The following is a 461,373-nucleotide window of genomic DNA, read 5'->3' as shown; positions in this document are numbered from 1 at the left end:
CCACCTCCTCCAAGCGCTCCGAGGGGCAGATCCTGGCGGCCAACGTCGACTACGCCGTCATCGCCGTGTCGCTCGCCGTGGAACTCGAACTCGGCCGCGTCGAACGCTTCCTCGCACTCGCCTGGGAATCCGGCGCGCAACCGGTCGTCGTCCTCACCAAGGCCGACCTGGTGCCCGACCCCGTCACCCTCGGTCACCTCGTACAGGACGTGGAGACCACCGCGCCGGGGGTCGCCGTACTCCCGGTGAGCGCCGGCACCGGCGACGGGCTCGACGTGCTGGCCGCCGTCCTGTCCGGAGGCACCACCGTGCTCCTCGGACAGTCCGGCGCGGGCAAGTCGACCCTCGCCAACGCCCTGATCGGCGAGGACGTGATGCATGTGCAGGCCGCGCGTGAGGTGGACGGCAAGGGCCGCCACACCACGACGACCCGCAACCTCCTCGCCCTCCCCGGCGGTGGTGTCCTCATCGACACACCCGGTCTGCGCGGCGTCGGCCTCTGGGACGCCGAGTCCGGGGTCGGGCAGGTCTTCGCGGAGATCGAGGAGCTCGCCGCGGACTGTCGCTTCCACGACTGCGCGCACGTCGCGGAGCCCGGCTGCGCCGTACTCACCGCCCTCGAGTCCGGTGCCCTGCCCGAACGACGCCTCGACAGCTACCGCAAGCTCCTGCGTGAGAACCAGCGCATCGTCGCCAAGACCGACGCGCGGTTGCGGGCGGAGATCCGGCGGGACTGGAAGCGGAAGGGGGCGGAGGGGAAGGCGGCCATGGAGGCCAAACGGGGGCGTTGACCCTTGGTCTGGGCAGGGGGGTGGGGTTCGGGTGCCGCCGTGACCGGGGGCTCCGCCCCCAGGCCCCCGCCAGGGGCGCTGCGCCCCCTGGACCCCCGCCGTCGCCCGAAGGGCTCGTCCTCAAACGCCGGACGGGCTGGATATGCGGGCCTGCGCCGGAGATCTGGGGCGTCTGAGGACGAGGCCGTCCAGGCCGAAGCGGGGGCCTGCGGGCGGCAGCCCCCAGCGACGGGACCGAACGTCACGTCCGATTTCCGCCAGCCCCGGCGGCAGCCGCCCCGCACACTGGGACACGTGATCGACGAAGAGACCAGGTACGAGGCCGTGCGGAGCAGGGACGCCCGGTTCGACGGGGAGTTCTTCTTCGCGGTGGAGACGACGGGGATCTACTGCCGGCCGAGCTGCCCGGCGGTGACGCCGAAGCGGCGGAACGTGCGGTACTACACGACCGCGGCGGCCGCCCAGGGCTCGGGCTTCCGGGCCTGTCGCCGATGCCGCCCGGACGCCGTGCCGGGCTCCGCGGAGTGGAACGTGCGGGCCGATGTCGTGGGTCGCGCCATGCGGTTGATCGGTGACGGAGTGGTGGACCGAGAAGGCGTCGGCGGCCTCGCCGCACGGCTCGGGTACAGCACCCGCCAGGTGCAGCGGCAGCTCACCGCCGAGGTCGGCGCGGGCCCCGTCGCACTGGCCCGGGCCCAGCGGGCCCACACCGCGCGGGTCCTGTTGCAGACCACCGGACTGCCGGTCACGGAGATCGCCTTCGCGGCCGGGTTCGCCAGTGTGCGGCAGTTCAACGACACGATCCGCGCGGTGTACGCCTCGACGCCCAGCGCCCTGCGCGCCGCGGCCTCGCGCGGGGGGTCCGGCGTCAGGCGCGCGGACACCCCGGCCGCCGGGATCCCGCTGCGCCTCGCCCACCGGGGGCCGTACCGGTCGACGGCCGTCTTCGACCTCCTCGCCCGCGAGACGGTCGCGGGCGTGGAGGAGATGAGCGGCAGCCGCGGTCGCCGTACCTACCGGCGCACCCTCCGCCTTCCGTACGGCACCGGGGTCGTCGCGGTGAACGAGTGTCCGGACGGGCGGGTGTCCCAGCCGGGTGGCTGGCTCGACACCCGTCTTCACCTCACCGACCTGCGTGATCTGACCACCGCCGTCCAGCGGTTGCGGCGGCTGTTCGATCTCGACGCCGATCCGTACGCGGTGGACGAGCGGCTCGCCGCCGATCCGCGCCTTGCGGCGTCGGTCGCCGCGCGACCCGGCCTGCGGTCCCCGGGTGCCGCGGATCCGGACGAACTGGCCGTGCGCGCGCTGGTCGGGCGCACGGCCGCGGAACGGCTGGTGCGCCGATACGGGAAGGCGCTGGACGCCCCGCACGGGACGCTCACCCATGTGTTCCCGGAGCCGGCCGTCCTCGCGGAGGCCGAGCCGGACGGCCCGCTCGGTTCGCTCACCGCCGCCCTCGCCGACGGCACACTGCGGCTCGACGCGGGTGCCGATCGCGAGGCGGCGGAGGCGGTCATGCTCGCGCTGCCGGGTCTGGACGCGCACACGGTCGCCGTCGTCCGGACCCGCGCCCTCGGTGACCCCGACGTGGCACCACCCGGCGAGGACGTCCCGGAGACATGGCGCCCCTGGCGTTCGTACGGGGTGCGGCACCTCAGGGCCGAGGAAGACGAGGCGGCGGCGCTGGGCGAGGGGCGGTGCGAGGTCAGTCCTCCAGGCCCCAGCTGTGGATCCGCCGCGGATGGACGCGGATCAGCTCCTCGCTGAAGTGGGGACCCAAGTCGTGGGGGCCGGTGAGGAGTTCGGCCTCGCCGCGGATGTCGATGCCGCGCACCCTCCACGGCCGGAGACTGACGACGTCGTCGACGACCAGGGCGACCTTCGGGTTGCTCAGCAGGTTGCGCCACTTCTTGGTGGTGCCCATCGCATGGCCGCCGATCAGGATCGTCCCGTCGTCCCGGGGGAAGAACCCGACGGGGTTCGCCTGCGGCTGGCCGTGGGCGTCGACGGTGGCCAGCCGCCCCAGCCGCTGCGACCTCAGATACGCGCGCTCGGCCTCGCTGAATTCGGTCATGGCAGCAGCCAAACACGTCGGCGCCGGGTACGCATCGGGCCGAAGACCCCGGCCCCGGGGAGGAGCGCGGGCGACGGACGCGGGTCAATGCCCTTGTCCCGGGGTGCGGCTGACGGTGTGACATTCCGTTGGGCGCGCCGGTGACCGGGGAAGCCATGCCGCATGACCCGCGTGATCATGGTCCGGCACCTCGTCGCCGCCCTGGCAACCGTCCTGACGCTCGCTACGCCGTGCGCGAGAGCCGACACGGGGCCCGGCCCCGCCCCCGGAGGTGCCCCCGCCGTCGAACGGGACTGGACCGGCACCTGGGAGGCCGCCCCCTCCGGCACCGCCCCGGCCCGCCCCGGCGCCTCGATCCGCAACGTCGTGCACACGAGCGTCGGCGGCGAGGCGGTCCGCGTCCGGATCTCCAACCGGTTGGGCACCGCACCCCTGCGACTCGGGGCCGTCACCGTCGCGTTGCAGGAGCCGGGGGAGCCCGCGGGACCCGACGCCGTCCCGGGATCGATGCGGACGGTGACCTTCGCCGGGGCCGGGTCGGTGGTCGTCCCGCCGGGCACGGACCTGCTCGGCGACCCCGTCCGCCTGCGGATCCCCGCCGACGCCAACCTCCTGATCTCCGTCCACACCCCGGCCGACTCCGGCCCGGCGACGTACCACCGCTCGGCTCACCAGACCAACTTCCTTGCCCCTGACGGTGATCGGACCGCGGACGAACGCGGTGGCCGCTACACCGTCGGCCTCGGCAACTGGTTCTACGTGACCGGCGTCGACGTCCTGGGCACGGGTGCCGTGGGCAGTGTGGTCGCGCTCGGGGACTCCATCACCGACGGGAACGGTTCGACCCCCGACACCAACCGCCGTTGGCCCGACCGGCTCGCCGCCCGGCTGCGCGACCTCCCGCCGTACCGCAGGCTCGGTGTCCTCAACGCGGGGATCTCCGGAAACCGGCTGCTGCTCGCGGGCAGCGGTCCCAGTGCTCTGGACCGGCTCGACGCCGACGTGTTCTCCCGCGCCGGGGTGCGGGCGGTGATCGTGATGGAGGGCATCAACGACATCAAGGGCACGCCCGAGCAGCGGGACCCCCGCGCCCTGGAGGACGCGTACCGCCGGATCGTGACGCGCGCCCACGCCCTCGGGATCCGGGTCGTCGGCGCCACGATCACGCCGTACGGCGGCCATCCGGCGTGGACCGAGGCGCGCGAGGCCGTCCGGCAGGAGGTCAACGCCTTCCTCCGCGGGGGCGGCCTCTTCGACGCCGTGGTGGACTTCGACGCCGCCGTCCGCGACCCGGCCGACCCGTACCGCATCCGCCCCGCCTACGATCCCGGCGACCACCTCCACTTCAACGACGCGGGCATGCGGGCGATGGCCGACACGGTGGATCTGGGAACGCTGGTTCCCTAGAGATTCAGAGAGATTCAGAGAGATTCAGAGAGATTCAGAGAGGTCCGGAGAGGTCCAGAGGGCAGGCGGCTCCAGGGGCCCAGGCGCGGGGCCAGCCAGGTCCAGGGAGCTCGGGAAGGCCGGGGAGGAGGCCCGGGGGGGGCGCGTCAGCCCCAGACCACCGCGCCCAGCCACGCGCCCGCGATCAGCAGACAGGCGAACAGCTCCGTCAGGACGCTCCAGCCGCCGGACCGCATCAGGGTCCGCACCGTCGACCAGGCCCGCTCGTGCCCGCCCACGACCAGCCGCTCATGGAGATAGATCCCGCCGAGGAAACCCGGCACCGCCCCGATCACCGGCAGCAGACAGAAGCCGAGCAGCGCCCCGGTCCCCGCGTACAGCCCCGTACGCGGGATGGCGCCGCCCTCACGGAGCCGCCGGGGAGGCAGCGCCCAGCGGATCGCCTGGGCCACCAGCAGGACCAGGGTCGCGCCCACGAGCACGGCCCAGGCCAGCGCCTGCGGGGCGCTCAGCGCCCACCACAGGACCGCGGCCCAGACGAGCCACGACCCCGGCACGCCGGGCACCAGCACTCCGCACACGCCGAGCGCGATCACCACGCCGACCAGCAGGAGTTCCCACGCTCCCATCTGTCAAGGGTGCCGGAGCGGACGGGAGCGCGCAGGTCAGTCCCGGGCCACCCAGCCCTTCTCGTAGGCGTGCCAGCCCAGCTGCAGCCGGGTCGTCACGTCCGTCAGCTCCATCAGCCGCTTCACCCGGCGCTGCACGGTCCGCAGGCCCAGGTCGAGCTGTTTGGCCACGCTCGCGTCGGTCAGCCCCGCCAGCAGCAGCGAGAGGATCTCCAGATCGGTGCCGTCCGGCCCGTCCGGCCCCTGTTCCACGAAACCCCGGCTGCCCAGCCGCAGCGGCAGCGCGTCCCGCCACACCGACTCGAACAGGCCCGACAGCAGCTCCAACAGCCCGCTTGCGTGCACGACCAGCGCGGCGGGCTGGGCGGTGTGGGAGGTGAGCGGCACCATCGCGAGCGTCCGGTCGGCGATCACGAGTTTGGTCGGCACCCTGTCCATCACCCGCACCTGCTCCTCGCGGCTGAGCGCGGCGGACAGCTCGGTGACGCCGGTGGGCTGGTCGAGTACGGCGCGTTCGAGGACCACGCGGTAGCGGACGCCGCGCCCGGCAGCCTGTTCCTCCGCGTCGTTGTCCATCCCGGAGACCGCTATCGGGGTCCCGGTGACCAGTGCGCACACCTCCTCGCTCGCGCCGAGCTGGAGCTGCAGGAACCGCTGGGTGACCGCCGCCGCGCCGATCACCACCTCGACCAGGTCGTGCACGGCGGGTTCGGTGGCCTGGGCGCGGTACTCCTCGGCGAGCAGCGCGGCCGCCAGTTCCGCCTTGTCCAGCTCGTGCCGCTGCTGGGTGAGCAGCGCGCCGAGGGCGACCCCCGGGGGCGCCGCGACCCAGCGTCCCGGCCGCGCCGACGACTGGGCCGCGAGGCCGTGCCGTTCGAGCCGGCGCAGGGCGCGTTCGGTGTCGTACTCGCCGAGCGTGAGCCGGCGTGCGAGATCGGGCACGTCGGCGGCGCCCACGGACACCAGTGCCCGGTACGCCGACTCGTGCGTCTCGTCCAGACCTATCGCTCCCAGCATGCGGCGATGCCCTCCCCAGGTTCCGTTCCGGCCGGGCCGTGGCGGAAACCGGCCACGGCGCAAACCCGCCTCGGCACATCATCGCCGCAGCACCCGCACCTCTGCCAAGCTCACGTCACCGGGGCACCGGTCACCGCCGGTGCGGGCCCGCCGGGAATCCCGGGGAAATTTCGGGGAAGTCCCGGGGAACTCCCAGGGAGGCGGGTCGCGTTCAGGGGGTGAATCGGCCGACGTGGACGGCGCGTCGGCGGCCCGGACCGTGGCGTGGGCCCGCGCGGCGCGCGAGGTGCGCGAGTGCGCGGGGCCCGGTCACCGAGACGCCGCCGGGCGGTTCTCCCGTGGGGGGTGGGATCGTCCGGCGGCTTCTCCCGAACCTCCTTTGCCCGCCGTGTTGTTCGACATGTCGGAGGCCGGGCGTTCAGCGGACCGGTCCGGGTGGCCGGATTTCCGGATGCCCCGTTTTCAACCGGCTCCCGCGGTGACAATTAGGGGCATGAGCCAGCAGGGGGAGAGCCACACCGGTCACGAGGACGATTGGTGGGGGCAGTTGTACGACGACTCCACCCAGGACACCGGGCCCGCCGCCGCGCCCGATTCCCTCGACGACCGGTTCGCGTCGGCCGCGGGGACGGTCGGGGCGGGGACGGTCGGGGCGGAACCGGCCGGGTCGGGTTCCGCCGCACGGTCGCAGGCGCCGGAGCGCGACGCCCCGGCGCCACCGGGGGAGCCTCCCGCGCCGCCGGAGCAGCGCGGCGGCGGTTCGGGTTCGGGGTCGTGGCACGGCGCCTCGCGCCGCGGCGTGGCCCCCGAGCCGGTCCCGACCCCGCCGCGCCGGGACGACCCTGTACGCCGGCGAGCCCCCTGGGAGCCGCCGCCGGCCGATCCCCCGACCCCTTTCGCCCCGCCCGCGCCCGCCGGGCCATGGACACCAGCGAACTCGTCCGCGCCCGCTGATCCGCCGAGGCCTGCCGCACCGCCGACCTCGGCCGGGCAGTCGGCGCCCGCCGCCCCGCCCGCGTCCGCCGGGCCGTGGGCCCCCGCCGATTCGCCGGGCCCCGCCGGTCCGCCGGTGCCGCCCGCTCCACCGACCTCGGCCGGGCAGCCGGCGCCCGCCGCCCCGCCCGCGCCCGCCGGTCCGTGGGCAGCCGCCGGTTCGCCTGCGTCAGCAGGGTCACCTGCGCCCGCCGGTCCGTCCGCGCCCGCCGGTCCGTCGGCGTCGGCCGGTCCGTCCGCGTCCGATCCGCCGGTGCAGGCCGGTCCGTCGAGGCCCGCCGATCGGCCGACGTCCGCCGGGCCGTGGGCAGGTGCCGAGTCGTCGGCCCCCGCCGGTCCCTCGGCCCTCGCCGGTCCCTCGGCCCTCGCCGGTCCCTCGGCCCCCGCCGGTCCGCCGGCGTCGGCCGGTCCGCCCGCGTCCGATCCGCCGGTGCAGGACGGTCCGCCGAGGCCCGCCGACCGGCCGACGTCCGCCCGGCCGTGGGCAGGTGCCGAGTCGTCGGCCCCCGCCGGTTCCACGGCCCCCGCCGGTCCCTCGGCCCCCGCCGGTCCGTTCCCGGCCGCCGATCGACCGGTGCCCGCCGGTCCGCCGGTGCCGCCCGCTCCACCGACCTCTGCCGGGCAGTCGGCGCCCGCCGCCCCGCCCGCGCCCGCCGGTCCGTGGGCAGCCGCCGGTTCGCCTGCGTCAGCCGGGTCACCTGCGCCGGCCGGTCCGCCCGCGTCCGATCCGCCGGTGCCGGCCGATCCACCGAGGCCCGCCGCCGCACCGGCCCCCGCCGGTCCGTCCGCGCCCGCGGCCTACCCGCCCGGGCCGACGCCTCCGGGGTACCGCGCCGGGGCTCCGCGGAGCTCCGTGGCCCCGCCCGCACCCCCGCCCCCCACGGCGTCGCCCGCGTCGGCTGTCCCGGCCGGTGCTCCGCCGCGGCCCCCCGGGGCCCCGCTGGACAGCCCTGCCGCGCCCCCGGCGCCCCCTGTCCCCCCGGCTTCCCCGGGCGCCGCACAGCCCGACACGTGGGCCCCGCACGCCCCGGCCCCCGAGGCGGCCCCGGACGCCGCCGCGCCGCCCACCCGCGCCGACCTGTCCGTCCTCGCGCCGTACGAACCCCTGCCCGCCGCTCCCCAGGAGCGGCCCTCCGTGGCCCACGTGGGCTCGGGCCCGCCCACCTACGACGCCGAACCCACCGCGCTTCCGCCCGCCGACCCGGACGGCCTCGACGACCTGGTCTCCGACACCGTGCTGGACGGGGCGCGGTACGGGACCAGCACCCTGCGGGCGGTCTCCGTGCGCGGGGACTCCGCGCGCTACCGGGGTGAGCCGCGCCGCGACGCCCTGCTGACCGCCCGCTTCGGGACGGCCGAGGACGCGCTGGTGCTGGTGGCGATGGCGACCGGTGCCCGCGCCACCCCCGGCGCGCACCGGGCGGCCGCCGAGGCCTGCCGGTGGATCGGGCGGGCCGTCGGCCGCAGTCACGCACGGCTGGCCGAGGACATCCGGGCCGCCCGGCGCGGGGACCTGAAGTCGGGACTGCACCGGCTCACCGACCGCAGCCTCGGCAAGCTGCGCGCGAGCGCGGCCGAGCAGGGCGTCGAGCCCGAGGACTACACCGCGAGCCTGCGCTGCCTGCTGCTCACCGCGGACCCCGAGTGCCGTACGCGAGTCTTCTTCGGTGTCGGTGACGGCGGTCTGTTCCGGCTGCGGGACGGCGAGTGGCAGGACATCGAGCCACGGACCGGCGACATCACCGGAGAGCCGGTGGTCGGCTTCGGATCGCTGCCCCACGAGACCCCCGAGGGCGACCGGCTCACCATGGACCTGGGCATCGCGACGCCCCCGAGCCCGTACGAGCCGGCCCCCGCACCGCCGCGTGCCCCCTTCCGCTTCCGTGCCTCCGTCGCCCGGCCGGGTGACACGCTCCTGCTGTGCACGGGCGGCCTCGCCGATCCCCTGCGCGGCGAACCGGGGCTCTGCGAGCACCTGACGACCCGCTGGTCCACGGGCGGCCCGCCCGGGCTGGCCGCGTTCCTGGCCGACACCCAGGTGAGGGTCAAGGGTTACGCGGACGACCGGACCGCCGCCGCCGTTTGGGAGGCGTAACCGCGTTCCCTGTGAATTCATGGACCCCAGAGGACGGACTCAAGGGTTCCAGGACCACTAAGGGGTGCGTGCAGCATGGCCAAGCAGAACGTCGCCGAACAGTTCGTCGACATCCTCGCCCGCGCGGGGGTCAAGCGCCTGTACGGCGTCGTCGGTGACAGCCTCAACCCCGTCGTGGACGCGATCCGGCGCAATTCCGCGATCGACTGGATCCACGTCCGGCACGAGGAGACCGCCGCCTTCGCCGCAGGCGCTGAGGCCCAGATCACGGGCAGGCTCACCGCCTGCGCGGGCTCCTGCGGCCCCGGCAACCTCCACCTCATCAACGGTCTGTACGACGCCCACCGCTCCATGGCCCCGGTGCTCGCCCTCGCCTCGCAGATCCCCTCCAGCGAGATCGGCCTCGGCTACTTCCAGGAGACCCACCCCGACCGGCTCTTCAGCGAGTGCAGCCACTACAGCGAACTGATCTCCAACCCGAAGCAGATGCCCAGGCTGCTGCAGACCGCCATCCAGCACGCGATCGGCCAGTCGGGCGTCAGCGTCGTCTCCCTTCCCGGTGACATCGCCGCCGCGCCCGCCCCGGACAAGACCGTCGAGACCGCCCTCGTCACCTCCCGGCCGAGCGTCCGCCCCGGCGACGCCGAGATCGACGAACTCGTCGCGCTCATCGACGCGGCCGACCGGGTCACCCTCTTCTGCGGCAGCGGAACGGCGGGGGCGCACGCCGAGGTCATGGAATTCGCGGAGAAGATCAAGTCACCGGTGGGACACGCGCTGCGCGGCAAGGAGTGGATTCAGTACGACAACCCGTTCGACGTCGGCATGAGCGGCCTGCTCGGCTACGGCGCGGCCTACGAGGCCACGCACGAGTGCGACCTGCTCATCCTGCTCGGCACCGACTTCCCCTACAACGCCTTCCTCCCCGACGACGTGAAGATCGCCCAGGTCGACGTCCGCCCCGAACACCTGGGCCGGCGCTCGAAGCTGGACCTGGCGGTCTGGGGCGACGTCAAGGAGACCCTGCGCTGCCTCACCCCGCGGGTGCGGTCCAAGGGGGACCGCCGCTTCCTGGACAAGATGCTGAAGAAGCACGCGGATGCGCTCGAGGGTGTGGTCAAGGCGTACACCCGGAAGGTCGAGAAGCACGTTCCGATCCACCCCGAGTACGTCGCCTCGGTGGTGGACGAACTCGCCGACGAGGACGCGGTGTTCACCGTCGACACCGGGATGTGCAACGTGTGGGCGGCGCGTTACATCTCGCCCAACGGCCGCCGCCGCATCATCGGTTCGTTCTCGCACGGCTCGATGGCGAACGCGCTGCCGATGGCGATCGGCGCCCAGTTCAGCGACCGCGGACGCCAGGTCGTGTCGATGTCCGGCGACGGCGGTTTCTCCATGCTGATGGGCGACTTCCTCACCCTCGTCCAGTACGACCTGCCGGTGAAGGTGGTCCTCTTCAACAACTCCTCCCTGGGCATGGTCGAGTTGGAGATGCTCGTCGCCGGGCTTCCGTCGTACGGGACCACCAACAAGAACCCCGACTTCGCGGCCGTGGCCCGGGCCTGCGGCGCCTACGGGATCCGCGTGGAGAAGCCCCGGCAGCTGGCCGGCGCCCTGAAGGAGGCCTTCAAGCACAAGGGCCCCGCCCTCGTCGACATCGTCACGGACCCCAACGCCCTGTCCATCCCGCCGAAGATCAGCGCGGACATGGTGACCGGATTCGCACTGTCGGCGTCGAAGATCGTCCTCGACGGCGGAGTCGGCCGCATGCTCCAGATGGCCCGCTCGAACATCAGGAACGTACCGAGGCCATAGGGCGTGTGGCACGGTCGTCAACACCCGGTGCTGCCACGGCCGGACCGGGTGCCCCCGTCGAGTACGGCCGGACACGCAGCCGAGAGTCGGTAGATGGACCGAGCGCCCGCGCTCGGCACGCCGTTCCGCGCAGGAGGCTCCGGGTGGTGCGCCAGCGTCGTCCGCGCTGCCTCGCGAGCCGCCCGCGCTCCGGCTCACCTCCCCCACGCGCCCCACGGGGGGTGGCGCGCGACGAGGGTGCGCGGCGGTGAGGGAGACCGGAAACCGGGGCGCCCAGGGCCTGTTCCCGGTCGGGCGGCACGTTGCCCCCCACGAGGGACCGGGCGGCGCACCCGAGCGGCCTGGCCGTCCGCCTCGTGGCGGATTCCCGCCCGCCCACCAGGGCTTTCCCACCGGATCAGTCACGACCGCGACGACCGCGACGGGCTCGTACGCGCCCCCGGAGCGCGCCCTCCAGCGGTCACCGGAGCCGGGAGCGGCCGCCGGCCGTACGACATCGACGGCGCCCGCTCCGGGTCCCGCGCCGGTCGGCCGGATCGCCCCGCTGGGTGTGCGCCTCACTCGGGCGACCACCGGTCCCCGGAGCGCGAGCGGGCGCCTCGCGAGGGCACCGGGACTGTCACGCCGCCACGCTTTCGCCCCCGCAAGGCCGAGGGTTGATGAATCGACATGACTGCCGTCTCGCGTAGGAGGGCATGGATTCCCGTGAACATGTTCGATCACGAGGGGAATCGGCATCGGCATGCAGGCGGGGGTCATGAGAAGGCAGGTACGAGGGCGCGGTCCCGTGGCGATCGGGGCCTCCACGGCAAAGGCGATGATGGAGGAGACGTCCGGGAGTGCGGCGGATCAACCCACCACCGCGCAGCTCAGGCGCAGACTGGCAAGGGCGGACCTACGGGCGGTGCCCGAGGCCCGCAGAGCGCTGAGGGAACTCTTACGGCACTGGGGGAGGCCGGGAAAGTCCGAGGTGGCCGAGCTGCTGACCAGCGAGCTCGTCACCAACGCCCTCATCCACACCGATCACGACGCGATCCTGACGGCCACCGTCCGACCCTCCGGACTCCGTGTGGAGGTGCGGGACTTCGTGGGACGCAGGCCCAGGCCGCGGGTACCGGACGCCGACGACGGTACGCACGGCAGGGGGCTCGTCCTCGTCCAGTCCCTCGCGGACGCGTGGGGCGTACGGGCCCACGGCGTCGGCAAGTCGGTCTGGTTCGAACTGGACGGCGGCGCGGTGTAGTCACCGCGCCGCCGTAATTCCTGTCCGGACGGAATTCCCGCCCGGGCGTCACTCCGGTCCGGGCGGAACTCCCGTCCGGGCGTCATTCATGTCCGGGTCCGGCCGGATTCCGGCCGGACCGACCGGACCTCACTCCGGCTCCGTCCGACGGAGCATCAGCCGAACTGCTGCTCCAGGTCCTTGAGCTTGCGCTCCAGGGAGTCGAGCCGCGGCAGGGCCATGGTGTCGTCCTCCGCGGTGAGATCGACCGTTATCGGGTCAGCGCTCTTGCGAACCGGCTGAAGGGAGGGCCGCGAACGTACGGGCAGCGGCTCCGGCCCCGATAGAGCAGGCTCCGTAGAGGCCTGAGCGGGAGCACGCTCCACGGTCGTCTCGAGCTGCGCCCGTGCGCTCGCGCGCCCCGGCAGGCCCCGGTGACCACGGCTGAGCGCCTTCAGGTGCGCGCGTTCGACCCGCTCCTCGTTGCGGCGGCGCAGACGCGTCTGCTCCTTCTGACGCTTGTCCTCGCGGACCTCGTCCACGGCCTCGTCCAGCGTACGGACGTTCTCCAGGAGCATCAGCGACCAGGCGCTGTACGTCTCACGCGGAGCGCGGAGCCAGCGGACTATCCGGATCTGCGGCAGCGGGCGCGGGACCAGACCCTGCTCGCGCAGCGCGGCACGGCGGGTCTGCTTCAGCGCCCGGTCGAACAGCACGGCGGCCGACAGGGACATGCCCGCGAAGAACTGGGGAGCGCCCGAGTGGTCCACGCCCCGCGGCGCGTGCACCCAGTTGAACCAGGCCGCGGCACCGGCGAAGGTCCACACGAGTATGCGTGAGCCGAGCGCCGCGTCGCCGTGGCTCGCCTCGCGCACGGCGAGCACGGAGCAGAACATGGCCGCGCCGTCCAGACCGAACGGGACGAGGTACTCCCAGCCGTCGGTCAGACCGAGGTTCTGCTGGCCGAAGCCGACCAGGCCGTGGAAGGACAGCGCGGCGGCAACCGCGGCACAGCAGAACAGCAGCACGTAGGAAGCCGTGCCGTAGACGGCCTCCTTGCGCCGGCGGCGCTCCTCGCTGCGCTCCCACGATTCGTCGTTACTGCTGCCCGCGCCGCCCCCGGACCGCTTGCCGCGCGCGAGCACCGCCACCGCCGCCAGCAGTCCCAGGAGCAAAACGGCGCCCGGAAGCAGCCAATTCAGCGATATGTCGGTCAGTCTCATCTGGGGTCCCTTGCATTGGGATAGGGCGTAACGCCCGCCATATTGGCCCAAGCCCATCGCCCCTCAAGGGGTTTCGCGGCAAGAGGCCGCCAAGGGAGTGCCAAGGGATGCGCAGGGCGACATTCTGCTCGAACTGCCGCGCGAGGGACGGGAGCTGAGTGCGAATAAGATTACCCGTACGGATGGTTCAACGGAAAGTTCCTGCGACAAGTGAGGAAGTTGTGAAGCACCTGTAATCCGAGGGGCGTCTCAGTCGCAGTTGATCTTAGAGCACCCGGGACCCCGCCCTGTCGCGGGGCGCCTCAACCGGTGGCTCCGGCCGTCGACTTGGCGACGCGCTCGGCGTCGCAGACGCGCGGGCAGGTGGGGCAGGCGTCGTCGGGGCGCAGTGTGTAGAAGAGGCAGCAGCTCGCGCGGTCGCGGGTGGTCAGGGTTCCGCCGTCCGGGCCGGCCAGTTCACGGAACGCGGCGGACCCGACGTAGGGCCGGGTCGCCCCCGGCAGCAGGAGCTCCAGTTCGCGCAGCGCGCGCTCCTCCTCGCCGAGGAGGCCGGCGACGTACCAGAGGCTCTCGACGATCTCGTCGGTCGCCATGCCCCACAGGGCGCGCCCGCGACGTCGCATGCGGGGGCCGAAGCCGCCCAGGACCGGCTCCAGGTGCTCGGCCACCGCGGCCCGCACCTCGGCCCGCAGGGCCTCCTCGTCCGGTACGACGCGGGCGCCGGGCAGGGTGGCCGCCGGGTCGTCCGGCAGACAGGCGAACTCGCCGGTCCGCACGGCCATCCGGCCGAGGGTGCGCTGGAATGTGACGTGCTCCACAGGAAAGCGGGGGACGCGGCGCTCCAGGAACCACGGGACGGTGATCAGGAGACAGGCCGGCCAGGCGTACCGGTGCAGCCCGAACGACGCGACGACGTCCGGGCGTGCCTGCTGTCCGTAGTCCTGGGTGATCTGCGCCTCGTCCCAGGCGAGGAAGGTGTCGAGCTCCGGCCCGCCCGCCGCGAGCCGGGCCGCGCCGACCCAGCCGATGCCCCGGGGGGCCGCCTCGCCGGGGCCGAGCTCCGTGACGCTCAGCCCGGGAAAGGCCTCGGCCAGCCGGGTGTAGGCAGCCATGACGGGCGAGGGTGCCGGGAGGGCGTCGGGGCGGGCCTGGACGCCTGCGGTCAGGGCAGGAGCGGACATCCGGTGACCACCGCTTCACGATCGTTGACAGGTAAGCCTTACCTTACCCGTACTGCCGGATGTTTGAACTGCGGCCGTGTGCGCCTATGGTGCTTGACGGACAGGTGACAACCGCCCCATTGACTCCCAAGTACCACCAAGCCCGGAGGAGGCCCTCGTGGAGCAGGCCGGTTCGCTGGGCACGCACGGCTCCGCCGGGCACGGTGCCCCGGACATGCGCACGCCGGCCGTCCGGGTGCCCGCCCAGTCGCGGGTGCCGGAACGGCGCCGGGAGGGGGAGCGGCGCCGGGAGCGGGACGTCGCCGTGGACGCGTCCGCGGTCGGTGCCGCGGCCCGCGGCGAGCACACGCACAGTGAGGTACCCCTCCCGTGTCCTCCCGTGGAGAACCCGCCGCCCCGCGCGGAGGCCGCACGGCCGGTGGTCCAGCGCGCCTCGGTCCGCGGCCAGATCCTCGCCGCCCTGCGCACCGCTCTCGTCGAGGGAGAGCTGGCCCCCGGCGAGGTGTACTCGGCGCCCCTGCTCGGCGAACGGTTCGGGGTGTCCGCCACGCCGGTACGGGAGGCGATGCAGCAGCTGGCCCTGGAGGGCGCCGTCGAGGTCGTGCCGAACAGGGGCTTCCGGGTCGTCCGCCGCGGGACGCGCGAGCTGGCCGAACTCGCCGAGATCCGCGCGCTCATCGAGATCCCGGTGATGCTGCGTCTCGCGCGCACGGTGGCCGCCGCGCGCTGGGCCGAGCTGCGCCCGCTCGCCGAGGCCACGGTGCGGGCCGCGTCCACCGGTTGCCGCGCCACCTACGCCGAGTGCGACCGCGCCTTCCACCGTGCCGTGCTCGCCCTCGCGGGCAACGACCAGCTCGTACAGATCGCCGAGGACCTGCACCGCCGCGCCCAGTGGCCGCTGGTCGGCGGCCCCGTCTCCCGCGGCCGTGCCGACCTGGTGGCCGACGCCGCCGAGCACACCGCCCTCCTGGAGGCCCTGATCGTCCAGGACCTGCCGGTCGTGCAGTCCCTCGTGCGGGAGCACTTCGCGGGCGCCTGAGGGCTGGGTGCGCCGACGTGGAAGGCCGGGACCCGGGCCGGCCGGTATGTGGCGTTCCCGCCCTGGACGTAACGGATTCGTACGGGGCCGGCCGCGGACCCGGTCGGCGGGAACCCGGACGGCCCGGTCCGCGTGCCCGCCGGTACACGGCGCGAGCCGACCGAAACCGGGGGAGACACCGATGCCCGACCCGTCCTGGCAGGCGAGGCAACAGGCCCAGCGGGCCCAGCAGATCCATCAGAACCACGTACGGCACCACCGCGACCTGCACCACATGGCGCACGCCCGCCACACCGGCGCGCCGCATCCGTACCGCGCCGTGTCCCGCGGGCCCGTCCGGGGCGGCGGTCTGGGCGGCTTCCTGCTTCTCCTCGTGGTCGTGGCCGGGGTCGTCTACGTGGCCCACGATCCCGAACTCCGCGCCACCGTCGAGACGTTCGCCCGCGACCTGCTGTCGAAGGTCCAGAGTGGCTGACGGGAGCGCCCTGGTCCCCGGCGGCATCCGGCGGACGCGGGCAGGAGTCGCGCCCCGCGTCCGCCGGCCGTCTCAGGCGGTGGCGGCGGGCGGGGACAACTGCCGTGCCAGCCAGGTCGGTACACCCCCGAGGAGCCGGAACAGCCGTCCTGCCTCCGCCCGCAGCCGGGAGGCCTCCGGCTCGGTCTCGGCGTCGGCGAGGGACGCCAGCGCCGGAGCCGTTCCCACCAGATAGCCCAACTCCTCGCGAATCCTGAGGGATTCCCCGAAGCCGTGCCGGGCTTCTGCCAACTCGCCGTCCCGCAGGGCGAGTCCGGCCAGGTGCCGCCAGGTGAAGGACAGCAGCAGCGGGTCTCCCTGGGCGGACGCGCCCGCGTGGGCGCGGCGGTAGGCGGCGCGGGCGGCCTGCGGGGACTGCGCGAGGTTCTCGGCGAGCAGTCCGCGCCGGAAGTCCAGGAGCGCGCGGCCCGGCGCCCCGGGTGCGATCAGGGCGGCGGCCCTGCCGAGTGCGGCCCGTGCCTCGTCCGCGCGGTCACGTACCCCGAGCAGGGTGGCCGCGTAGGCGAGTTGTCCGCGCTCACAGGCCGCGGCGCCCCGCTCGTCGTCGCTGCGGGCCACCGCCTCCGCCGTGCGGAGCGCGTCCTCGGCCTCCGCCCAGCCCTGCTCGGTGTACAGACACCGCTCGACGAGGAGCGAGGCTCTCTGCAGCGACGCCTGTGCCGTCCGGGGCTGGATCAGCGCGGCCGCGTCGGCCCAGCAGGCGCGCGAGCGCAGCCGCCATACCGCGGTCTGGAGTGGATCGTCCCCTGCGTTCGTTCCGGAACCAGACATGGCGGTATGCGCCACGTTGCCCTCCCCGAGCACGCCATTGAGCTGTTGAGTGGTGGCATCTCAGCACGGATCAAGGCACCCGGCCAAGGGGCTGGGTGAAGGATTTCACAAAGTCGTGCGACAGGGGCGCCACTTGGCGACACGACCCTCACCGCCCCGTGACCTCAACTCATGCGCAGGGCCAGGAAGAAGTCGAGCTTGTCCTCCAGGCGGGAGAGGTCCCGGCTCGTCAACTGCTCGATACGCCCCACCCGGTAGCGCAGTGTGTTGACGTGCAGGTGGAGACGGGCGGCGCAGCGCGTCCAGGAGCCGTCGCAGTCGAGGAAGGCCTCCAGGGTGGGGATCAGTTCGGCACGGTGACGGCGGTCGTAGTCGCGCAGCGGGTCCAGGAGCCGCGCGGTGAAGGCCCGGCGCACGTCGTCCGGTACGAAGGGCAGCAGCAGGACGTGGGAGGCGAGTTCCTGGTGTCCGGCCGCGCAGACCCGGCCGGGGCGTGCGGCGGCGACCCGGCGCGCGTGCCGGGCCTCCTCCAGGGCGCCGCGCAGCCCCTCCGCCGAGTGCACCGCCGCGCTGACGCCGAGGGTGAGCCGTCCGTCGTCGTTCAGGCCGGCCGTCAGCGGATCGCGGACGGCCGCCAGGAGCGAGTCCGCGAGCAGCCCGGTCTCCGAGCCGTCGTGCTCCGAGGAGACCGCCGGGAGGGGGACGAGCGCGATCGCCTCGCCGTCCGAGTGGGCGACGGCGATGCGGTCCGCGTGCTCGGGGCCGGTCGTCAGCGGGTCGACGAGCATCTCCTCCAGGAGCGACTGCGCGACCGGTCCGCCGTCCATCTCGCCGCCGTCCCACTCGACGCGGGCCACCACCACCTGCCAGTGCGGGGCCGCCCCGAGTCCGGGCAGCAGCACCGGGGCGGCGACCCGCAGCCGGGCCGCGATCTCGGCGGGCGCGGCCCCCGACTGCACCAGTTCGAGCACCTCCTGCGCGAGGCGCCGCCGTACCGTGCGTGCCGCGTCCCGGCGGTCCCGTTCGACGGCGATCAGCTGGGTGACACCCTGGAGCAGGTCGAGCCGTTCCGCGGGCCAGTCCCCGGCGTCCGCCTCGACCACGAGCAGCCAGTCGGAGAGGACCGTCTCGCGCACGTCGCGCCCCGCGCCCGCGGAACGGCCGGACGACCGGACCGCGAAGAGGGAGTACGCCGTCGTGTCCACCACGACCCGGTGCGGCCCGCGCCGTCCGGTGCGCACGGCGGCGAGGTGCTCGGCGGCCAGCCGGGCGCACACGTCGGCGGGCAGCGCGGCCCCCGCGAGCTTCGAGCCCGCGACGGGGCGCCCGGTGGGCGAGAGCACCCAGGCCCGCAGGTCCAGGTCGGAGCCGAGCAGGTCGAGGACCACGTCGGGGCCGCCGCCCGCCGGCCCGGACGTCATCATCCGCCGGTGCCGGTCCACCACGGCCGCCAGGTCCCCGGCGCGCTCGCCGGAGACCTGCCGTACGACGTGTTCGGTGATCGTCGCGAAGGCCACCGACTCGGTCACGGCGAACAGGGGCATCCGGTGCCGGGCGCAGGCCAGGACCAGGTCCTCGGGGACGTCACCGAGCTCCGCCTCGCCCGCGGCGAGGGCCGCGACCCCGGCGCCCGCGAGGATGCGTACGAAGGGCTCGGAGTCCGCGGCGCCGTGCCGCCAGGCGAGACCGGTGAGGACCAGTTCGCCGCCCGAGAGATAACGGCTGGGGTCCTTGAGGTCGGTGGTCATCACACCGCGTACGGTGCGGTCGAGCTCGCCCTCGCCGCCGAGCAGCCGCAGGCCCAGCGCGTCGGTGTCCAGCAGTGCGCGCAGCCGCATTCTCGTCGCCGCCGTTCTTGTCTCGAAAACTACGATGGATCTGAAGGTGGGCACCGGGCGGACGCGCCCGTGCGCCGTATTCCCAGGTCCCGGCATGTTCTGGGTGTTTCACTGGGAAACCGGAGAGGTTACTGACGCCTCCCGTTCATATGAATCTACAAGATGAGCGCCCTGGCCAGCCAACTCCTTCATGGTTTCGGTGACTGACACCGGTGGAGCACAGCGCTGTGTACTGGCCTCGATCCGCGTGAACAACTCATGAACGAGCCGGGGCCGCCGCACACGATCTGGCTTGATCGATACGACCTTCGACGAAGAAGAAGAGAGCCACTCATGGACTTCCTTCGCCCCGCCGGCTGGGAGGAGGCGCTCGCCGCGAAGGCCGAGCACCCCACCGCTGTGCCGATTGCGGGAGGCACCGATGTGATGGTCGAGATCAACTTCGACCACCGCCGGCCCGAGTACCTCCTCGACCTGAACCGCATCGGTGAGCTGAGCGAGTGGGAGGTCGGTGAGGAGAGCGTGCGCCTGGGCGCCTCCGTCCCGTACACCCAGATCATGGAGAACCTGCGCGGTGAGCTCCCCGGCCTGGCCCTGGCCTCGCACACCGTGGCCTCCCCGCAGATCCGCAACCGCGGCGGCGTCGGCGGAAACCTCGGCACCGCGTCCCCGGCCGGTGACGCCCACCCCGCCCTGCTCGCGGCGGGCGCCGAGGTCGAGGCCGAGTCGGTACGCGGCACCAGGCTGATCCCGATCGACGCGTTCTACACCGGGGTGAAGCGCAACGCGCTCGCCCCGGACGAGCTGATCAGGGCCGTCCACGTCAGGAAGGCCGACGGCCCGCAGCAGTACTCCAAGGTCGGCACCCGCAACGCGATGGTGATCGCGGTGTGCGCCTTCGGTCTGGCCCTGCACCCCGCGACCCGCACGGTGCGCACCGGCATCGGCTCCGCCGCGCCGACCCCGGTCCGCGCCAAGGCCGCCGAGGAGTTCCTGAACGCGGCGCTCGACGAGGGCGGCTTCTGGGACAACGGCAGGATCATCACCCCGTCGGTCGCCAAGCAGTTCGCGGACCTGTGCTCCGCCGCCTGCAACCCGATCGACGACGTCCGGGGCACGGCGAGCTACCGCCGCCACGCGGTCGGCGTGATGGCCCGTCGCACCCTGACCTGGACCTGGGAGTCGTACCGCGGCACCGCCGCCACGGAGGGAGTCGCGTAATGCGCGTCAATTTCACGGTCAACGGCCGTCCGCAGGAAGCCGACGACGTGTGGGAGGGCGAGTCCCTGCTGTACGTACTGCGGGAGCGACTGGGCCTGCCCGGTTCCAAGAACGCCTGCGAGCAGGGCGAGTGCGGTTCCTGCACCGTCCGCCTGGACGGCGTGCCGGTGTGTTCGTGCCTGGTGGCGGCCGGTCAGGCCGAGGGCCGCGAGGTCGTCACCGTCGAGGGGCTCGCGCAGTACGCCCAGCAGCGTTCCTGCGGGACGGGCTCGTGCGGGACGTCGCTGGACGAGGCCAGGCGTTGGGGCGCCAAGGGCCATGACTCGCAGACCGGCGAGGGCACCGAACTCTCCCCGATCCAGCAGGCGTTCATCGACGCCGGCGCCGTCCAGTGCGGGTTCTGCACCCCGGGCCTGCTGGTCGCCGCCGACGAGATGCTGGAGCGCAACCCGACCCCGACCGACGCGGACATCCGCGAGGCGCTCTCCGGCAACCTCTGCCGCTGCACGGGTTACGAGAAGATCATGGACGCGGTCCGCCTCGCGGCCGCCCGGCAGTCCGAGGCGGTCTGACCATGGGAACCACCGGCACACCCACCAAGATCACCCAGGGCACCGAGTCCAAGGGCGGCATCGGCGAGTCCACGCTCCGCCCGGACGGCATCCTCAAGGTCACCGGCGAGTTCGCGTACTCGTCCGACATGTGGCACGAGGACATGCTGTGGGGCCAGATCCTGCGCTCCCCGGTCGCCCACGCGGAGATCCTGTCGATCGACACCTCCGAGGCCCTCGCGCAGCCCGGCGTCTACGCGGTCCTGACCTACGACGACCTGCCCACCGAGGTGAAGACCTACGGCCTGGAGATCCGGGACACCCCGGTCCTCGCGCACGGCAAGGTCCGCCATCACGGCGAGCCGGTCGCGATCGTCGCCGCCGACCACCCGGAGACCGCGCGCCGCGCCGCCGCCAAGATCAAGGTGGAGTACAAGGAGCTGCCGGTCATCACGGACGAGGCGTCCGCGACCGCGCCCGGCGCGATCCTCGTCCACGAGGGCCGCGACGACCACCACATCGGGCACGTCCCGCACCCGAACATCGTGCACCGGCAGCCGATCGTCCGCGGCGACGTCGAAGCGGCCGCGAGGAAGGCCGACTTCGTCGTCAAGGGCGAGTACACCTTCGGCATGCAGGACCAGGCCTTCCTCGGCCCGGAGTCCGGGCTCGCGGTGCCCGCCGAGGACGGCGGCGTCGAGCTGTACATCGCCACCCAGTGGCTGCACTCGGACCTCAAGCAGATCGCCCCCGTCCTCGGCCTGCCCGAGGACAAGGTCCGGATGACGCTCTCCGGCGTCGGCGGCGCCTTCGGCGGCCGCGAGGACCTGTCGATGCAGATCCACGCCTGCCTGCTGGCCCTGCGCACCGGCAAGCCCGTCAAGATCGTCTACAACCGCTTCGAGTCCTTCTTCGGACACGTCCACCGCCACCCCGCGAAGCTGTACTACGAGCACGGGGCGACCAGGGACGGCAAGCTCACGCACATGAGGGCCCGTATCGTGCTGGACGGCGGCGCCTACGCGTCCGCCTCCCCGGCGGTCGTCGGCAACGCCTCCTCGCTGAGCGTCGGCCCGTACGTCGTCGAGGACGTCGACATCGAGGCCATCGCGCTCTACACCAACAACCCTCCCTGCGGCGCGATGCGCGGCTTCGGCGCGGTCCAGGCGTGCTTCGCGTACGAGGCCCAGATGGACAGGCTCGCGGACGCGGTCGGCATGGACCGGGTCGCCTTCCGGCAGCTCAACGCGATGGAGCAGGGCACCCTGCTGCCGACCGGACAGCCCGTCGACTCGCCGGCCCCGGTCGCCGAACTGCTGCGCCGCGTCAAGGCGATGCCGCTGCCGCCGGAGCGCCAGTGGGAGAGCTCCGAGGGGGCCGACGTACGGCAGCTGCCGGGCGGCCTGTCCAACACCACGCACGGCGAGGGCGTCGTGCGGGGTGTCGGCTACGCCGTCGGCATCAAGAACGTCGGCTTCTCCGAGGGCTTCGACGACTACTCGACGGCCAAGGTCCGCATGGAGGTGGTGGGCGGCGAGCCGGTCGCGACCGTGCACACCGCGATGGCGGAGGTCGGCCAGGGCGGCGTCACCGTCCACGCGCAGATCGCCCGCACCGAGCTCGGTGTCGCGCAGGTGACCATCCACCCCGCCGACACCCAGGTGGGCAGCGCCGGTTCGACGTCCGCGTCGCGTCAGACGTACGTCACCGGCGGCGCCGTCAGGAACTCCTGCGAGCTGGTGCGCGAGAAGGTCCTGGAGAGGGGCCGCCGCAAGTTCGGCACGTACCACCCGGCGTGGGCGACGGCGGAACTGCTGCTGGAGGGCGGCAAGGTCGTCACCGACGCGGGCGAGGTGCTCGCCGATCTGGCGGACGTGCTGGAGGACGAGGCCGTCGAGATCGAGGCCGAGTGGCGGCACCGTCCGACGGAACCCTTCGACCTGCGCACCGGACAGGGCTTCGGCCACGTCCAGTACTCGTTCGCCGCGCACCGCGCCGTCGTCGAGGTCGACACCGAACTCGGCCTGGTCAAGGTCATCGAACTGGCCTGCGCCCAGGACGTCGGCAAGGCGCTCAACCCGCTGTCGGTGGTCGGCCAGATCCAGGGCGGCACCACCCAGGGCCTCGGCATCGCGGTCATGGAGGAGATCATCGTCGACCCCGTCACCGCGAAGGTGCGCAACCCCTCCTTCACGGACTACCTGATCCCCACGATCCTCGACACGCCGACCATCCCGGTCGACGTGCTCGAACTCGCCGACGACCACGCCCCGTACGGGCTCCGCGGCATCGGCGAGGCCCCCACCCTGTCGTCCACCCCGGCCGTCCTCGCGGCGATCCGGAACGCGACGGGGCTGGAGCTCAACCGGACGCCGGTACGGCCCGAGCATCTCACCGGCAAGTAACCCCCAGGGACCGGGCGGGACTTGCTCCCCCCGTAACCCCTTCGTTCGTCTCGGGCCGTCCCCCGGGTCGTGCACCTTCCCAAATCCCGCAGCCGCAACGGCGGTTGACCTCTGCTGCCGCCGGCGGCCGACGCGGGTGCCCCTGTGAACCTTGGGAGTTGGCACCATGACCCACCAGTCAGTGGAGCCCAGGACCGTCGCCGACGACGCGGGTGCGGGTACCCGCGTCCCGGCCGGACGGTCCTGGCTCGACCGCTACTTTCACATCACCCGGCGGGGATCGACCGTCGCGCGCGAGGTGCGCGGCGGCGTCACCACCTTCATGGCGATGGCGTACATCCTCCTCCTCAACCCCCTGATCCTGTCCGGCAAGGACGCGGCGGGGAACACGCTCGGCCAGCAGGCACTGATCACCGCGACCGCGTTCGCCGCGGCCTTCAGCACCCTCCTGATGGGCTTCGTCGGCAAGGTGCCGCTCGCCCTCGCCGCCGGACTCTCCGTCTCCGGAGTGCTCTCCTCCCAGGTCGCCCCGCAGATGACCTGGCCGCAGGCCATGGGCATGTGCGTGCTGTACGGCGTGGTCATCATGCTGCTCGTCGTCACCGGCCTGCGTGAGATGATCATGAACGCGATACCGCTCGCGCTGAAGCACGCGATCACCATGGGCATCGGCCTGTTCGTCGCGCTCATCGGCTTCTACAAGGCCGGCTTCGTGCACCAGGGCAAGGCCACCCCGGTCACCCTCGGCGCGACCGGGGAACTCGCCGGCTGGCCGGTGCTGCTCTTCGCGGCGACCCTGCTCGCCATCTTCATGCTCCAGGCGCGCGGCGTCCCCGGTGCCATCCTGATCGGCATCGTCGGCGGCACCGTACTGGCCGTGCTCCTCAACACCCTCGGCGTCATCGCTCCCGGGCAGTGGGCGAGCGGCGCGCCCGAACTGCACGGCAGCGCCGTCTCCATGCCGGACTTCTCGCTCTTCGGCGACGTCGAGTTCGGCGGCTGGGGCGACGTGGGCGCGATGACGGTCGGCATGATCGTCTTCACTCTCGTCCTCGCCGGGTTCTTCGACGCGATGGCCACCATCATCGGCGTCGGCACGGAGGCCGGACTGGCCGACGCGCAGGGCCGGATGCCGGGTCTGTCCAAGGCGCTGTTCATCGACGGCGCGGGCGGAGCGGTCGGCGGGGTCGCCGGCGCCTCCGGCCAGACGGTGTTCGTCGAGTCCGCGACGGGGGTCGGCGAGGGCGCGCGCACCGGCCTCTCCTCCGTGATCACCGGCCTGTTCTTCGCCGCCTGCCTCTTCTTCACCCCACTGACGGCGATCGTCCCCGGCGAGGTCGCGGCGGCGGCGCTGGTCGTCATCGGCGCCATGATGATGATGAACGCCCGGCACGTCGACTGGGCCGACCGCGCCACGGCGATCCCGGTCTTCCTCACCGTCGTGATCATGCCGTTCACGTACTCCATCACCGCGGGCGTCGCGGCCGGAGTCCTCTCGTACGTCGCCATCAAGGTCGCCCAGGGCAAGGCCCGGGAGATCGGGGCATTCATGTGGGGCCTGACGGTGATCTTCCTCGTCTTCTACGCCCTCCACCCCATCGAGAGCTGGATGGGCGTCCACTAGACGCCCGCCACGAGGCCCTCCCCGCAACCGCTGCCGAAGGAGACCGAGACATGCTGGACATCGCCGAGGAGCTGCACCGGTGGGTCGGGCAGGGACGCGACTTCGCCGTCGCCACCGTGGTGGCCGTCGGCGGCAGCGCACCCCGCCAGCCCGGCGCCGCGCTCGCCGTCGACACCGACGGCACGGCGATCGGCTCGGTGTCCGGCGGCTGCGTGGAGGGCGCGGTCTACGAACTGTGCCGGCAGGCGCTCGAGGACGGCGAGACCGTCCTGGAGCGCTTCGGCTACAGCGACGAGGACGCCTTCGCCGTCGGTCTGACGTGCGGCGGCGTGATCGACATCCTCGTCACCCCGGTACGGACGGGCGGCCGGGCCCGGGAGGTCGTGGCGTCCGCGCTGGCCGCCGCCGTGAAGGGAGAAGCCGCGGCCCTCGCGCGGATCGTGAGCGGCCCCGCGCAACTGCTGGGGCGCGCGCTGCTCGTCCGCCCCGACGGCTCGTACGAGGGCGGCCTCGGCGCCCACCCGGAGCTCGACCGGACCGTGGTCGGCGAGGCGGGCGCCCTCCTGGACGCGGGCCGCACCGGGACCCTGGAGATCGGTGAGCAGGGCTCTCGTTGCGGAGCACCGCTCACGGTTCTGGTGGAGTCCTCGGTACCGCCTCCTCGGATGATCGTCTTCGGTGCGATCGACTTCGCGTCGGCACTGGTCCGCATCGGCAAGTTCCTCGGCTACCACGTGACGGTCTGCGACGCCCGCCCGGTCTTCGCGACCCCCGGCCGCTTCCCCGACGCCGACGAGATCGTCGTGGAATGGCCCCACCGATACCTGGAGCGCACCCAGGTCGACGCGCGGACGGTCCTGTGCGTCCTCACCCACGACGCCAAGTTCGACGTACCCCTGCTCCGGCTCGCGCTGCGCCTGCCGGTCGCGTACGTCGGCGCGATGGGATCCCGGCGGACGCATCTGGACCGCAACGAGCGGCTGCGCGAGGTCGGCGTCACGGAGCTGGAGCTCGCCCGCCTCCGGTCGCCCATCGGCCTCGACCTGGGCGCCCGCACCCCCGAGGAGACGGCTCTGTCCATCGCCTCGGAGATCGTGGCCGGCAGGCGCGGCGGCAGCGGTGTCTCCCTCACCGGGGCGCACACGCCGATCCACCACGACGCGACGTCCGTTCCGGGCCGCCGGATCGGGTCGGTCGCCTGACCGGGCCGGTACCCCGGGCGGTCACGGCGAGGGCGGCTCCGGGGGCCGCCGCGGGACGGGCTCGCGCAACAGCCCGTCCACCGCCCGCCCGAACATCCACCGACCCGCCCACGCCAGCGGGCGGTCGCAGATCCCGGGCAGCCCCCGCACGCGCAGATCCTCCCGCCACAGCACCCGCGAACCCCCGCCGGCCGCCGGACGCACCTCGATCTCGGCCCACCCCGTGACGAACGTGCCGTGCTTGACCAGCCGGCACCGCCCCGCGTCCCCTCCCCGGGGCGGCTGCCACGTCACGACCTCCATCGGGTCGTCGAACGCCAGCGGCCCCACCCCCGACCGGGCGACGAACACCGTGCCCTCGCGCGTCGGCGGCGGGGTGACCACGCCGACCCGGGTCAGCGGCACGACCTCCGCGTGCCGGGGCCACTCGGTGAGGCGGCGCCAGGCCTCGGCGGGGGGAGCCGGGGACACGCGTTCCAGCAGGAAGAGGACCACGGGGCGATCGTAGGCGGCCGCACGCCGGACGCATTCCCGCGCAGCCGGACGAAATCGGACGCCGTGGTCCTACCATTCCCTCACGCACGGCCAACCGCAGTGTCTCCAGGGGGAGTTGACCGACATGCCATTGAAGGCCTACGGCGTACTGATCACCCGGGCGGTCGACGCCCGGCGCGAGGGCTCCACCGACACCCCGCACTACCAGGTCCATCTGACGGACGACCGGGGGACGCACTACCGGGCGGCGGTCAACGTACGGTCCCAGGAGGAGCCCTCCGAGCTGCTCTACCTGGTCGCCGACGACCTGCGGCATCCGGTCACGGCGGACCTGGAGAGCCTGGCGTCCGGCTGGAACACCCTGCCGCCGGGGCCGGGCGGCCCGAACCTGGACTTCGTGCGCGGCAACCTCTTCGACCCGGCGGCGATGCGTTCGCTGCCCCCGGACGCGCAGGGCCCCGACAACGACCTGGCCGACCTGCTCGACCACTACGTCCAGCGCGCGGTGGCCGATCCGGCCGCCCGGATGTACGTGTTCGGCGAGCGCTTCGGGCCCGAGCCCGCCGTCCGCGACAAGGTCTTCGGCTTCCTGCCCGGGAACGGCGTCCACGACATCCATATGAACCAGGGCAACAGCGCGCGCTTCCAGGGCGACGACGGCGTCCGGCAGGACGGCGGGCTGCTCCTCCACTTCCCGGCACAGTCCCGGTGGGTCGGCATCTTCCTCGCCTTCCAGAGCCAGTCCTGGCACACCGACGACATCACCGGTCACACCCTCCCCGTGGACGGCTCCCGTCCCGATCCGGACGCCGGGCCGGTGCGTATCCTGGCGGCCCTGGTCAATCCGCGGGGCCCGGCCCCCGAGTCCGAGACCGTCACACTCCTCAACGCCTCGCCCGATCCGCTCGACCTCACCGGCTGGCGCCTCGCCGACCGGCTCGACCACGGCTGCGCGGTGCCGCCCGGCCCGCTCGCCCCCGGTGCGTGTCTGGTGGTTCCGCTCACGGACGGCGTCCAGCTGGGCAACCAGGGCGGCGTGATCACCCTGCTCGACGCGCACGGCCTCAAGGTCCACGGTGTCTCGTACACGGCACAGCAGTCCGGGCGGGAGGGATGGACCGTCGTCTTCTGAGAAATCCTGCGGTTCCCGTCCCGTCCCGCTCGGTAAGGGACGGACCCGGGCTCCGTCAGGGCCGGTAGACCGTGCCCGGCTTCGGCTTCCCGGGCGCCAGCAGCTGGGGCACGGTCACGAACACGTACCCCCGCTCCTTGAGCGCGTCGATGATCCCGGGCACCGCGGGCACGGTGCCCGGGTAGAGGTCGTGCAGCAGGATGATCCCGTCCCGGGTCGACTGCTTCAGGACGCGCTCCTGTATGACCTTGGGGTCGTACGTCTTGTAGTCCTTGGCGGTCACGCTCCACAGCACCTCCGAGAGACCCATCTCCCGGCAGATCTTCTGCACGGTGTCGTCGGTCCGTCCCTGCGGCGGCCGCATGAGCGTGGGCCGGCGCCCGGTGAGCTTCTCTATCGCGTCGTTCGGCCGTCGCAGTTCCGCGCGTATCTCGTCCGGTTCGATCCGGGTCAGGATCTTGTGGTCCCAGGTGTGGCTGGCGACCTCGTGGCCCTCGGCCGCCATCCGCCGGACCAGCTCCGGATACTTCTCGATGTGCCGTTTGCCGAGCAGGAAGAAGGTGGCAGGGACCTTCTTGTCCTTGAGGATGTCCAGCAGCTCGGCCGAGTGCTCGCTCGGTCCGGCGTCGAAGGTCAGCGCGATGCACTTGGCCTCACGGCAGTCCACGGTCCCGAACCGGCCGGCGGCTTTGCCGTCGGACGCGGTCTGCGCGCGGGCGGCCGCCGGTGCGGTGGTGCGGACGGTGGTGCACCCCGTCAGCGGCAGGGCGAGCGCGGCGGCCGTCACAAGGGCGGCCGCCGAACGGAACCCGGGGCGCGATCTCTTCGTCTTGCTGGTCAGAAAAGGCATGCCGCGACTATACAGATGGTGTATACACGCGATGTATAGGGGGTGGGGTGCTCGTCACGGGGCACCCGCCACCGATGTGCCGGCCCGCGTACCGGCTGACGCCGCGCCGACCGGACCGGCCGGCGCGGGCGCCGGGGGCCCGGCCGCCGGCAGCTGTGTGGCGGCCAGTTCGCGGTAGAGGGTGTCGTCGTCGACCAGGGAGTCGTGGGTGCCCACGGCGCGGACCTCGCCGTGGTCCAGGACCACGATCTGGTCGGCGTCGGTGACCGTGGACAGCCGGTGGGCGATCAGCAGCACCGTGCACCGGCCCGCCGCGCGCGCGACGAGCTCACCCAAGGCCTGTTCGTTGCGGGCGTCGAGCTGGGCCGTCGCCTCGTCGAGCAGCAGCACCTGAGGGCGGCGCAGCAGGGCGCGGGCGATGGCGAGGCGCTGGCGCTCACCGCCCGACAGGGTCACACCGCGCGGACCGACGGCTGTCTCCACCCCCTGCGGCAGGCGCGCGACCAGAGCGTCGAGACGGGTCAGGGCCAGCACCTCCGCCAGCTGCCGCGGGGTCGCCGAGGGTGCCGCGTACACCAGGTTCTCGCGGAGCGTGCCGGCCATCACGGGGGAGTCCTGCTCGACGTACGCGATCCGGCGCCGCACCTCGGCGCGCGGCAGCGCGGAGATGTCCTCGCCGCCGATCCTGATGGTGCCCGCGGTCGGTTCGTAGAAGCGCTGGAGCAGCGAGAACAGGGTGGTCTTGCCGGCTCCCGAGAGACCGACGAGCGCGGTCCGGGTGCCGCCGGGGACGGTGAAGCCGACACCGCGCAGGGCGGGCGCCCGGCCGGGGTAGGCGAACTCGACCCCGCTCAGCTCGACGGCGGGCGCGACGGCGTGCTCCGGGACGGAGGCGGGCGGCGCCTCGATGTCGTCCTCGGCCGGCAGCCCGTACGCCTCCTGGATCCTGCCCACCGCGCCGAGTCCCTGCTGGAGCTGGGCGGCCCCGCCGACCAGCTGCGAGAGGGGGCTCGCCAGGAAGAACACGTACAGCAGGAAGGCGATCAGTTCGGAGACCGACATCGTGCCGTTCGCGACGAAGGTGCCGCCCACGCCCAGGACGACCAGGAACGCCGTCTGGATGGCGGCGCCGCCCACCATGGCGACCAGGGCGCCGTAGCGGGCGCCGACCAGCCCGGCCGTGTACGCCTCCTCGACGGCGTCCTCGGCGGCGCGCGTCTCGCGGCCCTCGGCGCCGTTCGCCTTGACCGTGCGGGCCGCGCCGAGAGTGCGGTCGAGGACGGCGCCGACCGCGCCGACGGACGCCTGGGAGCGGGCCACGGCGGCCCTGATCCGGGGCAGTACGACGGTGATCACGACCGCGACCAGGGCCAGTACCAGCAGGGTCACGCCGAGCAGGCGCGCGTCGAGCGTCGCCATCATGAACAGCGCACCGGCGAAGGTCAGTACGCCGTTGACCGTCATGATCAGGCCCTCGGTGGCGGCACTCTTGAGCAGGGTGCTGTCGGAGGTGACGCGGGCGATGAGGTCGCCCGGGGCCCGCCGGTCCAGCTCGGAGACCCGCAGCCGGATCAGCCGGTGCACGAGACCGCGCCGCACCTGCCGGACCACCCGCTCCGAAGTGCGTTGCTGGAGCCAGGTGTTGAGGCCGGTGAGCAGGGCGCCCGCGACCAGCAGCGCGGCGAGCAGCGCGACCGGCGCCGCGACGCTGCCGCCGTCGTCCAGCCGGTCCAGGATCGCCTGCGCGAACTTCGGCTGCGCCAGCCCCGACATCCCGGCCAGCAGCGTGAGGAACAGGGAGAACAGCAGCACCCGCCAGTGCGGTCTCGCGTAGCCGACGAGGGTGGACAGCGAGCCCGGGGGAGTGGCGGGCAGGTTCTCGACGGTCACGGGACGCGCACCTCGCCGCCGGTGTCTCGGGTGTCTCCGGTGTTTCCGGTGAACTCGGTGGACTCGGTGGTTCCGGGAGGTCCGTCGGGTCCGATGACCCCGGCGGCCCCCGTGACTCCGGTGGCCCCGGCGGATCCGGCCGCCACCGCCTCGAGGCGGTCCGCGGCGGATTCGCTGCCGCCCGCCGCCCGGAACGACTCCCCGACGGCCGCGGCCGCCTTGCGGTGGCCCCCCGCCGGATCGAGCACGGCGTCGACGGCGGCGCCGATCCTCGCCGCGTCGGCGCGCCCGAACCGCAGCCGCACCCCGGCGCCCGCGTCCACGACCTGGCCGGCCACGATCGGCTGGTCGTCCCGGATCGGCGCCACGACCAGCGGGACACCGTGCCACAGCGCCTCGCACACGGTGTTGTGCCCGGCGTGACAGACCACCGCGTCGAGCCTTTCCAGCAGGGCGAGTTGAGGAACGTGCGGGCGTACGAGGAGATGGCCGGGGAGCCCGCCCCCGACGAGCCCGCCGGGATCGACGAGGACGGCCCGCACCCGGTCGCCCATGGCGCCCAGCGCCTCGGCGGCCGCGTTCAGGAAGCGGGCACCGGCGTCGTTGTTGGCGGTGCCGAGAGTGACCAGGACGGTGGGCGGCCCCGAGGCGTCCAGCCACTCCCAGGGGAAGTCGTCGCCGCCGGCCGGACGGGCGGCGACGGAGGGGCCCACCAGCCAGACCCGGTCGGGGAGTTCGACCGGACCGAGCAGCGCGCGGGTGGTGTACGCGAGCACGCCGTGCGGCGAGAACCGCGGATCCGCCCCGCCCGCCGCGCCGCCGACCCTGTCGCGCAGCGCCGCGAGCAACTCGTCGAGCCAGGCGGCCACCTTGGGCATGGCGGCCAGCGGGTCGACCAGTTCGGCGGAGGTGGTGGCCGACGTCACCCAGGTCCGCCCGAGCGACTCGGCGACCAGCGCGCCCGCCACCGCCTGCTGGTCGCAGACGACGACGTCCGGGTCGTACGCCCCGATCGCCGTACGCACCCCGGGGGCCATGGCCTCGGCCAGCGGCACGAGGAAGCTCTCCCAGAGGAAACGGAAGGCGGCCGGTCCCTTCAGATCGGCGGGCCGGGGCGGCAGGTCGCCGGGGAGCGCGCACGGGTGGACGACGGCGTCGGACCCCGCGAGGCCGCGGACCAGTTCCGGACGGCCCGCCCAGGCGATGTCGTGGCCGCGGGCCGCGAGCGCCGCCGCGGTGCCCACGGCCGGATTCACGTGCCCGACCAGCGGCGGCACCACGAACAGGAACCTGCCCATCTAGCGGGCCTCCCGCAGCGTGTGCGCCTCCTGGCGCAGCAGCCAGTCACGGACGAGGACGTACGTCTCCTCGGTGGCCTCCACCAGCACCGAGTGGCCGCGGTCGGGCAGGACGACCGTACGGCAGTCGGCGAGCGAGGCCTCCAGCATCCCGGTCTGCGCGCTGAGCTTCGACGCGCCGCCGAAGACGGCGAGCACCGGGCAGCGGATCGCGGACAAATCCTCGTCGAGCAGACCGCTCAGCGGGATCTCCCGGGCGAGCGCCGTCTCGTCGAGTACCTTGCCCGCGGCCCGGAACGGACGGGCGTTGCGCTCGCCCGGGTTCTCCCGCAGCCACTCGGTGACCTCCTGGACGACCTGGCCGCCCTGCTCCCCGACGAGACCCTCGTACATGTTCTCCGCCCAGGCCCGGGCCGGTGGTTCGGCCTCGATCGCGACGACGCCGGCGACCCGGTCGGGGTGCGCGGCGGCCATGGCGTAGGCGACGGCGCCGCCGAAGGAGTTGCCGACCAGCCGCACCGGCCCCTCGACCGCCAGCGCGTCGAGCAGTTCGTCGAGGTCGCGGACGAAGTCCTCCATCCGGTAGCCGGTCGGCGGCCGGGACGTCCTGCCGTGCCCGCGCAGGTCGTACATGACGACGTCCATGCCCTCCTCGGCGAGCCGCGGCGCGAGGCTGAAGTAGTAGCTGGCGAGGCTGTCGATGAGCAGGCCGTGGATGAGCACCACGACCGGACGCGGGACGTCGGGGTCGTGCCCCAGCCGCTGGACGTGCACGTCGATGCCGTTCACCCGGAGCGTCGTCACGGTCGGCGCACCTCCGCGACGGCGAGCGTGTCCACCACATGGCCGACGAGATCGCCGACGGTCAGCTCGATGATCTCCTCCAGCCCGCGGTCGGCGATGAACGCGGCGAAGTTGACACGCTCGCCGTAGAACTCGCGCAGCTGGGCGGAGAGGGTGACGAGGTCGATGCTCTCCAGCTCCAGGTCGTCGTGGAAGGACGTCTCCATGGTGATCTCGAAGTCGTCGAGCCCGTACTCCTCCAGCACGACGCGCAGGATGGCCGAGATGTCCGCGAGGACGGTCGCCGCGTCCGGCGCCGGGCTCCGTGCCGGCTGCGTGTCCGGGTGGGGGCCTTCGAGTTCAGTGGTCATCTTGGCTCTCCTGGTCGTTGACGGCCGTCCAGGCCACGACGTACTCCGTGCCGGGCCCCGTGGACGGCTGGGGGGCGGTCAGCGCGCAGTGCCGCACGCGGTGGTCCTCGCCCGCGGTGCGGACGGTCAGGCGGGTGTCGTCCGCCGCGGTGACCTCGAACCGTCTGGGCTCGCCGCCCAGTCCGGTGCCGCGTGCCTTCGCGACGGCCTCCTTGGCGGCCCAGAAGCGGGTGAACCAGAGCCGTTCGGCGCCGGCTTCGATGCCGGGCTCGTGCTCGGTACCGGGCACGCGCCCGGCCCCGGCCTGCTGGACGAGTGCCCCGAGCAGTTCGCGCTCGCGGCCGGTGAGGGCGACGGCGAGGGTGGCGGCGGGGCGGTCGGTGACCTCCTCGATGTCGATCCCGCAGGGCCCGTCGGTCCTGGCCATCGCCACGGCGGTCGTCCCCCGGTGCGCGATCGAGACGTGCAGCGCGGGCAGTGTCCTGCCGTAGCCGCCGGTCACGCGGGGGCGGCCGGTCGGCTCGTTGCCCACCCGGACCTCGGCGGGGTAGACGGGGCCGGTGCCACGGTCCCACAGCAGGTGGCGCACCGCGTCCTTGACGGCGATCCGGCCGAGCAGCCACTGCCGCCGGCCACGAGGTGCGTGCGCCGCGTACTGTGCGCGCTCCTCGCCCGCCAGGATGTTCCGCATGATCAGCTCGCGGGTGGCCAGATCGGGCCACTCCTCATGGAGCAGGGCCCAGCCGCCGGGCTGCATCCGTGACAGCGTGTACCGCTCGGGCTCCCGGTCGACCGCGCGGATCCACGGGTTGCTGTCGAAACGGCGGTCCTGCCAGCCGCTGAACTCGGCCCACACGCTGCCCTGGTGGACCAGTTGCATGTCGGCTTCGAGGGTGCTGTCGGTGACGGACGTGATCCGGATCAGGCACTCCAGCCGTTCGCCCGGGGCGGGATGCGGGCCGTGGAAGCGGATCTCCTTCATCCCCACCGGGAAGACCGTGGTGCGCACCGGCAGCCGGGACATGATCCAGAAGCCGAGGAGCTGTCCCACGTTGTCCAGCAGGGCACCGGGCGCGGGCGGTGCGACGAGCACTCCGCGTACGTGCCGGTCGCCGACCGCGGTCAGTTCGCTCAGGCCCTGGAAGAGGGGACCGTGGAACATCCAGCGGCGCGTGTAGAGCTCGGCGGCGGTGAGTTCGGGCCGCTCCTCCTCGGCCGTCGGAAAGGTCCAGGGCCGCACGGGTGCGAACCGACCGTGTTCCGGGGCGAGTTCGATGCCGGCCTGGGCGTAGGGGCCGAGCGAGGCGGCCACCCGGTCCGGACCCTCGGGCACGATCCGTACGGGGATGTCGACGGCCGGGATCGCCGTGACCCACTGGTGCAGCCGTACGTCGTGGACGGCGACGGCACGGCGGCCGGGGGCGGCCCGTTCGGCGTGCTCCATCAGGTGGGCGATCACGGTGGTACCGGGGACCACCGGCCATCTGTCGGCCGGGTCGGCCTGTGCGGGCTGCCGGAAGAAGCAGTGGTCGAGGAGGTACGGCATGGTCTCGACGGAGACGCGCAGGGTCGCTTCGAGCGGGCGGGGCCCCGGGGGCGGGGTGGTCGTACGAGGGACGGGTGCGCCGGTCTCCCGGGCCGCCGGCGGGGACCCCCGGCGCGCCGCGCGGCCCGCCGTCACCACGTCCGCGGCGAACTCCGTCGCGTCCCGCAACAGCGCGGACAACTCGGACCCGAGCAAACCCTGTTCGTCCAGAACACCCAGTTCCCGGGGCGTCGCGGCCGGGGTGCGGTGCCGGGTCAGCGCGGCGGCCACCCGGTCACGGGTCACCGGGTCCAGGGAGACGTTCGCACCGCCGAGGTCCAGCCGGACCGGACGGGCCGCGCGGCGACCGGAGCGGGCCGCGACGGGGGCGGTCCCCGGCGGGCCGCCGAGCAGCGGGGCGAGGTCCGGCGATGCCCCTTCCGCCCACAACGCGCTCGCCACCCGGTGCAGTTGGGGCAGGCCCGAACGGTGCGGGGAGTGCGCGGGGACCACCAGGTGGTCACGGCCGTGCAGGGTGTCGCCGATGAGGGACCCGAGCTGTCCGGCGCCGAGCTGGACGAAGGCGCGGAAGCCCGCCGCGTACATCGTGTCCACCAACGGCCGGAAGCGGACCGGTTCCAGCAGATGGCGGACGAACAGCTCGCGGACCGCGGCCGGTTCGTCCGGGTACGGGGCGACGGTCGTCGCGGACCACAGCGGCAGCGCGGCCGGGCGCAGGGTGTAGGCCTCGGACGCCTTCCGGATCGGGTCGAGGTAGGGCTCCAGCATCGGGGTGTGGAAACCGGAACGGAACGGCAGGATCTGCGAGACCACCGCTCGGGAGCGGAACTCGCCGACCAGTGCGGCGACGGCGGGCTCCGGGCCGCAGATCATCGACTGGTTGGGGGCGTTGTCGTGCGAGAGGACCACGTCCGTACGGCCGGCCAGCTCCGCCAGCACCTGACCGGCGGGGGCGCCGATCGCGGCGAACACCAGTCCGGGCACGCTCAGCGCGTCCGGGTCGAAGTCGGCGAGGAAGGCGTCGACCTCGTCGGGCGGATGGATCCCGGCGACGGCCATCGCGGTCCACTCGCCCAGGCTGTGCCCGGCGAGGGCGTCCGGTACCACGCCGAGCCGGCGCAGCGCCGCGTCCAGGAGCCGCCCGAGCTCGAAGACACCGGTGCCCTGCCGGCCCACGTGCCCCACGGTCGCGTCGGTGACGGCCGTGGACCAGGGCAGCCCGAAGTGGGCGGCGATGTCACCGCAGTCGGGCGCGAACTCGGCCTCGAGGCCGGGGAAGACGAACGCGAGCCGGCCGCCGCCCGGGCCCAGCAGTGGCCGTGGCACGAACCACACGTCGTTGCGGCCCCGCCACCCCTTGCCCTTGGCGACCGCCTTGCGGGCCAGTGCCAGTCGTTTCGCGGTGGGCCCGACCACGGCGAGCCGTACCGGATCGGCGGCGGGCGCGGTGGTCCGTTCGTCCAGGCCCAGGGCGAGCAGCGCCGAGTCGGAGCGGTCGAGCAGCGCCGCCATCGCGGCGGGCGTCGGCGCGGTCAGCCGCAGCACCCGCTCCGGCTCGCGCACCTCGTACGCCGTGACCGCTTTTCGGACCGCCGCCTGTTCGAGCACCACGTGCGCGTTGATGCCGCCGAAGCCGAAGGCGTTGACGGCGGCCCGGCGCACCGGCTGCCGGTCGTCGGTGTGCCAGGGGCGGGCGGTGCCGATGGGGGCGAACCGGGTGCGGGCCAGGTCCGGATGCGGTTCGTCGCAGTGCAGGGTCGGCGGCAGCACTCCGTGGTGGACGGCGAGTGCGGCCTTGATCAGTCCGGCGATCCCCGCGGCGGGCATGGTGTGCCCGATCATCGACTTCACCGAGCCGATGACGGCGCGCGGTCCGTGGGGCGGGCCGCCGGCCGGGCGATCGGGCGTACCGCCGGGGGATCCCGCGGGAGGCGTCCCCTCAGCGGCCGGTCCCGCATCGCCCCGCTCGCCCGGTGGCGGTCCGAACACCTCCGCGACGGTGGCGAGTTCGGTGCCGTCGCCGGCCGGGGTGGCGGTGCCGTGCGCCTCCAGGAGCCCGATCGAGCCGGGTGCCGCCGGGTCGAGCCCCGCGGCCTCCCAGGCCTGGCGGACCGCGCGGACCTGGCCGCCCGAGTCGGGCGCCATCAGACTGGTGGTCCGTCCGTCGGAGGCGACACCGGTGCCGGTGATCACCGCGTAGACCCGGTCGCCGTCCCGTTCGGCGTCGGCGAGCCGCTTGAGGACGACCACCCCGGTGCCCTCCCCGATCAGCACCCCGTCCGCGTCCTTGTGGAAGGGCCGGATGCGCTCGCTCGGGGAGAGCGCGCCGAGCTGGCTGAACACGCTCCAGAAGGTGATGTCGTGGCAGTGGTGCACCCCGCCGGCCAGCATCACGTCGCAGCGCCCGCTGCCGAGTTCGCGCACCGCGTGGTCGACGGCGATGAGCGAGGAGGCGCAGGCCGCGTCCACGGTGTAGGCGGGGCCGCGCAGGTCGAGCCGGCCCGCCAGCCTGGACGCGGCGAGGTTGGGCACCAGCCCGATCGACGACTCGGGTGCCTCCGGACCGAGCCGGTCGGTGAACGCCTGCCGCACCAACTCCAAGTGGGCGGAGTCGAGGTCGGGAAGCAGCTCGCCGAGGGTCCGTACCAGCTGGCTCGCGGTCCGTACCCGCTGGTCGAGCCGGACCAGGCCGGGGGTGAGGTAGCCGCCGCGGCCCAGCACCACGCCGACCCGGTGCCGGTCGGTGGGCAGCCGGTCCGCGCCGCCCGCGTCGGCGAGCGCCTGCGCGGCCACCCGCAGCGCGATGAGCTGGTCGGGCTCGGTGGCGGGCACCGCGGCCGGCATGATCCCGAACTCGGTGACGTCCAGCTCGGCCAGGTCGTCCACGAAACCGCCGCGCCGGCAGTAGACCCGGTCCGCGCGGGGCTCCGCGCCGGGCGCGTAGTACTCGTCGGCGTCCCAGCGGCCCTGCGGCACGTCGGTGATCGCGTCGACGCCGGAGACCAGGTTGCGCCAGTAGGCGGCGAGGTCGGGGGCGCCGGGGAAGAGCACCGCCATGCCGACGATGGCGACGGGTTCGGCGCGCGTGTCCGTCACGCCGGTCACCAGCCCGAGGCGGTGTAGACGACGGCGGTGTCGGCCGCGGGCCCCCACGCCAGCTCGCGCAGCAGGCTGCCCGTGCCCTCCTCGGGGTCGATGAGCTGGATCCCGCGGCCCGCGTAGTGCCGCATGAGCTCGGGGGTGACCATCCCGTGGTGGGCGTCGCCGGTCGGCGCCCAGGGACCCCAGTGGACGGTCAGTCCCCGGCGGTCCGTGCCGGACGCGGCCCAGCGGGCGCCGAGGGACTCCAGGGCGTCGTTGGCGGCGGCGTAGTCGCTCTGGCCGCGGTTGCCGAGGGTCGCCGCGATGCTGCCGAACAGTACGGCGAACCGTGGACCGTCGGGCAACTCGACGACCGCGTCGAGCAGTTCGCGCGCGCCGTCCACCTTCGTACGGAACACCCGGTCGTAGGACGCCGGGCTCTTCTCCGCGATCAGCTTGTCCTCGATCACGCCGGCCGCGTACACGACGCCGTCCAGGCGGCCGTGCTCGGCGTGGATCTCCTTCACCGCCCGGCGCACGGCGTCGCCGTCCAGCGCGTCCACGGCGCGGTAGCGGACGTCGGAACCGAGCGCGGCCAGCCTGCGCAGGGTGGAGCGCACCTCGCGTTCCGCCTGGATCCGGCCGATCGCCCGCTCGATCTCGGCGGGGACGCGCAGCCCGCCCGCGATGAGCGCCGACCGCAGTTCGTCCGTGCCGTGGGCGGCGGCGACGGCGGGGTCGTGCTCGCCCTCGGTCAGGGCGGTGCGGCCGAACAGCTCGATCCGGCAGCGGCTAGCGGCGGCCAAGGTCGCGGCGAACCGGGCGGTGATGCCCCGGGCGCCGCCCACCAGCAGGACGACCGACGTGGTGTCGAGGCCGAGCGCGGCGGCCTCGGCCGCACCGTCCCCGGCCGGCCCCGCGCCCGTGGACCCGAGCAGGCCGAGGCCCTCCTCGGTCATGCGCAGTGCGCGCCGGGCTCCGGGCGAGCGCAGCACGACCGGTTCGCGGTCGGGGGCGGTGAGTTCGGCGACGAGATCGGCGGCGATGTCCTCGGGCGCGGTACCGGGGGTGTGCTCGACGACCCGGGCCACGGTGTCGGGGTACTCGCGCGCGACGGAGCGGAAGAAGCCGCGCAGCCCCGCCGCGGCACCCGCGGCCAGCACCCAGCGCGGGTCGCCGGCCAGCACCTGCCGGTACACCGGGTAGGCGTCCGGCAGGACGGGTGGGGAGTCCGGGCCGACGAGGTGGACGAGTCCGTCGAACTGCGCACCGGCGGGCGGCTCCCCGGCGGTCACCGCGTGGGCACCGTGCGCGGTCAGCCGGGCGGTCAGCGCCTCGGCGACCGGTCCGCGGCCGAGCAGCAGGAACCTGTGCCCCGCCAACTGGTCGCCGGGGGAGACGGATCGTGCGGGACCGAGGTCGAACTCCCGCATCACGAAACGCCTGGGCGCCACGACGACGGGTTCGGCGGAGACCGGGCCGCCCTCCGCGGGACCGGGCCCGGCCGCCTCGCCGCGTACGCCCGCGACCAGCGCGGCGATGCTCGCGGCCGTACGGGCCTTCGCGAGCTCTTCGATGTCGGTGCCGGTGTCGCCGGTGGTGGTGAGTCCGAGGCGGCCGGCGAGTTCTCCGGCGATCTCGGCTCTTTTGATGGAGTCGACGCTGAGGTCGGCTTCGAGGTCGAGGTCGGGTTCGATCATGTCGACGGGGTAGCCGGTGCGCTCACCGATCACTTCGAGCACGAGGGCGAGGACGGTCTCGGTGGTGGGGGCGGTATCGGCCCCGGCGCCGGCGGGAGCCTGGGCCGGGGCGGACATCCGAGCACCGCGTGTCCCGGTCACCCGTTCCACCAGGGCGGTGATGGCGGCCGCGGTACGGGCCTTCGCGAGCTCTTCGATGTCGGTGCCGGTGTCGCCGGTGGTGGTGAGTCCGAGGCGGCCGGCGAGTTCTCCGGCGATCTCGGCTCTCTTGATGGAGTCGACACTGAGGTCGGCTTCGAGGTCGAGGTCGGGTTCGATCATGTCGACGGGATAGCCGGTCCGCTCACCGATGACCTCCAGCACGACGGACAGCACCGAGCCGCCCGCTGTCTCGACGGCCTCGGCCGGCGCGGGGACGGCGGCGGGCAGCGCGGTCACCGTGACGGGAGCGTCGGCGTACGTGACCGGGGTCGGTGCGCTGGCGTACGCGACGGGGGCGGCGGGTCTCACCCCCGGGTCAGCGCCCAGATACCCCAGCATCACGTCCCGTTGCGCCGCGATCATCTCCCGGCTGGTCCGCAGGAACTCGCTGATCAGGGCCTCCGAGCCGGTCACGGGCGCCGGTCCGTGCGAGGTGCTGCTGGTCGTGAGGGCCTCCGGGACGCGCTCGGCGGGGTGGAGTGCGGCGGAGGGGATCACACCGTCCGCGGTACGGAGCAGATGGCCGTCCACGGTCCAGGCGGCGCGCCTGCGACGCGTGGCGCGGGCGGCGTCGAGCGCGTCCCGGTCCTGGAAGAGCCACCCGGTCCTGACGTCCACCCCGGCGACGGCCAGCCGGGCGAGCGCGGTGAGGAACCCGGGGAGCCCGGTGCGGCGGTCGTCCTCCAGGGCGACCGTGCGGTGCGGCCGGTCGCCGAGCACCGCGCCCACCAGCCGGGTCAGTACCGAACCGGGGCCGGCCTCGACGAACACCCGGGCCCCGGCCTCGTACATCGCCTCGATCTGGTCGGCGAACCGGACCGGCGCGCCGATCTGGGCCGCCAGTTCGGCCCGGATCGCCCCAGGCGTCCGCGGGTAGCGGTCGGCCGTACGGTTGGACCAGACCGGGAAGTCGGGCTCCTCCAGCGGGACTTCGGCGAGCGCCTCGGCGAACCGTTCGCCGGCGGTCGCGACCAGCGGGCTGTGGAACGCGCAGGCCACCGGGATGCGCTGGGCGCTCAGTCCCCGGGCCCGCAGCCGCTCCACGGCGTTGAGCACGTCCTCGGTGGGGCCCGAAATCACCGTCTGGCGGGGAGAGTTGCGGTTCGCCGTCACCACCGTTCCGTGGAGGCCGGCCTCCACCAGGGCCGTCGCGACCTCCGGCTCGGGCGCGGTGACGGCGGCCATGGTGCCGGGGTCGCCGCCCCCGGTGGCACCCAGGATGGCGGCGGCCCGCTCGTGGCTGGCCCGCAACAGAGCCCCGGGCGCCAGGACACCCGCCGCGGCCAGCGCCGCCAGCTCCCCGTAGCTGTGCCCCGCGGCCATCGCCGGACGTATCCCGGCCCTGCTCAGCAGCTGGAAGGCGGCGAGTGAGGTCAGACCGAGCGCGGGCTGCGCGAGTGCGGTGTCGGTGATCCGCTCCCGCTGTTCCTTGCGGCTCGCCTCGTCGAAGGGCGCGGGCGGGAAGAGCACGCGGGCCGTCGCCTCGTCGAGCCGCAGATGACGCTGCAGCTCGGGAAAGGCCACGAACAGCTCCGCGAACATTCCGGGCCGCTGGCTGCCCTGCCCGGGGAAGAGCATCGCGACGCGCGCGTCGCCCGGTACGGGGCCGGCCGCGTCACCGGCCGGACCGGACCGGTCCGCGGCCGCCCGCGGGGCGTCGGCGGCGTCCGGGGCGGGGGCGGGGGCGGAGAGGCCGGTGTCCGGGGCGGGGGCGGACGGGCCGGCGTCCGGGGGCGCGGGGAACAGGCCGTCCTCCGGGATGGCGGTGAACAGGCCGTCCTCCGGGGCGTGTTCGCCCGCCACCGCCCGCCCCAGCAGGTCTCTCAGCCCGGCGGTGGAGGCGGCGACCAGCGCGATGCGTACCGGAAGGCCTCGGGGCGCGGCGGCCTCGGCCCGCCGGGACGCGGCGAGGGCGAAGTCCCGCAGTCGCCACGGCTCGTAGGGGCCGGGATCCGCCTCGACCAGGGCGAGCAGCTCGGCGGCGGCACGTGCGGCGGCCGCCCGGTCCGCGCCACGGAAGGTGAACAGCTCGACGGGCCACTGCTGGGCGGCGGTGACCGGCGGCGGCCCGTCCTCGTGGGCGCGCAGCACGACGTGGAAGTTGGTGCCGCCGAAGCCGAAGGCGCTGACACCGGCGACGCGTTCGGCCGGGGCGGCGGCCCAGGGCCGGGCCTCGGTGTGGAAGGCGAACGGGCTGCTGCCCGCGTCCCAGGCCGGGTTCGGCTCGGTGAGGTGCAGGGTCGGCGGCCGTACGCCGGTGTGCAGGGCCAGCGAGGTCTTGATGAGTCCGGCCAGCCCGGCGGCGCACTTGGTGTGACCGATCTGCGACTTCACCGACCCCAGCGCACAACTCCCCGGCTCGGCACCGGCCTCCTCGAACACCCGGGTCAGCGCGCCGAGTTCGGTGCGGTCGCCGACGACGGTTCCGGTGCCGTGCGCCTCGACGAGCCCGACCTCGGCGGGCGAGACACCCGCGTTGCGGTACGCCCGGGTCAGCGCGTTGTACTGGCCCTCGGGCCGGGGAGCGGTCAGCCCCAGCGCCCGGCCGTCACTCGCGCTGCCGACGCCCTTGATGACCGCGTACACCCGGTCCCCGTCGCGCTCGGCGTCGGTGAGCCGTTTGAGGACGACGCAGCCGACGCCCTCGCCGAGCGCGATGCCGTCGGCGGCGCTGTCGAAGGGCGCGGAGCGGCCGGAGGGCGACAGGGCGTGGGCGGAGGCGAAGAGCAGGTAGTCGTTGATGCCGTTGTGCAGATCCGCGCCCCCGCACAGCACCAGGTCGCTCGTCCCGCCGGTCAGTTCCTTGCAGGCGACGTCGACCGCGGTGAGCGAGGAGGCGCAGGCGGCGTCCACGGTGTAGTTGGCGCCACCGAGGTCGAGACGGTTGGCGATCCGGCCCGCGATGACGTTGGCGAGGATGCCGGGGAAGGAGTCCTCGGTCAGGCGCGGCAACTGCGCGTCCAGCGCGGGCGGCACGGTACCGAGATAGGAGGGCAGCACGGACCGCAGGGTCATGGCGTTCGACAGGTCACTGCCCGCCTCCGCGCCGAACACGACCGAGGCGCGGGCCCGGTCGAAGGGCCGGCTTCCGTAGCCGGCGTCGTCCAGGGCCCGGCGGGCGGCCTCCAGGGCCAGCAGTTGCACGGGCTCGATGGCGGGCAGCGAGGCCGGCGGTATCCCGTACCGCAGCGGCTCGAAGGGTATCTCGGGGAGGAAACCGCCCCACCGGGACGGCGTCCTCTCGCCGGTTCCGGAGCCGTCGGCGGCGTGGTACAGGCCGGCGTCCCAGCGGGTCGCGGGCACCTCGGTGACGGCGTCCTCGCCCGCCAGCACATTGGCCCAGAAGGTGGCGAGGTCGGGGGCGCCGGGGAACATGCAGGCCATGCCGACGACGGCGATGTCCAGCGGTTCGGGGGCGGGGGCGGCGGCCGGTTCCCCGAGACCGAGAGCTGCCAGCCGGTCGGTCAGGAAGGCGGCGGCCCCGGTGGTGACCGAGGCGTGCAGGGCGGCGACGGTGGTGACGGCCGAGCGCAGCACGGCCACCTCACCGGCCATGAACATGCCCTCGGCGAGCTGTCTCTCCTCACCCACCTCGCGCAGTTCGCCGCCGGCCCGCTCGATCCCCTTGCTGGCCAGTCGCAGCCGGCCCACGTTGAGCCGCTCCAACTGCTCCCAGGCCTCGCGACCGGGCACGTCACGGGCGGCCAGGCCCTCCTTGACGGCGGCGAACTCGTCGGTGAACGGGCTGCGGACGCAGCGGGTGGCGTGCCCCGGGGCGGTCTCCAGCAGGTCCGTGCGCTCGGCGGCGACCACCTGGCGCTGGAACAGCGGCAGCACGGCGCCCGCGCTGACCGCCTCCTCGGTGAACAGGTACGCCGTGCCCATCAGCACGCCGACGGCGGCACCTCGGGCGCTCAGCGGCGCGGCGAGGGCGGTGACCATCGCGGTGGACCGCTCGTCGTGCACGCCGCCCGCGAACAGCAGCTGCAGTTCGGCCGCCGTGCCGTTCCTCGCGCCCGCGAGGAAGTCGTCGAGCACGCCGAGCTGCGCCTCCCACAGCGGGAAGCTGTTGCGCGGTCCGACATGGCCGCCGCACTCGGCGCCCTCGAAGACGAACTTGCGCGCGCCCGCGTCCAGGAACTGCCTCAGCAGGCCCGGGGACGGCACGTGCAGGAAGGTGGAGATGCCCGCCTCCTCCAGCGCGGCGGCCTGTGCGGGACGGCCGCCCGCGATGATCGCGTGGGAGGGACGGATCTCGCGTACGACGGCGAGTTGGGCGGCCTTGATCTCCTCGTCCGCGAAGCCCAGGACGCCGACGCCCCAAGGTGCGTCACCCAGTGTGTTTCTGGTCCGCTCCAGGACGGCGCGGGTCTGCTCGGCGCCGGAGAGCGCGAGCGCGACGAAGGGGAGCGCGCCGTGTCCGCTCACCTCCGCGGCGAACGCGGCCTGGTCGCTCACCCGGGTCATCGGCCCCTGCGCGACCGGCAGTTCGGTCCCGAGGGCACGGCTGCCCGCGCCGGCGGTGCCGAGCGTGGGACCGGCGTCCCTCAGGGCGCCGAGGACGGCGTCCCTCACGCCTCGCACGGCCGCGCGGACGGTGCCCCAGCGCTCCTGGAAGCGGGCCGCGAGGAAACCGTCCTGACCGATCTCGGGGGCCGGAGCGCCCTCCGGGGCTCCCCGGCGGCGTACGACGCGGCGGCCCGCCTCCAGGGTGGTCTCGGAGCCGTCGAGCCCGGCCAGCAGGGCCCGGGTCCCGGCGGGCAGCCCGGCCTCGGCCTCGTCCAAGAGGGCGAGTTGGGTGTCCAGGACGACCCCGGCGCCGCCGCCCGCCACGACGGCCGCCGCGGTGTACGGTCCGGCGCCGCCGCATGCCCAGACCGGCAGGTCGAACGTCTCGTCGCCGAGCAACTGTTGCACCAGGACGAAGGTGCTCAGCTCACCCACCGGGCCGCCTGCCTCGTGGCCCCGGGCGATCAGCCCGTGAGCGCCGGCCGCGGCGGCGCGTAACGCCTGCTCGTGGCCGGTCACCTCGACCAGCACGCGACGGCCGGGGAAGTCCGCGGGGGTGCAGGAGGCGTCTTCGGTCAGCAGGACGGTGTGCACACCGGCGGGGAGTTCCCGCGCGGGGAAGGCGGCGTTGTCGCGGAGCCGTACGCCGAAACCCGCGGGTGACCATTCCCCGGCGAGCGCGAGTTCCTCGGCTGCCCGGCGCCCGCCCGAGGTGAGGTCCAGCACGCCGAGCCCACCGGCGCGCACGGCGGCGGCGGTGACCCGTGCGGACGGGACGGCGAACGGGTTCACGGCGATGACGATGTCGTCGACAGCAAGCGGGCCGGACGTTTCGATATTCGGCACAGGCACGCGAACGCTCCAATATCACACGGGAGTGAGGAATGGTGGGGGAGAGCGGAGAGCGCTTGCGCTTCACAACAAGCCGCGGCCGATGTGAAGCACGCTCATGCTTATTGCGCATCCAGGTGAAAGTCAAACTCTCAAGGAGGCAGGTCTTACCGGACGTAACACTGCTGACACGGCTGCTTCGGATTCCCGCGTGGACAGGCAACAGAGGCTTTGTTCCTGGGCAGTTGAGCGGTTGGTCGACCACTGTTCGGGTGCTGGTCGCCCACTGGGTCAGCCTGCGGAAATGACTCCTGACGAAAAGTCAAAGCCGGGCACTGGAGGGCTCGCGCGGAAACGTATTGTTTCCCTCGATGTAAATTGAATCCTTCAACAGTTCCGGCTCGCATAATCGGAATTCGCGCCGGTCAAAAGGGTGGGATTCGCCACTTGGGTGTGAATAGCCGCGATTCGTACTCGTCAGTAGGTTGGCTCGTTAGGTACCTCCCACGGCTATGTGGATCATGTTCTTTCGGCAGCCCGGCGCGGCGGTGCGGGCGACCGGCCCCGGCTGGATCCGACGGTCGCCGGGGGAGCGGAGGCCAGAGGGGCGCGTGAGGTGTTCGTCGCCGGGTGCGCCACCGGTGGTCCGTGCGTCCGGCGGGGCGGATCGGCGGAGGCCCACGCCTCCGCCGTGCTCGGCGTCCGTCGGACCAGCGCACCCTTGCCGGCGGAGGGCGCCCTCGCCCGGATCTCGCCGCGCGGGGCGATACCGTCCGCCCGGGCCGGACGGGGCAGGCCCTGATCGCCGGTCCCCGGCGCGACTTCTGCTTCGGTCCACCGGGAACCGGGCCGGTGCGGGCTGCGCGGCCCGCTCGAAGAACGGCGCGAACTCGTTGCCGTCGAGCGTGCGCGGGATGGGATTTCCGGTCATCGGCGGGAGCGGTCGACGCCGACGCGGCGCTGTCGACGTACTCCGAGGACGCCCAGGTGCACGGCACCGTGGAGCGTCGGCGTCACCGCCGCCCGAGCGGCGCCGCGCGGTGCGCCACCGTTCGGCGAGGCCCTGCTCCTCCGGCGGGGACCGATCCCGGCCGGGATCCCGCGCGCCGCGTGCGGGATCCTCTTCGGTGACGGCCCGCCGGGCCTCGTCGCACGGCTCCACCGTGTCCCGCCCGTGTGCCTGGCCGTGTCCGACCCCTGTCCGAGCCCTTGTCCCGGCACCTGTCCAGGACCCCCACGGCCTGCGGGCCCGGCCGGGAGCGAGTGCCGGCCTGGCGGATGTGTCGCCGCAGGTCAAAGGAGTCCTGCCGAAGATGACAACGGTGACCGGTGCAGCCTTTGCCGATTGCCCGGCCGTGCGTTTCACTTCGATCGAGGCACTCGACGCACAGGGGGAACACGGACACCATGAGCGATCACGGTCATGACCACGGATCCGGGCACGCGCAGCGGCACGAGCACGGCTCCGGGAGTCATGGCGGCCACTCGCACGGGGTGTCGGCGGGCGCCGACCGCCGCTGGCTGGCGATCGCGCTCGCCCTCATCACCGCGTTCATGGCGGTCGAGGTCGTCGTCGGTGTCCTCGCCGGTTCGCTGGCCCTCATCTCCGACGCCGCGCACATGCTCACCGACGCCGCGTCCATCGTGCTCTCCCTGATCGCCATGCGGCTCGCCGCGCGTCCGGCCCGCGGCGGCTTCACGTACGGCCTCAAGCGCGCGGAGATCCTCTCGGCCCAGGCGAACGGCCTGACGCTGCTGCTGCTCGGGGCCTGGCTGGCGTACGAGTCCGTGCGCCGGCTCATCGACCCGCCCGCGGTCGAGGGCGGGCTGATGCTCGTCACGGCCCTCGTCGGCATCGCCGTGAACGTGGCCGCCACCTGGTGCATCTCCCAGGCCAACCGCACCTCGCTCAACGTCGAGGGCGCCTACCAGCACATCCTCAACGACCTGTTCGCCTTCATCGGCACCGCGGTCGCCGCGCTGGTGATCGTCCTGACCGGCTTCAACCGGGCCGACCCGATCGCCACGCTGATGGTGGTGGCCCTGATGGCGAAGGCCGGGTACGGGCTGCTGCGCGATTCCGGGCGCATCTTCCTGGAGGCCGCGCCCACGGACGTCGACCCGGACCAGCTCGGCGACCGGCTCGTCGCGCTGCCGGCCGTCGTCGAGGTCCACGACCTGCACGTCTGGCAGATCACCTCCGGCCAGGCGGCCCTGTCCGCGCACGTCCTGGTCGAGCCCGCCGGCGACTGCCACGCCGTCCGCCGGGACCTCGAGGAACTCCTGCGCAAGGACTACGGCATCACCCACACCACGCTCCAGGTCGACCACGCCTCGGAGCAGGTGTTTCAGGTGGCGCTCCCCGGGGACCGCAAGCTCCTCGACGACCAGGGGCACTGCGAGGACGCCCACGGGCCGGTCCACCGGGACGAGCCGCACGAACACTGAGCCGGCGAGGCACGGCGAGGCACGGCGGGGCACGGCGGGCGGGGCGGGCAGGGCGGCTGCGGCGGACATGGCGGCCGGGTCAGGCCGAGGGGTGATCGCCTGCGTCTGGTCGACTCATGTGTGGTCGGCGTGTGTGTGGTGGCCTCGTGTGCGGTCGCCCCGTGTGTGCTGGTCCCCTGTTGGATGGGACGGTGCGCCACGGGCGGGCGCCGGACGATCCGACGCGTGACCCCCCGACGTGTGATGCGCGGACGGGTGATCCGCCGACGTGTGCTGCCCCGACGTGTGATGCGCCAGCACCATGTGCGGATCCACCTCGCCGGGGGAGGTTGCCGGATCGGCGTGCACCAGGGCGGCGTCGAGCTTGGGCACCGTGTGCAGCAGGGCGTGCTCGCACGCGACCGCGACCGCGTGGGCCGCGCGTACGGACAGCTCCCCGTCGACGACGACGGCGACCTCGGCGCGCAGCCGGTGGCCGATCCAGCGCAACCGCAGTTCGCTCACCGCGCGTACGCCGTCGACCGTCAGCAGTGCTGTCTCCGCGGAGTCGACGAGGGCCGGGTCGACGGCGTCCATGACACGCCGGAAGACCTCGCGGGCGGCGTCCCGCAGCACGAGCAGGATGGCCGCGGTGATCAGCAGTCCGACGATCGGGTCCGCCGACCGCCAGCCGAGCGCCGCGCCACCGGCCCCGAGCAGGACGGCGAGCGAGGTGAACCCGTCCGTACGGGCGTGGAGACCGTCGGCGACCAGGGCGGCGGAGCCGATCTCCCGGCCGACGCGGATGCGGTAGCGGGCCACCCACTCGTTGCCGACGAACCCGGCGACGGCCGCGGCGGCCACCACCGGGACGTGCTGGACGTCGCGGGGGTCGAGCAGCCGGTCCACGGCGGCCCAGGCGGCGAAGGCCGCGGACGCGGCGATCGTCAGCAGGATGGCGAGGCCGGCCAGGTCCTCGGCGCGTCCGTAGCCGTAGGTGAAGCGACGATTGGCGGCGCGGCGGCCCAGGACGAAGGCGATACCGAGGGGGAGGGCGGTGAGCGCGTCCGCCGCGTTGTGCACGGTGTCGCCCAGCAGCGCGACCGACCCGGAGACCACCACGATCACCGCCTGGACGAGCGCCGTCGCGCCGAGCACGGCCAGCGAGACCCACAGGGCCCGCATGCCCCGGGCGGAGGTCTCCAGTGCCGTGTCCACCTTGTCGGCCGCCTCGTGCGAGTGCGGCGTCAGCAGATGCCGCAGCCGGTGCCCGAGCCGCTGCCGCCGGCGCGCCTTCGGCCCCGGAGCGCCGGGCGCGTGCCCCTGCTCGTGTCCGTCTCCGTGACTGTGCGGGTGCGGGTGCGGGTGCGGGTGCGCGTGACCGTGTGCGTGGTGGTGGCTCACGTGGGTCCCCTTTCCGGGCCGTCCGATACGCGGGCGGGAAGGCGGCGCGGCAGCGGTGGACACGAGGGTGCCCACCGCTCCATTATGTGCATATGAGCGCACGCATGCATCTGTCACCTGCCACCGATGCGCACCCGCGCACACCCGGCGAGGAGCAGTTCGCCCTCGCCGCCGAACTGCTCGCCCTCCTCGGTGACCGCACCCGCCTGGCGCTGCTGCACGCTCTGGCCGAGGGCGAGGCCGACGTCACCACCCTCACGGAGACCTGCGGGGCCGCCCGTCCGGCCGTCAGCCAGCATCTGGCCAGGCTCCGTCTGGCGGGACTCGTGACCACCCGCAAGGAGGGCCGCCGGGTCGTCTACGCCCTCCGCGACGGCCACCTGCGGCGGGTGGTGGACGAGGCCCTCAACCTGGCCGACCACAGGATCAGCGACCGTCCCGCGCACGACTGACACGGCCGACACGATTGACTCGACCGGCAGGGCTGAGGTGTCCGAAGCGACGTTCGCGCGCGCCGCTCCCGCAGTGGCCCCGTAGGGTGCCGCCACAGGTTGCCGACACCGACGCCTGCGCGAAGGGAAAGGGAGATGTCCGAGGCCATGGGCACCGAGGTGACGGAGAGCGAGCTGGAACTGGCCGACGGCCGCAGACTGCACGTCTACGACACCGGCGCCGCCGGATCGGATCGCCTTGTCGTCTTCTGGCACCACGGCACGCCCAACATCGGAGCGCCGCCCGAGCCCCTCTTCGCCGCCGCCGAGCGACTGGGCATCCGCTGGGTGTCGTACGACCGCCCCGGCTACGGAGGATCGACCCCGCTGCCGGGCCGGAACGCGGCGTCGGCAGCCGCCGACGTCACCCGGATCGCGGACGCGCTGGACATCGACCGTTTCGCGCTCATGGGCCACTCGGGCGGCGGAACGCACGCCCTGGCGTGTGCGGCCCTGCTGCCCGAACGGGTGCTCGGCACGGTGAGCGTGGCGGGGCCGGCCCCCTTCGGCGCCGAGGGGCTCGACTGGTTCGCGGGCATGAACGAGTCCGGCCGGGCGTCGCTGACCGCGGCCGTCGCGGGCCGCGAGGCGAAGGCGCGCCACGAGGCGCGAGCGACGTACGACCCGGAGATGTTCACCGCGGCCGACCACGCCGCCCTCGCCGGTGAGTGGTCCTGGTTCCACGATGTCGTCGGTCCCGCCGTGGAAGCGGGCCCGGGCGGCCTGATCGACGACGACCTGGCCTACGTCGGCGCGTGGGGATGCGATCCTCGGTCGATCGCGGGCCCGGTGCTCCTTCTGCACGGCGGGGAGGACAGGGTCGTCCCCGCCTCCCACAGCCGGTGGCTCGCGGAACGGTGCCCCCGCTCGGAACTGGGTCTCCACCCGGCGGACGGTCACCTCTCCGTGCTGCGCCATGCCGTCGCCGCGCTGGAATGGCTCGCCCGCCTCCGTCGCTGAACCGGGTTCGCCGCCCCGGGAAGGCTGCGGCCGGGCGGGCCGGGACGCGTCACGGGCTCCGCGGCCGGGGTGACGGCCGCGTCACGGCCGGGCGCGCGGACGGGGATGCCGGCGCGTCCCCGAGGCACGGCCCCGACCTCGGGGCGACACCCCCGGCTTGCGGTGAGTTCTCCGATCGTTCGTCATCGCGCGCCGGCACCTGTGATGATGTGGATCACGGGAACGACCGGTGAGGTCATGAGGTCCGGGGGGATCGATGAGCAGTACGGCGTCGGCGCTGATACGGCTGAAGTCCGCGCAGAAGAGCGCGAAGGGCGTATCGCTGTATTCGCGGTTCGTGAACCGGCCCGCGGGCCGGTATCTCGCCGCCGGGGCGTACCGGTTGGGGCTGACGCCCAATCACGTCACGTTGATCAGTGCGGCGTTCAGCTTCGCGGCGGTCGCGGTGGCGGCGCTCGCCGTGCCCACCTGGGCCGCCGGCCTCCTGGTGTGGCTCGGGCTCGCCGTGGGCTTCGCCTTCGACTCGGCGGACGGGCAGCTCGCCCGGCTGCGCGGCGGCGGCAGCGCGGCGGGCGAATGGCTCGACCACGTGGTCGACTGCGCCAAGCTCACCGCTCTGCACACCGCCGTGCTGATCACCTTCTACCGGCACCCCGGTCACTTCGGGACCGCGGCCGACGGCTGGCTGCTGGTGCCGCTCGGCTTCCAACTCGTCGCCGTCGTGACGTTCTTCGGTGGGCTGCTGACCGAGCAGCTCAAGCCCAAGGCGGCCCCGGGCGACGGCGGCCCGCCCTCCGCGGCACGCGCGGTGGCTCTGCTGCCGGTCGACCACGGGGTGTTCTGCCTGGTCTTCCTGCTGCTCGGCGGCGGCAGCGCCTTCAGGTGGGCCTACACCGTCCTCGCCGTCGCCGCCGCGCTCTTCCTCGTCGCCTTCCTCACCAAGTGGTTCCGGGAGCTGTCCGCAGTTCGTCGTTGAACCGCGTCCCGTCCAGGGCGTCGATGGCGCGCCGCAGCTGGGTGCTCGACGTGTGCACGGTGTACGGGAAGTAGACGACGTCGACCCCCACGGCGGCGAAGTCCCGCTCCAGCCGCTCCCCCTTCGGTGTGTCCCTCCAGTCGTCGCCCTTGAACAGGACGTCGAAGCGGACCTGCTTCCACGTCTCCAGCTTGTTCGGCACGGTCTCCACGAACGCGGCGTCCACGTACTTGATGCTCCGGACGATCTCCAGCCGCTCCACCAGCGGGATCATCGGCAGCCTCCCCTTGGCGTTCTCGGCCATCTCGTCCGAGACCACGCCGGCCACCAGGTAGTCGCACTGGGCACGTGCGTGCCGCAGGATGTTCAAGTGCCCGATGTGGAAAAGATCGTAGGCGCCCGGCGCGTAGCCCACGCGGTACGGCTTGCTCGATGGCACAGATGCCCCCCTTGATCGATGCTGTCCCCCAATGCGCACCCCTTTGCGCGGGATGCACGGACTTTGACGATAGCGTTCATGCTAGGTGCAGGAAGGGTGAACAATTAGGGTGCGTCCTGGTTCACTTCTGATGAGTGTGTGAACCCCGGGGCCCGTTGGGCGCGGACACACAGGGGAGGCCGCGCAGTCGGCCGGGGGAAAGGTTTCGTCGCGTGACAGAGACCCACGACGGGCGCAGCCGTCGGGACGGGCGCGGGGCCGCTCACACAGCGGCCTCGATACCGGAGCAGCGCACCACCGAGCCGGACGGCCTCGCGCTGAACGGCAAGGAGAGCGGACTCGCCTCGTCCAGGCGCAGGCTGCTCCTGGTGTCCACCAACTACGCGCCCGAGCACACCGGTATCGGGCCGTACGCGACCGGCATCGCCGAGCACTGGGCGAGCCGCGGGCATGACACCCACGTTCTCGCGGGGCTCCCGCACTACCCCTCCTGGCGCCTCGACCCGGCCTACCGCCGGGTGTGGCGGGCCACCGAACAGCGTGCCGGAGTCACCGTGCACCGTCGCCGGCACAGCGTCCCGCCGCGGCAGAGCGCCCTGCGCAGAGCCCTGTTCGAGAGCTCGATCCTCGCGCACGGGCTCGTCGCTCCACCCCGCACCGGCCGCCTCGACGCGGTGCTCGCCCAACTGCCCAGCCTTGCCGGGGGAGTGCTCGGCGCGCGGATCGCCGCCCGGTACCACGCGCCCTACGTGCCGGTCGTACAGGACCTCATGGGTGCCGCCGCCGCACAGTCCGGCATCCAGGGCGGCGGCCGGGCCGCCGAGCTGGCCGAGCGTGCGGAGTCGTGGGTACTGCGGCGGGCCACCCTCGTCGGCGTCATACACGAGACGTTCGTCGAGCGGGTGCGTGCCATGGGCGTGGATCCCGGACGCATCCGCCTGGTGCCCAACTGGTCGCACATACAGGCCCCTTCCGCTCCACGTGCCCGCACCCGTGAGCGCCTCGGCTGGCGGCCGGAGCAGACGGTGGTGCTGCACTCCGGCAACATGGGCCTCAAACAGGGGCTGGACGTGCTGGTGGAGGCGGCCCGCCGCGACCCCGCGACCCGGATCGTGCTGATGGGCGACGGCAACCAGCGTGAGCACCTCGCTCGCAGCGCCGGGGAGCTGCCCAATCTGGAGTTCCTGCCTTCGGTGGCCGACGCGGACTTCCCGGACGTGCTGGCGGCGGCCGACGTGCTCGCCGTCACCCAGCGTGCCTCCGTGCTCGACATGAGCGTCCCCTCCAAACTCACCTCGTACTTCGCGGCCGGCCGGCCGGTGGTCGCCTCCGTCGCGGCCGAAGGCGGCACGGCCCGCGAAGTGCTGCGCTCGGGCGCCGGAATGCTCGTGGAACCGGAGAATCCCGATCAGTTCCTGACAGCAGTGCGTAGACTCGCCGAAGATCCGGCGATGGCGGACGAGTTGGGCGCGGCGGGACCGCGCCATGTGACTGCTCATCTGTCACGGGAGGCGGGTCTCGCGCGGATCGACGCGCTGATCGACGAAGCTATGGGGGGACTCGGCAGGTGAGCGACACACACGTTCCCGTACGGGGAGAGGACGAGCCGGAACAGCTGCGCGAGCAGTTCCGTCAACTCCTGCGTTATCGCTGGCTGATCAGCGGTGGCGTCGGTGTCGGACTGCTGGCCGGTGCCTGGCTCGGCATCACCGGGGCCGACAGCTACGCCGCCACCACCGACATCGTGCTGCGCGCCCCCACCAGCGATCCCTTCGCACCGACCCTGTCCAGCGACAAGGCGATCAACATGGGGTCCGAGCGGCAGACGGCGCTCAGCCGCAAGGTCGCCGAAGGCGCCGCGAAGCGACTCGGGATCGGCGCGGACGAGGTCGACCGGCTCCAGCACGGACTCCAGGTCACCAACCCGCCCCAGACCCTCGTACTGCACTTCACCTACACCGCCTCCGACCCGAAGGAGGCGGCGCGCCGCGCCAACGCCCTCACGCAGTCGTACATCGACCTGCGCAAGGAGCAGTGGGAGGCCGTCCGCGGGTCGATGCTCAAGAGCCTGCAGGACCAGCTCAATCCCGTCGCCAAGCAGAACGACGAACTCGCCAAGCAGATCAAGGCACTGCCCGACGGCTCCGCCGCGGACTCCGCCTACGCGGTGCAGGCCAACCTGCTCAACCGCATCACCGACCTGCGTGGCAAGATCACCAGCCTGAAGGCGCTCGACATGACGCCCGGCAACGTGATCCGCAACGCCGCTGTTCCCCCCTCCTCCGACGGGCCCGGCCTGCCGCTCTCGCTCGGTCTGGGAGGCCTCGCCGGCGTCGGCCTGGGCCTGCTCGGTGCCTGGGTGCGCCTGGTCTTCGATCCCGCGCCGCGCTCGGCGGGCGACGTGGCCCGTGCGGTGCGCGGTCCCGTCCTCGGCGCGCTGCCGCGCGGCTCGGCGGGGACTGTGGTGGTCGGCCACACCGACTCCCGGGCGGCCGAGGAGTACCGCTCGATCGCCTTCCGGCTGGCCTACGACGAGAGGTTCGCCGACCGGCGCCGCCTGCTCGTCGTCGCCCCGCGTGGCTCCATGGAGTCGAGCGTCGCCGTCGCGGTCAACCTCGCCGCCTCCTTCGCGGAGACCGGCAAGAACGTGCTGCTGGTGGAGGCCGATCTGCGCACCCCGTCCCTCTCCGAACGGCTCGACGTGTCCGCCGCCTTCCGGCCCCAATGGAGCCGCACCAGCGAGCACGCCGAGGGAGAGTGGCCCGCTCGCGGCCAACTCGTGGTCGACGCGGGCGAGTCGGGGTCCTTCGGCCTCGTCGCCGGCGAGCGCGTGCGCAACGTCCCGCGCGCGCTGACCTCGGCGCGGACCACCCGGCTGATCGCCGAGGCCGACGATCCCGACGCCACCGTGGTGGTCGTCGCCCCGCCCGTCCTCGCCTACGCCGACGCCCTCGCGCTGGTCGACCGTGTCGACGGAGTGCTCATCGTCTGCGACCCGCGCACCGTGCACCGCGCCGACCTCGTCCGCATCCGCGAGCTGATCGTCGGTGCGGGCGGCACCGTACTGGGCGCGGTGACACACACCGAGTCGAAGCGGGGCGACGCGGGGCCGCCCGCACGCCGCGGCAACGCCCGCCGTCCGGACCGGAACCCGCCGGCCAGGACCGCTCCGCCCACCCCCCGGCCCGAGCCGGAGCGGCACCTCGACGGAGACGGCAGCGACACGGTCGCGCTGCGCACCCTCCGCTCGGGTGACCGGTGATCACGCCGGGACAACAGCCGCCGACCTCCGAACCGCGGCGCGCACCGCGGCGTTCGACGGCCGCTGCCGCCTCCGTGCTCGACCAGGCGGCGTCCAGCCTCACCAACATCGCCGTGCTGGTCATCGCCGCCCGCGTCTCCACCGCGCACGGGTTCGCCACCTTCTCGATGGTCTACCTGACCTTCACGGTGCTGCTCGGTCTCAACATGGCGTACGTGGGCCAGGCCGTCGTCCTCACCCGGGGCGACACCGCTGCCGTCGGGGCCGCCTGCCGGTCCGCGACGGCGTTCACCGCGCTGGCCGCCACCGTCGGCGGCGTGCTGCTCGCCGTCGCCGGCGCGGTCGCCGCCGCCGTCACCGGCGGCTGGGCCGGTCCGGGCGGAGCGTTCCTCGCCCTGGGACTCGTCCTGCCGCTGGTGCTGGTGCAGGACGAGCTGCGGTACGCGTTCTCCACCCTCCAGCGCCCGGGTCTGGCGCTGGCCGCCGACACCCTGCGCCTCGTGTGCGTGGTGCCCGCGCTGCTGCTCCAGCCCCGGCACGCCACGCCGGGGCTGCTCGTGGCCGTCTGGGGACTGTCGGCCGTACCGGCGCTGCTGCTGGGCCTGCGCCTGCTCCGGCCCCATGTGCGCGGCGCGCGAGCCGATCTGCTCCCCTATGTACGCCGGGGCCACCTCGGACAGCGCTTCGTGGTGGAGTTCGCCGTGGGCAACGCCTCCAGCCAGCTCGCCGTGCTCGGCCTCGGACTGTTCGCCGCCCCGCTGGCGGTCGGAGCGCTGCGCGGGGCCACCACGCTCTTCGGGCCGCTCAACGTCCTGTTCAACTCGGTCAACGCGTTCGGTCCGCCGCTGCTGGGGCGTCTTGGAGGCCGCCGGGCCACGACCCGCGCCGCCGCCCTGCTCGGCCTCGTGCTCTGCGTCGTCGGCCTCGCCTGGGGGCTGGTGCTCTACGCGCTGCCCGACCATGTGGGACGCCAACTCCTCGGCGCCACCTGGCAGTCGGCGGCCGCGCTGCTGCCCGCCTCGGGTGCCCAGTACGCGGTGATGGGCCTGGGCACCTGTGCCCTGGTGACCCTGCGGGTGCTCAGTCCTCGCGCCACCCTGTCGGTGCAGGTGGTGTTCTCGCTGCTCTCGGTCGTCCTCATGCTCGTCGGATACCTGCTGACCGGATCGGCACTGGGCGCTGCCTGGGGCCTGGCCGCGGGCTCCGCGCTGAAAGCGGTGGCGGCCTGGACACGCGTCGCCCGCCTGCGCGTGGAGGCGCGGCCCACGACCGCGACCGTCCCGGCGGTCCCCGCCGGGTAGGGCGTGTCCCGAAAGTCCCGTCGTCCGCCCGGAGAGCGCGCCAGGCGTCGCGAGGCAGGCGGGACTTTCGCCACACGCCCTGGAGCCGGCGCGCCCGGCGGCCCCGTTCAGCGCAGTCCGGTCGCCCGCTCCTGCCGGAACGTGGTGATCAGCGCGATGCAGCAGGCCGCGATCGCCACGCGCCCCGACGCCTGCAGCAACGGCCCCCGCAGCAGGATGAAGGAGTACCCGGAGACCAGGGGCACGACCAGGGCGATCAGGCTGCCCGGCGGGGCCCGGCGCACCGCACGGCGCGCATAGCGGCGGTCGACCCGCGCCGCCGCGTACCCCAGGGTCGCGAACCCGGCCGTCATGCCGATCGGGCCGAAGTCGATCCACAGCTCGGCCCACACCGGCGACGAGAGGTTGGTGTTGGTCGCTCCCATCCACTGGCCGACGACCACGCCGGTGTCCATCGGCTTGCCCGGCCACACCGACCGGGGCACCGCGAACAGCACCGAACCCGCCAGCTGGCGGCCGTAGGTGTGACCGCGCCCCGACCGGACGTAGGTGATGGTGTTGGCGAACATGCCGACCTGGTCGTAGTCCTTGAGCGCCAGTGGCTCCAGGGGAGAAGTCGTCTGCACCGGACGGTAGTTGGCGTCGTCGTAACGGAACCGGTCCGCGAACGGGAAGACGATCAGGGCCACCACCACACCCAGGCTCAGCGCGATCCTGTACATCGCGGCGCTCACCGGGAAGACGGTGAACAGCAGCGAGAAGAGGACCGTGAGGAACCAGAAACGCGGGTTGGAGATCGGGTTGTTGACCACCGTGTTCAGCGCGGCCAGCGCCAGCCACACCGTGATGACCACCACGGAGCGGCGGGCCCGCCGCGAGGTCACCAGCCATCGGGTGTACACCAGCCAGGCGATGAGGGCGGGCACCGTGCCGAAGCCGCGCACGATGGCCTGGCCCGCCTGCGAGTCCGCCTGCGAGAGCCCCGCCTCCTGGACGCTGCTGATGATCTCCTGGCGGCTGGTGAAGAACACCGCCGGGCCGCCCAGTTTGACGACGAGGAGCGCCGAACCGACGAACGCGACCACGGTCAGCAGGTACAGGCGGCGTCGGTGCACCAGCGCCGGGCGCAGCCCCTCGTCCCGTTTCCGCTCGGGCCGCTGGCGTGCGAGCAGCGATCCGATGTCGAAGGCGACACAGCCGATGAGGACGAGGGCGACGGCTTCGGTCAGATCGGTGCGCGGCCCCACCACCGGCGTCGGTGTGCGCCCGAGCACGGCCTGGGCGAGCGGCGCCACCCCCATCGCCATGTAGACGAACAGCCAGAACGAACCGGCGAGCAGCTTGCGGCGGCTGGTCAGGATCATCGCCGACAGCCGGATTCCCGAGTACATCGCCAGCGCCAACTGCAACCACAGCGCCGAGTCGTGCAGACCGGTGCCCGGCTGGACGAGGACCAGCAGCGGCAGGAACACCGAGAAACCCAGGACGAGCGGGACCGACAGCGCGCGCGAGAGCAGCGCGCGCGGCGAGAAGGCCGGCAGCGCGGCCCGCTCCTGCCAATTCTGCGGCGGCGTCGCGGCTTCCGCCGCCGCGCTCCGGTCCGTCTGCTGCGTCATGGCGCCCCCGCCCCCGAAAGAGATCCCCGGCGCAGTCTACTGAGGCTTGGCCTGCGGTGAACGCTCAGCTACTAGAGTGTGGCGAAGTAGCGTCCGGAAGGACGCTGTTGGGGGGGATGGATCGATGCGTGATCTCCCGGCCTTCACCCTGGCCGGATACGACAAAGGACGCGGAGTGGTCGTTCAGGCGCTCTGGTTCGCGGTGATGAACACGGTCTTCATGGCGTGGTTCACCCCGGCCCGCGTCAGGACCGCCCTGCTGCGGGCCTTCGGTGCCGAGATCGGTACGGGGGTGCTCGTCCGGCACCGGGTACGGGTCCTGTGGCCGTGGAAACTGACGGTCGGGGACCACACCTGGATCGGCGAGGGGGCCTGGATCCTCAACCTGGAACCGGTCACCCTCGGCGCCCATGTGTGCGTGTCGCAGGACGCCCTTCTGTGCACCGGCAGCCATGACCACCGCGCCGCCGACTTCCGTTACCGCAACGCGCCGATCACCGTCGACGACGGCGCGTGGATCGCCGCCCGCGCCACCGTCCTGGCCGGAGTGAAGGTCGGCCGCTGCGCCGTGGTCGGCGCGGGCGCGGTCCTCCACAAGGACCTGCCCGAACTGACGCTGCACACCGCCGACAACCGGCGCCGACCCGTCGAGGAGCCGGCGTGAGAGTGCTGCACGCGGTCACCCTGCACAGCACCACGCACGCCTTCGGCGGTCCCGTCCGGGTCGCCCTCAACCTCTGCGGGAGCCTGCGGGAACGGGGACACGACGCCCGCCTCACGGCTCTGGCCGACGGCTTCCGGCGCCCGCTGCCCGAGGAGGTCGAGGGGGTGCCCGCCCGCCTCCATCAGGCGCGCAGGGTCCTGCCGTTGGGCTTCAGCGGTCTGACCTCCCCGTCCCTGCTCGCCGGCGCCCACCGCCTCGTACGGCAGGCCGACGTCGTCCATGTGCATCTCGCGCGCGACCTGGTGACGCTGCCGGTGGCACTCGCCGCGCTGCGCGCCGGGCGGCCCCTGGTCCTCCAGACGCACGGCATGGTCGACCCGAGCGAGCGGCTGTCGGCCCGGCTCCTGGACGCGGTCGCGGTGCGCCGGGTGCTGCGCGGCGCCGCCGCCGTACTGCACCTCACCGCGCACGAGCTCCGGGACCTGGACGCCGTGGTGGGCGGAGCGGGCCTCGACCGTGCCGTCCGCCTGGTCAACGGCGTACCCGCGCAGCCCGAGGGCCCCGCACCCGAGGGCCCGCCGCGCATCCTGTACGCGGCCCGGCTCCAGGCCCGTAAGCGCCCCGTGGACCTGGTGGACGCGGCGCCCGCGATCCTGGCCCGGCATCCGGAGGCGACCTTCGTGGTGGCCGGCCCGGACGAGGGCGAACTAGCCGCCGTGCGGCGCCGGATCGACGCACTGGGACTCGCGGCGAAGGTGAGCTGCCCGGGCCCGCTCGACGCGGCGCGCATGACCGAGGAACTGCGCAGGGCGCACGTCTACGTACTGCCCTCGGTGGACGAGCCGTTCCCTATGTCGGTCCTGGAGGCGATGGCGGTGGGCACGCCGGTCGTGGTCACCGACTCCAACGGCCTGGCCCGCGACGTGGAGCGGGCCGCGGCCGGGCGTGTGGTGACGGGCCCGGACGGGATCGCCCCGGCGGTGCTCGACCTGCTGGAGCCGTCCGTACGCCGGTCCGCGTCGGCGGCCGCCCGCAAGCTCACCGCCGAGACATTCTCGATGGACGCGGTCGTGGGCACACTGCTCGACGTGTACGAGCGGGCCTACACCGGAAGCCAGGCGTAGCAGCCGGACGAGACGAACGTACGGGTCCCGGCCGGGATCTTGGCGGTCACGTTCTTGTGGTCGCCCGGGCCGGGGCCCGACGCCAGCACCTTGTCGTCCGCGCCCAGCGCCTTCCAGGTGCAGCCCTTCGCGGTGGTCAGCGACCGGTACGTGCCCGGCTCCGGCTTCTTGCGCGTGCCGTCGGGGAAGCCGGTCGCGGCAGTGTCCAGCAGGGGTTTCTGCTTCGGGCACAGCTGGCCGATCGCGTCGTCGGCGGACGGGAGGTCTCCGGCGATGAGCGCGCCGATCGCGGCGTCCTTGTCGTGGGCGGCGGTGCGTTCGACGCGCTGGCAGGTCTCCTGGCCGACCTGGAGGACGGCGGCCGGGTCCATGTTCTGCGGCACGCGCCCGTGCAGGTACTTCTTCTGCTCGGCGGTGAAGGAACCGGTCGCCGGGGTGAGCTTGGCGTCGGGCAGGACCGGGCCCTCGGAGGGGGTCGCCGAGTCCTCGGGGGCGGGGCTGGCCTGGTCGTCGGGTACGGCGGCGGCCTGGTCGTCCGAGACGTGCTGCGGGGACTTCGGCTTCGCCTGCGAGCCGCTGTCCGAGCTGCAGCCGGAGAGCGCGAGGAGCGCGGTGAGGGCGCCGGCTGCGGCACCGCGCCGAAGAGAGCGAAGGGTACGAGTGTGCATGGTGGCTCCTGCGGCCCAGCGGGCCTGGGTATGGATGCGGGCCCGCACAGGGTGCGGGCCCGGGCGGGGTGCGCGGGGCGCCGGGCCAGGACCCGGCGCCCCGCACAGGGGACACCGTGAGGGTTACGGCGCCCCGAAGGTCAGCACCAACTGCGGGGTGTTCTCCGCGGCCGACGCCTCACCGGACCACAGCCACAGGGCGTCCGTCCCGGTGCTGGTGAGCGCCAGGTCGTAGCTGCCCCCGAGAGCCGGGGAGAGCGCGCCGGTGTCGAGCGCCGCCGAGTAGACCGTCGACAGGTCGGTGGCACCGCTGAGGGTGCCGACCGCGGTCGACGACAGGGCGGGCTTGGAGGCGTACGTGGTTCCCGCCTCCGTCCAGCTTCCGGTGACCGGCCGTACGGCGATGTCGTCCGTGCTGCCCGCGCTGCTCAGCGTGGTGGTCTTCACCGCGAGCCGCGCGCTCTTGAGCACGGTCCCGGCCGGCGCCGACGGCAGGCTGAAGCGCAGGTACGTCTCGTACGCCGCGCTGCCGCGTACCGCCAGCGAGGTGGAGGTGCCGTAGTTGGTGCTCGCGGCACCCGCGTTGACGTACGTGTCGTCCACCGCGCGGACGGTCTGCACGCTGTCGGCCGGAGCCGAGGCCAGGGTGTAGTGGCTCTGCACCTGGGCCGCGCTCAGCACCGACGGATAGATCGCGGTCTCGTCGATCTGCCCGGCGAAGTAGTTGCTGGAGGGCTGGTTCGGCCAGCCGTTGAGGTTGTCGCCGCCGACGTGCCAGTAGCCGCTGTAGCTCTGGCTGTTGGACTCGGCGAGCGTGCCGATCTGGGTGCCGTCCACGTACAGCGCCATCCCGGAGGAGCCCTGGGTGGCGACGACGTGGTGCCAGGTGCCGTCGTTGTAGCCGGCGGACGAGGTGATGGTGCGGGCGCTGCCCGTCCACACGCCGAAGACCAGGCGGCCGTCGTTGCGCATGTAGACGTGCTTGTCGTAGTTGCCGCTGGCCTGCGTCGTGTTGCTGCCGAACCCGACGAGCTTTCCGCCACTGGTGGTGGTCGTCTTGAACCAGGTCTCGATCGAGTACTGACTCGGTACCGTGGTGCGCTTGTCGCTGTAGACGATCTGGTTGCTGCCGTTGAAGCCGATGGCGGTCGACGGACCGGTCACGGCGGCCGGAGTCTGGCGCAGCGAGGGCCCGTTGAGGTGGATGCCGCTCTGGTCGCCCGGCGAGGTGTCGCCGACGAACGGGGTGGCGGACTCGTCGTAGCGCCAGTAGAGACCGGCCCCGTCGTCGAGCACCTTCGCCGCGTACTTCTGGGCGGAGGTGGGCACCGTCACCGTGGCCGTGGAGGACAGCGCGGAGGTGTTGCCCGCACCGTCGGTCGCGGTCACCCGGTAGCTGTACGTGGAACCGGCCGTGACATTGGTGTCGGTGAACGACAGCTGCGGACGCGACCACTCAACGGAGTCGCCGTCGACGGTGTACACCGGCGTCGAACCGCCGTTGCGGTAGACCTTGTACGTCAACTTGGTGTCGTCCGTGTCGAGGCTGGCGCGCCAGCGGACGTGGGCCTCGGTCGGTTTGACGGACTCGGCGCCGACCGAGGGCACGGTCGGTGCCCCGACGTCCGGGGACGAGGCGAAGTGCGTCAGGCCCTGGGCCGCCGAGCCGTTGACGGTGGTGAACTCGCCGCCGACCCACATGTACTTGTTGTCGGAGGTCTCGGATATCGCCATGGCGCGCGGGCCGATGCCCTCGCCCAGACCGTCGTTGGTGTCCGGGAACCAGCCCAGCTTGTTGGTGCCGCTGGTCGGCTCCGCGAGCAGGTGGTGACGGCGCCCGTCGGGGTACTCCCCGACGCTGGAGCAGTCGTGCGCGTGCGAGGCGCTGTACACCACGTTCTGGTACGACTTGACGGCCTGGGTGGCGCCCAGGCAGGTGTCGCGCCAGCGCTGGTCCAGCGTCGACAGGTCGAGTGCGATACGGCCGTCGAAGACGCCGCCGCCGGTGCCCTCGTTGCCGGTGTAGAAGCCGGTGGCGTCGGTGTCGAGCGCCTTGACCACCGAGTTGTTCTCGATGAACCCCGGGTAGGTACGGACGTTGCCGCCCGTGCCGGCGTCCACGACGGCCAGGGCGTGCGAGTCCGCGCCGTTCACGGTGAAGAAGTCACCGCCGAGGATCACGTTGCTGCCGTCCGGGGTGACCGCGACGGCCCGGCCGGGCTCGTCGACGTCGGCCTGGAACGGCTTGACCGCGCCGCTGGTGGCGTCGACCGCCGCGTACCGCGCGTGCGCGCTGCCTCCGACGGAGGTGAAGTCGCCGCCCAGGTACACGGTGTCGTTCGTGACGGCGAGCGCCCGCACCGTCGCGGAGACGCTGGGGTGGAAGTTCGCCTTGGGCGTGCAGGTGGCGATGTCGATGGCGGCGAGGCTGCTGACCTGCGTGCCGTTGACCGCGCCGAAGTAACCGCCCGCGTAGAGCGTCTTCTTGTCCGGTGAGACGGCGAGCGCGCGCACGGTCGCGGTGCCGCTTCCGATGGTGAAGGACAGATTGCAGGACGTGGGATTGCCGGTCGCCGCGTTCAACGCGACGAAGTTCACCGCGTTCTGCGCGGTACCGCTTCCCCCCTCGGGCGGGCGCACCTGGGAGAAGGTGCCGCCCGCGAAGACCGTGCCGCCCGCTTCCGCGAGCGCCCACACGATGCCGTTGGTCTGCCAGGTCGGCAGGTCGTCGGCGGTGAAGGCGACGGGCGCGGTCAGCGCGACCGCCGGTTGCGGCAGGGCCACCAGGCCCAGGCCCGCCGCGGTGGAAAGGACAAGGGCGGCGCTGAGCCCTCTGGATCTTTGCATGAACCCCCCGGCTTCCGGGCCCGGTTGCGGACCCATTGCCTCGGCGTGCCCGTCCGTGTTTCCCCTGATCCGCACGGGCCGCGTGAACTGTTTGCTCGCGAACCATACGAGTACATGACACCTCATGGAACGCACTTGACTCATCTAGTGGGAAATTTCGATGTGTTCACGGTCATCCCGCGACACCTGGCGTCCGCATCCGACCGTGCGACAGCCGTTCCGCGGTCGGCCGTCGTCAGCGGTCGATACGCACGACGGCACCCGCGAGTTGCTTCTCCACCTGCCGCACGTCGGCGTCGACCATGATCCGTGCCAGCTCCTCGACCAGGACCGTGGGCCGCCAGCCCAGCGTCTCGCGCGCCTTGGACGCGTCACCGATCAGCGCGTCGACCTCGCTGGGGCGCTCGTACTTGGGGTCGTAGCGCACGTGTTCGTTCCAGTCGAGGTCGGCGTGGGCGAACGCGGTCTCCAGGAACTGCCGCACGGTGGCGGGGACTCCGGTGGCGACCACGTAGTCCGTCGGCTCGTCGTGCTGGAGCATCCGCCACATGGCCTCGACGTACTCGGGTGCGTACCCCCAGTCGCGGACCGCGTCGAGATTGCCCAGGTAGAGACGGTCCTGAAGACCGGCCTTGATCCGGGCGACGGCGCGCGTGATCTTTCGGGTCACGAAGGTCTCGCCCCTGCGCGGCGACTCGTGGTTGAACAGGATGCCGTTGACCGCGAACATGCCGTACGCCTCGCGGTAGTTGACGGTCGTCCAGTACGCGAAGACCTTCGCGGCGCCGTACGGGCTGCGCGGGTGGAAGGGAGTGTCCTCGGTCTGCGGGGGCGGCGTGGAACCGAACATCTCCGAGGACGAGGCCTGGTAGATACGGGTCTCCACCCCGCTCGCCCGGATGGCCTCCAGCAGTCGCAGCGTGCTCAGTCCGGTCACGTCGCCGGTGTAGAGCGGCGCGTCGAAGGAGACCCGCACATGGGACTGGGCGCCCAGGTTGTACACCTCGTTCGGCTGTATCTCGCGCAGCAGGTTCACCAGCGCCACCCCGTCCGCGAGGTCGGCGTGGTGCAGCACGAAGCGGCGCTCGGCCTCCTGGGGGCCCTGGTAGATGTGGTCGATCCGCTCGGTGTTGAAGCTGGACGACCGCCGCACCAGGCCGTGCACCCGGTATCCCTTCGACAGCAGAAGCTCCGCCAGGTACGAGCCGTCCTGTCCGGTCACGCCGGTGATCAGCGCGGTCTTGGTCATGCGGTGTTCCCCTCCCTGCCGGACCCGCCGAGGAGACGGATCCGGTCCGTACGCCCGCGAAGCACGGGTCGCATGTCATGAACTTCTGGAAATATCGCCCGAGTTGGCGATACGGGCGCACTGATCACGCGGTCCCTGGCATGATCCGGTTCATGACCGCATCGCTCCTGCCCGAACGCGCCCGTGTCTTCGTCGCCGGCCACCGTGGCCTGGTGGGCTCCGCCGTGGCCCGCCGGCTCGCCGCCGAAGGACACGAGGTGCTCACCCGTACCCGCGCCGAACTGGACCTGCGCGACGCCGCGCGCACCGCGGCCGAACTGGCCGCCCTGCGCCCCGACGCGCTGGTGCTCGCCGCCGCGAAGGTCGGCGGCATCATGGCCAACAGCACCCAGCCGGTGCAGTTCCTGGAGGAGAACCTCCAGATCCAGCTCAGTGTGATAGCCGGGGCCCACGCCGCCGGTGTGGGCCGCCTGCTCTTCCTCGGGTCGTCCTGCATCTACCCCAAGCACGCCCCCCAGCCGATCAGCGAGGACGCGCTGCTGACCGGTCCTCTGGAGCCCACCAACGAGGCGTACGCACTCGCCAAGATCGCGGGCATCGTCCAGGTGCAGTCCTACCGGCGCCAGTACGGCGCTTCGTACATCAGTGCCATGCCGACCAATCTCTACGGTCCCGGTGACAACTTCGACCTGGAGACGTCCCACGTCCTGCCCGCGCTCATCCGCCGCTTCCACGAGGCCGCGGCCGAGGGGCGCGAGGAGATCGTCCTGTGGGGCAGTGGCACTCCGCGCCGGGAATTCCTGCACGTGGACGACCTCGCCGCGGCCTGCGCGGTGCTGCTGCGCTCCTACGACGGTGACGAGCCGGTCAACGTCGGTTGCGGCAAGGACCTCACCATCAGCGAACTGGCCGCGACGGTCGCCGAGGTCACCGGGTTCACCGGCCGGATCGCGTGGGACACGAACCGGCCCGACGGCACCCCGCGCAAGCTGCTCGACATCTCGCGGATCGCGGAACTCGGCTGGAAGCCGGCGATCCCGTTGCGCGACGGCATCGCCGCCACCTACGCCCACTGGCGCGACGGCGTCGACGGCTGACGGACCCGGCTGGTTCACGGGCCCCGGCGCGCGCCGCGCGCCGGGGCACTCTGCGGTCATGGGCGGCGCTCTCAGTAGGCCCCGCGGCCGTCGACGACGGCGCGGAACGTGCGGGCCATGACATCCACGTCACTGGTGAACGACCAGTTGTCGACGTAGCTGAGATCCAGCTGAATCGTTTCGTCCCAGGAGAGGTCCGAGCGTCCGCTGATCTGCCATAGACCGGTCATGCCCGGCCGTACGGACAGCCGGCGCCACTCGACGGGCGTGTAGCGCGCCACCTCGTCGGCGAGCGGCGGACGTGGACCCACCAGGGACATGTCACCCTTGAGGACGTTGACGAGCTGGGGCAGTTCGTCCAGAGAGGTGCGGCGCAGCAGTTGCCCGATCCGGGTGACCCGGGGGTCGCGGCGCATCTTGAACATGTGCCCGTCGTTCTCGTTGTCCGCGGCCAGGTCCGCCTTCTGGCGGTCGGCGCCGACCCGCATGGTGCGGAACTTCCACATCACGAAGGGGCGCCCCGCCATGCCGACGCGTTCATGGAGGTAGAGCACCGGCCCCGACGAGGACAGTTTCACCGCGGTCGCGACCACCAGCAGCACCGGCGCCAGCGCGAGCAGGCCCAGCAGGGCGACCCCGCGGTCGAGGATCCCCTTGAGCAACGGCTGCATGCCCTCCCGTACCGGCGGGGCCACCCGCAGCAGAGACATCCCGCCCGCGGATCCGGTCTCCAGCCGCTTGACGGACACCTCCACCAGACCGGGCGCGATGAAGAGTTCGATGCCGGCGTCGTGCAGGCCCCAGGAGAGACGGCGCAGCCGCTCCCCGGAGGTCGCGGCGCCCGGGACGACCAGCACCAGATCGGCGCCGAGCCGGTGCACCGCGCTGATGACCAGGTTGGCGTCCTCCCCGGGAGCCTCCGGCGGGGTGGCGGCGAGCCGCTCCCCGGTCCGGATCCCCGAGGCGAACGGGCCCGCGCCCACGGGGACGGCGCCCACCGCCACGTACGGATGATCGGTGCGCGCGGCGAGGTGGGCGGTGACCCCGTCCGCGGCGGCCGCCTCGCCCACCACCAGGACCTTGATCACCGCCTGCGCCCTGCGGCGCACGGCCGCGAGATGACGGTGCACCGCCTTGCGGCACAGCAGCGTCAGCACCAGGGCCGGCAGCAGCGCCGCCAGACACAGCGGCGCGCGCAGCCGGACACCCGCCGCCGCGTGCCCCACCGCGAGCACACCCAGCAGGATGAACCAGTCGTGGAGCACCGGCAGCGTGCCCCGGCTCTCGCCGATGGACCGGGCAGCGTAGCGCGAGCGGAACAACTGGACGCCCGCCCAGGCGAGTCCGGCGACGATGCCGGTCGGCACCGCCCACGGTTGGTGCGCGGTGAAGAACGTCAACGCGACCGGCACGCCGGCGCCGACGACGTCGGTGATCAGCGAAGCGGGCAGATACCAACGGGACTTGCGTCCCATCCAAAGCGAGGAGCGCGCCCGCGAGCGCGCCCCGCGTGATCTGTCGGAATCAGTGGCCTGAACATCCCACATGTACCCCCCCAGGCACATTCAGCAGCACGAATTACCGAATGTCACGAACACCCATTCGTCGAACATGCGGCACGATGGTGAACAGTACGGCAAACTTGTGTACGCATGTGAGCGTTTACCTGAACGTCATCGAGAAGTGCCGGGACGTATGGATTTTCGGTGCGGCTCCGCTGGGGGATCTCGCGGATGCCGGTCTGACGGAAAGTTGTACGAACATCGAACGTGCTGGCTACAGTGTGCGCCCGGTACGGAAGGGGCCGTACCGGGCTGATGTGGGGGTGCGCGGTGGGGGACAAGAACACGGCTGAGGCCGACGTGGCGGGCCGGGACGACGTCACGGACCGGGAGGAAGAGGCGAGCGGATCCGGCTCGCCCGCACCCGACCCCGTCGACGTCCAGGAGCCGACAGACGACCCTGAGGGCAAGGGGGTTGATGCCTCCGGAAGCCCGAGTGCGCGGCCCCGGCGGCGCGGAAGCCGCGCACGTCGAGTCCTCCTCGGGGCGCTCGTACTCTTCGCCGTGGGCCTGCTCATGGTGGGCGGCGTCGCCTGGTGGGCCGTCAAGCACTACACCGGGAACGTCGACCGCATCTCCGGAGTCTTCCCGACGCAGGTCCCCGCGGCGGCGCAGCCGGCACCCTCCGAGGGTGGTCAGACCTTCCTGCTCGTCGGCGTCGACAGCCGCTCCGAGCTGCCCACCACGGGCCGCGACGCCAAGGCCCCGGAGTGGAAGTACGGGGCCCAGCGCAGTGACACGATGATGCTGGTCCACCTCCCGGCCGACCACTCCGGCGCGTACGTCGTCTCGCTGCCCCGTGACGCGTGGGTGGACATCCCCGGACACGGCAAGGCCAAGCTCAACGCGGCCTTCTCCTGGGGCGGACCTCCGCTGCTCATCGACACCGTGCAGCGGCTGACCAAGGTGCGCGTCGACCATCTCGCCGTCATCGACTGGGACGGCTTCAAGAACCTCACCGACTCCCTGGGCGGAGTGGACCTCGTCGTGAACGGCGCCAGCCGCCACATGAACGGCACCCAGGCCCTCACCTACGTACGCGAGCGCCACCACCTCGCCCGCGGCGACTTCGACCGGACACACCGTCAGCAGTACTTCCTGCGCACGGTGTTGGCCAAGGTCATGCGCCCCTCGACCTTCACCAACCCCGTCAAGGCCGGCAAGGTGCTGGACGACCTCACCGCCGCCGTGAGCGTCGACGACCGGCTCGGCGACGGCGACCTGCGCGACCTGCTGTGGGACAACAGGAACGTGCGCCCCGGGAACATGGTGTTCATGAACGCTCCGGCCAAGGGGACCGACATGATCTCCGGGCAGTCCGTGGTCCTCCTGGACGCCGGCGCGGGCGCCGACCTGTGGCGGTCCATGCGCAAGGACACCGTCGACGACTACCTTCAGTCCCACGACGTCGACCGGCTCGGTGCCACGACGTCCTGACACGACGACGGTGATCACCCGAGGTTCCCGTCCGATGACATTTCGTCACCCAACGGGCCACCCGTACAGTACAGTTCGCCCCGGTGGCCCATCGGCGTCCGCGGAGGACACCCATGACGGATCAGCCCGCTCGTCCAGCGCGCCGGCACCGTAAGACGTCAGGCCGGCGGCGGCGCACCGCACTCGGTGCCGTTCTCGGCCTGCTCCTGATCGGGCTGATCGCCGGCACCGGGCTGGCCCGCGACCGGGAGGACGCCGCGCCCCGCGCGGAGCGGACGAACACCGCGGCGCTCCCCTTCGACCTGCCGGCCACCGGGGCGCTGCGGTCCGGCCCGCACAAGGTGTTCGCGCACTACTTCCCGCCGTATCCGCTCTCCCTCGACAACCAGCCCGCCGATCGCGACTACTACACCCGCAACTACCTCACTCCACAGGGCGAACAGGGCAAGCACGCGGCCTACGGCGGACTGCTGCGCGACCGGCCCCTGCCCGTGACACCGTCCGGCGGCGACTGGCAACTCGCCAATCTGGAACGAGAGGTGAGGACCGCCCGTGACGCCGGGCTCGACGGATTCACCGTCGACATCCTCTCCCTGACCGGCGCCAACCGTCAGCGCGTCGACCTGCTGCTGCGCGCGGCGCGGCACGCCGATCCGGGCTTCCGGATCGTGCTGATGCCGGACATGACCTCCCTGCACACGAACCCGCGCACTCTCGCCGACCAGTTGGCCCGGCTCGCCGCGTCCCCGTCCGCCTACCGGCTGGCGGACGGGCGCCTCGTGGTCTCCCCGTTCAAGGCCGAGGCCCAGGACCCCGCCTGGTGGGGCCAGGTCACCGCCCGGCTGCGCGAACACGGCATCGGCACCGCGCTCGTCCCGGTCTTCCTGGACTTCCGTGCCAACGCCGAGAGATTCGCTCCGATCAGCTACGCCTTCTCGTCCTGGGGCAACCGCAGCTACACCCGCCAGGACAACGTGCCCGGCGACATCAGGCTCGCGCACGCGCTGGGGAAGAAGTGGATGCAGGCCGTGTCCGTGCAGGACGCCCGGCCCAACCAGGGGATCTACGACGAGGCCGGCAACACCGCCACCCTGCGGTCGACCTGGAACCACGCGATCTCCGACGGTGCGGACTGGGTGCAGCTCACCACCTGGAACGACTACTCGGAGGGCAGCCAGTTCGCCCCCTCGCTGCACAACGGCCGCACGTACCTGGACATCTGCTCGTACTACCTCACCCGATTCAAGACGGGGGCCTGGCCGCAGATCGTCCGCGACACCGTGTACGTCACCTCCCGTGTCCAGTTCACGGATGACGGCACCGCCTCGCTTCAGCCCCGGCTGATGCGCCCACGTCCGGGCACCGCGCCGCCCCGCGACCAGGTGGAACTGCTCACCTACCTGACGGCGCCCGCCGAGGTGTCCGCGCGCGTGGGCACGGCGCCGCACGCCTACCGCGCTCCCGTCGGCGTGTCCGCCCAGGACCTGCCGCTGAGTCCGGGGCGGACCGAGGTCGTGATCCGGCGCGCGGGCGACACCGCCGCGGCCGTCACGACCCGCTATCCGGCACGGCGAACGGCCACGGTGCAGGACCTTCAGTACTACGCGGTCTCCAGCGGCCGGTGAATCGCCAGGCGAAGGCAGGGATGACCGGCTGTCCCGGCTGTCCCGGCGGTGTCGGGCCAGGTCGGGTCCTGCGGAACCAGGGCGGCTCGTCGACGAGCTAGGACGGCCCGAGACGGCGAACGCGACGGACGGGGCGGCACCGGAGTGCCATCATCCCCCTCCACTCGAGGTCGACAAACTGATGCGAACGACCGCCATCAGGACGATGGCGAAGGCGTATCCGAGCACCCGGTGCCACTCCGCCGTGTGCCGGAAGTTCATCCCTTGCCCGCATGGGTCCACCGTGTTGCGTTCGGGCCGTCTGCGATGCGCGGCGACACCTGGCCACGTTCGGTGCGGCGTCGAGCGATGAGTTCCGATACGAAGAGAGGTCGTCTTGGTCGAACGTGCCCCCGAGGTGCCGATGGAGATGGTGCCCGGCCCTCGGAGCGTGGGTACGTACCAACTCGGCCGAGACTGATGCCCCACAGGGAGACCCCAGCGTGAGCGACCTTGTCGTCCAGAGGATCGTCCGGCCCGAGCGTGCGGTATCGGGCCCGTGGTTGGAGGTGATCGCCTCGAACCTCGACTACCACCGGGCGACCTTCCTGTGGAAGTGCGAGGGTCTCTCGGATGCGCAGCTGCGGCTACGCGCTGTGGGGTCGTCGGCGCTGACCCTGCTGGGGCTCATGCGCCATCTGCAAGGGGTCGAGCGCGCCTGGTTCCAGCGGACATTGGCGGGCACGGCGCCGCGCTTCTTTCCCTATCGGACCTATGTCACCGCTGACGGCGGTGAGTGGTACGACGAGTCGGACATCACGCCGGCCACGGACGTCTACGCGGACTACCTGAAGGCGTGCGAGGAGTCGCGGCAGGTCTTCGCGAGGGTGACCGCCGACCTCGCGCGTATCGTGCCGAACCCGGAATTCGGTGACACCGACGTGCGGTTCGTCCTTGAGCACGTGATCGAGGAGTACGCCCGCCACGTCGGCCACGCGGATCTCCTCCGCGAAGCCATCGACGGCACCACCGGCGAGTAGCCGACCGCGCGGTCCGATGACCTGCGAGCCGGACCGCCCATGAGCGAGACGGACTGCCCAGGCGCTGGTGGTGGGCGCTGGGGTGGTGAGAGGCGTCCAGGCGGGGTGTTCGTGTTCAGGGGAGGGGGCGTTTGTTTCTCCCCGGATTCTCCCCAGGGGCTCTCAACGTGCCTTCGGTGACTGCGCTCGGATCTGTGCCCTCTCGCAGGGGTGGCCCTGGACCTGATTGCTCAGAGCCAGTCCCGCCGCTTGAAGATGACATACAGACTGGTGCAAACGACCGCCATCAGGACGATGGCGAAGGGGTATCCGAGCACCCAGTGCAACTCCGGCATGTGCCGGAAGTTCATCCCGTAGATCGTCCCGACGAGTGTCGGAGCGAACAGGATCGCCGCCCACGACGAGATCTTCTTGATCTCCTCGTTCTGTTCGAAGCCCGCCTCGGCCAGGGCGCGCATCTCGGCGTTCTGCTGCTGGGTGACCAGGGTCGCGTTGACGGTGAGGATGTCGGCGAGGGCCTGGCGGAAGCCGTCGACGCGTTCGCTGGTGTGGGTGACGTGGTCGGCGACGTCGCGGAGGTAGCGCTGCAGTTCCTCGTCGGTGCCGTACTTGGCGAAGCCGGCCATCAGCGCGTGCAGCATGCCGACCAGTGGACGGGTTGCCCGCTGGAACTCGACCATCTCGCGGGAGAGTTCGTAGATGCGGCGGGAGACCGCGGGATCGCCGCGGAACACCTCCGTCTCGATCTCGTCGATGTCGTTCTGGACACCGGAGACGACGGGCACGTACCCGTCGACGACGGAGTCGAGGATCGCGTAGAGGACGGCCTCCGGGCCGAGCTTCAGCAGCTCCGTGGTGTCCTCCATCCGGCGTCGCACCGCGGAGAGGTCGGGCGCCGCGCCGTGCCGGACCGTGATCAGGAAGTCGGGGCCCACGAACACGTGCAGCTCGCCGAAGTCGACCTCCTCCAGCGCGTCCAGGTAGCGCGCGGCGCGCAGCACGACGAAGAGCGTTTCGCCGTAGCGCTCCAGCTTCGGGCGTTGGTGCGCCTCCATGGCGTCCTCGACGGCGAGCGGATGCAGGTCGAACTCGGCGGCCAGGGAGAGGAGTTCGGCCTCCGTGGGCCGGGCCAGGCCGATCCACGCCATGCCGTCCGGCTGGTCGCGCAGTTCCCGGAAGGTGTCGGCGAGGGACGCGGGCGTCGAGACGCGTACGCCGTCGCGGTACAGGGCCGCCTGTACGACGCTGCCGGTGTCGGAGAGTTCCGTGGCCGGCGGGTCGGGGCGGGGTGCCGGGGGTGCGACGGGGGGCGCGGCCGGTGGATTGAGGGCGCGCCGCCAGACGGACTTCTTGCCGTTCCTGGCGGCCGGGCGGGGGCGTCCCTCGGACATTGCGGCTGCCTCCCATGTCGGTCCGTACGTGTGTGTGATCACGGAGCAGGATATACGGGTCAAATGTCACGGGAAGGGGGCGGGCGTACCGACCGGGCACAGGATCGCCGGGAATAGCGGACCGAAGCTGTCCGCAAGTCTCGTTAGCGTGCGGGGCATGACGAGGACGAACGGCACGACGGCGGACTCCCCGGAGGCACACGGCGCCGAGGCGTACGGCGGCGGTACGCAGGCGAACGCGCAGGCGGGCGCGCATACGAAGGCATATACGAAGGCACATACGAAGGGACCCGCGCGGTCACATGCGAAGACGCGCGCGGGCAGGGCTTCCGCCGTCGTGCCCGTGCTCGGCCCCCGTGCCCTCAACCGCGCGACCCTGGAGCGCCAGCACCTGCTGCGCCGGTCCGCCGCTCTCACCGCCACGGAGGCCGTCGGCCACCTCGTCGGTCTCCAGGCGCAGAACGTGAAACCGCCGTACTACGCCCTCGCCGCCCGCCTCGAAGGGTTCCGGCCCGGGGATCTGTCGACGGCCATGGCGGAACGGGCCGTCGTCCGCATCGTCACCCTGCGCTCCACCATCCACACGCACACCGCCGACGACGCGCTCTCGCTGCGCCCGCTCGTGCAGGCCGCCCGGGACCGCGAACTCAACGCCTTCCGCAAGGGGCTCGTGGGCGTCGACCTGGAGCGGCTCACCGTGATCAGCCGAGAGCTGGTGGAGGCCGAGCCGCGCACCATGAAGCAACTGAGGGAGGCGTTGCTGGCGCAGTGGCCGGACGCCGACCCGTTCGCGCTCTCGGTCGCCGCGCGCTGCCGGCTGCCGCTCGTCCAGGTCACCCCGCGCGGACTGTGGGGCCGCAGCGGGCAGGTCGCGCTGACCACGGCCGAGCACTGGCTCGGCCGCCCCGCCGAGCCCACGCCCGCCCCCGACGCGACCGTGCTGCGCTATCTGGCCGCCTTCGGGCCCGCCTCCGTCAAGGACATGCAGACCTGGGCGGGGCTGACCCGGCTCCGGGAGGCGTTCGAGGGGCTGCGGCCGCGGCTGGTCACCTTCCGCGACGAGAAGGGGGCCGAGCTCTTCGACCTTCCGGACGCGCCCCGCCCCGACGCGGACACTCCGGCCCCGCCGCGTCTCCTGCCCGAGTTCGACAACCTGCTCCTCGCGCACGCCGACCGGTCCCGGGTGGTGCCCGACGGTCTCAAGGGTCGTACGTGGGCGGGCAACCAGGCGTACCGCACCCTGCTCGTCGACGGATTCCTGGCGGGGGTGTGGCGGCAGGACGGGAACGTCCTCACCGTCGAGCCCTTCGGCAGGCTCGCGAAGGCGCAGCGGGACGAGGTGGTGGGGGAGGCGGAGCGGATGCTCCGGGTGATGTCCGGCGACGGGTCCTACGACATCCGCTTCGGGACCGTCACCGGGTAGGACGGCCTCGGACGCGCCTGCCGTACCCGTGTGCAGTGACGGGGAGGGGTGTTGGAACAGGGGGCGTTGCGGGCCGCTCGTGGAGGCCCGCAACGCCCCCTGGTATGACCCTGAGCGATGCTCAGGAAGTGCTCGGTGACTACGAGTTGACCTGCGTCTTCACCAGGTTCGAGAAGGTCGTCAGGCGGGTGTACACACCGGGGTATCCGGCCTCCGCGCAGCCGTTGCCCCAGGACGTGATGCCGGCCAGCACGCCACCGATGAGCAGCGGGCCGCCGCTGTCGCCCTGGCAGGTGTCGGTGCCGCCGTTGGAGTAGCCGGCGCAGACCATGTCGGAGGCCACGTAGTCGGAGCCGTACGACGTCCCGCAGCTGGAGTCCGAGACGATCGGGACGGTCGCGGTGCGCAGCTGGTTGGAGGAGCCGCCGTTCTCCGAGGTGGTGCCCCAGCCGACGATGCGGGCGGTGGTGCCGGCCGCGTACACGCCGGTGTTCGTGGAGGCGACGTACGACGCCGGGGTGTACGACATCGACGTCGACAGGGTCAGCACGGCCACGTCGTCGCCGTTGGTGGCGTCCGTGTAGCCGGGGTTGATCCAGATCCTGCTGACCTTGCTGACGGTGCCGTTCGTACCGTTGAGGTACGTTCTGCCGCCGACGACGCGGACACTGCTCGTCGTCTCGCCGACCATGCAGTGGGCGGCCGTGACGACCTTGTTGGCCGCGACCAGGGTGCCGCCGCAGAACTGGTTCTGCGAGGCGTCCGTGATCTGCATCATGAACGGGTACGCGGTCGTGGTGGTCGTGGTGCCGCCGACGATCGGCTGGGGGGCGGCGACGGCGCCCGGTGCGCACAGGAGGGCGGTCGCGGCGGCGGCAGCGGCCGCCGTACAGAGAGCGGCTGTCCTCGTGGCGCGGTTGAGCCCGAACATGGATCTCCTCAGAAGTTGCCGGTGGGGGGACGCGCGGGTGTGGGGGGTTCGACACGGCGTCCGCGGGCGGACGCCGTGTGCCCGAGCGAGCGGCACGACGCTCACGCTAGAAGCGCGAGCGTTCCGCATCCAAGAGGGGAACCCCCTAGCGGAGTTGGGGGAGGGAAAACCCTTGGCTGCGGGGACCGGGGTTTAGCGTAAGGTCCGCCCCCTTCTGACGGCCCGCACCACCCTGCGCGGCGTCACCCACACCCACCGGACGGCCCGACCAGCCTTGGTCCAGGGGTTGGTGACGGTAGGTCAGCAACGAAATGCGACGCCCGGGAGCGACCTGACGGCCGAGGAGTGACCCTGTGGCCGGATTCACCCGTTCCGGCGCCGCGCGGCCAGCCGGACGATGTCCACCCGCGACCGGATCCCCAGTTTCCGGTACACCCGGGTGAGCGTGGCCTCAACGGTCTTCACACTGATGAACAGGCGCGCCGCGATCTCGCGGTTCGTGGCGCCCTCCATGACGAGTGCGGCGACCTGACGCTCCGTCGCCGCGAGGCTTTCGAGCGCGGCGGGAGCCAGCGCGGCCGGCGTGGGCCCGGTCGTGATCGCCGCCGTCGCGGTCGCCGTCTCCACCTGACGCAGCCAGGGCAGCGCACGGCAGCGGCGGAACAGGCGGGTCGCCTCGTCGTACGAGGTCGGGCCCGGTGTGGCGGTCCCCCCTGCCCGAGCGAAGCCGACAGCGTGGAGGGTCCGCACACCGGCCAGGGCGTACGCGGCGCGGGCCTCTTCCAGTCCGTAGCCCAGCTTGCCGAGCCGGTCCTGCGCCGCGATCAGCTGCCGTACGGCGGCACCCTGTTCGCCGCGCGCCGCCCGGACCAGCGCCTCGGCCCGGTCGAGCACCGCGAGCACGCTCTCGCGGCCGAGCCGCAGGGCCCGCGCCCGCGTGGCGTCGATGACGTCCTGCGCCTCGACCGGCTCACCGATCCGCACCAGCGCCTCCGCGAGGTCGCCGTGCCAGCGGCCGCGGGCGGGGTCGGTGACCCCGAGCCGCTCCTCCAGCTCCCGTACCCGGCGCAGGGACCGGACCACCGCCACGAAGTCGCCGGCGACCAGCTGGGCGTGCCCGAGGGCGCCGAGGGCGCGCGAGAGATAGACCAGGTCGCCGTCCTCCTCGGCGCGGTCCACGGCCTCCCGGGCGAGTGCGAGTGCCCGGTCGACGTCACCGCCCGCGGCCTCCGCGAGCGAGGTGAGCATCGCGGTCGCCGCCTCGCCGATCCCCGTGTCACGGGCCAGCCGCAGGCTCTCGCGGGCCAGGTCCAGCGCCCGCCCGCAGTGCCCGGAACGCAGCTCGGTCTCCGCGAGCCCGCGCAGGAAGTGCAGCTCGCTCTCGACCATCCCGCGCCGCCGCACCTCGCGCAGCAGCGCGGTGATCGTGGTCCGCGCCTCGGCGAGCTGGTCGCCCATGATCAGCCAACGGAAGCGGACGGCGCCCGCGCCGTTGTGGTCGCACGCCACCCGGGGGTCCTGCGGCTCGCGCAGCGCCCGCTGGATGGTCGCGGGTGCGGCCGGGTGCCCCATCAGGGTCTCCATCTGCGCCTGGAAACCGAGCGCGAGGAGTTCGGTGGGCCGGTCCCCGGCGCGGGCGGCGAGCTGCGCCGCGATGGCGGCCTCCTCACGGCCCTTGGTCATCTCGCCCTCGACCAGCAGGGCCCGCCAGGCGAGCTGGTAGCGCACGAGCGCGAGCAGCCGCGGGTCGTCACCCGCGTCCGCGAGCGCCTGCGGGAAGACGGCGTCGACCTCGGCCATGGCCTGCCCCGCCGCGTCGATGACGACCATCCACGCCCGGACACGGTCGGCCGGTGCGGTGACCCGGCGCAGTGCGTCGCGGGCGATGTCCCGCGCGAGGTCCGACTCCCCCGCGGTCAGCGCGTCCTCGGCCGCCTGCAACCGCCGCTCGTCCGGGCCGGGCTCGGCGTCCACGGGGGTGTGCCGGGCGGCGAGCAGTCCGAGCCCGGCGGCGACCGACGGCGCGCCGCGGTCCCGGGCCGCGGCCGCCGCCTCCCCGAGCCGGGCCGCGACCTGCGGATCGGTGCCGGTCGTGGCCAGGGCGAGGTGCCGGGCCCGCTCGATGGGGTCGGAGGCCGCCGTGGAGAGCGCGACGTGTGCGGCGCGGCGCTCGGCGGCGCTCGCCTCCGCGTAGAGGGCGGCGGAGATGAGGGGATGCGCGAAGCGGATACCGGGTGTCTCGCGCTCGGTCGCGAGCAGTCCGAGGGAGGCCGCGTGCGCGGTCTCCGCCTCGGCGTCCTCACGCCCGGCCGCGTGCAGCAGCGCCACCGTGGGGCGGGCGCCCGCGCTCGCGACGAGCAGGGTGCGGCGGGCCTCGGGGGACAGCATCTCCAGACGGCTGAGGACGAGCGCGCGCAGCGAGGTCGGTACGGGCAGCGCTTCTCCGGGGCTCGGCCGGGTCGGGCTCTCGGCGAGCGCGCGGCCCAGCTCCAGGGCGAAGAGCGGGTTGCCGCCGCTGGTGCGGTGGATGTCCCGGACGGTGGACCGCGACAGCCCGGTGTGGCCGCGGTGGCCGAGGAGTTCGGCGGTCTGCGCCCGGGAGAGCGGGTTGAGCCGCACGGCCAGGGTGTTCGGCGGGGACGCGCGTAGATGGGGGTCGTGCTGTCGGTCCTGCGGGTCCGTGTCGGTGCGCACGGCGGACAGCATCCGTACGGGCATCTCGCCGAGCCGGCGGGCGGCGAAGCCGAGCAGCTCGGCGCTGGCCGGGTCCAGCCACTGCAGGTCGTCGGCGACGATCAGGACGGGGCCCCGCGCGGCCAGCGCGCGGAGGACGGAGAGGACCGCGAGCCGCAGGGCGAGCCCGTCCCGCTGCAGGGTCGACTCCCCGCGGCCGGTGAGGGCCGACTCCAGGGCGGTGCGCTGCGGTGCGGGCAGCCGGTCCGAGACCGTGTCCACCACCAGACCGAGCAGGTCGGTCAGCGCGAGGAAGGGCAGATGCGATTCGGACTCGGTCGCGGAGCAGCGCAACACGGTGTGCGCCGATTCGGCGCTTTCCGCGGCCAGCGCCCGCAGGACGGTCGACTTTCCTATTCCGGCGGGGCCGTGCACCAGCAGGCTGCCTCCGCCGGAGAGCTGCTCGCGTGCCGCCGCGAAGAGCTCCTCCCGGCCGATGACCAGGTCGGGGCGGGCTCTCGCAGGTTCCTTGAAGTCCCCTCGCACGCTCACCGCTCCCCTCGCATGTCGTGTCCGGGCCAATGTTAGGCAATAACTCTTTGAATTTCGGACTCTCGGGGTGGTGAGGGAAATAACAGGGGCTATGCATAGGGTATTTCAGGCCACGTCCGATTGAATGGAAAGTCCCGGGCGGCCGCCGCCGGAAGCCCGCCGCCCGCCGGAACCGCCGCCCGGACAACAGCCCTTCCTACGGCAGCAGTCCGGCGCGGCGGGCCGCGATCACCGCCTCCCAGCGCGTGTGGGCGCCGAGCTTGCGCATCGCCGACCGCAGATATCCCTTGACCGTCTCCGGACGCAGCCCCAGCCGCTGGGCCGCGCTTCCGTTGGTGGCCCCGGCCGCGACACAGGCCAGGACGTCCACCTCGCGCGGGGCGAGCCCGACGTGCGGTCCGCCGGGCTCGGGAGCCGCCGCGCCGGCCAGACGCCCGCACACGTCGAGGAGTTCGGCCCGCAGCGCCGGGTCGCCGATACGCGGTGCCAGCGCCCGCAACGCCCCGTGCGCCTCCCGCACCTCCTCCCACGCGGCGCTGCCCGCCACCGGCTCGGGCTCCCGCGCGACGGCCAGCAGACCCCGCGCCTCGTCCCGTACGACCAGCGCCTGCTCCACGTCCCGGGCCGCCGCCACGGCCGCGCCGAGCGTGCGGTCACCCAGCGGCTGCGCCGTCCGCAGGGCGCCGTACAGCACGCCGCGCACCCGGCGGCGTACGACCACGGGCACCGCCAGCACCGAGCACAGTCCCTCGGTGGCGACCGCCATGTCGTACTCGTGGCTGATCTGCCGTGAGGCCGAGTAGTCCGTCACCGCGCAGGGCCGCGCGAGGGCCACCGCCTTACCGCCCAGACCGTTGCCCGAGGACACCGCGAGCGCGCTGAGCGCGGGCGTCGCCGTGCCGCTGAGTTCGCTGATGCGCACCTGCGCGCGCCCGGGCTCGACCAGGCCGCCGAACGCGACCGGCAGTCCCGTGGCGCGCCGCAGCCCTACCAGCGCGGCGCGCATCTCCACCGCGTCGGCCGCTTCTGCTGCCACCTGTTCGCCCCTTCGTCGCGGCGCACCCCCGTTCGGGGGTAGTGAGACCTCCCTAACGGAATACACGATGTTAGGCGGTGGTCCGGCAACGAGGAGGACACATGACGGTGACGACGGACGCGACGGAGCGATTCCGCGCCGCGCGGGACTTCCTGCTGGAGCACCGGGAGGATTACGCGACGGCGTACCAGGGCTTCGAGTGGCCGCGCCCGGACTCCTTCAACTGGGCACTCGACTGGTTCGACGTCATCGCGCGGGACAACGACCGCACCGCCCTGCACATCGTCGAGGAGGACGGCGGGCGCGCCGAGTTCTCCTTCGCCGCGCTGTCCGAGCGCTCCGACCGGCTGGCCAACTGGCTGCGTGCGCGGGGCGTCCGCGCCGAGGACCGGATCCTCGTCATGCTCGGCAACCAGGTCGAGCTGTGGGAGACGGCCCTCGCGGCGATGAAGCTGCGCGCCGTCGTCATCCCGGCGACCACTTTGCTCGGCCCGGCCGATCTGCGCGACCGCGTCGAGCGCGGCCGGGTCCGGCACGTGATCGTGCGCGCCGAGGACACCGCGAAGTTCGACGAGGTGCCCGGCCGGCACACCCGGATCACGGTCGGTGGCCCGCGTCCCGGCTGGCACTCGTACGAGGAGGCGTACGCCGCCGACGCGTCGTTCGAGCCGGACGGCGTGACCCACTCGGACGACCCGCTGATGCTCTACTTCACCTCCGGCACGACCGCCCGCCCCAAACTCGTCGAGCACACGCACGCCTCCTACCCGATCGGCCATCTGTCGACGATGTACTGGATCGGGCTCGAACCCGGCGACGTGCACCTGAACATCTCCTCACCGGGCTGGGCCAAGCACGCCTGGTCCAACCTCTTCGCGCCCTGGAACGCGGAGGCCACCGTCTTCATCCACAACTACACGCGCTTCGACGCGGGCCGGCTGCTCGCGGAGATGGACCGGGCCGGGGTCACCACCTTCTGCGCCCCGCCCACCGTGTGGCGCATGCTCATCCAGGCCGACCTGACGCAGCTGCCGACACCGCCGCGCGAGGCCGTCGCCGCGGGCGAGCCGCTCAACCCGGAAGTCATCGAACAGGTGCGGCGCGCCTGGGGCGTCACCGTCCGGGACGGTTTCGGGCAGACCGAGACGGCCGTCCAGGTCTCCAACAGCCCCGGGCAGCAGCTGAAGACGGGCTCCATGGGGCGGCCCAGCCCCGGCTTCCGCGTCGAACTCCTCGACCCGGTCTCCGGCGCCCCGGGCGCGGACGAGGGGGAGATCGCGCTCGACCTGTCGGGCAGGCCGGTGGGTCTGATGACCGGCTACCACGGCGACCCCGACCGCACCGCGGAGGCGATGGCGGGCGGCTACTACCGGACGGGCGACATCGGCGCGCGCGACGCCGACGGCTACCTCACGTACGTGGGCCGGGCCGACGACGTCTTCAAGGCCTCGGACTACAAGATCTCGCCCTTCGAGCTGGAGAGCGCGCTGCTGGAGCACGAGGCGGTGGCCGAGGCGGCCGTCGTCCCGGCCCCCGACGCGCTGCGGCTCGCCGTCCCGAAGGCGTACGTCGTCCTCGCGGCGGGCCACGAACCGGGCCCCGACCTGGCCAAGGTGCTCTTCGAGCACTCGCGCACGGTCCTCGCCCCCTACAAGCGCATCCGGCGCCTGGAGTTCGGCGAGCTGCCCAAGACGGTGTCGGGCAAGATCCGCCGGATCGAGCTGCGCGAGGCCACGGCGGCGGGCTCGGACGCCGAGTACCGCGAGGAGGACTTCCGGTGACAGAACTCGCCTACACGCACGGCACGAGCGGGACCGCCCTGCTGGGCGACACCATCGGGGCCAATCTGGACCGGACGGTGTCGGCCTGGCCGGACCGGGAGGCCCTCGTCGACGTGCCGTCCGGGCGGCGCTGGACGTACGCCGAATTCGCCGCCGACGTCGACAGGCTGGCGTCAGCGCTGCTCGCCTCCGGCATCGCCAAGGGCGACCGGGTCGGTATCTGGGCGGTCAACTGCCCGGAGTGGGTGCTCGTCCAGTACGCGACCGCCCGCATCGGCGCGGTCATGGTGAACATCAACCCCGCCTACCGCACCCACGAGGTCGAGTACGTCCTCCGGCAGGCCGGCATCTCGCTGCTCGTCGCCTCCCTCCGTCACAAGACCAGCGACTACCGGGCGATGGTCGAACAAGTACGGCGCAACTGCCCGAAGTTGCGGGAGACCGTCTACATCGGCGACCCGAGCTGGGACGCGCTGACCGGGCGCGGCACCTCCGCCTCGGACGAGGAGCTCCGGACCCGCGGGAGCGAGCTGTCCTGCGACGACCCGATCAACATCCAGTACACCTCGGGGACCACGGGCTTCCCCAAGGGGGCGACGCTCTCCCATCACAACATCCTCAACAACGGCTATTTCGTGGGTGAGTCGATCGCCTACACGGAGCAGGACCGCATCTGCGTCCCGGTGCCCTTCTACCACTGCTTCGGCATGGTGATGGGAAATCTCGCGGCGACCTCGCACGGCGCGTGCATCGTCATCCCGGCCCCGTCCTTCGACCCCGCGGCGACGCTGCGCGCCGTCCAGGACGAGCGCTGCACCTCGCTGTACGGCGTCCCGACCATGTTCATCGCGGAGCTGAACCTCCCCGACTTCGCGACGTACGACCTGTCCTCGCTCCGCACCGGGATCATGGCGGGCTCGCCGTGCCCGGTCGAGGTGATGAAGCGGGTGGTCGCCGAGATGCACATGGCGGAGGTCTCCATCTGCTACGGCATGACCGAGACCTCGCCGGTCTCCCTCCAGACCCGCCGGGACGACGACCTGGAGCACCGCACCGGCACCGTCGGCCGGGTGCTTCCGCATCTGGAGGTCAAGGTCGTCGACCCGGTGGACGGCGTGACCCGGCCCCGGGGAACCTCGGGCGAGTTGTGCACCCGGGGCTACAGCGTGATGCTCGGCTACTGGAACGAGCCCGAGAAGACGGCCGAGGCCGTCGACCCCGGGCGCTGGATGCACACCGGGGACCTCGCCGTGATGCGCGAGGACGGTTACGTCGAGATCGTCGGCCGCATCAAGGACATGATCATCCGGGGCGGCGAGAACATCTATCCGCGGGAGATCGAGGAGTTCCTCTACGCGCATCCGAGGATCGCCGACGTCCAGGTGGTCGGAGTGCCCCACGAGCGGTACGGCGAGGAGGTGCTCGCCTGCGTCGTCGCGCGCGATCCGGCCGACCCGCCGACGCTGGCGGAACTGCGCGCCTACTGCGAGGGCCGGCTGGCCCACTACAAGATCCCCAGCCGCCTGCGGATCCTGGAGGCCTTCCCGATGACGGTGTCCGGCAAGGTACGGAAGATCGAACTGCGCGAGACGTACGCCGACCGGGACTGAGGTCCGCCCCGCGATCCCCGGTGGCCGTCCACCGGTCAGGCCCCCGTGGCGACGAGGTCGTCCGCGGGGGCGTTGACCGGCTGGGGGGTGCCGGTGAGGTCGAGGACGAAGAGGGGGATCCCGAGCAGGTCGGCGCGGGAGCGCGCGTCGTCCGTGTAGCCGGCGAGCGAGAAGTAGACGCACCGGATGGACTCGCTCATCGCCGTCAGCCACAGGCACTCCACGTCGCGCAGCGAGGCGGGGCGGACCGTCGGGTCCACCTGGGCCATGACGCCCCGGGCCGCGAGCCCGATTCCCGACGGCGGTCGCTGGTCCGCCCTGCGGATGTCGCGGTAGCCGAGCCACCGCAGATACAGCGCGGCGGCCGTCACGGCGTCCCGCGCGGTGCGGACGGTGACCGGCTGGAACGCCGGACGGGGTGGCGGGGCGGCGGCGGGAGGCCGGGAGCGGTCGGGTGCGAGGGGGGATCCGGGGGCGGCTGGCGCTTCTCCGTCCGGGGGCGGACCGGCCGCGTGACGGCCGTCGTCCGCAGCGGGACCGCCGGCGGACGGAGCGTCGACGGCCCGCGCCGGCACGGCGCCCGCGCCCGGTTCCGGCGACACCTCGGCGGCCCGCGGGGTCGTCGTCCCGGCCCCGGGTGAGGCAGGCGCTTCGGCGGTGTGCGGGGCGTGGGCCCCGGTCGTGTGCGGTGAGCGCGCGGGGGTCCCGTCCCGGTCGGAGTCGGGCTCGGCGGCGGTGCCCGGCGCGATCCCGGCGCGCGGCGGTCGGCGCAGCCCTCCGGGGCGTACCCCGCGTACCGGAATCCGCAGCACGGTCCCGCACGCACAGCCCAGTTCCGGATGGGGCCACTCGTCCTCGCGACCGCAGGCGTCGCAGGGCACCGTCACCCAGTCGTCGTCCCAGACGCGGTGCTTCACGGGTACGGGATCCGCGAGGCGGTCGAGCGGGGGAGTGACGGGGGCGCCGCAGACGCACGGGTACGACGACGCGGCGAAGAGGTGCTCGCGGCGGCAGGCCGGACACCGCACCGGCACGCTCTCGGCCATGGCCCACTCCAGGACGTCACGTCGGGACAGCCCGTCCATCGTCCTCCAGGGAGGGGGCCGCCGACAGCGAAACGCCCCGACAGCATCGAGGCCTTCCTCCGGCCTCTTTCTCGGCCGTCCTTCCGGCCGTTCTCCGGGGGGCCTGTCCGAGGAGATCCCGCCGGGCGCCCGCCCTTGACGCCTCCTGGCACGCCACCTACATTGTTTCCAGATAGTAGAAGTTAGTTTCCGTAATGCGGAATACAGTGATGGCGGCACGCGGAACGGAACGCGAAGTCGTCCACGGACCACCTACGGAATCACCAGCTCTCCGCGGGGCGCGACGGAGCGCGAATCCGACAGCCGAAGCAGGAGTACTCCATGGCTCGTATGACCGCTGCCCGCGCGGCAGTCGAGATCCTCAAGCGCGAGGGCGTCAGCAACGCGTTCGGCGTCCCGGGTGCGGCGATCAACCCCTTCTACGCGGCCCTGCAAGCCGCCGGAGGGATCCGCCACACCCTCGCCCGGCACGTCGAGGGCGCCTCACACATGGCGGAGGGCTACACCCGGACCCACCCGGGCAACATCGGCGTCTGCGTCGGCACGTCCGGACCGGCCGGCACCGACATGATCACCGGGTTGTACTCCGCCATCGGCGACTCGATCCCGATCCTGTGCATCACGGGCCAGGCCCCGACCGCCGTGATCCACAAAGAGGACTTCCAGGCCGTCGACATCGCCTCGATCGCGGGGCCCGTCACCAAGATGGCCGTCACCGTCCTGGAGGCTGCGCAGGTCCCCGGCGTCTTCCAGCAGGCCTTCCACCTGATGCGCTCGGGCCGCCCCGGCCCGGTCCTCATCGACCTGCCCGTCGACGTCCAGCAGACGGAGATCGAGTTCGACCCCGAGACGTACGAGCCGCTGCGCGCGTACCGGCCCACCGCCACCCGCGCCCAGATCGAGAAGGCACTCACCCTCCTCAACGGGTCCGAGCGCCCGCTGATCGTCGCCGGCGGCGGTGTCATCAACGCCGACGCCTCGGAACTCCTCGTGGAGTTCGCCGAGTTGACCGGTATCCCGGTCGTCCCGACCCTCATGGGCTGGGGCGTCCTGCCCGACGACCACGAGCTGAACGCCGGCATGGTGGGCCTGCAGACCTCGCACCGCTACGGCAACGCGACCTTCCTGGAGTCCGACTTCGTCCTCGGCATCGGCAACCGGTGGGCCAACCGCCACACCGGCAGGCTGGACGTCTACACGGCGGGGCGCACGTTCGTCCATGTCGACGTCGAGCCCACCCAGATCGGCAGGATCTTCGCCCCGGACTACGGGATCGCCTCCGACGCGAAGGCCGCGCTGGAGCTGTTCGTCGAGGTGGCGCGGGAGTCGAAGGCCGAGGGGAGGCTCCCCGACCGGTCCGGGTGGGCCGCCGCCGCACAGGAGCGCCGGGCCACCCTCCAGCGCCGTACGCACTTCGACGACATCCCCATCAAGCCGCAGCGTGTCTACGAGGAGATGAACAAGGCCTTCGGACCGGAGACCCGGTACGTCTCCACCATCGGCCTCTCGCAGATCGCCGGCGCCCAGATGCTGCACGTCTACCGGCCCCGCCACTGGATCAACTGCGGCCAGGCGGGCCCGCTCGGCTGGACCGTGCCGGCCGCGCTCGGCGTCGCCACGGCCGACCCGGAGGCCTCCGTGGTCGCCCTCTCCGGTGACTACGACTTCCAGTTCATGATCGAGGAACTGGCCGTCGGCGCCCAGCACCGGATTCCGTACGTCCATGTCCTGGTGAACAACTCCTACCTGGGTCTCATCCGGCAGGCGCAGCGGGCGTTCGACATCGACTTCCAGGTCAAGCTGGAGTTCGAGAACATCAACTCGCCCGAACTCGGCGTGTACGGCGTCGACCACGTCAAGGTCGTCGAGGGACTCGGCTGCAAGGCGATCCGGGTCACCGACCCGGCCGACCTGGGCGCCGCCTTCGAGCAGGCCAAGAAGCTCGCCGCGGAGTTCCGGGTGCCCGTGGTCGTCGAGGCGATCCTGGAGCGGGTCACGAACATCTCCATGTCGACGACGAACGACATCGGCAACGTCGTCGAGTTCGAGGAGATCGCGACCGACCCGGCCCACGCGCCGACGTCGATCAGGACGCTGAAGGCCTGACAGCCGGCGCGTCAGCCGACGCCCGCGCCGACCGTACGGCCCCGCCTCCGTGTCCGGAGGCGGGGCCGTCGCCGTCGTCGCCCCCGACGGACGAACCCGGCTTCGCACTCGGGACGTTCGAACGGCGCCCTCGGCGGCGCAGGGGCGCGCGACGCGCACGCCGTGTGTTCAGGAACGGCTGCGGCAGGGGGAGTTGCGGCCCACGCACCGGGCGCCACGCTCCCGGTCCTGTCCCTGTCTCCGTCCCTGGCCCGATCGGCCCGGCCCGGTGAGCCCGATGAGCCCGGTCAGCCCGGTCCCGGGTCCGAGCCGCCGCCGTCGGTGTAGCTCCCGCCGCTCCCGCCGCCCCAGGAATGCGGCAGCAGCCCCTTGTCGGCCGTGCCGCCGCGCCCCACCAGCCCCGCGGCCACGGCGAAACGCGGCTCCAGGGCGGTGAGGGCCGCGGCGCCGTGGAGCGCGACCGCGAGGAGCACGTCATGCGTCGACAGGCCCTCCCTCCCGGTCGGCAGGGGCCGCTCGGCCCGTGCCCGTCCGAGGTGGCGCCGGGCGCCGAGCGTGGGGCCGGGAGGGAACTTCCGGAACGTTCCGGCTTCGGTCAGCTCCGTCCGTAGCCGTGCGAGTGCCTGTCGTACGCTCGTGCGCCGCAACAACTCGCCCATGCCCGCGGGGCGGTAGAGGGAGCCGTGCACGGCCCGCTCCAGCGGGTGCGCCACCCGTTCCAGCGGGTTCTCCGCGAGGGCGATCGCCCGTGACGTCCGCATGGTGCCGGGCCGGCCGGCCTCGACCGCGCCCCGCAGACGCAGGGCGAGCACGGCGACCGTCACGGCGGCGCGGGGCCCGCCACGCACCAGGGCGACGGCATACGGATCCGGTTCCTCCGACATGCCGTCGCCCATGGCCGCCCCCCGTGTCACTCCGGTCATGAGGCCCGCCGCCCCCGTGTCGGCGGGCCTCATGTGCCGAGAATGTGCCCTCGTGCGGGGTGGCGTGAAGCCTCCGGAGCGTTGTTCAGAGCTTGATTTGAGGGTTCCGTAGCCGGGGTACGTCCGGTGGCGTACACCGGGTGCGCGCGGGGCCGGGCGTCACTGGGACGGGTGCCGACAACCCCGGCCGGTCGTCACTGGGACGGGTGCTCCGACAGCCCCGGCCAGTCGTCCGGGCCGCCGCCCTGCCAGTCGATGATGTCGCTCTCCTCGACCTCGATCTCGTCGAGGTCCGCCAGCCGCAGGATCTCGACGACGTCGTCGAGGTGATAGGCGATACCGAGCGTCTCGTCCCCCACGGCGACCCGCCGTGAGCCGTCCAGCCCTGGGGCGTGCACAACAATACTGGGATAGTCCATGCCCTCAGGCTGCTGCCGGCGGGGCGGATACGCACGCCGACGCACCCAGGAGCGCCGGATACGGACGACGGTCCGGTATCCGGCGCTCCTGGCTCGGTGACGTACGAGGTGGTGGCCGTCCGACGGCGCGAGGCTGGGCGTGACAGCGCGGTCGCGCCGCCGGACGGGGCTGGGTGTATGGATCACGAGCGTTGTTGACACCTGGTGCCCCACCGTGACCCAGGGGCCGTCGAAGGTGGGCGGGGACCGCGGCGGATGCGACGGGTCCGGGGCTTCCTTCCCTCAGGTCGAGAAGGGGCTCCGGAACCTTGACCACCGCACTGGCTCGCATGCCGCCGCGGTCCCGGTCCTGCCCGGACAGCGCTGGACCACCCCTCATCCGGGTCCAACGCCGCCTCGGGCGGCTGGAGTAGAGGCTCAGTCCTCGCGCAGGGCGCGGACCGCCTCCGCCACGCGGTCGCCGTACGACGGGTCGGCCGCGTGGAAGTGGGCGAGGTTCTTCTCGACGACGTCGTCGCGGGAGACCTGCGCGAGGCCGCCGGCGATGTTCGCCACGAGACGGGACTGCTCGTCCCGCGACATCAGCCGGTACAGCTCACCCGCCTGGAAGAAGTGGTCGTCCTTGGTGTGGAGCGGTGCCTCGTGCGTGCCGGTGTGGCCGTGCACGGCGAGGGGGGCCGACAGCGGGCGGCCGGTCTCGGCCGGGCCGTCGTAGGAGTTGGGTTCGTAGTTCTTCGCCGCGCGGCCCTGGTTGTTGGAGGCCATCAGGCCGTCGCGGCCGTAGTTCTGGGCGACCGTCGCCTTCGGGGCGTTCACCGCGAGCAGCGTGTGGTTCACGCCCAGCCGGTAGCGGTGGGCGTCCGCGTACGCGAACAGGCGGCCCTGGAGCATCTTGTCGGGAGAGGGGCCGATGCCCGGAACGAAGTTGTTCGGGGAGAAGGCGGCCTGTTCGACCTCGGCGAAGACGTTGTCGGGGTTGCGGTCCAGGACGAGTCGCCCCACGCGCCGCAGCGGATAGTCCCCGTGCGGCCACACCTTGGTGAGGTCGAAGGGGTTGAAGCGGTAGTCCGCCGCCTCCGCCGCGGGCATGATCTGCACGTACAGCGTCCAGGACGGGTGCACGCCCCGCTCGATCGCCTGAAGCAGGTCCGTCTGATGGGAGTTGGGGTCCGTGCCCGCGATCTCCCGCGCCTGCTCGCTCGACAGCGAGCGCACGCCCTGGTTCGTCTTGAAGTGGTACTTGACGAAGAAGGCCTCGCCCTCGGCGTTCGTCCACTGGTAGGTGTGCGAGCCGTAGCCGTTCATGTGGCGGTACGAGGCCGGGATGCCGCGGTCGCCCATCAGCCAGGTCACCTGGTGCGTCGCCTCGGGGGAGTGCGCCCAGAAGTCCCAGACGTTGTCGGGCTCCTGCTTGCCCGTGAACGGGTCGCGCTTCTGGGAGTGGATGAAGTCGGGGAACTTGACCGGGTCCTTGACGAAGAAGACGGGCGTGTTGTTCCCGACCAGGTCGTAGTTGCCTTCCTCCGTGTAGAACTTCACCGCGAATCCGCGGGGGTCACGGACCGCGTCCGCGCCGCCGAGGTTGTCGGCCACGGTCGAGAAGCGCAGGAACACCTCGGTGCGCTTGCCGACCGTGCCGAGGAAGTCGGCGTACGTGAAGCCCGTGACGTCGTCGGTCACCTCGAAGTGGCCGTACGCGCCCGAGCCGCGCGCGTGCACCACACGCTCCGGGATGCGCTCGCGGTTGAACCGGGCGAGCTTCTCCAGCAGGTGCTGGTCCTGGAGGAGCAGCGGGCCGCCGACGCCTGCGGTGGCGGAGTTCTGGTTGTCGGCGACCGGGGCGCCGGACTCGGTCGTCAGCACGCGCTTCGACATCGTGGACCTTCCGTACGAGAGGGCAGCGGGGCCAGCGGAAAGAAACTTCCGCTATGTGGACCGTCCGCTTCGTGGAGCCTAGGTTTGGGGTCTGTGGACGTCAACAGTTTGTTGAAGTCGATTCCGGACGGTGCCACCGCCTGGGCGCGACAGGACAGGTGTCGGCGGCGGCACCGCCCGGAAGTCTCAGAGCTGCGCGCCGGAGAGCCGCTCGACGGCGCGCAGCAGGGCCGAGTGGTCCAGGCCGCCGTCCCCCTGCGCGCGCAGCGAGGCCACCAGTTGGGCCACCACGGCGCCGACCGGCAGCGCGGCGCCGACGGTGCGGGCGGCGTCCGTGACGATGCCCATGTCCTTGTGGTGCAGGTCGATGCGGAAGCCCGGCTTGAAGTCGCGGCTGAGGAAGTTGTCCTTCTTGCGCGTCAGTACGGTCGAGCCGGCCAGACCGCCGTTCAGTACGTCGAGCGCCGCCCTCAGGTCCACGCCCGACTTCTCCAGGAACACCACGGCCTCGGCGCACGCCTGGATGTTGACGGCGACGATCAGCTGGTTGGCGGCCTTCACGGTCTGACCCGAGCCGTGCGGACCGCACAGCACGATGGTCCGGCCGAGCGCCTCGAAGATCGGTTCGGCCGCGTCGAAGTCGGCCTGTTCCCCGCCGACCATGATGGACAGCACGGCCTCGACGGCACCGGCCTCACCGCCGGACACCGGGGCGTCGAGGACCCGGATGCCCTTGGCCGCGGCGGCCTTCGCGAGGTCCACGGAGGTCTGCGGGGTGATCGACGACATGTCGACGAGCAGCGCTCCGGACCGCGCGTTCTCCAGGATGCCGTCGGGCCCGTACGCGATGGCCTCGACCTGCGGGGAGGCGGGCACCATCGTGATCACCACGTCGGCGTCGCACACGGCCTCGGCGATCGACGCCGCCGCCGTGCCGCCGGCCGCCGTGAGCCGCTCCAGCTTGTCCTGCTCCAGGGTGAACCCGGTGACGTCGTACCCGGCCTTGATCAGGTTCTCCGACATGGGGGAGCCCATGATGCCGAGCCCGATCCACGCGACCTTGGGGAGTTTGCTCATGAGGGTGCCTTTCTGACGTGTCGTCGTGGGATGCCGGCTCAGCGGGCGGCTCGGGCTTCGGCGGGCAGCCAGTCGAAGGCCTCGGCGCTCGGGCGGTCGCCCGGCTTGTACTCCAGGCCGACCCAGCCCCGGTAACCGGCCTTGCGCAGCTGCCCGAGCAGGTCCTCCAGCGGGAGCGTGCCGGTGCCCGGTGCGCCGCGGCCGGGGTTGTCGGCGATCTGCACGTGGCCGGTCTTCTCGGTGTACGCGGAGATCACCTGCGGCAGGTCCTCGCCGTTCATGGACAGGTGGTAGAGGTCCATGAGGAACCTGGCGTTGCCGAGGCCGGTCGCCTCGTTGACCCGGTCGACGACGGCGACGCCTGCCGCGGAACTCACCAGTGGATAGTCCGGTGACTCGGGCCGGTTGAGCGTCTCGATCAGCAGGATCGCGCCGATCCGGTCGGCCGCCCGCGCCGCGAGGACGAGGTTCTCCAGCGCGAGCGCGTCCTGCTCGGCCGGGTCCACGCCCTCGACGCGGTTGCCGTACAGGGCGTTGAGCGCCCCGCAGCCCAGTGACCGCGCGAAGTCCGCCGCGACGTCGATGTTGGCGCGGAACCTCTCCGACTCCTCGCCGGGGATCGACAGCGCGCCCCGGTCGGGACCGGGCAGTCGCCCGGCGTAGAAGTTGAGGCCCGTCAGCTGGACGCCCGCGTCCTCGATCGCCCGCTTCAGGGCGTCGAGTTCGGCGGGTGCGGGGGTGGGGGTGTCGACCCAGGGCCACCACAGTTCGACCGCGGTGAAGCCGGCCGCGGCGGCGGCCGCGGGGCGCTCCAGGAGCGGGAGTTCCGTGAAGAGGATCGACAGGTTGACGTTGAAGCGCTGCTCTGCGGCTGTGCTCGATGCAAAACCGGTCATGGACTCGGCGCCCCCTTCCGTATCGACAGTCCGGCCGGCGTTCGCTCCGGCTGGCTCAATTCCGTATGGTGGAAGTTCGTTTCTGCTTAATGGAAGATTGCCGCCGGGTCGCGGGGCTTGTCAAGAGGGGGCTGCCGGAAAATCGACGCCGAGCAGTAGGTTGAGCGGGTGCGATTGAGAGTGGAGTTCACGACCGAGCCCTTCGACCTCGACGAGGCACCCCCGCACGCGCTGGTCGCCCGCGAGGTCGTCGAGGCGGCCGCGCTGGACGCGGTGGACGTCGGCCCGTTCGGCAACACCGCGGAGGGCGGCGCCGATGCCGTGCTCGACGCGGTCGACGCGCTGCTGCGCAAGGCCCTGGCCGCGGGCGCCACGCGGGTCTCGCTGCAGGTGAACGTGGTCGGGGAGGGCGATAAGTGACCGGTACCGGGGACGATCCCTTCGTCGCGGCGGTCAAGCCGCTGGTCGACGCCATGGGCGGCGAGATGCTGGCGCCCGGCCAGGCCGGACCCGACGACGTCGTGCTGTCCTGGGAGGGCGCGGACGTGGTCGCCGTACGCCTGCCGCAGCTCGCCGACTCGCTCGATCACATCCTGGCCGCGCTGGAGCGCAAGCAGGGCAAGCCCCTGGCCGACCTCGACCGCAAGGCCAAGCAGGAGGTCGTACGGGTGCTGGAGGCGCGCGGGGCGTTCTCCGTGCGGCACGGCGTGGAGACCGTGGCGAGCGCGCTCGGGGTGAGCCGCTTCACCGTCTACAACTACCTGAACCGCGAGAAGCAGGTCTGAGGGAAACCCGGAGGGCCCAACGGAGACGAGGGCTCGAAGGAGGCGGGGACCCGAAGGAGACGGGGGCCCGAAGGGGCGTGGGATTCCGCAGCGGGATGGGGCTCGGCCGGCGAGGACGCGCTGGTCCGGGGTCCGCCGGACCCCCCTGCTCCGGCCGGCGGGCCCACCGCGGGACCGCCGCCGTCCGGATCACCCGGACGGCGGTTTTTGTTACCCGGATTTTTCAACAAAGTGTTGACGTGATGTTTTCGAGGGCGTTAGCTGTCCGCAGCCCGTCCAGCACAAGGCCACGGAGGCATCCCGTGACGTCGAGTACGACACCCGGTGGTCTCGCCCGGTTCAACGCCCTGGAGGAGCAGGCGGCCCACGCCGCACTCCTCGAGGTGTGCGCCTCGGCGGCCTGGGTGCGCGGCCTGCTCGCCCGGCGCCCGTACGCCACCCCCGACGCCCTCTTCGCCGCGAGCGACACCGCCATGGCCGAGCTGTCCGCGGCGGACCTGGCGGACGCGATGGCCGGGCACCCGCCGATCGGGCGGCCGAAACCCGGCGACCCGACCTCCTCCCGGGAACAGCGCGGCATGGCAGGCGCCTCCGAGGAACTCAGGGCGGAGATGCTCGAACTGAACCTGGCCTACCAGGAGAAGTTCGGCCATGTCTTCCTCATCTGCGCCACCGGCCGGACCGGCGAGCAGATGCGCGACGCGGTCGAGGAACGCCTCGGCAACACACCCGAGCAGGAGTACGAGATCGTCCGTGTCGAACTGACGGCGATCAACCGCATCCGCCTCGGCCGACTCCTGGAGGAAGAAGAGGCATGAGCACCGACACCACGGCTTCCGTGTCCACGCACATCCTGGACACCAGCGCCGGCCGCCCCGCCGGGGACGTCGCCGTGCGGCTGGCGGCCCGCGACGGCCGCGACGCCGACTGGCGCCCGCTCGGCGGCTCCGCGACCGACGCGGACGGGCGGTGCAAGGACCTGCCGGCGCTGCCGGAGGGGACGACCCACGTACGGCTCGACTTCGAGGTCGAGGCGTACTTCGAGAAGAAGCAAGCCGATGCGCAGCAGGACGCCCCCGCGAACCGGGACAGCGGTACGAGCGGAGTGTTCTTCCCCGAGGTGGCGATCACCTTCGCCGTGACGCCGGGCGAGCACTACCACGTACCGCTGCTGCTCAACCCGTTCGGCTACTCCGTTTACCGAGGGAGCTAGCAGACAGATGACGGACAACTCCCGACCCGCGCGCCCTGTGGTCCTGGGACAGAACCAGTACGGCAAGGCCGAGAACCGGGTCGTCAGGATCACGCGCGACGGCGACACCCATCACATCAAGGACCTCAACGTGTCCGTGGCGCTGAGCGGCGACATGGAAGAGGTCCACTACTCCGGTTCGAACGCCAACGTCCTGCCGACGGACACCACCAAGAACACGGTGTACGCCTTCGCCAAGGAGCACGGCATCGAGTCCGCCGAGCAGTTCGGCATCCACCTCGCCCGGCACTTCGTGACCAGCCAGGAGCCGATCAGGACGGCGCGCATCCGGATCGAGGAGTACGCCTGGGAGCGCATCGCGACCTCGGACGCCAACTCCAGGTTCATCGGCGCCGACGAGGTCAAGCACTCCTTCGTGCGCAAGGGCCAGGAGACCCGGGTCACCCAGATCACCTTCGACGGCACGACCTGGGAGGTCGTCTCCGGACTGAAGGACCTCGTCGTGATGAACTCGACGAACTCCGAGTTCTGGGGCTTCGTCAAGGACAAGTACACGACGCTGCCCGAGGCCCACGACCGCATCCTGGCGACCGAGGTCTCCGGTCGCTGGCGCTTCAACTGGACCGGCGACGAGCAGAAGATGCCCAACTGGGAGAAGTCCTACGACCAGGTCAGGAAGCACATGCTCCAGGCCTTCGCGGAGACGTACTCGCTGTCGCTGCAGCAGACCCTCTACCAGATGGGCGCGCGCATCATCAACAACCGCGGCGAGATCGACGAGGTCCGCTTCTCCCTCCCGAACAAGCATCACTTCCTGGTGGACCTCGAGCCGTTCGGGCTGGAGAACGACAATGAGGTCTACTACGCGGCCGACCGCCCCTACGGGCTGATCGAGGCCACCGTCCTGCGCGACGGCTGCGAGCCGCGCATCCCCGTGGACCTCACCAACCTCTGACCTCCGCCGGTGCCCCCGGCCGGCCGGGGGCACCCCTCTCCATCGGCACCCGTGGCGTCAACGGCCGCGGCACTCAAAGCTCCTGGGGTCCTGCCGTGCCCTCTCCACAGAGCGAAAAGGACGCATCATGGCAGCAGCCCAGCGCATCGTCATCGAGAACTGTTCGATCGCGACCGTCGACGCCGCCGACACCGAGTACGCCACCGGGTACGTCGTCGTCGCCGGCAACCGCATCGAGTCCCTCGGCGCGGGCAGCGCCCCCGAAGGGCTGGAGAACGTGGTCCGCCGCATCGACGGCACCGGTCACCTGGCCACACCCGGCCTGGTCAACACCCACCACCACTTCTACCAGTGGATCACCCGCGGGCTCGCCACCGACCACAACCTCTTCAACTGGCTCGTCGCGCTGTACCCGACCTGGGCGCGCATCGACGAGCAGATGGTGTACGCCGCCGCGCAGGGTTCCCTCGCGATGATGGCCCGCGGCGGTGTCACCACCGCCATGGACCACCACTACGTCTTCCCGAAGGGCTCCGGGGACCTGTCCGGCGCCATCATCCGGGCCGCCCGCGAGACGGGTGTCCGCTTCACCCTGGCCCGCGGCTCCATGGACCGCAGCGAGAAGGACGGCGGCCTGCCGCCGGACTTCGCCGTCGAGACCCTCGAAGGCGCCCTCGCGGCCACCGAGGCGACCGTCGACGAGCACCACGACGCCTCCTTCGGCGCCATGACGCAGATCGCCGTCGCCCCCTGCTCACCGTTCTCCGTCTCCACCGAACTCCTCACGCAGGGCGCGGAACTGGCCCGGCGCAAGGGCGTACGGCTGCACACGCACGGTTCGGAGACCGTCGAGGAGGAGCAGTTCTGCAAGGAACTGTTCGGGATGGGCCCGACCGACTACTTCGAGTCCACCGGCTGGCTCGGCGAGGACGTGTGGATGGCCCACTGCGTCCACATGAACGACTCCGACATCGCCGCCTTCGCCCGGACGAGGACGGGTGTCGCCCACTGCCCTTCCTCCAACGCACGCCTGGCGGCCGGAATCGCGCGCGTCCCCGACATGCTCGCGGCCGGCGTCCCGGTCGGCCTCGGCGTCGACGGCACCGCCTCCAACGAGTCCGGCGAACTCCACACCGAGCTGCGCAACGCCCTCCTCGTCAACCGGCTCGGCGCCCACCGGGAAGCCGCCCTGAACGCCCGGCAGGCGCTGCGTCTCGGCACCTTCGGCGGCGCCCAGGTCCTCGGCAGGGCGGCGGAGATCGGCTCCCTGGAGCCGGGCAAGCTCGCCGACCTCGTGCTGTGGAGGCTGGACACCCTGGCGCACGCCTCGATCGCCGACCCGGTGACCGCGCTGGTCTTCGGCGCGGCGGCCCCGGTCACCCTCTCCCTCGTCAACGGCCTCCCGGTGGTCGAGAACAGCCGGCTGCTGCACGTGGACGAGGACGCCGTCGCCCGCTCCACGCGGGCGGAGGCACAGCGCCTCGCGCGGATCACCGCGCAGGCCTGAGCAGTCCGAAGATCTCCGGCCGAGGGGGACGGCCCTCGGCCGGAAGCCATGGACCCGAGCGGGGTCCATGGCGGCCGTCTCCGGTGGGCGCGCATGGACGTGCGCGCCCACCGGAACGGTCTCCGTCACCCGGACGCCCTGCCTCCCGACGGTCTCCGCCGTCCGGAGGGGCTTCCTCGTGACGGCCATCGTCCCGGTCCCGCACGACCGCGCATCACCTCCCTGACACCCGCGTCAGAGCCGACGCGTAACCGACCGGAGGAGCCGCCGTGGCCGCCCCATCGACGTCCAGCAACGAGGCAATACCGCACAACGAGTCGAAGCACCCGGTCGACGAGAAACTCCCGCCGCTGAGAATGGCCGCCAGCGGCCTGCAGCACGTCGCCGCCATGTACGCGGGAGTCGTCGCCCCACCTCTGATCGTCGGCGCCGCCGGGGGTCTCTCCGGCAGCGAGCTGACCTTCCTCACCGGCGCGTGTCTCTTCACCGCGGGCCTCGCCACCTTCCTCCAGACCCTCGGCTTCTGGAAGATCGGCGCCCGGCTGCCGTTCGTCAACGGGGTCACCTTCGCCGGCGTCGCCCCCATGACCGCGATCGTCGCCTCGACCAAGGACAAGGGCGACGCGCTGCCGGTCATCTTCGGCGCGGTCGTCGTCGCGGGCGTCCTCGGCTTCGTCGCCGCTCCCTTCTTCAGCAAGGCCGTCCGCTTCTTCCCGCCCGTCGTCACCGGGTCCGTCATCACCCTCATCGGCGTCTCCCTGCTGCCGGTCGCCTTCGGCTGGGCGCAGGGCCCCGACCCTGCGGCACACGACTACGGTTCGCCGACCTTCCTGGGCCTCGCCGCCGCGACGCTGGTGATCGTGCTGCTGCTGCGCCGCTTCACCCGCGGCTTCGTCAAGCAGATCGCCGTGCTGCTCGGCCTGGTCGCCGGCACACTCGCCGCGATCCCCCTCGGCATCACGGACTTCGCTCCGGTCGCCGACGCGGACGTGGTGGGCTTCCCGACCCCGTTCCACTTCGGCGCCCCGCAGTTCCAGCTCGCCGCGATCCTCTCGATGTGCGTGGTCATGGTGGTCTCGATGACCGAATCGACCGCGGACATGCTGGCGTTGGGCGAGATCGTCGAGCGGCCGGCCGACGAGCGGACCATCGCGGCCGGCCTGCGGGCCGACACGCTCGGCTCCGCGCTCAGCCCGCTCTTCAACGGCTTCATGTGCAGCGCCTTCGCGCAGAACATCGGCCTCGTCGCGATGACCCGCATCCGCAGCCGGTACGTGGTCGCGACGGGCGGTGGCTTCCTGGTCCTGATGGGCCTGTGCCCGATGGCGGCCTCGCTGATCGCGGTCGTACCGCGTCCGGTGCTCGGCGGCGCGGGCGTGGTCCTGTTCGGTTCGGTCGCCGCCAGCGGCATCCAGACCCTCGTGAGGGCGGGCCTGGACAAGGACAACAACGTCCTGATCGTCGCCGTGTCGCTGGCCGTCGGCATCATCCCGATCACCGCGCCGGACTTCTACCACGCCTTCCCGCAGACGGCGCGGATCATCCTGGACTCGGGGATCTCGACGGGGTGCGTGACCGCCGTGCTCCTCAACCTCGTCTTCAACCACTGGGGCCGGCGGCGGGACGCGGGCGAGGTCACCCACCCCATGGAAGCCGGCGAGGACCTGAAGGCCGTCCCGGTCCACTGACGCCGCGGACGTCACCACGGGGCACGGGGACATCCCGGCGACGCGCGCGGGGCGCGGCACTCATGATGTGCCGCGCCCCGCGCCGTCGTGCCGGGGACCGTCAGCCGATGTGGTAACTGTCCCCGTACACCTTCCAGTCCAGCGGTGTGTTCAGGTTGAGGTTCCGGTTCTTGACGAACACCCGCTGCTCGGTGTCGACCCGGCTGGTGTCGGAGTGCGCCTCCTCCTGCTTCATCGCCCAGACCCGGGCGTCGAGGAAGGCGTTCAGATAGGTCACCTCGTCACCGCCCTGGGCCGGGGGCTTCGCCTTGGCCAGCGCCCGCTTGCGGATGCTGCTGAAGCTGGTGCTGTCCGTGCCGTCGCCGTGCATGACGATGGCGTCGTAGTAGGTGAACTGGCCGAGCACACCGATGCCGTCGGTCTTGCCCTGCTGGACGGCCGGGTTGAAGTAGACCCGGTCGCGCTCGTCGTTCTGGGCCTGCTGGAACGCGGTGTCCTGGGCGGCCTTGCGCCAGTCGGCGGGGAAGCCGGGGTCCAGGCCCTGGTGCGAGTCGCTGCCGTCCACGTCGCGCAGCGCGGGCAGGTACTTGGCGAGGACGTTGCCGGGCTTGCGCTGGGTGTACAGCTCGACGAGGTCGAGCATGTCACCGGTACCCGAACAGAAGCCGATGATCCCGGCCGTGTAGCCGCGGCCGTCGCCGATGTCCTCGATGTACTTGTACTGCGCCTTCCAGTCCAGCGAGGAGTTCTCCGCGCTGGAGACCAGCTTCATGGCGATCTCCTTCTTCGCCGGGTCGTCCAGGCCGACGGCCGCGGCACCGCTCGCGGACTGCGCCGCGAGGACCGGACCCGCCACCAGTGAGGCTCCTATCAGAGCGAGCAGGGTGCGTCGTGAGGTGTGGATGTGGGGGGTGTGCACGGTACCTCCGATGAGGGGAGTGAGGCGTCCACTTACTGTTAGGAAGGTTTCCTACCAGAGATTGAACGTGGCGGATACCCGTCAGGAGGAGATGAGTTGGCGATGCCTCTCGGCCAACAAGCCCTAAAGGCAGGAACTTTGGGCAAAGGCTCTTCGGGCATTCAGCGGAAGGGCACAAGGGGGAGCGGGTGTCACGGGCGGGGGCGGCCATCCGTCGAGGGTGTGGAGGAGGCGCGTCCCGGACGCAGGGCGGTGGCCGCCAGGAGCAGGGCCGCCGCCGCGAACGCCGTGGCCACCGTGAACGCCAGCCGGTAGCCGTCCGCCGTCGCCGTGACGAACGGCTCGCCTGCGCCGGTCAGGCGCTCCGTGCGGCTCGCCGCCAGCGTGGTGAGGACCGCGAGGCCCAGTGAACCCCCCACCACCTGCGTGGTGTTGAACAGCCCGGAGGCCAGTCCCGCGTCCTCCTCGCGGACGCCCGCCATCGCGAGTCCCGTCACCGCGGGCATCGCGGCAGCGAACCCGGCGGCGAGCAGCAGCATCGCGGGCAGCACGTCGGCGGCGTACGTGCCCTGGACCGGGGCCCGGCTGAGCAGGGCCATGCCCGTCGTGACCAGGGAGAGCCCGAGAAGCAGGACGCGGTACGGGCCGAAGCGGGCGATCGTCCGCGCGGACAGGCCCAGCATCAGCGCCCCGATCGCGATCGGAGCCGGCAGGAACGCGGTCCCGGTCAGCAACGCGTCGTATCCCAGCACACGTTGGAGGTAGAGGGCGCCGACGTACTGGAAGCCGTACATGCCCGCGATCATCAGGACCTGGACCGCGTTCGCGCCCGACAGCAGACGGGAGCGGAACAGCCGCAGGCGCAGCAGTGGACGTGCGGCCCGGGTCAGGCGCACGAGGAACCCGGCGTGGAGCGCGACGGCGAGCCCGGCCAGGGCGAGTGTGCCGCCCGGACTCCGGTCACCGGCGCCGACGATCGTGTACACCGTCAGCATCAGCGCGGCCGTGACCAGTGCCGCCCCGGGCCAGTCGGCGCCCCTGCCCAGCCCGGCTCCCTTCTCCGGCGCGAGGATCCGCACCGCCGCCGCCCAGGCGGCCACCCCGATCGGCAGGTTGACCAGGAAGATCCAGTGCCAGCCGGCCGCCTGCGTCAGCGCCCCGCCGAGAAACGTCCCGAGCGCCCCTCCCGCGGCGCCGACCGCGCTGAACACCGCGATGGCACGGGCCTGTGCGCGCGGTTCGGGGAAGAGCGCGACCAGCATGCCGAGGACCACCGCCGAGGTCATCGCCCCGCCGACACCCTGCAGGGCTCGGGCCGCGACCAGCGTGCCCGGACCGGTGGCGACCCCGCACAGCACGGAGGCCGCCGTGAACACGGCGAGCCCGGTGGTGAACATCCGCCTGCGGCCCACCAGATCGCCCAGCCGCCCCGCCAGCAGCAACAGGCCGCCGAACGGGATCAGATACGCGTTCACCACCCAGGCGAGCCCGGGCCCCGAGAACCCCAGGTCGCTCTGGATCGCGGGCATCGCGACCGTGACGACGTTCCCGTCCAGGATCGTCATCAGGGTGCCGGCGCACAGGACGATCAGCGAAGCCCGGCGGGAGTACGTCCGTGGGGCCTGTGCCGGTGCCTGTGTCGCCGCGTGGGGCGGTGCGTGTGCCGGTGTCGGGGACGGGTTCCGGGACGGCATGGCGACGACCTCCGTGTGTTCCGTGGATTCCGCGGGTTCCGCGAGCCCCATGGGTGCGGGACACTCCATAGGTGCACGACTTGTAACGGGGTACATCGTGAGTGACCATGAGGTCCGGCATAAGGAGGTACTCGGATGTCCCGGGGGAACACCGCTGTTACCGCGCAGGTCGTGCACGCGGAGGCGTGCCCGGTCCGGGAAGTTCTTGACAGGGTCGCCGGCAAATGGAGCGTGCAGATCCTCGTGGCCGCCGCGCACGGTCCGATCCGCTTCACCGAGCTGGAGCGCAGCATCGACGGCATCAGCCGCCGCATGCTCACCCTGACACTGCGCAATCTGGAGCGCGACGGACTCGTCACACGTACCGTCCACCCGACGGTTCCGCCCAAGGTCGAGTACGAACTGACGCCGGTGGCCCGTGAGTTGCACGTGACCCTGCTGTCCCTGACGGACTGGGCCGAGCGGCACCGCGTCACGATCGCCGAGTCCCGCGCGGCCTACGACGCCCAGCACCGGCCGGAGCTGCTGGACGCGTAGACCGCGGCGCGGCTCAGCTCAGAGGCCGAAGACCCCCGGATCGGTCGCCAGCGCACGGAAGTACTCGCGCGGGTCGGCGACGAGCCTGCGCTCCCTGAGGTCCAACAGCCCGCCGACCGCGACGAACTCGGCGGACACCGTGCCGTCCCTCCGCCGTATCTGCTGCTCCACCCGGTAGGTCTTGCCCACGCCCCAGGTGAAGGCGCATGTCACCTCGGTCTCGTCACCGGCGCGCAGCTCCCGCAGGTACCGGATGGTCGTCTCCAGGACCACCGGTCCGACCCCCTTCGCGATCAGGGCCGCCTGGTCGATCCCGGCCTTGTCGAGTAAGCACCAGCGGGCGTGTTCGGCGTACTGCAGATAGACGCTCTGATTCAGATGGCCCAGGACGTCGGTCTCGTACCCGCGGACGGTCACCGGGACGGAGAACGGTTCAGCCATGGCGTTCCCTTCTTCGATCGTACGTACGACGGTCGGGACGGACGTCACCCTACTGAGCGACCGGCGGGCTCAGACGCGCCGGGGAGACGCCAGCACGTAGCGCACACCCGTACGCGGCTCCGTGTACTCGCCGGTCTGCCAGCCCGCCTTCTCCAGCGTGGCCGCACAGGCCCGCAGCGCCTCGGGATCGGGCTCGCGGACGGCGACGGCCTCCGGCTGCGGTGTCGCCCGCACCCGGTATCCGCCGTCCCCGGCGTCCGCACCCGCCGGGTGGTGCCCCGCGGCCTCCAGGGCGAGCGCGGCGGCCTGCACCAGATGCGTACGCTCCCACCCGCACGGCCGGTCCACGGCGCCGTCCGGATGGGTCATCCGACGCAGCTCCAGGAGCCCCTCCCAGGCGCTGCGCACCTCACGCGGACGGGAGGGCCCGCCCATCGCGGCGTCCTCGCCGCCGATCCGCGCGGCGAACACCCCCGTGTCGACGGCCGGGGGAGCGGGGGTCCCCGGGACGGCTTCGGGGGTTTCCGGGAGCGTCTCAGGGGTCTCCCGCACGCGATGCCCGGCGGGCGTCAGGAAGTGGTCGTGCGGCGGACGCGGGTGCCGGAAGGCGAGACCGCGCTTCACCAGCGCGGCGAGCTGGCCCTCCGTGCCCTTCAGCCGGCCGGTCACGGGCTCGGCGGCGTCGATCACCCGCCGCTGCGCGGCAGTCGGCGGTCGTGTCATGGCGCACCCCTTCCCCTGGGCCCGGCCGGCGGTGACCCACTCGAAGACTACGAGGCGGGTCTGACATTCCAGCCGGCCACCACATGCCGGCGGTGCTCGGTGCTCAGCCGGCTCACGGTCCCGGTGGCGAGCTGGAACAGGGCGGCGGCCTCGATGGGCAGCCCCAGCCGCCGCACCGTCAGCACCCGCAGGAAGTGCCCGTGGGAGAAGACGGCGACATCGCCCTCCGCCTCGGCGAGAGCCGCGTCGATCTTGGCCAGCATCCGTTCCGCGCGCGCCTCGACCTGCTCGGGGCTCTCCCCCGGATGCTCCGGCGGTCCGGGCGGGACACCGTCGTCGAAGAGGAACCAGTCGGGCCGGGCCCGGTGGATCTCCACCGTCGTGACCCCTTCGTACCCGCCGTAGTCCCACTCGCAGAGGTCCGCGTCGACCCGCGCCCCCTCGACCCCGGCCAGCCGCGCCGTCTCCCGCGCCCGCTGCATCGGGCTGACGAACGCCGTGGAGAGGTGGTGCGAGGCGATCATCGGGGCCAGTCGCCGCGCCTGCTCGCGGCCGTTCTCGGTCAGGGGGATGTCGGTCGATCCGGTGTGCCGCCCGGACAAGGACCACTCGGTCTCGCCGTGCCGCACGAGAAGGAGGTCGCCCATGCTTGTGGTTCCTCTGCTCGCCGAAGGTTCACGCGGGCCGAACGGTCCGACGCGGCGGGGCTGCGCCCGGCGGGCCGGGATCACGGCTCGGTCACAGGCTACGAGCCCCGCTCCCCGACTCCGCGGACGCGCGGGGGTGGGGCGTGGCCGTCAGGAGGGGGAGGAGCCCGCCGCGAAGGTGACGAAGGCGGTCCAGTGGTCCGGGGTGAAGTCGAGGCGGGGGCCTTGGGTGTTCTTCGAGTCGCGTATGTGCACAGCGCCGGGCGTGGTCGCGACCTCGACGCAGGCCGGACCGTCGTCGGTGCTGTGGCTGCTCTTGAACCATTCGAGGTCGGAACTGCTTATGGTCATGTCTCCCTCAGCGCTTTCTCGATGAAGGTCAGAGACTCCCCGGGCGCGAGAGCCTGGGCTCGGATGATCCCATAGCGGAGTTCCAGGATCTGGATCTCCTTGGGGTCCGAGATCAGCCGGCTGATGAGCTGAACCTCGTTGTGGCCCACGGTGGCGCCTTCCTTGAGTCGCAGTAGATGGAAGGGGCCGCCGAGACCGGCGTTGTCCTCACGATCCAGTGGCATCACCTGGATCTCCACGTTCCGCAGTTGCCCTGCTTCCAACAGTCGTTCGAGTTGTCGGCGCAGTACCAGTCTGCCTCCGATCGGCCGGAGCAGGGTCGCCTCATCCTGGACGAAGCTGAACGACGGGAGGGTGCGCTCCCGATCGATGATCGTCTGGCGGGCCAGGCGGGCGGCCACACGATGCTCCAACTCCTCCTCGGAGAAGGCGGGACGCCGTGAGCCGAACACGGTGCGCATGTACTCCTCGGTCTGCAACAGCCCGTTGACGACCGAGTTGTCATAGGCGCAGATCTCTACCGACTCACCCTCCAGCTTCGCCAGATCCCGTACCTTCTTCGGGTACCGGGCCTCCTCCACGTCCTTCGCCAGCCCGGCGATCATTCCGGCCGCCCCGAGCGCCTGATCCGCCGCTTCGAGGAACTGCCTTCTCGGTGCCCGTCGTCCGCGCTCGACGGACGACACCTGCTCCTCGCTGTACCCGATCGCGGTGCCCAGCTCGGACTGCTTGAGCGCCGCCCGTTCGCGCCACATCTTGATGACCTTGCCGACCGTGCGCAGCACGGCCGCCGAGTCGTCGTCGTTGCCGTCGGCCGGCCGCGGCTCGTTGGCCGTGACGTCCATGTCCCCCCACCTCCACGCGGCGCGGGCCGGACAGCGCCGGACCGCGACCGGACAGTGACTCCGCGTACCGCCGATGTCGCTGTTCAGCGTAGTGACGCTCGACCACGCTGAGTGACATGAACGTGGATATTGCCGCCCCCGCCCGCGACTTCACCCTCCAGCTGTCGGCCACCCGCAGGGGCGCCCGGCTGGCCCGCCTCCTCGCGTCCGACCAACTGCACAGATGGGGCTGGCCCTACGGCTGCGAGGGGAACCGCACCGCCGCGCTGCTGGTGGCGGAACTGGCGTCGAACGCGGCGCTGCACGGCCGGGAGAGGGGACGGGACTTCCGGCTCGCCCTCACCGCCCGCGCCGACGCGACGCTCCGTATCGAGGTGACGGACCCCCGCCCGGACCGCCGTCCACCCGAGCCGGGTTCCCTCCGGCAGGCCCCGCCCGAGGCCGAGTCGGGCCGGGGGCTCCTTCTGGTCGAGGCGCTGGCGACGCACTGGGGGACGACGGGTGGTGACCCGTACACCAAGACGGTGTGGTGCGAGGTCGGTCTGGGGTGAACGCGGGCGTCGGGCGGCCGCCGCTACTGCCGGTACCCGCTCAGGAACCGGCCGATCCGGCTGATCGCCGCGTCCAGGTCGTCGGCGTACGGAAGGGTGAGGATGCGGAAGTGGTCGGGCCGGGGCCAGTTGAAGCCGGTGCCCTGGACGACCTGGATCTTCTCGCGGAGCAGCAGGTCCAGGACGAACCGCTCGTCGTCGTGGATCCGGTGCACCTCGGGGTCGATGCGCGGGAAGGCGTACAGCGCGCCCTTCGGCTTGACGCAGGAGACGCCCGGGATCTCGTTGAGCTTCTCCCAGGCCCGGTCGCGCTGTTCACGCAGCCGGCCGCCCGGCGCCGTCAGTTCGTGGATGGACTGACGGCCGCCGAGCGCGGCCTGGATGGCGTACTGGGCGGGCGCGTTGGCGCACAGCCGCATGGAGGCGAGCATCGTCAGCCCCTCCAGGTAGTTGCGGGCGTGCTGCTTGGGGCCCGTCACCACCAGCCAGCCCGAGCGGAAGCCCGCCACCCGGTACGTCTTCGACAGACCGCAGAAGGTCAGGACCACGAGGTCGGGGGCGAGCGCGGCGGCCGAGTGGTGGACCGCGTCGTCGTAGAGGATCTGGTCGTAGATCTCGTCCGCGAAGACCATCAGCCCGTGTCGGCGGGCGAGGTCGAGGATGCCCTCGATGATCTCCTTGGGATAGACGGCGCCGGTGGGGTTGTTCGGGTTGATGATGACGACGGCGCGTGTCCGGTCGGTGATCTTCGACGCCATGTCGGCCAGGTCCGGGTACCAGTCCGACTGTTCGTCGCAGAGGTAGTGCACCGCCTTGCCGCCCGCGAGCGTGGTGACGGCCGTCCAGAGCGGGAAGTCCGGTGCGGGGATGAGGACTTCGTCGCCGTCCTCCACCAGGGCCTGGACGGCCATCGAGACGAGTTCGGAGACGCCGTTGCCGAGGAAGACGTCGTCGACGCCCACCTCCAGACCGCGGTCCTGGTAGCGCTGGGCGACGGCCCGGCGGGCGGAGAGGACACCGCGCGAATCGGTGTACCCGTGTGCCTGGGGCAGCATCCGGATCATGTCCTGGAGGATCTCCTCCGGTGCCTCGAAACCGAAGAGCGCGGGGTTGCCGGTGTTGAGGCGCAGCACGCTGTGGCCGGCCGCCTCCAGTGCGTCGGCGTGCTCGATCACCGGGCCGCGGATCTCGTAACAGACCTCGCTGAGTTTGCTGGACTGCCGGAACTCCATGCGCTGCGCCCTCCGGTTCGTGGTGTTGCTTGGTTTTACCAAGTAGGTGCTTGGAAAGTCCAACAACGTGTCTAGACTGCGTCGCATGTCACCTCGCCGAAGCTACGACCAGTACTGTTCCGCGGCCCGCGCGCTCGACGCCGTCGGTGACCGCTGGACCCTCCTGATCGTCCGCGAGCTGCTCGGCGGCCCGCGCCGCTACACCGACCTGCACGCGGATCTGCCCGGCGTGAGCACGGACGTCCTCGCCTCCCGGCTCCGGGACATGGAGCGCGACGGTCTGACCACCCGGCGCAGACTGCCGCCGCCCGGCGCCGCGTACGTCTACGAACTCACCGACCGGGGGCGCGAGTTGCTGCCCGTTCTGCAGGCGCTCGGTGAATGGGGCGCGCCCGCCCTCGGTGAGCGCGGGGCCACCGACGCCGTACGGGCGCACTGGTTCGCGCTGCCGCTGCTGCGGGGTCTGGCGGAGGAGGGCGAGGGACTGGTCGAAGTCCGGCTGGACGAGGGCGAGTTCCATGTACGGCTCGGCGTCCAGGACGGTCCGGTGTACGGGGACGGGCCCGCCCCGCAGGAGCCGGACGTCCGGCTGTCGCTGGACACCGCGACCTGTACGGCGGTGAGCCGCGGGACCTCGACCGTGCTGGAGGCGGTGCGTGCGGGCCGTATCGGGGTCACGGGGGAGGGCACCCTCGCCAAGGTGCTGCGCGGGGAGTGACACCGGTGCGCCGTCGGCGTGTCCGGTGGCCGGCGCGTACTCCCTAGCGGTGGTGCGCCGACCGCGCCAGACACTTCCAGCGCGTTCGAAAACATTGCGGGCGCCGGGGCGGCGACCACAGGGTGGCAACCCCGGGTGGCCCGACCGTCGTGACGACGACGGAGGGCCGCACGAGCGCGGGGGCGTCCCGCACGCCACCCGCCGGACCGGGGCCCGGACGGGGGACGGGCCGGGCGGGGACGGGGCCCGCCGTGCCGTGGGGGGAGCACGGCGGACCCTCGCCGCCGTAGGGGCGTCCACGCCGAACGTGCGGACGTCCACGCCCCGTACGGGGCTAGACGCCCGGGGGCACCCGGGAGGGCCGTCCCGTCCCGCGGGTCAGCGCGTAGCCGCCGATGCCCGCGAGCGCCGCGAGGATGCCGCCGATCGCGGTCCACACCCAGCGGTCGGACCACCAGCCGGAGGTCCAGCCGTCGTCGGGCTCGATCGACGACAGCGCGGTCTTCGACGAACCGGAGGCCGGGTCGGACTCCTTGGCGCTCGTCGCGATCCCCGGCACCAGCGGCTTGCCCAGCGAACCGTCCACCGCCGCCGCACCGCCGATGTCCTTGGAGTCGACCTTCACCTCCGCGCCGACCGGCAGGCCCAGTTCGGACGCCGGCAGCCCGGTGGCCGTCAGCCGGATGTAGTACGTGCCTGGCAGCGGGTCGTCGGCCCAGGTCTCCGACCAGGCACGCACGGTGCGCAGGGTGCAGGACAGCTCCACACGGGCCGCGTCCTGCGCCGCCGTCCGCGTCTGCGCCCCGTACTGGCACGCCTGACGCCGCCGCAGCCCGTCGTACACGTCGACCTGCCAGGTCTCCGCGGCCCCGCGCGTGGAGGCCTCCGGCAGCTTCACCGTCGCCTTCACGGTGGGCCGTTGACCGGCGTCCGCGGGGAAGGACCAGTACAGGTAGTCACCCGCGGACCCGCTGGCGGTGGCCTGAGAGCCCTGCTCGATCTCGGTCGCCGTACGGAACGACGTACCGGCCCGGGTGGGCGCGCTGTCGTCACCCGAGGGGCTCGGCGAGGGGGAGGAGTCGGCGACGGCGGGCGCCGCCGCGACCCCGAGCAGCAGCAGAGCCGTACTCAACACATGTCCGAAACGCATCAGTTGGTCCTCCAGACCGCGATCCGCAGGCGCGAGATCCAGCCCCACAGCACACCCGCGAGGAAGCCGATGACCACGAGGGCGCCGAGCAGCCACCAGCCGCGCCCGAGGCCGAAGGAGGCCACGTCGCTCGCCTGGTCCGGGCCGTCGACGACGTCGACCGTCAGCTCCAGCGGCATGCCGGGCGTGGTCTTCACACCGCTCGCCGCCGAGAAGGAGTTGGACACCTGGAGGCACACGGTCTCGGCCGGGGCGGCCTCGTCGTCGCTCTCCGCCTTCGGATAGCGCAGACCGGTCGAGATGACGTCGGTACGGCCGTTGCCGGCCGCCTCGCCCCGCACGATCTCCCGTCCGTGCACCGTGACGGCGCGCAGCAGCACCCCGTAGTCGGGGTTGACCGTGCGGTCGGCCGCCACGCTCACCGAGGCGCGCAGCTCCTTGCCCGGCTCGACGTCCACCCGGTACCAGCGGTGCTGCGCGAACTCCTCACGGTCGGTGTAGAGCCCGGACTTCAGCGCCGGGGCCTTGGCGCAGGCGTCGGCGCCCTCGACGGCGACCGGCGTCGCCACCGGGTCGGCCGCCCGGTCCACCAACTGACCCACCCGGTCGGTGAGTTCTTCCTTGTGCTGGACCGAGGTGTAGGTGCCCCCGGTCGCGTCCGCGATGCAGCTGAGCTGGTCGCGGGTCTTGGCGTCGGGCACCAGCCCGAGGGTGTCGATGGTGAGACCGACCCCCTTGGCGGCGATCTCCCGGGCCACCTCGCAGGGGTCGAGCGGCTGGCAGGTGTCCTCGCCGTCGCTGATGAGCACGATGCGCCGGGTGCCGTCGCCGCCGTCGAGGTCGTCGGCGGCCTTGAGCAGCGCGGGGCCGATCGGTGTCCAGCCGGTGGGCGTCAGGGTCGCGACGGCGGTCTTCGCCTCCGTGCGGTCCAGCGTTCCCACCGGGTACAACTGGGCGGTGTCCTTGCAGCCCGTCTTGCGGTCGTTCCCGCGGTAGTTGGCGCCGAGGGTGCGTATGCCGAGCTGGACCTCCTCGGGTGTCGCGTCGAGCACCTCGTTGAACGCCTGCTTCGCGGCGGACATCCGTGATCCGCCGTCGATGTCGCGCGCCCGCATCGAACCGCTGACGTCCAGCACGAGTTCGACCTTGGGGGCGGCCTGCGCCGCCGTTTCGTCGGCGACCGCTCCGGCCGGGAAGGCGATCCCGGCCGTCAGGGCGGCGAGCAGGGCGCAGACTCCTGCCGCCAGCCGTTGTCTTGTGATCATCGCCGGATCCTATTGATCAAAGGTGCCGGGCTTCAAAACGATCTTCAGGAGGGGTGGTCGGTGAGTGGGTTGGGAAGCTGTGCCCAGATGTCCCCGGGAGTCTCCGGGGAGAGCCTCATCAGGGTCAACGCCTTGGTCGGCAGCGGCTCGTCGAGCAGCGCCGCGAGGTCCGGGGTGCGGGGCAGGTCGTCCACCACACTCCCCAGGTCTTCGCGCAGCACGGCCGAGGAGCCCGCCGTCGCGCCCAGCGCGCCTGCGACCAGGGAACCGAACAGCTTCCGGCGCAGGGTGGTCTCGTCGTCCGTGACGATCCGTCCGGACATCGCGGGGGCCGCGATGCCGTGCCGGGCCAGCCGTACCGGGCTGACGCGGATGTCCGCCAGGTCACGGTAGACGAGCCGCAGCGGCTCACCGGCGGCGGACAGCACGACGAGGAGGTTCTGTCCGTGTGCCTCCAGGGCCACCCCCAGGTCGAGCAGCCGCAGTCCGACGGTGAGCGCGAGACGGGTGAACCGTGCCGTCCAGCCCGGGGACCGGGGGAGCCCGGTGGCCGCGAGAGCGGCCACCGGGACGACGCGCTCGCCCGGGTGGGCGTACAGGTCGGGGGACTCGCGCAGCACCGCCGCCAGAGCGGGGGAGTGCGCGGAGACGGCACCCAGGGTGCGGGTCACGTGCAGCAGACCGTCCGTGCGCGCCGCGATCTCCTCCGCGAACGCCGAGACCGTCTGCGACGTCTCGATCGAGTAGACCGAGATGTCCCGGACGGAGGACGTCAGCCGGGCGCTCAGGGCCGTCTTGACGTGCGGGCCGTCCGGCAGCGCCAGGGTCCGCAGCGACATCAACGGATGCGCGGGGAAACCCTCCTGGTCACGCCGGTCGAGGACGTGCGCCGCCTGCCAGGGGTGCACCGGGATCAGCACACGGTCCTCGTCCCGCAGCCACTTGGGCCACTCGCCGCGCACCAGGCAGTCGTCCACGGCGACCAGCCCCAGCTCCACGACCGGCCGGTGCTCCGGCCCGTACGCGAGTTGCTCGGCCGCCGAGAACCCGGGACGGGAGCGGCAGTTGGGATGGTAGGGATGCCCGTCGACCACCCGCTGCTCCCACTCCCAGCTCGCCGCCGGTTCGCCCCCGGCCGGGGCGGACCGCGCCCGGGACAGGGCCAACGAAGCGGCGCTGTGAGCGAGTTCGGCCGCGAAGGCGGGGGCGTGCGGGACCGCCAGGTCCGTCATCAGCCGGTCCGGACGGTCGTACGACCGGTCGTCGAGCCGCAGCTCGGTGACGTACGCGGTGGTGGCGTACGGGTCCGCGTGCGGGCCGTGCAGCCGCCGCCCGTCGGTGAGGTGCAGCGTGAGACCCTCGCACCCCCGCTCGCGGCGCGCGATCCACGGCATCGGCTCATGGGCCAGCGCCCGCCACAGCCGGGTCAGCACGGCGGCGCGGGCGCCCGGGAGGCCCGCCGCGTACGGCGCCGACAGGTCCGGGCGCACGGTCCTCAGGTCGTCGGCGAGCGCGGCTTCGGCCTCGGGCCTGGGGAGACGGTGCACGATCGGGCTCCTTGGATACGGGGACTGCGTCGCGGTCGCCCGCGCCGACAGACATAATGATCACCAGTGCACCGTAGGGAACGAATGGATCGCGTGGACTCCATGCCGCCCAGACTGCCTCCGCCCGCCGGGAGCGACGGAGAAGGTGAAGACACCGCCGACGCGTACGCCGCGGCGCCGCTGCTCAATTGTCTGCTGCGGGAGGCGGCGGAGCCCGCCGGGGACCCCGGTGCGTTCCGGCTGCGGGCCAGCGGCCGGCTGCTGCGCGTGCGGGGCACCCGACGGCCCCGCGCCCCCGAGGTGTACGCCGACGGCGCCTGGCAGCGGCTCGACCACACCGCGCTGGTCAAGCTCACGGCGGAGGAACTGCGCCTCCTCACCCACCTGTCCAACTCCGAGCTGCCCGCGGAGATGAACGACAGCCGTGACACGGTGGCCGCGCTGCTCGCCGCGCGCTCCGCCGCGACGCCGCCGGCCGACCCGTACCTGCGCTCCGAGCAGTCCCTGATCACCGGGCATCCGTACCACCCGGCGCCCAAGGCGCGCGGCGGCGGCCCCGTCGCCGGCTGGCTGCCGTACGCGCCCGAGGCGTACGCCTGCTTCCCGCTGGAGCTGCTCGGCGTGCGCGAGGACGCGGTCGTCGAGGAGGGCGACACGACGCCGCTCGACGTCCTCGGGCGGGCACCGGCCGGCTACCGGCTGCTGCCGGTCCACCCCTGGCAGCTCGACCTGGTCGGGTCCCGTCCGGAGATCCGGGCCGCCTTCGCCGACGGTCGGCTGGTCCGCCTCGGCCGCACGGCCCGCCCGCTGTGGCCGACGGCCGCCATCCGCACGCTGTACGCCCCCGAGGACGACCTCTTCGTCAAGTTCAGTCTCGACGTGCGCATCACCAACGACATCCGCCGGCTGTGGCGGCACGACCTGCTGAAGCTGCGCCGCACGGACGCGGCGACCGCGGCGGCCTTCACCGCCATGAGCGCCCCGCCGAACAATTCCACGGACCGCACGCCGGGCACCCGCGCCGCATGGCTGAGCGACCGCGGCTACCGCACCGCCGACTTCGCCTTCGAGGAGCTCGCCGTCCTCGTCCGCGACGGGCTGCGCCGGCACGTCGCCCCGGGCACCACACCACTGCTCGCGGCCGCCCTCGTGGAGGGCTTCGACGGCAGCCCCCTCGACGGTCCCGGCGATCCGTCCGACTGGTGGACGGCGTATCTGCGTCAGGTCGTACCGCCGGTGCTGGAGGCGTTCGCGCGGCACGGCGTCGTCCTCGAGGCGCACCTGCAGAACACCCTGGTGGCCGTGGACGCCGCCGGCACACCCGTCCAGGCGCTGTTCCGGGACGCGGAGGGCGTGAAACTCCTGACGGACGTGGACCGGGCCGCCGGGTGGGAGCGGCTGGTCTACTGCCTGATCGTCAACAACGTGCTCGAGCTGGCCGCCCTGCTCGCGGAGCGGCACCCGGGCTGGGACCCCTGGCCCGCCGTACGGACCGAACTGGCCGGGCACGGCCTGCCGGGGATCGAGGACGAGATCACGGACCTGCTCACCGCCCCCACCCTCCCCGGCAAGACGAACCTGCTGCTCCGCTGGACCGGCGCGGACGGCGCCGACGCCCGCTATCTGCCGCTGCCGAACCCGCTGGCGCGCTCCTGACCCGCCCGCCCGGTCGCCCGCCGCCGCGACCGGCCTGCCGCGGGGGCGCTGCGGCGCACGACGGGCACGGCGGCGTACGGCGGGGCACGACCGGGGGGCCTCCTCCCGGGTCGTCAACTCCCGGTCCCCTCGGCGGGATCCTGGCCGTACGCCGGTCGGATTCGGCCTAGGTCCGGGCGGGGACCGGGGTGAAGGTGACGGGCAGGCTGACCGGTCCGCGCATGAGGCCGACGGGTATCCACGGAATGTCGGCCGGCGGCACCGCCGTGGTCAGATCCGGGAAGCGGCGCAGGAGTGTCCCGAGGCCGACCTCCGCCTCCAGCCGGGCCAGCGGCGCGCCGAGGCAGTGGTGGATGCCGTGTCCGAACGACAGGTGACGGACGCCGGAGCGGCTCACGTCGAGGAGGTCGCGTTCCGTCTCCGTCATGGCGGGGTCGGCCCGTCCGACGGAGGTCAGCGCCACCACGACGGCACCTCCGCGCGGGATCCGGGCGCCACCGAGGGTGATCTCCTCGGCCGCGTACCGCATCGGTGTGAACTCGACCGGCGGATCGAACCGCAGTAACTCCTCGACGGCGCCGGGCAGGAGCTCCGGCCGCTCGCGCAGCCGCCGTGCCTGCTCGGGGTGGCGTAACAGCGCCACCATGGCGTTGCCCAGGAGGTTCACCGTCGTGTCGTGGCCGGCCACCACGAGGAGGTTCGCGGTGCCCACCAGCTCGGCCTTCGACAGGCGGCCGTCCCGCTGGTCGTACACCGCGGTGAGGGCGGACAGCAGGTCGTCACCGGGCGAGCGCTGTTTCTCCGCGACGAGTTCGGCCAGATAGCCGTTGAGCTCGACGAAGGCCTCCCGCTGCTTCTCCGACGTCGAACCCAGGGCCTGTGACGTCCAGGCACGGAACGAGGCGCGGCCCTCCTCCGGCACCCCCAGCAGTTCCGAGATGACCTGGACGGGAAGCGGGCCGGTGAACGACCGGACGAGGTCGGCGGTGCCCAGCGGTGCCATGGCGTCGGCGAGGCTCTCGGCGATCTCGGCGACGCGAGGCCGCAGCGCCTCGATCCGGGGTCTCGTGAACGCGGCCGCCACCAGACCGCGCAGCCGGGTGTGGTCCGGCGGGTCCGCGTTGAGCATGTTGACACCCAGACCGGACTCCGGCCGATGCGCGGTGAATCCGACCGCTTCGAGGGCGTCGGCGGCCGGCGTCGCGTCCTTGAGCAGAGCGGGGTGGGTCAGAGCGGCCTTCGCCAGTTCGTGGTCCACCACCACCCAGGTGTCGAGGCCGCGCAGGATCTGCACCTTGTGGATGGGACCGCGGGCACGCAGTTCCGCGTACCGGTCGTGCGCGTCGGCCTTGAAGGCGGCGTCCAGCACGGTGATGTCGTCGTGGTCGGTCGTGGTCATGTTCGTTCCTCCTGTCCAAGTGCGGTGTGTGCGCCGGGGCTTGGGACCGGACTTGCCAGGGGCATCGGTGCCGGGCCGGCGGGGGAACCGCCGGTGACCGCGACGGACGCCTCGCCGGCCGCACAGGCCGCACGGGCCGGTGTGCCGGTGCTGGCGACCACGAGCCGGCCGGACCCTCCCCCTCGACGATCACACTCGACCACTATGGTCACCTCACGTCGGAGGAGGGGGCCCATCCGCCAGACAGCCTGGGAAAATGCTCACGGACCGGACTCCGGCCGGGCCGACGCGACTGCCGCCGGCCCCGACACGTCGGTCCGCCCTCGGGTGCGTGATGTCGAGGCCGTCGCCTCCGAGTTCGGTGTGCAGGTGAAGGACGTCGCGCCGCCGCCAGGGCCTGCCCGGGATCGTGCCGGACAGGCCCGTGTCCCGCGGTGGGCTCAGCGCTTGAGCGTGAAGGTGAAGTCGCCGGAGAGCCTGCCGCTCAGCCGGACCGCCGAGACGACCTTCCCCTCCGTGATCAGTCGTTCCACCTCGGCCCGTGAGAGACCGCACCCCTCAGCGATCAGTCGCACGGGGCGGACAGGGATCCGCGCCGCGAGGCGGACCGAGACGTCGATCGCCTCGCGGTCCAGGTGACCCGATCCGCCGGTGTCCAGGCGCCAGGCGTTCTCCCAGTCGAGGGCGATGCGATTACGGCGCTGCACGACCGGATCCTGGAGCAGCTCAGCAGCCAGGCCAAGGTCGTTGTCATGCAGCCGGTCGAGCAGCTCGGACCGTACGGAGCGCACGTTCATCCGCTCCAGGACCGTGAGTTTCGTGGTGTCCCCGCAAGTGGTGCAGAGCGCGAGGAGCCAGGCGTCGATGAGCTTGTGGTGTGCGTTGACGCGGAATTTACCGCTCGTCCGGAAGCGCTCGGACGCGCACGCGTGGCAACGGCGGCGAACGAGCGGCAGGCAGGTGGGCACGACCACCCAGTTTTCGAGCACAGAAGTACACCGGTTTCAGTGAGAAGTCCGCAGCAAAAAGGAGCGCGGCGCACATAGGCGACGCGCGACAGATCAGCGCTCGGGAGGTCTCACAGGGTGTACAACGGCACGTCCTTGACCGACGACTTGGTTCGGCAGCACGGTAACGGCACACAGCGGCGCCCTTCCACCGGTTTTCGAGCGCCCCACCGCCGGTGGCCGCAGGATCGAACTGCGCGTGTGGGAAGGCGAGTTCGGCGCGGTCGAGAAACTCGTCCCGCGCAAGCACGAGAGGTCGGTCGGCGTGGGTCGCGGCGATCGGTCAGGTGGGTGGAGAGCTGCGGTCCCCGCCCGTCCACTCGCCGATCCGATCCACGATGACCAGCGTGACGATTCCCGTGGCCACGCCGATGGCGGTGTCGGCCAGACGTAGGAGCGGTTGTTTCCAGGCCTCGTGCGGACTCAGTCCCGCGACGACCATGACGACGGTGGTGGTGATGGCGGCGGTCGCCTCGTCGCCGGGCCGTCCGACCAGCCCGGGCACCAGGACGCTCAGGCCCACGAGCAGGGCGAGGCCCCACATGTGGAAGGGGAGGAACGCGAGGTAGACCAGACACAGTGCGAAGCTGATGAGGGTCGCCGACATGCGGGCGACCGCCGCCGCAATGCTCTTCCCTTCGCAGTCCCGGACCACGAAAATCGCGGAGATCGCGGCCCACATGCCGCCGAGCTGACCATCCTCGTACGACTGATGGGCGCCCGACCAGATGTGGGTGGCCGCCCAGTAGCTCAGCAGGCTGGCCAGGCCGACCTCGACCGAGTACTCCAGCAGCTTGGCGATCCCCGCCTTCGGCGAACCCGCGCTCACCACCACCCTCCGACCGCCGCTTCAGGATCCACCGGGTGCCTCGCTCCCGTCGGCGAGCGAAAAGCGGCTCGGGGCGGGTCGGACAGGTGTGCAAAGAGGTGAATTGCGGTGTTTATCGCGTAAATCTACCATGGGCACGACCCGCGCCGGCCTCGCCGCCGCGCGTTCGAGCACGGGGCGCCTCGCGGCAGGGGCCCGCACTCACCGCCACCGTCCGCGGCCCCCTCGTCCTCGTCCTCGACCTGATCGGGCCTGCCGCATCACGGGGGACGCGTCCGCCGCGGCACTGTTCCTCGACCGCCTCGACATCGTTCAGCGGAGGGCTGCCGGCGGAGGGCCGCGTCCTGGCCGAGGAACACGAGGGTGTGTGCTGCCGGCTCGCCCCAGGGTGCCGTGGAAGGATCTGGACGGGCCCGACGGCCGACCAGAGCGGATCGAGAACACGGTACGTGGGAGAAGAGATGTCCCATCCGGACCCGGGGCGGGAGGCCGAGGCCGCGGCGGCCATGGGCTTCGATCTCAGTGAATGCGTCCAGGAGCCCATTCATCTGCTGGGCAGGATCCAGTCCCACGGCACCCTGCTCGCGGTGGAGGCCGACACCGGCACCGTGGACACCGCAGCTCTGAACACCGGTCGCCTGCTGGGGATCGAGGCCGAGGAGCTGGTCGGGGGACCCGTCACGCGGGTGCTGTCCCCCGAGGGCTGGGCCGAGGCTCTCGAGGCCGGCGCCCAGCACGAGGCGGTGAGCCTGGTTCTCCCTGTCTCCACCGACGCGGCGGGCGCCCCCCGGATGTTCGACGCGACCGCACACCGGCAAGGGCCCTTTCTGATCCTGGAGTGCGAGCCGCGAGCCGTCGCGCCGCCGCACTTCGCGCGCTACTACCAAGGGGTCAGGCGAGCCCTGACCCGGCTCAGGACGTCGACGTCGGCAGCCGAGTGCTGTCAGGCCGCCACCCGTGAGATCCGGGCGCTGACCGGCTTCGACCGTGTCGTCGCCTACCGCTTCGAGGGCGAGGACGGGCCGGGCGAGGTGGTCGCGGAGGAACTCACCGACGGCCACGAGCCCTGGCTGGGACTCTGGTTCCCCGCCAGTGACGTCCCGCCCCAGGCGAGGCGGCTCTACCGCGACAACTGGATCCGGGTGATCGCCGACGTGGACGACGTCAGCGTGGGCCTGCATCCCCCGCGACAGGCCGGCTCGGGCCTGCCACTGGACCTGTCGAACTCCGTACTGCGCACCGTGTCGGGATTTCATCTGGAGTACCTGCGGAACATCGGTGTGAAGTCGTCGATGTCGGTGAGCGTCCTCCGGGAGGGCGAGCTCTGGGGGCTGATCGCCTGTCATGGCGACACCGCCACCACCGTTTCCCCGGAACTACGGGCGGCATGTGAGTTCTTCGGTGTCGCGTTCTCCCTGCAACTCGCGGCCATCGAGGAACGACAGCAGGCCGAAGCGCTCGCCGCGTCCCGCGAGCGGCTCGACCGCATCGTCTCCCGGGTCACGTCCGATCTGGAGACCTCGCTCCTGGCAGGCGACGACGCCCTCAGAACACTGCTGGACGCCGACGGCGCGGCGCTCTGCCGGGGCGGGCGCAGCCACTTCAGCGGGATGACGGTCGCGCCCGCTCTGCTGGAGACCCTCCAGACACACGCGTCAGGGCTGGCACCGGGCACGGTCTGGAGTACGGACCGCCTCTCCGAGGAACCGGACCGACCCGGCGACGGTCCGACGAGCGGTCCGGCGGGAGTCCTGATGGTGACGCTGAGCCGCTCGGGTGACTTCCTCGCCTGGTTCCGCAGGGAGCGTCCCATCGCCCGCCAATGGGCCGCCGACCCTTCCAAACCCGTCCAGGCCGGCCCGCGGGGCGAACGGCTCACCCCTCGTGGATCAGGCGCCGTCTTCCGCGCGGTGGTACGGGGACAGAGCCCGCCCTGGACGCCGGCCGACCGTGCCACCGCGCAGGAGCTCTGGCGCGCACTGACCGGTCTCGTACTCCGGCACGAGGCCGAACTGCGAGCACTCAACGACCGGTTGCGGGTCGCGAACGCCGATCTCGACTCGTTCGCCCATGCGGCAGCCCACGACCTCAAGGAACCGCTGCGGGGCATCTCCAACGCCGCGGCCTTCGTCATCGAGGACGCGGCGGCGGATCTCGACGCGACGACCGTCCGACGGATGCACACCATGCGGCGTCTGGCCGGCCGGATGGACGAACTCCTCGACTCGCTGTTGCACTTCGCCCGGCTGGGCCGGGGTGGACTGCACCGCGTCCGTGTCCCGCTGGACCGGGTGCTGGACTCCGCGCTCGAGGTGGCCGGTGACCGTCTGGCCGAAGCCCAGGTGCGGGTCATCAGAAGAGATCTGCCCGAGGTGTACGCCGACGAGCACCGGCTCCACGAGGTCCTGGTCAACCTCCTGGTGAACGCGGCCAAGTACGCCGCCGATCAAGGAGATCGCACCGATCGCACCGAACACACCGACCGCACCGTCGAGGTGCTGGTCGACACACTCCGCACCCCGGCAGGCGGAACCCCCCGGCAGACCGTCGTGGTCCGCGACAACGGCATCGGCATTCCGGCCGACCGACAAGGCGAGGTCTTCGAGCTGTTCCGCAGACTGCACGGGCCGGGCGAGCGCGGTGGAGGCGCCGGCGTGGGTCTCGCGATCGTCAAACGGATCATCGAACGGCACGGCGGCGAGCTGTGGCTCGACAGCGAACCGGGCCGCGGGACGAGCTTCTGCTTCACCCTGGGTCAAGGCGGGGGCGACTGAGCCGCAGGGCCCTCGTCCTCACCCTTCGCTCTCTCCTGCCAGTAGTCCACTGCCCCCTTCAGAACGCTGCGGAAGAGCTCGAAGTTGACCGGCTTGTAGATGTAACTGTCGGCCCCCGCCGCGTAGGTCGCGTCGACCTCGTCCGGCGCGGCGGACGCCGTGAAGACAACCACGGTCACGCGGTCCAGTTCGGGCATGGAGCGGATCGACCGGAGCACCGCGGCTCCACTGAGGCCGGGCATGTGCAGATCCAGGAGGACGAGCCCCGGTCGCCGGGTGGCTTCCCGCAACCGCTCCGCGACTCCCGCGCCCCTGTCGATGAATTCCAGCGTCAGACCCGGATGGGTACGACCGAGCGCCCGCTGGATCGCCTCCGCGTCCTCCGCCGAATCCTCGACCACCCAGACGAAGTCGTGATCGATCCTCGGATCCCCGGCCGACCCGCTCACGCGACCGCCTCCGCCTGTGCGACGAGCACGGCGATGTCGTCCGCACCCGCCGCCCGGAATTCCACCGCAGCCGCAGCCAACCGCTCGGCGAAGCCCTCGGCCTCACCGGCTCCCTGCCGCCTCACGGCGTCCCGCAGGCAGGATTCGAAGAACGTTCCGTCGGCCGCTCTCGCCTCGGTCACCCCGTCGGTGAACAGCACCAGCGCGTCCCCCGGCGCCACGTGCTCCGAACCGGATCCGTACTCGATCTCCTCCAGCACACCGAGCAGGTCCCCGTGGGCCGTGAGCTCCTCCACCGTGCCGTCCGCACGCCGCACCAGAGGCGCCGGATGCCCGGCACTCCAATAGCGCAGGCGGAATCCCTTCCCGTCCGACACCAGCACCGCCACGAGCGCTGTCACGAAGCGGGACGTGCCCTCCCTGAGCAGCGCCCGGTTCAGCCGTCCCAGCGCGTGCTCGGGCGTACTGCCGTCCGCGAGCAGGGTGCGCAGGGTGTGGCGGGCCAGACCGGTGAGTGCCGCGGCCTCCGCCCCGCGACCGCACACGTCACCGACGAGGAGCGTCACACCGCCCTGTGCCCCCGGGACGGCGTCGTAGAAGTCACCGCCCACGTCGAGCGAGACGTCGCCCACCGCGTACGCCGAACTCAGGGCGAGACCCGGAATCCGCGGCAGCTCTCTCGGCAGCAGATACCGCTGGAGGGAGATCACGTGCTGGCGCCGCTGTTCGTACAGGGTGCTGGTGTCGACGGCCAACGCGGCCCGGCCCGCGAGATCGGCGAGGAACCGTGAGGTGACCTCGGCGATGTCCACCCGGTGGTAGAGGAACGTCAGCGTGCCCAGAGACCGGCCCCGGGCCTTGAGCGGATTCACGCTGAGCGCCTGCACGGCCCGCCCCGTCCCGGACGAGGCGGGCCCGAAGGGTCCGCCGGCCAGCGCGGCACCTTGCAGCACCAGCCCCTCCCCGCGGTGGAGGACGTGCTCCAACAGATCCGTGAGCCAGCGGTCCTCGGCCGCGATCTCACCGAGCCAGCGCTGCTCGCCCGCGTCCACATGTGAGAAGGCCACCGGAGTCAGTCCGCCGGAGAGACGCAGATGGAGGACGCACCCCTCGGCGACAGCGGGAACAGCCGTCCGCGCCACCCGGCGCACGGTCTTCTCCACATCGAGGCTCGAATCCATCTGCAACGACGCCTCCGCCAGGAAGGCGTCACTCACCTGACGCAGCTCATCCTCCCGCCGGGCCGTGATGCGCCTGTCGGTGACCATGGCGACCTCGGCGACCTGCTTCAACCGGGCCCGCAGCGTCGCATCGACCGTGTCCCTGTCCGCGGTGCCGACCATGAACGACGCCCAGCCGTCCTGCCCCATCGACACGGCGCACAGGGCCACGCTCCGCGCGCCCGCCGCGGCCAGCACCTGGACATGCGGCATGGCGCCGTCGAGATCCGGCACCTCGTGAACGGTGACGGTCGGATCGCCCTCCGGAGCCCCGGCGGCGGCAGCGTCACCAAAATCCTGTTCGAATTCCACGAACGACAGCGTCGGCTCCGCCGGGGTGGCGCTGCGCAGGTTGTGCAGCAGCCCACCGCTCCAGCGGGTGCCCACCACGGCCAGCACACCGGGCATACGGAGCAGCATGTCGTAGAGAGGGTCGGCCAGCCCTGTCACGTCCTGCGCCCTGTCGGCGGCACGCCAGAGCTCATGCAGGCGGCCGGACCACCATGCGTCATCCGCCTGGCAGAAACCCTTGTCCTCGTGCTGCTCCACCGCTGATCCGCCGTTCCGTATCACCGCTGCCGGCCCCGGACCATCAGGGAAACGCTATGTCACGCGACGACTGAGCGCCTCCAGGCGCCGTCTCCGCGGTGGCGCCGCGCAGGAGACGTGCGAGGGCGGAGGCCCTGGGCGCACGCGCAGGGCCCGCTGCCGGGTGCCGGGAAGGTGCTGCGGACGCCGGACGCCGGACGCCGGTGAAGCGGCCGCGGCGTCGGGCGGCACGGCCTCCACGGAGCCGGCCGGAGACCGCGATCAGCGGACCCGGGCCACCACGGCGTGGCTGTGGCCGTCGACCGGAGGCATGGCCTCGGGGCGGAGGAGGTGGCGCGTCGTCTCGTCCTACTCCTCCGGCTCCCACGCGCGGAGCAGGTCGAACAGACCTGCGTCTCCGTCGATCCGCAGAGAGTCCGCCGGGATGCGGTCGTACACGAAGAGGACCAGCTCACCGGCCGTGCCGCGGACGGAGACGCCGGCCGCGTCCGGGTCCTCGTGGGCAGCGGTGGCGGGCGTCGTGCCGGGCGCGGGGACACGGGTGGTGCGTGCGCCGTCGCTGTCGACCGTGAGGCGCCACGAGCGGCCCTCGTTGGCGTGGAAGTCGAAGGCAGTGGGCTTGTGCGGCCAGGCACTCGTCGTCGCGACGCAGGTGAACAGGAACTCCTCGACACCGTCGAGTGCCACCTCGCTCGGCAGCGGCTGCGGGGCGCCCGTGGTGACCTGGGCGTCGTAGGTGTGCACCGCGAGCTGCTGGAGCTGGTGCCGGGCGACGGCGCCACAGGTCCGCGGCGACTGGGACGCACCCCACCACGTCCAGCAACCGCGATCCGGGCCGGCCTCCCGCAGCGCGTCCACCAGTTGCCCCGTGGACTCCGCCAACCAGGCCAGCAGGGCCTCGCGCTCCCGAGGCGCGGCCGGGGCGCCCTCTGCCGCGGACTTGGCCGGAGCAGGCCCTGCGGCGACGGTGGCGGCCCAGGCGCGGCGCCCCTCGCCGATGTGCTCCGCCAGATCGAACAGCGTCCACTCCGGGCAGGTCGGCACCTGCACGTCGAGGCTGGGCGCGGAGGCGACCGCGGCACGGAAGGCGGTCGACCGTTCGTCGATCAGCCGCAGGAGTTCGGGGAAGTCAAGCGTCGTCGTCACAGGGACTCTCTATCACCGCGTTCCGACCATTGGACAGGGATTTTCACAGGGCAGCGGGTGCGCAACCCGACGGAACGTCAGTTCCTTCTGGAATCCGTGGAACTGACGACATGCCCGGAACAAACGGAAGCAGGACATCGGTACGGCGGATACGAGTCGTCTCCCGTTCCGTGACCGTTCAACTCGCCGTCCCTGACTTCGGTGTACGCCACACCTAGGGTCCTTGAGGGCTTCTGAGGAAGGGACTCATGGACACTCTCCCCGCAATCCGGGCGCGTGAGATCACCAAGTCTTTCGGCGACGTCGTCGCACTCGACAGCATCGATCTGGATGTGACGCAGGGACAGATTCACGGCTTGGTCGGACCGAACGGCGCGGGCAAGACGACCCTGCTCGGTCTCCTGCTGGGTCTGGCCGTGGCCGAGGGCGGCCGTCTCGAGATCCTGGGCACGCCGGTCGGGCGCGCGCTCGCGGCCCCCGAGGGCGTCGCGGGCTTCGTGGACGGGCCGGGTCTCTACCCCTCGCTGACCGCACGGCAGAACCTCGCCGCGCTGGCCGCCCTGCGTGGCCGCGAGGCGAGGACGGCGGGGATCGACGACGTGCTCGATCAGGTCGGGCTGACCGACGTCGCCGACGACCGGGCCCGCGGCTTCTCCCTGGGGATGCGTCAGAGGCTGGGTCTCGCCGCCGCCCTGCTCACCAAGCCGCGACTCCTCGTACTGGACGAACCGTCCAACGGTCTCGATCCAGCCGGCAAGAAACATGTCCACGGTGTCCTCGCGCGGCTCGCGGCGGAGGGAACCAGCGTGGTGCTCTCGAGCCACCGCATGGACGATCTCGAGGCCCTGTGTTCCGAGGTCACCATCCTCGCGACCGGGCGGGTCGTCTTCTCCGGTCCGCTGGGCAAGCTGGCCGCCGAGAACCGTGAACTCGACTACCGGGTGCTCACCTCCGATCCGCAGGCCGCCCGTCGGCTGGCCGCCGACACGGCCGGGATCCAGGTCGTCGGCCAGGCCGGGGCGCAGCGTGCCGCGGAGGTGCTCGTGGTGCGCGGGCTGGTGCCTGCCATGGATGAGCTGGTGGTGCGGCTCGTGCACGCGGGGATCGCGCTGCGCGAGCTGGCCCCCGTGGTGTCGCCGCTGGAGGCCGCGTTCCTCGCCCTCACCGAGCAGCAGGAGGCGGCCCGATGACCGCGACCCTCACTGAGAACGTCACTGTCGGCGCCCCGAGGGTGTCGGTGGCACGCGGCTACCGTTTCGAGCTGGTCAAGCTCCTCTCGCAGTGGCGGATCCGCCTGGTGATCCTCGCCTGCTGGATCGCGCCGGCGCTCTTCGTCGCCGCGGTGAGTCAGCAGGACTCGCTCCCCGTCGACACCCTCTTCGGCCGCTGGATGCACGCCACCGGGTGGGCCGGACCACTGGTGGTCCTCGGCTTCGCGGGCACCTGGGCGCTCCCGCTCCTGACCTCACTGGTCGCCGGTGACGTGTTCGCCTCCGAGGACCGTCTCGGGACCTGGCGCCACCTTCTGGTGGCGGTCCGGTCACCCCGGCGGATCTTCGCTGCGAAGGCCCTGGCCAGCCTGACCGTCATCCTGTCGCTCGTGGCCGGGATGGTGTGTTCCAGCGCGGTCGGCGGGGTGGCGGCGGTCGGCAACCGGCCGCTGGTCGGCCTCGACGGTCACCTGCTGACGGCGGGCGACGCCGCGGGCAAGGTCTTCCTCGCCTGGGCCTGCGCACTCGCCCCCACGCTCGCCCTCGCGGCGATCGGACTGCTCGGGTCCGTCACGCTGGGCCGTTCCCCGATGGGCCTGCTGCTGCCGGCGCTCGTCGCGCTCGCGATGCAGATCGCCCAGATGCTGCCGTTGCCCGTCGCCGTGCGTCTCGCGCTGCCCGGGTACGCCTTCATCTCCTGGAACGGCCTGTTCACCAGTACGGCGCAGTGGCGCCCGCTCCTGATCGGCATCGTGGTCAGTTCGGTGTGGGCCGTGGTCGCGACGGCGCTGGCCTATGTGCTCTTCCTGCGGCGGGACTTCACCAATCTCACCGATGACGGGTCGCCCCGCCGTGCTCTCGTCGCCGGAGCACTGCCGCTCGCCGGGCTGCTCGCCCTGACGGTCGGGGTCGTCGCCGGGGCGACCGGGGCGACGGGCTCGGGAATCGAGCAGACCAAGGTGCAGGACTCGGTGGCCGTGGCGTTCGCCCACCTCTATCGCCAGCAGGCCGAGGAGCTCAACCGCCCCGCCGTCACCGAAGCACAGCTGCGTGCCTCCGCGGCGTGCACCAAGGGCGACGTCGCGGACGGTGCGCAGGGAGCGGGCAACGACTGGCGCTGTGTCGTGTCCTGGCATCTTCCGGACGTCGTGGCCACCGGCACGGCCGTCTACCAGCTCGACGTCACTCCGGACGGGCGGTTCGTCGCCGACGGCGACGGGCCGAAAGAAGTGAACGGCTACTTCCTGGTGCGCACCCCGATCGGGGACGCACCGAATCCGCTCTGGCAGTTCGACGGCAATGTCGAACTGCTCGGCACCACGAAGGGATGACTCCATGCAGGTAACACGCCGCAGGCGTGTCCAGAGGGACCGTCCGGGCCTTCTCGGCAGACGTATCGGCCGCATACCCCTGGTGACGGTCGGCATCACCGTCCTCGCCGTCGCCGCCGCCGGCACCGCTCTCGCGCAGACACGGCAGTTCGGCACCGAGCAGGTCGGCCAGACCACTGGTCACGGTCAGGTCATCTCCAGCGACCAGCACATCGCCCCGTACGGCGACCGACTCGTCATCGGCAACGGCAAGATCATGTCGTCGTCGGTCAGCCCGGACGGCACCCACCTCGCGGCCTCGGTCACCGATGGTGGTGCCGCGCTGTCGATCGTGGACCTCAAGACCTGGAAGGTGCAGCAGCTCGTCAGCAGCGCCGCGTCGTCGGTTCCGCGCATCAGCGGCAACGACGTGGGCCAGGAAGGTCCCACGTACTCGCCCGACGGCAAGCAGCTGTGGCTGGGCCGGACCGACGGCTACACCAGGTTCAGTGTGAACCCGGACGGCAGCGTCACGGGCCCGGTCAACATCTCGATCCCGGCGGACGGCCCCAAGCACGCGCTGGTCGGTGCCGCGGTGTTCTCATCCGACGGGGCCACCGTGTACTCCGCGGTCAACGGCCAGAACCGAGTGGTCGCCATCAACGCGGCGACGGGCGCCGTCCAGCAGAGCTGGGCCGTGGGGAACGCGCCGCGCGGCATGGTCGTGGCCGGCGGCAAGCTGTACGTCAGCAACGAGGGCGGGCGTCCGGCGAGGCCCGGCGAGACCACCATCAACTCCTACAACACGCAGGTGCCCGCCGACCCGGTGACCGGCGCCACCACCACCGGCACGGTCACCGTCATCGACCTGAAGAAGCCGACTGCCGCCGTCAAGACCGTCAACGTCGGTCTGCACCCGACCGCGTTGTACGCGAAGAAGGGCGCGGTGTTCGTCACCAACACCGCCACCAACGACGTGTCGGTCATCAGGACCGCCAACGACAAGGTCGTGCAGACCATCGCCACCCGGCCGTGGCCGGAGGCGTCGGTGGGTTACGAGCCCGACGCGGTGACGCTCACCGACGACGGGCATCTGCTGGTGACGCTCGGCCGCGCGAACGCGGTCGCCGTCTACCGGTACACGAGCCCGCAGGAGCCGGTCAGTTACGTCGGTCTGCTGCCCACGGACTACTTCCCCGCGGAGATCGCCACGGTCGGCGACCAGGTGGTGGTCTCCAACACCCGTGGTATCGACGCCCGCCGATCCACCACCAGCGCCGGGCACGGCACCCACGACACCACGTCGAGCCTGACCCGTTTCACGCTGCCCAGCGACAGGACCATCAAGTCCGAGACGGACAAGGTCTTCCAGCAGAACGGCTGGACCGACAACTCGGTCAAGCTCGCCAAGGGCAGGAGCAAGGCCAAGCCGGTACCCGTCCCGGTGAAGCTCGGCGACCCCTCGACGATCAAGCACGTCTTCATGATCGTCAAGGAGAACCGGACCTACGACCAGGTCCTCGGCGACATCCCGCGGGGCGACGGCGATCCGACGCTGACGCAGTTCGGCGAGAACGTGACACCGAACCAGCACGCGCTCGCGGAGCAGTTCGGGCTCTACGACAACACGTACGACATCGGCACGAACTCGGCCGAGGGACACAACTGGCTGATGCAGGCCGACAATCCCGAGTACACCGAGTCCTCGGCCGGCGAGTACCTCCGCAGCTACGACACCGAGGACGACGCCCTCGGCCACCAGAAGTCAGGATTCCTCTGGACCGGCGCGCAGGCGGCCGACAAGACGGTCCGTGACTTCGGCGAGTTCCACCAGTTCCTGACCAAGCCGACCGGTTCGACCTGGCAGAACCTGTACTGCGACGCCAGGAACATGAGCGCGACGGGGCAGCCCTCCGCGTACTCCCTGGTCTCCTCGTCACCGATCCCGTCGCTCAACAGCGTGTCGGTTCCCGGCTTCCCGAAGTTCGACACCAGCGTCCCGGACGTCTACCGGGAGGAGATCTGGAAGCAGGACTTCGAGAAGAACGGCCCGGCGAACCTGAACATGTTCTGGCTCTCCAGCGACCACACGGGCGGTCCGGCGAGCCCGGCCGCGCAGGTGGCGGACAACGACCTCGCGGTCGGCAGGATGGTCGACGAGATCTCGCACAGCGCGTACTGGAAGGACTCCGCGATCTTCGTCGTCGAGGACGACTCCCAGGCCGGCCTCGACCACGTCGACGGCCACCGTGCCCCGATCCAGATCATCAGCCCCTACGCCCAGCACGGCGGCGTCGACAGCCACTACTACTCGCAGATCACGATGATCCGCACCATCGAGCAGATCCTCGGGATCCACCCGATGAACCAGAAGGACAGCGCGGCCACCCCGATGAGCGGGGCGTTCACCAAGAAGGCGAACCTCAAGCCGTTCAACGCCCTTGCCAACCGCACCTCGTTGACCGACGGTCTGGCGACGCCGCCGTCCTGCGGTACGGACACCCCCGCGCCGCAGGACCCCGAGGCGGCGGCGGTGCCGACGGCGAAGGTCCCGGCCGGTATGGAGTCGCTCGCGTCGCAGTGGGACACCTGGAAGTCGCGGCAGCGGCTCACCGGACCCCATGCCGTGCCCGACTACGCCAACCCCGCGCAGATGAACCACCTCACCTGGTACCAGACCCACAACTGGAAGCAGCCGTACCCCGGCGAGAAGAAGATCTTCGCGCCCAAGGACGTGCCGGGCGCCTACATCCCCTCGGCCGAATCCGACGGCTGATCCCGGCTGATCCCGGCTGACCCCGGCAGATCGGGTGAAATGGCTCCTGGCCGGCATGACCGCCGGCCAGGAGCCGCTTCGCTCTCCCGGCGCCGTCCGCCGGGGGAGCGACGAGCCCGCAGGGGGCCGGCGCACCGGCAGGGGGAAGCGGCGCCGAAGGACGGCTTCCACGTGCTGCGGCCCACCCGCGCCTCGATCATGCTGGAGGCGGGAGGGTCCGTGGTGACCACGGCACGGTGGCTCGGGCACCTGCTCGCCGGCGATCACCCTCGGTTACTATGCTCACTTCGTGCCGAAGCGGATTCTCTCCGGGGCCGACGGCGGGCACATCCCGTCGTGCGGCACCTCCGGAGCCGGTGGTGGAGGGCAAGGTGGAAGGGACAGGTGACCTGAGGACATGCTGAGAGAGGTCACCACCACTCGCTACCTCGCGCCCCTGCACGAGGGCGGCTCGCTGCCGGGACTCGTCGAGGCCGACGACCTGGGCACGTACGTCGTGAAGTTCACGGGCTCCGCGCAGGGCCGCAAGGCGCTGGTCGCCGAGGTGATCGTCGGTGAGCTGGCGCGCGCCCTCGGGCTCCGCTTCCCGGAGCTGGTCCTCGTGCACTTCGACCCCGCGGTCGCCGAGCACGAGCCCCACCAGGAGGTCCAGGACCTGTTGCGCGCCAGCGCCGGGGTGAACCTCGGGATGGACTATCTGCCGGGCGCGCGGGACTTCACCCCGGAGGTCGCCAGCACCTTCGCCGTCGACCCGCTGGAGGCGGGCGGGGTGATCTGGCTGGACGCCCTGACGGTCAACGTCGACCGCACGGTGCACAGCTCGAACCTGATGATCTGGCCCACCTTCGGTATCGCGCCGCCGCGGCTGTGGCTGATCGACCACGGCGCCGCCCTCGTCTTCCACCACCGCTGGGACGCCTCCGCGCCGGAGAAGGCCTACGACTTCCGGCACCACGCGCTCGGCGGCTGCGCCCCGGACACCCGGGCGGCGGACGCGGAGTTCGCGCCCAAGGTGACGGAGGAGCTGCTGCGGGAGGTCACGGCCCAGGTGCCGGACGCCTGGCTCGCGGACGAGCCCGGTTTCGAGACCCCCGACGAGGCCCGGGACGCGTACGTCGGCTATCTCCTCGCCCGGGTGAAGGCGTCGGCGGCCTGGCTGCCCACGGACTTCCCGAGCCGCGAACAGCTCGCCGCCGAGGACGCGGACCGGGCGGCGCGAACCGAGCGGGGGCGGCCGAACTGGCTCAAGCGGGTGCCGGACCTGCACGGCAGACCGGCGGCGGAACAGGATTGGTCGGTGCACCTCGAATGACCACGATGCCCTCGGCAAGCGCTCACCGCGTGCAGATCGAGTACTGCACCCAGTGCCGCTGGCTGCCGCGCGCGGCCTGGCTGGCGCAGGAACTGCTGACCACGTTCGAGACCGAACTCGGTGAGCTGTCCCTCAAGCCCGGCACGGGCGGCGTCTTCGTGGTCCGGGTCGACGACGAGGTCGTCTGGGACCGCCGTGAGCAGGGCTTCCCGGAGCCCACGGCGGTCAAGAGGCTCGTACGCGACCGAGTGGCCCCGGGCAGATCCCTGGGCCACTCGGAGAGATGACGGCTCGACGGCTCAGCCGACGAGCTGCTCGTAGGCGGGCAGCGTGAGGAAGTCCGCGTAGTCCTCGTCCAGGGACACCGTCAGCAGCAGGTCGTGCGCCTGCTGCCAGTTGCCCGCGGCGAAGGCCTCCTCGCCGATCTCGGCGCGGATGGCGGCCAGTTCCTCGGCGGCGATCTTGCGGGCGAGCTCCGGGGTGGCGCTCTCGCCGTTCTCGAAGACGACACCCGCGTTGATCCACTGCCAGATCTGCGAGCGCGAGATCTCCGCCGTCGCCGCGTCCTCCATCAGGTTGAAGATGGCGACCGCGCCGAGGCCGCGCAGCCAGGCCTCGATGTAACGGATCCCCACCTGGACGGCGTTGACCAGACCCCCGTAGGTGGGCTTGGCGTCGAGCGAGTCGACGGCGATCAGGTCGCCGGCGGCGACCGACACGTCCTCGCGCAGCCGGTCCTTCTGGTTCGGCCGGTCGCCGAGTACGGCGTCGAAGGAGGCCATCGCGATCGGGACGAGGTCCGGGTGGGCCACCCACGAGCCGTCGAACCCGTCGCCCGCCTCGCGGTCCTTGTCGGCCTTGACCTTCTCGAAGGCGACCTTGTTGACCTCCTCGTCGCGCCGCGACGGGATGAACGCCGCCATACCGCCGATGGCGTGCGCGCCGCGCCGGTGGCAGGTGCGGACGAGGAGTTCGGTGTACGCGCGCATGAACGGGGCCGTCATCGTGACCGCGTTGCGGTCCGGCAGCACGAACTTCTGGCCGCCGTCACGGAAGTTCTTGACGATGGAGAAGAGGTAGTCCCAGCGTCCCGCGTTCAACCCGGAGGCGTGGTCGCGGAGTTCGTAGAGGATCTCGTCCATCTCGTACGCGGCCGTGATCGTCTCGATCAGGACGGTCGCGCGGACCGTGCCCTGCGGGATGCCGAGGTGGTCCTGCGCGAAGACGAAGACGTCGTTCCAGAGGCGGGCCTCCAGGTGCGACTCCGTCTTCGGGAGATAGAAGTACGGGCCCTTGCCGAGGTCGATCAACCGCTGCGCGTTGTGGAAGAAGTACAGGCCGAAGTCGACGAGCGCGCCGGGCACGGGCGTGCCGTCCGCGGCGACGAGGTGACGCTCGTTCAGGTGCCAGCCGCGCGGTCGCACGACGACGGTCGCGAGGTCCTCGTCCGCCTTCAGGGCGTACGACTTGCCGGACTTCGGGTCGGTGAAGTCGATGTTCCGGGTGTAGGCGTCGGTCAGGTTGAGCTGGCCGGTGACGACGTTCTCCCAGGTGGGCGCGGAGGCGTCCTCGAAGTCCGCGAGCCACACCCGGGCCCCCGAGTTGAGGGCGTTGACGGTCATCTTGCGGTCGGTGGGGCCGGTGATCTCCACCCGGCGGTCGTTCAGGGCCGCCGGGGCCGGGGCCACCCTCCAGGAGTCGTCCGCGCGGATGGCGGCGGTCTCCGGGAGGAAGTCGAGCGTGGAGGTGCGGGCGATCTCGGCGCGGCGCTCCGCGCGGCGGGCGAGGAGCTCGTCACGCCGGGGCGTGAACAGCCGGTGCAGCTCGGCCACGAAGGCGAGGGCCGCGTCCGTGAGGACCTCTTCCTGCCGGGGCAGGGGCTCGGCGTCGACGATGGCCAGCGGGGACGGCGCTGGTGCGGACATGAGCTGTCACTTCCTTCAGCGAGCGTGGCACCGGGTGCCAGGCGACCCGGGCAGGGCAGTGAGCGCCTGGAGAGCAGCACGGCGCTTCTGAACAGTGGATAGTAGTTTCCTCATGGTGGAAGTTCAATGATTTGTTGATATCGAGATTCTCCGGGTCGAGGCACTATGGCGCTCAGTGCCACGCCGCTCACTCAAGGTGTCCCAGATCGTCCTCCGTGTCGATGTCGTACGGTCTCGCCACGTCCCCGCACTCGACGAGGGTGATCGCCGCGGCCCGCTCCTCGAGGTAGGCACGTGCCCCGCGGTCGCCGGTCGCACTCGCCGCGATGCCCGCCCAGTGGGCGGCGCCGAAGAGGACGGGATGGCCACGCGTGCCGTCGTACGCGGCCGAGACCAGGGAGGTCTCGTCCCGGTACGCGGCGAGCACCCGGGCGACCGCCCGGGGCCCGATGCCGGGCTGGTCGACCAGCGAGACCAGCGCCGCCCGCGCGCCCGTGCCGTCGAGCGAGCCGAGCCCGGCCCGCAGCGACGAGCCCATACCGCGCTCCCACTCCGGGTTGTCGACGAGCACGCATCCGTCGAGGCGTGCCCGCTCCCGTACGACGGCGGCGTCCGCCCCCAGCACCACGTGGACGCGTGTGCACCCGGCCGTTCGCAGCACTCCCGCGGCGAACTCCACGAGGGGGCGCCCCCGGTGTTCGAGCAGCGCCTTGGGTCGCCCGCCGAGCCGTCGTCCCCCGCCCGCCGCGAGGAGCAGCCCGGCGACCTGGTCTTCCCTGTGCGTCATACCTCCTGCATACCTGACCGCGCGTCGACCGCACGGTTTCGGGAGGCTGAATTTCGGTCCGTGCTGTGGCGCCCACCTCACCGGGTGGCGTTTACTGGCCCGCGTCCCTCGGTGCCCGACCGACGCCCTGGGGCGCACGACATGCGGGCGCGCGGCCGAGACGACCGCGCGCCGGGGTGGGCGAGGGGGGAGAGAGCTGTGTTGCGGAGCTTGGGGCAGAGGTCAGTGACCGGCAGCGACGAGGACCCGAGAGTGGCGGAACTGCGGACCGCCGTCTCCCGGCTGCGCCGTGAACTCGCGGTGCACCCGGTGGAGTTCCCCGACCGGGGCATCGCCGAGGACGAACTCGCGGCGCTCGCCGCGATGGCCCTCAGCGGCGCCCCCGAGATCCCCCGACTGCGCCGCTCCCTGCTGCTGATCGCCGGCTCGATCGGCTCGGTCAGCGCGCTGGCGACGGGCCTCGCGGAGGTGCGGAGCGCGGTGGAGCTGTTCGGACGGCCGCCCCTGCGGTAGCCGGGCCCGGCGCGGTCAGGCGACCCAGCGCGGGCGTCCGGTGTCCGCGCCGGCCGCGTCGAGACCGCCGTCCAGGGCGGCGGCGACCCGGCGTACGGCCTCCTCGAGCACCTCCGGCGCCAGGGTGTAGGGGAAGCGCAGCCGGGACTCATGGGTGCCCGGGTCCGCGCCGAAGCGGGCGCCGCCCTCGATGCGTACGCCCTGGGCGAGGGCCGCGCGGGCCAGCGGCGAGGCGATCGGACGTCCCAGATCGATCCACAGGGACAGACCGCCCGGCGGCGACTTCCAGCGCCAGTCGGGGAGATGACGGCCCAACGACTCGGCGAGCGCGTCCCGCTGGGCCCGCAGCCGCGGCAGCCGCTCGGCCAGCACCTGGTCCGTGCGTGCCAGCAGACCGAGGGCGACCAGCTGGTTCAGGACCGAACCGCCCATGTCCACCGGCACCCGCGCGGTCGCCAGTTCCGTGATCAGCCGCGATCCCGCGCGTACCCAGCCGAGCCGCAGCCCGCCCCAGTGCGTCTTGCTCAACGACCCCACGGTCACGATCTGTTCGCCCATCCCGCGCGGGGCGAGCGACGCGAACGGCACGGCCGAGGGCACCTCCAGCGCGATGTCCGTCATCGTCTCGTCGACCACCAGCCAGGTACCCGTCGCGCGCACCGACTCCAGTACGGCCAGGCGCTGTTCGGGCGGCATCAGACGGCCGGTCGGATTGTGGAAGTCGGGGATCAGGTACGCGAGCCGGGGTGCCGCCTGCCGCAGCGCGCAGTCGATCAGCCCCGGGTCCCAGCCGTCCTCCGTGACGGGAACGGGGGTGGTGCGCAGCCCCGCGCGCCGCATCGTGTCGAGCGCGTTCGGATACGAGGGGTTCTCGACCAGGATCCGGTCACCGGGCCGCCCGAGCAGCCCCAACGTCAGCGAGAGGGCCTGCTGGGCCCCGTTCGTGATGAGGATCTGGTCCGGCAGGGTCGGCAGGCCCCGCTGGGTGAACCGCTCCGCGACGGCGGCCCTCAACTCCGTTATCCCGTAGGGGTGATAGCCGGGGGTCGAGGCTCGCACGGCCAGTAGTCCGGCTGCCTCCGTGAAAGCCTCCGCGAGCTGCGTCCCGGGCGCGCCGGGCGCCGCGATGGCCAGGTCGATCACCCCGTCGCCGGCCGGGAAGGAAGCCACATTGGCCGGGCGGTGGCCGTCGGGCAGCTCCGTCCATGTCCCCGCACCCCGCCTGCTGCGCGCGAACCCGTCCTCCCGCAACAGGTCGTACGCCGCCGTCACCGTGGCACGGCTGATCCCGAGCGTGGCGGCCAGTTCGCGCTCCGCGGGCAGCCGGACGTGCAGCGGGATCCGGCCGTGCAGGAGGAGCGTGCGGACCCCGTCGGCGAGGGCGCGGTATCCGAGGCGGCCGTCGGTACGGGGGGCGGCGGACAGCAGCCCGGCGAGCTGCCGGCTTCCCAGCGTCCTGCCCATTCCGTGGACGATCGGTCCGTTCGCCATGCCAACTCCCTCGCATTGGCCCTGTGGGGCAGGCCAATCAGCGTACAGACTTCGCGGACGCGGCGGGAGTCGCGGGGAAGTGGCCCACGCAGGGGTGCGGGAAGGGGAGCGGAGCGATGCCGATCGACACCGGAGACGTCTGCGGAAAGGCGAGCGGAGACGATCGCCGCTCCGCTGGTCACCGCTCCACCGATCGCCGCTCCACCGGTCACGGTCTCACCGATCGCCAGGAGCGGGAGATGCAGCGCCGCGCGGAGGAGCGGATGCCGGGGGTGTCCCTGGGGGAGTGGTTGCGCAGGCTGGCCGCCGGGGCCGGGGCCGGGGCCGGGGCCGGGGCCGGGGCCGGGGCCGGGGCCGGTGTCGGCCGTGGCGGGCTCGGGCTGCCGTGGCGCCCCAGGGGAAGGGCCTGAGGGCCTACGTCCTCATCGAGTGGGGGGCCGTCAGGCGTTCGGGCCCGAGCTCGCCAAGGCCTCCGACAGCTCCACGGCGACCTGCTGCAGCACCGGCACGATCTTCTCCGTGGCCGCCTCGGTGACACGGCCCGCGGGGCCGGAGATCGAGATGGCGGCCGCGGTGGGGGAGTCGGGGACGGAGACGGCGAGGCAACGGACGCCGATCTCCTGTTCGTTGTCGTCGACCGCGTAGCCGAGCCGGCGCACCTCCTCCAGCGCGGTGAGGAAACCGTCCGGCGTGGTGATCGTCTTCTCCGTCGCGGCGGGCATGCCGGTACGGGAGAGCAGCGCGCGCACCTCGTCCGCCGGGGTGTTCGCGAGCAGTGCCTTGCCCACGCCCGTGGAGTGCGGCAGCACCCGGCGGCCCACCTCGGTGAACATGCGCATCGAGTGCTTGGAGGGCACCTGCGCCACATAGACGATCTCGTCCCCGTCGAGCAGCGCCATGTTCGCCGTCTCGCCGGTCTCCTCGACCAGACGCGCGAGGTAGGGGCGGGCCCAGGTGCCGAGCAGCCGGGACGCGGACTCGCCGAGCCGGATCAGCCGGGGGCCGAGCGCGTAGCGGCGGTTCGGCTGCTGGCGTACGTAACCGCAGACCACCAGTGTGCGCATCAGCCGATGGATGGTGGGCAGCGGCAGCCCGCTGCTGGCGGAGAGCTCGCTCAGACCGACCTCGCCCCCGGCGTCGGCCATGCGCTCGAGCAGATCGAAGGCGCGCTCGAGGGACTGGACACCGCCGCTCGGCGCGGATGACTTGGCGGAGGTGTTTTGCGCTGGGGCGTCGCTGGCGCGGGACGTCGGCACGGCGCGGTCCTTTCGAGGCTGACAGGCAGTGATGCAGCCTACCCGGGTGTCGGTTGACTCCTCGGTGGCGCATGACTACGTTCTGCTTTGTGGAAGTCTATTTCCATTCTGTGGAAACATCCAGAGAGTGCGCACGCGAGGTGAAGGGTGGAGCGTGCTCTTGACGGCGGGAAGGCGGGAGTGAAGACTCCTTCAACAGAACGTTGAATTTCGTTACGTGGAAGTAAACAGCGGTATCGGAAGGCGACAGCGGCGAAGAGAGGGGTCCGGGTGTCCGAGGTCGGAGGAGTCGAGCTGATGCTGCGCTCGACGCGTGTCATCACTCCCGAGGGGACACGCGCGGCCGCGGTCGCGGTCGCCGGGGGCAGGATCACGGCCGTGCTCGCGTACGACGCCGAGGTGCCGCCCGGCGCCCGTCTGGAGGACTTCGGCGACGACGTCCTCCTTCCCGGCCTCGTCGACACCCACGTGCACGTCAACGACCCCGGCCGCACGGAGTGGGAGGGCTTCTGGACGGCGACGCGCGCCGCCGCGGCGGGCGGCATCACCACGATCGTCGACATGCCGCTCAACTCCCTCCCGCCGACGACGACCGTCGACCACCTCCGTACGAAGCAGGACGTCGCGCGCTCCAAGGCGCACGTCGACGTCGGTTTCTGGGGCGGCGCGCTGCCCGACAACGTCAAGGACCTGCGCCCCCTGCACGACGCGGGCGTGTTCGGCTTCAAGGCCTTCCTGTCGCCGTCCGGCGTGGAGGAGTTCCCGGAGCTCGACCAGGACAGGCTCGCCCGGTCCCTCGCCGAGATCTCGGGGTTCGGCGGCCTGCTGATCGTGCACGCCGAGGACCCGCACCACCTGGACGCCGCCCCTCACCGGAGCGGCCGGCGGTACGCCGACTTCCTCGCCTCACGCCCGCGCGACGCCGAGAACACCGCCATCGAGAACCTGATCGCGCAGGCCCGGCGCCTCGACGCCCGCGTGCACGTACTGCATCTGTCGTCCTCCGACGCGCTGCCCGTGATCGCCGCGGCGAAGGCCGAGGGTGTCCGGCTCACCGTGGAGACCTGCCCGCACTACCTCACGCTCATCGCCGAGGAAGTCCCGGACGGCGCCTCCGAGTTCAAGTGCTGCCCGCCCATCCGCGAGGCCGCCAACCAGGACCTCCTGTGGCAGGCGCTGGCGGACGGCACGATCGACTGTGTCGTCACCGACCACTCGCCGTCGACGGCCGACCTCAAGACGGACGACTTCGCCACCGCCTGGGGCGGCATCTCGGGGCTGCAACTGAGCCTGCCGGCCATCTGGACCGAGGCCCGCAGACGCGGCCACGGCCTGGAGGACGTCGTCCGCTGGATGTCCACCCGTACGGCGAGGCTGGTCGGTCTCGACCACCGCAAGGGGGCCATCCGGGCGGGCCACGACGCCGACTTCGCCGTCCTCGCGCCCGACGAGACGTTCACCGTCGACCCCGCCGCGCTGGAACACCGCAACCGGGTCACGGCCTACGCGGGCAGGACCCTCAGCGGCGTCGTGAAGTCCACCTGGCTGCGCGGCGAACGCGTCATGTCCGAGGGCCGGTTCACCGAGCCGGCCGGCGAACTCCTCTCCCGGCACCCTCGGCTTCCGTAACCGCCCAGGACTTCCATGGCCACCCGTGGCCCCGTGGCCCCGTAGTCATCCGAGAGGCCACGCGCCGTACCCGCACCCGCTGTACCCGCACCCGCACGTGCGCCCGCACCGGCCGACTCCCGAAAGGCAGACCTGATCATCGTGACGGCGATTCCCCGCTTCACCGGCGACGCGAACCCCTACGGCGGCGGCGACCCGTACGCCGACTACCGCACCGCCGAGTTCCCGTTCGCGCGGGACGCCGACCTCGCGGACCGGCGGCTCGGCGCGGGTGTCGTCGCCGCCAACGACGAGTTCTTCGCCGAGCGGGAGAACCTCCTCATGCCCGGACGCGCCGAGTTCGACCCCGAGCACTTCGGCCACAAGGGCAAGATCATGGACGGCTGGGAGACCCGCCGCAGGCGCGGCGTCTCGGCCGACCACCCGTGGCCGACGGCCGAGGACCACGACTGGGCGCTGGTCCGCCTCGGCGCGCCCGGCGTGATCAGCGGCATCGTCGTGGACACGGCCCACTTCCGCGGCAACTACCCGCAGGCCGTGTCGGTGGAGGGGGTGTCGATGCCCGGCTCCCCGTCGCCGCGGGAGCTGCTGGCGGACGACGTGAAGTGGACGACCCTCGTCCCGCGCACAGCGGTCGGCGGCCACGCGGCCAACGGATTCGCCGTCGACGTCCCACAGCGCTTCACGCACCTGCGCGTCAACCAGCACCCCGACGGCGGCATCGCGCGCCTGCGGGTCCACGGCGAGGTCGTCCCCGACCCGGCGTGGCTCGCCGCGCTCGGCACCTTCGACGTCGTCGCCCTGGAGAACGGCGGCCGGGCCGAGGACGCCTCCGACCGCTTCTACTCGCCCGCCACCAACACCATCCAGCCGGGACGCTCCCGCAAGATGGACGACGGCTGGGAGACGCGCCGCCGCCGTGACACCGGGCACGACTGGATCCGCTACCGGCTCGTCGCCCGGTCGGAGATCCGCGCCCTGGAGATCGACACGGCCTATCTGAAGGGCAACAGCGCGGGCTGGGCGTCGGTGTCGGTACGGGACGGTGAGGACGGCGAATGGCGGGAGATCCTCCCCCGCACCCGTCTCCAGCCCGACACCAACCACCGCTTCCCGCTCACCGTGCCCGCCGTCGGCACCCACGCGCGCGTGGACATCTTCCCGGACGGCGGCATCTCCCGGCTGCGGCTGTTCGGCTCGCTGACGCAGGACGGGACGGCGGGACTGGAGGCCAGGTACCAGGAGCTCGGCGGCTGAGTCCTGAGACCGGGCCCGGGACCTGAGGCCGGGTATCAGGAGGTCGGCGGCTGAGGCCGCCTGTCCGACGACCCGCGACGATCCGTGCGGGGTCCGGGGTCCGGCGTTCGGGGTCCGGCGTTCGGGGTCCGGGGTTCGGCGGTCGGCGCCCGAGGTCGTCCGCGGCCCGCCGCGCCGACGCGCGAGGCGTCAGAGCTGGTCGTCGGCGGGGCCGCGGGAACGGCCGCCCCGGAGCTGCCGCCAGTGCGTGCGGTACAGCACGTAGTAGAGCGCGGCGACCACGGAAGCGGCCTGCAGGCCCAGCCCGAGCGCCAGGAAGGAGTCCTCGCTCGAGAGGCGGTTGGTCAGGAAGGTGAAGTTCATGCCGAAGAACCCGGTCAGGAACGACAGCGGCAGGAAGATCATCGAGACGACGGTGAGTCTGTTGATCACGAGGTTCTGCTGATCGGCGACGATCGACGCGTAACTGCCTGCCGCCCGCCGCGTCGCGTCCCGCAGCGACTCGATCTCCAGCAGCACCAGCTGCACCGTGTGCTCGTGCAAGCTGTTCATCGCCCGCCGCTCCTCGGGGATGCCGTGAGCGGTCATCCTCCGGCGGACGAGGATCTCCTGGACGACCGAGGCGTACGGCAGGAACGCGCGGTGCAGGTGGGCCGCGCGCCGCCGCAGCCGGGCCAGCGCCTGGGCGTGCTGCGGCTGCCGCTCCTCGAACATCGCCTCCTCCAGGTCCTCGACCTCCAGATGGGCCAGCGTGACGGCCCGGCGAAAGCTCTCCAGGACCCCTTGCAGGATCAGATACAGCGCGGTGACCGAGTCGGCGGGCCGGTCGTGCCGCAGCCGTTCGACAAAGGTGTCGATCAGCTCCACGGGGCCACGGTGGACCGTGATCACGTGTTCCTCGTCCGCGTGGATCTGGACGTAGACGATCCGGTCGCCGCAGACCACGGGGACGATGCCCGCGGCCACCCCCTCGTGGTAGTCGGCGCGCGCGTGCTCCTGCCGCTCGCCGAGCCACTCCCAGATCTCGTCGTCCAGTCCGAGCCGGCGCGACAGGGGCCGGTCGTCCTCGGACGGGGACTCCTCGCCCAGATCGATGTCCACGATCACGAATCCGGAGGCCGTCAGACGCTCGCGGGCCCCCCGCAGGTCCGTGCGCACGACGACGCCCTCAGGCATCGACACCACCGATACGATCATCGTCCCTCACCGTGGATGACGTGCCCGATCACGGCGCAGGACGCCTCGGCATGTGCAAACTGCAACGTCCACCGCACACTACCGCCGAAGGCCCCGCGCGCAGCCGACCGGGGAACCTGCCGTGTCCCCGCCGGACCCGCGCAACCCGTAGCCCTCACGCATGTCCGCCGGTACGGTGATCGTTCCCCCGTGCGAGCCGGTGCCGTCTCCACGCCCGCGCCCGCCCCGCTGGAGACCGCTCCGATGTCGACGATCGCCGTACCCGGCGCGCTCGCACCCCGCCGCGCCTGGCTCACCGACCTGCCCCTGCTGCTCGTCGCGGCGGTGTGGGGAGCCAGTTACCTCGCGGCCAAGGACGTCACCACCGCGCGGACGGTGATCGCCGTGCTGGTGCTGCGCTTCGCCGTCGCGCTGCCGGTGCTGGTGGCGGTGGGATGGCGTTCCCTGCGCGCGCTGAGCGCCGCGCAGTGGCGCGGGGCCGCCGTGCTGGGCCTGATCCTGAGCGGGATCTTCCTTCTGGAGACGTACGGCGTCGTGCACACCTCGGCGACCAACGCGGGCCTCGTCATCAGCCTCACCATGATCTTCACGCCGCTCGCCGAGTCGGCCGTGAACCGTGTCCGGCCCGCCCGCGGGTTCCTCGCCGCCGCCGGAGTCTCCGTACTCGGCGTGGTCCTGCTGACCCAGAGCGGTGGTTTCACCCGTCCCTCGCCGGGCGATCTGCTGATGCTGCTCGCGGCCGTCGCACGGACCGGGCACGTACTCGTCATGTCCCGCAGCAGGGCGGTCCGGGGTGCCGGCGCGCTGCCGCTGACCACGGTGCAACTGGGCACCGCGGTGCTGGTGTTCGCGCTGCTGTCGGCCGGCGCCGACACCACGCCCTGGGCCGCGGCCGCGGACTTCGGGGCGCGGGAGTGGGCCGGGCTGCTGTTCCTCGCCGTGTTCTGCACGCTCTTCGCCTTCTTCGTACAGATGTGGGCCGTGCGCCGGACCTCGCCGTCCCGGGTCGGCCTGCTGCTCGGCACCGAGCCGCTGTGGGCCGCCGCCGCGGGCATCGCGCTCGGCGGCGAACGGCTGGGCGCGGCGGGGCTGCTGGGCGGTGTTCTCGTCATCGCCGGGACCGTGTGGGGACGCCGGGCGGCAGGTTAACTCGCGGAAAACTCATCGGACTCGACGGGAGAAATCATCGACCTTGACATTGACATGTCACTGTCTACGCGCGTCATCCTAGGGGCCATGAGATTCCCCCCACGAATCACTCGCATCGGTTCCCTCGTCGCCCTCATGTCCGCGCTGCTCATCGGCGGGAGCACGGTCGTGCCCGCCAACGCCGCGGCGACCGCGGTCGGCAGCATCTGCTACGGCCAGCTGCCGTCGCAGGCGTACGACACGCTGGACCTGATCGCCTCCGGAGGCCCCTTCCCGTACTCGCAGGACGGGGTCGTCTTCCAGAACCGCGAAGGTGTCCTGCCCACCCAGTCCACCGGCTACTACCACGAGTACACCGTCATCACGCCGGGCTCCTCGACGCGGGGCGCCAAGCGCATCGTGACCGGCAAGAAGACGCGGGAGGACTACTACACCTCGGACCACTACGTCACGTTCAGGCTGATCAACTTCGGCTGCTGATCCGAGGGTGACCCGGTTGCCCGGGAGTCCGGTCGGTGCTCAGCCGGACTCCCGGCTCCCGGCGGCGGCGAACAGCGCGCACGAGAGGACGAGGAGCGCGACGCTCGTGTAGCTCTCGTAGCCGTCGAGGACGCCGAGCCGCTGTACGAGGCCCCACCCTCGCAGCCGGCCGGTCGTCCCGTGCACCAGGCCGAGAGCGCCCTGCACCAGCGCGACGACACCCAGCCCTTCCAGGAACCGCTTCACCGTTCGCTTCATGGCAAGACCCTCGCCCCGCGGACCCCCCACGTTCATCGGCCGCGGGGCGAGGCGTTCCCGTCCGGAGTTCCGTCCCGGGGCGAGAGGGAGGGACGAAAGTCCTCGCCCCTGCGACTTTGGTCGGAGATGGCGGGCGGGAAGAGGTCACGGCGGATCCGGCTGCGTAGATTTGTCGACCGTGAGTGCTGACCATCCCCCGTCCATACCGGGGAACCTGTCCGCGCCGGGCCTGCCGGTGTCCCCGGCGCTGCTCCTGCCCGGGCCGCGCTGGCTGCTGCCGTCGGCCGTGGCCGCCGAGCTCGACCCCGGACAGACCGGCAGAGGCGGGCGGCCCCGGCGTACCGTGCGCGACTGGATCGTCGACTTCGGCTGGTTTCTGCTGGCCGTCGTCGTCGGAGTGCTCGCCGCGGACACGCTGACGGGTGACCCGAACATCCCGCACGGTCTGGCCGTCGCCGACCAGTGGATCGGCGCGCTCGCCTGCGCCGTGGTCTGGCTGCGCCGGCGCTGGCCGGTGGGGCTGGCCGTGGCGATGATCCCCGTCGGGCTGGTGTCGAACACCGCGGGGGGCGCCGGGCTGGTCGCCCTCTTCACCCTCGCCGTGCACCGGCCCTTCCCGTACGTCGCCTGGATCGCCGGGAGCCAGCTCGCCCTGCTCCCCGCCTACTTCTGGCTGCGCCCCGACCCCGATCTGCCGTACCTCGCCGCGGTGCTGGTCACCGCGCTGCTGACCGCCGCGGTGGTCGGCTGGGGCATGTTCGTACGGTCCAAGCGGCAGCTCATGCTGAGTCTGCGGGACCGGGCGCGGCGGGCCGAGACGGAGGCCGCGCTGCGGGCCGAGCAGGCGCAGCAGCTGGCCCGCGAGGCCATCGCGCGCGAGATGCACGACGTGCTGGCCCACCGGCTGACGCTGCTGAGCGTGCACGCGGGGGCGCTGGAGTTCCGGCCGGACGCGCCCCGCGCGGAGGTCGCGCGGGCCGCGGGGGTGATCCGGGAGAGCGCGCACGAGGCGCTGCAGGACCTGCGGGAGATCATCGGCGTGCTGCGGGCGGGGGACGCCGACGACGCGGGGCGGCCGCAGCCGACGCTGGCCGCGCTCGACGCGTTGGTCGCGGAGTCGCGGGAGGCGGGCATGAAGGTGGTCCTCGATCTGGTCGTGGCGGACCCCACGGGCGTGCCCGCTTCCGTCGGCCGCACCGCCTATCGCATCGCCCAGGAAGGGCTGACCAACGCCCGCAAGCACGCGCCGGGCACGGTGGTCACCGTCCGGGTCACGGGTGGGTTCGGGGACGGTCTGACCGTGTCCGTGCGCAATCCGGCACCGTCGGGGGAGGTGCCGCACGTGCCGGGGTCCGGGCAGGGGCTGATCGGACTGACCGAACGTGCCGCCCTCGCGGGTGGGCGGTTGTCGCACGGGGCCGAGGAGGACGGGGGGTTCGAGGTGCGGGCGTGGCTGCCTTGGGGCGGGTGAGGGTCCCTGAGCCGGCGGGGCGGGGCGGTGTCGGGCGGTGTCGGTACGTGGAGCCCGTCGCCGCGGTACGTGAGCGGGTGGTGGTGGGGGCGGGGCCGTGCCGGTACGTCGAGCCCGGCGCCGTTGGATCAGGCGTGGGCCGGGCAGGGGGAGCCGCTGCTCGATCCGGGCGTGAGCTACGGGCTGCGACGTACCGGCACGGCCCCTCGCGTGCGTCGTCGGGTACGGGTCCGCGGTGGTTCGGGGTCCGGCGACCCGTTTTGGGTGTGGGGTGGTTTCGGGACGGGGCTCAGTGCGTGCGGGGGATCACTCGGTGGCCCGCCGTTCCGTACACCCATGGCGATGTCTCGTCGATGAAGTCGGTCGGGAAGCCGGTGCGGAAGCCGGTGACCTCCTCCAGGGTGGTCACCAGCTCCGTGGGCAGGGTCAGTTCGGCCGCGCCGAGGTTGTCGACGAGCTGCGTGACGTGGCGGGCGCCCACGATGGGGTGGACGGCGGGGGAGCGGGCCATGGTCCAGGCGATGGCGACCTGGGCGGGCGAGGCGCCGAGTTCGTCGGCCGCCGTCTGGACGGCCCCGGCCACCGTCCGCTCCAGTTCGCCGATCGCCTCCGGGGAGAGCCGGGTCGCCTCGCCCGGGAGCACACCGCCCGGCCGGGTGTACTTGCCGGACAGGATGCCGTTCTGCAACGGGCTCCACGCGGCGATCGACATGCCGAACGCCTCGGCCATCGGCAGGAGTTCGCGCTCGGCGTCCCTGCTCAGCAGGCTGTACGGCACCTGGAGCGCCGCGAACGGTGACCAACCCCGCCACTCGGCGAGGGTGTTGGCCCGTGACACCACCCAGGCCGGGGCGTCCGAGATGCCCACGTACAGGACCTTCCCGGACCGTACGGCGTCGTCGAGGGCGCGCATCGTCTCCTCGACGGGTGTGTTCCGGTCCCAGATGTGGACCCAGTAGATGTCGATGTAGTCGGTTCCCAGCCGCCGCAGGCTCGTGTCCAGGGAGAGCGCGAGGTTCTTGCGGTGGTTCCCGGCGGCGTTCGGGTCCGCGCCGTCGCGGGAGACCGTGTACTTGGTGGACAGCACGAAGCGGTCGCGGCGCCCCTTCAGCAACTCGCCCACGATCTCCTCGCTGGCCCCGCCACGGTAGTTGACGGCGGTGTCGACCACGTTCCCGCCGGCCTCCGCGTAGGCGTCGAGGATCCGCGCGCACTCCTCCTTCGGCGCACCCACGCCGTCCTGCTCCCCGAACGTCATCGCACCGAGGAACAGTTCGGAGACACGAAGGCCGGTCCGACCCAAGAGCCGATAGCGCACTGGGAAACTCCTCCTGAGGTCTGCTGTCACGACGTCTCACGGTCGGCCGGCGTGGCGCGTCGGCTCCCGGTCAACCGACCGTAGTCGCCGGACGCGGGCCGGGAGACGGAATCGGCACGCCGGACGCGCCGGGGCGGAATCACTACGGTAGGCGTCATGAAAGCGATCCGACTGCTTCTGGTCGACGACGATCCGCTGGTGAGGGCGGGCCTGTCCTTCATGATGGGCGGCGCCGACGACATCGAGATCGTCGGTGAGGCCGCCGACGGCAGCGAGGTCGAGGCGCTCGTCGACCGCACCCGCCCGGACGTCGTCCTGATGGACATCCGGATGCCGACGGTCGACGGCCTCGCGGCCACCGAGCGGCTGCGCGGCCGTCGGGACGCCCCGCAGGTCGTGGTCCTCACCACCTTCCACGCCGACGAACAGGTACTGCGGGCGCTGCGCGCGGGCGCCGCCGGGTTCGTCCTCAAGGACACCCCGCCCGCCGACATCGTCGACGCGGTCCGCCGGGTCGCGGCCGGCGACCCGGTGCTCTCACCCACCGTCACCCGCCGGCTGATGGAGCAGGCGGCCGGTGGCCCCGCCGACACCCGCCGCGGCACCGCCCGCGAACGGATCGCCGTCCTCAACGACCGCGAACGCGAGGTCGCCGTCGCCGTCGGCCGGGGCGCCTCCAACGCGGCGATCGCCACCGAGCTCTACATGAGCGTCGCCACCGTCAAGACCCATGTCTCCCGCATCCTCGCCAAGCTCGGACTCAACAACCGTGTCCAGATCGCCCTGCTGACGTACGACGCCGGACTTCTGGAGGAGGACGGGCACTGAGCGCGGACCCCGCGCGTTGTTCAGGGCAACGGGAGGGCGGAGCCATGATCGACCTGGGTGAGTACGGCACGCGGTTCATGAAGGACCCCTATCCGGTGTACGCGGAACTGCGCGAGCGGGGCCCCGTCCACTGGGTGCGCATGCCGGCCCCCGGCGCGTACGAGTGCTGGCTCGTCGTCGGGTACGAGGAGGCGCGGGCCGCCCTCGCCGACCCGAGACTGTCCAAGGACAGCACCAAGACGGGGCTGACCTCCCTCGAGGACGAGCTGATGGGCCGCCATGTGCTCGTCACCGACCCGCCCGAGCACACCCGGCTGCGCTCACTCGTCGCCGGCGCGTTCACCATGCGGCGGGTGGCGGCCCTGCGCCCCCGCGTCCAGCAGATCACCGACGACCTGCTGGACGCGATGCTCCCCGCGGGGCGCGCCGACCTCGTGGACTCCTTCGCCTATCCGCTGCCGATCACCGTCATCTGCGAGCTGCTGGGGGTGCCCGACATCGACCGGGCCGCGTTCCGCAGGATGTCGAACGAGATCGTGACCCCGACGGACGGCGTCGGCGAGTTCGCCGCCGTGAAGGAACTGGCCGGGTACCTGGACGAGTTGATCGAGGACAAGCGCTGCACGGCCCCGGCCGGCGATCTGCTCGGCGACCTCATCCGCACCAGGGCCGAGGACGGCGACCGGCTCTCCCGCGGCGAGCTGCGCGGGATGGCGTTCATCCTGCTGGTCGCGGGCCATGAGACGACGGTCAACCTGATCACGAACGGGGTGCACACCCTGCTCACCCACCCCGGCCAACTCGCCGCGCTGCGCACCGACATGACCCTGCTGGACGGGGCGGTGGAGGAGGTGCTGCGCTTCGAGGGACCGGTCGAGACGGCGACGTACCGCTACGCGGCGGAGCCGATGGAGATCGGCGGCCGGGCCATCGCGGTGGGCGACCCGGTGATGATCGGACTCGACGCCGCCAACCGCGACGAGGCGCACTGCCCCGACCCGCACCGGTTCGACATCCGCCGCGCCCCACGCGGCCACCTCGCCTTCGGGCACGGCGTCCACTACTGCCTGGGCGCGCCCCTGGCCCGGCTGGAGGCGCGGGTCGCCCTGCGCTCGCTGGTGGAGCGCTGCCCGGACCTCGCGCTCGACGGACCCCCGGGCGAGCCGCTGCCCGGGATGCTGATGCGCGGCGTACGCAGTCTGCCGGTGCGCTGGTGAGTCCTCCGGTCGCGCCGGTGCGGGCCCCGGACCGGGAGCCGCACCGCGCACGCCGGTGTCGGTGCACGCCGGTTTCAGCGCGCTCCGGTGTCAGTGCACGCCGGTCTCGACGCGCTCCGGGCTCAGTCCCGTCCGGCGGGGATCTCCGCCAACCGCACCGGGCGCCGCTCCAGCCGCGACAGTTCGCAGGCCTCCGCGATCCGCAGCGCGTGCAGGGCCTCGCGCCCGTCGCACGGGTTGGCGCGTTCACCGCGGACGACCTCGACGAACGCGGCGAGCTCGGCCTCGTACGCGGGGCCGAAGCGCTCCAGGAAGCCGGTCCACGGCTTGTCGGCGGGCGGCGGCCCGGCCGGTTCGGTGGAGGCGATCGGCGTACGGTCGTCCAGGCCGACACCGATCTGGTCCAGGTCACCGGCCAGTTCCATGCGGACGTCGTAGCCCGCGCCGTTCATCCGGGTCGCGGTCGCCGTGGCGAGGGTGCCGTCGTCGAGGGTGAGGACGGCCGCGGCGGTGTCGATGTCCCGCGCCTCGCGGAACATCGCGGGCCCGGCGTCGGAGCCCATCGCGTACACCTCGACGACCTCGTGGCCCGTCACCCAGCGCAGCATGTCGAAGTCGTGGACCAGGCAGTCCCGGTAGAGCCCGCCCGACAGGGGCAGATAGGCGGCCGGCGGCGGCGACTGATCGGACGTCATCGCCCGGACGGTGTGCAGTCGTCCGAGTCGCCCCGACCGCACGGCCTCGCGCGCGGCCGTGTACCCCGCGTCGAAGCGGCGCTGGAAGCCCAGTTGCAGGACCGTTCCGGCCGCCTCGACCTCGGCGAGCGCGGCCAGCGTGCCCGGCAGGTCGAGGGCGATGGGCTTCTCGCAGAACACCGGGAGCCCGGAGCGCGCCGCCCGGCCGATCAGTTCCGCGTGGGCGGAGGTGGCCGCGGTGATGACCACGGCGTCCACGCCCCAGGTGAAGATCTCGTCCACGGTGGGTGCCGCGGTGGCGCCCAGACGGTCCGCGAGCTCATGGGCCCGCGCGGGGTCCGCGTCCGTGACGATGAGGGAGCCGACTTCGCGGTGGCGGTCAAGAGCGGTCGCGTGAAATGTGCCGATACGACCCGTTCCGATAAGTCCGATGCGCATGGGAACAAACTGAGGGCCCACCAGGCATTGTGTCAATGGTTTGTCCGGACAATCGAACTTCACAACTTCCCGTCAACATCTCCCGGAGCTACGCTCGGCGCGTGCCGAAACCAGATGTGGATCCGACCGTGTCGCTTCAGCTCAGCGTCGACCGCAGCAGTCCGGTCCCGCTGTACTTCCAGTTGTCCCAGCAGCTGGAGGCCGCGATCGAGCACGGAACCCTGACCCCGGGCAGCCTCCTCGGCAACGAGATCGAGCTCGCCGGACGGCTCGGCCTGTCCCGGCCGACCGTCCGTCAGGCCATTCAGTCCCTTGTCGACAAGGGACTGCTGGTGCGGCGCAGAGGTGTCGGCACCCAGGTCGTGCACAGTCAGGTCAAGCGGCCGCTGGAGCTCAGCAGCCTGTACGACGATCTGGAGGCGGCCGGGCAGCGCCCCGCGACCAGGGTGCTCGTCAACACCGTCGTGCCGGCGTCCGCCGAGGTCGCGGCCGCGCTGGGCGTGGCCGAGGGCAGCGACGTCCACCGGGTGGAACGCCTCCGGCTCGCCCACGGGGAGCCGATGGCGTACCTCTGCAACTACCTGCCGCCCGCCCTGCTGGAGTTGGACAGTGCCCGGATGGAGGCCACCGGGCTGTACCGGCTGATGCGTGCCGCGGGCATCACCCTGCACAGCGCCCGTCAGTCCGTCGGCGCCCGCGCGGCCACCGAGGAGGAGGGCGAGCGGCTCGGCGAGCCCGCCGGGGCACCGCTGCTCACCATGCAGCGCACCACCTTCGACGACACCGGGCGCGCCGTGGAGTTCGGCACCCATATGTACCGTGCCTCCCGCTACTCCTTCGAGTTCCAGCTCCTCGTACGCCCGTGAATCCGCCTATACCGGTGAATCCGTGGACGGCGGTGAATTGTCGTACGGCCGTGAATCCGCCTGTCGATGTGAATGTTTGGATCTTCGTGGGGCGGTGAATTCCACTCGTGATCGGAAAGCGCCTGGTGGGGGAGCGAATCGTCGAGGGCGTGGCCGAATCTCAATCGTAAGAATGTTCTGACAAACCCATTGACTGGTGTGCGGACCCGGAGCTAGAACTCCCCTCAGCCGCAAAGGAGCGGCGGGAGAGAGGGTGGTCCCACCATGCGTACAGCCCGAACAGCAGCAGCGGTGATAGCTGTGATCGCGCTCGCGGCCGGGTGCAGCAGCTCCGGCGGCAAGGACTCGGAGGACAAGGCGAGCGGCAGCGGGAACAGCGGCGGCAAGGCCGCCGGTACACCCCGTCTGAAGATCGCGATGGTGACGCACTCCGGCGAGGGCGACACCTTCTGGGACATCGTCCAGAGCGGCGCCAAGGCGGCGGCCGGCAAGGACAACGTCGACTTCCTGTACTCGAACGACAAGGAAGCCAACGGGCAGGCCCAGCTCGTCCAGGCCGCAATCGACAAGAAGGTCGACGGCATCGTCGTCACCCTGGCCAAGCCCGAGGCGATGAAGGACGTTCTCGCCAAGGCCGAGGCGGCCGGCATCCCGGTCGTCACGATCAACTCCGGTGCCGAGTTCTCCAAGCAGTTCGGGGCGCTCGCGCACTTCGGCCAGGACGAGTCGGTCGCCGGTGAGGCCATTGGTGACGAACTCAACAAACGCGGTCTCAAGAAGGCCGTCTGTGTCATCCACGAGCAGGGCAACGTCTCCCTGGAGCAGCGCTGCGCCGGCGTGAAGAAGACCTTCGACGGCTCGGTCGAGAACCTCAACGTCGACGGGACCAACGCCCCTGCCAGCCAGTCCTCCATCGAGGCGAAGCTCCAGGCGACCAAGGGCATCGACGCCGTCATCACGCTGGGCGCCCCGATCGCCGCCGTCGCGGTGAAGGCCAAGGCCGACGCGGGCAGCAAGGCCGAGATCGACACCTTCGACCTGAACGCCGAAGTGGTCAAGCGGCTCAAGGCCAAGGAGGTCGGCTTCGCCGTCGACCAGCAGCCCTACCTCCAGGGCTACGAGGCCATCGACATGCTGTGGCTCTACAAGAACAACGGCGATGTGCTCGGCGGTGGCAAGACGGTCCTCACCGGCCCGGCCATCGTCACCGAGAAGGACGCGCCGCAGCTCGAGAAGTACACCGCGCGCGGGACCCGCTGATGGGGTGCATGCTCCCCGTGTTCGATACTTGGGCGTTTGGGGCCGGCGAGAGGCCGGCCCCCGGGGCCTACGGAACGGCCCGCCGGGCCGCTCCGCGGGCCCCGGCGCACCAAGGAGCACAGCAAGAAGGGCACGGCCTCGTGGCACGGACTCGGACCTGGGTAAGCATCGCGCTCGCAGGGGCGCTGGGGGCGTCCCTCGCGGGATGCAGCAGCACCGGCGGGAAGCGGGCCGAGGATGCCCGCAAGGCGGCGTCCGCCCAGGGCAGGGCCGCGGTGAACACGCCCAGGTGGACCTTCGCGATGGTCACCCATTCGGGCGATGGCGACACGTTCTGGGACATCGTGCAGAGCGGCGCCAAGCAGGCCGCCGTCAAGGACAACATCAACTTCCTGTACTCGCACAACGCCGAGGCGCAGCAGCAGGCGCAGCTCGTCGACGCCGCGGTGGACAAGCGGGTCGACGGCATCATCGTCACGCTGGCCAAGCCGGACGCGATGAAGGCGGCCGTGGCGCGCGCGGAGAAGGCCGGCATCCCCGTGATCACGGTGAACTCCGGCTCCGAGCAGTCCAAGGCGTTCGGCGCGCTCACCCACATCGGCCAGGACGAGACCATCGCCGGCGAGGCGGTCGGCGACGAGCTGAACAAGCGGGGCCGCAAGAAGGCCCTGTGCATCCTGCACGAGCAGGGCAACGTCGGTCACGAGCAGCGCTGCGCCGGCGTCAAGAAGACCTTCCACGGCACCGTGCAGGACCTCTACGTCCAGGGCACCAGCATGCCCGACGTGCAGTCCTCCATCGGTGCCAAGCTCCAGGCGGACAAGTCCATCGACTCGGTCGTCACGCTCGGTGCCCCCTACGCGGACACCGCGGTCAAGGCCAGGAAGGACGCCGGCAGCGACGCCGAGGTGGACACCTTCGACCTGAACGCGAAGGTGGCCGCGGAGCTCAAGGACGGCACGCTCGGCTTCGCCGTCGACCAGCAGCCCTACCTCCAGGGGTACGAGGCCGTGGACCTGCTCTGGCTCTACAAGTACAACGCCGATGTCCTCGGCGGCGGCAAGCCGGTACTCACCGGACCGCAGATCATCACCAAGGATCAGGCCGCCGCGCTGGAGGAGTACACGAAGCGGGGGACCCGATGACCGCGACCGCACCCGCACCCGCGCCGTCGCCCGGCACCAAGGTCGACGAGCGCCTCGTGAAGACCTCGCCGCTGCGCAAGCTCATGGGCCGCCCGGAGCTCGGCTCCGTGGTCGGCGCGATCGCGGTCTTCCTCTTCTTCGCGATCTTCGCGGACAGCTTCGTACGGGCCGCCAGCCTGAGCACGGTCCTGTACGCCTCGTCGACCATCGGCATCATGGCCGTACCGGTCGCCCTGCTGATGATCGGCGGCGAGTTCGACCTCTCCGCGGGTGTCATGGTGACCAGCTCCGCGCTGATCTCCTCGATGCTCAGCTACCAGCTGACGGCGAACGTCTGGGTCGGCGTCCTCGTCTCGCTGGTCGTCACGCTCGGCATCGGCGTCTTCAACGGCGTGATGCTGACCCGCACCGACCCGCCCAGCTTCATCATCACGCTCGGCACCTTCCTGATGCTGACCGGTATGAACCTCGGCTTCACCAAGCTGATCAGCGGCACGGTCTCCACCAAGTCGATCGCCGACATGCAGGGCTTCTCCTCCGCCAAGGACGTCTTCGCCTCGACGATCACGATCGGCGGCGTCGACTTCAAGATCACCATCCTGTGGTGGCTGGCCCTGGTCGTCGTGGCCACCTGGATCCTGCTGCGCACCCGCGTCGGCAACTGGATCTACGCCGTCGGCGGCGGCGAGATGGCCGCCCGCGCGGTCGGCGTACCGGTCAACAAGACCAAGATCGGCCTCTACATGGGCGTCGCCTTCGGCGCCTGGATCTCCGGTCAGCACCTGCTGTTCTCGTTCGACGTCGTGCAGTCCGGCGAGGGCGTCGGCAACGAACTGATCTACATCATCGCGGCGGTCATCGGCGGCTGCCTGATCACCGGCGGCTACGGCTCCGCGGTCGGCGCGGCGGTCGGCGCGCTGATCTTCGGCATGGTGAGCAAGGGCATCGTGTTCGCCGAATGGAACCCGGACTGGTTCAAGTTCTTCCTCGGAGTGATGCTGCTCCTGGCGACCCTGCTCAACCACTGGGTCCGCAAGCGCGCGGAGGTGACGAAATGACGACGGACGCGGAAAAGACGGAACCGGCCTCCACGGAGGGCACGGCACTCGTCGAGCTCGACGACGTCAGTAAGTACTACGGCAACATCCGCGCCCTCGAAGGTGTCTCGCTGGTGGTGCACGCGGGAGAGATCTCCTGCGTGCTCGGCGACAACGGCGCGGGCAAGTCCACGCTGATCAAGATCATCGCGGGGCTGCACCAGCACGACGCGGGCACGCTGCGCATCGAGGGCGAGGAGACCCGGCTGTCGTCCCCGCGCGAGGCGCTGGACCGCGGGATCGCCACGGTCTACCAGGACCTCGCCGTCGTCCCGCTGATGCCGGTGTGGCGGAACTTCTTCCTCGGCTCCGAGCCGTCGAAGGGCACGGGTCCCTTCAAGCGCATGGACGTCGAGTTCATGCGCAGGACCACCCACGCTGAGCTGCTGCGCATGGGCATCGACCTGCGCGACGTCGACCAGCCCATCGGCACGCTGTCCGGTGGCGAGCGCCAGTGCGTGGCGATCGCCCGCGCCGTGTACTTCGGCGCCAAGGTCCTCGTCCTGGACGAGCCCACCGCCGCGCTCGGCGTGAAGCAGTCCGGCGTCGTCCTCAAGTACGTCGCCGCCGCCCGGGACGCCGGACTGGGTGTCGTCCTGATCACCCACAACCCGCACCACGCCTACCTGGTGGGCAACCGCTTCGTCCTCCTCAAGCGCGGCACCATGTTCGGCAGCCACACCCGCGAGGAGATCACCCTCGACGAGCTCACCCGCCAGATGGCGGGCGGCAGCGAACTCGACGACCTCCGCCACGAGCTGGAACGCACGACGTAGCCGACACGTCGGCTCCCCTCGCCCCCGGCCCGGCCCAGTGACGGGGCCGGCCCGGGAGGCGCCCCTCCTCGGACGGGCCTGGCAGCGTGCCCCTCCTTGGCGGCGCGGGGAGCTGCGCGACGGGCCACATCGGGCGCGTGCTCGGGGGGCGGCCCGTAGTTTTGGTCGGGTGGGCGTCACTTCTTCAACGGGGCTGGCCTGTCTTTGCTCAGGGGCGCGGGGAACGGCGCGACGCGCCACATAGGGCGCGTGCTCGGGGGACGGTCCGCGGTGTTGGTCGGGGCGGGCGTGGCTTCTTCGACTGGGGCTGGCCCGTCCCTGCTCAGGGGCGCGGGGAACGGCGCGACGAGCCACATAGGGCGCGCGCTCGGGGGACGGTCCGCGGTGTTGGTCGGGGCGGGCGTGGCTTCTTCGACGGGGTTGGCCTGTCTTTGCTCAGGGGCGCGGGGAGCTGCGCGACAAGCCACATCGGGCCCGCACCTTGAGACCGGCCCGCGGTTGTTCATCGAGCGCCGCCGCCCGCCCCACCGACCCGGCGACGCCCAGGCGCGCGCGGGGAACCGCGCGACAAGCCACAACGCGCCCCACCTCACAGACCGCCACCGAGGGTAACCGCACGCAACAGCCACCCCCCGCCCCCCACACCTCCCCGGCGAAGCAAAGCACGGCGGCGTGAGGCAGAATCGGCCCGATGAGCACCTACCGCGACCTCGCACACCGCGGCTCCGCGCGGGCCACCGTCCTGCGGACCGTCGGGACGCGCGAGCGCCGTTCCCACCTGACGGCGCCCCGCGTCCCCACCGTCGGTATCGACATCGGCGGTACGAAGGTGATGGCGGGTGTCGTCGACGCCGACGGCAACATCCTGGAGAAGCTCCGCGCCGAGACGCCGGACAAGTCCAAGAGCCCGAAGGTCGTCGAGGACACCATCGTGGAGCTGGTCCTGGACCTCTCCGACCGGCACGACGTGCACGCGGTCGGTATCGGCGCGGCAGGCTGGGTCGACGCGGAGCGCAACCGCATCCTCTTCGCCCCCCACCTCTCCTGGCGCAACGAACCCCTGCGCGACCGCCTCGCCGGCCGCCTCGCCGTACCGGTCCTCGTCGACAACGACGCCAACACCGCCGCCTGGGCGGAATGGCGCTTCGGCGCGGGCCGCGGCGAGGACAACCTCGTCATGATCACACTCGGCACCGGCATCGGCGGCGCGCTCCTCGAGGACGGCCAGGTCAAGCGCGGCAGGTTCGGCGTCGCGGGAGAGTTCGGCCACATGCAGGTGGTCCCCGGCGGCCACCGCTGCGCGTGCGGCAACCGCGGCTGCTGGGAGCAGTACAGCTCCGGCAACGCGCTGGTCCGCGAGGCCCGCGAACTCGCCGCCGCGGACTCCCCGGTCGCGTACGGGATCATCGAGCACGTCAAGGGCAACATCGCCGACATCACCGGCCCGATGATCACCGAGCTGGCCCGCGAGGGCGACGCCATGTGCATCGAGCTGCTCCAGGACATCGGCCAGTGGCTCGGCGTCGGCATCGCCAACCTGGCGGCCGCCCTCGACCCCTCCTGCTTCGTCATCGGCGGCGGCGTCAGCGCGGCCGACGACCTCCTGATCGGCCCGGCCCGCGACGCCTTCCGCCGGCATCTGACCGGCCGCGGCTACCGCCCCGAGGCCCGCATCGCCCGCGCCCAGCTCGGCCCCGAGGCCGGCATGGTCGGCGCCGCCGACCTCGCGCGCCTCGTCGCCCGCCGCTTCCGCCGCGCCAAGCGCCGCCGCGTGGAGCGCTACGAGCGGTACGAGCGCTTCACCGAGTCCCGTCGTACGACCCAGGGCACGCCGTGACCGCCTCGCTGCCGCGCCAGGCGTCACCGCCGGACGAGCCGCGGCGGCCGCCGGAGGACCCGCGCCGCAAGTTCCGCCGCCGGGCCCTGACCCTGCTGATCATCGTGCTGCTCATCGGTGTCCCGGCCGGGTACCTGGTGATCTCCGCCAACCAGAGCCGCGACAGCGGCAAGCAAAAAGAGGACAAGTACTCGGCGACCGGTCTCACGGCAGGCTGGCCCTCGAAGGTCCAGCGCCGCCTCTACCAGGTGGAGATCCCGCACCCGGCCGCCAAGGTCGCGTTCTACGAGACGAACAACTGGAAGACCAGCCGCCTCTACGCGCAGTTCCAGCTCACCAACGCGGGCCTGGACACCTTCCTCGCCAGCCTGGGAGCCGACCGGCGGGCGCTGACGAAGGACGACATCGCCATCAGCGCCCGCGACCAGAAGGTCACCGGCTGGAAGTTCTCGGTCCCCGGCCAGTGGTGGGGGCTGACCCGCAAGCAGAAGGACCCGGCGCCCACGCAGGACGTCGTGGTCAACCTGACCAATCCGACGTACCCCATGGTGTACGTCGTCTCGCGCACGGTCCCGTGACGAGCCGGTCCCGGCCGTCGCCGGGACCCGTTGTCAGACCCCGCCCGTAGAGTCGAAGACAACTGATTCGACCGAGGGGCGGGAGGTGACCGGACGTATGGGCGAGGGAGTCCCGAGGACCGACATGGCCGTGCCGGTGCGGCTCGCCGCCGTGTTCCTGCCCGCACCCCTGCCGCGTGACGGGCGGGTCGCCTTCTGGGACCCGGACGGCGGGCCCCTGCCCGCCCTAGGCGGCGGACAGCCGGTCACCCCGGACGAGGGATCCCCGGCCACCCGGGACAAGGGATCCCCGGCCACCCGGGACAAGGGATCGCCCGCCTCCCCGGACAGGGCAGAAGCCCCGGCCTCCGCGGCCGGCCCCGCCAGTGAGCCGCCGCACGACCCGACCCGGCTCACGGTGGTACGACCGCACGGTTCCGGGGTCCGCCGGAGCACCGTCCCCGTGCTCACCCTGCCGATCGCCGAGGCCCTGCCGCTGCTCGCCGGAGCCCGTCGCGACCGCGCCGCCCACCCCGCCACGGCCTGCTGGGGCGCGGCGACCCTGCACGCGCTGCGCCTCGTCGCGCGCGGCCGGCTGCTGCCCGGGCTGACACCGGAGGGCCTCGACGCCTGGCGCGCGGGCCCGCTCGACCCGGACGACATCGCGCACCTCCGCGCCGTGGCAGCCGCCCTCCCGTACGAGGGGCATGCCGTCCCCCTCCCCGGCAAGGGCCCTCTGCGGCTGCCCGAACCGGAAGCGCTGATCCGCGCGTTCCTGGACGCGGTCGCCGACACCCTGCCGCGCACCCCCGCGGCTCCCCACATCTCGGGCAAGCCCTTCGCGGCCCGCGAACCGCAGCGGCTGCCCGCCGCCCACGACTGGGCCGCAGAGGTCGCCGCGGGCATGGACGCGGGCGTACGGATCTCGCTCCGCCTGGACCTGTCGGCGTACCAACTCTTCGAGGACGGCGGGGGAGCGGGCCGCGCGGGCGCCGCCGTCGTCCAGGTGCACAGCCTCGCCGACCCCACGCTCGTCGTCGACGCCGCGGCGCTGTGGGCGGGGGAGGCCGACGCGACCTTCGGCCCGCGCGCCCGGGTGGACGCGGCACTCGCCGTACGCCGCGCGGCCCGCGTCTGGCCGCCCCTGGACCGCCTCTCGGAACAGGACGTGCCCGACGTCCTCGCGCTCTCCGAGGAGGAGCTGTCCGACCTGCTCGGCGTCGCGGCGACCCGCCTCGGCGCGGCCGGTGTAGCCGTGCACTGGCCCCGGGACCTCGCCCACGACCTGCGCGCGGCCGCGGTGGTGCGCTCCGCCCCCGGGTCGGCCACGGACGGTACGGGGTTCTTCGAGAGCGAGGAACTCCTCCAGTTCCGCTGGCAGTTGGCGCTCGGCGGGGATCCGCTCACCGAGGCCGAGATGGACGCGCTCGCCGAGGCCCACCGTCCGGTCGTCCGGCTGCGGGACCAGTGGGTGCTGGTCGACCCGGCCCTCGTACGGAAGGCCCGCAAGCGCGAACTGGGCCTGCTGGACCCGGTCGACGCGCTCTCCGTGGCACTGACCGGCACCGCGGAGGTCGACGGCGAGACGGTCGAGGCCGTACCGGTCGGCGCGCTCGCCGTGCTGCGCGACCGCCTGACGGCCGGCGTCACCCCCGTGGAGCCGCCACCGGGTCTCCAGGCGCGCCTGCGGGACTACCAGCTCAGGGGTCTCGCCTGGCTGGATCTCATGACCTCGCTCGGCCTCGGCGGCTGCCTCGCCGACGACATGGGGCTGGGCAAGACCATCACCGTCATCGCCCTGCACCTGCGCCGGGCCCACGCCGAACCGACCCTGGTCGTCTGCCCGGCCTCGCTGCTGGGCAACTGGCAGCGGGAGATCACCCGCTTCGCCCCCGGCGTCCCCGTCCGCCGCTTCCACGGATCCGACCGCACCCTCGACGGCCTCGACGGAGGCTTCGTCCTCACCACCTACGGCACGATGCGCTCGGCCGCGCCCCGGCTCGCCCAGCAGGCCTGGGGCATGGTCGTCGCGGACGAGGCACAGCATGTCAAGAACCCCTACTCGGCGACGGCGAAGGCCCTGCGGACCATCCCGTCCCCCGCGCGCGTCGCGCTGACCGGCACCCCCGTGGAGAACAACCTGTCCGAGCTGTGGGCCCTCCTGGACTGGACGACCCCCGGCCTGCTCGGCCCCCTGAAATCCTTCCGCGCCCGGCACGCACGCGCGGTGGAGAACGGCGAGGACGAGGAGGCGGTGGTCCGCCTGGCCCGCCTGATCCGCCCCTTCCTGCTCCGCCGCAAGAAGTCCGACCCCGGGATCGTCCCCGAGCTCCCGCCCAAGACGGAGACGGACCATCCGGTGCCGCTGACCCGTGAACAGGCGTCCCTCTACGAGGCGGTGGTCCGTGAGTCGATGCTCGCGATCGAGACCGCCGAGGGCATCGCCCGGCGCGGCCTCGTCCTCAAGCTGCTGACCTCCCTCAAGCAGGTGTGCAATCACCCGGCCCTGTTCCTGAAGGAGGACGCGCAGGCCGCCGCCCATGGACCCGCCGCCCGCTCCGGGAAGCTGGCCCTGCTCGACGAGCTCCTGGACACCCTGCTCGCGGAGGACGGCTCGGCACTCGTCTTCACCCAGTACGTGGGGATGGCCCGTCTGATCACCGCCCACCTCGCCGCACGCGCGGTCCCGGTGGAACTCCTGCACGGCGGCACCCCGGTCGCCGAACGCGAACACCTGGTGGACCGCTTCCAGAGCGGCGAGACCCCGGTCCTGGTGCTGTCCCTCAAGGCGGCGGGCACCGGGCTGAACCTCACCCGGGCCGGTCATGTCGTCCACTTCGACCGGTGGTGGAACCCCGCGGTCGAGGAGCAGGCGACCGACCGCGCCTACCGCATCGGCCAGACCCAGCCCGTCCAGGTCCACCGCCTCATCACCGAGGGCACGGTCGAGGACCGCATCGCCGAGATGCTCGAAGCGAAGCGGGCGCTGGCCGACGCGATCCTCGGCTCCGGAGAGGCCTCCCTGACCGAGCTGACCGACCGCGAGCTGTCGGACCTGGTCTCACTCCGGAGGTCCGAGTGAGCGCTTCCACGGACGAGGGACGACCCGAGCCGGCCGAGACGGAGGATCGGCTCCGGCAGACCGGGTCCCCGGACGAGACGGGCGCGGTGACCGTACCGGCAGTACCGGCAGTACCGGCCGGGCCGGCCGTACCGGACGGACCGAACGGACCGGCAGGATCCACCGGATCCACCGGATCCACCGGATCCACCGGACTGGCGGGACCGGCGGAGACTGAGACACCGACCGGATCGGCGGGACCGGCGGAGTCCGCGGGACCGGCGGAGTCCGCAGGACCGGACGGGTCGGGAGAGGCCCGCGCCGAGGGATCCTCACGCCCCGCGACCGAGGGCGCGCGCCCCGCCGACGCGGCCCGCCGCGCCCTGCGGGCCGCGCGGGAGCGCGAGGGCCGGGGGACGGGGGCCGAGGACGAGTTGGGGCCGCCGACCGAGGCGACCCCGGTCACGCCAGTCACCCCGGTCACTCCGGGCGGCCGACCGGGCGACGCGGCCCGCCAGGCACTGCGCCGCGCCGCCGCGAGGGGGAGCGTCCCTGGTGCTGGTGCTGGTGCTGGTGCTGGTGCCGGTGCCGGTGTTGCCGGTACCGGTGAAGTGTCGGTTGCGGAGGGCACCTCCGGGCCACCCCCGGAGCCCGCGGCGTCGAGGCCCGCGGCGTCCGACGAACACTTGGCGCTGCGTGGCTCCACCGCCACGGACGCGACCGGACCGGACGGCCGGATCGGTACGGCTCCGGGCGGCACGCGTCCGGGTGACGCCGCCCGCCAGGCCCTGCGCGCCGCACGCAGCGAAGCACGGCAGGCGCGGACGGAGGCGGAGAGCGAGGCGGCCGAGGCCCGACGCCGGTTCGCCGACCGCACACCGCCGACCGGTTCTCCGGCCCGGCGGACCCCGCGTGCCCACGAACCGGGAGCGCGGACCCGGGACGTACGGGACCTCCTCGCCGGAGCCTTCGAGCCGCCCGACACCGATCCCCGACCCCGTACGACGCGACCGCCGGGCCGCGACGCCGCGCAGCTGCCCGGCGTGCCTACCGCCGCACGTCCCAAGACGCCCGACGCAGGGACCCAAAACCGCCGGGTCACACCTTCGGAAGCCCCCCGAGAGGACATCGCGGCGGTCGAGCCCTCCGAGCCCGCCGAGACCACGGAGACCGCCGGGTCGACCGCGCCGGCCACGGACACCGCCGGGTCGACCGCGGAGAGGACACGCACCACCCGGCCGATCCGGGCGGCTTCCCCGGCGAACGCCCGGAGTGCTCGGACCGCCGGGACGACGGAGCCCCCCGAGGACGAATCCGTCGTGCCGGGGGAGCGGGGCGCCCCCGGCACGGGGCGGCTGCCGCGGTCCATGGGGTCCCCGGGGCGGGACGGGGAGCTGCGCCGTACGTTCCCCACGCTCCCGGCACGTACGCCGGAAGACGAGGCGTTCGCGCGGACGTGGTGGGGCAATGCCTGGGTGAGCGCCCTGGAGGAGGGCGCGCTCGACGCGGCACGGCTGGCGCGGGGGCGGGCCTACGCGGACAAGGGGCGGGTCGACGCCATCACGGTCACCCCGGGGCTGGTGCTGGCGTACGTGCACGGGAGCCGTCCGCGGCCCTATCGCGTGCAGGTGGCTCTGCGGACACTGGACGACGGGGACTGGGACCGCTTCCTCGACGCGGCCGCCGAGCGTCCCGGCCACATCGCGGCGCTGCTCGACAAGGAGATGCCCCGCTCGCTCGCCGACTGCGGGGTCGACCTGCTTCCCGGCCCCGGCGACCTCGCACCCCACTGCAGCTGCCCCGACTCCGGCCACCCCTGCAAACACGCGGCGGCGCTCTGCTACGAGACGGCACGTCTGCTGGACGAGGACCCGTTCGTCCTGCTTCTGCTGCGTGGCCGGGGTGAGCGTGAGCTGCTCGACGGACTCTCCCGCCGCAACGCGGCCCGTGCGGCCCGCGCCGCCCAGGACCAGGAACCGGCGTCCCTTCCCGGCGTACGGGCCCGGGACGCCCTCGCCCGCCGGAGCCTGCCACCCCTTCCCGCCCCCCTCCCCGCGCCCGCGCACCCCGAGCAGCCGCCGACCTACCCCGGTGCACCGGGCGGTCCGGACCCGTTCGCGCTGGACCAGTTGGCCACGGACGCGGCGGCCCGCGCCCACGCGCTGCTGACCGCTGGCCGTGATCCGGTGGCGGAGCTGACCCTCTGGCAGGACGCGGTCCGGCTCGCCGCCGCCCGCCCCGGTTCCGGACTCACCGCGGCCACGCGCGCCCTCTACTCCTCGCTTGCCTCGGCCGCCGGCCGCACCCCGGCCGACCTGGCGCGTGCGGTCGCCGCGTGGCGCCAGGGCGGCATCGAGGGGCTGAGCGTTCTCGAGGAGCCCTGGGACCCGCCCGCGGGCCGCTTCGACCGAGCCCGTCCGCTCCTGCTCGCGGCCGACCTCCCCGCCTTCCGCCCCTGGCGCAACCACCTCACCCACCCCCGCGGCCACGCCCAGCTGCGCCTGGGCCACGACGGTCTCTGGTACGCCTACGAATCGGAACCCGGTCAGGACGACTGGTGGCCGCGCGGCACCCCCGACCTCGACCCCGTCGGCGCCCTCACGGGCCTCGGCGCACCCGGAGAGTTCTGACGCGAACCCCTCGCGAAGCCGTCTCCCCAGGCGGCGGGCTCGTGGGCCGAGCACTCACGCCGGGAAGGGGCGTGCACAGGGGCGTGCTCGTCGCGGCTCAGGTCCGCACGCACTGTTCGATGATCGAGGCGACGTGCTGTACCGCGGGTGGGTTGCGGTGTGCCCGGCGGGCCAGGACGAGATCGATGGTCTCCGCCTCGGCGAGCGGTACGTAGGTCACGCCGTCGAGCCGCAGGCTCCGCACCGACTGCGGCACGAGCGCCACGCCGTGCCCCGCGGCCACGAGGACGACGAGCGTCGCGGTCTCGCCGACCTCGACGAGGGACGAGGGCTGGAAACCCGCGCGGGCGCAGGCCGACAGGACGCGGTCGTACATGGCGGACCGCGGCTGCGAGGGGTGGATGACGAAGGGTTCGTCGGCCAGCGCGCTCAGCGCGATCCGCTCGTCGGCCGCCAGCGGATGGTGGGCCGGCAGCACGGCCATCAGCGGTTCGGTGCGCAGTGGCGTGAGGTGCACACCCTCGACCCCGCCCGCGCCCGCACGGGACACGGCGAGGTCGTAGACGCCGGTGAGCAGGCCGTCCACGAGCTCCGGGGTGATCATTTCACCGCGCAGGTCAAGGGTGAGGTGAGGCAACTGGGACCGTACGGTGCGGGCCACGCGGGGCAGGACGTCGTAGGTGGCGGTTCCGATGAACCCGACGGAGACGCGGCCGGCGTGGCCGGTGGCGAGCTCCGCCATGTGAACCCGTGCGCGCTCGGCCTCGGTGACCAGCGTACGGGCGTACGGGGTCAGGTGACGGCCCGCCTCGGTGAGCTCCACGTGCCGGGTCGAGCGGTGGAAGAGGGCGATGCCGAGTTCGCGTTCCAGCGCCTTGATCTGCTGGGAGAGGGCCGGCTGGGCGACGTGCAGACGGGCCGCCGCGCGCCCGAAGTGGCACTCCTCCGCGAGAGTGAGGAAATAGCGGGCCTGACGCAGTTCCATGGCCCCAGCTTATAAGGCCACCTTATTAATCGCTCGGCACTGTGTCTTGGACGTGATGAAGCGGGCGACCTACCGTGAATACGTGACCGACAGTTATGTGTACGCAGCGACAAGGACACCCTTCGGACGGTTCTCCGGCGCTCTCGCCGGCATACGGCCCGACGACCTGGCGGCGCTCGCCGTGAACGGGGTCCTGGCCAAGGTGCCGGGGCTCGATCCGAGCGGTATCGACGACGTGGTCTGGGGAAACGCCAACGGCGCCGGCGAGGACAACCGCAACGTCGGCAGGATGGCCGTGCTCCTGGCCGGACTGCCCACCTCGGTTCCCGCCACGACCGTCAACCGGCTGTGCGGCTCCTCCCTGGACGCGGCGATCATCGCCTCCCGGGCCATCGAGACCGGTGACGCCGACATCGTGCTCACCGGCGGGGTGGAATCGATGACCCGGGCTCCGTGGGTGCTGCCCAAGCCCGAGCGCGGCTATCCCGTCGGCGATGTGACCGCCGTGTCCACGGCGGTCGGCTGGCGGCTGGTCAACGAGCGCATGCCGAAGGAGTGGACGGTCTCCCTGGGCGAGGCCAACGAGCAGCTGGCCGACCGTTTCGACATCCCGCGGCACCGGCAGGACGAGTTCGCCGTCCGCTCCCACAACCTCGCCGACGCCGCCTGGGAGGCAGGCTTCTACGACGACCTGGTGACGCCGGTCGCGACCGACGGCAAGGGCGGCACGCTCGCCCGGGACGAGGGCATCAGGCCCGGGTCCACGATCGACAAGCTCGCCGCTCTCAGGCCGGCCTTCCGCCCCGACGGTGTGATCACGGCGGGCAACTCCTCGCCTCTGAACGACGGCGCCTCCGCCGTGCTGCTCGGGTCAGGGGCCGCCGCCACACGTATCGGTGTCGATCCGCTGGCCCGCATAGCAGGGCGTGGAGTGTTCGCACTGGATCCGCAGATGTTCGGCTTCGCGCCGGTGGAGGCGGCCAACCGGGCCCTGAAGAGCGCCGGCATCACCTGGTCCGACGTCTCCGCGGTCGAACTCAACGAGGCGTTCGCGGTGCAGGCGGTGGCCTGCGTGGACGCCTGGAAGATCGACCCCGCGATCGTCAACGCCAAGGGCGGGGCCATCGCCATCGGCCACCCGCTGGGCGCTTCCGGCGGCAGGCTCCTGGGCACGCTCGCCCACCGGCTGAGGGAGTCCGGCGGGAGATGGGGCGTCGCGGCGATCTGCATCGGCGTGGGCCAGGCGCTCACCGTCGTCCTGGAGAACGTCACGGAGACCGCCCGATGACCGTGCGGGTGTGTGCCCACGCCGACGAGGCCGTCGCCGGGATCGAGGACGGCTCGACGGTGCTGGTCGGCGGCTTCGGGATGGCCGGAATGCCTGTCGATCTGATCGACGCGCTCATCCGCCAGGGCGCGAAGGACCTGACGGTCGTGTCCAACAACGCCGGCAACGGCGACACGGGGCTGGCCGCGCTGCTGGCGAAGGGACGGGTCCGTAAAGTCGTCTGTTCCTTCCCCCGGCAGTCCGACTCGTACGTCTTCGACGGCCTCTACCGGGCGGGCGAGCTGGAGCTGGAAGTGGTGCCGCAGGGCAACCTCGCGGAGCGGATCAGGGCGGCCGGTGCGGGTATCGGCGCCTTCTTCTGCCCCACCGGAGCCGGGACCCTGCTGGCCGAGGGCAAGGAGACCCGCGTCATCGACGGCCGTACCTACGTCCTGGAGTACCCGATCAAGGGCGACGTCGCGTTGATCGGCGCCCACCGGGCCGACCGCATGGGCAACCTCGTCTACCGCAAGACCGCCCGCAACTTCGGGCCCGTCATGGCCACCGCCGCGACCACCGTGGTCGCCCAGGTCCGCGAGATCGTCGACACCGGCATGATCGACCCCGAGACCGTGGTGACGCCGAGCATCTATGTCGACCGCGTGGTGCAGGAGGCGACCGCATGAACCCGATCCGACGCACGACGGACAGTGAGCGCGGCCCACTGGGCAAGTCCGAGATCGCCGCCCTGGTGGCCCGCGACATCCCCCACGGCTCGTTCGTCAATCTCGGCATCGGCCAGCCGACTCTCGTCGCCGACCACCTGCCGGCCGACTCCGGTGTGGTGCTCCACACCGAGAACGGCATGCTCAACATGGGTCCCGCCGCCCAGGGCGAGGAGATCGACCACGACCTCACCAACGCCGGCAAGGTTCCCGTGACCGAACCGCCCGGAGCGGCCTACTTCCACCACGCGGACTCCTTCGCCATGATGCGCGGCGGTCACCTGGACATCTGCGTCCTGGGGGCCTTCCAGGTCTCCGCGGCCGGAGACCTCGCCAACTGGCACACCGGCGCACCCGACGCCATCCCCGCCGTCGGCGGAGCCATGGACCTGGCGATCGGTGCCAAGAAGGTCTTCGTCATGATGACGCTGTTCACGAAGAGCGGCGCCCCCAAGCTGGTTCCCCGCTGCACCTACCCGCTGACCGGGCTGGGTTGCGTCGACCGCGTCTACACCGACCTCGCGGTCTTCGACATCACCCCGGCGGGCGTCACGGTGCGGGAGACCTTCGGCATCACCGTCGACGACCTCGCGGGCCGCCTCGAACTGCCGCTCCTGCCCACCGCGGCCTGACACCCACTCAAAATCCGTACCGCGTCCGGGTTTTCGGGTCGGGTCCGGCTGCCCCGGCGGTCCTTCCCGGCCGGTGATCCGAGCCGGAGCACACCGTCTCCGCCGGCCCCCACGACAGGGCCGTGCGCGGGGGAGCCGGGGCCGACAGGGTCCTGTCCGACGCGGACCCGCCACGGTCTCGCCACGGACCCGACGCGGACCCGCCACGGACCTGGCGTGGACCCGCGCGGAACTGATGTGGACCCGACGCGGACTCGCCACAGACCCGACGCGGACCCGCGCGGAACTGACGTGGACCCGCCACGGACCGACACGGACCGGCGCGGACCGCCACGGACCCGACACGAGCCGGCGCGGCCCGCGACCCGCCGGTCTTCCCGAATCCGCCACTCCTTGGCATTCCCGCCGACATCGCCTCACGCCATTCCGCGCCCGCCCGCCCCGTCCCACACTGACGTCTCCGGCAGTGCCGCCGGATTCACGAAAGGCCATCACGAACATGCCGGAATTCAACGACGGGACCCCAGAGACCGAACTGCCCTCCGACTCCATCGTGACCACAGAGGTCGTCGTCGTAGGCTCCGGGCCGGCGGGCGCCTCCGCCGCACTGCTGCTGTCGACACTCGGCGTCGACACCATCATGATCACCAAGTACCGGTGGACCGCGAACACGCCCCGGGCGCACATCACCAACCAGCGCGCCATGGAGGTCTTCCGCGACCTCGGCATCGAGGCCCAGGTCCTCGCGGACGCCACCGAGCACGGCCTGGTCGGGGACACCGTGTTCTGCACGAGCATCACCGGAGAGGAGATCGGCCGCATCCACACCTGGGGGACCCGCCCCGACCGTGAGGCCGACTACCGGCTCGCGTCCCCCTGCCTGACCGTGGACATCCCCCAGACCTACCTGGAACCGATCCTGGTACGGAACGCGACGCAGCGCGGTGCCCACACACGGTTCTCCACCGAGTACCTCTCCCACACCCAGGACGCCGACGGCGTCACCGTCGAGGTTCTCGACCGTCTGACCGGCGCGCGGTACAGCATTCGCGCCAAGTACCTGATCGGCGCCGACGGCGCCCGCTCGAAGGTGGCCGCCGACATCGGCCTGCCGTTCGAGGGCGCGATGGACATCGCCGGGTCGATGAACATCACCTTCAAGGCGGACATCTCCCGGTACGTCTCCCACCGGCCCTCCGTCCTGTACTGGGTCGTACAGCCGGGCTCGAACGTGGGCGGCATCGGCGCGGGCCTGGTCCGCATGATCCGCCCCTGGAACGAGTGGCTGATCGTGTGGGGCTACGACATCGCCGACGAGCCCCCCGTCGTGGACGAGCAGGCGGCGATCCAGATCGTACGGAATCTCCTCGGCATGCCGGACCTGGACGTCGAGATCACGGGCACCAGCCTCTGGGGCAACAACGAGATGTACGCGAGCCGTCTGCACCTCGGCCGGGTGTTCTGCGCCGGCGACGCCGTGCACCGGCACCCGCCGAGCAACGGCCTGGGCTCCAACACCTCGGTCCAGGACGCCTACAACCTCGCCTGGAAGCTGGCCGCCGTGCTCAGAGGCCACGCCGCTCCGGCACTGCTGGACACCTACACCGAAGAGCGCGCCCCCGTCGCGGAACGCATCGTGAAGCGGGCCAACCGGTCCAGCCGGGAGTTCGTGGACATCTTCCGGTCCCTCGGCGTCCTCGACGCGCGGACCGAGGCGGAGATGGCCGCCGCGATCGAGGAACGCAAGGACAACACCCCCGCGGGCGCCGCCAAACGGGCCGCGCTCGTACGAGCCATGGACCTGAAGAACTACGAGTTCAACGCGCACGGCGTCGAACTGGGCCAGTTCTACGCCTCCTCGGCGGTCCTGTCCGACGGGTCCACTCGCCCCGCCCCCGCCCGGGACACCGACCTCTACTACGAGATGTCCACGGTTCCCGGCTCTCACCTGCCGCACGCCTGGGTCGGCGACAGCAGCCGCCGCCTCGCGCTGATGGACCTCGCCCCCTACACCCGGTGGACGCTGCTCACCGGCATCGCCGGCGAGGCGTGGGCACAGGCCGGCGAGAAGATCGCCCAGGAACTCGGCGTCCCGCTCGAGACCGTCGTCATCGGTCCGGGCCGTGAAGTCACCGACCTGTACTACGACTGGGCGAAGTTGCGCGAGGTCGAGGAGAGCGGAGTGCTGCTGGTGCGTCCGGACAAGCACATCGCGTGGCGCGCCATGACCCTGCCCGAAAACCCCGAGGACCACCTTCGACAGGCACTGCTCTCGATCCTCGGAAGGGACTGAGCACGATGCGTTTCCACCACGACACCCTGCCGCAGAGGGTGCGCTTCGCCTCCGGCGAAGCGGCCGAGAGCCTCATGGACGAGATCGCCTCCCTCGGCGCCCGACGCGTGATGGTGATCGCCGGCGCCGGTGAGCGCGAGATCGCCGAGCGCGTCACGGGCGGTCTGCCCGTCGTCCACCGGCACGACGACGTCGTGATGCACGTCCCCGTCGAGGTCGCCGGACGAGCCCGCGAGGCGGCCGCCGCGCACGACGCCGACGTCCTGGTCAGCATCGGCGGAGGCTCGACCACCGGCCTGGCCAAAGCGGTCGCGCTCACCACCGGCCTGCCGATCGTCGCCGTTCCCACCACCTACGCCGGTTCCGAGGCCACCCCCGTCTGGGGACTGACCGAGGGCTCCGCCAAGACCACCGGCACCGACCCCAGGGTCCTGCCGCGCGCGATCGTCTACGACGCCTCGCTGACGCTGAGCCTGCCCGCCGAGCTGAGCGCCGCCTCCGGCCTGAACGCCGTGGCGCACTGCGTCGACTCCCTGTGGGCCCCCCGCACCGACCCCGTCAACCAGGCCCTCGCCGCCGAGGGGGTCCGGGCGCTCCGCACCGGACTGCCCATGGTCGTCAAGGAACCCGACGCACTGCCCGGCCGTGAGCAGGCGCTCTACGGCGCCTACCTGTCGGCCCTGGCCTTCGCGTCCGCCGGATCAGGGCTCCACCACAAGATCTGCCACGTCCTGGGAGGCATGTTCAACCTCCCGCACGCCGCCACCCACGCCGTCGTCCTCCCGTACGTCCTCGCCTTCAACGGGGCCGCGGCCCCCGAAGCCGAGACACGTCTCGCGGCGGCCTTCGGCACACCCACCGCCCGGGAGGGTCTCGCCCGGCTGCGCGACCAGCTCGACGCGCCGCGCTCGCTGCGCGACCTCGGTATGCCGTCCGGCGGCATCGCCGCGGCGGCCGAGGCCGTGGTCGCCGCCGCCCCGGCCGGCAACCCGAGCCCGGTCACCCCGCAGGCGATCACCGACCTGCTCCGGACGGCCTGGGAAGGAGCCGAACCGCGATGACCCACACCCCCGACACCACCGAAGACGTACCCGACGACAAGCAGCAGGGCATCGAAGCTGAGGTCACACGTCGAGTCCTGGAGTCCTTCGCCGACTGCACCGATCCACGGCTGCGGAAGGTGCTGGAGTCCCTCGTCCGGCACCTGCACGCGTTCGTCCGGGACGTCCGGCTCACCGAGAGGGAATGGGACCTGGGCATCGACTTCCTCACCCGCACCGGCCACATCACCGACGACCGGCGCCAGGAGTTCATCCTCCTGTCGGACGTCCTCGGTGTCTCGATGCAGACCGTCGCCGTCAACAACGAGGCGTACGGCGAGGCCACCGAAGCCACCGTCTTCGGACCGTTCTTCGTCGAGGACAGCCCCGAGATCGAGCCGGGGGGCGACATGGCCTTCGGCGCCGGTGGTGAACCGTGCTGGGTCGAGGGCACCGTGACCGACACCGCGGGCACACCGGTCCCCGGGGCACGCGTCGAGGTGTGGGAGGCCGACGAGGACGGCTTCTACGACACCCAGTACGACGACGACCGCACCGCCGCGCGAGCCCACCTGTTCACCGACAAGGACGGTCGCTACCGCTTCTGGGGGCTGACCCCCACCCCGTACGCCATCCCCCACGACGGCCCGGTCGGGCAACTCCTGGCAGCGACCGGCCGGTCACCCATGCGTGCCTCGCACCTCCACTTCATGGTCAGCGCACCCGCTCTGCGCACCCTGGTCACCCACATCTTCGTCCGCGGTGACGAACTCCTCGACAGCGACGCCGTCTTCGGTGTGAAGGAGTCCCTCGTCAAGGACTTCCAGACGCAGGGACCGGGCAGCCCGACACCCGACGGACGTGACCTGGCGGACCGGGTCTGGTCCCGTGTGCGGTTCGACATCGTGCTCGCCCCCGACGGCACCTGACCGTTCCGGACGGACCCGGGTGGCGGCTCCGACCCGGCCGCCGGCACCCCATGCCGGCGGCCCGGTCCACGTTCATCCCCCGACGCGTCCACCACGCAGGACATCAGCGGCCCCCACGCCGTGTCGCTCCTTGAACCGGTGCGAGAAATAGGAGGCCGACCCGAACCCACAGGCCGCTCCCGCCTCGGCGACGCTCCCGGTCCATCCCGCGGCGAGCATCGAGCGGGCGCGGTCGAGACGGCGACCGAGGAGGTACTGCGGCAGGCTTTCCCCGCCGTGGGCGAACACACGTGACAGATGCCGCTCGCTGACCCCGATGCCCCGGGCGACGTGCGCCGCGGACAGCCCCGGCTCCGTCAGGTGCTCATCGATGTAGGCCCGGGCCGTCGCGAGGTGAACGGCCGCCGTGGTCGGCGGGCGGCCCGACACCACGCTGCCGAGCAACTCCAGCACGATGTCCTCCTCCACGGCCTCGGACGATTTCGGCAGCACCGCCCGGTCGACCATCCGGGCCAGCACCCTGGCCTGCGCGGCGCCCTCGTCGACGTCGAAGACCATGGGCTGGGCGAGCCGCGGCCCGCCGAGATCCCGCCAGACCGACCGGGGTACCTTCACCGCCAGCTCTTCCAGCCCCTGCGAGAAGCCCCGGATGAAGGGCCGGTCCGCGTCGCAGACGATCAGCTGTCCCGGGTGCAGCACCCGCACCCCGTCATCGTGGTAGAAGAAGGCGTCCCCGGTGAGCGCGAAGTAGCACGCGATCGCCTCCGACGGCAGGTTCCGGACCACCGAGCGGGTCCGTTCCACGACATGGGGACTGCCCGCGACACGGGCCAGGTGGACGTGGGGCAGCTGGAGGTTGATCTCCGTCGCCTCCAGCGCGTCCTCACGCAAGGAGCGACAGTGCACGCCTATGAGGGCTGCCGCGTTGTGCGCCTCCCACAGGGCGACTCGCTGGCCCTCCGGGAGGCCGACCGTGCTGAACAGAACAGGGCCGGTTCCCATCCCGCTTGTCATCCCACCAGGGTAACGGCGTTCCGCGCCGAAGCTCAGGGCCGCCGGAACACTGTTCCACCGCGCTGGGCGACGGCGCGCCGTCCGGCTCAGGCGGTCAGGGAGGGGTAGTCGGTGTATCCGGTGGCGTCGCCGCCGGAGATGACCTCGGGCCGCAGCGCGTTGAGCGGGGAACCGTCGGCGAGGCGGCGCGGCAGGTCGGGGTTGGCGATGAAGAGGCGTCCGAAAGCGATGGCGTCGGCCCAGCCCGCGCGCAGGACGCGGGCGCTCTTGTCGGGGGTGTAGTTGCCGGCGGCGATGATGACGCCGGCGAACGCCTCGCGGAGTTTGATGCGGAAGTCGTCGTCGAGTTCCGGGCCGCCGGCCCAGTCGGGCTCGCACAGGTGGAGGTAGCCCAGCTCGCGCCGGTCGAGTTCACCGGCGATGTGCAGGCCCATCTCCAGGCCGTCGCTGTCGTCGAGGCCACCGACCTTGATCAGCGGAGAGACGCGCATGCCGACGTGGGCCGGATCCCAGGCGTCCACCACGGCGTCGACGACCTCCAGGGGGAAACGGGCGCGGTTGTCGACGCTGCCGCCGTACCGGTCCTCGCGGCGGTTGCTGCTGGTGGACATGAACTGCTGGAGAAGGTAACCGTTGGCGCCGTGGATCTCGACCATGTCGAAGCCCGCGGCACGGGCGTTGAGGGTCGCCCGGCGGTAGTCGTCGAGGACGCGGGGCAGTTCGTCGGCGGCCAGGGCGCGCGGGGTGGGCGGCTGGACGGACACGAGGCCCCCGTCGGGGCCCTGGATCCTGGTGGTGCCCTCGAACGGCAGGGCGCTGGCCGAGACGCCCGGCTCACCGTCGTGGACGGCGGGGTGGGTGATGCGTCCGACGTGCCACAGCTGGAGGACGATCCTGCCTCCCGCCTCGTGGACGGCGTCGGTGATACGGCGCCACCCGGCGACCTGGTCATCGGAGTAGATGCCCGGGGTGGCGTGGTAGCCCTTGCCCTCGGGGCTGATCTGGGTGCCCTCGGTGACGATCAAACCCGCGCCGGCGCGCTGGGTGTAGTACTCGCGCATGAGGTCGGTGGGGACGTCGCCGGGCTGGGCGGCGCGCATGCGCGTCAGGGGCGCCATGAACACGCGGTTGCGGGTGGTGAAGGCGGGCAGGGCGAGCTGATGGGTCAGACGGGGCATGGGTGTCCCTCCTGCCGGCAACGACCGGCTGTGATCGGGTGTTCTTGCGGATGTGGGCGGTGTCCCGGCGCCGGGCAGGCGGGTCCGTTTCAGTCGATGCCGTGCGTGGTCAGCAGGACGTCGACCGCCTTGCCGACGGAGTCCGGGTAGCGCCGGGTGCGCAGGACGTGGTCGGCCGCGCCGGCGTACAGCATGACGAGCTGCTCCGCGAGCGCCTCCGGCTCACGCGCCCCGGCGCGTTCGGCCTGGCGGCACACGTAGCCGTACAGCTGGTCCCGGTGGAAGCGTGCCTGCCGTGCCTCGGGGTGCGTCGGGTCGCGGAACTCGTCGGCGGTGTCCGCCGAGACGTCGCCCGGGGACTCGGGAGCCTCGCAGGAGACGCGCTGTGCTTCGAAGACTCCCAGCAACCGCTCACGTGGTGTGGCGTCGTCGGTCTCGTCGGGGAAGTCCCGTACGTGCCTGTCGCCGCGGTTGCGGGTTTCGACGTCCTCGGGGCTCAGGACGCGGCCGTCGTGGGCGCGCAGTTCGAGGCGGGCCACGGGCAGGCCGTCGCGCTTGTCGACGAGGCTGAGGCGTTCCTCGGCCGCGTCGAACAGGTGCTCCTCGCCCCACTGGCGCAGCGCGACGAGCGGTACCCGCAGTGTCTTCCCCTTCTCGGTCAGCCGGTATTCGGTGTAGGCGCTGCCGTCGGATGCCGGAGCGACGGCGAGGACGTCGCGTTCGACGAGCTTGGCGAGGCGGGCGCTGAGGATATTCCTGGCGCAGCCGAGGCTGCGCTGGAACTCGCTGAACCGGGTCATGCCGGACAGGGCGTCCCGGACGATGAGCAGCGACCACCAGTCGCCGATGTCACTCAGTGAACGAGCGATGGGGCAGGAAGCCCCGCTGAGATCTGTCTTGCGCACCTGCGTCCTCCTTCCCGACCATTGGTTTCATTATTAAACCACTCGACTCGAGTATGGCTGCGTGTGGCCTTGCGTATGACCCTGCGTGTGGCTGCGCATGGGCCTTCGCGCAGCAGATTTGTGTGTATGGTACCTCTATAGTGGTTGCAAAATAAAACCATTGGGATGTTCGGGGGCTGCCTGGACTGGAGGCGCGAACGATGACAGAGCTCATAGGTGATGGTCCGCTGCCCGGAGGCCGTCTGTCGGGGGAGGTCCAGGGGCCACCGGACGACGGACACCGGGCGGCCGGCTCGGCGGCTCTGCTGACCGCCATGTGTCTCGGCCTGCTGCTGTCGATGTTCAACGCGACAGTGGTCAACGTGATGCTGCCCACCATGCGCGGGGCACTTCACGTCTCCGAGACCGGTCTGCAGTGGGTTGCCGCCCTCTTCACGCTCTGCAACGCCGCGCTGCTCCTGGCCGGCGGCGCGCTCGGTGAGCTGATCGGCAAGCGGATGACCTTCCTGAGCGGGGTCGCGGTGTTCACCGTCGGCTCGGCAGCCTGCGCCGCAGCGCCGACCCTCGGTGTACTGCTCGCCGCTCGTACCGTCCAGGCCATCGGCGTGGCGGTGATGACGCCCCAGACCCTGTCGATCCTGGTGACCGAGTACACGGACCGGACGCGCCGGGCGCGCGCGGTCGGGATCTGGGCCGGTATGGCCAGCCTCGGGCTCGCCGCGGGTCCCGTGGTCGGCGGCGTGGTCATCGACGTGGGCAGCTGGCGGGGCGGCTTCATGGTGAGCGCTGTCCTCGGCGCGGTCACTCTCGTACTCGGCTTCCGCGTCATCTCCCGCGCCCGCTACGGCCGGCCCGTCCAGGCACCGAGACCCGACTTCGCGGGGGCGGCGTTGTCGGTGCTGGCGCTGGCATCGCTCGTGTTCGGTCTCATCGAGTCCGCGACGCTGGGCTGGACCTCGCCCTTCATCGTCGGCGCCTTCGCCCTCGCGGCGTCGGCCACCGCCGCGTTCATCCTCACGCAGCGCGCGGCGAGCCGCCGCGGCCGCTCGCCGCTCATGCCGCTGGAACTATGGCGCAGCCGCGGTTTCGTCGGCGCGAACACGGCCGGGCTGGCCTATTTCTTCGCACTGTTCGGAATCCTCTACTTCTGCAGCGTCTACTTGCAGCAGTACAGGGGTTTCTCGACGCTGGAAGCGGGCCTGACGTTCCTGCCGATGACGATCGTCATGGCATCGGTCGGCCCGGTCAGCGGACGGCTGTCCGCCCGGTTCACCACGACATCACTCACGGTCGCCGGGCTTCTCGTGGCCGCGACGGGATCCATGTCGCTGGCTCTGCTGGCGGCGGGCGGGGTCGTCGGCGTGGTGTGCAGCCTCGCCGTCTTCGGTCTCGGTGCCGGTCTGATGAGTTCGCCGATGAGCAACATGGCGGTCTCCAGTGCGGCCGCGCGTCACAGTGGTGCCGCGTCCGCGACCCATAACGCGTTCCGGCAGATCGGCAGCACCCTCGGCGTCGCCGCGCTGGGCACCCTGGTCGCGGCCGGACACCATGCGGCAGGTGACACGAAGGCGGCGTTCAGCACCGGACTCAGCCACGCCATGGTGGCCGTCGCCGTCGTTCTCGTCGTCTGCGCGATCGCCGTCGCCGTGCTCGGAAGGCGTCGGTACGGCGCCACGCCCGAGGCTCTTCGGTGGGAGCGGCGGCGTTGATGACGAGGGCCCGCGAGGCCGCGACGTGGGCGTCGAAGCGTCCCGGCCGCCGTCGGCCGTCCGGCCGCTACCTGGAAAGGTCGTGAACGAGTGACCCGTCTGCTGACCCGGAGCGACCTGCGGACCGTGCTGGAGCCGGCGCCTTGCCTCGCCGCGCTGCGCGACGGCTTCCGCGCCGCCGTCGACTCCCCGGTGGCCGGCAGGCGGATACGCACCGACCTTCCGTTTCCCGGAACGGCCACGGCCCTGATCCCTGGTGTGCTGCCTGGCATCGAGGCGTACACCGTGAAGGTCAACGCCAAGTTCCCGGGAGCCCGACCGGCCCTGCGCGGAGTGATCTGCCTTCACAGCGGCCACGACGGTGAACTGCTCGCACTGATGGACTCCGCCACCGTCACCGCATGGCGTACAGGACTGGCCGCGGCCCTGGGAACCCACCTGCTGGCCGGCCCCGCGCCCGCGGAAGGCCCGGTGCTCGGAGTGATCGGCGCGGGCGCGCAGGCCGAGCTCATGGTGCGGGGCCTGAGTACCCTGCGACGCCGTCGCGAGCTCGTGGTCCACGACCTGGATCCGGACCGCGCCGACGCCTTCGCCTCACGCCACGGCGGCCGCCTCCTGACGTCCGCCACGGAGGTCGCCGCCGCAGCCGACATCGTCCTGCTCGCCACCTGGTCACGCTCACCGTTGCTCCGGCTCGCGGACACGCGGCCGGGGCAGCACGTCACGAGCCTGGGAGCCGACGAACCCGGCAAACAGGAACTCTCCGCCGACCTGCTGGAATCCGCACTCCTCGTCGTCGACGACCGGGAACTCGCCGCGGCCATGGGCGCCCTTGCGGCCGCCGGCCTTCCGGCCTCGGCCGCCGAGACCACACTCGGCGAGATTCTGCGCGGTGACCATCCCGGACGTACCGGCGCGACCGCCCGCTCCGTCTACGCACCGGTCGGACTTCCCTGGCAAGACCTCGCGGTGGCCTGGATCGCCTACCGGCAGGCAGAACGGCAGGACATCGGACAGAAGATCGACCTGCTCTCCTGACGCCCACGCGATCACACGCGGTACGCGGGAGGGGCCGCGGACGGCACGGGCACGACGTTCACGCCCGCCATGTCCAGGGCACGGTGGACGGCCGCGCCACCGCCGTCCGGTTCGCCGTCGGCATGCCGGTGCGCGCCGCGCTGATCGTCGTGACCCTGGTCGACGCCGACCGCGCGGGCAGCGCCGACGGCGAGGACGAGGTGCCGGTGCCGGCGATCGCCCGCTGACGCACCGGGACCCGTCATCCGGTGTGGGAAAGCTACGGGGCGACGGCACTGCCGGGGCAGTCCTGCTGCTCCCGGCGGTCGATCCGCTCGCTGATCTTCTCGGCGGCGGTGCGCAGACTGTCCAGCACGGCGGGGTCGAGAACGTCGAAGACGAGGTCGCGGACCCGGGCCACGTGTCCAGGGGCGGCCTCGACGAGATGGGCGTGGCCGGCTTCGGTCAGGATCGCGTGCGTGTAGCGGCCGTTGGTGGGGTCGGGCTCGCGGCGGACGAAACCCCGGCGTTCCAGCCTGCTGATCAGGTGCGAGAGCCGGGACAGTTCGGAGTTGGCGAGGACGGCCAGGTCGCTCATGCGCATGCGGTGTCCCGGCTGGTCGGACAGCCCGGCGAGCACGTAGTACTCGACGTAACGCAGGCCCGCGTCCTGCTGCAGCTGCGTCTCCAGGGCAGTGGGCAGCCTGTGCAGCATCAGGCTGAAGGTCCGCCATGTCTCCAGCTCCACGGGGGTCAGCCAGCGGTGCTGATCGTTCGGGTGCGGAGGCTGTTCAGGCATGTCCCGAGTCTATCCGGCGTGAACGTTCATGCGTCGAGGCTCACACTTGAATCTTCATGCGTGCCGCTCTAGGGTGGGACATGAAAGTTCAAGCGAAAGGGAGTCCTGCGTGACTGCCGAGGGTTTCCCCCAGGGCGAGTACGTCATCGACCCGTCCCGTTCCAGCATCGATTTCTCCGCCAGGCACCTGTTCGGCCTGGGTGGTGTCCGCGGCAGCTTCGCGCTGCGCTCGGGGGCCGTCTCCATCGCAGAGCCCGCCACCGACTCCCACGTGGGGGCCGTCGCCGATGCGACCAGCTTCAGCAGCGGCAGCGCGGCGCGCGACCGGAAGGTGCTGTCGCGGACGTTCCTGGACACCGACAGCCACCCGGACATCACCTTCACCTCCACTGGCGCCCGTCGCGACGCCAACGGCACGTGGCGGCTGGACGGCCTCCTCACGGCCCGCGGCGTCCGGGCGCCGGTCGTGTTCACCGTGACGCGCGCCCAGATGCTCGACGAGGAACTCGAGTTGACGGCCACGGCGACAGTGGACCGATACGCGCACCACATCACCGCCATGAAAGGCATGGCAGGCCGGTACCTGTGGCTCAGCGCCACGATCCGCGCCCGCCGCGCAACCGCCGGCCCGGCCTCGGACCGGCCGGCCCATCAAGGAGAAGACCCCATGAGTGACCTGAAGATCGCCGTCATCCTCGGCAGCACCCGGCCCGGCCGCAACGGGAAGGCCGTCGCGGACTGGGTGGTGGACCGGTCCGGTGCCCGCGCCGGTGTCGAGTACGAGCTGGTCGACCTCGCCGACTACCCGCTGCCCCACCTGGACGAGGCGATGCCGCCCGCCATGGGTCAGTACCAGGGTGAGCACACGAAGACCTGGGCGGCGAAGATCGCCGAGTTCGACGGGTACATCTTCGTGACCCCCGAGTACAACCACTCCACCTCCGGCGTGCTCAAGAACGCGATCGACTACCTGTACGGCGAGTGGAACAACAAGGCCGCCGCCTTCGTCTCCTACGGTTCTCTCGGCGGCGCACGGGCCATCGAGCACCTGCGGGCCGTGGCCAGCGAACTGCAGCTGGCCCATGTGCGTCAGCAGCTGTCCTTCTCGCTGTTCACCGACTTCGAGAACTTCTCCGTCTTCAAGCCGGGCGAGCAGCACGACGCTTCCGCGACCGCCCTGTTCGACCAGCTGGAGTCCTGGGCCCGCGCCCTCAAGACGGTCCGGGTCTGACACCGGGCCTGACATGGAGTCTGACACGCCGCCCCTCGCAAGAAGAGCGACCGGCGACGCGTCGGGCGTCGGGAAGTCCCTCCACCTGAGGTGAGTCCCGGAACGGGCTGCGGCCGGGTTCCGGGGCCGCGCACCCCCGGCCGGGTGGGGTTCCTCCCGAGTGGAGAGGCACCCCACCCAATCGTGCTGCCCTTGGGGCCGTCTCCAACTCCCGCCCCACAACGGGGCGGGTGCGGAAGGAACATGCGTTGACAGAGCAGTTGCGGCTGATGGCGGTCCATGCCCACCCGGACGACGAGTCCAGCAAGGGTGCCGCCAGCATGGCGAGGTACCTCGCCCAGGGCGTGGATGTGCTGGTGGTCACCTGTACCGGGGGAGAACGCGGTTCCGTTCTCAACCCGCGGCTCCAGGGCGACCCGGAGATCGAGGCCGACATCCAGGAGGTGCGGCGCAAGGAGATGGACGCCGCGCGGGAGATCCTCGGCATCAAGCAGGCCTGGCTGGGCTTTGTCGACTCCGGTCTGCCGGAGGGCGATCCGCTGCCTCCGTTGCCCGAGGGCTGCTTCGCGCTGGTGCCGGTGGAGAAGGCGGCCGAACCGCTGGTCCGGCTGATCCGGGAGTTCCGGCCGCACGTGATCACCACGTACGACGAGAACGGCGGATACCCGCACCCCGACCACATCATGACCCACATGATCACGATGGCCGCCTTCGACGCGGCCGGAAACCCCGGCGCCCAGCCGGAGTCCGGCGCGCCCTGGCAGCCGCTGAAGGTGTACTACAACCACGGCCTCTCGATGGCCCGGATCCGCGCCCTCGATGCCTACCTGGTGGAGCACGGCCACGAGTCCCCCTACACGGAGTGGATCGCCGACTGGGACCAGGAGGGCCGCACGGATCGCGAGTTCACCACCCGGGTGGAGTGCGCCGACTGGTTCGAGGTGCGCGACCGGGCGCTGCGCGCCCACGCCACCCAGATCGACCCGGACGGCCCGTGGTTCCGGGTGCCGCTCGACGCCCAGCGCGAGATCTGGCCGACGGAGGAGTACGAGCTGGCCCGCTCGCTGGTCCCCACCTCGCTCCCCGAGGTCGACCTGTTCGCCGGCATCACCGCCGACGTCACCGCCGACGTCACCGCCGGCATCACCGTCTGACCCCGCCCTGGCCGACTCCGACCACCGCAACCGTCCGACGTGGACCCGGGATCCGGGCCCCGCCCCGCGGCCTGCGCCGGAGCGACCCCGACGCACGCCGCCCGCCGCGGCCCGAACTCGACGGGCCCACGTGTCACCTTCGCCAGAACAGGTGGTGCGTCACGCCGCTCGGGCTGGGCACGACCTCCAGGTGGAACCGGTCGAGCAGCTCGTCGGGGGACTCCCAGAGCCGGAGCCCGGGCCCGAGCTTCACCGGCGAGACCGCCACGTGCATGGTGTCGACGAGGTCGGCATCAAGGAACTGCCGGATGGTGGTGACCCCGCCGCCGAGCCGGACGTCCTTGCCCTGTGCCGCTTCACGCGCCGATCCGAGGACGGTGGCCGGGTCGTCGTCGACGAAGTGGAACGTCGTGTCGGAGAGCGTGAACGACGGACGGCTGTGGTGGGTCATGACGAAAACCGGCGTGCGGAACGGGGGCTCCTCCCCCCACCAGCCGCGCCACTCATGGTCCTGCCAGGGCCCGCGCTGCGGCCCGAACTTGTTGCGCCCCATGATCTCGGCACCGATGTTGTGTGCGAAGTCCCGGGTGAAATAGTCGTCGAGGCCCCGGCTCCCCCCTGGATCCGTGCGCATGGGCCAGCTCGCCGTGGCTCCGGCCCAGGCGAACAGCCTCTCGGGACGGTCGTAGCCGAACGGTCTCTCGAGACTCTGGTGCTCACCGGCAGCGACTCCGTCGCTCGAGACGTTGAAGTTCATGACTCTCAGCAGTTGATCCATGTGTTTCCTCGTCCGGTCCCGTCCCGTCACCGTGTGGCGAAGTGCCGCACATCATGACGTCGAACGGGACGCGGCCGGATCGACAGCGGCCCTCAACCTTTCTCACAAGGTCCCCGCCCTCCCGCCGGCCACTCACGGCGGCGCGCGGCGGGATCGGTGAGGATTCCGCCGCGCGCCGTCATCCGCCGAGCGGAGTCACTGCGGGGTGGTGTCTAGCCCTCGTAGCCCTTGGCGTAGTCGAGGGCGGCCTCGCGGCCGTGGGGGACGTCGGCGTAGCCGTAGTTCTCCTCGGGCTGCTCGCCGTAGGAGGGCTTGCCGTGATCCATCTCGTGTCCGTGCTGGGGCTTCTCGCCGTGGTGGGGCTTCTCGCCGTGGTGGGGCTTGTGGCCGTGGTGGGGCTTGTGGCCGTGGTGCGGGCGGTGCGGCTTGTTGTCGTGGTGCGGCTTTTCGGGCTTGCCGCCGTGTCCGGACCCGCCGGTGGTGTTGCCGCCGACGGTGTTTCCGGCGGTGCCGTTCCCGGCCGTGTTGCCCTGCGTGTTCCCGGAGGTGGTGTTCCCGGCGGTGTTGCCCGCGGTGTTCCCGGAGGTGTTCCCGGCGATGTTGCCCGAGGTGTCACCACTCGTGACGCCGACGACGGGTCCGCCCAGGAGGCCGCCACTGACCAGGCCACCCGTGACCAGACCACCCGTGACCAGGCCGCCGCTGGTGGTCGTGCCCGTGGTGGTGCCGGTTGTCGTGCCGACGGTGGTACCAGTGGTCGTACCGGTCGTCGTGCCCGTGGTGGTACCGGTCGTCGTGCCGCCGGTGGTGGCGGTCGCGCAGTTGTTGAGGAAGATCCTGTTGCTGTCGAGGGTCACGGCGCCGTTGCGGGCCAGGGCCCGGCCCTCGATGTTCGTCCCCGTGGTCACGCTGATCGAGGTGAGGGCCATCAAGGTGCCCACGAACGTGGAGTTGGTGCCGAGGGTGGCCGAACTCCCGATCTGCCAGTACACGTTGCAGGCCGAAGCGCCGTTCGTCAGCAGCACGCGGCTGGACGATGCCGTCGTGAGGGCTTCGGGGATCTGGAAGACCCAGACGGCGTTCGGGTTACCTCCGGCGTCCAGGATCAGGTCGCCGGTGAGTCCGACGCCGGACGTGGCGGTGTAGACACCGGGAATCAGGGTGGTGCCCGTGGTGATGGCCGCCGGCAGCGCGAAGTCCGTGGCCTGGCCGGCCGCCTGGTTGTAGGCCGTCACCAGGTCGGACTTGGCCTGCAGTGCGACGGCGTCGGCGGCGTGCACCGCGCCGAGCACCAGGCCGGGCGGGAATCCGGTGATGGCCGGGTTCGGGCTCGTGCCGAGGTCGTGGCTGAGCACCGACGGGCCGGTGTTCATGACGCCCTGACCGGCCAGGACGGAGAAACTCGCCGCGGTGGCCAGCGGCACGGGGGTGGCGATGGCCATCGCCTGTGTCGGGGTCAGGGCGACCATCGTGGCGGCAACCGTCGCGGCGAGAGCCGAGGCCAGCAAGCCGGACAAATTGCGGCCGCGAGCCGCGTGGGGGAACTTCAGCTTCATCTAGGGGCCATTTTCTGTGGGGGCCGTGGCGTACCGGGCCCTACCGATCGCCCGGGAAGCCATGTTGCTGGTGTGGCATATTACGCAGGAAAATCAGCCCGGAAGCTATGGAGAGGGTAAGGGAAGTGTTTACCCTTCGGATGGCGCAATGAGCAGTTGAAGAATTCACCTTCTCACTTCCGATCATCCGACATTCTTCCTGAGTGCATGCCCCTGATCGTGCTCCAGGGGAACGCCGAACAATTCGCGTCAAATTGATCCTGTGCATGATCCACCGGGGATTGCGGGACAATGTCCAGCTCGCGGCCGGGAATTGAAACGAAGGTGCAGCGAGCGCGCGGCGTCAGATGCGGCGCTTTCGCAAGGTGGAGGTCTTTTCATATCGGGCGTATTCGGATGACCCGATGTCGCGCCCTTTCACGGGCCCGAGCAGGCAGGTTCCGTCACTGCCGAGGCCTCTGAGTGCGAGTACTCCTGAATATCGGGGCCCTGGAGGGAGCGTCGGATCTCCAGGGCCCCGACGGGCGGGAGCCATGCGAATCACGATATAGCTCGGGCGCCGCGACGACTCGCACCGTGGGCGGGAGTGTCATCTGTGGCACTCCGGCACCATCTATCGCACAGCGCGAAGGGGGCATGCACCCTGGAAGAGGGGCATCGGTGCAAAAAGCAGGCGAAGGGAAACGCATATGTGTGCCACGCTCCCGCGGCGAAGGCGTAGCGGCACCGAGCCGAGGACCGCCCGCAGCGCCCTCAAGCTGCGATTCCTTCTCGCGCTGACCTTTACGCCGTTGTTCGCCGCGGCCACCCTCGGGTTCGCCCTCTGGGCTTCTCGCGCGCACTCCGGAGACACCGTCGGCCCCACCACCCTGGCCGTCCTGGCCGCGCTCTTCGGGCTGCTCACCGCGATTGCCGCGATCGACCTGTGGGTCGTCGTACGCCGACGCCGCACCAACGGGTGAGCCAGGGGGCCCGGAGCCGGCGCCGCACCCACGGGTCCTGCGTGGCGCCCGTGGAGAGCGCCACGCAGGTGCAGTCGACGTCTCGGGTCACGTCGACCTGGAGTGTTCGATCGTTCGGCTGCCGGGGCCCCGAGGTCCGGGCCGTGCGCGACGCGTCAGCGGTCGTAGCGTCCTTGAGGCATGGTGCGACCGTCGTCGGCGTGGCTGTCGGTGCCGTGGCCGGTGCGGTAGTGCGTGAAGGCGGCGGCGAGGGCGATCAGGGTGGCTACGGCGCCGGCGATCAGGTTGCTGGTGATGGACCGGGTGTGGGCGACGTCGCCGGCGACGACCCAGGGGGCCACACAGGTCCAGATGCCGATGACGGCGGCGGCCCAGGCCATGGAGTGGGTGCGCTCGTAGGAACTGCCGAGGCCTCCCAGGAGCAGCATGTAGGCGATGCCGGCGATCAGGTTGGTGACGGCGAGCTGGGTGGCACCGAGGAAGCCGCATATCCAAGGGGACGCGGCGATGTACAGGCCGGCGAGGAGGGCCAGGGCCTCGATCATCTGGGCGCGTGGGGTGGTGGCGGCGCGGTCGTGCCGGGCGCGCAGGCCCATCAGGTCGGGGTGCTCTTCGATAGGTGCGCGGTGGGTTGACGCCATGATGGCCTCCGAGGAGAGATGTCTGTCCACTACCTACCTATAAAGGGTACATAAATACTTATAAGACGCACTGATGTGCTAAACGGTGCGGTCGGGGCCCGGGCGGGGCAGCAACTCCGGGGCACATCCTTGCCTGGTCGTGCCGTGGAGCCGCTATCCGGCTCACGCGCGGCCAGGCCGTGCCCTGTCGGTCACCCGATTGCCGTATGCAGAGCGCGCCCTTCGACGCCGATGTTGCGGTGATGCAGGCACAACCCTCAGCGCTGGGGGGCCGCCGTTCACCTGGCGCACGCGACTCCTCCAGCCCGGCCGTCGGACCCGCCGAGACGGACACCCCATGGGGCCCGGCCATGGACGAAAACCATTACCTGTTCCGCGTCGTCGAGGAACTGTGCACCCGCGGGCTGCTCGCGTCGGTCCACGTGTACCCGCCGACCGCTTCGTGACGGACCCTGGCCCGCGCATACCTCGCCGGTGTTTCTCCGCGGCGTTGTTCCGGGGGACAGGGGAGAGCGTCGGTGTGTGCGGCTCGTCGCGCCGCCGGTGCCCTCGGTGCCGACGGTGCCGACGGCTCGGTGCCCTCGGCGGCAGCGCTCCTATTCGGCGCGGTGCGCCTTGTGCCTGTCGATGTGCAGGTGCGCCCGGGTAGGCAGGTGGGCCAACCCCGTGGACTGGCGTGCGTGTGCCACTGGGCCGTGACACAGCGCCTGCAGGACGGGGGCGGGAAGTCCGTGATCCGTCAGCGTGAGGGCCACGTGGAGCCGTGGGTCGGACGCCCGTCCGGTGAGGTGGGCGCTGGCCTGTTTGACGTCGGGCAGAGCACGCGCTTCGGAAGTGATGGCATCGCTCAGGGCACGGCCGCGCAAGTCGACGCTTTCGGGCGGGGGTGTCCCGCCCAGATGGACGGCGCCGGGGCGGTGGCGCAGCTGCGCCAGAAGCCACATGAGGGCCAGGACAACCGCCAGAACCAGGACGGCGATGACGGCGGGCCACCACCACCAGCCCTGGTCGCTCCAGCGGATGCGGTCGGCGTTGCTGACCAGGACGTCGTGAGGCGTGGCCACGGGCCACCCGGCGGGCGGGATCACGTCGAGCCGGCGATAGAGGTCGAAACCGGCGAAGAGGATCAGCAGGCCGCCTCCCAGCAGCACGAGGCCGCAAAGAGCCAACAGCAGACGGTTGAGAGTGGATCGACCGGTCATGGCGGGCTCCCGGGCCTGTCAGTGGGTGTGGTGGCGTAGGCGGATCGTCAGCCGCGGGGTGTGCGCCAGGGCGAGCTGACGGCACTGCTCCTGCAGGGCCCGGGTGAGGTCGCTGCGGACGGTCGCGGTGTCGCGGAAGCGGACCTCCGCGCGGGTGATGACGCGGCGGCGTCCGACGCGGACCGCGGCACGGCTGATGCCGGGGACCCGCATCGCGGCGTCGCGCAGGAGCAGGGCGGCGCCCTTGCGGTCCAGCCAGGCCCCTGTCTCCGTGGACTCCTCGGGTGCCCGCAGCGGCAGGAGTCGGCGCAGTCCGGGCGTGAGGGCGAGGATGAGGAGCCACAAGCCGAGAACGACGGCGACGGCGCCCGTGGCCAGCAGCCAGGGGTCGTCGACCGGGCGGGTGGTCACCTCCTCGGCGATGCGGGTGCGCCATGCCTCCGCGCGGTGCCCGGCGCGCACAGCGATCACGTCGTACAGGACCGCTCCGATGGCGCAGAACGCCACCAGCGCGACCAGGGCGGCCGGGATGCGGCGTGCCGACCACAGGCGCGGTGATCTCGCCCCCCGTTCCTCGTGCCTCGGAGGCTCGGTCGCGGGGGCGCGGATGTCGGGCCGGTCCGTTTCGGTCGCCTGCTCGGTCGAGGCGGCCCGGTGTGAGAGTGCCATGGTGTCCGCCCTCCGTCGTCGGTCGGTGGTGTCGCGCCGGCCTCGGTCGCGGCCGGTGCTGTGCAGGGTGCGGGTGGCTCGGGCAGTGGCGTCAGCGGACGCGTCCTGGCTGCCCCGCGACGACCAGACGCCGCACCGTCAGCATCACCTCGCTGATGTTCAGGCCGGTCAGCTGGGCCACCTTCTCGGTGACCTCGCGTTGCAGTTGCCGGCAGGTGGCGGTGATGTCCGTGGGATAGGGGAGGTCCACGGACAGCGCCAGTCGTGCGGTTCCGTCGTGCGTGGTCGCGCGGGCGCCGGGTGCGCCCAGATCCGTAGGCGGCTGCCGCGGACCGGTGATCCGCCGCAGTGCTGTGCCGGCCGCTCTCGCGGCGATGCGGGCCACGACCCGGTCAGGTATCACCGTCGCGCCGCGTTCCGCGGGCGGCGGGGGGCTGTGTGCGTCGTTGGCATGCCCGTCGCTCGGGCGCTCGGTCGATTCGTCGGTGCCGGCGGCGGGGCTCACCGTTGCCGCCGGGTGAATATGTCGGCGTCGCCCTGCAGGATGAGACCTAGGACCAGGCCCACCGCGCCCAGGACCGCCACGAGGAGGAAGGCCCAGAAGCCGCCGAAGTATCCGGCGAATCCCAGTGCCATTCCGGCCGCCAGACCCACTGTTGCTGTGTTCATCGCTCACTCACCTGTCCTCGGGGTGTTCCGGTACCTCGGGCGCGCGTCGTCCCCGTGGGAGCGGAGCGCCGACCGCGAACGGGACTCATTGGACGCGGCCCTCCGCAGGCTCTTCGTCGTCTTCGTCGGGCAGGTTCACGTCGTCGACGACGAGGTTGACCTCGACGACCTCGAGCCCCGTCATGCGTTCCACGGCGGAGATGACGTTGACGCGTACTTCCGCCGCCACATCGACGATGGCGAAGCCGTACTCGACGACGACGTCGATGTCCAGAGCGGCCTGGCGTTCTCCTACCTCGACCTTCACACCGCGGCTGACGCCGCCGGTCCCGCCACCTGGGACGCGCTCGCGTACGGCTCCGATGGCACGGGTCATGCCCGCGCCGAGCTTGTGGATACCGGGAACCTCGCGGGCGGCCGTCCCCGCGATCTTGGCCACGACGCCGTCGGCGATGGTGGTCCTGCCCCGCGTCTCGGGGGAGGTGCCGGCACCGGTCGGCCCCTTCAGCATGGTCGCGGGTTCGGTCGGGCCGTCCCGTCCGGGGGAGGGACGGTCGGTGGTGTCCGTCATGACAGTCACCTCGATCACTCGATGCGGGCTCCGGCGTTGGCGCCCGTCACAGGATTCGACACACCTGGGCGGCGAATCGTCACACATTTCCGCGAAACGACATCAGGTATCTCAAGCCGGGCACACGTAACAGGGCAGGGAGGAGGTGCGGTCGTGCGACACAGCGCCAACCCTTCCCCGCCTCGGACGGCCCGCCGCGGCCCCACTCCCGGAGCCCCTCTCTGCGACGGACTGCTCACCGCACCGGACGGACTGCTCACCGCACCGGACGGACTGCTGGCGACGCGCGCCGGTGAGGGCGACGAGGAAGCCTTCAGCATCCTCATGCGGCGCCACAGCCGCCCCCTGCTCGCACTGGCCCTGCACACCCTGGGCAACCTCCCGGACGCCGAGGACGCGGTCCAGGACGCGTTCATCAGCGCCTGGAGGCGCCTTCCCGAATTCCGTCACGCCTGCGCGTTCAGCACCTGGATGTACCGCATCACGGTCAACCGCTGTCTGAACTCCCTGCGCCGTCGGCCGGCACCGGTACCGTTGAATGCGGTGGCCGAACCCGCCGCCGCTGCGGACAGCTCGCCGGCGCAGGCAGCTGAGGAGGACGCCCTCGCCGACGCCCTGGCCGACGCACTCGGCGCTCTCGACCCCAGTCAGCGGGTCTGCTGGATCCTGCGGGAACTGCACGGCCTGCCCTACGAACAGATCGCCCAGGTGACCGGCACCACCGAGCAGACGGTCCGCGGAAGGCTGTACCGGGCACGCCGATCCCTGAAGGAGATGATGGGCCCGTGGCGCTAGACGACCGACCCGCGAGGCCTCCGCCCCCCGACCGTCCGCACCTGCCGTCCGGCGGCCTGCCCCCGGACGAGATCCGCCGCCAGGAAGAGGCGGCCGGCACCCTCCCGGCCGCCGGCGATCACGTCGCCGCCGGCCCCTGCTGTCGCGACACCTTCGAAGACCCGGCACTGGACACGGCTACGGAGATCCTGCAGAACCGGGAACCGCCCAGCACGCAGTGGCTCATCTCCCGCGTCATGACCATCGTCCGCGGCCAGGTGTGGCCAGGGCCGACGCTGCCCTTGGACGATCCCACGCGCACCCTGCACATAGTCGAGCGCGCCGCGTCCGCCGTGCTGCGGCGCGCGGCGGACGAGGTGCCCGGCGTCACGGCCGTCAGTTGCCGCCTCGCCCGATCCGACCACCTCACGGGCGTTCGGGTGAGCATGACCCTGACCGCCGGGATGAACCGCCCGCTGCCTGAGACGGCCGGACTGGTGCGCCGCTCAGTGGTGGACATCTCCGGCCATGACCTGGGTTTGGCGGTGACCGCCGTCGACATCACGGTGATCGAGGCTCACACCTCCGGGTAGCCGTCCCCACCGCGTCGGACCAGGTGGCATCCCACTGACCGAGTGGCGCCTCCGCCCCACGCCCTCGGCGCTCCGTCCTCCGCGCTCTGTCCTCCGCGCTCCGTCCTCCGTCCGATCGCCCGCGCTCCGTCCTCCGTCCGATCGCCGCGGCGGCCCCGCCCTCGCGTTCCGCCCGATGCGTGCGCCCGTCTGCTCTGCTCAAGGTGCGCTATGCCTGAGATTGATCAGACTTGTATGCATGGCAGAAGAACGTCGGCCGCGCGCCGGGAAATCCTCGACGACAGCCGCTCGCCGCCCACCACCCGTGCGAGGGGCAGGCCAAGCCGCACAGGCTGCCTGCCGGAGCCTGGAGGGGCTGATCGGACATCCCACGGAGGGCGTGTCGGCGGTGAAGCGCGTCGATGACGGCTGGTGTGTCGTCGTGGACGTCCTTGAGCTGCCCCGGATTCCGGACACGACGAGCCTTCTCGCCTCGTACGAGGTCCAGCTCGACCAGGACGGCGAACTCTTGGAGTACTGCAGGGTCCGCCGCTATCGGCGGGGGTCCGCCGATGAGTGACCCAGGTTTGCCGACGATCGGAAGGACGCCTCATGCCTGCGACCACCTACTCCGATGAGGTAGTGGCGTGCCCGCCGCGCGCCGGCACGTTGTACGACGTGCTGGAACTCATCCTCGATCGGGGCATGGTGATCGACGTGTTCGTCCGGGTCTCCCTGGTCGGCATCGAGATCCTCAAGATCGACGCGCGCATCGTCATCGCGAGCGTGGACACCTACCTGCGGTTCGCCGAGGCGTGCAACCGGCTGGACCTGGAACGGGACTCCGGCAGCACCACCGTTCCCGAGCTGCTCAGCGGCAGTGCCGCCAAGTCCATCGGAAAGCGCAAGGTCCGCAAGGCCGCGGAGAGCGTGGGGGACACCGTACGCAAGGCGGTCGGAGGCCGCAGCGACGACTCGAACGACCGTGACGAGGACGACGACGAGGACGAGCAGCAGGAACGACCGAGGAAGCGACGTCCTCCTGCCCGGAGCCGTACGAGTCGACGTCCGGTGGAGGCCTGAGTCGTGGCAACCGACGGGGTGTACGTGTACGCGGTCGTCCGGGCGGGGAATCCGTTGCCGACAGGCGCAAACGGTGTGGGCAGCCCCGCCGCCCCGCTGCGAACGGTCCGCCAGGGCAGGGTCGCCGCTGTCGTCAGCGAGGCACCCCCGAACCTTCGCGCCAGACGACGCGACCTTCTGGCTCACCAGGAACTGTTGCTGCGCCTCTCGGACCAAGGCCCGGTCCTGCCCATGCGATTCGGGATGGTGGCACCGGACGAGGAGCTGGTGCGCGGTCAACTGGCGGCCCGCGAGGCGGAGCACCTGGCTGTGCTGGACCTCCTCGCCGACGGGGTCGAGGTCAACGTGAAGGCATTCCCGGCACAGAACGCGCTGGGAAGCCTCGTCGCGGAGGACAAACGCGTCCGGCGGCTGCGGGACGAGGCACGCCGAAGGCCCGGTTACGAAGCCAACGTCCGATTGGGCGAGGCCGTCGCGACCGCTCTGGACGGCAGGGCCGCCGAAGCGGGCCGGCGGGTACTGCGCGAACTCACGCCCAAGGCGCGCGCCGTGGCCACCGGACCGGAAGTCCAAGGATGCGTGCTCAACGTGTCGTTCCTCGTCGATCGGGCGGACAGCGACGACTTCCGAGGCGCGGCAGAGCGATTCGCCGAAGCACACCGCGACCGCGTCGAGTTGCGTCTCGCGGGCCCGCTGCCCTGCTACAGCTTTGTCTCCGCCGAAGGCACCTCTGTGCGGACGGCGGGAGTCTGACATGGGTCTGATCACCGGAATTCTCACACTCCCCATCGCACCGGTCCGCGGCGTCGTCTGGGTGGCGGAAAAGCTCAACGACGCAGCCGACCGTGAGTTGCACGACCCAGGGGTGCTCCGCGCCCAGCTGGCTCTGCTGAACCGGGAACTCGAAGACGGGGACATCAGCTTGGAGGAGTTCGAACGAGAAGAGGAACGACTGCTCGATCGGCTGTATGCCACACGGGTCGCTCCCGCACCGAATGATCGAAGGGGACACGCTCATGGATGAGAAGGAAAAAGTCACGCTCGCAGCCGCTGTGGTGGGCGGCTATGTGCTGGGCCGAACCAAGAAGGGCCGCCTGGCTCTGTCCATCGCGACCTATCTGGCGGGCCGGCGATTCGGCCTCGAGCCTCGCCAGCTCGCAGCCGAGGGCATGCGGAGGCTGGGGGAGATTCCCCAGTTCGCCGATTTGCAGGAGCAGTTGCGGGGCGAAGTCCTCCAAGCGGGACGTAAGGCAGTGGCAGCCGCTGCCGACCGGGGGATGAGCACGCTTGCCGACGCCATCAGCGACCGTACGGCGCGGCTCGGTGAGGGCGCGGGCGAGGACGAGGAGGAAGAGGAGGAGTACGCGCCGGAGGACGAGGACGCCGAGTACGAGGAAGAGGAAGAGGAAGAGCCGGAGGCCGAGGAGGAAGAGGAAGAGGAGGAGGAAGAGGGAGAGCCGGAGGCGGAGTACGAGGACGAGGAAGAAGAGGACGAGGAAGAAGAGGGCGAGGAAGAAGAGGGCGAGCCGGAGGCCGGGGAGGAAGAGGAAGAAGAAGAGGAAGAGCCGGAAGAGGCACGGCCGCAGCCGCGACGCGGCCCATCCCGATCGGCACGGTCCCGCAGGGCATCCGCACCGGCGACGCCCAAGAAGTCCGCCCCCTCCCGTGCGGAGAAGAGGAGCCGGACGGCCAAGGCCGCGCCTCGGAAGGCCGCGCCGGCCAAGAAGGCGGCGGCGAAGAAGTCGGCCCCGGCGAAGAAGGCCGCGCCGGCGAAGAAGGCCGCGCAGGCCAAGAAGTCCGCACCGGCCAAGAAGACCGCGGCCAAGAAGTCCGCACCGGCGAAGAAGTCCGCGCCCAGGGGCGCAACGGCGAAGAAGTCCGCACCCGCCAAGAAGACCGCGGCCAAGAAGACGACGTCGTCGAAGCGAGCGGGATCCAAGCGCGCCGATCGTCGGAGGTAGCCAGCCATGACCAAGACGGAGAAAGATCAACCCGCCGAGGAAACCTCGGGTATGGACCGGATCCGCGAGGAGCTGTCCAAGTTCCTCTCCGCTCAGGTGGAGAATCTCGCCGAGAAGGCGGGGGAAAAACTGACGGACGTCACCGGAAAGCTTTCCGAAGCGTCCGAGTCCGGCTCACTTCCCGCGATCGGGTCGCGCATCCTGCAGGGTGACTCCCCGCTGAAGGCCTTCGTCTCGGAAAAGGCCAAGGGCGTCAAGGACAACGTCGTAGGGAAGGTCAAGGACGCGTTCGGCGGGGGGAAGGGTAAACGCAAGTCCAGCGGCGGCAAGGTCATGAACATCATCGAGGTCCTCGATGTCGGCGTGCCGCTGCGCGATGCTTACGACTACTGGACGCAGTACGACCAGTTCAGCAGCTTCGCGAAGGGCGTTCGCGACGTGTCGAAGAGCGACGAGGTCGGGAGCGACTGGAAGGTCAAAGTCGGTCCGTCCTCGCGCAGTTTCAAAGCGACTGTTCAGGAACAGATTCCCGACGACCGCATTGTCTGGACCTCCGAAGGAGCGAAGGGCACCACTCGCGGCGCGGTCAGTTTCCATGAACTGGCACCTACCCTGACCCGAATCGTCCTGGTCGTGGAGTACTACCCGTCCGGGTTCTTCGAGAAGACCGGCAATCTGTGGCGGGCCCAAGGGCGCCGTATGCGACTGGACTTCAAGAACTTCCAGCGGTACGTCAGCCTCACCAACGAGGAGCCCGAAGGCTGGCGCGGTGAAATCCGCGACGGTGAAGTCGTCGTGTCCCACGAGGACGCCATGGAGGAAGAGGAGGCCGAGCAGGAGGAGACGGAGGGCGAGGAGGCCGAGGGCGAGGACGAGGAGCCCGAGGGCGAGGAAGGCGCCGACTCCGCCTACGAGGACGAAGCCGAGGACGCCTACGAGGACGAACCCGAGGACGAAGAGGAGGACGAGGAGGAGGAAGAGGGAGCGGAGGACGAAGAAGGCGAAGGCGCGTACGAGGACGAAGAAGAGGAGGACGGCGAGGAGGACGAGGACACGTCCGCCTCCAAGAAGCGACGAGGGCAGAGGCGGCGCCGTGACTGACGTCGACTTCCGTCAGAGGTCCTACCCCGTAGCCGGCCCGCAGACCACCAACCTTGCCGACATCCTCGAACGGGTTCTCGACAAAGGGATCGTGATCGCCGGGGATATCAAGATCGACCTCCTCGACATCGAGCTGCTCACCATCCGGATCCGCCTGTTCGTGGCCTCCGTGGACACCGCGAAGAAGGCCGGCATCGACTGGTGGGAAACCGATCCGGCACTCAGCTCGCGCGCTTCCCGCAGCGCCCTGCAGGACGAGAATCGCGCGTTGCGTGAGCGTCTGGAAGCGCTCGAGTCCAAGACGGAGGACGAATCGCCCGAGCGGTGACCCCGGAGCGACCGTCCCACCCCATCCACCGCATTCGCCGTATTCACCTCATCCGGCAAGGACCAAGGAGAACCGAGGAACATGACGGAGCGCGGCCCTGAGCATTCGGACGCCAACGCCACCTACGTGTTCGCCGTCTGCTGGAAACCGGAACCGTCGGCCCTCGTCGGGCTGCGCGGGGTCACCGACGAGGCACCCGTGAGCGTGCTGCCGCTGAAGACGTTGACAGCGATCGTCCAGACCGTCCGAGCCCGCGACTTCACCGACGAGGCCTGGCAGGCACGCCTGTCCGACCAGCGGGAACTCGAACGGTACGCACGCGCCCACCACGATGTGGTCAGCGCGGCTGCCGCCTGCTGCCCCACCGTTCCCCTGCCGATGGCCACGCTGTACCACGGTGAGCAGAGGGCGCGGGACGCGCTGACCGGCGAGGCCGACCGCTTTCACACGGCGCTCCAGCGCATTGCGCACCATGCCGAGTGGGGCGTGAAGGTGTACGCACCACCCTGCCCGCCGGACGATTCGACCCGCAGTGCCACGTCGGCAGGGCCCTCCCGTCCGGCACCCGGAGCCGGCCTCGCCTATCTGGAGCGCAAGCGCGGTGTACAGGAGCGTCGCGAGCGGAGCCAGGACGAGGCGCTGCGGGTCGCCGAATCGGTGGATGCCGAGGTCCGTCTCCTCGCCGCGGCGTCCCGCAGGTTGCGACCGCACGGTCCGCAGCTCTCCGGGGAACGGCGGATCCAGGTCCTCAACGCGACGTATCTGGTGGCGGAGCACCGCGCCGACGAACTCACCCTGCTGGCACAGTCGCTGCGCGAACGGACCGGGGTACAGATCGAGCTGTCGGGGCCGTGGGTGCCCTATTCATTCGTCGGCGAGGTGTAGACCGTGACACGCGATGTGGTGCCTTGGGACAACCCCGGGCCGCTGCAGGGCCCCATCGGGGTGCCTCTCGTCGACCTGCTGGACCGCGTCCTGGCCACCGGGGTGGTCATCAGCGGTGACCTGGTCATCGCCATCGCCGACGTTCCGTTGGTGCGAGTGTCGCTTCATGCCCTGTTGTCGTCCGTCAACGAACGGGTTCCCGCTCCCTGGGCGGACGGAGGCCCCCTGTGACGCGATCCCGAGTCGACCTCGACTCCGAGAAGATGGGGCGTGACCTCGTCGCCCTGGTGCTCACCGTGGTCGAGCTCCTCAGGCAGCTGATGGAGCGGCAGGCGATTCGCCGCGTCGAGCAGGGCGATCTCAGCGATGCGCAGGTGGACGAGATCGGGACCACTCTGATGCTGCTGGACCAGCGGATGACGGAACTCTGCGAGCAGTACGGAGTCCGGCCGGAGGATCTCAACCTCGACCTCGGGCCCCTCGGGACCCTTCTGCCACAGAGCTGACACGGCGGGCCTGTAGCGGGCGGTCGCGCGATTCGACGCAGGACCGGGTCGCTCAGGACGGAGGGCTGGGCGGGCACCGCTCGACCAGAGCGGGCCGAGAGTGGCGTGTGCGGAAGCTCCCGGGCGCCGCTGTCATGGTTGCGTCAGCGCTTGAAGGTGCCCTTGGAGCTTTCTTTCGCGCCCCGCATCATGCCTCGTGCTTCGAGGGCGGCACCTTTCGCCGCGAGGGTTTCCTTGTGTGCCGCGTGGGCCGCCCTGCGCACGGTCTTCCCGATGACCTGTTCGGCCTTTGCCTTTGCTTTTTCTCCGGCAGTCATCTCGGTACCTCCACGGAGTCTCACTGATCGTGTGCCCGCGAGGCAGGGAGCAAAACCACAACCGTCACAGGGGCCCAGCAGGTCCCTCCAGAAGCCTCCGCCGACGAGTCCGGCGGTCTCCACACGCCAAGCCGCAGGCCGGACGGCGCCGCGACGAGGACGGGGACGAGAAGGGGCCATGGCCCTTCCATCCACGACTCCTCGGACACGACTGCCCGGGTGAACCTCCGCCTCACCCGGGTGTGCCCCTGTACCGCGGTCACCCGACGGGGTAACGGCGTGCTGTGGACTTCATGGGGCCCGTCTTCCTGACAGACAGGACCGCCTCGCCATTGGCTCGAACGATCGGAACTCTGTGAGCGCCAAGAACACCAAGAACGCCAAGAACGCCAAGAAGAAGAATCCCGTGACGGCGGTTACCGACAAGATCCAGAAAGTCGTCCATCCCGGTAACGAGATCCCGGGCGCGCCGGGCCCGGTGCCGCCACCCGTCGACGAGCCGACCGAGCCGGTCGAGCCGCTGCCACCCAAGCCCGACCAGCACGGCCCGGACACGTACAGCCCCACAGGACAGGCGACGGGCGTCCCTCAGGACGAGGTCGCGCAGGGCGGTGAGTACCTGACCACGGCTCAAGGGACGCGACTGTACGAGACCGACCACTCGCTGAAGGCCGGCCCGCGGGGTCCGGTACTGCTGCAGGACCACCACCTGCGCGAGAAGATCACCCATTTCGACCACGAGCGGATCCCGGAGCGGGTGGTGCACGCCCGCGGCGCCGCCGCCCACGGTGTTTTCCAGGGGTACGGCACCGCTGGGCGGATCACCAAGGCCGCGTTCCTGGGCAAGGACGTGGAGACACCGGTCTTCGTGCGCTTCTCCACCGTGCTGGGCTCGCGCGGGTCCGCCGACACGGTGCGTGACACCCGGGGCTTCGCGACGAAGTTCTATACCACCGAGGGCGTCTTCGACCTGGTCGGCAACAACATCCCGGTGTTCTTCATCCAGGACGCGATCAAGTTCCCCGACGTCATCCACGCCGGCAAGCCGCACCCGGATCGGGAGATCCCACAGGCACAGAGCGCGCACGACACGTTCTGGGACTTCGTCACCCTGCACACGGAGGCGACCCACCACACCCTGTGGAACATGTCGGACCGCGGCATCCCGCGCTCGTACCGGATGATGGAGGGCTTCGGCGTCCACACCTTCCGGTTCGTGAACGCCAAGGGTGCGACGACGCTGGTGAAGTTCCACTGGAAGCCGAAGCTCGGTGTGCATTCCCTGGTGTGGGAGGAGGCACAGATCACCGCCGGCGTGGACCCCGACTTCCACCGCCGGGACCTGGCGGACGCGATCGAGTCCGGCGCCCACCCTCAGTGGGAACTGGGCGTCCAGACCTTCCCCGACACCGACGACCAGATGTTCGAGGGCATCGACCTGCTGGACGCGACCAAGATCGTGCCGGAGGAGCTGGCCCCCGTCCAGCCGATCGGCCTGCTCACGCTCAACGCGAACCCCTCGAACTTCTTCGCCGAGACCGAGCAGGTCGCCTTCCATCTCGGCCACCTGGTCCCCGGCATCGACGTCACCGACGACCCGCTGTTCCAGGGTCGGCTGTTCTCCTACCTCGACACCCAGATCAGCCGGCTCGGCGGACCCAACTTCGGTCAGTTGCCGATCAACCGCACCCACGCCCCGGTCAACGACATGCTGCGCGACGGCATGCACCAGACCGCCGTCCATCGCGGGGTCGCCCCCTACCGGCCCAACTCCCTGGACGGCGGCTGCCCCTTCCTCGCCGGCGACGACACCGGCGCCTACATCGAGGTCCCCGAGCAGGTACCCGCCGCCCGCAAGGTCCGCGACGCGTCCGCCTCCTTCGACGACCACTACAGCCAGCCCCGGCAGTTCTGGCTGAGCATGACGCCCACCGAGCGCGAGCACATCGTCGCCGCCTACAGCTTCGAGCTGAACAAGTGCTGGGAGACGGCGATCAAGGAACGGGCCCTGAAGGTCCTCGCCAACATCGACGCCGAACTGTGCGCGCAGGTCGCCACCGGGCTGGGCCTGCCCGCCCCCGCGCCCACCGAGACACTGGCGGACCCCGCTCCCAGCCCCGCACTCTCCCAGCTCGGCGGTACCTGGCCGCTGGACGGCCGCATCGTCGGCATCGTCACCGCCGCCGACCAGGACCTGACCGGCGTACGGTCGGTGCGGCAGGCGGTTCTGGACGCGGGCATGGTCCCGCTGGTGATCGCCCCGACCGGCGGCGTGCTCGACACCGACGGTGAGCCCGTCACCGTACAGCGCACGTTCGCCACCGCCCGTTCCACCGAGTTCGACGCCATCCTCGTGGCCGGGGCGCCCGCCCCGGGCGCCGACGCCTACGGCGCCCGCGACGCCAAGGTGGACGACGACATCGCGGCGGCTGCGGGCATCGACCCGCGCGTGCTCCTCATGCTCACCGAGGCATTCCGCCACGGCAAGGCACTCGGTGCCTGGGCCGGGGGAGTGGACGTGTTGGAAGCCACCGGCATCGTCCCCGACGCTCCCGGTGTGGTGACCGCCGACAGCGCCGATGCGACGGTGCAAGGCGTCGCCGACCTGCTGGCCGGCCACCGCGCATGGGACCGCTTCACCCCGTCGGTCTGATTCCCGGCCCCCGCGGATCCCGCCCGCGCCGGGCAGGAGCCGCGGGGCCGCCGACGTGTCCCACCCGCCACCCCGCAGTCGCCCGGCACCGGGCCGGACGCGGGATGAAGCTGTGAAGCTGATGGCCACCGCATCCGCGGATGCGCCGCGGGCGGCCGACCCCGAGTGTCAACGGGCCGCCGCACCCGTCCTACGTGCCCGCGCGAAGAACGGCAGCGGTGTCACGGGTAGCCGTACGTGGCAGGTGAGAGGGGCGTTGAGTGCTCGGTGGTTCATGCGCCGGACTCGACGTCAGGGGATTCGATGTACTGCTTGAAGCTCTTGAGGTCGCCGGTGACTCGCCGCCTGACGAAGCCGAGCCTGTCGCCGAGGGTCTCGCTGAAGCCGGTGGGTTCGTAGTCCAGCCGGAGCGTGACCTTGGACTTGACGTCGTCCAGGTGATCGAAGGTGACGAGGCCGGCCCACTGCGCCTCACCGCCGACGGTCGTCCAGGCAACGCGCTCGTCGGGGATCTGCTCGGTGATCTCGGCATCGAATTCCCGCTCGACCCCGGCGACCCTCGTCTTCCAGTGGGTGAGGGTGTCGTTGACCCGAGTGACCCTCTCAACGCCTTCCATGAAGTGAGGGAACGTCTCGAACCGCGTCCACTGGGTGTAGGCGGTACGGAGGGGAACGTCGACCTCGATGGACTTTTCGACCTGCGACACGTGACGACCCTTCTCCTCGCATGGCCACACCGGCGGGAACCAGGTGCTGGGGACGGTTTCATGAATGCCCCTCGCCCCGATGCCGAGCACATCGGCGCAGTTCATGCCCCTCGAACGGATGCCTGGACTACGTACGGGAACGGTGCGTGACGACAACGGGCCGACGCGGGAGCACACGCTTCCGCCGGTGAAGGGAGCGAGATGTAGCGGTGTGTGACACTTTGGATCCAGGCCTGGTCTGTCGCTACCCCCTTCGTGGCGGACCAGGCCTCATCGCGTACCGGCGGTCGGCGTGTTCGCCGCTGTCGAGGGTGAGCGCCGGGTGGCCCGGTCGGTGGGGCGAAGGGCATGGGCGCGCAGTGCGATGCCGCCGAGCACCTCGCTGCCCGGGCCGAGGACCTGAAGGACCCGTCTGGTGGCGACCGTCGACGAGGGCACGATTCGTGCTGCGGCCGGCCGATCGATAGGGTGCCGGGTCACGACCGCACCCGTTGGATCCCTCGGGCCGGTCAGGGCTCTGCCGCAGTGTGTGGCACCTCCACGGCTGCCTTGCCGACCCTGCCTGCCCGGACCCTGGGACACGGGGGCGCGATCTTCACGGCGGGGCAGCCGGGCCCGGCCGACGGTCAGGAGGAACGAGTGGCACAGATCATCGCCGAGGTCTCACGGACGTTCAACGAGTTTCTGCTCCTGCCCAACCGGACCCGGACCGACTGCTCGCCCGCGACGGTCGAGCTGCACACGCCTCTGGCGCGGCACATCGCGGGCGAGCCGTCGGCGATCGAACTGCACTCCCCGTTCACGTCCGCGATCATGCAGGCTGTGAGTACTCCGGAACTCGCGATCGCGCTCGCCCGCAACGGCGGTCTGAGCTTTCTGCACCACAACCAGTCGATCCAGGACCAGGTCGCCGCGGTCCGCCAGGTGAAGAACTTCAAGGCCGGATTCGTCACCAGCGATACGAACGTCCGGCCTGACGACACCCTGGGTCTCCTGGTCGACGTCATGCGACGCACAGGTCACAGCACCGCCGCGGTCACCCACGACGGGACCGCCACCGGACGCCTGCTCGGCCTGGTGACCTCCCGCGACTTCCATCCGCAACGCCACGACCTGGCCGAACCGGTCAGCGAGCGGATGACCGCCATCGCCGGCCTGCCCCATGCCGGGCCTGACGCCACGCTCTCCGAGGCCAACGCCCGGCTGTGGGACGAGCGGCTGGACTGCCTCCCCGTGCTGGACGGCGAGGGCAACCTGCAGTATCTGGTGTTCCGGTCCGACTACGCGGACAACAAGCGATTCCCGAACCAGGTCGTGGACGCCGCCAAGCGCCTGCGCGTGGGCGCGGGCGTCAACACCCATGATTACCAGGAGCGGATCCCGGCCCTGGTGGAGGCGGGCGCGGACGCGTTGTGCTTCGACTCGTCCGACGGCTACAGCGACTGGCAGGCACAGGCGCTGACTTGGGTGAAGAAGCACTATCCCGAGATCCCGGTCGGCGGAGGCAACGTGGTCGACGGGGAGGCGTTCACCTTCCTCGCCGAGGCGGGCGCGGACTTCGTCAAGGTCGGTGTGGGCGGCGGTTCCATCTGCATCACTCGTGACCAGAAGGGCATCGGCCGCGGCCAGGCCAGCGCTGTGCTGGACGTCGCGAGGGCCCGCGATGCCTTCCGCGAGCGCACCGGTGAGTATGTGCCGATCTGCTCCGACGGCGGCCTGGTCCACGACTACCACGTGGCCCTGGCGCTCGCGATGGGGGCCGACTTCGTCATGATGGGGCGCTACTTCGCGCGCTTCGACCAAGCGGCCGGCGCGAAACTGCCCACCCGCGACGGCTTCGTGAAGGAGTACTGGGGTGAGGGCTCGAACCGCGCCCGGAACTGGCAGCGCTACGGGCAGGGCGGTCAGGGGCTGGTCTTCGAGGAAGGCGTGGACGGCTACGTCCCCTACGCGGGCGACCTCGACGAAGGGCTCGCCCTGACGGTCGCCAAGCTCAGGACCACGATGGTCTCCTGCGGTTCCGCCAACCTGCCGGAGTTCCGGTCCACGGCCCGGCTGACGCTCGTCTCGGACCAGAGCTTCCAGGAGAGCCACGCCAACGTCACCCTGCGGGACGCCCCGACGACGGCCTCCTGACAGGTCGTCGAGGCCCGACGAGGACCACTGTCCCACCACCTGATCGACGTTCCCGAGTACCCGCCGGCGGTGCGCCCGTCGATCATTCGCCGGGCGCCCGGCGGCGGGTACTTGGCCGCCGTGGCTGCCTCGTCGCGGCGACCTGCGCGCCGAGGCAGGTGCGGTCCGAGTGATGCGTCAGCCCGCCCGCGGTGCGGGCGTCACCTGCTGGGCAGTGCTGAACTTCCGGCGCCGGGCGAGGGAGACGTGGACGAGCGCGACCAGGACCGGGACCTCGATGAGCGGGCCGACGACACCGGCGAGTGCCTGGCCGCTGGTGACTCCGAAGGTGGCGACGGCGACCGCGATGGCCAGCTCGAAGTTGTTGCCCGCGGCGGTGAAGGCGAGGGTGGCGGTGCGGTCGTAGGCGAGGCCGATGACCTTGCCGAGGGCGAAGGTGCCGAACCACATGACCGCGAAGTACACCAGTAGCGGCAGAGCGATGCGGGCCACGTCCAGCGGCTGCGAGGTGATCGTCCTCCCTTGCAGGGCGAAGAGGATGACGATCGTGAAGAGCAGGCCGTAGAGGGCCCACGGGCCGAGCTTCGGAAGGAAGCCCGTCTCGTACTTCTCGCGGCCGAGCCCGCGTTCGCCGATGCGGCGGGTGAGGAAGCCGGCCAGCAGCGGGATGCCGAGGAAGACGACGACGTTCAGGGCGATCTTCCACGGGGAGATGTCCAGGTGCCGGCCGTCGCCCAGGCCGAGCCGGTCGGGGAGCAGGTCGAGGTAGAACCAGCCGAGCAGCCCGAACGCCAGTACCTGGAACACCGAGTTCAGGGCGACGAGGACGGTGGCGGCCTCGCGGTCGCCGCAGGCCAGGTCGTTCCAGATGATGACCATGGCGATGCACCGGGCCAGGCCGACGATGATCAGGCCGGTACGGTACTCCGGCAGGTCCGGCAGGAAGATCCAGGCCAGCGCGAACATGACCGCCGGGCCGACGAGCCAGTTGATGACCAGGGACGAGACCATGAGCCTGCGGTCGCCGGTGACGGCGTCGAGTCCGTCGTAGCGGACCTTGGCCAGGACCGGGTACATCATGATCAGCAGGCCGACGGCGATCGGCAGGGAGACGCCGCCGATCTCGGCCTCCGCCAGGGCGTCGTTCAGACCGGGGACGAGCCTGCCGAGCCCCAGGCCCGCGGCCATCGCGGCGAGGATCCAGACGGCGAGGAATCGGTCGAGCGTCGACAGCCTCGCGACGACGGAGGACTCCTCGGCGGTCTCGGGCGCCGCGGTGGGGATCACGGGCAGGCCCTTTTGTTCTCGGCGGTGTCGCGAGCGGACTCGGCCAGGTCGGTGAGCTGTCCGGCGAGGCGGCCGATGACGTCGGCACGCAGTTTGTAGTACGTGAAGCGGCCGCACGGCTCGGTTTCCACGACCCCGGCCTCGCGCAGCACCTTCATGTGGTTGGAGAGGTTGGTCTGCTTCGCGCCCGTCTCCTCGACGAGGTGCGTGGTGCAGAGCGTCTCCTCGGCCAGGAGGGAGACGATCCGGAGGCGGAGCGGGTCGGCCAGGACCCGCATCAGATCAGCGTCGACTGACATCAGCATGGGCTGATACTGTCACATCAGTTCAAGCTGATACCAGTTCAAGCTGATGCCCAGTCCAAGCTGATACCAGTCCGGCCGATCCCTGGACCGGCCGATCACGGTCCCCGAGGGTGTGCCGCCGACCGCTCCACCTGCTCGTTCACTCGCAAAGGAAGAACCGATGTCTTCGAGCCCTCTCGCCTCCGTGCTGTTCGTCTGCGTCCACAACGCCGGGCGCTCGCAGATGGCCGCCGGATTCCTCGACCACCTCGCGGGCGACCGGATCGAGGTCCGCTCCGCGGGCTCCGTCCCCGGCGCGCAGGTCAACCCCTCCGCCGTCGAGGCGATGAAGGAAGTCGGCATCGACATCGCCGAGCAGAAGCCGAAGATCCTCACCACCGAGGCCGTTCAGGCGTCCGACTACGTCATCACCATGGGCTGCGGCGACGCCTGCCCCGTCTTCCCCGGCAAGAAGTACCTCGACTGGGACCTGGAGGACCCGGCCGGCCAGGGCGTCGGGGCCGTCCGCCCCATCCGCGACGGGATCCGGACCCGCATCGAGGCCCTGATCGCCGAGATCGACGCCCAGCGAGGGGCGTGACCTCCGGGACGGACACCGGTATGCGCGAGGCGGTGTCCGGCGCAGAATGCGTGCCCCGGCGTCGCCCTACGCGCCTCGCCGGCGCCGATCGGTCTTCTTCGCCGTCGCGGTCTTCTTCGCCGCCTTCTTGGCAGGCGCCTTCTTCGTCGCCTTCCTGGCCGCCTTCTTCGGGATCTCGTGGACCGTGGCATCCTTCGCGTCGTCCTCGCCGCGTGCGGACTTCGCTTTGCGGACGCTCTCCTGCAGGGCGGCCATCAGGTCGACGACCTGCCCGCCCTGCTCGTCGTCCCCGGTAGTCGGCTTCGCCGGCTGCCGCCCCCCGGATTTCGCCTCGATCACCGCTTCCAGAGCCTCCCGGTAGGTGTCCCGGAAGCCGGAGATGTCGTCCGTCGTCATCGACTCGACCAGGTGCACGGCCGCGTCGATCTCGGAGTCCGTGACCTCGATGTCCTTCGGGGCGAGCTCGGCGGGGTCACGGATCTCGTCGTCCCACTTGAGTACGTGCGCGATCAGCGCCCCGTCTCGCACCCGCAGCAGCACCAGGCGCTCCCGTCCGTGCCAGGCCAGCTTCGCGACGGCCACCTTCGTGTTGCGGGCCAACGCCTTCGCGATCAGGGCGTACGGCTTCGCCGCGACCTGGCCGTCGTACTGCAGGAAGTAGCTGTCACCGCTCAGCCGCACCGGATCGATCGAGGGGGCCGGCACGAACGCGACGATCTCGATCGCTTTCGCGGTCGGCAGCGGCATCTCCTCCAGCTCCGCGTCCGTGACCGCGACCAGCGTGTCCTTGGAGACCTCGAAGCCCTTGCCGATCTCGCCCGCGGACACCTCGCGGTCCTCCGCCTCGCAGTACTTGCGCACCCGCACCCGGCTCAGGTCCTCCGTATGGATCTGGTGGAAGTGGACCGAGCGGTCCTCGGTAGCGCTCACCAGCTTCACGGGAATGGTCACCAGACCGAAGCTGATGGCACCGCTCCACAAGGGTCGGGGCATGACGGACCTCCACGAAGGCCCCGAGCCCCACCAGCTGCGGGACCTCAGGGATCACTTCACATTCTCAGCGGCAACTGCACGGCCGCACCACTTGTGGAATGACAGGGGGGTGCCCAGCAGTACACGTCGCGGTCGATGAGGTCGCGGTTCTTGCGGGCCATGACCTCGGCGTTGCCGACCTCCAGGGTGGTGGGATCGCCGTGGTGGTAGCTCTCGCCAGGCCGGGAGAAAGAGGCGAGCAGCACCCGGCTGGTGCACGAGATGTGCACGCCCTAGGCGCGGTAGTCGCAGGTGTTGTCGCTGTAGGTGAACGGGGCGACGACCAGATCGCCCGCCCTGAGGCCGGTCGCGTCCGCGCCGGTCTCCTCGACGACTCCGAGGAACTCGTGCCCCATGGGGCGGGCCGTGTCGGTGGCGGGCAGCGACCCGTAGGGCACGGGTCGCTGCCGCACACGCGGGCGGCGACGACGCGGACCACGGCGTCGCCGGGCTTCGCGACCTTCGGGTCGGGCCGGTCCTCGACGCGGACGTCTCCGGCTCCCTACATCAGCGCTGCACGCATCAGAGGTGCTGCTCCAAACGGAGGTGCGGGGCGGTGCCGGGGGTGCGGGAGGTCAGCGTTCGAGCATCCGTGCCTGCGCCTCGGTGTGGGTGTCGCCGGCGGCGGGCGGCAGGCTGGAGAGCTGGTCGAGCTGTGCGGCGGTCAGGGTGACGGCATCGGCGGCGGTGTTCTCCTCGACCCGGCTGACGCGCTTGGTACCGGGGATCGGCGCGATGTCGTCGCCCTGGGCGAGCAGCCAGGCCAGCGCGACCTGCGCGGGCGTGGCGCCGACCTCGGCGGCCAGGGTCTTGACCTCGTCGGCGAGGGCGAGATTGTGCTGGAAGTTCTCGCCCGTGAAGCGCGGGTTGTCGCGGCGGAAGTCGTCCTCGTCGAACTGGTCGGTGGAGCGGACCGCGCCCGTCAGGAAGCCGCGGCCGAGCGGGGAGAACGGCACCAGTCCGATGTTGAGCTCCCGCAGCACCGGCAGGACGCGCTCCTCGATGCCGCGCGTGAACAGGGAGTACTCGGACTGCACCGCGGTGACCGGCTGGACGGCGTGCGCCCGGCGGATCGTGTCCGGCCCCGCCTCCGAGAGGCCGAAGGCCCGCACCTTCCCCTCCGCGATCAGCTCGGCCACCGCACCCGCGGTCTCCTCGATGGGCGTGTGCGGATCCACCCGGTGCTGGTAGTACAGGTCGATGTGGTCGGTGCCCAGTCGCTTCAGGGAGCCTTCGACCGCGGTACGGACGTTGGCCGGGCTGGAGTCCAGGTTCCAGGCGCCGTCGCCGCCGTGCGAGACCAGGCCGAACTTGGTGGCCAGCACCGCCTGATCCCGGCGCCCCTTCAGCGCTCGGCCCAGGAGCTCCTCGTTGGTGTACGGGCCGTAGATCTCGGCGGTGTCGATGAGCGTGACGCCCAGGTCCAGCGCGCGGTGCACGGTCCTGACCGACTCCGCGTCGTCGGTCCCGGAGCCGGTGTAGCCGTGCGACATCCCCATCGCGCCCAGGCCGATCCGGGAAACCTCCAGGTCACGCAGCTTGATGTAACGCATGTCGTCCTCTCCACGTCGTGGCGTCGCCCGGCATCTTCACTCCGGTCGGCCCGGTAGGTCGTGCCTGCTGCCTTGTCTCCTTCAGCCTCCCCCGGATGACGGCGGTGTGGCAGGGCGGGCTCTTCGGGGGTAATGACAGGGCTCCCCTCGGCGCCTGCGCCCGAGGCCATGCGCGGGTGAGACTGGATTCATGGCATCCGAGAGCGCGCACAGTGAAGGCGCCGAGCTGGGCCGCTACCTGCGTGCCCGCCGCACCCAGACCAGCCCCGCACACGTCGGCCTCACCGTCGGCGCCGGAATCCGCCGCACCCCGGGGCTGCGCCGCGAGGAACTCGCCACGCTCGCCGGCATCAGCATCGACTACTACGTGCGTCTGGAGCGCGGCAAGGAGACCCGTCCCAGCCCCGCCGTCCTCGACGCGCTCGCCCGCGCGCTGCACATGGACGACCAGGAGCACCAGCACCTGCGTGAGCTCGCCGCCCGCGCCGCCCGTTACGCCCCTGAGCCGCCGCCCGCCCCCAGCCGTACGGTGCGCCCCCACCTCAAGCTGCTGCTGGAATCGCTCCGCCCGAACCCGGCGTACGTGATCAGCCGCAGCATGGACGTGCTGGCCTGGAACCCCGGGGGTCTCGCCCTGTACGCGGGCTTGGAGGACTGGCCGGCCAAGCACCGCAACCTCGCGCGCTATCTGTTCCTGCACCCGGCCGCCCAGGACCTGTTGCCCGACTGGGACCGTCAGATCACTACATGCGTCGCCCGCCTGCGTGCCGTCGCGGGCACCGCCCCCGACGCATCCGACCTCACCCACCTGGTCGGCGAACTCCTCCTCAAAAGCCCGGACTTCGCCGGCCTCTGGGAACGCTACGAAGTGACCGGACGCAAGCCCGCTCAGAAGACGTTCCGGCACCCGCAGGTCGGCATGCTCACCCTCACCTCCCAGTCCCTGAACGTGGAAGGCACCCCGGGTCAGCGCATCGGCGTCTACACCGCCGAGCCCGGCAGCCCCGACCACGACGCCCTGCTCCTGCTCGACATGACCGCACCGCAGCCGGCGGAACGCCCTGCGTCCGCCCCGGACGCCACTGGTCGGCAGACCCGCCGGGACTGACTGGTCGGCCGCCGGGCTTTCACCAGGAGAGACAGGACCGCCACGTCTCCTGGCGCCAGGGCTCCCCGAGACGAACGTCGTCTCGGAGAGTCCTACGGGGCTGTCGTCCGAACCCCGATGCCAAGCGGGTAGCCCTTACCCGTCCTTCTCAACCCTGCCGCGGTCATGGTCACCGGCGGACTGCAAAGGGGCTCCGAGGGCGCCAGCCGGTCCGTACGCTCGGCGCCGCTGCGGAGAGCACACCGCGTCCGGGTCCCCGGGCCGGCGTAGGATCTCGCGACTCCTGGCATGGAGCACTCCTCTGACCAGGAACTTTCGGACGCGTCTCCCACCATGTCCCTGTCCCGGTGTCTCCGCTCCCCTGGTGCCAGGTGCCGACCGAAGGCGGAGGACACGTTCCCCCTCCCCACCCGCGACGCGCGACAGCCTGCGGAACCCTGCCTCTGGACGAAACTGCCGAGGCGGGGTCGGCTGGTCCACTTGGGTGCCGTCTGGTCGCCGGTATCCGGCCCAGCGGGTGTGATGGGGAGTGCGGTCCTCCGTCCGTCCAGCGGACGACGTCCCAGTCATGGGGTCGAGGGCAGCGGGGTTGCATGCGAAGCAGAGCGCGACGAAGCGCGTCGGCCGCTGCGAAGGCGGCGCCCGCGGAAGGAGTCACTGTGACAACGCCCCCCTCCGACGGCCCGGACCGGGCACACCGCGATGGCAGCGGCGCCGACCACGGTGGCGGTCGCCGGCGCCTGAACGGTGACAGTGGCAGCGTGGACCGCCCGCCCCCCGAGCGCGTGGGTGGCGACGACCGCGTCGCCGGCCGTCCGACCCGAAGGGGTGCCGGGAAGGGTGATTCGTTCAAGGGCGTCGTGAAGCGCACGCTGCGGGAGTTCAAGGAGGACAACCTCACGGACTGGGCAGCCGCCCTGACCTACTACGGGGTCCTGGCGATCTTCCCGGCCCTGCTGGCCCTGGTGTCCGTTCTGGGACTGCTGGGCCCGTCCACCATCGACTCGCTGATCAAGAACCTCTCCAGCATGTCGCCCGGGTCGGTACGCGACCTCCTCACCACCGTGCTGGAGCAGCTCAAAAGCGGCCAGGGCAAGGCCCTGCTCGCGTTGATCATCGGTGTCGTCCTCGCGCTGTGGTCGGCCTCCGGCTACGTCGCCGCCTTCATGCGGGCGTCCAACATCGTCTACGACATCGGCGAGGGCCGACCGGTCTGGAAGACGCTACCGGTCCGTCTCGGCATCACCGCGGCCGTGGTGATCCTCCTGGCCCTGACCGCGGTCGGCGTCGTCTTCACCGGAACGCTGGCCAAGAAGATGGGCTCCGTCCTGGGTCTGGGCGACACGGCGGTGACGGCGTGGGACATCGCCAAGTGGCCCGTCATGCTCCTCCTGGTCGTCGTGATCATCACGCTGCTCTACTGGGCCGCCCCCAACGTCAAGCGGCAGATCCGGCGCGTGATGCCCGGTGGTCTCCTGGCCGTGGTCATCTGGCTCATCGCCTCCGCGCTGTTCGCCCTCTACGTCGCCAACTTCAGCAGCTACAACAAGACCTACGGCACCTTCGCCACCCCCATCGTCGCGCTCATCTGGCTGTGGATCACCAACATCGCGATCCTGCTCGGGCTGGAGTTCAACGCCGAGCTGGAACGCGGACGTGCCATCAACAGCGGCCACGCCCCGGGGGACGAGCCCTACGCCGAACCCCGCGACACCCGCAAGCTCTGATCACGACCGGCACTGCGATGCGGCGCCGGGTGCGTCAGTGGGCCGGACGCCGACGGTGCAGTAGCGATCTCACGGCGAGGTAGAGCACATCGGCGATGAGGAGCAGTACGCCTGCGGAGAGCAGGTAGAGCATGCCTTCAGTGGTCGCGCCGACGACGACCAGCGCGATCGCGGCGAGTAGCAGGAAGTAGAAGAGGATCATGGCGTGATGCCTCGGTTCGCGTCCGGAGGGCGCAGCTGGGTGATCGTGGCGGGATGCGCGGTGTTGCCGTGGTCGGCGGCGAGGTGCTTGCGAGGACGGGCAGCCACAGAGTGATGCCGAGGACATCCGGGACGTCCCGCGACCCGGTGAGGGATCGTGGCATTTCCAGGGTAGATCTCCCCTTCGCCCGGAGCGCGTCCGTCGGTACGGCCTGGGGGACTCCGTGGCCTGTGTTTCCATTCCGGAGTGAACATCGAGAGCTCCCGGGTGTCCGATGAGAGGCCGGGTCCCCGCGTCCGGCAGAGGGCTGATGGCGACGTCGAGGAGTGCGTGCGGGTCCTCGCGGAGGTCCATCGGCTTGACGGCTATCCGGTGAACTGGCCCGATCGGCCCGGCGAGTGGCTGTCACGCGGTCCCCTGCTGGGGTCCTGGGTCGTCGAACTCGAAGGCCGCCTGGTGGGGCACGTCAGTTTGTCGCGGAGCGGCGAAGGTGATCTGGCGCCGATGTTGTGGAGCGAGCGGAACGGGGCGACGCGGGGGATGACCGCCGTGGTCGGCAGACTGTTCGTCGCCCCGCAGGCGAGGGGACATCGGATCGGTGCACTGCTGATCGGCCAGGCAGTGGAGGAAGCGCGGCGTCGTGACCTGCATCCGGTGCTCGACGTCGTCACCTCCGATACCGCCGCGGCAGCCTTGTACGAGCGGCTGGGCTGGGAGCTGATGGCCACGGTCGAGCAGCAGTGGGGCCCGCACCGGACGGTGGCCGTCCGTTGTTACGCGGCGCCCTGCTGACAGGGCCGGTCCAGCGCTCGCCGATCTGGGCTGGGTGAGTGCGTCGACGCACCACATGCCGCGGGAGTCCCTGCGGCTGCCATTTCGTTTGAAAAGGGATTTTCGGGTTACTCGAGGAGAACGAATCGTTTTCGATTGAGACAGGGGTGAGTTGTTGTGGCGGGCAAGGGAGATCAGGCCAAGGGCAAGGTGAAGAAGGTCGTCGGCGGTGCGGTCGGCAACGAGTCCCTGAAGGCCAAGGGAAAGGCCGAAGAGCGCAAGGGCGACCTGCGAGCCGCCAAGGAGAAGGCCACGGATGCGATCAAGCCCAAGTAGGGCGCACGAGAATGGGGCCCCCGGAGCGTCTCCGGGGGCCCCACTTCTGGGATGGCGCCGAGGTCAGATGCCTCGGTGGTTCTGGTAGTAGCCGCCGACCTGCTCGTGGTAGCCGGCGTCGCCGACGTGCTTGTCCTTGTCGAACTCGGGGGAGTCCTTGATCTGGTCCTTGGTGAGATCGACGTAGATCTTCCGTTCGGCCTGGTCGACCGTCCGCACGGTGCCGGCCGGCAGCAGGACGTGCTTGCCGAAGATCCACACGCCGGTGTCGACGACGAGGTACGAGGAGTTGACGTCGTCCGAGTGCTTGTCGACCTTGCCGATGCTGCCGTCGGTGGCCTCGACCTTGTAGCCGATCAGGTCGGTGCCCGCGGTGTGGCCGGTGGTCGGCTGGTAGCCCCAGATATTGTCACTCATAAAGAACGGCTCCCTCATCGAGATTCATTGCTCCCCACGGTCGAACCGTGGGGAATTTTGAGGCGTCAGCGAATTCGGTGACGTTCCCTCAGGAATCCGAGTGCCCCGGTTCCGGGAGCCCACACATGCGCGTGACGGAAATGTCCCGGTGGCCGGATGTGGCGTGCTGGAGGCCCTGGTTCCTGGTGTCACGGTCACCTCCGGCACGACCTCCCAGTACTCCGGAACGACAGAAACCCCGCTTTGGGCTCCGAGGTGCGACACGGGTGGGCCCCGACGCCTCGGCGTCGGGGCCCACCCGTGTGAAATTCCCTGATCAGGACCGCTTACCAGCGGTACCAGCGGCCGCGCTTACCGCCGCTCGCCGTAGGACGGATCACAAATCCGAGGACCCACACGATCAGCACGATGACAGCGATCCACCACAGGGCCTTGAGTGCGAAACCGGCACCGAAGAGGAGCAGGGCGAGCAGAAGAACGAGAAGAACGGGAACCATAGTTATCAACCTCCGCAGCCTCGTGTGCCCCGCGGAACGATCTCCATCCCTGCGGATCTTATTTATTTCTTAGATGGGTGGGGTCCGCGTAAGGCCCGTGAGTCCGTGAGACAACCTGCCGGTTTGAGGGTGGAATCCCGGGTGACACGGAGGAGCGAACCAATTTCGAGCGAGACAGGGTGTGAGTGATTGTGGCTGCGGACGAGAAGGCTCAGGCCAAGGGCGAGCAGGCCGAGGGCAAGGTCAAGAAGGTCGTCGGCGGTGCGGTCGGCAACGAGTCCCTGAAGGCTGAGGGGCACACCGAAGAGTCCAAGGGTGACCTGCGCGCGGCCAAGGAAAAGGCCAAGGACGCCATCAAGCCCAAGTAGGCGCACGACTCCGGATCCCGGCAGCCGTCACGGCTGCCGGGATCTGTGCTGCTCGGCACCCGCAACGCGGCGTCGGGCACAGATCTCGCGCCCGGCTCTCTCGGGCCGCCCAGGGGAAATCGCCGGGGAGTGGCAGACGGAGGCGGTCACGCGGGCCAAGTCATCGAGGGGTGCCCGCGCGCGGTGGCATAGGCCTCTCGACTCGGGGCACATGAAGTCAGGCCTGACGCCCGCTCGGTGCTGAGTGCGGTGCCAGATGCCATACATGCGACCTGTTTCTCGCGGTGTCGGTCAGCTGTCACGCGAGCTGTGTTCTGGGGAGAGGAACCATCATGATCCTTCCGGCGGAGAGGGAACTGCGCGCGGTACTGGCCCGGTTCGCGCAGACGCGTATCGATCACGATGTCTGCCCCACCGGTCGTACCAGCCAGGCACTGGACGACGTGACGTACACGCTGTGCGTGATGACCGGGGCCCGGACGGCCGAGCAGGCTCTGCGCGCAGCGGACGCCCTGCTGGAGCGCTACAGCACCGACCGTGAGGGCGGCACGCAAGCGGACGAGACGTTGGCCGCGTAGCAGTTGTAGCTGTAGCTGTAGCTGTAGCTGTAGCTGTAGCTGTAGCTGTTGGCAGGCAGGCCGTTGGGCGGGCTGCTGGTGCAACTACGCCTGGCGGTACCGGATCCGCGACCGAGCAGGGGCCGACTCGCGGTCATCGCAAGGCGCGTCACGGCCGGCACCGAAGCCGCGAGGGGAAGGCGCTACTTCCGCAGCCGCTCGTACGAATGGCACCACCAACTCTGTGGCGCCGCAACCGAACCGGGCGACGGAACGGTGAAGGCCCGCGGCGGCCCCGATGCCGGCCGCGGAACGGTGCTAGGCACGCGGCGGCCCCGATGTCGGCCGCCGCGTCGGGCCGCGGTTGACGGCACCGCGTGATGACGTACTTCGCTCCGAGTCGGTGCCCGGGACGAATCGGCGGCGAGATCGTCCCGGGCCAGGGGAGACGATCGGGGTCACCCCCACTCCCACGTGCCCAGCAGCGGTGATCACGATCAGTGATCTCCCGGGATGCGCGGACCTGAAGGGGCTGCTTCGCTGATGAGGCCCGCTCACCCTGTTCACAAAGGAGTGACCATGAGCGCAACGGACCCGTCCCGCGACTCTGCCCAGCAGATGCGTCAGAAGGCCCAGAAGATGGAAGAGGCCGCCCAAAGCGCCTCCGACCCCCAGGAGCGCGAGAAGCTGCAGGCCAAGGCCCGCAAGCTGCGCGAGCAGAGCCAGCAGCAGGGCGGTGCGTCTGAGGGTCTTGACCCCATGATCTGACCCACCCCGCACGACACCGGCCGGCAGTCCGTCGCATATCTCCGCGACGGACTGCCGGCCGGCCCGTGTATCCGCCGTGCACCGTCCTTAAGAGGGAGGCCTCCGTCTGGGCGGTCTTCAGGAGAGGCGCCGGGAGCCCAACAAGTCACGGCCGCTGGTCCGCCGCGGGCGGACGACGAGCTCTTCGGCCCCGGACCCGGTCGGACCAGGACGTCGAGTGTTCCCCCCACATCCGCGTGGCCGGTCGACAGCGCGAGGCTCGTCGGGCCGGGGGTGTGCGGCCCCGCCGTGCACGTGCTGTGGGTGCCGGTACGGTCGAGGTCGCCGGCCAGGTCGGGTCGCCGCGGCCGGGGTGATGGGGAGCGTCACCGCTCGATCCGCCGCCTCGCCTCCTCGTTCTCGTCAGAGCCGGCGGCCCGGGGCAGGCTGTCGAGTCTGGCCATGTGCCCGACGGTCAACTCAAGGGTGTCGGCGGCGGTGTTCTCCTCCACGCGGGTGACCCGCTTGGTGCCGGGGATCGGGACGATGTGCTCGCCCCTGCCCAGTAGCCAGGACAGAGCGATCTGGGCCGGTGTGGCGGCGGCCTCGTCGGCGATCGCCCGCACCTCGTCGGCGAGGGCCAGGTTGCGCCGGAAGTTCTCGCCCTGGAAGCGAGGGCTGGTCCGGCGCCAGTCTCCCTCGTCGAACTGCTCGGGAGAGCGGAGTGTGCCGGTGAGGAAGCCGTGGCCGAGCGGAGAGTACGGCACGAAGCCGATACCGAGCTCGTGCAGCGCGGGCAGCACCCGCTCCTCGACCTCGCGGTTCCACAGCGAGTACGACGACTGGACCGCCGTCACCGGGTGCACGGCATGGGCCCGGCGGATCGTGTCCGGGCCTGCCTCGGACAGGCCGAAATACCGGACCTTGCCCTCCTGCACCAGTGCTGCGACCGTGCCCGCCACGTCCTCGATCGGCGTGTCCGGGTCGACGCGGTGCTGGTAGTACAGGTCGATGTGGTCGGTCCCGAGCCGCTTGAGTGAGCCTTCGACGGCGGCACGGATGTTGGCCGGGCTGCTGTCGAGGACCTGCGTGCCGTCCGCGTGGGAGATCATGCCGAACTTGGTCGCCAGCACGACCTCGTCCCGACGGCCCGTCAGAGCCCTGCCGACGAGTTCCTCGTTGGCGTACGGTCCATAGACCTCGGCGGTGTCCATCAGCGTGACACCCAGGTCGACCGCCCGCTGAATGGTGCGGACGGACTCGGCGTCGTCGCTGCCGGCACCGGTGTAGAACGAGGACATGCCCATCGTGCCCAGGCCGATGCGGGAGACTTCCAGTTCTCCCAGAGTGGTGTGTTTCATGATCGCTTTCCCGTGGTTGGCGGTGGTCGTGTCGCGGCTCGGGTGGACGACGCGCCGACGAGGCCGGCGCCGAAGCGCTGCCCCTCACGTCGCCGTCGCTCCCCAGATGCCTCACGTGGAGCAGGTGGCCCCAGGTGGCGCAATCCCTCCTGAACGCCCCCAGCGAACGTCGTCTCGCCGGCCAGAGGCAGTGCCTGGTCTTCCAGGTAATGCCAGTACCTGCCTCATCCGGGGACCCTCGCCTACCGTGAAGACCATGGACGACCGCGCCGAGATCAGGGAGTTCCTCGTCTCCCGCCGGGCCCGCATCACCCCCGAGCAGGCCGGCCTACCCGCCTACGGTGGCCGCAGGCGGGTCAAGGGGCTTCGCCGCGAGGAGGTCGCGATGCTGGCCGGCGTCTCGGTCGACTACTACGTGCGACTGGAACGGGGAAACCTCTCGGGGGCCTCCGACAGCGTCCTGGACGGCGTGTCCCGCGCCCTTCACCTCGACGACGGCGAACGCCGGTACCTGTACGATCTCGCCCGCCGTGCCCCTGCCCCTGCCGCGGCCCGCCGCCGCGCCCCCGTCGGGCGTCTGCGACCCGCCCTGCAGTACATGCTGGACGCCATCGGCGATGCGCCCGCCTTCATCCACAACGGCCGTCACGACCTGCTGGCCACCAACCACCTGGCGCGTGCGCTTTACGCACCCCTCCTCGCCGACCCGCGCCGCCCGGCCAACCTCGCCAGGTTCATCTACCTCGACCCGGCCGCTGGCGCGTTTCTCCCCGACTGGGACAAGGCCGCCGACGACGTCGCCGCGATGCTCCGTGCCGAAGCCGGCCGAAACTCCTGTGCCAAGGACCTCACCGACCTCATCGGGGAACTGTCCACCCGAAGCGAGATCTTCCGGAAGCGCTGGGCCGACCACAACGTCCGCCAACACCGCACCAATCCCAAGAAGCTCCACCACCCTGTCGTCGGAGACCTGCAACTGAACTGCGAGACGATGTCGCTGGCCTCCGACCCCGCCCTCGTGCTCGTGATCTACACCGCCACTCCCGACACCCCCAGCGCCGACGCCCTCCGCCTCCTGTCCGCCTGGGCCGCCACCCAGGATCAGCCGGAAGCCGACCGCCACGAGCGCCTCACCTGAGCAGCGGGGACAGCGCGGACGATCACGGAGTCGAGGGTCGTCACCGCCACCGCGAGGATCGGCCGGGCGAGCATTCCGCGCGCAGCGCGTGGTGCCCACCATGCCGGCACACGCGTACCGGCCCACGAATCTCCTCGTCTCCACCGACTCCGTCCCCACGACGCTCGCTCGTCAGCCCACAGGTACCTGGCCGCCAACGGCGTGCCGGGGCACGTCCTTGCCCGGTGGGCACCGGCTACGGCCAAGTCGTCTACCAGGGGAGGACAGATCTTTCACCGTGTGGCGGTCAAGCCGCTGGTGGGGGAGATTCCGGAAGGTTTCCAGGTGGGTCGTGTCGAGCCGCGTCGGTGCCACCACAATCGATGCTGCAACCCGAACCGTGTGGAAGGCGTTATCGAGGAGGAAGCCCTTGTCCGTAGGGACCGGGACAAGACCCGCCAGGTTCGCCCCGGCGACGTGAGACTTCGTGAACATGAGAGGGTCAGACGGGTGAGCGAGACACCACCGAACACCCTGCAATACCGCTTTGACGGGCCGGAAGACGCCCCAGTCCTGATCCTGGGCCCCTCACTGGGTACCACCTGGCACATGTGGGACCGGCAGATCCCCGAGCTGGCGAAGAACTGGCGGATCTTCCGCTTCGACCTGCCGGGCCACGGCGGGGCCCCCGCCTATCCGGCGGGTTCGTTCGCCGAACTCGCGGGGCGGCTGCTCGCCACACTCGACGGGCTCGGGGTGCAGCGCTTCGGCTACGCGGGCTGCGCGTTCGGCGGGGCCCTCGGGATCGAACTGGCCCTGCGCCACCCGGAGCGGATCGCCTCCCTCGCGGTGATCGCCGCCTCGCCCCGCTTCGGATCGGCCGACGAGTTCCGCCAGCGCGGCGTGATCGTGCGGACCAACGGACTCGACCCGATCGCCCGCACCTCGCCCGAACGCTGGTTCACGGGCGGGTTCGCCGCGGCCCAGCCGGCCATCACCGAGTGGGCCGTGCAGATGGTGCGCACCACCGACCCCGGCTGCTACATCGCCGCCTGCGAGGCGCTTGCCGCGTTCGACGTACGGCCCGAACTGGGCCGGATCGGCGTTCCCACCCTCGTCCTCGTGGGCTCCGACGACCAGGTCACCGGGCCCGCCGAGGCCCGCACGCTGGTCGCCGGGATCCCGGACGCCCGGCTCGCGGTCGTGCCCGGTGCCTCGCACCTGGTCCCGGTGGAGCAGCCCGCCGCGGTCACCGACCTGCTGGTACGGCACTTCTCCACCGCCTGGCAGCCCGCCTACGACTCGTCGACCGGCCAGGTCGCGATCCCGGCGGCCCCGGTGAAGCCGGCGCTCACCACGCCCCCGCCGCTCGCGCCCGTCGCCGAGATCGCCCCGCCCGTCCTCGCCCAGCCCGGGATCCTGGGCAGGCCCGACCCGTACGACGCGGGGATCAAGGTCCGCCGCGAGGTGCTCGGCGACGCGCACGTCGACCGGGCGCTGGCCTCGGCGGACGCCTTCTCCACGGACTTCCAGGAGTTCGTCACCCGATACGCCTGGGGCGAGATCTGGGACCGGCCGGGCCTCGACCGGCGCTCGCGCAGCTGTGTCACGCTCACCGCGCTGGTCGCGGGCGGCCACCTCGACGAACTCGCCTTCCACACCCGTGCCGCCCTCCGCAACGGCCTCACCCCGGTCGAGATCAAGGAAGTGCTCCTCCAGGCGGCGGTGTACTGCGGTGTCCCGGCCGCGAACAGCGCGTTCAGGGTGGCGCAGGCGGTGATCCGCGAGGAGACCACGCCCCAGGAGTGATCATCCTGGCAGTGGAAGCACCAGGCTGAGCAGGCCCCGGGCCGCCCGGCGGGGGCAGGATGGATGCATGAAGCTCACGAAGAAGTCGCATGCCTGCATCCGTCTGGAGAAGGACGGGCGCGCGCTCGTCATCGACCCGGGCGTCTTCAGCGAGGAGGACGCGGCCGTCGGCGCGGACGCGATCCTGATCACGCACGAGCACCCCGACCACTTCGACGAGGAGCGGCTGCGGGCAGGTCTCGAGGCCGGCCCCGCGACCGAGGTCTGGACCCTGAAGTCGGTCGCCGACCGGCTCTCCGCCGCGTTCCCGGGCCGGGTGCACACCGTCGGCCACGGCGACACGTTCACCGCCGCGGGCTTCGACGTCCAGGTGCACGGCGAGCTGCACGCCGTGATCCACCCGGACATCCCGCGCGTCACGAACGTCGGCTATCTCCTCGACGGCGGCCGCGTCTTCCACCCGGGCGACGCCCTCACCGTCCCCGACCTGCCGGTCGACACGCTCATGCTCCCGGTGATGGCCCCGTGGAACAAGATCGCCGAGGTCATCGAGTACGTCCGCGAGGTCAAGCCCCAGCGCGCGTACGACATCCACGACGCCCTGCTCACGGACCTCGCCCGCCCGATCTACGACCACCAGATCGGTGCCCTGGGCGGCGCCGAGCACCTGAGGCTCGCGCCGGGGACGTCGGCGGAGGTCTGAGCGCGGGGCGGGTCCGGCCGGAGCGGGCCGCGCGGACCCGTTGTCGTACCCGCCCGGTAGGTTGTCGGGTATGCGCATCGCGACCTGGAACGTGAACTCGATCACCGCCCGCCTCCCGAGGCTGCTGGCCTGGCTGGAGAGCAGCGGCACGGACGTGCTGTGCCTCCAGGAGGCCAAGGTCGCCGCCGAGCAGTTCCCCGTCGACGAGCTGCGCGAGCTGGGCTACGAAGCGGCCGTGCACGCGACCGGCCGGTGGAACGGCGTGGCGGTGCTCTCGCGCGTCGGCCTGGAGGACGTCGTCAGGGGACTGCCGGGCGACCCCGGCTACGAGGGCGTCGAGGAGCCCCGGGCCGTCTCCGCGACCTGCGGCCCGGTCCGCGTCTGGTCGGTGTACGTGCCGAACGGCCGAGAGGTGGGCCACCCCCACTACGCGTACAAGCTCCAGTGGTTCGAGGCCCTCAAGGCGGCGGTCGCGGGTGACGCGGCGGGCAGCAGGCCCTTCGCCGTCCTCGGGGACTACAACGTGGCACCGACGGACGACGACGTCTGGGACATCTCCCTGTTCGACGGTGCCACGCACGTCACCCCGGCCGAGCGCGCCGCCCTGACCTCGCTGCGCGAGACGGGCCTGTCGGACGTGGTCCCGCGCCCCCTCAAGTACGACCACCCGTTCACCTACTGGGACTACCGCCAGCTCGGCTTCCCCAAGAACCGGGGCATGCGCATCGACCTGGTGTACGGCAACCAGGCGTTCTCCAAGGCCGTCGGCGACGCGTACGTCGACCGCGAGGAGCGCAAGGGCAAGGGGGCCTCGGACCACGCGCCCGTCGTGGTGGACCTCGACGTGTGACCCGCGCGGGCGGGCGGGTGCGTTCCGGGGCGCGCCTGTGGTGTGTCGGACGGAGGGAATGACACGCTGGGCGTATGAACATCCCTTTTTTGGGCACCTGGCGCAAGAAGCACGGCCTCGCCTTCGGGGTGGCCGTGTTCACCGAAGGCGACCATGATCCGGCGGGTATCGCCGAACTCCTCGCCGAGTGCGAGCTGCTGCGCTCGCAGGCGTATCAGGCGGGTGTCGAACTCGACGACTCCGCGACCTCCTTGGAGGCGCTGGACCAGTTGCTGCCGCGCTGGCGCGACGACGAGGAGAGCCTGCCCTGGCTCGGCAACGACGCGGGCCTCTACCTCGGTTCGGTCATCGTGCGCACGGTCTCCGGCGCCGCCTGGGAGATCTGGCCCAACGGCCAGCCGGTCGTACGGCTGACCTCCGGCCGCGAGATCGACGTCGTCGCCTCAGGCCACACCTGGGCCTCCAGCGGCGCTCCCGAGCTGTCCCAGCTGTACGCCGAGGTGTCGGAGGGGTGATCCGGCGGCCGCCGTTCCCCTCCCGAACTGGCGCCCCGTAAACCTGAAACTTGATAAATACGGCTATTGCCCGAAAAGTGCGTGTCGAGTATTAAGCGCCATCTTGCCCGGATAGTTTGCGGCAACTGCGACACAGCTGAGAGTGGGTAGGGCCGGGCATGGCTGTCGATCCTCTGATCGAACTGCAGGGCGTGAACAAGTACTTCGGCGAGCTGCATGTCCTGCAGGACATCGACCTCACCGTCGCCAAGGGGGAGGTGGTCGTCGTCATCGGCCCGTCGGGGTCGGGCAAGTCGACGCTGTGCCGGACGATCAACCGGCTGGAGACCGTCCAGTCGGGCGTCATCAGGCTGGACGGCCGGCCGCTGCCGGACGAGGGCAAGGCGCTCGCCGGGCTCCGTGCCGAGGTCGGGATGGTCTTCCAGTCCTTCAACCTCTTCGCGCACAAGACGGTCCTGCAGAACGTCTCGCTCGCCCAGATCAAGGTGCGCGGCCGCAAGAAGGAGGACGCGGACCGGCGCTCCCGTGAACTCCTGGACCGCGTGGGCCTCGCCGCGCAGGCCCCCAAGTACCCGGCACAGCTCTCCGGCGGTCAGCAACAGCGCGTCGCCATCGCCCGCGCCCTCGCCATGGACCCCAAGGCACTGCTGTTCGACGAACCGACGTCGGCCCTCGACCCGGAGATGATCAACGAGGTCCTGGAAGTCATGCAGCAACTCGCGCGCGACGGCATGACCATGGTCGTCGTCACCCACGAGATGGGCTTCGCGCGCTCCGCCGCCAACCGTGTCGTCTTCATGTCCGACGGCCGCATCGTCGAGGACCGCGCCCCCGAGGAGTTCTTCACCAACCCGCGCAGCGACCGCGCCAAGGACTTCCTCTCCAAGATCCTCAAGCACTGAGCGGGGGAGTGCACCGCATGATCCGTACCACACGTGTGCGCCTCGCCCTGGTGGCGATCACCGCGCTGCTCGCCACCGTCACCGGCTGCGGCAAGGAGGGGAGCCCGCCCACCAAGGGACCGGCCGCCGAGAAGCTGCCCACCTACGAGGTCGCGAAGGGCTTCGAGCTCCCCGACTCGCCCACCTGGGAACGGGCGCGGAAGCGCGGCTACTTGAACGTCGGCGTCAAGGAGGACCAGCCGTACCTGGGCGAGAAGGACCCGGCGACCGGCGCCTACGCCGGCTTCGACATCGAGATCGCCAGGATGATGGCGGCCTCACTCGGCTTCGACCCGAAGTCCGTCAACTTCAGGACGGTGGCCTCGGCCAACCGCGAAACCGCCCTGCAGAACGGCCAGATCGACTACTACGTCGGCACCTACACCATCAACGACCTGCGCAAGAGGCTCGTCGGCTTCGCGGGGCCGTACTACATGGCCGGTCAGTCCCTGCTGGTCCGCAAGGACGAGAACGACATCCACGGCCCCCAGGACCTGGCCGGCAAACGCGTCTGCTCGGCGGCCGGTTCGACGCCCTACCAGCGCATCAAGGCGGACTACCCGAAGGCCACACTCGTCGCCTACGACACCTACTCGGTCTGCGTCGACAACCTGCTCACCTACCAGGTCGACGCCGTCACCACCGACGACGCGATCCTGATCGGCTACGCGGCGAAGGCCCCCGACGAACTCAAGGTAGTCGGCAAGCCGTTCTCCAAGGAGCCCTACGGCATCGGCGTCCCGCGCGGGGACAACGCGCTGCGCTACGCACTCGACGACGCGCTGGAGGCCCGGGAGAAGAACGGCGACTGGAAGAGGGCGTACGAGGCGACGCTCGGGCTCTCCGGCGTGCCCGCGCCCGCCCCGCCCGCCATCGACCGCTACCCGGCGAGCTGAACGAGGCCGACGTGAACGTACTGACAGACAACTTCTCCCTCTTCGCCGAGGGATTCCTCGGCACGGTCGAACTCACCGTCTACGCATCGGTGCTGGCGCTTCTGCTGGGCTTCCTGATGGCCTCGTTCAGGGTCGCGCCGGTCGCCTCCCTGCGGGCCCTCGGCACGGCCTGGGTGGCCGTGCTGCGCAACACCCCGCTCACCCTGCTGTTCTTCGCGGTCCTGCTCGGCCTGCCGCGCTTCGGACTCGTGCTGCCCTTCCAGGTGTTCGCGGTCCTGGCGCTCGGCTGCTACACCTCGGCGTTCATCTGCGAGGCGCTGCGGGCCGGCATCAACACCGTGCCCAGGGAACAGGGCGAGGCGGCCCGCAGCCTCGGCATGACGTTCCGACAGACGCTCTCGCTGGTGGTCCTGCCGCAGGCCTTCCGCTCCGTGATCCCGCCGATCGGCTCCACCCTCATCGCGCTCGCCAAGAACTCCGCCATCGCCGGGGCGTTCAGCGTCACCGAACTGCTCGGCACCTACAAGACGCTCAGCGAGCTCGGCTACAACATCGTCTGGACCTTCGTCTGGATCGCCGTCGGGTACCTGATCATCACCCTCGCCATCAGCGCGGTCTTCAATGTTCTCGAAAAGCGCTGGGGAGTCGCCCGATGACCGCCACCGCCCCTCAGCCACCCGCCCACCGGCCCGCGGGCCGCCGGTCCACCACCCACCGGTCCACCGCCCTCTACGACGTCCCCGGGCCGAGGACCCGGCAACGGCACCGCATGTACGGGGTCGTGTCCACCGTCCTGATCCTCGCCCTGATCGGCTGGATCCTCTATCTCCTGTTCGACACCGGCCAGTTCACGCACACCAAGTGGATGCCCTTCGAGTACAAGGGCATCCAGGAACTTCTGCTGCGAGGACTGGGGAACACGCTCAAGGCCTTCGCGCTGGCCGCCGTGTTCTCGCTGGCGCTGGGCGCGGTGCTCGCCACGGGGCGCCTCTCCGACCACGGCCCGGTGCGCTGGATCTCCACGCTGGTCGTCGAGTTCTTCCGCGCCATGCCCGTGCTGGTGATGATCTTCTTCATCTTCGTGGCGCTGAAGGTGCAGCCGCTGCCCGCGCTGGTCGCCGGACTGACGCTCTACAACGGCTCGGTGCTCGCCGAGGTCTTCCGCTCCGGCGTCAACTCCGTCGACCGCGGGCAGCGGGAGGCCGCGTACGCGCTCGGCATGCGCAAGACCCAGGTCATGTCCCACGTCCTCGTACCGCAGGCCGTACGGGCCATGCTGCCCGCCATCATCAGCCAGCTGGTGGTGGCGCTGAAGGACACCTCGCTCGGTTTTCTCATCACCTATGAGGAGTTCCTCCACGCCGGGAAACTGATCGCGTCCAACCTCGACTACGATTTGCCGTTCATCCCCGTGGTGATGGTGATCTCGCCGATCTACATCGGGATGTGCATGCTGCTCTCCTGGTTCGCCCAGCGGGTGTCCCGGTGGGAGCGGCGCAGTCCCAAGACCGAGGCCGTGAATGTGGCACCGGCCGAACCAGGGACGCTGCTGCCGGGTGGGGGGTTTCCCCCCACCGCCCCGAGACCGTAGGGGGAGCAGCAGCTCACAGGGCCAGACCCGGCCGGCGGCAGCCGGAGATCACTGCTCGCGCAGGGGAATCGACACGTAGGACGGGTCGTTCGCCGGTGAGGAGAAGGTCAGCTGCGCGCCGGACGGGTTGTGCTCGATGTAGAGCGGGTCGACCGTGTCGACGACCAGGGCGAGCCGGTGCCCTGCCGGGACGTCGTAGGCCGTGGAGTACAGGTCCAGGTCGACGCCGAACGGCTTGCCGGGCGTCTGCCCGTGGAAGGTGTACGGCGCGTTGCTGACCAGCTTGCCGAGGCCGAGCGGCCCCACGTCGTACAGATAGGCGACGAGGGTGCCGCTCTCCTTGGTCGGGGTGAGGGTGGTGTGCAGCCGGGCGGTGCCGCGCACCTGCTGGGCGCTCGCGTACCGCTGTGACTGCCAGACGGCCGCCCAGCGGCGCGGCAGCAGCGGGATGGCGGCCGTCGGGGGGACCCGCGCCAGCTGGTCCAGGACGCTGGAGAGGAAGATGATCCCGCCGTCCGCGCCCGAGTCGACGTTCGTGTGGATCGTGGTGGTGCCCGCCAGTGCGATCTTCCTCGTGGTGGCGCCGACCGACTTCCAGTCCGGGTAGCCCTCGTAGCCGCCGGCGGAACGGGACTTGAGCTGGACCGGCTGCTCGCGGTCGATTCCGTTGTCCTCGCCCCTGAGGTAGTGGTCGAACCAGCGGCCGGTGTCCGTCCACACGTCGTTGGGGACTCCGAACAGACCGGGCAGCTCGGCGGTGGCGTGGTCGCCGGGGCGGAACTCCAGACGCTTGGGTCCGGTCAGCTCCTCGTAGAAGCGGGCGTACTGGTTGGGCGGGAAGATCGTGTCGCCCCAGGCGTTGGCCATGAAGACGGCCGGCCTGTTCTTCTCGAGCTGGTCGACATACGTCTCGGGGGAACGTTTCCTCCCCCAGGCGATCATCTCCTGTTCCTTCGAGAGGTCCGAGGAGAAGAAGCCCTCCAGGGTCTGACGGAGTTCGGCGCTGGGGCGGCCGGTGAGAGCGCCGACGCCGCCGAGCAGGGCGGTGGCCTGGCTGTGCTGAGTGCGGCCCGAGTAGATGGAGTCGATGAGATCGGCCCAGCCGCTGAGCGCGGCGACCGCCTTGATCCGCTTGTCGTGCTCGGCGGCCAGCAGGCTGATCCCGGCGCCGTACGAGACACCGGCCACACCGATCCGCCGCGCGTCGGCGGGGGTGTTGGCGAGCGCCCAGTCGATCACCTTGGAGGTGTCGGCCACGTCGGGCGGCCCCGCCACTTCTATCTCGCCGCCGGACTGCCAGAAGCCGCGGACGTTGTAACCGACCACCACATAGCCGGAGTCGGCGAGTCTTTGGGCCTGTGCGAGGTACTCGACCTGGGGCAGACCCCAGCTCGTGGGCAGCACGATGAGCGGGTAGGTGCGGGTTCCGTCGGCGTCCGAGGGGGTGACGACGTTGCCCTTGAGAACCGTGCCGCCGTCCCCGGTGATGTCGACGAAGCGGACGCCGCCCGTGGCCGCCCGGACGGTGGGGGCGAGCCCGAGGGTGCCGCCGGTGATCAGGGCCGCCGTGACGGCACCCACGGCGGTCGTGCGCAGGGCATGGCGATGGAGTCCCACGGGCCACTCCTCACTCGTGTCGGTGGAAAGTGACCCGACGGTAACCTCGCGCGCTTACCGGAAGTAACCCGTCGGTAAGTTACGCACGGGTAAAGGTTCCGGGAAGCTGCCGGAACCTACGAGGCGCGGTGCGAGCTGCGTGCCGGCGTGGGCGTGGGCGTGGGCGCGGGTGGCGGGGTCCTGGCTGCGCGGGTCACGTCCGCGACGAGTTCGACCACATCGGGGCCGTACGCCTGCGAGTTCACCACCTTCAGCAGCAGGACGAAGGAGTTCCCGCCGTGTTTGCGCGCCAGGCGCTCGTGGTTGCGGGCGAGGTAGCGGGTCGCGGCCTGGTTGGTGATCGCGCGCTGGCCGCAGAAGAGGAACACCGGCCGCGTCCCGCGCTCATGACCGGCGACCAGCCGGGCGAGGATCACGTACTCGCCCTTGCCCGCCTCCAGGAGGTAGCGCTCGCTGCCGATCTGGAACGCGCCGCGCTCCGGGCCCGGTTCCGAGTCGACGTTCACGTCGACACCCGGAAGCAGCGAGTGCAGGTGCGCCGCCATCCGCCGGTTCGACGAGGGGCCTCCCACGCAGAACTCCGTACGCTCCCCGAAACCCTGCTGCGTCGCGTCGTGCGCGATAACCTGGGCATGCGCGCCACAGTCCTTGATCAGGGCGGACAGTTCGAGCAACGCGAACACGTCGTGCCGCATCACCGTGAGCTCCGGGCCGCCCGCCTCCCGGTTGACCACCAGCAGCGACTCGGAGTTGTCGGGCAGTCCGAAGAACGCCTGCTTGCGCCGGAGTCTGCGCTTCCACAGGTACGTACGGGCGAGCCAGCCGAGGGAGGCGCTGACGCCTGCCGCCAGCACGCCGAGGACGATGTTGCGCACGTCGTCATTCATGGGCGCGCATGCTAGCCGGAATGCGCAACGGTGTTCGAGGGGGTCCTGACGGAAGGGCGGAGGTGCGGTTACGCTGCGCGGACGGCTGTTGACTGGAGGTACGGATGCGTCGCCCTGTTGCGCGGAATCTGGCGGTCTTGGCGGTTTCGGCCGCGATGGTCTCGGTCGGTGCGGCAGCGCCTCCCGGCGCCGGGAAGGCGGCCGTGTCGGCCGCCGGCGGCGCGTCGGCGAAGGTGCCGGTCGCCGTCGGGTACGGCGGCGCGGTGGCGAGCGTCGACGCCGACGCCTCCGCCGCGGGTATCGAGGTCCTCAGGAAGGGCGGCAACGCGGTGGACGCGGCGGTCGCCACGGCCGCGGCCCTCGGTGTCACCGAGCCCTACTCGTCCGGCGTGGGCGGTGGCGGCTACTTCGTCTACTACGACGCCAAGTCCCGCACGGTGCACACGATCGACGGCCGCGAGACGGCGCCGCTGAGCGCCGACTCGGGGCTGTTCCTGGAGAACGGTCAGCCGCTCGCCTTCGCGGACGCCGTCACCAGCGGACTGAGCGTCGGTACGCCGGGTACGCCCGCGACCTGGCAGACGGCGCTGGACAGTTGGGGCAGCAGGCGGCTGAGCAGCGTCCTCGAGCCCGCGGAACGGATCGCCCGCGACGGCTTCACGGTCGACGCGACCTTCCGCTCCCAGACGGAGTCCAACGAGGCCCGCTTCAGGAACTTCCCGGACACCGCCAAGCTGTTCCTGCCCGGCGGCTCGCTCCCGGCGGTCGGCTCGACGCTCACCAACCCCGACCTCGCGCGCACCTACGAGGAGTTGGGGCGCAAGGGCGTCGGCGCGATCTACCACGGCGACCTCGGCAAGGACATCGTCGCCACCGTGAACAAGCCGCCGGTGGACACCGGTTCCCGATACAACGCCCGGCCCGGAAAGCTGTCGCTCAGGGACCTGGCGGCGTACCGGGCGAAGAAGCAGGCGCCGACGGAGACCGCGTACCGCGGCCGGAAGGTCTACTCGATCGCGCCCTCCTCGTCCGGTGGCACCACGGTCGGCGAGGCCCTCAACATCCTGGAGCGGACCGACCTCTCCAAGGCGAGCGACGTGCAGTACCTGCACCACTACATCGAGGCCAGCCGGATCGCGTTCGCCGACCGGGGGCGCTGGGTCGGCGACCCGGCCTTCGAGCACGTACCCACGAAGGAACTGCTGTCGCAGAAGTACGCCGACTCCCGCGCGTGCCTCGTCAAGGACCACTCGGTGCTGACCAGCCCGCTCGCACCGGGCGACCCGCGCCACCCGGCGGCCTGCTCCACCGCGGGGACCGCCGCTCCGACGACGTACGAGGGCGAGAACACCACGCACCTCACGGTCGCCGACAAGTGGGGTGACGTCGTCTCGTACACGCTGACCATCGAGCAGACCGGCGGCAGCGGCATCACCGTCCCGGGCCGCGGCTTCCTCCTCAACAACGAGTTGACGGACTTCTCCTTCACCCCGGCCAGTCCGGCCGTGCACGACCCGAACCTGCCCGGCCCCGGCAAGCGGCCGCGCTCGTCGATCTCGCCGACGATCGTGCTGGACCGGCACGACCGGCCGGTGGTGGCGCTCGGTTCACCGGGCGGTGCCACCATCATCACCACCGTGCTGCAGACGCTCACCGGATTCCTGGACCGCGGACTGCCGCTCGTCGACGCGATCGCCGCTCCGCGTGCCAGCCAGCGCAACGCGGCACAGACGGAACTCGAACCGGGCCTGTACGACAGCGCGCTCAGGACCCGGCTGGAGGCACTCGGACACTCCTTCAAGCCCAACCCCGAGATCGGCGCGGCGACAGGCGTCCAGCGCCTTCCGAACGGCAAGTGGCTGGCAGCGGCGGAGCCGGTACGGCGCGGGGGCGGATCGGCGATGGTGGTGCGTCCCGCGTCCTGAGGGCGGTCCGGGCGTGAGCGGGCGAACGGCGCGGGACACCGCGCCGTTCGCGGCACGCTCGCGCGGGCCCGGGGTCAGCGCGCCGTCAGGATGCGGGGCCCCGAGTCCGTGATGGCCACCGTGTGCTCGGCGTGGGCCGCGCGGGAGCCGTCGTCCGTACGCAGGGTCCAGCCGTCGGGCGCCGCGTGGAACCCGTCGGTGCCGCCGCCGATGAGCATGGGCTCGATGGCGAGGACCATGCCGTGGCGCAACGGCAGGCCGCGGCCGGGGCGCCCCTCGTTGGGGACGGGCGGGTCCTCGTGCATACGGCGGCCCACGCCGTGGCCGCCGAAGCCGTCCGGGATGCCGTACCCCGCAGCGCGGCAGACCGTGCCGACGGCGTGCGCGATGTCCCCGATGCGGTTGCCGACGACGGCCGCCGCGATGCCCGCCGCGAGGGCGCGGTCGGCGGTCTCGACCAGGCGGACGTCGGCGGCGCGCGGCCGGCCGACGACGAAGCTGATCGCCGAGTCGCCGACCCAGCCGCCCAGTTCGGCGCCGAAGTCGATGGAGACCAGGTCTCCGTCGCGCAGCCGGTAGCCGGTGGGGATCCCGTGCACGATCGCGTCGTTCACGGAGGCGCAGATGACCGCGGGGAACGGGGTGGGTGCGAAGGAGGGGCGGTAGCCGAGGAAGGGGGAGCCGGCGCCCGCGTCCCGCAGCACCTGGTGGGCGACCTCGTCCAGCTCCAGCAGGGAGATGCCCACGGCCGCCGCTTCCCGCACGGCCGTGAGCGCCCTGCCCACGACCTGTCCCGCCTCGTGCATCGCGTCGATCGATGTGTCCGTCTTGAGTTCCACCATGCCAATTACTATACCGGTATTAGAATGGGCTCATGGTGCGTACCCCGCTGACCCCCGAAGAGCGCGAACGCGGCGAGCGTCTCGGGCAGTTGCTGCGCGAGGCCCGTGGAGGCCGGAGCATGGTGGAGGTCGCGGCGACCGCCGGGATCTCGGCCGAGACCCTGCGCAAGATCGAGACGGGGCGGGCTCCCACCCCCGCCTTCTTCACCGTGGCGGCGCTGGCGAGGGCGCTCGGGCTGTCCATGGACGACCTCGATCACCGGACTCCGCTCCCGGCCCGAAAACTCCCTGTAGCCGTTCCGTAACACGGAGGGTGTTTTCTACCGGACCGGAGTACTCCAGTCGGGTGGGGGGTTGTGTGATGGCTGTGGATCAACTCCCCGGCGAGGTGCGGGAGTTCGCGAATTATCTGGACGGGCTGATGCGGCGGCTCGATCAGGGCGGCGGCTGGTGCGGGGTGTTCTGGCAGCGCGACCCCGACGGAATGCGGGCCTGCCTGGACGGCTGGGAGGTGCCGCCCTGGGACGTGGTCGAGGCGCTTTTGCAGGACCTCGGCGCGGAGTACGGCGGCGGGGCCGCCGCGCAGGAGGCCCCGCGGGCCCGCTCGCTGCACGGCGCCTCGCTCGCCGCGTTCGACGCCCGGCCGGGCGGCCGCGACGCGCTCGGTGACCGTCTGGACGTGATGCTCCGCGAACAGCGCTACGCGGCGGAACGCCGGACCGAGCTGAACCGGCTGCTGGGGGAGGCCGCCACCCCGCAGGACGCCGACTCGGTCCGGCTGGACCTGGCCTGGGCCCGGGACGACCACGAACGGGCCACGGCCCGCTGCCTCGAACTCCGCCATCGCATGGAAGACCTCGACCGACGCGCCCTGCGTACCCACGCATCGGGCGCGCTCGGCTTTTCGGGGCCCGCCGGCGGCGTACCCCGGGCCGGGGACGGTGGTGAGCGCGGGAACCGTGCGGGCGGGACGTGGGCCGAGGACGGATGGGTCGAGGTCACGGGGACCGCGCCGACGGGGACGGCGCCCACGGGGACGGCGCCCACGGGGACGGCGCCCACGCGGACGGCGGCCGGCCCCCGTGCGGCCGTTCCCGAGCGGACGGGACGGCCCTCGCCGTTCGCGGACCCCTCGGCGCCGGTTCGGTCCGAGACCGCCGAGACGGGCCCGTACGACCCGTCGGCCATGTCTCCGGGGCCGGGCCCCGAAGCCTTCCCCCGCACCGGCCCCGACGCACCCGCCGCCCCGTCCGCCGCGAGCCGCCCCGCCGCCGCGTCCGCCGGACCCGGTGGGGAGGGCGACGCCTTCGGCCCCGGTGGTCCCGGCACCCGGGGCTACGCGCGCGACGCCGGACGGCCCGGGTCCGGTGAGGTCCTCGCGGAGGCCGGCGCCGCTGTACGCGGGGACGGCTCCGGGTCCGCGTCTCCCGCTTCCGGTCCCGGGCACGACGTGTACGACCCCGGGTCCCGGCCGCAGGACGCCGCCGGCGCCGTACGGCCCCACGACGGACCCCGGACGCCGGCCGCGCGGTCCACGGCCCCCGAGCCCGCCCCGGCCCCCGGACACCGCTCCAGGCGCCGTCCCCGGGGAAGCGCGCGGTTCGCCGGGATGATGGAGGCCGACGCGACCCCCGTGCCCGTCCCCGGGACGCCCGCGCCCCTGCCCGCCGGCCCGGCCGCGCCGAACCGCCGTACGCCCCGCGGCGCGCGTTTCGCCGGGGCCGCGGAGGAGCGGGCCGAGCCGCGGACGGAACCCCGGGCGGAGCCCCTGGACGGGGACGCCCGGCGGGCCACCGCGGAGACCGTCCGGACACTGGTCCGACTGCGCGCCGAGGGCCGCAGCGGCGAGGCGCACGCCGCACTCGTCGAGGCCGCGTACTGGCCCGCCGCCCGCTTCCCCCTGCTCGCCGCCGAGTTGCACGACGCGGGCCTCGACGCGGACTGGGCCACCCTGCTGTGGGAGGCCGCCTCGCTCCCCGCGGACCGGCTGGTCGCCGCGTCCGACGCGCTCGTCGCGGCCGGCCGCACCACCGACGGACAGCAGATGCTGCGCCAGGGCGTCGGCCGCCCCGCACCGGAGATCGGGGCCGCCGTGCTCGGCCTCGCCGACGAGGGCCGCCGACGCGAGGTCCGTGCGCTGCTCGACGCCTACGTACGGGTCCGTGCCCCCGAGGAGGCCGCCCGCAGCGCGGAGAGCGATCCGGCGCGGCTCGTGCCGCTCCTGCTGGACGCCGCCCGGGGAATCTCGGAGGAACGTCACTGGGACCTGGTGCACGCGCTTCGGGTGGCGGGCTTCGCGGCCTGAGTCACCCGGGCGGCCCACGCCCCGGTCAGCCTCTCACCCACAGGGGGGTGAAACGTGATCGACTCAGCGGGTTAACCCCGATGGTCTTGGCAAGGCTGTCCAGGGGGCTTACTTTCGAGCCTCTACCGCCTTTGTCTACGGGCGTAGAGGCTCTCTGACGTCCCGTCGAAGGAGCAGCTCATGGCCAACGTCGTACGCGCCGCTCTGGTCCAGGCGACCTGGACCGGCGACACCGCATCCATGGTCGCCAAGCACGAGGAGCACGCCCGCGAGGCGGCCCGGCAGGGCGCGAAGGTGATCGGCTTCCAGGAAGTCTTCAACGCCCCCTACTTCTGCCAGGTCCAGGAGCCCGAGCACTACCGCTGGGCGGAGCCCGTGCCCGACGGGCCGACCGTGACCCGCATGCGGGAACTCGCCCGCGAGACCGGCATGGTCATCGTCGTGCCCGTCTTCGAGGTCGAGCAGTCCGGCTTCTACTTCAACACCGCGGCCGTGATCGACGCCGACGGCACCTTCCTCGGCAAGTACCGCAAGCACCACATCCCCCAGGTCAAGGGCTTCTGGGAGAAGTACTACTTCAAACCGGGCAACCTCGGCTGGCCCGTCTTCGACACCGCGGTCGGCCGGATCGGCGTCTACATCTGCTACGACCGCCACTTCCCCGAGGGCTGGCGGCAACTCGGCCTCAACGGCGCCCAGCTCGTCTACAACCCCTCCGCCACCTCCCGCGGCCTCTCCGCCTACCTCTGGCAGCTGGAGCAGCCCGCCGCGGCCGTCGCCAACGAGTACTTCATCGCCGCGATCAACCGGGTCGGGCAGGAGGAGTACGGGGACAACGACTTCTACGGAACCTCGTACTTCGTCGACCCGCGTGGACAGTTCGTGGGGGAGACCGCCGGCGACAAGACCGAGGAACTCGTCGTCCGGGACCTCGACTTCGACCTGATCGAGGAGGTGCGTCAGCAGTGGGCGTTCTACCGCGACCGTCGGCCCGACGCGTACGAGGGGCTGGTGCAGCCGTGAGCGACCTGTACGCACGGCACAAGGCGGTCCTGCCCGACTGGCTCGCCCTCTACTACCAGGACCCGTTGGAGATCACCCACGGCGAGGGCCGCCATGTCTGGGACGCCGACGGCAACAAGTACCTGGACTTCTTCGGCGGCATCCTGACGACGATGACCGCGCACGCGCTGCCCGAGGTGACCAAGGCCGTCAGCGAGCAGGCCGGACGGATCATCCACTCCTCCACGCTCTACCTCAACCGGCCGATGGTCGAACTCGCCGAGCGCGTCGCCCAGTTGTCCGGCATCCCGGACGCCCGCGTCTTCTTCACCACCTCCGGCACCGAGGCCAACGACACGGCGCTGCTGCTCGCCACCGCCCACCGGCGCAGCAACCAGATCCTGGCGATGCGCAACAGCTACCACGGCCGCTCCTTCAGCGCGGTCGGCATCACCGGCAACAAGGGCTGGTCGCCGACCTCGCTCTCGCCGCTGCAGACGCTGTACGTCCACGGCGGCGTCCGTACCCGCGGTCCCTACGCCGACCTGTCCGACAGCGAGTTCATCGCGGCCTGCGTCGAGGACCTCAGGGACCTGCTCGGTCACGTCCGGCCGCCCGCGGCCCTGATCGCCGAACCCGTCCAGGGCGTCGGCGGCTTCACGATCCCGCCCGACGGCCTCTACGCGGCCTTCCGTGAGGTTCTCGACGAGCACGGCATCCTCTGGATCGCCGACGAGGTGCAGACCGGCTGGGGGCGCACCGGCGAGCACTTCTGGGGCTGGCAGGCACACGACGCCGCGGGCCCGCCGGACATGCTGACCTTCGCCAAGGGCATCGGCAACGGCATGTCCATCGGCGGCGTCGTCGCCCGCGCCGAGATCATGAACTGCCTGGACTCCAACTCCATCTCGACCTTCGGCGGCTCACCGGTCACGATGGCGGCGGGGCTGGCGAACCTCGCCTACCTCCTCGAACACGACCTCCAGGGCAACGCCCGGCGCGTCGGCGGTCTGCTCATCGAGCGGCTGCGGGCGATCGCCGCGCAGGTCGACGGCGTACGGGAGGTCCGCGGTCGCGGGCTGATGATCGGCGTCGAACTGGTGAAGCCCGGCACCGACGAGGCGCATCCCGAGGGCGCCGCCGCCGTGCTCGAAGCGGCCCGCCAGGAAGGCCTGCTGATCGGCAAGGGCGGCGGTCACGACACCAGCGTGCTGCGCATCGCGCCGCCACTGTCCCTCACCGTCGCGGAGGCGGAGGAGGGCGCGGCGATCCTCGATCGCGCGCTGAGGTGCACCCGGTAAGAGAACCTGAGCAAGGGAACGTCGCCATGACCACCGCCTCGGACACCGCCCTGTCGGTACGCCAGGTCCTCACCCTGGAACGGGTGCTCGCCGGAGAGCCCGAGGTGGTGGCGGGCGCGGGCCACCTCGACCGGCCCGTGCGCTGGGTGCACGTGGCGGAGGCCGCCGACGTGGGCGTGATGCTCAGCGGCGGCGAAATGGTGCTGACCACCGGCGTGTTGCTGGCCGGTGACCCGGACGCGCAGGCCGAGTACATCCGTTCGCTGCACCGCGCGGAGGCCGCGGCCGTCGTCCTCGGGCTCGGCCGGGCCTTCCCCGCGCCGCCGGAGGTGATGCGCCGGGCCGCCGAGCGGTGCGGGCTGCCCATGGTCGTGCTGCACCGCCCCTTCCCCTTCGCCGAGTTGACGGAGGAGGTGCAGTCCCGGCTGGTCTCCAGCAAGTTCGCGGCGGTGAGTCTCTCCGAGTCCGTACGCACCGCGCTCACCGGCCTCATCACCTCGGGCGCCCCCATGCAGCGGATCCTCGACGAGATCGCGGGCCACGCGGCCTGCCCCGTCGTCGTCACCAACCTCGCCCACCGGGTCCTCGCCACGGCGGGGGAGCGGTCCGCGGTGGACGACGTGCTGCGCGACTGGGAGCGCATCGCCCGGCAGGCGGGCGGCAGCGAGGGCGACGGGTGGATCCGGGCCGAGCTGGGCGGCCGGGGCGAGCGCTGGGGCCGCATCGTGCTGTGCGGTCACCGCGGCGACCCGGTGACCGGGCGGCTGCTCGCCGACCGGGCCGCCGAGGCCCTGGTCCTGCACCGGATGCTCGCCGGCTCCGCGCACACCTGGGAGGAGGAGTCCGCGCAGAGCCTGCTCACCGACCTCGTGAGCGGGGTCGTACCGGCGCGGCAGCTCCTCCCGCGAGCGCGCGCCGCCGGGCTGCCCGTGAACCGGCGGTCCTTCGTGCCGCTGGCCGTCCGGGACGGCGACCCGGCCCAACTGGACCGGGTGCTCAGGCTGCTCGGCCTGTCCGGACTCGTCGCCGAACTCGCCGACGGGGCCACCGCCGTGCTGCTGAGCCTCGCCCGGGACCAGGACGCCGAGGCGCTGGCCGCGCACTTCGCCACCCGGCTGCGCCACGAGACCGGCGCCCCCGCGACCGTGGCGGCCGCCTCCGCGCGCCACGCCTGGGACGACGTCCCCGGCGGCCTGCGGGAGGCCCTGCACGTCGCCGAGGCCGCCGCCGACACTCCGGTCGGCCAGGAGGACCACCCGGTGCTCGTACGGCTGCGTGACGTCCATCTGCGCGGCCTGGTGCGGCTGCTCAGGGACGACCCGCACGTCCAGTCCTTCGCCGAACGGGAGCTGGACGGGCTGCTGTGCGGGGCCGACGCGGAGTCGGAGCTGCTGCCCGTGCTGCGGACGTATCTCGCGACGGGCCGCAACAAGTCCCGCACCGCGCGGCTCCACCACGTCAGCCGGCCCGCGCTCTACCGACGGCTGGAGGCGATAGAGGCGCGCCTCGCCGTGAACCTCGACGACTTCGAACAGGCGGCCTCCGTGCACATCGCGCTGCTCGCGCACGACGCTCAACAACGGTGAAACACCGGATGACTCAGGTGAAACATGCGACGACGCGGGGGTGACACCGTGGAACGGCAACGCACCTCAGACGTGACACGGTGCACCTCAAAGCAGCCTGCCGGGCTTTCTAGGCTCCTCGCACACCGAGCGACCGGAGGTCCCGATGAGCAGAGTGATCCGCGCCGCCGTCTTCCAGACCGCCTGGACCGGCGACAAGGAGTCGATGATCCAGGTCCACGAGCAGGCGGCCCGAGACGCCGCCGCGCAGGGCGCACAGGTCCTGTGTTTCCAGGAGCTCTTCTACGGGCCCTACTTCTGCCAGGTCCAGGACAAGGCCTTCTACGAGTACGCCGAACAGATCCCCGAGGGCCCGATCGTCCGGCGCTTCCAGGCGCTCGCCGAGGAACTGGGCATCGTCCTCGTCCTGCCGATGTACGAGGAGGAGCAGCCCGGGGTCCTGTACAACACCGCGGCGGTGATCGACGCCGACGGCTCCTACCTGGGCAAGTACCGCAAGACCCACATCCCGCAGGTCGAGGGGTTCTGGGAGAAGTTCTACTTCCGGCCGGGCAACTCCGGCTGGCCGGTCTTCGACACCGCCGTCGGCAGGATCGGTGTCTACATCTGCTACGACCGGCACTTCCCGGAGGGCTGGCGCGCGCTGGGCCTCGCGGGTGCCGAGATCGTCTTCAACCCCTCGGCCACCTCGCGCGGACTCTCCGGCTACCTGTGGCAGCTGGAACAGCCGGCCGCGGCCGTCGCCAACGAGTACTTCGTGGGCGCGATCAACCGGGTGGGCGTCGAGGAGTACGGCGACAACGACTTCTACGGGACGAGCTACTTCGTCGACCCGGAGGCCCAGTTCGTCGGCGAGGTGGCGAGCGACAAGGAGACCGAACTCGTCGTCCGCGACCTGGACCTGGCCAAGCTCCGCGAGGTGCGCGACCGGTGGCAGTTCTACCGGGACCGCGCCCCGGGGGCGTACGGGCCGCTGACGGCTCCCTGACGGACGGTCCCTGGTGGGCCCGGCCGGCCGGGCCGGGCCCACCGGCCCTCCTTCCCCTCAGGCCTCCCCGGAGGAAACAGCGTTGACCTCAGCTTCTGACAGCTTCGGAATTCCCCCAGTGCACGCACGACAGGAAGGAGAGGGAGCATGAGCCGTACCGTCATCCGCGGTGGCCTCGTCATCACCGCGTCCGACGAGATGCACGCCGACGTCCTGATCGAGGACGGCCGGGTCGTCGCGCTCGCCGCGACCGGCACCCCGACGGCCGAGTCGTGGACGGCCGAGCGGACCATCGACGCCGCGGGGAAGTACGTCATCCCGGGCGGCGTCGACGCCCACACCCACATGGAGCTGCCGTTCGGCGGCACCTTCGCCTCCGACACCTTCGAGACGGGCACCAGGGCGGCGGCCTGGGGTGGCACCACCACCATCGTCGACTTCGCGGTGCAGAGCGTCGGCCACTCGCTGCGCGAGGGCCTCGACGCCTGGAACGCCAAGGCCGACGGCCAGTGCGCCATCGACTACGCCTTCCACATGATCGTCTCGGACGTCAACCAGGACACGCTGAAGGAGATGGACCTGCTGGTCCAGGAGGGCGTCACCTCCTTCAAGCAGTTCATGGCCTACCCCGGCGTCTTCTACAGCGACGACGGCCAGATCCTGCGCGCCATGCAGCGCTCCGCCGAGAACGGCGGCCTGATCATGATGCACGCCGAGAACGGCATCGCGATCGACGTGCTCGTCGAGCAGGCGCTGGCCCGGGGCGAGACCGACCCGCGCTTCCACGGCGAGGTCCGCAAGGCGCTCCTGGAGGCCGAGGCCACCCACCGCGCCATCAAGCTCGCGCAGGTCGCGGGGGCACCGCTGTACGTCGTGCACGTCTCGGCGCAGGAGGCGGTCGCCGAGCTGGCGCGGGCGCGCGACGAGGGCCTGAACGTGTTCGGCGAGACCTGCCCGCAGTACCTGTTCCTGTCCACGGACAACCTGGCCGAGCCCGACTTCGAGGGCTCGAAGTACGTGTGCAGCACCCCGCTGCGGCCCAAGGAGCACCAGGCCGCGCTCTGGCGGGGCCTGCGCACCAACGACCTCCAGGTGGTGTCGACGGACCACTGCCCCTTCTGCTTCGTGGGCCAGAAGGAGCTCGGCCGCGGCGACTTCTCGAAGATCCCCAACGGCCTGCCCGGCGTCGAGAACCGCATGGACCTGCTGCACCAGGCCGTCGTCGACGGACACCTCTCCCGCCGCCGCTGGATCGAGATCGCCTGTGCGACCCCGGCCCGGATGTTCGGCCTGTACCCGAAGAAGGGCACCATCGCGCCGGGCGCCGACGCCGACATCGTCATCTACGACCCGCACGCCGAGCAGGTCATGTCCGTCGAGACGCAACACATGAACGTCGACTACTCGGCGTACGAGGGCAAGCGTGTCACCGGCCGCGTCGAGTCCGTGCTCTCGCGCGGCGAACCGGTCATCACCGAGCGGGAGTTCACCGGACGCGCCGGGCACGGCGTCTACACCCCCCGCTCCACCTGTCAGTACCTTCTCTGAGTGCCTAGGAGTGGCGCCATGGACTTCGGACTCGTCCTGCAGACCGACCCCCCGGCCTCCCGCGTCATCGAGCTGATGAAGCGGGCCGAGGGCAACGGCTTCACGTACGGCTGGACCTTCGACTCCGCCGTGCTGTGGCAGGAACCCTTCGTGATCTACAGTCAGATCCTCGCGAACACCGAGAAGTTGACGGTCGGACCGATGGTCACCAACCCGGGCACCCGTACCTGGGAGGTCACCGCCTCCACCTTCGCGACGCTCAACGACATGTACGGCAACCGCACGGTGTGCGGCATCGGACGGGGCGACTCGGCGATGCGCGTCGCCGGACGCAAGCCGAACACGCTCGCCCGGATCAGCGGCGCGATGAAGGTCATCCGGGCGCTCGGCCGCGGCGAGGAGGCCGACCTCGGTGGCGCGGTCATCAAGTTCCCCTGGGTCAGGCCCGGCGCCGAACTCCCGGTGTGGATGGCCGCGTACGGTCCCAAGGCGCTGAAGATGACCGGCGAGGAGGCCGACGGCTTCATCCTCCAGCTCGCCGACCTCTATCTGACCGAGTACATGGTCAAGGCGGTGAAGACCGCGGCGGCCGAGGCGGGCCGGGACCCGTCCGAGGTCACGATCTGCGTGGCCGCGCCCGCCTACGTCACCGAGGACGACTCACCGGAGGCGATCGCCCACGCACGCGAGCAGTGCCGCTGGTTCGGCGGCATGGTCGGCAACCACGTCGCCGACCTCGTCTCCAAGTACGGCGAGCACTCCGCCGCGGTGCCTGAGGAACTCACCGACTACATCAAGGCCCGCGAGGGGTACGACTACTCCCACCACGGACGCAGCGACAACCCCGACACCAGGTTCGTGCCCGACGAGATCGTCGACCGGTTCTGTCTGATCGGCACGGCCGAGCAGCACGTCGAGAAACTGAACGCGCTGCGCGAGCTGGGCGTCGACCAGTTCGCCCTGTACGACATGCACGACGCGCAGGAGGCCACCATCGACGCGTACGGGTCGAAGGTCATCCCGGCCGTCAACGGCCGATGACCGTCTGAACGGCCGCCGGGCAAGGCCGTCGAGACACCGTGCCGCTCGCCCGCCGGCCACGCCCCGCCTCTCCCAGTACCTCCCCTTCCCGCCGTCCCGGGAAGGGGATCAGGGCGCTCTCCCCGCGCACCCCCCATGACGCCACCCGCACGGCCTTTCCCGACACTCCTCCCTTGATTGGCCTGCCCATGATCGAGCCCCTCCCCACCGACAGCCCACCGGCCTCCCAGGTCACGCTCCCCGACGGCCGGGTGGAGATCGCCCCCGACGCTCCGGCGCCCACCGGTCCCTACGCCAATGAGGACCTGCTGCCGGTTCCGGTCGCCAAACGGACCTGGACCACGTACAACTTCTCGGCGCTCTGGGTCGGCATGGCCCACAACACCGCCTCCTGGACCCTGGCCTCCGGTCTGATAGCCGTGGGCATGGACTGGAAACAGGCCGTGTTCACCATCGCGCTGGCCAACCTGATCGTGCTGGTCCCGATGCTGCTCACCGGGCACGCGGGACCCAAGTACGGCATCCCCTTCCCGGTCTTCGCCCGCGCCTCCTTCGGCGTCCGCGGCGCCAACCTCCCTGCCGTCGTGCGGGCGTTGGTGGCCTGCGGATGGTTCGGCATCCAGACCTGGATCGGCGGCGAGGCGATCTACTTCCTCGCCGGGAAGCTCTTCGGCGACAGCTGGGCGAACGCCTCGCACATCGGCGGCTACGCCTGGACGATGTGGCTGTCCTTCGCGATCTTCTGGGTGCTCCAGGTCGCGATCATCTACCGGGGCATGGAGACGATCCGCCGCTTCGAGAACTGGGCGGCACCCTTCGTGCTCGTCGGCGCCGGTGTCATGCTGTGGTGGATGAGCAGCAAGGCGGGCGGCTTCGGCCCGTTGCTCGACCAGCCCTCCAAGCTCGGCTGGGGCGGCGCCTTCTGGAAGCTGTTCTGGCCCTCGCTCATGGGCATGATCGGCTTCTGGTCCACCTTGTCGCTGAACATCCCCGACTTCACCCGGTACGGCAGGAGCCAGAAGGCGCAGACCTGGGGCCAGGCGCTCGGCCTGCCCACCACGATGACGCTCTTCGCCTTCCTGTCCGTCATGGTCACCTCGGGATCGCAGGCCGTGTACGGCGAGGCGATCTGGGACCCGGTCAAGCTGGCGGCCAAGACGGACAACGTCGCCGGCATCGTCTTCGCGCTGGTCACCGTGCTGGTCGCGACCCTGTCCGTGAACATCGCGGCCAACCTGGTCTCCCCGGCCTTCGACTTCTCCAACATCGCGCCCAGGAGGATCAGTTTCCGGGCCGGCGCCATGACCACCTGCGTCCTCGGTGTGCTGATCTTCCCCTGGAAGCTGTACTCCGACCCGCAGGGCTACATCTTCACCTGGCTCGGCCTGGTCGGCGGTCTGCTCGGCACGGTCGCCGGCATCCTCATCGCCGACTACTGGATCCTGCGCCGCACCCGGCTCGACCTCACCGACCTGTACCGCACCGGCGGACGCTACTGGTACGCCGGCGGCTGGAACTGGCGGGCCGTCGTCGCCTTCGTCACCGGTGGTGTCCTGGCCGTCGGCGGTGCCGACCTCCATCCGCTGATCGACGGGCGGCCCGTTCCGGCGCTGTCGTCGCTCGCCGACTACGGCTGGGCGGTGGGCCTGGGCACGTCGCTGGTGCTCTACACCGGCCTGATGCTGCTGAGGGGCCGGCCGGAGGCCGCCGCCTGAACCACGGTCGCGCGAGGGAGGACGGTCAGCTCTTCTGGCCGTTCTCCAGCGTGGCCACCACTTCCTTGGCGGCCCTGATGGCGCCCTTGTTGATCTCGTCGGTGCTGGGCGCCTTCTTCGTCTCGAAGTCGCTTCCGTTGTAGGTGACGGCCACCAGCGCGTTGGACACGCGGGCGATCACCACGCCCTCGCGGGTCTGCTGCTTGTCCTCGGTGGTGAGGTTCACGACGGAGTAGCCCCCGTCGCCGAGGCCGGGCACCGTGCCTCCGCCGCTCTTCTTCGTCACACGTTCCTGGTAGGACTTCTGCGCCGCCGCGTCCGAACTCATGATCTCGTAGGACACGTCGAGCCAGCGGTAGTCGAACCCCTTGAGCGCGTTCCAGGAGCAGGTGCGGCGTACGGACCTGTCGGTCGAGGCGATCTCCTGGCCGGCCGTCTTGGTGCCCGGGACCAGAGACGTGATCGTCTTCGTCGTGACGCTGGTGCACGGCGCGGGCGCGGCCGTGTACGTCTTCGCGACCGCCGTCGCCGACGGCTGGGTGGGGCTCTGGGTGCCCTGGACCGCCTTGTGCCCGGCTCCGGTCGGAGTCGTGGGCGACGAGGACGAACCGGACGACATGACCCAGCCCGTGCAGGCGAGCACGGCGACCGGCAGCAGGCGCGCGGTGAGGGCGAGCGGCAGAGGAAGAGAACGCACGGCGCACTTCTCGTGGGGGACGGTGCGGAGGAGTCCGCACTGCGGACGGGACGACAGTGTCACATGACTCTCTGTGGGGCGGAAGGGCGAACTCGTTCCGTGCCTGTGCGGTGACTGTGGTTCACGGCCGGACGCCAGGGCTCCACTTCGCCGTCACCCGCCACACCGCCGCCCGCAGTCGCACGCCACGATCCGTCTCATAAGGGCGCAAAGTGTCCTCCAGGGTCTTGCGAGTGGCCGTGCCGACCACCCGTCCGGGCGTACGAGAGAGGATGAAGCCGACGGCGTCGGCCGCGTCCCGCCCCCACACCGTCTCCGTGCCGACCGGCGTCACGCTCACCTCCTCCCAGCCGTCCAGCACCTCGCGGATACGCGCCGGGTCGGACAGGGACGCCATCGCGGTCTGCGCCGCGACGGTGTGGCTGTCCGGCGCGTCGAGGAGCTTCGCGAAGAGACTCAGGGCGCGCGACTCCTCCAGATGCGGGCCGGCGGGCTGCGGACAGACGAACGCGAGGCGCCCTCCCGGCCGCAGCGCCCGTGCCAGGTTCCGGAACGCGGCCGCGTGGTCCGCGAAGAACATCACCCCGCCCCGGCTGATCACCACGTCGTATCCGGCGGCCGGGAAGCGGTGGGTCTGGGCGTCGCCGAGTTCGTACGCGACGTTGGTGACGCCCTCCGCGGCGGTGGCCGCCCGCGCCCGGTCCAGCAGCGGCGCCGAGATGTCGACGCCGACGGCATGCCCGTGCGCGGCCAGCCGGCCCGCGGTCCTGGTCGTCGCGCCGGCCCCGCAGCCGACGTCCAGGACACGGTCGCCCGCGGCGATCGCGGCACCCTCGAAGAGAGCGTCGTCGAGACCCGACACGAGGGCGTCGTAGCGGGCGTGGTGGGTGGCCCAGTGGCTGCCGAGAGGCCCGTTCCACACCTGCGCCTGCACGGAGTTGGCGATCCGCGTCATGAGGCCTCCTTCGCCGTGCGCACGGGCAGCGCGCTCTCGATCCGGTCCACGGCGGCGAACGCGCCGTACGCGACAAGACGCACCAGACAGGCGTCGGTGCGGCCCTGGGTGCGCCACGCCGCCACGTCCTCCTCCGTGATCCGGTACGGCGCGAGCGCGGCCAGCAGCGCCAGGCGAGCCCCGGGACGGCCACGGCCGGGAATCCCGTCCCACGCGAGCGGCGGATGCGCGCCGTCCCAGGCACCGACCGTCTCCCGTACGAGGATCCGGTCGGCGGCGTCGAGAAGTTCCCCGCCCTCGCCGGCGGCGGCGCGCAGCGCGGCGTAGGCGGGACCTACGGTGGTCGCGCCCGCCCAGCCGGGGCCGGGACCCGCGTGGTCGAGGAGGGGCAGACCGGCACCGTCGAGGAGGGTCAGACCCGCGCCCGGGGCGGGGCGGCGGCGCACCGTCCGGGACAGGGACCGGCCGCCCAGGCTCCGTACGGCCCGGAACCGCTGGACATTGCCCGGCAGCAACCGCTCGGTCAGCAGCGCCGACACCACACGGTTGATGAAGTGGAAGGCGAGGGCGGTGCCGATGTACGCGGGTGCGTGCGCGGCGGGGAAGGGGTACGGAGTCAGCTCCGGTGACCCGGGGATCCGGGTCGCCCGGCCCCACGCCAGCACCCGCGCCTGCCGCTCGTCGGCGGGCGTCCCGCCACGGGCCACCCTCTCCGCGAGAGCGTGGTCGCCGGTCGCGTGCAGCAGCATCCGGTGCGCGTCCACGCAGAACGGACACCGATTGGCCTCGGACACCCCGAGCGCCGCGAGTTCCTTCCCGGTCCTGCCGCCGTCGCCCGCGATCAGCGACTCACGCATCAGCGCCCAGGCGGAGGCCATGATCCCGGGCGCGGAGGAGAGCACGACGAAGGTGGACGCCCGCGCGATGCCGAAGTCCCTGGCGAGCTGGGTGTAGACGGCGCGGACGGGCCCGGCGGCGGACGCGGGTTCGGGTGGAGTGGTGTGACGGTAGGGACTGGACACGGGGTTCGCCTCCCGGTGGGTGATGTGCGGTGCGCCGACGGCCACCGACAGGGCAACCCTGGTCCACAGGCGGGTGCCCGGGCGTCGTACGGCCGAAGGCACTCCGGGCTACCCCACCCGGTCCGGGCGCGGCCCGGCCTACTCCGCCGGGAGTAGTCCGCGCCCCCTCCACAGGTCTGACGCGACCGGCCGAACGGCCGTCTATCGTGCGGGACATGACGCTGGACCGGGCCACGGGCCGACAGCTCGCCGACGCCGCCCTCGCGATCGTCGTCGGCGCCCTGGTCATGACCGCGGCCGCCTTCGACGACGGCACCGCCCCCGCCGACTACGCCCTCATGGCCCTCGCCTCCCTGGCCCTCGCGGCCTACCGCCGGGCACCGCGCGAGGTCCTCGCGATCAGTACGGTCACCACGACGGGGTATGTGCTGCACGCACACCCCGGGCCCCTCGCCGCCCTGCCCGTCCTGGGCGCCGTCCACACGGCCGCGCGCGCCGGTCACCGGGGCGTGGCCGCGCTCGCGAGCGCCGTGTTCCTGGCCGGCTTCGTCGCGACGGGCCCCACCCGGCAGGAGATCGTCGAACGAACCCTCCTGCTGGCGGGCTGGTTCCTGTGCGCCCTGGTGACGGGCCTCGCCGACCGCAACTGGCAGGCGTACCTGCGCCAGACCGAACAGCGCGCGCTGGAGGCGGAACGCACCCGGGAGGAGGCCGCGTTGCGCCGGGCGGGCGAGGAACGGCTGCGGATCGCCCGCGAGTTGCACGACTCGCTCACCCACAGCATCTCGATCGTCAAGCTCCAGGCCGGGGTCGCCGTCCACCTCGCCCGCAAGCGCGGCGAGGAGGTGCCGCCCGCGCTGCTCGCCATCCAGGCGGCGGGTGGCGAGGCGATGCGCGAACTGCGTTCCACGCTCGAGGTGTTGCGCACCGACGAGCCCACCGGCACCCCCGCGCTGCTCGTGGAGCGGGCCCGCGCCGCGGGGCTCGCCGTCGAGTTGTCGGTCAGCGGCGACGAACGACCGCTGACGGCGACGGTGGACCGCGCCGCCTACCGCATCGTCCAGGAGGCGCTGACCAACGCCGCGCGCCACGCGGGTCCGGCAGAGGTGACCGTCCGGCTCGACTACTCGGCGGCCGAGCTGGCGATCTCCGTGGACGACGACGGCGGCGCCGACCCGTCCCGCCCGCCCGAGCCCGGTATCGGTCTCACCGGGATGCGGGAACGCGTCACGGCGCTCGGCGGCACCCTGCGGGCCGCCCCGCGTGTCGGGGGCGGCTTCTCCGTCCACGCCCAACTGCCCCTGGGAACACCGGAGGACGTGTCGTGATCAGGGTCGCGCTCGTCGACGACCAGGCACTGATGCGGGCCGGGTTCCGCGCCCTGCTGGACGCCGAGGACGACATCGAGGTGGTGGGCGAGGCCGCCGACGGGCAGCAGGGGCTCGCGCTGGTGCGGGCCCGGCGGCCGGACGTCGCCCTCGTGGACGTGCAGATGCCGGTGATGTCGGGCATCGAGGCGACCCGGCGGATCGCCGCCGACCCGCAACTGTCCGCCGTACGCGTCCTCATCCTCACCAACTACGGCCTGGACGAGTACGTCTTCGAGGCGCTGCGGGCCGGGGCGAGCGGCTTCCTGCTCAAGGACACCGAGCCCGCCGACCTCCTCCAGGCCATCGAGGTCGTCGCACACGGAGAGGCGCTGCTTTCCCCGTCCGTGACCCGCACGCTGATCGGCGAGTTCGTGTCCCGGCCCCCCGACCGGGCCACCGCGCCGGGTCTGGAGTGCCTCACCCGCCGCGAACGCGAGGTCACCGCGCTCGCCGCGCGCGGCCTCACCAACGAGGAGATCGCCGCGCACATGGTCATCAGCCCGTTCACGGCCAAGACGCACATCAGCCGCGCGATGACCAAGCTGGGCGCCCGCGACCGGGCCCAACTGGTCGTGTTCGCCTACGAGTCGGGGCTGGTGACGGCCAGAGGCGGCACTCAGTGGGGCGTGCGATGATCGGCGGATGACCGTGCCGTGCCCGGGACCGCCGTGCCCGAGACCCCTCCGTAGCGCCGTCCTCGCCGGTGCGCTGGCGCTCGCCGTGAGCGGCTGCGGCTTCTTCGCCGAGCCGGACCACAGGCCCGCGCCCGGCCCCTCGCCCGCCGTCGCGGTACCGCCGGCCGGCGACTGCCCGCCCGCCGGAGTACGCGTCGACGCCGGCCGTGTCGACGGGGCCATGGGGCTGCGGGCGATGTCCCTCACCCTCACCAACTGTTCCGAGCGGCCCTACCGGGTGGACGGCTACCCCTCCGTCCGCGTCCTCGACGAGAAGGGCGCCCCGCTCACCGGCGTGCGCACCGTCCAGGGCACCGACAAGGTCCCCATGGCCCCGGAGGACCCCGGGGCCGAACCGTTCACCCTGAACCCGGGCGAGAGCGCGCATGCGGCCCTGTACTGGCGGATGGCGGCCGAGCACGGCACGTACCTCCGGGTCGTCCCGCAGAAGGGACGCGCCGCCGTGGACGTACGGCCACCGGAGACCCTGGACATCGGACCCGAGAACACGCTCGGCACGACGGCGTGGGCGGCGTCGGCGTCGTGACAACTCCCCGTCCGACAGCTCCAGTTTACTGACAGCTCCTGGTCCGGTCGCCTTCCGGTCAGGTCGCCTTCCGGTCAGGCCACGGGACCCTGTTCTAGGGCACCCGGGCCGTCCACTCGGCCGACCCGAACTTCGAGCGCGCCAGCTCCTCGGCGCGGGCCAGTTCCGCGGGTGTCACCCCGCCGTCCGTGAGCCCGTAGCGGCCGCGGAAGGAGTCGATCATCCGCCCGATGACCTGCTCACGGGCGAGCCCCGTCTGCCGACGCAGTGGATCCACCCGCTTCTTGGCGCTCCTGGTGCCCTTGTCGGAGAGCTTCTCCCGGCCGATGCGCAGCACCTCGAGCATCTTGTCGGCGTCGATGTCGTACGACATGGTCACGTGGTGGAGCACGGCACCGGGGCCGCCGCCCGGTCCGACCACCCGCTTCTGGGCGGCTCCCGCGATCTTCCCCTGCTCCGTCGCGATGTCGTTCAAGGGCTGGTACCAGGCCCTGATCCCCATGTCCCCGAGCGCGCCGAGCACCCAGTCGTCGAGATAGGCGTAGCTGTCCTGGAACGACAGGCCCTGGACGAGTGCCTCCGGCACCGAGAGCGAGTAGGTGATGGTGTTGCCCGGCTCCACGAACATCGCACCGCCACCGGAGATCCGGCGCACCACCTCGATGCCGTGGCGCGCGGCGCCCTCGGGATCGACCTCGTTGCGCAGCGACTGGAAGCTGCCGATGATCACGGAGGGGGCACCCCACTCCCACACGCGCAGCGTCGGCGGACGGCGGCCCGCGGCGACCTCCGCGGTCAGCACCTCGTCCAGGGCCATGTGCAGCGCGGGGGACTGCGGCCCCTCGTGGATCAGCTGCCAGTCGTAGTCCGTCCAGTCGGTGGCGTGCGCGACCGCCCGGCGCACCGCGATCCCGATGCCCTCCGAGGTCAGGCCGTACATGACCGTGCCCGGGGGCAGCGCGGCGTCGACGCGGGCCGCCAGGCCCGCCGCGTCGGTGTCGGCGGGGGCGCCCTCCAGCGCGCGGTTCACGGCGTCCAGCGCCTCGTCCGGTTCGAGGAAGAAATCGCCCGCCACGCGCGCGTGGCGCAGCAGTCCGTCCTCGACGTCCAGGTCCACCACGACGAGCTTGCCGCCGGGGATCTTGTACTCACCGTGCACCGATCCGCCTCCGTTCGTTCCACCGGCACCAACGCCGACCTGCGGTGATTGATTCCGGTCCGTCGAGGGGGATGGTGCGCGGCCCCCGACGTCGAGAAATTCCCCAGCCGCCGCCCGGGGGGAGCGGCCGGGCACGCCTCAGCGGACGGCCGCTCGCCTGCGGCTTCGGGGTGTCGAGGAGTGGCCCCAGGAAGAAGCCCATGAGGCCACGGCAGAACCGGATCACCACGACGGACTCGCCGGTGGGCCATCGACCGGCCGCGATGCCGGACGGGTGCCCGGGACCGCGGCGTTCGCGTCCCAGCCGCCGCTCCCGGTGCTTTCACCCGCCTCGCTGATCAATGTGCTTGCTCTTCACACCGGGGAGCTCGATCTCCAGGTGGAACGCGTCCTCGGACTCCGGCACGTCCGCGAAAGGCGTCCACGCGCCCGCCGGTGTCGCGCCCACCGCCGGCGCCGGACGGACGTGGCCATCGCCCCCGCCTCCTGCTTCCCCCTCGTGCTCCCATCGCCCGCCATTCGTCATGCGAGCCACGCGGACTCCTTGTGACGCAGGCGTGGGGAGACGTCCGAGCCGCCCGCGGCAGCGGACGTGCCCGTGGTGCCGGGTGCGGCCGACTGTCCCAGGTGCCGGTGCACGAAGTGGATGGCCATCGCGCCCTCACCGGCCGCCGAGGCCACCCTCTTCACCGAGCCGCTACGGACGTCCCCTACCGCGAAGACCCCGGGCAGGCCGGTCTCCAGGGGCATGCACGAGCGCCCGCGGCCGTGCCACACCTCGGGGTGGACGCAGGCTTCCTGGGCCTCCGGGCCGGTGAGGACGAAGCCGCGGGAGTCGAGGGCGGTGATGCCGGCGAGCCACTCGGTGTGGGGGTCGGCGCCGGTGAAGACGAACAGGCCCCGTACCGCGAGTCGGTGGTGTCCGCCCGTGCGGTTGTCGACCACGTCGAGCTCCTCCAGCACCTCCTGGCCGATGACCTCGGTGACCTCGCTGTGCAGCATGACCTCCACCCGCGGATGGCGCTCGACCTGGTCGATCAGATAGCGGGACATGCTGGCCTCGAGGCTGGGACCGCGGACCAGCAGGTGCACCTTCGGCGCGTACCCGGCGAGGAACAGCACCGCCTGGCCCGCGGAGTTGCCTCCGCCGACGACGGCCACCGGGTCGGTGCGGCACTGCTTGGCCTCGTAGAAGGTCGCCGAGTAGTGGACGCTCGTTCCCTCCAGACGTTCGATACCGGGCACCTGGAGCCGGCGGTAGCGGGCCCCCGTGGCCAGGACGACGGCGCGGGCGGCGATCTCGCTGCCGTCGGCGAACGCCACCACGTAGTGGTCCTCGTCCTTGGGGTGGAGAGCGGTCGCCTCCACCGGAATGCTGATCCCGGCGCCGAACTTGTCGGCCTGGAGCACGGCGCGTTCGGTCAGTTCGGCGCCGGAGATGCCGGCGGGGAAGCCGAGCAGATTCTCGATGCGGGACGACGTGCCGGCCTGGCCGCCGGTGGCCATCGCCTCCACCACGGTGGTGCTCAGGCCCTCGGAGGCGGCGTACACCGCGGCGGCGAGGCCGGCGGGTCCGGAGCCGACGATGAGGACGTCGCCGTGACGGTGTCCGGCGGGCAGTGACGGCAGGCCGATGAGCCGGGCCAGTTCCGCGTTGCCGGGGTTGCGCAACAGGGTGGTGTCCCGCCAGATGACGAGCGGTGTCTCCTCCGGGCCGACGCCGAAGCGGCGCAGCAACTCCTCGGCCTCGTCGTCGGTTTCCAGGTCGATCCAGCGGTGCGGCAGCCGGTTGCGGATGGCGAACTCGCGCAGCCGCCGGGTGTCGGGCGAGTAGCGCGAGCCGATGATGCGGAAGCCGGCGCCCTGTCCGACGAGCAGCGCGCGACGGCCCAGACAGGCGCGCAGCACGACGTCCCCGATGGAGGAGTCCTGGGCCACCAGGTGGCGCAATTGGTCCAAGGAGACGACGAGGACCTCGCCCGGCTCCCTGGCGACAGCGGTGTAGAAGGCCACCTGGCCGTGCAGGAGTCCGAGTTCGCCGATGAAACGACCGGGGCCGTGCACGCGCAGCAGGCGCTCTTCGGGAGTGCCGTGGTCCTCGACGACGGCGACGGTACCGCTGAGGACGACAAAGAACGTCTCGCAGCGCTCCCCCTCCCGGAGCAGCACGTCGTTCGGAGCCATGCTCCGGCGTTGCCCGTGCTCCGCCAGACGTGCTATCTGGTCCTCCGTAAGGCGCGGATACGCGCCGCAGGCGTCCGGGGTCTCCCGGAAGACGGCCTCGCCCGCTTCCTCCGGCACCGGTTCTCCGCCCGGCAGCGACCGGTCGCCGGACATCAGACGAACGCCTCGTGAACGTAGCACCAGCGCCATTCCTCGCCGGGCTGGAACGACTGCACGATCGGATGGCCGTCGGCGGCGGCGTGCAGGCGCGCGTGCTTGTTCGGCGAGGAGTCACAACAGCCGACGTGCCCGCAGGTCAGGCAGAGCCTCAGGTGGACCCACGGGGAGCCGAGCAGCAGACACTCCTGACACCCTTCCGGGGTCAGCGGCTGGACCGGCCGGACAAGCGCGAGGTGGGGGTCTGCGTGCAGGGTCATCCGGATCACCCTTCCCGGGCCGTGATCGACTGTTCCACCCACTCGCGCAGAGCGGGGGCGGGCGCCGCCCCCGCCTGCCGGGCGACCGTCTCGCCCCGGTCGAGGACGAGCAGTGTCGGTACCGCCTGGACCTTGAAACGCTGCGACAGCCGCGGGTTCTTGTCGACGTCGACCTTGACGAGTTTGATTCGGCCGGCGAGATCGGTGGCGACCTTCTCCAGCGCGGGGCTGACCATGCGGCAGGGGCCGCACCAGGTGGCCCACAGGTCGACCACGACGGGGACGTCGGCCCGCTCGGCGACCTCGGTGAAGTCGTCGTCGCCCGCGTCCACCACCCACGGTAGGGGCTGCTCGCAGTGGCCGCACTTGGGGCGGCCCTCCGCGGCCACGGGCACTCGGTTGGTACGCCCGCAGTTCGGACAACTGATGGTCGTCGCCTGCATCGTGTTCATGCCGCCCGCCCTTCCTTCACGTCCTCGGGCTGGTCGTAGGTGACCACCAGCTCTCCGTGTTCGGCGTCGACGCGGACCGTCCCGCCGTCCTGGACGTCGCCGCGCGGCAGGGCGCGTCCGACCAGTGTCTCGACCTCGTGGGAGATGCAGCGGCGCAGTGGCCGGGCCCCGTACACCGGGTCGTAGCCCTGATGGGTAATCACCTCACGGCCGGCGTCGGTGAGTTCGGCCGTGGCACGGCGTTCGGCGAGCCGCCGCCGCAGTTCCTCGAACCGCAGCTCCACGATCCGCTCGATCTGCCGCTCGCCGAGCGGTTTGGACGGCACGATGTCGTCGACGCGGTTGCGGTCGTAGGCCTGTTTGGCGTCGGCTTCGCCGCGCAGGTCGGCCAGTTCCCTGCGCAGCTCCTCCAGGCGGGTTTCGCCGGCGGTGTCGGTGTCCTTGGACAGGGCCGCTTCGACCTGGCCGGGTGCCGCGCCAGGGCCGGTGACGTTCGGGTGGCGGGAGCGTTCCTCACGCACGGCCGCGCGCAGTTCCTTCGGCTCGGTGCCGGCCTGCTGCGGCAACCGCGGGATCAGACCGTCCTCCTGATCGAGAAGTGCGAGCAGGAGGTGGTCCCCGTCGACCTCGGTGAGCCCCACGCCGACGGCCGCTGTCTGGGCATCCTGGAGAGCTTCCCGGGACTTCTGGGTGAGACGGTTCATGTCCATGGGGGTGTTTCACTCCTCGCGCCGCGGCCGCGCAGGGCGGCTTCGAGCAGGTCGAGCAGGTCGAGCACCAGGCCGATGAATGCGGTAGTCGAGGCAGAGTCCGGTGCGTGGCCGCAGGATGCGGGCGACAACCGCGACGCCGCGCGGCACCTGGTGCTCGATCCCACGGCCCCGGCGGCCGGAAGGTCTCGAGCACTCCCCAGGGTGACGAACCGGGTGGCGCCACGCCTGCGCCTGGCAAGTCAGGAATGCGCGAGTCCGGTCGCCCCACGAGTACGAGAGGAAAAATGCGAACATTTCGGATAAGCCGGGCCCGGAGCGGGTATATGACCTATCGCTCGCCTCCCTGAAGGCTCAGGGAGAACGGAGTGATCCCATGGCCGGCAGTCGGACGCACAGCCCGTACCACCGTTGCTCCGACCGGGCGGGCGGCCTTTCGCGGGGCAGTGCCCGCTGGCACCCGACGGCCGCCCGCGGACAGCCTCGCCCACCCGCTCGCGCCCCAGCCGACCATGACCCCCGCGACCTGATGGCGGTCTCCCGCACCCTGTTCGACGCCGCGGACGAAGACGAGATCCTGCGACTGGCCATGGACCAGATAGCCGCCGCGGGGCCGTACCGCGCCGAGGCCGGATACCTCGAGGTGGGCGGCGACCTGGTCCCCAGCCCGAGGAACGGTCAGACGCATGCCTCGGCCGTGGGCCGGAGGGTGCGGCAGCTGGCCGGGCAGGACGGCCCGGTGACCGTACCCGGCAGGCCCTGGGGCCGGGCCCTGGGGCTGCGCGGACTTGAGGGACTCCACGGCTACCTCGTGGTGACGTCCCGCTCCCGGCCCACCGAGGCCGAGCGATCCCTGCTCGCCACACTCGTCCGGCACACCGCTGCCGCACTGTCGGTCGCCAACGCACAGCGCCGCCGACGCGAGGACGCGCTGGAGCTGCGGCGACTGAGAGACGAACGCACAGCCCTCCAGCGGGAGCTGATCCATGTCGTGGTCGAGCTGGCGTACCAGCGAGCCGTTCACGCGCTCATGGCCGACGTCGCTGCCTCGAGCGGCACCGAGGAAGCCATCACCCGCGCACTGCACAGGCTCACTGGACTTCCCGCGCTGGTCGAGGACCGCTTCGGTCGGTTGAGGTCCTGGACCGGCCCCAGCCGCCCCGACCCCTACCCCGAACCGGACCCCGTGCGCCACGACGAAATGCTGCACGCCGTCGCCTGTCAAGCCGGGCCGGTGCGGATAAAGGACCGGCTGATCACCCTGGTCCGCCCGCACGGCGAGATCCTGGGCGTGCTGGCCCTGGTGGATGTCCGGGGCGAGGCCGACGAGCACACCGTTCTCGCGCTGGAACACGCCGCCGCGTCGCTCGCCCCGGAGCTGACGCACCTGCGCAATCTCGCCGAGGTGGAGCTGAGGCTGCACCGCGAGCTCGTCGACGACCTCCTGGCAGGGACGGACGAGGCGAGCGCCTACGCCCGGTCCGAGGCGGTGGGACACGACCTGCACCGCAGCCACTACGTCGTCGTGGTGCAGTGGCCGAACAGGGCTGCGGACGACTCCTTCGCACAGACCGTGGGACGGGCGGCCGCTGCCGTGGGCATGCGCTCGCTGCTGACCCGACGTTCCGACCACGTGGTCCTGGTCGCCGACGACAGGCCGCACGCCCGCGCGTTGTACGAGGCACTCGCCCGGAAGACCGGGACACGGTCCGGGACGATCGGGGTGAGCGCCCCTTGCGACTCGCTGACCGACATCCCTCACCACTACCAGGAGGCGCGGCGCGCCCTGGAAGTGCGCCGCCACTCCCGCGAGCGCTACGGCACGACGTTCTTCGACGAGCTCGGTCTCTACCGCATCCTGGGACCCGGCAACGACTACCGGGAACTGGAGACGTTCGTCGACGAGTGGCTCGGGCAGCTCATCGACTACGACTCACGGCACCACACGGCCATGGTGGAGACCCTGTCCCGGTACTTCGACTGCGGCGGCAACTACGACGAGACCGCGGAATCCCTCGCGATCCACCGCAGCACGCTGCGCTATCGGCTTCAGCGCATCCGCGACATCAGCGGCAACGACCTCGCGAACGTCGAGGACCGGCTGAACCTCCAGGTGGCGACCCGAGTGTGGAAGATCGTGCTCGGCAGCCCCAGCTGATGCCTCACCGGAACTTTCGTGCGATCGGCGTCACAGCGCGATGACGTGGAGGTCGACCAGGTCGAGCAGCGCCCGCAGGGCCGAACTGGGGCGCCGGGTCGACGACGTGCCGAGATGCATGCTCCAGCGGAGCATGGTGCCGTCGACGTCCAGGACGTGCAGGCCGGGGGTGCGGGCAACGGCGAACGCGGGCAGGAAGGCGATGCCCAGACCGTGGCGGACCAGTGCGGCCCCCATGTCGATGTCGGGCACTTCCAGCGCCACCCGGCGTACGACGCCCGCCACCGCGAACGCCCGGTCGACCACCTCGCGGTTGCCGTAGCCGGGCGGAAAGTCCACGAAGGGCTCTCCCGCGAGGTCCGCAAGTGCCACCTCCCCCCGCCGCGCGAGCGGATGGGCGGCGCTCACCGCCAGGACGAGCGGCACCGTGGCCAGCTCCCGTGCGTCGATCCCGGCGGGTTTGTGCTCGGGCAGCGACAGGAAGGCCACGTCCAAGTCCCCGCTGAGCAGTGCGTGCGCCAGTCCCGCCGATCCGGTCGTCGCCAGCCGCAGCCGGACGTCGATCGCCGGATGCCGCGCGTGCAGCTGTCCGAGGAGCGCGGGCAGGTCCACCACCTCGACCGAGGCCATGGCGCCCACATTCACCGTGCCGCGCAACGTGTCCTGTGCGTCGCGCACGGCGTCCTGGGCCACCTGTGCGGCGTGCAGGGTGGCCCGGGCCTCCGGCAGCAGCGCCGCGCCCGCCCCGGTGAGCCGGACCTGCTGCGACGTGCGCTCGAACAGCGCGCACCCGAGCTCTCGTTCCAGGGAGCGGATCGCGGCGGACACCCCGGACTGCACCACGTGCAGCCGTCGGGCGGCACGCGTGAAACTCAGCTCCTCGGCGACCGCGATGAAGTGCTCCAGCTGACGTAGCTCCACACGAGAAGTATCACTCGCATTGCTCGAGCCCAGCAAAAACATTCGTTGGCACTGATCCCGGCTGGTGAGGAGGATGGAAAGAGCCATCCACTTCCGCCCGAGGAGGGGTACCCCTGCCTGCCGTTCCGACGCCGCTGAGCCGTCCCACAGCCGACGCTCCCGACGACCCGACCCATCCGATCCCCGCACCAGCTCCCGCCGACCTGGCGCCCCGCGCCCCCTCCCGGCGCCGTGCCTCGCACACGACCGGCTTCTGGTTCGTGGCGGTGGCCTTCACCGTGCTGATGGCCTTCGGTACCGCGCCCACCCCGCTGTGGCCGCTGTACGAGGCCCGGGACCACTTCGGCGCGACCACGGTCACGGTGGCGTACGCGTCGATGGTCGTGGGCGCAGCGGCCGCCTTCCTCGGACTGGGACACCTGTCGGACCGGCTCGGCCGACGACGCGTCATCGTCCCGGCGCTGCTGGTCGGCATCGTCGCGTCGGTCGTACTGATCGCGTGGCGGGACCTGCCGGGGCTGATCGCGGGCAGGATCCTGAACGGTGTCGGACTGGGGCTGATGGCCTCGACCGCGACGACGTACCTGCACGACCTCCACGACGAGGCCCGTCCGGAACGGACGGGTTCGCCGCTGCCCGGCATCGTGGCCACCGCCGCCAACCTCGGCGGCCTGGCCTCAGGGCCCCTGGTCGCCGGAGCCGCCGCCGAGTGGCTTCCCGCGCCCCTGATCACCGCCCAGGCGATCTTCACGCTCGCCATGGCAGTGTGCCTGGCGCTGGTGCTGTCCACCCCGGAGACCGTGGACCTGGAGCTGCCCGCGGCCGAACCGCCCAGCAGGTTCGTCCTGCGCCCCGGCGGCGGGCGGACGTTCGGCGCGGCCGGCGCGCTGGGCGCCTTCGCCTTCGCGATCCTCGGCCTGATCTCCTCCCTCGGGGCGAGCGTGCTCCATGGCACCCTGCACACCGACTCGCACCTCGTGGTCGGCTTGGCGGCCTTCCTCATGTTCGGTTCCGCGGCGGCCGCCCAGCTGGTGCTGGGCCGCCTCCCGCTGCCCCGGGTCCTGACCGTGGGGGCAGTGGTCTTCCCGGTCGGCCTGGCCCTGTGCGCCGTCGCCCTCTACCACCCGGCGCTCTGGCTCTACCTGGTCGCCGTGTCCCTGTCGGGAGCCGGCTCCGGGCTGCTGTTCAAGGGAGGCGTCGAACGCGCCGTTTCCGTGGCCGAGCCCGCCTCACGGGCGGGGGTCCTCGCCGTGTTCTTCGTCGTCGCGTACCTGGGAATGGGCCTGCCCTCGGTCCTGTTCAGCGTCGCCCTGCGGCATTTCGCCGTGCAGACCGCGATGATCGGCTTCGCGGCGGTCCTCTCCTGTGGCGCCGTCGTGTCGGTCGCCGTCGCGTTGCGCGACCGCGCACCCGGTCCCGGCCCGCTCTCGGCGCAGTCCGCTCGCCCCTCCTGACCTCCCTGCGGTGCACGCCGCACCGGTTGTCTGGGAGGCGCGGACCCGGGTACTCGCCTCGGGCGCGCGTGACACGGATCCGCGGCAGACGGGAGGCCCGAGATGTCTGCGGAATCGGCCGGAACGATCGCGCTCCCCTCCGGTGAGGAGATCGCGGCGCTCGGGCAGGGCACCTGGTACCTGGGCGAGGAACCGGCCCGGCGTGAACAGGAGATCGCCGCGCTGCGACTGGGCGTGGACCTGGGGATGACCGTCGTGGACACGGCGGAGATGTACGGCGACGGCGCAGCCGAGGAGCTCGTCGGGGAGGCCCTCAGGGGACACCTGGAGGAGGTCTTCCTCGTCAGCAAGGTGCTGCCCGGCCACGCCGACCGGAAGGGCACTGTCGCCGCCTGCGAGGGCAGCCTGCGGCGGCTCCGTGCGGAACGGCTGGACCTCTTCCTGCTGCACTGGCGGGGACGGTGGCCACTCGAGGAGACCCTTGCGGGATTCACCGACCTGATGGAGGCGGAGAAGATCCGCTACTGGGGCGTGAGCAATCTGGACGTCGCCGACATGGTCGAGCTGACCGCCCTTCCCGGCGGCGACGCGGGGGCCGTCGACCAGGTGCTGTACAACCTCTCCCGGCGCGGCGTCGAGTGGGATCTGCTCCCCTGGTGCCGCGAGGCAGGGGTGACGGTCATGGCCTACTCCCCGATCGAGCAGGGGCGGCTGCTGAAGGTCGAGGCTCTGGGTGCCGTGGCCCGGGCCCTCGGAGCCACGCCGGCCCAGGTGGCACTCGCCTGGGTGCTGGCACAGGGGGCGGCCGCGATCCCGCGTTCCGGATCACCCGACCACATTCGGGAGATCCGCGGCGCGGTGGACCTCCACCTTCCCACCGAGGCGCTCGAGGCCCTCGACGAGGCGTTCCCGCCGCCCGGCGGCCCCACGCCCCTGGAGATGCTCTGAAGGGACGGCCGCACGGCCGGCCGACGACTGCCCGCGCCCTTCATGCTGCTCTGCCGGGGGAAGTGGGGGCGCCCCATTTCGGCCTGGGGTGCGGAGGCGCTCAGCAGGGGGCTCTGCGAACCTCGACCGGGTAACAGCCGATGTCGGCGCGGGCGGGAGCGAACGACGCCGTCCGTTCCCGGTGAGGAGGCGAGAGGCATGACCGTGATGGGTGTGTCGAAGTTCGAGAGGTTCTTCCGCGCCGCCGCGAGCCTCGACGTGGACAGGAACGACCTGAAGCGGTACGGCGACTTCGTCGACGCCAAGCTCTACGACCTCCTGGTCGCAGGCCAGGCGTCAGCCAAGGCCAACGGCAGGGATACCGTCGAACCGTGGGATCTGCCGATCACCAAGGGCCTCCAGGAGAGCATCCACCGGTTCCGGCGGCTCGACGAGGAGGTCGAGCTGAAGCCGATCCTGGAACAGTTCGCCACGCATCCTCCCCTCGACAGGGCACCCACCCAGGAGGCCGAAGAGCGCTACCCCGAGATCATCGGCGGTCTCAGCGTCGCCCTCGCCGAGACGTTCAAAATCATGTATCCGGATGTCAAGAACCCGCAGACCAGTCACTGGGAGGGCGTGACCGCGGTGTTCGACCGGCTGCTGTAGCGGTCGCGTCCCGGTGCGTGTCGCCGGACCAGCGTGAAGCATGTCCCGATTCGCATGTCCAAAGGCCCGAGAAAGGGCCTGCCCGCCTTCTGTCTGACCAGATGGGCAGCAGGGGGATACACGGATACGCCGCGGCCTCGACCAGGCCGCCAGGCCAGAGCGACTCGTGAAGGGAGCCGTACCATGACACAGGAACTCCGGGGGATGCGGGTGGGGATTCTGGCGACCGACGGCGTCGAGCGCGTGGAACTCGACCAACCGCGCGGTGCGCTGCAGGGCGCGGGCGCGAAGACCGAGATCGTCTCGCTCCACCCCGGCGAGATCCAGGCCCGCCAGTTCGACCTCAACGCGGCCGGAACCTTCCCCGTGGACCGCCTGGTCGCCGACGCCTCCGTCGACGACTACCACGCCCTGCTCCTGCCCGGGGGCACCATGAACCCCGACCAGCTGCGCATGAACCGCGACGCGGTGCGGTTCGTCAAGGACTTCATGGCCAGCGGGAAACCGGTCGCATCGATCTGCCACGGCCCGTGGACCCTGGTCGAGGCCGACGCCGTGCGCGGTCGCCGCCTGACGTCCTGGCCCAGCATCCGCACCGACCTGCGCAACGCCGGCGCGGAGGTCGTCGACGAGGAGGTGGTCGTCGACGGGCAGCTGGTCACCAGCCGCAGCCCGGCCGACCTGCCCGCCTTCTGTGCCGCCGTCGTGGAACAGTTCGCCCGGGCGCACCACCCCATGCACAGCTGACCCGGCGGAATGGGAGCTCAGCCGCGGCACCTCGCGAGCGATGTCCGCCGCAAGCTGGAACGCGGCATGGCGACGCGCGCGACCCTGCGCCCCGAACCCGAATGACCGGTGCTCAACCCTCGCGCCGTCGTCAGGAGGGCGCGAGCCGGGCCGCGAGATAGGGCGCGGTGGCGCTGCGGCGGGCCTTCGCCACCTTGGCGGGCGGGCCCGCCGCGACCACCCGGCCGCCGGCGTCGCCGCCGCCCGGCCCGAGGTCGATGACCCAGTCCGCGGTGGCGATCGTGTCCAGGTCGTGCTCGACGAGGACGACCGTGTTGCCGGCGTCGACGAGCCGGTGCAGCTGTCGCAGCAGCAGCGCGATGTCCGAGGGGTGCAGTCCCGCCGTCGGCTCGTCGAGCAGGTAGAGCGCGTGTCCGCGGCGGGCTCGCTGGAGTTCGGTGGCCAGTTTGATGCGTTGCGCCTCACCCCCGCTGAGTTCCGTCGCGGGCTGCCCCAGCCGCAGGTACCCCAGTCCCACCTCGCGCAACGTCTCCAGACTGCGGGAGGCGGCCGGGACGGCGGACAGGAACGTGGCGGCGGCGTCGACGGACAGCCCCAGCACCTCCGCGATGTTCTTGCCGCGGTAGGTGACTTCCAGCGTTTCGGCGTTGTACCGGGCGCCGTGGCAGGTCGGGCACGGCGCGTAGGTGCCGGGCAGGAACAGCAGTTCCACCGCGACGAATCCTTCGCCCTGGCAGGTCTCGCACCGCCCTTCGGGCACGTTGAAGGAGAACCGCCCGGCCGAGTAGCCGCGCGCCCTGGCCACGTCCGTCGCCGCGTACAGCTTGCGCACCGCGTCGAACATCCCCGTGTACGTGGCCAGGTTGGACCGGGGAGTGCGGCCGATGGGCCGTTGGTCGACCCGGACCAGCCGGTCGAACGACTCGACGCCCGACGCGTCCTGGACGTCGACCTCCAGCGCAGCGTCCTCGGGCTCCTCGGGTACGAGTCCGAGGTGGCCGCGGACGACCTCGGCGAGCACCTGCGTCACCAGCGTCGACTTTCCGGAACCGGAGACACCCGTCACCGCCGTCAGGACGCAGAGCGGTACGTCGACGGACACGTCGCGCAGATTGTGGCGGGAGACGCCGCTCAGGCGCAGCCAGCCGTGCGGTGCGCGCGGGCGGTGATCGAGCGGCTGGGCGCGCCCGAACAGGTACTGGCTCGTAGCCGACTCACTGACCCGCTCAAGACCGGCGACCGGGCCGCTGTACAGCACGCGTCCGCCACCCTCACCCGCGCCGGGGCCGATGTCGACCACCCAGTCGGCCCGCCGTACGACGTCCATGTCGTGCTCCACGACGAACAGCGAGTTGCCCGCCGCCTTGAGGCGGTCCAGCACGTCCAGCAGCGGTTCCGCGTCAGCCGGGTGCAGGCCCGCGGAGGGTTCGTCGAGGACGTAGACGACGCCGAACAACCCCGAGCGCAGCTGGGTGGCGATCCGCAGGCGCTGCGCCTCGCCGGGGGACAGGGTCGTCGAGCGGCGCCCGAGGCTGAGATATCCGAGGCCCAGGTCGAGCAGTACGTCGACCCGCGCGACCAGATCGCCGCAGATCCGGACCGCGACCTCGGTCGTCTCCCCGGATCGGGCGGTCGACGTGGTGGCGTCGGCCTCGGACCGCCCCGCGACGGGCCGCAGCAGCGCCACGACCTCGGTGAGCGGCATCGCGTTGATCTCGGCGATGGAACGTCCGGCGAAGGTCACGGCGAGCGCCTCGGGCCGCAGTCCGCTGCCGTGACACTCCGGGCAGGGCACACTCCTGACGAACCGGAGCGCCCGTTCGCGCATCTTCTCGCTCTTGGAGTCGGCGAGGACGTGCATGACGTGCTTGCGGGCGCTCCAGAACTTGCCCTGGTAGCCGTAGTCGACGCGGTCCTCCTCCGGCTCGATGTACACCAAGGGCTGCTCGTCCGTGTACAGCAGCCAGTCCCGGTCCTTCTTCCTGAGCCTGCGCCACGGCCGGTCGATGTCGATCCCCAGGCCGCTCACGACACTGCGCAGGTTGGCGCCCTGCCAGGCGCCCGGCCAGGCGGCGATCGCCCCCTCGCGGATGCTCAGCGAGGGGTCGGGGACGAGCAGGTCCTCGGCGACGTCGTGCACGACGCCCAGTCCGTGGCACTCCGGGCAGGCGCCGGCCGCGGTGTTGGGTGAGAACGACTCGGCCTCCAGCCGTGCGGCCCGGGGCGGATAGGTGCCGGCGCGGGAGTACAGAATGCGCAGCAGATTGGACAGCGTGGTGATGGTGCCGACCGTCGAGCGCGAGCTGGGCGACCCGCGCCGCTGCTGCAGGGCCACGGCCGGTGGCAGTCCGGTGATTTCCTGCACGTGTGGTGCGCCGACCTGCTGCAACAGCCTTCGGGCGTACGGTGCCACGGACTCGAAGTAGCGCCGCTGGGCCTCCGCGTAGAGCGTGCCGAACGCGAGCGAGGACTTGCCCGAACCGGAGACGCCGGTGAAGGCGACCATCGCGTCCCGCGGAACGTCGACATCGATGTTCCGCAGGTTGTTCTCACTGGCGCCCCGGACATGCACGAAGGGGTCGGTCGCGTCCTTGTCCACCGTTCCTGACTACCCGATCGCGCCGGGAACCGCGCGACAGGCGCCGCCACCGGGCCTCGCTCGTCGCGGTGCCCGGGGTGGCGCGGAGCCGGTGTTCGTGGTGGCGTACACAACCGTGGTCCGGTGGTGGAGCAGGCCCTGCGCGGGGAGGACGAGGAGATCTGACCGTACCGCCCGCACTGCCGGCCGGGGCCAGCGTGTCACGCGGCGTCGGCAATACCTCGCGGGCATCCTGTGGGCACGGGCGGTCGGGGGGCAGCCGACGAGAAGGAGGCATGCGGGTGTCGTCTCAGGGCGTAACGGTCGTGGCTCTCCTGGCGGATCCCGACGCGCCCACGGAGATCGCGCAGCGCATGGCCCGGATACTTCCCACTCGGCTCGCCGACAAGTCGGGCCAGAGGCGGAAGTTCCACGTCGAGGTGGTCAGTGAGCCCTTCACCGCAGGGACCGATGACCCGCCCACCCTGATGCGCCGGATCATGGACCGCGGAAGAGCGGAGAACTGGGACATCGTCGTGGCCCTCACCGACCTTCCGCTGCACTCGCACGGGCGCAAGCTCGTGGTGGATCTGAGTCACGAGCACGGTTTGGCGCTGCTGTCCCTTCCTCCGCTGGGGGGCTTGCGTCTGCAGACGAGAGCCCGGCGCGCCGTGGAGGAAGCCGTGCTCAGCTTGGCGGGCCTGCGCGCCACCGGGGCCGAGGGACCTCCGCGGAGTCAGCCGTTCTTGGGGCCTTTCGTCAGTCGTCTCGCGCCCGTTCACCCGGGCCAGGTCGGTGAGGAGGAGACCGCTGATCTTCGGTACGTCGTCAGCGGACCGCGCGGTCACCTGAGGGTGCTCGTCGGTATGGTCCGCGCCAACCGGCCGTGGCGCTTGGTGCCGGGCTTGTCGAAAGCCCTGGCGGCCGCACTCGCCACGGGAGCAGTCGCCACCGTGAACTCCACCATCTGGAGCCTGGCCGAGACCCTGAGCGCGCCACGCCTCGTGATCGCCACGGTCGGGTCCGTCGCGCTCATGGTCGGCTGGCTGATCGTCGACGCGCAGCTGTGGCATCGATCAACAGAGGCCTCGCCGGAGGCGAGGCAGAGGGCGAGGCTCTACAACGCCTCGACGGTCATGACGGTGGGTATCGGGGTGCTCGTCTGCTACGGCGGTCTGATCGTCATCAATTTGGTGTGGGCTCTGTTCATCATCAACGGCCGAGTGTTCGCTTCCGTGACACGAACCCCGCTGCACGCCGCGGAATACTTGACGTTGTCATGGTTCGTGGCTTCGGTCGCCACCGTGGGCGGCGCGCTGGGATCGGGCCTGGAGAGCGACGAGGCGATCCGGGCGGCCGCCTACTCCAAGCGGGAACAGGAACGTCGCCACATGCTCCAGGGCGACCACGATGACTAGCTGGTAAGGTGAGTTGGAGATGCGTCGTTGATTGGTGGTCGTCCGAGTCCGAAGCGTGCGTAGCCGACTCACATCGAGGGCCCACGGGGAATCGGACGGTACGCCACCGGAGCGCCGGGACTCCGCCTGACGGCGGTGGTACCACCTTTCCGCCTGAACCGGGTGAATCCCCCAGAGGCATGCCGGAGCCACGGAGCCCGTCGCACCCACTCCCTGGAGTCAGGCCCCTAGCGCCGTCTCCATCCCCTGCCGTGCTGCGGTCATGCCGCGGCGCCAAAGGAAGCCATCATGAAAGCAGCGGTATACGAAGGCCCGCGAACGGTCGCCGTGAAGGACGTGCCCGACGCGAAGATCGAACACCCCTGCGACATCATCGTCAAGATCACCACTACCAACATCTGCGGTTCGGACCTGCACATGTACGAGGGCCGCACCTCCTTCGAGTCCGGCCGCACCCTGGGACACGAGAACCTGGGGCAGGTCGTGGAGGTCGGCTCGGCTGTCCGCAAGGTCCAGGTCGGCCAGTATGTGGTCCTGCCCTTCAACATCGCCTGCGGCTTCTGCAAGCAGTGCGAGCGGGGTCTCACCAATTACTGTCTGACCATGCAGCCGGAACCGGCCCTCGCCGGAGCCGCCTACGGCTTCGCCGACATGGGCCCCTACCAGGGCGGCCAGGCGGAACTGCTGCGCGTGCCCTACGGCGACTTCAACGCGCTGCGTCTGGGTGAGGACGCCGCCGAGCGGCAGACCGACTATGTGATGCTCGCCGACATCTTCCCCACCGGCTATCACGCCACCGAGATGGCCCACGTCAAACCGGGCGACCAGACGATCGTCTTCGGAGCCGGTCCCGTCGGGCTGATGGCGGCGTACTCGGCCCTCCTCAAGGGCGCCGGCCGCGTCTGGGTGGCCGACTTCCAGCCCGACCGGCTGCGCAAGGCGGAGGAGATCGGGGCCATCCCGATCAACACCGCCGAGCAGAAGCCGGCGGAGGTCGTCAAGGAGGCCACCCTCGGGCTGGGCGCCGACAACGGCTGTGAGTGCGTCGGCTACCAGGCACACGACCCCGAGGGACACGAGGACGCCAGTCTCACGCTCAACGGACTGATCGACTCGGTCAGGTTCACGGGCGACATCGGTGTGGTGGGCGTGTTCCTGCCCGAGGACCCCGGCGGCGCGGAGGCCCAGGGGGAGCTGGAGGCGCACGGCAAGGTCCCGATCGACTTCGGCATGATGTGGTTCAAGGGCCAGCACATGGGCACCGGGCAGGCGCCGGTGAAGAGGTACAACCGGGCGCTGCGGGACCTGATCGCCGGCGAGAAGGCGAAGCCGAGCTTCGTCGTCTCCCACGAACTCAGCCTGGACGAGGCCCCCACCGCCTACGAGCACTTCGACGCCCGTGACGAGGGCTGGACCAAGGTGGTCCTGCATCCGAACGGACACGGCAACGGCCACAAGCGGTAAGAGACCCGAGGCCGCCGTCCCGCCTGTTGCCCCCGGACCGGTCCGGGGACGGGTGGCCATCTGCCCGTCGTCCGGCCGGGGTTGGGGGCAATCGCCCGCGCTCCGGTCGGACCTGGACCAACGGCTTGCCCGCCCTCCGGCCCGGACGGCGGACGACGGACGCTCAGCAGTGTCCGCGGTGGCTGTGCCCCGTCCAGTGGCCGCGGCCGTCAGTCTGTCCCGGGGCGTGTGGGAGGCTTCCGTGCCTGACGGCTGCCGCACCTCAACCGGGCCGACGCGACCCGGCAGGGTGTTCCGACCAGGCTCACGCCCGTGACGTGGCCGCGGGCCTTCGGGGAGGTCGTGCGCTCCGGGCTCACGATCGAGGAGACGCGGCTGGAGCCCCTGCTCGCGCTGCGCACGGCAGTCGGGGTGGCGATCGTCGTCGGGCCTACCCTGTGGCTGGTCTCGCCTGCGTATGCCGCGTCCGCCGCCCTAGGCGCCTACTCCGCGGGTGGGGCCACCTTCCAGCGCACCTGGCGTCCACGCAAGGTGATCGCGCTCGGCGCGGGCGCGGGTCTGGCGCTCAGCACCTTCGTGGGGTACCTGGCGGCGGGGCGACTCGTGACGTTCCTCCCGCTGCTGGCCGTATGGGCCTTTGCCGCGGGCATGGCGTGGGCCGTCGGATCGACCGCTGGGATCGTCGCAGCGACGACCGTGGGCAGCATGCTGGTGACCATCACCCTGCCCACGAGCGTCGGGCGGGCCCTGGAGCACGCCGGGGTCATCGCGCTCGGAGGCGTGGCGCAGGCCGTGCTGATCCTGCTGTTCCCGATCCGGCGTTGGGGGGCGCACTGTGACGCGCTCGCCGACGCCCTGGCCGCCGTGGCGGACTACGCCCGCCGGCTGCGGCACGACCCGACCGCCCCGTTCGACCCGGAGCCGTTGATGACGGCGCGGGACGCGGCCTCCGTGACGCCGGCCCAGGCCCGCACCCGTCCTCCCGTCCTCCACGGCCCCCGGGGTCTCGCCGAGCGCATCCGGCCGGTCGTCGCCGCGCTCGCCGACCCGTACGTCGGCGCCCCGGCGGAGGGCCCCGGGCGGGACCGCGCGCGGGAGTTGCTCGACGCGGCCGCCGACGTCCTGGACGCGGCCGCCCGTTCGATCCGCCGTGGCACTCCCGCCGAGGTGCCGCCCGGGAGCACGGACGTCCTGCGCGTCGACGAGGAGCACGAGGTGCTGGAGGGGCCCGCGCGGCAGGCCGCCGAGCGGCTCGTGGAACTGCTCGGCGAGGCGTTGGAGATCGCCGGGAGCGGCGGCGGCGCGCGCGGAAGGACGCCCACGCCGCACGGCCCCGCCGGCGCCCAGTTCCTGGTGCGCCCGACACTGCTCCGGCTGGTCCCGGTCGTCGTCCGGGCGATCCGCCGTGAGCTCCGGCGGGACTCGCCCGTGTTCCGGCACGCCGTCCGCCTGGCGGCAGTAGCCACGATCGGCTATCTGATCGCCGCGCGGCTCCCCCTGGGCCACGGCTACTGGGCGCCCATCGCCTCGGTGATGGTGATGCGGCCGGACTTCCACCGGACGTACGCGCGTGCGGTGGCCCGTCTCGCCGGGACCCTGGCGGGGGTCGCGCTGGCCACCGGGATGGTGCGGGCCCTGGGCCCGGACGCCCATGTGTCCGCCGCGCTGGCGGTGGTCTCGGCGGGCCTGTCGTACACGCTGATCCGTACCGGCTACGCCTACTCCCAGTGCTTCACTGCCGCGTACGTCGTCTTCCTGCTCGGCATGGGCGGCCAGGCGTGGGAGCAGACGGTCCCGGAGCGGGTGGTGCTCACGCTGCTCGGCGGAGCCCTGGCCATGCTGGCCTACGTGGTGTTCCCCGCGTGGGAGACACCCCGGCTGCCGGGCCGGCTCGCGGACTGGCTCGCTGCCAACGGCCGCTACGCCGCCGCGGTGCTCCGCAACTACGCCGAACCGACCCAGGAGCATCACACCGACATGCGCAGGGCCCTGCTGGCGAGCAGGAAGGCACGTGCGGCCTGGCAGGAGGCATACGACCGGGCGAGGCAGGAACCGGTCCGCCCCAGGGGTCTGACGTCGCGTGAGGCGGAGGAGGCGCAGGAGGCGCTCAAGGGGTTCGGCCGGGCCGCGATGCTGATGGAGAGCCACGTCCCGCAGGCAGACAGCCGTTCCGGTCCCGAGGCGGAGCGGTTCGCCGAGGCCCTGGAGGCGGACACCGCGCAGGCGGCGGTCGACGTGCGCGAGCACAGGAATCCGGACTGGGGGCGCGTGGAGAAGGTGCTCCACGCGTGGGAGGGCGCCGCCGACGGGGACCGGAGCCCGGTGGTGCGGCGCGGGGCGGAACTGCAGAAGCGGGCCTTGGAGGACCTCGCGACGGCCGTGAGCCGCACACCCCTGGAACGGGACGTCGGCTCCGCTCGCGAGGAGCAGAGGGTGCGGGCGGCCGTGGCGGCGGAAGGTGACGGATCAGGAACCGCGCACCGGGGTGGGTGACGGCTCCGGCGACAGGGGAGCGCCGCGCTTCCTGGAGCGGGAAGCGGTCTCCCGGGCGCGTCGAGCACAGCCGTGCCCTGAGGACGCCCGCAGTGCAGCGAGACGCAGCCCGGTCCGGCCCGCACTCGGGTCCTCCGGTCGTAGCGGACCGGTCTGTCCACGATCCGCGCCGGAAGTGGGGGAGCGCGCCTGTACCGCCATGCCATGGCGTGAACTGGCGCTGTTCTCTTCCCCGTTGCCGGGGAAGAGAACAGCGCCAAGTGTGCTGCGGGCTGCTGTGCTCAGTTGGTGGTGAGCATGCCTTCGCGGAGCTTGGCGAGGGTGCGGTTGAGCAGGCGGGAGACGTGCATCTGGGAGACGCCGAGGTGCTCGCCGATCTGGGCCTGGGTGAGTTCGTCGACGAACCGCATGTGGATGATGCGGCGTTCGCGGTCGTCGAGTTCGGCGATCAGCGGGGCGAGGGCGTTGAAGTCCTCGACGAGTTCCAGGGCGGAGTCGTCCGCGCCGATGAAGGCGGCGAGGGCGGCCTCACCGTCTTCGCTGGAGGTGATGGCGGCGTCGAGGGAGGCCGAGGTGTAGCCGTTCGCGGCCTTCCGCGCCTCGATGACGTCTCCTTCCGACAGGGACATCAGCTCGGACAGTTCCCGTGTGGTGGGCATGCGGCCGAGCCGGCTACGGAGCTCCTCGGTGGCCTTGGCCAGCTGAACGCGTGCTTCCTGCAGGCGGCGCGGCACGTGCACGGCCCACGTGGTGTCGCGGAAGAAGCGCTTGATCTCGCCGACGATGTAGGGGACGGCGAAGGAGGTGAACTCCACCTCTCGGGTGAGTTCGAATCGGTCGATGGCCTTGATGAGGCCGATCGTGCCGACCTGGACGATGTCCTCCATCTCCTCGTGGCCGCGGCTGCGGAAGCGCGCGGCCGCGAACTGGACGAGGGTGATGTTCATTTCGATCAGGGTGTTGCGCGCGTACTGGTACGCGGGTGTGCCCTCTTCCAGGACGGCGAGCTGGTCGAAGAACAGCTTCGACAGCTCGCGGGCGTCCTTCGGAGCGACCTGCGAGGGGTCGCTGATCTCCGGCAGCACGACGGTCTGCGCCCCAGTCGTCTCGGTCACTGTCATGCTCGTCCCCTCCTGCGTGATCCAGCTTCGTTTGCCGCCTGCTCCTGCGCGGCCAGAGACGGCGTACCCCCGCTTGAGGCATGCATGCCACACGCTTCCACGGTGATTCCGCCACTCCCTCATCCCGCCTCGGGAGCAAGGGCGGAAGGGAGGTTAACCCATCGCGCATGGGGGTCCGACGGGGGGCTCGCCGGGATGCCGCGGCGGCCAATCCCCGGGTGCCGAGCCCGTCCGGCAACGCGGCACAGGGATTTTGCGACCGAGGTCGTCTTCCCCGGTGACGGCCGCAGGTGCTGCCCCGACGCTTGTGCCCCGTCGCTACCGCGGCGCGGCGCTACCGGTCCTGCCGACCACCTCGATGCTGACCGGGCGCGCGACCGGGTCGAGGGTGTAGGTGCCTCCGCCGTGGCGCAGGGCGTGCGTGACAAGTTTTGCTCTCAGCCTGGAACACGAAAATCTATGGTGGCGAGAGTAGACATTGGGAGATCACGCAGTTATGGTTTCTCTCGTAGTCGAGATCGGCAGGGCCCGGCAGACACGAACTGCCGGGCAGCAGTACCCGCACATGCAGTTGGCAGGACGGTGCGGTGGTGGAGTCCCGAAGCCAAGAGTTGTCGCAAGACGGCGACGGAACTGACGACCGGACCGGGTGGCCCGCAGTGATCAGGGGCCGCCACCAGCAGGACCGCAGTTGAAGTCGCAGTACCCGTCAGTGCAGTTCGCGGTATCCAGCAGCGAAGTCGGTGAGTGGTACCTCGGTGAAGGCGTCGGCTGCGGGCGCGCGCACCGGGAGGTTCGGCAGTGGGGTTCTGAGCCGGAGCAGTGGTCGCAGGACGGGCGACGGGCCGGCTGCCGAAGAGCGACGCTTCCTCGGGTCGCAACGCAACACGCAGTACGCGGTAGAGCAGTACCAGTAGTACGCAGTCCCCTTTGGTAGGTGTTTGTCGAGAGGGAAAGAACGGAGGAGCCAGGCGCCATCAGGATCGCCCGGGCGGAATGGCTTGGCCCGGGTACCGCAGGACATCGATAGTGAGGTGGTCTCCGGTCGAGAAACCGCGATCCCCGCGCCCCCGACAGCAGTCCGGTCGGGCCCGCGGAAACAGAAGGCCGGTGCAGTATCAGGGCCGGCAGATGGTGTAGCAGTTCCTTCGGGGCCCTGGCGCGACGAGCGCCAGGGCCCCTCCACGCGTTCCACGAAGAGGTGCAATGACAGCAGACGACTCGTTCGGCCGGCTCGATGACGACGACTACCCCGCCTACACCATGGGGCGGGCCGCCGAGACGCTCGGCACCACGCAGGGATTCCTCCGCGCGATCGGCGAAGCCCGCCTGATCACCCCGCTGCGCTCCGCGGGCGGACACCGCCGCTACTCCCGCTACCAACTGCGCATTGCCGCCCGCGCCAGGGAACTCGTCGACCAGGGCACCCCGATCGAGGCCGCCTGCCGCATCGTCATCCTCGAGGACCAGCTCGAAGAAGCCCGGCGTGTCAACGACGAATACCGCCGCGCCTCCCAGCCCGCTGATCCGACGGCCGCGGCCTGAGCCGACCGGGCCTCTGACTTCCCGCCCGGCGCCGTCGGATGCCGCGCTGGGTCCGGTAGTAGCTGCCGACCTGCCGCTTCTCCTTGTCGAACTCGGGGAGTCCTTCGGGAGCGCGACGTAGATCTTCAGATGATGCTGACGGCTGTGGCGTGGCGCAGCCGCACTCTGCGGGGCGGGTACGAAACTCGCTGTGCGGCTCTTCGCACGCGGCTGCGAAAGCTGAGCGCCCTGGCAGCCTTTGCGGTGCTGCTCCGGTCCGGCTGCCCAGCGGCATGGGTGAGCTGGGCCGCAGGCGACTGATCACCCGCCCTGACAGCAGTTTGGTGCACCACTCCCGGAGCCCATGAACGTGCATCCCGGACGGAGTCGTGAGCGTCATCGAGCATTGAGGAGCCGAAGTGACCGCACGAAGGCCCGACGGCGGGCAGGCCTCTGGCCGTCCCCGGAAGGGGAACCGCCGGGGCACGGCGATGACTCTGACGGAGACCCTGGAGGCGGCAGAGGCCGCAGCTCCCGTGGAGTCGCTCGACGTGGTCGCGCGGATGCTCAAGGACCATCTCGGAGCCGAATCGGTGTCCTTCCTCATCCTCGACTTCAGCGGCGGCTCGGTGGTGAGGCTGGGAGCGGCGGGCAGCGTCGACACCGGTACGCCCGCCCGGCGCATCACGGTGCGGGGCACCCTGTACGACGACGTGATCCGCACCCAGCGACCGAGCGTGGAGGAGAAGGGTGAGGGCGCGCCGGTGCGGATCGTCGCCCCGGTCACCAACCGCGGGGATGCCATCGGTCTGCTCGAACTGTTCCTGCCGACGGCGCCCGACGCGGCGGTGATGCGGGAGATCGGCGAGACCGCACACGCGCTGGCGTACCTCGTCATCGCCAACCGTTCCTACACCGACGTGTACCAGTGGGGCCGCCGTACCGCCCCCTTGAGCCTGGCCGCCGAGATCCAGCATCGGCTGCTCCCGACGTCGCTGGCCTGTGAGGCGGCGCAGTTCGCGGTGGCCGGGGCGTTGGAGCCGGCCGACGAGGTCGGGGGTGACACCTTCGACTACGTGATCGACCGGGACACGGTGCAGCTCTCCGTCACCGACGCCATGGGACACGATGTCGAAGCCGCGCTGCTGGCCACCCTGCTGGTTGGCGCCCTGCGCCGGGCACGGCGGGCCGGCGCCGGCCTTGCCGAACAGGCCCGCGAGGCCGACCAGGCCATGCACGATCACAGCCACAGGGGCTACGTCACGGGCCAACTCCTGCGCATCAGCCTGCTCGACGGCACGACCGAGTTCATCAACGCCGGGCACCCCTGGCCACTGCGCATGCGGAACGGCCAGGTGCAGGAGATCACCCCGACGGTGGATACACCTTTTGGTTTTCCTATGTCTCACACCTACCGCGTCCAGTCGCTGGACCTGCGGCCCGGGGACCGGCTCGTCATGCTCACCGACGGCATGCTGGAGCACAAGGCCGACAGCATCGAGCTGTCCGAGCTGATCGTACGGACCCGCGACCTGCACCCCCGCGAGGCCGCCCGTACCCTCATCGCAGCGATCGTCGCCGCCAACAACGGTCATCTGCACGACGATGCGACCGTCATGTGCCTGGACTGGCACGGTACCCGTCACTCTCAGCGCGACGCCGCCACCGGCGCAAACCTCACTAGTGCCTCAGAACGGTCACGTCCGGGGCGCGTCGGTGAATGACGAGACCACCCGGCCTCGCGGCCTCCCTTCAGGGCGTCTCTCCCACGTCCGTGCCGGCCTTGGTGAGCGGGTGGGGCTCACCTGTCGGTGGGGCCCGATCCGTGACGGCCTCGGGCTTCCACCGATCCGGTACGGCGCGGACGTGCAGGCCGGACCCGCGGGGCGTGGCTTCACGAACCTTCATCTTCTCCTCCACGTCTTCACATGGTGCGGCAGTCCGCCACGCCGGGCCGTACCGCGGTGAAGAGAATCACGTTCGCCGCTCTGACCTGCCGCTTTCGGCGTCTGTGGTGGCGATTCGCCGGTGATGCGAGGGCTCGGGGCGGCCGGGGGACGACTCATACGCTGTGAGGAGGGGGACTCGGCCGGGGGGCGGGTTGCCAGCGGAAGGCGCGGTGCAGGATGGTTGCCGTAGGGCAACAGATTCTTCGACCGGATGAGGTGAGGGGTTCGCGTAGCGGGCCTTCCTGTTTGTGACTTCCACCCAGCACGGACATGCCGTGAGCGCTGTCGCTCCGGCCCATGAGGCATTCACGTCGGTGCCCCACCCAGTTCTGGTCGTGGACGGCGCCGGCGTCGTGTGTCACGTCAACCCGCAGGCGGCTGCGCTCTTTCCCGGCCTTTGCCGCGGTAGTGCTCTTTCGGACAGCGTTCCGGCCTGGCTGGCGAACGCCCACGCCCGCCAGACGGCCAACAGGCACCACGGCGACAACGCCGCCGTCCCGGGGCTGGTGGGGGAGCGGAGCTTCGAGGCGCATCCGACCGTGCAGGACGACGGGAACGTGGTGTGGTGGCTGGTGGACGACACCGATCACCGGCTGGCCCGCGAGGCGCTGCGGCAGGAACGCGAACGCACGGCGTTTCTCACCGAGGCGTCCAACACGTTGCTGTCGTCACTGAATCTGGAGCGGTGCATGGACGTGACCGCCCAACTTGCGGCTGAGCATCTCGCGGATGCTGCCGTGGTCATCGCCCCGCGCAGCGCCCGCCGCCTGCCCGTCGTCCTGTGCCTGCGCGGCGGACGCCCCCAGCGCTTCCAGTGGGACGTCGACCCGTCCGAGGTTCCCGGTCTGGCGGAGGCGATCCAGGGCTTTCCGCCGGTGCCGTCACGCTGGATCGACCCCGCGGCCGCTCCCGAGTGGCTCGTGCCGGAAGGCTTCGGGACGGTCGGGTCCATCGTCGTCACCCCGCTGCCCGGGCACGGTGTACCGGCCGGCGCTCTGGTGCTGCTGCGGCGCAGCGGCGAGACGGCGTTCAGCGACGGGGAGGAGATCTTCGCCAGGCTGTTCGCGGCCCGTGCCGGCGCCGCGATGTCCGCGGCCCGCCTGTATGCCGAGCAGTCGTCGTTGACGCAGACGCTGATGCGGGACCTGCTCCCCCCTGCCCTGCACCAGATCTCCGGTGTGGACTTCGCGGGCGGCTACCGCGCCTCCCGGGATCACGAGCGCATCGGCGGCGACTTCTACGACGTCCACCCCGCCTCCGTCGAAGGGGAGGAGTCCTTCGCGGTGCTGGGCGACGTGTGCGGCAAGGGGATGGAAGCCGCCGTCCTGACGGGGAAGATCCGCAACACCCTGCAGGCACTCCTGCCGATGGCAGGCGACCACCAGCGGATGATCGACCTGCTCAACGGCGCGCTCCTCAATTCCCACCACACCCGCTTCGCCACCCTGGTGATGGCGTCCGCCGTGCGCGAGGCCGGCTCCGTACGCCTGCGCGTGACGAGCGCCGGGCACCAGCCCGTCCTCATCGTGCGGCACGACGGCACGGTGGAGGAAGGATCCTCCCGCGGCACCCTCATCGGAACCTTCCCCAAGGCGCCGGCCACGACCACGCACGAGACGCTGGCGCCGGGCGAGTTCTGCATGCTGTTCACGGACGGTTTCACCGAGGCCAAAGGCGGCCCGCTGGGCGACGAGTTCTTCGGCGAGGACCGGCTCAGGGCAGCGCTGTCCGAGTGCGCGGGCATGCCGGCGGAAGCCGTCGTCGAGCACGTGCAGATGCTCGCCTCCCAGTGGGTGGGGAGCGGATCGCACGACGACATGGCCGTCATAGTGATCGCCTCGCCCCGTTCCCATCATCTGAGTGCGGTGGACGGTCGTACCCGGGGCAGGTTCACCGCATGAGTACCCTCACCGCTGTCTCCTTCGAGGACCGGACCGACCAGCTGTGGAAGGCGGTCGCCGCCGGCGACGAGCACGCCGCCACCGCGGTGGTCTTCGACGCCCTCAAGGACGGCGTCACCGCGGAGCGAGCGCTCCTGGACCTCATTGCCTCCGTGCAGCGCAAGGTGGGCGAGGAGTGGGCCGCCAACCGGATGACCGTCGCGCAGGAGCACGCCGCCACCGCGATCAACGACCGGGCCGTCTCCGCGCTCTCCCACCACTACGACGCTCACACCGCTCAGGCCCGCGGCCGGGTCATCGTGGCGTGCGTGGACGGCGAATGGCACGGCCTGCCCGCCCGCATCCTGGCCGAGGTCCTCAAACTCCGCGGCTGGACGGTCGACTATCTCGGCGCGCAGGTTCCCCCCACCCACCTGATCACCCACCTCCACCAGACCGGACCCGACATGGTGGCCCTCTCCAGTTCCATCGCCACCCGCCTGCCGACCGCGCATGCCGCCATCACGGCGGTTCAGGCGACGAACACGCCCGTTCTGGTGGGCGGGGCGGCCTTCGGCGTACACGGCCAGTACGCTCGCATGCTCGGTGCGGACGCCTGGGCGCCCGATGCGGCCGCGGCCGCGGACCGGCTCGACCAGGGACCGCTGCCAAGGCCCCGGCCGGCGCATCAGCCCATCGACGATCTGCCGCACCTGGCCGACCAGGAATACACGATGGTCGCCCGCACCCACACCAACCTGGTGCGCACCGTCATGAACGGGCTCGAGGAACGCTTTCCAGCGATGCGGGACTACACGCCCTTGCAGCGTCAGCACACGGCTGAGGACATTGCGCACATCGTGCATTTCCTGGCCACCGCCCTCTACACGAACGACGCGGAACTCCTCACCGGCTTCCTGACCTGGACGGCCGGGATCCTCACGGCCCGCGGCGTCCCCGCCCGCTCCCTCATTCCGGCTCTGGACATTCTTGGCGAGCAGCTCAAGGACTTCCCCCGGGCCACTCTCATGCTCACCGAGGCAACCGACCATCTCACCGGGACAAGGTCCGTGAACGCCTCCGACTCCAGGAACAGTGGATGACGCCGTCGGCCGGAATAGAACTCATCACCACCCCCAGCAGCGACAGGACCGCGGTGCATCTGGAGGTCCACGGGTTTCTGGACTACGACTGCGCCGACCACTTCCTGGCCCTCGCCTCTCAGCAGCTCACCGACAGCCCGGACCTGCGTGTCCTGCGCCTGGACTGCGGCCACCTGGAGGGTCTCGACTCGATGGGGCTGGCCGTGCTGCTGATGCTCCACCGCCGCACCGACGCGGCAGGCGTCACGCTGTTCCTCGACAACCGGCGTCCGACTCTCGAGCGGATGCTGGACATCACCGGCGCACTCGCCCACCTCGTACCCGACCATGCGGATTCGCCCGACGTGTCGGCCGAGTCCCAGGGCATGGCATATCGTCATACGTCCGAAGGCGGCACGTCGGTCGACCGCACGAGTCGCCCAGCGGGACCAGAGGTCGGCGGCTGACTTCTCCACCTGCGTGCATGACCGGCATCAGGGACCAGGCCCCTTGAGGGGAATCGCATGACCGACCGCCTCCGGCCCAACCTCGATCACCTCCGCGACGCCGCCCGGCAGGCCCGCAGCATCGCGGAACTCTTCGACGTCATGTGGGAGCAGGACCGCAACGAGGGCCCGCCCCCCTACATCCGCGTCTCCCAGCTGCGCGTCATGAACATCGTGGATCGCGAGGACGGCATCCGCATGCGCGCCCTGACCCGACTCCTGGGCGCGGCACGCCCCTCCGTCTGCCGCCTGGTCGACCGTCTCCAGGCCCTCGGCTTCGTCGAACGCCGGCCCTGGCCCGACAGCGGCCGCGAAGTCCTTCTTACGCTGACCCCCTCCGGCCGCCGGCATCTGGCGCAGCTCCGTGAACGGCGCGAGGAACTCCTCCTGGATGCGCTCGCCACCATGCCCGCCCATCAGCGCACAGCGATGACCGAAGGCCTCGCCCACCTGCAGAGTGCGCTGGCCGACCAGCCCCGGCACCGCCTTGCTCCTGAGGACGCCCCTCTCATCCCCGTGGCACAAGGCCAGGCGCGATCCGCCTGACGCGCGGACCCATGCCTGCCACGGCCTCGGGCCGGGCGGAACCGCGCCGTGTTGCAGGGGCCTTCCGGCTGGCTGGTGGGGGCTGTGGTGAGGCCTCACCACAGCCCCCACCGGTGCGCGTCCCTTGAGCCCGGGGAGTCGGTCGTAGCCCTCGCCACATGGTGGGGACACTCATCGCCGACCATCACCCTCGACCACTACGCCCACTTCAAGCCGCAGGCGGGGAAGAAGGGGCGCAGGGCGATCGATAGGCTTCTTGGGGAGCGAGAGAAGCAGGCCCCTGGCGCAAGCGTCCCGGCTTCTCCCCAGGTCCCGTCCCGAACGCCCATCATCCGGGCCGACGCATGTAAAACAGCGAGGTGAGAGGCTCCGTGTTCACAACCCGACCGACCCTTCAGGGCACCTTCGGCATGGTGTCCTCCACCCACTGGCTCGCCTCCCAGTCCGCCATGGCCGTCCTGGAGGACGGCGGCAACGCGTTCGACGCCGCTGTCGCCGCGGGCTTCGTCCTGCACGTCGTCGAGCCGCACCTCAACGGACCCGCGGGAGAGGTCCCGATCATCCTCGCCCCGGCGGGCGGCGCGGTACAGGTGCTCTGCGGACAGGGCGGCGCGCCCGCCGGGGCGACGATCGCGCACTACAGGGGACTCGGTCTGGATCTCGTACCCGGTACCGGCCCGCTCGCCGCGGCCGTTCCCGGCGCCTTCGACGCGTGGATGCTGCTCCTGCGCGACCACGGCACCAAGTCCCTCGCCGACGTCCTGAAGTACGCCATCGGATACGCCGGGGGCGGGCACGCGCCCGTGGAGCGGGTCGGCGAGACGGTGGAGGCCGTCCGCGAGCTGTTCGAGACGGAGTGGACCTCGTCCGCGGAGGTGTACCTGCCGGGCGGGACGGCACCGCGACCCGGTGAGCTCTTCCGCAACACCGCGCTCGCCGCCACCTGGGAACGGCTGCTCGCCGAGGTGTCCGCGGCGGGGGACCGGGAGGCCGAGATCGAGGCGGCACGGGAGGTCTGGCGCACCGGATTCATCGCCGAGGCCCTGGTGCGCCAGGCCGGACGGCCCACGATGGACACCAGCGGTGAGCGCCACGCCGGCACCCTGACGGCCACCGACCTCGCCTCCTGGTCCGCGGCCTACGAGACACCGGCGACATACGACTGGCGGGGCTGGACCCTGTGCAAGGCGGGCCCCTGGAGCCAGGGCCCGGTCCTCCTCCAGCAACTCGCCCTGCTCCCGCCGGAGCTGCCGCAGTACGGCTCCGCCGACTACGTCCACCTGCTCGTCGAGGGCTGCAAACTCGCCATGGCCGACCGGGAGGCCTGGTACGGGGACGCGGCCGAGGTGCCGCTCGACGCGCTGCTGTCGGACGAGTACAACGCGGCGCGCCGCGCCCTCGTCGGCGCCGAGGCCTCGTACGAGCTGCGCCCCGGCGCTCCCGGCGGGCGTGCCCCGAGGCTGAGCCGCCACGCGCGGCAGGTGGCCTCCGGGGAGCCCGGCTTCGACGCGCTGGCCGCGCCCGGCGCGGGCGAGCCCACCGTGGCCCGCAGGGCCGGCGAACCCGAGGTGGCACCGGACGGTTCCACCCGCGGCGACACCTGTCACCTCGACATCGTGGACCGCTGGGGCAACATGGTCGCGGCCACCCCCAGCGGCGGCTGGCTCCAGTCCAACCCGGTCGTCCCGGAACTGGGCTTCCCGCTCGGCACCCGGCTCCAGATGGCCTGGCTGGAGGAGGGGCTGCCCAACTCCCTGACGCCCGGCCGTCGTCCGCGCACCACCTTGACGCCTTCGCTGGCGTTGCGCGACGGAGTACCGGTCATGGCGTTCGGCACCCCGGGCGGCGACCAGCAGGACCAGTGGCAGACCCACTTCTTCCTGGCGGTGGCGCTGCGCGCCGACGTACGCGGCGGGCTCGACCTCCAGGGGGCGATCGACGCGCCGAACTGGCACAACGACAGCTTCCCCGGCTCCTTCTACCCGCGCGGTATGCGTCCCGGCAGCCTCACCGTCGAGTCCCGTACCGACTCCGCCGTCGTCGCGGAACTGCGCCGCCGCGGTCATGACGTCCAGGTCGCCGACGCCTGGTCGGAGGGCCGGCTGTGCGCGGTCGCCCGGGACCCGCGCACCGGGGTGCTGTCCGCCGCCGCCAACCCCCGGGGGATGCAGGGGTACGCGGTCGGACGCTGAGCCAGGGGCGGCGGGGGCCGGTCCGAGTATCCCGGTCCCGGCCGGGCGCCCCGGGAATTCACCCCGAATCCACCCGAAGTGCACTGGGCGGGCGGGGATTGTCAGCGGCGCGTGCTGTCATGGAGCCATGATCGGACACATCGAAACCATCGACGAGTTTCTCGCTCACCGCACGACCGACGTCGAAGAAGCGGTCCGCCGCGCGGCCGCCGCCGAGATCATGCCCCGCTTCAGGCAGCTCGCCGCGCACGAGATCGACCAGAAGACCGGCCCGCACGACCTCGTCACGGACGCCGACCGCAAGGCCGAGGAGTACCTGACAGAGACGCTCGCCAAGCTGCTGCCGGGCTCGGTCGTGGTCGGCGAGGAGGCGGTCCACGCCGACCCGGCGACGTACGACGCGATCAAGGGCGCGGCGCCGGTCTGGATCGTCGACCCGGTCGACGGCACCCGCCAGTTCGTCCGCGGCGAGTCCGGCTTCTGCACGCTCGTCGCCCTCACCCTGGGCGGCGTCGTCCACGCGTCCTGGACCTACGCGCCGGCCCGTGACCAGCTCGCCGTCGCTCTCCGCGGCCGGGGCGCCCGTCTCGACGGACAGCCGCTGCGCTCCGGCTCGCCCGCGCCCGGCCGCGACCTCGAGATAGCCACCTCGCACCCCGACTACACGACGGACGAGCAGAAGCGCGCCCTGCTCGGACTGAACACGGAGGGCGTCCGGCCGCGCCCCTGCGGCTCGGCCGGCCTGGAGTATCTGGCCGTCGCCCGCGGGGAGTTGGACGCGACGGCCTTCTCCTGGGAGGCGGCCTGGGACCACGCGGCGGGTCTGCTGCTGGTCGAGGAGGCGGGCGGCACCCACCTGACCCTGACGGGTGAGCCGTTCCGCGTCACCGGCGGCAACGCGCTGCCGTTCACAGCGGCCCGGGACGAGGCGACGGCCCGCCGGGTACGGGGGCTGCTGGCCGCGGGAGCCTGACCGGGAGCCGCGGGGCGCCGCGTGCGGGCCGTGTGGTTCGGGTCCTGTGATGGCCGTGAGGTTCGCGTCCTGTGCGGTCCGTGACGCGGTCCATCTTCGCGCTGCTCCACCTCCGCACCGCCGTACACCTCCGCACCGCCGTCCATCTCCGTACCACCGTCCATCGTCGCGCCGCGATGATCCGGATCAAAAACCTCAACCAGGACACCCGCACCTACCTGGACGTCGAACCGCAGTCGAAGCCGGGGCACCCTCGTGCCCCGGCTTTTCGATGCCCCTTCGCACGCGGCGCACGCTGCCGTGCCGGTGTCCGTCCGGCCTTCGCTGTGCACAGCGAGGGTGTGGCTCGGTGGCGGTCGCGACGAGTCGTGTCCCTCCGGACGTCGATGCGACGGGGTGCGGGCCCGGCGGTCTCCGTGGGGTGTGCGGGAGGTGGATGGTCTCGGAAAGCCGCAGCTCAGTGGCCTTTTTCCGGCCCGGTTCCGGCTCTTCGGCCCGCGCGGGAAACCTGAGAGTTCCGCCTTCCTCCCGGTCGCAGGCCACCTCTCGTTCACGGGGACGTCGCCGAGGGACGGCTTGCTATGGAGCGAAGTTATCTAGACAACTTTGCTCCCCTGGGTGTCGCCGCGGCGGGACCCGGGGCGGAGAGGACCCAACACCGTGTCATCCCTCTCACAGGCCGCCGCGTCCGGGAGCAGCATCGCGATCGGCTCCCCGACGCCCCCGCCGCGCGGCACCGGACTGACCCTCACCTGGGCGACGGACGCCCCCGACCCCAAGAACTGGATCGGCGTCTACCCCGCCGACCGGCTGCCCGCCGGCGGCAGCAGCTCCCTCGTGTGGGCGTACGTGCCCGGCGCGTCCGGGCAGACCACCCTCGACACCTCCGGCCTGAGCGGCGGCCCGTACATCGTGTACCTGCTGGCCAAGGACGGCTACGGCGTCCTCGCCAAGACGGAGCCGTTCAGCTTCGCGGGCGCCCCCGTCGGCGACTCCGTCAAGCTGACGACCCCCGCCCCGCACGAGGGCGACAAGGTCTCCTTCCACTGGACGACGGACACACCCGACCCGAAGAACTGGATCGGGGTGTACGACGGCGACCGGCAGCCGGGTCACGGCTCCTCCCTCGCCTGGGAGTACACCCCGGCCGCCACCGGGGACATCACCCTCGACACCTCCGGCCTGAGCGGCGGACCGTACACCGCCTACCTGCTGGCCAAGGACGGCTACGGCATCCTCGCCGAGACCGCCGCGTTCAGCTTCGCCGTGCGCCCCGAGATCCCGCGCCCGCACGCGGCCGTGGACGCCGTCACCACCGAGCCGCAGACCGCGGGCAGGGACTTCTCGGTGAAGCTGGGCGGTCTGTGGATCAGACCCGAGGGCAACGCCGCGGGCAGCGCGACCTTCAAGCGGGTCGGCGGCGACTCCTGGCTGACGGTGGCCGCGGACGGCACGGTCGGCGGCAGGGCCCCGCTCCCGGCGCCCCGCAGACCCGGCCGCGTGGTCGCCGCCGTCACCGACAGCGCCGTCGGCAGCGACACCGTCACCGTCCAGGTGCCGGTGCGCACCGCACGGGAACGGCTCCGGCTGAAGGTGGCCACGCTGAACCTCTGGGACGCCGGCACCCACGTCGACGGCTTCCTGGAGAAGCAGCTGCGGCTGGTGCTCACCCAGGGCCTGGACGTCGTGGCGCTCCAGGAATGCGGTGACACGGCGGCCGAGGACCTCGCGGGGGCGCTCGGTTGGCACGCACACCAAGCCGGCGGCCTCGGCATCGTGAGCCGCTACCCGCTCGGCGACGTCGTCGCCCCGACCGCCGCGCTCCCGGCCACGGCGGCGACACTGCATCTGCCCGGCGACCGCGCGGTACGCCTGTGGACGGCCCGGCTGGACGAAGCCGACTACGGGCCGTACGCGCTGTTGTCGGGCCGGACGCCCGCGCAGGTCGAGGCGGCGGAGAAGACGACGGCCCGCTACCGGCAGGCGCAGGCGCTGGTGGCCGCCCTGCGGCCGGAACTCGCCTCCCGCACCCCCGTCGTGCTGGCGGCCGGACTCGCCTCCCCGTCCCACCACGACTGGACGAGCCGGACCACGTCCGCGCACGGGGGAGCGGGCCGGGTCCGCTGGCCCGTCACCGAGGCGCTGGAGAAGGCGGGTCTCGTCGACGCCTTCCGCGACGCCCACGCCGACCCGAAGAAGGCACCCGGCATCACCTGGTCCCCCGTCAGGCCGCAGCGCGAGAGCGGTGGCGGGGCGGAACCGCAGGACCGGATCGACCAGATCCAGTACGCGGGACGGCTCAAGGTCCTGGAGGCACACAGCCTGTTCACCGGCTGGCCCCGCCCGGTCCCGGACACCGCCGCCAACGGCTGGCCCTCCGACCACGCCGCCGCCGTCGTCACCTTCTCCCTGTCCGCCCGCGGCTGACCGCGAACGATCCGAAGGACCTTCCTCCCATGACCGAGATCAGCCGCCGTACCTTCATCGGCACCACCGCGGCCGGAGCCGCGATAGCGGCCGGACTCCCCGGCACGGCGGAGGCCGCAGGGCGCGGCACCGGCCACGGCAGCATCGACGACGTCAAGCACGTCGTCATCCTGATGCAGGAGAACCGCAGCTTCGACCACTACTTCGGCACCCTGAGCGGGGTACGAGGCTTCAGCGACCGCCAGGCCACCGTCCTGCCGGGCGGCGACCCGGTGTTCCGCCAGCCCGCCGGGGGCCGCGCGGAGGGCCATCTCCTGCCCTTCCGCATGGACACCACGAAGTACAACGCGCAGAACGCGGCCGGCCTCCCGCACGACTGGGACAGCGGGCACTCGGCCGTCAACGGCGGCGCCATGAACAAGTGGGTCGCCGCCAAGGGCGAGCGGACCATGGGCTACTTCACGCGCGCGGACATCCCCTACCAGTACGCGCTGGCCGACGCCTTCACCCTCTGCGACGGCTACTTCTGCTCGCTGAACGGCCCCACCGACCCCAACCGCCTCTTCCTGTGGACCGGCACCGCGGGCCCCGGCGTGGACGGCACCACCGGCCCGTGGACCGACAACGCACCGGTCACGGACAACCCGGTGGCCGACTGGACGACGTACGCCGAACGCCTGGAGCAGGCCGGCGTCACCTGGCGCGTCTACCACAACCCCGACGGCTCCGACGACCGTTACGGCGACTACGACGACAACGCCCTGTCGTACTTCAAGCAGTTCCACGAGTTCCCCAAGGACGACCCGCGCTACGTCAACGCGATGACGAAGTGGGACCTCACGGCGTTCGACGAGCACTGCAAGGACGGCACTCTGCCCACGGTCTCCTGGCTGGTGGCGCCCTACCTGTTCTGCGAGCACCCGAACGCCAGCCCCGACTACGGCGCCCACTGGGTCGACACCGCACTGCAGTCGCTGTTCTCCAACCCCGACGTGTGGAAGCACACCGTCTTCCTGGTCATGTACGACGAGAACGACGGCTACTTCGACCACGTCATCCCGCCCTTCCCCGAGCCCGGCACCAAGGACGAGTTCGCGGGCGGCAAGCCGATCGGCCTGGGCAGCCGGGTGCCGCTGTGGGTCGTCTCACCGTGGTCGCGCGGCGGATGGGTCAACTCCCAGGTGTTCGACCACACTTCGGTGGTGCGTTTCCTGGAGCGCGTGACCGGTGTGGAGGAGCCCAACATCTCCGACTGGCGGCGCACCGTCTGCGGCGACCTCACCAGCGCCTTCGACTTCGCCAAGCCCGACTACAGCATCCCGGCCCTGCCGGACACGGTCGCGCTGATGGCCAAGGCGGACGCGGGCAGCTCGCTGCCGCCGGTCAAGGTGCCGGACCAGCAGTCCATGCCCGCACAGGAGGACGGCGACAGGCCGCACCGCGCCCTGCCGTACCGCCCGTGGGCCGACGCGAAGGTCGACCGGACCACCGGCAAGGTCACCTGCACCCTCACCAACGACGGCAGTGTCGGCTACCACTTCACCGTCCTGCCGAACACCGCCCTGCCCTTCGTCGGGACACCCTTCACGGTCCCGCCGCGCTCCTCCCGCACCTATGAGTGGGACGCCTCCGGCACCGACGGCCGCTACGACTTCTCCGTGTACGGCGCCGACGGCTTCGTCCGCCGCTTCTCCGGAACGGTCGTCCGCACGGGCCAGGACGACGTGGCCGTGCCTTCGGTGACGGCGGCCCTGCGGCAGTCCGGGCGCCCGGAGAACGCCTCGGTGGAGCTGGACCTGCGCAACGCCGGCGACACCGAGGTGGCGTTCACGATCACGCCGAACGACTTCGCCGGCGAGGAGCGGACCGTATGGGTCGGGGCGGGCGACCGCACCCGGCTGACGTGGCGCACCGACGCGGGGCGGTACGACTTCACGGTCACCGCGGGCACCGGCACCCGGTTCGTCCAGCGCTACGCCGGAACCGTCCACACCGTGTGAGCCACCGCCGGCCGGGACCGGGCGCCGACGACGACGGCACGCCCGGTCCCCACCGGCGGCCGGGGCCCGCCCGCCCCGGGCGGCTCGCGGATTCCCACCCCGCGCCGCCGGGGTCGTCAGCTCTCCGGCATATCCTGGTGGTCAGTGGCCGTCGGCGACAAAGGAGTCCGAAGGTGCCGTCGATGCTCGATGCCGTCATCGTGGGTGCGGGGCCGAACGGGCTGACAGCTGCCGTGGAACTGGCCCGCCGGGGCTTCTCCGTGGCCGTCTTCGAGGCGCGGGACACGGTGGGTGGCGGCGCCCGCACCGAAGAGCTGACCCTGCCCGGATTCCGGCACGACCCCTGCGCGGCCGCGCATCCGCTCGGCATCAACTCGCCCGCGTTCCGGGCGATGCCCCTGGAGCGCTACGGCCTGGAGTGGCTGCACGCCGAGCTGCCCATGGTCCACCCGTTCCCGGACGGCACGGCCGCGGTGCTCGCGCGTTCCGTCGCGGAGACGGCCGCCTCGTTCGGACCGCGCGACGCCGGCACCTACCGCCGGCTGGTCGCCCCCTATCTCCCCAAGTGGGACACGCTGGCCCACGACTTCATGTCCCTGCCCGCGACCGCACTGCCCCGCGACCCGGTCACCCTGGCCCGGTTCGGACTCACCGGACTGCCACCTTCCACGTGGCTGATGCGGCGCTTCCGTGACGAGCCGGCCAAGGCCCTGTTCGCCGGGCTCGTCGCCCATGTCATGGCCCCGTTGGGCGGCATCGGCACCGGCGCCGTCGGCCTGGTCTTCGCCCTGGCCGCGCACGCCCGCGGCTGGCCCGTCGCGCGCGGCGGCTCCCAGTCGATCTCCGACGCGCTCGCCGCCTACCTGCGGGACCTCGGCGGAAGCGTCCACACCGACTACGAGGTCAAGCGCCTCGACGACCTGCCGCCCGCGCGCGCCTACGTCTTCGACACCTCGCCCACCGCGCTGTCCCGGATCGCGGGCTTCGGCCGGTACTACGAGAACTACCGTTACGGGGCAGCCGTCTTCAAGGTCGACTACGCGCTGGACGGGCCCGTGCCCTGGACGGCCGAGGAGGCCCGTACCGCCGGGACCGTGCAGGTGGGCGCGAGCCGCGCCGAGATCGGTGCCGCACTGCACGCCGCCTCGCGCGAGGACCGGGCGCCGGACGCCCCCTTCCTGATCACCGTGCAGCCCAGCGTCGTCGACCCCTCCCGGGCACCCGAGGGAAAGCAGGTCTTCTGGGCGTACGGGCACGTTCCCAACGGCTGGACGGGGGACCTCACGGACGCGATCGAGCGCCAGCTGGAGCGGTTCGCGCCGGGATTCCGCGACCGGGTACTGGCCCGCGCGACCGCCGGCCCGCGCGAACTCGCCGCGCGCAACGCCAACTACGTGGGCGGCGACATCGCGTGCGGTGCCGCGTCCGGACTTCAGCTCCTGCTGCGTCCCAGGCTGTCCGCGTCCCCGTACGGCACCCCGCACCCGGCCGTCTTCATCTGCTCCTCGGCCACCCCGCCGGGACCCGGCGTGCACGGCATGTCGGGGCACAACGCGGCGAAGGCCGTGTGGCGTCGCCTGCGACAGTCCTGACCACACGGACACGGCGGGGGACACCGCACGGCCGGCGGCGGGCCGGCGGCGGGCGGGGGAGAATGCGGTGAGGACCGCGTACGAGGAGGACGAGGCGTCATGACCGTCATCACCCTGGTCCGGGGCGACATCACCGGGCAGAGCGTCGACGCGATCGTCAACGCGGCGAACTCCTCGCTGCTCGGCGGCGGGGGCGTGGACGGGGCGATCCACCGCCGCGGCGGCCCCGCCATCCTGGCGGACTGCCGCAGACTCCGCGCCTCGCACTACGGCAAGGGCCTGGCCACCGGCAAGGCGGTCGCGACCACCGCGGGCGACCTGGACGCGCGGTGGGTGATCCACACCGTGGGCCCGGTCTTCAGCGGCACCGAGGACCGCTCGCACCTGCTGGCCTCGTGCTACCGCGAATCACTACGGGTCGCCGACGAACTCGGCGCCCGCACGGTCGCGTTCCCCGCCGTCTCGGCCGGCGTGTACGGGTGGCCGATGGAGGACGCCGCCCGTATCGCGGTACGGACCGTGCGGGACACGGAGGCGGCGGTCGAGGAGGTCAGGTTCGTCCTCTTCGACGAGCGGGCGTACGAGGCGTTCGCCGCGCAGGTCGGCTGACGGCCGGCGACTGCCGAAGAGCCCCGGCCGCCGGTGCCGCGCCACTCCGGAGCCGGGGTGGGGCCCGAGGTCGGCCCGAGGCGGGGCCCGGTGGCGCCGGCAAGCGGACTCGTGCCGCGCGGGCGGTGGACCCGAAGCGGACGGTGAGAGGTGAGCGGCGCGGCGACCCGGGCACGGGTGTGGACCGGGTGAGAGGCGACCCGGGCGCGGGCGGTGGACCGGGGCGAGCGGCGAACCGGGCACGGGCCGTGTGAACCCGGCGCGGAAGATCAGGTGATCTCCTGCGCCGGATTCACGGCCTGCACCGGGTTCTCGGCCTGCACCGGGTTCACGGCCGTTCACGGACTGCCGGGTTCACGGCCCGCGCCGGGTTTCCGGACGCCCCGAGCAATCCCGTCTCACCGGGTACCGGGCCCCCGGTCGTCGCCCGGCCGGTTTCCGCGCCGGAGGCGGCGACGCGCGGCTGACGGGTGACGATTGCCGGGCCGGTCGGTCAGGCGGAGGCGGCGCGCAATTCCGCCAGGGTGGCCGCGGTCAGTGGCCGGGGCGCGCTGTCGGGGTCGACGAGGACGACCGTGCAGGCCGCGGTGTGCGTGAGCGCGCTGGTGAAGCTCCCGTCGGCGAACTGTGCCAGCGGACCGCGGGGAGAGTGGCCCACGGCGACGGTGCCGGCGTGGACGTCGGCGGCGTGCTGGGCCAGGGCCCGGCCCGCGGCGGCGTGGTCACCGACGCTGGTGAGTATCTGGCCGACGGCGGGGATGCCCTGGGCCGCGAGCCGGTCGAGGTGGGCGGTGACGGCGGAGCGGGCCTGGTCGGCGGTCTCGACGTCCACGGCCTGTTCCTCGACCACGGCGGTCTGCTGGACGTGGACGACCTCCAGGGCCGTACCCGAGTCATGGGCGAGCCGAGCCGCGGTGTCGACGATGGCGGCGGCCCTGTCGTGGGCGCCGACGGCGACGATGAGCGGCGGTCCGTCGGTGGCCGGCGCGGCGCCGACCGGCGTGAGCGTGGGGGCGACGGGCTCGCCCTGGCCCGCCCCCTGTTCGGCCCGGCGGAGCAGACGGTGACCGCTCGCCAGTACCGGGATGGCCACGACGAAGGTTCCGGCGCCGAGGTAGAACGGGACGCTGAGATCGGTGGCGTCGGCGAGCTTGCCGGCGACATACGGGGCGAGGCCGCCGCCGATGAACCGGAGGAAGCCGTAGGCGGAGGAGGCCACCGGCCGCTCGACGGGTGAGACGAGCATGACGGCCTGGGTGGTGAGGGTGTTGTTGATCCCGATGAAGGCACCGCTGACGACGACGGCCACGATCACCACGCCGGGCGAGTCGACGCCGGCCGCGATGACCGCCATGACGATTCCCAGGCCGAGCAGGTTGGCGTACAGCACCGGGGCGGTGCCGTACCGGGCCTGCAGGCGCGGGGCGAAGAACACGCTGAAGGCCGCCACCAGCAGGCCCCATCCGGTGAAGACCAGTCCGAGCTGGTGCGCGCTCAGCTTCATCGGGTAGGGGGCGTACCCCAGCATCGTGAAGAAGCCCCAGTTGTAGAGCAGCGCCATGATGCCCATGGTCAGCAGGCCGCGGTGGCGCAGCGCCTTGAGGGGGGCGAGCGGCGAGGTGGGCCGCTGCGGCTTGGGCAGTGCCGGCACGAAGGCGAGTGTCGCGGCCAGCGCGACGGCCATCAGGACGGCGACGCCGAAGAAGGGGCCGCGCCAGCTGATGGCCCCCAGCTCGCCGCCGAGCAGGGGACCTACGGCGATGCCGAGGCCGAGGGCGGTCTCGTACAGGATGATCGCGCCGCCGAAGCCGCCGCTCGCGGAGGCGACGATGACGGCGAGGGAGGTGGCGATGAACAGCGCGTTGCCCAGGCCCCAGCCGGCCCGGAAGCCGACGATGCCGTTGATGGAGTCGGTGGTGCCCGCGAGCGCCGCGAAGACGACGATGACGGCCAGACCCACGACGAGGGTGCGCTTGGCGCCGATGTGGCTGGAGACCCAGCCGACGAACAGCATGGCGACCGCGGTGACGATCAGGTAGCTGCTGAACAGCAGGGAGACCTGGCTGGGTGAGGCGTGCAGGCCCTCGGCGAGGGCGGGCAGGATCGGGTCGACCAGACCGATGCCCATGAACGAGATGACGCAGGCGAACGCGACGGCCCAGACGGCCTTGGGCTGCTTGAAGGGGCTGGCGGCCCTTCCGTGCGGTGCACTCATGTGCGGTTCTCCGTGGTGTCGCAGGGACGGGGTCATGAGCGGGAATGACGGTCGTCGATGACCCGGGCCAGGGCAGGCAGGGCGACCCGGACGGCCCGCTGTTCCGGTTCGGTCAGGTCCTCGATCAGCTGCCGCAGGGCGTCCGCGCGCTCGGCCCGTCGCCGGCGGAAGACGTCCAGGCCTTCGTCGGTGGCTTCCACGAGCACGCCCCGGCCGTCGCTGTGGTCGGCGGTGCGCCGGACCAGACCCGCGCGTTCCATCCGGGTGACCAGCTGAGTCATGTTCGGCTGGGAGGCGTTCTCGGCCCTGGCGAGCTCGGTCAGCCGCTGCGGCCCCTCCCGGCCGAGTCGGCTCAGTGCCGAGGAGGCCGCCGTGCTCAGGCCACCGGTGACGGCGCTGCGACGGACGTATCGGACCAGCCGCTCCACGGCGATCATCAGGTCGTCGGCCGGCGCCGGTGTGCCAGTGTTCATAACCCGCTTATGCATAACCGCATTATGCATCTAGGTGTAGGTGGAAACAACATTGCGCCGTGAGCGGGCTCTTCCGTGAGCGGGCACCTTCCATGGCGCGGGCACCCTCCGTGGGTGCCGGCTCCTCCCCGGGGTGCGGGCGCGGGCGCCGCGTGTGCGCGGCGCTGGTCCGCGCCGCCGTCGGTGCGCCGCGGGTGACGCCGGAAGACGCCCGCCGCGGCGCACCGGTCGGCTGTCAGCCGTCGATGCGGTGCTGGGTCCAGAACGAGGTCAGGTCCGTGGTCGTGGCGGCCTGGGCGGCCGCCTTGAACTCGGACGTGGTCGAGACGCCGTACCGGTGCGAAGTGGCGTAGTCCTTCAGGAGTTTGGTCATGGCCGTGTCGCCGAGGGTGCGCCGCAGGTCGTGCAGGGCGCACTTGCCGTAGCCGTACACGACCGTGGAGTACCGGGACGAGTGGGCGTCCCAGTAGGCCATCGAGTTGGTGATCTTCTCCGCGGAGGAGGCCCAGGAGACGCTGTTCCAGCAGTTGGCGCCGGTCTTGTTCTGCGCCAGGTCGGTGGCGTAGTCGGTGAACGCCTCATCCAGCCACGGGCTGTTGTACTCGTCGTCGCCGACGATCCCGTAGAACCACTGGTGACCGATCTCGTGGGTGAGTGCCGTGGTGCTGACCAGGTCGAGGACGAAGCCGGGGTACTCCATGCCGCCGAACCAGTAGTTGTTGTCGATCACGGCGTCCAGCTCGCCGTACGGGTACGCGCCGAAGCGTGCGGCGTGGGCGTCCACCGCGGACTTGGCGGTGGAGAGCATCGACTGGGAGTCGGAGGAGCTGATGCCCGAGACGGAGTAGATGTTGATCGCGGTGCCGGCCGGGGAGGTGCCGGAGATCTTGCTGAAGGGGCCGGCGGCCCAGGCGAAGTCACGGACCTTGGAGGCCGTGGCCGTGGTGACCGTCCGGCCGCTCGATCCGGCGGTGTCGACCGAGGTGCCGGTGGCCGGGACGAGGAGGCTCGTCGGGTGGTCGAGGGTCACCTTGAAGTCGGCGGCCAGTGAGTAGAACGACTCGCCGTTGTTGGTGTACGGGTCCAGGTGCCAGCCGGCCGCGTCCTTGACCGCCAGTACGGGCAGCGCGTTGCCGATGTTGACGAAGGCGCCGTCGTAGCCGAAGCGGTCGGCGCCACTGGGAACGGTGATCCCCAGGTCGAAGCCGATCGTGGCGGTCTGACCCTGTGTCAGGGGCGCCGACAGGTCGATCCTGAGGGCCGTGCAGCCCACCGAGAGGGCGCCCGCTGTGCCGCCGGTGACGTTGCTGACCACGATCGGCATCGCGGAGCAGGTGCCGTGGTAGTTGTCCCACAGCCTCAGGTACACCTCGCTGAGCGCGGTGGAGGAGGCGTTGGTGAAGGTCGCGCTCTCGTGACCGGTCCAGGCGGTGCCGCTGGAGTTGCTGCTCAGGCTGACGGTGTACGAGGGTGCGGCCGGCGTCCGTGTGGAGTCCGCGGGCGGGATGGTGGTGCCGGAGGTGTCGAGGGCGACGTCGTCGAGGACGAAGCTCGTCCGGAGGCTGGAGTCCTCGGTGCCGGTGAAGGCGACGGTCACGGTCTGGCCCGCGAACGCCGAGACGTCGAAGGACTTCTGCGCGTAGCCGGTGTTCTTGTTGAGGTTGGAGTACGTCGCCAGCGTCGTGCTGCCGATCTTCGCCGTCAGCTTGTCGTACGCGGTGGACGTCGTCGTCTCGGTGGTGTCGATGTGCAGCCAGAAGGTGAGCGTGGCGGAGCTGCACCCGGACGGGATCGTCACGCTCTGCGAGAGCGTGTCGGTGTGCGTGCTGCCCACACCGTCCAGCCAGGCGAAGGAGGTGCCGCCGTGGGCGGTCTGGCCGGCGCGCGAGGTGATCACGCTGGTCGACGACTGCGTCCAGGGCGAAGTGCCGCTCTCGAAGCCGCCGTTGGTGACCACCTGCGCAGGGGTGCAGGCGTCGGCCGAGATGGCGGTGGGCGGCGCCGCCGACGCCGGGGCTCCGGGGAGCAGCGCGGCGGCCAGCGCGACGACGGCGAGTGCGGCCGTCGCGAGGGCCTTGTGGGGGGTCGGTCTCACACGAACTCCTTTGAGGCGGCCGGGATTCCGGCCTGCTCGGTGGCCGTCCGCCCGGCTCGGGTGCGCCGGAGGACAGCCGGGGGCTGCGCGGATCGCTCGCGCGACCGCGGGGGTGAGATTTCTGCCGCGTTCCCCTGGGGTCGGGGCGACGGCTGCCGGAAGCCTGGCAGATTTGACCAGGGCATGCCATCCGTGATGAGTAAAAGTCGTGATGAGTAAGAGTGTGGGGACCGGGGCCCCCACGGCCCGGAGAGGACGCCGGAGACACGGGTACGTTGTCGTGACGCCTTCGTGGCAGGCGTCACGACAGGTCGGGTGCGCCCTCCTGGGCGGGATCCTTGGATGCCGGGTGATCCGTGCCGCCGGCCGGGGCGGCGGCCCGCAGCGCCGCTTCGACCCGGCGGTTGTTGGTCATGGATGCCGTGACGGCCGTCATCGTCAGGAGGAGGCCGGCGGCGGCGTAGAGCGGGGTGCGGATGTCGTAGGCGGTGGCCAGCCAGCCGCCGAGGAAGGCCCCGAGGGGGGCGGCGCACATGGCCAGCATGCGGGAGGTGGAGGCGACCCGGCCCATGAGGTGGGCCGGGACGATCGCCTGCCGGAGGGAGGGGCCGAGCACCATCGTGGCGCCCATGCCGGCCCCGCAGACGGCGAGCGCCAGCCCCGCCACGTACGGGTTCGGGGCCGCGGCCAGGCCCAGGATGGCAAGCCCTTCGACGGCCGCCGTGCAGGTCAGCGCGGTACCGGTGCCGAGTCGTCGGCCAAGGGAGGAGGCGATGCCCGCACCGAGCAGACCGCCGGTGGCCTCCGCCGTGAGGAGCAGGCCGAAGCCGTAGGTGTCGATGCCGAGACGGTCGTGCGCGAAGAGGGCGAGGACGGTCTCCACGGCGAGGAAGGCGACATTCCCGACCGCCGGGCGGAGCGCGAGCCCGAGCAGCAACCGGTCCCGGAAGACGTGCGAGGCCCCGGCCCGCGCCTGCCGGAGCAGCGACTCGCGCACCTCCGGTACGGGCCGGGGCATGGCGGGCAGCGCACGGACGAGCAGTGCGGAGAGCAGGAACGACACCGCGTCGGCCAGCAGCGGAACCGCCCGTCCGAGCGCGAGCAGCGCACTGCCCGCAGGTGGCCCGGCGAAACCGGACATGGCGGTCTGGGCGCCGCGCAGGCGGGAGTTGGCGCGCTCCAGGAGCGCGGGGTCGCGGCGGAGCAGATCCGGCAGGAAGGCCGTGGCGGCCGTATCGAAGAAGAGCGCGCCGAGGCCGAGCAGGAAGGCGACGGCCGCGAGCAGCGGAATGCTCAGCACATCGAGCGCGGCCGCCGCCGCCGGTATCGCGAGCAGCACCGCACGCGCCGCGTCCGCGACCCACATCGTGCGCCGACGGTCCCAGCGATCCACCAGCGCACCGCCGAGCACCCCGAAGAGCAGCCACGGCAGCGTCCCCGCGGCCGTGACGACGGCCAGCGCCATCGGGTCCCGCGTCAACGTCAACGCGATCAGCGGCAGCGCGGCATGCGACACCCCGTCACCGAGCGAGGACACCGTCTGCGCAGTCCACAGCCGTCCGAACCCGGTCGGCAACTTCCGAACGCCTGAGGTCACTTGGTGCCCCCCTCGGCCTGCTCGCGCGGTGCCGGGTGGAACAGTGCGAAGACGAGTGAGGCGTCCGGCAGCGACGGATCGGACCGCTCCCGGTACTCGTCCGCCAGTGCCTCCAGCCGCGCCCCCAGCTCCGCGAACTGCTCCTCGGTGAGCCGCAGATGCGCCATCCGCACGTGCCGCCCGCCGTCCGCGGGCGCCGCCTCCAGGTCCGCCACCGCATGCCGCATCAGCACGTCCGGTCCTCCCTCGCCCGGGTCCGGCAGCGCGATCGACCGGGCGGCCATGGCGTAGTACCGCTCGGTGACGCCCCGGACCTTCCGCGTCCGCACCACCTTCACCAGGCCGGCCCGCTCCAACAGCCGTACGTGATAGCTGGAACTCCCCTTCGCGAGGCCCACCCGCTCGGCGATCTGCGTGATCGTCGCCGGCTCGAAGCGGAGCACGGCCATGATCCGGTGGCGCGTGAGACTGGAGACGGCGCGCAACTGCTCGTCCGTGGTGACGTGAAACGTCTCGGGGAGATCGTCGGTAGGCATGCGAGCAATGGTCAACGATTCTTGACCATTGCGCAAGGGGATACGCGCGCACCTCCGGAATCCGCTTCCGGCACGCGCTCGAAGCCACCGCACAGTGGACAGATCGGACCGGGACCAATCCCGGCGGCACTCTCTGTGCCTCGACCACTCGCACCCGTGCCCGCCCGACAGGTCGGTGCGCCCGTGCCCCTGACCCGCGCCGGCGAGCGCCGGCGCGGGTCAAGGGTGGTAGGGATCAAGGGAGTCGCGAGACCTGGTAGTGGCCGATCCGCCAGCCCTCGTCCGTGCGTTCGACCAGTACGCCGAGCGTGACGCCGACGGTGGGCCGGTCCGTGAAGGAGAAGTCCACCGCCAGGTAGCCGAGCACGAGGTGGTCGGCCGGACGCCGGGTTTCGAGGATCCGGTACGCGGCCGCCATCCCGAGCGGCTGGGAGTCGTAGTAGGCGGCGATGCCCGGTCTGCCGACGCTGTAGGGGCGCAGTCCCTGGAAGATCGCGTCCTCGGTGAACTGGGCGGCCACCTCCTCCGGTTCGTGGCCGTCCACGGCGGCTTTCCACCGGTCGAGGACGCCGCGCAGGATCGCCTCGTTGTCCGTCGTGCTGTTCATCGGGGTCCTTCCCTCGTCGTGCGGACTCAGTGGCCGGCGCTCATGCCGCCGTCGACGTGGAGGATCTCGCCGGTGACGAAGGGCGCGTTCTCGAGGTAGATGACGGCGTCGGCGATGTCGCTCTGCTCGCCCATGCGGCCGACGGGGTGGAGGGAGGCGAGGACTTCGTGGGTCTCCGCGGGGTGCATGGGCGTCTTGATGGTGCCGGGGGAGACGGCGTTGACGCGGATGTTGCGGGTGGCGTACTCGATGGCGAGCGACTTGGTGGCGGACTGGAGGCCGCCCTTGGTCAGGGAGGCGAGCACGGAGGGCACGTTGGAGTCGGCGTTGTCGACGAGGCTGGTGGTGATGTTGACGATGTGGCCGCCGCCCTGGTTGAGCATGTGCTCGACGGCGAGCTGGGTGAGGCGGAAGAAGCCGGTGAGGTTGATGCCGACGACGGTGGCGTAGTCGTCGGCGGTGTAGTCGGTGAAGGGCTTGGCGACGAAGACGCCGGCGTTGTTGACGAGGGTGTCGATGCGGCCGAAGCGTTCGATGCCGGCGGCGATGACGCGCTCGGCGGTGGCGGGGTCGGCGATGTCGCCCTGGACGGTCAGGATGCCCGCGTCGTGGGAGGGGGCGATGGTGCGCGAGGTGGCGACGACGGCGTAGCCGAGCTTGCGGTACGCCTCGGCGATGCCGGCACCGAGGCCCTGTGAGGCACCGGTGACGACTGCGACCTTCTGGTCCTGAGAGCTCATGATGACTTCTCCGAAAGGTGTGGTGAGGGTTCCTCGACCGATCCCCGACTGCCAGCGGATCGCTAGCCGACCGGTCGACTATTTGGACCGTAGGGTGCGCGGAGGGGGAAGTCAAAGGCCCACGGGGCCCTGGCCGGGACGGGTTTCCTCCCAGGTGGTAGGCGCAGCCTCCCAGCGCAGGCCGGCGGGAACGGCAGACCCTGGCCTCAGCGCCGGTGCGGATCGCCTTCGGGCAGCCAGGAGTCCGGGGTGTCGAGGCCCAGGTCTCCGACGTCGGCGCAGAGGGCTTCGGCGGCGGCCAGGACCGCGGGCCGGTCCTCGTTCGCGCGCCGGACCAGGGACCAGGTCCAGTGGATCCGCGGTGCCACGACGGGGCGCTGGACCAGGTCGGGCGGCAGTGGAGTGGTCTGCCCCTTGGGGGAGTTGACGACCGGACGGCCGCTGCGGCGGACGTGGTCGAAGAACGCGGGGCCGGTGACGCCGCCGTCGGAGATCCGCACCGTGCGGGCCCCCGTGTCGCGGGCCAGCAGTTCGGCGTAGGCGTTCCAGGACGACCAGGAGGTGGTGTCGCCGTCGAGGAGGACTGCGGTGTCCCGCGCGGCCACCTCGCCGGTGTCGTCGCCGGCGGAGACGGCGTAGAGCCGGTCGGCGCCGAGGAGGCGGGCGTGCAGGCCGCGTTGCTCCAGATCCTCGGTCCGCACCCAGCAGACCGCGAGGTCCAGGCTGCCGTCGGCGACCCGGGCGGCCTGGGTGTGGGAGGGGGCGACCCAGGCGTCGAGGTGGAGCCGGGCCACCCCGATGGTGCGGGCGGTCAGGTCCGGCGGGAGCCAGTTGACGTAGCCGAGCCGGACCGATTCCGATCCGGAGAGCCGCTCGGCGCACCGCTGGAGGTCCTCGGCCCGGTCCAGCAGCGCGCGGGTGTGCGGGAGCAGGGCCGCGCCGGCCGGGGTCAGGGAGACCGAGCGACGGTCGCGATCGAACAGTCGTACGCCCAAGTCGCGTTCGAGTGCCTTGATCTGCTGGGACAGGGAGGGGCCCGCGATCAGCAGGCGCTCGGCGGCCCGGCCGAAGTTCAGTTCCTCGGCGACGGCGACGAAATACCGCAGTTGGCGCAGCTCCACGTCCGTCATGCTACGTCGCTGCGAGGCCGCGCCTCCCAGCGAGGAGGAAGCCGGTCGTGGCGCCGTCCCGGTGCCGGACGGAGGATGAGTGCAGGGAGGTCCACGGGTCCTGGAACCACGGGCGTCCCTCCATCCACGGCGTCCCGGTACCCGCCGGACGCCCCACCGAGCGGAGCGGGATCATGCGAGAGTTCCTGGTCGAGATCACCACCACGATCCCCGAGGGCACCAGCCAGGACGAGGTCGACCGCCGGCGTGCCGCCGAAGCCGTCCGGGCCCGGGAGCTGGCCGCCACCGGCCGTCTGGCGCGGCTGTGGCGCCCGGTCGGTGAGCTGCGCAGCCTCGGCATCTGGCGGGCCGCCGACGAGGACGAACTCCACGAGAAGGTGCTCGGCACGCTCCCGCTGCGCCCCTGGATGACCCTGGACGTCACCGCGCTGGAGTCGCACCCGAACGACCCCGGCCGGGCCGCCGCCGAGTCCTGACGACGGCCGCCACCACCTCCACGGGGGCCGTGACATCCGTGACGGCCACCGTGGCCGCGGCCGTGCTGCGTATCGGCCTCCCGCACCACATGGTGGTAGGACGGGATGCCGCACCCTACGGGCGGGGCGGCGGACGTCGTGCCGGAGCCCGGCGGGCGCGGTGCCCTGGGAACCGCGCCGTGGCCGGGCCGGTGCGCGTGCGCCACCGACGCCTGCGACTCGCCACCGATGTCTCCGACGTGGAGTCCGACATGACCACACCGCAGGACCTGCTGATCATCGCCACGGACGTCACGTCCAGCCGTGACATCGGACAGGGCGACCTGTCGCTGGCCCTCGCGGGGGCCGAGCTGGTCGACCTCATCGAGGCCGGGGCCCTCACCCTGGACGACGACCTCATCGTGCCCGGCGCAGCGTGGACCATGGACGACGCCCTGCTGGCGGAGGCGGTGTCGTCGCTCGTCCGGCAGGAACCGTACGAGTCGGTCGAGGACTGGCTGTGGCGCCGGGGGCGTGACCTGTTCGCGGCCTACCGGGCCGCCGTCGAGGCGCAGACACCGGTCGCCCCGGGACGCCGTCGCTGGAACCCGCTGCGCGGCGGACGGGCGGAACGGGTCGACTCGCCGGCCCGGCGTCACGCGGAGGACCGCTGGGCGAAGGGTGATCCCGTCCTGGTCGGGCTGGCGGCCGCCGTGGGCATCGAACACCCGGACGGGGAGGGTGCCGCTCCCGCCGGCGAAGCGGTCGGGACCGTGCTGGACGCCGTGCACGACGCGGAGACGGAACTCGAAGCCGTACGGCAGCGGCGCAGCATCGAGAACGCGGCCTTCGACAACATCTGGCGGGCACCGTGACGACGCGGTGGCGAAGGGCGATCAGCTGAAGACCGGTACGCCGAGGAGGCGGTGGATCCTTCCGGGGAGTCCCGCCCGGCCGGTCGGCAGGCGTGCGCGCGGTCAGACCGCGGCCACGGCCTCCCGCGGCGGACGTGCGCCGAGCAGGGCCAGGCAGTTCGCCCACAGCGCGCCGAGCCGGTGCGTGTTGTTGTAGAGCTTGGCGAACAGCACCTGCCCCTCCAGCTGGGCGACCACCGCCCGCGCAGCTTCCCGGGCGTCGGTCACGGCGACCTCCCCGCGCCCGAGCGCCTCGCCGACGACCGCGGCGACCATCTCGACCTGCTCGTCGAAGATCTCCTGCAGCCGGGTGCGGATGGCCTCGGTGTGGTTGCTCATCTCCAGGGTGAGGTTCCCGAACAGGCAGCCCGAGACGGTGCCGCAGCTCTGCTGCCCGGCGAGCTGGCCGGCCTCGGTCGCCTCGAACAGCAGCCACAGCCGGCGCAGCGGTTCCTCGTCGCCGTTCAGGATCCGCGCCCAGGCCTGCCGCTGGCCGGTCCAGTGCTCGTCGATCACGGCCAGCGCGAGAGCTTCCTTCGACTCGAAGAAGTAGTAGAAACTGCCCTTCGGCACACCGGCCGCCTTGCAGATCTCGGCCACGCCCAGGGCCGAGTAACCGCGCAGCTCGATGAGCGCTTGCGCGGTGCTGAGTATCTTCTCGCGGGCGTCGCTGGTCCGTCCCATGAGGTCAGTGTACGACCGGTCGTCTACCCCGTACCCGGGCCTCCCCGGGAAGGGGGTCACCAGCCGGTCAGCAGCAGATGGTTCAGGAGCAGGGCGAGGGCGGCCTGCGCGGCGAGCCAGACGCGCGGCCGGGGCAGCAGGGCGGCGGCCGGCAGCAGCCACATCGCGAAGGGCAGCCAGATGCGTTCCGTCTCCGCCTTGCTCATTCCGGAGAGGTCGGCGGCGAGGAGGGCGAGCAGGGCGGCGAGCGCGAGCAGGGCGAGGCGGGGTTCGGCGGCGGTCGGGCGCAGACAGCCGCGGACGCCCCCGCGCACCGGGGCGGCGCCGGCCCGCCGCAGCCCCGCCACCGTCGCCGGGCCCACGATCAGCACCGTGCACGCGAGGTTCGCCCACACCCAGTAGCCGTACGGTCTGACCCCGCCGACCCCCTGGTAGTAGCGCGTGACCAGCAGACGGTACGCCTCCCACCAGTCGAAGCCGAGCAGGGTGAACACCACCGGCACCACGGCCGCTCCGGCGACCACGTAGGGGAGGGGACGCAGCCGTCGGGAGCCGAGCAGCAGGACGGCGCCGGCGATCACCGCGTACAGCACCAGCCCGTACGAGAGATACGCGGTGAGGCCGAACAGGAGCCCGGCGACGAGTCCGGCCGCCCGCGGGCGGGAACCGGTCACCGCGAGGGCGAGGAACGCGACGGCCCAGGTGGCGACCGCCGCGAAGTACCCGTCCGCGGAGGCGCCCACCCACACGGCCGCCGGCGCGAGGACGAGGAAGGGGGCGGCACGGCGGGCGAGGGCCTCCCCAGCGAGCACGCGCACGGTGACCAGGACCGCCACCGCGGCCGTCGAGCCGACGGTGACGCACCACACGCCGGCCCAGCCCCCACCGCCCAGACCGATCCGGTCCAGCAGGACGAAGGTGAGGGTGGCCCCGGGCGGGTGTCCGGCGATGTGCGCGGGCCAGGGGGCGGGGGACTGGCTCACGATGTGGTGGGTGAAGTCCCGCAGCGTGGCGGGGATGTCGTGGAAGCGGTCGATGACGGTGAGGTACTCGTTCGTGGTCGTCAGCCGCCCCGCGATGCCGCGCTGCCAGCCGTCGACCAGGGCGAGGGAGAACGTCCAGGCCGTCGTGGTGCCCCAGGCGACGCACAGCAGCGGGCGCCAGGGCAGGCGCGCGGCGAGGAGGGGTCCGTACGCCACGACGGCGACGGCGACCACGAGGGCGGCCGGGGTACCGGGTCCGACGTGCGGCTCCCACTGCGCGAACAGGGGAGGCCACCCTACGAAGAGCGAGTGGTCACGGCGTTGGACGGCGGTGCCGACCAGGGCGGCCGCCGTGACGAGCAGCGCGGCGGCGAGGACCGCCGACAGGTCGAGGAGAAGATCGCGGAGCGAGCCGCGGGGGAGGCCGGGGGAGAGATCGCGGGGACGGTCGCGGAGAAGATCGCGGTTCACACCGGCACGCTAGGCCGCGATCCCCCCTGGGACACCGCCACCGGGATGGACGTCAGGGTTTCGTCATGGTTCGAAGACCCTTTTGGGGGCCTTCTCCGCCCTACGGTCGGGGCATGCCACGGCCTCCCCTCCTCCCCACCTCGCCCGCGTTCTGGCGCAGTCCCGTGCGCGGCCCCTGGTTCACCTCCGTGCTCGGCATCGTGCTGCTCGGCGGGATCACGGTGCTGTTCCTGACGGGACTGCTGTCGTACGCCGCCTACAACCCGGACCTGGCCCCGGTGAACGACCAGACTCCCGACAAGGGGCTCCTCGGTCTCTATCTCTTCTCCTGGCCGACGCACCCGTCGTGGCTGTACCGGCTCACCCAGGGCGTCCACGTCACGCTCGGGATCACCCTCGTCCCCGTACTCCTGGCGAAGCTGTGGTCGGTCGTCCCCAAGCTGTTCACGCTGCCGCCCGCCCGGTCCCTCGCCCACGCGCTGGAGCGGATCTCGCTGCTCCTGCTCGTCGGCGGCGCGCTCTTCGAGTTCACGACGGGCGTGCTGAACATCCAGCTCGACTACCTCTTCCCCGGCTCCTTCTACCCGCTGCACTTCTACGGGGCCTGGGTGTTCATCGCCGCCTTCGTCGCGCACGCCGTACTGAAGACACCCGCGGCCCTGCGCAATGTGCGCCGGATGCGCGCCGAGAACGGCACCCCCGCGGCCGCCGGGGCCGGTGAACTTCCCTCGGAGCAGGACGAGTTGGTGTCCCCGAACCCGGCCGAACCCACCGTGTCACGACGCGGTGCCGTGGGGCTGGTCGGCGGCGGTTCGCTGCTCCTGTTCGTGACGACGGCCGGGCACAGCTTCGACGCGCCGCTGCGGCAGACCGCGGTGCTCGCCCCGCACGGCGGCTCCGAACCGGGCTCGGGGCCGGGCGGGTTCCAGATCAACAAGACGGCCGCCTACGCCGGGATCGACGCGCGCGAGACGGACGAGGACGCCTGGCGGCTCGTCGTCGTCGGGCGCACCGGGACCGTCCGGCTGAGCCGGGCCGACCTGGTGCGGCTGCCCCTGCACAGCTCGGCACTGCCCATCGCCTGCGTGGAGGGCTGGTCCACCTCCGACCAGTGGTGGCGGGGTGTGCCCCTGCGGGATCTCGCGGCGCTCGTCGGGTACGAGCACGGCACGGCGCCCGACGTGCTGGTGGAGTCGCTCCAGCGGCACGGAGCGTTCCGCCGGGGCGCCCTGCGCCACAACCAGGTGCGCGACCCGCGTTCCCTGCTCGCCCTGTTCGTCAACGGCGAGGACCTGACCCCCGACCACGGCTACCCGGCGCGCGTCATCGTTCCCGCGGCGCCCGGTGTGCTCAACACCAAATGGGTGGCCCGGATGACGTTCGGAGATCTGTGATGAAGCGGTACGTGTCTCTCGCCGGCCGGCTGCCCGCGCTCCGAAGGCCGCCTCTGGGCAGTCCCCTGCAGATCCTCCTGCTGGCCTGCTCCTTCGCGCTCGCCGGGTACGCGGGGGTGCGGCTGCTCGCCGGTGACTGGTTCGGCGTGACGCTGTGGTTCGTCGGCGCGGCGCTGCTGCACGACCTGGTGCTCGTGCCGTTGTACGCGGGCGCGGACCGGGTCCTCGCACGGGGGCTGCACGCGGTCGGCCGCCGGGAGTGGACGGTCTACGTCCGTGTCCCGGCGGCCCTCTCCTGCCTTCTGCTGCTGATGTGGTTCCCGCTGGTCAGCGGGCAGATGGCGGACCGCTACCGGTCCGCCACCGGCCTGCCGGGCGACGGCTTCCTGACCCGCTGGCTGCTGATCACGGCGGTGCTGTTCGGCGGTTCCGCCGCGCTGCTCGCGCTGCGGCTGCGCAGGGCGACGAAGGAGCGGCCGCCGGTCGACCACTGACCGTCGGCGTGCCAGCCGGCGCGCCGCGCGTGCCGGAGCAGCGCCGGGGTGCCCAGGCGCGCCCAGAGGAAGGGCGTCCCGGCGGCTCCCCGGCCGTCGGCGACGCGCACCCGTACCCGTTCGTCGACATCGACGGGCACCGTCTCGACGATCAACAGACCGTCAGGTGACAGGAGTTGGGCCACACGGTCGAGCAGGGCCGCCGGGTCGCCGCCGATGCCGAGGTTGCCGTCGATCAGGAGCGCGGTGCCCCAGCGGCCCTCACCCGGCACGGACTCGAAGACCGACCGGTGCAGCGCCTGTCCGCCGAGCCGGACGGTGTGCTCGACGGCGGCCTCGCTGATGTCGATGCCCAGCGCTCGCCGGCCCTGTGCGGCGAGCGCCGCGATGAGCCGGCCGGGTCCGCATCCCACGTCGAGCACGGCTCCCTCGCAGCGCCGCAGCACCTCCAGATCCGCGGCGTCGGCCCCGGCACACCACCGCTCCACCTCCAGCGGCAGCAGCCAGCCGTCGGTCCGGCGCAGATAGAGGGGGCCCCGACCGACACGCAGCGCGTCGGCGTACGGGTCGCTGGACCAGGGGGCGGCCTGTTCGCCGGCCGACGGCGCGGGGGAGGCGTCGGGCACGGGCCGCCGTCCCGGGCGTCGTCCGGGGCGCCGGGCAGGGGCGGGGGTGGGTTCGGGGCGCCGGGCCAGGATGGGTTCGGGGCGCTGCGTGGGGGTGGGTTCGGGGTGGTGTGGCAGGTCCGGGTCGGGGTGTTCGGCCGGGTCGGGTTCGGGGAGTGGTGCGAGGGCCTGTCCGGGGCGCTGCGTGGGGGTAGGTGCGGGGCGTCGGGAGAGGCCGGACCCGGCCTCTCCGGTGAAGCCCGGTTCGGGCCGCCCCGCGAGGTCGGGTTCGGGGTGGCCCGGCGCGGTGGCGGACGCGCGGTCCGCGGGAGCCGTTCTGGCCGGCGTTCCGCCCGTCGCGCCGCGCGCAGGCGTGGCCGCGGTCGTCGCCGACGTCCGGCCCGCGGTCCCTCCCCCCGTAGGACCGGCGGTCCCTCCACCCGTGGGGCTGGAGGCCCGGCTTCCCGTGGGACCAGCGGTCCGGCCTTCCGCAGGACCGGCGGTCCGGCTTTCCGGGGGACGGGAGGCCCGGCTTCCTGTGGGACTGGCGATGGGACCTCCTGTCGGACCGGTGGTGGGGCCTCCCGTGGGACCGGTGGTGGGGCCTCCCGTGGGACCGGCGGTGGGGCCTCCCGTGAGGCCGGCGGTGGGGCCTCCCGTAGGGCCGGGGACGGGGCCTCCCGTGAGGCCGGCGGTGGGGCCTCCCGTAGGGCCGGGGACGGGGGCGAGTTCGCGTGCCGCGCTCATCGCCGGGCCCCGGCTTCGAGCCGGGCCAGTTCGGCGGCGAACCGGCCGCCCGGTGCCGCGGCGGCGACGAGCCCGGCGTCGTACGCCGTGTCGACGTCCCGCAGGCACGGCAGATCGCGGACACGCAGCCCCGCCGCGGTCAGCCGCTCCCGCTGCGCGGCGCCGGTGCTGGCCGTGGACATCGGTACGCCCCGCACCAGGTCCGGGTCCGGGACGGCGAGCCCCAGGGCCCAGAAGCCGCCGTCCTCGGCCGGTCCGAAGTACGCGTCGCAGTCGGCGAAGTCCACGGTGAGGAGTTCCGGCGTCACCTGCGGGGTGTCCATACCGATGAGCAGGGCGGGTCCGGCGCAGTCCGCGAAGGCGGCGGCCAGCCGTTCGTCCAGGTCGCCCGCACACTGCGGTACGACGTCGATGCCGGGCGGCAGCCAGGGGCCCGGCGCGCCTTCGAGCACCAGCACCCGGCGTCGCGCGGGCGTCGCCGCCACCGCGAGCAGGGTGTCCACGAGTGCCGCCTCGGCGAGCGTCGCCGCCTGCCCGGGCGTGAACGGCGGGGTGAGCCGGGTCTTCACCCGTCCCGGCCGCGGTTCCTTGGCGATGACGAGCAGGGTGCTCACGGGGTGGTTCCTCCTGGGGACGGGGCGGGGGCTCGGGACGGGACGGGCGGCTCCGCCAGCACGCGGCGCATGTCCCGTACCGCCTGCCAGGTGCCGCGCCAGGTGCCGGTGACCTTGGAGGCGCCGGTGCGCGGGAGATACGGCACGTCGTGCTCCGTGACACGCCAGCCGGCGTCGGCGGCGCGGACGACCATCTGCAGCGGATAGCCGCTGCGGCGGTCCGTGAGACCGAGCGCGAGCAGCGGTTCGCGGCGCGCGGCCCGCAGCGGGCCCAGGTCGTGCAGGCCGAGTCCGGTACGGCGGCGGAGCATCCGGGCGAGCGCGAGGTTGCCGGCCCGGGCGTGCGCGGGCCACGCGCGCCGCCCCTGCGGGCGTCGGCGCCCCAGCACCAGGTCGGCCGCGCCGTCGCGCACCTCGCGCACGAAGGGCACGAGCAGGGACGGGTCGAGGGAGGCGTCGCAGTCGCAGAAGCACACGATGTCGGCGGTGGCCGCGGTCAGCCCGGCGTGGCAGGCGGCACCGAACCCGCGGCGCGTCTCGCGCACGACGGTCGCGCCGAGGCCACGGGCCAGTTCCGCCGAACCGTCCGTGGACCCGTTGTCCACGACCAGCGCGCGCCAGCCGGACGGAATGCGGGCGAGCACCCAGGGCAGGGCCTCGGCCTCGTTCAGACAGGGCAGGACCACATCGACTACGGGGTCCGCCGGGGGAGAGGTCGTCACGGGTCTCACCCTACGAACGCGAAAGAGACATATCGGTCTCCGGCTCCTTACGAAACGCGGACGTCGCGCGGGGGAGGGCCGCGCGGACCCGGAGCCGGTGGGAGGCTGAAGCCATGCATGAGCCGTACGAATCCGCAGGTACCGGACCCGAGGCCGTACCCGGCGCCGCAACCGCCCGGGCCGGGCACGGGGGCGCGGCGCGTGTCCTCGTCGTCGACGACGACCCCACCGTCGCCGAGGTCGTCTCCGGTTACCTCGACCGCGCGGGCTACCTCGTGGACCGTGCCGCGGACGGGCCCGCCGCGCTCGCCCGTGCCGCCGCGCACTGGCCGGACCTGGTGGTGCTGGACCTGATGCTGCCCGGGATGGACGGTCTTGAGGTGTGCCGGCGGATGCGCGGACGCGGTCCCGTGCCCGTCATCATGCTCACCGCGCGGGGCGACGAGGACGACCGGATCCTGGGCCTGGAGGTGGGCGCCGACGACTACGTCACCAAGCCGTTCAGCCCCCGGGAACTGGTGCTGCGCGTGGAGTCCGTACTGCGCCGCGCGCGCCCCGCGACCGCCGCGCACCCGTTGCACGCGGCCGGTCTCGGCCTCGACCCGGCCGCCCGTCGAGCCACCAAGGGGAGCGTCGAACTCGCGCTCACGACAAGGGAGTTCGATCTCCTCGCCTTCTTTCTCCGGCACCCCGGGCGGGTGTTCAGCCGCGAGGACCTGATGCGTGAGGTCTGGGGCTGGGACTTCGGCGACCTCTCGACGGTCACCGTGCACGTACGGCGGCTGCGCGGGAAGGTCGAGGACGATCCGGCGAGGCCCCGGTTGATCCAGACGGTGTGGGGCGTGGGCTACCGCTTCGACGCCACGACGTCCGCGGAGGCGGTCTGACCATGCGTGACATCCTGCTCATCGCCCTCTTCGCCTTTCTCGGCGCCGCGGGGGCCGGTCTGCTCGGCGCGGGCACGCTGTGGCTGATCCGGCGGCGTTCGCTGACCGCGTCGCTGGCCGTGGTCGCCGCCGTGGGGGTGACCGCGATGCTCGCGGGAACGCTCGCCGTGGCCTGGGCGATGTTCCTGTCCTCGCACGACCTGACCGTCGTCACGACGGTGGTGGCGATGGCGGCCGTCGTCTCGCTGGCCACCGCGCTGCTGCTGGGCCGCTGGGTCGTGGCCCGCAGCCGGGACCTGACGCTGGCCGCCCGCTCCTTCGGCGACGGCGGTGACTTCGCGGCCCCCGACGGTCCGGCGACTGCCGAACTCGCCGCCCTGGGGCGCGAGTTGGCCGCCACCAGTGTGAAGCTCGCCGAGTCACGGGACCGCGAACGGGCCCTGGAGACCTCCCGCCGTGAACTCGTCGCGTGGATCTCGCACGATCTGCGCACCCCGCTCGCCGGGCTCCGCGCGATGTCGGAGGCGCTGGAGGACGGCGTCGCCGCCGACCCGAACCGCTATCTGCGGCAGATGCGCACCGAGGTCGAACGGCTCAACGAGATGGTGGGCGACCTCTTCGAACTCTCCCGCATACACGCGGGGAGCCTGGCCCTGTCCCCCTCCCGTATCTCCGTGTACGACCTCGTGGGCGACGCCCTCGCGGGCGCCGACCCGCTCGCCCGCGAGTACGGGGTGCGGCTGGTCGGCGACCGTGTCGAGCCGGTGCCGGTCGAGGTGGACGGCAAGGAGATGAGCCGTGTCCTCGGCAACCTCCTCGTCAACGCGATCCGGCGGACACCGGCCGACGGCACGGTGGCGATCGCCGCGGAGCGGTCGGACCAGGGCGTGGTGCTGTCCGTCACCGACGGCTGCGGGGGAATTCCCGAGGAGGATCTTCCGCGCGTCTTCGACACCGGCTGGCGTGGCAGCCACGCGCGCACCCCGCCCGCCGGGGCGGGACTGGGCCTCGCGATCGTCCGCGGCATCGTGGAGGCCCACCAAGGGCGGGCCGCCGTGCACAACGTCCCCGGCGGCTGCCGCTTCGAGGTCACCCTCCCGCTGGCCGGCCCCGCCCTGTCGGCGCGATGACACACTGCCATGACCGGTGACGTCGGGGCCCCGGTCGATCCCCCACCGAAGGCCCCGCCGGGCGCCGCGTACACCGGGCGCAGCGGGGCGCCGCGTACACCGGGGGCGCGCAGCCGGGCGACGCTGCGGCACTCGCAGCACGTCGATACTGAAGTCGCTCCCGGAACGAGGCTCCTGCTGCTCCCCGGCAGGGGACACGACCGCCCCCGCGAACTCTGGCCCGAGATCATCGCCGCCCTGGACGCGCACACGCGCCGAGCGCCCTCAGCGGAACGTGACTACGAAGTCGGCGGGGTGTCGTCGGTTGCGGTCGGCGCGGTCGTCCTGGGTGTTGGGCGGCGGGCGTAGGGGGTGAAGTGTGCGGGCGTGTGGTCGATGGGGAGGTCAGGACGCCAGGCGGCGAGGATCTGCGCGCTGCATACGAACAGGCCGTCGGGCAGCTGATCCAGGGGGTACCAGGCCCAGTCGCCGACGCTCTCGTCCGGTTGTGTGGCCGGCCGGCCCTGCCAGGCGCTGACAAGGGCGCCGACGGTGACCCGTACGACGTTTTCGACGTGGTCGACGAGCGTGCCCAGAAGGGTGACGTCGTCGGGCCGGGCGGTGAGGCCGGTCTCCTCGGCGAGTTCACGGATCACGGTTGCTTCGAGGGACTCCCCGGCTTCGACGGTTCCGCCGGGCAGTTCGAGGGTGCCGTGACGGTGGCGGCCCAGGAGGACGCCTTGGTCGCTGAGAACGATCGCGCCGACGCCGATGGCAGCGTGCGGTACGGGGGACCGGGTGGTGCGGGGGCGACTGGAGATGCGTACGGGCCGGTCAGAGAGGCGGCGGGCGCGGATGAGCTGCTGCACTACGGGGACGTTCTCGTCGGGGTGGCGGAAGAGGTCGATGGCCTCGACTCGGAAACCGTGTTCGGTGAGTAGGTCCTCCCAGAGCTGCGGTGCCAGGACCCACATCCGGGTGGGCAGGGGTGGGTCGTCCCGGAGCTGGATCATCTGCTCCCGTGGCTCGACCGCCGTGGAGGGCTCGCGGCCGTGCAGATCCGTATGAAGGAGCGAGAGGACCAGCGGTGCGCCGGACCGCAGGCCGTTGCGCAGTGCGGGCAGAGTGCGGTGCGGGTCGGTGAAGGCGAGGGTGCCGATGGCGTACGCGGCGTCGAAGGGAGTGGCGGTACGGAGGTAGTCGACGACGTCACCGTGCTCGAAGTGCACGTGGGGAACGTGGGCGTGGGTGCCGAGGGCGCGCTGGTGCTGGGTGGGCGAGAGCTCGATGGCGGTCATGTGCGCGCCGCGGGCTCGGGCCAGGTGCACGGCGTGGTGGCCGGCACCGGAGCCGATGTCCAGTACGCGTTGGCCGGCGATGTTGCCGAGGATCTCGGCCCCGGGGCCGATGCCGTCCCAGAACGTCCAGTTCAGTTGTTGCGGGACAGGTGGCATGTACTGACGGTTCAGCTGGCGTTGGCCGTAGATGGTCCAGGCGTCGGCGTTGAGGTCCTCAACAGACACGAGAAACTCCCGTTTCAGGATGGGTGGCCCGCGCAGTGGGCCAGGTCGGAGCCCTTGATGCCGAGAGGCAGGAAGCTGGGACGCCTACCGCTATGGGGCAGGCGGCAGCGCTGGAGTGTGGCATCAACCGGCTCAAGGACATCGGCAGTAGCCACGCGCTACGAGAAACTCGCTGTCCAGCATGACGCGACTGTCCTGGCCGCGGCCGTCAACGGGTGGCTGTGGCCAGTACTTTCAGCGGAGGCTCGAAGGGCCGTCAGCGATGGCCCAGCACGTTGACCACCCGTCCGTCGGGGTCGCGAACGAAGAACCGCCGCACGCCCCACTCCTCGTCCTGCAAGGGGTGAATGATCTCCGCACCGCTCTCCCGCATGACCGCGTGAGCCGCATCCACGTCGTCCACCTCGACGCTCAGGTCGGGGACGACAGGTGCGGTCTTGTCGCTGGTCATCACGCTGACCTGCGCCGCCGGACTGGACGGTGAGGCGAGCGTCATGATCCAGCCGTGGTTCATGACCTCCTCGAAGCCCAGCAGGCCATAGAACTCCCGGCTCTCCTGCGGGGTCTCCGACCGGATGTTGGGCACGACTCGGCGAACGGCCATCGATGACTCCAAACGGGAACGAACCTGTCCTTGCGTCTCCTCAGGAGTACTACGGCACGTCCACCGCCGCACGCACTTCGGCCGATGAGGAGGGCCGTCCGGACGGGAGCCGGGTGAGCGTCGGCTCCACCACCTGACGAGCCCACCGGCATGTCGCAGGAGCGCGGAAGGCCGTTCCGGCCAACGGCTCCGAACAAAGGCCGATCCAGCCGCCGGCCATCCGCTTCAAGGGACCGCCCCCCCATGACCATTCACCGGACACGCCTAGTAGGCGAGTGACTCGCCCAGCAGGCGCAGCAGGTCGCCGGTGGCGTCCAGTGCGCCGAACGCGGACAGGGCGGCGAGCGCCAGTACGGCCACGCCGATGGACCACAGGTTGGGCGGCGGAGTCGTCTGCAGCGCGGCGATCCGGCGGGTGACGGCGTGTTCGGAGAAGTTCAGGGCGCAGCTCGGCCGGGCCCGCTGCGCCACCAGGGCGGCCCGGGCGAGGGCGCGCGCGGTGGTACGCCGGTCCCCGACGCTGCGCGCCGCTTCCTCGTCGGCCCAGCGCTCCACGAGGAAGGCGACGGTGGTGCGCACCGGCCCCAGCACCGGGTTGGCCGCGGCGGCCAGTGTCACGGCGGTCGACAGCATCGAGTGCCGGTGGGTGAGATGGGCGCGCTCGTGGGCCAGCAGGACCCGCCGCTCGGCCGGTTCCAGCGCGCCGAGCATGGCGGACGTGACCAGGATCCGGCCCGGCGTCCCCGGGATCGCGAAGGCCCGCGGGGTGGAGGACGCGGCGACGACGAGTTCGCTGTCCGGAGGGTGTCCCTCGCACAGCCGTTCAAGGACGCGGCGGGTCGCCCAGTGGGCGCGCAGGGCCCGTACGAGCCGGAAGGCGATCAGCCAGAGGAGGGTGATCGCGGCGACGGCGATCGCCACCGGCACCGGTTCGGGCAGGCGCCGGCCCGTCTCACCGGTCTCGGTGGCCACGAGCGGCGCCTCGTTGACGAGGGTGGCGGCGAGCAGGAGCAGCGCCCAGGTGGAGGCGGCAGCCGTCAGTACGGCCGCGACGGTGAGGACGCGGGCGGCCGGCGCGGGGGAGATCCGCCGGCCCACCTGTGCCGCGGCGGCCGTCAGCAGCAGCGGCAGGAAGAGAGGGAGGTAGACGTTGATCCTCACGGTCCGCTCCCCCCGAGGAGGTCGCGCAGGGCTTCTTCCTCCCGGGGGCTCAGCCCCGTGACGAACTGCTGGAGGGCCGCGATCGGGTCCGGCCCGCGGTCCAGTGCCTCGTGCATGGCCTCGGCGGTGAGTTCGGCCGCGTTCTTGGCGGGCCGGTACGCGCCGCGCCGACCGTCGACGTCCCGCAGCACCAGACCTTTGTCGTACAGGCGCTTGAGGATGGTGTGCACCGTGTTGTAGGCGAGACCACCGCCGATCTCACTCTGTATCTCGGCGGGGGTGAGGGCCTTGTCCGTGGCCCAGAGGGCGGCGAGGACCTCGCTCTCCAACGCGCCGGCGCTGCGCCGTTCCGCCCTCCCGTGGGGGCCTGTGCCAGCCATGTTCGCCACCTTACAGCGCGTAGTAGTGCGGACGGTGGTGAGGACCGGCGGAGAGCGCCCCCACCCGTTTCACTCCGATCCGACCTGTTTTTCCTACGACTTCGACCTCGCACCCTACGTCTTGTAGGGTGCGGAACCCTACAATCTGTAGGGCGAAAGGTGGACGATGGTCAAGACCGTGTACCCGCCGCTCGCCGGCGGCGCACCCGTCGTGCGCGGCGCACCCGTCGTGCGGGCCGGACAGCGGACGCCGGTCGGCGTGCGCATCGCGCCGGGCGGCCACCCACCCGCGTACGCCCGCACCGGGCAACCGCACGCCGCCGGCCGCCGGCGCGTACGCCTCGTCCCCGCCGACCAGGGAGGCTGAGCGGCATGGCGTCCCTCCCGCCCGGCACCACCGCGACACCCTTGAACAGGCGGGTCCTCCCGCACGCCGCGCTGACGCTCGCCGTCCTGGTCGGCGCCGCGTATCTCGCGCGGCGCCACTGGCCGGTGATCGAGACCGGGACCGACCGGCTGGCCGTCGCCGACCACGGCTGGCTGTTCGTCGCGGCGGTCGCGACCGCAGGGACCTGGGTGTGCTCGGCACTCGCCCAGCAGGGCGCGGTGCCCCGGGCCCTGCCCGCCGGTCGGCTGGTCGCCGCGCAGTTCGCCGCGTCCGCCGCCAACCACGTGCTGCCCGCCGGCCTCGGGGCGGGCGCGGTCAACCTGCGCTTCCTGACCCGATGCGGACTGCCGGTCGCCCGGTCGGCGACCGCACTGGGGGTGAAGGCCACGGCCGGAGCCGTCGCGCGCGCCGTCCTCATCGCCGTCCTCGCGTCGGCCTGCCCCGGTGTACTGCGCCTGCCGGACCTCTCCGTGACGGTCGTCGCGGTCTCGGGTGTCGTGGCCCTGACCGTCGTCGTGCTCCTGCGGGGGCCGGCGCGGCGCGCGGTGCGGGCCGTCCTGGCCGACGTGCGCGCCGTGCACGAGATCCCGGCGCGCGCGGCCGCGCTGTGGGGCGGCTCGCTGGCCTTCGCGGCGCTGCACGCCTCTGTGGTCGTCGCGGTCGCCCAGGCCCTCGAACTCCCGGTGTCACCGGCCCGGGTGGCGTTGGCCTACCTCGCCGCGAGCAGCGCCGCCGTGCTGCTGCCCACCCCCGGCGGAATCGGCTCGCTGGACGCGGCCCTCGCCCTGGCCCTCACCCTGACCGGGGCGCCGGGCGGCGCGGCGGCCTCCGTGGTCCTCGGCTACCGGCTCCTGACGGTGTGGCTGCCACTGGTGCCGGGCCTGGTCGTGCTGGCGGTACTGGCGCGTCGCCGGGTGCTCTGAGCGAACGGGGCCGCTTTCGCCGGCCGGGGTTCAGGAAGTCGGCCGTGCCGCCACCGGGTCGTGAGCCGTGGACTCCGGGAGGGCGTGAACCGGTGCGGGACGGAGCGGGGCCGGGTGGTGCGGGGTGCGGCGGAGGGCCGCCGCGCGGTCAGGATGCTTTCAGGATCCCGCTGGCAGGGTCGGGCCCCATGACTGAGACTTCCGAGACGTCCGGGGCGTACCCGCACACCGGTGCCGCCCCCGGCCACCGCCTGCGCTGGAACAAGGTTCCCGAGGTCACCGCGTACTTCTGGATCATCAAGGTGCTGTGCACCACGGTCGGCGAGACCGCGGCCGACCTCCTGAACGAGAAACTGGGCATGGGTCTGACCGGCGTGTCGCTGCTGATGAGCGCGCTGCTGGCGGTGGTGCTCGTCGTCCAGTTCCGCACCAGGGCCTACCACCCCGGCGTCTACTGGCTCGCCGTGGCCCTCATCAGCGTCGTCGGCACCCTGATCAGCGACAACCTGACCGACAACCTGGGCGTACCGCTGACCACCAGCACCGCTGTGTTCTCCGTCGCCCTCGCGATCGTCTTCGTCGTCTGGTACCGCCGCGAGCGCACGCTGTCCATCCACAGCATCGACACCGTGTCCCGCGAGGCCTACTACTGGCTGGCGGTCCTGTTCACCTTCGCGCTGGGCACCGCGGCCGGTGACCTGGTCGCCGAGAGGATGGCCCTCGGATACTGGGTCTCCGCCGTCCTGTTCGGCCTCGCCATCGCCGCCGTGGCCGTCGCGCGCTTCGCGCTCGGTCTGAACGCCGTCCTGGCCTTCTGGATCGCCTACATCCTGACCCGGCCGCTCGGCGCCTCGATCGGTGACTACCTCTCGCAGCCCACCGGTGACGGCGGCCTGGGCTTCGGCACCGTGATTACCAGCGTGCTGTTCCTGGCCGTCATCCTGGCCCTGGTGGTGTACCTCGCGACGACGCGCAAGGACGTCGTCGCCGAGCCCGAGCGAGCGCTCGGCCCGCGCGAGGGCTGACCCGCTCGGCCCGCGCGCGGGCCGACGCCGCTTGTGCATGTGTGTGTGGGGGGAGGTGGCCCATGGGCTCGCCGGGTCCATGGGCTCGCCGGGCCCACGGGCTCGTGGGGCTTGCGGGGCTCGCGGGAGAACCGAGTGCTCGGCCCGCCGTGAGGTGATCGTTCTGCCTCGGGAGGCCGGTGGCCCCGCGTGCGGGGAAGGCGACCGATCGGCCGGTGGGAGAACCGGGGAGCGGGTGCTCGGCCCGGCCCGTGGGAGAACCGGGAGCGGGTGCTCGGCCCGTGGGAGAACCGGGAGCGGGCGCTCGCGGCCCGTGGGAGAACCGGGACCGTGTCCTCGGCCCGCCCGCCGCAAGGCGCCCGCTCAGCCCGCGGGCAGGCTGACCACGAACACCGCGCCGGAGGTCTGCCGCGGGTCGTGGTGCACCTCCCCGCCGGCGGATCGGGCCAGACGTCGCGCGAGCGGCAGTCCCAGGCCCGCTCCGCCGTGTCCGTCCCCCGGATCGGCCCGACGGCCGGGCTGGAACAACTGCCCCTCGAACGACGGCGGTACGCCGGGGCCGTCGTCGATGACCTCGACGCGTACGCCGCCGGGCTCCCCGTGGGCCAGGATCCCGACCCTGGTGCGCGCGTGCCGCAACGCGTTGTCGAGCAGGGGGCTGACGATCCGCTCCAGGAGGGCGTCCGGCACCCCGGCCGAAAGCCCGGCGTCCGGAGCGGTGACGACGACCTCGACCCGCCCGCGCGCACTGCCGAGACGGTCCACCAGACGTCCGAGCACGGGCCCCACCGAGGCCGTACCGGGCACCGTGGACGCGCTGTCGCGGGCCTCGTCGAGCAGGGTGTCGCAGATCGTGCGCATCGACAGGGCCGCGTCGGCGACGGCCGCGTGGACGGCCAGGGTGTCCTCGGCGGAGCGCGGCCGGGCCCGCCACCAGTCGAGCTCGGCGACGATACGGGCGAGCGGATTGCGCAGCTCGTGCGACAGCTCCCGGGTGAGCTGACGCTCGTGGCGCAGCAGGGCCCGGATGCGGTCGAGGAGCGCGTCCAGCGAACCGCCCAGCCGGGCCAGTTCGGTGGGGCGGCCCGCACCGCCGAAACGTTCCTCGGAGGTGATGGCGCTCCATTGGGTGGCCTGCTCCGTCATCTCGCGTACGGGACGCAGCGCCCGTCCCACCGCCAGCCGGGTCAGCCCGTAGGTGCAGACGAGCATGGCGAAGTCGAGGACGAGGGAGGCGAGCAGCAGGGTGTCCGCCGAGCCGCGGTAGGGGGACAGGTCCAGCGCGGTGACGACGGCGGCGCCGCCCCTGCCGCCGGGCACCGGCTGGGAGCACAGCCGGACGGCGTGGTGACCGGGGGAGGTCACGCAGTGGCGGCCGCCGCGCGCCGCGAGCCGGCCGGCGGCACGGGTCAGGGGGCCGGTGCCGGTGGCGGACGAGGGCTTTTCGAGCAGCCTGCCGCCCGCGTAGATCCAGACGTTCGTGTCGAGGAGCTCCTCGCCCGGGGTCTCCAGGACCCGGACCCGCGAGGTGCTGGTGTCGACGGTCGCCGCGACGGCGGCGGCGCGGGTGCGCAGTTCGTCGTCCGCCTGGTGCTGGAGGTGATGTCGTACGACCGTGTTGAAGGCGACGGTGAGGATCACCATGAGGAGCGTCGCGGTGGTGAGCGCGACCAGCGAGAGCCGCCCGCGCAGGGTGCGTGGCCACCACCGGGCCGCGAAGCCCCTCATGACAGGCGGTGGCCGATGCCGCGCGCGGTGGTGACGGTCAGCGTGCTGCCGCCGTCCCGGAGCTTGCGGCGCAACCGGGTCAGATACTGGTCCAGGGTGTTGTCACTGACCTGGGCGCCCTCGGGCCAGGCCGCCCTGATCAGCTCCCGTCGGCGCACGATGTCCCCGGAGCCCGCCATCAGCGCCGCCAGCAGCCGGAACTCGGTCGGGGTGAGGGCGACCCGGTGGCCGCGTACGGTGAGGCCGTGCCCGACCGGGTCCAGGACGACGTCACCGGCCGTGGCGGACGGGAGGGACCCGCCGCGTCTGAGCGCCGCCCGCAGCCGGGCGGCCAGCTCGGTGAGGTGGAACGGCTTGGGCAGATAGTCGTCGCCACCGGCCGAGAAGCCCGCCAACCGGTCCGTGAGGTGATGGTGGGCCGTCAGGAAGATCACGGGGGAGGGAAAGCCGTTCGCCCGGAGCGCCTGGCACACGTCCCGCCCGTCCGCGTCGGGCAGCCCGACGTCGAGCACGGCCGCGGCGACCCCGGCCCCGGCTCCGGCCCCGGCCAGCCGCAGCGCGGTCGCGCCGTCCGGGGCGGGCAGGGTGTCGAAGCCCTCGTCGCGCAAGCCGCGCAGCAGGACGTCCCGCAGGGCGTGATCGTCCTCGACGACCAGGATCGTGTGGCGCATGGTCCTCCTTGGTCCTCCTCCAGCCGTTTTCGTTCCCTTACGGCGGTACGGCGGTACGGCGGTACGGCGGCGGTACGGCGGCGGCACGGCGTCGCGGGCGATGCGCGGGTGTCCGACGGGGTACGCCGTGCCGGTGCCGTCGCCGGTGCCGTCGCCGGTCACGTCTGTCCGGGGCGCTACGCCGGGGCCAGCAGCGGACGCAGCCGCGATTGCGTCAGCCGGCCCGCGAGCGGGTCGGAGACCCTGCCGAGGAACGCCGTCAGTGCTCTCGCGATCAGCGTGCCGACCAGGACGCCGGCCACCACGTCGTGCGGGTAGTGGGCGCCCACCCAGACCCGGGCGACGGCCATCGCGCAGGCTGCCACCAGGGCGACGGTGCCGAGCCGGCGGGAGACGCAGAGCAGGGCGATCGCGGCCGCGGCGGCGATGACCGCGTGATTGCTGGGGAACGACCAGTCGCCCGGCGCCGGACACGCCTCCAGCGTCCTCACCCGCAGGCTCCGACAGGGCCGGTCCTCGCGGACGAGCAGCTTGAACACCGAGTTCACCCCGTAGGCCACCACGACGATCACCGGCGCCATGAGCGCGATCACCGCGGCCCGGGCGCTGTGGTGCCGCGCCTGCCACCAGCCCAGGAGCATGAGGACGGCGAACACCGCGAGCCCGTACGTCGACCAGGCCCGCACCAGCGTGTCCAGCCACGACGGTGCGTCCTGGGCGAGGCCCACGACGTAGGTGTAGGAGGAGCCGTCGATCGACGACCCGTCGAACGCGAGCGTCATCCCTGTGCGCCCCTCTCCGCGGCGGCGGCCCTGCGCGAGCGGCGGAGCTCGGCGGCCAGCGGGATCAGCGACACGACGACGATCACGGCGATGATCGGCAGAAGGTACCGGTCGACGTTCGGAATGGACGAGCCCAGCGCGTACCCGGCGAGGGTGAGGCCGAGGCTCCAGACGAGGCCGCCGACGACCTGCCAGAGGGTGAACGTGCGGACGGGCACCTGGAGCGCGCCCGCCATCGGGTTCAGCACCGTGCGGACCACCGGCACGAAGCGGGCCAGCACGATCGCCTTCGCGTGCCCGTACCGTTCCAGCAGCTCCTCCGCGCGCTCCGCTCCCGCGTGCAACCGGGGCGAGCCGCTGCGGGCCAGCAGGGCGCCGCCCGCCTTGCGCCCGATGAGATAACCGCACTGGGCGCCGGCCAGCGCGCCGACCGCGGCGGCGACCAGCAGTGCGGGCAGCGACAGCTTCAGACCGCCCTGGCCCGACCCCGTGCAGAGCAGGCCCGCCGTGAACAGCAGCGAGTCACCGGGCAGGAAGAAGCCGATCAGCAGGCCCGTCTCCGCGAACATCACCACGCCCACCCCCAGTACGCCGAAGGCGGCGAGCAGGGACTGGGCGCTGAGCACGTTCACCGCGAGCTGTGACCCGAGATGTGTGGCGAGCTGTGACGCTGCGAACAAAGGTGCGGCCATCGTCGCGAGCCCTCTCATACTGGACAGGGACGGGTGTGGTCGTGACGACACCCGACTGACTACAATGTTGTAGACGGTCTACTGAACTGTAGACGATATCGGGGTGAGGATCGTTCCCATGACCAGCGCGAAGGACGAACGCCGGCCGGCGGGTGAGCTCGAGGCCTCCGTCATGGCCGCCCTCTGGGCCGCCGACGCACCCCTCACGCCGGGCGGGGTGCAGACGCGGCTGGGGACCGGTCTGGCCCGCACGACGGTGACGACGATCCTGTCCAGGCTGCACGAGAAGGGGATCGTCGGCCGGGAACGACAGGGCCGCGGCTTCGCCTACCACCCCGTCCAGGACCCGCACGGGCTCACCGCTCGCCGTATGCACACCGAGCTCGACCGGGACGAGGACCGCGAGACGGCGCTGGCCCGGTTCGTCGCCCAGCTCAGCCCCGACGACGAGCGTCTCCTGCGCGGCCTGCTGGAACCGGACGGGCATCCGGCATCGGACGGACAGCCGGCACCGGACGGGCAACCGGCACCGGACGGGCAACCGGCACCGGACGGGCATCCGGCATCGGACGGGCATCCGGCATCGGACGGACGGCCGACACTGGACGGACGGCCGACACTGGACGTGCAACCGGCACCGGACGGACGGCCGGCGTCAGGTGGACGCCCGGAACGCGGACGCGGCGAGCAGGACCAGTAACCGGAACCTGGCACGCAACTACGATCGGTGGGTCATGACCGCTCTGCTGCTCATCCCGCTCCTGGTGCCCTTCGCGGTACCGGCGGCGGCCCGGCGCTGCCTCGACCGGCTCACGCCGGTCGCCGCGCTGTGGGCGCTGACCCTCACGGTCCTCGTGCTGGCCGGCTCCTCCGTGGCCGCCCTCGGCGCACTGGTCCTCACCGGCCTGCTCAAGCTGCCGTTCCTCGCGGGCCTGGGCGACCTCGTCCAGCCGCTGCGCACCCCGTCCGACCTCGTCGTCCTCCCTCTGGCGACGGCCGCCACCGGCCTGCTGACCCTCGGCGCCGGCACCCTCGTCCGCTCCGCCCTGCGGCAGCTGCGCGCCTTCCGCGCGGCCCGCAGCGAGGCCGACGGCCGCCCCGCGGCGGGCGACCTGTGCGTGATCGAGTCGCCCCACCCGGACGCGTACGCGCTGCCCGGCCGCCCCCACCGCATCGTCGTCACGACGGGAATGCTCCGCAGCCTCGGCGCCGACGAACGAGAGGTGCTCTTCGCCCACGAGCGGGCCCACAACGCCGGCGGCCACCACCGTTTCCTCGTCCTCGCCGAGCTCGCGGCGCACTGCCATCCCGGGCTGCGTCCGGTCCGCGCGGTCATCGCGCTCGCCGCCGAACGCGCCGCCGACGAGGCCGCCGCCGCCGTGGTGGGGGACCGGCGGCTGACCGCGCGCGCCATCGCGCGTGCCGCCCTCGCCGCCTCCTCCGCCCGCTCCGGGCGCCCCGACTTCGCCCCCGCGGCCACCACCGGACCCGTGCCCCAGCGGGTCGCGGCCCTCCTCGCGGCTCCTGGGCAGCGCCGCCGCGCCGCCCCCTGGATCGCCCTTCTGCTGGCCGCCTGCGCGACCGCCTCGGCCGGCACGGCGGTCACCGGCGTCCTCGCCTTCCACCACGAGGTGGAGGTCGCCCAGGGCGAGGAGCCCCGCTGACGGTTCCCGCCACGGGCGCCGTTGCAGCGTCGGGGCCGGGGCGGGGCAGGGGCGGGGCAGGGATCGGTCGCGCGGAGCGTGAGCGCGTACGGTGGCCGGGGCGGCGACGGGGGAGACGGGCCGCCCGAGGCCCCGCGAGGTTGATGTCGGATTCTCGCCAGCCCCGCCCTCGCCCATGCCCGATCCTGGAGACATGCGGAACGGGATGCACACCGACACCGAGCGCTGCGTACGCGCCGTCCAGTCGAAGGACGCGCGCTTCGACGGCTGGTTCTTCACAGCGGTCCTGACCACCCGGATCTACTGCCGGCCCAGCTGCCCGGTCGTGCCGCCGAAGCCGGAGAACATGACGTTCCACCCGAGCGCGGCGGCCTGCCAGCAGGCCGGTTTCCGGGCCTGCAAGCGCTGCCGCCCGGACACCAGCCCCGGCTCGCCCGAGTGGAACCAGCGCGCCGACCTGGTGGCCCGCGCGATGCGTCTGATCGGCGACGGCGTCGTGGACCGCGAGGGCGTCCCCGGTCTGGCCGGCCGGCTCGGCTACAGCACCCGCCAGACGGAGCGGCAACTGCTGGCCGAGCTGGGCGCCGGGCCGCTCGCACTCGCCAGGGCGCAGCGCGCCCAGACCGCGCGCCTGCTCATCGAGACCACCCCGCTCCCGATGGCGGAGATCGCCTTCGCGGCCGGGTTCTCCTCGATCCGTACCTTCAACGACACCGTGCGCGAGGTCTTCGCCCTCTCACCGAGCGAACTGCGCGATCGTCTCCCGAGGAAACGGGCGGCGGCCGTCACGAGGGCGAACCGGGGAGCGACGACAGGCGGGGAGGCCGGAGCGAAGACGGGCGCCGGAGCGACGACGGGCGGCGGGACCCGGGCGGGCGCGACCGCACCCGCCGTACTGTGCCTGCGCCTGCCCTTCCGCGCCCCCCTCAACCCCGACAACCTGTTCGGCCACCTCGCGGCGACGGCCGTGCCCGGTGTCGAGGAATGGCGTGACGGCGCCTACCGGCGCACCCTGCGACTGCCCTACGGCCACGGCATCGTCGCGCTCACCCCGCACGCCGACCACATCGGCTGCCGCCTCACCCTCAGCGACCTGCGCGACCTGACCGTCGCCATCAGCCGCTGCCGCCGCATGCTCGACCTGGACGCCGACCCGGTCGCCGTCGACGACCAGTTGCGCACCGACCCGCTGCTCGCCCCGCTCGTCGACAAGGCGCCGGGGCGCCGGGTGCCGCGCACGGTGGACGAGGCGGAGTTCGCGGTGCGGGCCGTGCTCGGCCAGCAGGTCTCCACGGCCGCCGCCCGTACCCACGCCGCCCGTCTGGTCACCGCGCACGGTGAACCGGTCGAGGACCCCGAGGGCGGCCTCACCCACCTCTTCCCGTCCCCCGACGCGCTGGCCGCGCTCGACCCCGAGTCCCTCGCCATGCCGCGCACCCGCCGCACCACGTTCACCACGCTCGTGCGTCAACTGGCCGACGGGACGCTTCACTTGGGGGTGGAGAGCGACTGGGCGGAGGCGCGGGCCCGGCTCCTCGCCCTCCCCGGCTTCGGCCCCTGGACGGTCGACGTCATCGCGATGCGGGCCCTCGGCGACCCCGACGCGTTCCTCGCCACCGATCTCGGAGTCCGGCGAGCCGCCCAGGAGTTGGGCCTGCCCTCCACGCCCGCCGCCCTCACCGCCCGCGCGGCGGCATGGCGCCCGTGGCGGGCGTACGCGGTCCAGTACCTGTGGGCGACGGACAGCCACCCGATCAACTTCCTTCCCGTATGAGCCCGCCACGGGCCCGCACCAAGGACACGCAGTGAAACGACACACCGTCACCGACAGCCCCTACGGTCCCCTCACCCTCGTCGCCGATGACGGCCTCCTGTGCGGCCTCTACATGGTCGGCCAGCGCCACCGGCCGCCCCAGGAGGACTTCGGCGAGCGTGACGACACCCTCCTGGCCGAGCCGAAGCGCCAGCTCGCCGCCTATTTCGCGGGCGACCTGAAGGAGTTCGACGTGCCGATGCGCCTCGCCGGCACGCCCTTCCAGCGCAGGGTGTGGGACCAACTGGCCCGGATCCCCTACGGCGAGATCCGCTCGTACGGGGAACTCGCCGACGCCCTCGGCAACCCCAAGGCCTCCCGCGCGGTGGGCCTCGCCAACGGCAGGAACCCGGTCGGCATCATCGTGCCCTGCCACCGAGTGGTCGGCGCCGACGGAAGCCTCACGGGCTACGGCGGCGGCCTGGAGCGCAAGCGGCGCCTGCTGGACTTCGAGCGGGGCTCCGCCCTGTTCTAACCCGGCTGTTCCCCGGCGAGCGCGCCCAGCAGCGCCGGCAGCGCGGTGCCGATCGGCTCCCGTACGACCTGGTCGGCGCGGTCGTCGTACGGGGTCGGTTCGGCGTTGACGATGATCAGCCGGGCACCGTGGTCGGCGGCGACCCCGGCGAGTCCGGCGGCGGGCTGCACCTGGAGGCTGCTGCCGACGGCGATGAACACCTGGCTGGCCTTGGTGATCGCGAGGGCATCGCCGAGCACCACGGGGTCGAGCCGCTCGCCGAACATGACGGTCGCCGGTTTGAGGACGACCCGCCGCACTCCAGGCACGGCGGGTCGTCCTCGCCGGCCTCGACCCGTGCGAGCGCGTCCTCCATGGACCCGCGGGCACGGCACTCGGTGCACACGACACTGCGTGCGGTCCCGTGCAGCTCCAGCACCTTGCGTGCGGGCATCCCGGCGAGCTGGTGCAGCCCGTCCACGTTCTGTGTGATCACCCGCACGGGCACCCCGGACCGCTCCAGCTCGGCCACGGCCAAGTGCGCGGCGTTCGGCTCGGCTCGGAGGGCCTGGTTCTTCCGCCGCAACTGCCATGCCCCGCGCCGGATCTCGGGATCGCCCATGTAGTACTCGTACGTCACGAGCTTCTCGGCCTCGGGATCCTTCCGCCACAGGCCGTGGGGACCGCGGTAGTCGGGGATGCCGGAGTCGGTGGAGATACCCGCACCACTGAGGAGGGCGACGAGAGGCTTGGCCATGATGCCGAGCGTAGGTCGCCCGCCCGACCGCCGCGAGTGGATATAGGGTGCGCCGGAGCGAGGGGGCGCGGGGCCGCGGGGCCGTGATCCATCGGCCGACGCGTATGAGGCCGCTGTGAATTCCCGAGGCGCTTGAACGCCCCCGGGCCCCTCTACGTATGGCAGGGGGGATTTCCATGCCGGGCCTGTTACGAGGCGTAGGAGTACACACGTGAGACGGAACACGCGCAGACGCCCCACAGGGGCACGGCGTGCGACATTTGCCGCAGCCGCGCTGATATTGGGCGGAGGTGGGCTGGTAGCGGTGAACGTCTACGCGTCGGCCACCGAGAGCTGGGGCGGTGGATCCGGGCAGCAGAACGAGACCAAGGCGGCCGGAGCCGCCACGATCGACTGCCCGGACGTGGGCAGCAAGCTCACGGAGGTGCCGGAGGCTGCGAAGACGGAGGTCGACAACCAACTCGCCCTCCTCGACCAGCAGATCTCCGAGGCGTACGCACGCCTCGCCTCGGCGGAGCAGGCCCAGAAGCAGGACCCGAGCTTCGTGCAGAACGCGGTCCTCGGCCCGCTGAAGGAGAAGCGGGGCGCGGTCATCGACCGCATCAAGATCGGTTTCAAGAACGCGGGCGCCGAGGCCCCGAACATGCTCGACGGTGCCGCCACCTGCACCGCGGTTCCCGCCACCCCGGTCCAGGACAACACCGGTGACCAGAACGGCGACGGACAGCAGCAGGGCGACAACGGCGGCGGCCAGCAGCAGAACGGCAACGGCCAGCAGGGCAACGGCCAGCAGGGCGGCGGCGCTTCGCCCGTCAGCGGGCCCGTCGCCGCGGACTTCGTGGACATCACGACGGTCCAGCCGAACGTGCAGCAGAAGCCGGGCAACGGCGGCGGCGCCTCGACGGGTACGTTCACGAGCACGTGCGGGGTGAACGCCAACAAGAAGTTCAACACCGACAACGTGATCGTCGCTCCCGGTGTCGCCAACGGCGCCCACCACCTGCACGACTACGTCGGCAACCAGTCGAACGACGCGTTCGCCAGCAACGACGACCTCGCCGGCGGCGACACCACGTGCAAGAACCAGGGTGACAAGTCCACGTACTACTGGCCTGTGCTCCGTGTGCAGGACGGCACGCAGGAGTTCGACGCCGACCGCAACGGCGGTGGTCTGGAAGGCAACATCGGCAAGGTCCTGCAGGCCAAGCAGGCACAGATCGAGTTCGTGGGCTCTCCGCAGAGCAAGGTCGTCGAGATGCCGACCTTCCTGCGCATCATCACCGGTGACGCGAAGGCCTTCGTCAACGGCCCCGCGAACGCCAACGCGCACTGGAGCTGCACCGGGTTCGAGGACAAGGTGCAGTTGACGGACAAGTACCCGATCTGCCCCCAGGGCAGCAGCGTGATACGGAAGTTCGCCTTCCAGAGCTGCTGGGACGGCCAGAACATCGACAGCGCCAACCACCGCACGCACGTGGCCTTCGCCGACGCGAACGGCAACTGCGCGGGCGGTTTCAAGGCGATCCCGCAGCTGACGATGCGGCTGGTCTACGACGTTCCGCAGCCGACCATCGAGAACGGCCAGGTGAAGAACCCGTACGCCGTGGACGGGTTCCCCGAGCAGCTGCACAAGCCCATCACCGACCACGACGACTTCATCAACGTCTTCGACGCGAACCTGATGCGGGAGATGGTGGACTGCATCAACACCGGCAAGCAGTGCGTCGACGGTACCGGTAACGGTGGCGGCGACAACGGCAACGGTGGCGCGGGCGGCAACGGTGGTGCCGGTGGCGACAACGGCAACGCCAACGGTGGCAATGCCGGCGGCAACGGCGGTGCCGGCGGCGACAACGGCAACGCCAACGGTGGTGCCGGCGCCAACGGTGGCAATGGCGGCGGCAACGGTGGGAACGCCGGCAACGGCGGCAACGCCGGTGGCGGTTCCGATGAGCCGACGAAGGACGCCCCGACCCCGAGCGCCGATCCCACCTCCGGTGGAGACGCCGGGGCCGACCCCGGTACCCCCGCGGCGACGCAGCGGCCCAAGCCCCCGGCCACCACGCGCGGTGCCGAACCGCAGGACGGCGGCTCGGGCGGCGACCAGGGCGGCGTCGTACCCAAGGCGGACACGACGACCCCGGCAGCGGGGAACGACGCGCCCGACGCGGGCAAGGCCGACGACCAGGGCGGCGCGGCCGACACCGGGCAGACGCCGGCCACGAGCGGAGACGCCCCGGCCGCGCAGGTGTCGTCGCAGGCCCAGGCGCAGACCGAACCGCAGACGGTCGCGAGCGGCGACCTGGCCGAGACCGGCACGACCTTGTGGCCGGCCGCGGGCGGCGGGGTGCTCGTGATCGCGGGCCTGGTGCTCCTGCGCCGGATCAGGCGCAGCACCGTGTGACATCGCCCCCCCGGGTGACCCATGAGACGACGCCCGTACCCGCGACTTCGCGGGTACGGGCGTCGTCGCCGTCGTGGGCGTGCGTCCAGCCGTCCAGTCGCGGCGGACCCCGGCCGCGACGCCCGGTACCGGGGCCGGCGCCACCCGGCCGCCAAGGCACCGCGCCCCGGCGTCACCTGCTCCTGACGATGCTCCCGACGGCAGGCACTAGCCCACCCGGTGCCCGTTCTCGAGTTCCGCCGTTCCCGAGCCCTCGGACAGGATGTCGAGCGCGACCAGTACCCGGCGGCCGAACGCACCTGACAGATGGTCGGCCAGTTCCTCGCGCGACACCAGGCGCCAGGACAGCAACTCCTCCTCCTGCAGCCGGATCGCCTTGAGCTGCCCCTCGTCGAGGACCCCGCCGTCGTACAGGTAGGCGACCAGCGGGGGCCGCCCGGTCCCGCTCACCCAGTCGACCGTGAGCAGCCGGCCCGGTTCGATGTCGAGGCCGATCTCCTCCGCGGTCTCGCGGCGGGCACCCTGGCGCGGGGTCTCCCCGTCGTCCGACTCGACGGTGCCGCCCGGAAGGGCCCAGCCCTCACGGTAGTTGGGTTCGACGAGCAGGATCCGTCCGTCGGCGTCGCGGAAGAGCACGGCGGCACCGGCGAGGACGCGGGGCAGACCCGCGATGTACGTGGCGAAGTCCGGAGTGGTCATCCACGAAGCGTAACGAGCCCACGCGGTCGCCCGTCGGACGCCCCGACCGCTTCGGACCCCGTCACCTTCCTCAAGCTCCCGCTCCGGCTCCGGCTCCGGCTCAGGCTCCGGCTCCCGCTTCGGTCGCGGTCTCCGCGAGCGTGACCGTGCGCGCGGCCAGTTCACTGATCCGTACACCGTCGAAGCCGAAGACCGCGCTGCGCACCGTGTCCTCCAAGGGGTCCTTCCACTGTGCGGGGACGGCCTCGGCCCCGCACAGGACCCCGGCGACCGAACCCGCCGTCGCCCCGTTCGAGTCGGTGTCCAGGCCGCCGCGGACGGTCAGGGTGACGGTGCGGGTGAAGTCGCCGTCGCCGTACAGGAGTCCGGCCGTGAGGACGGCGGCGTTCGGGATCGTATGGATCCAGCCGAGCCCGGCGGTCTCCTCCGACACGGTGCTCAGCGTGTCCTCCCAGGTCATCCTGGTCTCGTGGAGCGTGAGCACCCGGCGCACGGTGCGTGCGAGGCGGCTGCTCGCGGGGATCACGGTCAGCGCCGTGTCGAGCGCCTGCCGCACGGTGGGCGCGGTGAAGGCGGCGGAGACCAGCGCAGCCGCCCACATGGCGCCGTACACGCCGTTGCCGGTGTGGGACAGCACGGCGTCCCTGCGGGCCAGGGAGGCCGCACGGCGCGGCACCCCAGGACAGGTCCAGCCGTAGATGTCGGCGCGGATCAGGGCGCCGATCCACTCCTGGTACGGGTTGTCGTAGGTGGCGGTGAGGGGCGGCTTGATGCCCGCCGCGAGGTTGCGGTACGCCGCTCGTTCCGCGGTGAAGGTCTGCAGGTAGGGCAGCCGCAGCAGCCACAGGTCGCCGACCTGCTCGGTGCTGAAGCCGAAGCCGTGCGTCTCCAGCAGGTCGAGACCGAGGATCGCGTAGTCGACGTCGTCGTCCCGGCAACTGCCGTGGATACGGCCGCGCACGCACTGCCGCCACTCGGGCCGCAGCGCGAACTCGTCGCTCTCGCCCTCGCCGTCGTCGCTGTCGGCGGGACCGGGAAGGTAGTCGGTGAGCGGCAGGGCGGCAGCCCGTCGCAGATAGCGGTCGATGCGGTCCCGCGTCCAGTGGTCGCCCTGCTCGACCGGTTTGCCGAGCATGTTGCCCGCGATCCGGCCCAGCCAGCCCCCGAGGACGCGGTCCGCGAGCTCAGTGCCCACAGGGGTCATGTTTCCGGTCTACCCGATTCCGGCCGCCGCCGTGCGGTGTTCCGGGGGCCGGTCGGAGCATGACGGCGGGGTCGTCCTGCGGTTAAGGTCGCAGCGGCGCGACTGCCTTGACGTGTGCGAGGCCGGAAAGCAAGGGGAAATGCAAGGTGGCGGACTCTGCCGAGAAGACGACACGCACGGGCGACCGGCGTGATCCGCGGGTGCTGATCGCCGCGGACAAGTTCAAGGGCTCGCTGACCGCCGTCGAGGTCGCGGAGCGGGTGACGGCCGGGCTGCGCCGGGTGGCGCCGGCCGCCGTGATCGAGTCGCTGCCGGTGGCCGACGGCGGCGACGGCACCGTCGACGCGGCGGTCGCGGCCGGTTTCGAGCGCCGCGAGGTACGGGTCGCCGGGCCCCTGGGGGACGAGGTGACGGCCGCCTTCGCGCTGCGGGGAGACACCGCGGTCGTCGAGATGGCGGAGGCCAGCGGGCTGCAGCGGCTGCCCGCCGGGACCTTCGCACCGCTCACCGCGTCCACGTACGGCTCCGGGGAACTGCTGCGTGCCGCGCTGGACGCCGGAGCGCGCACGATCGTGTTCGGTGTCGGCGGCAGCGCCACGACGGACGGTGGCGCGGGCATGCTGGCCGCGCTGGGGGCGCGCTTCCTCGACGCGGACGGCGAGCGGGTGGCGCCGGGCGGTGCGGCGCTCGGCGGCATGGTGACCGCGGACCTGTCCGGTCTGGACGACCGGCTCTCCTCGGTCGACCTCGTCCTCGCCAGCGACGTGGACAACCCGCTGACGGGTCCCAAGGGTGCCCCGGCCGTGTACGGCCCCCAGAAGGGCGCGAGCCCGGACGACGTGGTGGTGCTGGACGCCGCGCTCGCCCACTTCACCGCCGTCCTGGAGAAGGCGATCGGTTCCCGGGCCGCCGAGTGCGCGGCCGCGCCCGGTGCCGGAGCGGCGGGCGGCATCGGGTACGGAGCGCTCGTCGTCGGTGCGCGGTTCCGTCCCGGCATCGAGGTCATGCTCGACGTCCTCGGCTTCGCGCCGGCCCTCGACCGGGTGGACCTCGTCATCACCGGTGAGGGCTCGCTCGACGAGCAGACCCTGCACGGCAAGGCCCCGGCGGGGGTCGCGGCGGCCGCGCGTGCGGCGGGCAAGGAGGTCGTCGCGGTCTGCGGGCGGCTCGCCCTGCCCCCGGAAGCGCTCGGGCGGGCCGGCATCCGGCGGGCGTACCCGCTCACCGACGTCGAGCCGGACATCGCGAAGTGCATCGCGGACGCGGGTCCGATCCTGGAGCGCGTCGCGGAGAACATCGGACGCGACTTCCTCATCTGAGCGATGGGAACCCCTCGGCCGACGGGACCTCCTCGGCCGACGGGACCCCCTCGGCCGACGGGTCCCTCTCGGCGGGAGGGGACCCGCTCGGCCGGTCGGGCGACGTCCTCGCCCGACCGGTGGGGCTTCCTCGACCCGGCCGAGCCGACGGCCCTTCGAGGCCGCGCGCAGGAGCCCCCGCCGTGGAGGCAGGGCAGGGTCCCCGCACCCGTACCGCCCGCCCCGTACCGCACGCCCCGGTACCGGCCCCCCTCACCCCGCAGTCGCGCCCCCCGACAACCGGTACGCGTCCAGGGCCAGCGTCATCTCGATCAGGTCCCGGGGCCGGGCCAGGGAGCGTGACGTCAGTTGTTCCAGCCGTCGCAGCCGGTTGAAGACCGTGTTGCGGTGGCAGTACAGACGCCCCGCGGCCCGCCCGGCGGAGCCCTCGCACAGCAGCCACACGTCGAGGGTCTCCAGCAGCACCGCCCGGTCGGACGGCTCCAGTTCCAGCAGCGCCCCGAACACGTCCGCCACCAGCCGCCCGGCCAGCTCCGGCTGGGTCACCACGAGCGCGGTCGGTATCCGCTGGTCGAGACGTACGACCTCCGTCGAGTCCGCCGTACAGGTGCGCAACGCCAGCTCGGCCAGCCTCCGCGCGCGCCCCAGTTCACCGAGGCCCGCCACCACCGGACTGATACCGCCCGGCCCCGAGCACCGGCCGTGCAGCAGCCGCACCACCCGGTCCAGATCCCCGTCGGCACCCAGCGCCACCACGCCGACCTCGCAGTCCGCCCGCATCCGCCAGATGAAGCGCAGCCCCCCGCTCTGTACGGGCCGGGGGACCGCCTCCCGTAAGTCCCGGCGCTCCGGGCGCAGGACCACCACGGCGTACGGTGCCTGTTCGGGCAGATCGAGCCCCGCCGCGGCCCGCGCCGCTAGTCCGGGTGCCTCCTGCCCCTCCAACAGGGCGTCGAGCAGCGCCTGGAGCTGTTCGTCGGTGCGCCGCCGCAGCTCCCGCTCGGTGGCCCGGTACGCCTCCGACGCGGCGACCGTCTGGGCGTCCACGGCCGACCACACCATCGTCGCCGAACGCATCAGGACCGCCAACCGCTCCGGTTCCCGGCCCACCGGTCCCTCCAGGAGCGCGTCCCACACGAGATAGCCCGCGGCGCGGTAGGCGTGCACGAGCAGTTCCAACGGCAGCCCCTGCAGGGCCCGCCGGCGCCCCGCCTTCTCGGCGTGCTCCAGATCGCGGCGCGGCGAGGCCCGTGGCGCCGAGATCGTCTCGATGCCGATGCGCATGGCCGTCTCGGCCTCCCGCCACTGCTGGTCCTGCGGCAGCACCTGCGCGTAGACGGGCGAGTACTCGGCGAGCTGTCGCAGGTGCTGGTCGACGAGCTCGGGCAGTCGTTCCAGCAGAGCCCCGCAGGACTCCGCAAGCAGCTTCCAGTCATGACCGGTCCGCGGTCTGCGCCCTCCCATGGGCGGAGGATGCCATCCCCGCACCGCCCCGCACAGGCCCCTGACACGCAGCGTTGTGCGCGCGCACAACGGGCGGCCACGACCTCTGGGCACCCGCCGCGATTCGCCCGCCCCCCGTGGACGGACGCTCCCCGCCGGTGCTGAGGTGAGCGCCACACCGAGCGAGAACAACCGAACCAACCGGGAGAACGACCGGGAGAACGACCGGGCAAGGACAACGGACCGAGCAAGGACAAGGGAGGTGCCATGGGCGGTTCCGCTCTGCTCGTACGGAACCTGTCGGTCGGATACGGACCCGTGCGCGCACTGCGCCAGGTGTCGCTGGACGTACCGGAAGGTGCCGTGGTCACGGTCCTGGGCAGCAACGGCGCGGGCAAGTCGACGCTGCTGCGTGCCGTGTGCCGGACCCTCTCCTTCCACGGAGGAGCCGTGACCGAGGGATCCGTCAGCCTGGGCGGGCGCCCTCTCGACCGGCTGCCGCCGGACCGGGTGGTCGCCGCGGGGGTGTCCCAAGTGCCTGAGGGCAGGCGGGTGTTCGCCCGGATGACGGTCGCCGACAACCTGCGGGCCGGAGCGCTCGGCGCCACCGGTGGCCGGGCGGACCGGGCCCGGGCGCTGCGCCGCGTGCACGACCTGTTCCCCGTGCTGGCCGAGCGCGCCCAGCAGCGCGCCGGGCTGCTGTCGGGCGGCGAGCAGCAGATGCTCGCGGTCGGACGGGCCCTCATGGGCGCCCCGAAGGTGCTCCTCCTCGACGAGCCGTCGCTCGGACTCGCCCCGCTGATGGCCGCCCGGATCGCCGACACCGTACGGGAGATCAACGAGCAGGGCACCTCCGTCCTCCTCGTCGAGCAGAACGCCGCCCTGGCCCTCCGACTCGCCACCCACGCCTATGTCCTGGAGGTCGGAGAGGTGACCCTCTCGGGCCCCGCCGCCGAGCTGGCCGCCTCCGACGAGGTGCGCCGCCGCTATCTGGGCGTGGTCGACGAGGACGCAGCGGCCGACGCGTCACGAGCGCGCGGCGCGCTGCCGGCCCTGCCGCGCTGGAAGGGGTGAGCAACGTCGTGGACAGACCCGAAACCGCGCCGACGGCCCCCGAAACGCCCGTACTTGCCGCAGACTTTGTCGTCCCTCCGCTCCACATAAGGGAGTTGACGGTCCGGTTCGCCGGCCTGACCGCGCTGGACGCGGTGAGTCTCACCGTGCGCCCCGGCACCGTGCACGCCGTCATCGGACCCAACGGCGCCGGAAAGTCCACCTGTTTCAACGTCCTCTCCGGTGTCTACCGGCCGGCGTCGGGAAGCGTCCGCTTCGGCGAGCACGAACTGACCGGCCTGCCACCGCACCGCATCGCGGCCCTCGGCGTCGCCCGGATCTTCCAGAACCTCGCCCTGCCGCCCCGCGTCACGGTCGAGGACAGCCTGCTGCTCGGCCGGCACCGGCTGACCCGTACCGGATTCCTCGCCGCGGGACTACGGCTGCCCGCCGCCGCCCGCGAGGAGCGCCGGCACCGTGAACGCGTGCGTGAGATCGCCGCGTTCGTCGGTCTGGAGCGGCAGCTCGGCCGGCCGGCCGGCTCGCTCCCGTACGGGCAGCAGAAGCTCGCCGAACTCGCCCGCGCCCTGTGCATGGAGCCCCGGCTCCTGCTGCTCGACGAACCCGTCGCGGGCATGACCGCCGACGAGCGGCGCCGTACCGCCGAGGTGATCGCGGGCGTCCGCGACAGCCTCGGCATCTCGATCGTGCTGGTGGAACACGACATGGGGGTGGTGATGCGGCTCGCGGACGCGGTGACCGTACTCGACTTCGGACGCCGGATCGCCGACGGCGCCCCCGCCGACGTGCAGAACGACCCCGCGGTCGTCCGCGCCTATCTGGGCGAACGCCCCGACGCAGAGGAGACCGACCGATGAGCACGTTCGCCGAGCTCCTCCTCAACGGAGTCTCGCTGGGCTCCGTCTACGCCCTGATCGCCCTCGGCTTCGTCGTGATCTTCCGGGCCACCGAGGTCGTCAACTTCGCCCACGCCTCGCTGCTCCTCGCGGGCGGCTACATCACCGCGTCCCTGCACGACGACATCGGCTTCTGGCCCGCGCTGCTCGTCGGCATCGCCGGCGCCGCCCTGGTCGGTGCCGCCGTGGAGTTCCTGGTGATGCGCCGCTACCGGGGCTCCGACCACAGTGTCCTCGCCATCGTCACCATCGGCGTGGACATCCTGCTCACCACCGAACTGACCCGTCGTATCGGCACGAATGTCCTGAGCCCCGGCGATCCGTGGGGAGACGCCGTGCTCACCGTCGGGCCGGTCTCCCTCGCGCACACCCGGATCGCCGCGTTCGCCGCCGCGGCCCTGCTCATCACGGTCTTCCTGCTGGTCTTCCGCTACACGTCTTGGGGCGTGGCGATGCGCGCGGCCGCCGAGAGCCCCGAGACCGCGGCCCTGATGGGCGTGCGGCTGGGCCGGGTGTCGCTCGGGGCCTGGGCCGTCGCCGGGGGACTGGCCGCCGTCGCGGCGCTGTTCCTCACCGTCTTCCCGACGCCCGGCCTGGAGCGCGCCACCTCCCTCGCCGCGCTCAAGGCGTTCCCCGCGGCGATCCTCGGCGGCCTCGACTCGACGACGGGCGCGCTGGTGGGCGGCCTGCTCGTCGGCATCACCGAGTCCCTGGCCACCGGTTACCAGAGCGATCTCAGCTTCCTCGGGCGCGGTCTCGGAGACCTCGCGCCCTACCTGGTGATGGTCGCGATCCTGCTCGTCCGGCCCGCCGGGCTGTTCGGTACGAAGGAGCTCGCCCGTGTCTGAGGTCCTCGCCCGCGAAGAGACGGCCGGTGAGCCGCGGCCCACGCGGCGCCGCGCCCTGCGGCTGCCGCACGGCCGCGTGTACGTCCGGGCCGGATGCGCCGTCCTGCTGCTCGGCCTGCCCTTCTACCTCGAACGCTTCTGGCTCCAGGCGGGCCTGTTCGCGATGGCCGCGGCGATCGGCGCGATCGGCATCAACCTGCTGACCGGCGCGACCGGACAGCTCTCCATGGGGCACGCCTTCTTCCTCGCGGTCGGCGCGTACGGCTACTGCGTGTTCGCCGCCGACGGGAGCGACGGGCTGACCGGTCTGGGACTGCCGACGTGGCTCGCCGCCGTGCTCGCGGTCGCCGTCGCCGGCGTCGCGGGAGGCCTCTTCAGCCCCATCGCGGGCCGGCTGCGCGGCGCCTACCTCGGCATCGCCACCCTCGCCCTGATCTTCATCGGCCAGCACGTGCTGTTCAACGCGCGCGACCTCACGGGAGGCTTCAACGGCCGTGACGTCCCGCCGCTGAGCCTGTTCGGCCTCACCTTCGACGACCGTGAGACGGTGATCGCCGACGTTCCCTTCGGCTCCGCCGAGAAGCTCTGGTACGTGGGACTCCTCCTGCTCCTCGGCGGTGCGCTGTTCGCCCGCGGGGTGCTGCGCGGCCGTCCGGGCCGGGCCCTGAACGCGATCCGCGACCACCGGATCGCGGCCGGGGTGATCGGAGTCCCGGTCGCCCGGTTCCGGGCCGGGGTCTTCGTCCTGTCCTCGATGTACGCCGGCCTGGCCGGGGTGCTGCTCGCGCTGATCTTCCAGCGCACGGTGCCCGACTACTTCGGGATCACGCTCTCGCTCGACTACCTCGCCATGATCGTCATCGGCGGCCTCGGCTCGGTCGCCGGGGCGGTGGTCGGGGCGGCCTTCGTCTCGCTGCTGCCCCAGCTGCTGACCCACTACAGCGACGCCCTGCCCCTGGTCTCGGACCCGGGCACCGGCGGTGTCGCACCGGGCGAGGCGGCCCGGTACCTGTACGGCGCCGCCGTCGTGGCGGCGGTGCTCTTCCTGCCCGGCGGTCTGGTCAGCGTGGCCGCCCGGCGTCGCGGCAGGCCCAACCCAGGGGAGGAAAGATGACCATGCGCATGGTACGGAGGCCGGGGGCACCCGCGGCGAAGGCGGTCGCGGGCGCGCTCGCGGTGCTGCTCGTGCTGGCCGGGTGCAGTTCCAAGGCCAAGGACGGCAAGGAGAGCGACAAGGAGGCGGCCGGTGGCGTCAAGACCGGCGTGGGTGTCTCCGGGAAGACCATCGAGCTCGGGGTGCTCACCGACATGACGGGGGTCTACGCGACCCTCGGCAAGAGTGTCACGCAGGCCCAGCAGCTCTATGTGAAGCAGACCAACGCCGACGGCGGTGTGTGCGGCCGCCAGTTGGCGCTCACCGTCCGCGACCACGGCTACGACCCGCAGAAGGCGGTGGCCGGCTACACCGAGCTGGAGCCGAAGGTGCTCGGCTTCACGCAGTTCATCGGCTCGCCGTTCGTGGCCGCCGTCAAGCAGCGCGTGGACGGCCGGGACAAGGGCCTGGTGCTGCCCCAGGCCTGGTCGGCCAACCTGCTCGGCAGCCCGTACATCCGGGTCATCGGTTCCACGTACGACATCGAGACGATCAACGCCCTCGACTTCCTGATGAAGGAGAAGGGGCTGAAGAAGGGCGACAAGGTCGGCCATGTGTACTTCGAGGGCGACTACGGCGAGAACGCCCTGGCCGGTTCGAAGTACATGGCGAAGCAGTCCGGGCTCACCGTCGTCGAACAGAAGATCAAACCGACCGACAACGACATGAGCGCCCAGGTCGCCGCCCTGAAGCAGGCCGGCGTCAAGGCGATCGTGGTCAGCGCGGGCCCGCGGCAGGCCGCCTCGCTGGTCGGTGTGGCGGCGGCGGGCAGGTTCGACGTGCCCGTCATCGGCAACAACTCGGCCTTCGCGCCGCAGCTGCTCGCCACCCAGGCGGGCCCCGCCCTGATGAAGAACTACTACGTCGCCTCGCCCTCGCTGCCCATCGGCGCGGACACCCCGCAGGCCAAGAAACTCGTCGAGGACTACAAGGCCGCCTACCCGAAGGACTCCCTGGACAACGGGGTGGTGGCCGGCTGGACCGCCGCTCTCGCCTTCGGGGAGGCCCTCAAGAAGGCCTGCGCCGGCAAGGACCTGACCCGGGAGGGTGTGGACAAGGCCCTGCTGACGATCAACGCCTTCGACCCGGGGTTCGGGGTCACCCAGGACTTCACCGACCCGAAGGCCCCGTCCTCGAAGGAGAGCGTCATCCTGCAACCGGACAAGAACGCCGTGGGCGGGATGAAGGTCGTCCGGCAGGCCGCCGCCTCGGCCGTGGCCGAGAGCTACACCCCGGGCGGCTGACCGCGGCCGCCCACGCCGAAGGGCCCCGAACCGGACGGTTCGGGGCCCTTCGGCGTCGTACGGGACGTTACGGCAGCTGTGCCGCCCGCGCCTCACGCCGGTTGTCGCGGAAGTTGTTCACCCTCCGGGCCGTGGCGAAGAGGGGAATCACCGCACCGAGGACCAGCTGCAGCGCGCACCCGGTCTGGAGGAGCAGCTGTCCGCCCGGAGCGTCGAAGGCCCAGGCCGCCAGCATGCCCATGCTCAGGACGATCCAGGAGAGCATCGCCACCGCGAGACGTCCCCGCGGCTTCGGATACTCGACCCGGCTGACCATGAGCCACGCGGTCCCGATGATCGCCATGAGCGTGGCGACGAAGGGAAGCTCCAGCAGCACGATGGAGACCACCGTCAGCGCGCCGAACGGTGACGGCATGCCCTGGAACGTGCCGTCCTTGACCGTCACGCAGGAGAAGCGCGCCAGCCGCAGCACGACCGCCAGCAGCACCACGATCGCGCCGACCGCGGCCACTCTCTGGTGCGCGTCGTCCGCGACCATGCCGTAGACCAGCACGAAGTAGGCCGGAGCGAGGCCGAAGCTGATCAGGTCCGACAGGTTGTCGAGTTCCGCGCCCATGGGGGAGGAGCGCAGTTTTCTCGCCACCAGGCCGTCGAACAGGTCGAAGACCGCGGCGCAGAGCATCAGGATGACGGCCGTGGCGGCGCTGTGCCGCGCCATGCCCGACTCCTGGCTGCCGGTGAGGTGCGGGATCAGGATGCCGGTGGTGGTGAAGTACACCGCCATGAAGCCGCACGTGGCGTTGCCGAGGGTGAGGGTGTCCGCTATCGAGAGGCGGAGAGAGAGGGGCATCTCCTCCTCGTCGTCCACCTCGTCGGCCTCCGGCACCCAGCCGGCCTGTGTCTCAGGATCAATCACGGTCAATTCGAGTCACCCCAGCCACGGTCTTCTGACCGACTTCCACATCGACCTCGACACCCTCGGGGAGGTAGATGTCGACGCGCGAGCCGAAACGGATCAGGCCGATCCGCTCGCCCTGCTCGACCTTCGTGCCCCGGGGTACATAAGGAACGATACGACGGGCGACGGCTCCGGCGATCTGGATCATCTCGATGTCGCCGAGCTCGGTGTCGAAGTGCCAGACGACACGCTCGTTGTTCTCGCTCTCCTTGTTGAACGCCGGAACGAACCCACCGGGGATGTGCTCGACCGAGGTCACCGTGCCGGAGAGCGGCGCACGGTTCACATGGACGTTGAGCGGACTCATGAAGATCGCGACGCGGGTACGCCCGTCCTTCCACGGCATGATGCTCTGCACCACGCCGTCGGCGGGCGAGATGACGCGGCCCTGGGCGATCTCACGCTCGGGGTCGCGGAAGAACCACAGCATGCCCGCCGCGAGCGCGGTGGCGGGTACGGCCACGGCCTTGGCGGCGCCGGAGCGGCGCGAGCGGGCCAGGCTGAGTGCTGCGGTGGCAACGGTCGGGAGAAGCCACGGCGATGCTCCGCGCGCAAGGCGTACGCCGACCAGGCTGTCGCGAGGTGCAGAGGTTTGGCTGTGGGGCATGGATGACCTTCGTAGCGGATGATGCCGCGCTGGAACGGGGGACGGCGGCTTTCCCGGGATCGTACCGGTCGCGGGCCACAACTGGGCAAGCCAGGAAGCCGAGTCGGCGGCCGAAGAGTGTTGACGGGGTGTGATCTTCTTCTCGAAGAAAACACCCCGAACCAGGACATCCAACCCCGGCTAGCCCTGGAGTCGATACTCTTCGAGCAGTCGGCGCCCGATGATCATTTTCTGGATTTCGGCGGTACCTTCACCGATCAGCAGCATCGGCGCCTCGCGGTAGAGACGCTCGATCTCGTACTCCTTGGAGAAGCCGTAGCCGCCGTGGATCCGGAAGGCATCCTCGACGACTTCCTTGCAGTATTCGGACGCGAGGTACTTCGCCATCCCCGCTTCGAGGTCATTTCGTTCCCCGGAGTCCTTTTTGCGTGCCGCGTTCACCATCATCGCATGGGCGGCCTCGACCTTGGTGGCCATCTCGGCCAGCTTGAACTGGATGGCCTGATGCTGCGCGATCGGCTTGCCGAAAGTGTGACGCTGCTGGGCATACGAGACACCGAGCTCGAAGGCACGCTGAGCGACACCGCAGCCACGGGCCGCCACGTTCACGCGGCCGACCTCCACTCCGTCCATCATTTGGTAAAACCCTCGGCCGGTGGTGCCGCCGAGCACCCGATTGGCCGGAACGCGCAGTCCGTCCATGATGAGCTCGGTGGTGTCGACACCCTTGTAGCCCATCTTGTCGATCTTCCCGGGGATCGTGAGGCCGGGGCGGACCTCGCCGAAGCCGGGCTCCTTCTCGACCAGGAAGGTCGTCATCGACTTGTGCGGCGCCGTCCCCTCCGGGTGGCCCTCGTCGCTGCGCACGAGCACGGCCACCAGGGTCGACGAGCCGCCGTTCGTCAGCCACATCTTCTGACCGTTCAGGACGTACTCGTCGCCGTCCCGGACCGCCTTGGACGAGATCGCCGACACGTCCGAGCCGAGCGCCGGCTCCGACATCGAGAACGCGCCACGCACCTCGCCCAGCGCCATCCGGGGCAGGAAGTGGTCCTTCTGCTCCTGGGTGCCGTGCTGCTTGATCATGTACGCCACGATGAAGTGCGTGTTGATGATGCCGGACACCGACATCCAGCCGCGGGCGATCTCCTCGACGCAGAGCGCGTACGTGAGGAGCGACTCCCCCAGACCCCCGTACTCCTCGGGGATCATCAGGCCGAACAGGCCCAGTTCCTTCAGGCCGTCGACGATCTGCTGCGGGTACTCGTCGCGGTGCTCCAGCTCGGTGGCGACCGGGATGATCTCCTTGTCCACGAAGTCGCGGACCGTGGAGAGGATCTCCTGCTGGACGTCGGTCAGACCGGCGGTCTGGGCGAGTCGCGCCATGGCTACTTCTCCGTCTTCTTCTCCGCGGGTGCGGTCGGCTCCGGGCGGCCGGGCTGCTCGCCGCCGCGCTCCTTGATGTACGTCTCGGTGGGGACCATCACCTTGCGGCGGAACACGCAGACCAGCGTGCCGTCCTGCTTGTAGCCCTTGGTCTCGACATGGACGATCCCGCGGTCGCTCTTGCTCCGGGAGGGCGTCTTGTCGAGGACGGTCGTCTCGCCGTAGATGGTGTCGCCGTGGAAGGTCGGCGCCACGTGCTTGAGCGACTCGATCTCCAGGTTGGCGATCGCCTTCCCGGACACGTCGGGGACCGACATGCCGAGCAGCAGCGAGTAGATGTAGTTGCCCACGACGACGTTCCGGCCGAAGTCCGTCGTCCTCTCCGCATAGTTCGTGTCCATGTGGAGGGGGTGGTGGTTCATGGTCAGAAGGCAGAAGAGGTGGTCGTCGTACTCGGTGACCGTCTTGCCGGGCCAGTGCTTGTAGACCGCGCCGACCTCGAACTCTTCGTACGTGCGTCCGAACTGCATGGTGCTCAGGCCTCCGGAGCTTCGAACTTGCTGGTGCGCTGCATGCCGGCCGCCCGGCCCTTGCCGGAGATCACCAGTGCCATCTTGCGGCTGGCCTCGTCGATCATCTCGTCACCGAGCATCGCGGAGCCCTTCTTGCCGCCCGCCTCGGACGTGTAGTACTCGTATGCGTCGAGAATCAGCTCGGCGTGGTCGAAGTCCTCCTGCGAGGGCGAGAAGATCTCGTTGGCCGCGGCCACCTGGTCCGGGTGCAGCACCCACTTGCCGTCGAACCCGAGGGCGGCGGCGCGTCCCGCGACCTCGCGGTACCCCTCCTGGTTGCGGATCTGCAGGTAGGGGCCGTCGATCGCCTGGAGGTCGTGCGTCCGCGCGGCCATCAGGATGCGCATCAGGATGTAGTGGTAGGCGTCCGCCGGGTACCCCGGGGGCTGCTCGCCGACGACGAGCGACTTCATGTTGATCGACGCCATGAAGTCGGCCGGGCCGAAGATGATGGTCTCCACGCGCGGCGAGGCGGCCGCGATCTCGTCGACGTTCACCAGGCCCTTCGCGTTCTCGATCTGCGCCTCGATGCCGATCCTGCCGACCTCGAAGCCCATCGTCTTCTCGATCTGCGTCAGCAGCAGGTCGAGGGCCACGACCTGCTGGGCGTCCTGGACCTTCGGCAGCATGATGCAGTCGAGGTTCTGGCCCGCGCCCTCGACGACCGTGACGACATCGCGGTACGTCCAGTGCGTCGTCCAGTCGTTCACCCGTACGACCCGCGTCTTGCCGGTCCAGTCGCCCTCGTTGAGGAACTTCACGATGGTGTGCCGCGCGTCGGGCTTGGCCAGCGGGGCGCAGGCGTCCTCCAGGTCCAGGAAGACCTGGTCCGCCGGGAGCCCCTGGGCCTTTTCCAGGAAGCGGGGGTTGCTTCCAGGAACGGCCAGGCAGGAGCGCCGCGGACGAAGGCGGTCGACCTGGGGAACAGGGCTGGTCATGCGGGGACCTCCAGGGGGTCGAGCTTGTTCGCTTTCCGGATCTCGTCGACGATACGGCCGATGATTCCCGTGATGTCGAAGTCCTTCGGGGTGAAGACCGCGGCCACTCCGGCGGCGCGCAGCTGTTCGGCGTCGGCGTTCGGGATGATCCCGCCGGCGATCACCGGGATGTCGGCCGCGCCTGCCTCGCGCAGCCGTTCGAGCACGTCCGGCACCAGTTGGGCGTGCGAGCCGGACAGGATGGACAGGCCGACGGCGTGCACGTCCTCGGCGATCGAGGCGTCCACTATCTGCTCGGGCGTCAGCCGGATGCCCTGGTAGACCACCTCGAACCCGGCGTCGCGGGCCCGCACGGCGATCTGCTCGGCGCCGTTGGAGTGCCCGTCCAGACCCGGCTTGCCCACCAGGAACCGGAGCTTGCCCACACCGAGGTCGCGGGCGGTCTCCTCGACCCGGTGGCGCACCTGTGCCATCGCGGTGCCCTCCTCGGCGGTGACCGCGACGGGCGCCGAGGAGACGCCGGTCGGGGCGCGGAACTCGCCGAAGACCTCGCGCAGGGCCTCCGACCACTCGCCGGTCGTGACCCCGGCGCGGGCGCACTCCAGGGTGGCCTCCATGAGGTTGTCGGTGCCCTTGGCCGCCTCCTTCAGCCGCTCCAGCGCCTTGCAGGGGCGCGGGTGGTTGAACGGCGGCTGGTAGCGGGTGTCGCGCCACTGCTGGAGTGCGGCGACGACACGGGCCTCGACCGCCGGGTCGACCGTGTGGATCGCCGCGTCCAGATCGGCGGTGAGCGGGTTGGGCTCCGTCGACTCGTAGATGTTGACGCCGACTATCTTCTCGGTGCCGCCCTCGATCCGGGCCCGGCGCTCGGCGTGCGAGGAGACGAGCTGCGACTTGAGATAGCCGGACTCGACGGCGGCCATCGCCCCGCCCATCTCGTCGATCCGGTCCATCTCGGCGAGCGACTCCTCCACCAGCGAGGCCACCTTGGCCTCGACGACGTGCGAGCCCTCGAAGATGTCCTCGTACTCCAGCAGGTCGCTCTCGTGGGCCAGCACCTGCTGGATGCGCAGCGACCACTGCTGGTCCCAGGGCCGGGGCAGACCCAGCGCCTCGTTCCAGGCGGGAAGCTGCACGGCGCGGGCGCGGGCGTCCTTCGAGAGCGTCACGGCCAGCATCTCCAGCACGATCCGCTGGACGTTGTTCTCCGGCTGCGCCTCGGTCAGACCGAGGGAGTTGACCTGGACGCCGTAGCGGAAGCGGCGCTGCTTCGGGTCCTGGATGCCGTACCGCTCGCGGGTGACCTCGTCCCAGATGCGCCCGAACGCGCGCATCTTGCACATCTCCTCGATGAACCGGACGCCCGCGTTCACGAAGAAGGAGATCCGGGCGACGACGTCGCCGAACTTCTCCGCGGGCACCTGCCCCGAGTCACGGACGGCGTCCAGCACCGCGATGGCCGTCGACATCGCGTACGCGATCTCCTGGACCGGCGTGGCACCGGCCTCCTGGAGGTGGTACGAGCAGATGTTGATGGGGTTCCACTTGGGGATGTGGGAGACCGTGTAGGCGATCATGTCCGTCGTCAGACGGAGCGAGGGCCCCGGCGGGAAGACGTGCGTCCCCCGCGAGAGGTACTCCTTCACGATGTCGTTCTGTGTCGTCCCCTGGAGCGTGGTGATGTCCACACCCTGCTCCTCGGCGACGACCTGATAGAGCGCCAGCAGCCACATGGCGGTGGCGTTGATGGTCATCGAGGTGTTCATCTGGTCCAGGGGGATGTCCTGGAACAATCGGCGCATGTCACCGAGGTGCGAGACCGGAACCCCGACCCGGCCGACCTCGCCGCGGGCGAGGACGTGGTCGGGGTCGTAGCCGGTCTGCGTCGGCAGGTCGAACGCGACCGACAGACCGGTCTGGCCCTTGGCGAGGTTGCGCCGGTACAACTCGTTGGACGCCTCGGCCGTGGAGTGACCGGCGTACGTGCGCATGAGCCACGGCCGGTCCTTCTGACGCTGACGCTCTGTCATCTGGTGACCTCAGACGTTCCGGAAGCGGTTGATGGCGTCGATGTGCTGCGCGCGCTTCTCCTCGTCGCGCACACCCAGGCCCTCACGGGGCGCCAGGGTGAGCACACCGACCTTGCCCTGGTGGAGGTTGCGGTGCACGTCGTAGGCGGCCTGCCCGGTGTCCTCCAGGGCGTAGACCTTGGAGAGCGTGGGGTGGATCTTGCCCTTGGCGACGAGCCGGTTGGCCTCCCAGGCCTCGCGGTAGTTCGCGAAGTGCGAGCCGATGATCCGCTTCAGTGACATCCACAGGTAGCGGTTGTCGTACTCGTGCATGTAGCCCGAGGTCGAGGCGCAGGTGGTGATGGTGCCGCCCTTGCGGGTGACGTAGACGCTCGCGCCGAAGGTCTCGCGGCCGGGGTGCTCGAAGACGATGTCGATGTCCTCGCCCCCGGTGAACTCGCGGATGCGCTTGCCGAAGCGCTTCCACTCCTTCGGGTCCTGGGTGGACTCGTCCTTCCAGAACCGGTAGCCCTCGGCGTTGCGGTCGATGATCGCCTCGGCGCCCATCGAGCGGCAGATGTCCGCCTTCTGCTCACTGCTGACGACGCAGATGGGGTTGGCGCCGCCGGCGAGCGCGAACTGGGTGGCGTACGAGCCGAGCCCGCCGCTCGCGCCCCAGATGAGCACGTTGTCGCCCTGCTTCATGCCGGCGCCGTTCTTCGACACCAGCTGGCGGTACGCGGTGGAGTTGACGAGACCGGGAGCCGCGGCCTCCTCCCAGCTCAGGTGGTCGGGCTTCGGCATCAGCTGGTTGGACTTGACGAGCGCGATCTCGGCGAGCCCGCCGAAGTTGGTCTCGAAGCCCCAGATGCGCTGCTCGGGGTCGAGCATCGTGTCGTTGTGGCCGTCCGAGGACTCCAGCTCGACCGAGAGGCAGTGCGCGACGACCTCGTCGCCGGGCTTCCAGGCGTTGACGCCGGGGCCGGTGCGCAGGACCACGCCCGCGAGGTCGGAGCCGATGACGTGGTACGGCAGGTCGTGGCGACGCGTGAGGTCGGAGAGCTTGCCGTAGCGCTCCAGGAAGCCGAAGGTCGACATCGGCTCGAAGATCGAGGTCCACACGGAGTTGTAGTTGACCGAGGAGGCCATGACGGCCACCAGGGCCTCACCCGGGCCGAGCTCCGGCACCGGCACGTCGTCCAGGTGGATCGACTTGCGGGGGTCCTTGTCGCGGGTGCTGAGCCCGGCGAACATCTCCGTCTCGTCCTTGTGCACGGTGATGGCACGGTACGACTCGGGGAGCGGAAGAGCGGCGAAGTCGGCGGACGTGGAGTCCGGCGACTGGATCGCGTCCAGGATTTCCTTCACGGTGTTGCCTCCGGCGATACGCGTCCGAGGGAAGACGCTGAGGGTTACGTCGGTACTGCTGCTGAGGTGAGGGGTGTGCCGTCGGTTCGGCGGAGGTGGAGCTGTGGCAGCGCTTTGTCGGCGCGGGAGGGTGCCTGTGACGCAGGCGTCCGGGCGCGCCCACCAGTGGTGGGCGGGGACAGCCGGCGTACGAGGGATCTCTGCACGCCGGCCGCCCGGACAACATCAACGTATGGCACGGCGTGTCACCTGGCAAGGCACGGAGTGCCAGGAGTTGCGCTCAGGTGAAATCTTTACGTAACACGTGAGCGATGATCGATCAGATGAGCCGATGATCGATCAAAAAGCCCTGCTCGGAGGGGGTGCGACGGGCGGCCGCGCACGGGGCGGCGAGCGCCGGGAAGTGGCGGGGAGGTGGCCGGAGGGTGGTCCGGCGGGGCCGGAGAGCGACCCGGCGGGCACGGGGAGTGCCACGGGGAGGGGCGGGGAGTGCCATGGAGGGGCCTGGAGTGCCACGGCGGGGCCTGGGGGTGCCACTGACGGGCCGGGGCGTCGGGGGCGTCGGGGGAGCGTCCCGGGAGGAGAGCGGCGGTGCGGGGGCACGGAGCCACGTCCGGCGGGGTGGGGCAGGGGGTCTGCGTCCGGCGGGGCGAGGGCATGGGCCCACGGGGCGGGGGCCGGAGTGCGGGTCCGGTCCGGGCCCTGATCGTCTCGGCCGGCCGCCGTTCGGCACGGCCCGGCTCCCGGTCCCGCCCTCCGCCGATCGGGTGACAGAGCACGGGCCACGGGTCGTGCGTCGATGGCGGAAGCCCGCCGGGCCCCTGTCGGATCCCTGCCGCAGGTCCTACGGGCGGTCGCGCAGCGCCTGCTCGATCGTCCGCATGACCTGGTCGAGCGGGGCGTCGACCCGGGCCACGGTCACCAGGACGTCCCCCTCCGTGAAGGTGGACGCGGGCGCCGTGCGCGGAGCGGCGTCCCGCCCGGCACCGATCCCGGTCCCGAACGTCCTGCGGACGATGGCGAAGGCGTGGTCGAGCTGTGCCTCCACGTCCCCCTGCCCGCCGGCCCGCAGCCAGCGCCGCAGGACGTGGTTGTGCGCCGTGACCACGGCGGACGCGGCGACCTCGGCGAGCAGCGGATCGTCGTTGGCGTCGTCGTCGTGCGCGTGCTCGTCGAAGTGGCCGAGGAGATAGCGGGTGAAGAGCCGCTCGTACCGGGCCACGGAGGCGATCTCGGCCTCCCGGAGCGTGGGCACCTCGCGGGTCAGTTTGTAGCGCGAGACGGAGATCTCGGGCTGGGCCGCGTACATCTTCATGACTTCCTTGATGCCGCGGCACACCGTGTCCAGCGGATGCTCGTGCGCGGGCGCCGCGTCGAGGACCGCCTCGGCGCGGATCAAGGTGTCGTCGTGGTCGGGAAAGATCGCCTCTTCCTTCGAACGGAAGTGGCGGAAGAAGGTGCGGCGGGCGACCCCGGCCCGGGCCGCGATCTCGTCGACCGTGGTCGCCTCGTACCCCTTGGTCGCGAACAGTTCCATGGCCGAGGCCGCCAGTTCCCGTCGCATCTTGAGCCGTTGCGCGGCGGCGCGACTGCCCGCGGCACTCTCCGGTGCGTCGGACGTGGCCGGTGTACGTGAGGACTTGGCGGGCTGGGACATGACCCGAACGTACTGCATCTGCGCAGGAGAACGTGCAAGTCCGGGGATCCCCCCACCCTCGACGGGCGGGGGGGTTCCGGTCGGGTCGAGCAGTCCGCCCCAGTCGGCGCTGTCCGCGGACCGGTCGCCGGGACGCTCAGCGGCGGGCATATTCGCGGAAGCCGCGCCCCGTCTTGCGGCCGAGGCAGCCCGCGGCCACCAGATGCTCCAGGAGCGGCGCGGGGGCGAGGCCCGGGTCGCGGAACTCCCGGTGCAGCACCTTCTCGATGGCCAGGGAGACGTCCAGGCCGACCACGTCCAGGAGTTCGAAGGGCCCCATCGGGTACCCGCCGCCCAGCTTCATCGCGGCGTCGATGTCGTCGAGCGTCGCGTAGTGCTCCTGGACCATCTTGATCGCGTTGTTCAGGTACGGGAAGAGCAGCGCGTTCACGATGAATCCGGCGCGGTCGCCGCAGTCCACCGGGTGCTTGCGGATCTTTTCGCACAGCTCGCGGACCGTGCCGTGCACGTCGTCCGCGGTCAGGACGGTCCGGACCACCTCGACGAGCTTCATCGCCGGGGCCGGGTTGAAGAAGTGCATGCCGATCACGTCCTGCGGGCGCGTGGTGGCACGGGCGCAGGCCACGACGGGCAGCGAGGAGGTGGTGGTCGCGAGGATCGCGCCGGGCTTGCAGACCTTGTCGAACACCGCGAAGAGCTGCTGCTTGACCTCCAGGTCCTCGGCCACCGCCTCCAGGGCGAGATCGACCTCGGCGAAGGAGTCGTACGAACCCGCCGGCGTGATCAGGTCCAGGGTGCTCGCGGCGGCCTCGGCGGTCATCCGGCCCTTGTCGACCGACCGGGCCAGCGACTTGCCGATCCGGGCCTTGGCGGCCTGTGCCTTCTCCTCGCTGCGGGCGGCCAGGACGACTTCGTACCCGGCCTTCGCGAAGACCTCGGCGATGCCGGACGCCATCGTTCCGGAGCCCGCGACGCCGACCGAGCGCACCGCACGGCCAGGGGTGCCGGGGCCGCCGGAGAGCGGTGTCAGCGCGTCCCGCACGACGCTTCCGCTGCCGGGAGCCTCGTAGGAGTAGAAACCGCGCCCCGACTTCCGTCCGGTCAGGCCCGCCTCGCTGAGCTGCTTGAGGATGGGCGCGGGGGCGTGCAGCCGGTCGCGGGACTCGGCGTACATGGCCTCCAGGACCGTACGGGCCGTGTCGACGCCGATCAGATCGAGCAGGGCGAGCGGGCCCATGGGCAGGCCGCAGCCGAGCTTCATCGCGGCGTCGATGTCCTCGCGGGAGGCGTACTTCGCCTCGTACATCGCGGCCGCCTGGTTCAGGTAGCCGAACAGCAGTCCGTCGGCGACGAATCCGGGACGGTCGCCGACGGCGACGGGCTCCTTGCCGAGGTCGAGGGCGAGGTTGGTGACGGCGGCGACCGCCGCGGGCGCGGTCAGCACCGACGAGACGACCTCGACGAGCTTCATCGCGGGCGCCGGATTGAAGAAGTGCAGGCCGAGAACGCGCTCGGGGCGGGCCGAGTCGGCGGCCAGACGCGTCACGGAGAGGGCGTTGGTGCCGGTGGCCAGGATGGTGTCCGGGCGCACGACGCCGTCCAGCGCGCGGAAGACCTGCTGCTTGATGTCGTACGACTCCGGGGTCACCTCGATGACCAGGTCGGCGTCGGCCGCGGCCGTGAGGTCGGTGGAGGTGCGGAAGCGGGCGAGGATGTCGTCGCGCTCCTGCCCCGTGAGGCGCTCGCGCCGCACGGCGCGGGCGGTGGAGGCTTCGAGCGCGGTGACGGCCTGGACGGCCGCGGCCTCGCTGATGTCGATGCCGACGACGTCGCGGCCGGCCCGGGCGAGCACCTCGGCGATGCCGGTGCCCATGGTGCCGAGGCCGACGACGGCGACGGTCTTGAGAGGGGACAGAGGGATGTCGGACTGGGGAGCGGCCATCGCGGGACTCCAGGAGAGGGTGACGACTGAGGAGGACACACGGGTGCGCCGAGGAGCGCACGGGGTGCGGAGCATTGCGGGTGTTGCCGGGCTGACGAGCGCACACGCCCGGTGCCGTCCGGGCCGGGAGCCCGCGAGGGCGTACCCGGTGAACGGTGAAGCCGACCGGCTCTGTCCCGGAGCCGTGTCGTACTGCGGTGCCTGAAGCACCGAACCGACTGCTCTCACGGCGGCTGCGTCACCAGGCCGCCCTGAGGAAAACGCGAGTGGGTAACTCGCTCGTCTGAGCTTAACCCGCCGGTAACGAGCGCGCCAGCCCCCGAGTTCGTGATGTACGTCCCCCCGTCCCGGAGCCGCATCTAGGCTCGCGGCATGGACGAGGAGTTGCGATCACTCACGGAGCGTTTACGGAACGAGGCGGGGGCCTCGCCGGCGTACGACCGACTCGTGGCGACCGAGGACCTCGACGTACTGGCGGCGGCGCTGACCGAACCGGGCCGGCCGCTGTGGGCACGGGAGGTGGCAGCCTTCCGGCTCGGGGTCGCCGGGGACGGGCGGGCCTTCGAGGCGCTCGTCCTGCTGCTCAACCACCGCGAGCCACGGCGCTGCGCGTCCGCGGCGTACGCCCTCGCGCGGCTCGGCGATCCGCGGACGGCCCGCGCGGCGGCCGCGCTCGCCACCAACGAACTGCGCGTCGCCTACGCCTTGCATCCGGTACGGCTGCTGGTCGAACTGCGCGCTCCCGAGGCCGTACCCGCGCTGATCACCACGCTGCGGCGCAGGCTGCGCCCGCACGATCCGTACCGCACCGTCGCCCTGGCCTGCGTGGCGGGACTGGGCGCGCTGGGCGACGTCCGGGCGAGACCCGTGCTGAACGACGCGCTCGCGCATCCGGTCCTGGCGGAGGAGGCGGTGCGGGCCCTGGCGCGGCTGCCGCGATGACGCCTGCCCCGCGGCCTGTCCTGCCGGCTGCCCTCTCGTCGGTCCGGAGCGCGACTCGGCCCACGCGCCCCCCCGCGGAGCCGCCTTTCGGGGACGCCCCGCCGGACCGCACCCCGTCAGACCGCGGACTCCCCTACGCCGGCACCGGTGCGAGCAGGCGTAGGAGAAGGGGGAGGGGACGCCGGGGTGTCGGTGAGCGCGCGGACGTAGCGGACCTCGGGCACCTCGACGCCGCCCGCCTCGAACGGTTCCTCGGCGCCGTCGGGGCCGAATCCGGCGTGCTCGTAGAACCCGCGCGCCCCCCTGTTCTCCTTGAGCACCCACAGCAGCATCCGCTCGTACCCGGCGGCGGCACAGCGCTCCGCCGCCTCCCGCAGCAGTGCGCGCCCCACCCCGGCGCCGGTCCGGTCGGGGTCGACGTAGATCGCGTACAACTCGACGTCCGTGGCGCGGACTTCGCCGTCACGGTACGGGCCGTGGCAGGCCCAGCCGACCACCTCGCCCGCCCGCTCCGCGACCAGGTTCACCACCGCGCCGCCGCGCTGGCCGAAGCGTGCGCGCCGTCGTGCCGCGTCCCGCTCCGTACTGAGCGCGTCGAGGTACGACTGGGGCATCAGGCCCTTGTACGCGGCCTGCCAGCCGCGGACGCGGATCTCCGACACCCGGTCGCAGTCCGCGAGGGCCATCTCCCTGACCCGGACGCCGCTCATCCGCCCAGCACCGCGTACGCCTCGATCTCCATCAGGAACTCGGGGCGGACCAGGGCCGCGACCTGGACCGCGGAGGCGGCCGGCAGGCGGTCCGCGGACAGGTGGGCGTCCCGGGCGGCGCGGATGGCCGGCATATGGGCCATGTCCGTGACGAAGAAGGTGAGTTTGACGACGTCGTCGAAGGTCGCGCCCGCGGCGGCCAGGCAGCGGCGGAGGTTCTCGAAGACCTGACGGGCCTGCGCCGCCGGGTCGCCCTCGCCGACGAGCCTGCCGTCCTCGTCCAGGGCGAGCTGTCCCGAGACCGCCACGAGGCGGCCCGTGCCGAGGACGACATGTGAGTACGCGGCGGCGGGGGCGACTCCGTCGGGGGCGGAAATGCGGGTCAGTTCACTCATGCGTCCATGGTGGACCATGGGTGTGACAGCGCCCCCGACGGGCGTCCGGGTGTGCTCAGCCGCGCGGGCCGAGCAGCCCGTGCAGGGTCGCACCCTGTGAGGTGGCGGACATCGCCCTCGTGCTCAGCGGCTCCGGGTCGGGCACCTTCTCGCACACCGCGTCGGCCTCACCGCTCCCGTGCGGCACCTTGCCGTTGGTGAGGTACGCCGCCAGGTACTTGTCCAGGCAGGCGTTCCCGCTCAGCGTGATGCCGTGGTTGCCGCCGCCCCGCTCGACCACCAGGCTGGAGTTGAGCAGCTGGTGATGGACCGTCACACCGCCCTGGTACGGGGTGGCCGCGTCGTCGGTCGCCTGGAAGACCAGTGTCGGCGGCAGAGCCGTGTTGGAGATGTCCACCGGTCGCAGCGTGCTCGTCGGCCAGAACGCGCACGGCGCGTTGTACCAGGCGTTGTTCCAGACCATGAAGGGCGCCTTGCCGTAGGCGGCCCAGTTGTCCATGCGCCACTGGTTCCAGTCGCGCGGCCAGGACACGTCGCGGCACTGCACCGCGGTGTAGATGCTGTAGCCGTTGCCGTCCGAGGCGTCCTTGGAACCGATCTTCTTGTACGCCGCGAGGAGCGGGGCCGTCTCCTTCTTGTTCGTGTACGCCGAGAAGGCCTCGGCGAGACGGGGCCAGTAACCGTTGTAGTAGCCGCCCGGGATGAAGGTGTCCTCCAGCTCGGAGGCGCCCACCTTCTTCTCGGCGGGCTTCCTGGCGAGCGCTCCGCGCATCGCGTACCACTTGGCCTCGACCCTGGCCGGGTCGGTGCCGAGCCGGTACGTCGCGTCGTGCTTGGCGACCCAGGCCAGGAAGGCCAGATGGCGGTCGTTGAAGGCGTAGTCCTGCCCGATGTTGTCCTCGTACCAGACACCGGTGGGGTCGACGACGGAGTCGAGCACCAGCCGGCGTACGCGCTGCGGGTAGAGCTTGGCGTAGACGGCGCCCAGGTAGGTGCCGTAGGAGTACCCGAAGTAGTTGATCTTCTTGACGCCGAGCGCGCCACGGATCGAGTCCATGTCGCGGACCGCGCTGATCGTGTCGATGTACGGCAGCAGGCTCGCGTACTTCTCGCCGCACGCCTTCGCGAAGGACCGGGCGCGGTCGAGGTTGGCCCGCTCGATCGCGGGGGTGCTGGGCACGGTGTCCGGCCGGACCGGCGCGAAGTGGCCGGGCCTGCAGTCCAGCGCGGGCCGGCTCGCGCCCACGCCGCGCGGGTCGAAGCCGATGACGTCGTACTGCGCCGCCACCGCCTTGGGCAGCGCGGAGGCGACGAATCCGGCCATCGTGATCCCGCTGCCGCCGGGCCCTCCGGGGTTCACCAGGAGCGGTCCCTGATAGGTCTTCGCGGTGTGCCGGATCCGCGAGAGCGCCAGCGTGATGAGCCGGCCGTCCGGTTTCGAGTGGTCCAGCGGCACCTTCACGGACGCGCACTGGAGCGCCGGGTAGGTGCTGGTGCCGCACTTCTTCCAGGTGAGCTTGGCGGTCCGGACGGTGCGCGGTGCGGTCGCGGAGCCGGCGCTCGCGTCGGCGGGGATCGACGTGATCATCCCGGCCACCACGGCGGCAGCCCCGCACAGAGCAGCTGCGCGTTTCTTCACAACGCCTCCCAGGACGGAGGATTTTGAGCCGTGCACGCCACGGCCTTCGCCGCATCGTCCCGGGGTGGGGGCCCAGAAGAACCCGTTCTGGCAAGACTTGACCCGATTGGGTCGCGGGATGCGCTCGGATGACGTCAGGGAGGTTTCGGGCAGCGCGGTCCCGAAAAGCGGGAGTTCGAACACTCGTCAGAGCAGGGTGAGCTGTGTCGGCTCGGGCGGGGCCGGTTCGGCCGCGACGGTCCCGGGGGCGGCGATCCTGCGCGGCGCGCCCCCGCGCGCGGGACCGATGCCGTACTCCTGGGCGAGCTCGTGGACCTGACGGGTGATCCGGCGCTGGTACCACTTGGGGGCGTAGGCCCCCTCCGCGTACAGACGCTCGTAACGGCGGACGAGATAGGGATGGTGGTGTTCCAGCCAGGCCATGAACCACTCGCGGGCGCCGGGCCGCAGATGCAGCACCAGCGGGGTCACGGAGGTGGCCCCCGAGGCCGCGATCGCCCGCACGGTGGCGCGCAGTTGGGCCGGGTGGTCGCCCAGGAAGGGGATCACGGGCGCCATCAGGACCCCGCAGCCGATGCCGTGGTCCGTCAGGGTGCGGACGACGTCCAGGCGGCGCTCGGGCGCCGGGGTGCCCGGTTCCACGGTCCGCCACAGCTCGGTGTCGGTGAAGCCCACGGAGACGGAGATGCCGACGTCGGTGACCTCGGAGGCCTGCTTCAGGAGGTCGAGGTCGCGCAGGATCAGCGTGCCCTTCGTCAGGATCGAGAAGGGGTTCGCGTGGTCGCGCAGGGCGGCGATGATCCCCGGCATCAGCCGGTAGCGGCCCTCGGCCCGCTGGTAGCAGTCGACGTTGGTGCCCATCGCGATGTGCTCGCCGTGCCAGCGGGGGGAGCCGAGGTGGCGGCGGAGCAGGTCCGGCGCGTTGACCTTGACCACGATCTGGGAGTCGAAGTCGAGGCCTGTGTCGAGGTCCAGATAGCTGTGCGTCCTGCGCGCGAAGCAGTACACGCACGCGTGCGTGCAGCCCCGGTAGGGGTTGACCGTCCATTCGAAGGGCATGCGGGACGCGCCCGGCACCCGGTTCACGATCGAGCGGGCCCGGATCTCGTGGAACGTGATGCCGCGGAACTCCGGGGTGTCGAAGGTGCGGGTGGTCACCGCGTCCGCGCCGAACAGCACGGCGTCCCGGGCGCGGTCCCCGGCGGGGTCCGCTGTGAGGTTCTCCCAGCGCATGAGGCCTCCTCGGTAGCACTGACCACAGAATAGAACACATGTTCCCTTGATCGCGCGACCCGGTATCTCGAGCTTCGTGGCGGACCCCCGCCGGCCCCCCGGGGCGGCTCCTTCCTGGCCCTCGCCGCGGGCCCCTCGCGCGCCCCTGCCGCAGGCCCCTCCCGCGCCCCGCGGGGACCCCGATTTGAGGGGGTGGCCCGCGTGGTGGTTGGCTTGCCGCACACCCCGAGTCACCAAGTGCTGGAGGAAGTGCCATGGCGCAGGTCGAGGCCACGACGGAGCGGGTCATCGCGGCGGACGCGGAGGCGGTGTTCGACGCCCTGGCCGACTACACCGGCACCCGCGCGAAGCTGCTGCCCGAGCACTTCAGCGAGTACGAGGTGCGCGAAGGCGGCGACGGCGAGGGCACCCTCGTCCACTGGAAGCTCCAGGCCACCAGCAAGCGCGTCCGCGACTGCCTGCTCGAGGTCACCGAGCCCACCGACGGCGAGCTCGTCGAGAAGGATCGCAACTCCTCCATGGTCACCACCTGGCGGGTCACCCCGGCCGGCGAGGGCAAGTCACGGGTGGTCGTCAGCACCGTCTGGAACGGCGCGGGCGGCATCGGAGGCTTCTTCGAGAAGACCTTCGCGCCCAAGGGTCTCGGCCGGATCTACGACCTGGTGCTCGAGAAGCTCGCCACCGAGACGGAGAAGTAGCCCCGAGGGGGGCCTCCGCCGGTCCGCGGGCCCAAGAGGCGGCCCTCCAGGGTGCGTTGCCGCCCTCACCGGTTCGAGTGCATCTCCTCGCGACGCGACGGTACGCCGTAACTCGTCGCGCTTGCTCGCAGTTGTCGCGATAAGCGGGAATTGTGCAGTGGGTGCGACGAGGGGAACGGGCCGTGGGCGGGATCACTCTGGTACAGGACGAACCGGCTGTCGCACCCCCGCAGCCCGCCGTTCCGGAGGTGATCGGCCCCACCGGCCCCGACCGGCTCGGCCCGCGCCAGGTGCGGCTCGTCTTCCTCGGGCTCATGCTCGCGCTGCTGCTCGCCGCGCTGGACCAGATGATCGTCGCCACCGCCCTCCCGAAGATCGTCGGCGAGCTGCACGGCCTGGACAAGATGTCCTGGGCGATCACCGCCTACCTGCTCACCTCCACCATCGGACTCCCGGTCTACGGCAAGGTCGGCGACCTTTTCGGCCGCAAGGGCGTCTTCCAGTTCGCGATCGCGACCTTCGTGATCGGCTCGGCACTCGCCGGACGCGCGCAGACCATGGACCAGCTGATCGCCTTCCGGGCGGTCCAGGGCGTCGGCGCGGGCGGCCTCATGATCGGCGTGCAGGCGATCATCGCGGACATCGTGCCGCCCCGGGAACGCGGCCGGTTCATGGGTCTGATCGGCGCCGCGTTCGGCCTGGCCTCGGTCGCCGGGCCCCTCTTGGGCGGCTACTTCACCGACCACCTCTCCTGGCGCTGGTGCTTCTACGTCAACGTGCCCTTCGGCGTGCTGACCCTGGCCGTCGTCACCGTCGTCCTGAAACTGCCGAAGCCCGCCCGCCGGGGGCGCGTCGACGTGCTCGGGGTGCTGCTGCTCGCCGCCGCCTCGACCTGCCTCGTCCTGCTGACCAGTTGGGGCGGTACGGAGTACGCCTGGGGGTCCCGCGTGATCCTCGGGCTCGGCGCGGGCGCCCTCGCCACGACCGTCCTCTTCTTCGTCGTCGAGCGCTTCGCCGCCGAACCCCTCATCCCGCCACGGCTGTTCAGGGACGGTGTCTTCAACATCACCGCGCTGGTCGGCCTGGTGATCGGCGTCGCCCTCTTCGGAGCCGCCAGCTACCTGCCGACGTTCCTGCAGATGGTCGACGGGGCCAGCGCCACCGAGTCGGGGCTGCTCATGCTCCCGATGATGGGCGGCATCGTCGGCGCCTCGGTCGTCTCCGGCCAGCTCATCAGCCGCACCGGCCGCTACAAGGTCTATCCGTTGCTCGGCGGCGCCCTGTCGGCGCTCGGCATGTGGCTGCTCTCCCGGCTGGAGGTCGACACACCCCGGCTGACCTACAGCGTCTGGATGGCCGTCCTCGGCGCCGGTATCGGCATGGTGATGCCCGTGCTGGTCCTCGCCGTCCAGAACTCCGTGCGCCCCGCCGACCTCGGCACCGCGACCAGCGCCAACAACTACTTCCGGCAGATCGGCGGCAGCGTCGGCGCCGCGATCTTCGGCACGCTGTTCGCCAGCCGGCTCGCGGACGCGCTCGCCGAACGCGTCCCGGCGCGGGCCGGCACCGCCCTCCCGGACCCCGAGTCCCTGACCCCGCAACTCGTCCACGCGATGCCCGCACCCCTGCGCGACGCCTACATCGCGGCCTACGCGGACGCCATGCCGCGGATCTTCCTCTACCTCGTGCCGGTGCTCGTCCTCGGCCTGTTCATCGCCTTCTTCCTCAAGGAGAAACCGCTGGTGTCCCACAACGCCCCCGCAGCCGACACCGATTCCGTGCCCCTCACCCAGGTCCCCCCGGCCCGCACCACGTACGCCGCCGGGATCCCGGTCTGCGGCACCGTGCAGCACCCCGACGGAACCGTCGTGCCCCGCGCCGCGCTCACCCTCATCGACATCGCCGGACAGCAGATCGGGCGAGGCGCCAGCGGCGAGGACGGACGGTACGCGCTGTCCACGCCCGGATCGGGGTCGTACGTCCTGATCGCCGCGGCCGGCGGTCACCAGCCGCAGGCCGTCTCCGTGACGGTCGGGGAGCGCCCCGTGGAACTGGACGTCGTTCTCGGCGGCGCCGGGCGCCTGGCCGGGAGCGTGCTGACCGCGGACGGCACCCCGGTGCGCGACGCCACCGTCACACTGACCAACGTCCACGGCGAGGTCGTGGCCACCACCCGCAGCGGACGCGAAGGAGGCTATGTCATCACGGAGTTGGTGGCGGGCGAGTACACCCTCGCCGGGAGCGCGCCCGCGTTCCGGCCGGCCGCGCTCCCGGTCAGCGTGCAGGCCTCCCGCGAGACCCGCCAGGACGTCGAACTCGCCGGTGGCGCCGTCCTGCGCGGCACCGTACGGGCGGGCGGCGGACGGCCCGTGGAGGACGCGCGCGTGACGCTCCTGGACGCCGCGGGCAACGTCGTGGACACCCTCACCACCGGCGCCGACGGCACGTTCCGCTTCGTCGACCTGTCCTCCGGCGAGTACACCGTCATCGCGGCCGGCTACCCGCCGGTGGCCACCGTGCTCCAAGTGGCCGGTGGGGGACGCACGGAGCGCGATCTGCAGCTCGGCCACGAGGACTGACCGGGGCCACCCGCCGCACCGGGGACGGGTGGTGCGCCGGAGCGCCCCCCGGAAGGTCAATTCCCCTGTTGCCGCACATGGCGGCGGGCCGCAGTCGTACGGTGGTGGGTGCGGCACAGATCTTGCCGAGCCGCGGGGAGAGGGGCCTGGGCCATGGAGAGCGGCACTTCGCGTGGCACCGAAGTGGGCACACGCCTCGGCCGCACAGCTGGGAACGGCGGGGCGGAGTACTCCGACGCCGGGCGTGTCCCGCTGGCCGTGGTCGCGGTGGACCGCGCCGGCCTCGTGTCCCACTGGAGCACCGGCGCCCGACGTCTGTTCGGCGTGTCCAAGGAGGACGCGGTGGGCCACCCCGCCGTCGACCTGCTCCCCGTCTCCGGAGTGCTCCCGGAGGAGGACGAGACAGCGCCGTACGGGGCGTACGCGGCGTACGACGGGCTCGGCCCCGACCTGGAGTCCTCGCTCGACGGGCGGCTCTCCTACCCGGCCGCCGGGCGCGCCCGGCTCACGGTGCCCGGCCGGGAGCACGAAGCGGACGACGACGGCGGCGGCCGTGCCCGCGTCGACGTGTTGTGGTGGGCGTATCCGCTGGTGGGCCCGGGGCGGGAGCGGCTGCTGGTCCTGGCCGCCGACGCGGGCGCGATGCGCCACGCCGACGACCGGGTGGCCGTCGAGCGCATAGCGCCCGCCTTCGCGCTGCACACCGACTTCCCCGGCGCCGAGGAACTGGCCCGCAGACTGCCCGAGATCCTGCCCAGCATGAGTGTGGACGAAGGCGCCCGCGTCGTCGCGCAGATCCTCGAACTCGGCTACCCGGTCATGGAGTTCAGCCAGAACGACCGGGTGCCCGTCACCCCCGACTGGGGGGTGCCCCGGCGGATCGGGCGCAAGGCCCGCCGCGAGCGGGCCGCCGGGGCCGCGGCGGCCGGCCATCCGCTCCCGCGGGACGCGCGGGACGCACCGGACACCGACGACACCGACGACGCCGAGGACGAGCGCGAGGACCTCGAGTACGTCGCCGTGCGCGAGCGCCTGGAGTTCCTCAACGAGGTCAGCGGACGCATCGGCACCTCCCTCGACCTGGCGCGGACCGTCCTGGAGGTGAGCCGGGCCGTCGTGCCCCGCTTCACGGACGTGGCGGGCACCTATCTGCGCGAACAGGTCGTCGCCGGTGAGGGGTTCCCCGACGGGGTGCCCGACACCACCACCCTGTGGCACCGCGTCGCCCTCGAGCACACGGACGAGCCGGGCCGCTGGGACGACGTCGTGCCCGTCGGCGAGGCCATGCCGTTCCCCGCGCACACCCCGTTCTTCCAGTGCATGACCACCGGCGAGCCCGTCCTCGTGCCGCGCATCAGCGAGCGGATGGGCCACATGATCGCCGCGCAGTTCGAGAAGCGCGACATCCGGCCGCTCATCACCAACCGCTCCATGCTGGTCGTGCCCCTGAAGGCCCGCAACGTGGTGCTCGGCTTCATGGTCCTGCTGCGTCACCCGGAGCGCGTCGAGTTCAACGACATGGACCGGGCCACCGGCGCCGAACTCGCCGCCAGGGCCGGGCTCGTACTCGACAACGCCCGTATGTACACGTACCAGGAGAGCGTCGCCGAGACCCTCCAGGACAGCATGCTGCCGCAGATAGCGCCCCGCATGGCCGGCTGTGACATCGCCACCCGCTATCTGCCCGGCACGCTCCTCGGCCGCGTCGGCGGTGACTGGTTCGACTCGGTGAAGCTGCCCGGCTCCCGCACCGCCCTCGTCGTTGGCGACGTGATGGGCCACGGCCTCAACTCGGCCGCGATGATGGGCCAGTTGCGCACCGCCGTGCAGACCATGGCGGCGCTCGACCTGCCGCCCGCCCAACTCCTGCGCAACCTCGACGACCTGGCCCAGCGGCTCGGCGAGCACTATCTCGCGACGTGCCTGTACGCGATCTACGACCCCATCGCCGGCGAGCTGCACATCGCCAACGCGGGCCACATCCCGCCCGTCCTGGTCCGCGCCGCGAACGGCCACAGCGACCTGCTCGACCTGCCGACCGGCGCGCCCATCGGGGTCGGCGGTGTCCCCTTCGAGACGGTGCGCGTACCGGTGGCGCCCGGCGACCGGCTCGTGATGTGCACCGACGGCCTGGTCGAGGTGCGAGGCGAGGACATCGGCGTCGGCCTCGCCACGCTCTGCGAGTCCGCCGCCCACCCGGCCGCGTCCATGGACGACGCCTGCGACACGATCATCCGGGCCCTCAACACCCGCGGCGGACGCAAGGACGACGTGGCCCTGCTGATGGCCCGGCTCAACGGCATCGAACCCGAGGACATCGCCGAATGGCGGCTCGCGTCCGATCCGGCCGAGGCGGGCCGGGCCCGCGCCGCCGTCCGCGAGCAGCTGCACGCCTGGGGACTGTCCCGGCTGGCCGACCCCGCCGAGCTGATGGCCGGCGAGCTGGTGGCGAACGCCGTACGGCACGCGCACGGCCGCCGGGTCGGACTGCGCCTCGTGCGCGGCGACACCCTGCTGTGCGAGGTGGCCGACGACGACCACACCCTGCCGACGCTGCTCAGCGCGGGCCCCGGTGACGAGTCCGGACGGGGTCTGCACGTCGTCAGCACGCTGGCGCGGGAGTGGGGCACGAGCCGCACCGGCGGCGGGAAGACCGTGTGGTTCGAACTGACGCTGCCGCGGCGCTGACACACTCTCGTGGCTCTCGTGGCTCCCGTGCACACTCCCGGGGGCTTTTGGGGCGCGCGGGGGCGCAGGGGGGCGCGCGACGGCGTGGACGGACCGAAATGACCGGTGAAGGAATGCGCCGCACGCTTGTCGCCGCACTCCAGGCGCGATAGACCGATCTCGCCCGTCATGCTCGGCGGGCGGCGGTGCTACCTGGGGAGCGGGCATGAGCGTGACAGGTCGGTACAGGGGAGCCTGGGAGGGCTTCTGGCGCGAGGCCCCCGACGAACAGGGAGGCGTCTTCTGGGATGCGGAGCCCGCCCTGACCGCGGGCGTCCATCTCGCTCTCTTCGAACCGTACGTGACGTTCCACGGGCTGCCTCTCGTCGACCTGGGCTGCGGCAACGGCACCCAGACCCGGTTCCTCGCCGACCGCTTCCCGCACGTCGTCGGCGCCGACCTCTCGGCCGCGGCGCTCGACCACGCCCGCCATGCCGACGCGGCCGGGGAGGCGACGTACCGGCTGCTCGACGCGTCGGAGAAGAGCGAGGTGCAGCACCTGCACGCGGAACTCGGCGATGCCAACGTCTATGTCCGGGGCGTGCTCCACCAGTGCGAACCGGACGACCGTCAGCCGCTGGTGGACGGCATCGCCACTCTGGTGGGGGAGCGGGGCCGGGTGTTCCTCGTCGAACTCTCCGAGGCCGCCCGGCCCGTCCTGAGGGGACTGGCACAGGGCTCCGACGGCCCTCCCGCCAAGCTGGCTCCCGTCTTCCGGCACGGCATCGCCCCCGGCGAGATCTCCGACGAATCCGTCCCCGACCACCTCGTCGCGGCCGGCCTCACCGTCCTCGCGAGCGGTGAACTCCCGCTCGTCACGGCGGAGTACACCGCGCTCGGCACCCGGATCGAACTGCCCTCGAAGTGGCTGGTGGCGGGCCGCACCGCAGGCTGAGCCGCGGCACGGGTACGGCGTCACCGGCCGGTCGGTGACGCCGTACCCCTCTCAGTGGCCCTGGTCGATGGCGCGGTGGCCTCGGCCGGCGGCCTCGCTCAACGGCCTTGCGCAACGGCCGCCGTCAACGGCGTCCGCTGACGTCGTTCGCCGGGATCGCCGCCAACGACCTTGCCCGGTGGCCTTGTTCAGTGGCCGGGCCAGCCGTCCATGTGGCGGTGCACCGCCACGGCCGGCTGGTCCGCCGCCTTGGGCGCGTTGGCCACCGCGTCGTGCAGGACTCCCGTGACCTCGGCGGCCAGCGCGTCGACCTTCGTCTTGAGATCGACGGCCGGGATACCGGAGCGGCTCAGGGCGTCGAGCCTGCGGTGGATGTCGTCGAGCCGGCTCCTCGTCGCCCGGTCCAGAGTGATCGGACGGGCGGTGGAGACCACGAACTGGTAGGCACCGGCCAGGGTCTGGCATCCGTCACAGTGCTGGTTCGCCGCGTCGCTGAGGTTCACCGCGTTCAGGTGCGTGTGCTGGCCGGCCAGGGTGACGATCTGGAAGGACAGGGCCACCGACCGGCAGTGCGCGTCGACCGAGCAGCCGACGGAGACCGCGTTGGCCTGGTTGCGGATGCCCGCGGACTTCACCGTGCCGAACTGCCGCACGGTGAAGGAGTCCTTGACCTGGGTCGGATGGGCCCGGTCGGCGTGGCTGAAGGTGTGGTCCTCGGCGACGGCGGCGTTGCGGCCCATGGAGCCCGCCGCGGCCGTGGCCGCCTGGGCCGGTACGGCGGTGGCGATACCGGCCGCGCCGGCCGCGAACAGGCCTATGCGCATGGCCTTCCGGCCGAGGGACTTGCCGACGGGACTCGGCTTTCGATGGGCGTTGACGTGTGTGCTCACATGGTTCTCCTGTGGTGTCGGTGCGGGGTGCGGCCGGTCACGGTGTGGCCGGGGGCGGTTCGCCGGTCGCGCTCGGGCTGTCCGTCGGGGTGGGCGGATCGGTGGTCGGCGCCGGTGACGACGGAGCCTCGGACGTCGACGGCTCGGAGGGTCCCCCCTCGGAAGGACCGGACGGCGAGCCCGCCGGGGCCGTACCCGTCGTGTTCTGGCCGCCGGTGGGCTCGGTCGGCTTCTTGGACGGGCCCGCGCTGGGCGACGCGGAGGCTCCGGCGTCCGCGCTGGGCGAGGCCGAGGCACTCGCCGAGGCGGCGCCCGAGGCGCCGGGGGACGCGGCGCCGGACGGCGGGACGGCGGAGGAGCCGGACGGGGACGCCTGCGGTCCGGGCGCGGTCGCGGGCCGGGCGGGCGGCTCCGCCGTGGAGACGCCGGGCTGGAGGATCGGGGCGATCGGCGGCCGCTTGGGCAGCGGCTCGGGCGTCACGCCGGAGACCCACGCGTAGCTCAGCGTGCCCAGGCCGACCAGGGCCAGCGCGCACAGCGCCACTCTCAGCCGCGGCTTGCCGTCGGTCGAGCGCTTGGCCGCGCGGAAGACCCGGCCGCCCATCTTGACCGACAGGTAGACCACACCGGCCATCGGGCACAGCAGCATGAAACAGCCGACCACACCGATCAGCCCCGCGGCGATCTCGCCGTTGACGAAGGCGTCGCCCGTGCCCACGACCTGCGCGGTGAGCGAGCGGACCATCGTGGCGACGATCCGCGGCAGGTTCCACAGCGCGTACCCGAGTTCACCGATCAGCAGCGGCACCATCGTGAGCACCCACGTGGTGATGATGGTGCGGGAGGACTTCTTCAGCCCGACGACCTCGGCGCGTGCGGCCTTGCCGCGCCGTCCGGGCACCGTGCTGAGCAGGATCGGTTTGATCTTGCCGTAGAGATCCGGGACGCCGGCCAGGTCGCCGAGGATGTAGTAGCCGTCCAGTCGGACGGCCGGCATCAGCTGCTCCAGGATCTCGAAGTGTCCGAGATACACCGTGGCCAGGAAGAACTGCTGACCGGTGGCGAAGTACGCGCCCGTCATGGCGAGCATGAAGACGAGGTTGAAGTACACCCCGCCCAGGTCGGTGCGGAGCCGTCCGGCGCGTCCGATCCGGTAGATGTCCGTGACGTCCGTGTACATGGACGGCCAGATCAGGAAGAGTCCGCAGCCGATGCACCCCGGCCGCGCGCCGCCGTATCTGCAGGCCGAGGCGTGACCGAACTCGTGGAAGACGAGTGAGGCCACGGTGAGGCCGAACACGACGAGCATCAGCACCGGCTGGTCGAGGACCTGCAGCACGGGTTCGACCGCGCCGAAGAAGCCGAACAGCCAGACGTCCATGGCCACGGCCGCCGCCAGCATCAGCACGACCACCGTGGGGCGGTGCAGCCAGGACAGCGAACGGGCGATCCGACCCGCCCGGCGCTCGTTGAAGATGATCCGGTGCCCCTTCAGGGCGAGCAGCAGATCGGACCGCGGCGCGGTGATCTCCTCCTCGTCCTGCCCCTCCGGCACCGTGACGCCCAGCGGGTCGAGCTTCTCCTCGACCAGGTAGCGCACGTTCTCCGCGCTGAGTTCGCGCCCGTAACGGGCGCTCACCCGGTGCGAGATGGTCTCGATGTCGTGCACGCCGTCGATCGCGGAGGCGACCAGGTACAGCAGCCGGGACAGCTGCACGACCTGGCCGTCTCCGCGGCGCGCGATGTACTTCGGGTCGGTGAAGCCCGACCCCTGGTACTCCCCGTGCAGTTTGAGCCCGGAGCTGAGTCGGGGTACCGGCAGTACCTCGACTCCGGCGCCGACGACCGGCAGCGTTCCCGTGGCGAACTGCTCGTAGGTGACCGGGATTCCTCCCGGCCCCGGCACCGGCGACCCGGTGTCGTACAGCAACGCGGGCCCGTCCCCCAGTGCCGTCATGTGTGGTCCTTCCCCCCCAAGGGCGGACCGCGCCCGCCCCGGGCGCGGTCCGCCGAACAGCCGTTGCGCGGCGGGTGTTACTGCGAGACGTTGATCGCCTGGCTGGCGCTGGACTCGGCCACCGACCAGCTGGAGTGGTCGTTGAGCGCGGCCGACTCGTTGTGGGCGCTGATGTTGGCGACGTGCTTGGTCACGTTGGTGGTGCGGCCGAAGCTGAACTTCAGGCGTCCGAGGGCCTCACGGCCGGGGAGCAGCTCGGCGGACTCGGACTGCAGCTCGTTCATGTCCATGCTCATGGGATGTCCTTTCGGGACGTGGTTCGTTGATGTGGTCGTGGTGGTGACGCGAGGACGGACGCGGGCGTGGCGTCCGGTACCGCGGAGGTGGACAGGGGCGCGGGCGGGCGTCCCGTGCCGGACTACTGCGAGACGTTGATGGCCTGGGCGGCGCTGGACGACGCGTCCGACCAGCTGGAGTGGTCGTTGAGCGCGGCCGACTCGTTGTGGGCGCTGATGTTGGCGACGTGCTTGGTCACGTTGGTGGTGCGGCCGAAGCTGAACTTCAGGCGTCCGAGGGCCTCGCGACCGGGCAGCAGCTCGGCGGACTCGGTGTCGAGTTCACGGTTGTCCATCATGATCAATTCCCCCTCAGGGATAGACATTTCCGATCGAACGAAGGCAGGTTCCCCCCAAACTTCGTCCAATCTTGTCGGACGTGCTGTCCAACGAGATTGGACAGTAGTGGCCCCGGAGCTCACCGCGCAAGCGGTTCGGGGAAAGACTTCTGGGGCCTGAGCGAAGCCCCACGTAGAATCGATCCCGCTTGGAAGAGTTCCGCCCGGCGGCGAGCAGGAAGTGACCATCGGTGGCCAACGCACTGCAGCAGATCATCAGAGATCGCCTCGACCGTGAGGGCTGGTCCTACGGAGAGGTGGCACGTCGGGGCGGTATTCCGCGCTCCACGGTCCATCACCTGGCGACGGCCGAGCGCGTGGTGCGCATGCCGCAGCCCAGCACACTGGAAGGGTTGTCCAAGGGGCTTGGACTGTCGTTGGACACGGTGCGCCGTGCCGCGGCGGAGGCCTGCGGCATTCACGTGTACGCCGCCGACCCGGCGTCCGCGGTGGCGGACGCGGGTGCCTCGGCCGACCCCGAGGTGGACCTGCTCATCGCGAGCGTCCAGCAGCTGTCCGTCGACGACCGGCGTCACGTCGCCGCGCTCGTGGAATCCCTCCTGGGGCGCGACGCCCCTCGGGGCTGACCGTCGGTGTGACGCGTTACGTCCGGCTGGGGCGCCGGCGCCGCGTCGCGTGGGCCGGGGGTGGTCGGGGTGCCGGACCCGGTGCGGTCCGGACGTGAGTCCGGCCGCGGTGCGCGTCGGGCTTCGGGGCGGTCGAGGGCGTACGGCGTAGACGTACGGACACCCGCTCCGGTTCCCCTTCCAGGGGATCCCGGTAAAAGAATCCAGAACCGCCGAAACCGGCAAGATCCACAGCTAGTCTCTCATTCTGCTCGGGGCACGTGAGCCGCACGACCCCTGTGTCACCCAGGGGGACATGTGCTGTTCGTGCACGGAGGACCCACCACCGCCGTGGTCCGGGGCAGTACCGGCGAGTCCGTCGTCCTGCTCTCCGGCGAACTGCCCGACATACTGACCGAGACCGCGCTCGCCGAACTCCTCGACCTCGCCGCCGCCGTCCTCAGCGAGCAGGAGCTGAAGCTCTTCCGGCGCTGCCTGGACGCCCTGGTGCGAGGGGAGGGCGGGACGCCGCGCCGCATCGAGCTGGACGGCGTCGTCCTGACCGTCTACGAGGACTGATCCCGGCCGCGTCGCGCGTCGGGCCGAACCCCGGACGCGACCCCGGACCGCCCCGACTCGGGGCCGCCCCGACTCCGGACGCCCCGACATCGGACGCCCCGACATCGGCGTCCGCACCGAGGTCCGCCGAAGTGGCCCCCTCCCCGCAGTTCCTCGCGGTCGTCGTGAAACCCTGACCGCCGGACGGTCGCGAAGCGCGCGACGGGACCGGTTCGGGCCGCTTTGTCCATGCATGGCGTCCTGGCCCGGCGCCGCGTCGCCGCGTAGCGTGACCCGACATGAAGAATGCCGCTGACCTGTGCGAAGAGGGTGTGTCGTGAAGATCCTCATCAGCGCCGACATGGAGGGCGCCACCGGGGTGACCTGGCCTGCCGACGTGCTGCCGGGGACGCCGCAGTGGGAGCGCTGCCGCTCGATGTTCACCTCGGACGTGAACGCCGCCGTGCTCGGCTTCCTCGACGGTGGCGCGGACGAGGTGCTGATCAACGAGGCGCACTGGTCCATGCGGAATCTGCTGCTCGAACGACTGGACGAGAGAGCCGAGATGCTCACCGGCCGGCACAAGTCGCTGTCCATGGTGGAGGGCGTGCAGCACGGCGACGTGGACGGGATCGCGTTCGTCGGCTACCACACGGGCGCCGGCATGGAGGGTGTCCTCGCGCACACCTACCTCGCGAACTCGATCACCGGGGTGTGGGTGAACGGCGTACGGGCCAGCGAGGGTCTGCTCAACTCGCATGTCGTCGCCGAGTACGGCGTACCGGTCGTCCTCGTCACGGGCGACGACCTGGCCTGCGAGGACGCGCTCGGATACGCGCCGGAGGCGCTCAAGGTCGCCGTCAAGGACCATGTGTCGCGGTACGCGGCGGTGTGCCGTACGCCGTCCCGGACCGCCGCCGACATCCGGGCCGCCGCCAAGGAGGCGGCGGCGCTGGCCGTACGGCACGAACCTGTGGTGGGCGGCCCGTTCACGGTGGCCTTGGAGTTCGACGCGGAGCATCTGTCGATGGCGGCCACCGTCGTGCCGGGTGTGGAACGCACAGGAGAGCGCAGAGTGGCCTATACCAGCGACACCATGTACGAGGGAATCCGCACCTTCAAGGCGGTCACCACGATCGTCTCGGCCGCGGTGGAGGAGCAGTATGGCTGACGAACAGGCACTGGACGAGGTCGTACGGTTCACCTCCGACCTCATCCGCATCGACACCACGAACCGGGGCGGCGGGGACTGCCAGGAACGGCCGGCCGCCGAGTACGCGGCCGCGCTGCTGGCGGAAACGGGCCTGGAACCCGTCCTGCTGGAACGCACGAAGGGCCGTACGAACGTCGTCGCGCGGCTGGAGGGCACCGATCCCTCCGCCGACGCGCTGCTCGTCCACGGTCACCTCGACGTGGTGCCCGCGCAGGCCGAGGACTGGAGCGTGCACCCGTTCTCCGGGGAGATCCGCGACGGTGTCGTGTGGGGGCGCGGCGCGGTCGACATGAAGAACATGGACGCGATGATCCTCGCGGTCGTACGCGGCTGGGCGCGCCTCGGTGTGCGGCCCCGGCGCGACCTCGTGATCGCGTTCACCGCCGACGAGGAGGCGAGCGCGGAGGACGGGTCCGGGTTCCTCGCCGACCGGCATCCGGAGCTGTTCGAGGGCTGTACCGAGGGCATCAGTGAGTCCGGGGCGTTCACCTTCCACGACGGCAGCGGCCGGGAGCTCTACCCGATCGCGGCGGGGGAGCGCGGCACCGGGTGGCTCAAGCTCACGGCGCGCGGGCGGGCGGGCCACGGTTCCAAGGTGAACCGGAACAACGCCGTGACCCACCTGGCGGCCGCGATCGCCCGGATCGGTGCGCACGAGTGGCCCATCCGGCTCACGCCGACCGTCCGCGCGGCCCTCACCGAACTCGCCGCGCTGTACGGGATCGACGCGGACCTCGACGACCTCGGCGACGTGGACGAACTCCTGCGCAAGCTCGGCCCCGCCGCCGCGCTCGTCGAGGCCACCGTGCGCAACAGCGCCAACCCGACCATGCTCAGCGCCGGTTACAAGGTCAACGTGATCCCCGGGGAAGCGGTCGCGTACGTGGACGGCCGTCATCTCGCGGGCACCGAGGACGAGTTCCGCGCCACCCTCGACCAGCTGACGGGACCGGACGTGGAGTGGGATTTCCACCACCGCGAGGTCGCCCTCCAGGCGCCGCTGGACTCGGTGACCTACCGCCGGATGCGGGCGGCGGTCGAGGAGTTCGCGCCCGAGGGGCACGTGGTGCCGTACTGCATGTCGGGCGGCACGGACGCCAAGCAGTTCTCGCGCCTCGGCATCACCGGTTACGGATTCGCACCGCTGAAACTGCCCGAGGGTCTCGACTACCAGGCGCTCTTCCATGGTGTCGACGAACGCGTCCCCGTCGAGGCACTGCACTTCGGCGTCCGCGTTCTCGACCGTTTTCTGCGCACGGCCTGAGGGGGACGGAATGCGGACACTGTCATACGGATCATGGCCCTCGCCCATCGACGCGGCGCTCGCCGCGGCACACGACGGGCACCCCGAGTTCGCCGGGTTCGTCGGCGACGAGGCCTGGTGGACCGAACCCCGGCCCACCGAGGGCGGCCGGCGCACCCTCGTCCGCCGTCGCGCCGACGGCACGCAGGAGTCGGTACTGCCCGCCCCGTGGAACGTCCGCAGCCGCGTCATCGAGTACGGCGGACATCCCTGGGCGGGGGAGATGCGCCCCGAGGGGCCGTTCGTGGTGTTCGTGAACTTCGCCGACCAACGGCTGTACGCGTACGAGCCGGGCGCCGAGCCCCGTCCCCTCACGCCCGTGTCCCGTGTCGGCGGCGGACTGCGCTGGGTGGACCCGCAGTTGCACCCCGAACGCGGCGAGGTCTGGTGCGTGATGGAGGAGTTCACCGGCGACGGACCGACCGACGTACGACGGGTCGCCGCCGCGGTGCCGCTCGACGGGTCGGCCGCACAGGACCGGGGCGCCGTGCGCGAACTCACCGACGCACGCCACCGGTTCGTCACCGGACCACGGCTGTCTCCCGACGGCGGCCAGGCGGCCTGGCTCGCCTGGGACCACCCGCGGATGCCCTGGGACGGCACGGAACTCATCCTCGCGGACGTCACCGAGGACGGCACCCTGCGTGCCCCGCGGGTGGTCGCGGGCGGCCCCGAGGAGTCGATCGCCCAGGCGGACTGGGCCGCCGACGGCACTCTGCTGTACGCGGGGGACCGCACGGGCTGGTGGAACCTGTACCGGCTCGGACGGGAGACGCCCGTCTGCACCCGGGAGGAGGAGTTCGGCGGCCCGCTGTGGAAGATCGGATACCGCTGGTTCGCGCCGCTGCCGAGCGGGCTCGTGGCCGTCGTGCACGGACGGGGCGCCACCGCGCTCGGGATACTGGACCCGGAGACCGGCGAGGTGGTGGACGCGGCCGGCCCCTGGACCGAGTTCACACCGACACTCGCCGTGCACGGCAGCCGCGTCCTGGGCGTCGGGGCCAGCCCGCGCAGCGCCTACGAGGTCGTCGAGCTGGACTTCCGTACCGGACGCGCCCGGGTGGTCGGCGCCACCCACGACGACCCGGTGGACCCCACGTACTACCCGGAGCCGCAGATCCGCACCTTCACCGGCCCGGCCGGACGGGAGATCCACGCCCACGTCTATCCACCGCACCATCCCGATCACGTGGCCCCCGGCGACGAGCTGCCGCCCTACGTCGTGTGGGCGCACGGCGGTCCCACCGGCCGGGCCCCCCTCGTCCTCGACCTGGAGATCGCCTACTTCACCTCGCGCGGCATCGGTGTCGCCGAGGTCAACTACGGCGGGTCGGCGGGACACGGCAGGGAGTACCGCAACCGGCTGCGCGAGCAGTGGGGCGTCGTCGACGTCGAGGACTGCGCGGCCGTCGCCCTCGCCCTCGCGGAGGAGGGCACCGCCGACCGGCGACGGCTCGCCATCCGCGGCGGCAGTGCGGGCGGCTGGACCACCGCCGCGTCCCTCACGGCCACCGACGTCTACGCCTGCGGCACGATCCTGTACCCGATCCTCGACCTCACCAGCTGGGGTTCCGGGGAGACCCACGACTTCGAGTCCCAGTACCTGGAGTCGCTGATCGGTCCGCTCGCCGAGGTGCCGGGCCGCTACGTGGAGCGTTCACCCGCCGAGCACGCCGACCGGATCACCGCGCCCTTCCTGCTCCTCCAGGGACTCGACGACGTCATCTGTCCGCCCGCGCAGTGCGAGCGGTTCCTGTCCAGGCTCGAGGGGCGCCGCGTCCCGCACGCCTACATCGCCTTCGAGGGCGAGGGGCACGGATTCCGCCGGGCCGACACCATGGTGCGCGCGCTGGAGTCCGAACTCTCCCTGTACGCGCAGGTATTCGGCCTGAATCCGCCCGGCATTCCCACCCTGGAGCTCCTGAAGTGAAGTCCCTGACCCGTCCCGCCCGGCTCGCACCCGGGGCTCGCGTCGCCGTCGTCTCGCCGAGCGGTCCCGTGCCCGAGGAGCGGCTGGAGGCGGGCCTCGACCTGCTGCGCGGCTGGGACCTCGATCCCGTGGTGGCCCCTCATGTCCTGGATCGCCACGCCGAGTTCAACTATCTCGCGGGCGCCGACGCCGACCGCGCCGCCGACTTCCAGACCGCCTGGTGCGACCCGGAGGTGTCCGCGGTGTTCTGCGCCCGCGGTGGCTACGGCGCGCAGCGCATGGTCGACCTCCTCGACTGGGACGCGATCCGCTCCGCGGGCCCCAAGGTGTTCCTCGGCTTCAGCGACATCACCGCACTGCACGAGGCGTTCGCGACCCGCGCCGGGCTGGTGACCCTGCACGGACCGATGGTCGCGGCCCTCGACTTCCTGAAGAACGCGCGGACGCAGGAGCACCTGCGGGCGACGCTCTTCGAACCGGAGACCGTGCGAACCCTCACCTCCGGGACGGGGGGCGCGCTGGTGCCGGGGCGGGCCCGCGGTGTCACCCTCGGCGGCTGCGTCAGCCTGCTCGCCGCCGAGCTCGGCACACCGCACGCCCGGGCCTCCGCCGAGGGCGGGCTGCTGCTGATCGAGGACATCGGCGAGGAGGCCTACCGGCTGGACCGGATCCTCACCCAGCTCCTGCGGGCCGGATGGCTCGACCGGGTCGCCGGGATCGCGCTCGGTTCCTGGGTGGACTGCGGCCCCTACGAGAGCCTGCGGGCCGTCTTCGCCGACCGGCTGGGCGGCCTCGGGGTGCCGGTCGTCGAGCACTTCGGATTCGGTCACTGCGAGGGGGCCCTCACGATTCCGTTCGGCGTCGCGGCGGAACTGGACGCGGACGCGGGGACGCTGACGCTGGACGAGCCCGCACTCGCGTAGATCCTGTCGTCGCCCGTCGCCCGTCGCCCGTCGCCCGTCGCCCGTCGCCCGTCGCCCGTCGCCCGTCGCCCGTCGCCTGCCGCCTGCCGCCTGCCGCCTGCCGCCTGCCGCCTGCCGCCTGTCGCCCGTCGCCGGCGGGTGGCGCGGCGGTGTGACGGGCGGGGTTGGTCCCCTTCAGGCGGAGCCGCAGCCAGGGCGTGCGGCTGACCGGGGAGGTCGGGAAGGTGGGGGCGGGGCACCGCCGCCGGTCACCCGGAGGAACCTCCCACCGAGCGGGCCGCCGTCCCGCGGCCCATGCTGGGCGCATGAGTCCGAAGACCCCCGACGCCTCCGGCACGAGCGGTGCGAAGAGCCGCGCCGGGCTGATGACACCGGGCAGGACCACCGTCATGGCGACGGTCCTCCTCGCCCTGGTCTTCGTCTTCGAGAACACCCGGAGCACGAAGATCCGGCTGCTGATCCCGGAAGTGACCACGCCCCTGTGGATGGCGCTGCTGGGCACCGGGGCGATCGGCGCGCTGTGCGGGGCGTACTCCACGAGGCGACGGCCGTGAGAGTGTGGAGACCAAGGGGCCGCGGAGCCGCGGCGGCGTACTGTGGCCGGATGCCTGAGAACGACTCCCCCTATCTCGCCCAGGGCCCCCGCGCGGGCATACGTCACTTCACGTACGAGGACGCGGCCGAGTTCACCGCGCGGGCCCGCGAGAGCAAGGCCCTGCACCAGCCCTGGCTCTTCCCGCCGGGAAGCCCCGACGCCTACGCGGCGTACGCGGGACGGCTCATCAAGGACCCCACGAAGGCCGGATTCCTCGTCTGCGAACGGGACGGCGGGGCCATCGCCGGCTTCATCAACATCAACAACATCGTCGAGGGCGGCTTTCTGAGCGGGGCGCTCGGATACGGCGCCTTCGCGCACGCCGCGGGGCGGGGGCTCATGTCCGAGGGACTCGGGCTCGTGGTCCGGTACGCCTTCAAGACGATGGGGCTGCACCGGCTGGAGATCAACGTTCAGCCCGGGAACGCCGCCTCCATCGCGCTCGCGCGGCGCTGCGGATTCCGGCTGGAGGGCTTCTCGCCGGACTTCATCCACATCGACGGGGCCTGGCGCGACCACGAACGCTGGGCGATCACCGCGGAGATGACCACTTCCCCGTGACCCGCTCGCGCCCGCACGGTCCCCGGCCGCCGGGGACCCGGCGGCGCCCCGGGCCGGGCGTCATGCCCGCCTTTGCGCAATCCTGACCGTATCCTGACGAGCGGAACCCCTGGTCAGGTGGGCGATGTCGCTGTTCCATGGTCGTCGTGACGACGATCCGACGTGACGTACTGACGCTGCCGTCAGCGGAGTTGGGCCCCAGCAACCCCCTGCCGCCCCTGCGGCCGCTCGACGACGCGCACCGCATCGACGACCGGGACCGCGAGGGACTCCCTCGTGACATGGCCCGGCAGATCGGCTACGAACCCCTGCGCGACGTCCTGCCGGAGCGGGTCCGCGACGGCTACGACAGACACCGCACGCCCCGCGCGACCGACACGATCGTGATCGAGAACGACCGGCTGCGGGTCACCGTACTGCCGTCCCGCGGGGGCCGTGTCGCCTCCCTCTTCCACAAGCCCACGCAGCGCGAACTCCTGTACCGCAACCCGGTGTTCCAGCCCGCCTGCTTCGCCCTCAACGGCGCCTGGTTCTCCGGCGGCATCGAGTGGAACATCGGCGCGACCGGTCACACCACCCTGTCCTGCGCGCCCGTCCACGCGGCCCGGGTCACCGCCCCCGACGGCGGTGAGATGCTCCGCCTGTGGGAGTGGGAACGGCTGCGCGACCTGCCCTTCCAGGTCGACCTGTGGCTGCCGGACGGCTCCGACTTCCTCCACGTCGGCGTCCGCGTCCGCAATCCGCACGAGAAACCCGCCCCCCTGTACTGGTGGTCCAACATCGCCGTTCCCGAGCGGCGCAGGGTGCTGGCCCCGGCGGACGAGGCCTGGCACTTCGGCTACGAGCGGCGGCTGCGCCGGGTGCCGGTACCGGAGCACGAGGGCGTCGACCGCACCTACCCGCCGCGCGCCGACTTCCCCGCGGACTACTTCTACGAAGTGCCCGACGGGCAGCGCCGCTGGATCGCCGCGCTCGACGACGCGGGTGAGGGGCTCGTCCAGACGTCCACCGACGTGCTGCGCGGACGCAAGCTGTTCGTCTGGGGTTCCGGCGCGGGCGGCCGGCGCTGGCAGGAATGGCTCACCGAGCCCGGCACCGGCGGCTACTGCGAGATCCAGGCCGGACTCGCCCGCACCCAGCTGGAGCATGTGCGGCTGGACGCGGAGGGCGAGGTGACCTGGCTGGAGTCGTACGGGCCGCTGGCGGCGGACGAAGCGAGCGCGCGCACGGTCCACGGCGCCGACTGGGCCGCGGCGCGGGCGGACGTGGAAGGCCGACTGGAGCGTGCCCTGCCACGGGCCGACGTCGAGGCGGCGTACGCGGCCTGGCTCCCGCACGCCGACACCGAACCCGGCGAGGTGCTCCACGTCGGGTCCGGCTGGGGAGCCCTCGAAGTGCTGCGCGCCACCTACAAGTTGGCGGGGACACCGTTCGAGGAGTCCACGCTCTCAGAGGCGCAGGCGCCGTGGGTGGAGCTGCTCAGGACCGGTGCCTTTCCCGAGCCGCGACGGGTCGGCCCGCCGGGCGAGACGCTGGTCGCCCCGCACTGGCGGGACATGCTGGAGACGGCGCCCGCCAAGCCGCTCGCCGAGTACCACCTCGGTGTCGCCCAGTGGCATGCGGGGGACATGGCGCAGGCGGTGCGCAGTTGGGAGCGGGCACTCGAACTCGCCCCGTCGCTCTGGCCGTTGCTGCGCTGTCTGGCCGTCGCGGACCAACAGGCGGGCAACCGGGAGCGGGCCGCCGACCGGTACGCCGAGGCCTTCGACGACCTGTGCCAGGAGCGCCGTGACGACGGTGCGGCGTGGACCGCGGCCACCGCCGCGCTCGGGCGGGAGGCCCTGGCCGCGCTGCTCGCGGTGCGGCGGACGGCGGAGGCGCGGGCGGTCTGGGAGCGGCTGCGGCCGGCGACCCGTGAACGGGGCGGATTCCGGCTGATCGAGGCCGAGTTGCTGCTCGCGGAGGGAGACCGGGAGGCGGCGCGGGCCGTGTTCGACGCGGGGTTCGAGGTCGCCGATCTGCGGGAGGGGGCCGAGGTGATCAGTGCGCTGTGGGCTCGGCTGACCGACGAGGCGCTGCCCGGACGGTACGACTTCCGGATGCGGCCGCCGGCGACGGAGTGGCGCGTCGATCCGGACTGACCGGGCCCCGCCCGCTTGGTGCCGGGTAGCCGGGCGGACCAACCCCGCCGCCCCGGCATACGCGGGCAGGGACCCCGACCGGTTACCTGGCCGTCCCGCGGTCCACGTACTCGTACACGGCCCCGTCCGGATGCATGGCGATCAGGTTGCGGCCCGCGGGTGTTCCCACGGGCCCCGCCAGGATGTGCGCGCCCAGCTCGCCGAGCACCCGATGGGCCTCCTCGACGTCCTTGACGGCGATGGTCGCCGTGACCTTGCGCAGAACGTCCAGCTCGGCCTCCGGTCCGCTCATCAGCAGGAAGCAGCCCACCGCGGCGACCGACACGCCCCCGCGCTCGAAACGCAGGGCGCGCCCGCCCGCCAGTCTTTCGTAGAAGGGGACCGAAGCCTCCAGGTCGTCGACGCAGATACGCAGCGTGGTTCCCAGGATCTCCATGCGGACGAGCCTAGTTGGGGCGGTCCCCGGAGGAGATCGTTTCGGACGCATCCCCGGGCGGGGCGGTTCACACGTCCTCGGGCGCGCGGGTCACGCGTCCTTCCGGCAGAGGATCTCCCCGTGCAGCACGGAGAACCAGCCGTCCTCCCGCCGCCCCCACTCGCGCCACGCCTCCGACACGGCCCGCAGGTGCCCGGTGGTCGCGTGCCCGCCCTCGGTGGCCCGGTCCGCGTACGCCGAGGCCAGGGTGCGATCGGCCCACAGCCCGCTCCACCACTCCCGCTCGGCGTCGGTGGCGAAGGTCCAGGTGCTCGACGTCGCGGTGATGTCCGTGAGCCCGGCGGCCAGTGCCCACGACCTGAGACGGCGGCCCGCGGCGGGTTCGCCCCCGTTGGCGCGCGCGACGCGCAGATACAGGTCCTGCCAGTCGGTCATCCCCGGTACCTCGGGATACCAGGCCATGGCCGAGTAGTCCGCGTCGCGGACGGCGATGAAGCCACCCGGCCTGGTCACTCGGCGCATCTCGCGCAGCGCCTGCACCGGGTCGCCGACGTGTTGCAGCACCTGGTGGGCGTGGACGACGCAGAAGGTGTCGTCCGGGAAGTCCAGGGCGTGCACGTCCGCGACCCCGAACTCCACGTTGCGCAGACCGCGTTCGGTCGCCGTGGCGCGGGCCCGGTCCAGGATTCCGGGTGCGTGGTCGACGCCGGTGACCTGTCCGTCCGGAACCAGTTCCGCCAGATCGGCGGTGATGGTGCCCGGGCCGCAGCCGATGTCCAGGATCTTCATGTGGGGCTTGAGCGAGCCGAGCAGGTAGGCCGCGGAGTTGGCGGCGGTGCGCCAGGTGTGCGAGCGCAGTACGGACTCGTGGTGGCCGTGGGTGTAGACGGCGGTCTCCTGCGGTTTCGGCATGACCGTTCCCCTTCGTCTCTTCTCGTCGGTCATGGATCACCGTACGCCCGCATGTCGAATGGTGAGACCTGCGTCTTGCCATATGGACGCGGCCCTTTCAGGGGCGGCCGTGTTTCGGGAGCAGGCCCCGTACGGCGTACGCGGCGGCCGCGCCCAGGGCCGCTCCCGCGAGGACGTCGCTCGGGAAGTGGGCGCCTGTGTAGACACGCGACAGGGCCACCGCGGTGGCGAGCGGCGCCACGGCGGCGCCCCAGCCGCGCGACTCCAGTGCCACACCCGTCGCGAAGGCGGCCGCCGACGCGGAGTGGCCCGACGGGAACGAGGTGGTGATCGGCTGGCGCTTGAGCCGGCGCGCCTGGGGAACCGGGGCGAGGGACGGGCGGGGGCGGCGCACCGTGCGTTTGCCGACCGTGTTGATCGTGGCGGAGGCGAGGCTCAGTGAGGCGAGACCCCTCGCCGCGGCACGGCGTGCGTGGGGGGTGCGGGTGGCGGCGAGGGCCGCGGCCGTGGCGAACCACAGCAGGCCGTGGTTCGCGCTGCGGCTCAGCTTCGGCAGGAGGCGGTCACCGCCGGGCCAGTGGCGGGAGGCGACGGCTTCGAAGAGGCGGGAGTCGGCCGTCAGGAAGCGGCTCCGGAGGGGGTGAGGTCCCGGGGGAGCGGTGGTGAGGTCGATGTCAGGCGTGGTGGTCATGGGGTGCGACTACCCGCGACGGGGCGTTTTCCGCCCTCGTGGCCCGCACCGCCCCCGCCGCCCCGGCCGGGCCACGGAGACCGGGAGGCGTGGGGTACCCCCGTGCGGGGCCGGGGGTGCGGATCCGGGCTTCGGCGGGTGTACGGGTGTACTGGACCTGTGCGGTGGCCCACCCTTCGGATATGGGTTTGCCGGGCGGCCCCGCCTCCACGGAGAATGCCTCACCATGGGACACCTCGAAGCCGCACATCTTGAGTACTACCTTCCCGACGGGAGGGCGCTGCTCGGCGACGTGTCGTTTCGGGTGGGGGAAGGGGCCGTCGTCGCCCTGGTCGGGCCCAACGGAGCGGGCAAGACCACGCTGCTGCGGCTGATCTCGGGGGAGCTGAAGCCGCACGGCGGGACCGTCACCGTCGGTGGCGGCCTCGGTGTGATGCGCCAGTTCGTCGGCTCGGTACGGGACGAGACGACCGTACGGGACCTGCTCGTGTCCGTGGCACCGCCCCGCATCCGGCAGGCCGCGAAGGCCGTCGACGCCGCCGAGCACGACCTCATGACCGTCGACGACGAGGCCTCCCAGCTCCGATACGCGCAGGCTCTGTCCGACTGGGCCGAGGTGCGTGGCTACGAGTCCGAGACGCTCTGGGACATGTGCACCACGGCCGCGCTGGGCGTCCCGTACGAGAAGGCGCAGTGGCGTCCGGTGCGGACGCTGTCCGGCGGTGAGCAGAAGCGGCTGGTGCTCGAAGCGCTGCTGCGCGGCACCGACGAGGTTCTGCTCCTCGACGAGCCGGACAACTATCTCGACGTACCGGGAAAGCGCTGGCTGGAGGAGCGGCTCAAGGAGACCCGCAAGACCGTTCTGTTCGTCTCCCACGACCGGGAGCTGCTGGCGCGCGCCGCCGAGAAGATCGTCAGCGTCGAGCCCAGCCCGACCGGTGCCGACGCCTGGGTGCACGGCGGCGGCTTCGCGACGTACCACGAGGCCCGCCAGGAGCGCTTCGCCCGCTTCGAGGAACTGCGCAGGCGCTGGGACGAGAAGCACGCCCAGCTGAAGAAGCTGGTGCTGAACCTGCGTCAGGCGGCGTCCATCAGCCATGAGTTGGCGTCCCGCTACCAGGCCGCGCAGACCCGGCTGAGGAAGTTCGAGGAGGCCGGCCCGCCGCCGGAGCCGCCGCGCGAGCAGGACATCCGGATGCGGCTGCACGGCGGACGGACCGGTGTGCGGGCGATCACCTGCCAGGGGCTCGAGCTCACCGGCCTGATGAACCCCTTCGACCTGGAGGTCTTCTACGGCGAGCGCGTCGCCGTACTCGGTTCCAACGGCTCCGGGAAGTCGCACTTCCTGCGCCTGCTCGCCGGGGACACCGTCGCGCACACCGGCGCCTGGAAGCTCGGCGCGCGGGTCGTCCCGGGGCACTTCGCGCAGACGCACGCTCACCCCGAACTGGAGGGCCGCACGCTCCTGGACATCCTGTGGAGCGAGCACTCCCAGGACCGCGGCGCCGCGATGTCCCGGCTGCGCCGCTACGAGCTGACCGCCCAGGCCGAGCAGCGGTTCGAGAAGCTCTCCGGCGGCCAGCAGGCCCGCTTCCAGATCCTTCTGCTGGAGCTGGAGGGCTCCACCGCCCTGCTGCTGGACGAGCCGACCGACAACCTCGACCTGGAGTCGGCGGAGGCACTCCAGGAGGGCCTGGAGGCCTACGAGGGGACGGTCCTCGCGGTCACCCACGACCGCTGGTTCGCCCGCTCCTTCGACCGCTACCTGGTCTTCGGCTCCGACGGCCGGATCCGGGAGACGGCGGAGCCGGTCTGGGACGAGCGACGCGTGGAGCGCGCCCGCTGAGGGCTGTCCGTCCGGCCCGGGGGCGCCCGTGGAATGCCCGGTTCCCCGGATGTTCGTAGAGTGGAGGGAGGACGGCGAGATCCATGGTTCCCTCCCGGACGTCGCCCGGGTGCCGCTCGCGGGAGTGTGTGCCCGGCGGGCACCCGGACCACGCCGCAGGACACGACGAGCGGGGTACCACCATGACCGGAGTCGACCCGGACCGGCTGGACGACCAGCAGCTGATGAGAGAGCTGGAGACGATCCACCGGACACGCCACGACACGCTGCTCCACGGCTCGAACGACGCGCTGCGGACCCACAACGTGCGCATGGCCCAGCTGGAGGGCGAGTACCTGCGCCGCCACCCGCGCCGTCCGGTCGCCCCGGGCCGGACACGCGACGGGGCCCGGGACCGGGTCTTCGGAGGAGCCGTCTGAAGGCTCCGGTGGCGTCGGAATGGCCGACGTGCCGGGCGACGCCGGGTTCCCGGCTGAGCCGGGCGGCGGTGCGGCCGGAACCGATGCGCCTGACGCGTCCCTCCTCCCCACCGGTCGCGGCCGCGTCCTGCCGCGCCGGGGACCGCCGTCTTCGACCACGCCCCCACGGCCGCGTCCGGCCTCGCCCGACACGACCGGCCCTGCCACCGACCGGCACGCGGTCGCTCCGCTTCCATGGCGGGGGCCCGGTCGCTCCCCTCGCACCCGCGACCGGACCCCCGCCGCTCCGGCGCCGTCGCTGACACCGGCGCCGAGTCCGGCCACCCCACGCGGTCGACACGGCTGACGCCGGCGAGCGCCGAGCCGGGGATCCCGGACACCGCGAGGTCCCCGAGACCGACCACCCGCGCGGCCGACCGCGCGTCCCGCACGGATCGGCCAGGGCCGTGGGTTCGCGGCCGCCGGGGACGCGGGTGCATCAGCAGTACCCCCGAGACCGCGGTCCATGCCCGACGGGCGAGTGCCAACCCGCTTGGCGTGTCAGGGGTTTGTCCCGACTGCGCAGGGGCAGGCGGAATTTCAGTGCTTCGGACAGGAGGCACGTCCGTGGGAGCCGTCAGGTTCTCGCCACGGGTGTGCCTGTCCGGCGCACCCCGCGCTCCCACGGTGACCGTCCAACCCAAGGCACTTACAAGGGAGTTGCGACGCACTATGGGAAACCAAGTGAGCGCGAAACGCCACCCGCACGACGACGCCCCCGACACCACGGAGGCGTTCCGCAGGCTTGCCGCGCTCCCCGCGGGGCGAGCGCGCGACGCCCTCCGTGAGGAGATCGTCGAGGCCTGGCTGCCCATGGCCGACCGGCTCGCGGGCCGTTTCCGCAACCGTGGCGAGAACCTGGAGGATCTGCGGCAGGTGGCGGCGCTCGGCCTGGTCAAGGCCGTCGACCGGTACGACCCCGAACTCGGGAACGCCTTCGAGAGCTACGCCGTGCCGACCGTGACCGGTGAGATCAAGCGCCACTTCCGCGACCACATGTGGACCGTCCATGTGCCGCGACGTGTCCAGGACCTGCGCAACCGTGTGCGGTTCGCCCAGCAGGAACTGTCGGGGACCGTCTCGGGCCACGGGCCCACCGTCGCCGAGATCGCCGCGCACGCCCGGATGAGCGAGGAGGACGTCCAGGCCGGTCTGGAGGCACTGGAGAGCTTCAGCGCGCTCTCCCTCGACGCCGAGCTCCGGGGCAGTGACGACGGGTACTCCCTCAGCGACGCCCTCGGCTCGGCCGACCCCGCCCTCGACGTCGTGATCGACCGCGAGGCCGTCAAGCCCCGGCTGCGGGCTCTGCCCGAGCGCGAACGCACCATCCTCTACATGCGGTTCTTCGGCGACATGACCCAGAGCAGCATCGCCGAGCAGCTCGGCATCTCGCAGATGCACGTCTCCCGGCTGATCAGCCGTTGCTGTGCGCGGCTGCGGAACCAGGTCCTGCGCGACGCGGCCTAGCCGGTGCGCCGGGCGCGGCCCGTCCGGACGGGCCGCGTGGAGGCGCGGGTGGGTACGGCCCGGCACACGGATTCCCCCGTGCCCGGCAGACGGGTCGTCAGGGTGCGTCACGTACTGCGCCGCATCTCACAGGGGAGCCGGCGCAGACTGGCCGACGTGGCCTCGGCCGTCGTGGACAGGCGTGGTCGCGGTCTTGAGCGGGAGAGGTACTTCCTCTCGAACTGACGGACGCTTCGCCGCTGTCACCCGCTCGGGTGCCCCCGTCCCGCGAATGGTGCCCGGCCGCGCGCGCCCCGGGGCCGGGCGGGCTGTGATGGGCTCGGGGAGCACGACGGCCGTGCCCCTTCAGACGGAGTCCTTCCGAAGGAGCCCAGCCGATGCGCCGTACCGCCCGTGTGCTGTCCGCCACCGCCCTGGCCTGTACCGCGCTGGGCGCGACCGCCTCGGCCGCGTTCGCGGATCCGGCCGCCCAGGTCGTGCCGCGCTCCGTGAGACCCGGAGAGCGGGTCACCGTCTCCGTCTCCTGCGACGCGACGGCCGGTGCACCACCCGAGTTCGTCGACGCCCGCACCAACGGCTTCGAGGGGAGGGAGGTCCGGCTGCGCCGGGTGAGCGGCGGCGCGGACGCGAAGGCCGTCGTCTACCGCGGCACGGTCCGCGTTCCGTCCGGTGCTTCGTCGCGCGGCGGTTCCGGCGCCGCGGGCCACGCGGCGCGTCCCGGCGCCGAACGCGGGGTCGGCGAGCGGGCCGTCGAGGGTGTGTGTCCCGTCGCGCCGGGCGGCCACGCGAGACCGTGGAAGGCCTCGTACAGCGTGGCCCGCGACGCCCCCGACACCGCGCACGGCCCTTCTCGGGAGGTCCGGCGTAAGGCCACGGTGAGTTCTCCGGAAGCGGGACGTGAGGCCCCGGTGGCTTCTCCGGAGGTCCGACATGAGGCCCCGGGGGCTTCTCCGGAGGTCCGGCGTAAGGCCACGGTGAGTTCTCCGGAGGTCCGGCATGAGACCCCGGCGGCTTCTCCGGGGGCGCGGCGTGAGGCCCCGGTGGCTTCTCCGGAGGTCCGGCATGAGGCCCCGGCGGCTTCTCCGGAGGTCCGGCGTAAGGCCACGGTGAGTTCTCCGGAAGCGGGACGTGGGGCGCGTAAGGCCCCGGTGGCTTCTCCGGAGGTCCCGCGTGAAGCCCCGGTCACTCCCCGGGAATCTCCGCGCGACGTCCCGGGCACCGCTGGGAGCGCCGTCGGTGAGGTTGCTCCGCAGGGTGTTTCCGCGGGGACGGCTCGGGATACTGCCCCGGTCGTTCGCGGGGACGCGGCCGGTGAGGGTGCGTCGGCCGTTCCCCGGCAGGCTCCGGGCGAGGTGCCGGGTACTCCTGGAAGCGCCGCTGTCGGTGAAGGGGTGCCGCAGGGTGTTTCCGCGGGGACGGCTCGGGACACCGCTCCGGTCGTTCGCGGGGACGCGGCCGGTGAGGGTGCGTCGGCCGTTCCCCCGCAGGCTCCGGGCGACGTCCCGGTCGTCCCTGGGAGCGCCGCGGGCGAGAGTGTCCAGGACGTACCTCCGGGCGTCGCACGCGACAGCGCCCCGGTCCTTCCCGAGAGCGCGGCCGGTGAGGGCGTCCAGGGTGTCCCTCCGGGAACGGCACGCGACACCGCCCCGGTCGCCCCTCAGGACGCGGCACCCGGGGACGACCAGGACGTACCCGCGGACACCCCTCGCGAGGGCGGTCAGGACGTACCCGCGGGTACCGCACGCGAGGGCGGTCAGGACGTTCCGCCGGGTACCGCTCGTGAAGGCGGCCAGGACGTTCCTGGTGGCGGGGGACGCGACAACGCCCCCGGTACCTCCCAGACGGCCCCTCACGACAGCGCTCCGAACTCCCCGAACGGCGCGGGGCGCGACACCCCGCAGGAGGCCGGTCGCGACGGTGAGGGCGACACGGCGGACCGACCCACGGGCGCCCAGCACGGCGTGGAGGCCGGTGAGGGCGGCGCCTTCACCGAGTCCGTTCCGGCCCTGATCGCCGGAGCACTGCTCATCGCGGGCGCCCTGGGCGCGGCCGCCCACCGACTGTGCCGCGAGCGCCTCTCCGCCCGCCGCTGACGATGTGACGGGCGCAACCCGGCGGCCGCCCATGGCGGCACCGAAGCGTGGGTACGGAGTCACCGGAGCGGATCACGCACGGCGGACCGTACGACAGGGGCGGCGGAGACAGGGCACGGCATCACGGACTGCGCGGAGGCACGGATGCGGCGGACGGTTCCGGAAGGGCACGGTCCGGTCCGCTACGGCCCGCCGCTCCCCGATCAGGGCCTACCGGTGCTGCCGGAACTGCGCGCCGTCCTCGCCGCCGCCGCGGACCACACCGAGGCGGAGCCCCCCGGAGGCGGCCCGGAGCTCCTCGACGCCGCCCGCGGCTACTGGAACCGGCGCGGCCTGGCCGCCGCACGCGATCGGGTGGCCGCCGCCCCCGGCGCCCCCGCGCTGCTCCTCGCCCTGACCGGCGCGCTCGGCGGTGACGTCCTGTTGCCGAGGCCGTGCGCCGCCTGGTGGGCGCCGCAGGCACGGCTGTTGGGCCGATCCGTGTTCCATGTGGCGACGCCCGCCGAGTGCGGGGGTCTGCCGGACCCGTACGCGCTGCTGGAGACGGTCCGCAGGGTCCGTGCCGAGGGCGGCGATCCACGGCTGCTCGTCCTCTCCGTCGCCGACGACCCCACGGCCACCGTCGCGCCGCCCGAGGTGGTCCACGAGACCGTCGAGGCCGCGGTGGCCGAGGGACTGCACGTGGTCAGCGACGAGACCTGGCGCGACACCCTGCACAGGCCGCAGGACACCGTGCTGCTCAGCCCCGCCGAGATGCTCCCCGAAGAGGTCACCGTCATCGCGGACCTCTCCGGGGCCTACCTGCCGCAGGGCTGGCCCGCCGCCGTGGCCCGCTTCCCGCTCACCGACGCGGGCGTCCGGCTGCGCGCCCGCGTCCTCGACGTGCTCACCGTGCTCGGCGCCCGCGTCGCCCGGCCGGTCGCCGTCGCGGCCTCGTACGCGCTCGACGAGCCGGACGCGGTCACCAAAAGACTCACGGCGGCCGTACGTCTGCACGCCTGCGCGGCCGACGCCGTGCACCGCGCGGTGACCGCCGCGGGTGCCCTCGCACGGCCACCGCGGGCCGGCAGACACCTGTACGTGGACCTCGGCCCGCTGCGCGCCGCGCTCACCGCGCACGGCGTCGGCGACGCGCAGGAACTGGAGGACTTCCTCACCGCCCGGCTCGGCATGCCCGCGCCCGGCGGCCACCGCTTCGGGGACGACATCGGAGCGCTGCGGGTGCGGCTCGGGACCGGACCGCTGTTCGGCACGAGCGACGAGGAGCGGGCGCAATGCCTCAGTTCACCCTCGCCGTTGGAACTGCCACATGTGCAACGTGCGTTGACCCTCTTGGGGTCGGCCTTCGACGATCTCCGCGACGACGCTCAGCGATGGGAGCCTCTTCGATGACGCAGCAGTCCCAGTCGACCACGAGCACCGACACCAGCGCACCCGACACCGACGAGCCGGCGCCCACCCCGGCTCCGGCGGCGCGTTCCTCGCCCGCCGCCCCACCGGCGCTCCCTCCCGAAACCCCGGCAGCGCACCTTCCCGCCGGCCCACCCGTCCGGCCGCTCCGCCCCGCCGTCCCGCTCGCCGAGCCCCGACCGCTCGGCGAGCGGCGTGTCTGGCCGAGGTCGTTCGTCGACCGGCTGACCGCGCCGCTGCCGGGGCTGCGGGCCTTCGCCCGGTTCGCCCGGGAGGGCGCGCTGCGCCCCCGGCCCGAGGGGCTCGCCGACATCCCCTCACTGCCCTTCGAACCGGGACCGCTGCCCCGGGTGGGCACGCGCACCGTCGCCGTCTCCTGGGCGGGGCACGCGAGTTGGGTGATCCGCATAGGTGGGCTCACCGTCCTCACCGACCCGGTCTGGTCCCGCAGGATCCTCGGCACCCCGGCCCGGATCACCCCCGTCGGCGTGGCCTGGAGCGCGCTGCCGCGCGTCGACGCGGTCGTCATCAGCCACAACCACTACGACCATCTGGACGCCCCGACCCTGAGCCGTCTCCCGCGCCACACACCGGTGTTCGTGCCGGCCGGACTCGGACGCTGGTTCCGGCGCCGCCGGTTCACCCGTGTCACCGAGCTGGACTGGTGGGAGGCGGCCGAACTCGGCGGTGTGCGCTTCGACTTCGTCCCCGCCCACCACTGGTCCAAGCGTGGGCTCACCGACACCTGCCGGACCCTGTGGGGTGGTTGGGTCCTGACGGAGCCCGGGGGACAACGGGTGTACTTCGCGGGGGACACGGGGTACGGCCACTGGTTCGAGCACATCGGCAGGCGGTATCCGGGCATCGACCTCGCGCTGCTGCCCATCGGCGCGTACGAGCCCCGGTGGTGGCTCAGCGACGTCCACTGCGATCCGGAGGAGGCCGTCAGGGCCGCCGCCGACCTCGGCGCCCGCCGGATGGCGCCCATGCACTGGGGGACGTTCGTGCTCTCGGCGGAGCCGGTGCTGGAGCCTCTGACCAGGGTGCGGGCGGCCTGGGAGCGGGCGGGACTCGAGCGGGCGGACCTGTGGGATCTGCCGGTGGGGGGTTCCCGAGTACTCGGGTGAGGGCGGCGAGGTGAGAGCAGGGGGCGACGGTGCCCGGACGAGGGCGACGGCGAGGAAGGAGTGCTCGGGTGCGGGCCGTCAGCCGTTGCCCGGATCGCCCGCGGGGTTCTCCGTACCCCTGCCGGGGCGCTCGCGCGGCTCCGTCCCGCGCACCCGCCGCCACAGACCCGGCGCCAGGCTGAGAGCCACCGTCAGGACGACCGCCGCCACCACTCCCTCCCACGGTTCGTCGAAGAGGGATCCGCCGAGTATGCCGATGACCTGGTAGGTGGCCGCCCAGGCCAGGCACGCGGGTATGTCGCCGCGGGCGAAGGCGCGCAGCGGCATCTTCGCCAGCAGGCAGGCCAGCATCACCGGTATGCGGCCGGCCGGGACCAGCCGGGACAGCACGAGGACGGTGGCGCCGTGGTCGCTCAGCTTCTCCTGGGCCTGGGCGAGACGTTCCTCGGGGGCGCGGACCCGGATCGCCTCCAGCCAGCGCGAACCGTTCCTGGACCTCATGCCGCGCCGGCCGAGCCAGTACAGCGCCACGTCACCGAGGAACGCGGCGAGGGAGGCCACCGCGAACACCAGCAGCAGCGCGAACGGCGTCGTCTGGTGGAAGGCCACCACGGCCGCCGAACTCACCAGCGCGCCCGTCGGCACCACCGGCACCAGCGCGCCGATCAGCACCAGCAGGAACAGCGACGGATAGCCGATCGCCTGCTGTGTGGTCTCCGGTGTGACGGCCGCGCCCGTGGCGGCCAGGAACACCGCCGCGGCGCTGTTCCTCGCGGACAGGAACAGCATCGGGGTGGTGCCCGCGGCGGACAGCGATATCACCGCGCGACCTCCGGCCGCACGCTCTGGCCGTGGTCGAGCCGGTGCACCGCCACCTCGGGCGCGGACTCGGCGGCCAGGCGCACGAACTCCTCACCCGGCGCATGGAATTCATGGGGGCGCACACCGTCCATGCCGATCGGCCAGAAGGTGCCGTAGTGCACCGGCACAGCGCTGCGCGGCATCAGACGGGCCAGCGCCTGCGCCGCCCGCCCCGCGTCCAGATGCCCCTCCCCGAGGAAGGGCCCCCAGCCGCCGACCGGCAGCAGCGCCACATCGACCGGTCCGACCTCCTCTGCCATCGAGTCGAACAGCCCGGTGTCCCCGGCGAAATACGTCCGCGCCTCGCCCTCGACCACGAAACCCAGCGCGGGCGAGCGGTGCGGTCCGACCGGCAGCCGTCGCCCGTCGTGCCGCGCCGACACGGTACGTATCACCAGGTCACCGACCTGGATCCGATCCCCGGGCGCCACTTCGGTGAGCCGCAGATGGTCCAGTCCGCGCAGCGCGGGCACGGCGCGGCTCGCCCCTTCGGGGACCAGCAACAGCGTGCCCGGCGCGAGCCGCCGCAGCGAGGGCACGTGCAGATGGTCGGCGTGCAGATGCGAGACCAGCGCCACCTCCGCGGCCGCCGCCTCGGGAGGGGGCGGCGCCCCGCGCCTGCGCCGCAGATGCGCGAGCCGGCGCGCGAAGAGCGGATCCGTGAGGACGCGTGTACCGGAGTCCTCCAGCGTGCAGGTGGCGTGCCCCCACCAGGTGATCTCCACCGGCACCTCTTTGCCTCCTTCGCGCGACTCCCCCCGAGCCTACGGGCAGGAGTAGGGTCGGCGGCGAAACCCGGAGGTGAGGGGGACGCCATGGGAAACGCGCGCAGTGCCTCCGCCGTGCCGACCACGGTGCGCGTCACGGCCATCGCGAGCCTGACGCCCCTGGAGGAGCTCGAAGCGGACCCCTTCCTCGTCGACTCCCGCAGCCAGCACGCGATGTGCGCCCGCTGGGCCGCCGAGCGCGGCTACGTCGTCACCCGGGAGCTTCTCGTCCGGGGACTGCGGCCCGACCACCGCACCCTGTGGACCGATGTCGAGGCGGGCCTCGTCGACCTGTTCGTCGCACCGAGCCACCGTGTCCTGGAGCGCGCCCTCGCCTCCGTCGACGAGTTCACCGCCGAGTGCGCCCGGCGGGGCGTCCGGATCGAGACGGTGGGCAGCGCGGAACCCGCGTACGACGCCCAGATGAAGGCCCGGGTCCACCGCCGGCTGTCGATGCCGACCGCGGGGTACGACGGCCGCTGACCGGCGTACGACGGTCGCTGACCGGCGCTCGTGACGGGACCGCGATCCTGGGGACGGGCACATCCGGCCGTGTCCGCCCGTTGTGACAGGGTGGGAGCAGGCCTCGCGGACCGGGCGGGCCCGGGACGTGAGGTGGGACAGGGCGTGGGTGGCGGACAGTGGCGACGGGTCCTCAGCGGGGTCTGGCGGAGCATCGCGGTGTGGGCGGTGTCCACGGTCACGATGCTGGTGCTGGCCGGCGCGCTGCCCGACTTCCAGCTGCAGTCCGACAACGGGGACAGCGCCACCCGCATCGCCGTCACGGCGGCGGCCGGCGCGGGTGTCTTCGGTCTGCTGTCGTCGCTGGTGTGGCCGCTGCTCGTGCGGGCCCTGCTGCTCGTGCCCGCGCTGATACTCGGTCTGCTCGTCTTCTTCCTCAACGGATCGCTGCTGCTGCTCGCCCTGCGCATCAACCCCTCAGGACAGGGTGAGGCCGCGCCGGAGACCGCCGTGGTCGTCGCCGCCGTGATGTCCGCGGTCGCCTCCGCCACGGGGGGCGCGCTCGCCGTCCGGGACGACGACGCCTACCGGCGCAGGCTCTACCGGCTCGCGGCCCGCCGCCGGAGCCGCTCCGGCGGCCACCTCGGGACGTCGACCCCCGGCATCGTCTTCGTCCAGCTCGACGGCGTGGGCCACGACGTGCTGGAGGAGGCGACGCGCAAGGGACTCATGCCGGCCCTCGCGCGGTGGCTCGGCACCACCCACCGGCTCACCCCCTGGCGCACCGACTGGTCGAGCCAGACCGGCGCCAGCCAGCTCGGCATCCTGCACGGCAGCAATCACGACATACCGGCCTTCAGGTGGTACGAGAAGGAGAGCCACGAGGTCATGGTCTGCAACCGGCCCAGCAGCGCCGCCGAACTCCAGCGCCGGGCCATCGGGTACACCGGCGACGGGGGACTGCTCACGGTCGACGGAGCCAGCCGCGGCAACCTCTTCAGCGGCGGTGCGGACGAACTGGCCCTCGTGCTGTCCATGGCCGCGCGCAGAGGGCGGGACAACCGTTCCCGCTCGGGCTACTTCGCGTACTTCTCCGACCCCGCCAACGCCGTCCGTACGGCGCTGTCCTTCGTCGCCGAGGTGCTCCGCGAGATGGGCCAGTCCACCCGCGCCCGGTTGCAGAAGCGGCGCCCGCGGGTCGGGCGCGGCGGCCTGTACCCCTTCGTCCGCGCCTTCGCGACCGTCGTCGAACGGGACGTCGTCGTCGCCGCGGTGATCGGCGACATGCTCGCCGGGCGCAACGCGGTCTACGCGGACCTGGTGGCGTACGACGAGGTGGCGCACCACTCCGGGCCGCGCGGCCGGGACACGGAGAAGGTCCTTCAGCGCCTCGACCGCTCGCTCGCGCTGATCGAGAAGGTCGCCGAACACGCCCCCCGGCCCTACCGGATCGTCGTGCTGTCGGACCACGGGCAGAGCCCCGGCGAGACCTTCCTGACCCGCTACGGCCTCAGCCTCGGCAATCTGGTCCGGGCCGGCTGCGGGCTGCCCGTGCCGCGCCGGGCACGGGGTACGCACAGCGGCGCCGAGGCACGGGCGGCGGTCCGGGCCGCGCTGCGCCGACCCGTCGAGGAGGGCGGCGAGCGCCACCGCCCCTCGCGCCGCTCCGAGCCCGTCGTACTGGCCTCCGGAAACCTCGGCCTCGTGTCCTTCCCGGACGTAGCGCACCGGATGAGCCGCGAGGAGATCGACCGCCGCCACCCCGCGCTGCTGTCCACGCTCGCCAACCACCCAGGCGTCGGCTTCCTGCTGGTGCGCAGCGAGGAGCACGGCGGGCTGGTGCTCGGCGCGCACGGCGCGGAGGCGCCCGTCGACACGCTCGACGACGAACACCCGGGCCCGCTCGCCGACTTCGGCCCCGGCGCCGCCGACGCCGTACGCCGCACCCACACGTTCCCGCACACGGCCGACATCATGGTCAACTCCTGGTACGACCCCGAGGAGGGCGAGGTGCTCGCCTTCGAGGAGCAGATCGGCTCGCACGGCGGACTCGGCGGCGCCCAGGGGCATCCCTTCCTGATGTCGCCGCTCGACCTGTCCGAGCCGGTCGACGACGGCGCCGGCCTGGTGGGCGCGGAGCGGGTGCACCGCGTGCTGCGCGGCTGGCTGCGCGAGTGCGACGGACCCCAGGTGCCGCTGCCGGCGGCCGAGAGCGAGCGCGCCGCCTGAAAATGGGCTGCGGTGAAAGGACTCGTGCGCACACACTGGTCGTTCCGGACACCGCGCGGTCGCGCGCTCCACTCCCACACCTCCCAGGAGTCCGTGCGTGCACGCAGCCGTCACCGTCACCCCCGCCCGCCTGCCGGAGCTGCTGCTCGGTCTCGCCACCGTGCGGCCCGTCTTCATCTGGGGCGCGCCCGGCATCGGAAAGTCCTCGCTGGTGCGGGAGTTCGCCGAATCGCTGGGACTGGAGTGCGTGAGCCTGCTCGGCACCCAGCTCGCCCCGGAGGACCTCATCGGTGTCCCGCAGATCCGTGACGGACGGTCCGTCTTCTGCCCGCCGGAGGCGATCGCCCGCGACGAGCCCTACTGCCTGTTCCTGGACGAGCTGAACGCGGCGACACCCGACGTCCAGAAGGCCTTCTACTCGCTGATCCTGGACCGCCGCATCGGCACTTACGAACTGCCCGCCGGGTCGATCGTCATCGGGGCGGGCAACCGCGCGACCGACAACGCGCTGGCCCGCCCGATCGCCTCCGCGCTCGTCAACCGCCTCGCCCATGTGCACCTGGAGGCCTCGCCGAAGGACTGGCTGGTCTGGGCCGCGGGCAACGGCATCCACCCCTGGGTCCTGGACCACCTCACCGACCGTCCCGACCACCTGTGGTCCAAGCCGCCCAAGACGGAGGAGCCCTTCTCCACGCCCCGCTCCTGGCACATGCTCTCCGACGCGCTGCACTCCTTCGGTCCCGCCCTCGACGAGACCACCCTGGCCGTGATCGCGCACGGCACGCTGACACCCGCGCACGCGGTCGCCTTCAGCGGCTACGTCAAGATCGTGCGCAGCCGGTTCGGCATCGAGGCCGTCCTCAAGGGCGACGCCCGCTGGCCGCACCGCCCGGAGGACCGCGACCTGCTCTACTACCTCGCCGAGTCCTTCCGCGGACGTCTGGTCAAGGAGCTGCCCGCGAGCAAGGACCACCTCTCGGCGGCCGCACAGCAGACCGCGTTCCGCGCCAAGTCGCTGCTCGTGCAGCTCGCCGAGATCTCCGTGGAGGTGGCGCAGAGCGTCATCTCCCCGGACACCGACGGCAATCCCGTACTGCCCGCGTGGTTCCTGGTCGAGGCCGCCCGGGACATGCCCCGGCTGGTGGAGGCCCGCCGGTGAGCCGCGGGCGCGGCCGGGACCGGCCCAAGAAGGACCTGGCGGCGGAGGCGTTCGCGGAGGGCATGCGCCTGGTCCGGGCCAACCGCGCGCTCGCCGCCATCGGGTTCAGCACCTGCCGCCAGGAGGACTGCGCCGCGTCGCCCCGCGAGGGCCTCGTCCGTGTCGACTCCGACGGCGTGCTGCACGTCCACCCCACCCGCCGGGCCGAACCCGCCGAGTGGGCCTGGGCGGTCGCGCACGGCGTCATCCACCTCGGCTTCGGCCACGTCCCCGCGGCGACGGGCCCGCGCGAGCAGCCCGACCGCCACGACCTCGCCGCCCGCTGCGCCGTGGTCAACCGCTTCCTGCTCGGCTTCCCGGTCGGCAGCACCCCCGAGGACCTGCCGCCGTCGTACCCCGGCGGCGACGAGGAGCAGCTCGCCGCCCGCTGGCGCCGCGACGGGATCCCGGCCGCGTACGACCGCTGCGGTACGGCCGGCTCCGACCCGGACCAGCTGCTGGTGCCCTGGGACACCTGGAAGGGCGGCACCGCGCCGGACTGGCAGCTCGCCTTCGCGCACGCCCTGACCCGCACCGTGGCCACGGCGATGGACGTGGCGGGCGGCCGTCGTTCCTCGATGCGCGGCGGACCCACCCGGCTGCAGCCCTGGGAGCGGGCGCTGAGCTGGTTCATCTCCTCCTACCCGCTGCTCGGCGGCATCGCGGCCGGCATCACCCTGGTCGCCGACGCCGAACTCGCGCGCGCCCACGACATCTCTGTCGCCGCGGTCGACGCCGAGGCGGGCGAGATCTACATCAACCCGCTGCGTGAACTCGACGACGAGGAATGGCGGTTCGTCCTCGCCCACGAGATGCTGCACGCGGCCCTGCGCCACGGCGACCGGTGCGGCACCCGCGACCCGTACCTCTTCAACGTCGCCTGCGACTACGTCGTCAACGGCTGGCTGTCCGCGATGCAGGTCGGCACGATGCCCGACGGGCTGCTGTACGACGCGCAGTTGACGGACCTGTCGGCGGAGGAGGTCTACGACCGGATCGCGAACGACCTGCGCCGGATGCGCCGACTGTCCACCCTGCGCGGCAGGGGCTCCGCCGACATCCTCGGCGGCCCGATCGGCTCGCCGCGCGACTACGTCGACCTCGACGAGCTGTACCGCCGCGGGCTGGCCCGGGGCCTCGACCTGCACCAGCACCAGGAGCGTGGCTTCCTGCCGGGTGGTCTCGTGGAGGAGATCCGCGCGCTCAGCCATCCGCCGCTGCCCTGGGACGCCCGACTTGCCCGCTGGTTCGACGAGTTCGTGCCGCGCCCCGAGCCCGTACGGACGTACGCGCGGCCGGCGCGGCGGCAGGCCTCGACCCCCGACATCCCCCGCGCCGGACGGTACTTCCCGCCCGAGGAGATCGCCCGCTGCACCTTCGGTGTCGTCCTCGACACCTCCGGATCCATGGACCGCACGCTGCTCGGCAAGGCGCTGGGCGCGATCGCCTCGTACGCCGAGGCGCGTGACGTACCCGCCGCGCGCGTCGTGTTCTGCGACGCCGCGCCGCACGACGCGGGCTATCTGCCGGTCACCGAGATCGCCGGACGGGTGCGGGTGCACGGCCGCGGCGGTACCGTGCTGCAGCCCGGCATCGACCTGCTGCACCGCGCCGACGACTTCCCGCCCGGGGCGCCCGTGCTGGTCATCACGGACGGCTGGTGCGACGTGCTGCGAGTGCGGCGCGAGCACGCGTATCTGATCCCGGACGGCGCGCGGCTCCCGTTCACGGCGCGCGGGCCGGTCTTCCGCGTGCGGTGAGCTGTCATTCTGGGTGAGCGGCGTGCGGGTGTGATCGGATGGTGCGTACGGTCCCGGAACACGGGACCCACCGCCCCATCGAAGGGAATCATCGTGGCAACCACGCGCACCGCGCACACCGTGTGGGAAGGCAACCTGCTCGAGGGCAGCGGCGTCGTCACCTTCGACTCCTCCGGCATCGGCGAGCAGCCGGTGACGTGGGCGTCGCGGGCGCAGGACGCCAACGGAAAGACCAGCCCCGAGGAGCTGATCGCCGCCGCCCACTCCAGCTGCTTCTCCATGGCGCTGTCGCACGCCCTCGCGGGCGCGGGCACCCCGCCCACCAAGCTGATCACCAACGCCGACGTCACGTTCCAGCCCGGTGAGGGCATCACCGGCATCCACCTCACCGTCGAGGGCACGGTACCGGGCCTCGACAACGACGGCTTCGTGGCCGCGGCCGAGGACGCCAAGAAGAACTGCCCGGTCAGCGCGGCCCTGACGGGTACGACGATCACCCTGACCGCCAAGCTGGCCTGACACCCCGTACGCCACGGTGCCGCGGTCCCGCGGGGGCCGCGGCACCGCTGTGTCCGGACCCGCCGGAGAAGCACGCCCCATTGACAAGACGGCACTCAAGTTTTGTGCTGGAGGCCGGGCAGCACCCCGGCGGAAGGGGACGGACATGGCACGTGCGGTCGGGATCGACCTCGGTACGACGAACTCGGTGGTGGCCGTCCTCGAAGGAGGCGACGCCACCGTCGTCACCAACGCGGAGGGCGCGCGCACCACACCCTCCGTGGTGGCCTTCGCCAAGAACGGCGAAGTGCTCGTCGGCGAGGTCGCCAAGCGGCAGGCCGTGACGAACGTGGAGCGCACCGCCCGCTCGGTCAAGCGGTACATGGGCGACGCGGACTGGCGCTTCCCGGAGCACGGCTCCGTCGACGGCACCCGCTACCGTGCCCAGGAACTGTCGGCGCGCGTGCTGCAGAAGCTGAAGCGGGACGCGGAGGCGTATCTCGGCGAGGACGTCTCGGACGCCGTGATCACCGTGCCCGCCTACTTCGACGACGCCCAGCGCCAGGCCACCAAGGAGGCCGGCGAGATCGCGGGCCTGAGGGTCCTGCGGATCATCAACGAACCGACGGCCGCCGCCCTCGCCTACGGGCTCGACCGGGGCGAGGAACAGACCGTCCTCGTCTTCGACCTGGGCGGCGGCACCTTCGACGTCTCGCTCCTGGAGATCGGCGACGGCGTCATCGAGGTCAAGGCCACCAACGGCGACACCAGGCTCGGCGGGGACGACTGGGACCAGCGGATCGTCGAACACCTCGCCCAGCGCTTCAAGAGCTCCCACGGCATCGATCTGGGCCGCGACAAGATGGCGCTGCAACGCCTGCGCGAGGGCGCCGAGAAGGCCAAGATCGAGCTCTCCAGCTCCTCGGAGACCACCGTCAACCTGCCCTACATCACCGCCTCCGCCGAAGGGCCGCTGCACCTGGAGGAAAAACTGACACGTGCTCAGTTCCAGGAGCTCACCGCCGATCTGCTCGACCGCTGCAAGACGCCCTTCCACCGGGCGGTCAAGGACGCGGGTGTGCAACTCGCCGCGATCGACCACGTCGTCCTGGTCGGCGGCTCGACCCGGATGCCCGCGGTGACGGACCTGGTCCGCGAACTCACCGGCAAGGACCCGCACAAGGGCGTCAACCCGGACGAGGTGGTGGCGCTCGGAGCGGCTCTCCAGGCGGGCGTCATCCGGGGCGACGTCAAGGACGTCCTGCTGCTCGACGTCACCCCGCTCTCCCTCGGCATCGAGACCAAGGGCGGCATCATGACCAGGCTCATCGAGCGCAACACGACGATCCCGACGCGCCGTTCGGAGATCTTCACGACGGCGGCCGACAACCAGCCGTCGGTCGGCATCCAGGTCTACCAGGGTGAGCGGGACATCGCCGCGTACAACAAGAAGCTCGGTGTCTTCGACCTGACCGGGCTGCCGCCCTCGCCGCGCGGGGTGCCGCAGATCGAGGTCGCCTTCGACATCGACGCCAACGGGATCATGCACGTCTCCGCGAAGGACCTGGCCACCGGGCGCGAGCAGAAGATGACCGTCACCGGCGGCTCCGCACTGCCCAAGGACGCCATCGACCGGATGATGCGCGAGGCCGAGCAGTACGCCGACGAGGACCGGGTGCGCCGCGAGGCCGCCGAGACCCGCAACCAGGCCGAGCAACTCGTCTACCAGACCGAGAAGTTCCTCCGCGAGAACGACGAGCGCATACCGTCCGACACCGGGCCGGAGGTCGAGTCCGCGATCGCCGACCTCAAACGGCTTCTGGTGGACTCCGCCGACGACACGACCGCCCTGCGGGCCGGCGTCGAGAACCTGGCCTCCGTGAGCCAGCGGATGGGCCAGGCGATGTACGCGCAGGCGGCGCAGACCCCCCGGGACGAACCGGCCGACGAGCACGCCCCGGCCGAGGAGGACGGCGTGGTGGACGCCGAGATCGTGGACGACGACAGGGAGGCGAGGGGCGGGGCGGCCTAGTTCAGTGTCTCGGGAATGCGCCGGTCGATCTCGGCGGTCGGTATCGTCTCCCCCGAACGGCTCATGTGCAACGGGGGACTTCTGCTGTGCCCGAAAACATTTTGAATATCGCGCGCCAGGGATATGACCGATGGGGCCTTGGCGCGCACTTCGGTATCCACGAGGAAAACGCGGATTACAAGGAACTCGCGGCAGATCATCGGCGCGCCCGACGAGATGTGATTTCGGGTCGGCCTGGAGGAGCGGCTCGGCGTGATGCTGGACGTCGGCGACGTGCTGCCCTTCGACCTGTCCGACCGCGACGCTCTGCTCAAGAGCGTGCAGGAACTGCTGGTGGAATCCGGAGTGGCCCTGTGACCGGCGCCCGTCCGCCCGCCGCGCCCCGGCGCGGCGGGCACCCCGGCCGCGGTGGCCGCCGATGAGCGCCACCCGGGCGCGGCTGCTCGACCTGGACACGGTGCGCGAGGTCGTGCGCGTCTCGGTGCCGCTGATGTTCGGCATGATCGGGAACCTGATCCTGTTGCTGGTCGACCGGATCTGCCTGGCCCGCTACTCGGAGGACACTCTCACCGCGTCGGGCCCCGCCGTCTTCACCGCGACCACGGTGATCATGGTGACCACGGGGGCGGTCGGCATCACCCGCTCCTACGTGGCGCAGGCCCACGGCCGCGGGGAGAAGCGCGAGGCGATGGACGAGGGCGCCAACGGCTTCGTTCTGGCCCTGCTGCTCTGCGCGCTGCTGTTCGCCTCCACCCCGCTGCTGATGTGGGTGCCCACGCTCAGCGGGCAGCCCGCGCACATCCAGGAGCTGGAGGCGCAGTTCCTCGGCCTGTCGACGCTCTACGGCGCGGTCATGACCCTCAACATGGCGCTGTCCTCCTACTTCAACGGCATGGGCCGGACCCGGGTGCCGATGGTCGTCGGCATCCTCGGCCAGATGGTCGGCGTCGTGATGACGATCGGCCTGGTCTTCGGCCGCTTCGGGCTGCCGGAGCTGGGCATGCGGGGCTCCGCGCTCGGCACGCTGAGCGCGGTGTCCGTGATGTTCGTCGGCTACGCCGTGTACCTGCCCCAGGGCTACGCCGCGGGCTTCGGCCGGCTCGTCCGCCAGGGCGGCCGCCGGGCCGCCGGGACGCTGTGGCTGCGGCTGCGGCGCGGCGCCCCCGCGGGCGGCTCCCTGAGCCTGGAGGAGCTGGGGCAGACCGCGTTCGTGTGGCTGGCCGGCGTCCTGGGCCCGGTGGCGCTGGCCGCCAACAACGTCGCCCTGGCCCTGAACTACGCGGCCGTCATTCCCCTGATCGGCCTCGGCATGGGGTGCAACATCCTGTGCGGCAAGGCCGTCGGCGCCGGAGCCCATCGGAACATTCCGCACATCATGCGGGTCACCCTGAGCATTTCGGGCCTGTACGTGGCCGTGGTCGCGCTCTTCCAGATCGTCACCCCGACCCTGCTGCTGAGTCCGTTCGGTCTCGACGGAGCCGACTCGGCCGTCACCGCCCACGCCGTGGCCACCTCGCGGGTGCTGTGGACTTACTCGTTCGCGTTCATGTTCTCGATGGTCGGTTCGGCGGTCCTGGAGTGCCTCGGCCTGGCGCGCTTCGGGTTCCTGGCGCGCGTCGTCCTCATGTGGTGTCTGTGTGTTCCCGCGATCATCGCGTTCGTGCTGCTCAACCGGGATGACGCCGACATGCTGCCGGCGATGTGGGTGATCTTCTCGGGCTTCGAGGCCGCGATGGCCGCGGTCTGCCTGTGGCGCGTCAGGCAGGCCGTCGCCAAGGAGGAGAACCGGCTCCACCACACCGAACCGTTCCAGCAGACGGCCTGATGGCCGACTCCCTGCGCGCCGCGGGCGCATCGGCGGACAGCCTCGCGCTGCACGCGGAGGCCACGCGGACAGCGACGACCGGGACGCCGCAGGGCGCGGGACTTCCTCCCGGACAGGGGCTCCGTCAGTAGGAGTCGCGCAGTTCCCGCAGGATCTCCTTCGTGCGGGGGACGGAGGCGGCCTGGGCCGACATGTGGTCCAGGACCTCCAGATGCGTGGCCACCTCACGCCGGGAGTCGAGATAGACGGCGCCGGTCAGGTACTCGCTGTAGACCATGTCCGGCAGCTCCGGCTCCGCGAAGCGGAACAGGGCGAAGGACGTGTACGTCCCCGGATGCGGCCCGCTCGCGTACTCGGCGACCTGGAGGGAGATGTCGTCGCTCTCCAACTCCCTCAGGAGGCGGTCAATCTGGTGACGCATCACCTCACCGCGGATGCTCACGGGGCGCCGCAGCGCCGTCTCGTCCATGATCACCCAGAGGTGGGGCCGGTTCTCCCGCCCCAGCAGCAGCTGCTGTCGCGTCATGCGCAGCGTGACATGCCGCTCGATGGCCTCCGGACCCCTCTGTCCGACCGTCCCGGCCTCCAGCACGGCCCGCGCGTACTCCTCGGTCTGCAGCAGACCGGGCACGAAGTGCGGCTCGTACGAGCGGATCATCCGGGCGGCGCCCTCCAGACTGACATGCAGGCTGAACCAGTCCGGCAGCACGTCGTGGAACCGCTGCCACCACCCCGGCCGGTTCGCCTCCTCGGCCAGCGCGACGAAAGCGGCGACCTCTTCGTCGGCCACCCCGTACGTCGTCAGCAGCACCTGGAGGTAAGGGATCTTGAGGGCGACCTCGGCCATCTCCATGCGCCGCACGGTCGCCGGAGCCACGCGCAGAACACGCGCGGCCTCCTCCCGCCGCAGACCGGTGGCCTCCCGCAACTCCTGCAGCCGCCGTCCGAGCACCACTTGCCCCACGGTGGGCGCAGCCCGCCGCTCACTCACGCCACGCCCTCCCCACGCGCCGAACCCCCCGAGCAGTGTGTCATGCGACCCCGGTGCCTTCATGGGGTCCGCCAGGACGAGAATGACTCAAACGGATCGTTGACCATTCGTCAAGACGCAAGTGACTGAAGGTATTTGGCCGTGGCCGGGTCGGCGGGCAGGAACGTCTCGATGGCCAGCTCGGAAACCGTCACATCCATCGGGGTGTTGAAGGTGGAGATGGACGACACGAACGACAGGATCCGGCCGTCGTGTTCGATCCGCATCGGCAGCGCGAAGTACGGAACCGGCTCGGCGGCCTCCGCGCCGGCCGGCTCCGGACCCACGGGTGGCACCGGGTACGCGGCCACCTCCTCGTACAGCGCGCGCAGCGGCTCGGAGCGGCGCAGGGCGATCTGACGCTCCATCTGCGCGAGCAGGTGCTCACGCCACTCCCGCAGGTTGCGGATGCGCGGAGCCAGACCCTGGGGGTGCAGGGTCAGCCGCATCGCGTTCAGCGGCGGCGCGAGCAGCGACTCGGGGACGCCGTCGAGGAGCAGGGCGACGCCCCGGTTCGCGGCGAGCACGGTGTACGTGGCGTCGACGACCAGCGCCGGGTAGGGCTCGTACCCCTGGATCAGCCGCTCGACGCCCTGGCGCACCGCGTCCATCGCCGGGGCGTCGAGCGGGGTCTCCGGATAGTGCGGGGCGTAACCGGCGGCCAGCAGCAGCGCGTTGCGTTCGCGCACCGGCACTTCGAGGTGTTCGGCCAGCCGCAGCACCATCTCCTCGCTGGGACGGGACCGCCCCGTCTCGATGAAGCTGATGTGCCGGGCGGAGGAGTCGGCCCGCAGCGCCAGCTCCAGCTGGCTGACCCGACGCTGCTCCCGCCAGCCGCGCAGCAGCGGGCCGACTCCCGCCCCGGCCCGGGGGATCGGGGACGTACTGGAACCGGACGTGACCATGCGCATACGCCGACCGTAGTCGAGGAGCGGGCGTGTACGACAACTTGAACCCGGCGCCCGCCCGGGAGACCCCGACCGTTGCCTCCTCCCCGCCGCCCCCTGCCGACCCGTCCGTACCTGGGGGCTCCTTCCCAGGGCCCCCGGTTCGGCATGAACGGTCTTGTCGCCGCCGACTTCGACGTCCCTGGGCCGGAAGAGGCGAGGCGGCGGCACGGGGGTTCAGGGAAGGAGGACGACCTTGCCCTTGTTGCGGCGGGCCTCGATGTCACGGTGGGCGGTGACGGCCTGGTCGAGCGGGTACGTACGCCACACGGGGACGTCGAGTTCGCCGGCCGCGGCCAGCCGCACCAGTTGGGGCAGGGGGTCTTCGGCGTGGTCGGCGCCGCCGGCGCTGAAGCGGACACCGTGCTCGGCGGCGGACAGGTCGGCGATGGTGATCACGCGTGCGCCGTCACCGGTCAGGGCGACGGAGTCGGCGAGGACGCCGGCGCCCGAGGCGTCGAGGACGAAGTCGACCCCCTCGGGGGCCACGCGCCTCACCCGGTCCGCCCAGCCGTCGCCGTAACGGACCCCGGTGGCGCCCAGCGCGGTGAGGCGCTCGACGTCGTGCTCGGCGACGGTCCCGACGACCGCGATCCCGCGGGCGACGGCCAGTTGTACCGCGAGGGTGCCCACACTGCCCGCGGCGCCGTGGACGAGCAGGGTCTGCCCGGCCCGCGGACCCAGCCGGCGCAGGACACGGGACGCGGTCTCGCCGACCGTGACCAGCGAGGCGGCGACCTCCCACGAGAGGGCCCGGGGCCTGGCCACCGGTCGCTCCAGCAGGGCGTACTCGGCGTAGCTGCCGCCGACGGCGGCACCGAGGACCTCGTCCCCCACGGCCGCACCGGCTCCCTCGCCGACGGCATCGACGACACCGGCCGCGTCCAGGCCGGGAATCACGGGGAAGCGCGCCGGGAAGGCCTCGGCCATCAGGCCCGACCGGATCTTGAGGTCGAGGGGGTTCACGGAGGCGGCCCGTACCCGGATCCGGACCTGGCCCGGCGCCGGCTCCGGCGGGGTGACCTCGGACGGCCGCAGCACATCGGGCGCGCCGTACTCGGAGAAGGTGATTGCTTTGGACATCGGAGACTCCCAGGGAGAGGTGAGAGGAGTGGCGATCGCACGCGCTGTGACGCGCGGTGCGGCCGCCTCGGCACGGTCGCAGCTCAGGCGGTGAGGGTGGGGTAGTCGGTGTAGCCGCGGTGGTCGCCGCCGTAGAAGGTGGCCTGGTCGGGGTCGTTGAACGGGCCGCCGGAGGCGAGGCGCCGGGGCAGGTCGGGGTTGGCCAGGAACAGCGCCCCGTAGGCCACCATGTCCGCGCTCCCGTCCTCGATCAGCCCCAGCGCGTCGGGGCCGGTGACGTCGGGATAGGTGAACGGGTTGATGACGAACGTGCCGGGCCAGACCTTGCGCAGCCGCGGGGTCAGGTCGTGGTGCGGGCCCTCCAGCAGGTGCAGGTAGGCCAGGTCCAGGCCGGCGAGCCGGTCCAGCAGGGCGAGATAGACCTCGTCCGGGGTGTCCTCGGAGATGTCGTTGAACTGGTTCCCGGGTGAGATCCGCAGCCCCACCCGGTCGCTGCCGATCGCCTCGGCCACGGCGGTGACGACCTCCACGGCGAAGCGGATCCGCCCGTCGGTGGTGCCGCCCCACTCGTCGGTGCGGTGGTTGGTGTTGGGTGCGAGGAACTGGTGGATCAGGTAACCGTTGGCGCCGTGCAGCTCCACGCCGTCGAATCCGGCCTCGACCGCGTTGCGGGCGGCGTCGGCGAAGTCGGCGACGGTCTGCCGGATCTCCGCCCCGCTCAGCTCCTTCGGCGTCACGAACTCCTTCGGCCCCTCGTGGGTGTAGACCCGCCCTTCGGCGGCCACCGCCGACGGCCCCACCGGCACCAGCCCGTCGGGCAGCAGGCTCGGGTGCCCGATCCGGCCGGTGTGCATCAGCTGCGCGAAGATCGCACCGCCCTCCCGGTGCACGGCGTCGGTCACCGTCCGCCACGCCCGCACCTGCCCGGGCGTGTGCAGTCCGGCGGTGTCGGGGTAGCCCTGGCCGAGCGGTGAGGGCTGGATGCCCTCCGTGACGATCAGTCCGGCGGCGGCGCGCTGCGCGTAGTACGTCGCCATCAGCTCGGTCGGCTCCGCGCCGGGGCCGTAGGCACGGCTGCGGGTCATCGGCGCCATCACCAGGCGGTTCGCCAGGCGCTTGCCGCCCAGGACGATCGGATCGAAAGCGGTGGTCATGGGTTTCTTCCTCCGGGGGAGTAATGCTCCGCGGCAGGGCGCTCACGTGCCGCACCAGCAGATGCCTGTCCGAACAAGTAAATCACCTGTCCGAACAGGTAATGGCCCCCGTGCATTCCCGCTCTTCCATGTGAACCACGCGACACGGCGCTTTCGGCCCCTATGTGCCCTGGTGGTGGCATGGGTGCTGTTAGGTGCCCACTGAGAGGTAGGCTTATCCTGCCCGAGCAGGAAAGTGAGGTTCCGATGACGCAGTCCACGCCCGACCTCGGGAAGGGCTCCGCGGAGGCGGGGCAGGAGGTCACCGTTCCGGTGCCGGCCGCCGCCGGCAGCGGGCCGGTCAGTCACGCGATCTTCCGCCTGGCCCGCCTGCACCGCATGTTCGCCGGACAACTGCTGCGCCGGATCGGCCTCCATCCGGGCCAGGAGCTGGTGATGATGCACCTGTGGGAACTCGGCCCCCAGCGGCAGGCCGACCTGGTGCGGCTGATGGACTCCGACGCAGCCACCATGACCCGTACCGTCCGGCGCCTGGAGCAGGCGGGCTTCGTCCGCCGCCGCCCCTCGCCCACCGACAGGCGCGCCTCGCTCATCGAACCCACGGCGGCCAGCCACGCCCTGCGCCGCGAGGTCGAGCAGGTCTGGAGTCACCTGGAGGACCTCTCCACGGCTGGCCTCTCCGCCGACGAGCGAACCGCCGCCCTGCACACCCTCGAACGCCTGGAACGGAATCTCGTCCAGGCTGCCGCCGATCCTGACGGACAACCCGGGGAGAGGTAGCACCTGGACGGCCGTCATGGCGGTAAACCCGGTGCGGGCAAAGGAGACTGACCACTCGTCATCGACTGCTCGCACCGTTGTCGGCGTCCTGGGTCGGGTAGGGGCGACTGGGGAGGGGGAACCCGGGTGACGAGAGCGGGCGCAAGGACTGTGGCACGCTGAGAATCGGCCCCGCCCAAGGACACCCGCGCCGTACCGAAGGAGCAACGTCATGCCCGTCGAACCCCTGTCGCAGAAGGAGATCGAGACGCGCCTGGCGGACCTGCCCGGCTGGTCGCTCGACGGCGACCACCTCACCCGCTCCTACCGCCTCGCCTCCCACTCCGCCGCGACCGCGATGGTCGTGCACATCGCCCAGGTGCAGGAGGAGCTCGACCACCACTCCGACCTCACACTCGGCTACAACACGATCACCCTCACCGTGAACACGCACAGCGTCGGCGGCGCCGTCACCGACCTCGACCTCGCACTCGCCCGCCGGGTGGAGAACCTCGCCCCGGGACACGGCGCGGCCTGACCCGCATGCTGGACTACGAGAAGGAAGCCGCCGCCTACGACGCCAGCCGCGGCGGTGAACCCCGCGCCGAGGCGGCCGCGACAGCGGTGCTCGGCCTCGTCCCCGAGGACGCGCGCAACCTGCTCGACACGGCCTGCGGCACCGGAACGGTCACCCGCCGCCTCGCCCTCGCACGCCCACGGCTGCGGGTGACAGGCGTGGACGCCGCGCACAGCATGACCAGGATGGCCGCGGCACGGCTCCCCGGCTCCGTGATACGCGCCGACAGTCGCCGACTGCCCTTCGCCGACGGCTCGTTCGACGCCGTCACCAGCGTATGGCTGCTGCACCTGGCCGACAGCGGCGCGGACGTCCGGGACATCGTCGCCGAGTGCGCGCGGGTGCTGCGCCCGGGCGGGGTGTACGTCACCACCGTCGACAAGGCCGCCGCGCACGACGTGGGCAGCGACATCGACGCCGTCCTCGCTCCGCGCCCGCGTCGATCCGCCCGGGACGCGGCGGATCAGGTGACGGCGTACGCCGGCGAGCACGGCCTCGTCCCGGCCGGCCGGAGCCGGTTCCGGGGCCGCGGGCAGGGCCGCAGCCCGCGCAGCACGGTGGCGGACCTGCGACGCGGCTGGTTCACCCGGCTGGCGCCCGGCGACCCGCTGACGGAGCACTTCGTCACGCTGCTGGAAGCACTGCCCGATCAGGAAGTCCCGCGCCCCGAACCGCGGTTCGCGCTGCGCGCGTTCAGGAAGGCGCCGGCCGGGTGAACTCCATGACCCAGTTGGTCACCCAGCTTCTCTCCCCGTCCACGGAGAAGGCCTGTTCCCAACGGGCCGTGGTCGCCGAGATCCCCGACCACACGAACCGCACCCGCACGTCCTTCCCGTCGTACGTGTCGTCGCCGTGGAACACCCCGCGTCCATCGCTCCCGAACGCCCCGGTCACCGGCGGGAACAGTCTCCCGCTGCGGCTGGAGGACCAGTTCAGCGACCACACCCGCGCCGCCGGGTCGAACAACCGCAGGGTGAGCCCCTTCCAGCCCTGAACCGGCACCGCCATCTCGTCGATGTTCGCGGCCGCGTCGAACAGACTCCAGCAGCGGCTCGTGGCCGGGAACTCCTCCCAGCGGCTGTCCTCGTCGAGGAAGTCCGCCCGGCGCCGGTTGTGGACGTTCCAGTCGCCGTGCAGGAAGTCGAAGTCGTGCGGGGCGCTCATGAACGGTCTCCCGTCGTGCCCTCGGGAAGGGAGTCGGCGACGTACGCGGCGAGGTCGGGGACCGCGGGCGAGAGCAAGTGCCGTACCCAGGCGTCACGTTCGTGCAGGATCGGCGGCAGTTCCCAGACGCAGCCGATCCAGGGCATCGCGAGCGTCCCGAAGTGGGTGGGATCCCGGTCGGGGCAGCCCAGGACCGGCTGGCCCGCCGCCGCGCCCCGGAAGTGCAGGACGTTGTCCCACACCCAGCTGTACGCGTTGAGGTAGGCGCCGTCGTCCCCGCCCCGGTGCAGGACGACGAACGTCGCCGGCGGGGTGCCGTCCGGTTGTGGCAGCAGGGCCGGCAGCAGCGCGTACGCCGCCTCCTCGACCTCGGGCGCGATGCCCGCCGGGTCGGCGGTGACGTGGTACCGCTTGATCCACCGTCCCGCCACCTCGATGGGCGGCGGCACGGTCAGCAGCTTCTCCTTGAAGCCCGTGGGGGCCGCGACGTCAGCGGGCGCCGCGCGGGTCCCGGACGCCGCCGCGCGGGTCGCGCGCGTCGCCGTCGCCGCGGTCGTGGCGGTCGGAGGGCGCGTCGGTGACAGGGGATCAGCCGGATTCGTCGGTGTGCTCGGATTCGCTGGGGTCGTCGAGGTCATGGCAGGACGGTAGAGCCGCTCCACTGACATCCTGTGTCAGTGAAGTCCAGCCGCCTGGTGTCCATTCTTCTGCTGCTGCAGACACGCGACCGGATGACGGCCGCCCAGCTCGCCGAGGAGCTGGAGGTGTCGGTGCGGACCGTGTACCGGGACGTGGAGTCGCTGCACGCGGCCGGCGTGCCGCTCTACGGAGACGCGGGCCACGCGGGCGGCTACCGGCTCCTGGACGGCTACCGCACCCGGCTCACCGGACTCACGGCCGGCGAGGCCGAGGCGCTGTTCCTCGCGGGCGTGCCCGGCCCCGCCGCCGAACTCGGACTCGGCCGGGTCCTCGCCGCCGCCCGGCTGAAGGTGCGTGCCGCCCTCCCGCGCGAGCTGCGTGCCCACGCCGACCGGATCAGCGACCGCTTCCACCTCGACGCGCCGGGCTGGTACGCGGACGCCGACGACACCCCGTACCTCCCCGCCGTCGCCGACGCCGTCTGGAACGGCCGCGTCCTGAGCGTCCTGTACCGGCGGTGGCGCGAACCCACGGATGTGCGGCGCCGCCTGGAGCCGTACGGCCTGGTCCTGAAGGCGGGCCGCTGGTACGTGGTGGCGGGACCGGGGCCGCGTACCTTCCGCGTGGACCAGATCCTCCGGCTCGACGCGACGGGGGAGGAGTTCGCGCGACCCGAGGACTTCGACCTGGCCGCGTACTGGACCGCGTACCAACGGGACTTCCACGACCGGCTGCACCGGGATGAGGCGGTGATCCGGGTCGCGCCGGGCACCCGGCTCACCGGCGTGGCGGCCGACGCCGTGGCGGACAACGGCACCAGGGAGGCGGACGGTTGGACCCGGGCCACCGTCCCGATCGAGTCCGTCGACCGCGCCCATGACGACTTGCTCGCCCTCGGAGCCGGAATCGAGGTGCTGGAGCCCGCCGAACTGCGGGACCGGATCGCGCGGACGGCGACCGCGCTCGCCCGTCTGTACGCCTAGGGCGTGTCGAACCGGGCGCATGTGCTGGTACCTCCTCACGGCCCGGAGGGTGAGGGGGTGGAGCAGTTCCAGCCGCTGATGACGCACGCGTATCCGCCGCTGTAGGCCCTGTGGCCCGGTGATCCGCCGGGGTTCAGGCCTCCTGGGCCAGCCCCCGGCGGATCGCCGACTCCACCGCCGAGTAGCCGCCGTCCGCCCGCTCCAGCTCGTGGGGCACCGCCGGGTACAGCGGCGGCTGCGCCATGAGCCGCGGGCGCGTGCCGTGGTGCGGCTGCGCCGCGTGCACCAGGAACGGGTGGCAGAGGTACACGTCGCCGGGGCGGCCGGTGGCCAGGGCGAGCGGACGGTGCGCGGACGCCCCGGCCACCTTCGGACCGAGTTCGAGGAAGGAGGCACCCGCCTCGCCGTACGGTTCCAGGACCGGCGGCACGTCGAGATGCGAGCCCACCCTGATACGGGTCGGGGCGTCGTCCTCGGTCACCTCGCTGAACAGGAAGAGCATCAGCAGCGCCCTGCCCCGTGAGGAGAGGCTGGAGTGGTACAGCGACTGGCCGTCGGGCAGATAGCTCCCCTCGATGTGCCAGCCCGCGTCGTCCGGCTCGTCCGGGTGCGGGAACCGCAGGGGGAAGCTGCCCAGCGCGTAGCGGGGCAGCCAGCGCCGCTCGCCGACCAGCAGGTCGAAGGCGCGGTGCAGCACGGGGGAGTTGGCCGCGGCGGCGAACGGACCCTGCGCCATGCTGCTCACCCAGCGCACGGGGTCCTCCCAGGTACCGGGGTCGTCCGGGTCGTAACCCGTCTCCTTCCACAGCAGCCGCGCACCGTCCTCGGCGACGCGTGGCGGGAAGGCGCCCTCGATCCTGACGAACCCGTCCTCGACGAACCGCTCCACCATCTCGTCGTCCATGGGGTCATGGTCGGGGACGGGCCGCCCGGGGCGCACCGGGTTTTCCGGGCCGGTTTTTGCTGTTTGGGCAACACGATTGGCCGTTTCCGGGATCCGTGGAGCACGCTGTGCACCAACCCGGACGAGAGGCCGACCACCATGGCGCACGACCACGACCACGAGAACACCCATCGGCACGACCACGCGAGCACTCCCCGACACGCCCACGACCACTCCTACATGGACTTCGCCGACATGGTCCCCATGCTGGAGCAGGAGGCGGAGCTGTTCAGCCCGCTCTACACCGAGGCGGCGGCCTGGCTGCGGGAGCAGCGCCCCGCGCCCGGGCTGATAGTGGACGCGGGCAGCGGCCCCGGCGTCATCTCCTGTCTCCTCGCGGACGCCTTCCCCGCGGCGCGGGTCGTCGCCGTGGACGGTGTGGAAACCCTGCTGGAGCGGGCCCGCGCCCGCGCCGGCCGGCTCGGCGTCGGCGACCGCTTCAGCACGGTGCGGGCCGACCTCGCCGACGGACTGGGGGACGTGGAGTACCCGGCCGACCTGCTGTGGGCCAGCAGGTCCCTGCACCACGTCGGGGACCAGGGCGCCGCACTGGCCGGGTTCGCGCGCGCCCTCGCGCCCGGTGGCATCCTCGCCCTCCTGGAGGGTGGTCTGCCCCCTCGCTACCTCCCGCGTGACATCGGCATCGGGCGTCCCGGTCTGCAGTCCAGGATCGACGTGGTCCACGACGAGTTCTTCGACCGGATGCGCACCGAGCTGCCCGGAGCGGTGGCGGAGACCGAGGACTGGCCCGCCCTGCTGGCGGGGGCCGGTCTGCGTCACACGGCGACCCGCACCTTCCTCGTCGATCTTCCCGCCCCGCTGTCGGACGAGGCCCGCGCCTTCGTCGTCACGGCCCTCACCCGCCTGCGCGATACCCTCGCCGAGGGGCTCGACCCGGACGACCGCGCGACCCTCGACCGGCTCCTCGACCCGGAGGACAAGGCGAGCGTGCACCAGCGCCCGGACGCGTTCCTGCTGACGGCGCACACGGTGTACGTCGCGGAGAAGCCGGAGTAGCTCGGGCCGGCGGGCACGCGCCCGGCCGCTCGGGCCGCCGGCGTCCCGGGTGGCCCGTCTACGCCCCGGGCGGTCCGCCGATGTCCCGGGCGGTCCGCCGACGTCCCGGGCGGTCCGCCGACCTCCGAGTCCGACCGTCCCGCTCGACGTGCCGCCGAGGTCGTCCTTGACTTCGAGAGCGCTTCAAGTGATGTACTCCCGCGGTCGATCGGATGCATACGGGGGTACTCATGAACGACTCACCTGTCGCGCTCATCACCGGTGGTGGAAGCGGTATCGGTGCCGCGGTCGCGCGGCAACTGCTCGATGCCGGGCACCGGGTCACGGTCACCGGGCGCGGCGCGGAGCGACTGCAGGCCTTCGCCGAGGAACTCGGGCGCCCTGAAGGGCTGTTGACGGTCGTGGGCAACGCGGCCGAGTACGACCAGGTGCGGTCGGCGGTCGAGTCGACGCTCAAGGAGTTCGGCCGCCTGGACACCGTCGTCGCCAACGCCGGTTTCGCCACGCACGATTCCGTGGCCGCGGGCGACCCGGCGGGCTGGACCGAGATGGTGCTGACCAATGTGCTGGGTCCGGCGCTGCTGATCAGGGCCTCGATCGACGCCCTGAAGGAGACACGGGGCCGGATCGTGCTGGTCGGGAGTGTGGCGGGCCACGTCCACACGCCGGGCAACATCTACGGGGCCACCAAGTGGGCCGTGACCGGGCTCGCCGAGAACGCCCGCCGGGAGGTGACCGAGTTCGGTGTCGGCGTGACCCTGATCTCGCCGGGCCGGGTGGAGACACCGTTCTGGGACAGCTACGGGAGCCTTCCGCCCGGCGATCTCCTGACGGCCGATCAGCTCGCGCAGTCGATCGTCTGGGCGATCGGCCGGCCGGCGGGCGTCGATGTGAACACCGTGGTGGTACGGCCGATCGGCCAGCCCAACTGACCTGCCCGGGAGGCCTCTTCGGGGTGCGGGCCGGTGATCCGTGTGCTTCGGCGGGTGGGCGCCGCACCGGCCCACGACAACCCGCGCCCACCCGCCGAACCTGCGCGGGACTCAGTTGTTCTGCAGGAACTGCTTCGCCAGGGAGTCCCCGAGCGACACGGCCGCGGTGTGACTCTCGATCGGCGACACCTGCGAGTTCTTGAACAGGATGTACGTCACGCCGGAGTCCGCCCCGCCGGTCTCCGGGTCGGGGTCGACGCCGAGGGCCTTGGCGGTGGCGTACGAGGCCTCACCGATGATCTGTGTCGGCCCGGTGTCGCCCACGACGGCGTACTCGACCTTGTTGTTGTAGATCACCGCGACGACTCCGCCGCCCTTGATCCCGTAGCTCGTGTACTTCCAGATGCTGCTGGTGCTCGGCACCACGACGTACGGAAGCGACTCGGCCCGCAGCGGCTTGCCGTCGGACTGGTGGAAGGCGGTGTCGTCCTGGAACCAGGGGTCGGTGTCGCCGTTGCACTGGGTGGTGACCTGACCGTCGCAGTCGATGTCCATGTCGGCCTTCCAGAACACGGCACCGTTCTTGCCGCACACGGGGATGGTGGCCGAGGTCTCGTCGTCGGTCTTGTACTTCCCGCTCGATATCTGCGAACAGGACGTCACCTTGGCGAGCAGGTCGGCCGCGCTGACCGAGCCCTCCTGGGCGGACGCGGGAGTTCTGGCGCCGGACGGGGCGGCGGTGGCCGGGAGCGCGGCGGTGGCGAGGAGCGCGGCACCGGCGACGGCCGCGAGGGTCAGTGTTCGAGAACGCATGTGGGGGGACCCCTCTGTTAGGAAAGTTTCCTTACCGGGTTGCCGTACAAGGTGGCCCCGTTTACATGACCCCGTCAAGACCTTCGGCGGAGTTGGTCCGGTCCAGGAATCGGATCACGGTGCGTTCCGGGGGCTGACGCCGGTTCAGGGGGTCGGAACGACGCCGGCCCGGACACGCGGGGCGTGTCCGGGCCGGCGGAAGGGTCGGGGCTGGTCAGCCCACGTCGAAGGCGGCCGGGTCGGGACCGATGCGCCGGTCCTCGTTCAGTGCGCTGATCGCCGCGATGTCCTCGGCGTCCAGGGAGAAGTCGAACACGTGGATGTTCTCCGCGATCCGGGCCGGGGTCACGGACTTGGGGATCACGACGTTGCCCAGCTGGATGTGCCAGCGGAGCACGATCTGCGCCGGGGTACGGCCGTGCTTCTGGGCGATGGCGACGATCGCGGGGACCTCCAGCAGACCCTTGCCCTGGCCGAGCGGGGACCACGCCTCGGTGGCGATGCCCTGCTCCGCGTGGAACTCGCGCGCCGCGCGCTGCTGGAGGTGCGGGTGCAGCTCGATCTGGTTGACGGCAGGGATGACGGACGTCGCCTCGATCAGCCTCTCCAGGTGTTCCGGAAGGAAGTTGGAGGTGCCGATGGCCTTGGCGCGGCCATCGGCGTGGATCTTCTCGAAGGCCCTGTACGTGTCGATGTAGCGATCCCGGGACGGCAGCGGCCAGTGGATCAGATACAGGTCCACGTAATCCAGGCCGAGCTTCTCCAGGGAGGCGTCGAACGCGCGGAGCGTGGCGTCGTACCCCTGGTCGCTGTTCCAGAGCTTGGTGGTGACGAAGAGGTCCTCGCGGGCGACACCGGAGGAGGCGATCGCCTTGCCGGTGCCCGCCTCGTTGCCGTAGATCGCCGCCGTGTCGATGCTGCGGTATCCGCTCTCCAGCGCCGTGGCGACGGCTCGCTCCGCCTCGTCGTCCGGGACCTGCCAGACGCCGAAGCCCAGCTGCGGCATCTCGACGCCGTTGTTCAGGATGATCGGGGGGACCTTGCTCACGAGCTCTCGATCCTTCAGTCGTCGGGTGGTACTGCCATGGTCAACGATCATCGGCCCTGATGCATTCCTGACCGGCTTATTCCCGGTGGATTGACGGCGGGGCCCGGAGATTGGCCGGAAACGAGCCCGGCCGTGCCGGTGTGGTCGTCGACGGGGCGAGGATGGCAGGTCGCCTCGATTCCGGACGGAGGCGTCAGGTCACCGCGGGACGAGGACGTCGGTGCGCTCCGGGGTGGAGACGGCCGGCCGCTCGGTGGCGGAGACGTCAGGGCACTCGGGTGGGGTAGGGGAGGTCCCGGAGCCCCTACGCCTGGTACAGCGCCTCGACCTCCGTCGCGTAGGCGTTCTCGATCGCCTTCCGCTTCAGCTTCAGCGAAGGCGTCAGCAGTCCGTGCTCCTCGGTGAACTGGTGGGCCAGTATCCGGAAGGTGCGGATCGACTCGGCCTGCGAGACGAGGGTGTTCGCCGCGACCACCGCGCGCCGCACCTCGGTCTCCAGGTCCGGATCGCGTACCAGGTCGGCGGTGGACAGCGGGGGCTTGCCCCGCATCTGGAGCCAGTGTTCGACCGCCTCCCCGTCGAGGGTGACGAGCGCCGCGATGTACGGCCGGTCATTGCCGACGACGATGCACTGCGCGACCAGCGGGTGATCGCGCACCCGCTCCTCCAGGACGCCCGGCGAGACGCTCTTGCCGCCGGAGGTCACCAGGATCTCCTTCTTGCGCCCGGTGATGGTGAGATAGCCGTCCTCGTCCAGGGAGCCCAGGTCGCCGGTGGCGAGCCAGCCGTCGTGCAGGGTGGCGTCGGTGGCCTTGGGGTCGTTGAGATAGCCCTGGAAGACGTTCCCGCCGTTCAGCCAGACCTCCCCGTCGTCCGCGATGTGCACGGTGGTGCCGGGGATCGCCTGGCCGACGGTGCCGAACCGGGTGCGCTCGGGCGGATTGGCGGTGGCGGCCGCGGTTGACTCGGTGAGCCCGTACCCCTCGTACACGACGACACCCGCGCCCGCGAAGAACAGCCCCAGCCGCCGGTCCATCGCCGAACCGCCCGACATCGCGTGTCTGACCCGGCCGCCCATCGCGGCCCGCACCTTGGCGTAGACGACCTTGTCGAAGAACTGGTGCTGCACCCGCAGGGCCGCCGAGGGGCCGGGTCCGATGCCCCAGGCCTTCTCCTCGACCGCGTCCGCGTAGCGCACGGCGACCTCGACGGCCTTCTCGAACGGTCCCGATCTGCCCTCTTTCTCGGCCTTGCGGCGGGCGGCGTTGAAGACCTTCTCGAAGATGTACGGCACCGCGAGGAAGAACGTCGGCCGGAACGCGGCCAGGTCGGGCAGCAGCGCCGCCGCGTTGAGCTGCGGCTGGTGGCCGAACTTGACCTTGCCGCGGAACGCCGCGACCTGCACCATCCGCCCGAAGACGTGCGCGAGCGGCAGGAACAGCAGGGTGGCCGCCTGGTCGCCGCGCCGTGAGTGGAAGACCGGCTCCCAGCGCTCGATGACGGTGTCCGCCTCGAACATGAAGTTCGCGTGCGAGAGGACACAGCCCTTGGGGCGCCCGGTGGTGCCCGAGGTGTAGATGATCGTCGCGATGGACTCGGGCGTGACCGCGCGCCGGTGCCGGTGCACCACCTCGTCGTCGAGGTGCGCGCCCGCCTCGTACAGCTCCTGCACCGCGCCGGCGTCCAGCTGCCACAGCTTGTGCAACTGCGGCAGCCGGTCGACGACGGTGGCGACCGTCATCGCGTGGTCCTCGTGCTCCACCATGACCGCCGACACCTGGGCGTCGTGCAGCATCCAGAAGACCTGCTCGGCGGAGGAGGTCGGGTAGATGGGCACGACCTGGGCGCCGATCGTCCACAACGCGAAGTCGAAGAGCGTCCACTCATAGCGTGTGGGGCACATGATCGCGATCCGGTCCCCGAACCGGATGCCGTGGGCGAGGAGCCCCTTGGCCAGGGCGAGGACCTCGTCACGGAACTCGGCCGACGTCACGTCGCGCCACTGTCCCTGCTCGTCCTTGCGGCCGAGCGCGATGTGCAGCGGATCCTCCCGGGCATGGTCGAACACGACGTCGGCCAGGCCGCCCACCGGCGGCGCCGACGCCAACGGAGAGTTGGTGAACTCGCGCAAATCCGCTCCTAGTGGCGCTCCGCACAGCGCCGTGAAAGCTACCCCACCGCGCCGTCGGACGGGAGGGGCGCCGGAGTGGGGGAGCACGCGGCGTCCGCACAGGTCAGTCATGGAAATGCCCGCACATGGGGAAGGGTCGGACAGAATCCCTTACGGCTCCGTAGGTTTCGATCCCGTAATCTCCACGGAATCTGTACGACCGACGGCGCCCCGGCGGCGGGATGCCGGGTGCCGGATTTGTCGGCCTCGCGCACCGACGGGAACGCGTGTGAAGGCCCCGTCGGGCGAGCGCGGCGGCCGGACGGCCGGACCATGGTCAGGGGCGGTCTACCCCTGGAACTCCGTCAGGTCGATCCCGAACACCCGCAGGTCGTGCCCGTGCACCGGGTCCACCGCGGTGCCCTCCGGTCGCATGTCGAGCTTGCCCAGCACGTTCGTGGACGCGGTGTCCGCGGTCCGGCACACGGCCACGACCCGGTCGAGGCCGCGGTCCTGCAGGGCGAACTCCAGCGCGCCGTGAGCCGCCTCCGACGCGTATCCCTGCCCCCAGAACGCCCGCCCGAGCCGCCAGCCGATCGCCACCTCGCCCGCGATCCCGGGCGGGGTGTCGGCCAGGTACAGCCCGACCGCCCCGGCCAGCTCCCCGGAGCCCAGGAGCTCCACGGCGAAGATCCCGAAGCCCTCCTCGTCCCACTCCTCCTCCCACGCCTCGATGTCCTCGGCCGTCTGCTCCAGGGAACGCGGCGTGCCGTCGCCGATCCACCGCATCACCTCGGGGTCGGCGTGGATCTCGGACAGGGGGACAAGGTCGTCGTCCAGCCAGCGGCGCAGGAGAAGACGGGGGGTGTGGATCTCGCTCATGGCCCCCATCCTGCCGATACGCGGCTGTGAGGGCGAATGACGGCGGAACCGGACCGGTGGCGGCGGGATCATCCAGGTGGCGGCAGCGGGCGGCTCCGCGGTCCCGGCTGTCCGCGGTGCAGCCGGTCCCCGCCGCCCAGGATCGCCGCCGCCAGCGCGTCCGCCGCCTCCTGCGCGGACGCCTGTCGCTGTCCGTGCACCAGGACGAAGTCGACCTCGCCGAGCTCCGGCAGTCCCGCCCGCTCCGGGACCGTGACCAGGCCGGGCGGTACGAGCCCCCGGGAGTGGGCCATCACGCCGAGGCCCGCGCGGGCCGCCGCGACCAGGGCGTTCAGGCTGCCGCTGGTGCAGGCGATGCGCCAGGGCCGGCCCTGGCGCTCCAGCGCCTCCAGGGCCAGGGCGCGGGTGATGCCCGGAGGCGGGTAGACGATCAGCGGGACCGGGCGGTCGGGGTCCAGGCGCAGGCGTTCCGCCCCGATCCAGACCAGGCGGTCGTGCCGGACCAGCTCGCCACGAGGGTCCTCGGGCCGCCGCTTGGCCAGCACCAAGTCGAGTCTGCCCGCCGCGAGCTGTTCGTGCAGCGTGCCGGACAGCTCGACCGTCAGCTCCAGATCCACTTCGGGATGGTCGTACCGGAACCCCTCCAGGATCTCCGGCAGCCGGGTCAGCACGAAGTCCTCCGAGGCGCCGAAGCGGAGGCGGCCGCGCAGCCGGGTGCCAGTGAAGAACGCGGTCGCCTGTTCGTGCACCTCCAGGATGCGGCGCGCGAAGCCCAGCATCGCCTCGCCGTCCACCGTGAGCTCCACGGAGTGCGTGTCGCGCGAGAACAGCTGCCGTCCGGCGGCGTCCTCCAGCCGGCGCACGTGCTGGCTGACCGTCGACTGACGCAGCCCCAGCCGCCGGGCGGCCTGGGTGAAGCTCAGGGTTTCGGCCACCGCGAGGAAGGTACGCAGCTGGGACGGGTCGTACATCCCCGCAGGCTATCGCGAATCATGATGTCAGTCAGAACGGTATGACGGATTCCCGATCACGGAGAGGAGGAGGACGATGGAGAGGGCACGACCCGCCCCCGGCGGACGATCTACGACGAGCGAGCAGTGGAGCACCGTGAAACGCCTGCAGTGGCCGAGTTGGATGCCGATCGACCCCTACATCCTGCTGTTGCTCGGGACGGTGGGTCTCGCGGCCCTCCTCCCGGCGCGGGGCACGGGCGCCGATGTCGCCTCGGGCGCGTCCACCGCGGCGATCGCCTTCCTCTTCTTCCTGTACGGCGCCCGGCTCTCCACCCGGGAGGCGCTGGACGGGCTCAAGCACTGGCGGCTGCACGCCACGGTGCTCGCCTGCACCTTCGTCGTCTTCCCGCTGCTCGGCCTCGCCGCCCGCGGACTCGAACCGGTGTTCCTGACCCATGACCTCTACACCGGTCTGCTCTTCCTGACGCTCGTCCCCTCGACGATCCAGTCGTCGATCGCCTTCACCTCCATCGCCCGCGGCAACGTGCCCGCCGCGATCTGCGCCGGATCCTTCTCCTCGCTCGCGGGCATCGTCGTCACCCCGCTGCTCGCGGCGGTCCTGCTCGGCAACAGCGGCGGTGGGTTCTCCGCGGACTCGCTGGTCAAGATCGTGCTGCAACTGCTGGTGCCGTTCCTCGCCGGGCAACTGCTGCGGCGCTGGATCGGCGGGTTCATCACACGGCACAAGAAGGTCCTCGGGTACGTCGACCGCGGCTCGATCCTGCTGGTCGTCTACACCGCGTTCAGCGAGGGCATGGTGCAGGGCATCTGGCACCAGGTCAGCGCGGTCCGGCTGGCCGGGCTGCTGCTCGTCGAGGCCCTGCTGCTCGCGGTGATGCTGGCGCTGACCTGGTACGGCGGGAAGGCCCTGGGCTTCGGCCGGGGCGACCGGATCGCGATCCAGTTCGCCGGGTCGAAGAAGTCCCTGGCGTCCGGGCTCCCCATGGCCAGCGTGCTGTTCGGCGCGCACGCCTCGCTCGCCGTGCTGCCCCTGATGCTCTTCCACCAGATGCAGCTCATGGTGTGCGCGGTGATCGCGAAGCGCCGTGCCCGCGATCCCGAGGCGATCGAGGCCGCCGGAGAGGCCGGAGACGCCGGGGATGCCCGGACGGGCCGGCCGGTCACGGATCGGAACCCGGGCGCGGGCCCACGAACCGCGGTCGGTACCGCACGACGTTCCGACTGAGATCCCCCCGCGCCGCCGGAGGCGGAGCGTACGGCCGCGCACGCGCCGCCGCCCTCCCCGTCGTCGTGGGGGAGGGCGGCGGGCAGCACGCCAAGCCGGCCCCGGGCCGCCGTCGTCGCCGTCGTACGTGTACGCCGTCGGGCACGGACGGGACGTCAGTGGTTCCCGCCCACATGGTCCAGGGGGAGATACACCACGGTGTCCCGGGTCACCTTCCGGTCCGGTGCGGCGGACAGTTCCGTGTCGCTCAACGCCCGGTCGTAGACCCGGACCTCGTCGATCGCTCCGGTGAAGTAGGCCCGGCTGTCCATCCGCTGCCCCACGTGCACCCCGAACGGCGAGTTGCGGCTGACCGATCCGGGCACGTCCGGCGTGCTCACCGACGTACCGTCGACGAAGAGCGTGAGCAGCCCGGCGCCCTGGTCGCGACGCAGCACCAGATGGTGCCACTGGCCGTCGTTGCGGGCGCCGGGGACGCGTACCGACGCGGTGGCCGGGGCCGTCGCGCCGTCGCGGGTGGTGATCAGCGCGGTGATCCGGTCGGACGCGGGCTCGGCGCGCATCCACACCTGCGGCTGGGTGGTGCCGATCCCGCCCATCCACAGCAGCGGCTGTTCCCCGGTGGTGGCCGTGTAGCGGAACCACAGGGACGCCGTGAAGTCCTTGGTACCGAGCGGGAGGCGGTCCTGGTACGGCAGTCGTACGGCGTCGTCGGCGCCGTCGAACTCCAGGGCGCCGCCCAGGACGCCCGCCGTCTCGTGGGCGCCGCCGAGCACCGCGGCCCGTGCGGTGCGCGGAGCGAGGTCGGCTGTCGTCGGGTCCGGTCCGCGGCGCGGCGTGAGCCAGGCCTCGGTGAAGCGGGCGAAGCGGATCTCGTCGCGCGCGTCGACCGCGCCGCCCTCGTACAGCAGGCCCACGGTGTCGCCGTCGATCCGGGCCAGGTCCGAGTAGCCGGACCAGTCCGTGGTGACGACCGTGCCGCGGTCCACGCTGTCCCAGGTGCGGCCGCCGTCGTAGGAGGAGCGGATCATCATGGTCCTGCGCCGGTCGGGATCGCCGGGGCAGGCCAGCAGGATCCGGTCGTCCATGCGCAGGACGGAGCCCTGGACCTGGGGTGCGTAGAGGTCCGGGAGGGCGCGGAAGGGGGCGGTGAAGCTGTCGCCGCCGTCACGGCTGACGGTCTGGGTCCGGTGGCCGAGATCGGTGCCGTCCTGCTCGCGCCCGCTCACCAGGACGGCGCCGTCGGCGCGTTGGGTGAGTGTCAGCTCGGACGGCTTCTGGCGGAAGGTGCCGTCGTCGGCGATCGGCCACGAGTCCTTCGCACCGATCCCCCAGTGGTCGCCGCCGTCGTCGCTGGTGATGAGGGCGGCGTTGTTGGCGGTGACCCGACTGCCGTTCCAGGTCTCGGTGTTGACGCCGAAGACGAGGCGTCCGGTGTGCCGGCCGCGGGTCAGCTGGATGCCGTGCACGGGGCCGGTGGCGTACCAGGAGTTCCAGTTCGGCGGGAGGATCTCGTCGCTCAGGTCCCGCGGCTGGGACCAGCTGAGACCGTCGTCGTCGCTGTACTGCAGATGCGGGGTGCGGTCACAGGGGACGTCGCAGCTGCGGCCGTCCGTCCGGCCCGTGTTGTACGTCTCCGCCAGCACCACGCGGCCGGTCTCGCGGTCCACGACGGGCGCGGGGTTGCCGTGCGTGTCGCCCGCGCCCTCGTTCACGACCTGGAGGGGGCCCCAGCTGCGGCCGCCGTCCGTCGACCGCTTGACGACGATGTCGATGTCGCCCGCGTCGCCGCAGTCGTGGACGCGTCCCTCGGCGAACGCCAGCAGGGTGCCCCGCGGGGTCCGTACGACGGCGGGGATGCGAAAACAGGCGTAACCGGGGTCCTGGGCGGCCTTGAAGAGCACCTGTTGCTCGAACTCGGCCGGAGCGGCGGCCTGTTGAGCTCCGGCCGGGCTGGGCTGCGCGATCAGCGCGGCCGCGGTGAGGGCGGCCGTGAGAACGGCTGCGGCGGCGGATCTCAGACGTGCGCGGAGGCTTGACGGCATGGTGCGACCTGCCCTTCATGCGTCTGGGCGACCTGGGTGTGATGAAGGTCGGACATCCCACATCCGACGTCCGATGTGTGGGCCACAGACGCTACTTGGGCCTTCAAGCACCCCACAAGGAGCATGCACCGGTCGTGTTCACGCCAGATTTGCGGCGCGCGCCGCACGGTTCGCCGACCGCGTCCGACCGCGCGGGTCCGGGACGCCCCGCCGACCGGCCCCGGGAGACGGACCGGCGGTGCGAGGCGAACGGCGCCCTGTCAGCCCCGCTCCTGACGGCCGAACGGGATCAGTTCACGGGTTTGTTGATCCGGATTTCCGGTACGGACGGCTGAGGACGGCTAACGTTCCGTCATGACCGCACCCGAAACCGCACCCCGCCTCGCCCTCGATCCCGCGCGCACCGCTCTGGTGCTCGTGGATCTGATGGACCGTATCGTCGGGCTGCCCGTGGAACCCCGAGACGGCACCGCAGTCCTCTCCGCCGCCGAGGAGTTGGCGACCGCCTTCCGCAAGGCGGGCGCGCTCGTCGTCCTGGTCCGGGTCGAACGGCCCGGGGCGGCCGAGCAGCCGCCCGGCAGCGGCCTGGTCGCCGGACTCTCCGCGCCGGGCGATCTGGAGATCGTCAAGCGGTCCATCGGCGGATTCCAGGGGACCGGCCTCGACGCGCGGCTGCGGGAACGCGGCATCTCCACGCTCGTGTTCGGCGGGATCGCCACCAACCTGGGGGTCGAGTCCACCGCCCGCGCCGCCGGCGACCTCGGCTACGACCTGGTCTTCGCCGAGGACGCGATGGCCGCCCTCACCGCGGCCGAGCACGACGCATCCGTCCGCCTCGACTTCCCCCGGCTGGGCACGGTCGTGACCGCCGGGCAGGTGCGCTTCAGCGCCGGGTGAGCGAGCCGGGGGCCGGGGTCCCGTCACGCGGCCCGGCGCGTCCCGGCGGACCGGGCCGGGCACGACACAGCGGGACCCCTTCGGCGCAGGGGGCGCTCCCCGCCGGTCGGGGCCCCGCCGCCGTGTCGCGGGGAGCCGGTCAGCCCTGGGCGGCCGCGGCCCGCAGGGCGATGCGGTGCTCGCCCGCGTACACGTTCATGGAGGCGCCGCGCAGGAAGCCGACCAGGGTCAGGCCCGACTCCGCGGCGAGGTCCACGGCCAGGGACGAGGGGGCCGACACCGCGGCGAGCACCGGGATGCCCGCCATGACAGCCTTCTGCGCCAGCTCGAAGGAGGCCCGGCCCGACACGAGCAGGACGGTGCGGGAGAGCGGGAGCCTGCCGTCCTGCAGGGCGCGCCCGACCAGCTTGTCGACCGCGTTGTGCCGGCCCACGTCCTCGCGTACGTCGAGGAGCTCGCCGTCCTCGGTGAACAGCGCCGCGGCGTGCAGACCCCCGGTCCGGTCGAAGACCCGCTGCGCCGCACGCAGCCGGTCGGGGAGGACGGCGAGGAGTGCGGGCTCCAGCCGGACCGGGGGAGCGTCGTCACCGTCGTCGATGGTCCAGCGCGCCGTCGTGCGGACCGCGTCCAGGCTCGCCTTGCCGCACAGACCGCAGGACGACGTCGTGTAGACGTTGCGTTCGAGGGTGATGTCGGGCATGACGACGCCGGGCGCCGTCCGTACGTCCACGACGTTGTACGTGTTCGAACCGTCCACCGTCGCACCCGCGCAGTAGACGATGCTCTGCAGCTCGTCCGCCCTGCCGAGGACCCCCTCGCTGACCAGGAAGCCCGCCGCGAGCGCGAAGTCGTCGCCCGGGGTGCGCATGGTGATGGCGAGCGCCTTGCCGTTGAGGCGGATCTCGAGCGGTTCCTCGGCGACCAGCGTGTCGGGGCGGGTGCTCTCGGCCCCGTCCCGGATGCGGATCACCTTGCGTCGTTCCGTGACTCGTCCCATGTCCTGATCAGTCCCGGTTCTGTACGTGCTGGTAGCCGAATCGGCCCTTGATGCAGAGATTGCCGTGGGTCACCGGGTTGTCGTGCGGAGAGGTGACCTTGACGATCTCATTGTCCTGCACGTGCAGCGTGAGGTTGCAGCCCACACCGCAGTAGGCGCACACCGTGGTCGTCGCGGTCTGCGCCGACTCGTCCCACGTACCCGCCTCCCGCATGTCGAACTCCGACCTGAAGGAGAGCGCGCCGGTCGGGCACACCTCGATGCAGTTCCCGCAGTACACGCACGCCGAGTCGGTCAGCGGGGCGTCGTGCTCCACGGCGATCCGGGCGTCGAAGCCGCGCCCGGAGACCGAGATCGCGAAGGTGTTCTGCCACTGGTCGCCACAGGCGTCCACGCACTTGTAGCAGAGGATGCACTTGCCGTAGTCGCGCACGTACAGGGTGTTGTCGATCCGAGGCTCCTCGTCGACGCGCGCGGCATCGGGACCGAACCGGTCCGGCTCGGCCCCGTACTCCTCGATCCACTCGGCGACCCGCGCGGTGGTCGAGAGATCCACCGAGGAGGCGAGCAGTTCGAGGACGACACGGCGGCTGTGGCGGACGCGCTCCGTGTCCGTCCGCACCCGCATGCCCTCCTCCGCCTTCCGCGAGCAGGCCGGAGCGAGGGTGCGGGCGCCCTCGACCTCGACGACACAGACCCGGCAGGCGTTCTTCGGGGTCAGCGTGTCGCCCTGGCACAGGGTGGGGACGTCCTTGCCCGCGGCACGGCAGGCGTCGAGGACCGTCGATCCCTCCGGCGCGCGCACCGGTTCACCGTCGAGGGTGAATTCGAGCAGCCGGCGGGGAGTCCCGAGCGGTATCGCGGTCATTCGTACGCCCCCAGTCGGTCGATCGCGGATTCCACGGCGTTCCACGCGGTCTGCCCCAGACCGCAGATCGAGGCGTCCCGCATCGCGCGGCCGACCTCCCTGAGCAGGGCGACGTCGTCCGCCGCGGCCGCGCCGGCGCGCTCGGCGATCCGGTGCAGCGCCTCCTCCTGGCGCACGGTCCCGACCCGGCAGGGCACACACTGCCCGCACGACTCGTCACGGAAGAACGCGGCGATCCGCAGCAGCAGACGGGGCAGGGGGACGGTGTCGTCGAAGGCCATGACCACGCCCGAGCCGAGGGTCGTGCCCGCTTCCCGGGTGCCCTCGAAGGTGAGCGGGACGTGCAGTTCGTCGGGGCGTACGAAGCCGCCCGCCGCGCCGCCGAGCAGTACCGCCCGCAGACCCTCCCGTACACCCGCCAGTTCCAGCAACTCGCCCAGCGTGGCCCCGAAGGGCAGCTCGTAGACGCCGGGCCGTTCCACACTCCCCGACACGCAGTACAGCTTCGGACCGGTGGAGCCCGGGGTGCCGATCGCCGCGTACGCCTCGGCTCCCCCGGTCAGGATCGGCAGGACGTTCACGAGCGTCTCGACGTTGTTCTCGGCGGTGGGCCTGCCGAACAGACCCTTCTCCACCGGGAAGGGCGGCTTGGAACGCGGCTCGCCCCGGTACCCCTCGATCGAGTTGAACAGGGCGGTCTCCTCGCCGCAGATGTACGCGCCCGCGCCGCGCCGGATCTCGATGTCGAAGGCGTATCCCTGCCCGAGGACGTCGTCGCCGAGCAGACCCCGGGCACGTGCCTGGCCGATGGCGTGCTCCATGCGGCGCAGGGCGCGCGGATACTCGCCCCGCAGATACAGATAGCCCTTGTGCGCGCCGATCGCGTACGCCGCCACGGTCATCGCCTCGACGAGCGCGTACGGGTCGCCCTCCATGACCACCCGGTCCTTGAAGGTGCCCGGCTCGGACTCGTCGGCGTTGCACACCAGGTAGTGCGGAGTGTCGGGCTCGGAGGCCGTGGCCCGCCATTTGCGGCCGGTGGGGAAGGCGGCCCCGCCCCGCCCGACCAGGCCCGCGTCGGTGACCTCGCGGATGACCCCGGCGGGCCCGAGCGCGAAGGCCCGCCGCAGCGCGGTGTACCCGCCGTGCGCCCGGTAGTCGTCCAGGTCGGCGGGGTCGACCACGCCGACGCGGCCCAGCAGCATCAAGGAGGGATCGCCGGCCTGGGGGAGGGCCCGCGCCGCGGGCGGCTCCTCGGCCGCCGAGCCGGGCGCGCTCGCCGTCAGTACCGCCCGCTCGACGGTGGCGGGCGCCGCCACGGCCGTACGCACCGGATCGCCCGCCCTGACCGCGAGCGCGGCCGGAGCCCGTTCGCACAGGCCGAGGCAGGGTCCGCGCTCCACGGTCACCCCGCTGCCGGGGCCGAGCCGGGACTCGACCCCCTCGCACAGCTCCGGGGCCCCGGCCGCCATGCACGCCAGGTCCGTGCAGACGTGCAGCACGGTCGCCGGACGCGGCTTCACGGAGAACATCGCGTAGAACGTCGCGACGCCGTACGCCTCCGCGGGCGGTACGGTCAGCCGGCGGCACAGATAGCCGAGCGCACCCTCACTGATCCAGCCGACCCGGTCGTTGACGGCGTGCAGCCCCGGCAGCAGCAGGTCCCGGCGCGCGCGGGCCTCGCGGCCACCGCGCGCCCACCTGAGGTCGGCGTCGGACCGGTCGGCGCCCTCCCACGAGGACTCCGGAGGGCCGAGCAGCGTGTCGACGGCCGCCCGTTCCTCGTCCGTCGGCTTGCTGTCACCGAAGTGCAGATCCATGTCCCGCCTCAGCTCCTCGAGTCGCGGCCGGCAGCTTGTCGATCCGGATCGCCGACGCCTTGAACTCCGCCGTCCCCGCGATCGGGCAGTTCGCCTCGATCGTCAGCCGGTTGGTGTCCACGTCGTCGGGAAAGTGCATCGTCATGAACGCCAGTCCCGGGCGCAGCGCGGTGTCGATCCACACGGGCGCCAGGACAAAGCCCCGGCGCGAGGAGATCCGGACCTCCTCGCCCACCACGACCCCGTAGCGCTCCGCGTCCTCGGGGCACAGCTCGACGTACTCGCCGCGCCGCAACGGTGAGGCGAAACCGCCGCTCTGCACACCGGTGTTGTAGGAGTCGAGCCGCCGCCCGGTGGTGAGCCGGATCGGATACGTCTCGTCCGTGAGGTCCACCGGCGGGTCGTGCCGGACGAGACCGAAGGGTGCGCGCCGGCCGCGCTCGGCGGGGTCGTCGGCCCACAACCGGCCGTGCAGATAGGTGGGTTCGATCCGCTCCGGGTCCGGGCAGGGCCATTGGATGCCCTGCTGCTCCTCCAGACGCGCGTACGTCATCCCGTGGTGGTCCGGGGAGAGCGAGCGCAGTTCGTTCCAGACGGCCTCGGAGTCGGCGTACTTCCACTCGTGTCCGAGGCGCGCGGCCAGGTCGCGGAGGATGTCGATGTCCTCCCGGGCCTCACCGGGCGGGGTCACCGCAGCGCGCACCCGCTGGACGCGCCGTTCGCTGTTGGTGGTGGTGCCCTCCGTCTCCGCCCACCCGGCGGTCGCGGGCAGCACCACGTCGGCGAGTTCGGCCGTCCTGGTGAGGAAGATGTCCTGGACGACGAGGAAGTCGAGGGCGCCGAGCCGCCGGACGGCCTGCTCGCTGTCGGCCTCCGACTGCGCCGGGTTCTCCCCGATGCAGTAGACCGCCTTGAGGGTGCCGTCCTCCATCGCCTCGAACATCTCCGTCAGGTTCAGTCCGTAGTGCGGCTCGATGACGGTGTCCCAGGCGGACTCGAACTTCAGCCGCGCGTCCGGGTCGAGGATGTCCTGGAAGCCGGGGAGCCTGTTCGGGATGGCGCCCATGTCGCCGCCGCCCTGCACGTTGTTCTGGCCGCGCAGCGGCTGCAGCCCGGAGCCGTGACGGCCCACGTGGCCGGTCAGCAGGGACAGGTTGATCAGCGCGCGGACGTTGTCGGTGCCGTTGTGGTGCTCGGTGATGCCGAGCGTCCAGCACAGCTGGGCGCGTTCGGCACGGGCGTACGCGTGCGCCAACTCCCTTATGGCGGAGGCCGGTACGCCCGTCACCTTCTCCGCGAGGGACAGCGTCCAGGGTTCGACGAGTCGCTCGTACTCCTCGAACCCGCTGGTCGCCCTTCGGATGAAGGCGTGGTTGGCGAGACCCGCCCGGATGATCTCGCGGCCGATCGCGTGCGCCATCGGGATGTCGGTGCCGACGTTCAGACCGAGCCAGCCCTCGGCCCACTCGGCCGTCGACGTGCGGCGGGGGTCGACCGCGTACATCCGGGCGCCGTTCCTGATGCCCTTCAGTACGTGCTGGAAGAAGATGGGGTGTGCGAAGCGGGCGTTGGAGCCCCACATCACCACGAGGTCGGTCTCCTCGACCTCCGCGTACGAGGAGGTCCCGCCGCCGGAGCCGAAGGCCGCCGAGAGACCGGCGACGCTCGGGGCGTGACAGGTGCGGTTGCAGGAGTCGACGTTGTTGGTGCCCATCACCACCCGAGCGAACTTCTGGGCCACGAAGTTCATCTCGTTGGTCGCACGGGCACAGGAGAACAGGCCGAACGCCCCGCGCGCGGCACGCAGCCCCGCGGCGGCGCGGCTCAGGGCCTCGTCCCAGGTGGCCCGCCGGAAGGGTTCGTCGCGGCTGTCCCGCACCAGCGGATGCGTGAGCCGGGTGTAGATCCTCGGGTCGCGTTTCCTCATGCGGCGGTCCTCGATGCGAGCAGATCCGAAAGGGCGTGCACGGTACGGAGGGTGGGGACCGGGACCCCGGTGATCTCCGCCAGTTCCACGACGGCCGCGAGCAGCACGTCGAGTTCGAGCGGCTTTCCGCGTTCCAGGTCCTGCAGGGTCGAGGTGCGGTGGTCGCCGACGCGTTCGGCGCCGGCCAGCCGGCGTTCGATGGAGACGCCGACCTCGCAGCCGAGGGCCTCGGCGACGGCGAGCGTCTCGGCCATCATGATCTCGATGACCTGGCGGGTACCGCCGTGCAGACACATCTGCCGCATGGTGGCGCGGGACAGCGCGCTGATGGGGTTGAAGGAGATGTTGCCCAGCAGCTTCAGCCAGATGTCGTTGCGCAGGTCGGGCTCGACGGGGCACTTGAGGCCGCCCGCCCGCATGGCCTCGCTGAACGTCCGGCAGCGGGTGGAGAGCGAGCGGTCGGGCTCGCCGATGGAGAACCGGGTGCCTTCCAGGTGGCGGACGACTCCCGGTCCTTCCAGTTCCGTCGCCGCGTACACCACGCATCCGACGGCCCGTTCGGGCGCGAGCACCGCACTGACCGCGCCGTCGGGGTCCACGCTCTCCACACGGTGGCCGTCGTGCGGGCCGCCGTGCCGGTGGAAGTACCACCAGGGGATGCCGTTCTGGGCGGCGATCACCGCCGTGTCCCGGTGCAGCAAGGGCTCGATCAGCGGCCCGCACGCCGCGTACGAGTTGGCCTTCAGGCCGAGGAAGACGTAGTCGACGGGCCCGACCTCGGCCGGGTCGTCGGTGGCATGGGTGCGCGCGGTGAAGTCGCCGCGCGGGCTGCGTACATGGACTCCGTGCCGCCTCATGGCCGCCAGATGCGGTCCACGGGCGATGAGATGCACATCGGCGCCTGCGCGGTGCAGCGCGGCCCCGACATAGGCGCCGATCGCACCGGCGCCGAGAACGGCGACTTTCACTGTGGCTCGCTCCGTTCGGTCGAGGGTACCGAGGAACTGCCGAACTCTGTCGACGAAATATTGTCTACAGTATGGAAGTTGGAGCGGCAAGGCTTCGCGCAGCACCCGGGGCGGTCGCGGTCTCGGGGAGAGCGGGCCCCGCTCCGACGACCCGCTGGTCGACGCCCTCGACGCCCCGCTAGAATGACGGACAGCAAGTGAGCCTTCTCGGCGCGGACACCATCCGCCGGAAGGCTTTTTTCATGCCCGGAGCCGGCCTGCCCCCGGAGCCGGCCTGCCCCCGGACCGGGCCTGTCCCCGGAGCCGGCCTGCCCCGCGGTCCGGCCCGCCTCGGTGCGGGCGCAACCGCCTCGCAGGCGGACGTCCGCCCCGCCGGGCGGCACAACCGGCCCGCGCCACCCGCGCCGGTTGTGCCTTCCCGCCCCCGCAAGAGGAGAGACCCCTGTCATGAGCGCACGAACGAAGCCCGCAACAGCCTCCGGAACATGGCGACTCGGTGACCTGACCGTCAACCGGGTCGGGTTCGGCGCGATGCGCCTGACCGGTACCGCGCCCTTCGACGGCGGCGTGCCGCGCGACCGCGAACGGTCGATCGGCGTGCTCCGGCGGGCGGTCGAGCTCGGCGTGAACCACATCGACACCGCCGCGTTCTACTTCTCGGCGACGCGCTCCGCCAACGAGCTGATCAACCGGGCGCTGGCGCCGTACCCGGAGGACCTGGTCATCACCACCAAGGTCTGGCCGGGCCGCGATCCCTCGGGCGCCTGGTGGTGGGCCACCCCGGCGCAGCTGCGCGGCCAGGTCGAGGAGAACCTGCGCCAACTCGGCCGCGATCACCTGGACGTGGTGAACCTGCGCGTACCACCGAGCCGGCGGACCGGCTCGATCGGCGAGCACTTCGGCGCGCTGGCCGAGCTGCGCGAGGCCGGGCTGGTCCGCCACCTCGGTGTCTCGCACGTCACCGCCGGGCAACTGGCCGAGGCCCGTGCCATCGCTCCGGTCGTGTGCGTGCAGAACCCCTACGGGATCGGTGCGTCGGGCGAGGACGGGTCCCTCCTGCGGCTCTGCGGTGAACTCGGCCTCGCCTTCGTCCCGTTCTTCGCGATCGCCGGTTCCGGACGCGAGGCGGGTCCGGCCGCCCGCGACAGCGAGACGGTGGACGCCGTCGCCCGCGCCCACGGCGTGTCCGTCGCGCAGGTCCGACTGGCCTGGACCCTCCAGCAGGGGCCGCACGTGCTGGCGATCCCGGGCACCGGCGATCCGGACCACCTCGCGCAGAACACGGCGGCGGCCGCCCTGCGACTCTCGGAGGACGAGTCGGCCCGCCTCGGCGCGCTGGGACGGTGACGCGCCGCGGCCCTGCCGGATCCGGCCGGCCCCTCCAGGTGGGGCCGCCTCTCCTGCCGCGCTGTCGACCGGCGCGCCGAGCCCGCCGCTGCCGCCGGAGCGACCGCTCTTTGTCGACACCGCCCGGGAGACGAGCGTGCGACCGCGGCTCGGTACGGCGGCCGCGGGACCCGCACCCGGGGCGCCCCGATGGTCCGGTTCCGGCCGCTGCGCGCTCCCGGCCGACCGTTCGTCGCACCATGGATACCGTTCACCGCATACGGTCGACGAGTTGGTGCCGTACGGCTTCCCAACCGGACAACCGCTTCCTATCGTCCGGGATCATGAGTCCCCCTGTCGCGCCACCCGGCTGGAGCCGCTGGCTCGTCCCGCCCGCCGCCCTGTCGGTCCACCTCTCCATCGGCCAGGCGTACGCCTGGAGCGTCTTCAAGCCACCGCTCGAATCCGCGCTCGGCCTCAGCGGCACCCAGAGCGCGCTGCCCTTCCAGCTCGCCATCGTCATGCTCGGGCTGTCCGCCGCGTTCGGCGGCACCCTGGTGGAGCGCAACGGGCCGCGCTGGGCGATGACGGTCGCCCTGGTCTGCTTCTCCACCGGTTTCCTGATCGCCTCGCTCGGCGCCGCCACCGAGCAGTACTGGCTGATCGTGTTCGGCTACGGCTTCGTCGGGGGGATCGGCCTGGGCATCGGCTACATCTCGCCCGTCTCGACCCTGATCAAGTGGTTCCCGGAACGGCCGGGCATGGCCACCGGCATCGCGATCATGGGCTTCGGCGGCGGCGCGCTCATCGCCTCGCCGTGGTCCGCGCAGATGCTGAAGTCCTTCGGCTCCGACTCCTCCGGCATCGCCCTCGCCTTCCTCGTGCACGGGCTGTCGTACGCCGTCTTCATGACGCTCGGCGTGCTGCTGGTGCGGGTGCCGCGCAGCGAGAAGCCCGTCGAGGCCCGCCCCGGGCCCCTCGACGGGGTGCAGGTCTCGGCGAAGAACGCCGTGCGCACTCCGCAGTTCTGGTGCCTGTGGCTCGTGCTCTGCATGAACGTGACCGCGGGCATCGGCATCCTGGAGAAGGCCGCCCCGATGATCACCGACTTCTTCGCGGACACCTCCACCCCGGTGTCGGTGTCGGCCGCCGCGGGCTTCGTCGCGCTGCTCTCGGCGGCGAACATGGCGGGCCGGATCGGCTGGTCCTCCACGTCCGACCTGATCGGGCGCAAGAACATCTACCGCGTCTACCTCGGCGTCGGCGCGCTGATGTACCTGCTGATCTCGCAGTTCGGGGACTCCTCCAAGCCCCTGTTCATCATCTGCGCGCTGGTGATCCTCTCCTTCTACGGGGGTGGCTTCGCGACCGTCCCCGCGTACCTCAAGGACCTCTTCGGCACCTACCAGGTCGGCGCGATCCACGGCCGGCTGCTCACCGCCTGGTCCCTGGCCGGTGTCCTCGGCCCGCTGATCGTCAACTGGATCGCGGACCGGCAGAAGGACGCCGGCAAACACGGCGCCGCGCTCTACGACACCTCCTTCCTGATCATGATCGGGCTGCTGGTCGTCGGCTTCGTCGCCAACGAGCTGATCCGCCCGGTCCACGTCCGCCATCACATCCCCGCACCGAGGGAGGCCGCCGATGACGACTCCGTCCAGTCCCAGCAGTCCGCGTGACCGACGGCCCCTGATCGCCTTCTCCTGGCTCTGGGTGGGGGCACCGCTCTGTTACGGCCTGTACGAGCTCGTTCTCAAGGTCAAACAGCTGTTCACGGGGTGAGACCCGGCCGTCTGTGCGGGCCGTGCTCGCGCGTCCGAGGGTCTGACAGAAGCCGACAAGCCTGACGTCGCTTTCCTGTGGCATCACCTGACGTCGTACCCATGGGTCACTGATCAGACTGGAGGATCTCGCTACCCAAGGCAACGAGGGAGACCCCCCATGAACGGCTCACGCATCGCGGCCGTCGGCCACTACCAGCCCGCCAAGGTCCTCACCAACGAGGACCTGGCGGGCCTGGTCGACACCAGTGACGAGTGGATCAAGAGCCGGGTGGGCATCCGTACGCGCCACATCGCCGGACCCGACGAACCCGTCGACGAGCTGGCCGGGCACGCCGCGGCCAAGGCGCTCGCGGCCGCCGGACTTGCGCCCGGCGACATCGACCTCGTCCTGGTCGCCACCTCGACGGCCGTGGACCGTTCCCCCAACATGGCCGCCCGGGTCGCGCACCGCCTGGGCATCCCGTCGCCCGCGGCGATGGACGTCAACGTGGTCTGCGCCGGCTTCACCCACGCGCTCGCCACGGCCGACCACGCCGTGCGCGCGGGGGCCGCGACCCGGGTCCTGGTCATCGGCGCGGACAAGATGTCGGACGTGACGGACTGGACCGACCGCACGACGTGCGTCCTGGTCGGGGACGGTGCGGGGGCCGCCGTGGTCGAGGCCGCCGCGCCGGGCGACGAGCCGGGGATCGGACCGGTGCTGTGGGGCTCGGTGCCCGAGATGGGGCACGCCGTACGCATCGAGGGCACCCCTGCGCGGTTCGCGCAGGAGGGCCAGACCGTCTACCGCTGGGCGACGACCCGGCTCCCGGCGATCGCCCGGCAGGCCTGCGAGCGGGCCGGACTCACCCCCGAGGAACTCGCCGGAGTCGTCCTGCACCAGGCGAACCTGCGCATCATCGAACCCCTCGCGCAGAAGATCGGCGCCGTGAACGCGGTGGTCGCGCGCGATGTCGTGGACTCCGGGAACACCTCCGCCGCCAGCATCCCGCTCGCCCTCTCGAAGCTCGTCGAACGCGGTGAGATCGGCACGGGTGATCCCGTGCTCCTCTTCGGCTTCGGCGGCAACCTGTCCTACGCGGGCCAGGTCGTCCGCTGCCCCTGAACCCCGTGACCTGCGGTGGAGGGCCGATGTGACGCGCTCGACCGCCCCACCCCCTGGCTGTGTGCGCCGTAGACTGTAGACGAAAGACAATTGATACTGGCTTTCCGAAGAATCTGGCTCACCGGTGACCGCGGCGTCCGGCGACGAAGACGTTCCGGCGACGGAAACGCTTCGGCGGCGGAGACGTTCCCGAGAAGGAGACGTTCCGGCCGCCGTGCCACCGCTGCCCAGGAGGGGGACCGCGATGTTGTCGACAGGACTGCCGCAGGGGGCGGTGCCCCGGCTCGAGCGGCCCGGCCCGCTGCGCGACCGCGTCTACGAGGCGCTGCTCGAACTCATCACGACACGCGCCCTCCAGCCGGGCCAGCACCTGGTCGAGAGCGAACTCGCCGGGCACCTCGGCGTCTCCCGGCAACCCGTACGCGAGGCGCTGCAGCGGCTGAACACGGAGGGGTGGGTCGATCTGCGGCCCGCCCAGGGCGCGTTCGTGCACGAGCCGACGGAGGAGGAGGCCGACCAACTCCTCACGGTCCGTACGCTCCTGGAGGCCGAGGCCGCCCGCCTCGCCGCCGCCAACACGGGCTCCGCCGGCATCGCCGCCCTGGAGGAGCTGTGCGCCGAGGGCGAGCGCGCGGTCGCCGCCGACGACGTGGACGGCGCGGTCGCGATCAACGCCCGTTTCCACGCGAAGGTCATGGAGCTGGCCGGCAACACGGTCCTGGCCGAACTGGCCGCGCAGGTCGACCGCCGGGTGCGCTGGTACTACACACCGGTCGCCCGGCAGCGCGGCGGACAGTCCTGGATCGAGCACCGCGACCTCATCGCGGCCATCGCCGACCGCGACGAACCCCGCGCCACCCAGGTCATGCGCGACCACACCGAGCACACGCGCAAGACGTACCACGAGCGCGAGAAGTAGCCGGCCCGCCGACGCCGGCCCGCCGACGCCGGTCCGCGACGCCGACGCCCACCGGGAGCACGTCCCGAGTTCCGCACGCCCCGCTCTTTGTCCTCTCAGTGGAGAAAGTTGACGGCAATCTCTGCGCGACTTCTTCCCACTCCCGGCAGCCACTGCTACGTTCCCCTCGAAAGCAAGCCACGGCGATGTGGCCAAATCCCGTTGGACACAGGCCGATCGAGGCGGGGAGGGGCACGTGAGACGTATGACGGCTCGACCCGCGAACGCGCACCAGGCGCGGCTGCTGCGCCTGTTGCGAGACGGCGGTCCCAACTCCCGTGCCCAGCTCGGTGATCAGGTCGACCTCTCCCGGTCGAAGCTGGCCGTCGAGGTGGAACGGCTCCTGGAGACCGGGCTCGTCGTCGCCGACGGACTCGCCGCGTCCCGCGGCGGCCGCCGCTCCCACAACATCCGGCTCGCCCCGGCGCTGCGCTTCCTCGGCGTCGACATCGGGGCGACCTCGATCGACGTGGCGGTCACCAACGCCGAGCTGGAGGTGCTCGGACACCTCAACCAGCCCATGGACGTCCGTGAGGGCCCGGTCGCGGTGTTCGAGCAGGTGCTCGCCATGGCGGCCAAACTGAGGTCCTCCGGGCTCGCGGAGGGATTCGACGGCGCCGGGATCGGTGTCCCGGGTCCCGTCCGCTTCCCCGAGGGTGTCCCGGTCGCACCGCCGATCATGCCGGGCTGGGACGGCTTCCCGGTCCGCGAGGCACTCAGCCAGGACCTCGGCTGCCCCGTCATGGTCGACAACGACGTGAACCTGATGGCGATGGGGGAGCAGCACGCGGGCGTCGCACGCTCCGTGGGCGACTTCCTCTGCGTCAAGATCGGTACGGGAATCGGCTGCGGCATCGTCGTCGGCGGAGAGGTCTACCGCGGGACGACGGGCAGTGCGGGCGACATCGGGCACATCCAGGCGGTGCCCGACGGCCGCCCGTGCGCCTGCGGGAACCGCGGCTGCCTGGAGGCCCACTTCAGCGGTGCCGCACTGGCCCGGGACGCCACGGACGCAGCCCAGCAGGGACTCTCGGCGGAACTCGCCGCCCGGCTGGACGCGGCGGGCACTCTCAGCGCCGTCGATGTCGCCGCCGCGGCCGCGGCCGGCGACGCCACCGCCCTCGACCTGATCCGTGAGGGCGGTAACCGCACCGGCCAGGTCATCGCCGCTCTCGTCAGCTTCTTCAATCCGGGCCTGGTGGTGATCGGCGGCGGGGTGACGGGCCTCGGCCACACCCTGCTCGCCGCGATCCGCACCCAGGTCTACCGTCAGTCGCTGCCCCTCGCGACGGGCAACCTGCCCATCGTCCTCGGGGAGTTGGGCCCCGCCGCCGGAGTCATCGGCGCGGCACGGCTCATCAGCGACCACCTCTTCTCGCCCGCGTAACCGCACCCGCCGCCTTACCCGTACCCGTATCCGTATCCGCGCCACGCGTTCCGCCGTTGCTCTGCTCTGCTCTGCTCCGGTCCGCCCCGCCCTGCTCTCCGCGCTGCTCCGCCCTGCCCTGAAACCGGCCCGCACGCCCGCCAAGGGGAACCGTCATGGCACCAGAACCACCGCTGCTCACCATGTCCGGCATCACCAAGTCGTTCCCCGGCGTCCGCGCCCTCGACGGCGTCGACCTGGACGTACAGGCCGGCGAGGTCCACTGTCTGCTCGGCCAGAACGGGGCCGGTAAGTCCACCCTCATCAAGGTCCTGGCCGGCGCGCACCAGCCCGACGACGGCACGATCGGCTGGCGCGGCGCACCCGTCACGCTCCGCTCCCCGATCGCGGCCATGCGCCTCGGCATCGCCACCATCTACCAGGAACTCGACCTGGTGGAGGGCCTGTCGGTGGCCGAGAACGTCCACCTCGGACACGAACCCACCTCGGCCGGCTTCGTCGTACGGGGAAGGACGGCGCGCGCGTCGACGGCGGCGCTCCTCGGACGGCTCGGACACCCCGAGATCGATCCTGCCCGGCTCGTCGGTGAACTCTCCGCCGCCCAGCGGCAGATCGTCTCCATGGCACGGGCGCTGTCCCACGAGGTGCGCCTCATCGTCATGGACGAGCCGTCCGCGGCCCTCGATCCCGACGAGGTCGACAACCTCTTCCGCATCGTCGCCGGTCTCACCGCGGACGGCGTCGCCGTCGTCTACATCTCGCACCGGCTGGAGGAGATCCGCCGCATCGGCGACCGCGTGACCGTGCTCAAGGACGGGCGGGCGGTCGCGGGCGGACTCCCCGCGAAGTCCACCCCGACCCGCGAGATCGTCGCGCTGATGACGGGCCGCAACGTGGAGTACGTCTTCCCGGACCGGCCCACGCGGGAATCCACGGCCGAGCCCGTGCTGCGGGTCCGTGGCCTGGCCCGGGCGGGGGAGTTCGCGCCGCTGGACCTCGATCTGCGCCCCGGCGAGATCGTGGGCCTGGCCGGGCTCGTCGGCTCCGGACGCTCCGAGATCCTGGAGACGATCTACGGCGCGCGCAGACCGACCGCCGGCCAGGTGCAGGTGGACGGACGCCCGTTGCGGCCCGGCAGCGTCCGCGCCGCCGTCCGCGCCGGACTCGGGCTCGCCCCCGAGGAGCGCAAGGCACAGGCCCTGCTGATGCTGGAGTCCGTCACCCGCAACGTCTCCGTGTCCTCCATGTCCCGCTTCTCCCGCGGGGGCTGGATCGACCGGGGCGCGGAACGGGGAGCGGCGCGGGCGGCGACCCGAGAACTGTCGCTGCGCCCGGACAACCCGTCGGTCCCGGTCCGCACGCTGTCCGGCGGCAACCAGCAGAAGGCGGTCCTGGCGCGCTGGCTGCTGCGCGGCTGCCGGGTGCTGCTGCTCGACGAGCCGACCCGCGGTGTCGACGTCGGCGCCCGAGCCGAGCTGTACGCGGTCATCCGCCGCCTCGCCGAGGAGGGCCTGGCCGTCCTGCTGGTGTCGAGCGAAGTGCCCGAGGTGCTGGGGCTCGCCGACCGTGTGCTGGTGCTGCGCGAGGGCCGGGTGGTGCACACCGCCCCCGCCCGGGAGCTCGACGAACACCGTGTACTCGACCTCGTCATGGAAGGAAGTCCGGCATCATGACGCAGCCCGTGTCCCCGCCCCGGGACAGCACCGGCAAGGTGCCACCGATGGGTGAACTGCCCGCCTGGCGCACGCTCGGCGCCCGCGCCGACGTGCGCACCCTCTCGCTCCTCGGCGTGCTCGTCGCCCTGATCGTCATCGGCGGGATCACCAAGCCCGACGAGTTCCTCGACACCCGTAACCTGCAACTCGTCCTCACCCAGGCCTCGGTGATCGGCGTGGTCACCGTCGGCATGACCTTCGTGATCACCTCGGGCGGCATCGACCTGTCGGTCGGCGCGATCGTCGCGCTCTCCTCGGTGTGGGCGACCACGGTGGCCACCCAGGAGTACGGCTTCGCGGGCATCCTCTTCACCGCGGTGCTGGTCGGCGTGGGCTGCGGTCTGGTCAACGGTCTGCTCATCGCGTACGGCGGCATGGTGCCGTTCATCGCGACGCTCGCCATGCTCGCCTCGGCCCGTGGCCTCGCGCTCCAGATCACCGACGGCAGGACCCAGGTCGTCAGTGTGGACGGGATCCTGAACCTCGGCGAACGCGACTCGTACGTGCTGGGTGTTCCCCCGCTGGTACTGGTCTTCGCCGTCGTCACGGTCATCGGCTGGCTGATCCTCAACCGCACCACCTTCGGGCGCCGCACGGTCGCGGTCGGCGGCAACGCCGAGGCGGCCCGGCTCGCCGGCATCGACGTACGACGCCAGCGGCTGTATCTCTACCTGCTCTCCGGACTGTGCTGCGGCATAGCCGCCTTCCTGCTGGTCATCCTCTCCGGCTCGGGCCAGAACACCAACGGCAACCTGTACGAACTCGACGCCATCGCGGCCGCGATCATCGGCGGCACGCTGCTCAGCGGGGGCCGCGGCACCATCACCGGCTCCGTGCTCGGCGTACTGATCTTCACCACGATCACCAACATCTTCGCGCTGAACAACCTGCAGAGCGACGTCCAGCAGATCGCCAAGGGCGCGATCATCGTCGCCGCGGTCCTGGTCCAGCGGCGCACCGCAAGCACGATCTGACACGGGAAGGGTTCACCGCCATGCCAGCACCCACGCACGTCACCAGCCGCCGAGGACTGCTCCTCGGGACCGCCGCCGTCTCGGCCGGCGCCCTCCTGACCGGCTGCACCTCCAACGACACCAAGGACGAGAAGCCGGCCTCCAACGACCGGCCGGCCGCCGACGACAAGCCCGGCAAGCACGTCACCATCGGCTTCGCCGGCCCGCAGGCCGACCACGGCTGGCTCAACGCGATCAACGACAACGCGAAGAGCCGCGCGAAGAAGTACTCGGACGTGACGCTGGAGATCACCGAGGGCTCCAACGACACCGCCGCACAGATCGGCCAGATCGAGACACTGATCAACAAGAAGGTCGACGTCCTGGTGGTGCTGCCCGCCGACGGCAAGGCGCTCACCCAGGTCGGACTGAAGGCCATGCGCGCCGGAATCCCCGTCGTCAACCTCGACCGGATCTTCAACTCCCCCCAGGCGTACCGCTGCTGGATCGGCGGCGACAACTACGGCATGGGCCTGAGCGCCGGTCACTACATCGGCGAACAGCTCAAGGACAAGCAGGGCGCCCGGGTCATCGAACTGGCCGGGCTCGACAACCTGGAGCTGACCAAGCAGCGCACCCAGGGCTTCGACGCGGCCCTGAAGAACTACCCGAACATCAAGAAGGTGGCCCGGCAGGCCGCCGAGTTCACCGTCGAGTCCGGTCAGGCCAAGATGTCCCAACTCCTTCAGGCCCAGCCGAAGTTCGATGCCCTGTGGAACCACGACGACGACCAGGGAGTGGGCGCGCTGCGCGCCATCGAGCAGGCCGGCCGTGACGACTTCCTGATGGTGGGCGGCGCGGGCGCGCTCTCCGCCTTCCAGGCCATCGAGTCCGGCAACGGCGTCCTGAAGGCCACCGTCCTGTATCCGCCGACCATGGCGGCGTCCGCGATCGACCTGGCCCGCGCGCTCGGTCAGGGCAAGGGAGTGGGCGGCCTCGCCGAGTTCGAGATCCCGGCCTCGATCACGCTCTACTCCGCCGTCGTCGACAAGGACAACGTCGGCCAGTACATGTCCACCGGCTTCAAGTGATCCGCCACGCCCACAGCCCCACAGGGTCACGACGACTCACGACGACGAGGAGGACATCCGTATGGGAGAGCCGCACCAGGGCGAGCCGGCCGGGGCGGAGGCGGCCCGAGTGGATCAGGCCGGGGCGGCGGCACCCGGGGGGGACGCCGCCGTGCGAGAGGCGGCGGCCGTGAGGGAGACGGCACCGGGGCAGACCCCGGTGCGGGGGACGCCGGCAGGGAGCACCCCGGTACGGGGGTCCGGGGTGCGGGAGGCGGACAAGCCGGTGCTCGGCGTGGGCATGGTCGGGTACGCGTTCATGGGCGCCGCCCACTCCCAGGGCTGGCGCACCGTGGGCCGCGTCTTCGACCTGCCGAGCCGCCCGGTCCTCGCCGCGGTCTGCGGCCGTGCCGCGGAAGCCGTCCGCGCCATGGCCGACCGGCACGGCTGGGCGGCGGCCGAGACCGACTGGCGTGCGCTGATCGCCCGTGACGACGTCGACCTCGTCGACATCTGCACCCCCGGCGACAGCCACGCCGAGATCGCGCTCGCCGCCCTGGCCGCGGGCAAGCACGTGCTGTGCGAGAAGCCGCTCGCCAACACGGTCGAGGAGGCGGAGGCGATGACGGCGGCCGCCGAAGCCGCCGCCGCCCGCGGCCAGGTGGCCATGGTGGGCTTCAACTACCGTCGGCTGCCCGCCACCTCGCTGGCCCGGACCATGGTCGCGGAAGGGCGCCTGGGCACCTTGCGGCACGTACGGGTGACATACCTTCAGGACTGGCTCGTGGACCGGGAGTTCCCGCTCACCTGGCGGCTGCGCAGGGAACGCGCGGGGTCGGGCGCGCTCGGCGACCTCGGGGCGCACATCGTCGACCTCGCCCAGTACCTGGCGGGCGAGCCGGTCGTCGGGGTCTCCGCGCTCACCGAGACCTTCGTACAGCAGCGACCCCTTCCCGCCGCCGCGTCGAGCGGTCTGTCCGCGGTGCCGGACGCGGCCGGCCTCGGCACCGTCACCGTCGACGACGCCGCCCTCTTCACCGGCCGCTTCGCCTCCGGCGCCCTCGCCTCCTTCGAGGCGTCCCGGTTCGCCACCGGACGCAAGAACGCCCTGCGCATCGAACTCAACGGCGAGCGAGGCTCGTTGGCCTTCGACCTGGAACGGCTCAACGAACTCTCCTACCACGACCACACCGAGCCCGGCACGCACGCGGGTTTCCGCCGCATCCTCGTCACCGAGCCCGACCATCCCTACCTGGACGCCTGGTGGCCGCCGGGTCACGGCCTCGGCTACGAACACTCCTTCACCCACCAGGCCCACGACCTGGTGCAGGCCATAGCGGCGGGCCGGCGGTCCGTGCCGTCCTTCGCCGACGGCCTGCAGGTACAGCGCGTGCTCGCGGCGGTCGAGGAGAGCGCCGAGAAGAACTCCGTCTACACCCCGGTGGCCGTCACACCCGTGACAGTCGCGTCCCCAGCGGTTCGAGGAGACCTCTAGCCATGCCGCGCACCTTCACGCTCTTCACCGGCCAGTGGGCCGACCTGCCGCTCGAGGAGGTCTGCCGGCTCGCCCGCGACTTCGGCTACGACGGACTCGAACTCGCCTGCTGGGGTGACCACTTCGAGGTCGACAAGGCGCTCACCGACCCCGCCTACATCGAGTCCCGGCACGCACTCCTCGACAAGTACGGCCTCAAGTGCTGGGCGATCTCCAACCACCTGGTCGGCCAGGCCGTCTGCGACGCCATCATCGACGAACGCCACCGGGCCATCCTGCCCACCCGCATCTGGGGCGACGGCGAACCCGAGGGCGTACGGCAGCGGGCCGCCGCCGAGATCGCCGACACCGCGCGCGCCGCCGCGGCCTTCGGCGTCGACACCGTCATCGGCTTCACCGGCTCTTCCATCTGGCACCTGGTCGCCATGTTCCCGCCCGCGCCCGAGTCGATGATCGCCCGCGGCTACGAGGACTTCGCGACGCGCTGGAACCCGATCCTGGACGTCTTCGACGCACAGGGCGTGCGGTTCGCGCACGAGGTCCACCCCAGCGAGATCGCCTACGACTACTGGACCACCCACGAGGCCCTGAAGGCGGTCGACCACCGGCCGGCGTTCGGGCTGAACTTCGACCCCTCGCACTTCGTGTGGCAGGACCTCGACCCGGTCGGCTTCCTCTACGACTTCCGCGACCGCATCTACCACGTCGACTGCAAGGAGGCCCGCAAGCGGCTCGACGGACGCAACGGCCGCCTCGGATCGCACCTGCCCTGGGGCGACCCGCGCCGCGGCTGGGACTTCGTCTCCGCGGGCCACGGCGACGTGCCCTGGGAGGACGTCTTCCGCATGCTGCGCTCCATCGACTACACGGGTCCCGTCTCGGTCGAGTGGGAGGACGCCGGAATGGACCGGCTCCAGGGCGCACCCGAGGCCCTGACCCGCCTCAAGGCGTACGACTTCGAGCCGCCGTCGGCGTCCTTCGACGCGGCGTTCGGCGGCAACGACTAGAGCCGTGTGCGGCGTTCGCCCCGACGGGCGAACCCCCGCCCGCCGCGGCAGGAGGCCGCGGCGCACGGTTCACATGCTTCCGGGGTGACGGCGCACCCCGGCGTACCGCACCCGCCCGTACGACCAGCCCCTTCATGGAGGCATTTCGTGCACCCGAACGACCGGAACAAGAGCCGCACAAGCCACTTAGGACGTCCGAGACTCCGTGGGGCACTGGCCCTGCTGAGCGGCGCGCTGCTGGCCGCCGCGTCCCTCACCCTCACGGCCCCCGCGGCCGGCGCAGCCGTCGCCGGCCCGGACAAGGCGGCCGCCGAGGACTTCCAGCAGGTCACCCTCGCCAAGGGCGAACCGGAGGTCGGCGAGCCCATGTCGCTCGCCGTGCTCCCCGACCGCTCGGTCCTGCACACCTCGCGCGACGGAGAGCTCCGCCTCACCGACGCCGCGGGCAACACCAGGCTCGCGGGCAGACTCGACGTCTACACCCACGACGAGGAAGGCCTCCAGGGCGTCGGCGTCGACCCCGGCTTCTCGACCAACCGGTTCGTCTACCTCTACTACGCACCGCCGTTGAACACCCCGGCGGGCGACGCTCCCGAGACCGGGACCGCCGCCGACTTCGCCCCCTTCGACGGGGTCAACCGGCTCTCCCGCTTCGTCCTGAAGACCGACGGCACGCTCGACAACGCCAGCGAGAAGCAGATCCTCGACGTCAAGACGTCCCGGGGCATCTGCTGCCACGTCGGCGGCGACATCGACTTCGACGCGGCGGGGAACCTCTACCTCTCCACCGGCGACGACTCCAACCCCTTCCAGTCGGACGGCTTCACGCCCATCGACGAGCGCTCCGACCGCAACCCGGCGTTCGACGCGCAGCGTTCGGCCGGCAACACCAACGACCTGCGCGGCAAGATCCTGCGCATCAAGGTGAACGGCGACGGCTCCTACTCCATCCCCGACGGAAACCTCTTCGCACCCGGTACGGACAAGGCGCGCCCCGAGATCTACGCGATGGGCTTCCGCAACCCGTTCCGCTTCAGCGTCGACAAGCGGACCGGCATCGTCTACGTCGGTGACTACGGACCGGACGCGGGCGCGGCCGACCCGGCGCGCGGCCCCGGCGGCCAGGTCGAGTTCGCCCGTGTCACCGCCGCCGGCAACTTCGGCTGGCCGTACTGCACCGGCAAGAACGACGCCTACGTGGACTACGACTTCGCGACCGGGACCTCCGGCGCGGCCTTCGACTGCGCCGCCCCGAAGAACACCTCCCCCCACAACACGGGCCTCACCGACCTGCCCCCGGCCCAGCCCGCCTGGATCCCCTACGACGGCGCGTCCGTCCCCGAGTTCGGCGACGGCTCCGAGTCCCCGATGGGCGGCCCGGTCTACCACTACGACGCCACGCTCGACTCACCGGTCAAGTTCCCGCAGGCCTACGACGGGAACTTCTTCGCCGGGGAGTTCGGCCGCCGCTGGATCAAGCGGATCGACGCCGACACCGACGGCACCGTGCGGTCCGTCGACCCCGTTCCGTGGACGGGCACCCAGGTGATGGACATGGCCTTCGGTCCGGACGGCGCGCTCTACGTCCTCGACTACGGCACCGCCTGGTTCGGCGGCGACGAGAACTCCGGCCTCTACCGCATCGAGAACGCCACCGACGGCCACTCGCCCGTCGCCCAGGCCGCGGCGGACCGCACCTCGGGACAGGCGCCGCTCAAGGTCGGCTTCTCCTCGGCCGGTTCGACCGACGCGGACGACGACGCCCTCACCTACAGCTGGGACTTCGGCGACGGTGGCACTTCGACGGCCGCCGACCCGTCGCACAAGTACAAGAGGAACGGCACCTACACGGCGACGGTGACCGCCAAGGACAGCACGGGGCGCACGGGCGGCGCGAGCGTGCAGATCGTGGTCGGCAACACCGCGCCCAAGGTGACCGTCGAACTGCCCGGAGACGGGCAGCTGTTCAGCTTCGGCGATCCCGTGCCGTTCAAGGTGAGGGTCACCGACCCGGAGGACGGCCGCGCGATCGACTGCGCCAAGGTGAAGGTCACCTTCGTCCTCGGCCACGACAGCCACGGCCACCCCCTCACCTCGGCGAACGGCTGCTCCGGCACCCTGCAGACCAGTGCCGACGGCGGCCATGACGAGGACGCCAACATCTTCGGGGTCCTCGACGCCGAGTACACCGACGGGGGAGGCGGCGGGCAGGCCGCGCTGACCACCCACGACCGCAATGTGCTCCAGCCCAGGCACCGGCAGGCCGAGCACCACGGCGACGCCTCCGGCATCACCGTCCAGTCGAAGGCCACCGCCCACGGCGGGAAGACCGTCGGCGACATCGACAACGGCGACTGGATCTCCTTCACGCCCTACGTCCTGGGCGACGCCAAGAAGATCACGGCGCGTGTCTCGTCGGCCGGCGCGGGCGGCACCCTCGAGGTCCGCGCGGGTTCCCCGAGCGGCCGCGTGCTGGGCAGGGCGACGGTGCCGGTCACCGGTGGCTGGGACACCTTCCAGGACGTCAGCGCGGACATCTCACACGCTCCGCGCGGCACCACCACGCTCTACCTCGTCTTCAAGGGAGGCGCCGGCGCGCTCTACGACGTGGACGACTTCACCTTCACCACGGGTTGACAGGAGGAGCGACGGTCATGCCCACATCGGCACGGATGGTGACCACGGTTGCCACTGCCGCCCCGCACCGATCCGGCACGGAGCCCGCGCGACGGGCACACCGGCGTCCGGAACCACGGAGCCGACGACCAGGTGTCGCCCCGTGACGTCCGGATCAGGGAACTGCCCGTGAGGCCCGTGGCACACACGGTGTCTCCGGGCGACTGAGCGGCGGTGGGCGGGGGACGCCGGACCCCCGCCCACCGTCTCGTCCGCACCGCACCCGTCTCCGGCCGCACCACCCCCGCACCACCCCCTCACCCAGCTCCGCTGACGTCCCCTGACCTCATTCCTCTCCTCCGTCCCTCCTCTGTGGCGGACGTACGACCAGGAGGCTGCCCATGTCCGCGTCCTCTTCCGAACCCCGGGTGGGTGTGTGGCTGATCGGAGCGCGCGGTTCCGTCGCCACCACCGTCGTCGCGGGCTGCGCGGCCGTCACCGCCGGCCTGCACCCTCCGACCGGCATGGTCACCGAGACACCCCTCTTCGCCGGGTGCGGCCTGCCCCCGCTCTCCTCCCTCGTCTTCGGCGGCCACGACACCGTGGACTGCCCGCTGCCCAAACGCGCGGAGGCCCTCGCCTCGGGCGGTGTCCTCCCGAGCGGCCTGCCGGCGGCGGTCGCGGCCGAACTGGAGGCCGCCGACCGCGAGATCCGACCGGGCGGCCCGGTCCCCGGCGGCACCCAGGACACCGCGGACCTGGTGGACGGCTTCACCGCCGACCTGCGGGACTTCCTACGGCGACGGGAGCTGACCCGGGCGGTCGTGGTGAACGTGGCCTCCACCGAGCCCGCTCCCACCGGCACCGCGCTGCCCCCGAGCTCGCTGTACGCGGCGGCGGCACTCGAGGCCGGCTGCCCCTACGTGAACTTCACCCCGTCGACCGGCCTGCACCACCCCGCGCTGGCCTCGGCGGCGCGGACCGGCGGCGTGCCGTACGCCGGCCGGGACGGCAAGACGGGCCAGACCCTGCTGCGGTCGGTGCTCGGCCCGATGTTCGCGCAGCGTGCCCTGGAGGTCCGCGCCTGGTCGGGCACCAACCTGCTCGGCGGCGGTGACGGAGCCTCCCTCGCCGATCCCGCCGCCGCGGCCGCCAAGAACGCGGGCAAGGAGCGGGTGCTCGCGGACACGCTGGGCACGGCCCCGCAGGGCGAGGTGCACATCGACGACGTACCGGCGCTCGGCGACTGGAAGACCGCCTGGGACCACATCGCCTTCGACGGCTTCCTCGGTACCCGGATGATCCTCCAGACCACCTGGCAGGGGTGCGACTCCGCACTGGCGGCGCCCCTCGTCCTCGACCTCGCGCGCCTGGTGTCCCGCGCCCACGAGGTGGGCCTGTCGGGGCCGCTCGACGGCCTCGGCTTCTACTTCAAGGACCCCCTGGGGGAGGGGCCGGCGGCGCTCGGCGAGCAGTACGCCGCGCTGGCACGGTTCGCGACCCGGCTGCGGACACCGCGTCCGGAACGCCGGCAGCCGCACCCCGAACACCGCGCGCAGCCGCCCGGACGACGGAACCCGCAGCCCGAGCGGCGGCCGTCGCACGCGCCCCGGGAGGAGCGGTGACGAACCCTCGCCCGGACGCCGGAACGACCGAACCCGTGCCACGGGGTGCCGGTGCGCACCTGCTCGCCTGGGCCGAACTGCTGCGGCTGCCCGCCCTGTTCACCGTCCCCGGCGACGCCCTCGCGGGAGCCGCCGCCGTCGGTGGCCGCCCCGGATCGCGCACGCTGCTCGCCGTCGGCTCCTCACTGTGCCTGTACGAGGCGGGTATGGCCCTCAACGACTGGGCCGACCGGGGCGAGGACGCCACCGACCGCCCGCACCGTCCGCTGCCGTCCGGCCGTGTCCGGCCGGCCGCGGCCCTCGCGGCGGCGGGCGCCCTGACAGCGTCCGGCCTGGCCCTCGCCGCCCGCGCCGGCCGTCGCACCCTCACCGTCGCGTTACCCCTCGCGGCCACCGTGTGGGCGTACGACCTCGTGCTCAAGCGAACTCCCGCGGGGCCGGCGGCGATGGCCGCCGCCCGGGGCCTGGACCTGCTCCTCGGTGCGGCGGCGTCGGGCGGCGGCGTCCGCCCCGCCCTGCCCTCCGCCGCCGCCCTGGCCGGCCACACCCTCGCGGTGACGGTGGTCTCCCGCGGCGAGACCCGGGGCGGCTCACCGGTCGCACCGCTGGCCGCGCTCGCCGCGACGGGCTCTCTGACCTGGGCGTTGACACGCGGAACGGCCTCCGCGCGTACTCCGCGGGACGCCACGCGCGTCCTGTGCGGGGCCCTCACGGCCGCCTACGCCGCGACCTCCGCCCGCCCCCTCCTGCACGCCGCTCTCAACCCCTCGCCCCCGCTCACCCAGCGAGCCGTCGGCGGCGGCATCCGCGCGATGATCCCGCTCCAGGCCGCCCTCGCGGCCCGCTCGGGCGCCCTCACCTCCGCGCTCCTCACCGCCGCACTGGCCCCCGCGGCCCGCCGGTTCGCGAGGAAGGTGAGCGTCACATGAGCCCCACGCCGCGCTCTGCGGCAGCCGCGCCGAGTTCCACGACCCCCGCCCCGCGCTCCGCGAACCCCGCGGCGCGTCCCGTGCCCTCCGTGCCCGACCCCGCGCCCCCCAACCCCCTGCGCTTCGGCTACGGCACCAACGGGCTGGCCGACCTCCGCCTCGACGACGCTCTCGCCCTCCTCGCGGACCTCGGCTACGACGGCGTCGGTCTGACCCTCGACCACATGCACCTCGACCCGATGGCCCCGGACCTCGCCGCCCGGACCCGGAGGGTGGCCCGCAGACTGGACGCCCTCGGTCTCGGCGTCACCGTGGAGACCGGTGCCCGCTACGTCCTCGACCCGCGCCGCAAGCACGGACCGTCGCTCCTCGACCCGGACCCGGCGGACCGGGCGCGCCGCGCCGACCTGCTGTACCGCGCCGTGCGGACCGCCGCCGACCTCGGCGCACACGCCGTGCACTGTTTCAGCGGCGTACCCCCGGCCGGCACCGACGAGGACACCGCCTGGAAACGGCTCGCCGAGGCACTGGCCCCGGTGCTGGACGCGGCCACCCTCGCCGGTGTCCCGCTCGCCGTCGAACCCGAACCGGGCCATCTGCTCGCCACCCTCGACGACTTCCACCGCCTGCGCCGCATCCTCGGCGACCCGCCCGCCCTCGGCCTCACCCTCGACATCGGCCACTGCCAGTGCCTGGAACCCCTGCCGCCCGCCGACTGCGTACGTGCCGCCGCCCCCTGGCTGCGGCACGTCCAGATCGAGGACATGCGCCGGGGCATCCACGAACACCTCCCGTTCGGGGACGGGGAGATCGACTTCCCGCCCGTGCTCGAAGCCCTGGCCGCCACCGGCTACCAGGCCCTGACCGTCGTCGAACTGCCCCGCCACTCCCACGCGGGCCCCCACTTCGCCGGGGAGTCCCTCCCGTTCCTCCACCGCGCGGCCCGGGCGATCCCCGACAGCGCCGAAGGGAGCACTTCGTGAACCACCACCCGCGCGCACCCCGCGGCGACGACACCCCACCCACCGCCGCTCCACTCGCCACTGCCACACCCACCACTGCCACACCCACCACTGCCGAACCGGCCCTCGCCTCCGTCCGGGCCCGGCTCGACTCCCGCCTCGACGCCCCCGCCCGAGCCTGGCTCGACCGAGCACTCACCGAAGCCGCCGACCACCCCGGGACCCACGGGCCGATCTCCGTCTGGGAGCTGAGGATCGCGGAGGCCGGCCGGCGCTGCGGCCACGACAACGCCGACGGCGTCCGCGTCCTCCTCCTGCACGCCGCCCGCGCCGACCCCCAGGCGCTCGCCCGTGTCTACCGCCAGGGCACCGCCGCCGAACGCAGGGCCGTCCTGCACGCCCTGCCCCACCTCGTGCCCGGCCCCGACGCCCTGCCCCTCGTCGAGGACGCCCTGCGCACCAACGACACCCGCCTCGTCGCCGCCGCCCTCGGCCCGTACGCGGCCCGCCACCTGGACGCCCACAACTGGCGGCACGCCGTCCTCAAGTGCCTGTTCACCGGCGTCCCCGTCGACGCCGTGGCCGGACTGGCCGAGCGCGCCCGCGCGGACGCCGAACTCGCCCGGATGCTCGGCGACCACGCCGAGGAACGCACCGCCGCGGGCCGTCCCGTCCCCGAGGACCTCCGGCGCGTACTGGCCCTGACCGAGCCCGCCGCCACCCCCACCGGCACCCCCGGCCGACCCGGCAAGGAGTCCTGATGCGCATCTTCGACCCCCACATCCACATGACGTCACGGACCACCGACGACTACGAGGCCATGCACGCCGCGGGCGTCCGCGCCGTCGTCGAGCCCGCCTTCTGGCTCGGCCAGCCCCGCACCTCGGCCGCCTCCTTCCTCGACTACTTCGACTCGCTGCTCGGCTGGGAGCCCTTCCGCGCCGCCCAGTACGGCATCGCCCACCACTGCACGCTCGCCCTCAACCCCAAGGAGGCCAACGACCCCCGCTGCGTCCCCGTCCTGGAGGAACTGCCGAGGTATCTCGTCAAGGACCAGGTCGTGGCCGTGGGCGAGATCGGCTACGACTCCATGACCCCCGCCGAGGACAACGCCCTGTCCGCCCAGCTCCAGCTCGCCGCCGACCACGGGCTGCCCGCGCTGGTGCACACCCCGCACCGCGACAAGCTCACCGGCCTGCGCCGCACCCTCGACGCCGTCCGGGAGTCCGCGCTGCCCCCGGACCGGGTCCTGGTCGACCACCTCAACGAGACGACCGTCAAGGAGGCCAAGGACAGCGGCTGCTGGCTGGGCTTCTCCGTCTATCCCGACACCAAGATGGACGAGGAGCGCATGGTCGCGATCCTCCGAGCCCACGGCCCGGAGAAGGTTCTCGTCAACTCGGCCGCGGACTGGGGGAGGAGCGACCCCCTCAAGACCCGCCGGGTCGGCGACGCCCTGCTGGCCGCGGGGTTCACCGACGACGACGTCGACCGCGTGCTGTGGCGCAACCCCGTCGCCTTCTACGGACTCAGCGGACGCCTCTGCCTCGACCTGCCCGGCACCGACGCGACCCACGAGGGCAACTCCGTCCTGCGCGGCGGGGAGTGAGCGATGCGCTTCCGCCACCTCGACGGCTCCACCGTCCACCTCGCCTACTGCACCAACGTCCACCCGGCCGAAACCCTCGACGGCGTGCTCGCCCAGCTCCGCGACCACTGCGAACCCGTCCGCCGACGCCTCGGCCGCGACCGCCTCGGCATCGGCCTGTGGCTCGCCAAGGACGCTTCCCACGCCCTGGTCACCGACCCCGTCGCGCTGCGCGCCCTGCGCTCCGAGCTCGACCGTCGAGGCCTCGAAGTCGTCACCCTCAACGGCTTCCCCTACGAGGGCTTCGGCGCCCAAGAGGTCAAGTACCGCGTCTACCGGCCCGACTGGGCCGACCCGGAACGCCTCGCCTACACCACCGCCCTCGCCCGCGTCCTCGCCCGGCTCCTCCCCGACGACGTCACCGAAGGCAGCATCTCCACCCTGCCGCTGGCCTGGCGCACCGCGTACGACGACGACCGCGCGGTGACCGCCCGGGCCGCGCTGACCACCCTCGCGGAACGTCTCGACGCCCTCCACGAACTCACCGGACGCTCGCTGCGCGTCGGCCTGGAACCCGAACCCGGCTGCACCGTCGAGACCACCGCCGACGCGATCGCCCCGCTCACCGCCATCGGCCACGACCGCATCGGCGTCTGCGTGGACACGTGCCACCTCGCCACCTCCTTCGAGGACCCGCACACCGCCCTGGACGCCCTCGCCGAGGCCCACGTCCCGGTCGTCAAGTCCCAGCTCTCCGCCGCCCTGCACGCCGAACACCCCCGTCTCCCCGAAGTCCGCGCGGCCCTCGCCGCCTTCGACGAACCCCGCTTCCTGCACCAGACCCGCACCACCACCGCCACGGGCCCGCGCGGCACGGACGACCTCGGCGAAGCCCTGACCGGCGACGCGCTGCCCGACACCGCCCCGTGGCGCGCCCACTTCCACGTCCCGCTGCACGCGGCCCCCCCCGCACCCCTCACCTCGACCCTCCCCGTCCTCAGGGCCGCGCTGACCCGTCTCGTCGGCGGCCCGCACCCGCTCACCCGGCACCTGGAGGTCGAGACCTACACCTGGCAGGCCCTCCCGCCCGAGCTGCGCCCCCGTGCCCGCGCCCAGCTCGTCGACGGCATCGCCGCCGAACTGACCCTCGCCCGCGATCTGTTGACGGACCTCGGCCTCAAGGAGCTGCCGTGACCCACGCCTCGCGCGAGCATTCCGGGCCCACCCCGCTCCTCGTCCTCGACGTCGTCGGCCTCACCCCCCGTCTGCTCGACCACATGCCCCGCCTCAAAGCGCTCGGCCGCTCCGGTTTCAGCGCCCCGCTCGGCACCGTCCTGCCCGCCGTCACCTGCGCCGCCCAGTCCACCTTCCTCACCGGCACCCACCCCGGCGAGCACGGCATCGTCGGCAACGGCTGGTACTTCCGCGAACTCGGCGACGTACTCCTGTGGCGGCAGCACAACGGCCTGGTGTCCGGCGACAAGCTGTGGGACGCCGCCCGCCGCGCTCACCCCGGCTACACGGTCGCCAACATCTGCTGGTGGTACGCCATGGGCGCCGACACCGACATCACCGTCACCCCCCGTCCCGTCTACTACGCCGACGGCCGCAAGGAACCCGACTGCTACACCCGGCCTCCGGCCCTGCACGACGAACTCACCGGGAAGTTCGGCACGTTCCCCCTCTTCCACTTCTGGGGCCCCGGCGCCGACCTCGTCTCCAGCCGCTGGATCATCGACGCCACCCGGCACATCAACCGCACCCGCCGTCCGGACCTGACCCTCTGCTACCTCCCTCACCTCGACTACGACCTGCAGCGCTTCGGCCCCGACGACCCCCGCTCGCACCGCGCCGCCGCCGACCTCGACGCGGCCATGGCACCTCTGCTCGACGAAGCCGAGGCGGAAGGCCGCACCGTCGTCGCGCTCTCCGAGTACGGCATCACCCGCGTGGACCGTCCCGTCGACATCAACCGCGTCCTGCGCCGCGCCGGCCTGCTCGACGTGCACACCCAGGACGGCATGGAGTACCTCGACCCGATGGCCTCCCGCGCCTTCGCGGTCGCCGACCACCAGATCGCCCATGTCTACGTGCGACGCCCCGAGGACCTGGAGGCCACCAGGGCCGCGCTGGCCGGCCTGCCCGGCATCGAGCGGCTCCTCGACGACGAGGGCAAGAAGGCTCACCACCTCGACCACCCGCGCTCCGGGGAACTCGTCGCCGTGGCCGAACCGGACGCCTGGTTCACCTACTACTACTGGCTCGACGACGCCCGCGCCCCCGACTTCGCGCGGCTCGTCGAGATCCACCGCAAACCCGGCTACGACCCGGCCGAACTGTTCATGGACCCCCTCGACCCCTACGTCAGGGTGAAGGCCGCCACGGCGCTGGCCCGCAAGAAACTCGGGATGCGCTACCGCATGGCGGTCGTGCCCCTCGATCCCTCGGCTCTTCGCGGCAGCCACGGCCGCCTTCCCGCGAGCGACGACGAAGGTCCGCTCCTCATCTGCTCCACCCCCCCGCACCGGCACCGGCCGCATCGCGGCCACCGAAGTGAAATCCCTGCTGCTCGGCCTGGCCGGTCTCGCGTGACGCGGCCGGACGAGCGACTACGGAAAGTGAAACACGCGCCACTGACAACGCCCCGGCACCGCTGAACACCGACCCGAAAGAGAGAACCGTGACCGCGTTCAACGACGAACCCGTGCGCAACGACGCACCCGCGACCGGCGAAGCCCTGCGTCGCACCCTCGGAGTCGGCCGCCGCCGCTTCCTCAGCACCTGCACCGCCGCCGCGACCGCGGCGATCGCCGCACCCGTCCTCGGCGCCTCCCCCGCCCTCGCCCACGACCGGGGCAGAGGCCACGACCACGGCCATGGTCACGGTCACGGTCACGGCGGTGACGTCCTGGTCCCCGCGAACCGGCGCGGCATCATCCTCTACACCGTCCGTGACGCGACGGGCCGCGACCCGCTCTCCACCGACCTGCCCTCCGGCTTCCGCGAGGTCTTCAAGCAGCTCTCGCGCTACGGCTACCGGCAGGTGGAGTTCGCCGGATACGGCCAGCACGCCAACGCCCCCGGCGGAGCCGACCTCGAGTCCGTGGAGGGCGCCAGACTGCTGCGCTCCTGGCTCGACGACTACGGGCTGCGGGCCCAGGGCAACCACGGCTTCATACCGTCGTCCTGGCCCCTCACCACACCCGACCTGGACACCTTCAAGAAGCACCTGGAGATCGCCAACATCCTCGGCATGGCGCACGTGGGCACCGGCGGCGACCCCACCGGCAGCGCCTACCGCGCCGACTGGGACGCGGCCGCCGACAAGTGGAACGCGCTCGGCGGGATCGCCCGGCGCGCGGGCCTCAAGCTGTACACCCACAACCACGACGCGGCGTACGGCTTCCTGCTCGACGGGGGCCCACTGGACGACCAGGGGCGGCCGACCCGCAGTTCGGGCATCCGCAAACTGGAGTACTTCCTGAAGGTCACCGACCCGAAGGTGGTCTGGCTGGAGATGGACGTCTTCTGGGCGCACGTGGCCCAGTACAAGTTCCCCACGTACACCGCCCACGACGGCTCCACCCGGGAGAAGATCTTCGACCCCGCGGGGCTCGTCGTCCGCAACAACAAGCGCTACCCGCTCTTCCACGCCAAGGACGGCACCGTCAACACCACCAACGGCATGGGCTACGACATGGTGCCCTTCGGTACCGGCGTCATCGACTACACCACGTTCTTCTCCCGCGTCGGCGACCGGAACTACCACAACCCGATGGTCGAGCAGGACAACGCCCCGAGTGCCACCGACCCCGGGCAGTCGCTCCAGCACGCGAAGATCGGTTACGACCATCTCGCCGCCCTCCGGGAGAAGCGCCACTAGATCCGCGGCGCCACGTCAGGCGGCCCTCCCCACACGTGTCACGTGGGGAGGGCCGCCTGATGTCCGTGCAACCGTGCACGTTCCGTGCTGCTCTGCTCTGCTCCGTTCCGTTCCGCCCCGTCAGCCGGCCGGCTGCGGCCGCGGAGCCCCGCTCACCTCACTGTCGCGTCCCGGCTGTTTCAGCAGCAGCGCGATCGCCGCCGCCGCCATCGAGATGCCGCCGGCCAGCGCGTACGCCCCGTTGTAGCCCCAGGCAGCGACCACCATCGAGCCGAGACCCCCGCCGAACAGGCCGCTGACCAGCTTGCCGCTGTACACCAGCCCGTAGTTGGTGGCGTTGTAGTTCTCGCCGAAGTAGTCCGGGGTCAGGGCCGCGAACATCGGGTAGAAGGCCCCGCCGCCGAACCCGGAGAGGAAGGCGAAGAACAGGAAGAGCCACTCGCTCTTGACGTCCCCGGCCCAGATCACCCCGAACTGCGCGAGCCCCAGGACGACGATGACGAACACCAGGGTCAGCTTGCGTCCCCAGGTGTCGGACAGCCAGCCCACCACGGCGCGGCCGATCCCGTTGATGACGGCCATGATGCCCATGGAGGACGCCGCCACCAGGGGACCGAAGCCCACCTCCTTGGCGAAGTCGACCTGGAAGGAGATCCCGAAGATGGACACGCCCGCGGTCATCACGAGGGTGATCCACATCAGGGGGAGCACGCCCGTCCTGACGGCCTCCTTAGGGGTGTACTGCTTCACCGCGGGCGGGTTCTTGGCGAGGCTGGCCGCGGTCTTGGTGTCGCCGCCGTGGGTCAGCGGGTCGATGTCCGCCGGCCACCAGTTCTTCGGCGGGTCCTTGAAGAAGAACGCGGTGGACAGGACGACGATCATCACGTAACACCCGATGAGGTCCAGGACGCGATGGTAGTTCCCGGTGTCGAACGCGTAGTTGAAGATGAAGATGAAGGGCAGGGAGCCGTAGGCGAATCCGCCGTTGACGAAGCCCGTCCTCGCGCCCCGCCGTTCGGGGAACCACTTGCCGACCATGTTGATGCAGGTCGCGTAGACCAGGCCGGAGCCGAGGCCGCCGATGACGCCGAAGCCCAGGATGGCCAGCAGCACGTTGCTCAGGTGCGACAGGGCGAGGAAGCCGAGTACGCACATGACCGCGCCGATGTACATGGCCCTGCGGGCGGTGAGGATGCCCTTCTCCCGCATCCAGCCCGCCGGGAAGGCTATGCCGGCCTGGAAGAAGACCCAGACGCTCAGGATCCAGAAGGTGTTGCTCTGCGTCCAGCCGTGCGCGTGGGACAGGGTGTCCTCCGCGGAGCCGTACGCGTACTCGAAGACGCTGATGGCCATCATGGCGATCCACGGCAGGTACACCATGAACTTGCGTGAGTGGCCCAGGATGTCCCGGTCCGTCTCGCCGATCCGGTAGACACGGCCCCGGGCGTCGGTGACTTCGCGGTACGAGCGGTTCGGGGCGTCGGTTCCGGCCGACGCGCCCTCGGTGGCTATGGGGTCCGCCGTCATGTCACGCCATCTCCTCGCCGAGCGGTTGCGGGTTGGGGACGATGCTCCGGGCCTTGGGGGAGCCCGGTGATTTCAGGAACAGCGCCAGTACGGCGGAGGCCAGGCCGATGGAGCCCGCGAGCACGAAGGCGCCGTGGTAGTCCCACGCGCCGACGACGACCGCGCCCATGCCGGAGCCCACCAGGCCCGAGATCAGCTTCGAGCTGTAGACCATCCCGTAGTTGGAGGCGTTGTTGTTCTCACCGAAGTAGTCCGCCGTCATGGCCGCGAAGAGCGGGAAGATCGCCCCGCCGCCGAAACCGGAGACCATGGAGCAGAACAGGAAGAACGGCATGCTGCCCATCTGGCCCGAGACCAGCACGCCGAACTGCGCGGAGCCCAGCACCAGACAGACGATGATCAGTGTGTTGCGGCGCCCGAAGCGGTCGGATATCCAGCCGATCACCCCGCGCCCGGTGCCGTTGACGATCGCCTTCAGGGACATCGCGGTGGCCACGATCCCGCCCGCGAACCCCATGTCCTTGCCGAACGGAACCTGGAAGGCGATGCCGAAGATGTTGATGCCCGCGGTGCACAGCAGGCAGAACCACATCATCCACAGGACGGGTGTGCGGGCGGCCTCCCTCGGGGTGTACTGCTTCACCGCCGGCGGGTTCTTCTCCAGCGCCCGCCGGATCCTGGGATCGGACGACACCTTCAGCGGGTCCACGTGCGGCGGCCACCAGCCCTTGGGCGGGTCCTTGAAGAACCAGCCCGCGAACGCGACCACCGAGCAGCAGACCAGGCCCACCATCACCAGAACGGTCCGGTAGTTGCCCAGGTCCATGTACGAGGTGAACAGGAAGACGAAGGGCACCGAGCCATAGGCGAAACCACCGTTGACCAGGCCCGTCTTGCCGCCCTTGCGCTCCGGATACCACTTGCCGACCATGTTCACGCAGGTCGCGTAGACGAGGCCGGCACCGATGCCGCTGAACATCCCGAAGCCGAGGTACGCGACACTCACGTGCGGCGCGAACGCCAGCGAGAGATAGCCCAGCACCGTGCCCAGCGCGCCGAGCATCATGGCGTACCGCGCGGGCAGCCGTCCGCTCTCGCGCAGTTGCCCGGCCGGGAAGGCCACGGCCGCCTGGAAGAAGATCCAGACGCCCATCAGCCAGAAGATGTGCCCACTGCTCCACAGGTGGGCGTCGTGCAGGGTGTCCTCGGCGGAGGTGAACGCGTACTCCGAGGAACTGATGCCCAGCATCCCCATCCAGGGGAAGAGCACCATGGTCCAGCGTGGTCGCCCCATGATGTCCCGGTCGGTCTCACCGATGCGGTACAGGCGGCCGTTGCGATCCGTCACCTCCCTGTAGGGGACGGATGTCGATAGGTCGGTGGTCGTCATGTCGGTTCAGCACCCCTTGCGTCGAAAGATCTGGCCAGCGCCCCCTGTCCAAATGCCTTTCGTGTGCGCACGGGTCCTGGGGGCGGCCGACGCGCACCGTCGGCCGCTCCCGCCCCTGGTTCACCTCATGAACCGCCCCCCAACAGGCCTGCCGCGCGCGCCCAGCGGTACTTGGCGCCGAGGACCGCCACCGGTGTCTCGGTCGTGTACGGGTACGCCACGACCCCCCGCTCGTACAGGTACTGACAGGCCTCCTCGACCTCGACGTCGCCGGCCAGCGACGCCACCACCGGCTTCTCGATGCCCCGCTCCCGGAACTCGGCCACCACCCGCGCGGTGAGCTCGGCGAAGACCATGGGAGGGGTGACGATGGTGTGCCAGTAGCCGAGGACGAGGGCGTGGATGCGCGGGTCCTCGAGGCCCAGCCGGATCGTCGCCTCGTACGTCGACGGCGGCTCGCCGCCCGTGATGTCGACCGGGTTGCCCGCGGCTCCGAAGGGCGGGATGAACGCCCTGAAGGACGCGTCCAGGTCCGGCGGTATCTCCATCAGGGTCAGGCCGTTGTCCATCACGGCGTCGGAGAGGAGGACGCCGCTGCCGCCCGCGCCCGTGATGATCACGACGTTGTCGCCCTGGGGAGTCGGCAGCACCGGAAGTCCGCGCGCGTACTCCAGCATGTCGTGCAGCCCGGGAGCCCTGATGACACCTGCCTGCTTCAGGATGTCCTCGTACACGGCGTCGTCGCCCGCGAGCGCGCCCGTGTGCGAACCGGCGGCCTTCGCCCCGGCGGCGGTACGGCCCGCCTTCAGGACCACGACCGGCTTCCTGGGGACCGTCGCGCGCGCCGCCTCCACGAAGGCGCGGCCGTCCTTGAGGTCCTCCAGGTGCATCGCGATGCACTCGGTGTGCGGGTCCTCGCCGAACCAGGTCAGCAGGTCGTCCTCGTCCAGGTCCGACTTGTTGCCGAGCCCGACGATCGCGGAGACACCCGTCCTCGTGGTGCGCGCGAAGCCCAGGATGGCCATGCCGATGCCCCCGGACTGCGAGGTCAGCGCGACACCGCCCTTGACGTCGTACGGCGTGCAGAACGTCGCACAGAGGTCCTGCCACGTCGAGTAGTAGCCGTAGATGTTCGGGCCGAGCAGCCGGACGCCGTGCCGCTCGGCGATCGCCACGATCTCGTCCTGGAGCGCCTGCTCACCGGTCTCCGCGAACCCGGAGGGGATCAGTACGGCGTTGGGGACGCCCTTGCGTCCCACCTCCTCCAGGGCCGAGGCCACGAACTTGGCGGGGATCGCGAAGACCGCCACATCCACCTCACCGGGAACGTCCGTGACACTCTTGTACGCCTTGCGGCCCAGGATGTCATCAGCCTTGGGGTTCACCGGGTGGATCTCGCCGGCGAAGCCGCCGTCGACGAGGTTGCGCATCACCGAGTTCCCGATCTTGCCCTGCTCGTTGGAGGCGCCGATCACGGCCACCGAGGAGGGCTGCATCAGCCGGCGCATCGAGGTGAGGATCTCCTCGCGGGTGTACTTGCGCCGCTCCTTGGGGAGCGACTCGGCGAGGATCACCCGGATGTCCGCGGCGACGGCACCCTCCGGCGTGGCGATCACCGGGTTGAGGTCGACCTCGGCTATCTCCGGGAAGTCCGCGACGAGTTCGGAGACCCGGCGGATCTGTTCGGCGATCGCCCACCGGTCGACCGGCGGCGCGCCGCGCACCCCGCGCAGGATCTCGGCCGCCCGGATCGAGTCCAGCATCGACAGCGCCTCGTCGGCGTCCACGGGGGCGAGCCGGAAGGTGACGTCCTTGAGGACCTCGACCAGGACGCCGCCGAGCCCGAACGCCACCACCTTCCCGAAGGTCGGGTCGGTCACCGCGCCGACGATGACCTCCTGCCCCTGGGGGAGCAGCTCCTGCACCTGGACGCCCTCGATCCGGGCCCGCGGGTCGTACGCCTTCGCGTTCTCGACGATCCGGTGGAAGGCCGCGCGCACGTCCGCCGCGCCCTCCACCCCGACGACGACACCGCCGGCATCCGTCTTGTGCAGGATGTCCGGGGAGACGATCTTCATCACGACGGGGCCGCCGAAGCGTGCCGCGTACGCCACCGCCTCGTCGACGTCCCTCGCCAGTTCCTCGCCCGGAACGGCGATCGCGTACGCGTCGGCGATCACCTTGCCCTCGGGCGCGGTGAGCGCGCTGCGTCCCTCGGCCCGTACGGCGTCGAGGAGGGCGCGCACCCTCAGCACCCGGTCTTCGGCCATCACTCAGATCACTCCGTTCGACTTGAGCAGGCGCAGTTCCTCGTCGCCGAGGCCGAGCTCGCCGATGTAGACCTCTTCGTTGTGCTCGCCGAGCAGCGGTGAACTGGTCACGTCCACGGGGGAGTCGGAGAGCTTCAGCGGACTGCCGACGGTGACGAACTCGCCCCGCTCGGGGTGCGCCACGGTCACGACCATCTCGTTGGCGACCAGGGACTCGTCCTCGACGATCTCCTTGGTGGACAGGATCGGGCCGCAGGGGATGTTGTGGGCGTTGAGCTTCTCCAGCACCTCCCACTTGGGGAGGGTGGCCGACCACTCCTCGATGAGCTGGAACATCTTGGTGAGCTGGGGCAGCCGGGCCGCCGGGGTGGCCCACTCGGGGTCGTCCGCCAGCTCCGGCCGCCCGATCAGCTCGGTGATCGGCTTCCATCCGACCGGCTGCACGATGACGTACACGTAGTCGTTGGGGCCGCCCGGCGCGCACTTGACCGCCCAGCCGGGCTGGCCGCCGCCGGAGGCGTTGCCGGACCGGGGCACCTCGTCACCGAAGTCGTCGTTGGGATATTCCGCCAACGGCCCGTGCGCCAGGCGCTGCTGGTCCCGGAGCTTGACCCGGCAGAGGTTGAGCACCGCGTGCTGCATCGCCACGTTCACGCGCTGCCCGCGTCCCGTGCTCTCCCGCTGGAACAGGGCGGCGAGGATGCCCGCGACCGCGTGGACACCGGTGCCCGAGTCGCCGATCTGCGCACCGGTCGCCAGGGGTGGTCCGTCCTCGAAGCCGGTGGTCGCCATCGACCCGCCCATGGCCTGCGCGACGACCTCGTACGCCTTGAAGTTGGTGTACGGGCCGTCCCCGAAGCCCTTGATGGAGGCGTAGACGATCCGGGGGTTGATCTCCTGGATGCGGTCCCAGGTGAAGCCCATGCGGTCGACGGCGCCCGGCCCGAAGTTCTCGACCATGACGTCGGAGCGCCGGATCAGTTCGGTGAGGATCTCCTTGCCGCGCTCGGTCTTGGTGTTGAGGGTGATGCTGCGCTTGTTGCAGTTGAGCATCGTGAAGTAGAGGGAGTCGACGTCCGGGAGGTCGCGCAGCTGCCCGCGCGTGATGTCGCCGGTCGGCGCCTCCAGCTTGACGACGTCCGCGCCGAGCCAGGCGAGCAGCTGGGTGGCGGAGGGGCCGGACTGGACATGCGTCATGTCGAGGACGCGGATGCCTTCGAGAGCCTTGGTCGACGTTCCAGTGATCGGGGTCATCGGGGGCACCTCACTTGTACATCGTCTGGTTCATGGTTCCGGGGGCGTACGCGTCCGGGTCGACCCAGACGTTGATGAGCGACGGCTTGCCCGACTCGCGGGCGCGCCGCAGCGCGGGGCCGATGTCGGCGGGGTCGCGGACCTCCTCGCCGTAACCCCCGAGCATCTGCGCGAACTTGTCGTAGTGGACGTCGCCGAGGGTGTTGCCGACCCGCTCGCGCTCCAGGCCGTACTTCTGGGCCTGGCCGTAACGGATCTGGTTCATCGAGGAGTTGTTGCCGACGATGCCGACGAAGGGCAGGTCGTAGCGGACGAGTGTCTCGAAGTCCCATCCGGTGAGGGAGAAGGCGCCGTCGCCGAAGAGGGCCACGACCTCCTTGTCGGGGCGCGCCTTCTTCGCCGCGAGGACGAAGGGGATGCCGACGCCGAGGGTGCCGAGCGGGCCCGGGTCCATCCAGTGGCCCGGTGACTTGGGCTGCACGACCTGCCCGGAGAAGGTGACGATGTCGCCGCCGTCCCCGATGTAGATGGAGTCCTCGGTGAGGAAGTCGTTGATCTCGCTCACCAGGCGGTACGGGTGGATGGGCGAGGCGTCCGACCTCAGGCTGGGCAGCCGCTTGTCGAGTGCCGTCTGTTCGGCGGCCCGCAGTTCGTCGAGCCACTCCTTGCGCCTCGACGCGCCCCCGTTGATGCGTCCGGAGGCGGCGTCCGTCACCGACTTCAGGACCAGTCCCGCGTCCCCGACGATCCCCAGGTCGATGTCCCGGTTCTTGCCGACCGTCCGGTAGTCGAGGTCGATCTGTACGACGGTCGCGTCGGGGGAGAGCCGTTTGCCGTAGCCCATGCGGAAGTCGAAGGGCGTACCCACGATCACGATCACGTCGGCGTGGGAGAACGCGTACCGGCGCGAGAGCTGGAAGTGGTGCGGGTCCCCGGGCGGCAGGGTGCCGCGGCCCGCGCCGTTCATGTACGCCGGGACGTTGAGGGTGCGTACGAGGTCGATGGCCGCCTCGGTGCCCCGGGTCGTCCACACCTGGCTGCCCAGCAGGATCGCCGGCTTCTCGGCGTGCACGAGCAGATCCGCGAGCTGCTCGATCGCCTCGGGGTCACCGGCCGAGCGGGTCGAGGCCCGGTACCGGCCGGCGGCGGGGATCCGCGCCTTGTCGACCGGCACCTTGGCGTCCAGGACATCGCGCGGGATCTCCAGGAAGGAGGGGCCGGGTGCGCCGTGGTAGCACTCCCGGAACGCCATCGACACCATGTCGGCGGCGCGCGCCGTGTCAGGGACGGTCGCGGCGAACTTGGTGATCGGCGTCATCATGTCGACGTGCGGCAGGTCCTGGAGGGACCCCATCTTGTGCTGGGTGTGCGCTCCCTGTCCGCCGATCAGCAGCATCGGGGACTCGGCGCGGAAGGCGTTCGCGACGCCCGTCACGGCGTCGGTGGTGCCCGGCCCGGCCGTGACGACCGCGCATCCGGGTTTGCCGGTGATCCGCGCGTAGCCGTCGGCGGCGTGGGCGGCGACCTGCTCGTGACGTACGTCGACGACCTCTATGCCTTCGTCGACACAGCCGTCGTAGATGTCGATGATGTGGCCGCCGCACAAGGTGTAGACGACCTCCACGCCTTCCGCTCTGAGTGCCTTGGCGACCAGGTGCCCACCTGAGATGAGGGTCGAGTTGGTGTCGCTGCTGCCGTCGGGCATGGCGAAGTCCTGTCCCTTCGTAGGGGGTTGGAACGCTCTCGCGGTACATTGCATACAGTCGACGAATACTGTATGAAACTTGTTATCCCGCATCCGGTGGGTGGTGTCCAGGGGGCGTGCGGCACTTTTAGACAGGAGCCGAGGTATGGACCTGTACGAGCACCAGGCAAGGGAACTCTTCGAGGAACACGGCATCTTGGTACCGAGGGCAGAGGTCACCGACTCGCCCCAGGAAGCCCGCGGGATCGCCCGCAGGCTCGGCGGCCGGGTGGTCGTCAAGGCACAGGTGAAGACGGGCGGGCGCGGCAAGGCCGGCGGCGTGAAACTCGCCGCGGATCCCGCCGCGGCGGAACTGACGGCGCGACAGATCCTCGGCATGGACATCAAGGGCCACACCGTCCGCAAGGTGATGCTGGCCCAACCCGTCGACATCGAGAGCGAGTTCTACGTCAGCTACGTCCTCGACCGCGCGGCGGGGCGCTTCCTCGCCATCGCGTCGGCGGAGGGCGGCATGGACATCGAGGAGGTGGCCGCGACCCGGCCGGACGCCGTCGCGCGCATCCCCGTCGACCCCGCCGAAGGGGTCACCTCGGCCAAGGCGGCCGAGATCGCCGAGGCCGCCGGCCTCCCCCCGCAGACCGTCGACGTCCTGGTGCGCCTGTGGGAGGTACTGACCCGCGAGGACGCACTGCTCGTCGAGGTGAACCCCCTCGTACGCACCGCCCAGGGACAGATCCTCGCCCTGGACGGCAAGGTCACCCTCGACGACAACGCCCGCTTCCGGCAGGAACGTTGGGGGGAGAAGGACGCCCCGCACGACGACCCCCTGGAGGCGGCCGCCGCGGCCAGGGGCCTGAACTACGTCAAGCTGGACGGCGAGGTCGGCATCATCGGCAACGGCGCGGGCCTGGTCATGTCGACCCTCGACGTGGTCGCCGGCTGCGGCGCCCGCCCCGCCAACTTCCTCGACATCGGCGGCGGAGCCTCCGCCCGGATCATGGCCGACGGCCTGTCCGTGGTCCTCTCCGACCCGGCGGTGAAATCGGTCCTCGTGAACGTCTTCGGCGGCATCACGGCCTGCGACGCCGTCGCCGACGGCATCGTGCAGGCCCTGGAGAGCGTCCGGTTGACCAAGCCGCTCGTGGTCCGCCTCGACGGCAACAACGCCGTACGCGGCCGGGCCGTCCTCGACGACCGCGCGCACCCGCTCGTCCAGCAGGCCACCACCATGGACGGCGCCGCGCGCCGCGCCGCCCGACTCGCCACCGCCGACTGAAGGAGTGGGACATGGCCGTCTTCCTCAGCAAGGAGAGCAAGGTCCTCGTCCAGGGCATGACCGGCGGCGAGGGCATGAGGCACACCCGGCGGATGCTCGCCGCCGGCACGGACGTGGTCGGCGGCGTCAACCCGCGCAAGGCGGGCCGCAGCGTCGACTTCGACGTCCCCCGCAGCCCCAGCGGCCAGGGCGGCACTGCCGTCACCGTGCCGGTCTTCGGCTCGGTGCGCGAAGGGATGGCGGCGACCGGCGCCGACGTCACCGTCGTCTTCGTGCCGCCCGCGTTCGCCAAGGCCGCCGTGCTGGAGGCCGCGGACGCCGGGATCGCGCTGGCCGTCGTCATCACCGAGGGCATCCCCGTCCACGACGCCGTCGCCTTCCACGCGTACGCCGCCGCGCAGGGCACCCGCGTCATCGGCCCCAACTGCCCCGGCCTGATCAGCCCCGGCCAGTCGAACGCGGGCATCATCCCCGCCGACATCACCAAGCCCGGCCGCATCGGCCTGGTCTCCAAGTCGGGCACACTGACCTACCAACTCATGTACGAGCTGCGCGACATCGGCTTCTCGACCTGCGTGGGCATCGGCGGCGACCCCGTCGTCGGCATCACACACATCGACTGCCTGGCCGCGTTCCAGGACGACCCGGACACCGACCTCGTCGTCCTCATCGGGGAGATCGGCGGCGACGCGGAGGAACGGGCGGCCGCCTACATCCGCGACCACGTCACCAAGCCGGTCGTCGGCTACATCGCCGGGTTCACCGCGCCCGAGGGCAAGACGATGGGGCACGCCGGCGCGATCGTCTCCGGCTCGTCCGGCACCGCGCAGGCGAAGAAGACCGCCCTGGAGGCGGCCGGGGTGGCGGTGGGAGGCACCCCGACCGAGACGGCCCGGCTGGTGCTGGCCCGGCTGGAGGCGGAGCGTGTCGCCACCGGCGGGTGAGGTGAGACGTCACTCATAGTTGAGGTGCGGTGACTGTCACAAGCGGACCCGCCTCAGTACCTTCCTCGTACGGACGCGGCCACCCTCCCGCGTACGCACCCCGCCCGCCCTCCTCCGTACGGACGCGACCACCGTCGTCCTCCGTACGGACGCGACCACTCCTCGTGCCGGCCGATGGACCATGCAGGTCCGGCACGAGCCAGGCACCTCCCGCCCCCGACTGTGCACCGAGAGCGGAGACATCCGAATGGCATCCACCCCCAACACCTCCCTGGTCCTGAAGTCCGGGACGTCCTGGGCCGACGCCTGGCAGCGCTGCCTCGCCGTCGCGCCCGAGGCGTTCCAGCAGGACCGGGTCCTCAACCTCTGGGGCTCCTCCTGGCGGGCCGACGGCCGGGCGCTGCCCGCCACCAGCCCCGTCGACGGAAGCCCCATCGCGGGCCCGCCCCGCCTGGACGGCGCCACCGCCCAGCAGGCCGTACGCGCCTCGCTCGACCAGCACCGGGCCTGGCGCCACGTCCCGCTGCCCGAACGCCGCGCCCGCGTCGCCGCCACCCTCGACGCGCTCACCGAGCACCGTGAACTGCTCGCCCTTCTCCTGGTCTGGGAGATCGGCAAGCCCTGGCGGCTCGCGCAGGCCGACGTGGACCGGGCGATCGACGGCGTCCGCTGGTACGTCGACGGCATCGAACCCATGGTCGAGGGCCGGACCCCGCTGGACGGCCCGGTCTCCAACATCGCCAGCTGGAACTACCCGATGAGCGTGCTCGTCCACGCCATGCTGGTCCAGGCGCTGGCGGGCAACGCGGTCATCGCCAAGGCCCCCACCGACGGCGGCGTCGCCTGCCTCACCCTGGCCTGCGCGCTCGCCGCACGTGAAGGGATCCCCGTCACCCTCGTCAGCGGCAGCGGCGGCGAGCTGTCGGAGGCGCTCGTGCGCGCACCCGAGATCGGCTGCGTCTCCTTCGTCGGCGGCCGCGACACCGGCGCCGCGGTGGCCACCGCCGTCGCCGACCTCGGAAAGCGCCACATCCTCGAACAAGAAGGCCTCAACACCTGGGGCGTCTGGAACTACACGGACTGGGACGCGCTCACGGCCGTCGTCCCGAAACTCTTCGACTACGGCAAGCAGCGCTGCACCGCCTACCCGCGCTTCGTCGTCCAGCGCGCCCTGTTCGACGAGTTCCTCGCCGCCTACCTGCCGGCCGTCCGCACCCTGCGGATCGGCCACCCGCTCGCGGTGGAGAACCCCGACGACCCCTTTCCCGCACTGGACTTCGGACCCGTCATCAACGCGGCCAAGGCGAAGGAGCTGGACGACCAGGTCGCCGAGGCCATCAGCCGCGGCGCCGTCCCCCTGCACCGCGGCAAGCTGTCCGACACGCGGTTCCTGCCCGGCCAGGACACCTCGGCGTACGTCCAGCCCGTCACGCTGCTCAACCCGCCGCCGTCCTCACCCCTGCACCACGCGGAGCCCTTCGGCCCCGTCGACACCATCGTCCTGGTCGACACCGAGGCGGAGCTGCTCGCCGCGATGAACGCGTCGAACGGAGCGCTCGTGGCCACCCTGTCCACGGACGACGAGGCGACGTACACCCGACTCGCGCCGCAGATCCGCGCGTTCAAACTCGGCCGCGGCAAGCCCCGTTCGCGCGGTGACCGGGACGAGTTGTTCGGCGGGCTCGGCGCGTCCTGGCGCGGGGCGTTCGTGGGCGGCGAACTGCTCGTCCGCGCCGTCACACAGGGTTCGGCGGAGGAGCGGCTGCCGGGCAACTTCCCCGAGTACCAACTCGTACCGTGACCCGCAGGCAGCCGCTGTCGCGGTGACCGGAGGGGCCGCCGCCTCCGTGACGCAGGAAGCGGCGGTGTCTCCGTCACGGACGAGCGGCGGTTGTCTCCGTCACGGGGGAACGGTCGATGTCCGGTCACGGGGGAGCGGCAGCTGTCTCCGTGACGGTGGAGTGGGCGGGCTCGCGGCCCGAGGTTGCCCGGTCAGGGGCGCCGCCCACCCGCCGGCACCCGCGTGATGATCTCGTCCACCAACCACCGGGCGACCCCCGGCGGGTACGGCTGGGGCAGGCTGAGCACGACGTGGTCGGTGCCGACGCCGATGAGGCCGGTGACCGCGGCCCGGGTGGCGGCGGGGTCGTCGTAGGAGACGACGACCTGCACCGACCGGGTGATCTCACCCGGGTCGCGCCCGATCTCCGCGCAGTGCGCGTCCAGTACCCGGCCGCGCTCGGCGACGAACTCCACGCCGTTGTGCGGTGGTCCGGGGATGTTCCAGATGTCGGCCCGCTCGGCGACCAGCCGCAGCAGTCGCGTCCCCCAGCCTCCGATCAACAGCGGAGGCCCCGGCCGCTGCACGGGCTTGGGCTCGTTGCGCGTACCCCGGAGCCGATAGTGGCGCCCCTCGAAGTCGAAGACGTCCTCGGTCCACATGCGCTGGAGGATCTCGACGGTCTCCGCGAGCCGGGCGACGCCCTCACCGGGCGGGACGAGCGTCAGCCCGTACGCCGCGTACTCGGCGATCGCCGGGTTCTCGCCGCTGATCCCGCCCGCGCCGGGCGGCTGCCGGGTGCCGCCGACGCCGATGCCCATGACGAGCCGTCCGCCGGAGATCACGTCCACGGTCGAGGCGATCTTGCCGAGGACGGCGGGCGGGCGGAGGCGGTTGCTGGTGACGAGCAGCCCGAGCCGCAACCGCTCGGTCTGCGCGGCAAGGGCGCTGAGCAGCGTCCAGCCCTCGTGTATCGGGCCGTCCTTGGGCCCACGCAACGGAAGCAGATGGTCCCAGAGCCAGGCGTCCTCGATCTCTGGGAAGGTGTCGGCCTCCTGCCAGACACGGCGGATGTCCTCGTAGGAGACGTGCATGGGGGTGGTCTTGATACCGAAGCGCACACGCTGTTCGCTCATGTCGATCAGCGTAACCAATCATCAGGGGAGCTGACAATCAGTTCTGGGTACAGTCCTGGCATGACCGGCGAGCAGCCCCCTGGGTCCCCCATGTCTTCCGTGCCACCCGCATCCCCTCCAGCTCCGGTGCCCCTTGAGTCCCGGCTCGGCTATCTCCTCAAGCACGCCCAGCAACGGCTGACGCGGGCGTCCGCCAAGGCGCTGGCGCCCTTCGGGGTCGACGGGCACGAGCTGGCGGTACTGGCGGTGCTGGCCGCCGAGTACCCGCTGTCGCAGGTCGAGGTGGCGGGACGGCTCGGCGTCGACCGCACCACGATGGTGGCGCTCGTCGACGGCCTGGAGGACCACGGGCTCGTCGAGCGCCGCCGCAGCGCGCAGGACCGCCGCAAGAACATCGTGGAGCTGACCGCGGCGGGCCACGACTGCCTGCGGCAGGCCGAGCTGGCCCGCCGGGAGACGGAACGGCGCTTCCTCGCTCCGCTGGGCGAGGAGGCGGGGGCCGCGCTCGTGCGGGCACTGCGGGTACTGGTGGTGGAGGGACGCGAGGGGGAGGAGTGACGACTTGAGGGGGCTTGGCGAGGGATTGCGGACCGTGCCCGGCCGGCTCGTCCCGGCGAGCCGGAACGAGCACCGCGGACTCTCGGCGAGCGCTCGCTCACCCGGGGTAGCCGAACCGATCTACCCGCGTCCGGCCCCGCGCAGCCGCTGTCAGGCCCCGGATATGCAGGTGAAAGGCACTCTGAAACCTTGGTATTGTTGTCCATGTCGCCGCGGGGAACACCCCCGGCCAGGCGGCAGACACCTGGTCCGGGTGGCGGAATGGCAGACGCGCTAGCTTGAGGTGCTAGTGCCCTTTATCGGGCGTGGGGGTTCAAGTCCCCCCTCGGACACCAGCTCAGACCCCACTTCACGTGGGGTTTTCTGCGTTACGGGGCCGGGAGCGGTGAACGGCCGGGAAAGCGTCTGGATGCGTCAGAAGAGTACGGCGGCCGCCGGCCCTCACCGGGCGCTGGACGCCGTGCAGAGCCGGCGTTGCTCCTGGAGTTCGACGGTGTCGGCGTCCGGCAGGGTGAGGGCCTGGTCGAAGTCTTCGAGGGCCAGGTCGGGGTGGCCGTCGGCCAGGTGGGCGATGCCGCGGTTGAGCAGGATGTCGGGGTCGTCACCGACGGCTTCGAGCGCGGCCGTCAGGTCCGCGACCGCCCTCTCCGGGTGCGACTGCCGGAAGTGCACCACGGCGCGGTTGATCAGTGCGGCCGGGTAGCGCGGGTCCTTTTCGAGTGCTCCGTCGAAAGCGGCCCGCGCGCCGTCGAGTTGGTCGCGTTGCAGGAGAACCGTGCCTTTCAGGCAGAGCAGTTGGAGTTCGCCCGGGTGGAGACCCAGTCCGGTGGCCGTGTCTGCCTCGGCCGCGTCGAGATCGCCGGTTTCCAGCAGCAGTTCCGCTCGCGCGATCCGGGTGTCGAGGTCGCGCGGTTCCATCTCGAGCACGAGGGTGAAGTCCCGGAGGGCCCCTCGGTGGTCTCCGACCTGCGCGCGGGCGGTGCCCCGGTTGTAGTAGAGCTCGGGGAACGGAGGCGCGAGCCGCACCGCACGGTCGTAGTCGGCCAGGGCGGCGTCGAAGTCGCCTCGGTCGCGCGAGATCCTGGCCCGCTCGGAGAGGTAGTCGGTGTAGTAGGGGTCGATGTCGACGAGTCGGGTGTAGTCGGCGTGGGCTTCGTCCGGCCGGCCGAGCGCCACCAGCAGTCGGGCGCGGTTGTAGAGCAGTTGGGAGCGGTGCAGGGCCCACTGATCGTCGTCGAGTCGCTCGTCGAGCCGGGTGATGCACGACTCCACGAGCGCCAGGGCGCGGTGCAGGTTGCCGCGGTGCATCTCGACGAGTGCCAGGCCGTTGTCGTGGAAGACGCTGTACGTCAGCCGCTCGGCCGGATCCGGGAGGATCCCCGCGAGGGCGACGGCGTTGTGCTGCCACTGCACGGCCAGTTCGTGGTCGCGAGGTTTCAGGAACCGGGTGTGCAGCATCGCGATCGCGTAGCTGGTCATCATGTGGATCTTGGGGTCGGTGAAGCGGCGCAGCAGGCTCTGGTACAGCTCCATGGACTGTTCCAGACGTCCGACCGGAATGCAGGCCGCGGCGGCTTCGCGAGTGAACTCCCAGTAGTCGTGTTCGTGCGAGCGCGGGTCGGTCAGGCCGCGGCCGCGCAGGCCGAGGTCGACCACGGCGGCGGAGAAGCCGGTGGCCACGGCATGGCGCTGGGCGGCGAGCAGGGCGGCCCGTCCGGCCCCGGCGGGGTCGCTGCCGTGTTCGCGGTGGTGGGCGATGGCGCCCATGCGGATGCCCCATGTGGCCGTCTGTTCAAGGGAGTCGGCCCGCCGGTCGTGGAGGCGGGCACATGTCTGCGGGTCGGTCCGCTGGTATCCGCTCAGGGCGCGGGGATCGTCGTCGGTGCAGTCGCCGTCCACATAGACGACGGCCCAGTCGCGAGGGGTCCGGTCTTCGACCGGCTGTTCAGCGGTGCGCGGGGCGGGCAGGAGGGTCACGTCGGCCAGGGCGTCCTGGAGCTCGTCGGAGAGTGTGCCGCCGGTGGCCGAGACCACCACGCGCAGCCGGCGTGGGTCCGCCCGGCGCAGAAGCAGGGCGATCAGTTCCTGTGTGGTGGCCTCGGCGGCGTGCGCTTCCTCGAAGGCGATCTCGAAGGCGGTGTCGCCGTGGATGCGCCGGGCGTATTCCAGCAGGAAGCCGACGATGCCCTGACTCATGCAACGGACCCAGCCGGCGCCGAAGAAGCGGGTGCGTTCCTCGTAGGGGGCGTCGTCGGCCAGGGTGCGCGGTGGCGGTCCGATGAGGTGGGCCAGCTCGGGCATTCCGTACAGGAGCGCCACGCGATGGTCCTCGACAAGGTCCGGCCAGCGCCGGTAGGCCTCGGGCAGGACTGCTCGTAGCACCGTGTCCACGCCGGTGTAGGGGCCGCGCAGCCGCTGGTGGCAGCGGACCACGAGGGCCTTGCCGGTGTGGGCTGCGATGGCGCGCAGGCGGTCGTCGCGCCTGTCTCCGACGATCCGCAGATGGCCCGTCATGCGAGTTCAACCTCCGGTGAAGAGGACGTGAGGGAGTGGGCGGACTTGTTGTTCCGGCGTTTCCTGCGGGACAGCACGACGAGTGCGACGATCTGGGCCACGTTCATGCACAGGGACAGCACGGCGTCCCAAAAAGCCGCGTCCACGCCGCCGGAGCCGAGGGCGCGCCCGGCAATGCTGACGTAGTTCACCGTCACGGGGACGCTGACGAACACGGTGATTGCGGCGAACGCGCCGTATCCCAGGACGATGAAAGGCCCGTAGAACGTGCCGACCCGGCGGTCACGGGGCGTCCATTTCTCCTCGTCCACGATGCGGTCCGGACGGTTCATGAAACGCCGTACACGATTCTTCAGCAGGGCTATGCCCGCGTCGTGAAGGTCGTAGCAGTTCCAAGCGGTGGCCGCCACATAATAGAGATCGGTCCGAAGATAGAGCTGGAGCTGCCACAGCACACGGACGGCGACCGTGAAAGCCAGCCCGAGACAGAGCCGACCGGCCAACGAGAACGATCCGCCCGGATTCCGGGTCGCATCGGCGATGAGCCCGAGCACCGCGAATACGACGCCGTCACAGACCATCCCCGCGAGGAACGGAAGGTAGCGTTTCGCCCTGGGAACACTGAGCAGCCCGTTGATCTGGGTTTCGGCGACGATGTACGTCAGACGGTTGCTCACACTCAGGCGCGTGGGCAGACCGAGCCGCCGGCCGGCGAGAATGTGGAAGCCCTCGTGCAGCAGCAGAAGCGGTATCTGCCCGAGGGTGATGACCAACTGGACCACGAGGAGGGAGTGCGTGAAGAAGATCTGCCCGGGATGTGGTGCGAGGTCCGGCCGCGCGATCGCGGCCCACGTCCAGCCACCGACCACGGCGCCGTACAGTACCCAGGCCGGCGGGGCGAAGACGGCTCGGCCCAAGCCGCGCAGCCGTACCCGCGGGGCGGGGCCGGACGGCCGCGCCCGGTCCTCCTCGCTGACGAAGCCGAGCTCGCGCAGCGTGGTCACGAAATCCTGGAGATCGGCATCCTCGCCGAAAGTGGTCTCGTACCAGTCGGCGGCGGCACCGAGCGTCATTCCGCGCATGAGCTGCCGCAGCAATTCCGCGCCGTCGGCGGGGAAAACCGCATAGGAACCGGTGTCCAGGCGGCCGACCACCACCTCGTCGCCTTCGGGAACGAAACTCAGTTCGTGGAAAACGAGGCCGTCACCGGCCACAGGCCCTCCTCCAGCGGAATTCCGGATAAAAGACCCGGGTGCGCCGGCAGGCGGCGCACCCGAGCGGGGTACTGCGAAGCGATCAGGCCTGGACGGAGTACGGGCACTGACAGGCGGCCGACGTCAGGCGCACGTCGCCGGTGCGGCGCACCGCAATCTTCTTGGAGCCGGCCTTCTTACGCATGGCGACAGTCGACTTCATGACGGTCCTTTCTCGACGGGTGGCGCACCGACCGGCGGTCGGCGGCAATCAAAGATCTTCCAGCCGGACCGCGGGAGCAAGGTTCGATCGCGCCAATCGGATCGGCCGGGAGGCTCGTCCCGAGGGCAACGACCATAAGAAAGCGTTTCCGCTCCGCGGCACGGTGCCGAGGCCGCGGTTCGGTGCTGATTCCGTCGTGCGTACACATCCGACATCGTTGCCAAGTGGCAACGGCAGCCCGTTTTCCCATCTGGGACCACTCGAAGTCCGGGTGCGGAAAGAGGGATCCGCCGGCCGCGGTGCAAAAAGCGGAGTGCGTGCCGCCGGATTCCGTTTATTTCGAGCTCTGTTTTCTTCGGCCTAAAGGAGGGCAATGAAATCGCCAAGTATCGAGCCGGTCACCCTCCGTGCATCGCTCCCTCGGCCTCCTGTACCTGAAGAAGGACAACCCTTTCCGGATATCGGACACGTCGACCGGGTGGCAGCGGTCGCCGTCGGCCGCCCCGCCCCTCCTCCGCTTCGGTCAGGGGCGTTCCCGCCGGCCCCACCGCGACGCTCGGGCTCACCGGACCCGTGCCGCCCCTGGGCATGTCCGTGTCAGTCGACCGCTTTCGGGCTCGTGCCGTCGTGGGACGACACCGACGCGGAACCGGTCCTGCGGCGCTCCCCGGGCCCCGTGTCCGTCCACGAGCGAGCGGCACGGGCTCATCGATGGCGCCGGAGCTCCGGAGACACCCAGCCCACGCACTCAAGTGCCCTGGCGGGGGCGGCCGTCGTCCTCGTCCTCGGTCGTTCGCGGTGCCGTGGGGGCGGGAGCGGTCGACGCGGATCCGGATCGGACCGACGTGGCCGATACGGGTCGGCGGCGGCGGCGTCAATCCGTGCGGTCTCGCCCGATCTCACGGGTGGTCCGGCCCGCGGTGCGGGAATCTCTCCTGCTCCTGAGGGGCTTCGTGCCGACGCGGCAACGTCCAGAGGGCATGCCGGACGCTCTAGGACCCCGGGCGGTTCACTTCCTCCAGCACGGTCACCAGCCCGCCCCCCTCCAGCGGCTCGCCGCACCGGGCGCAGACGACCCGGGTCTCCACATCGGCACCGCACGTGTGCAGGAACCGCGGTGCGGGGGGCGGGTCCTGGAGGTGCCGAAGGCCCCATTCCCGGAGCCCGATCAGCACCGGCTCCAGCGCCTGCCCCGCGGCCGTCAGGTGGTACTCGAAGCGGGGAGGGCGGTCCTGGTACTGGCGGCGCTCCAGGATCCCCGCGGCCTCCAGGGACCGCAGCCGCTTGGTGAGAACATCGCGCGGGGCGCCGGTGTTGGCGCGGATGTCGGCGTAGCGCCGGATTCCCATGAACACCTCGCGCAACACCAGGAGCGACCATCGCTCTCCTACGAGGTCGAGGGTCCCGGCTATGGGGCAGGCGCGTGGCTGGGTGTCGGACATGCCGCAATTCTAGTTGGTTTGTTTTGCGAACTCACTGCGCATAGCATCGACCGTAACCCCATGTCCGGTCCGGAGGCATCAGATGAACCACAAGCGCGCCGGAACCGACCCGCTCCTCGTGACGATCTTCGTTTTCCCCGGCGTCCGGCTGCTGGACGTGACCGGTCCGATCGAGGTGTTCACCTCGGCGAACGACTTCGGCGCCCACTACCGGTTGAGCATGGTCTCGGCCGACGGGAACGAGGTGACGACGTCGGCGGGGACCCGTCTCGGCGTCGACATGGCCGTGGCGGACGCGCGGGAGGCCAGCGACGTCCTGGTGATTCCCGGTGGGCCGGGCTGGGATCGGATGATCAAGGATGACGCGCTGCTGGACATCGTGCGCGGGCTCGACGCGAACTCGCGCTGCACGGCTTCCGTCTGTACCGGCGCCTTCCTGCTGGCCGCCGCCGGACTTCTGGACGGCCGCAGCGCCGCCACCCACTGGCGTCATTCGCGGCAGTTGGCGCTGCGTTTTCCCGCCGTCCAGGTCAAGCCGGACGCGATCTTCGTAAGGGACGGCAAGGTGATGACCTCGGCCGGCGTCACCGCGGGCATCGACCTCTCGCTGGCTCTCGTGGAAGAGCACTACGGGGCCGAGGTGGCCCGCGCGGTGGCCAAGGACCTGGTGGTCTTCATGCAACGGCCCGGTGGACAGTCCCAGTTCAGTGTCCGCGCCCGCGCCGCGCACACCCGCCAGGACATGCTCCGCCGGGTGCTGGACGCCGTCGCGGAGGACCCCGCCGCCAACCACACGCTGTCCGCCATGGCGCGCCGGGCCGGCATCAGCTCCCGCCATGTGACCCGGCTCTTCTGCGACGAGTTGGGTATGACGCCGGCCCGGTACGTGGAGCAGGTCCGGATGGAAGCGGCGCAGGCGATGCTGGAGTGCGGGGACGATCCCATGGCCGTGATCGCCCGCCGTACGGGGTTCGGATCGCCCGAGTCGCTGCGCAGGGCGTTCGTACGGAACCTCAAGGTGACTCCGGGCGTGTTCCGGGCGCGGTTCCACACCACCGGGGTGGCGGCTGCCGGGGCCCAGGAGGGCCCGGGAGGGGAGGGCTGAGCCGGCACCCGGAACGGGACACGGCCGGCACCGTGGGCGGTCTTCTTCCCGGCAGCCCCGCCACCCCTGCCCGGTGCGACTCCCCGCGCCGGGCAGGGGCTGTCCCGGCCGGACCCCTGTTCCGGCCGGGATTCCCTGCGTCAGGCGAACGCCCGCCCGACGAGGTCGCGCTGTTCGGCGGTGTGACGGCGGGCGGACCCGACCGCCGGAGCGGAGGCCGCCGGGCGGCTCACACACCCCACGGCGGCGGTGACCAGGGGAGCCGTACGCGGCGCGACGAAGGTCCACGCGCCCTGGTTGGCCGGCTCCTCCTGAACCCAGCGCACGTCGACGCCGGACGGATACCGGGACAGCTCCGCCCGCAACTCCTCGGCCGGGAAGGGGTACAGCCGCTCCAGCCGGACGATGGCGGTCCCGTCCTCTCCCGAGTCACGCCGGTGCGCGTCCAGGTCGTAGTAGACCTTGCCCGAACACAGCAGGACCCGTTCGGTCCGGGCGGGGTCCTGCGTGGTGTCCGGGACGACCGGGCGGAAGGAGCCTTCGGTGAACTCCTCCAGGCCGGAGGTCGCGGCCTTCGACCGCAGCATGGACTTGGGGGTGAAGACCACCAGCGGCCTGCGTGCCGCGTCGAGGCCCTGTTCCCTGAGCAGGTGGAAGTAGTTGGCCGGTAGCGAGGGGTTGGCGACGGTCAGGTTGTCGTCGGCGCACAACTGCAGGAAGCGTTCGATGCGGGCGGAGGAGTGGTCCGGCCCCTGCCCTTCCAGGCCGTGCGGCAGCAGCAGCGTGACGCCCGACCGCTGCCCCCATTTCTGCTCCGAGGAGGAGATGTACTCGTCGACGACGGTCTGCGCGCCGTTGGCGAAGTCGCCGAACTGCGCCTCCCACAGCACCAGGGCGTCCGGGCGGGCCAGGGAGTAGCCGTATTCGAAGGCGAGCACGGCGAGTTCGGACAGGAGGGAGTCGTACGGCGTGAACCGCGCCGCTTCCGCGCCGAGTGAGTCCAGGGGTGTGTGCTGCCGCCCCGTACGACGGTCGGTGAGGACGGCGTGCCGCTGGCCGAAGGTGCCCCGCCGGGAGTCCTGCCCGGACAGCCGAACCGGTACTCCGTCCAGGAGCAGCGATCCGATCGCGAGCGCCTCCGCGGTGGCCCAGTCGACCTTCCCGGTGTCGAACATGGCCGCCCGCCGCTCCAGTTGGGGCAGAACGCGCGGGTGCGGGGTGAACTCCCGCGGCAGGTCGATCTGGGTGCCCAGGATGTGCCGCAACGTCATCTCGGCGACGGCCGTCACGGGTCGGCGAACCGGGGGACCCGCGACTCCACCGGCCGGAAGCGACTCGTGGTTCGGCGAGGACGCCCCCGCTGTCTCGGCGAAGGCGCGCTGGAGTTGGTCGCGATAGCTCTGCCGGGCGCTTTCGGCCTCCTGCTCGCTGATCACGCCCGTGCCGTGCAGCGACTCGGCGTACAGCTTCCGTACGGACGGCCTCGCGGCGATCCGGTCGTACATGGCCGGCTGCGTGATGGAGGGGTCGTCGACCTCGCTGTGCCCGTGGCGCCGGTAGCAGACCAGATCGACGACCACGTCCTTGTGGAACGCCTGACGGTAGTCGAAGGCCAACTGCGCGACGCGGGCGGCCGCTTCGGGGTCGTCCCCGTTGACATGGAAGATGGGGGCCTCGACGGTCCGCGCGACATCGGTCGCGTAGGTGCTCGACCGGCCGCCGGCGGGAGCGGTGGTGAACCCCAGCTGGTTGTTGATGACCAGGTGGACGGTACCGCCGGTGGCGTAGCCCGGCAGCTGCGACATGTTCAGCGTCTCCGCGACCACTCCCTGACCCGCGAGGGCGGCGTCACCGTGGACCACCACGGGCAGTACGGAGAAGCGGCCGTCCCCGTCCTCCGTGAGCTCCTGCCGCCCCCGCACGACCCCCTGCGCCACGGGCCCCACGATCTCCAGGTGGGAGGGGTTCGCCACCACGGAGACCGCGATCGCGTGACCGTCCGGGGTGTGGAAGGTGCCTGCGGCCCCGAGGTGGTACTTCACGTCGCCCGAGCCCTGTGCGGACCGGACGTCGACCGCGTCCTCGAACTCGTCGAAGATCTGGGCGTAGGGCTTGCCCACGATGTTGGCGAGTACGTTCAGCCGGCCGCGGTGCGCCATCCCGATGACCACCTCGCGCATCCCCAGCCGCGCGGCACGCTCGAGGACCGTGTCCAGCAGGACGATCGCGGACTCCCCGCCCTCCAGCGAATAGCGTTTCTGCCCGACGTACTTGGTGTGCAGGAACGTCTCGAACGCCTCGGCGGATCCCAGACGGTACAGGATCCGCAGTTGCTCGGCGCGTCCCGGGCGGGGCGGCGGAACTTCGACGCGCCGCTGGATCCAGAGGCGCTCCTGCTGGTTCTGGATGTGCATGTACTCGATGCCCGTGGGGCCGCAGTACGCATCACGGAGGGTCCGCAGGACGTCACGGAGCGTCATTCGCTGGTTCCCCGCGAAACCGTCGACGGGGAATTCGCGGACGGTGTCCGCGGCGTCGAGGCCGTGGCCCGACGGCTCCAGGTCCGGGTGGCCGGCGGACGGCTCGGCGGACAGGGGATTGGTGGCGGCCGCCAGGTGCCCGCGGACGCGGTACGAGTGGATCAGTGCCGCGACGCGGACCGCCTTGACCACGAGGTCGGCGTCCCGCTCCCGCTCCGTCGGCTGGTGCGCGGCCGCTCCGGCAGGCGGGGGTACGGCCTCCGGCTCCGACGCGGACGCCCGGAAATAGTCCCGCCAGACCCGCTCGACGGAGTCGGGGTCGCGGAGATACCGCTCCCGGAATTCTTCGACGAGCCATTCGTTGATACCGAATTCCGCCTGGTGCGGGATGGGGAGAGCAGTGCCTGATCGTGATGCCACGGCGTAGAACGCCTTCTTTCCACATACGGAGACCGTCGCGGGCGGCGTGGCCAGCCGACCACGCCGCCGTTGGGGCCGAGGTGGTCCGCGGCGATGAGGACCGTCGACCTCGTGCGCTGTCCACGAGGCTACGAGGGCTCCACGGCACGACGGGATACACGAGCGTGCCAGGACTGCGGCAGATCAGGACGTGACCGCCCGCGCGCCCACGGCATGTCCGGATGTGAGGGCGCGCTGTCCTCCGGCACGGCCATGGCCGTCGTCCCGAGCCGCGTTCCAGCGGAGAACTCCGTCTTCACCCGGACCCGGGAGGGACCTGTATGACTCCGAACGAACACACCGGCGGCGTCGCCCCGGAACTGATCGTCATCCCCTGCGGAGCGCGCAAACTGGACCACCGCGCCAGGGCGGCGGACATGTACATCGGCTCCTACCACCGCGCGTGCCGAAGGGCCGCCGAGGCACTCCGGCCGGATCGGCTCGTCATCCTCTCCGCCCGCTACGGTCTGCTCGGCCTCGACGACGAGATCGACCCCTACGACACGGCGCACGGCGCCGCCGACGCGGTGACCGCCCGCCTGCTCCGGGACCAGGCGGCGGAGCGCGGCATCACGGACCTCGACCCCGTCATGGTGCTCGGCGGTGCCCGTCATGTCACTCTCGCCAAGGCGGTGTGGCCGCACGCCCTGACCCCGCTGAGCGGAACGCGCGGCATGGGCGAGCAGGTGGCGCGACTCGCGGCGATGGCGCGCTCGGCGAGCTGACGGGTTCCGCGGTACGGGTTCCGTGGGACGGGCACCGCGGTACGGATTCTCCGGGGCGCGTCACGCGGGGCGGATCCGTCGTGCCGGAGCGGGCGGGACGGCTCCGGCACGACGGATCACGCGAGACAGGAGGGGCGCATGACGGGCCCCATCGTGGCCCTGGCTCGGGCGGCATCCGCCGCCGGGTCCTGATGTGAGGGTGTTGTGGCACTCGCTGCTGTGCGGCGGGAACGAGGGGCGGCCATAGCCTCGTGAGGCCAACGGGCCGACGGACTTGGCCGCGACCCGCGTTCTGTTGGGCTGGGGCCCCGGACGGCCGGTTCACGACGGTGACCACCCAGACGAGGAAAGAGGCGTTCCACGCCGTGACACCCCATCCCAGCAGTGCCCGAGCCGTCCCGATCGAGGGCGACGTGGCGCCCGGAGATCCCCTTGCGGGCCGTCCACGGCTGCCCACGGCGAATGTGACGGATCGTCGGCTGTTCGGCCCCAGTTGGTTCGCGTCCGTCATGGGCACCGGCATCGTCGCCAACGCGGTGGTCACCCTGCCCCGGAGCCTGCCCGGACTGCGGACCGCCGCCACGGTGGTCTGGTCGGGAGCGGGCCTGCTGCTCGTCGTGCTGGCGGTCGGCTACGTACGTCAGCGGGCGTTGCGGCTGCACGCCGCCGATCCGACGCAGGCCCAGTTCTTCGGCGCGCCGGCCGTGGCCTTCCTGACGGTGGGCGCCGGCGCGCTGCAACTGGGCCGGCCGGTGATGGGGGAACGGGCCGCGCTGGACGTGGACTTGACGCTGTGGTCGCTCGGTACCGCACTCGGTCTCGCCACGGCCGCCACGGTGCCGTACCTGATGGTCACCCGGCACCGGTTCGCACCGGACGCGGCGTTCGGCGGCTGGCTGATGCCGGTGGTACCGCCCCTGGTCTCCGCCACGACCGGCGCGCTGCTCGTCCCGCACATGCCCGCCGGGCAGACGCGGCTTGCCCTGGTGCTGGGCTGCTACGCGATGTTCGGGCTCGGACTGGTGGCCGCGCTGCTGGTACTGGCCATGGTCTACAGCCGCCTGGTGCACCATGACGCGCCCACCGGTGCGATGGTGCCCACGGTGTGGATCGGACTGGGTGCGCTGGGGCAGATCGTGACCGGGCTGGGCGCGCTGGCCACGGCGGCGCCGGGCGCGCTCCCGGTGCCGTACGTGCACGGCACGGCAGTTCTCGCGCTGCTGGGCGGGGTCGGGGTGTGGGGCTTCGCCATGCTGTGGCTGGCACTCGCCACGGCGCTGACGGTACGGGAGTTCAGGGCGGGGCTGCCCTTCGCGCCCACCTGGTGGTCCTTCATCTTCCCCCTCGGCGCCTGCGTCACCGGCACCTCGGCCCTCGCGGCCCGTACCGGCTCACAGGTGTTCGTCTGGGCAGCCGTCGTCCTCTACGCACTGCTCGTCGCCGCCTGGGTCGTGGTGGCCTACCGCTCACTGCGGCACGCCGCCGCGCACACGGGCGGCCCGCGGAGCCACGCGTAGTCCAACGGCGCGGCGAGGCCGCCGACATCGTGTCTGGTGCCCTCGTCCGGAGCAGCCCGCACTGACAGTTCATCAACCGTCGTCTCGCCGCGCGCGCGTTGAGCCCTCGTGCGTCAGTCGCTCAGGATCCTGTGCTTCTGGTCCGTGAACTCGGCCTCGGTGAGCAGGCCCTGGGCCTTGAGTTCGCCGAGTCGCTTCAGCTGGTCGATCTTGTCGTTCATGTCGTCGGTCAGCGGCGCCGACGGAGGGAGCGGGGGCGAGGCGACGGGGGAGGGCGACGGGGACGAGGCGGGAGTGGGTCCGGAAGCGGCCTGCCGGGCCCAGCGGCCCTGCTGACGGCGTGCGACACGGTTCGAGACGGCCGTCGCCGTGCCCGCCACCGCGGCGGTGCGGGCGACTCCGCGGAGGAGACCTGGCATGGCGGTTTCCTTTCTCACAGGAGCCGTAGGTAATGAACGGCTCCGCCTGTCGGCGTGTGCGCACCTCGGCGCGGGACGCGTCCGTGAGACGCGCCCGTAGGACACGTTCATTGGACCACTGTGGGAATTCCCGCGCACTTCCGTACCGGACCCCGTACCGAAGTTCCTGCCGTGCGTCGGACCCGTGCGCAGGGCAGGAATGGCGACGTTCTGCCGGTCGGTGATTCTCATGGCAAGCTGAAATGTGGCCACCGGCCGTGACAGGTCGGTGGCGAGGCCTATGCGGGAGGAGCTCGAAATGGCCACGACCGGAATGCACCAGCACGACACCGGAAACCGTAGCGAAAGCCACGGTGAAGGAATCTGGGTGTCCAGCTGGACCGCCTTCGCCGCAGTCATGATGATCTTCGGCGGAGCGATGGCGATATTCCAGGGGATCGCCGCCATCGTCAAGACCGACGTCTTCGTCGTCACCCGCAACTACGCCTACACCTTCGACATGGCGGGCTGGGGCTGGATCCACCTCGTCCTCGGTGTCCTGGTCGTCCTCGCCGGTGTCGCCCTGTTCCGCGGAGCGATGTGGGCGCGCATCACCGGAATCGTGCTGGCGGGCCTGTCGATGATCGCCAACTTCGTGTGGCTGCCGTACTACCCGGTCTGGGCCATCGTGCTGATCGCCGTGGACGCCTTCGTCATCTGGGCGCTGTGCATCGGAGCCCGGGACACCCGGGACGCCGGGGGTACCCGGGACACCCGCATCCAGTAGCCGACCGCGCCGTCCTGGACGGCCCGACGACCCGCCGGACGGGCGTCGGGCCGTCCGGCTCGGCCCGGGCGGTCGGACCGACCGACGGCACCGACAAGGAGAGTCGAGTGGAAAACAGCGGCAGTGACGGTCGCCCGCCCTTCGCCCACCAGCTCCTCAAAGGGCAGAAGGCGCTGGTGACGGGCGCCAACTCCGGTATCGGAAAGGCCACCGCGATCGGCCTGGGGCGCGTGGGCGCCGACGTGGTGGTGAACTACGTGGCCGACCGGGACGCGGCGGAGGAAGTGGTGCGCGAGATCGAGTCCTTCGGTGTCCGCGCCTACGCGCACGAGGCGGACGTGTCGCAGGAGGACCAGGTCGTCGACATGGTGTCGCACATGGTCGGCGAGTTCGGGACCATCGACGTCATGGTCGCGAACGCGGGACTCCAGCGCGATGCCGCCCTCACCGACATGACCATGGAGCAGTGGCAGAAGGTGCTGGACGTCAATCTGACCGGACAGTTCCTCTGTGCCCGCGAGGCGGCCAAGGAGTTCATGCGCCGGGGCGTCGTCCCGGAGGTGTCCCGCTCCGCCGGGAAGATCGTCTGCATGAGCTCGGTCCACCAGATCATTCCCTGGGCGGGTCACGTGAACTACGCCTCCTCCAAGGGCGGAGTGCAGATGCTCATGGCGACCCTCGCGCAGGAGCTCGCCCCGTACCGGATCCGGGTGAACGCCGTTGCCCCGGGAGCGATCCGCACGCCCATCAACCGCAGCGCCTGGGACACCCCGGAGGCCGAGGCCGACCTGCTCCGGCTCATCCCCTACCGCCGTGTCGGCGACCCGGAGGACATCGCGAACGTGGTGGCCGTGCTGGCCTCCGACCTCCTCGACTACGTCGTGGGTTCCACGATCTACGTGGACGGCGGAATGACCCTGTTCCCCGGGTTCGCCACGGGCGGCTGATCCCTGCCGCTCGCCGGCCGGCCGTCCGGCGTCGGCCACCCGTCGCCGGTTACCGATCACCCGTCGCCAGTCGCCAGTCACCAGTCATCGAGGGGCCACGTGAACAGTCGGCCGAGGGCGCAGGGGCTGTGACCGGGACCGGAGCCCGGAGGAGGCCGCCCGTCGTCGTGGTGCTGGGGGTGTCGGGTTCCGGGAAGTCCACCGTGGGCAAGGCGGTCGCGGAGGAGTTGCGCGTGCCGTTCGTCGAGGGCGACGACGTCCATCCCGCCGCGAACGTCGCCAAGATGGCCGCGGGTCACCCGCTGGACGACCGCGACCGCGAACCCTGGCTGCGGACCCTCGCCGACCGCGTCCGCCGGTCGGTCGAGGCCG

General features: G+C 71.7%; 392 protein-coding genes, 1 tRNA gene and 10 pseudogenes (2 of these 403 cut by a window edge). 229 read left to right on the top strand and 174 right to left on the bottom strand.

Annotated features, from left to right (window positions below; translation table 11 throughout):
• On the top strand, positions 1-791 hold the 3' portion of the coding sequence (rsgA, locus tag OG199_RS11670) for a ribosome small subunit-dependent GTPase A (RefSeq protein WP_401801125.1). 301 nt of this gene lie to the left of the window's left edge; only the last 791 of its 1,092 coding nucleotides appear in the window; the start codon falls outside the window, past its left edge; it ends in the stop codon at positions 789-791.
• A 297-nt stretch (positions 792-1,088) separates the two neighbouring features.
• The gene (locus OG199_RS11665) at positions 1,089-2,561 is read left to right on the top strand and encodes a DNA-3-methyladenine glycosylase 2 family protein (protein WP_405834505.1); all 1,473 of its coding nucleotides are present in this window, start codon (positions 1,089-1,091) and stop codon (positions 2,559-2,561) included.
• Here OG199_RS11665 and OG199_RS11660 read toward each other — a convergent pair.
• Positions 2,500-2,868, bottom strand: a complete 369-nt coding sequence (locus OG199_RS11660; RefSeq protein WP_356809143.1) for a PPOX class F420-dependent oxidoreductase — start codon at positions 2,866-2,868, stop codon at positions 2,500-2,502. The genes OG199_RS11665 and OG199_RS11660 overlap by 62 nt on opposite strands.
• Before the next feature lie 162 nt (positions 2,869-3,030).
• Between OG199_RS11660 and OG199_RS11655 the strand changes: the two genes are divergently transcribed.
• Entirely contained in the window at positions 3,031-4,275 is a 1,245-nt protein-coding gene (locus OG199_RS11655; protein ID WP_356809144.1) for an SGNH/GDSL hydrolase family protein, read from the top strand.
• A 146-nt stretch (positions 4,276-4,421) separates the two neighbouring features.
• Here OG199_RS11655 and OG199_RS11650 read toward each other — a convergent pair whose 3' ends face one another.
• Both OG199_RS11650 and OG199_RS11645 read right to left on the bottom strand, forming a co-directional pair.
• Complete coding sequence (locus tag OG199_RS11650) at positions 4,422-4,904, bottom strand: DUF456 domain-containing protein (protein ID WP_356809145.1); 483 nt, start codon at positions 4,902-4,904, stop codon at positions 4,422-4,424.
• Between the two features lie 36 nt (positions 4,905-4,940).
• Positions 4,941-5,921, bottom strand: coding sequence for a winged helix-turn-helix transcriptional regulator (locus OG199_RS11645; protein ID WP_356809146.1), 981 nt, complete (start codon positions 5,919-5,921; stop codon positions 4,941-4,943).
• Positions 5,922-7,344: 1,423 nt separating this feature from the next.
• Here OG199_RS11645 and OG199_RS11640 point away from each other — a divergent pair.
• The 3 genes from OG199_RS11640 to OG199_RS11630 all read left to right on the top strand — a co-directional run bounded on the left by OG199_RS11640 (position 7,345) and on the right by OG199_RS11630 (position 12,070).
• The gene (locus tag OG199_RS11640) at positions 7,345-9,009 is read left to right on the top strand and encodes a PP2C family serine/threonine-protein phosphatase (protein ID WP_405829371.1); all 1,665 of its coding nucleotides are present in this window, start codon (positions 7,345-7,347) and stop codon (positions 9,007-9,009) included.
• Positions 9,010-9,084: 75 nt separating this feature from the next.
• Positions 9,085-10,827: a pyruvate dehydrogenase gene (locus OG199_RS11635; RefSeq protein ID WP_401801115.1), complete on the top strand. Its 1,743-nt coding sequence runs from the start codon at positions 9,085-9,087 to the stop codon at positions 10,825-10,827.
• An 820-nt stretch (positions 10,828-11,647) separates the two neighbouring features.
• Entirely contained in the window at positions 11,648-12,070 is a 423-nt protein-coding gene (locus OG199_RS11630) for an ATP-binding protein (protein ID WP_266706368.1), read from the top strand.
• Between the two features lie 155 nt (positions 12,071-12,225).
• On the opposite strand, the gene OG199_RS11625 is transcribed toward OG199_RS11630, so the two are convergent.
• Positions 12,226-13,272 (bottom strand): DUF2637 domain-containing protein, encoded by a 1,047-nt coding sequence (locus OG199_RS11625; RefSeq protein ID WP_356803227.1) that lies wholly within the window; start codon positions 13,270-13,272, stop codon positions 12,226-12,228.
• Positions 13,273-13,574: 302 nt separating this feature from the next.
• Complete coding sequence (locus OG199_RS11620; RefSeq protein WP_405829369.1) at positions 13,575-14,453, bottom strand: (2Fe-2S)-binding protein; 879 nt, start codon at positions 14,451-14,453, stop codon at positions 13,575-13,577.
• Positions 14,454-14,610: 157 nt separating this feature from the next.
• Here OG199_RS11620 and OG199_RS11615 point away from each other — a divergent pair, with 157 nt between their 5' ends.
• Both OG199_RS11615 and OG199_RS11610 read left to right on the top strand, forming a co-directional pair.
• Positions 14,611-15,492: a GntR family transcriptional regulator gene (locus OG199_RS11615; protein ID WP_356803223.1), complete on the top strand. Its 882-nt coding sequence runs from the start codon at positions 14,611-14,613 to the stop codon at positions 15,490-15,492.
• Between the two features lie 181 nt (positions 15,493-15,673).
• Complete coding sequence (locus OG199_RS11610; protein ID WP_356803221.1) at positions 15,674-15,967, top strand: hypothetical protein; 294 nt, start codon at positions 15,674-15,676, stop codon at positions 15,965-15,967.
• Positions 15,968-16,039: 72 nt separating this feature from the next.
• Here the strand turns inward: OG199_RS11610 and OG199_RS11605 are convergent, their stop codons facing one another.
• Together OG199_RS11605 and OG199_RS11600 are read right to left on the bottom strand one after the other, a co-directional pair.
• Positions 16,040-16,813, bottom strand: a complete 774-nt coding sequence (locus OG199_RS11605) for a hypothetical protein (protein ID WP_266702717.1) — start codon at positions 16,811-16,813, stop codon at positions 16,040-16,042.
• Between the two features lie 149 nt (positions 16,814-16,962).
• Positions 16,963-18,636 (bottom strand): PucR family transcriptional regulator ligand-binding domain-containing protein, encoded by a 1,674-nt coding sequence (locus OG199_RS11600; RefSeq protein ID WP_405829367.1) that lies wholly within the window; start codon positions 18,634-18,636, stop codon positions 16,963-16,965.
• 333 nt (positions 18,637-18,969) lie between these two features.
• On the opposite strand from OG199_RS11600, the gene OG199_RS11595 reads away from it, so the two are divergent.
• From OG199_RS11595 to OG199_RS11575, 5 genes are all read left to right on the top strand, one after another.
• Positions 18,970-19,857, top strand: a complete 888-nt coding sequence (locus OG199_RS11595; RefSeq protein ID WP_356803217.1) for a xanthine dehydrogenase family protein subunit M — start codon at positions 18,970-18,972, stop codon at positions 19,855-19,857.
• Positions 19,857-20,429 (top strand): (2Fe-2S)-binding protein, encoded by a 573-nt coding sequence (locus OG199_RS11590; RefSeq protein ID WP_356803215.1) that lies wholly within the window; start codon positions 19,857-19,859, stop codon positions 20,427-20,429. The genes OG199_RS11595 and OG199_RS11590 overlap by 1 nt, the downstream gene beginning before the upstream one ends.
• A gap of 2 nt (positions 20,430-20,431) precedes the next feature.
• Positions 20,432-22,813, top strand: coding sequence for a xanthine dehydrogenase family protein molybdopterin-binding subunit (locus OG199_RS11585; protein WP_401801105.1), 2,382 nt, complete (start codon positions 20,432-20,434; stop codon positions 22,811-22,813).
• 166 nt (positions 22,814-22,979) lie between these two features.
• Positions 22,980-24,437, top strand: a complete 1,458-nt coding sequence (locus tag OG199_RS11580; RefSeq protein WP_356803212.1) for an NCS2 family permease — start codon at positions 22,980-22,982, stop codon at positions 24,435-24,437.
• A 50-nt stretch (positions 24,438-24,487) separates the two neighbouring features.
• Complete coding sequence (locus tag OG199_RS11575; protein ID WP_401801101.1) at positions 24,488-25,639, top strand: XdhC family protein; 1,152 nt, start codon at positions 24,488-24,490, stop codon at positions 25,637-25,639.
• 21 nt (positions 25,640-25,660) lie between these two features.
• On the opposite strand, the gene OG199_RS11570 is transcribed toward OG199_RS11575, so the two are convergent.
• The gene (locus OG199_RS11570) at positions 25,661-26,134 is read right to left on the bottom strand and encodes an SRPBCC family protein (RefSeq protein WP_356803208.1); all 474 of its coding nucleotides are present in this window, start codon (positions 26,132-26,134) and stop codon (positions 25,661-25,663) included.
• Between the two features lie 124 nt (positions 26,135-26,258).
• Here OG199_RS11570 and OG199_RS11565 point away from each other — a divergent pair, with 124 nt between their 5' ends.
• Positions 26,259-27,266, top strand: a complete 1,008-nt coding sequence (locus OG199_RS11565) for a DUF2278 family protein (RefSeq protein ID WP_401801099.1) — start codon at positions 26,259-26,261, stop codon at positions 27,264-27,266.
• A 55-nt stretch (positions 27,267-27,321) separates the two neighbouring features.
• Here the strand turns inward: OG199_RS11565 and OG199_RS11560 are convergent, their stop codons facing one another.
• The 7 genes from OG199_RS11560 to OG199_RS11530 are packed head-to-tail and all read right to left on the bottom strand — an operon-like array spanning position 27,322 to position 44,347.
• Positions 27,322-28,116 carry a polysaccharide deacetylase family protein gene (locus tag OG199_RS11560; RefSeq protein WP_401801097.1) on the bottom strand — a complete coding sequence of 265 codons (795 nt, stop codon included), beginning with the start codon at positions 28,114-28,116 and terminating at the stop codon, positions 27,322-27,324.
• A gap of 54 nt (positions 28,117-28,170) precedes the next feature.
• Positions 28,171-30,006 carry an ABC transporter ATP-binding protein gene (locus OG199_RS11555; protein WP_405829363.1) on the bottom strand — a complete coding sequence of 612 codons (1,836 nt, stop codon included), beginning with the start codon at positions 30,004-30,006 and terminating at the stop codon, positions 28,171-28,173.
• Positions 30,003-31,304: a glycosyltransferase gene (locus OG199_RS11550; protein ID WP_405829361.1), complete on the bottom strand. Its 1,302-nt coding sequence runs from the start codon at positions 31,302-31,304 to the stop codon at positions 30,003-30,005. The genes OG199_RS11555 and OG199_RS11550 overlap by 4 nt, the downstream gene beginning before the upstream one ends.
• Positions 31,305-32,108 (bottom strand): alpha/beta hydrolase, encoded by an 804-nt coding sequence (locus tag OG199_RS11545; RefSeq protein WP_356803200.1) that lies wholly within the window; start codon positions 32,106-32,108, stop codon positions 31,305-31,307.
• Entirely contained in the window at positions 32,105-32,458 is a 354-nt protein-coding gene (locus OG199_RS11540) for an acyl carrier protein (protein WP_401801091.1), read from the bottom strand. The genes OG199_RS11545 and OG199_RS11540 overlap by 4 nt, the downstream gene beginning before the upstream one ends.
• Positions 32,448-37,100: a beta-ketoacyl synthase N-terminal-like domain-containing protein gene (locus tag OG199_RS11535; RefSeq protein ID WP_405829359.1), complete on the bottom strand. Its 4,653-nt coding sequence runs from the start codon at positions 37,098-37,100 to the stop codon at positions 32,448-32,450. The genes OG199_RS11540 and OG199_RS11535 overlap by 11 nt, the downstream gene beginning before the upstream one ends.
• Positions 37,101-37,105: 5 nt before the next feature.
• The gene (locus OG199_RS11530) at positions 37,106-44,347 is read right to left on the bottom strand and encodes an SDR family NAD(P)-dependent oxidoreductase (RefSeq protein ID WP_405829358.1); all 7,242 of its coding nucleotides are present in this window, start codon (positions 44,345-44,347) and stop codon (positions 37,106-37,108) included.
• A gap of 1,386 nt (positions 44,348-45,733) precedes the next feature.
• Here OG199_RS11530 and OG199_RS11525 point away from each other — a divergent pair.
• Entirely contained in the window at positions 45,734-46,774 is a 1,041-nt protein-coding gene (locus OG199_RS11525; protein ID WP_405829356.1) for a cation diffusion facilitator family transporter, read from the top strand.
• Between the two features lie 114 nt (positions 46,775-46,888).
• On the opposite strand, the gene OG199_RS11520 is transcribed toward OG199_RS11525, so the two are convergent.
• Positions 46,889-48,157, bottom strand: coding sequence for a cation diffusion facilitator family transporter (locus OG199_RS11520; protein WP_405829354.1), 1,269 nt, complete (start codon positions 48,155-48,157; stop codon positions 46,889-46,891).
• 92 nt (positions 48,158-48,249) lie between these two features.
• Between OG199_RS11520 and OG199_RS11515 the strand changes: the two genes are divergently transcribed.
• From OG199_RS11515 to OG199_RS11505, 3 genes are all read left to right on the top strand, one after another.
• Positions 48,250-48,609 carry a metalloregulator ArsR/SmtB family transcription factor gene (locus OG199_RS11515; RefSeq protein ID WP_356797613.1) on the top strand — a complete coding sequence of 120 codons (360 nt, stop codon included), beginning with the start codon at positions 48,250-48,252 and terminating at the stop codon, positions 48,607-48,609.
• A gap of 135 nt (positions 48,610-48,744) precedes the next feature.
• Positions 48,745-49,608, top strand: a complete 864-nt coding sequence (locus tag OG199_RS11510; protein WP_405829352.1) for an alpha/beta fold hydrolase — start codon at positions 48,745-48,747, stop codon at positions 49,606-49,608.
• Between the two features lie 256 nt (positions 49,609-49,864).
• Positions 49,865-50,584, top strand: coding sequence for a CDP-alcohol phosphatidyltransferase family protein (locus OG199_RS11505; protein ID WP_356797609.1), 720 nt, complete (start codon positions 49,865-49,867; stop codon positions 50,582-50,584).
• Here the strand turns inward: OG199_RS11505 and OG199_RS11500 are convergent.
• Positions 50,544-51,023, bottom strand: a complete 480-nt coding sequence (locus tag OG199_RS11500) for an adenylyltransferase/cytidyltransferase family protein (RefSeq protein ID WP_266702774.1) — start codon at positions 51,021-51,023, stop codon at positions 50,544-50,546. The genes OG199_RS11505 and OG199_RS11500 overlap by 41 nt on opposite strands.
• Before the next feature lie 365 nt (positions 51,024-51,388).
• On the opposite strand from OG199_RS11500, the gene OG199_RS11495 reads away from it, so the two are divergent.
• The 3 genes from OG199_RS11495 to OG199_RS11485 are packed head-to-tail and all read left to right on the top strand — an operon-like array spanning position 51,389 to position 55,586.
• Complete coding sequence (locus OG199_RS11495) at positions 51,389-52,594, top strand: glycosyltransferase (protein ID WP_356797623.1); 1,206 nt, start codon at positions 51,389-51,391, stop codon at positions 52,592-52,594.
• Positions 52,591-54,285: a lipopolysaccharide biosynthesis protein gene (locus OG199_RS11490; protein ID WP_356797607.1), complete on the top strand. Its 1,695-nt coding sequence runs from the start codon at positions 52,591-52,593 to the stop codon at positions 54,283-54,285. Before OG199_RS11495 ends, OG199_RS11490 begins: the two co-directional genes overlap by 4 nt.
• Positions 54,282-55,586 (top strand): hypothetical protein, encoded by a 1,305-nt coding sequence (locus OG199_RS11485; protein WP_405829349.1) that lies wholly within the window; start codon positions 54,282-54,284, stop codon positions 55,584-55,586. The genes OG199_RS11490 and OG199_RS11485 overlap by 4 nt, the downstream gene beginning before the upstream one ends.
• Before the next feature lie 107 nt (positions 55,587-55,693).
• On the opposite strand, the gene OG199_RS11480 is transcribed toward OG199_RS11485, so the two are convergent.
• Positions 55,694-57,202, bottom strand: a complete 1,509-nt coding sequence (locus tag OG199_RS11480; RefSeq protein ID WP_356797603.1) for a hypothetical protein — start codon at positions 57,200-57,202, stop codon at positions 55,694-55,696.
• 124 nt (positions 57,203-57,326) lie between these two features.
• Here OG199_RS11480 and OG199_RS11475 point away from each other — a divergent pair, with 124 nt between their 5' ends.
• Both OG199_RS11475 and OG199_RS11470 read left to right on the top strand, forming a co-directional pair.
• The gene (locus OG199_RS11475) at positions 57,327-57,866 is read left to right on the top strand and encodes a WcaF family extracellular polysaccharide biosynthesis acetyltransferase (protein WP_356797601.1); all 540 of its coding nucleotides are present in this window, start codon (positions 57,327-57,329) and stop codon (positions 57,864-57,866) included.
• Positions 57,863-58,990, top strand: a complete 1,128-nt coding sequence (locus OG199_RS11470) for a glycosyltransferase (protein ID WP_405829347.1) — start codon at positions 57,863-57,865, stop codon at positions 58,988-58,990. The genes OG199_RS11475 and OG199_RS11470 overlap by 4 nt, the downstream gene beginning before the upstream one ends.
• Here the strand turns inward: OG199_RS11470 and OG199_RS11465 are convergent.
• From OG199_RS11465 to gmd, 3 genes are all read right to left on the bottom strand, one after another.
• The gene (locus tag OG199_RS11465; RefSeq protein ID WP_405829345.1) at positions 58,969-59,658 is read right to left on the bottom strand and encodes a hypothetical protein; all 690 of its coding nucleotides are present in this window, start codon (positions 59,656-59,658) and stop codon (positions 58,969-58,971) included. The genes OG199_RS11470 and OG199_RS11465 overlap by 22 nt on opposite strands.
• Before the next feature lie 123 nt (positions 59,659-59,781).
• Complete coding sequence (locus tag OG199_RS11460; RefSeq protein ID WP_401801065.1) at positions 59,782-62,505, bottom strand: LamG-like jellyroll fold domain-containing protein; 2,724 nt, start codon at positions 62,503-62,505, stop codon at positions 59,782-59,784.
• Positions 62,506-62,740: 235 nt separating this feature from the next.
• Positions 62,741-63,754 (bottom strand): GDP-mannose 4,6-dehydratase, encoded by a 1,014-nt coding sequence (gmd, locus tag OG199_RS11455; RefSeq protein WP_351724863.1) that lies wholly within the window; start codon positions 63,752-63,754, stop codon positions 62,741-62,743.
• A gap of 152 nt (positions 63,755-63,906) precedes the next feature.
• Between gmd and OG199_RS11450 the strand changes: the two genes are divergently transcribed.
• Positions 63,907-64,851 (top strand): GDP-L-fucose synthase family protein, encoded by a 945-nt coding sequence (locus OG199_RS11450; protein WP_405829343.1) that lies wholly within the window; start codon positions 63,907-63,909, stop codon positions 64,849-64,851.
• 71 nt (positions 64,852-64,922) lie between these two features.
• Here the strand turns inward: OG199_RS11450 and OG199_RS11445 are convergent, their stop codons facing one another.
• On the bottom strand, positions 64,923-66,326 hold the full coding sequence (locus OG199_RS11445; protein WP_401801062.1) for an exopolysaccharide biosynthesis polyprenyl glycosylphosphotransferase: 1,404 nt from the start codon (positions 66,324-66,326) through the stop codon (positions 64,923-64,925).
• Between the two features lie 294 nt (positions 66,327-66,620).
• On the opposite strand from OG199_RS11445, the gene OG199_RS11440 reads away from it, so the two are divergent.
• From OG199_RS11440 to OG199_RS11430, 3 genes are all read left to right on the top strand, one after another.
• Positions 66,621-67,850: an LCP family protein gene (locus OG199_RS11440; protein ID WP_405829341.1), complete on the top strand. Its 1,230-nt coding sequence runs from the start codon at positions 66,621-66,623 to the stop codon at positions 67,848-67,850.
• A gap of 113 nt (positions 67,851-67,963) precedes the next feature.
• The gene (locus OG199_RS11435) at positions 67,964-69,475 is read left to right on the top strand and encodes a glycoside hydrolase family 71 protein (protein ID WP_405829340.1); all 1,512 of its coding nucleotides are present in this window, start codon (positions 67,964-67,966) and stop codon (positions 69,473-69,475) included.
• Positions 69,476-69,957: 482 nt separating this feature from the next.
• Complete coding sequence (locus OG199_RS11430) at positions 69,958-70,494, top strand: DinB family protein (RefSeq protein ID WP_401801055.1); 537 nt, start codon at positions 69,958-69,960, stop codon at positions 70,492-70,494.
• 230 nt (positions 70,495-70,724) lie between these two features.
• Here OG199_RS11430 and OG199_RS11425 read toward each other — a convergent pair whose 3' ends face one another.
• On the bottom strand, positions 70,725-71,885 hold the full coding sequence (locus OG199_RS11425) for a magnesium and cobalt transport protein CorA (RefSeq protein ID WP_356797583.1): 1,161 nt from the start codon (positions 71,883-71,885) through the stop codon (positions 70,725-70,727).
• A 157-nt stretch (positions 71,886-72,042) separates the two neighbouring features.
• Here OG199_RS11425 and OG199_RS11420 point away from each other — a divergent pair, with 157 nt between their 5' ends.
• Entirely contained in the window at positions 72,043-73,308 is a 1,266-nt protein-coding gene (locus OG199_RS11420) for a winged helix DNA-binding domain-containing protein (RefSeq protein WP_405829337.1), read from the top strand.
• 139 nt (positions 73,309-73,447) lie between these two features.
• Here OG199_RS11420 and OG199_RS11415 read toward each other — a convergent pair whose 3' ends face one another.
• From OG199_RS11415 to OG199_RS11405, 3 genes are all read right to left on the bottom strand, one after another.
• A complete protein-coding gene (locus tag OG199_RS11415) occupies positions 73,448-74,239 on the bottom strand; it encodes a serine protease (protein ID WP_356797579.1) in 792 nt (263 codons plus the stop codon).
• Positions 74,240-74,602: 363 nt separating this feature from the next.
• Positions 74,603-77,464: an AAA family ATPase gene (locus OG199_RS11410; RefSeq protein ID WP_405829336.1), complete on the bottom strand. Its 2,862-nt coding sequence runs from the start codon at positions 77,462-77,464 to the stop codon at positions 74,603-74,605.
• Between the two features lie 196 nt (positions 77,465-77,660).
• Positions 77,661-78,500 (bottom strand): response regulator transcription factor, encoded by an 840-nt coding sequence (locus OG199_RS11405; protein ID WP_401801047.1) that lies wholly within the window; start codon positions 78,498-78,500, stop codon positions 77,661-77,663.
• A 101-nt stretch (positions 78,501-78,601) separates the two neighbouring features.
• Here OG199_RS11405 and OG199_RS11400 point away from each other — a divergent pair, with 101 nt between their 5' ends.
• Complete coding sequence (locus OG199_RS11400) at positions 78,602-80,281, top strand: AMP-binding protein (protein WP_401801045.1); 1,680 nt, start codon at positions 78,602-78,604, stop codon at positions 80,279-80,281.
• Positions 80,278-81,891 (top strand): AMP-binding protein, encoded by a 1,614-nt coding sequence (locus OG199_RS11395; RefSeq protein ID WP_405829334.1) that lies wholly within the window; start codon positions 80,278-80,280, stop codon positions 81,889-81,891. Before OG199_RS11400 ends, OG199_RS11395 begins: the two co-directional genes overlap by 4 nt.
• Before the next feature lie 35 nt (positions 81,892-81,926).
• Here the strand turns inward: OG199_RS11395 and OG199_RS11390 are convergent, their stop codons facing one another.
• Positions 81,927-82,976: a hypothetical protein gene (locus OG199_RS11390; protein ID WP_405829332.1), complete on the bottom strand. Its 1,050-nt coding sequence runs from the start codon at positions 82,974-82,976 to the stop codon at positions 81,927-81,929.
• 321 nt (positions 82,977-83,297) lie between these two features.
• Here OG199_RS11390 and gcl point away from each other — a divergent pair, with 321 nt between their 5' ends.
• Positions 83,298-85,082 (top strand): glyoxylate carboligase, encoded by a 1,785-nt coding sequence (gcl, locus tag OG199_RS11385; RefSeq protein ID WP_405829331.1) that lies wholly within the window; start codon positions 83,298-83,300, stop codon positions 85,080-85,082.
• 287 nt (positions 85,083-85,369) lie between these two features.
• Here the strand turns inward: gcl and OG199_RS11380 are convergent, their stop codons facing one another.
• The 5 genes from OG199_RS11380 to OG199_RS11360 all read right to left on the bottom strand — a co-directional run bounded on the left by OG199_RS11380 (position 85,370) and on the right by OG199_RS11360 (position 90,272).
• Positions 85,370-86,038: a TIGR04222 domain-containing membrane protein gene (locus OG199_RS11380; protein WP_405829329.1), complete on the bottom strand. Its 669-nt coding sequence runs from the start codon at positions 86,036-86,038 to the stop codon at positions 85,370-85,372.
• A gap of 161 nt (positions 86,039-86,199) precedes the next feature.
• Positions 86,200-86,424, bottom strand: coding sequence for a hypothetical protein (locus OG199_RS11375; RefSeq protein WP_356797565.1), 225 nt, complete (start codon positions 86,422-86,424; stop codon positions 86,200-86,202).
• A 417-nt stretch (positions 86,425-86,841) separates the two neighbouring features.
• The gene (locus OG199_RS11370) at positions 86,842-88,299 is read right to left on the bottom strand and encodes a catalase (RefSeq protein ID WP_405829327.1); all 1,458 of its coding nucleotides are present in this window, start codon (positions 88,297-88,299) and stop codon (positions 86,842-86,844) included.
• Positions 88,300-88,485: 186 nt separating this feature from the next.
• Positions 88,486-89,376: a 2-hydroxy-3-oxopropionate reductase gene (locus OG199_RS11365; protein WP_405829325.1), complete on the bottom strand. Its 891-nt coding sequence runs from the start codon at positions 89,374-89,376 to the stop codon at positions 88,486-88,488.
• A 38-nt stretch (positions 89,377-89,414) separates the two neighbouring features.
• Complete coding sequence (locus OG199_RS11360) at positions 89,415-90,272, bottom strand: TIM barrel protein (RefSeq protein WP_401801028.1); 858 nt, start codon at positions 90,270-90,272, stop codon at positions 89,415-89,417.
• Positions 90,273-90,440: 168 nt separating this feature from the next.
• Here OG199_RS11360 and OG199_RS11355 point away from each other — a divergent pair, with 168 nt between their 5' ends.
• From OG199_RS11355 to OG199_RS11325, 7 genes are all read left to right on the top strand, one after another.
• Positions 90,441-90,692: a hypothetical protein gene (locus OG199_RS11355; RefSeq protein ID WP_266702829.1), complete on the top strand. Its 252-nt coding sequence runs from the start codon at positions 90,441-90,443 to the stop codon at positions 90,690-90,692.
• Positions 90,689-91,057, top strand: coding sequence for a helix-turn-helix domain-containing protein (locus OG199_RS11350; RefSeq protein WP_266702831.1), 369 nt, complete (start codon positions 90,689-90,691; stop codon positions 91,055-91,057). Before OG199_RS11355 ends, OG199_RS11350 begins: the two co-directional genes overlap by 4 nt.
• A 302-nt stretch (positions 91,058-91,359) precedes the next feature.
• The gene (uraD, locus tag OG199_RS11345) at positions 91,360-91,875 is read left to right on the top strand and encodes a 2-oxo-4-hydroxy-4-carboxy-5-ureidoimidazoline decarboxylase (protein WP_405829323.1); all 516 of its coding nucleotides are present in this window, start codon (positions 91,360-91,362) and stop codon (positions 91,873-91,875) included.
• Positions 91,872-92,270, top strand: coding sequence for a hydroxyisourate hydrolase (gene uraH / locus OG199_RS11340; RefSeq protein WP_266702837.1), 399 nt, complete (start codon positions 91,872-91,874; stop codon positions 92,268-92,270). The genes uraD and uraH overlap by 4 nt, the downstream gene beginning before the upstream one ends.
• Positions 92,271-92,277: 7 nt before the next feature.
• The gene (pucL, locus tag OG199_RS11335) at positions 92,278-93,225 is read left to right on the top strand and encodes a factor-independent urate hydroxylase (RefSeq protein WP_356797554.1); all 948 of its coding nucleotides are present in this window, start codon (positions 92,278-92,280) and stop codon (positions 93,223-93,225) included.
• A 127-nt stretch (positions 93,226-93,352) separates the two neighbouring features.
• Complete coding sequence (locus OG199_RS11330) at positions 93,353-94,732, top strand: 8-oxoguanine deaminase (protein ID WP_356797552.1); 1,380 nt, start codon at positions 93,353-93,355, stop codon at positions 94,730-94,732.
• 356 nt (positions 94,733-95,088) lie between these two features.
• Positions 95,089-96,420, top strand: coding sequence for a nucleobase:cation symporter-2 family protein (locus OG199_RS11325; protein WP_401801650.1), 1,332 nt, complete (start codon positions 95,089-95,091; stop codon positions 96,418-96,420).
• Between the two features lie 100 nt (positions 96,421-96,520).
• On the opposite strand, the gene OG199_RS11320 is transcribed toward OG199_RS11325, so the two are convergent.
• Positions 96,521-97,339 carry a chitosanase gene (locus tag OG199_RS11320; protein WP_356797550.1) on the bottom strand — a complete coding sequence of 273 codons (819 nt, stop codon included), beginning with the start codon at positions 97,337-97,339 and terminating at the stop codon, positions 96,521-96,523.
• Between the two features lie 191 nt (positions 97,340-97,530).
• Positions 97,531-99,084 carry an MFS transporter gene (locus OG199_RS11315; protein WP_405829321.1) on the bottom strand — a complete coding sequence of 518 codons (1,554 nt, stop codon included), beginning with the start codon at positions 99,082-99,084 and terminating at the stop codon, positions 97,531-97,533.
• Between the two features lie 84 nt (positions 99,085-99,168).
• On the opposite strand from OG199_RS11315, the gene OG199_RS11310 reads away from it, so the two are divergent.
• Positions 99,169-99,570 carry a helix-turn-helix domain-containing protein gene (locus tag OG199_RS11310; protein ID WP_351723642.1) on the top strand — a complete coding sequence of 134 codons (402 nt, stop codon included), beginning with the start codon at positions 99,169-99,171 and terminating at the stop codon, positions 99,568-99,570.
• Positions 99,571-99,588: 18 nt separating this feature from the next.
• Here OG199_RS11310 and OG199_RS11305 read toward each other — a convergent pair whose 3' ends face one another.
• The 5 genes from OG199_RS11305 to OG199_RS11285 form a co-directional block, all read right to left on the bottom strand.
• Positions 99,589-100,011, bottom strand: coding sequence for an acyl-CoA thioesterase (locus OG199_RS11305; protein ID WP_401801018.1), 423 nt, complete (start codon positions 100,009-100,011; stop codon positions 99,589-99,591).
• A gap of 69 nt (positions 100,012-100,080) precedes the next feature.
• Positions 100,081-100,734 carry a hypothetical protein gene (locus OG199_RS11300; protein WP_356797544.1) on the bottom strand — a complete coding sequence of 218 codons (654 nt, stop codon included), beginning with the start codon at positions 100,732-100,734 and terminating at the stop codon, positions 100,081-100,083.
• Positions 100,735-100,781: 47 nt separating this feature from the next.
• Positions 100,782-101,381 carry a histidine phosphatase family protein gene (locus tag OG199_RS11295; protein ID WP_356797542.1) on the bottom strand — a complete coding sequence of 200 codons (600 nt, stop codon included), beginning with the start codon at positions 101,379-101,381 and terminating at the stop codon, positions 100,782-100,784.
• A 150-nt stretch (positions 101,382-101,531) separates the two neighbouring features.
• Positions 101,532-101,732 (bottom strand): DUF397 domain-containing protein, encoded by a 201-nt coding sequence (locus OG199_RS11290; protein ID WP_405829318.1) that lies wholly within the window; start codon positions 101,730-101,732, stop codon positions 101,532-101,534.
• The gene (locus OG199_RS11285) at positions 101,729-102,577 is read right to left on the bottom strand and encodes a helix-turn-helix domain-containing protein (protein WP_405829316.1); all 849 of its coding nucleotides are present in this window, start codon (positions 102,575-102,577) and stop codon (positions 101,729-101,731) included. Before OG199_RS11285 ends, OG199_RS11290 begins: the two co-directional genes overlap by 4 nt.
• Before the next feature lie 116 nt (positions 102,578-102,693).
• Between OG199_RS11285 and OG199_RS11280 the strand changes: the two genes are divergently transcribed.
• Positions 102,694-103,128: an ATP-binding protein gene (locus OG199_RS11280; RefSeq protein WP_405829314.1), complete on the top strand. Its 435-nt coding sequence runs from the start codon at positions 102,694-102,696 to the stop codon at positions 103,126-103,128.
• Between the two features lie 23 nt (positions 103,129-103,151).
• On the opposite strand, the gene OG199_RS11275 is transcribed toward OG199_RS11280, so the two are convergent.
• Positions 103,152-104,360, bottom strand: a complete 1,209-nt coding sequence (locus OG199_RS11275) for a pyridoxal phosphate-dependent aminotransferase (RefSeq protein WP_405829312.1) — start codon at positions 104,358-104,360, stop codon at positions 103,152-103,154.
• Between the two features lie 85 nt (positions 104,361-104,445).
• Here OG199_RS11275 and OG199_RS11270 point away from each other — a divergent pair, with 85 nt between their 5' ends.
• The gene (locus OG199_RS11270) at positions 104,446-105,078 is read left to right on the top strand and encodes a helix-turn-helix domain-containing protein (protein WP_356797534.1); all 633 of its coding nucleotides are present in this window, start codon (positions 104,446-104,448) and stop codon (positions 105,076-105,078) included.
• A 334-nt stretch (positions 105,079-105,412) separates the two neighbouring features.
• Here OG199_RS11270 and OG199_RS11265 read toward each other — a convergent pair whose 3' ends face one another.
• Genes OG199_RS11265 through OG199_RS11255 form a run of 3 tightly spaced genes read right to left on the bottom strand, consistent with a single transcriptional unit; the run spans position 105,413 to position 109,040 of the window.
• A complete protein-coding gene (locus OG199_RS11265) occupies positions 105,413-106,228 on the bottom strand; it encodes a hypothetical protein (RefSeq protein WP_405829310.1) in 816 nt (271 codons plus the stop codon).
• Complete coding sequence (locus OG199_RS11260; RefSeq protein WP_356797530.1) at positions 106,228-107,493, bottom strand: VWA domain-containing protein; 1,266 nt, start codon at positions 107,491-107,493, stop codon at positions 106,228-106,230. The genes OG199_RS11265 and OG199_RS11260 overlap by 1 nt, the downstream gene beginning before the upstream one ends.
• Positions 107,494-107,537: 44 nt before the next feature.
• Entirely contained in the window at positions 107,538-109,040 is a 1,503-nt protein-coding gene (locus OG199_RS11255; protein WP_405829308.1) for an IucA/IucC family protein, read from the bottom strand.
• Between the two features lie 84 nt (positions 109,041-109,124).
• On the opposite strand from OG199_RS11255, the gene OG199_RS11250 reads away from it, so the two are divergent.
• The gene (locus OG199_RS11250) at positions 109,125-110,696 is read left to right on the top strand and encodes an IucA/IucC family protein (RefSeq protein ID WP_405829307.1); all 1,572 of its coding nucleotides are present in this window, start codon (positions 109,125-109,127) and stop codon (positions 110,694-110,696) included.
• A gap of 166 nt (positions 110,697-110,862) precedes the next feature.
• Here the strand turns inward: OG199_RS11250 and OG199_RS11245 are convergent, their stop codons facing one another.
• The 3 genes from OG199_RS11245 to OG199_RS11235 all read right to left on the bottom strand — a co-directional run bounded on the left by OG199_RS11245 (position 110,863) and on the right by OG199_RS11235 (position 113,931).
• Positions 110,863-112,095 (bottom strand): cytochrome P450, encoded by a 1,233-nt coding sequence (locus OG199_RS11245; protein ID WP_356797524.1) that lies wholly within the window; start codon positions 112,093-112,095, stop codon positions 110,863-110,865.
• A 440-nt stretch (positions 112,096-112,535) separates the two neighbouring features.
• Positions 112,536-113,084, bottom strand: a complete 549-nt coding sequence (locus OG199_RS11240) for a DUF1062 domain-containing protein (protein WP_356797522.1) — start codon at positions 113,082-113,084, stop codon at positions 112,536-112,538.
• Between the two features lie 301 nt (positions 113,085-113,385).
• Complete coding sequence (locus OG199_RS11235) at positions 113,386-113,931, bottom strand: FUSC family protein (protein ID WP_356797520.1); 546 nt, start codon at positions 113,929-113,931, stop codon at positions 113,386-113,388.
• A gap of 461 nt (positions 113,932-114,392) precedes the next feature.
• Between OG199_RS11235 and OG199_RS11230 the strand changes: the two genes are divergently transcribed.
• Positions 114,393-116,705 carry an ATP-binding protein gene (locus OG199_RS11230; RefSeq protein ID WP_405829304.1) on the top strand — a complete coding sequence of 771 codons (2,313 nt, stop codon included), beginning with the start codon at positions 114,393-114,395 and terminating at the stop codon, positions 116,703-116,705.
• Here the strand turns inward: OG199_RS11230 and OG199_RS11225 are convergent.
• The 3 genes from OG199_RS11225 to OG199_RS11215 form a co-directional block, all read right to left on the bottom strand.
• Positions 116,687-117,154, bottom strand: coding sequence for a response regulator (locus tag OG199_RS11225; RefSeq protein ID WP_405829303.1), 468 nt, complete (start codon positions 117,152-117,154; stop codon positions 116,687-116,689). The genes OG199_RS11230 and OG199_RS11225 overlap by 19 nt on opposite strands.
• A complete protein-coding gene (locus OG199_RS11220) occupies positions 117,151-118,923 on the bottom strand; it encodes a PP2C family protein-serine/threonine phosphatase (protein WP_405829301.1) in 1,773 nt (590 codons plus the stop codon). The genes OG199_RS11225 and OG199_RS11220 overlap by 4 nt, the downstream gene beginning before the upstream one ends.
• Positions 118,924-119,271: 348 nt before the next feature.
• The gene (locus tag OG199_RS11215; protein ID WP_356797513.1) at positions 119,272-120,069 is read right to left on the bottom strand and encodes a maleylpyruvate isomerase family mycothiol-dependent enzyme; all 798 of its coding nucleotides are present in this window, start codon (positions 120,067-120,069) and stop codon (positions 119,272-119,274) included.
• Positions 120,070-120,317: 248 nt separating this feature from the next.
• On the opposite strand from OG199_RS11215, the gene OG199_RS11210 reads away from it, so the two are divergent.
• The 5 genes from OG199_RS11210 (at position 120,318) to OG199_RS11190 (ending at position 126,965) form a co-directional block, all read left to right on the top strand.
• Entirely contained in the window at positions 120,318-121,259 is a 942-nt protein-coding gene (locus OG199_RS11210; RefSeq protein ID WP_405829299.1) for an ABC transporter ATP-binding protein, read from the top strand.
• A complete protein-coding gene (locus tag OG199_RS11205; RefSeq protein ID WP_405829297.1) occupies positions 121,256-122,611 on the top strand; it encodes an ABC transporter permease in 1,356 nt (451 codons plus the stop codon). Before OG199_RS11210 ends, OG199_RS11205 begins: the two co-directional genes overlap by 4 nt.
• Before the next feature lie 4 nt (positions 122,612-122,615).
• The gene (locus tag OG199_RS11200; RefSeq protein ID WP_405829295.1) at positions 122,616-125,366 is read left to right on the top strand and encodes a bifunctional YncE family protein/alkaline phosphatase family protein; all 2,751 of its coding nucleotides are present in this window, start codon (positions 122,616-122,618) and stop codon (positions 125,364-125,366) included.
• 397 nt (positions 125,367-125,763) lie between these two features.
• Entirely contained in the window at positions 125,764-126,678 is a 915-nt protein-coding gene (locus OG199_RS11195; protein ID WP_356797505.1) for a HipA family kinase, read from the top strand.
• 5 nt (positions 126,679-126,683) lie between these two features.
• On the top strand, positions 126,684-126,965 hold the full coding sequence (locus OG199_RS11190) for a SelT/SelW/SelH family protein (protein ID WP_401800976.1): 282 nt from the start codon (positions 126,684-126,686) through the stop codon (positions 126,963-126,965).
• A gap of 12 nt (positions 126,966-126,977) precedes the next feature.
• Here OG199_RS11190 and aceB read toward each other — a convergent pair whose 3' ends face one another.
• Complete coding sequence (gene aceB, locus OG199_RS11185) at positions 126,978-128,603, bottom strand: malate synthase A (protein ID WP_401800974.1); 1,626 nt, start codon at positions 128,601-128,603, stop codon at positions 126,978-126,980.
• A gap of 187 nt (positions 128,604-128,790) precedes the next feature.
• The gene (locus OG199_RS11180) at positions 128,791-129,390 is read right to left on the bottom strand and encodes a nucleotidyltransferase family protein (protein ID WP_356803610.1); all 600 of its coding nucleotides are present in this window, start codon (positions 129,388-129,390) and stop codon (positions 128,791-128,793) included.
• Between the two features lie 198 nt (positions 129,391-129,588).
• On the opposite strand from OG199_RS11180, the gene OG199_RS11175 reads away from it, so the two are divergent.
• On the top strand, positions 129,589-129,903 hold the full coding sequence (locus tag OG199_RS11175; RefSeq protein ID WP_356803608.1) for a DUF5955 family protein: 315 nt from the start codon (positions 129,589-129,591) through the stop codon (positions 129,901-129,903).
• Between the two features lie 15 nt (positions 129,904-129,918).
• On the opposite strand, the gene OG199_RS11170 is transcribed toward OG199_RS11175, so the two are convergent.
• A complete protein-coding gene (locus OG199_RS11170; RefSeq protein ID WP_405829294.1) occupies positions 129,919-131,394 on the bottom strand; it encodes a PLP-dependent aminotransferase family protein in 1,476 nt (491 codons plus the stop codon).
• Positions 131,395-131,510: 116 nt separating this feature from the next.
• Between OG199_RS11170 and OG199_RS11165 the strand changes: the two genes are divergently transcribed.
• Positions 131,511-131,804, top strand: a complete 294-nt coding sequence (locus tag OG199_RS11165) for a hypothetical protein (RefSeq protein ID WP_405829293.1) — start codon at positions 131,511-131,513, stop codon at positions 131,802-131,804.
• Between the two features lie 30 nt (positions 131,805-131,834).
• Here OG199_RS11165 and OG199_RS11160 read toward each other — a convergent pair whose 3' ends face one another.
• A complete protein-coding gene (locus OG199_RS11160; protein ID WP_356803603.1) occupies positions 131,835-132,650 on the bottom strand; it encodes an IclR family transcriptional regulator in 816 nt (271 codons plus the stop codon).
• 297 nt (positions 132,651-132,947) lie between these two features.
• On the opposite strand from OG199_RS11160, the gene allB reads away from it, so the two are divergent.
• A complete protein-coding gene (allB, locus tag OG199_RS11155) occupies positions 132,948-134,279 on the top strand; it encodes an allantoinase AllB (protein ID WP_405834502.1) in 1,332 nt (443 codons plus the stop codon).
• Positions 134,280-134,420: 141 nt separating this feature from the next.
• Entirely contained in the window at positions 134,421-135,536 is a 1,116-nt protein-coding gene (gene alc, locus OG199_RS11150; RefSeq protein ID WP_405829291.1) for an allantoicase, read from the top strand.
• Positions 135,537-135,725: 189 nt separating this feature from the next.
• On the opposite strand, the gene OG199_RS11145 is transcribed toward alc, so the two are convergent.
• Positions 135,726-136,733, bottom strand: a complete 1,008-nt coding sequence (locus OG199_RS11145; protein ID WP_401800961.1) for a CorA family divalent cation transporter — start codon at positions 136,731-136,733, stop codon at positions 135,726-135,728.
• A 243-nt stretch (positions 136,734-136,976) separates the two neighbouring features.
• Here OG199_RS11145 and OG199_RS11140 point away from each other — a divergent pair, with 243 nt between their 5' ends.
• Together OG199_RS11140 and OG199_RS11135 are read left to right on the top strand one after the other, a co-directional pair.
• The gene (locus tag OG199_RS11140) at positions 136,977-137,882 is read left to right on the top strand and encodes a DMT family transporter (protein WP_405834501.1); all 906 of its coding nucleotides are present in this window, start codon (positions 136,977-136,979) and stop codon (positions 137,880-137,882) included.
• 87 nt (positions 137,883-137,969) lie between these two features.
• Positions 137,970-138,362: a ribonuclease gene (locus tag OG199_RS11135; RefSeq protein ID WP_356803597.1), complete on the top strand. Its 393-nt coding sequence runs from the start codon at positions 137,970-137,972 to the stop codon at positions 138,360-138,362.
• Positions 138,363-138,401: 39 nt separating this feature from the next.
• Here the strand turns inward: OG199_RS11135 and OG199_RS11130 are convergent, their stop codons facing one another.
• Positions 138,402-138,620, bottom strand: coding sequence for a hypothetical protein (locus OG199_RS11130; RefSeq protein ID WP_401800958.1), 219 nt, complete (start codon positions 138,618-138,620; stop codon positions 138,402-138,404).
• A 169-nt stretch (positions 138,621-138,789) separates the two neighbouring features.
• Here OG199_RS11130 and OG199_RS11125 point away from each other — a divergent pair, with 169 nt between their 5' ends.
• On the top strand, positions 138,790-140,091 hold the full coding sequence (locus OG199_RS11125) for a histidine kinase (RefSeq protein ID WP_405829290.1): 1,302 nt from the start codon (positions 138,790-138,792) through the stop codon (positions 140,089-140,091).
• Between the two features lie 289 nt (positions 140,092-140,380).
• On the opposite strand, the gene OG199_RS11120 is transcribed toward OG199_RS11125, so the two are convergent.
• Entirely contained in the window at positions 140,381-141,409 is a 1,029-nt protein-coding gene (locus tag OG199_RS11120) for an aldo/keto reductase (RefSeq protein ID WP_405829287.1), read from the bottom strand.
• A 156-nt stretch (positions 141,410-141,565) separates the two neighbouring features.
• Here OG199_RS11120 and OG199_RS11115 point away from each other — a divergent pair, with 156 nt between their 5' ends.
• Both OG199_RS11115 and OG199_RS11110 read left to right on the top strand, forming a co-directional pair.
• Positions 141,566-142,237 (top strand): response regulator, encoded by a 672-nt coding sequence (locus OG199_RS11115; RefSeq protein WP_401800951.1) that lies wholly within the window; start codon positions 141,566-141,568, stop codon positions 142,235-142,237.
• Positions 142,238-142,281: 44 nt separating this feature from the next.
• Positions 142,282-143,454 (top strand): cytochrome P450, encoded by a 1,173-nt coding sequence (locus OG199_RS11110; protein ID WP_405829285.1) that lies wholly within the window; start codon positions 142,282-142,284, stop codon positions 143,452-143,454.
• Between the two features lie 122 nt (positions 143,455-143,576).
• Here OG199_RS11110 and OG199_RS11105 read toward each other — a convergent pair whose 3' ends face one another.
• Positions 143,577-144,587 (bottom strand): Gfo/Idh/MocA family oxidoreductase, encoded by a 1,011-nt coding sequence (locus OG199_RS11105; protein ID WP_266702972.1) that lies wholly within the window; start codon positions 144,585-144,587, stop codon positions 143,577-143,579.
• A 128-nt stretch (positions 144,588-144,715) separates the two neighbouring features.
• Between OG199_RS11105 and OG199_RS11100 the strand changes: the two genes are divergently transcribed.
• The 9 genes from OG199_RS11100 (at position 144,716) to OG199_RS11060 (ending at position 157,816) form a co-directional block, all read left to right on the top strand.
• The gene (locus tag OG199_RS11100; protein WP_401801643.1) at positions 144,716-145,453 is read left to right on the top strand and encodes a GntR family transcriptional regulator; all 738 of its coding nucleotides are present in this window, start codon (positions 144,716-144,718) and stop codon (positions 145,451-145,453) included.
• 264 nt (positions 145,454-145,717) lie between these two features.
• On the top strand, positions 145,718-146,713 hold the full coding sequence (locus tag OG199_RS11095; RefSeq protein ID WP_356803589.1) for a sugar ABC transporter substrate-binding protein: 996 nt from the start codon (positions 145,718-145,720) through the stop codon (positions 146,711-146,713).
• 140 nt (positions 146,714-146,853) lie between these two features.
• On the top strand, positions 146,854-147,858 hold the full coding sequence (locus OG199_RS11090; protein WP_356803587.1) for a sugar ABC transporter substrate-binding protein: 1,005 nt from the start codon (positions 146,854-146,856) through the stop codon (positions 147,856-147,858).
• Entirely contained in the window at positions 147,855-148,916 is a 1,062-nt protein-coding gene (locus OG199_RS11085) for an ABC transporter permease (RefSeq protein ID WP_401800944.1), read from the top strand. The genes OG199_RS11090 and OG199_RS11085 overlap by 4 nt, the downstream gene beginning before the upstream one ends.
• Positions 148,913-149,731 (top strand): ATP-binding cassette domain-containing protein, encoded by an 819-nt coding sequence (locus OG199_RS11080; RefSeq protein ID WP_356803584.1) that lies wholly within the window; start codon positions 148,913-148,915, stop codon positions 149,729-149,731. Before OG199_RS11085 ends, OG199_RS11080 begins: the two co-directional genes overlap by 4 nt.
• 691 nt (positions 149,732-150,422) lie before the next feature.
• Positions 150,423-151,568 carry an ROK family glucokinase gene (locus tag OG199_RS11075; RefSeq protein WP_356803582.1) on the top strand — a complete coding sequence of 382 codons (1,146 nt, stop codon included), beginning with the start codon at positions 150,423-150,425 and terminating at the stop codon, positions 151,566-151,568.
• A complete protein-coding gene (locus OG199_RS11070; protein WP_356803580.1) occupies positions 151,565-152,146 on the top strand; it encodes a sugar kinase in 582 nt (193 codons plus the stop codon). Before OG199_RS11075 ends, OG199_RS11070 begins: the two co-directional genes overlap by 4 nt.
• 97 nt (positions 152,147-152,243) lie before the next feature.
• Positions 152,244-155,207 carry an SNF2-related protein gene (locus OG199_RS11065; RefSeq protein ID WP_405834498.1) on the top strand — a complete coding sequence of 988 codons (2,964 nt, stop codon included), beginning with the start codon at positions 152,244-152,246 and terminating at the stop codon, positions 155,205-155,207.
• Between the two features lie 590 nt (positions 155,208-155,797).
• Positions 155,798-157,816 (top strand): SWIM zinc finger family protein, encoded by a 2,019-nt coding sequence (locus tag OG199_RS11060; RefSeq protein WP_405829281.1) that lies wholly within the window; start codon positions 155,798-155,800, stop codon positions 157,814-157,816.
• Positions 157,817-157,913: 97 nt separating this feature from the next.
• Here the strand turns inward: OG199_RS11060 and OG199_RS11055 are convergent, their stop codons facing one another.
• Positions 157,914-158,801 (bottom strand): LysR family transcriptional regulator, encoded by an 888-nt coding sequence (locus OG199_RS11055; protein ID WP_405829280.1) that lies wholly within the window; start codon positions 158,799-158,801, stop codon positions 157,914-157,916.
• Between the two features lie 55 nt (positions 158,802-158,856).
• Here OG199_RS11055 and OG199_RS11050 point away from each other — a divergent pair, with 55 nt between their 5' ends.
• From OG199_RS11050 to OG199_RS11025, 6 genes are all read left to right on the top strand, one after another.
• Positions 158,857-160,089 (top strand): thiolase family protein, encoded by a 1,233-nt coding sequence (locus OG199_RS11050; RefSeq protein WP_405829279.1) that lies wholly within the window; start codon positions 158,857-158,859, stop codon positions 160,087-160,089.
• Positions 160,086-160,754, top strand: coding sequence for a 3-oxoacid CoA-transferase subunit A (locus OG199_RS11045; RefSeq protein ID WP_356805397.1), 669 nt, complete (start codon positions 160,086-160,088; stop codon positions 160,752-160,754). Before OG199_RS11050 ends, OG199_RS11045 begins: the two co-directional genes overlap by 4 nt.
• Positions 160,751-161,425, top strand: coding sequence for a 3-oxoacid CoA-transferase subunit B (locus OG199_RS11040; protein ID WP_401800934.1), 675 nt, complete (start codon positions 160,751-160,753; stop codon positions 161,423-161,425). Before OG199_RS11045 ends, OG199_RS11040 begins: the two co-directional genes overlap by 4 nt.
• A 499-nt stretch (positions 161,426-161,924) precedes the next feature.
• The gene (locus OG199_RS11035) at positions 161,925-163,718 is read left to right on the top strand and encodes an FAD-dependent oxidoreductase (protein ID WP_401800932.1); all 1,794 of its coding nucleotides are present in this window, start codon (positions 161,925-161,927) and stop codon (positions 163,716-163,718) included.
• Between the two features lie 5 nt (positions 163,719-163,723).
• Positions 163,724-164,779: a maleylacetate reductase gene (locus OG199_RS11030; RefSeq protein WP_356805402.1), complete on the top strand. Its 1,056-nt coding sequence runs from the start codon at positions 163,724-163,726 to the stop codon at positions 164,777-164,779.
• On the top strand, positions 164,776-165,687 hold the full coding sequence (locus OG199_RS11025; RefSeq protein ID WP_356805404.1) for an intradiol ring-cleavage dioxygenase: 912 nt from the start codon (positions 164,776-164,778) through the stop codon (positions 165,685-165,687). Before OG199_RS11030 ends, OG199_RS11025 begins: the two co-directional genes overlap by 4 nt.
• Positions 165,688-165,759: 72 nt before the next feature.
• Here OG199_RS11025 and OG199_RS11020 read toward each other — a convergent pair whose 3' ends face one another.
• From OG199_RS11020 to OG199_RS11010, 3 genes are all read right to left on the bottom strand, one after another.
• Complete coding sequence (locus OG199_RS11020) at positions 165,760-166,701, bottom strand: helix-turn-helix domain-containing protein (protein ID WP_401800930.1); 942 nt, start codon at positions 166,699-166,701, stop codon at positions 165,760-165,762.
• 86 nt (positions 166,702-166,787) lie between these two features.
• Positions 166,788-167,879 (bottom strand): alkene reductase, encoded by a 1,092-nt coding sequence (locus tag OG199_RS11015; RefSeq protein ID WP_401800927.1) that lies wholly within the window; start codon positions 167,877-167,879, stop codon positions 166,788-166,790.
• Between the two features lie 89 nt (positions 167,880-167,968).
• Positions 167,969-168,784, bottom strand: coding sequence for a winged helix-turn-helix transcriptional regulator (locus OG199_RS11010; RefSeq protein ID WP_401800925.1), 816 nt, complete (start codon positions 168,782-168,784; stop codon positions 167,969-167,971).
• 200 nt (positions 168,785-168,984) lie between these two features.
• Here OG199_RS11010 and OG199_RS11005 point away from each other — a divergent pair, with 200 nt between their 5' ends.
• The 3 genes from OG199_RS11005 to OG199_RS10995 all read left to right on the top strand — a co-directional run bounded on the left by OG199_RS11005 (position 168,985) and on the right by OG199_RS10995 (position 171,758).
• Entirely contained in the window at positions 168,985-170,493 is a 1,509-nt protein-coding gene (locus OG199_RS11005; protein ID WP_405829277.1) for an MFS transporter, read from the top strand.
• Positions 170,494-170,583: 90 nt separating this feature from the next.
• The gene (locus OG199_RS11000) at positions 170,584-171,531 is read left to right on the top strand and encodes an ornithine cyclodeaminase family protein (protein WP_401800920.1); all 948 of its coding nucleotides are present in this window, start codon (positions 170,584-170,586) and stop codon (positions 171,529-171,531) included.
• 83 nt (positions 171,532-171,614) lie between these two features.
• The gene (locus OG199_RS10995) at positions 171,615-171,758 is read left to right on the top strand and encodes a hypothetical protein (protein ID WP_401800917.1); all 144 of its coding nucleotides are present in this window, start codon (positions 171,615-171,617) and stop codon (positions 171,756-171,758) included.
• Between the two features lie 32 nt (positions 171,759-171,790).
• Here OG199_RS10995 and OG199_RS10990 read toward each other — a convergent pair whose 3' ends face one another.
• Positions 171,791-172,309 (bottom strand): MarR family transcriptional regulator, encoded by a 519-nt coding sequence (locus OG199_RS10990; protein WP_356805418.1) that lies wholly within the window; start codon positions 172,307-172,309, stop codon positions 171,791-171,793.
• A 28-nt stretch (positions 172,310-172,337) separates the two neighbouring features.
• Between OG199_RS10990 and OG199_RS10985 the strand changes: the two are divergent.
• The 3 genes and pseudogenes from OG199_RS10985 to mca form a co-directional block, all read left to right on the top strand.
• A pseudogene (locus tag OG199_RS10985) lies at positions 172,338-172,856 on the top strand (YceI family protein); the annotation flags it as partial.
• Positions 172,857-172,976: 120 nt separating this feature from the next.
• Entirely contained in the window at positions 172,977-173,540 is a 564-nt protein-coding gene (locus OG199_RS10980) for an NADPH-dependent FMN reductase (protein WP_401801637.1), read from the top strand.
• Positions 173,541-173,788: 248 nt separating this feature from the next.
• Entirely contained in the window at positions 173,789-174,694 is a 906-nt protein-coding gene (gene mca, locus OG199_RS10975) for a mycothiol conjugate amidase Mca (RefSeq protein WP_405829276.1), read from the top strand.
• Between the two features lie 133 nt (positions 174,695-174,827).
• On the opposite strand, the gene OG199_RS10970 is transcribed toward mca, so the two are convergent.
• On the bottom strand, positions 174,828-175,472 hold the full coding sequence (locus OG199_RS10970) for a dihydrofolate reductase family protein (RefSeq protein ID WP_405829274.1): 645 nt from the start codon (positions 175,470-175,472) through the stop codon (positions 174,828-174,830).
• Positions 175,473-175,684: 212 nt separating this feature from the next.
• The gene (locus OG199_RS10965; protein WP_405829273.1) at positions 175,685-177,028 is read right to left on the bottom strand and encodes an ice-binding family protein; all 1,344 of its coding nucleotides are present in this window, start codon (positions 177,026-177,028) and stop codon (positions 175,685-175,687) included.
• 689 nt (positions 177,029-177,717) lie between these two features.
• Between OG199_RS10965 and OG199_RS10960 the strand changes: the two genes are divergently transcribed.
• A complete protein-coding gene (locus OG199_RS10960) occupies positions 177,718-177,990 on the top strand; it encodes a DUF6343 family protein (RefSeq protein ID WP_356809861.1) in 273 nt (90 codons plus the stop codon).
• Between the two features lie 155 nt (positions 177,991-178,145).
• Here the strand turns inward: OG199_RS10960 and OG199_RS10955 are convergent, their stop codons facing one another.
• The 6 genes from OG199_RS10955 to OG199_RS10930 form a co-directional block, all read right to left on the bottom strand.
• A complete protein-coding gene (locus tag OG199_RS10955) occupies positions 178,146-178,631 on the bottom strand; it encodes an SPW repeat protein (RefSeq protein ID WP_405829272.1) in 486 nt (161 codons plus the stop codon).
• Between the two features lie 596 nt (positions 178,632-179,227).
• Positions 179,228-179,833: an alkaline shock response membrane anchor protein AmaP gene (locus OG199_RS10950; RefSeq protein ID WP_356809679.1), complete on the bottom strand. Its 606-nt coding sequence runs from the start codon at positions 179,831-179,833 to the stop codon at positions 179,228-179,230.
• Positions 179,834-179,851: 18 nt separating this feature from the next.
• Complete coding sequence (locus OG199_RS10945; RefSeq protein ID WP_405829270.1) at positions 179,852-180,502, bottom strand: DUF6286 domain-containing protein; 651 nt, start codon at positions 180,500-180,502, stop codon at positions 179,852-179,854.
• 91 nt (positions 180,503-180,593) lie between these two features.
• Positions 180,594-180,905, bottom strand: a complete 312-nt coding sequence (locus tag OG199_RS10940) for a hypothetical protein (RefSeq protein WP_405829268.1) — start codon at positions 180,903-180,905, stop codon at positions 180,594-180,596.
• A 98-nt stretch (positions 180,906-181,003) separates the two neighbouring features.
• A complete protein-coding gene (locus OG199_RS10935) occupies positions 181,004-181,171 on the bottom strand; it encodes a hypothetical protein (protein WP_266703028.1) in 168 nt (55 codons plus the stop codon).
• Positions 181,172-181,256: 85 nt separating this feature from the next.
• Positions 181,257-181,742, bottom strand: coding sequence for an Asp23/Gls24 family envelope stress response protein (locus OG199_RS10930; RefSeq protein ID WP_356806963.1), 486 nt, complete (start codon positions 181,740-181,742; stop codon positions 181,257-181,259).
• A 153-nt stretch (positions 181,743-181,895) separates the two neighbouring features.
• On the opposite strand from OG199_RS10930, the gene OG199_RS10925 reads away from it, so the two are divergent.
• From OG199_RS10925 to OG199_RS10870, 12 genes are all read left to right on the top strand, one after another.
• A complete protein-coding gene (locus OG199_RS10925; RefSeq protein ID WP_405829265.1) occupies positions 181,896-182,537 on the top strand; it encodes an RNA polymerase sigma factor in 642 nt (213 codons plus the stop codon).
• Positions 182,528-183,109, top strand: a complete 582-nt coding sequence (locus tag OG199_RS10920) for an Asp23/Gls24 family envelope stress response protein (protein WP_356806961.1) — start codon at positions 182,528-182,530, stop codon at positions 183,107-183,109. Before OG199_RS10925 ends, OG199_RS10920 begins: the two co-directional genes overlap by 10 nt.
• A gap of 238 nt (positions 183,110-183,347) precedes the next feature.
• Complete coding sequence (locus OG199_RS10915; protein WP_356806960.1) at positions 183,348-183,668, top strand: gas vesicle protein; 321 nt, start codon at positions 183,348-183,350, stop codon at positions 183,666-183,668.
• Between the two features lie 32 nt (positions 183,669-183,700).
• A complete protein-coding gene (gene gvpJ / locus OG199_RS10910) occupies positions 183,701-184,171 on the top strand; it encodes a gas vesicle protein GvpJ (protein ID WP_401805710.1) in 471 nt (156 codons plus the stop codon).
• Between the two features lie 3 nt (positions 184,172-184,174).
• The gene (locus tag OG199_RS10905; protein WP_356806957.1) at positions 184,175-184,924 is read left to right on the top strand and encodes a GvpL/GvpF family gas vesicle protein; all 750 of its coding nucleotides are present in this window, start codon (positions 184,175-184,177) and stop codon (positions 184,922-184,924) included.
• Position 184,925: 1 nt separating this feature from the next.
• Positions 184,926-185,195 carry a gas vesicle protein GvpG gene (locus tag OG199_RS10900; RefSeq protein ID WP_356806955.1) on the top strand — a complete coding sequence of 90 codons (270 nt, stop codon included), beginning with the start codon at positions 184,926-184,928 and terminating at the stop codon, positions 185,193-185,195.
• Entirely contained in the window at positions 185,188-186,132 is a 945-nt protein-coding gene (locus tag OG199_RS10895) for a histone protein (RefSeq protein WP_401806061.1), read from the top strand. The genes OG199_RS10900 and OG199_RS10895 overlap by 8 nt, the downstream gene beginning before the upstream one ends.
• A gap of 6 nt (positions 186,133-186,138) precedes the next feature.
• Positions 186,139-187,233 carry an SRPBCC family protein gene (locus tag OG199_RS10890; RefSeq protein WP_356806951.1) on the top strand — a complete coding sequence of 365 codons (1,095 nt, stop codon included), beginning with the start codon at positions 186,139-186,141 and terminating at the stop codon, positions 187,231-187,233.
• On the top strand, positions 187,226-187,561 hold the full coding sequence (locus OG199_RS10885) for a gas vesicle protein (protein WP_401805712.1): 336 nt from the start codon (positions 187,226-187,228) through the stop codon (positions 187,559-187,561). Before OG199_RS10890 ends, OG199_RS10885 begins: the two co-directional genes overlap by 8 nt.
• An 81-nt stretch (positions 187,562-187,642) precedes the next feature.
• On the top strand, positions 187,643-188,446 hold the full coding sequence (locus tag OG199_RS10880) for a GvpL/GvpF family gas vesicle protein (protein ID WP_405829262.1): 804 nt from the start codon (positions 187,643-187,645) through the stop codon (positions 188,444-188,446).
• A gap of 3 nt (positions 188,447-188,449) precedes the next feature.
• Entirely contained in the window at positions 188,450-188,677 is a 228-nt protein-coding gene (locus tag OG199_RS10875; protein WP_266703050.1) for a gas vesicle protein, read from the top strand.
• Complete coding sequence (locus tag OG199_RS10870) at positions 188,674-188,952, top strand: gas vesicle protein K (protein WP_266703052.1); 279 nt, start codon at positions 188,674-188,676, stop codon at positions 188,950-188,952. Before OG199_RS10875 ends, OG199_RS10870 begins: the two co-directional genes overlap by 4 nt.
• 143 nt (positions 188,953-189,095) lie before the next feature.
• Here the strand turns inward: OG199_RS10870 and OG199_RS10865 are convergent, their stop codons facing one another.
• Entirely contained in the window at positions 189,096-189,269 is a 174-nt protein-coding gene (locus OG199_RS10865) for a hypothetical protein (RefSeq protein WP_356806946.1), read from the bottom strand.
• A 406-nt stretch (positions 189,270-189,675) separates the two neighbouring features.
• On the opposite strand from OG199_RS10865, the gene OG199_RS10860 reads away from it, so the two are divergent.
• Positions 189,676-191,922: a catalase gene (locus OG199_RS10860; protein WP_405834496.1), complete on the top strand. Its 2,247-nt coding sequence runs from the start codon at positions 189,676-189,678 to the stop codon at positions 191,920-191,922.
• 272 nt (positions 191,923-192,194) lie between these two features.
• On the opposite strand, the gene OG199_RS10855 is transcribed toward OG199_RS10860, so the two are convergent.
• Entirely contained in the window at positions 192,195-192,629 is a 435-nt protein-coding gene (locus OG199_RS10855) for an SRPBCC family protein (protein WP_405829260.1), read from the bottom strand.
• Positions 192,630-193,268: 639 nt separating this feature from the next.
• On the opposite strand from OG199_RS10855, the gene OG199_RS10850 reads away from it, so the two are divergent.
• Positions 193,269-194,765, top strand: coding sequence for an IMP dehydrogenase (locus OG199_RS10850; RefSeq protein WP_405829258.1), 1,497 nt, complete (start codon positions 193,269-193,271; stop codon positions 194,763-194,765).
• 177 nt (positions 194,766-194,942) lie between these two features.
• On the opposite strand, the gene arsB is transcribed toward OG199_RS10850, so the two are convergent.
• The gene (arsB, locus tag OG199_RS10845; protein ID WP_405829257.1) at positions 194,943-196,052 is read right to left on the bottom strand and encodes an ACR3 family arsenite efflux transporter; all 1,110 of its coding nucleotides are present in this window, start codon (positions 196,050-196,052) and stop codon (positions 194,943-194,945) included.
• The gene (locus OG199_RS10840; RefSeq protein WP_356808012.1) at positions 196,049-196,357 is read right to left on the bottom strand and encodes a metalloregulator ArsR/SmtB family transcription factor; all 309 of its coding nucleotides are present in this window, start codon (positions 196,355-196,357) and stop codon (positions 196,049-196,051) included. Before OG199_RS10840 ends, arsB begins: the two co-directional genes overlap by 4 nt.
• A 160-nt stretch (positions 196,358-196,517) precedes the next feature.
• Here OG199_RS10840 and OG199_RS10835 point away from each other — a divergent pair, with 160 nt between their 5' ends.
• Positions 196,518-196,937 (top strand): arsenate reductase ArsC, encoded by a 420-nt coding sequence (locus OG199_RS10835; RefSeq protein ID WP_405829255.1) that lies wholly within the window; start codon positions 196,518-196,520, stop codon positions 196,935-196,937.
• 66 nt (positions 196,938-197,003) lie between these two features.
• On the opposite strand, the gene OG199_RS10830 is transcribed toward OG199_RS10835, so the two are convergent.
• The 4 genes and pseudogenes from OG199_RS10830 to OG199_RS10815 form a co-directional block, all read right to left on the bottom strand.
• The gene (locus tag OG199_RS10830) at positions 197,004-197,930 is read right to left on the bottom strand and encodes a Ku protein (protein ID WP_405829254.1); all 927 of its coding nucleotides are present in this window, start codon (positions 197,928-197,930) and stop codon (positions 197,004-197,006) included.
• 56 nt (positions 197,931-197,986) lie between these two features.
• Positions 197,987-198,199 (bottom strand): hypothetical protein, encoded by a 213-nt coding sequence (locus tag OG199_RS10825; RefSeq protein ID WP_405829253.1) that lies wholly within the window; start codon positions 198,197-198,199, stop codon positions 197,987-197,989.
• Between the two features lie 6 nt (positions 198,200-198,205).
• Positions 198,206-198,492: pseudogene (locus tag OG199_RS10820) on the bottom strand (alcohol dehydrogenase catalytic domain-containing protein); the annotation flags it as partial.
• Positions 198,493-198,544: 52 nt separating this feature from the next.
• Positions 198,545-199,522, bottom strand: a complete 978-nt coding sequence (locus tag OG199_RS10815; protein ID WP_356809834.1) for an aldo/keto reductase — start codon at positions 199,520-199,522, stop codon at positions 198,545-198,547.
• 190 nt (positions 199,523-199,712) lie between these two features.
• Here OG199_RS10815 and OG199_RS10810 point away from each other — a divergent pair, with 190 nt between their 5' ends.
• Positions 199,713-200,630, top strand: coding sequence for a helix-turn-helix transcriptional regulator (locus OG199_RS10810; RefSeq protein ID WP_405829251.1), 918 nt, complete (start codon positions 199,713-199,715; stop codon positions 200,628-200,630).
• 761 nt (positions 200,631-201,391) lie between these two features.
• Positions 201,392-202,357, top strand: a complete 966-nt coding sequence (locus OG199_RS10805) for a YihY/virulence factor BrkB family protein (protein WP_405829249.1) — start codon at positions 201,392-201,394, stop codon at positions 202,355-202,357.
• Positions 202,358-202,391: 34 nt separating this feature from the next.
• On the opposite strand, the gene OG199_RS10800 is transcribed toward OG199_RS10805, so the two are convergent.
• Entirely contained in the window at positions 202,392-202,559 is a 168-nt protein-coding gene (locus OG199_RS10800) for a hypothetical protein (RefSeq protein WP_356809462.1), read from the bottom strand.
• A gap of 330 nt (positions 202,560-202,889) precedes the next feature.
• Between OG199_RS10800 and OG199_RS10795 the strand changes: the two genes are divergently transcribed.
• Both OG199_RS10795 and OG199_RS10790 read left to right on the top strand, forming a co-directional pair.
• Positions 202,890-203,351: a GNAT family N-acetyltransferase gene (locus OG199_RS10795; RefSeq protein ID WP_356809461.1), complete on the top strand. Its 462-nt coding sequence runs from the start codon at positions 202,890-202,892 to the stop codon at positions 203,349-203,351.
• 156 nt (positions 203,352-203,507) lie between these two features.
• The gene (locus OG199_RS10790) at positions 203,508-203,666 is read left to right on the top strand and encodes a CsbD family protein (RefSeq protein WP_401805734.1); all 159 of its coding nucleotides are present in this window, start codon (positions 203,508-203,510) and stop codon (positions 203,664-203,666) included.
• A 63-nt stretch (positions 203,667-203,729) separates the two neighbouring features.
• Here OG199_RS10790 and OG199_RS10785 read toward each other — a convergent pair whose 3' ends face one another.
• Complete coding sequence (locus OG199_RS10785; RefSeq protein WP_405829247.1) at positions 203,730-204,083, bottom strand: PRC-barrel domain-containing protein; 354 nt, start codon at positions 204,081-204,083, stop codon at positions 203,730-203,732.
• Positions 204,084-204,409: 326 nt separating this feature from the next.
• Positions 204,410-204,580, bottom strand: a complete 171-nt coding sequence (locus OG199_RS10780; RefSeq protein ID WP_381931184.1) for a hydrophobic protein — start codon at positions 204,578-204,580, stop codon at positions 204,410-204,412.
• A gap of 191 nt (positions 204,581-204,771) precedes the next feature.
• On the opposite strand from OG199_RS10780, the gene OG199_RS10775 reads away from it, so the two are divergent.
• The 3 genes from OG199_RS10775 (at position 204,772) to OG199_RS10765 (ending at position 206,273) form a co-directional block, all read left to right on the top strand.
• Entirely contained in the window at positions 204,772-204,948 is a 177-nt protein-coding gene (locus OG199_RS10775; RefSeq protein WP_266703092.1) for a CsbD family protein, read from the top strand.
• A 332-nt stretch (positions 204,949-205,280) separates the two neighbouring features.
• Positions 205,281-205,526, top strand: coding sequence for a DUF5133 domain-containing protein (locus tag OG199_RS10770; RefSeq protein ID WP_356808039.1), 246 nt, complete (start codon positions 205,281-205,283; stop codon positions 205,524-205,526).
• A gap of 558 nt (positions 205,527-206,084) precedes the next feature.
• Positions 206,085-206,273 (top strand): DUF6381 family protein, encoded by a 189-nt coding sequence (locus tag OG199_RS10765; RefSeq protein WP_266703096.1) that lies wholly within the window; start codon positions 206,085-206,087, stop codon positions 206,271-206,273.
• Between the two features lie 365 nt (positions 206,274-206,638).
• On the opposite strand, the gene OG199_RS10760 is transcribed toward OG199_RS10765, so the two are convergent.
• Entirely contained in the window at positions 206,639-207,613 is a 975-nt protein-coding gene (locus OG199_RS10760) for an aldo/keto reductase (RefSeq protein ID WP_405829244.1), read from the bottom strand.
• A 256-nt stretch (positions 207,614-207,869) separates the two neighbouring features.
• Here OG199_RS10760 and OG199_RS10755 point away from each other — a divergent pair, with 256 nt between their 5' ends.
• The 9 genes from OG199_RS10755 (at position 207,870) to OG199_RS10715 (ending at position 216,035) form a co-directional block, all read left to right on the top strand.
• Positions 207,870-208,751 (top strand): helix-turn-helix domain-containing protein, encoded by an 882-nt coding sequence (locus OG199_RS10755; RefSeq protein ID WP_405829242.1) that lies wholly within the window; start codon positions 207,870-207,872, stop codon positions 208,749-208,751.
• 489 nt (positions 208,752-209,240) lie between these two features.
• A complete protein-coding gene (gene pcaC / locus OG199_RS10750; RefSeq protein ID WP_356809260.1) occupies positions 209,241-210,539 on the top strand; it encodes a 4-carboxymuconolactone decarboxylase in 1,299 nt (432 codons plus the stop codon).
• A gap of 67 nt (positions 210,540-210,606) precedes the next feature.
• Positions 210,607-211,242, top strand: a complete 636-nt coding sequence (locus tag OG199_RS10745; protein ID WP_356809259.1) for an MBL fold metallo-hydrolase — start codon at positions 210,607-210,609, stop codon at positions 211,240-211,242.
• Between the two features lie 70 nt (positions 211,243-211,312).
• Positions 211,313-212,092 carry an exodeoxyribonuclease III gene (locus tag OG199_RS10740; protein ID WP_356809258.1) on the top strand — a complete coding sequence of 260 codons (780 nt, stop codon included), beginning with the start codon at positions 211,313-211,315 and terminating at the stop codon, positions 212,090-212,092.
• 74 nt (positions 212,093-212,166) lie between these two features.
• On the top strand, positions 212,167-212,607 hold the full coding sequence (locus OG199_RS10735) for a DUF6278 family protein (RefSeq protein ID WP_329527759.1): 441 nt from the start codon (positions 212,167-212,169) through the stop codon (positions 212,605-212,607).
• Between the two features lie 158 nt (positions 212,608-212,765).
• Complete coding sequence (locus OG199_RS10730) at positions 212,766-213,509, top strand: amino acid ABC transporter ATP-binding protein (RefSeq protein ID WP_401805746.1); 744 nt, start codon at positions 212,766-212,768, stop codon at positions 213,507-213,509.
• A 17-nt stretch (positions 213,510-213,526) separates the two neighbouring features.
• Positions 213,527-214,444 carry a glutamate ABC transporter substrate-binding protein gene (locus tag OG199_RS10725; protein WP_405829239.1) on the top strand — a complete coding sequence of 306 codons (918 nt, stop codon included), beginning with the start codon at positions 213,527-213,529 and terminating at the stop codon, positions 214,442-214,444.
• A gap of 11 nt (positions 214,445-214,455) precedes the next feature.
• Positions 214,456-215,100, top strand: coding sequence for an amino acid ABC transporter permease (locus OG199_RS10720; RefSeq protein WP_393076242.1), 645 nt, complete (start codon positions 214,456-214,458; stop codon positions 215,098-215,100).
• Complete coding sequence (locus tag OG199_RS10715) at positions 215,097-216,035, top strand: amino acid ABC transporter permease (protein WP_405829238.1); 939 nt, start codon at positions 215,097-215,099, stop codon at positions 216,033-216,035. Before OG199_RS10720 ends, OG199_RS10715 begins: the two co-directional genes overlap by 4 nt.
• Before the next feature lie 48 nt (positions 216,036-216,083).
• Here the strand turns inward: OG199_RS10715 and OG199_RS10710 are convergent, their stop codons facing one another.
• The gene (locus OG199_RS10710) at positions 216,084-217,652 is read right to left on the bottom strand and encodes a CocE/NonD family hydrolase (protein WP_405829236.1); all 1,569 of its coding nucleotides are present in this window, start codon (positions 217,650-217,652) and stop codon (positions 216,084-216,086) included.
• 116 nt (positions 217,653-217,768) lie between these two features.
• Entirely contained in the window at positions 217,769-218,539 is a 771-nt protein-coding gene (locus OG199_RS10705; protein WP_405829235.1) for a hypothetical protein, read from the bottom strand.
• Positions 218,540-218,643: 104 nt separating this feature from the next.
• On the opposite strand from OG199_RS10705, the gene ggt reads away from it, so the two are divergent.
• Entirely contained in the window at positions 218,644-220,464 is a 1,821-nt protein-coding gene (ggt, locus tag OG199_RS10700; RefSeq protein WP_405829233.1) for a gamma-glutamyltransferase, read from the top strand.
• 74 nt (positions 220,465-220,538) lie between these two features.
• Here the strand turns inward: ggt and map are convergent, their stop codons facing one another.
• On the bottom strand, positions 220,539-221,306 hold the full coding sequence (map, locus tag OG199_RS10695; RefSeq protein WP_405829231.1) for a type I methionyl aminopeptidase: 768 nt from the start codon (positions 221,304-221,306) through the stop codon (positions 220,539-220,541).
• A gap of 32 nt (positions 221,307-221,338) precedes the next feature.
• Between map and OG199_RS10690 the strand changes: the two genes are divergently transcribed.
• From OG199_RS10690 to OG199_RS10650, 9 genes are all read left to right on the top strand, one after another.
• Positions 221,339-221,611: a helix-turn-helix transcriptional regulator gene (locus OG199_RS10690; protein ID WP_351725306.1), complete on the top strand. Its 273-nt coding sequence runs from the start codon at positions 221,339-221,341 to the stop codon at positions 221,609-221,611.
• 56 nt (positions 221,612-221,667) lie between these two features.
• On the top strand, positions 221,668-223,611 hold the full coding sequence (locus tag OG199_RS10685) for a hypothetical protein (protein ID WP_405829229.1): 1,944 nt from the start codon (positions 221,668-221,670) through the stop codon (positions 223,609-223,611).
• 180 nt (positions 223,612-223,791) lie between these two features.
• Entirely contained in the window at positions 223,792-224,634 is an 843-nt protein-coding gene (locus tag OG199_RS10680; RefSeq protein WP_405829228.1) for a nitrilase-related carbon-nitrogen hydrolase, read from the top strand.
• Complete coding sequence (locus OG199_RS10675; protein WP_356804098.1) at positions 224,631-225,914, top strand: aspartate aminotransferase family protein; 1,284 nt, start codon at positions 224,631-224,633, stop codon at positions 225,912-225,914. Before OG199_RS10680 ends, OG199_RS10675 begins: the two co-directional genes overlap by 4 nt.
• A gap of 26 nt (positions 225,915-225,940) precedes the next feature.
• Positions 225,941-227,500, top strand: a complete 1,560-nt coding sequence (locus OG199_RS10670; protein ID WP_356804097.1) for a PucR family transcriptional regulator — start codon at positions 225,941-225,943, stop codon at positions 227,498-227,500.
• Positions 227,501-227,645: 145 nt separating this feature from the next.
• Complete coding sequence (locus OG199_RS10665; protein WP_356804095.1) at positions 227,646-228,488, top strand: nitrilase-related carbon-nitrogen hydrolase; 843 nt, start codon at positions 227,646-227,648, stop codon at positions 228,486-228,488.
• Between the two features lie 147 nt (positions 228,489-228,635).
• Positions 228,636-230,036, top strand: a complete 1,401-nt coding sequence (gene hydA / locus OG199_RS10660; RefSeq protein ID WP_405829225.1) for a dihydropyrimidinase — start codon at positions 228,636-228,638, stop codon at positions 230,034-230,036.
• A gap of 18 nt (positions 230,037-230,054) precedes the next feature.
• Positions 230,055-231,077 carry a TIGR03842 family LLM class F420-dependent oxidoreductase gene (locus OG199_RS10655; RefSeq protein ID WP_405829223.1) on the top strand — a complete coding sequence of 341 codons (1,023 nt, stop codon included), beginning with the start codon at positions 230,055-230,057 and terminating at the stop codon, positions 231,075-231,077.
• A 188-nt stretch (positions 231,078-231,265) separates the two neighbouring features.
• Positions 231,266-232,792, top strand: a complete 1,527-nt coding sequence (locus OG199_RS10650; protein WP_356804104.1) for an NCS1 family nucleobase:cation symporter-1 — start codon at positions 231,266-231,268, stop codon at positions 232,790-232,792.
• A gap of 25 nt (positions 232,793-232,817) precedes the next feature.
• Here OG199_RS10650 and OG199_RS10645 read toward each other — a convergent pair whose 3' ends face one another.
• The 3 genes from OG199_RS10645 to OG199_RS10635 form a co-directional block, all read right to left on the bottom strand.
• Positions 232,818-233,489 carry a hypothetical protein gene (locus OG199_RS10645; protein ID WP_356804090.1) on the bottom strand — a complete coding sequence of 224 codons (672 nt, stop codon included), beginning with the start codon at positions 233,487-233,489 and terminating at the stop codon, positions 232,818-232,820.
• A 121-nt stretch (positions 233,490-233,610) separates the two neighbouring features.
• Positions 233,611-234,444, bottom strand: coding sequence for a methyltransferase domain-containing protein (locus tag OG199_RS10640; RefSeq protein WP_356804089.1), 834 nt, complete (start codon positions 234,442-234,444; stop codon positions 233,611-233,613).
• On the bottom strand, positions 234,441-235,466 hold the full coding sequence (locus OG199_RS10635) for a carboxymuconolactone decarboxylase family protein (RefSeq protein ID WP_405829221.1): 1,026 nt from the start codon (positions 235,464-235,466) through the stop codon (positions 234,441-234,443). The genes OG199_RS10640 and OG199_RS10635 overlap by 4 nt, the downstream gene beginning before the upstream one ends.
• 215 nt (positions 235,467-235,681) lie before the next feature.
• Here OG199_RS10635 and OG199_RS10630 point away from each other — a divergent pair, with 215 nt between their 5' ends.
• From OG199_RS10630 to OG199_RS10620, 3 genes are read left to right on the top strand one after another with little or no spacing between them, the layout of a single operon-like run.
• Positions 235,682-236,794 (top strand): sensor histidine kinase, encoded by a 1,113-nt coding sequence (locus OG199_RS10630; RefSeq protein ID WP_405829220.1) that lies wholly within the window; start codon positions 235,682-235,684, stop codon positions 236,792-236,794.
• Positions 236,791-237,471 carry a response regulator transcription factor gene (locus OG199_RS10625; protein ID WP_356804084.1) on the top strand — a complete coding sequence of 227 codons (681 nt, stop codon included), beginning with the start codon at positions 236,791-236,793 and terminating at the stop codon, positions 237,469-237,471. The genes OG199_RS10630 and OG199_RS10625 overlap by 4 nt, the downstream gene beginning before the upstream one ends.
• 7 nt (positions 237,472-237,478) lie before the next feature.
• Positions 237,479-238,057 (top strand): DUF4232 domain-containing protein, encoded by a 579-nt coding sequence (locus tag OG199_RS10620; RefSeq protein WP_405829218.1) that lies wholly within the window; start codon positions 237,479-237,481, stop codon positions 238,055-238,057.
• Positions 238,058-238,151: 94 nt separating this feature from the next.
• Here the strand turns inward: OG199_RS10620 and OG199_RS10615 are convergent, their stop codons facing one another.
• The 7 genes and pseudogenes from OG199_RS10615 to OG199_RS10585 all read right to left on the bottom strand — a co-directional run.
• On the bottom strand, positions 238,152-239,216 hold the full coding sequence (locus OG199_RS10615) for a lipoyl protein ligase domain-containing protein (protein ID WP_356804080.1): 1,065 nt from the start codon (positions 239,214-239,216) through the stop codon (positions 238,152-238,154).
• A 522-nt stretch (positions 239,217-239,738) separates the two neighbouring features.
• Positions 239,739-241,553, bottom strand: coding sequence for an FAD-dependent oxidoreductase (locus OG199_RS10610; protein ID WP_405829216.1), 1,815 nt, complete (start codon positions 241,551-241,553; stop codon positions 239,739-239,741).
• Positions 241,553-241,816 (bottom strand): UBP-type zinc finger domain-containing protein, encoded by a 264-nt coding sequence (locus OG199_RS10605; RefSeq protein WP_356804077.1) that lies wholly within the window; start codon positions 241,814-241,816, stop codon positions 241,553-241,555. The genes OG199_RS10610 and OG199_RS10605 overlap by 1 nt, the downstream gene beginning before the upstream one ends.
• 5 nt (positions 241,817-241,821) lie before the next feature.
• Complete coding sequence (gene trxA, locus OG199_RS10600) at positions 241,822-242,268, bottom strand: thioredoxin (RefSeq protein WP_405829214.1); 447 nt, start codon at positions 242,266-242,268, stop codon at positions 241,822-241,824.
• Positions 242,265-242,612, bottom strand: a pseudogene (locus OG199_RS10595) (type VI secretion system ATPase TssH); the annotation flags it as partial. The gene trxA and the pseudogene OG199_RS10595, both read right to left, overlap by 4 nt.
• A 174-nt stretch (positions 242,613-242,786) precedes the next feature.
• Positions 242,787-242,972 (bottom strand): annotated as a pseudogene (locus OG199_RS10590) (Clp protease N-terminal domain-containing protein); the annotation flags it as partial.
• A pseudogene (locus tag OG199_RS10585) lies at positions 242,969-243,125 on the bottom strand (MerR family transcriptional regulator); the annotation flags it as partial. The pseudogenes OG199_RS10585 and OG199_RS10590, both read right to left, overlap by 4 nt.
• Positions 243,126-243,354: 229 nt before the next feature.
• Between OG199_RS10585 and OG199_RS10580 the strand changes: the two are divergent.
• Entirely contained in the window at positions 243,355-245,136 is a 1,782-nt protein-coding gene (locus OG199_RS10580; protein WP_405829212.1) for a PucR family transcriptional regulator, read from the top strand.
• Positions 245,137-245,166: 30 nt separating this feature from the next.
• Here the strand turns inward: OG199_RS10580 and OG199_RS10575 are convergent, their stop codons facing one another.
• The gene (locus tag OG199_RS10575; protein WP_356804072.1) at positions 245,167-246,057 is read right to left on the bottom strand and encodes a LysR family transcriptional regulator; all 891 of its coding nucleotides are present in this window, start codon (positions 246,055-246,057) and stop codon (positions 245,167-245,169) included.
• A 266-nt stretch (positions 246,058-246,323) separates the two neighbouring features.
• Here OG199_RS10575 and OG199_RS10570 point away from each other — a divergent pair, with 266 nt between their 5' ends.
• The 4 genes from OG199_RS10570 (at position 246,324) to OG199_RS10555 (ending at position 249,854) form a co-directional block, all read left to right on the top strand.
• A complete protein-coding gene (locus OG199_RS10570; protein ID WP_405829210.1) occupies positions 246,324-247,511 on the top strand; it encodes an MFS transporter in 1,188 nt (395 codons plus the stop codon).
• A gap of 102 nt (positions 247,512-247,613) precedes the next feature.
• Positions 247,614-248,459 (top strand): aldo/keto reductase, encoded by an 846-nt coding sequence (locus OG199_RS10565; protein WP_405829208.1) that lies wholly within the window; start codon positions 247,614-247,616, stop codon positions 248,457-248,459.
• A 198-nt stretch (positions 248,460-248,657) separates the two neighbouring features.
• Positions 248,658-249,107, top strand: a complete 450-nt coding sequence (locus OG199_RS10560; protein ID WP_356809548.1) for a DUF1931 family protein — start codon at positions 248,658-248,660, stop codon at positions 249,105-249,107.
• Between the two features lie 183 nt (positions 249,108-249,290).
• Complete coding sequence (locus tag OG199_RS10555) at positions 249,291-249,854, top strand: type 1 glutamine amidotransferase domain-containing protein (protein ID WP_356809547.1); 564 nt, start codon at positions 249,291-249,293, stop codon at positions 249,852-249,854.
• Positions 249,855-249,984: 130 nt separating this feature from the next.
• On the opposite strand, the gene uvrA is transcribed toward OG199_RS10555, so the two are convergent.
• Positions 249,985-252,453 (bottom strand): excinuclease ABC subunit UvrA, encoded by a 2,469-nt coding sequence (gene uvrA, locus OG199_RS10550; protein WP_401805777.1) that lies wholly within the window; start codon positions 252,451-252,453, stop codon positions 249,985-249,987.
• A gap of 275 nt (positions 252,454-252,728) precedes the next feature.
• On the opposite strand from uvrA, the gene OG199_RS10545 reads away from it, so the two are divergent.
• The 3 genes from OG199_RS10545 to OG199_RS10535 all read left to right on the top strand — a co-directional run bounded on the left by OG199_RS10545 (position 252,729) and on the right by OG199_RS10535 (position 257,807).
• Complete coding sequence (locus OG199_RS10545) at positions 252,729-253,850, top strand: hypothetical protein (RefSeq protein WP_401805779.1); 1,122 nt, start codon at positions 252,729-252,731, stop codon at positions 253,848-253,850.
• Between the two features lie 288 nt (positions 253,851-254,138).
• Positions 254,139-255,314 carry a glutathione-independent formaldehyde dehydrogenase gene (locus OG199_RS10540; protein WP_401805780.1) on the top strand — a complete coding sequence of 392 codons (1,176 nt, stop codon included), beginning with the start codon at positions 254,139-254,141 and terminating at the stop codon, positions 255,312-255,314.
• Between the two features lie 312 nt (positions 255,315-255,626).
• Positions 255,627-257,807, top strand: coding sequence for an FUSC family protein (locus OG199_RS10535; protein ID WP_405829206.1), 2,181 nt, complete (start codon positions 255,627-255,629; stop codon positions 257,805-257,807).
• Positions 257,808-258,088: 281 nt separating this feature from the next.
• Here OG199_RS10535 and OG199_RS10530 read toward each other — a convergent pair whose 3' ends face one another.
• Positions 258,089-258,928 carry an RNA polymerase sigma factor SigF gene (locus tag OG199_RS10530; RefSeq protein ID WP_401805783.1) on the bottom strand — a complete coding sequence of 280 codons (840 nt, stop codon included), beginning with the start codon at positions 258,926-258,928 and terminating at the stop codon, positions 258,089-258,091.
• A 1,206-nt stretch (positions 258,929-260,134) separates the two neighbouring features.
• Here OG199_RS10530 and OG199_RS10525 point away from each other — a divergent pair.
• From OG199_RS10525 to OG199_RS10470, 12 genes are all read left to right on the top strand, one after another.
• The gene (locus OG199_RS10525) at positions 260,135-260,473 is read left to right on the top strand and encodes a MerR family transcriptional regulator (RefSeq protein WP_401805785.1); all 339 of its coding nucleotides are present in this window, start codon (positions 260,135-260,137) and stop codon (positions 260,471-260,473) included.
• 470 nt (positions 260,474-260,943) lie between these two features.
• Positions 260,944-262,176 (top strand): PP2C family protein-serine/threonine phosphatase, encoded by a 1,233-nt coding sequence (locus tag OG199_RS10520; protein ID WP_356808004.1) that lies wholly within the window; start codon positions 260,944-260,946, stop codon positions 262,174-262,176.
• A 539-nt stretch (positions 262,177-262,715) separates the two neighbouring features.
• The gene (locus tag OG199_RS10515; RefSeq protein WP_405829204.1) at positions 262,716-264,302 is read left to right on the top strand and encodes a PP2C family protein-serine/threonine phosphatase; all 1,587 of its coding nucleotides are present in this window, start codon (positions 262,716-262,718) and stop codon (positions 264,300-264,302) included.
• A complete protein-coding gene (locus tag OG199_RS10510) occupies positions 264,299-265,384 on the top strand; it encodes a B12-binding domain-containing protein (protein ID WP_401805790.1) in 1,086 nt (361 codons plus the stop codon). Before OG199_RS10515 ends, OG199_RS10510 begins: the two co-directional genes overlap by 4 nt.
• Positions 265,381-265,830, top strand: coding sequence for an STAS domain-containing protein (locus OG199_RS10505; protein WP_356809561.1), 450 nt, complete (start codon positions 265,381-265,383; stop codon positions 265,828-265,830). Before OG199_RS10510 ends, OG199_RS10505 begins: the two co-directional genes overlap by 4 nt.
• Positions 265,831-265,887: 57 nt before the next feature.
• Positions 265,888-266,415 (top strand): MarR family transcriptional regulator, encoded by a 528-nt coding sequence (locus OG199_RS10500; protein ID WP_356809562.1) that lies wholly within the window; start codon positions 265,888-265,890, stop codon positions 266,413-266,415.
• Between the two features lie 371 nt (positions 266,416-266,786).
• Complete coding sequence (locus tag OG199_RS10495; protein WP_405829203.1) at positions 266,787-268,607, top strand: gamma-glutamyltransferase family protein; 1,821 nt, start codon at positions 266,787-266,789, stop codon at positions 268,605-268,607.
• A gap of 127 nt (positions 268,608-268,734) precedes the next feature.
• Entirely contained in the window at positions 268,735-269,580 is an 846-nt protein-coding gene (locus OG199_RS10490) for an inositol monophosphatase family protein (protein WP_405829202.1), read from the top strand.
• 660 nt (positions 269,581-270,240) lie between these two features.
• On the top strand, positions 270,241-272,007 hold the full coding sequence (locus OG199_RS10485; RefSeq protein ID WP_405829200.1) for an endonuclease/exonuclease/phosphatase family protein: 1,767 nt from the start codon (positions 270,241-270,243) through the stop codon (positions 272,005-272,007).
• Between the two features lie 29 nt (positions 272,008-272,036).
• On the top strand, positions 272,037-274,007 hold the full coding sequence (locus tag OG199_RS10480; protein WP_405829199.1) for a phosphocholine-specific phospholipase C: 1,971 nt from the start codon (positions 272,037-272,039) through the stop codon (positions 274,005-274,007).
• Positions 274,008-274,189: 182 nt separating this feature from the next.
• On the top strand, positions 274,190-275,599 hold the full coding sequence (locus OG199_RS10475; RefSeq protein ID WP_405829197.1) for a phytoene desaturase family protein: 1,410 nt from the start codon (positions 274,190-274,192) through the stop codon (positions 275,597-275,599).
• Between the two features lie 99 nt (positions 275,600-275,698).
• Positions 275,699-276,208: an O-acetyl-ADP-ribose deacetylase gene (locus OG199_RS10470; protein ID WP_405829195.1), complete on the top strand. Its 510-nt coding sequence runs from the start codon at positions 275,699-275,701 to the stop codon at positions 276,206-276,208.
• A 493-nt stretch (positions 276,209-276,701) separates the two neighbouring features.
• Here the strand turns inward: OG199_RS10470 and OG199_RS10465 are convergent, their stop codons facing one another.
• From OG199_RS10465 to OG199_RS10430, 8 genes are all read right to left on the bottom strand, one after another.
• Positions 276,702-278,423 carry an MFS transporter gene (locus tag OG199_RS10465; protein ID WP_405829193.1) on the bottom strand — a complete coding sequence of 574 codons (1,722 nt, stop codon included), beginning with the start codon at positions 278,421-278,423 and terminating at the stop codon, positions 276,702-276,704.
• A gap of 32 nt (positions 278,424-278,455) precedes the next feature.
• On the bottom strand, positions 278,456-278,896 hold the full coding sequence (locus tag OG199_RS10460; protein WP_356806170.1) for a MarR family transcriptional regulator: 441 nt from the start codon (positions 278,894-278,896) through the stop codon (positions 278,456-278,458).
• A gap of 235 nt (positions 278,897-279,131) precedes the next feature.
• Positions 279,132-280,991 carry a M1 family aminopeptidase gene (locus tag OG199_RS10455; RefSeq protein ID WP_405829191.1) on the bottom strand — a complete coding sequence of 620 codons (1,860 nt, stop codon included), beginning with the start codon at positions 280,989-280,991 and terminating at the stop codon, positions 279,132-279,134.
• A 301-nt stretch (positions 280,992-281,292) separates the two neighbouring features.
• A complete protein-coding gene (locus OG199_RS10450; RefSeq protein WP_405829189.1) occupies positions 281,293-282,588 on the bottom strand; it encodes an MFS transporter in 1,296 nt (431 codons plus the stop codon).
• Positions 282,585-283,124 (bottom strand): ArsR/SmtB family transcription factor, encoded by a 540-nt coding sequence (locus tag OG199_RS10445; protein ID WP_405829188.1) that lies wholly within the window; start codon positions 283,122-283,124, stop codon positions 282,585-282,587. The genes OG199_RS10450 and OG199_RS10445 overlap by 4 nt, the downstream gene beginning before the upstream one ends.
• Positions 283,125-283,359: 235 nt before the next feature.
• Positions 283,360-283,731 carry a nuclear transport factor 2 family protein gene (locus OG199_RS10440; protein WP_356798348.1) on the bottom strand — a complete coding sequence of 124 codons (372 nt, stop codon included), beginning with the start codon at positions 283,729-283,731 and terminating at the stop codon, positions 283,360-283,362.
• A 26-nt stretch (positions 283,732-283,757) separates the two neighbouring features.
• Positions 283,758-284,471 (bottom strand): SDR family oxidoreductase, encoded by a 714-nt coding sequence (locus tag OG199_RS10435; RefSeq protein WP_356798346.1) that lies wholly within the window; start codon positions 284,469-284,471, stop codon positions 283,758-283,760.
• Between the two features lie 206 nt (positions 284,472-284,677).
• The gene (locus OG199_RS10430; protein WP_405829186.1) at positions 284,678-285,601 is read right to left on the bottom strand and encodes a LysR family transcriptional regulator; all 924 of its coding nucleotides are present in this window, start codon (positions 285,599-285,601) and stop codon (positions 284,678-284,680) included.
• Positions 285,602-285,774: 173 nt separating this feature from the next.
• On the opposite strand from OG199_RS10430, the gene OG199_RS10425 reads away from it, so the two are divergent.
• Both OG199_RS10425 and OG199_RS10420 read left to right on the top strand, forming a co-directional pair.
• Positions 285,775-286,077, top strand: a complete 303-nt coding sequence (locus tag OG199_RS10425; RefSeq protein ID WP_356798342.1) for a muconolactone Delta-isomerase family protein — start codon at positions 285,775-285,777, stop codon at positions 286,075-286,077.
• Between the two features lie 251 nt (positions 286,078-286,328).
• Positions 286,329-286,931, top strand: coding sequence for a GPP34 family phosphoprotein (locus OG199_RS10420; protein ID WP_356798340.1), 603 nt, complete (start codon positions 286,329-286,331; stop codon positions 286,929-286,931).
• Positions 286,932-287,033: 102 nt separating this feature from the next.
• On the opposite strand, the gene OG199_RS10415 is transcribed toward OG199_RS10420, so the two are convergent.
• Entirely contained in the window at positions 287,034-287,654 is a 621-nt protein-coding gene (locus OG199_RS10415; protein ID WP_356798338.1) for a TetR/AcrR family transcriptional regulator, read from the bottom strand.
• Positions 287,655-287,710: 56 nt separating this feature from the next.
• On the bottom strand, positions 287,711-289,108 hold the full coding sequence (locus tag OG199_RS10410; protein WP_405829183.1) for a hypothetical protein: 1,398 nt from the start codon (positions 289,106-289,108) through the stop codon (positions 287,711-287,713).
• A 113-nt stretch (positions 289,109-289,221) separates the two neighbouring features.
• Here OG199_RS10410 and OG199_RS10405 point away from each other — a divergent pair, with 113 nt between their 5' ends.
• A complete protein-coding gene (locus OG199_RS10405) occupies positions 289,222-290,502 on the top strand; it encodes a molybdopterin-dependent oxidoreductase (protein WP_405829182.1) in 1,281 nt (426 codons plus the stop codon).
• Between the two features lie 349 nt (positions 290,503-290,851).
• On the opposite strand, the gene OG199_RS10400 is transcribed toward OG199_RS10405, so the two are convergent.
• From OG199_RS10400 to OG199_RS10390, 3 genes are all read right to left on the bottom strand, one after another.
• The gene (locus tag OG199_RS10400) at positions 290,852-291,622 is read right to left on the bottom strand and encodes a class I SAM-dependent methyltransferase (protein ID WP_405829181.1); all 771 of its coding nucleotides are present in this window, start codon (positions 291,620-291,622) and stop codon (positions 290,852-290,854) included.
• 722 nt (positions 291,623-292,344) lie between these two features.
• The gene (locus OG199_RS10395; protein WP_405829179.1) at positions 292,345-292,962 is read right to left on the bottom strand and encodes a DUF2064 domain-containing protein; all 618 of its coding nucleotides are present in this window, start codon (positions 292,960-292,962) and stop codon (positions 292,345-292,347) included.
• Complete coding sequence (locus tag OG199_RS10390) at positions 292,959-293,693, bottom strand: glycosyltransferase family 2 protein (protein ID WP_405829177.1); 735 nt, start codon at positions 293,691-293,693, stop codon at positions 292,959-292,961. The genes OG199_RS10395 and OG199_RS10390 overlap by 4 nt, the downstream gene beginning before the upstream one ends.
• Positions 293,694-293,797: 104 nt before the next feature.
• On the opposite strand from OG199_RS10390, the gene OG199_RS10385 reads away from it, so the two are divergent.
• Both OG199_RS10385 and OG199_RS10380 read left to right on the top strand, forming a co-directional pair.
• Entirely contained in the window at positions 293,798-294,571 is a 774-nt protein-coding gene (locus tag OG199_RS10385; RefSeq protein ID WP_356798329.1) for a response regulator transcription factor, read from the top strand.
• A 2-nt stretch (positions 294,572-294,573) separates the two neighbouring features.
• The gene (locus OG199_RS10380) at positions 294,574-295,701 is read left to right on the top strand and encodes a HAMP domain-containing sensor histidine kinase (RefSeq protein WP_356798327.1); all 1,128 of its coding nucleotides are present in this window, start codon (positions 294,574-294,576) and stop codon (positions 295,699-295,701) included.
• Between the two features lie 278 nt (positions 295,702-295,979).
• On the opposite strand, the gene OG199_RS10375 is transcribed toward OG199_RS10380, so the two are convergent.
• From OG199_RS10375 to OG199_RS10360, 4 genes are all read right to left on the bottom strand, one after another.
• Positions 295,980-297,203: a bifunctional class I SAM-dependent methyltransferase/NUDIX hydrolase gene (locus OG199_RS10375; RefSeq protein ID WP_405829175.1), complete on the bottom strand. Its 1,224-nt coding sequence runs from the start codon at positions 297,201-297,203 to the stop codon at positions 295,980-295,982.
• A gap of 256 nt (positions 297,204-297,459) precedes the next feature.
• Positions 297,460-297,807: a VOC family protein gene (locus OG199_RS10370; protein WP_356798323.1), complete on the bottom strand. Its 348-nt coding sequence runs from the start codon at positions 297,805-297,807 to the stop codon at positions 297,460-297,462.
• A 264-nt stretch (positions 297,808-298,071) separates the two neighbouring features.
• On the bottom strand, positions 298,072-298,968 hold the full coding sequence (locus OG199_RS10365) for a M56 family metallopeptidase (protein WP_401805821.1): 897 nt from the start codon (positions 298,966-298,968) through the stop codon (positions 298,072-298,074).
• Positions 298,965-299,348: a BlaI/MecI/CopY family transcriptional regulator gene (locus OG199_RS10360; protein WP_356798319.1), complete on the bottom strand. Its 384-nt coding sequence runs from the start codon at positions 299,346-299,348 to the stop codon at positions 298,965-298,967. Before OG199_RS10360 ends, OG199_RS10365 begins: the two co-directional genes overlap by 4 nt.
• A gap of 166 nt (positions 299,349-299,514) precedes the next feature.
• Between OG199_RS10360 and OG199_RS10355 the strand changes: the two genes are divergently transcribed.
• The 3 genes from OG199_RS10355 to OG199_RS10345 all read left to right on the top strand — a co-directional run bounded on the left by OG199_RS10355 (position 299,515) and on the right by OG199_RS10345 (position 301,684).
• A complete protein-coding gene (locus tag OG199_RS10355) occupies positions 299,515-299,715 on the top strand; it encodes a hypothetical protein (RefSeq protein ID WP_401805823.1) in 201 nt (66 codons plus the stop codon).
• A gap of 5 nt (positions 299,716-299,720) precedes the next feature.
• Positions 299,721-300,659: a lysylphosphatidylglycerol synthase domain-containing protein gene (locus tag OG199_RS10350; RefSeq protein WP_401805825.1), complete on the top strand. Its 939-nt coding sequence runs from the start codon at positions 299,721-299,723 to the stop codon at positions 300,657-300,659.
• 188 nt (positions 300,660-300,847) lie between these two features.
• Positions 300,848-301,684: a hypothetical protein gene (locus tag OG199_RS10345; protein WP_401805827.1), complete on the top strand. Its 837-nt coding sequence runs from the start codon at positions 300,848-300,850 to the stop codon at positions 301,682-301,684.
• A 363-nt stretch (positions 301,685-302,047) separates the two neighbouring features.
• Here the strand turns inward: OG199_RS10345 and OG199_RS10340 are convergent, their stop codons facing one another.
• The 4 genes from OG199_RS10340 to OG199_RS10325 form a co-directional block, all read right to left on the bottom strand.
• Positions 302,048-303,412, bottom strand: coding sequence for a sensor histidine kinase (locus OG199_RS10340; protein ID WP_401805829.1), 1,365 nt, complete (start codon positions 303,410-303,412; stop codon positions 302,048-302,050).
• Complete coding sequence (locus OG199_RS10335; protein WP_401805831.1) at positions 303,409-304,083, bottom strand: response regulator transcription factor; 675 nt, start codon at positions 304,081-304,083, stop codon at positions 303,409-303,411. The genes OG199_RS10340 and OG199_RS10335 overlap by 4 nt, the downstream gene beginning before the upstream one ends.
• A 176-nt stretch (positions 304,084-304,259) precedes the next feature.
• Positions 304,260-304,865, bottom strand: coding sequence for a phosphatase PAP2 family protein (locus OG199_RS10330; RefSeq protein ID WP_356798305.1), 606 nt, complete (start codon positions 304,863-304,865; stop codon positions 304,260-304,262).
• On the bottom strand, positions 304,862-305,557 hold the full coding sequence (locus tag OG199_RS10325; RefSeq protein WP_401805833.1) for a DedA family protein: 696 nt from the start codon (positions 305,555-305,557) through the stop codon (positions 304,862-304,864). Before OG199_RS10325 ends, OG199_RS10330 begins: the two co-directional genes overlap by 4 nt.
• 118 nt (positions 305,558-305,675) lie before the next feature.
• Between OG199_RS10325 and OG199_RS10320 the strand changes: the two are divergent.
• The 4 genes and pseudogenes from OG199_RS10320 to OG199_RS10305 form a co-directional block, all read left to right on the top strand.
• Positions 305,676-306,038, top strand: a pseudogene (locus tag OG199_RS10320) (BlaI/MecI/CopY family transcriptional regulator); the annotation flags it as partial.
• A 253-nt stretch (positions 306,039-306,291) separates the two neighbouring features.
• Positions 306,292-307,221 carry a M48 family metalloprotease gene (locus OG199_RS10315; RefSeq protein WP_356798301.1) on the top strand — a complete coding sequence of 310 codons (930 nt, stop codon included), beginning with the start codon at positions 306,292-306,294 and terminating at the stop codon, positions 307,219-307,221.
• A 193-nt stretch (positions 307,222-307,414) separates the two neighbouring features.
• Entirely contained in the window at positions 307,415-308,995 is a 1,581-nt protein-coding gene (locus OG199_RS10310) for an AlkA N-terminal domain-containing protein (protein ID WP_356798299.1), read from the top strand.
• Between the two features lie 31 nt (positions 308,996-309,026).
• Positions 309,027-309,509 (top strand): methylated-DNA--[protein]-cysteine S-methyltransferase, encoded by a 483-nt coding sequence (locus OG199_RS10305; protein WP_356798297.1) that lies wholly within the window; start codon positions 309,027-309,029, stop codon positions 309,507-309,509.
• Here OG199_RS10305 and OG199_RS10300 read toward each other — a convergent pair.
• Positions 309,506-310,245, bottom strand: a pseudogene (locus OG199_RS10300) (SIR2 family NAD-dependent protein deacylase). The gene OG199_RS10305 and the pseudogene OG199_RS10300 sit on opposite strands and share 4 nt — an antisense overlap.
• A gap of 304 nt (positions 310,246-310,549) precedes the next feature.
• On the opposite strand from OG199_RS10300, the gene OG199_RS10295 reads away from it, so the two are divergent.
• On the top strand, positions 310,550-312,649 hold the full coding sequence (locus tag OG199_RS10295; protein WP_405829170.1) for a DUF1996 domain-containing protein: 2,100 nt from the start codon (positions 310,550-310,552) through the stop codon (positions 312,647-312,649).
• Between the two features lie 207 nt (positions 312,650-312,856).
• Here OG199_RS10295 and OG199_RS10290 read toward each other — a convergent pair whose 3' ends face one another.
• Together OG199_RS10290 and OG199_RS10285 are read right to left on the bottom strand one after the other, a co-directional pair.
• Positions 312,857-313,348: an NUDIX hydrolase gene (locus OG199_RS10290; protein WP_356798291.1), complete on the bottom strand. Its 492-nt coding sequence runs from the start codon at positions 313,346-313,348 to the stop codon at positions 312,857-312,859.
• A 100-nt stretch (positions 313,349-313,448) separates the two neighbouring features.
• Positions 313,449-314,552: an ADP-ribosylglycohydrolase family protein gene (locus tag OG199_RS10285; protein WP_405829168.1), complete on the bottom strand. Its 1,104-nt coding sequence runs from the start codon at positions 314,550-314,552 to the stop codon at positions 313,449-313,451.
• Positions 314,553-314,698: 146 nt separating this feature from the next.
• Here OG199_RS10285 and OG199_RS10280 point away from each other — a divergent pair, with 146 nt between their 5' ends.
• Positions 314,699-315,871, top strand: a complete 1,173-nt coding sequence (locus OG199_RS10280) for a glycerate kinase (protein ID WP_405829166.1) — start codon at positions 314,699-314,701, stop codon at positions 315,869-315,871.
• A 252-nt stretch (positions 315,872-316,123) separates the two neighbouring features.
• Here OG199_RS10280 and OG199_RS10275 read toward each other — a convergent pair whose 3' ends face one another.
• Complete coding sequence (locus tag OG199_RS10275) at positions 316,124-317,335, bottom strand: helix-turn-helix domain-containing protein (protein ID WP_356798287.1); 1,212 nt, start codon at positions 317,333-317,335, stop codon at positions 316,124-316,126.
• 246 nt (positions 317,336-317,581) lie between these two features.
• Between OG199_RS10275 and OG199_RS10270 the strand changes: the two genes are divergently transcribed.
• The 5 genes from OG199_RS10270 (at position 317,582) to OG199_RS10250 (ending at position 322,529) form a co-directional block, all read left to right on the top strand.
• Complete coding sequence (locus OG199_RS10270) at positions 317,582-318,388, top strand: ABC transporter ATP-binding protein (protein WP_401805848.1); 807 nt, start codon at positions 317,582-317,584, stop codon at positions 318,386-318,388.
• Positions 318,389-318,474: 86 nt separating this feature from the next.
• Positions 318,475-319,245, top strand: a complete 771-nt coding sequence (locus tag OG199_RS10265; protein WP_356798364.1) for an ABC transporter ATP-binding protein — start codon at positions 318,475-318,477, stop codon at positions 319,243-319,245.
• Positions 319,242-320,132 (top strand): branched-chain amino acid ABC transporter permease, encoded by an 891-nt coding sequence (locus OG199_RS10260; RefSeq protein WP_405829163.1) that lies wholly within the window; start codon positions 319,242-319,244, stop codon positions 320,130-320,132. The genes OG199_RS10265 and OG199_RS10260 overlap by 4 nt, the downstream gene beginning before the upstream one ends.
• Before the next feature lie 55 nt (positions 320,133-320,187).
• Positions 320,188-321,246: a branched-chain amino acid ABC transporter permease gene (locus tag OG199_RS10255; RefSeq protein ID WP_356798362.1), complete on the top strand. Its 1,059-nt coding sequence runs from the start codon at positions 320,188-320,190 to the stop codon at positions 321,244-321,246.
• Complete coding sequence (locus OG199_RS10250) at positions 321,243-322,529, top strand: ABC transporter substrate-binding protein (protein WP_356798281.1); 1,287 nt, start codon at positions 321,243-321,245, stop codon at positions 322,527-322,529. The genes OG199_RS10255 and OG199_RS10250 overlap by 4 nt, the downstream gene beginning before the upstream one ends.
• A gap of 67 nt (positions 322,530-322,596) precedes the next feature.
• Here OG199_RS10250 and pssA read toward each other — a convergent pair whose 3' ends face one another.
• The 9 genes from pssA to OG199_RS10205 form a co-directional block, all read right to left on the bottom strand.
• Positions 322,597-323,415, bottom strand: coding sequence for a CDP-diacylglycerol--serine O-phosphatidyltransferase (pssA, locus tag OG199_RS10245; RefSeq protein WP_168534203.1), 819 nt, complete (start codon positions 323,413-323,415; stop codon positions 322,597-322,599).
• Between the two features lie 22 nt (positions 323,416-323,437).
• A complete protein-coding gene (locus tag OG199_RS10240; RefSeq protein ID WP_148013030.1) occupies positions 323,438-324,094 on the bottom strand; it encodes a phosphatidylserine decarboxylase in 657 nt (218 codons plus the stop codon).
• A gap of 180 nt (positions 324,095-324,274) precedes the next feature.
• Positions 324,275-325,480 (bottom strand): acyl-CoA dehydrogenase family protein, encoded by a 1,206-nt coding sequence (locus OG199_RS10235; protein WP_356798279.1) that lies wholly within the window; start codon positions 325,478-325,480, stop codon positions 324,275-324,277.
• 2 nt (positions 325,481-325,482) lie between these two features.
• Positions 325,483-326,010 carry a MaoC family dehydratase gene (locus OG199_RS10230; protein WP_356798277.1) on the bottom strand — a complete coding sequence of 176 codons (528 nt, stop codon included), beginning with the start codon at positions 326,008-326,010 and terminating at the stop codon, positions 325,483-325,485.
• A 5-nt stretch (positions 326,011-326,015) separates the two neighbouring features.
• Positions 326,016-326,990, bottom strand: a complete 975-nt coding sequence (locus tag OG199_RS10225) for a CoA ester lyase (protein WP_266703299.1) — start codon at positions 326,988-326,990, stop codon at positions 326,016-326,018.
• Entirely contained in the window at positions 326,987-329,020 is a 2,034-nt protein-coding gene (locus tag OG199_RS10220; RefSeq protein WP_356798275.1) for a protein meaA, read from the bottom strand. The genes OG199_RS10225 and OG199_RS10220 overlap by 4 nt, the downstream gene beginning before the upstream one ends.
• 9 nt (positions 329,021-329,029) lie before the next feature.
• A complete protein-coding gene (gene ccrA, locus OG199_RS10215; protein ID WP_356798273.1) occupies positions 329,030-330,367 on the bottom strand; it encodes a crotonyl-CoA carboxylase/reductase in 1,338 nt (445 codons plus the stop codon).
• Positions 330,368-331,211: 844 nt separating this feature from the next.
• Positions 331,212-332,024, bottom strand: coding sequence for a TetR family transcriptional regulator (locus OG199_RS10210; protein WP_356798271.1), 813 nt, complete (start codon positions 332,022-332,024; stop codon positions 331,212-331,214).
• A 136-nt stretch (positions 332,025-332,160) separates the two neighbouring features.
• Positions 332,161-333,966, bottom strand: coding sequence for a 3-hydroxyacyl-CoA dehydrogenase family protein (locus OG199_RS10205; RefSeq protein WP_356798269.1), 1,806 nt, complete (start codon positions 333,964-333,966; stop codon positions 332,161-332,163).
• A gap of 372 nt (positions 333,967-334,338) precedes the next feature.
• Between OG199_RS10205 and OG199_RS10200 the strand changes: the two genes are divergently transcribed.
• On the top strand, positions 334,339-334,908 hold the full coding sequence (locus OG199_RS10200) for an adenylosuccinate lyase (RefSeq protein ID WP_356798267.1): 570 nt from the start codon (positions 334,339-334,341) through the stop codon (positions 334,906-334,908).
• Between the two features lie 116 nt (positions 334,909-335,024).
• Here the strand turns inward: OG199_RS10200 and OG199_RS10195 are convergent, their stop codons facing one another.
• From OG199_RS10195 to OG199_RS10180, 4 genes are all read right to left on the bottom strand, one after another.
• Positions 335,025-335,618: a GNAT family N-acetyltransferase gene (locus tag OG199_RS10195; RefSeq protein ID WP_405829159.1), complete on the bottom strand. Its 594-nt coding sequence runs from the start codon at positions 335,616-335,618 to the stop codon at positions 335,025-335,027.
• On the bottom strand, positions 335,615-336,013 hold the full coding sequence (locus OG199_RS10190; RefSeq protein ID WP_356798263.1) for a RidA family protein: 399 nt from the start codon (positions 336,011-336,013) through the stop codon (positions 335,615-335,617). Before OG199_RS10190 ends, OG199_RS10195 begins: the two co-directional genes overlap by 4 nt.
• A 55-nt stretch (positions 336,014-336,068) precedes the next feature.
• Positions 336,069-337,652 carry an alpha/beta hydrolase gene (locus OG199_RS10185; RefSeq protein ID WP_401805857.1) on the bottom strand — a complete coding sequence of 528 codons (1,584 nt, stop codon included), beginning with the start codon at positions 337,650-337,652 and terminating at the stop codon, positions 336,069-336,071.
• 186 nt (positions 337,653-337,838) lie between these two features.
• The gene (locus OG199_RS10180; protein ID WP_405829156.1) at positions 337,839-338,885 is read right to left on the bottom strand and encodes an Rv2578c family radical SAM protein; all 1,047 of its coding nucleotides are present in this window, start codon (positions 338,883-338,885) and stop codon (positions 337,839-337,841) included.
• A 254-nt stretch (positions 338,886-339,139) separates the two neighbouring features.
• Between OG199_RS10180 and OG199_RS10175 the strand changes: the two genes are divergently transcribed.
• The 4 genes from OG199_RS10175 to OG199_RS10160 all read left to right on the top strand — a co-directional run bounded on the left by OG199_RS10175 (position 339,140) and on the right by OG199_RS10160 (position 345,784).
• Positions 339,140-339,583 (top strand): SRPBCC family protein, encoded by a 444-nt coding sequence (locus OG199_RS10175; protein WP_168530923.1) that lies wholly within the window; start codon positions 339,140-339,142, stop codon positions 339,581-339,583.
• 182 nt (positions 339,584-339,765) lie between these two features.
• Entirely contained in the window at positions 339,766-342,162 is a 2,397-nt protein-coding gene (locus OG199_RS10170; RefSeq protein ID WP_405829154.1) for an MFS transporter, read from the top strand.
• Between the two features lie 153 nt (positions 342,163-342,315).
• Positions 342,316-344,850, top strand: a complete 2,535-nt coding sequence (locus OG199_RS10165; RefSeq protein ID WP_405829152.1) for a SpoIIE family protein phosphatase — start codon at positions 342,316-342,318, stop codon at positions 344,848-344,850.
• Positions 344,851-345,055: 205 nt separating this feature from the next.
• Positions 345,056-345,784, top strand: coding sequence for a class I SAM-dependent methyltransferase (locus tag OG199_RS10160; protein ID WP_356798253.1), 729 nt, complete (start codon positions 345,056-345,058; stop codon positions 345,782-345,784).
• A 188-nt stretch (positions 345,785-345,972) separates the two neighbouring features.
• Here OG199_RS10160 and OG199_RS10155 read toward each other — a convergent pair whose 3' ends face one another.
• The 4 genes from OG199_RS10155 to OG199_RS10140 all read right to left on the bottom strand — a co-directional run bounded on the left by OG199_RS10155 (position 345,973) and on the right by OG199_RS10140 (position 349,265).
• Positions 345,973-346,674 (bottom strand): hypothetical protein, encoded by a 702-nt coding sequence (locus tag OG199_RS10155; RefSeq protein WP_356798251.1) that lies wholly within the window; start codon positions 346,672-346,674, stop codon positions 345,973-345,975.
• A 37-nt stretch (positions 346,675-346,711) separates the two neighbouring features.
• Entirely contained in the window at positions 346,712-348,631 is a 1,920-nt protein-coding gene (locus OG199_RS10150) for a hypothetical protein (protein WP_405829150.1), read from the bottom strand.
• A gap of 77 nt (positions 348,632-348,708) precedes the next feature.
• The gene (locus OG199_RS10145) at positions 348,709-348,927 is read right to left on the bottom strand and encodes a hypothetical protein (RefSeq protein WP_148013015.1); all 219 of its coding nucleotides are present in this window, start codon (positions 348,925-348,927) and stop codon (positions 348,709-348,711) included.
• A gap of 122 nt (positions 348,928-349,049) precedes the next feature.
• Positions 349,050-349,265 carry a hypothetical protein gene (locus OG199_RS10140; protein WP_228120476.1) on the bottom strand — a complete coding sequence of 72 codons (216 nt, stop codon included), beginning with the start codon at positions 349,263-349,265 and terminating at the stop codon, positions 349,050-349,052.
• 230 nt (positions 349,266-349,495) lie between these two features.
• Here OG199_RS10140 and OG199_RS10135 point away from each other — a divergent pair, with 230 nt between their 5' ends.
• The 9 genes from OG199_RS10135 (at position 349,496) to OG199_RS10095 (ending at position 359,094) form a co-directional block, all read left to right on the top strand.
• Positions 349,496-349,891, top strand: a complete 396-nt coding sequence (locus OG199_RS10135) for a helix-turn-helix transcriptional regulator (protein WP_356807698.1) — start codon at positions 349,496-349,498, stop codon at positions 349,889-349,891.
• Between the two features lie 297 nt (positions 349,892-350,188).
• A complete protein-coding gene (locus OG199_RS10130; protein ID WP_228120474.1) occupies positions 350,189-350,449 on the top strand; it encodes a hypothetical protein in 261 nt (86 codons plus the stop codon).
• A 316-nt stretch (positions 350,450-350,765) separates the two neighbouring features.
• Complete coding sequence (locus OG199_RS10125; RefSeq protein WP_266703369.1) at positions 350,766-351,599, top strand: M55 family metallopeptidase; 834 nt, start codon at positions 350,766-350,768, stop codon at positions 351,597-351,599.
• Entirely contained in the window at positions 351,592-352,905 is a 1,314-nt protein-coding gene (locus OG199_RS10120; RefSeq protein WP_401805869.1) for a M20/M25/M40 family metallo-hydrolase, read from the top strand. Before OG199_RS10125 ends, OG199_RS10120 begins: the two co-directional genes overlap by 8 nt.
• 10 nt (positions 352,906-352,915) lie before the next feature.
• The gene (locus tag OG199_RS10115) at positions 352,916-354,874 is read left to right on the top strand and encodes a prolyl oligopeptidase family serine peptidase (RefSeq protein WP_356807704.1); all 1,959 of its coding nucleotides are present in this window, start codon (positions 352,916-352,918) and stop codon (positions 354,872-354,874) included.
• Complete coding sequence (locus OG199_RS10110; RefSeq protein ID WP_401805871.1) at positions 354,871-355,797, top strand: LD-carboxypeptidase; 927 nt, start codon at positions 354,871-354,873, stop codon at positions 355,795-355,797. The genes OG199_RS10115 and OG199_RS10110 overlap by 4 nt, the downstream gene beginning before the upstream one ends.
• A gap of 305 nt (positions 355,798-356,102) precedes the next feature.
• Positions 356,103-356,351, top strand: a complete 249-nt coding sequence (locus tag OG199_RS10105) for a DUF1049 domain-containing protein (RefSeq protein ID WP_356807708.1) — start codon at positions 356,103-356,105, stop codon at positions 356,349-356,351.
• A 50-nt stretch (positions 356,352-356,401) separates the two neighbouring features.
• A complete protein-coding gene (locus OG199_RS10100; RefSeq protein WP_356807709.1) occupies positions 356,402-356,953 on the top strand; it encodes a GNAT family protein in 552 nt (183 codons plus the stop codon).
• A 137-nt stretch (positions 356,954-357,090) separates the two neighbouring features.
• Positions 357,091-359,094, top strand: coding sequence for a DUF5107 domain-containing protein (locus OG199_RS10095; protein ID WP_401805873.1), 2,004 nt, complete (start codon positions 357,091-357,093; stop codon positions 359,092-359,094).
• 82 nt (positions 359,095-359,176) lie between these two features.
• Here the strand turns inward: OG199_RS10095 and OG199_RS10090 are convergent, their stop codons facing one another.
• From OG199_RS10090 to OG199_RS10080, 3 genes and pseudogenes are all read right to left on the bottom strand, one after another.
• The gene (locus OG199_RS10090; protein ID WP_266703388.1) at positions 359,177-359,530 is read right to left on the bottom strand and encodes a VOC family protein; all 354 of its coding nucleotides are present in this window, start codon (positions 359,528-359,530) and stop codon (positions 359,177-359,179) included.
• Positions 359,531-359,620: 90 nt separating this feature from the next.
• The gene (locus OG199_RS10085; protein WP_401805875.1) at positions 359,621-360,442 is read right to left on the bottom strand and encodes a class I SAM-dependent methyltransferase; all 822 of its coding nucleotides are present in this window, start codon (positions 360,440-360,442) and stop codon (positions 359,621-359,623) included.
• A gap of 103 nt (positions 360,443-360,545) precedes the next feature.
• Positions 360,546-361,133, bottom strand: a pseudogene (locus OG199_RS10080) (phosphatase PAP2 family protein); the annotation flags it as partial.
• A 226-nt stretch (positions 361,134-361,359) separates the two neighbouring features.
• Here OG199_RS10080 and OG199_RS10075 point away from each other — a divergent pair.
• The 6 genes from OG199_RS10075 to OG199_RS10050 all read left to right on the top strand — a co-directional run bounded on the left by OG199_RS10075 (position 361,360) and on the right by OG199_RS10050 (position 369,534).
• Positions 361,360-362,979, top strand: a complete 1,620-nt coding sequence (locus OG199_RS10075; RefSeq protein ID WP_356809464.1) for an ATP-binding cassette domain-containing protein — start codon at positions 361,360-361,362, stop codon at positions 362,977-362,979.
• Positions 362,980-363,161: 182 nt separating this feature from the next.
• On the top strand, positions 363,162-363,398 hold the full coding sequence (locus OG199_RS10070) for a DUF6158 family protein (protein ID WP_168530938.1): 237 nt from the start codon (positions 363,162-363,164) through the stop codon (positions 363,396-363,398).
• Between the two features lie 711 nt (positions 363,399-364,109).
• A complete protein-coding gene (locus tag OG199_RS10065) occupies positions 364,110-364,904 on the top strand; it encodes an RNA polymerase sigma factor SigF (protein WP_356809957.1) in 795 nt (264 codons plus the stop codon).
• A 1,391-nt stretch (positions 364,905-366,295) separates the two neighbouring features.
• Positions 366,296-366,997 carry a hypothetical protein gene (locus OG199_RS10060; RefSeq protein WP_405829144.1) on the top strand — a complete coding sequence of 234 codons (702 nt, stop codon included), beginning with the start codon at positions 366,296-366,298 and terminating at the stop codon, positions 366,995-366,997.
• 144 nt (positions 366,998-367,141) lie between these two features.
• The gene (locus OG199_RS10055) at positions 367,142-368,389 is read left to right on the top strand and encodes an aminotransferase class I/II-fold pyridoxal phosphate-dependent enzyme (RefSeq protein ID WP_405829142.1); all 1,248 of its coding nucleotides are present in this window, start codon (positions 367,142-367,144) and stop codon (positions 368,387-368,389) included.
• Positions 368,386-369,534 carry an MBL fold metallo-hydrolase gene (locus OG199_RS10050; RefSeq protein WP_356802598.1) on the top strand — a complete coding sequence of 383 codons (1,149 nt, stop codon included), beginning with the start codon at positions 368,386-368,388 and terminating at the stop codon, positions 369,532-369,534. The genes OG199_RS10055 and OG199_RS10050 overlap by 4 nt, the downstream gene beginning before the upstream one ends.
• 78 nt (positions 369,535-369,612) lie before the next feature.
• On the opposite strand, the gene OG199_RS10045 is transcribed toward OG199_RS10050, so the two are convergent.
• Positions 369,613-370,323: a VTT domain-containing protein gene (locus tag OG199_RS10045; RefSeq protein WP_356802640.1), complete on the bottom strand. Its 711-nt coding sequence runs from the start codon at positions 370,321-370,323 to the stop codon at positions 369,613-369,615.
• Between the two features lie 29 nt (positions 370,324-370,352).
• Positions 370,353-371,126, bottom strand: coding sequence for an MBL fold metallo-hydrolase (locus OG199_RS10040; RefSeq protein WP_401805882.1), 774 nt, complete (start codon positions 371,124-371,126; stop codon positions 370,353-370,355).
• A gap of 84 nt (positions 371,127-371,210) precedes the next feature.
• Between OG199_RS10040 and OG199_RS10035 the strand changes: the two genes are divergently transcribed.
• The 7 genes from OG199_RS10035 to OG199_RS10005 all read left to right on the top strand — a co-directional run bounded on the left by OG199_RS10035 (position 371,211) and on the right by OG199_RS10005 (position 381,166).
• Complete coding sequence (locus OG199_RS10035) at positions 371,211-371,645, top strand: hypothetical protein (RefSeq protein WP_356802602.1); 435 nt, start codon at positions 371,211-371,213, stop codon at positions 371,643-371,645.
• A gap of 144 nt (positions 371,646-371,789) precedes the next feature.
• The gene (locus OG199_RS10030; RefSeq protein ID WP_405829139.1) at positions 371,790-373,853 is read left to right on the top strand and encodes an alkaline phosphatase family protein; all 2,064 of its coding nucleotides are present in this window, start codon (positions 371,790-371,792) and stop codon (positions 373,851-373,853) included.
• 97 nt (positions 373,854-373,950) lie between these two features.
• Positions 373,951-375,012, top strand: a complete 1,062-nt coding sequence (locus OG199_RS10025; RefSeq protein WP_402180373.1) for an ATP-binding protein — start codon at positions 373,951-373,953, stop codon at positions 375,010-375,012.
• Positions 375,013-375,074: 62 nt separating this feature from the next.
• The gene (locus OG199_RS10020; RefSeq protein ID WP_405834493.1) at positions 375,075-376,811 is read left to right on the top strand and encodes a DUF2201 family putative metallopeptidase; all 1,737 of its coding nucleotides are present in this window, start codon (positions 375,075-375,077) and stop codon (positions 376,809-376,811) included.
• Positions 376,812-376,904: 93 nt separating this feature from the next.
• On the top strand, positions 376,905-377,330 hold the full coding sequence (locus OG199_RS10015; protein ID WP_329320403.1) for an OsmC family protein: 426 nt from the start codon (positions 376,905-376,907) through the stop codon (positions 377,328-377,330).
• A 145-nt stretch (positions 377,331-377,475) separates the two neighbouring features.
• Entirely contained in the window at positions 377,476-379,341 is a 1,866-nt protein-coding gene (gene dnaK / locus OG199_RS10010) for a molecular chaperone DnaK (RefSeq protein WP_405829136.1), read from the top strand.
• A 418-nt stretch (positions 379,342-379,759) separates the two neighbouring features.
• Positions 379,760-381,166, top strand: a complete 1,407-nt coding sequence (locus OG199_RS10005) for an MATE family efflux transporter (protein WP_405829134.1) — start codon at positions 379,760-379,762, stop codon at positions 381,164-381,166.
• A gap of 124 nt (positions 381,167-381,290) precedes the next feature.
• Here OG199_RS10005 and OG199_RS10000 read toward each other — a convergent pair whose 3' ends face one another.
• The 4 genes from OG199_RS10000 to OG199_RS09985 all read right to left on the bottom strand — a co-directional run bounded on the left by OG199_RS10000 (position 381,291) and on the right by OG199_RS09985 (position 385,380).
• Positions 381,291-382,157 (bottom strand): helix-turn-helix transcriptional regulator, encoded by an 867-nt coding sequence (locus OG199_RS10000; protein ID WP_266703448.1) that lies wholly within the window; start codon positions 382,155-382,157, stop codon positions 381,291-381,293.
• A gap of 110 nt (positions 382,158-382,267) precedes the next feature.
• A complete protein-coding gene (locus OG199_RS09995; RefSeq protein ID WP_401805919.1) occupies positions 382,268-383,107 on the bottom strand; it encodes a helix-turn-helix domain-containing protein in 840 nt (279 codons plus the stop codon).
• A gap of 213 nt (positions 383,108-383,320) precedes the next feature.
• Positions 383,321-384,226 carry an NADP-dependent oxidoreductase gene (locus OG199_RS09990; RefSeq protein ID WP_405829132.1) on the bottom strand — a complete coding sequence of 302 codons (906 nt, stop codon included), beginning with the start codon at positions 384,224-384,226 and terminating at the stop codon, positions 383,321-383,323.
• Positions 384,227-384,309: 83 nt separating this feature from the next.
• The gene (locus tag OG199_RS09985; RefSeq protein WP_405829130.1) at positions 384,310-385,380 is read right to left on the bottom strand and encodes an alkene reductase; all 1,071 of its coding nucleotides are present in this window, start codon (positions 385,378-385,380) and stop codon (positions 384,310-384,312) included.
• Between the two features lie 246 nt (positions 385,381-385,626).
• Between OG199_RS09985 and OG199_RS09980 the strand changes: the two genes are divergently transcribed.
• From OG199_RS09980 to OG199_RS09970, 3 genes are all read left to right on the top strand, one after another.
• The gene (locus OG199_RS09980; protein WP_356802621.1) at positions 385,627-386,160 is read left to right on the top strand and encodes a MarR family transcriptional regulator; all 534 of its coding nucleotides are present in this window, start codon (positions 385,627-385,629) and stop codon (positions 386,158-386,160) included.
• Between the two features lie 211 nt (positions 386,161-386,371).
• A complete protein-coding gene (locus tag OG199_RS09975) occupies positions 386,372-386,677 on the top strand; it encodes a 4a-hydroxytetrahydrobiopterin dehydratase (RefSeq protein ID WP_401805926.1) in 306 nt (101 codons plus the stop codon).
• Between the two features lie 5 nt (positions 386,678-386,682).
• Positions 386,683-387,432: a class I SAM-dependent methyltransferase gene (locus OG199_RS09970; protein WP_356802625.1), complete on the top strand. Its 750-nt coding sequence runs from the start codon at positions 386,683-386,685 to the stop codon at positions 387,430-387,432.
• Here the strand turns inward: OG199_RS09970 and OG199_RS09965 are convergent.
• Positions 387,410-387,880 carry a hypothetical protein gene (locus tag OG199_RS09965; RefSeq protein ID WP_356802627.1) on the bottom strand — a complete coding sequence of 157 codons (471 nt, stop codon included), beginning with the start codon at positions 387,878-387,880 and terminating at the stop codon, positions 387,410-387,412. The genes OG199_RS09970 and OG199_RS09965 overlap by 23 nt on opposite strands.
• Positions 387,877-388,329, bottom strand: coding sequence for a hypothetical protein (locus OG199_RS09960; protein WP_401806071.1), 453 nt, complete (start codon positions 388,327-388,329; stop codon positions 387,877-387,879). Before OG199_RS09960 ends, OG199_RS09965 begins: the two co-directional genes overlap by 4 nt.
• A gap of 228 nt (positions 388,330-388,557) precedes the next feature.
• Between OG199_RS09960 and OG199_RS09955 the strand changes: the two genes are divergently transcribed.
• Positions 388,558-389,502, top strand: coding sequence for a helix-turn-helix transcriptional regulator (locus tag OG199_RS09955; RefSeq protein WP_405829127.1), 945 nt, complete (start codon positions 388,558-388,560; stop codon positions 389,500-389,502).
• A 133-nt stretch (positions 389,503-389,635) separates the two neighbouring features.
• On the opposite strand, the gene OG199_RS09950 is transcribed toward OG199_RS09955, so the two are convergent.
• Positions 389,636-390,406 carry a phytanoyl-CoA dioxygenase family protein gene (locus tag OG199_RS09950; protein WP_405829125.1) on the bottom strand — a complete coding sequence of 257 codons (771 nt, stop codon included), beginning with the start codon at positions 390,404-390,406 and terminating at the stop codon, positions 389,636-389,638.
• 138 nt (positions 390,407-390,544) lie between these two features.
• Here OG199_RS09950 and OG199_RS09945 point away from each other — a divergent pair, with 138 nt between their 5' ends.
• Together OG199_RS09945 and OG199_RS09940 are read left to right on the top strand one after the other, a co-directional pair.
• Positions 390,545-391,462 carry a class I SAM-dependent methyltransferase gene (locus OG199_RS09945; RefSeq protein WP_401806073.1) on the top strand — a complete coding sequence of 306 codons (918 nt, stop codon included), beginning with the start codon at positions 390,545-390,547 and terminating at the stop codon, positions 391,460-391,462.
• A 230-nt stretch (positions 391,463-391,692) separates the two neighbouring features.
• A complete protein-coding gene (locus OG199_RS09940) occupies positions 391,693-392,394 on the top strand; it encodes an SDR family oxidoreductase (protein ID WP_405829124.1) in 702 nt (233 codons plus the stop codon).
• Between the two features lie 111 nt (positions 392,395-392,505).
• Here OG199_RS09940 and OG199_RS09935 read toward each other — a convergent pair whose 3' ends face one another.
• The 5 genes from OG199_RS09935 to OG199_RS09915 form a co-directional block, all read right to left on the bottom strand.
• The gene (locus OG199_RS09935; protein WP_356802636.1) at positions 392,506-393,207 is read right to left on the bottom strand and encodes a glycoside hydrolase family 75 protein; all 702 of its coding nucleotides are present in this window, start codon (positions 393,205-393,207) and stop codon (positions 392,506-392,508) included.
• Positions 393,208-393,421: 214 nt separating this feature from the next.
• Positions 393,422-394,213, bottom strand: a complete 792-nt coding sequence (locus OG199_RS09930; protein WP_405834490.1) for an aldo/keto reductase — start codon at positions 394,211-394,213, stop codon at positions 393,422-393,424.
• Between the two features lie 346 nt (positions 394,214-394,559).
• Positions 394,560-396,386 carry an AMP-binding protein gene (locus tag OG199_RS09925; RefSeq protein ID WP_356808937.1) on the bottom strand — a complete coding sequence of 609 codons (1,827 nt, stop codon included), beginning with the start codon at positions 396,384-396,386 and terminating at the stop codon, positions 394,560-394,562.
• Positions 396,387-396,713: 327 nt separating this feature from the next.
• The gene (locus OG199_RS09920) at positions 396,714-397,247 is read right to left on the bottom strand and encodes a GNAT family N-acetyltransferase (RefSeq protein ID WP_405829121.1); all 534 of its coding nucleotides are present in this window, start codon (positions 397,245-397,247) and stop codon (positions 396,714-396,716) included.
• A 68-nt stretch (positions 397,248-397,315) separates the two neighbouring features.
• Positions 397,316-398,218 (bottom strand): LysR substrate-binding domain-containing protein, encoded by a 903-nt coding sequence (locus tag OG199_RS09915; RefSeq protein WP_356808936.1) that lies wholly within the window; start codon positions 398,216-398,218, stop codon positions 397,316-397,318.
• A 136-nt stretch (positions 398,219-398,354) separates the two neighbouring features.
• Between OG199_RS09915 and OG199_RS09910 the strand changes: the two genes are divergently transcribed.
• Positions 398,355-399,446 carry a bile acid:sodium symporter family protein gene (locus OG199_RS09910; RefSeq protein ID WP_405834488.1) on the top strand — a complete coding sequence of 364 codons (1,092 nt, stop codon included), beginning with the start codon at positions 398,355-398,357 and terminating at the stop codon, positions 399,444-399,446.
• Between the two features lie 155 nt (positions 399,447-399,601).
• Here OG199_RS09910 and OG199_RS09905 read toward each other — a convergent pair whose 3' ends face one another.
• Positions 399,602-401,491 (bottom strand): exo-alpha-sialidase, encoded by a 1,890-nt coding sequence (locus OG199_RS09905; protein WP_405829119.1) that lies wholly within the window; start codon positions 401,489-401,491, stop codon positions 399,602-399,604.
• 354 nt (positions 401,492-401,845) lie between these two features.
• Between OG199_RS09905 and OG199_RS09900 the strand changes: the two genes are divergently transcribed.
• Positions 401,846-402,388 carry an isochorismatase family protein gene (locus OG199_RS09900; RefSeq protein WP_356808699.1) on the top strand — a complete coding sequence of 181 codons (543 nt, stop codon included), beginning with the start codon at positions 401,846-401,848 and terminating at the stop codon, positions 402,386-402,388.
• Positions 402,389-402,527: 139 nt separating this feature from the next.
• Here OG199_RS09900 and fdhD read toward each other — a convergent pair whose 3' ends face one another.
• Genes fdhD through OG199_RS09875 form a run of 5 tightly spaced genes read right to left on the bottom strand, consistent with a single transcriptional unit; the run spans position 402,528 to position 408,968 of the window.
• Positions 402,528-403,385, bottom strand: a complete 858-nt coding sequence (fdhD, locus tag OG199_RS09895; protein ID WP_266703488.1) for a formate dehydrogenase accessory sulfurtransferase FdhD — start codon at positions 403,383-403,385, stop codon at positions 402,528-402,530.
• Between the two features lie 7 nt (positions 403,386-403,392).
• Complete coding sequence (locus OG199_RS09890) at positions 403,393-404,253, bottom strand: 2Fe-2S iron-sulfur cluster-binding protein (RefSeq protein WP_405829117.1); 861 nt, start codon at positions 404,251-404,253, stop codon at positions 403,393-403,395.
• Positions 404,250-406,073 (bottom strand): NAD(P)H-dependent oxidoreductase subunit E, encoded by a 1,824-nt coding sequence (locus OG199_RS09885; RefSeq protein ID WP_405829116.1) that lies wholly within the window; start codon positions 406,071-406,073, stop codon positions 404,250-404,252. Before OG199_RS09885 ends, OG199_RS09890 begins: the two co-directional genes overlap by 4 nt.
• Positions 406,054-408,000, bottom strand: coding sequence for a molybdopterin oxidoreductase family protein (locus OG199_RS09880; RefSeq protein ID WP_405829114.1), 1,947 nt, complete (start codon positions 407,998-408,000; stop codon positions 406,054-406,056). Before OG199_RS09880 ends, OG199_RS09885 begins: the two co-directional genes overlap by 20 nt.
• Entirely contained in the window at positions 407,997-408,968 is a 972-nt protein-coding gene (locus tag OG199_RS09875; RefSeq protein WP_356808707.1) for a 2-dehydropantoate 2-reductase, read from the bottom strand. The genes OG199_RS09880 and OG199_RS09875 overlap by 4 nt, the downstream gene beginning before the upstream one ends.
• 447 nt (positions 408,969-409,415) lie before the next feature.
• On the opposite strand from OG199_RS09875, the gene OG199_RS09870 reads away from it, so the two are divergent.
• The 21 genes and pseudogenes from OG199_RS09870 to OG199_RS09770 all read left to right on the top strand — a co-directional run bounded on the left by OG199_RS09870 (position 409,416) and on the right by OG199_RS09770 (position 433,371).
• The gene (locus tag OG199_RS09870; RefSeq protein ID WP_405829112.1) at positions 409,416-410,315 is read left to right on the top strand and encodes an aldo/keto reductase; all 900 of its coding nucleotides are present in this window, start codon (positions 409,416-409,418) and stop codon (positions 410,313-410,315) included.
• A 323-nt stretch (positions 410,316-410,638) separates the two neighbouring features.
• Positions 410,639-411,973, top strand: coding sequence for an OFA family MFS transporter (locus OG199_RS09865; RefSeq protein WP_401805944.1), 1,335 nt, complete (start codon positions 410,639-410,641; stop codon positions 411,971-411,973).
• The gene (locus OG199_RS09860; RefSeq protein ID WP_401805946.1) at positions 411,939-412,076 is read left to right on the top strand and encodes a hypothetical protein; all 138 of its coding nucleotides are present in this window, start codon (positions 411,939-411,941) and stop codon (positions 412,074-412,076) included. The genes OG199_RS09865 and OG199_RS09860 overlap by 35 nt, the downstream gene beginning before the upstream one ends.
• A 159-nt stretch (positions 412,077-412,235) precedes the next feature.
• Positions 412,236-413,183: a beta-ketoacyl-ACP synthase III gene (locus tag OG199_RS09855; protein WP_405829109.1), complete on the top strand. Its 948-nt coding sequence runs from the start codon at positions 412,236-412,238 to the stop codon at positions 413,181-413,183.
• Positions 413,184-413,427: 244 nt separating this feature from the next.
• Positions 413,428-414,102 carry a GntR family transcriptional regulator gene (locus OG199_RS09850; protein ID WP_356802259.1) on the top strand — a complete coding sequence of 225 codons (675 nt, stop codon included), beginning with the start codon at positions 413,428-413,430 and terminating at the stop codon, positions 414,100-414,102.
• A 244-nt stretch (positions 414,103-414,346) separates the two neighbouring features.
• Positions 414,347-415,528, top strand: coding sequence for an ROK family transcriptional regulator (locus tag OG199_RS09845; RefSeq protein ID WP_356802257.1), 1,182 nt, complete (start codon positions 414,347-414,349; stop codon positions 415,526-415,528).
• Between the two features lie 155 nt (positions 415,529-415,683).
• Positions 415,684-417,201: a sugar ABC transporter ATP-binding protein gene (locus OG199_RS09840; protein WP_405829106.1), complete on the top strand. Its 1,518-nt coding sequence runs from the start codon at positions 415,684-415,686 to the stop codon at positions 417,199-417,201.
• On the top strand, positions 417,198-418,217 hold the full coding sequence (locus OG199_RS09835) for an ABC transporter permease (protein WP_356802254.1): 1,020 nt from the start codon (positions 417,198-417,200) through the stop codon (positions 418,215-418,217). Before OG199_RS09840 ends, OG199_RS09835 begins: the two co-directional genes overlap by 4 nt.
• A 20-nt stretch (positions 418,218-418,237) precedes the next feature.
• Complete coding sequence (locus OG199_RS09830) at positions 418,238-419,287, top strand: substrate-binding domain-containing protein (protein WP_405829104.1); 1,050 nt, start codon at positions 418,238-418,240, stop codon at positions 419,285-419,287.
• A 61-nt stretch (positions 419,288-419,348) separates the two neighbouring features.
• Positions 419,349-420,761: a Gfo/Idh/MocA family protein gene (locus OG199_RS09825; protein ID WP_405829103.1), complete on the top strand. Its 1,413-nt coding sequence runs from the start codon at positions 419,349-419,351 to the stop codon at positions 420,759-420,761.
• Between the two features lie 2 nt (positions 420,762-420,763).
• Complete coding sequence (locus OG199_RS09820) at positions 420,764-421,768, top strand: sugar phosphate isomerase/epimerase family protein (protein WP_405829101.1); 1,005 nt, start codon at positions 420,764-420,766, stop codon at positions 421,766-421,768.
• A 147-nt stretch (positions 421,769-421,915) separates the two neighbouring features.
• Positions 421,916-424,405, top strand: coding sequence for a PQQ-dependent sugar dehydrogenase (locus OG199_RS09815; protein ID WP_405829099.1), 2,490 nt, complete (start codon positions 421,916-421,918; stop codon positions 424,403-424,405).
• Positions 424,406-424,471: 66 nt separating this feature from the next.
• Positions 424,472-424,612: pseudogene (locus OG199_RS09810) on the top strand (glycosyl hydrolase); the annotation flags it as partial.
• Positions 424,613-424,785: 173 nt separating this feature from the next.
• A complete protein-coding gene (locus OG199_RS09805; RefSeq protein WP_356802249.1) occupies positions 424,786-426,009 on the top strand; it encodes an inositol-3-phosphate synthase in 1,224 nt (407 codons plus the stop codon).
• Positions 426,006-426,938 carry an SCO3242 family prenyltransferase gene (locus OG199_RS09800; RefSeq protein WP_405829096.1) on the top strand — a complete coding sequence of 311 codons (933 nt, stop codon included), beginning with the start codon at positions 426,006-426,008 and terminating at the stop codon, positions 426,936-426,938. Before OG199_RS09805 ends, OG199_RS09800 begins: the two co-directional genes overlap by 4 nt.
• Positions 426,935-427,921: a TIM barrel protein gene (locus OG199_RS09795; RefSeq protein WP_405829094.1), complete on the top strand. Its 987-nt coding sequence runs from the start codon at positions 426,935-426,937 to the stop codon at positions 427,919-427,921. Before OG199_RS09800 ends, OG199_RS09795 begins: the two co-directional genes overlap by 4 nt.
• Positions 427,918-428,661, top strand: coding sequence for an EboA domain-containing protein (locus OG199_RS09790; RefSeq protein WP_405829092.1), 744 nt, complete (start codon positions 427,918-427,920; stop codon positions 428,659-428,661). The genes OG199_RS09795 and OG199_RS09790 overlap by 4 nt, the downstream gene beginning before the upstream one ends.
• Positions 428,661-429,509, top strand: a complete 849-nt coding sequence (locus tag OG199_RS09785; protein WP_356802243.1) for a TatD family hydrolase — start codon at positions 428,661-428,663, stop codon at positions 429,507-429,509. Before OG199_RS09790 ends, OG199_RS09785 begins: the two co-directional genes overlap by 1 nt.
• A 3-nt stretch (positions 429,510-429,512) precedes the next feature.
• Complete coding sequence (gene eboE / locus OG199_RS09780; RefSeq protein WP_405829090.1) at positions 429,513-430,682, top strand: metabolite traffic protein EboE; 1,170 nt, start codon at positions 429,513-429,515, stop codon at positions 430,680-430,682.
• A pseudogene (locus tag OG199_RS09775) lies at positions 430,679-432,080 on the top strand (nucleotide pyrophosphatase/phosphodiesterase family protein). Before eboE ends, OG199_RS09775 begins: the two are co-directional and overlap by 4 nt.
• A gap of 88 nt (positions 432,081-432,168) precedes the next feature.
• Positions 432,169-433,371, top strand: coding sequence for a sugar phosphate isomerase/epimerase family protein (locus OG199_RS09770; protein ID WP_405829088.1), 1,203 nt, complete (start codon positions 432,169-432,171; stop codon positions 433,369-433,371).
• A 120-nt stretch (positions 433,372-433,491) separates the two neighbouring features.
• Here OG199_RS09770 and OG199_RS09765 read toward each other — a convergent pair whose 3' ends face one another.
• The 5 genes from OG199_RS09765 to OG199_RS09745 form a co-directional block, all read right to left on the bottom strand.
• The gene (locus OG199_RS09765) at positions 433,492-434,898 is read right to left on the bottom strand and encodes an OFA family MFS transporter (RefSeq protein WP_405829086.1); all 1,407 of its coding nucleotides are present in this window, start codon (positions 434,896-434,898) and stop codon (positions 433,492-433,494) included.
• 1 nt (position 434,899) lies between these two features.
• Positions 434,900-436,288 carry an OFA family MFS transporter gene (locus tag OG199_RS09760; RefSeq protein WP_356802233.1) on the bottom strand — a complete coding sequence of 463 codons (1,389 nt, stop codon included), beginning with the start codon at positions 436,286-436,288 and terminating at the stop codon, positions 434,900-434,902.
• Positions 436,289-436,413: 125 nt separating this feature from the next.
• Positions 436,414-438,558 (bottom strand): acetate--CoA ligase family protein, encoded by a 2,145-nt coding sequence (locus tag OG199_RS09755; protein ID WP_405829084.1) that lies wholly within the window; start codon positions 438,556-438,558, stop codon positions 436,414-436,416.
• 3 nt (positions 438,559-438,561) lie between these two features.
• Entirely contained in the window at positions 438,562-439,812 is a 1,251-nt protein-coding gene (frc, locus tag OG199_RS09750; RefSeq protein ID WP_356802229.1) for a formyl-CoA transferase, read from the bottom strand.
• Between the two features lie 10 nt (positions 439,813-439,822).
• The gene (locus OG199_RS09745) at positions 439,823-441,517 is read right to left on the bottom strand and encodes a thiamine pyrophosphate-binding protein (protein WP_356802227.1); all 1,695 of its coding nucleotides are present in this window, start codon (positions 441,515-441,517) and stop codon (positions 439,823-439,825) included.
• Positions 441,518-441,662: 145 nt separating this feature from the next.
• Here OG199_RS09745 and sucC point away from each other — a divergent pair, with 145 nt between their 5' ends.
• The 3 genes from sucC (at position 441,663) to OG199_RS09730 (ending at position 445,538) form a co-directional block, all read left to right on the top strand.
• Positions 441,663-442,793: an ADP-forming succinate--CoA ligase subunit beta gene (sucC, locus tag OG199_RS09740; RefSeq protein ID WP_401805977.1), complete on the top strand. Its 1,131-nt coding sequence runs from the start codon at positions 441,663-441,665 to the stop codon at positions 442,791-442,793.
• A gap of 11 nt (positions 442,794-442,804) precedes the next feature.
• Positions 442,805-443,737, top strand: a complete 933-nt coding sequence (sucD, locus tag OG199_RS09735) for a succinate--CoA ligase subunit alpha (protein ID WP_405829081.1) — start codon at positions 442,805-442,807, stop codon at positions 443,735-443,737.
• A gap of 247 nt (positions 443,738-443,984) precedes the next feature.
• Positions 443,985-445,538 (top strand): aldehyde dehydrogenase family protein, encoded by a 1,554-nt coding sequence (locus tag OG199_RS09730; protein ID WP_405829080.1) that lies wholly within the window; start codon positions 443,985-443,987, stop codon positions 445,536-445,538.
• 191 nt (positions 445,539-445,729) lie between these two features.
• Here the strand turns inward: OG199_RS09730 and OG199_RS09725 are convergent, their stop codons facing one another.
• The gene (locus OG199_RS09725; RefSeq protein WP_405829078.1) at positions 445,730-446,653 is read right to left on the bottom strand and encodes an LLM class flavin-dependent oxidoreductase; all 924 of its coding nucleotides are present in this window, start codon (positions 446,651-446,653) and stop codon (positions 445,730-445,732) included.
• 126 nt (positions 446,654-446,779) lie between these two features.
• On the opposite strand from OG199_RS09725, the gene OG199_RS09720 reads away from it, so the two are divergent.
• Together OG199_RS09720 and OG199_RS09715 are read left to right on the top strand one after the other, a co-directional pair.
• On the top strand, positions 446,780-447,211 hold the full coding sequence (locus OG199_RS09720) for a MarR family winged helix-turn-helix transcriptional regulator (RefSeq protein WP_405829077.1): 432 nt from the start codon (positions 446,780-446,782) through the stop codon (positions 447,209-447,211).
• A gap of 247 nt (positions 447,212-447,458) precedes the next feature.
• A tRNA-Leu gene (locus OG199_RS09715) sits at positions 447,459-447,546 on the top strand.
• A 106-nt stretch (positions 447,547-447,652) separates the two neighbouring features.
• Here OG199_RS09715 and OG199_RS09710 read toward each other — a convergent pair.
• From OG199_RS09710 to OG199_RS09700, 3 genes are all read right to left on the bottom strand, one after another.
• The gene (locus OG199_RS09710) at positions 447,653-449,725 is read right to left on the bottom strand and encodes a tetratricopeptide repeat protein (protein ID WP_356801435.1); all 2,073 of its coding nucleotides are present in this window, start codon (positions 449,723-449,725) and stop codon (positions 447,653-447,655) included.
• A complete protein-coding gene (locus OG199_RS09705) occupies positions 449,722-450,939 on the bottom strand; it encodes a hypothetical protein (RefSeq protein ID WP_405829074.1) in 1,218 nt (405 codons plus the stop codon). Before OG199_RS09705 ends, OG199_RS09710 begins: the two co-directional genes overlap by 4 nt.
• Before the next feature lie 1,194 nt (positions 450,940-452,133).
• A complete protein-coding gene (locus OG199_RS09700; RefSeq protein WP_401805988.1) occupies positions 452,134-452,583 on the bottom strand; it encodes a winged helix-turn-helix transcriptional regulator in 450 nt (149 codons plus the stop codon).
• Positions 452,584-452,665: 82 nt separating this feature from the next.
• Here OG199_RS09700 and OG199_RS09695 point away from each other — a divergent pair, with 82 nt between their 5' ends.
• Positions 452,666-453,688, top strand: coding sequence for a DJ-1/PfpI family protein (locus OG199_RS09695; protein ID WP_356801440.1), 1,023 nt, complete (start codon positions 452,666-452,668; stop codon positions 453,686-453,688).
• Positions 453,689-453,828: 140 nt separating this feature from the next.
• Here OG199_RS09695 and OG199_RS09690 read toward each other — a convergent pair whose 3' ends face one another.
• Positions 453,829-456,588 carry a multifunctional oxoglutarate decarboxylase/oxoglutarate dehydrogenase thiamine pyrophosphate-binding subunit/dihydrolipoyllysine-residue succinyltransferase subunit gene (locus OG199_RS09690; RefSeq protein ID WP_405829072.1) on the bottom strand — a complete coding sequence of 920 codons (2,760 nt, stop codon included), beginning with the start codon at positions 456,586-456,588 and terminating at the stop codon, positions 453,829-453,831.
• A gap of 320 nt (positions 456,589-456,908) precedes the next feature.
• Between OG199_RS09690 and OG199_RS09685 the strand changes: the two genes are divergently transcribed.
• On the top strand, positions 456,909-457,352 hold the full coding sequence (locus OG199_RS09685) for a DUF6884 domain-containing protein (protein ID WP_356801443.1): 444 nt from the start codon (positions 456,909-456,911) through the stop codon (positions 457,350-457,352).
• Positions 457,353-457,681: 329 nt separating this feature from the next.
• Positions 457,682-458,869 (top strand): TDT family transporter, encoded by a 1,188-nt coding sequence (locus tag OG199_RS09680; RefSeq protein ID WP_405829070.1) that lies wholly within the window; start codon positions 457,682-457,684, stop codon positions 458,867-458,869.
• Positions 458,870-458,982: 113 nt separating this feature from the next.
• Here OG199_RS09680 and OG199_RS09675 read toward each other — a convergent pair whose 3' ends face one another.
• Entirely contained in the window at positions 458,983-459,288 is a 306-nt protein-coding gene (locus OG199_RS09675) for an SHOCT domain-containing protein (RefSeq protein ID WP_401805991.1), read from the bottom strand.
• A gap of 298 nt (positions 459,289-459,586) precedes the next feature.
• Between OG199_RS09675 and OG199_RS09670 the strand changes: the two genes are divergently transcribed.
• From OG199_RS09670 to OG199_RS09660, 3 genes are all read left to right on the top strand, one after another.
• Positions 459,587-460,054: a hypothetical protein gene (locus OG199_RS09670; protein ID WP_401805992.1), complete on the top strand. Its 468-nt coding sequence runs from the start codon at positions 459,587-459,589 to the stop codon at positions 460,052-460,054.
• A 107-nt stretch (positions 460,055-460,161) separates the two neighbouring features.
• Positions 460,162-461,001, top strand: a complete 840-nt coding sequence (locus OG199_RS09665; RefSeq protein ID WP_356801447.1) for an SDR family oxidoreductase — start codon at positions 460,162-460,164, stop codon at positions 460,999-461,001.
• Between the two features lie 167 nt (positions 461,002-461,168).
• Positions 461,169-461,373, top strand: the beginning of a protein-coding gene (locus tag OG199_RS09660) for a gluconokinase (RefSeq protein ID WP_405829067.1). It continues 305 nt past the right edge of the window; 205 of the gene's 510 nt are visible here — the first part of the coding sequence; the start codon lies at positions 461,169-461,171; its stop codon lies beyond the right edge, outside the window.

Source organism: Streptomyces sp. NBC_01176, assembly GCF_045039825.1.
In the GTDB taxonomy this organism is placed as follows: domain Bacteria; phylum Actinomycetota; class Actinomycetes; order Streptomycetales; family Streptomycetaceae; genus Streptomyces.
This window is presented reverse-complemented; position numbering and strand designations above follow the sequence as displayed.

Coding starts and splice junctions, on each gene's coding strand:
- OG199_RS11660 (WP_356809143.1), bottom strand. CDS start 2,868: ATGACCGAATTCAGCGAGGCCGAGCGCGCGTATCTGAGGTCGCAGCGG.
- OG199_RS11655 (WP_356809144.1), top strand. CDS start 3,031: ATGACCCGCGTGATCATGGTCCGGCACCTCGTCGCCGCCCTGGCAACC.
- OG199_RS11650 (WP_356809145.1), bottom strand. CDS start 4,904: ATGGGAGCGTGGGAACTCCTGCTGGTCGGCGTGGTGATCGCGCTCGGC.
- OG199_RS11645 (WP_356809146.1), bottom strand. CDS start 5,921: ATGCTGGGAGCGATAGGTCTGGACGAGACGCACGAGTCGGCGTACCGG.
- OG199_RS11635 (WP_401801115.1), top strand. CDS start 9,085: ATGGCCAAGCAGAACGTCGCCGAACAGTTCGTCGACATCCTCGCCCGC.
- OG199_RS11630 (WP_266706368.1), top strand. CDS start 11,648: ATGGAGGAGACGTCCGGGAGTGCGGCGGATCAACCCACCACCGCGCAG.
- OG199_RS11625 (WP_356803227.1), bottom strand. CDS start 13,272: ATGAGACTGACCGACATATCGCTGAATTGGCTGCTTCCGGGCGCCGTT.
- OG199_RS11620 (WP_405829369.1), bottom strand. CDS start 14,453: ATGTCCGCTCCTGCCCTGACCGCAGGCGTCCAGGCCCGCCCCGACGCC.
- OG199_RS11610 (WP_356803221.1), top strand. CDS start 15,674: ATGCCCGACCCGTCCTGGCAGGCGAGGCAACAGGCCCAGCGGGCCCAG.
- OG199_RS11600 (WP_405829367.1), bottom strand. CDS start 18,636: ATGCGGCTGCGCGCACTGCTGGACACCGACGCGCTGGGCCTGCGGCTG.
- OG199_RS11595 (WP_356803217.1), top strand. CDS start 18,970: ATGGACTTCCTTCGCCCCGCCGGCTGGGAGGAGGCGCTCGCCGCGAAG.
- OG199_RS11590 (WP_356803215.1), top strand. CDS start 19,857: ATGCGCGTCAATTTCACGGTCAACGGCCGTCCGCAGGAAGCCGACGAC.
- OG199_RS11585 (WP_401801105.1), top strand. CDS start 20,432: ATGGGAACCACCGGCACACCCACCAAGATCACCCAGGGCACCGAGTCC.
- OG199_RS11580 (WP_356803212.1), top strand. CDS start 22,980: ATGACCCACCAGTCAGTGGAGCCCAGGACCGTCGCCGACGACGCGGGT.
- OG199_RS11575 (WP_401801101.1), top strand. CDS start 24,488: ATGCTGGACATCGCCGAGGAGCTGCACCGGTGGGTCGGGCAGGGACGC.
- OG199_RS11565 (WP_401801099.1), top strand. CDS start 26,259: ATGCCATTGAAGGCCTACGGCGTACTGATCACCCGGGCGGTCGACGCC.
- OG199_RS11560 (WP_401801097.1), bottom strand. CDS start 28,116: ATGCCTTTTCTGACCAGCAAGACGAAGAGATCGCGCCCCGGGTTCCGT.
- OG199_RS11550 (WP_405829361.1), bottom strand. CDS start 31,304: ATGGGCAGGTTCCTGTTCGTGGTGCCGCCGCTGGTCGGGCACGTGAAT.
- OG199_RS11540 (WP_401801091.1), bottom strand. CDS start 32,458: ATGACCACTGAACTCGAAGGCCCCCACCCGGACACGCAGCCGGCACGG.
- OG199_RS11525 (WP_405829356.1), top strand. CDS start 45,734: ATGAGCGATCACGGTCATGACCACGGATCCGGGCACGCGCAGCGGCAC.
- OG199_RS11515 (WP_356797613.1), top strand. CDS start 48,250: ATGAGCGCACGCATGCATCTGTCACCTGCCACCGATGCGCACCCGCGC.
- OG199_RS11510 (WP_405829352.1), top strand. CDS start 48,745: ATGTCCGAGGCCATGGGCACCGAGGTGACGGAGAGCGAGCTGGAACTG.
- OG199_RS11505 (WP_356797609.1), top strand. CDS start 49,865: ATGAGCAGTACGGCGTCGGCGCTGATACGGCTGAAGTCCGCGCAGAAG.
- OG199_RS11480 (WP_356797603.1), bottom strand. CDS start 57,202: ATGACGCAGCAGACGGACCGGAGCGCGGCGGCGGAAGCCGCGACGCCG.
- OG199_RS11475 (WP_356797601.1), top strand. CDS start 57,327: ATGCGTGATCTCCCGGCCTTCACCCTGGCCGGATACGACAAAGGACGC.
- OG199_RS11465 (WP_405829345.1), bottom strand. CDS start 59,658: ATGCACACTCGTACCCTTCGCTCTCTTCGGCGCGGTGCCGCAGCCGGC.
- OG199_RS11460 (WP_401801065.1), bottom strand. CDS start 62,505: ATGCAAAGATCCAGAGGGCTCAGCGCCGCCCTTGTCCTTTCCACCGCG.
- gmd (WP_351724863.1), bottom strand. CDS start 63,754: ATGACCAAGACCGCGCTGATCACCGGCGTGACCGGACAGGACGGCTCG.
- OG199_RS11450 (WP_405829343.1), top strand. CDS start 63,907: ATGACCGCATCGCTCCTGCCCGAACGCGCCCGTGTCTTCGTCGCCGGC.
- OG199_RS11445 (WP_401801062.1), bottom strand. CDS start 66,326: ATGGGACGCAAGTCCCGTTGGTATCTGCCCGCTTCGCTGATCACCGAC.
- OG199_RS11435 (WP_405829340.1), top strand. CDS start 67,964: ATGACGGATCAGCCCGCTCGTCCAGCGCGCCGGCACCGTAAGACGTCA.
- OG199_RS11425 (WP_356797583.1), bottom strand. CDS start 71,885: ATGTCCGAGGGACGCCCCCGCCCGGCCGCCAGGAACGGCAAGAAGTCC.
- OG199_RS11420 (WP_405829337.1), top strand. CDS start 72,043: ATGACGAGGACGAACGGCACGACGGCGGACTCCCCGGAGGCACACGGC.
- OG199_RS11415 (WP_356797579.1), bottom strand. CDS start 74,239: ATGTTCGGGCTCAACCGCGCCACGAGGACAGCCGCTCTCTGTACGGCG.
- OG199_RS11400 (WP_401801045.1), top strand. CDS start 78,602: ATGACGGTGACGACGGACGCGACGGAGCGATTCCGCGCCGCGCGGGAC.
- OG199_RS11390 (WP_405829332.1), bottom strand. CDS start 82,976: ATGGACGGGCTGTCCCGACGTGACGTCCTGGAGTGGGCCATGGCCGAG.
- gcl (WP_405829331.1), top strand. CDS start 83,298: ATGGCTCGTATGACCGCTGCCCGCGCGGCAGTCGAGATCCTCAAGCGC.
- OG199_RS11380 (WP_405829329.1), bottom strand. CDS start 86,038: ATGAGGCCCGCCGACACGGGGGCGGCGGGCCTCATGACCGGAGTGACA.
- OG199_RS11375 (WP_356797565.1), bottom strand. CDS start 86,424: ATGGACTATCCCAGTATTGTTGTGCACGCCCCAGGGCTGGACGGCTCA.
- OG199_RS11370 (WP_405829327.1), bottom strand. CDS start 88,299: ATGTCGAAGCGCGTGCTGACGACCGAGTCCGGCGCCCCGGTCGCCGAC.
- OG199_RS11365 (WP_405829325.1), bottom strand. CDS start 89,376: ATGAGCAAACTCCCCAAGGTCGCGTGGATCGGGCTCGGCATCATGGGC.
- OG199_RS11360 (WP_401801028.1), bottom strand. CDS start 90,272: ATGACCGGTTTTGCATCGAGCACAGCCGCAGAGCAGCGCTTCAACGTC.
- uraH (WP_266702837.1), top strand. CDS start 91,872: ATGAGCACCGACACCACGGCTTCCGTGTCCACGCACATCCTGGACACC.
- pucL (WP_356797554.1), top strand. CDS start 92,278: ATGACGGACAACTCCCGACCCGCGCGCCCTGTGGTCCTGGGACAGAAC.
- OG199_RS11330 (WP_356797552.1), top strand. CDS start 93,353: ATGGCAGCAGCCCAGCGCATCGTCATCGAGAACTGTTCGATCGCGACC.
- OG199_RS11325 (WP_401801650.1), top strand. CDS start 95,089: ATGGCCGCCAGCGGCCTGCAGCACGTCGCCGCCATGTACGCGGGAGTC.
- OG199_RS11315 (WP_405829321.1), bottom strand. CDS start 99,084: ATGGGGCTCGCGGAACCCGCGGAATCCACGGAACACACGGAGGTCGTC.
- OG199_RS11310 (WP_351723642.1), top strand. CDS start 99,169: ATGTCCCGGGGGAACACCGCTGTTACCGCGCAGGTCGTGCACGCGGAG.
- OG199_RS11305 (WP_401801018.1), bottom strand. CDS start 100,011: ATGGCTGAACCGTTCTCCGTCCCGGTGACCGTCCGCGGGTACGAGACC.
- OG199_RS11300 (WP_356797544.1), bottom strand. CDS start 100,734: ATGACACGACCGCCGACTGCCGCGCAGCGGCGGGTGATCGACGCCGCC.
- OG199_RS11295 (WP_356797542.1), bottom strand. CDS start 101,381: ATGGGCGACCTCCTTCTCGTGCGGCACGGCGAGACCGAGTGGTCCTTG.
- OG199_RS11290 (WP_405829318.1), bottom strand. CDS start 101,732: ATGACCATAAGCAGTTCCGACCTCGAATGGTTCAAGAGCAGCCACAGC.
- OG199_RS11285 (WP_405829316.1), bottom strand. CDS start 102,577: ATGGACGTCACGGCCAACGAGCCGCGGCCGGCCGACGGCAACGACGAC.
- OG199_RS11280 (WP_405829314.1), top strand. CDS start 102,694: ATGAACGTGGATATTGCCGCCCCCGCCCGCGACTTCACCCTCCAGCTG.
- OG199_RS11275 (WP_405829312.1), bottom strand. CDS start 104,360: ATGGAGTTCCGGCAGTCCAGCAAACTCAGCGAGGTCTGTTACGAGATC.
- OG199_RS11270 (WP_356797534.1), top strand. CDS start 104,446: ATGTCACCTCGCCGAAGCTACGACCAGTACTGTTCCGCGGCCCGCGCG.
- OG199_RS11265 (WP_405829310.1), bottom strand. CDS start 106,228: ATGCGTTTCGGACATGTGTTGAGTACGGCTCTGCTGCTGCTCGGGGTC.
- OG199_RS11260 (WP_356797530.1), bottom strand. CDS start 107,493: ATGATCACAAGACAACGGCTGGCGGCAGGAGTCTGCGCCCTGCTCGCC.
- OG199_RS11250 (WP_405829307.1), top strand. CDS start 109,125: ATGGATCGCGTGGACTCCATGCCGCCCAGACTGCCTCCGCCCGCCGGG.
- OG199_RS11245 (WP_356797524.1), bottom strand. CDS start 112,095: ATGACCACGACCGACCACGACGACATCACCGTGCTGGACGCCGCCTTC.
- OG199_RS11230 (WP_405829304.1), top strand. CDS start 114,393: ATGTCCCATCCGGACCCGGGGCGGGAGGCCGAGGCCGCGGCGGCCATG.
- OG199_RS11210 (WP_405829299.1), top strand. CDS start 120,318: ATGGACACTCTCCCCGCAATCCGGGCGCGTGAGATCACCAAGTCTTTC.
- OG199_RS11205 (WP_405829297.1), top strand. CDS start 121,256: ATGACCGCGACCCTCACTGAGAACGTCACTGTCGGCGCCCCGAGGGTG.
- OG199_RS11200 (WP_405829295.1), top strand. CDS start 122,616: ATGCAGGTAACACGCCGCAGGCGTGTCCAGAGGGACCGTCCGGGCCTT.
- OG199_RS11195 (WP_356797505.1), top strand. CDS start 125,764: ATGCTGAGAGAGGTCACCACCACTCGCTACCTCGCGCCCCTGCACGAG.
- OG199_RS11190 (WP_401800976.1), top strand. CDS start 126,684: ATGCCCTCGGCAAGCGCTCACCGCGTGCAGATCGAGTACTGCACCCAG.
- aceB (WP_401800974.1), bottom strand. CDS start 128,603: ATGTCCGCACCAGCGCCGTCCCCGCTGGCCATCGTCGACGCCGAGCCC.
- OG199_RS11180 (WP_356803610.1), bottom strand. CDS start 129,390: ATGACGCACAGGGAAGACCAGGTCGCCGGGCTGCTCCTCGCGGCGGGC.
- OG199_RS11170 (WP_405829294.1), bottom strand. CDS start 131,394: ATGGCGAACGGACCGATCGTCCACGGAATGGGCAGGACGCTGGGAAGC.
- OG199_RS11165 (WP_405829293.1), top strand. CDS start 131,511: ATGCCGATCGACACCGGAGACGTCTGCGGAAAGGCGAGCGGAGACGAT.
- allB (WP_405834502.1), top strand. CDS start 132,948: ATGCTGCGCTCGACGCGTGTCATCACTCCCGAGGGGACACGCGCGGCC.
- OG199_RS11145 (WP_401800961.1), bottom strand. CDS start 136,733: ATGATCGTATCGGTGGTGTCGATGCCTGAGGGCGTCGTCGTGCGCACG.
- OG199_RS11140 (WP_405834501.1), top strand. CDS start 136,977: ATGTCGACGATCGCCGTACCCGGCGCGCTCGCACCCCGCCGCGCCTGG.
- OG199_RS11135 (WP_356803597.1), top strand. CDS start 137,970: ATGAGATTCCCCCCACGAATCACTCGCATCGGTTCCCTCGTCGCCCTC.
- OG199_RS11130 (WP_401800958.1), bottom strand. CDS start 138,620: ATGAAGCGAACGGTGAAGCGGTTCCTGGAAGGGCTGGGTGTCGTCGCG.
- OG199_RS11115 (WP_401800951.1), top strand. CDS start 141,566: ATGAAAGCGATCCGACTGCTTCTGGTCGACGACGATCCGCTGGTGAGG.
- OG199_RS11110 (WP_405829285.1), top strand. CDS start 142,282: ATGATCGACCTGGGTGAGTACGGCACGCGGTTCATGAAGGACCCCTAT.
- OG199_RS11105 (WP_266702972.1), bottom strand. CDS start 144,587: ATGCGCATCGGACTTATCGGAACGGGTCGTATCGGCACATTTCACGCG.
- OG199_RS11095 (WP_356803589.1), top strand. CDS start 145,718: ATGCGTACAGCCCGAACAGCAGCAGCGGTGATAGCTGTGATCGCGCTC.
- OG199_RS11085 (WP_401800944.1), top strand. CDS start 147,855: ATGACCGCGACCGCACCCGCACCCGCGCCGTCGCCCGGCACCAAGGTC.
- OG199_RS11080 (WP_356803584.1), top strand. CDS start 148,913: ATGACGACGGACGCGGAAAAGACGGAACCGGCCTCCACGGAGGGCACG.
- OG199_RS11075 (WP_356803582.1), top strand. CDS start 150,423: ATGAGCACCTACCGCGACCTCGCACACCGCGGCTCCGCGCGGGCCACC.
- OG199_RS11065 (WP_405834498.1), top strand. CDS start 152,244: ATGGGCGAGGGAGTCCCGAGGACCGACATGGCCGTGCCGGTGCGGCTC.
- OG199_RS11055 (WP_405829280.1), bottom strand. CDS start 158,801: ATGGAACTGCGTCAGGCCCGCTATTTCCTCACTCTCGCGGAGGAGTGC.
- OG199_RS11050 (WP_405829279.1), top strand. CDS start 158,857: ATGAAGCGGGCGACCTACCGTGAATACGTGACCGACAGTTATGTGTAC.
- OG199_RS11045 (WP_356805397.1), top strand. CDS start 160,086: ATGACCGTGCGGGTGTGTGCCCACGCCGACGAGGCCGTCGCCGGGATC.
- OG199_RS11040 (WP_401800934.1), top strand. CDS start 160,751: ATGAACCCGATCCGACGCACGACGGACAGTGAGCGCGGCCCACTGGGC.
- OG199_RS11035 (WP_401800932.1), top strand. CDS start 161,925: ATGCCGGAATTCAACGACGGGACCCCAGAGACCGAACTGCCCTCCGAC.
- OG199_RS11030 (WP_356805402.1), top strand. CDS start 163,724: ATGCGTTTCCACCACGACACCCTGCCGCAGAGGGTGCGCTTCGCCTCC.
- OG199_RS11025 (WP_356805404.1), top strand. CDS start 164,776: ATGACCCACACCCCCGACACCACCGAAGACGTACCCGACGACAAGCAG.
- OG199_RS11020 (WP_401800930.1), bottom strand. CDS start 166,701: ATGACAAGCGGGATGGGAACCGGCCCTGTTCTGTTCAGCACGGTCGGC.
- OG199_RS11015 (WP_401800927.1), bottom strand. CDS start 167,879: ATGCCCCGTCTGACCCATCAGCTCGCCCTGCCCGCCTTCACCACCCGC.
- OG199_RS11005 (WP_405829277.1), top strand. CDS start 168,985: ATGACAGAGCTCATAGGTGATGGTCCGCTGCCCGGAGGCCGTCTGTCG.
- OG199_RS10990 (WP_356805418.1), bottom strand. CDS start 172,309: ATGCCTGAACAGCCTCCGCACCCGAACGATCAGCACCGCTGGCTGACC.
- OG199_RS10980 (WP_401801637.1), top strand. CDS start 172,977: ATGAGTGACCTGAAGATCGCCGTCATCCTCGGCAGCACCCGGCCCGGC.
- OG199_RS10970 (WP_405829274.1), bottom strand. CDS start 175,472: ATGGATCAACTGCTGAGAGTCATGAACTTCAACGTCTCGAGCGACGGA.
- OG199_RS10965 (WP_405829273.1), bottom strand. CDS start 177,028: ATGAAGCTGAAGTTCCCCCACGCGGCTCGCGGCCGCAATTTGTCCGGC.
- OG199_RS10960 (WP_356809861.1), top strand. CDS start 177,718: ATGTGTGCCACGCTCCCGCGGCGAAGGCGTAGCGGCACCGAGCCGAGG.
- OG199_RS10955 (WP_405829272.1), bottom strand. CDS start 178,631: ATGGCGTCAACCCACCGCGCACCTATCGAAGAGCACCCCGACCTGATG.
- OG199_RS10950 (WP_356809679.1), bottom strand. CDS start 179,833: ATGACCGGTCGATCCACTCTCAACCGTCTGCTGTTGGCTCTTTGCGGC.
- OG199_RS10945 (WP_405829270.1), bottom strand. CDS start 180,502: ATGGCACTCTCACACCGGGCCGCCTCGACCGAGCAGGCGACCGAAACG.
- OG199_RS10935 (WP_266703028.1), bottom strand. CDS start 181,171: ATGAACACAGCAACAGTGGGTCTGGCGGCCGGAATGGCACTGGGATTC.
- OG199_RS10930 (WP_356806963.1), bottom strand. CDS start 181,742: ATGACGGACACCACCGACCGTCCCTCCCCCGGACGGGACGGCCCGACC.
- OG199_RS10915 (WP_356806960.1), top strand. CDS start 183,348: ATGGCAGAAGAACGTCGGCCGCGCGCCGGGAAATCCTCGACGACAGCC.
- gvpJ (WP_401805710.1), top strand. CDS start 183,701: ATGCCTGCGACCACCTACTCCGATGAGGTAGTGGCGTGCCCGCCGCGC.
- OG199_RS10900 (WP_356806955.1), top strand. CDS start 184,926: ATGGGTCTGATCACCGGAATTCTCACACTCCCCATCGCACCGGTCCGC.
- OG199_RS10895 (WP_401806061.1), top strand. CDS start 185,188: ATGGATGAGAAGGAAAAAGTCACGCTCGCAGCCGCTGTGGTGGGCGGC.
- OG199_RS10890 (WP_356806951.1), top strand. CDS start 186,139: ATGACCAAGACGGAGAAAGATCAACCCGCCGAGGAAACCTCGGGTATG.
- OG199_RS10880 (WP_405829262.1), top strand. CDS start 187,643: ATGACGGAGCGCGGCCCTGAGCATTCGGACGCCAACGCCACCTACGTG.
- OG199_RS10865 (WP_356806946.1), bottom strand. CDS start 189,269: ATGACTGCCGGAGAAAAAGCAAAGGCAAAGGCCGAACAGGTCATCGGG.
- OG199_RS10840 (WP_356808012.1), bottom strand. CDS start 196,357: ATGCTGATGTCAGTCGACGCTGATCTGATGCGGGTCCTGGCCGACCCG.
- OG199_RS10835 (WP_405829255.1), top strand. CDS start 196,518: ATGTCTTCGAGCCCTCTCGCCTCCGTGCTGTTCGTCTGCGTCCACAAC.
- OG199_RS10830 (WP_405829254.1), bottom strand. CDS start 197,930: ATGCCCCGACCCTTGTGGAGCGGTGCCATCAGCTTCGGTCTGGTGACC.
- OG199_RS10815 (WP_356809834.1), bottom strand. CDS start 199,522: ATGCGTTACATCAAGCTGCGTGACCTGGAGGTTTCCCGGATCGGCCTG.
- OG199_RS10810 (WP_405829251.1), top strand. CDS start 199,713: ATGGCATCCGAGAGCGCGCACAGTGAAGGCGCCGAGCTGGGCCGCTAC.
- OG199_RS10800 (WP_356809462.1), bottom strand. CDS start 202,559: ATGATCCTCTTCTACTTCCTGCTACTCGCCGCGATCGCGCTGGTCGTC.
- OG199_RS10785 (WP_405829247.1), bottom strand. CDS start 204,083: ATGAGTGACAATATCTGGGGCTACCAGCCGACCACCGGCCACACCGCG.
- OG199_RS10780 (WP_381931184.1), bottom strand. CDS start 204,580: ATGGTTCCCGTTCTTCTCGTTCTTCTGCTCGCCCTGCTCCTCTTCGGT.
- OG199_RS10770 (WP_356808039.1), top strand. CDS start 205,281: ATGATCCTTCCGGCGGAGAGGGAACTGCGCGCGGTACTGGCCCGGTTC.
- OG199_RS10765 (WP_266703096.1), top strand. CDS start 206,085: ATGAGCGCAACGGACCCGTCCCGCGACTCTGCCCAGCAGATGCGTCAG.
- OG199_RS10760 (WP_405829244.1), bottom strand. CDS start 207,613: ATGAAACACACCACTCTGGGAGAACTGGAAGTCTCCCGCATCGGCCTG.
- OG199_RS10755 (WP_405829242.1), top strand. CDS start 207,870: ATGGACGACCGCGCCGAGATCAGGGAGTTCCTCGTCTCCCGCCGGGCC.
- OG199_RS10745 (WP_356809259.1), top strand. CDS start 210,607: ATGAAGCTCACGAAGAAGTCGCATGCCTGCATCCGTCTGGAGAAGGAC.
- OG199_RS10740 (WP_356809258.1), top strand. CDS start 211,313: ATGCGCATCGCGACCTGGAACGTGAACTCGATCACCGCCCGCCTCCCG.
- OG199_RS10735 (WP_329527759.1), top strand. CDS start 212,167: ATGAACATCCCTTTTTTGGGCACCTGGCGCAAGAAGCACGGCCTCGCC.
- OG199_RS10730 (WP_401805746.1), top strand. CDS start 212,766: ATGGCTGTCGATCCTCTGATCGAACTGCAGGGCGTGAACAAGTACTTC.
- OG199_RS10725 (WP_405829239.1), top strand. CDS start 213,527: ATGATCCGTACCACACGTGTGCGCCTCGCCCTGGTGGCGATCACCGCG.
- OG199_RS10715 (WP_405829238.1), top strand. CDS start 215,097: ATGACCGCCACCGCCCCTCAGCCACCCGCCCACCGGCCCGCGGGCCGC.
- OG199_RS10705 (WP_405829235.1), bottom strand. CDS start 218,539: ATGAATGACGACGTGCGCAACATCGTCCTCGGCGTGCTGGCGGCAGGC.
- ggt (WP_405829233.1), top strand. CDS start 218,644: ATGCGTCGCCCTGTTGCGCGGAATCTGGCGGTCTTGGCGGTTTCGGCC.
- map (WP_405829231.1), bottom strand. CDS start 221,306: ATGGTGGAACTCAAGACGGACACATCGATCGACGCGATGCACGAGGCG.
- OG199_RS10690 (WP_351725306.1), top strand. CDS start 221,339: ATGGTGCGTACCCCGCTGACCCCCGAAGAGCGCGAACGCGGCGAGCGT.
- OG199_RS10685 (WP_405829229.1), top strand. CDS start 221,668: ATGGCTGTGGATCAACTCCCCGGCGAGGTGCGGGAGTTCGCGAATTAT.
- OG199_RS10680 (WP_405829228.1), top strand. CDS start 223,792: ATGGCCAACGTCGTACGCGCCGCTCTGGTCCAGGCGACCTGGACCGGC.
- OG199_RS10670 (WP_356804097.1), top strand. CDS start 225,941: ATGACCACCGCCTCGGACACCGCCCTGTCGGTACGCCAGGTCCTCACC.
- OG199_RS10665 (WP_356804095.1), top strand. CDS start 227,646: ATGAGCAGAGTGATCCGCGCCGCCGTCTTCCAGACCGCCTGGACCGGC.
- hydA (WP_405829225.1), top strand. CDS start 228,636: ATGAGCCGTACCGTCATCCGCGGTGGCCTCGTCATCACCGCGTCCGAC.
- OG199_RS10655 (WP_405829223.1), top strand. CDS start 230,055: ATGGACTTCGGACTCGTCCTGCAGACCGACCCCCCGGCCTCCCGCGTC.
- OG199_RS10650 (WP_356804104.1), top strand. CDS start 231,266: ATGATCGAGCCCCTCCCCACCGACAGCCCACCGGCCTCCCAGGTCACG.
- OG199_RS10640 (WP_356804089.1), bottom strand. CDS start 234,444: ATGACGCGGATCGCCAACTCCGTGCAGGCGCAGGTGTGGAACGGGCCT.
- OG199_RS10630 (WP_405829220.1), top strand. CDS start 235,682: ATGACGCTGGACCGGGCCACGGGCCGACAGCTCGCCGACGCCGCCCTC.
- OG199_RS10620 (WP_405829218.1), top strand. CDS start 237,479: ATGACCGTGCCGTGCCCGGGACCGCCGTGCCCGAGACCCCTCCGTAGC.
- OG199_RS10610 (WP_405829216.1), bottom strand. CDS start 241,553: ATGTCCGGCGACCGGTCGCTGCCGGGCGGAGAACCGGTGCCGGAGGAA.
- OG199_RS10605 (WP_356804077.1), bottom strand. CDS start 241,816: ATGACCCTGCACGCAGACCCCCACCTCGCGCTTGTCCGGCCGGTCCAG.
- trxA (WP_405829214.1), bottom strand. CDS start 242,268: ATGAACACGATGCAGGCGACGACCATCAGTTGTCCGAACTGCGGGCGT.
- OG199_RS10580 (WP_405829212.1), top strand. CDS start 243,355: ATGGCCGGCAGTCGGACGCACAGCCCGTACCACCGTTGCTCCGACCGG.
- OG199_RS10565 (WP_405829208.1), top strand. CDS start 247,614: ATGTCTGCGGAATCGGCCGGAACGATCGCGCTCCCCTCCGGTGAGGAG.
- OG199_RS10560 (WP_356809548.1), top strand. CDS start 248,658: ATGACCGTGATGGGTGTGTCGAAGTTCGAGAGGTTCTTCCGCGCCGCC.
- OG199_RS10555 (WP_356809547.1), top strand. CDS start 249,291: ATGACACAGGAACTCCGGGGGATGCGGGTGGGGATTCTGGCGACCGAC.
- OG199_RS10545 (WP_401805779.1), top strand. CDS start 252,729: ATGCGGGTGTCGTCTCAGGGCGTAACGGTCGTGGCTCTCCTGGCGGAT.
- OG199_RS10540 (WP_401805780.1), top strand. CDS start 254,139: ATGAAAGCAGCGGTATACGAAGGCCCGCGAACGGTCGCCGTGAAGGAC.
- OG199_RS10530 (WP_401805783.1), bottom strand. CDS start 258,928: ATGACAGTGACCGAGACGACTGGGGCGCAGACCGTCGTGCTGCCGGAG.
- OG199_RS10525 (WP_401805785.1), top strand. CDS start 260,135: ATGACAGCAGACGACTCGTTCGGCCGGCTCGATGACGACGACTACCCC.
- OG199_RS10520 (WP_356808004.1), top strand. CDS start 260,944: ATGACTCTGACGGAGACCCTGGAGGCGGCAGAGGCCGCAGCTCCCGTG.
- OG199_RS10510 (WP_401805790.1), top strand. CDS start 264,299: ATGAGTACCCTCACCGCTGTCTCCTTCGAGGACCGGACCGACCAGCTG.
- OG199_RS10505 (WP_356809561.1), top strand. CDS start 265,381: ATGACGCCGTCGGCCGGAATAGAACTCATCACCACCCCCAGCAGCGAC.
- OG199_RS10500 (WP_356809562.1), top strand. CDS start 265,888: ATGACCGACCGCCTCCGGCCCAACCTCGATCACCTCCGCGACGCCGCC.
- OG199_RS10490 (WP_405829202.1), top strand. CDS start 268,735: ATGATCGGACACATCGAAACCATCGACGAGTTTCTCGCTCACCGCACG.
- OG199_RS10480 (WP_405829199.1), top strand. CDS start 272,037: ATGACCGAGATCAGCCGCCGTACCTTCATCGGCACCACCGCGGCCGGA.
- OG199_RS10475 (WP_405829197.1), top strand. CDS start 274,190: ATGCTCGATGCCGTCATCGTGGGTGCGGGGCCGAACGGGCTGACAGCT.
- OG199_RS10470 (WP_405829195.1), top strand. CDS start 275,699: ATGACCGTCATCACCCTGGTCCGGGGCGACATCACCGGGCAGAGCGTC.
- OG199_RS10465 (WP_405829193.1), bottom strand. CDS start 278,423: ATGAGTGCACCGCACGGAAGGGCCGCCAGCCCCTTCAAGCAGCCCAAG.
- OG199_RS10460 (WP_356806170.1), bottom strand. CDS start 278,896: ATGAACACTGGCACACCGGCGCCGGCCGACGACCTGATGATCGCCGTG.
- OG199_RS10445 (WP_405829188.1), bottom strand. CDS start 283,124: ATGCCTACCGACGATCTCCCCGAGACGTTTCACGTCACCACGGACGAG.
- OG199_RS10440 (WP_356798348.1), bottom strand. CDS start 283,731: ATGAACAGCACGACGGACAACGAGGCGATCCTGCGCGGCGTCCTCGAC.
- OG199_RS10435 (WP_356798346.1), bottom strand. CDS start 284,471: ATGAGCTCTCAGGACCAGAAGGTCGCAGTCGTCACCGGTGCCTCACAG.
- OG199_RS10430 (WP_405829186.1), bottom strand. CDS start 285,601: ATGACGGACGTGGAGCTGCGCCAACTGCGGTATTTCGTCGCCGTCGCC.
- OG199_RS10425 (WP_356798342.1), top strand. CDS start 285,775: ATGCGAGAGTTCCTGGTCGAGATCACCACCACGATCCCCGAGGGCACC.
- OG199_RS10420 (WP_356798340.1), top strand. CDS start 286,329: ATGACCACACCGCAGGACCTGCTGATCATCGCCACGGACGTCACGTCC.
- OG199_RS10415 (WP_356798338.1), bottom strand. CDS start 287,654: ATGGGACGGACCAGCGACGCCCGCGAGAAGATACTCAGCACCGCGCAA.
- OG199_RS10405 (WP_405829182.1), top strand. CDS start 289,222: ATGCCACGGCCTCCCCTCCTCCCCACCTCGCCCGCGTTCTGGCGCAGT.
- OG199_RS10385 (WP_356798329.1), top strand. CDS start 293,798: ATGCATGAGCCGTACGAATCCGCAGGTACCGGACCCGAGGCCGTACCC.
- OG199_RS10380 (WP_356798327.1), top strand. CDS start 294,574: ATGCGTGACATCCTGCTCATCGCCCTCTTCGCCTTTCTCGGCGCCGCG.
- OG199_RS10370 (WP_356798323.1), bottom strand. CDS start 297,807: ATGGCCGTTCGCCGAGTCGTGCCCAACATCCGGTCGGAGACCCCGCAG.
- OG199_RS10360 (WP_356798319.1), bottom strand. CDS start 299,348: ATGGCTGGCACAGGCCCCCACGGGAGGGCGGAACGGCGCAGCGCCGGC.
- OG199_RS10355 (WP_401805823.1), top strand. CDS start 299,515: ATGGTCAAGACCGTGTACCCGCCGCTCGCCGGCGGCGCACCCGTCGTG.
- OG199_RS10350 (WP_401805825.1), top strand. CDS start 299,721: ATGGCGTCCCTCCCGCCCGGCACCACCGCGACACCCTTGAACAGGCGG.
- OG199_RS10345 (WP_401805827.1), top strand. CDS start 300,848: ATGACTGAGACTTCCGAGACGTCCGGGGCGTACCCGCACACCGGTGCC.
- OG199_RS10340 (WP_401805829.1), bottom strand. CDS start 303,412: ATGAGGGGCTTCGCGGCCCGGTGGTGGCCACGCACCCTGCGCGGGCGG.
- OG199_RS10335 (WP_401805831.1), bottom strand. CDS start 304,083: ATGCGCCACACGATCCTGGTCGTCGAGGACGATCACGCCCTGCGGGAC.
- OG199_RS10330 (WP_356798305.1), bottom strand. CDS start 304,865: ATGACGCTCGCGTTCGACGGGTCGTCGATCGACGGCTCCTCCTACACC.
- OG199_RS10325 (WP_401805833.1), bottom strand. CDS start 305,557: ATGGCCGCACCTTTGTTCGCAGCGTCACAGCTCGCCACACATCTCGGG.
- OG199_RS10315 (WP_356798301.1), top strand. CDS start 306,292: ATGACCGCTCTGCTGCTCATCCCGCTCCTGGTGCCCTTCGCGGTACCG.
- OG199_RS10310 (WP_356798299.1), top strand. CDS start 307,415: ATGCGGAACGGGATGCACACCGACACCGAGCGCTGCGTACGCGCCGTC.
- OG199_RS10290 (WP_356798291.1), bottom strand. CDS start 313,348: ATGACCACTCCGGACTTCGCCACGTACATCGCGGGTCTGCCCCGCGTC.
- OG199_RS10285 (WP_405829168.1), bottom strand. CDS start 314,552: ATGACCCCTGTGGGCACTGAGCTCGCGGACCGCGTCCTCGGGGGCTGG.
- OG199_RS10275 (WP_356798287.1), bottom strand. CDS start 317,335: ATGGGAGGGCGCAGACCGCGGACCGGTCATGACTGGAAGCTGCTTGCG.
- OG199_RS10270 (WP_401805848.1), top strand. CDS start 317,582: ATGGGCGGTTCCGCTCTGCTCGTACGGAACCTGTCGGTCGGATACGGA.
- OG199_RS10260 (WP_405829163.1), top strand. CDS start 319,242: ATGAGCACGTTCGCCGAGCTCCTCCTCAACGGAGTCTCGCTGGGCTCC.
- OG199_RS10250 (WP_356798281.1), top strand. CDS start 321,243: ATGACCATGCGCATGGTACGGAGGCCGGGGGCACCCGCGGCGAAGGCG.
- OG199_RS10240 (WP_148013030.1), bottom strand. CDS start 324,094: ATGCCCCACAGCCAAACCTCTGCACCTCGCGACAGCCTGGTCGGCGTA.
- OG199_RS10235 (WP_356798279.1), bottom strand. CDS start 325,480: ATGGCGCGACTCGCCCAGACCGCCGGTCTGACCGACGTCCAGCAGGAG.
- OG199_RS10230 (WP_356798277.1), bottom strand. CDS start 326,010: ATGCAGTTCGGACGCACGTACGAAGAGTTCGAGGTCGGCGCGGTCTAC.
- OG199_RS10225 (WP_266703299.1), bottom strand. CDS start 326,990: ATGACCAGCCCTGTTCCCCAGGTCGACCGCCTTCGTCCGCGGCGCTCC.
- OG199_RS10220 (WP_356798275.1), bottom strand. CDS start 329,020: ATGACAGAGCGTCAGCGTCAGAAGGACCGGCCGTGGCTCATGCGCACG.
- OG199_RS10210 (WP_356798271.1), bottom strand. CDS start 332,024: ATGTCCCAGCCCGCCAAGTCCTCACGTACACCGGCCACGTCCGACGCA.
- OG199_RS10205 (WP_356798269.1), bottom strand. CDS start 333,966: ATGGCCGCTCCCCAGTCCGACATCCCTCTGTCCCCTCTCAAGACCGTC.
- OG199_RS10200 (WP_356798267.1), top strand. CDS start 334,339: ATGGACGAGGAGTTGCGATCACTCACGGAGCGTTTACGGAACGAGGCG.
- OG199_RS10195 (WP_405829159.1), bottom strand. CDS start 335,618: ATGAGCGGCGTCCGGGTCAGGGAGATGGCCCTCGCGGACTGCGACCGG.
- OG199_RS10190 (WP_356798263.1), bottom strand. CDS start 336,013: ATGAGTGAACTGACCCGCATTTCCGCCCCCGACGGAGTCGCCCCCGCC.
- OG199_RS10180 (WP_405829156.1), bottom strand. CDS start 338,885: ATGCGCTGGGAGAACCTCACAGCGGACCCCGCCGGGGACCGCGCCCGG.
- OG199_RS10175 (WP_168530923.1), top strand. CDS start 339,140: ATGGCGCAGGTCGAGGCCACGACGGAGCGGGTCATCGCGGCGGACGCG.
- OG199_RS10165 (WP_405829152.1), top strand. CDS start 342,316: ATGGAGAGCGGCACTTCGCGTGGCACCGAAGTGGGCACACGCCTCGGC.
- OG199_RS10160 (WP_356798253.1), top strand. CDS start 345,056: ATGAGCGTGACAGGTCGGTACAGGGGAGCCTGGGAGGGCTTCTGGCGC.
- OG199_RS10150 (WP_405829150.1), bottom strand. CDS start 348,631: ATGACGGCACTGGGGGACGGGCCCGCGTTGCTGTACGACACCGGGTCG.
- OG199_RS10145 (WP_148013015.1), bottom strand. CDS start 348,927: ATGAGCATGGACATGAACGAGCTGCAGTCCGAGTCCGCCGAGCTGCTC.
- OG199_RS10140 (WP_228120476.1), bottom strand. CDS start 349,265: ATGATGGACAACCGTGAACTCGACACCGAGTCCGCCGAGCTGCTGCCC.
- OG199_RS10120 (WP_401805869.1), top strand. CDS start 351,592: ATGGCTGACGAACAGGCACTGGACGAGGTCGTACGGTTCACCTCCGAC.
- OG199_RS10115 (WP_356807704.1), top strand. CDS start 352,916: ATGCGGACACTGTCATACGGATCATGGCCCTCGCCCATCGACGCGGCG.
- OG199_RS10105 (WP_356807708.1), top strand. CDS start 356,103: ATGAGTCCGAAGACCCCCGACGCCTCCGGCACGAGCGGTGCGAAGAGC.
- OG199_RS10100 (WP_356807709.1), top strand. CDS start 356,402: ATGCCTGAGAACGACTCCCCCTATCTCGCCCAGGGCCCCCGCGCGGGC.
- OG199_RS10095 (WP_401805873.1), top strand. CDS start 357,091: ATGGTCGTCGTGACGACGATCCGACGTGACGTACTGACGCTGCCGTCA.
- OG199_RS10090 (WP_266703388.1), bottom strand. CDS start 359,530: ATGGAGATCCTGGGAACCACGCTGCGTATCTGCGTCGACGACCTGGAG.
- OG199_RS10085 (WP_401805875.1), bottom strand. CDS start 360,442: ATGCCGAAACCGCAGGAGACCGCCGTCTACACCCACGGCCACCACGAG.
- OG199_RS10075 (WP_356809464.1), top strand. CDS start 361,360: ATGGGACACCTCGAAGCCGCACATCTTGAGTACTACCTTCCCGACGGG.
- OG199_RS10070 (WP_168530938.1), top strand. CDS start 363,162: ATGACCGGAGTCGACCCGGACCGGCTGGACGACCAGCAGCTGATGAGA.
- OG199_RS10065 (WP_356809957.1), top strand. CDS start 364,110: ATGGGAAACCAAGTGAGCGCGAAACGCCACCCGCACGACGACGCCCCC.
- OG199_RS10055 (WP_405829142.1), top strand. CDS start 367,142: ATGCGGCGGACGGTTCCGGAAGGGCACGGTCCGGTCCGCTACGGCCCG.
- OG199_RS10050 (WP_356802598.1), top strand. CDS start 368,386: ATGACGCAGCAGTCCCAGTCGACCACGAGCACCGACACCAGCGCACCC.
- OG199_RS10045 (WP_356802640.1), bottom strand. CDS start 370,323: ATGCTGTTCCTGTCCGCGAGGAACAGCGCCGCGGCGGTGTTCCTGGCC.
- OG199_RS10035 (WP_356802602.1), top strand. CDS start 371,211: ATGGGAAACGCGCGCAGTGCCTCCGCCGTGCCGACCACGGTGCGCGTC.
- OG199_RS10020 (WP_405834493.1), top strand. CDS start 375,075: ATGCGCCTGGTCCGGGCCAACCGCGCGCTCGCCGCCATCGGGTTCAGC.
- dnaK (WP_405829136.1), top strand. CDS start 377,476: ATGGCACGTGCGGTCGGGATCGACCTCGGTACGACGAACTCGGTGGTG.
- OG199_RS10005 (WP_405829134.1), top strand. CDS start 379,760: ATGAGCGCCACCCGGGCGCGGCTGCTCGACCTGGACACGGTGCGCGAG.
- OG199_RS09995 (WP_401805919.1), bottom strand. CDS start 383,107: ATGCGCATGGTCACGTCCGGTTCCAGTACGTCCCCGATCCCCCGGGCC.
- OG199_RS09990 (WP_405829132.1), bottom strand. CDS start 384,226: ATGTCCAAAGCAATCACCTTCTCCGAGTACGGCGCGCCCGATGTGCTG.
- OG199_RS09985 (WP_405829130.1), bottom strand. CDS start 385,380: ATGACCACCGCTTTCGATCCGATCGTCCTGGGCGGCAAGCGCCTGGCG.
- OG199_RS09980 (WP_356802621.1), top strand. CDS start 385,627: ATGACGCAGTCCACGCCCGACCTCGGGAAGGGCTCCGCGGAGGCGGGG.
- OG199_RS09975 (WP_401805926.1), top strand. CDS start 386,372: ATGCCCGTCGAACCCCTGTCGCAGAAGGAGATCGAGACGCGCCTGGCG.
- OG199_RS09970 (WP_356802625.1), top strand. CDS start 386,683: ATGCTGGACTACGAGAAGGAAGCCGCCGCCTACGACGCCAGCCGCGGC.
- OG199_RS09965 (WP_356802627.1), bottom strand. CDS start 387,880: ATGAGCGCCCCGCACGACTTCGACTTCCTGCACGGCGACTGGAACGTC.
- OG199_RS09950 (WP_405829125.1), bottom strand. CDS start 390,406: ATGGACGACGAGATGGTGGAGCGGTTCGTCGAGGACGGGTTCGTCAGG.
- OG199_RS09945 (WP_401806073.1), top strand. CDS start 390,545: ATGGCGCACGACCACGACCACGAGAACACCCATCGGCACGACCACGCG.
- OG199_RS09940 (WP_405829124.1), top strand. CDS start 391,693: ATGAACGACTCACCTGTCGCGCTCATCACCGGTGGTGGAAGCGGTATC.
- OG199_RS09935 (WP_356802636.1), bottom strand. CDS start 393,207: ATGCGTTCTCGAACACTGACCCTCGCGGCCGTCGCCGGTGCCGCGCTC.
- OG199_RS09930 (WP_405834490.1), bottom strand. CDS start 394,213: ATGCCGCAGCTGGGCTTCGGCGTCTGGCAGGTCCCGGACGACGAGGCG.
- OG199_RS09920 (WP_405829121.1), bottom strand. CDS start 397,247: ATGAGCGAGATCCACACCCCCCGTCTTCTCCTGCGCCGCTGGCTGGAC.
- OG199_RS09915 (WP_356808936.1), bottom strand. CDS start 398,218: ATGTACGACCCGTCCCAGCTGCGTACCTTCCTCGCGGTGGCCGAAACC.
- OG199_RS09905 (WP_405829119.1), bottom strand. CDS start 401,491: ATGCCGTCAAGCCTCCGCGCACGTCTGAGATCCGCCGCCGCAGCCGTT.
- OG199_RS09900 (WP_356808699.1), top strand. CDS start 401,846: ATGACCGCACCCGAAACCGCACCCCGCCTCGCCCTCGATCCCGCGCGC.
- fdhD (WP_266703488.1), bottom strand. CDS start 403,385: ATGGGACGAGTCACGGAACGACGCAAGGTGATCCGCATCCGGGACGGG.
- OG199_RS09890 (WP_405829117.1), bottom strand. CDS start 404,253: ATGACCGCGATACCGCTCGGGACTCCCCGCCGGCTGCTCGAATTCACC.
- OG199_RS09885 (WP_405829116.1), bottom strand. CDS start 406,073: ATGGATCTGCACTTCGGTGACAGCAAGCCGACGGACGAGGAACGGGCG.
- OG199_RS09880 (WP_405829114.1), bottom strand. CDS start 408,000: ATGAGGAAACGCGACCCGAGGATCTACACCCGGCTCACGCATCCGCTG.
- OG199_RS09870 (WP_405829112.1), top strand. CDS start 409,416: ATGAGCGCACGAACGAAGCCCGCAACAGCCTCCGGAACATGGCGACTC.
- OG199_RS09865 (WP_401805944.1), top strand. CDS start 410,639: ATGAGTCCCCCTGTCGCGCCACCCGGCTGGAGCCGCTGGCTCGTCCCG.
- OG199_RS09860 (WP_401805946.1), top strand. CDS start 411,939: ATGACGACTCCGTCCAGTCCCAGCAGTCCGCGTGACCGACGGCCCCTG.
- OG199_RS09855 (WP_405829109.1), top strand. CDS start 412,236: ATGAACGGCTCACGCATCGCGGCCGTCGGCCACTACCAGCCCGCCAAG.
- OG199_RS09850 (WP_356802259.1), top strand. CDS start 413,428: ATGTTGTCGACAGGACTGCCGCAGGGGGCGGTGCCCCGGCTCGAGCGG.
- OG199_RS09845 (WP_356802257.1), top strand. CDS start 414,347: ATGACGGCTCGACCCGCGAACGCGCACCAGGCGCGGCTGCTGCGCCTG.
- OG199_RS09840 (WP_405829106.1), top strand. CDS start 415,684: ATGGCACCAGAACCACCGCTGCTCACCATGTCCGGCATCACCAAGTCG.
- OG199_RS09835 (WP_356802254.1), top strand. CDS start 417,198: ATGACGCAGCCCGTGTCCCCGCCCCGGGACAGCACCGGCAAGGTGCCA.
- OG199_RS09830 (WP_405829104.1), top strand. CDS start 418,238: ATGCCAGCACCCACGCACGTCACCAGCCGCCGAGGACTGCTCCTCGGG.
- OG199_RS09825 (WP_405829103.1), top strand. CDS start 419,349: ATGGGAGAGCCGCACCAGGGCGAGCCGGCCGGGGCGGAGGCGGCCCGA.
- OG199_RS09820 (WP_405829101.1), top strand. CDS start 420,764: ATGCCGCGCACCTTCACGCTCTTCACCGGCCAGTGGGCCGACCTGCCG.
- OG199_RS09805 (WP_356802249.1), top strand. CDS start 424,786: ATGTCCGCGTCCTCTTCCGAACCCCGGGTGGGTGTGTGGCTGATCGGA.
- OG199_RS09795 (WP_405829094.1), top strand. CDS start 426,935: ATGAGCCCCACGCCGCGCTCTGCGGCAGCCGCGCCGAGTTCCACGACC.
- OG199_RS09785 (WP_356802243.1), top strand. CDS start 428,661: ATGCGCATCTTCGACCCCCACATCCACATGACGTCACGGACCACCGAC.
- eboE (WP_405829090.1), top strand. CDS start 429,513: ATGCGCTTCCGCCACCTCGACGGCTCCACCGTCCACCTCGCCTACTGC.
- OG199_RS09765 (WP_405829086.1), bottom strand. CDS start 434,898: ATGACGGCGGACCCCATAGCCACCGAGGGCGCGTCGGCCGGAACCGAC.
- OG199_RS09760 (WP_356802233.1), bottom strand. CDS start 436,288: ATGACGACCACCGACCTATCGACATCCGTCCCCTACAGGGAGGTGACG.
- OG199_RS09755 (WP_405829084.1), bottom strand. CDS start 438,558: ATGGCCGAAGACCGGGTGCTGAGGGTGCGCGCCCTCCTCGACGCCGTA.
- frc (WP_356802229.1), bottom strand. CDS start 439,812: ATGACCCCGATCACTGGAACGTCGACCAAGGCTCTCGAAGGCATCCGC.
- OG199_RS09745 (WP_356802227.1), bottom strand. CDS start 441,517: ATGCCCGACGGCAGCAGCGACACCAACTCGACCCTCATCTCAGGTGGG.
- sucC (WP_401805977.1), top strand. CDS start 441,663: ATGGACCTGTACGAGCACCAGGCAAGGGAACTCTTCGAGGAACACGGC.
- sucD (WP_405829081.1), top strand. CDS start 442,805: ATGGCCGTCTTCCTCAGCAAGGAGAGCAAGGTCCTCGTCCAGGGCATG.
- OG199_RS09730 (WP_405829080.1), top strand. CDS start 443,985: ATGGCATCCACCCCCAACACCTCCCTGGTCCTGAAGTCCGGGACGTCC.
- OG199_RS09725 (WP_405829078.1), bottom strand. CDS start 446,653: ATGAGCGAACAGCGTGTGCGCTTCGGTATCAAGACCACCCCCATGCAC.
- OG199_RS09710 (WP_356801435.1), bottom strand. CDS start 449,725: ATGACGGGCCATCTGCGGATCGTCGGAGACAGGCGCGACGACCGCCTG.
- OG199_RS09700 (WP_401805988.1), bottom strand. CDS start 452,583: ATGTCCGACACCCAGCCACGCGCCTGCCCCATAGCCGGGACCCTCGAC.
- OG199_RS09695 (WP_356801440.1), top strand. CDS start 452,666: ATGAACCACAAGCGCGCCGGAACCGACCCGCTCCTCGTGACGATCTTC.
- OG199_RS09685 (WP_356801443.1), top strand. CDS start 456,909: ATGACTCCGAACGAACACACCGGCGGCGTCGCCCCGGAACTGATCGTC.
- OG199_RS09675 (WP_401805991.1), bottom strand. CDS start 459,288: ATGCCAGGTCTCCTCCGCGGAGTCGCCCGCACCGCCGCGGTGGCGGGC.
- OG199_RS09670 (WP_401805992.1), top strand. CDS start 459,587: ATGGCCACGACCGGAATGCACCAGCACGACACCGGAAACCGTAGCGAA.